This is a genomic window from Marinifilum sp. RC60d5, assembly GCF_052400665.1.
Classification (GTDB): Bacteria; Bacteroidota; Bacteroidia; order Bacteroidales; family Marinifilaceae; genus JBQTGK01.
Genome location: NZ_JBQTGK010000004.1, coordinates 228,600 through 629,746, shown reverse-complemented (window position 1 = coordinate 629,746; position 401,147 = coordinate 228,600). Strand labels below are relative to the sequence as shown.

The 401,147-nt window shown below is 34.2% G+C and carries 304 protein-coding genes, 10 tRNA genes, 2 other RNA genes and 3 pseudogenes (1 of these 319 only partly in view); 125 read left to right on the top strand and 194 right to left on the bottom strand.

Annotated elements, in window-relative coordinates:
* Positions 1 to 58: 58 nt before the first annotated feature.
* Positions 59 to 181, bottom strand: coding sequence for a hypothetical protein (locus ACT3CE_RS12690; protein WP_444710138.1), 123 nt, complete (start codon positions 179 to 181; stop codon positions 59 to 61).
* Between the two features lie 297 nt (positions 182 to 478).
* Here ACT3CE_RS12690 and ACT3CE_RS12685 point away from each other — a divergent pair, with 297 nt between their 5' ends.
* The 23 genes from ACT3CE_RS12685 (at position 479) to ACT3CE_RS12575 (ending at position 24,268) form a co-directional block, all read left to right on the top strand.
* Positions 479 to 1,042: a TetR/AcrR family transcriptional regulator gene (locus ACT3CE_RS12685; protein WP_444710137.1), complete on the top strand. Its 564-nt coding sequence runs from the start codon at positions 479 to 481 to the stop codon at positions 1,040 to 1,042.
* 413 nt (positions 1,043 to 1,455) lie between these two features.
* Positions 1,456 to 2,007 carry a carboxymuconolactone decarboxylase family protein gene (locus ACT3CE_RS12680; RefSeq protein ID WP_444710136.1) on the top strand — a complete coding sequence of 184 codons (552 nt, stop codon included), beginning with the start codon at positions 1,456 to 1,458 and terminating at the stop codon, positions 2,005 to 2,007.
* A 69-nt stretch (positions 2,008 to 2,076) separates the two neighbouring features.
* Positions 2,077 to 2,952 (top strand): haloacid dehalogenase type II, encoded by an 876-nt coding sequence (locus tag ACT3CE_RS12675; RefSeq protein WP_444710135.1) that lies wholly within the window; start codon positions 2,077 to 2,079, stop codon positions 2,950 to 2,952.
* A gap of 436 nt (positions 2,953 to 3,388) precedes the next feature.
* Positions 3,389 to 4,093, top strand: a complete 705-nt coding sequence (locus ACT3CE_RS12670; RefSeq protein ID WP_444710134.1) for a DsbA family oxidoreductase — start codon at positions 3,389 to 3,391, stop codon at positions 4,091 to 4,093.
* Entirely contained in the window at positions 4,059 to 4,967 is a 909-nt protein-coding gene (locus ACT3CE_RS12665; protein ID WP_444710133.1) for an NAD(P)-dependent oxidoreductase, read from the top strand. Before ACT3CE_RS12670 ends, ACT3CE_RS12665 begins: the two co-directional genes overlap by 35 nt.
* A gap of 41 nt (positions 4,968 to 5,008) precedes the next feature.
* Entirely contained in the window at positions 5,009 to 6,049 is a 1,041-nt protein-coding gene (locus ACT3CE_RS12660) for an L-dopachrome tautomerase-related protein (RefSeq protein ID WP_444710132.1), read from the top strand.
* 14 nt (positions 6,050 to 6,063) lie between these two features.
* The gene (locus ACT3CE_RS12655; RefSeq protein ID WP_444710131.1) at positions 6,064 to 6,843 is read left to right on the top strand and encodes a peroxiredoxin-like family protein; all 780 of its coding nucleotides are present in this window, start codon (positions 6,064 to 6,066) and stop codon (positions 6,841 to 6,843) included.
* A 75-nt stretch (positions 6,844 to 6,918) separates the two neighbouring features.
* On the top strand, positions 6,919 to 7,254 hold the full coding sequence (locus ACT3CE_RS12650; RefSeq protein WP_444710130.1) for a DsrE family protein: 336 nt from the start codon (positions 6,919 to 6,921) through the stop codon (positions 7,252 to 7,254).
* 365 nt (positions 7,255 to 7,619) lie between these two features.
* A complete protein-coding gene (locus ACT3CE_RS12645; protein WP_444710129.1) occupies positions 7,620 to 8,015 on the top strand; it encodes a pyridoxamine 5'-phosphate oxidase family protein in 396 nt (131 codons plus the stop codon).
* Between the two features lie 179 nt (positions 8,016 to 8,194).
* The gene (locus ACT3CE_RS12640; protein ID WP_444710128.1) at positions 8,195 to 8,827 is read left to right on the top strand and encodes a flavodoxin family protein; all 633 of its coding nucleotides are present in this window, start codon (positions 8,195 to 8,197) and stop codon (positions 8,825 to 8,827) included.
* A gap of 36 nt (positions 8,828 to 8,863) precedes the next feature.
* On the top strand, positions 8,864 to 9,541 hold the full coding sequence (locus ACT3CE_RS12635; RefSeq protein WP_444710127.1) for a haloacid dehalogenase type II: 678 nt from the start codon (positions 8,864 to 8,866) through the stop codon (positions 9,539 to 9,541).
* Positions 9,542 to 9,789: 248 nt separating this feature from the next.
* Positions 9,790 to 10,707 carry a mechanosensitive ion channel family protein gene (locus ACT3CE_RS12630; protein ID WP_444710126.1) on the top strand — a complete coding sequence of 306 codons (918 nt, stop codon included), beginning with the start codon at positions 9,790 to 9,792 and terminating at the stop codon, positions 10,705 to 10,707.
* A 29-nt stretch (positions 10,708 to 10,736) separates the two neighbouring features.
* Positions 10,737 to 11,660, top strand: a complete 924-nt coding sequence (locus tag ACT3CE_RS12625) for a ketopantoate reductase family protein (RefSeq protein WP_444710125.1) — start codon at positions 10,737 to 10,739, stop codon at positions 11,658 to 11,660.
* Between the two features lie 1,198 nt (positions 11,661 to 12,858).
* A complete protein-coding gene (uxaC, locus tag ACT3CE_RS12620) occupies positions 12,859 to 14,262 on the top strand; it encodes a glucuronate isomerase (RefSeq protein WP_444710124.1) in 1,404 nt (467 codons plus the stop codon).
* Positions 14,263 to 14,283: 21 nt separating this feature from the next.
* Entirely contained in the window at positions 14,284 to 15,123 is an 840-nt protein-coding gene (locus ACT3CE_RS12615) for an SDR family oxidoreductase (protein WP_444710123.1), read from the top strand.
* A gap of 103 nt (positions 15,124 to 15,226) precedes the next feature.
* Positions 15,227 to 16,411: a mannonate dehydratase gene (gene uxuA, locus ACT3CE_RS12610; RefSeq protein ID WP_444710122.1), complete on the top strand. Its 1,185-nt coding sequence runs from the start codon at positions 15,227 to 15,229 to the stop codon at positions 16,409 to 16,411.
* Between the two features lie 62 nt (positions 16,412 to 16,473).
* Positions 16,474 to 17,466 (top strand): TRAP transporter substrate-binding protein, encoded by a 993-nt coding sequence (locus ACT3CE_RS12605; RefSeq protein ID WP_444710121.1) that lies wholly within the window; start codon positions 16,474 to 16,476, stop codon positions 17,464 to 17,466.
* 13 nt (positions 17,467 to 17,479) lie between these two features.
* Positions 17,480 to 17,953, top strand: a complete 474-nt coding sequence (locus ACT3CE_RS12600; RefSeq protein WP_320120405.1) for a TRAP transporter small permease — start codon at positions 17,480 to 17,482, stop codon at positions 17,951 to 17,953.
* On the top strand, positions 17,953 to 19,413 hold the full coding sequence (locus ACT3CE_RS12595; RefSeq protein ID WP_444710120.1) for a TRAP transporter large permease: 1,461 nt from the start codon (positions 17,953 to 17,955) through the stop codon (positions 19,411 to 19,413). Before ACT3CE_RS12600 ends, ACT3CE_RS12595 begins: the two co-directional genes overlap by 1 nt.
* Before the next feature lie 93 nt (positions 19,414 to 19,506).
* Positions 19,507 to 20,559 (top strand): substrate-binding domain-containing protein, encoded by a 1,053-nt coding sequence (locus tag ACT3CE_RS12590; protein WP_444710119.1) that lies wholly within the window; start codon positions 19,507 to 19,509, stop codon positions 20,557 to 20,559.
* A gap of 460 nt (positions 20,560 to 21,019) precedes the next feature.
* Complete coding sequence (locus ACT3CE_RS12585) at positions 21,020 to 22,057, top strand: PfkB family carbohydrate kinase (protein WP_444710118.1); 1,038 nt, start codon at positions 21,020 to 21,022, stop codon at positions 22,055 to 22,057.
* A gap of 67 nt (positions 22,058 to 22,124) precedes the next feature.
* Complete coding sequence (locus tag ACT3CE_RS12580; protein ID WP_444710117.1) at positions 22,125 to 22,796, top strand: bifunctional 4-hydroxy-2-oxoglutarate aldolase/2-dehydro-3-deoxy-phosphogluconate aldolase; 672 nt, start codon at positions 22,125 to 22,127, stop codon at positions 22,794 to 22,796.
* A 422-nt stretch (positions 22,797 to 23,218) separates the two neighbouring features.
* Positions 23,219 to 24,268 (top strand): LacI family DNA-binding transcriptional regulator, encoded by a 1,050-nt coding sequence (locus ACT3CE_RS12575; RefSeq protein ID WP_444710116.1) that lies wholly within the window; start codon positions 23,219 to 23,221, stop codon positions 24,266 to 24,268.
* Between the two features lie 97 nt (positions 24,269 to 24,365).
* Here the strand turns inward: ACT3CE_RS12575 and ACT3CE_RS12570 are convergent, their stop codons facing one another.
* The 23 genes from ACT3CE_RS12570 to galK all read right to left on the bottom strand — a co-directional run bounded on the left by ACT3CE_RS12570 (position 24,366) and on the right by galK (position 57,963).
* Positions 24,366 to 25,673, bottom strand: coding sequence for a TlpA family protein disulfide reductase (locus ACT3CE_RS12570; RefSeq protein WP_444710115.1), 1,308 nt, complete (start codon positions 25,671 to 25,673; stop codon positions 24,366 to 24,368).
* A gap of 76 nt (positions 25,674 to 25,749) precedes the next feature.
* Entirely contained in the window at positions 25,750 to 26,898 is a 1,149-nt protein-coding gene (locus ACT3CE_RS12565) for a redoxin family protein (protein WP_444710114.1), read from the bottom strand.
* A 36-nt stretch (positions 26,899 to 26,934) separates the two neighbouring features.
* Positions 26,935 to 28,128 carry a redoxin domain-containing protein gene (locus ACT3CE_RS12560; RefSeq protein ID WP_444710113.1) on the bottom strand — a complete coding sequence of 398 codons (1,194 nt, stop codon included), beginning with the start codon at positions 28,126 to 28,128 and terminating at the stop codon, positions 26,935 to 26,937.
* Between the two features lie 35 nt (positions 28,129 to 28,163).
* Complete coding sequence (locus tag ACT3CE_RS12555) at positions 28,164 to 29,366, bottom strand: redoxin domain-containing protein (protein ID WP_444710112.1); 1,203 nt, start codon at positions 29,364 to 29,366, stop codon at positions 28,164 to 28,166.
* A gap of 12 nt (positions 29,367 to 29,378) precedes the next feature.
* Positions 29,379 to 30,293: a TlpA family protein disulfide reductase gene (locus tag ACT3CE_RS12550; protein ID WP_444710111.1), complete on the bottom strand. Its 915-nt coding sequence runs from the start codon at positions 30,291 to 30,293 to the stop codon at positions 29,379 to 29,381.
* A 242-nt stretch (positions 30,294 to 30,535) separates the two neighbouring features.
* Complete coding sequence (locus ACT3CE_RS12545; RefSeq protein WP_444710110.1) at positions 30,536 to 32,023, bottom strand: RagB/SusD family nutrient uptake outer membrane protein; 1,488 nt, start codon at positions 32,021 to 32,023, stop codon at positions 30,536 to 30,538.
* Positions 32,024 to 32,066: 43 nt separating this feature from the next.
* Entirely contained in the window at positions 32,067 to 35,666 is a 3,600-nt protein-coding gene (locus tag ACT3CE_RS12540) for a SusC/RagA family TonB-linked outer membrane protein (protein ID WP_444710109.1), read from the bottom strand.
* Positions 35,667 to 35,848: 182 nt separating this feature from the next.
* The gene (locus ACT3CE_RS12535) at positions 35,849 to 37,000 is read right to left on the bottom strand and encodes a FecR family protein (protein WP_444710108.1); all 1,152 of its coding nucleotides are present in this window, start codon (positions 36,998 to 37,000) and stop codon (positions 35,849 to 35,851) included.
* 824 nt (positions 37,001 to 37,824) lie between these two features.
* Positions 37,825 to 38,385, bottom strand: a complete 561-nt coding sequence (locus ACT3CE_RS12530) for an RNA polymerase sigma factor (protein ID WP_444710107.1) — start codon at positions 38,383 to 38,385, stop codon at positions 37,825 to 37,827.
* A gap of 205 nt (positions 38,386 to 38,590) precedes the next feature.
* On the bottom strand, positions 38,591 to 39,925 hold the full coding sequence (locus tag ACT3CE_RS12525) for a TlpA family protein disulfide reductase (protein WP_444710106.1): 1,335 nt from the start codon (positions 39,923 to 39,925) through the stop codon (positions 38,591 to 38,593).
* Positions 39,926 to 40,178: 253 nt separating this feature from the next.
* Positions 40,179 to 41,381, bottom strand: a complete 1,203-nt coding sequence (locus tag ACT3CE_RS12520) for a thioredoxin domain-containing protein (protein WP_444710105.1) — start codon at positions 41,379 to 41,381, stop codon at positions 40,179 to 40,181.
* Between the two features lie 182 nt (positions 41,382 to 41,563).
* Positions 41,564 to 42,715, bottom strand: a complete 1,152-nt coding sequence (locus ACT3CE_RS12515) for a redoxin domain-containing protein (protein ID WP_444710104.1) — start codon at positions 42,713 to 42,715, stop codon at positions 41,564 to 41,566.
* Positions 42,716 to 42,781: 66 nt separating this feature from the next.
* A complete protein-coding gene (locus ACT3CE_RS12510; protein ID WP_444710103.1) occupies positions 42,782 to 44,218 on the bottom strand; it encodes a RagB/SusD family nutrient uptake outer membrane protein in 1,437 nt (478 codons plus the stop codon).
* Between the two features lie 12 nt (positions 44,219 to 44,230).
* Positions 44,231 to 47,851 carry a SusC/RagA family TonB-linked outer membrane protein gene (locus ACT3CE_RS12505; protein ID WP_444710102.1) on the bottom strand — a complete coding sequence of 1,207 codons (3,621 nt, stop codon included), beginning with the start codon at positions 47,849 to 47,851 and terminating at the stop codon, positions 44,231 to 44,233.
* Between the two features lie 133 nt (positions 47,852 to 47,984).
* Positions 47,985 to 49,178 (bottom strand): FecR family protein, encoded by a 1,194-nt coding sequence (locus tag ACT3CE_RS12500; RefSeq protein WP_444710101.1) that lies wholly within the window; start codon positions 49,176 to 49,178, stop codon positions 47,985 to 47,987.
* 244 nt (positions 49,179 to 49,422) lie between these two features.
* Positions 49,423 to 49,989, bottom strand: coding sequence for an RNA polymerase sigma-70 factor (locus tag ACT3CE_RS12495; RefSeq protein WP_444710100.1), 567 nt, complete (start codon positions 49,987 to 49,989; stop codon positions 49,423 to 49,425).
* Positions 49,990 to 50,312: 323 nt separating this feature from the next.
* Positions 50,313 to 51,791: an ASKHA domain-containing protein gene (locus tag ACT3CE_RS12490; protein WP_444710099.1), complete on the bottom strand. Its 1,479-nt coding sequence runs from the start codon at positions 51,789 to 51,791 to the stop codon at positions 50,313 to 50,315.
* Positions 51,791 to 52,483, bottom strand: a complete 693-nt coding sequence (locus ACT3CE_RS12485; protein WP_444710098.1) for a vitamin B12 dependent-methionine synthase activation domain-containing protein — start codon at positions 52,481 to 52,483, stop codon at positions 51,791 to 51,793. The genes ACT3CE_RS12490 and ACT3CE_RS12485 overlap by 1 nt, the downstream gene beginning before the upstream one ends.
* A 26-nt stretch (positions 52,484 to 52,509) precedes the next feature.
* A complete protein-coding gene (locus ACT3CE_RS12480) occupies positions 52,510 to 53,436 on the bottom strand; it encodes a GTP-binding protein (RefSeq protein WP_444710097.1) in 927 nt (308 codons plus the stop codon).
* Between the two features lie 107 nt (positions 53,437 to 53,543).
* Positions 53,544 to 54,899, bottom strand: a complete 1,356-nt coding sequence (locus tag ACT3CE_RS12475; protein WP_444710096.1) for a uroporphyrinogen decarboxylase family protein — start codon at positions 54,897 to 54,899, stop codon at positions 53,544 to 53,546.
* A gap of 38 nt (positions 54,900 to 54,937) precedes the next feature.
* Complete coding sequence (locus ACT3CE_RS12470; protein ID WP_444710095.1) at positions 54,938 to 55,606, bottom strand: cobalamin B12-binding domain-containing protein; 669 nt, start codon at positions 55,604 to 55,606, stop codon at positions 54,938 to 54,940.
* Positions 55,607 to 55,768: 162 nt separating this feature from the next.
* Entirely contained in the window at positions 55,769 to 56,782 is a 1,014-nt protein-coding gene (locus tag ACT3CE_RS12465; RefSeq protein WP_444710094.1) for a uroporphyrinogen decarboxylase family protein, read from the bottom strand.
* Positions 56,783 to 56,805: 23 nt separating this feature from the next.
* A complete protein-coding gene (galK, locus tag ACT3CE_RS12460) occupies positions 56,806 to 57,963 on the bottom strand; it encodes a galactokinase (protein WP_444710093.1) in 1,158 nt (385 codons plus the stop codon).
* Positions 57,964 to 58,145: 182 nt separating this feature from the next.
* Here galK and ACT3CE_RS12455 point away from each other — a divergent pair, with 182 nt between their 5' ends.
* The 11 genes from ACT3CE_RS12455 to hpf (ACT3CE_RS12405) all read left to right on the top strand — a co-directional run bounded on the left by ACT3CE_RS12455 (position 58,146) and on the right by hpf (ACT3CE_RS12405) (position 77,523).
* Complete coding sequence (locus ACT3CE_RS12455; RefSeq protein WP_444710092.1) at positions 58,146 to 59,015, top strand: AraC family transcriptional regulator; 870 nt, start codon at positions 58,146 to 58,148, stop codon at positions 59,013 to 59,015.
* Positions 59,016 to 59,391: 376 nt separating this feature from the next.
* Positions 59,392 to 60,135, top strand: a complete 744-nt coding sequence (locus ACT3CE_RS12450) for an NUDIX hydrolase (protein ID WP_444710091.1) — start codon at positions 59,392 to 59,394, stop codon at positions 60,133 to 60,135.
* 9 nt (positions 60,136 to 60,144) lie between these two features.
* Positions 60,145 to 61,743: an MFS transporter gene (locus ACT3CE_RS12445; RefSeq protein ID WP_444710090.1), complete on the top strand. Its 1,599-nt coding sequence runs from the start codon at positions 60,145 to 60,147 to the stop codon at positions 61,741 to 61,743.
* Positions 61,744 to 61,797: 54 nt separating this feature from the next.
* Positions 61,798 to 64,230 (top strand): GH36-type glycosyl hydrolase domain-containing protein, encoded by a 2,433-nt coding sequence (locus ACT3CE_RS12440; RefSeq protein WP_444710089.1) that lies wholly within the window; start codon positions 61,798 to 61,800, stop codon positions 64,228 to 64,230.
* Between the two features lie 13 nt (positions 64,231 to 64,243).
* Positions 64,244 to 65,968 carry a glycoside hydrolase family 9 protein gene (locus tag ACT3CE_RS12435; protein WP_444710088.1) on the top strand — a complete coding sequence of 575 codons (1,725 nt, stop codon included), beginning with the start codon at positions 64,244 to 64,246 and terminating at the stop codon, positions 65,966 to 65,968.
* A gap of 82 nt (positions 65,969 to 66,050) precedes the next feature.
* Positions 66,051 to 69,116, top strand: a complete 3,066-nt coding sequence (locus ACT3CE_RS12430) for a SusC/RagA family TonB-linked outer membrane protein (protein ID WP_444710087.1) — start codon at positions 66,051 to 66,053, stop codon at positions 69,114 to 69,116.
* A 47-nt stretch (positions 69,117 to 69,163) separates the two neighbouring features.
* Positions 69,164 to 70,699: a RagB/SusD family nutrient uptake outer membrane protein gene (locus ACT3CE_RS12425; RefSeq protein ID WP_444710086.1), complete on the top strand. Its 1,536-nt coding sequence runs from the start codon at positions 69,164 to 69,166 to the stop codon at positions 70,697 to 70,699.
* Positions 70,700 to 70,785: 86 nt separating this feature from the next.
* On the top strand, positions 70,786 to 72,249 hold the full coding sequence (locus ACT3CE_RS12420) for a glycoside hydrolase family 30 protein (protein ID WP_444710085.1): 1,464 nt from the start codon (positions 70,786 to 70,788) through the stop codon (positions 72,247 to 72,249).
* A gap of 47 nt (positions 72,250 to 72,296) precedes the next feature.
* A complete protein-coding gene (locus ACT3CE_RS12415) occupies positions 72,297 to 74,480 on the top strand; it encodes a beta-glucosidase (protein WP_444710084.1) in 2,184 nt (727 codons plus the stop codon).
* 15 nt (positions 74,481 to 74,495) lie between these two features.
* The gene (gene bglX, locus ACT3CE_RS12410) at positions 74,496 to 76,769 is read left to right on the top strand and encodes a beta-glucosidase BglX (RefSeq protein ID WP_444710083.1); all 2,274 of its coding nucleotides are present in this window, start codon (positions 74,496 to 74,498) and stop codon (positions 76,767 to 76,769) included.
* A gap of 469 nt (positions 76,770 to 77,238) precedes the next feature.
* Positions 77,239 to 77,523 (top strand): ribosome hibernation-promoting factor, HPF/YfiA family, encoded by a 285-nt coding sequence (hpf, locus tag ACT3CE_RS12405; RefSeq protein ID WP_444710082.1) that lies wholly within the window; start codon positions 77,239 to 77,241, stop codon positions 77,521 to 77,523.
* A gap of 37 nt (positions 77,524 to 77,560) precedes the next feature.
* On the opposite strand, the gene ACT3CE_RS12400 is transcribed toward hpf (ACT3CE_RS12405), so the two are convergent.
* Complete coding sequence (locus tag ACT3CE_RS12400) at positions 77,561 to 78,004, bottom strand: (4Fe-4S)-binding protein (protein WP_444710081.1); 444 nt, start codon at positions 78,002 to 78,004, stop codon at positions 77,561 to 77,563.
* A 311-nt stretch (positions 78,005 to 78,315) separates the two neighbouring features.
* On the opposite strand from ACT3CE_RS12400, the gene ACT3CE_RS12395 reads away from it, so the two are divergent.
* Positions 78,316 to 78,388: transfer RNA gene (locus ACT3CE_RS12395), tRNA-Trp, on the top strand.
* A gap of 356 nt (positions 78,389 to 78,744) precedes the next feature.
* Here the strand turns inward: ACT3CE_RS12395 and ACT3CE_RS12390 are convergent.
* Complete coding sequence (locus ACT3CE_RS12390; protein WP_444710080.1) at positions 78,745 to 80,568, bottom strand: ABC transporter ATP-binding protein; 1,824 nt, start codon at positions 80,566 to 80,568, stop codon at positions 78,745 to 78,747.
* Positions 80,569 to 80,688: 120 nt separating this feature from the next.
* On the bottom strand, positions 80,689 to 82,026 hold the full coding sequence (gene purB / locus ACT3CE_RS12385; protein ID WP_444710079.1) for an adenylosuccinate lyase: 1,338 nt from the start codon (positions 82,024 to 82,026) through the stop codon (positions 80,689 to 80,691).
* A gap of 240 nt (positions 82,027 to 82,266) precedes the next feature.
* Here purB and ACT3CE_RS12380 point away from each other — a divergent pair, with 240 nt between their 5' ends.
* The 5 genes from ACT3CE_RS12380 to ACT3CE_RS12360 are packed head-to-tail and all read left to right on the top strand — an operon-like array spanning position 82,267 to position 86,617.
* Positions 82,267 to 83,049: an EI24 domain-containing protein gene (locus tag ACT3CE_RS12380; RefSeq protein ID WP_444710078.1), complete on the top strand. Its 783-nt coding sequence runs from the start codon at positions 82,267 to 82,269 to the stop codon at positions 83,047 to 83,049.
* A gap of 60 nt (positions 83,050 to 83,109) precedes the next feature.
* Positions 83,110 to 84,549: an NfeD family protein gene (locus ACT3CE_RS12375; protein ID WP_444710077.1), complete on the top strand. Its 1,440-nt coding sequence runs from the start codon at positions 83,110 to 83,112 to the stop codon at positions 84,547 to 84,549.
* Positions 84,539 to 84,955, top strand: coding sequence for a GNAT family N-acetyltransferase (locus ACT3CE_RS12370; RefSeq protein ID WP_444710076.1), 417 nt, complete (start codon positions 84,539 to 84,541; stop codon positions 84,953 to 84,955). The genes ACT3CE_RS12375 and ACT3CE_RS12370 overlap by 11 nt, the downstream gene beginning before the upstream one ends.
* A gap of 39 nt (positions 84,956 to 84,994) precedes the next feature.
* Positions 84,995 to 85,693: an MgtC/SapB family protein gene (locus ACT3CE_RS12365; protein ID WP_444710075.1), complete on the top strand. Its 699-nt coding sequence runs from the start codon at positions 84,995 to 84,997 to the stop codon at positions 85,691 to 85,693.
* 51 nt (positions 85,694 to 85,744) lie between these two features.
* Positions 85,745 to 86,617 carry a class I SAM-dependent methyltransferase gene (locus ACT3CE_RS12360; RefSeq protein ID WP_444710074.1) on the top strand — a complete coding sequence of 291 codons (873 nt, stop codon included), beginning with the start codon at positions 85,745 to 85,747 and terminating at the stop codon, positions 86,615 to 86,617.
* 131 nt (positions 86,618 to 86,748) lie between these two features.
* Here ACT3CE_RS12360 and ACT3CE_RS12355 read toward each other — a convergent pair whose 3' ends face one another.
* The 6 genes from ACT3CE_RS12355 to gldF all read right to left on the bottom strand — a co-directional run bounded on the left by ACT3CE_RS12355 (position 86,749) and on the right by gldF (position 94,177).
* Positions 86,749 to 88,545 (bottom strand): AMP-dependent synthetase/ligase, encoded by a 1,797-nt coding sequence (locus ACT3CE_RS12355; protein WP_444710073.1) that lies wholly within the window; start codon positions 88,543 to 88,545, stop codon positions 86,749 to 86,751.
* Between the two features lie 234 nt (positions 88,546 to 88,779).
* Positions 88,780 to 89,391, bottom strand: coding sequence for a fumarylacetoacetate hydrolase family protein (locus ACT3CE_RS12350; protein WP_444710072.1), 612 nt, complete (start codon positions 89,389 to 89,391; stop codon positions 88,780 to 88,782).
* A 37-nt stretch (positions 89,392 to 89,428) separates the two neighbouring features.
* A complete protein-coding gene (locus ACT3CE_RS12345; protein WP_444710071.1) occupies positions 89,429 to 90,196 on the bottom strand; it encodes an exonuclease domain-containing protein in 768 nt (255 codons plus the stop codon).
* Between the two features lie 105 nt (positions 90,197 to 90,301).
* Positions 90,302 to 91,432, bottom strand: coding sequence for a DNA polymerase III subunit beta (dnaN, locus tag ACT3CE_RS12340; RefSeq protein ID WP_320120466.1), 1,131 nt, complete (start codon positions 91,430 to 91,432; stop codon positions 90,302 to 90,304).
* Between the two features lie 307 nt (positions 91,433 to 91,739).
* Positions 91,740 to 93,452, bottom strand: a complete 1,713-nt coding sequence (gldG, locus tag ACT3CE_RS12335; protein WP_444710070.1) for a gliding motility-associated ABC transporter substrate-binding protein GldG — start codon at positions 93,450 to 93,452, stop codon at positions 91,740 to 91,742.
* Positions 93,446 to 94,177: a gliding motility-associated ABC transporter permease subunit GldF gene (gldF, locus tag ACT3CE_RS12330; RefSeq protein ID WP_444710069.1), complete on the bottom strand. Its 732-nt coding sequence runs from the start codon at positions 94,175 to 94,177 to the stop codon at positions 93,446 to 93,448. Before gldF ends, gldG begins: the two co-directional genes overlap by 7 nt.
* Positions 94,178 to 94,275: 98 nt before the next feature.
* Here gldF and ACT3CE_RS12325 point away from each other — a divergent pair, with 98 nt between their 5' ends.
* Positions 94,276 to 95,388 (top strand): acyloxyacyl hydrolase, encoded by a 1,113-nt coding sequence (locus tag ACT3CE_RS12325; protein WP_444710068.1) that lies wholly within the window; start codon positions 94,276 to 94,278, stop codon positions 95,386 to 95,388.
* Positions 95,375 to 96,118 carry a head GIN domain-containing protein gene (locus tag ACT3CE_RS12320; protein WP_444710067.1) on the top strand — a complete coding sequence of 248 codons (744 nt, stop codon included), beginning with the start codon at positions 95,375 to 95,377 and terminating at the stop codon, positions 96,116 to 96,118. The genes ACT3CE_RS12325 and ACT3CE_RS12320 overlap by 14 nt, the downstream gene beginning before the upstream one ends.
* Before the next feature lie 9 nt (positions 96,119 to 96,127).
* Here the strand turns inward: ACT3CE_RS12320 and lpxB are convergent, their stop codons facing one another.
* The 3 genes from lpxB to surE form a co-directional block, all read right to left on the bottom strand.
* On the bottom strand, positions 96,128 to 97,255 hold the full coding sequence (lpxB, locus tag ACT3CE_RS12315) for a lipid-A-disaccharide synthase (RefSeq protein ID WP_444710066.1): 1,128 nt from the start codon (positions 97,253 to 97,255) through the stop codon (positions 96,128 to 96,130).
* Positions 97,256 to 97,338: 83 nt separating this feature from the next.
* Positions 97,339 to 97,638 carry a hypothetical protein gene (locus tag ACT3CE_RS12310; RefSeq protein WP_444710065.1) on the bottom strand — a complete coding sequence of 100 codons (300 nt, stop codon included), beginning with the start codon at positions 97,636 to 97,638 and terminating at the stop codon, positions 97,339 to 97,341.
* A complete protein-coding gene (surE, locus tag ACT3CE_RS12305) occupies positions 97,622 to 98,395 on the bottom strand; it encodes a 5'/3'-nucleotidase SurE (protein WP_444710064.1) in 774 nt (257 codons plus the stop codon). The genes ACT3CE_RS12310 and surE overlap by 17 nt, the downstream gene beginning before the upstream one ends.
* 426 nt (positions 98,396 to 98,821) lie before the next feature.
* Between surE and pheT the strand changes: the two genes are divergently transcribed.
* The 3 genes from pheT to ACT3CE_RS12290 all read left to right on the top strand — a co-directional run bounded on the left by pheT (position 98,822) and on the right by ACT3CE_RS12290 (position 104,899).
* Positions 98,822 to 101,272, top strand: coding sequence for a phenylalanine--tRNA ligase subunit beta (pheT, locus tag ACT3CE_RS12300; RefSeq protein ID WP_444710063.1), 2,451 nt, complete (start codon positions 98,822 to 98,824; stop codon positions 101,270 to 101,272).
* Between the two features lie 1,106 nt (positions 101,273 to 102,378).
* Positions 102,379 to 104,133, top strand: coding sequence for a PAS domain-containing sensor histidine kinase (locus ACT3CE_RS12295; protein WP_444710062.1), 1,755 nt, complete (start codon positions 102,379 to 102,381; stop codon positions 104,131 to 104,133).
* Positions 104,134 to 104,467: 334 nt separating this feature from the next.
* Positions 104,468 to 104,899: a PrsW family glutamic-type intramembrane protease gene (locus ACT3CE_RS12290; RefSeq protein WP_444710141.1), complete on the top strand. Its 432-nt coding sequence runs from the start codon at positions 104,468 to 104,470 to the stop codon at positions 104,897 to 104,899.
* A 256-nt stretch (positions 104,900 to 105,155) separates the two neighbouring features.
* On the opposite strand, the gene ACT3CE_RS12285 is transcribed toward ACT3CE_RS12290, so the two are convergent.
* The 4 genes from ACT3CE_RS12285 to ACT3CE_RS12270 form a co-directional block, all read right to left on the bottom strand.
* A complete protein-coding gene (locus ACT3CE_RS12285; RefSeq protein ID WP_444710061.1) occupies positions 105,156 to 106,442 on the bottom strand; it encodes an Ig-like domain-containing protein in 1,287 nt (428 codons plus the stop codon).
* Between the two features lie 138 nt (positions 106,443 to 106,580).
* Positions 106,581 to 107,858: a cryptochrome/photolyase family protein gene (locus ACT3CE_RS12280; RefSeq protein ID WP_444710060.1), complete on the bottom strand. Its 1,278-nt coding sequence runs from the start codon at positions 107,856 to 107,858 to the stop codon at positions 106,581 to 106,583.
* A 3-nt stretch (positions 107,859 to 107,861) separates the two neighbouring features.
* The gene (locus tag ACT3CE_RS12275; RefSeq protein ID WP_444710059.1) at positions 107,862 to 108,317 is read right to left on the bottom strand and encodes a TspO/MBR family protein; all 456 of its coding nucleotides are present in this window, start codon (positions 108,315 to 108,317) and stop codon (positions 107,862 to 107,864) included.
* Between the two features lie 2 nt (positions 108,318 to 108,319).
* Positions 108,320 to 109,735 carry an SDR family oxidoreductase gene (locus ACT3CE_RS12270; RefSeq protein ID WP_444710058.1) on the bottom strand — a complete coding sequence of 472 codons (1,416 nt, stop codon included), beginning with the start codon at positions 109,733 to 109,735 and terminating at the stop codon, positions 108,320 to 108,322.
* Between the two features lie 704 nt (positions 109,736 to 110,439).
* On the opposite strand from ACT3CE_RS12270, the gene ACT3CE_RS12265 reads away from it, so the two are divergent.
* From ACT3CE_RS12265 to ACT3CE_RS12235, 7 genes are all read left to right on the top strand, one after another.
* Positions 110,440 to 110,886 (top strand): hypothetical protein, encoded by a 447-nt coding sequence (locus tag ACT3CE_RS12265; RefSeq protein ID WP_444710057.1) that lies wholly within the window; start codon positions 110,440 to 110,442, stop codon positions 110,884 to 110,886.
* 186 nt (positions 110,887 to 111,072) lie between these two features.
* A complete protein-coding gene (locus ACT3CE_RS12260; protein ID WP_444710056.1) occupies positions 111,073 to 111,375 on the top strand; it encodes an ArsR/SmtB family transcription factor in 303 nt (100 codons plus the stop codon).
* Between the two features lie 32 nt (positions 111,376 to 111,407).
* Positions 111,408 to 111,644, top strand: a complete 237-nt coding sequence (locus tag ACT3CE_RS12255) for a thioredoxin family protein (RefSeq protein WP_444710055.1) — start codon at positions 111,408 to 111,410, stop codon at positions 111,642 to 111,644.
* A gap of 54 nt (positions 111,645 to 111,698) precedes the next feature.
* Entirely contained in the window at positions 111,699 to 112,166 is a 468-nt protein-coding gene (locus ACT3CE_RS12250) for a nitrophenyl compound nitroreductase subunit ArsF family protein (RefSeq protein WP_444710054.1), read from the top strand.
* A gap of 7 nt (positions 112,167 to 112,173) precedes the next feature.
* On the top strand, positions 112,174 to 112,878 hold the full coding sequence (locus ACT3CE_RS12245; protein ID WP_444710053.1) for an aromatic aminobenezylarsenical efflux permease ArsG family transporter: 705 nt from the start codon (positions 112,174 to 112,176) through the stop codon (positions 112,876 to 112,878).
* Between the two features lie 25 nt (positions 112,879 to 112,903).
* Positions 112,904 to 113,941 (top strand): permease, encoded by a 1,038-nt coding sequence (locus tag ACT3CE_RS12240; protein ID WP_444710052.1) that lies wholly within the window; start codon positions 112,904 to 112,906, stop codon positions 113,939 to 113,941.
* A 43-nt stretch (positions 113,942 to 113,984) separates the two neighbouring features.
* Positions 113,985 to 114,410, top strand: a complete 426-nt coding sequence (locus ACT3CE_RS12235; protein ID WP_444710051.1) for a thiol-disulfide oxidoreductase DCC family protein — start codon at positions 113,985 to 113,987, stop codon at positions 114,408 to 114,410.
* A 58-nt stretch (positions 114,411 to 114,468) separates the two neighbouring features.
* On the opposite strand, the gene ACT3CE_RS12230 is transcribed toward ACT3CE_RS12235, so the two are convergent.
* Entirely contained in the window at positions 114,469 to 115,563 is a 1,095-nt protein-coding gene (locus ACT3CE_RS12230) for a 6-phosphofructokinase (RefSeq protein ID WP_444710050.1), read from the bottom strand.
* Between the two features lie 301 nt (positions 115,564 to 115,864).
* Here ACT3CE_RS12230 and ACT3CE_RS12225 point away from each other — a divergent pair, with 301 nt between their 5' ends.
* Positions 115,865 to 116,365 (top strand): O-acetyl-ADP-ribose deacetylase, encoded by a 501-nt coding sequence (locus ACT3CE_RS12225; RefSeq protein WP_444710049.1) that lies wholly within the window; start codon positions 115,865 to 115,867, stop codon positions 116,363 to 116,365.
* Here the strand turns inward: ACT3CE_RS12225 and ACT3CE_RS12220 are convergent.
* The 3 genes from ACT3CE_RS12220 to ACT3CE_RS12210 all read right to left on the bottom strand — a co-directional run bounded on the left by ACT3CE_RS12220 (position 116,358) and on the right by ACT3CE_RS12210 (position 119,099).
* The gene (locus ACT3CE_RS12220) at positions 116,358 to 116,792 is read right to left on the bottom strand and encodes a rhodanese-like domain-containing protein (protein WP_444710048.1); all 435 of its coding nucleotides are present in this window, start codon (positions 116,790 to 116,792) and stop codon (positions 116,358 to 116,360) included. The two genes, ACT3CE_RS12225 and ACT3CE_RS12220, sit on opposite strands and share 8 nt — an antisense overlap.
* Positions 116,793 to 116,891: 99 nt before the next feature.
* Positions 116,892 to 117,359, bottom strand: a complete 468-nt coding sequence (locus ACT3CE_RS12215; protein WP_444710047.1) for a hypothetical protein — start codon at positions 117,357 to 117,359, stop codon at positions 116,892 to 116,894.
* 108 nt (positions 117,360 to 117,467) lie between these two features.
* Complete coding sequence (locus ACT3CE_RS12210) at positions 117,468 to 119,099, bottom strand: DUF3078 domain-containing protein (protein ID WP_444710046.1); 1,632 nt, start codon at positions 119,097 to 119,099, stop codon at positions 117,468 to 117,470.
* Positions 119,100 to 119,681: 582 nt separating this feature from the next.
* On the opposite strand from ACT3CE_RS12210, the gene ACT3CE_RS12205 reads away from it, so the two are divergent.
* Together ACT3CE_RS12205 and ACT3CE_RS12200 are read left to right on the top strand one after the other, a co-directional pair.
* Entirely contained in the window at positions 119,682 to 121,061 is a 1,380-nt protein-coding gene (locus ACT3CE_RS12205) for a tryptophanase (RefSeq protein WP_444710045.1), read from the top strand.
* A 300-nt stretch (positions 121,062 to 121,361) separates the two neighbouring features.
* The gene (locus tag ACT3CE_RS12200) at positions 121,362 to 121,520 is read left to right on the top strand and encodes a hypothetical protein (RefSeq protein ID WP_444710044.1); all 159 of its coding nucleotides are present in this window, start codon (positions 121,362 to 121,364) and stop codon (positions 121,518 to 121,520) included.
* Between the two features lie 183 nt (positions 121,521 to 121,703).
* Here the strand turns inward: ACT3CE_RS12200 and trhA are convergent, their stop codons facing one another.
* Positions 121,704 to 122,387 carry a PAQR family membrane homeostasis protein TrhA gene (trhA, locus tag ACT3CE_RS12195; RefSeq protein WP_444710043.1) on the bottom strand — a complete coding sequence of 228 codons (684 nt, stop codon included), beginning with the start codon at positions 122,385 to 122,387 and terminating at the stop codon, positions 121,704 to 121,706.
* Positions 122,388 to 122,535: 148 nt separating this feature from the next.
* Between trhA and ACT3CE_RS12190 the strand changes: the two genes are divergently transcribed.
* From ACT3CE_RS12190 to ACT3CE_RS12180, 3 genes and pseudogenes are all read left to right on the top strand, one after another.
* The gene (locus ACT3CE_RS12190; protein ID WP_444710042.1) at positions 122,536 to 123,294 is read left to right on the top strand and encodes a DUF4197 domain-containing protein; all 759 of its coding nucleotides are present in this window, start codon (positions 122,536 to 122,538) and stop codon (positions 123,292 to 123,294) included.
* Between the two features lie 108 nt (positions 123,295 to 123,402).
* A pseudogene (locus ACT3CE_RS12185) lies at positions 123,403 to 123,819 on the top strand (GNAT family N-acetyltransferase); the annotation flags it as partial.
* Between the two features lie 262 nt (positions 123,820 to 124,081).
* Positions 124,082 to 124,273, top strand: coding sequence for a cold-shock protein (locus ACT3CE_RS12180; protein ID WP_152734283.1), 192 nt, complete (start codon positions 124,082 to 124,084; stop codon positions 124,271 to 124,273).
* Positions 124,274 to 124,367: 94 nt separating this feature from the next.
* On the opposite strand, the gene ACT3CE_RS12175 is transcribed toward ACT3CE_RS12180, so the two are convergent.
* Positions 124,368 to 124,826, bottom strand: a complete 459-nt coding sequence (locus ACT3CE_RS12175; RefSeq protein ID WP_444710041.1) for a cold-shock protein — start codon at positions 124,824 to 124,826, stop codon at positions 124,368 to 124,370.
* Between the two features lie 265 nt (positions 124,827 to 125,091).
* Between ACT3CE_RS12175 and ACT3CE_RS12170 the strand changes: the two genes are divergently transcribed.
* Positions 125,092 to 125,553, top strand: coding sequence for a hypothetical protein (locus ACT3CE_RS12170; protein WP_444710040.1), 462 nt, complete (start codon positions 125,092 to 125,094; stop codon positions 125,551 to 125,553).
* A gap of 157 nt (positions 125,554 to 125,710) precedes the next feature.
* Here the strand turns inward: ACT3CE_RS12170 and ACT3CE_RS12165 are convergent, their stop codons facing one another.
* Complete coding sequence (locus tag ACT3CE_RS12165) at positions 125,711 to 126,874, bottom strand: ATP-grasp domain-containing protein (protein ID WP_444710039.1); 1,164 nt, start codon at positions 126,872 to 126,874, stop codon at positions 125,711 to 125,713.
* A 319-nt stretch (positions 126,875 to 127,193) separates the two neighbouring features.
* Here ACT3CE_RS12165 and ACT3CE_RS12160 point away from each other — a divergent pair, with 319 nt between their 5' ends.
* From ACT3CE_RS12160 to ACT3CE_RS12150, 3 genes are read left to right on the top strand one after another with little or no spacing between them, the layout of a single operon-like run.
* A complete protein-coding gene (locus tag ACT3CE_RS12160) occupies positions 127,194 to 128,135 on the top strand; it encodes an NAD(P)-dependent oxidoreductase (RefSeq protein ID WP_444710038.1) in 942 nt (313 codons plus the stop codon).
* 19 nt (positions 128,136 to 128,154) lie between these two features.
* Complete coding sequence (locus ACT3CE_RS12155) at positions 128,155 to 128,922, top strand: type III pantothenate kinase (RefSeq protein ID WP_444710037.1); 768 nt, start codon at positions 128,155 to 128,157, stop codon at positions 128,920 to 128,922.
* A gap of 14 nt (positions 128,923 to 128,936) precedes the next feature.
* The gene (locus tag ACT3CE_RS12150; RefSeq protein WP_444710036.1) at positions 128,937 to 129,395 is read left to right on the top strand and encodes a CYTH domain-containing protein; all 459 of its coding nucleotides are present in this window, start codon (positions 128,937 to 128,939) and stop codon (positions 129,393 to 129,395) included.
* On the opposite strand, the gene ACT3CE_RS12145 is transcribed toward ACT3CE_RS12150, so the two are convergent.
* The gene (locus ACT3CE_RS12145) at positions 129,366 to 132,476 is read right to left on the bottom strand and encodes a glycoside hydrolase family 3 N-terminal domain-containing protein (RefSeq protein WP_444710035.1); all 3,111 of its coding nucleotides are present in this window, start codon (positions 132,474 to 132,476) and stop codon (positions 129,366 to 129,368) included. The two genes, ACT3CE_RS12150 and ACT3CE_RS12145, sit on opposite strands and share 30 nt — an antisense overlap.
* 498 nt (positions 132,477 to 132,974) lie before the next feature.
* Between ACT3CE_RS12145 and ACT3CE_RS12140 the strand changes: the two genes are divergently transcribed.
* Positions 132,975 to 133,508, top strand: coding sequence for a hypothetical protein (locus tag ACT3CE_RS12140; RefSeq protein WP_444710034.1), 534 nt, complete (start codon positions 132,975 to 132,977; stop codon positions 133,506 to 133,508).
* On the opposite strand, the gene ACT3CE_RS12135 is transcribed toward ACT3CE_RS12140, so the two are convergent.
* The 4 genes from ACT3CE_RS12135 to ACT3CE_RS12120 form a co-directional block, all read right to left on the bottom strand.
* Positions 133,501 to 134,652, bottom strand: a complete 1,152-nt coding sequence (locus tag ACT3CE_RS12135) for a cysteine desulfurase family protein (RefSeq protein WP_444710033.1) — start codon at positions 134,650 to 134,652, stop codon at positions 133,501 to 133,503. The two genes, ACT3CE_RS12140 and ACT3CE_RS12135, sit on opposite strands and share 8 nt — an antisense overlap.
* Before the next feature lie 32 nt (positions 134,653 to 134,684).
* A complete protein-coding gene (locus tag ACT3CE_RS12130) occupies positions 134,685 to 136,625 on the bottom strand; it encodes an OmpA family protein (protein ID WP_444710032.1) in 1,941 nt (646 codons plus the stop codon).
* A gap of 95 nt (positions 136,626 to 136,720) precedes the next feature.
* Positions 136,721 to 139,585 carry a PD-(D/E)XK nuclease family protein gene (locus ACT3CE_RS12125; RefSeq protein ID WP_444710031.1) on the bottom strand — a complete coding sequence of 955 codons (2,865 nt, stop codon included), beginning with the start codon at positions 139,583 to 139,585 and terminating at the stop codon, positions 136,721 to 136,723.
* A gap of 28 nt (positions 139,586 to 139,613) precedes the next feature.
* Complete coding sequence (locus ACT3CE_RS12120) at positions 139,614 to 140,207, bottom strand: YiiX/YebB-like N1pC/P60 family cysteine hydrolase (protein ID WP_444710030.1); 594 nt, start codon at positions 140,205 to 140,207, stop codon at positions 139,614 to 139,616.
* 318 nt (positions 140,208 to 140,525) lie between these two features.
* Between ACT3CE_RS12120 and ACT3CE_RS12115 the strand changes: the two genes are divergently transcribed.
* The 3 genes from ACT3CE_RS12115 (at position 140,526) to ACT3CE_RS12105 (ending at position 145,958) form a co-directional block, all read left to right on the top strand.
* Entirely contained in the window at positions 140,526 to 143,381 is a 2,856-nt protein-coding gene (locus ACT3CE_RS12115) for a 2-oxoglutarate dehydrogenase E1 component (RefSeq protein WP_444710029.1), read from the top strand.
* A 112-nt stretch (positions 143,382 to 143,493) separates the two neighbouring features.
* Complete coding sequence (odhB, locus tag ACT3CE_RS12110) at positions 143,494 to 144,732, top strand: 2-oxoglutarate dehydrogenase complex dihydrolipoyllysine-residue succinyltransferase (protein ID WP_444710028.1); 1,239 nt, start codon at positions 143,494 to 143,496, stop codon at positions 144,730 to 144,732.
* Between the two features lie 338 nt (positions 144,733 to 145,070).
* Positions 145,071 to 145,958 carry a YitT family protein gene (locus ACT3CE_RS12105; RefSeq protein WP_444710027.1) on the top strand — a complete coding sequence of 296 codons (888 nt, stop codon included), beginning with the start codon at positions 145,071 to 145,073 and terminating at the stop codon, positions 145,956 to 145,958.
* 431 nt (positions 145,959 to 146,389) lie between these two features.
* Here the strand turns inward: ACT3CE_RS12105 and ftcD are convergent, their stop codons facing one another.
* Both ftcD and hutI read right to left on the bottom strand, forming a co-directional pair.
* Positions 146,390 to 148,090 (bottom strand): glutamate formimidoyltransferase, encoded by a 1,701-nt coding sequence (ftcD, locus tag ACT3CE_RS12100; RefSeq protein ID WP_444710026.1) that lies wholly within the window; start codon positions 148,088 to 148,090, stop codon positions 146,390 to 146,392.
* 160 nt (positions 148,091 to 148,250) lie between these two features.
* A complete protein-coding gene (gene hutI, locus ACT3CE_RS12095; protein ID WP_444710025.1) occupies positions 148,251 to 149,504 on the bottom strand; it encodes an imidazolonepropionase in 1,254 nt (417 codons plus the stop codon).
* A gap of 321 nt (positions 149,505 to 149,825) precedes the next feature.
* Between hutI and ACT3CE_RS12090 the strand changes: the two genes are divergently transcribed.
* Both ACT3CE_RS12090 and zupT read left to right on the top strand, forming a co-directional pair.
* Positions 149,826 to 151,421 (top strand): YfcC family protein, encoded by a 1,596-nt coding sequence (locus ACT3CE_RS12090; protein WP_444710024.1) that lies wholly within the window; start codon positions 149,826 to 149,828, stop codon positions 151,419 to 151,421.
* A gap of 349 nt (positions 151,422 to 151,770) precedes the next feature.
* Entirely contained in the window at positions 151,771 to 152,589 is an 819-nt protein-coding gene (gene zupT / locus ACT3CE_RS12085) for a zinc transporter ZupT (protein ID WP_444710023.1), read from the top strand.
* Between the two features lie 23 nt (positions 152,590 to 152,612).
* On the opposite strand, the gene nth is transcribed toward zupT, so the two are convergent.
* Entirely contained in the window at positions 152,613 to 153,275 is a 663-nt protein-coding gene (nth, locus tag ACT3CE_RS12080; protein WP_444710022.1) for an endonuclease III, read from the bottom strand.
* 155 nt (positions 153,276 to 153,430) lie between these two features.
* Here nth and ACT3CE_RS12075 point away from each other — a divergent pair, with 155 nt between their 5' ends.
* The 5 genes from ACT3CE_RS12075 to nadD all read left to right on the top strand — a co-directional run bounded on the left by ACT3CE_RS12075 (position 153,431) and on the right by nadD (position 158,936).
* Complete coding sequence (locus ACT3CE_RS12075; RefSeq protein WP_444710021.1) at positions 153,431 to 155,302, top strand: ABC-F family ATP-binding cassette domain-containing protein; 1,872 nt, start codon at positions 153,431 to 153,433, stop codon at positions 155,300 to 155,302.
* Positions 155,303 to 155,385: 83 nt separating this feature from the next.
* Positions 155,386 to 156,726, top strand: a complete 1,341-nt coding sequence (locus ACT3CE_RS12070) for an MATE family efflux transporter (protein WP_444710020.1) — start codon at positions 155,386 to 155,388, stop codon at positions 156,724 to 156,726.
* Between the two features lie 113 nt (positions 156,727 to 156,839).
* Entirely contained in the window at positions 156,840 to 157,718 is an 879-nt protein-coding gene (locus ACT3CE_RS12065) for a YicC/YloC family endoribonuclease (protein WP_444710019.1), read from the top strand.
* Between the two features lie 74 nt (positions 157,719 to 157,792).
* Positions 157,793 to 158,359: a guanylate kinase gene (gene gmk, locus ACT3CE_RS12060; protein ID WP_444710018.1), complete on the top strand. Its 567-nt coding sequence runs from the start codon at positions 157,793 to 157,795 to the stop codon at positions 158,357 to 158,359.
* 1 nt (position 158,360) lies between these two features.
* The gene (gene nadD, locus ACT3CE_RS12055; protein ID WP_444710017.1) at positions 158,361 to 158,936 is read left to right on the top strand and encodes a nicotinate (nicotinamide) nucleotide adenylyltransferase; all 576 of its coding nucleotides are present in this window, start codon (positions 158,361 to 158,363) and stop codon (positions 158,934 to 158,936) included.
* Between the two features lie 319 nt (positions 158,937 to 159,255).
* Here nadD and ACT3CE_RS12050 read toward each other — a convergent pair whose 3' ends face one another.
* The 12 genes from ACT3CE_RS12050 to ACT3CE_RS11995 form a co-directional block, all read right to left on the bottom strand.
* Positions 159,256 to 162,051, bottom strand: coding sequence for a M16 family metallopeptidase (locus tag ACT3CE_RS12050; RefSeq protein ID WP_444710016.1), 2,796 nt, complete (start codon positions 162,049 to 162,051; stop codon positions 159,256 to 159,258).
* A 324-nt stretch (positions 162,052 to 162,375) separates the two neighbouring features.
* The gene (locus ACT3CE_RS12045; RefSeq protein ID WP_444710015.1) at positions 162,376 to 164,439 is read right to left on the bottom strand and encodes an insulinase family protein; all 2,064 of its coding nucleotides are present in this window, start codon (positions 164,437 to 164,439) and stop codon (positions 162,376 to 162,378) included.
* Between the two features lie 68 nt (positions 164,440 to 164,507).
* On the bottom strand, positions 164,508 to 165,833 hold the full coding sequence (locus tag ACT3CE_RS12040) for a M16 family metallopeptidase (protein WP_444710014.1): 1,326 nt from the start codon (positions 165,831 to 165,833) through the stop codon (positions 164,508 to 164,510).
* A gap of 543 nt (positions 165,834 to 166,376) precedes the next feature.
* A complete protein-coding gene (locus tag ACT3CE_RS12035; RefSeq protein WP_320120526.1) occupies positions 166,377 to 166,928 on the bottom strand; it encodes a 2-oxoacid:acceptor oxidoreductase family protein in 552 nt (183 codons plus the stop codon).
* Positions 166,929 to 166,962: 34 nt separating this feature from the next.
* Entirely contained in the window at positions 166,963 to 167,736 is a 774-nt protein-coding gene (locus ACT3CE_RS12030; RefSeq protein WP_444710013.1) for a thiamine pyrophosphate-dependent enzyme, read from the bottom strand.
* Positions 167,737 to 167,739: 3 nt separating this feature from the next.
* Positions 167,740 to 168,825, bottom strand: a complete 1,086-nt coding sequence (locus ACT3CE_RS12025; protein ID WP_444710012.1) for a 3-methyl-2-oxobutanoate dehydrogenase subunit VorB — start codon at positions 168,823 to 168,825, stop codon at positions 167,740 to 167,742.
* A gap of 49 nt (positions 168,826 to 168,874) precedes the next feature.
* Entirely contained in the window at positions 168,875 to 169,102 is a 228-nt protein-coding gene (locus tag ACT3CE_RS12020) for a 4Fe-4S dicluster domain-containing protein (protein WP_444710011.1), read from the bottom strand.
* 188 nt (positions 169,103 to 169,290) lie between these two features.
* Entirely contained in the window at positions 169,291 to 170,619 is a 1,329-nt protein-coding gene (locus tag ACT3CE_RS12015; RefSeq protein WP_444710010.1) for an aminotransferase class I/II-fold pyridoxal phosphate-dependent enzyme, read from the bottom strand.
* 298 nt (positions 170,620 to 170,917) lie between these two features.
* A complete protein-coding gene (locus ACT3CE_RS12010; RefSeq protein ID WP_444710009.1) occupies positions 170,918 to 171,439 on the bottom strand; it encodes a flavodoxin in 522 nt (173 codons plus the stop codon).
* 55 nt (positions 171,440 to 171,494) lie between these two features.
* On the bottom strand, positions 171,495 to 172,187 hold the full coding sequence (locus ACT3CE_RS12005; protein ID WP_444710008.1) for a hypothetical protein: 693 nt from the start codon (positions 172,185 to 172,187) through the stop codon (positions 171,495 to 171,497).
* 89 nt (positions 172,188 to 172,276) lie between these two features.
* On the bottom strand, positions 172,277 to 172,426 hold the full coding sequence (locus ACT3CE_RS12000) for a hypothetical protein (protein ID WP_444710007.1): 150 nt from the start codon (positions 172,424 to 172,426) through the stop codon (positions 172,277 to 172,279).
* A gap of 68 nt (positions 172,427 to 172,494) precedes the next feature.
* Positions 172,495 to 174,552, bottom strand: a complete 2,058-nt coding sequence (locus ACT3CE_RS11995; protein WP_444710006.1) for an acetate--CoA ligase family protein — start codon at positions 174,550 to 174,552, stop codon at positions 172,495 to 172,497.
* Between the two features lie 272 nt (positions 174,553 to 174,824).
* On the opposite strand from ACT3CE_RS11995, the gene hydE reads away from it, so the two are divergent.
* Positions 174,825 to 175,913 (top strand): [FeFe] hydrogenase H-cluster radical SAM maturase HydE, encoded by a 1,089-nt coding sequence (gene hydE, locus ACT3CE_RS11990; RefSeq protein WP_444710005.1) that lies wholly within the window; start codon positions 174,825 to 174,827, stop codon positions 175,911 to 175,913.
* Positions 175,914 to 175,984: 71 nt separating this feature from the next.
* Here hydE and ACT3CE_RS11985 read toward each other — a convergent pair whose 3' ends face one another.
* The 4 genes from ACT3CE_RS11985 to ACT3CE_RS11970 form a co-directional block, all read right to left on the bottom strand.
* Positions 175,985 to 176,248 carry a hypothetical protein gene (locus ACT3CE_RS11985; RefSeq protein WP_444710004.1) on the bottom strand — a complete coding sequence of 88 codons (264 nt, stop codon included), beginning with the start codon at positions 176,246 to 176,248 and terminating at the stop codon, positions 175,985 to 175,987.
* An 83-nt stretch (positions 176,249 to 176,331) separates the two neighbouring features.
* Positions 176,332 to 177,759 carry a [FeFe] hydrogenase H-cluster radical SAM maturase HydG gene (gene hydG, locus ACT3CE_RS11980; protein ID WP_444710140.1) on the bottom strand — a complete coding sequence of 476 codons (1,428 nt, stop codon included), beginning with the start codon at positions 177,757 to 177,759 and terminating at the stop codon, positions 176,332 to 176,334.
* A 214-nt stretch (positions 177,760 to 177,973) separates the two neighbouring features.
* Positions 177,974 to 179,221, bottom strand: a complete 1,248-nt coding sequence (locus ACT3CE_RS11975) for a hypothetical protein (RefSeq protein ID WP_444710003.1) — start codon at positions 179,219 to 179,221, stop codon at positions 177,974 to 177,976.
* 51 nt (positions 179,222 to 179,272) lie between these two features.
* Complete coding sequence (locus ACT3CE_RS11970; protein ID WP_444710002.1) at positions 179,273 to 180,715, bottom strand: DUF4270 family protein; 1,443 nt, start codon at positions 180,713 to 180,715, stop codon at positions 179,273 to 179,275.
* Positions 180,716 to 180,994: 279 nt separating this feature from the next.
* Here ACT3CE_RS11970 and ACT3CE_RS11965 point away from each other — a divergent pair, with 279 nt between their 5' ends.
* Entirely contained in the window at positions 180,995 to 182,005 is a 1,011-nt protein-coding gene (locus tag ACT3CE_RS11965; protein ID WP_444710001.1) for a Kelch repeat-containing protein, read from the top strand.
* Between the two features lie 290 nt (positions 182,006 to 182,295).
* Here the strand turns inward: ACT3CE_RS11965 and ACT3CE_RS11960 are convergent, their stop codons facing one another.
* The 11 genes from ACT3CE_RS11960 to ACT3CE_RS11910 form a co-directional block, all read right to left on the bottom strand.
* Positions 182,296 to 182,775 carry an NAD(P)H-dependent oxidoreductase subunit E gene (locus ACT3CE_RS11960; RefSeq protein ID WP_320120541.1) on the bottom strand — a complete coding sequence of 160 codons (480 nt, stop codon included), beginning with the start codon at positions 182,773 to 182,775 and terminating at the stop codon, positions 182,296 to 182,298.
* Positions 182,776 to 182,860: 85 nt separating this feature from the next.
* Complete coding sequence (locus ACT3CE_RS11955; protein WP_444710000.1) at positions 182,861 to 184,624, bottom strand: NADH-dependent [FeFe] hydrogenase, group A6; 1,764 nt, start codon at positions 184,622 to 184,624, stop codon at positions 182,861 to 182,863.
* 22 nt (positions 184,625 to 184,646) lie between these two features.
* A complete protein-coding gene (locus tag ACT3CE_RS11950) occupies positions 184,647 to 186,440 on the bottom strand; it encodes an NADH-ubiquinone oxidoreductase-F iron-sulfur binding region domain-containing protein (protein ID WP_444709999.1) in 1,794 nt (597 codons plus the stop codon).
* Between the two features lie 20 nt (positions 186,441 to 186,460).
* Complete coding sequence (locus ACT3CE_RS11945; RefSeq protein WP_444709998.1) at positions 186,461 to 186,856, bottom strand: (2Fe-2S) ferredoxin domain-containing protein; 396 nt, start codon at positions 186,854 to 186,856, stop codon at positions 186,461 to 186,463.
* Between the two features lie 34 nt (positions 186,857 to 186,890).
* Positions 186,891 to 187,430 carry an ATP-binding protein gene (locus tag ACT3CE_RS11940; RefSeq protein WP_444709997.1) on the bottom strand — a complete coding sequence of 180 codons (540 nt, stop codon included), beginning with the start codon at positions 187,428 to 187,430 and terminating at the stop codon, positions 186,891 to 186,893.
* A gap of 16 nt (positions 187,431 to 187,446) precedes the next feature.
* Positions 187,447 to 187,809 carry a four helix bundle protein gene (locus ACT3CE_RS11935; RefSeq protein WP_444709996.1) on the bottom strand — a complete coding sequence of 121 codons (363 nt, stop codon included), beginning with the start codon at positions 187,807 to 187,809 and terminating at the stop codon, positions 187,447 to 187,449.
* A 38-nt stretch (positions 187,810 to 187,847) separates the two neighbouring features.
* Complete coding sequence (locus ACT3CE_RS11930; protein ID WP_444709995.1) at positions 187,848 to 188,588, bottom strand: PHP domain-containing protein; 741 nt, start codon at positions 188,586 to 188,588, stop codon at positions 187,848 to 187,850.
* A gap of 4 nt (positions 188,589 to 188,592) precedes the next feature.
* On the bottom strand, positions 188,593 to 188,934 hold the full coding sequence (locus ACT3CE_RS11925) for a serine kinase (protein ID WP_444709994.1): 342 nt from the start codon (positions 188,932 to 188,934) through the stop codon (positions 188,593 to 188,595).
* Positions 188,935 to 188,937: 3 nt separating this feature from the next.
* The gene (locus tag ACT3CE_RS11920; RefSeq protein ID WP_444709993.1) at positions 188,938 to 190,305 is read right to left on the bottom strand and encodes a [Fe-Fe] hydrogenase large subunit C-terminal domain-containing protein; all 1,368 of its coding nucleotides are present in this window, start codon (positions 190,303 to 190,305) and stop codon (positions 188,938 to 188,940) included.
* Between the two features lie 6 nt (positions 190,306 to 190,311).
* Positions 190,312 to 190,725 carry an ATP-binding protein gene (locus ACT3CE_RS11915; protein ID WP_444709992.1) on the bottom strand — a complete coding sequence of 138 codons (414 nt, stop codon included), beginning with the start codon at positions 190,723 to 190,725 and terminating at the stop codon, positions 190,312 to 190,314.
* Positions 190,726 to 190,734: 9 nt separating this feature from the next.
* Entirely contained in the window at positions 190,735 to 191,082 is a 348-nt protein-coding gene (locus tag ACT3CE_RS11910) for a hypothetical protein (protein ID WP_444709991.1), read from the bottom strand.
* Positions 191,083 to 191,399: 317 nt separating this feature from the next.
* On the opposite strand from ACT3CE_RS11910, the gene ACT3CE_RS11905 reads away from it, so the two are divergent.
* Positions 191,400 to 192,209, top strand: a complete 810-nt coding sequence (locus ACT3CE_RS11905) for a hypothetical protein (RefSeq protein ID WP_444709990.1) — start codon at positions 191,400 to 191,402, stop codon at positions 192,207 to 192,209.
* A gap of 224 nt (positions 192,210 to 192,433) precedes the next feature.
* On the opposite strand, the gene ACT3CE_RS11900 is transcribed toward ACT3CE_RS11905, so the two are convergent.
* The 14 genes from ACT3CE_RS11900 to ACT3CE_RS11835 all read right to left on the bottom strand — a co-directional run bounded on the left by ACT3CE_RS11900 (position 192,434) and on the right by ACT3CE_RS11835 (position 209,944).
* Positions 192,434 to 194,617 (bottom strand): S46 family peptidase, encoded by a 2,184-nt coding sequence (locus ACT3CE_RS11900; RefSeq protein ID WP_444709989.1) that lies wholly within the window; start codon positions 194,615 to 194,617, stop codon positions 192,434 to 192,436.
* A gap of 49 nt (positions 194,618 to 194,666) precedes the next feature.
* Positions 194,667 to 195,245, bottom strand: coding sequence for a Maf family nucleotide pyrophosphatase (locus ACT3CE_RS11895; RefSeq protein ID WP_444709988.1), 579 nt, complete (start codon positions 195,243 to 195,245; stop codon positions 194,667 to 194,669).
* 242 nt (positions 195,246 to 195,487) lie between these two features.
* On the bottom strand, positions 195,488 to 196,447 hold the full coding sequence (locus tag ACT3CE_RS11890; protein ID WP_444709987.1) for a UbiA family prenyltransferase: 960 nt from the start codon (positions 196,445 to 196,447) through the stop codon (positions 195,488 to 195,490).
* Between the two features lie 138 nt (positions 196,448 to 196,585).
* The gene (locus ACT3CE_RS11885; RefSeq protein ID WP_444709986.1) at positions 196,586 to 197,113 is read right to left on the bottom strand and encodes a KdsC family phosphatase; all 528 of its coding nucleotides are present in this window, start codon (positions 197,111 to 197,113) and stop codon (positions 196,586 to 196,588) included.
* A gap of 42 nt (positions 197,114 to 197,155) precedes the next feature.
* Positions 197,156 to 197,938: a Rossmann-like and DUF2520 domain-containing protein gene (locus tag ACT3CE_RS11880; RefSeq protein ID WP_444709985.1), complete on the bottom strand. Its 783-nt coding sequence runs from the start codon at positions 197,936 to 197,938 to the stop codon at positions 197,156 to 197,158.
* Positions 197,939 to 197,948: 10 nt separating this feature from the next.
* Positions 197,949 to 198,449, bottom strand: a complete 501-nt coding sequence (locus ACT3CE_RS11875) for a hypothetical protein (protein ID WP_444709984.1) — start codon at positions 198,447 to 198,449, stop codon at positions 197,949 to 197,951.
* A 98-nt stretch (positions 198,450 to 198,547) separates the two neighbouring features.
* A complete protein-coding gene (locus ACT3CE_RS11870; RefSeq protein ID WP_444709983.1) occupies positions 198,548 to 199,741 on the bottom strand; it encodes an OprO/OprP family phosphate-selective porin in 1,194 nt (397 codons plus the stop codon).
* A gap of 156 nt (positions 199,742 to 199,897) precedes the next feature.
* Complete coding sequence (locus tag ACT3CE_RS11865; protein ID WP_444709982.1) at positions 199,898 to 201,250, bottom strand: OprO/OprP family phosphate-selective porin; 1,353 nt, start codon at positions 201,248 to 201,250, stop codon at positions 199,898 to 199,900.
* 26 nt (positions 201,251 to 201,276) lie between these two features.
* Positions 201,277 to 202,587 (bottom strand): glycerophosphodiester phosphodiesterase family protein, encoded by a 1,311-nt coding sequence (locus tag ACT3CE_RS11860; protein WP_444709981.1) that lies wholly within the window; start codon positions 202,585 to 202,587, stop codon positions 201,277 to 201,279.
* Between the two features lie 103 nt (positions 202,588 to 202,690).
* Positions 202,691 to 204,025 (bottom strand): glycerol-3-phosphate transporter, encoded by a 1,335-nt coding sequence (glpT, locus tag ACT3CE_RS11855; protein ID WP_444709980.1) that lies wholly within the window; start codon positions 204,023 to 204,025, stop codon positions 202,691 to 202,693.
* A 789-nt stretch (positions 204,026 to 204,814) separates the two neighbouring features.
* Positions 204,815 to 205,849, bottom strand: a complete 1,035-nt coding sequence (locus ACT3CE_RS11850) for an outer membrane beta-barrel protein (RefSeq protein ID WP_444709979.1) — start codon at positions 205,847 to 205,849, stop codon at positions 204,815 to 204,817.
* Between the two features lie 284 nt (positions 205,850 to 206,133).
* A complete protein-coding gene (locus tag ACT3CE_RS11845) occupies positions 206,134 to 207,849 on the bottom strand; it encodes an acyl-CoA dehydrogenase family protein (protein ID WP_444709978.1) in 1,716 nt (571 codons plus the stop codon).
* 115 nt (positions 207,850 to 207,964) lie between these two features.
* Complete coding sequence (locus ACT3CE_RS11840; RefSeq protein ID WP_444709977.1) at positions 207,965 to 208,984, bottom strand: electron transfer flavoprotein subunit alpha/FixB family protein; 1,020 nt, start codon at positions 208,982 to 208,984, stop codon at positions 207,965 to 207,967.
* A gap of 84 nt (positions 208,985 to 209,068) precedes the next feature.
* A complete protein-coding gene (locus ACT3CE_RS11835; protein WP_444709976.1) occupies positions 209,069 to 209,944 on the bottom strand; it encodes an electron transfer flavoprotein subunit beta/FixA family protein in 876 nt (291 codons plus the stop codon).
* A gap of 406 nt (positions 209,945 to 210,350) precedes the next feature.
* Here ACT3CE_RS11835 and ACT3CE_RS11830 point away from each other — a divergent pair, with 406 nt between their 5' ends.
* Positions 210,351 to 211,829 (top strand): carbon starvation CstA family protein, encoded by a 1,479-nt coding sequence (locus ACT3CE_RS11830; protein WP_444709975.1) that lies wholly within the window; start codon positions 210,351 to 210,353, stop codon positions 211,827 to 211,829.
* Between the two features lie 266 nt (positions 211,830 to 212,095).
* Here ACT3CE_RS11830 and ACT3CE_RS11825 read toward each other — a convergent pair whose 3' ends face one another.
* The 5 genes from ACT3CE_RS11825 to ACT3CE_RS11805 form a co-directional block, all read right to left on the bottom strand.
* Complete coding sequence (locus tag ACT3CE_RS11825; protein ID WP_444709974.1) at positions 212,096 to 214,714, bottom strand: carboxypeptidase-like regulatory domain-containing protein; 2,619 nt, start codon at positions 214,712 to 214,714, stop codon at positions 212,096 to 212,098.
* A 105-nt stretch (positions 214,715 to 214,819) separates the two neighbouring features.
* On the bottom strand, positions 214,820 to 215,650 hold the full coding sequence (locus ACT3CE_RS11820; RefSeq protein WP_444709973.1) for a GLPGLI family protein: 831 nt from the start codon (positions 215,648 to 215,650) through the stop codon (positions 214,820 to 214,822).
* A gap of 56 nt (positions 215,651 to 215,706) precedes the next feature.
* A complete protein-coding gene (locus ACT3CE_RS11815) occupies positions 215,707 to 216,528 on the bottom strand; it encodes a GLPGLI family protein (RefSeq protein WP_444709972.1) in 822 nt (273 codons plus the stop codon).
* Positions 216,529 to 216,570: 42 nt separating this feature from the next.
* Positions 216,571 to 217,392, bottom strand: a complete 822-nt coding sequence (locus ACT3CE_RS11810; protein ID WP_444709971.1) for a GLPGLI family protein — start codon at positions 217,390 to 217,392, stop codon at positions 216,571 to 216,573.
* 465 nt (positions 217,393 to 217,857) lie between these two features.
* Positions 217,858 to 218,349 carry a hypothetical protein gene (locus ACT3CE_RS11805; RefSeq protein WP_444709970.1) on the bottom strand — a complete coding sequence of 164 codons (492 nt, stop codon included), beginning with the start codon at positions 218,347 to 218,349 and terminating at the stop codon, positions 217,858 to 217,860.
* 512 nt (positions 218,350 to 218,861) lie between these two features.
* On the opposite strand from ACT3CE_RS11805, the gene ACT3CE_RS11800 reads away from it, so the two are divergent.
* Both ACT3CE_RS11800 and ACT3CE_RS11795 read left to right on the top strand, forming a co-directional pair.
* Positions 218,862 to 220,241 carry a sensor histidine kinase gene (locus tag ACT3CE_RS11800; RefSeq protein ID WP_444709969.1) on the top strand — a complete coding sequence of 460 codons (1,380 nt, stop codon included), beginning with the start codon at positions 218,862 to 218,864 and terminating at the stop codon, positions 220,239 to 220,241.
* Between the two features lie 240 nt (positions 220,242 to 220,481).
* The gene (locus ACT3CE_RS11795) at positions 220,482 to 221,147 is read left to right on the top strand and encodes a response regulator (RefSeq protein ID WP_444709968.1); all 666 of its coding nucleotides are present in this window, start codon (positions 220,482 to 220,484) and stop codon (positions 221,145 to 221,147) included.
* Positions 221,148 to 221,350: 203 nt separating this feature from the next.
* On the opposite strand, the gene ACT3CE_RS11790 is transcribed toward ACT3CE_RS11795, so the two are convergent.
* The 23 genes from ACT3CE_RS11790 to tamL all read right to left on the bottom strand — a co-directional run bounded on the left by ACT3CE_RS11790 (position 221,351) and on the right by tamL (position 243,769).
* On the bottom strand, positions 221,351 to 222,184 hold the full coding sequence (locus ACT3CE_RS11790; protein ID WP_444709967.1) for a M48 family metallopeptidase: 834 nt from the start codon (positions 222,182 to 222,184) through the stop codon (positions 221,351 to 221,353).
* Between the two features lie 187 nt (positions 222,185 to 222,371).
* Positions 222,372 to 222,698 carry a DUF3467 domain-containing protein gene (locus ACT3CE_RS11785; protein WP_444709966.1) on the bottom strand — a complete coding sequence of 109 codons (327 nt, stop codon included), beginning with the start codon at positions 222,696 to 222,698 and terminating at the stop codon, positions 222,372 to 222,374.
* A 133-nt stretch (positions 222,699 to 222,831) separates the two neighbouring features.
* Positions 222,832 to 227,094, bottom strand: coding sequence for a DNA-directed RNA polymerase subunit beta' (gene rpoC, locus ACT3CE_RS11780; RefSeq protein ID WP_444709965.1), 4,263 nt, complete (start codon positions 227,092 to 227,094; stop codon positions 222,832 to 222,834).
* An 80-nt stretch (positions 227,095 to 227,174) separates the two neighbouring features.
* The gene (gene rpoB / locus ACT3CE_RS11775) at positions 227,175 to 230,987 is read right to left on the bottom strand and encodes a DNA-directed RNA polymerase subunit beta (protein WP_444709964.1); all 3,813 of its coding nucleotides are present in this window, start codon (positions 230,985 to 230,987) and stop codon (positions 227,175 to 227,177) included.
* Positions 230,988 to 231,093: 106 nt separating this feature from the next.
* On the bottom strand, positions 231,094 to 231,468 hold the full coding sequence (gene rplL / locus ACT3CE_RS11770) for a 50S ribosomal protein L7/L12 (protein WP_320120574.1): 375 nt from the start codon (positions 231,466 to 231,468) through the stop codon (positions 231,094 to 231,096).
* 36 nt (positions 231,469 to 231,504) lie between these two features.
* Positions 231,505 to 232,023: a 50S ribosomal protein L10 gene (gene rplJ, locus ACT3CE_RS11765; RefSeq protein WP_444709963.1), complete on the bottom strand. Its 519-nt coding sequence runs from the start codon at positions 232,021 to 232,023 to the stop codon at positions 231,505 to 231,507.
* Between the two features lie 30 nt (positions 232,024 to 232,053).
* Positions 232,054 to 232,746 (bottom strand): 50S ribosomal protein L1, encoded by a 693-nt coding sequence (rplA, locus tag ACT3CE_RS11760; RefSeq protein ID WP_444709962.1) that lies wholly within the window; start codon positions 232,744 to 232,746, stop codon positions 232,054 to 232,056.
* A 21-nt stretch (positions 232,747 to 232,767) separates the two neighbouring features.
* Positions 232,768 to 233,211: a 50S ribosomal protein L11 gene (rplK, locus tag ACT3CE_RS11755; RefSeq protein ID WP_444709961.1), complete on the bottom strand. Its 444-nt coding sequence runs from the start codon at positions 233,209 to 233,211 to the stop codon at positions 232,768 to 232,770.
* Between the two features lie 25 nt (positions 233,212 to 233,236).
* A complete protein-coding gene (gene nusG / locus ACT3CE_RS11750) occupies positions 233,237 to 233,785 on the bottom strand; it encodes a transcription termination/antitermination protein NusG (RefSeq protein ID WP_444709960.1) in 549 nt (182 codons plus the stop codon).
* A gap of 18 nt (positions 233,786 to 233,803) precedes the next feature.
* Positions 233,804 to 233,995, bottom strand: coding sequence for a preprotein translocase subunit SecE (gene secE, locus ACT3CE_RS11745; protein ID WP_444709959.1), 192 nt, complete (start codon positions 233,993 to 233,995; stop codon positions 233,804 to 233,806).
* A gap of 18 nt (positions 233,996 to 234,013) precedes the next feature.
* Positions 234,014 to 234,086, bottom strand: a tRNA-Trp gene (locus ACT3CE_RS11740).
* 50 nt (positions 234,087 to 234,136) lie between these two features.
* A complete protein-coding gene (gene tuf, locus ACT3CE_RS11735; protein ID WP_444709958.1) occupies positions 234,137 to 235,324 on the bottom strand; it encodes an elongation factor Tu in 1,188 nt (395 codons plus the stop codon).
* A gap of 59 nt (positions 235,325 to 235,383) precedes the next feature.
* Positions 235,384 to 235,455, bottom strand: a tRNA-Thr gene (locus ACT3CE_RS11730).
* A 17-nt stretch (positions 235,456 to 235,472) separates the two neighbouring features.
* Positions 235,473 to 235,545, bottom strand: a tRNA-Gly gene (locus ACT3CE_RS11725).
* A 36-nt stretch (positions 235,546 to 235,581) separates the two neighbouring features.
* Positions 235,582 to 235,663: transfer RNA gene (locus ACT3CE_RS11720), tRNA-Tyr, on the bottom strand.
* 17 nt (positions 235,664 to 235,680) lie between these two features.
* A tRNA-Thr gene (locus tag ACT3CE_RS11715) sits at positions 235,681 to 235,754 on the bottom strand.
* Positions 235,755 to 235,859: 105 nt separating this feature from the next.
* Positions 235,860 to 236,159 (bottom strand): ribosome hibernation-promoting factor, HPF/YfiA family, encoded by a 300-nt coding sequence (gene hpf / locus ACT3CE_RS11710; protein ID WP_444709957.1) that lies wholly within the window; start codon positions 236,157 to 236,159, stop codon positions 235,860 to 235,862.
* A gap of 17 nt (positions 236,160 to 236,176) precedes the next feature.
* A complete protein-coding gene (locus tag ACT3CE_RS11705) occupies positions 236,177 to 237,058 on the bottom strand; it encodes a tyrosine-type recombinase/integrase (RefSeq protein WP_444709956.1) in 882 nt (293 codons plus the stop codon).
* An 83-nt stretch (positions 237,059 to 237,141) separates the two neighbouring features.
* Positions 237,142 to 237,333, bottom strand: a complete 192-nt coding sequence (rpsU, locus tag ACT3CE_RS11700; protein WP_054716146.1) for a 30S ribosomal protein S21 — start codon at positions 237,331 to 237,333, stop codon at positions 237,142 to 237,144.
* A gap of 183 nt (positions 237,334 to 237,516) precedes the next feature.
* The gene (locus tag ACT3CE_RS11695; protein ID WP_444709955.1) at positions 237,517 to 238,608 is read right to left on the bottom strand and encodes a helix-hairpin-helix domain-containing protein; all 1,092 of its coding nucleotides are present in this window, start codon (positions 238,606 to 238,608) and stop codon (positions 237,517 to 237,519) included.
* Between the two features lie 55 nt (positions 238,609 to 238,663).
* Positions 238,664 to 240,031 (bottom strand): sodium-dependent transporter, encoded by a 1,368-nt coding sequence (locus tag ACT3CE_RS11690; protein ID WP_444709954.1) that lies wholly within the window; start codon positions 240,029 to 240,031, stop codon positions 238,664 to 238,666.
* A 144-nt stretch (positions 240,032 to 240,175) separates the two neighbouring features.
* Positions 240,176 to 241,252 carry a class II fructose-bisphosphate aldolase gene (fbaA, locus tag ACT3CE_RS11685; RefSeq protein WP_444709953.1) on the bottom strand — a complete coding sequence of 359 codons (1,077 nt, stop codon included), beginning with the start codon at positions 241,250 to 241,252 and terminating at the stop codon, positions 240,176 to 240,178.
* A 126-nt stretch (positions 241,253 to 241,378) separates the two neighbouring features.
* Positions 241,379 to 243,769, bottom strand: coding sequence for a translocation and assembly module lipoprotein TamL (tamL, locus tag ACT3CE_RS11680; RefSeq protein WP_444709952.1), 2,391 nt, complete (start codon positions 243,767 to 243,769; stop codon positions 241,379 to 241,381).
* A gap of 108 nt (positions 243,770 to 243,877) precedes the next feature.
* Between tamL and ACT3CE_RS11675 the strand changes: the two genes are divergently transcribed.
* The gene (locus ACT3CE_RS11675) at positions 243,878 to 244,648 is read left to right on the top strand and encodes a TrmH family RNA methyltransferase (protein WP_444709951.1); all 771 of its coding nucleotides are present in this window, start codon (positions 243,878 to 243,880) and stop codon (positions 244,646 to 244,648) included.
* Here ACT3CE_RS11675 and ACT3CE_RS11670 read toward each other — a convergent pair.
* The 4 genes from ACT3CE_RS11670 to purL form a co-directional block, all read right to left on the bottom strand.
* On the bottom strand, positions 244,645 to 246,219 hold the full coding sequence (locus ACT3CE_RS11670) for an NAD(P)/FAD-dependent oxidoreductase (protein ID WP_444709950.1): 1,575 nt from the start codon (positions 246,217 to 246,219) through the stop codon (positions 244,645 to 244,647). The two genes, ACT3CE_RS11675 and ACT3CE_RS11670, sit on opposite strands and share 4 nt — an antisense overlap.
* 29 nt (positions 246,220 to 246,248) lie before the next feature.
* A complete protein-coding gene (porT, locus tag ACT3CE_RS11665) occupies positions 246,249 to 247,022 on the bottom strand; it encodes a type IX secretion/gliding motility protein PorT/SprT (protein WP_444709949.1) in 774 nt (257 codons plus the stop codon).
* A complete protein-coding gene (ubiE, locus tag ACT3CE_RS11660; RefSeq protein WP_444709948.1) occupies positions 246,997 to 247,725 on the bottom strand; it encodes a bifunctional demethylmenaquinone methyltransferase/2-methoxy-6-polyprenyl-1,4-benzoquinol methylase UbiE in 729 nt (242 codons plus the stop codon). Before ubiE ends, porT begins: the two co-directional genes overlap by 26 nt.
* Positions 247,726 to 247,863: 138 nt before the next feature.
* On the bottom strand, positions 247,864 to 250,017 hold the full coding sequence (gene purL, locus ACT3CE_RS11655) for a phosphoribosylformylglycinamidine synthase subunit PurL (protein ID WP_444709947.1): 2,154 nt from the start codon (positions 250,015 to 250,017) through the stop codon (positions 247,864 to 247,866).
* Between the two features lie 156 nt (positions 250,018 to 250,173).
* On the opposite strand from purL, the gene ACT3CE_RS11650 reads away from it, so the two are divergent.
* The gene (locus tag ACT3CE_RS11650) at positions 250,174 to 250,932 is read left to right on the top strand and encodes an SDR family NAD(P)-dependent oxidoreductase (RefSeq protein WP_444709946.1); all 759 of its coding nucleotides are present in this window, start codon (positions 250,174 to 250,176) and stop codon (positions 250,930 to 250,932) included.
* A 102-nt stretch (positions 250,933 to 251,034) separates the two neighbouring features.
* Here ACT3CE_RS11650 and ACT3CE_RS11645 read toward each other — a convergent pair whose 3' ends face one another.
* Positions 251,035 to 253,926, bottom strand: coding sequence for a PAS domain S-box protein (locus ACT3CE_RS11645; protein WP_444709945.1), 2,892 nt, complete (start codon positions 253,924 to 253,926; stop codon positions 251,035 to 251,037).
* A 294-nt stretch (positions 253,927 to 254,220) separates the two neighbouring features.
* On the opposite strand from ACT3CE_RS11645, the gene ACT3CE_RS11640 reads away from it, so the two are divergent.
* Positions 254,221 to 254,778, top strand: coding sequence for a hypothetical protein (locus tag ACT3CE_RS11640; protein WP_444709944.1), 558 nt, complete (start codon positions 254,221 to 254,223; stop codon positions 254,776 to 254,778).
* A 228-nt stretch (positions 254,779 to 255,006) separates the two neighbouring features.
* Here ACT3CE_RS11640 and ACT3CE_RS11635 read toward each other — a convergent pair whose 3' ends face one another.
* The gene (locus ACT3CE_RS11635; RefSeq protein ID WP_444709943.1) at positions 255,007 to 256,737 is read right to left on the bottom strand and encodes a BamA/TamA family outer membrane protein; all 1,731 of its coding nucleotides are present in this window, start codon (positions 256,735 to 256,737) and stop codon (positions 255,007 to 255,009) included.
* A 164-nt stretch (positions 256,738 to 256,901) separates the two neighbouring features.
* Here ACT3CE_RS11635 and ACT3CE_RS11630 point away from each other — a divergent pair, with 164 nt between their 5' ends.
* The 8 genes from ACT3CE_RS11630 (at position 256,902) to miaA (ending at position 264,976) form a co-directional block, all read left to right on the top strand.
* Positions 256,902 to 257,030, top strand: coding sequence for a hypothetical protein (locus ACT3CE_RS11630; protein ID WP_320120596.1), 129 nt, complete (start codon positions 256,902 to 256,904; stop codon positions 257,028 to 257,030).
* A 220-nt stretch (positions 257,031 to 257,250) separates the two neighbouring features.
* Entirely contained in the window at positions 257,251 to 258,258 is a 1,008-nt protein-coding gene (gap, locus tag ACT3CE_RS11625; RefSeq protein ID WP_320120597.1) for a type I glyceraldehyde-3-phosphate dehydrogenase, read from the top strand.
* A gap of 188 nt (positions 258,259 to 258,446) precedes the next feature.
* Entirely contained in the window at positions 258,447 to 260,999 is a 2,553-nt protein-coding gene (locus ACT3CE_RS11620; protein WP_444709942.1) for a bifunctional aconitate hydratase 2/2-methylisocitrate dehydratase, read from the top strand.
* A gap of 107 nt (positions 261,000 to 261,106) precedes the next feature.
* Complete coding sequence (locus ACT3CE_RS11615) at positions 261,107 to 261,796, top strand: hypothetical protein (RefSeq protein ID WP_444709941.1); 690 nt, start codon at positions 261,107 to 261,109, stop codon at positions 261,794 to 261,796.
* A gap of 26 nt (positions 261,797 to 261,822) precedes the next feature.
* Positions 261,823 to 262,122, top strand: a complete 300-nt coding sequence (locus ACT3CE_RS11610) for a DUF2752 domain-containing protein (protein ID WP_444709940.1) — start codon at positions 261,823 to 261,825, stop codon at positions 262,120 to 262,122.
* A gap of 195 nt (positions 262,123 to 262,317) precedes the next feature.
* Positions 262,318 to 263,391 carry an acyl-CoA reductase gene (locus tag ACT3CE_RS11605; RefSeq protein WP_444709939.1) on the top strand — a complete coding sequence of 358 codons (1,074 nt, stop codon included), beginning with the start codon at positions 262,318 to 262,320 and terminating at the stop codon, positions 263,389 to 263,391.
* A gap of 4 nt (positions 263,392 to 263,395) precedes the next feature.
* On the top strand, positions 263,396 to 263,971 hold the full coding sequence (locus tag ACT3CE_RS11600) for an IS1096 element passenger TnpR family protein (protein ID WP_444709938.1): 576 nt from the start codon (positions 263,396 to 263,398) through the stop codon (positions 263,969 to 263,971).
* A gap of 24 nt (positions 263,972 to 263,995) precedes the next feature.
* Positions 263,996 to 264,976, top strand: a complete 981-nt coding sequence (miaA, locus tag ACT3CE_RS11595) for a tRNA (adenosine(37)-N6)-dimethylallyltransferase MiaA (protein WP_444709937.1) — start codon at positions 263,996 to 263,998, stop codon at positions 264,974 to 264,976.
* Between the two features lie 572 nt (positions 264,977 to 265,548).
* Here the strand turns inward: miaA and ACT3CE_RS11590 are convergent.
* The 4 genes and pseudogenes from ACT3CE_RS11590 to ACT3CE_RS11575 form a co-directional block, all read right to left on the bottom strand.
* Positions 265,549 to 266,325: pseudogene (locus ACT3CE_RS11590) on the bottom strand (glycosyltransferase); the annotation flags it as partial.
* Positions 266,326 to 266,330: 5 nt separating this feature from the next.
* Positions 266,331 to 267,104, bottom strand: a complete 774-nt coding sequence (locus ACT3CE_RS11585) for a class I SAM-dependent methyltransferase (protein ID WP_444709936.1) — start codon at positions 267,102 to 267,104, stop codon at positions 266,331 to 266,333.
* Positions 267,105 to 267,204: 100 nt separating this feature from the next.
* Positions 267,205 to 268,152, bottom strand: a complete 948-nt coding sequence (locus ACT3CE_RS11580) for a glycosyltransferase family 2 protein (RefSeq protein WP_444709935.1) — start codon at positions 268,150 to 268,152, stop codon at positions 267,205 to 267,207.
* An 8-nt stretch (positions 268,153 to 268,160) separates the two neighbouring features.
* Positions 268,161 to 268,721, bottom strand: a complete 561-nt coding sequence (locus ACT3CE_RS11575; RefSeq protein WP_444709934.1) for a DUF4199 domain-containing protein — start codon at positions 268,719 to 268,721, stop codon at positions 268,161 to 268,163.
* Positions 268,722 to 268,974: 253 nt separating this feature from the next.
* Here ACT3CE_RS11575 and ffs point away from each other — a divergent pair.
* From ffs to ACT3CE_RS11540, 7 genes are all read left to right on the top strand, one after another.
* Positions 268,975 to 269,073: signal recognition particle sRNA small type (gene ffs, locus ACT3CE_RS11570), an RNA gene on the top strand.
* 28 nt (positions 269,074 to 269,101) lie between these two features.
* Positions 269,102 to 269,178: transfer RNA gene (locus tag ACT3CE_RS11565), tRNA-Thr, on the top strand.
* A gap of 144 nt (positions 269,179 to 269,322) precedes the next feature.
* Positions 269,323 to 269,396 (top strand) — tRNA-Thr (locus tag ACT3CE_RS11560).
* Positions 269,397 to 269,593: 197 nt separating this feature from the next.
* Positions 269,594 to 269,665, top strand: a tRNA-Thr gene (locus ACT3CE_RS11555).
* 9 nt (positions 269,666 to 269,674) lie between these two features.
* Positions 269,675 to 269,748, top strand: a tRNA-Thr gene (locus tag ACT3CE_RS11550).
* A 169-nt stretch (positions 269,749 to 269,917) separates the two neighbouring features.
* Complete coding sequence (gene fsa, locus ACT3CE_RS11545; protein WP_444709933.1) at positions 269,918 to 270,574, top strand: fructose-6-phosphate aldolase; 657 nt, start codon at positions 269,918 to 269,920, stop codon at positions 270,572 to 270,574.
* A 173-nt stretch (positions 270,575 to 270,747) separates the two neighbouring features.
* The gene (locus ACT3CE_RS11540; protein WP_444709932.1) at positions 270,748 to 271,359 is read left to right on the top strand and encodes an L-threonylcarbamoyladenylate synthase; all 612 of its coding nucleotides are present in this window, start codon (positions 270,748 to 270,750) and stop codon (positions 271,357 to 271,359) included.
* 67 nt (positions 271,360 to 271,426) lie between these two features.
* On the opposite strand, the gene ACT3CE_RS11535 is transcribed toward ACT3CE_RS11540, so the two are convergent.
* Positions 271,427 to 271,702, bottom strand: a complete 276-nt coding sequence (locus tag ACT3CE_RS11535; RefSeq protein ID WP_444709931.1) for a hypothetical protein — start codon at positions 271,700 to 271,702, stop codon at positions 271,427 to 271,429.
* Between the two features lie 454 nt (positions 271,703 to 272,156).
* Here ACT3CE_RS11535 and ACT3CE_RS11530 point away from each other — a divergent pair, with 454 nt between their 5' ends.
* The 5 genes from ACT3CE_RS11530 to ACT3CE_RS11510 all read left to right on the top strand — a co-directional run bounded on the left by ACT3CE_RS11530 (position 272,157) and on the right by ACT3CE_RS11510 (position 274,900).
* A complete protein-coding gene (locus ACT3CE_RS11530) occupies positions 272,157 to 273,176 on the top strand; it encodes an SAM-dependent methyltransferase (protein ID WP_444709930.1) in 1,020 nt (339 codons plus the stop codon).
* 18 nt (positions 273,177 to 273,194) lie between these two features.
* Complete coding sequence (locus ACT3CE_RS11525; protein ID WP_444709929.1) at positions 273,195 to 273,908, top strand: hypothetical protein; 714 nt, start codon at positions 273,195 to 273,197, stop codon at positions 273,906 to 273,908.
* Positions 273,909 to 273,954: 46 nt separating this feature from the next.
* The gene (locus ACT3CE_RS11520) at positions 273,955 to 274,155 is read left to right on the top strand and encodes a hypothetical protein (protein WP_444709928.1); all 201 of its coding nucleotides are present in this window, start codon (positions 273,955 to 273,957) and stop codon (positions 274,153 to 274,155) included.
* Positions 274,156 to 274,266: 111 nt separating this feature from the next.
* A complete protein-coding gene (locus ACT3CE_RS11515; protein ID WP_444709927.1) occupies positions 274,267 to 274,437 on the top strand; it encodes a Lacal_2735 family protein in 171 nt (56 codons plus the stop codon).
* Position 274,438: 1 nt separating this feature from the next.
* Entirely contained in the window at positions 274,439 to 274,900 is a 462-nt protein-coding gene (locus tag ACT3CE_RS11510; RefSeq protein WP_444709926.1) for an SRPBCC family protein, read from the top strand.
* Positions 274,901 to 274,924: 24 nt separating this feature from the next.
* Here ACT3CE_RS11510 and ACT3CE_RS11505 read toward each other — a convergent pair whose 3' ends face one another.
* From ACT3CE_RS11505 to rho, 14 genes are all read right to left on the bottom strand, one after another.
* Positions 274,925 to 275,854, bottom strand: a complete 930-nt coding sequence (locus ACT3CE_RS11505; RefSeq protein WP_444709925.1) for a magnesium transporter CorA family protein — start codon at positions 275,852 to 275,854, stop codon at positions 274,925 to 274,927.
* 303 nt (positions 275,855 to 276,157) lie between these two features.
* Entirely contained in the window at positions 276,158 to 277,606 is a 1,449-nt protein-coding gene (locus ACT3CE_RS11500; RefSeq protein ID WP_444709924.1) for a TrkH family potassium uptake protein, read from the bottom strand.
* A gap of 62 nt (positions 277,607 to 277,668) precedes the next feature.
* A complete protein-coding gene (locus ACT3CE_RS11495) occupies positions 277,669 to 279,087 on the bottom strand; it encodes a TrkH family potassium uptake protein (protein WP_444709923.1) in 1,419 nt (472 codons plus the stop codon).
* 127 nt (positions 279,088 to 279,214) lie between these two features.
* Positions 279,215 to 280,555, bottom strand: a complete 1,341-nt coding sequence (trkA, locus tag ACT3CE_RS11490; RefSeq protein ID WP_444709922.1) for a Trk system potassium transporter TrkA — start codon at positions 280,553 to 280,555, stop codon at positions 279,215 to 279,217.
* 168 nt (positions 280,556 to 280,723) lie between these two features.
* Entirely contained in the window at positions 280,724 to 282,805 is a 2,082-nt protein-coding gene (locus ACT3CE_RS11485; RefSeq protein ID WP_444709921.1) for a ComEC/Rec2 family competence protein, read from the bottom strand.
* Between the two features lie 105 nt (positions 282,806 to 282,910).
* A complete protein-coding gene (locus tag ACT3CE_RS11480) occupies positions 282,911 to 283,942 on the bottom strand; it encodes a DUF6588 family protein (protein WP_444709920.1) in 1,032 nt (343 codons plus the stop codon).
* A 163-nt stretch (positions 283,943 to 284,105) separates the two neighbouring features.
* Positions 284,106 to 284,660: a peptide deformylase gene (gene def, locus ACT3CE_RS11475; protein WP_444709919.1), complete on the bottom strand. Its 555-nt coding sequence runs from the start codon at positions 284,658 to 284,660 to the stop codon at positions 284,106 to 284,108.
* A gap of 35 nt (positions 284,661 to 284,695) precedes the next feature.
* A complete protein-coding gene (gene ruvX / locus ACT3CE_RS11470) occupies positions 284,696 to 285,118 on the bottom strand; it encodes a Holliday junction resolvase RuvX (RefSeq protein WP_444709918.1) in 423 nt (140 codons plus the stop codon).
* A 323-nt stretch (positions 285,119 to 285,441) separates the two neighbouring features.
* Positions 285,442 to 285,990 carry a PepSY-associated TM helix domain-containing protein gene (locus ACT3CE_RS11465; protein WP_444709917.1) on the bottom strand — a complete coding sequence of 183 codons (549 nt, stop codon included), beginning with the start codon at positions 285,988 to 285,990 and terminating at the stop codon, positions 285,442 to 285,444.
* 157 nt (positions 285,991 to 286,147) lie between these two features.
* A complete protein-coding gene (ppdK, locus tag ACT3CE_RS11460) occupies positions 286,148 to 288,859 on the bottom strand; it encodes a pyruvate, phosphate dikinase (RefSeq protein ID WP_444709916.1) in 2,712 nt (903 codons plus the stop codon).
* 334 nt (positions 288,860 to 289,193) lie between these two features.
* On the bottom strand, positions 289,194 to 290,207 hold the full coding sequence (locus ACT3CE_RS11455; protein WP_444709915.1) for a dihydroorotate dehydrogenase-like protein: 1,014 nt from the start codon (positions 290,205 to 290,207) through the stop codon (positions 289,194 to 289,196).
* Positions 290,208 to 290,371: 164 nt separating this feature from the next.
* Positions 290,372 to 293,911, bottom strand: coding sequence for a pyruvate:ferredoxin (flavodoxin) oxidoreductase (nifJ, locus tag ACT3CE_RS11450; protein ID WP_444709914.1), 3,540 nt, complete (start codon positions 293,909 to 293,911; stop codon positions 290,372 to 290,374).
* Positions 293,912 to 293,972: 61 nt separating this feature from the next.
* A complete protein-coding gene (locus ACT3CE_RS11445; RefSeq protein ID WP_444709913.1) occupies positions 293,973 to 295,160 on the bottom strand; it encodes an AAA family ATPase in 1,188 nt (395 codons plus the stop codon).
* 298 nt (positions 295,161 to 295,458) lie between these two features.
* The gene (gene rho, locus ACT3CE_RS11440) at positions 295,459 to 297,177 is read right to left on the bottom strand and encodes a transcription termination factor Rho (RefSeq protein WP_444709912.1); all 1,719 of its coding nucleotides are present in this window, start codon (positions 297,175 to 297,177) and stop codon (positions 295,459 to 295,461) included.
* Between the two features lie 309 nt (positions 297,178 to 297,486).
* Between rho and ACT3CE_RS11435 the strand changes: the two genes are divergently transcribed.
* Together ACT3CE_RS11435 and rpe are read left to right on the top strand one after the other, a co-directional pair.
* Positions 297,487 to 298,353 (top strand): sigma-70 family RNA polymerase sigma factor, encoded by an 867-nt coding sequence (locus ACT3CE_RS11435; RefSeq protein ID WP_444709911.1) that lies wholly within the window; start codon positions 297,487 to 297,489, stop codon positions 298,351 to 298,353.
* Between the two features lie 112 nt (positions 298,354 to 298,465).
* A complete protein-coding gene (rpe, locus tag ACT3CE_RS11430; RefSeq protein WP_444709910.1) occupies positions 298,466 to 299,116 on the top strand; it encodes a ribulose-phosphate 3-epimerase in 651 nt (216 codons plus the stop codon).
* A 42-nt stretch (positions 299,117 to 299,158) separates the two neighbouring features.
* Here rpe and ACT3CE_RS11425 read toward each other — a convergent pair whose 3' ends face one another.
* Entirely contained in the window at positions 299,159 to 300,391 is a 1,233-nt protein-coding gene (locus ACT3CE_RS11425) for an NAD(P)-dependent oxidoreductase (RefSeq protein WP_444709909.1), read from the bottom strand.
* 257 nt (positions 300,392 to 300,648) lie between these two features.
* Here ACT3CE_RS11425 and ssrA point away from each other — a divergent pair.
* Positions 300,649 to 301,050: a transfer-messenger RNA gene (gene ssrA, locus ACT3CE_RS11420) on the top strand.
* 428 nt (positions 301,051 to 301,478) lie between these two features.
* On the opposite strand, the gene ACT3CE_RS11415 is transcribed toward ssrA, so the two are convergent.
* The 11 genes from ACT3CE_RS11415 to ACT3CE_RS11365 all read right to left on the bottom strand — a co-directional run bounded on the left by ACT3CE_RS11415 (position 301,479) and on the right by ACT3CE_RS11365 (position 317,923).
* Positions 301,479 to 302,687 (bottom strand): thioredoxin family protein, encoded by a 1,209-nt coding sequence (locus ACT3CE_RS11415; protein ID WP_444709908.1) that lies wholly within the window; start codon positions 302,685 to 302,687, stop codon positions 301,479 to 301,481.
* 63 nt (positions 302,688 to 302,750) lie between these two features.
* Positions 302,751 to 304,076 carry a MutS-related protein gene (locus tag ACT3CE_RS11410; RefSeq protein ID WP_444709907.1) on the bottom strand — a complete coding sequence of 442 codons (1,326 nt, stop codon included), beginning with the start codon at positions 304,074 to 304,076 and terminating at the stop codon, positions 302,751 to 302,753.
* Positions 304,077 to 304,079: 3 nt separating this feature from the next.
* Positions 304,080 to 305,408 carry a MutS-related protein gene (locus ACT3CE_RS11405; protein WP_444709906.1) on the bottom strand — a complete coding sequence of 443 codons (1,329 nt, stop codon included), beginning with the start codon at positions 305,406 to 305,408 and terminating at the stop codon, positions 304,080 to 304,082.
* An 84-nt stretch (positions 305,409 to 305,492) separates the two neighbouring features.
* Positions 305,493 to 307,925 (bottom strand): Gldg family protein, encoded by a 2,433-nt coding sequence (locus ACT3CE_RS11400; protein WP_444709905.1) that lies wholly within the window; start codon positions 307,923 to 307,925, stop codon positions 305,493 to 305,495.
* A gap of 41 nt (positions 307,926 to 307,966) precedes the next feature.
* On the bottom strand, positions 307,967 to 308,875 hold the full coding sequence (locus ACT3CE_RS11395) for an ABC transporter ATP-binding protein (RefSeq protein ID WP_444709904.1): 909 nt from the start codon (positions 308,873 to 308,875) through the stop codon (positions 307,967 to 307,969).
* Between the two features lie 249 nt (positions 308,876 to 309,124).
* Positions 309,125 to 310,651, bottom strand: a complete 1,527-nt coding sequence (locus ACT3CE_RS11390; protein ID WP_444709903.1) for a PKD-like family lipoprotein — start codon at positions 310,649 to 310,651, stop codon at positions 309,125 to 309,127.
* The gene (locus tag ACT3CE_RS11385) at positions 310,636 to 311,334 is read right to left on the bottom strand and encodes a DUF4843 domain-containing protein (RefSeq protein WP_444709902.1); all 699 of its coding nucleotides are present in this window, start codon (positions 311,332 to 311,334) and stop codon (positions 310,636 to 310,638) included. Before ACT3CE_RS11385 ends, ACT3CE_RS11390 begins: the two co-directional genes overlap by 16 nt.
* Positions 311,335 to 311,337: 3 nt before the next feature.
* The gene (locus ACT3CE_RS11380) at positions 311,338 to 312,744 is read right to left on the bottom strand and encodes a RagB/SusD family nutrient uptake outer membrane protein (protein WP_444709901.1); all 1,407 of its coding nucleotides are present in this window, start codon (positions 312,742 to 312,744) and stop codon (positions 311,338 to 311,340) included.
* 6 nt (positions 312,745 to 312,750) lie between these two features.
* On the bottom strand, positions 312,751 to 316,116 hold the full coding sequence (locus ACT3CE_RS11375; protein WP_444709900.1) for a SusC/RagA family TonB-linked outer membrane protein: 3,366 nt from the start codon (positions 316,114 to 316,116) through the stop codon (positions 312,751 to 312,753).
* Between the two features lie 76 nt (positions 316,117 to 316,192).
* Positions 316,193 to 317,341 carry a FecR family protein gene (locus ACT3CE_RS11370; protein WP_444709899.1) on the bottom strand — a complete coding sequence of 383 codons (1,149 nt, stop codon included), beginning with the start codon at positions 317,339 to 317,341 and terminating at the stop codon, positions 316,193 to 316,195.
* Positions 317,342 to 317,923, bottom strand: a complete 582-nt coding sequence (locus ACT3CE_RS11365; RefSeq protein WP_444709898.1) for an RNA polymerase sigma-70 factor — start codon at positions 317,921 to 317,923, stop codon at positions 317,342 to 317,344.
* Positions 317,924 to 318,585: 662 nt separating this feature from the next.
* Between ACT3CE_RS11365 and ACT3CE_RS11360 the strand changes: the two are divergent.
* From ACT3CE_RS11360 to ACT3CE_RS11350, 3 genes and pseudogenes are all read left to right on the top strand, one after another.
* Positions 318,586 to 318,963 (top strand): annotated as a pseudogene (locus ACT3CE_RS11360) (Arm DNA-binding domain-containing protein); the annotation flags it as partial.
* Between the two features lie 318 nt (positions 318,964 to 319,281).
* Entirely contained in the window at positions 319,282 to 320,496 is a 1,215-nt protein-coding gene (gene sbcD / locus ACT3CE_RS11355) for an exonuclease subunit SbcD (RefSeq protein ID WP_444709897.1), read from the top strand.
* An 18-nt stretch (positions 320,497 to 320,514) separates the two neighbouring features.
* The gene (locus tag ACT3CE_RS11350; protein ID WP_444709896.1) at positions 320,515 to 324,072 is read left to right on the top strand and encodes an AAA family ATPase; all 3,558 of its coding nucleotides are present in this window, start codon (positions 320,515 to 320,517) and stop codon (positions 324,070 to 324,072) included.
* A gap of 112 nt (positions 324,073 to 324,184) precedes the next feature.
* Here the strand turns inward: ACT3CE_RS11350 and ACT3CE_RS11345 are convergent, their stop codons facing one another.
* From ACT3CE_RS11345 to ACT3CE_RS11260, 18 genes are all read right to left on the bottom strand, one after another.
* Entirely contained in the window at positions 324,185 to 325,216 is a 1,032-nt protein-coding gene (locus ACT3CE_RS11345) for a PfkB family carbohydrate kinase (RefSeq protein WP_444709895.1), read from the bottom strand.
* A gap of 22 nt (positions 325,217 to 325,238) precedes the next feature.
* Entirely contained in the window at positions 325,239 to 325,988 is a 750-nt protein-coding gene (locus tag ACT3CE_RS11340) for a sulfite exporter TauE/SafE family protein (RefSeq protein ID WP_444709894.1), read from the bottom strand.
* 249 nt (positions 325,989 to 326,237) lie between these two features.
* Complete coding sequence (locus tag ACT3CE_RS11335) at positions 326,238 to 326,945, bottom strand: FadR/GntR family transcriptional regulator (RefSeq protein WP_444709893.1); 708 nt, start codon at positions 326,943 to 326,945, stop codon at positions 326,238 to 326,240.
* 669 nt (positions 326,946 to 327,614) lie between these two features.
* Positions 327,615 to 328,376 carry an SDR family NAD(P)-dependent oxidoreductase gene (locus ACT3CE_RS11330; protein ID WP_444709892.1) on the bottom strand — a complete coding sequence of 254 codons (762 nt, stop codon included), beginning with the start codon at positions 328,374 to 328,376 and terminating at the stop codon, positions 327,615 to 327,617.
* A 194-nt stretch (positions 328,377 to 328,570) separates the two neighbouring features.
* Positions 328,571 to 329,332, bottom strand: a complete 762-nt coding sequence (locus ACT3CE_RS11325; RefSeq protein ID WP_444709891.1) for an SDR family NAD(P)-dependent oxidoreductase — start codon at positions 329,330 to 329,332, stop codon at positions 328,571 to 328,573.
* A 43-nt stretch (positions 329,333 to 329,375) separates the two neighbouring features.
* The gene (locus tag ACT3CE_RS11320; RefSeq protein ID WP_444709890.1) at positions 329,376 to 330,839 is read right to left on the bottom strand and encodes an MFS transporter; all 1,464 of its coding nucleotides are present in this window, start codon (positions 330,837 to 330,839) and stop codon (positions 329,376 to 329,378) included.
* Between the two features lie 35 nt (positions 330,840 to 330,874).
* Positions 330,875 to 331,249 carry a cupin domain-containing protein gene (locus tag ACT3CE_RS11315; protein ID WP_444709889.1) on the bottom strand — a complete coding sequence of 125 codons (375 nt, stop codon included), beginning with the start codon at positions 331,247 to 331,249 and terminating at the stop codon, positions 330,875 to 330,877.
* A gap of 76 nt (positions 331,250 to 331,325) precedes the next feature.
* Positions 331,326 to 333,638, bottom strand: a complete 2,313-nt coding sequence (locus ACT3CE_RS11310; protein WP_444709888.1) for a chondroitinase-B domain-containing protein — start codon at positions 333,636 to 333,638, stop codon at positions 331,326 to 331,328.
* A 40-nt stretch (positions 333,639 to 333,678) separates the two neighbouring features.
* Complete coding sequence (locus ACT3CE_RS11305; RefSeq protein ID WP_444709887.1) at positions 333,679 to 335,931, bottom strand: alginate lyase family protein; 2,253 nt, start codon at positions 335,929 to 335,931, stop codon at positions 333,679 to 333,681.
* A gap of 20 nt (positions 335,932 to 335,951) precedes the next feature.
* Positions 335,952 to 338,213, bottom strand: a complete 2,262-nt coding sequence (locus ACT3CE_RS11300) for a heparinase II/III family protein (protein ID WP_444709886.1) — start codon at positions 338,211 to 338,213, stop codon at positions 335,952 to 335,954.
* A 200-nt stretch (positions 338,214 to 338,413) separates the two neighbouring features.
* Positions 338,414 to 339,316, bottom strand: coding sequence for a polysaccharide lyase family 7 protein (locus tag ACT3CE_RS11295; protein ID WP_444709885.1), 903 nt, complete (start codon positions 339,314 to 339,316; stop codon positions 338,414 to 338,416).
* A 20-nt stretch (positions 339,317 to 339,336) separates the two neighbouring features.
* Positions 339,337 to 340,218: a PKD domain-containing protein gene (locus ACT3CE_RS11290; protein ID WP_444709884.1), complete on the bottom strand. Its 882-nt coding sequence runs from the start codon at positions 340,216 to 340,218 to the stop codon at positions 339,337 to 339,339.
* Positions 340,219 to 340,247: 29 nt separating this feature from the next.
* Positions 340,248 to 341,672, bottom strand: a complete 1,425-nt coding sequence (locus ACT3CE_RS11285) for a RagB/SusD family nutrient uptake outer membrane protein (RefSeq protein WP_444709883.1) — start codon at positions 341,670 to 341,672, stop codon at positions 340,248 to 340,250.
* 19 nt (positions 341,673 to 341,691) lie between these two features.
* Complete coding sequence (locus ACT3CE_RS11280) at positions 341,692 to 344,736, bottom strand: SusC/RagA family TonB-linked outer membrane protein (protein WP_444709882.1); 3,045 nt, start codon at positions 344,734 to 344,736, stop codon at positions 341,692 to 341,694.
* Positions 344,737 to 344,920: 184 nt separating this feature from the next.
* Positions 344,921 to 345,634, bottom strand: a complete 714-nt coding sequence (locus tag ACT3CE_RS11275; RefSeq protein WP_444709881.1) for a FadR/GntR family transcriptional regulator — start codon at positions 345,632 to 345,634, stop codon at positions 344,921 to 344,923.
* 798 nt (positions 345,635 to 346,432) lie between these two features.
* Entirely contained in the window at positions 346,433 to 346,711 is a 279-nt protein-coding gene (locus ACT3CE_RS11270; RefSeq protein WP_444710139.1) for a hypothetical protein, read from the bottom strand.
* A 330-nt stretch (positions 346,712 to 347,041) separates the two neighbouring features.
* Positions 347,042 to 347,209, bottom strand: a complete 168-nt coding sequence (locus ACT3CE_RS11265; RefSeq protein WP_444709880.1) for a CoA-binding protein — start codon at positions 347,207 to 347,209, stop codon at positions 347,042 to 347,044.
* A gap of 12 nt (positions 347,210 to 347,221) precedes the next feature.
* Positions 347,222 to 348,442 (bottom strand): MFS transporter, encoded by a 1,221-nt coding sequence (locus ACT3CE_RS11260; protein WP_444709879.1) that lies wholly within the window; start codon positions 348,440 to 348,442, stop codon positions 347,222 to 347,224.
* A 1,820-nt stretch (positions 348,443 to 350,262) separates the two neighbouring features.
* Between ACT3CE_RS11260 and ACT3CE_RS11255 the strand changes: the two genes are divergently transcribed.
* Positions 350,263 to 351,258 carry an aldo/keto reductase gene (locus ACT3CE_RS11255; RefSeq protein WP_444709878.1) on the top strand — a complete coding sequence of 332 codons (996 nt, stop codon included), beginning with the start codon at positions 350,263 to 350,265 and terminating at the stop codon, positions 351,256 to 351,258.
* A gap of 718 nt (positions 351,259 to 351,976) precedes the next feature.
* On the top strand, positions 351,977 to 352,288 hold the full coding sequence (locus tag ACT3CE_RS11250) for a hypothetical protein (protein ID WP_444709877.1): 312 nt from the start codon (positions 351,977 to 351,979) through the stop codon (positions 352,286 to 352,288).
* Positions 352,289 to 352,344: 56 nt separating this feature from the next.
* Here ACT3CE_RS11250 and ACT3CE_RS11245 read toward each other — a convergent pair whose 3' ends face one another.
* From ACT3CE_RS11245 to ACT3CE_RS11220, 6 genes are all read right to left on the bottom strand, one after another.
* Complete coding sequence (locus tag ACT3CE_RS11245; RefSeq protein ID WP_444709876.1) at positions 352,345 to 353,124, bottom strand: carbohydrate-binding family 9-like protein; 780 nt, start codon at positions 353,122 to 353,124, stop codon at positions 352,345 to 352,347.
* A gap of 23 nt (positions 353,125 to 353,147) precedes the next feature.
* Positions 353,148 to 354,029 carry a LamG domain-containing protein; glycoside hydrolase family 16 protein gene (locus ACT3CE_RS11240; protein ID WP_444709875.1) on the bottom strand — a complete coding sequence of 294 codons (882 nt, stop codon included), beginning with the start codon at positions 354,027 to 354,029 and terminating at the stop codon, positions 353,148 to 353,150.
* A 43-nt stretch (positions 354,030 to 354,072) separates the two neighbouring features.
* The gene (locus ACT3CE_RS11235; RefSeq protein WP_444709874.1) at positions 354,073 to 356,172 is read right to left on the bottom strand and encodes a glycoside hydrolase family 97 protein; all 2,100 of its coding nucleotides are present in this window, start codon (positions 356,170 to 356,172) and stop codon (positions 354,073 to 354,075) included.
* Between the two features lie 6 nt (positions 356,173 to 356,178).
* A complete protein-coding gene (locus ACT3CE_RS11230; RefSeq protein ID WP_444709873.1) occupies positions 356,179 to 356,862 on the bottom strand; it encodes a carboxypeptidase-like regulatory domain-containing protein in 684 nt (227 codons plus the stop codon).
* A gap of 128 nt (positions 356,863 to 356,990) precedes the next feature.
* The gene (locus tag ACT3CE_RS11225; RefSeq protein WP_444709872.1) at positions 356,991 to 358,535 is read right to left on the bottom strand and encodes a sulfatase family protein; all 1,545 of its coding nucleotides are present in this window, start codon (positions 358,533 to 358,535) and stop codon (positions 356,991 to 356,993) included.
* The gene (locus ACT3CE_RS11220; RefSeq protein ID WP_444709871.1) at positions 358,535 to 360,166 is read right to left on the bottom strand and encodes a DUF5060 domain-containing protein; all 1,632 of its coding nucleotides are present in this window, start codon (positions 360,164 to 360,166) and stop codon (positions 358,535 to 358,537) included. Before ACT3CE_RS11220 ends, ACT3CE_RS11225 begins: the two co-directional genes overlap by 1 nt.
* 257 nt (positions 360,167 to 360,423) lie before the next feature.
* Between ACT3CE_RS11220 and ACT3CE_RS11215 the strand changes: the two genes are divergently transcribed.
* Positions 360,424 to 361,512, top strand: a complete 1,089-nt coding sequence (locus ACT3CE_RS11215) for an SGNH/GDSL hydrolase family protein (protein WP_444709870.1) — start codon at positions 360,424 to 360,426, stop codon at positions 361,510 to 361,512.
* 84 nt (positions 361,513 to 361,596) lie between these two features.
* Here the strand turns inward: ACT3CE_RS11215 and ACT3CE_RS11210 are convergent, their stop codons facing one another.
* Complete coding sequence (locus ACT3CE_RS11210; RefSeq protein WP_444709869.1) at positions 361,597 to 363,723, bottom strand: T9SS type A sorting domain-containing protein; 2,127 nt, start codon at positions 363,721 to 363,723, stop codon at positions 361,597 to 361,599.
* A 219-nt stretch (positions 363,724 to 363,942) separates the two neighbouring features.
* The gene (locus ACT3CE_RS11205) at positions 363,943 to 365,628 is read right to left on the bottom strand and encodes a sulfatase-like hydrolase/transferase (RefSeq protein WP_444709868.1); all 1,686 of its coding nucleotides are present in this window, start codon (positions 365,626 to 365,628) and stop codon (positions 363,943 to 363,945) included.
* A gap of 315 nt (positions 365,629 to 365,943) precedes the next feature.
* Here ACT3CE_RS11205 and ACT3CE_RS11200 point away from each other — a divergent pair, with 315 nt between their 5' ends.
* Together ACT3CE_RS11200 and ACT3CE_RS11195 are read left to right on the top strand one after the other, a co-directional pair.
* Positions 365,944 to 367,293, top strand: a complete 1,350-nt coding sequence (locus ACT3CE_RS11200) for a family 43 glycosylhydrolase (protein WP_444709867.1) — start codon at positions 365,944 to 365,946, stop codon at positions 367,291 to 367,293.
* 114 nt (positions 367,294 to 367,407) lie between these two features.
* Positions 367,408 to 368,328: an alpha/beta hydrolase gene (locus ACT3CE_RS11195; protein WP_444709866.1), complete on the top strand. Its 921-nt coding sequence runs from the start codon at positions 367,408 to 367,410 to the stop codon at positions 368,326 to 368,328.
* A gap of 74 nt (positions 368,329 to 368,402) precedes the next feature.
* Here the strand turns inward: ACT3CE_RS11195 and ACT3CE_RS11190 are convergent, their stop codons facing one another.
* The 4 genes from ACT3CE_RS11190 to ACT3CE_RS11175 all read right to left on the bottom strand — a co-directional run bounded on the left by ACT3CE_RS11190 (position 368,403) and on the right by ACT3CE_RS11175 (position 374,036).
* On the bottom strand, positions 368,403 to 369,596 hold the full coding sequence (locus ACT3CE_RS11190) for a hypothetical protein (RefSeq protein ID WP_444709865.1): 1,194 nt from the start codon (positions 369,594 to 369,596) through the stop codon (positions 368,403 to 368,405).
* Between the two features lie 172 nt (positions 369,597 to 369,768).
* Positions 369,769 to 370,230, bottom strand: a complete 462-nt coding sequence (locus ACT3CE_RS11185; RefSeq protein ID WP_444709864.1) for a hypothetical protein — start codon at positions 370,228 to 370,230, stop codon at positions 369,769 to 369,771.
* Between the two features lie 375 nt (positions 370,231 to 370,605).
* Positions 370,606 to 372,111: an alpha-L-fucosidase gene (locus ACT3CE_RS11180; RefSeq protein WP_444709863.1), complete on the bottom strand. Its 1,506-nt coding sequence runs from the start codon at positions 372,109 to 372,111 to the stop codon at positions 370,606 to 370,608.
* A gap of 305 nt (positions 372,112 to 372,416) precedes the next feature.
* The gene (locus ACT3CE_RS11175) at positions 372,417 to 374,036 is read right to left on the bottom strand and encodes a sulfatase family protein (protein ID WP_444709862.1); all 1,620 of its coding nucleotides are present in this window, start codon (positions 374,034 to 374,036) and stop codon (positions 372,417 to 372,419) included.
* 509 nt (positions 374,037 to 374,545) lie between these two features.
* On the opposite strand from ACT3CE_RS11175, the gene ACT3CE_RS11170 reads away from it, so the two are divergent.
* The 5 genes from ACT3CE_RS11170 (at position 374,546) to ACT3CE_RS11150 (ending at position 383,874) form a co-directional block, all read left to right on the top strand.
* On the top strand, positions 374,546 to 375,943 hold the full coding sequence (locus ACT3CE_RS11170; protein ID WP_444709861.1) for a sulfatase family protein: 1,398 nt from the start codon (positions 374,546 to 374,548) through the stop codon (positions 375,941 to 375,943).
* Between the two features lie 119 nt (positions 375,944 to 376,062).
* Positions 376,063 to 377,580: a sulfatase family protein gene (locus tag ACT3CE_RS11165; RefSeq protein WP_444709860.1), complete on the top strand. Its 1,518-nt coding sequence runs from the start codon at positions 376,063 to 376,065 to the stop codon at positions 377,578 to 377,580.
* Positions 377,581 to 377,597: 17 nt separating this feature from the next.
* Positions 377,598 to 379,457 carry a sulfatase family protein gene (locus ACT3CE_RS11160; protein ID WP_444709859.1) on the top strand — a complete coding sequence of 620 codons (1,860 nt, stop codon included), beginning with the start codon at positions 377,598 to 377,600 and terminating at the stop codon, positions 379,455 to 379,457.
* 127 nt (positions 379,458 to 379,584) lie between these two features.
* A complete protein-coding gene (locus ACT3CE_RS11155) occupies positions 379,585 to 382,035 on the top strand; it encodes a glycoside hydrolase family 2 TIM barrel-domain containing protein (protein WP_444709858.1) in 2,451 nt (816 codons plus the stop codon).
* 12 nt (positions 382,036 to 382,047) lie between these two features.
* Positions 382,048 to 383,874, top strand: coding sequence for a hypothetical protein (locus tag ACT3CE_RS11150; RefSeq protein ID WP_444709857.1), 1,827 nt, complete (start codon positions 382,048 to 382,050; stop codon positions 383,872 to 383,874).
* Positions 383,875 to 383,943: 69 nt separating this feature from the next.
* Here the strand turns inward: ACT3CE_RS11150 and ACT3CE_RS11145 are convergent, their stop codons facing one another.
* Positions 383,944 to 385,134 (bottom strand): hypothetical protein, encoded by a 1,191-nt coding sequence (locus ACT3CE_RS11145; protein WP_444709856.1) that lies wholly within the window; start codon positions 385,132 to 385,134, stop codon positions 383,944 to 383,946.
* 207 nt (positions 385,135 to 385,341) lie between these two features.
* On the opposite strand from ACT3CE_RS11145, the gene ACT3CE_RS11140 reads away from it, so the two are divergent.
* From ACT3CE_RS11140 to ACT3CE_RS11125, 4 genes are read left to right on the top strand one after another with little or no spacing between them, the layout of a single operon-like run.
* The gene (locus ACT3CE_RS11140) at positions 385,342 to 387,159 is read left to right on the top strand and encodes an FAD-dependent oxidoreductase (protein ID WP_444709855.1); all 1,818 of its coding nucleotides are present in this window, start codon (positions 385,342 to 385,344) and stop codon (positions 387,157 to 387,159) included.
* Positions 387,160 to 387,162: 3 nt separating this feature from the next.
* On the top strand, positions 387,163 to 388,416 hold the full coding sequence (locus tag ACT3CE_RS11135) for a glycoside hydrolase family 117 protein (protein ID WP_444709854.1): 1,254 nt from the start codon (positions 387,163 to 387,165) through the stop codon (positions 388,414 to 388,416).
* Positions 388,417 to 388,443: 27 nt separating this feature from the next.
* Positions 388,444 to 389,550 carry a glycoside hydrolase family protein gene (locus tag ACT3CE_RS11130; protein ID WP_444709853.1) on the top strand — a complete coding sequence of 369 codons (1,107 nt, stop codon included), beginning with the start codon at positions 388,444 to 388,446 and terminating at the stop codon, positions 389,548 to 389,550.
* A gap of 8 nt (positions 389,551 to 389,558) precedes the next feature.
* Positions 389,559 to 390,989: a sulfatase family protein gene (locus tag ACT3CE_RS11125; protein ID WP_444709852.1), complete on the top strand. Its 1,431-nt coding sequence runs from the start codon at positions 389,559 to 389,561 to the stop codon at positions 390,987 to 390,989.
* Positions 390,990 to 391,067: 78 nt separating this feature from the next.
* On the opposite strand, the gene ACT3CE_RS11120 is transcribed toward ACT3CE_RS11125, so the two are convergent.
* On the bottom strand, positions 391,068 to 393,989 hold the full coding sequence (locus ACT3CE_RS11120) for a glycoside hydrolase family 2 protein (protein WP_444709851.1): 2,922 nt from the start codon (positions 393,987 to 393,989) through the stop codon (positions 391,068 to 391,070).
* A gap of 441 nt (positions 393,990 to 394,430) precedes the next feature.
* On the opposite strand from ACT3CE_RS11120, the gene ACT3CE_RS11115 reads away from it, so the two are divergent.
* The 3 genes from ACT3CE_RS11115 (at position 394,431) to ACT3CE_RS11105 (ending at position 399,896) form a co-directional block, all read left to right on the top strand.
* Positions 394,431 to 395,951 (top strand): alpha-L-fucosidase, encoded by a 1,521-nt coding sequence (locus ACT3CE_RS11115; protein WP_444709850.1) that lies wholly within the window; start codon positions 394,431 to 394,433, stop codon positions 395,949 to 395,951.
* A gap of 183 nt (positions 395,952 to 396,134) precedes the next feature.
* Positions 396,135 to 397,457: a family 43 glycosylhydrolase gene (locus ACT3CE_RS11110; protein WP_444709849.1), complete on the top strand. Its 1,323-nt coding sequence runs from the start codon at positions 396,135 to 396,137 to the stop codon at positions 397,455 to 397,457.
* A gap of 54 nt (positions 397,458 to 397,511) precedes the next feature.
* Positions 397,512 to 399,896, top strand: a complete 2,385-nt coding sequence (locus ACT3CE_RS11105) for a glycoside hydrolase family 3 N-terminal domain-containing protein (protein WP_444709848.1) — start codon at positions 397,512 to 397,514, stop codon at positions 399,894 to 399,896.
* 116 nt (positions 399,897 to 400,012) lie between these two features.
* Here the strand turns inward: ACT3CE_RS11105 and ACT3CE_RS11100 are convergent, their stop codons facing one another.
* On the bottom strand, positions 400,013 to 401,147 hold the 3' portion of the coding sequence (locus ACT3CE_RS11100; protein WP_444709847.1) for an alpha-L-fucosidase. Its footprint extends 389 nt past the window's final position; only the last 1,135 of its 1,524 coding nucleotides appear in the window; its start codon lies beyond the right edge, outside the window; it ends in the stop codon at positions 400,013 to 400,015.

Sequence of the window (401,147 nt, the reverse complement as noted above, 5' to 3'; positions counted from 1 at the left end):
CGTCGAAGAATATACCTTAAATTCTTTAAGCAATTTACCAGGATCTGAATTCCCATCATTAAAAATTAAATGAAGATTTCTCAACACTTTGAATTTCCATTACTTTATATTCAACCCTGGGAGCTTCTTGGCGAATCTGTTCAATCATTTTTGCAATTACACCTGTTCCTGCACCAACCATCTTCCCAAAATTTTCTGTTTGTACAATCTCATCTATCTTCTTTGAGACAGAATCCGAAGATAGTTTTTCTTGCGCAAAGGCTGTCGTAAAACAAATAATCGATAATAAGATTACGATGCCTAAGATTTTTGTTTATTTGATGTAACATATTTATTGGTTCTACTAAGCTATTGAGAGATAGTATATTTCTTGTCATATTTAGATCAATACTATTTAATAAACCTAACCCGAAAAAAAATTAAATAGTTTTCGTATTACTAGGCGATTGATTAGTTTTGCAGAATACAACAAAACAAAATGGCAAGAAAAAAAAAATACACCGAAGAAGAGGTAATTGAAAAAGCAATGAACCTATTCTGGCAAAATGGATATGAAAGCACCTCTGTTCGTATGCTGGAAAAAGCAATGGGAATCAATCAATTTTCGATGTACTCAAGCTTTGGAAGTAAACAGGGGGTACTTCTGGAAAGCATAAAATGCTATAAAAATAAACTCAATGAAATTGTAAACAAACTAAAAGAATCTCCAGATGGCGCAATAGCTATCAAACAATTCTTTTACGATTTTCTGGAAATTTCAAGTAACAGTAAACAAAAACGAGGTTGTTTACTTGTGAATACGGCCACCGAACTGGGCGAAGATGGAGATGAAGAAATTCTATCTGAAATATGGAAGTTTGTGGAAAAACGAAAGGCATTATTCATTGAGAAATTAAAAACGGATAGTAGCAAAAGTGATCGAACCATTTTGAAACAAGTCAACTATTTACTGATTGCACAACAAGGCTTAGCTGTTGCTTCAAAATTCTGCAATCAGCAAGAGCTCGAAGATTTTATTGAAACTACATTTGAAAAACTATAGTAGTTCTATTTAAATAGGAAGCGAAAGAGAATAACTTTAAGCTGATTTTAGAAGAAAAATCATCTAATAACAAAAGCCCCGATCAGTCTGATTGAGGCTTTATGATCTTCAGAACTTACCTTTTGCGAAATCAGCCCCTAATTTACTCCCATCTATTCGATATCTTTCCCAATCACAAACCACACTAACAAACAACTTGCTAACATCTTCATTCAAGATTAAATCAAAAAAATAAATGCATTAACATTTTATTAACTGAAGCACTCTTGCAAGTTACTAAGCATTCGTTTAGTTTTACACCAGTAAAATATAAAAAGGTCTATACAGAAAGGAAAACCTTTTTTTTACCTAATAACTAAGCATTCGCTTATCATTAGGATTACAAATTAATTAAATGTTATAAACAGAATATCATGACCGAATTTACAATTCACACATTAGAATCAGCTCCAAAAGATAGTCAGCCTATATTGGCAGAATCTTTAAAATCCTTTGGAATGATACCAAACTTACATGGTGTATTAGCCGAAGCTCCAGGCCTGCTTAAAGCCTACCAAATGTTACACGAATTATTCGTTAACACATCGTTTACAAATGATGAGTTAACCGTTGTGTGGCAAACCATTAATGTAGAGCACGAATGTAATTACTGTGTACCAGGACATACTGGCATTGCTAAAATGATGCAGGTAGACGATGCCATTACCGATGCCTTGCGCAATGGAACAAGCATGCCCACCGATAAACTTCAGGCCTTACACGTATTCACTCTTGCGGTAGTTCGTAAAAGAGGTGCTGTAAGCGAGGCTGAATTAGAAGCCTTCTTTACTGCCGGATACGAACAACGCCATGTATTGGAAGTAATTTTAGGATTATCGCAAAAAGTGATTAGTAACTACACCAATCATGTTGCCGATACTCCTATTGATCAAGCTTTCAAAAAATTTGCCTGGAAAAAAAAGTAACAGTCACTTGCCTCAACCAATAACAAGTTGAGGCAATACTTTTCTAAAGAATAAATCAATTCTAAAATTATGAATTCATCAATCAGAAATAAAGCCGCTTTGAGAACAAATACAAACCGACATAAAGCATTTCCATCCATCCGAAGATCTGCTTCAAAGATCATCATTATTGCCATCTTTTTGCTAGGAATAAAAACATCGGTACAAGCCCAAGTAGGTAAACATTCTACTTCTGCACCAGCTCAAAACACAGAAAAAAACAGCTTACCAAAACCCAAAGTAATTGTATTCGATGTGAATGAAACCCTATTGGATCTGTCACCCTTAAAAAAATCAGTAGGTGAAGCCCTTAATGGCAGAGAAGATCTTTTGCCTTTGTGGTTTTCTAACATGTTGCACTACTCTTTGGTAGAAACATTAAGCGATAACTACCACCCATTTGGTGAAATTGGAACAGCAGCTCTCATGATGGTCGCAAAAACGCAAAATATTGATATGAAATATGAGGATGCCAAAACATCAATTGTAACGCCTCTTCGCTCCTTACAAGCTTATCCTGATGTGGTTTCCGGACTAAAATCACTTAACAAGGACACTTATCATATCGTTAGTTTAACCAATTCATCAGCCATAGGAGTTAAAACGCAATTTATAAATGCCGGATTAACCGATTATTTTGAAAAACGTTACACCATTGGTAGCATAAAAAAATACAAACCACATCCCGACACCTACCAAATGGTACTTGACGATCTTCAGGTAAAACCAGAAGAGGTACTAATGGTGGCTGCCCATGCATGGGATTTGGCAGGTGCTAAAAATGTAGGTTTTCAAACAGCTTTTATTGCCAGACCAGGAAAAGTTCTTTATCCAAATGTAAAAAAGCCCGATTATGTAGTTAAAGATCTACTAGAACTCGTCTCAATTCTTCAAAATCAATATTAACAACAAAATAGATTACCAATGTAAGCTTACGTAAATGCTTATGTTATTGCTATTTTAGTTTTACGTACAAATACATAGTTAACATTGATTTTTACAATCTATATGTATTAACAATTTTTTAACGGATTAACACTTGCCCGATATAAAGCGAATGCTTAGTTTTAAACGACCCAAAAAATAAATGGTCATGAGGTAAAAATACAAAGAACAAGAGCTCATTGAAAAGACAATGTATCTGTTACAACAAAAGGAACTAAATCAATTGCAAATGTTCCTGCTAAATGTAAACTTCACTTTTAATTCTGCTCGAGCAAAAGAAGAAACAAAAAGATAAATCAACACAGGCAAGATAGCTTATGCTGACTTAAAATACATATCAATTTTTGATTTGAGAAAGTGAAAATTCTAATGAATAATTAAATAATTCCATTTTAAAATGAGTAGTAAAATTAAACTAGATATTATCTCTGATGTTGTTTGCCCTTGGTGCATCATCGGCTACAAGCGACTAGAAAAAGCCATCAATAAAATGGAAATACAAAATCAAGTTGAAATATCATGGCAAGCTTTTGAGTTAAATCCCAATATGCCCCCCGAAGGTGAAGATATTCTTGATCATGTGAAACGAAAATATGGTAGTACTCCTGAACAATGGAGAAGTTCACAAGAAAACATAATGAAGCTTGGAGAAGAAGTAAATTTTACCTTTAATTTTAATGATGGGAAAAGAATTGTAAACACCCGAGATGCTCATATTTTACTTGCTTATGCTAAAGAATCAGGCAAACAAACCCAACTAAAAATGCGTTTATTCGAAGCCTATTTTAGCGAGGGAAAAAATGTTTCTGATCGGAAAATTCTTCTTGAGGAAATAAAAAATATTGGTTTAGATACTAATCTTGCCAAAGAGAGACTGGAAAACAAAATTTACCGAAATCAACTGATTGATCAGGAATCCTTTTGGAAAAATAAAGGCATCTCATCGATACCCACAATTGTTTTCAACCAATCTAGTTTACTTACTGGAGCTCAATCGGTAGCAGTTTACAAACACGTATTAACAGATTTATTGTATCAGAACAAACTGCACCTAACTGCCAGGAATCATGAAAATTCATACCAACTCACTGATAAAGATTAAGGGAAAAATGAAAATTGCTTTTATAGGATTAGGTATTATGGGGAGTAGAATGGCTGCTAATCTTGCAAAAAACAAGGTCGATCTTAGCGTATACAATCGAACAGTGAAAAAAATTGAAGCTCTCAATTTAAAGAATGTAAAAATTGCTGATTCGGCCCTGTCTGCCGTTAAGGATGCCGATATTGTTTTCAGTATGCTATCAACTCCTCAGGTAATCGAATCCTTATTCTTTGGAAAAGAAGGTCTTTTGCAGGGAATGAAAAAAAATGCAATTTGGGCCGATTGTTCAACGGTTAACCCTTCCTTTAGCCTAAGGGAAGAAAAGGAAGCCAAGCTCAATAACATTCGATTTTTAGATACACCAGTTTCAGGTTCAAAAATGGCAGCTCAAAATGCAGAACTCGTTTTTATTGTTGGTGGAGATGCAGATACCCTAAAAGAAGTCGCACCTTATATGGATATGATGAGCAATAATACCTTGCGAATAGGAGAAACCAGCAAAGGTGCTTCCTATAAAATGCTCATTAATATGATGATTGCTCAAACCATAGTCATTCTATCCGAAGCTGTCCTTCTGGGTGAAAAAATGGGTATTTCAAAGAAATTTCTATTGGATACAATTCCCAATTCTGTAGTTGGCTCACCGCTTTTAAAAATGAAGGCTCAGAGTATTAAAAATGACGATTACGAACCCTATTTCCCTCTGGAATTAATGCTAAAAGATTTGAATTTGGCAGATATTACAGCTACTGAAAATGAACAAACACTGTATTTGGCTAATCAAGCAAAAGAATTGTATGCCGAAGCAAGTAAATCGGGAATGGGAAGAATGGATTCAGCTGCTATTTATAAATACTTAGAACAGAAAAAATAGTAAGAGATACTACATAATTCTCACTTTAAATCTATTTATCAATGAAAAAGAGATTTTATTACGTAAGCATTATCCTGTTGATACTAGCCACTTCAGCATGTCAAAATGCAGAAAAAAAGACTGGCACTACTCTTCATGTCATTGCCTCATCAACAAAACAATGGACAGGGCTTGCGATAAGTTCACAGAATAGAATATTTGTTAACTATCCAAAATGGTCTCAGGATGTTCCTGTTAGTGTAGCCGAAATTGTAGACGGTAAAACTCGTGCTTATCCCAATGAAAACTGGAACAATAATGAAAATAAAGAAGCCTTTTTAGCCGTACAGTCGGTAGTGGTCGACAAAAAAAATCGACTTTGGGTTTTAGATACCAAAAATCCCTTTTTCAAGGGGATTGTAGAAGGTGGTCCTATTTTATACCAGTTCAATCTAAAAACTAACACCAAAGAAAAAGCTTACCGCTTTCCGAAAACATCATATCGTAAACATTCATATTTTAACGATGTGCGCATTGATACGAAAAGAGAAATAGCCTATATCAGTGACTCCGGAACAGGTGCTCTTATTGTTTTAAATTTAAAAACAGGTACTTCTCGTCGTTTGCTTGACAATCACTTTTCAACAAAAAGTGAATTAGATTCTCTAATTTGTGTTGGCCAAACTTGGAATAAATCAGTTCATTCCGATGGTATTGCTCTTAGTCCTGATTTAAATTATTTATACTACTCTGCTCTAACAGGGCATACTTTGTATCGAATTTCTACTTCAGTGCTATCTGATTTAAATCTTTCGAAGGAGCAAGTTGCTGATAAGGTTGAAAAAGTGATGTCTATTCCTGCAACAGATGGTATGTTATTCGATAAGGCAGGCAATTTATGGTTGGGCGGTTTAGAAAATAATTCAATCAACAAAATAAACACAAAAGGCACATTAATTCAATTGATTCAGGATAAATCTATTCGATGGCCAGATTCCTTCGCCGAAGACAGTAAGGGAAATATTTATTTCACAACTTCTCAAATTTATTTACCAGAAAATAAGCGTCAAGCCTACAAGCTAATTCAATTTAATCTTAACTAATCTAAAAAAACATCATGTACACAAAAAGCATTCTTGCGGCATTTGCCGTATTACTGATGACTACAGGTTGTCAAACAAAACCGAGTAAAAACGATAACACGAAAGAACCAAGCGCCATGGAAACTAAGAATAATACGGTAAAACCTTTAGACTCCTTGCTCAACACTAGACGGGTTGAGTTTGCTAAAGTAGCATCAGAAGAAAAAAAGAAAATTTACGGAAAAGGAACAGAGGCTGTAAAAAAATCGGGTATATTGGATAAAGCTCTCAATGTTGGAGATAAGGTTCCTGATTTTACCCTTAACAACCAAATGAGTAAACCCGTTGACTTATATCGTGAATTGGAAAAAGGTCCTGTTGTGCTTATCTGGTACCGAGGCGGATGGTGTCCTTATTGCAACATTACTTTGCACTACTTGCAAGAACGACTTCCCGAGATTACAAAAGCTGGAGGCTCACTACTAGCGCTTACACCTGAATTACCTGATAAATCGATGAATACTGCAGAAAAACACAATCTCGATTTTTTGGTGCTAAGCGATGTGAATAATAAAGTAGGAAAAGAATACGGAGTTGTATTTGAATTGACACCCGAAGTAGCAGCTATCTATCAGGAAGCATTCGATCTTCATGGCTACAATGGCGATGAAAGTAACGAATTACCACTGGCTGCCACCTACGTGATCGACCAAAAAGGAATTATTCAATATGCATTTTTAGATGCTGATTATAGAAATCGTGCCGAACCAGATGACATCATTGCTGCTTTGGAAAAGATAAATGCTACAAAATAATATTTGAAGATATGAATCCTGCTTCTTCTCACACAAGAGGCCGCGATCTGCAATTATTCCTGTAAAATTACGTAAATGGACAAACTAAACATTCTTTGGACCACCACCAATAAAGATACCGTACTCAATATGATTTCCATGTATTCAATTAATGCCTTGAGTAAGGGATGGTGGAAACAAGTGAATATTATCGTTTGGGGAGAATCTGCAAAACTCATAGCCGAAGATGATCAAATTCAATTGGAAGTACAAAAAATGCGTACTGCCGGCGTTACGATTGAAGCTTGTCGTGCCTGTGCCGATAGATATGGCGTAAGTGCTATTCTAGAAAAGCTGGAGCTTGATGTGAAGTACATGGGAGAATCCTTAACCACCTACATAAAGAGTGATGAAAAAATATTGACGTTATAAAAAGGCTCCATTTGCAATAAATTTTGAATCTGCTTTACTTGAATTCCTTCCGGTTTTTAAATTTAGCAACTAGTTATCGATCAAGTCTTAATTGATCGGTTACACAAACAATCACAAATGCAGAACTGCATTTGTGATTTGTTTTTAATAGTATGGATGTTTTACAATAGCTACAAATTTATTGGTTTTTCTAAACGATCGATTAGCTTTGGGTATAATTTAATAGCATGGTCAAGCAGAAAGCATACATCGAAAAAGAAGTCATTGAAATAACATATCGAAGACATTTTAAAAATTTTCCTTTAAACTAACCGGACAGTTAGTATCAAAAGGAAAGCTATTACTAATAATAAAAAAGTTTTACAATGAAAATGCCAGAAGAAGTCGTTCGCTTGTTAAACGACAAAGAAGCAACAAGAGTATTAACAACCGTATCTGCCGAAGGAGTGCCTCACTCAATTGTTGTTGGAAGTGCCATGGCTCCCGAAGCCAATTTAATTTGTGCTGCTGAAGTTTTAATGCAAAGTACTTCCAAGAATTTACAAGTCAACAAAACAGTAAGTGTACTGGTAGTGAAAGGGATGGAATCGTATCAGGTAGTAGCTGAAGTAAAAGGCCGCCAAACCGATGGGCCTCTTTTTGATGCCGCAAAAGACGAATTGGAAAAATTAGGATTGCCATGCCGCGGATTATGGCTATTCGAACCTATTGAGGCATTCGATCAGAGTGCTGGTGCCAATGCAGGAAATAAAATTGCCTAAGAAACACTCATACTATACAAGCAGCTTGCTTTTGGTTTCCCCCATCGTTTCGAATGGAAAAAAACCTTGCAAATTGCCTGTTGGATATTCCAGGCCTTAATTGCCATTGGGACAAAGCAGAAAACATCCCTGAACTCAAGTTTACAACACCAAAATAATCTCATCAGAAACAAACATTTATGATATTAGGAATTTCAGGCAGTCCCCGTCCCAATGGCATTTCTGCCAATGCCATAAAATATATTCTTTCGAAATGCGAAGGCGAAACCAAATACATTTCGCTGGCAGGCAAACACATTGGCGGCTGTATTAGTTGTTTGGGATGCACCAAAGACAATGAATGCATTGTGAATGACGATTTTCAGGAAATTGCCAATTTAATGGTACAAGCCGACGCTATTGTATTCGGAATACCAAACTATTACGATATTCCTAATGCTCTATCGCATAGCTTACTGGAACGGTGTTTTTGCTTTCGCCACCAGGGAGCTTTCCTACTAAAAGACAAAGCCGCCGTAATTTTTTCTACTGGCTATTCCAGCGATGAAGCAAACAGTCAGGTACTAAAAATTACAGATTACTTTTTAAAAATGAATAACATGAAAGTGATTTCTAAATTCTTGCTGGGTGCTTATTCTCAATGCTACACCTGTAAATACGGACTAACTTGTGAAGATGGAAATGTGGTGAAAAATCATGGTTTTGTCGATAAGATATGCCCTTCCATCTTACCCCCTAAATTCGAGCAACAGCCTGAATCGCTTCTAAAATGCGAAAATGCTGCACAATTACTCAATCAGATACAAGCCTAGGAAGCAGATAAAAAAGACATTCAAAAAGTACTAAATATGAAATATACTTTGGCATTCGATGTTTACGGAACATTAATCAACACATCGGGCGTTTTTGAAAACCTGCAGGTGCTCATTGGAGAAAAAGCCAAGCCTTTTATGGACAGCTGGCGAAACAAGCAGCTAGAATATTCTTTTCGCCGTGGACTAATGAGGCAATACGTTGATTTTTCGGTCTGCACCAAAAATGCGCTCGACTTCTGTTGCAAATCATACCAGATCAAACTCACCGATAATCAGAAAGAAACGCTCATGAATGCTTATAAGGTACTGCCTGCTTTCGCAGATGTGAAAGAAGGATTGCAAATACTAAAGAAGGCCGGACATCACTTGTACGCTTTTAGCAATGGAAGCAATAAGGCAATTGAGCAGCTTTTGGTAAATGCACAAATAAGACCTCTTTTTGATGGAATCGTGAGCGTAGAAGACATTCAAACCTTCAAACCCGATCCTCAGGTTTACGAGTACTTCAATCAGAAAACGCATTCTACAAAATCCGACTCCTGGTTGATCTCTAGCAATCCTTTTGATGTATTGGGAGCCCTTAAACATGGTATGCATTCGGCTTGGGTGCAGCGTTCTGAACGTTCCATTTTCGATCCATGGGAAGTAAAGCCAACAAGTACCATTCAAACAATTATAGAACTAAAAGAAAAGCTGGTAGCTAGCAAATAAGAACCATTCAATCAAAATCCGTAGAAATACCTATCAATACAGGTCTTTGGCTTGCAATTTTGAATCCTCTCTTTAGCGCTTTATTTTCAGGATGACTTGCGAGGCTGCAAAAAGATGGCTACATTCATATCTCGAAATTGTTTTTTAGCAGATATTTCTCTTCTATTCCGAGGACGAAACGCATAGCCAAACAAACAGTAAAGGAGCACAGCCCCCCAAATAAACTCCAAAATCCAAAACATAGCCCTATGAAAAAATACAGTCGGTTACTAATCAGCATCCTCATCCTACTTTTTTTAGTCAGCGAAAAACACATTTTCACACTTATTGATGCGACCTACTTTCGTGAAAATTCCGTTCTAGGGATCGTAAAACATGCACTTTACATTGCAAGTATCTCCTGGATTATTATCGAAACAATACGAATTTTTAAAAATCGATTGTTAAAAAAATACGATATCTCCGACGAGGACAATCTAAAATCCAGGAAACTGCACACGCAAATTAATATCATCGAAAAAGTAATTGTCTTTGTCATTATCCTCAGTGCCATTGGCCTGATTCTTCTTTCCATTGAAAGCATTAAAGAAATTGGCGTTGGGATTTTTGCCTCAGCTGGAGTCGTGGGAATCATCATTGGTTTGTCGGCACAAAAAATTGTTGGTGCCCTTTTGGCGGGAATTCAAATCGCAGTTGCCCAACCCTTTCGGGTAGACGATGCTGTGGTAGTAGAAAATGAATGGGGCTGGATAGAAGAAATCAACCTTACCTATATTGTGGTGAGAATTTGGGACAAAAGGCGTTTGGTGCTGCCCACAACTTATTTTCTTGAAAAACCCTTTCAGAACTGGACTCGTACTACCGCCGACATTATTGGCAGCATTTTTATATACACCGACTACCAAATTTCTTTCGATATTCTTAGAAAAGAACTCACCCAATTACTGGAATCGACCGACCTGTGGGATGGCGATGTGAATGTGCTACAGGTAACCGATTCGAAGGAGAGCAGCCTTGAAATACGAATATTAGTAAGCGCTAAAAACTCACCTACCGCTTGGGATCTTAGAGTCTACATACGCGAAAAAATGATCGAGTTCATTCAAAAAAACTACCCCGAAAGTTTGCCCCGAACCCGTGTCATACTCGAAAATAATAAGCAGTAAATAATCACCAAAAATTATACTATATAGAAATGAAAATAGGAATAATAGGAACAGGAGGAGTAGGAGGCTATTTTGGAGCCCGTTTAGCAGCAGCAGGAAACGAAGTTCACTTTTTAGCCCGAGGAGCACACCTAAAAGCAATTCAAGAAAAAGGGTTACAAGTAAAAAGTATAAAAAAAGATGTACTCATTCAGCCTGCACTTGCGAGCGATCTAATTTCAGATTTAAGCCAGTGCGATCTTGTTATTTTTGCATGCAAAGCCTGGCAAATTCGAGAGATTGCTCCTCAGCTTGCCCAAAGCCTGCAAAAAAAAGCATTGCTCCTTCCCCTTCAGAATGGTGTACTGGCAGCCGATGAGCTATCTGAATTCTTCGATCGAAAACAAATTTTAGGTGGACTGTGCATGATTTTTAGCTATATAGAAGCTCCGGGAATAATCAAGCACGTAGGTTTACAGGAACCCATGATTATTTTTGGAGAGCTTGACCAGGCAAAAAGTGAGAGATGCGAACTCATTCGCGAGCTGCTCAAAAAAGCAGATATCCGCTGCAAACTCAGCGATGACATTCAGTCCTCTATCTGGCAAAAATTCATTTTAATCTGCCTTAGCGGAGTTGGAACCATTGCTAATCAAGGCTATGGTCTAATTCGGGAAACACCCGAATCAAGAAGTATCCTAATTGATGTGCTAACTGAAGTAAGCCAAATTGCCAAAGCAAAAAACATCAATCTGCCCGAAAATATTGTTGAGAAATCTATGTCCATCATTGATTCCTATCCTGCCGATTCCATGTCTTCTCTGGCTAGAGATGTACTCAGCGGCAAAACATCCGAAATCGACTATCAGAATGGAACAGTAGTTCGATTTGGCAAAGAACTAGGCATAGCTACACCTGCCAACAAATTCGTTTTGGGCATGGTAAAATTATTGGAACAAAAACAGTTGGCTTAAAAATTTACAGAAAGAGTCTTGCATGAGTGAGACTCTTTTTTATTTTAAATCAGCTTAACCTCTTCGAAAAACTTGCACCATTTTTCTACAAGCAAACATAAAGCTACAGCACAAAATCCATCCATCGTATTTATATATTTATAAAAGATCTAGTAAGAAAAAAATTACTCATTAAGGTATCATGCACAATACGGAAGATCTTACTTCCATAAAAGCACATGTGAACAATAGCGATGAGCCCTGGTTAAGTATCTATAAAAAATGCTTGACTGGGAAGGATCCTCTCGGGATTAAACTCCAACACCTTTCAAGCATGTACATCACGTAAGTTATGGAGACAATAAAATTGGCGATCCGGAAATTGGCAGAGATGGCGAAGCTGCTTATAGTCTCGCTTTACAATAGATCATCACTGGAAACAAGGCATTAATTTGTATTCCTATCTAGATAACTGACTTTTGCATGGCTTTGAATATTTTGCAAATTAGTTCTGCAATAAATTTAAACATGCTCCACACTTTTAAATTTTTAGCTGTACTTATTCCCTGCCACAACCTTGAAACAGCTAGTATCGATAAATCTACTTACTGCAAAAATGGAAAAGTAAGTAAACAAGAAATATTGGTTTACTTATTTCAATAACTTCTATTTATACTTAAGGTTTCCTTATCAACAAAATGATTCAACTTTATTTTGGAATTTTTAGTGTCTTTATATGGTACAATACAATTTTAAATACCTATTTGTACTCTACTATTCAAAATTTAATAACGCAAGTCAAGCTCATTAATTTTAGACTAAGCACAAAAATACCAGACTAATACAAATCATTTAAAAACACAACAAACAATCTCATATCGTACAAACTAGACCCAATTTAAATAGACTAATTTTCTTAAAGGATAAATACAGTTCTTTATCGTTTACAAATAAACTGCATAAAGGCACAATATCAATATATTCAATATTTACGTGCAAATTCTATTTAACCCGCATCATTTTTGATCAGATCAATTTCGATAAAGCACAGACCCTTCAAATTTGCAAACAATGAAAAATCAACGTATATTCGTGCACGAACACGAAATTTAAAACAGTATAAATCAATACGATTATAAAAGAAAACTAATTTATAATTTAGGATTATGCCTTATTTATCCGTGCTCGAAAACGTTAATTTATTGAAATCTAAAATATCATGAAAGAATTTTTAGACAAGGATTTTATACTTGAAACCGAAACAGCAAAAAAACTATATCACGAATATGCAGCTGATCTTCCAATTATAGATTATCATTGTCATATTTCGCCGCAAGAAATTGCAGAAGATAAACAGTTTGACAATATGACTCAAATTTGGCTATATGGCGACCATTATAAATGGAGAGCCTTAAGAGCTAATGGAGTTAAAGAAGAGGGAATAACCGGAAAAACAACTTCGGACTGGGAAAAATTTAAAAACTGGGCCGATACTGTACCCTACACTCTTCGTAACCCCTTATATCACTGGACTCATCTTGAATTAAAAAAGCCATTTGGCATCGAAAAAATTCTAAGTCCAGATACTGCTACAGAAATATGGGATGAGTGTAATCAAAAATTAAATACTCCTGAATTTTCGTGTAAAAATCTAATCCGAAAAGCCAATGTTGAGGTAATAGGAACAACCGACGATCCTGCCGACTCATTGGAGTATCATAAAAAAATTAAGGATTCAGGATTTGAAACGAAAGTAGTTCCTTCCTGGAGACCAGACAAAGCAATGGCGGTTGATAATGTAGTAGAATACAATGAGTATATTAACAAATTATCAGACTCAGCAAATATAGCAATCCTCACTTTCGAAGATTTATTAAATGCCTTGCAAAAACGTCATGATTTCTTTGCCGAAATGGGATGCAAAGCTTCGGACCATGGTTTAGAAGAATTTTTTGCTGAAGATTTTACTCCTGAATTAGTATCTGCAATATTCTTAAAAATAAGAAGTGGCCTTGAGTTATTTAATGATGAAATTTTAATCTTTAAATCAGCAATGTTATACGAATTTGCAGTTATGGATCACTCTAAAGGCTGGGTTCAGCAATTCCATATTGGTGCTATTCGCAATAACAATACCGGAATGTTCAATAAGCTTGGTGCCGATACAGGTTTCGATTCTATCGCCGACAAATTGATTGCTAAAGACATGTCTAAATTTTTGAATCGCTTAGCAACAGAAGGAAAGCTTACAAAAACAATTTTATACAATCTTAATCCAGCTCACAACGAGGTTTATGCAACTATGATAGGAAACTTTCAGGATGGAGAAATTGCTGGTAAAATTCAATGGGGATCCGGATGGTGGTTCTTAGATCAGAAAGATGGAATGGAGAAACAAATGAATGCACTTTCTAACCTTGGGCTTTTAAGCCGATTTGTAGGAATGCTTACCGACTCCCGTTCTTTCTTAAGTTATTCTCGACACGAATACTTCCGCAGAATCCTTTGCAATTTAATTGGGAACGACGTTGAGAAAGGCTTACTTCCATACAATGAAAAGTTATTAAAAGAAATTGTACAAGGAATTTGTTATTACAATGCTAAAAATTATTTCAATTTTTAATCATATATATTACTACATAAAATGAATACGAATATAAAAGATAAAGTAGCCGTTGTTACAGGAGCTGGCGGAGTGATTTGTTCTACAATGGCCAAATCGTTAGCTGCAATGGGAGTAAAAACAGCATTATTAGATATTAATGCCGAAGCTGTAGAAAAATTAGCTCAGGAAATTGAAAAAGAATACAATGTAGCTTCTATTGGAGTAGCAGCAAGTGTTCTTGATAAAAAATCATTACAAAGTGCAAAAGAAGTAATCAACAATAAATTAGGAAGCATTGATTATTTAGTGAATGGTGCAGGAGGAAACTCACCACTTGCTACCGCTGGTGTAGACCAAATGGTAGATGCTGACCTTGAGAATCTTGATGAAACTTTTTTTGGAATGAAAATGGAAGGTTTTGATAAAGTTTTTGATTTAAACTTTAAAGGAACCATTCTACCAACAATGGTATTTGCAATGGATATGATCGAAAAGAAAGAAGGATCTATTGTAAATATTTCATCGATGAATTCATACCGACCACTTACTCGTATTGCCGCCTATTCAGCAGCAAAAGCAGCAGTTAACAACTTCACACAATGGTTATCTGTTCACTTCTCGAAAATGGGTGTTCGCGTAAACGCAATTGCTCCAGGATTCTTGTTAACAAATCAGAACAGATTTTTACTAACCGATGAAGAAACTGGAGAACCAACTGCTCGAGGAAATAAAATTATAAACAACACACCAATGGAACGCTACGGTACTCCTGAAGAACTACAGGGAACTCTGCTTTATTTACTTTCCGATTGGTCGGCATTTGTAACCGGAGTTGTTATTCCTGTTGATGGTGGATTTAGCGCATACAGCGGAGTATAAGTTGTTATAAAATATAGATTAGTTAGCTTAGTGTTTGATATTGCAAAACAGTTGAAGTATTTAAATTCTTCTCTGTTTTGCTTATCTATTTAAAAAAAAGAAAATGGCTTTAGAACAAACATGGAGATGGTATGGTCCTAACGATCCGATATCATTACAAGAAATAAAACAAACAGGAGCTACAGGAATTGTTTCAGCTCTTCACCAGATTCCAAACGGAGAGGTTTGGACCATAGAAGAAATTAAAAAAAGAAGTGCCGAAATTGAAGCTGCCGGACTGCGTTGGTCTGTTGTTGAAAGTGTTCCTGTTCACGAAGATATTAAAAAGAAAACTGGAGATTATAAAAAATATATCGATAACTACAAGTTAAGCATTCAAAATTTAGGTGCCTGTGGAATTGAAACCATTTGTTATAATTTCATGCCAGTATTAGATTGGTCAAGAACCGATTTAGCGTTTGAATCAGGAGATGGTTCGAATGCTTTGCGTTTTGATATGGATATATTCGCTGCCTTTGATGTTTTTATCCTGAAAAGAGAAAATGCAAAAGCTGACTATTCGGAAGAGATTTTGAAAAGAGCAGAAGTGAAATTCCAATCTATGACGACTGAAGAAATCGAGAAAATTACCAGAAACGTAATTGCCGGATTACCAGGAGCTGAAGAATCATATACCTTAGAAAGCTTTCAAAAAGTATTAGATGAATACAAAGAAATTGATGCTCCAAAATTAAAGAAACATTTGTTCGAATTCCTAAGCGAAATTATTCCAGTAGCAGAACAAGCAGGTGTTCGCATGGCTATTCACCCAGATGATCCTCCACGTGCTTTGCTAGGATTGCCAAGAGTGGTAAGTACAATAGATGATGCTGTTGAATTGACCAAAGTTGTAGATTCTGTTTCCAATGGAATTACTTTATGTACCGGATCTTTCGGAGCTGGTCATTTTAATAATCTTCCTGAAATGACAAAAATTCTTGCTCCAAGAATTAATTTCGTTCACCTTAGAAATGTAAGTAGAGATGCTGAAGGAAACTTCTTTGAGAACTACTTATTTGATGGCGACATTGATATTCCAGCTGTAATGAAAGCTTTATTGGTTGAAGAAAAAGAACGTAAAGAATCAGGCCGAAAAGACTGGCAAATTCCTATGCGTCCCGATCATGGTAACAAAATGCTGGATGATCTTCCAAAAACAACCAATCCAGGATATTCTTTGTACGGAAGAATGAAAGGTTTAGCAGAACTAAGAGGATTAGAACAAGGATTAATGGCTAGTCTTAAATAAAAACAAGACATACTCGTTTTAAACGATAAAAATTAGATTAAATCTTTAGCTCCAAATAAAGCATGAAAAAAATACAAATATTTTCTAAGCTACTTTTAGGTATTATCTCTTGCTTTCTGCTGTTTAGTTGTCAGGAAGTAAGCAAACACAAAACATTAAAATTAGCGCACGGATTAGATCCAACACACCCAGTTCATAAAGCAATGCTATATATGGGAGATGAATTGGAAAAAATATCCGATGGACAAATGAGTCTTGAAATTTATCCAAGTGGTCAATTAGGGTCCGAGCAACAATGTGTTGAATTAATACAATTGGGAAGTTTAGCCATAACAAAAGTTTCGGCTGCTATTATGGAAGGCTTCACCAATAATTATCAAGTACTAGGCTTACCTTATGTATTTCGTTCAAAATCTCATGCTTTTAAAGCTTTAGATGGACCAATTGGTGAGGAGTTATTAGCTTCTACCGAGAAATTTAATTTAAAAGGCTTATGCTTTTACGATGCTGGTGCAAGAAGCTTTTACACCATAAATAAGAGTATCGAAAAGCCAGAAGATTTAAAAGGATTAAAAATGCGTGTAATGAAGAGCCAAACAGCCATGAGTATGGTAAAAGCTTTGGGCGGCTCTCCAACACCTATTTCCTGGGGAGAATTATACACTGCACTGCAAAGTGGTGTTGTCGATGGAGCAGAAAATAACCCTCCCAGTCTTTATACCTCACATCATTACGAAGTCTGTAAAAATTATTCTTTAAACGAACACACCAGAGTTCCTGATGTTTTAATTATAAGCACTGTTGTTTGGAATAAATTAAACAATCAACAAAAAAAATGGTTGCAAATTGCGGCAAAAAAATCGGTAGCTAAGCAACGTGAACTTTGGGCAGCATCGGAAAAGGAATCTTTAGAGAAATTGAAAGAAAATGGAGTTAAGATTACTTATCCTCAAAAAGAACCTTTTGCCAAACGCGTTCAGAGTTTACTCGATTCTTATCAGGAACAACCTGAATTGTATCAATTAATCCAACGTATTCAAGCAACAAAAGACTAATACTGTAAACCCTATGACATTCAAAAATCAATTAGATAGAATACTCGAGAAGATACTTATTAGCCTAATGTGCATATTGGTGCTCGATGTACTTTGGCAAGTAATAAGCCGCTATGCACTGGCATCGCCCAGTTCCTTTACCGACGAATTAGCAGGTTTTTTATTAATCTGGGTCGGATTATTGGGAGCTGCTTATGTGGCAGGGCAAAAACAGCATTTAGCAATTGACTTGCTTTTGCAAAAATCGTCGCCAGCAAATCAAAAACACTTGCTTCGTTTTATTAATGTTTGCATTGCTTTATTTGCAATTGGGGTAATGATAATAGGCGGAAGCTGGTTAGTAATTACTCGCTTTCAGTTTAATGTTAACTCGGCAGCATTGCAAATTCCTTTGGGTTATATCTACCTAGTTTTACCCCTTAGCGGATTAATTACCCTTTACTACTCAATTGTATTTATTGTTGAACCATCAGAAGAATTGAACTAATGGAATATATTGGAATTATTGTTTTAATCACATCATTTTTATTCTTACTGATAGTTGGTGTTCCCATAGCTTTTAGCATTGGAATATCGGGCATATTAACCATGTTGGTAAGTATCGATTCATTACCTGCTTTTGCAACTTTTGCACAAAGAATGGCAACCGGATTAGATAGTTTTGCTCTCCTGGCAATCCCCTTTTTCATACTCGCAGGAAATATTATGAATAGTGGAGGTATTGCCATTCGATTAATAAATTTAGCCCGTATTTTAGTAGGTCGATTACCAGCCAGTTTAGCTTTTGTTAATGTGTTTGCCAATATGTTATTCGGAGCAATTTCAGGCTCAGCAGCGGCATCGGCATCGGCTATTGGTGCCATTATGGGCCCGCAAATGAAAAAAGAAGGCTACGACGAAAGCTTTAGTGCTTCGGTAAATATTGCATCGGCAACTACAGGTTTATCTATCCCTCCAAGTAATATCTTAATTGTGTATTCACTTGCTAGTGGTGGAGCTTCCATTACAGCACTTTTTCTGGCTGGATATATTCCTGGAATCTTAACCGGATTCTCTATTATGCTAACGGCAATGAGTATCTCAATTTATCAGAACAAAGGCATTAGTGCCATGCTAACAAGCCTATTAAAAGTTTTTATTGGCATTGCGCTTATCCTTTCGGTGATTTATGGCTTAAACCTACTAAAAGCAAGCTCACCAGCTGGATTTAAAGGTGTTAGCTCTACTCTTGCGGCTTTAGTAATTGGCTTTATAGCCTATAAATTACGCAATAAAGGCGCTGGCATGAAACGAGGAATAAAAATTTTATGGGATGCAATTCCTAGTTTATTTTTACTAATTATTGTAATTGGTGGAATTATAGCAGGATTTTTTACCGCCACCGAAGCTTCGGCCGTTGCTGTTCTTTACGCTCTTGTTTTAAGTTTAATCTACAAAGAAATTACAATTAAGGATATCCCAAAAATTGTACTAGGCTCAGTAAAAACAACTGCCATTGTATTAATTCTTGTTGCCACCTGTATTGGTTTATCATGGATTATGGCCTATGAAAACATTCCTCAAAATGTAAGTGCGGGTTTATTAGGACTAAGCGATAATCCAATTGTTATCTTACTTCTAATTAATCTTATTCTTTTATTTGTTGGTGTATTTATGGATATGACTCCGGCAGTACTCATCTTTACCCCTATCTTTTTACCAATCGTGGTTAATTTAGGAATTGATCCGGTACATTTTGGAATTGTTATGGTACTTAATCTTAGTGTAGGATTATGCACACCACCTGTTGGATCTGTTTTATTTATTGGATGCAGTGTTGCCAATATAAAAATACAGCAGGTTATAAAACCCTTACTTCCTATGTTTATAGCTATGATCGTATGCTTACTTCTAGTTACTTACATTTCGGACTTAAGTATGTTCTTACCTCGTTTTTTCGGGTTTTAATTAAGTATTAGTTTTGTAGTCGGAATTTATTTGGCAATTCCGACTACAAATAAATAACATAACCTATTAACTTAATTGCATAAAGGGAATAGAATGGCAAAAATTCGCATAAAAGATATAGCTCAACAAGCTGGTGTATCGGTAGGAACCGTAGATCGTGTTCTGCACAATCGCGGTGAAGTTGCAAAAAAAACAAAAAATAAAATTCTGGAAATTGCCAAAGCAAACAATTACCAACCTAACTTAATTGCAAGAGCATTAAAGTCTAAAAAAGAGTCGGTTTTTGTTTCCTTACTACCAACACCAACACAAGATGATATTTTTTGGAAAAAACCCCTTAATGGAATTAATGATGCTGCCTCTGAACATGAACAATTTCAGGTAGCTGTAGAAAATTTCTTTTTCGAATACAATAACAATCAGGATTTTATAAACCAAACCGAAGCAATCTTAGCAATAAATCCTTCCGGTGTTATATTCTCCCCTATTTTTACCAAAGAAAGTCTGAAATTTACACAACAATTAGCAAAAGAAGGTATTCCTTATGTTTTTATGGAATCAAAATTAAAAGACAGTAACTATTTAGCTTACGTAGGTAGTGATGCTTATCAGGGAGGAAGAGTTGCCGCCAACATTATTGACTTCGGTCTGCAAAAAAACGACGATATCTTAATTGTTAACATGGCCAAAAATCTTGAAAATGTTCTTCACCTTAATAAACGTACTCAAGGTTTCCTGAGCTACTTTATGGATAAGGGTAAAAATGAAGGACTCAAAATAAATCTGGAAATTTCGAGTTCAGACAGCAAACAAATTAAAAACAGACTTGATTCTGTTCTTAAAACCAATAAAAATATAAAAGCAATATTTACAACAGGATCGAAAGCCTACAAACTAGCCAAATACCTGCAGAAGGAAAATCTAAATAATATTATTTTAATTGGATTCGATCCAATAGAACAAAATATCAAATACCTTAACAATGGAGCTATTAACTTCCTTATCGGCCAACACCCCTATCAGCAAGGATTTAAGGCATTTAAAAAATTATACGATCATGTAATTCTTAATCATGAAATTACAAAAGATGAAATTTTACCCTTCGATATCATTAACCAGGAGTGCATTAATCTGTATCAGTTTTAAACTAAAAAAAAGGAATATTTATCTTCCTATATCTGCACTTATTTACTGCCAAAATATTTAAATCACCACAATATTGTTTATAATAATTATAAATAATATCTCACATCTAAACTCACTTTTCTTCTTCTATTTCAATCTAAATAATTGAAAAATCGCTGAATCTACTGCACTTTAAACTAATTCTTACTATACATATATGAGCTTCGTTTTTAATGGACAGTAAACGAAACAAGCACAATTAAATTTGCTAATATTATAAAAGTAGATTACCTTCGTGTCCGAACACGGATCAAAGAGCAGTAGTTTTATTTGAAACTTATGGAAACGTTTCAAATTATTTTTTCAAATTTTCCGTGTGCGCAAACGTAATTTTTATAGAAAAATTTTAATGCAAGAAATAAGCGATAAAATCGCAAATAAATATTTCAATTTTTAATCATAACGAAACAATATTATAAAGATGAACAAAGTTGTAACTTTCGGTGAAATCATGTTAAGACTTGCAACTCCGGGATATGCAAGATTTTCTCAGGTAGATAATTTTAATGCAACCTATGGTGGTGGAGAAGCTAATGTAGCAGTTTCTTTGGCTAACTATGGCTTAAATGTTGATTTTGTAAGTCGTTTACCACAAAATGATATCGGACGTGCTTGTATGATGGACCTAAGAAAATATGGTGTTAACATTGATAACATTGTATGGGGTGGAGATCGTTTGGGAATTTATTTTCTTGAGACAGGTGCTGTAAGCCGTGGTAGTAAAGTTGTTTACGATAGAGCTCATTCTGCAATTTCCGAAATTGAATCAGGAATGATCGATTGGGATAAAGTATTTGATGGTGCAAGCTGGTTTCACTGGACAGGAATTACTCCTGCAATATCGCAAGGTGCTGCTGATGTTTGTTTAGAAGCTATTAAAGAGGCAAATAAAAGAGGAATTACTGTATCAACAGATTTGAACTACAGAAAAAATCTTTGGAAATATGGTAAAACTGCCGATCAGGTTATGCCTGAATTAGTTGCTGGTTGCGATGTAATTTTAGGTAATGAAGAGGATGCCGAAAAAGTTTTAGGTATTCAACCAGAAGGTGTTGATGTAACTGGCGGACATGTAGATGCTGAAGCATACCTTTCTGTATCTCAGCAAATAATGAAACAATTCCCTCGTTGTAAAAAAGTGATTACTACTTTACGTGGATCAATTAATGCGAATCACAACTCATGGACTGGCGTTCTTTACGACGGAGAAACATTGTTTAAAGCAAACAATACTTACCAAATTACTCACATTGTTGACCGTGTAGGTGGTGGAGATTCATTTATGGGTGGTTTAATTTATGGATTAATTACATGGCCTAAAAATGATCAAAAAGCATTAAACTTTGCTGTTGCTGCTTCATGTCTTAAACATACTGTTTATGGCGATTACAATCAGGTAACTGTTGATGAGGTTGAGAAACTAATGGACGGTGATGCTTCTGGTCGTGTGGCAAGATAAATATTAATTATAAATAATGAGTTGTGAATTCAATTTCATAAATAACAACTCATAATTACATAAAGAAATGGCTAGATTTTCAAGAATAGAAGTTGCATTAAAAATGAAAGAAACAGGAATGATTCCTGTATTTTTCAACTCGGATATTGAGGTTTGTAAAAACATATTAAAAGCATGCTATAGTGGTGGTGCTCGTTTATTCGAATTTGTAAACCGTGGCGATTTTGCTCACGAAGTTTTCGCAAAATTAAACAAATGGGCTGCCAAAGAATGCCCTGAAATGATGTTGGGTGTAGGATCAGTAATTGATGCCGGTACTACTTCATTATACCTTCAATTGGGTGCAAACTTTGTAGTGTCACCAATTTTAAATGCCGAAATGGCTAAGGTTTGTAACCGCAGAAAAGTAGCATGGTCACCAGGATGTGGTTCATTAACAGAAATTTCTTATGCAGAAGAATTAGGTGCTGAGGTTGTTAAAATTTTCCCAGGAGCACAAGTTGGTGGTCCGGAATTTGTAAAAGCTGCAAAAGGTCCATTCCCATGGTCATCTATTATGCCAACAGGAGGTGTTAAACCAGAAAGAGAAAATTTAACTGCATGGTTTAAGGCTGGTGTACATTGTGTAGGAATGGGTTCTCAGCTTATGATTAAAAATGCTGATGGTTCATTCGATTATAAGGCTATTGAAGAGGCTACAGCAAATGCTATTTCAATTATTAAAGAGATAAGAAAATAATAGTAAGCAGATTGTACTGCTTAACTATTTACTGCGCTTAAATAAAGCACATATTGTAAATTTAGCTTTTTAAGTTTCAATTATATAATTAGTCAAGGTTAGTGTGATAGTAAGGCAAAACGGATTTGAATACAATCACCTCATCCGTTTTGCCATATCACTTTTAATGGCACAGTAAACGTTCAAAAATTTAGTAATCTTTAATTTTGTGACAAAATTGATTTTATTTTTTGTTTCATAATTGTAACAATTAGGTTAGCACAAAAGGAAAGAGTTCTCTCTTTCCTTTTTTTCTTTAAATATGAGGAATACCAATAGGTTTTTACAAAGCTGTTTATTTTTTGACTAATTAAAAATGCCACTTTTAGTTTACCAGATTTATTCCTTTTTCCAGAAATTAGAAATGAAATTTTAATGATAAAATGGTAAAAGCAAAAATACGCATAAAAGATATAGCTGAGCAAGCTGGTGTTTCGGTAGGAACAGTAGACCGAGTTCTTCATAACAGAGGAGAAGTTGCAGAAGAAACAAAAAAGAAAATTTTAGAAATTGCTACAACCAACAACTACCAACCCAACCTTATTGCTCGTGCTTTAACATCGAAAAAACAATGCATTTTTGCTGCCCTACTCCCAACTCCAACCGAAGAAGATATTTTCTGGCGCAAACCTCTGGATGGCATAAGTGAAGCTGCTGCTGAATTGTCACAATTTCAAGTTAAGGTTGAAAAATTCTTCTTTACTCATTATGACGAAGATGATTTTATTCAGCAAACCAATGATATCCTTAAATTAAAACCTGCAGGTGTTGTATTTCCACCAATATTTAAAAAAGAAAGTTTACAGTTTATCAAAAAACTAGAAAAAAATGGAATTCCCTATGTTTTTCTTGAGGCCAAAATAAAAGAATGTAACTACCTGGCTTATGTCGGCAGCGATGGTGTTCATGGCGGTAGAGTTGCTGCAAATATCATAGACTGTAGTATCCCCGTAAGTGGCGATATTTTAATTATTAATTTAGCTAAAGACCTGGAAAATGTTCACCATTTAAATAATAGAACTCAAGGGTTTTTAAGCTATTTTGTGGAATACGGCAATAATAAAGGACTTAAAATCAGCATTGAAATTCCAACTTCCAAATCGACCGTAATTAAAGAGAAGCTAGACGATATTCTATCAAAAAATAGAAATATTAAAGCCATTTTTATAACTGGATCAAAAGTTTATAAAATTGCTGAATACCTAATAAAAAACAAGTTAGAAGATATCGTTTTGGTTGGCTTCGATCCTATCGAGCAAAATATTAAATACCTAAATCAGGGAACCATAAAATACCTAATTGGCCAACATCCTTATCAGCAAGGATTTAAATCGGTAAAAAAATTATTCGAGCATGTAATGCTTCACAAACCAATTTCCCGAGACGAAATTTTACCTGTAGATATTATTAACAGAGAGAGTTATAAGCTATAAATTGAGTCTATCGATTTTTTTAGTCACCAATAAATATTACAAAAAAACAGTCTTCCCGAATAAAGAAGACTGCTTATAATAAATTAAAATCGACTAATTAAATACCCAATTCTTTGAATAAAGTAATCAACTCAGAATTTGATGGTCGAGGAGCACTCTTGCTTACTATATTTCCTTTTGGATCAATCAAAATAAATCTCGGAATACCTGAAACAGCATAATCATCAGTAAACTGCTTATCCGAAGCTATTAGCTGAACTCCACCTAATTCTTTGTCGGTAACCATTTTTTTCCATTTGTCTTTATCCTGATCAACAGAAATACTTACAAACTCGATGTTTTTGCCATGGTATTTATGCTCTACTTTCTGAAGATGAGGAATTTCCCCCCTACACGGTCCACACCAGGTTGCCCAAACATCGATATAAACATACTTTCCTTTAAAATCGTCCAAAGAAGATGTACCTCCAGCGCAGTTTTCGTAGTCAACAAATTTAGGCGAAGGCATTCCTTTATCCAGTTTGCAAACTTTATTATACAGTTTTGTAACTTCTTCCATCTTATCTTGTTCTGTACACCCTTTCTTAAACTCTTCGTATAAAGCATCTTTATCTTCTGCATTTGCTAAATTCTGAAGCATGGTAATGTGTCCAAGCTTATTTTTTAGATATTGATTTTCAATAGAATTCAACACCTTCATGAAACCCAATATCGGAGAAGACAAAGCTTCTTTTTTATACAGCAAATTTCCTTTTACAGTAGCATATCTTCTGGCAAAAATGTAAAATTCGCTTGAATATTCAGCTAGTTTTTCATTGGTCAAATCCACTTTATCAAATTCAGCCAAAAACATTGCCGATGGCTCATAAGAATTATCCTGCGCCATGTATGGATGATAGCTTACATAGGTAGTTAAACTTGAATAATATTTGTATTCAACAGCTTTTCTTTCCATCTCTTTTAATGAGTTTGGAATATCAGTTACTTTTTCGAACTCACTCATTAACTTGACTGTACTCTCTTTCGATTTCTTCATAAAATCAGCTTCGTTAAGAGTATACAATTCTTTCATGTTTGCTCTTTCGGCATTTCGCATTTCTGTTTTTACCTGAAGATAGTGATTGAAAGAAGCCAAATCGCCAGCAAATTTTAAAGTATTTTTAAAGTCTTTAGCATCAGCCGTAATTTCAATTACATCTCCTCCAAGTGCATACAAATCAACATTGTTTCTTTCAAAATAAAAGCTATTTTTCCCTTCTTTAAGTGTATCCTGAAAAAAACCATCTTCATTTAGCTTTACAGGTATTGAACCTCCCTGAAACATAAACCTCTCGCCATTGTAATTTTGAATGTTTCCTTTTACAATTACATAATCAACATTCTCTTTGGAAGTACATGAAATCATTATCATTAAGGATAATGATTCCTAGTAGTAAATTTATTTTCTTCATTTTTAAAAGTTTATATTTTACGAATAAAACCTATCTTGCAATTAACTTCTCAACTTCGTGATAAAACTCTTCTGATTCACCTACCGAACGATATAATATCTTTCCATTTCTGTCCAAAAGAATTTTGGTTGGATATCCTTGTACATTGTATTTAGCAACAAAATCTTGCTCTCCTTTACCCACAAGAATATTTGGCCAATTCATGCCTTTTTTCGTCATACACTTCTGAACTTTCGCAACATCATTATCCTTAGCAAGACCTACAATCTGAAGTCTATCGACATGAGCATCGCGAAACTTTTTCATTTCTGGCACACCAGCTAAACAAGCACCACACCATGTTCCCCAGAAATCAATAATCACATATTTCCCTTGTAATGACTCAATATTGAAGTCAGTATTATCCAGTACATTCGTTCCAGTAATTGCAGGTGCTTTCATTCCAATTCCTGTTTCTTTATAACCTTTAACTCTACTTGCTAAAGACTTATAATAAGAAAGACCTTTATACTTATCAGCATCAACCTTTTCCATTAGCTCTGCTACTTTTTCCATCTCAATTTGAGAGCGAATAATCATATCTTCCATCAACCAAAGTCCGGCAATCGAAGAAGCATTTTGAGCTAAAAAGTCCATTCTTATTTGTTCAATCCTTTTCCCAAGCTCTTCACTTTTCTTTTCGTCAGCTTGTTTAACCGCAGCACTTAATGTTGTATCTTTTGCATGTTTAATCATTAGGTTAACTACCTCATTGGTAGGTGGAGAAATCTTCGAATTTAACTTCGCCATTAACTCATTCTCCGGATCACCTGAAGGATACGCATCGCAAAAATCCTTTGCTTCTCCATTCACCTTAATATCTGCTCCTGGGTAAGCAATATAAGATAACAATACACATTTTGTTGGAATATAACCACGATCAACCATTTTCATCAACTTATCTGTACGAAATGACATAGCAAGAACTTTAGGTTCATCTATGTTTCCAGAGTAAGTAAAAGCTCCTTTTTCAAATCTAACAGAATCGATCCTAAAGCCTCGTTCTGCATTCTCATCCTCAATAAAAATATTTCCATTTATCTTATCCAAACCTTTAATGGTTCCTGATATTTTGTACTCTTGTGCTTGTACTCTTAAAACTGACAGTGCCACCAGACACAATAGGATTAATTTCTTCATTATTTTTTCTTTTTTACATTAATTACTTCCAATTATCTAGTGTCCAAAAAGTTCTTCCAACTTTTTATCTAAACTTTCTCCTCTAAGATTCTCTCCAACAATCATCATATTATCATCAATTAAATAAGTTGTTGGTAAACCTTTTATACCGTATAAATCGGCAACTTTTCCTGATTTCTTTCTTTTAGCATTACTACGAGGATCAAACACATGATGCCACATTTCTGTTCCGTCTTGCTTTACAGCTTTTCGCCACTTCGCATCGGTATCACCAGTGGTAACACACACCACTACAAATCCGTCTTTTTTGTAGTTCTCATACAAATGTTTTACATGTTTCATAGACTTTCTACAGGACCCACACCAGCTTGCCCAAAAATCAAGTAAAATATACTTTCCCTCAACCTCCGATAGGGTTAAAGATTTGCCATCAATAGTCTGTAGAGTAAAATCCAAAATATTCTTTCCTACTACAAGTTTATTGGCATTACTATTTATCGTATTCTCAAAAATTCTGTAGTAACATGTATTCTTTGCATCTCCTTTAAAAGATGAAAAAACTTCTTTCTGTTTTTCTGGAGAAAGCCCCATAAAACTTCCCCCAATGATCCAAGGTGACGATGCAGAACTCGGATTATTTTTCACATGAGAAAGTGCAACTTTTGTCATTCTATTATTCCGCTCAGTAAACAAAGGATACAATGTGGTTTGCACCTCATTTACCAACTTTATTACCTCTTGTACACCCTCTTTTGTTGACTGATCGATTTCTTTCAATTTATTGTTGTTATCAACAAGTGGTTGGTATTTTTCATCTGCAATAATGGCTTCCATTTCTGCATTGGACTTCATATACAAATCATTACTTACACTACCAGTAACAATTGAGGTGTGCAAGTAATCTGTTTCCTGATTAAGATCCATTGATAATTCCATTTCAGAATTTTCAAGGATAAATGAGGTTTGCACTTTTCCTAATTTGAGAATAACCATGTCGGGATGTTCTATTTTACCCTTAAATGTGAATTTCCCCTCAACAATTTGAGTTGTATCTGTGAAAATGACCTTATCAAGTAATTTATCTTCTATACTCATAGTCACAATTCCATCAGGAGCTCCTTCAACAACACCGTTTAAAATATAACCGTCATGTTTCTCTTGCGTTCCACAAGAAATAATCGAAAATCCAATGCCAATGCAAAGAATTAGTAATTTAATTTTAGTTTTCATCTTTATATCTATATTAATGCGTTAGGTATTTCTTATTAATATCCGTAAAGTTCTTCCATCTTTTTATCCAAGGCTTCTCCTCTTAATTGACGTCCAAGAATAACGCCATTTTCATCTAACAGAAAGGTGCTTGGTAAAAATGGCACTGCATATAATTTTGAAACTTTACCGTATTTATGATCTCCGCCTCCATCATCAAAAACATGATTCCAAACGGTCTGATCTTTTTTAATAGCCTTTAACCATTTCGATTCTACATCGGCAGCACCAACACCAATAACTTCAAACCCATCCTTATGATACTTTTTGTATACTTCTTTTAAATGAGGAAAGGAAGCTCGACAAGGACCACACCAAGAAGCCCAAAAATCAACAAATACATATTTCCCTTTTACTTCTGATAAGGTAAGCGTTCCACCATTATTAGTAGGTAATGTGAAATCGGGTGCAGTTGCTCCTATAGCCAATCGTTCGAAAATTTCCTTATATGTTTTAGTATAGTAATCGAACATTGCTGTATGCTTCGCCTCTCCTTGAAAGATAGGATAAACAACTTTCATTTCTTCTTTAGACATTCTTCCTTCGCTAAACTGAAAACTTAACACATAAGGAGCTAAGACTGAATTTGGATACTTTTTAACAAAATCCATTTTAAGCTTTTTTCGTTCGGCATAACGTTCGTTGCTTAAACTTTCATATTTGGAAAAACGCTCTTTGTACTTTTGAATCAATTCTTCATCTTTAGACTGATAAGCTTTTATCATTTCAGCTCTTAAACCTGTAAATACCGCATATTTTTCCTGATTAAACAGACTGTCTTCTTTACGATTCTGAAGCTCTAGCAAATCGTTTAAGTTTGATCCAATTACTTTAGTAAATATTCGATCGCTTCCTGACTGCTTCTTTGATACATCTAGATTTAATGTCATTGCACAATTTTCAAGAATAAAATCGGTATAGTATTCTTTCCCAATCATCACACTAACCTGATCGGCATGAGCAATTTTTCCTTTCAATTGAAATTTGCCATCCTTAATTTGCGCACTATCTATAACAACAGGCTTTACATCTCTATAAGTATAATTAATTTCAAGTATTTTAAGCATACCAGAATCTAAACCTTTTACTGATCCTTTAATGGTATAACCATCATATTTTTCTTTTTGTTGGCAAGAACTTGCCAACAATACAATACTCATGCAGAAGACAAGTAAAGGAGATATTTTTGTATGTTTCATCTTTGTTATTCTTTACTTCAAATTTTTATCAATCAACTCATATAACTCGGCTGTTCCTGGTCTTGGAGCTTCTCTTCTAATCAATAAGCCATCTGCTCCAATTAGAATATAACGTGGAATACCTTGAACCATTAAATCCTTTTTGAAAGTATTTTTGTTGATTGAAGTATTCAATTGTATTCCGGTAAACAAACCACCTTTATTCTCGTTCACTTTTCTCTTCCATAATTCCACATCTTCGTCTACTGAAATACTAAGAAATACAATATTTTCACCTGCATATTTTTCTTTTAGTTTATTGAATTTTGGTAACCCTCTAACACAAGGTCCACACCATGTTGCCCAGCAATCCATCATCACCATTTTTCCTTTAAAATCAGATAATGAAACTTCTTTTCCATTAATATCGAATAATGTAAATTGAGGAGCAGGTTTACCATTGGCATAAGCATTTTGCCCTGCTTTGTAGTCTTCAAATCTTTTTAAACTTGCTTTATCTTTTACTTTCTGATAGATAACCCCTTCCAAGTAGGATTTAATGGCTTCATCATTAGCTCTCATATAACTAATAGTTAACCCATTAATCATATCATTCTTTATTAAAGTTGGGAAAGTACAAGTATCTAAGTAGGCTACATTAGCCTTAAAGTACTCCATCGATTCACGTTCATATTTCGATAGAACAGAACCCATTTTTTCATAATAGCCCTCTCTTACATACATCGCGTATCGAGAACTCTTATGGTAAAGGTCGAAGTCGTTTTTAGGAATTTCATTTTTGAAATAAGCTTTGAATTTTGCAGGAACAGTCCAATCTTTATCAGGACTATACCCAACATAAAGTATACTCAGGTTTTCTTTTTTTTGAGCCTTTGCAGAAATCACAGAAATAATAACGAGGCATAATATCGATACTCTCTTGATCATAACACAATGAGTTAGTGGTTAACATGAAATGTGCAATTCTTTTTTGCACAAAATTAATAATGGGTATAGGTAAGAAGGTAGGTTATTTAAATATTAGCCTGTAGTCAAAGGACACAAGGCAATGGGCAATACATTGAGATACTCCAATTGCACTGAGAGCAAAAAACAAGTGTTTAAGTGTTAACTTAAACACCTGAATTATCAATTCATTGCTACATACAGAATAAATTATCTGCAAAATACTAATAAGTGTTTTGCTCAAGAACACCTTGTGTTACATCAATATCAGATTGAGGTAATGGACGAGCAAACTTTCTTGATTTCTTATCAAGTGTTAATGTTTGAGCTCCCTTAGATACTTCAATTACATGCTCGCCTACAGGATAAAACTGTCTTGTCATAACAACATCATCAGCAGCATAACTGTTGTTATTAAATCGACGTACATCGATAAAACGCTGAGTAAATGGTAATTCTCTTCTACGTTCTTCCAAAATCTTCGCAATTGCCTCATCTTGAGAACCAGCAGACAAATTAATTGCAGATGCATCAGCTGTATTTAGTATACGCTTTGTACGTAATAAATTAACAGTTGTCATAGCTTCAGCCACCTGATTTAAACGTGCTTGACACTCTGATTTAATTAATAACATTTCTGCTACAGTAGGTCCACTTGGTATTTTATCGAAAAAGAAAATATACGCAGGATATTGAATCGTTAGTCCTCTATCATAACTGTAATTTTCAACCATATGATACTTATATCTCAAGTCATTGGCTTGGTCATATAGTGATAATAATTCCGGAGAAGCCCAATAATTCCGATGGCCATTATAAAGGAAACGGAAATAATACAGTTCTTTCCATTCCATACGAATTGCCGCTGCTCCTTGAGCATCATTTGTCATTGGAAACAGAACATCTAGAGTACCACCTGCTCCGTCTGGGACTGAATAAGGAATAGTTGAATAAGACATATCCGTATTATAGTCCATCATTTCATCATGACCACTTAAAGCCGCCTGTGCATAAGATTGTGCTTTCGCATAATCATTCATTACCAAGTATACACGAGCAGCAAAAGCATTCACTGCAGGAGCACTTGCCCTCCATGTTCTGTAATTCTCACCAGACAATTCTAAATCACGATTCAATTTTAACGCTTCTTCCAAGTCAGCTAGAATATAATCCCAAGTTTCCTGTAGAGTAACTCTTTCAGCTGATTCTTCAAAACTAGTAGACGCCTTAATTGGTAATCCCATCTCATCCATATTTTCAGTAGCATATGGAAGACAATAGGTATTTACCATTTGAAAATAGCTATAAGCGCGAATAAAGTGAGCTTCTGCCTTTAGATTTAATTTGTCTTCATCGGTACCAGAAACTTCAGATAAATACTCTAAAACTAAATTGGCAGAAAAAATCTTCTTCCATTCTGCAGAATAATAACCTCTATCCTCTTGTACAGGTAAATACTCAACATCCCAAGTTGCATAATGGGCATTCCCCATTGTATAAACACTTGGATTATTATCGTATAAAGAAGTTAACAAACCAAAATCATCGCTTCCGAAAATCAAATCATAATTTTCCTCTGCATTAAACTGCGTATAATCGTTTAATAGAAACTCTAGATGTTCTACTGTTGAAGGAACTACAGACTCTGATTTATTAGGTGGTTCATTTAGAAAGTCGTCGCAAGAGGCAAATAAAACCACTGACGCGATCAAAATTAATATATATTTTTTCATCATTATAATCTTTAATATTTAATTATAAGCTAACTCTTAAACCAAAAGTAAATGTCTTCTGTGGCTTAATTGATCCCATAGGATACTCTGGATCTTCATCAAAATCATTCCAAAGAATTGTTCCCAAATTATTCCCTTGTGCATAAGCTTGAACTCGGCTTAAACCTAATTTAGATGTAAATCTCTTTGGTAAATTGTAAGTTAAATTTACTTCCTGCAAACGAATATGAGATGCCGACTCAGTTAAATATGACATATAAGGAACATAGCTGTTATAAACATAGTAGTTGCTCTCGTTCGTTGGAATTGGTACAATCTTATTGGGATCGCCATTAACAACCTCCGAAAATTTATTATTCACCACTGTATTACCTCCCCATAAAGGCTTATAATCAAAACCATGACGTCTGTATTTATGACCAAATTTACCAGTAACCAAGAAAGATAAATCAAAATCGTAAATCTTAAATGAATTTTGGAAACCAACAATATACGGAGCAACTGAAGTTCCTTGATTAGACATATACTTTCTTGCATCGTTGCCTGGAGCATATGCTGTAATTGGATAAACAGCTCCATTCTCACCGTGAATGCTAGGTTTTATTAAAGGATCAGAATCTGTTCCAACATTAGTCATACCTGCATAATCATATGCCCAAATCGAATTGACATCCATACCTTCAGAATAAGCATTTGTTCCACCCATAAACAAATCAAATTGGCTATAAGTTGCCTTAAAGAATTTGGTAATTTCATTCTTATTGTAAGCAAAGTTTAAGTTCCCAGTCCACTTGATATCATTACCCATAACTGGCAATGTGGTACCTAACTTTATCTCGATACCTTTGTTGACCATTTCACCATTGTTAAACTTCTGTGTGCTTGTTCCGGTCATAGAAGGCACCGACTGATTAACAATTAGGTCTGCACCTAACTTATGGTATACCTCAACTGAACCATGTAATTTTGAATTTAAGACAGCAAAATCAACTCCAAGGTTAATATTTCTAGTTTTCTCCCAACGAAGAGTAGGGTTACCAAAATTAGATATCTTAGCGGTTGTTTCAAGTGAATATCTATCTACAGCTCCTTCAATAGCTAATAATGGATATGGAGAAGTAGATGGGTCAAAATTACCAAGGTAACCAAAAGTTCCACGCATTGTCAAACGATTCAACCAATCAACATCAGAAAGGAAATCTTCCTTAGACATTTGCCAGCTACCACCAACTGACCAGAAAGGAGAATAACGATACTTCGAATTATCGGTAATCAAATTCGATGCATCGGTACGATAACTACCTGTTATACTATACTTGTCATTATAAGTATAAGAAAGGTTAGCAAACAAAGAATACTTTCTTGCAGTTGCATAAGTAAATTCGCGTACATCATCTAAAGCAATTGGATAATAACCATACATCAGTGGAGTGCCTAACCACATAGAAGCGTAGGCATCATAAGGTTTCTTTAAACGACCTACTCCTATTCGCTCATCATTGTAATAACCGAATGTGTCGGTTTCATCGCTTCTTTCAATTACTCTATTACTAATTTCTGTACCAGCAATAAAGTTAATAGAATGCTTCTCGGCGAAAGTTCTATTAAAATTCAACTGATTACGCCAGTTGTAATACTTAATGGTCGTGGTATTTTCTGTTAAACCACCACCATTAGGCATAATTGGATCAACAACTCCAGTATTTTGATTCCATGAAGATGTTTCATTTACCATCTTTCTCATGGTGAATGAATTTGCTCCAAAAACATTTTTGTTCTTTCTTACCAAACGCTCATACAATACTTTAGTATTAAAATTAAGGCCTTCCATCAATCTGAAATTCAATCCTAATTGAACTCTGGCATTTAATTCTTCAATAGTAAAATCTCTTGCTCCTAATTCCTGAATAGGATTATAGGACCAATCTGAATAAGAAAAATTCTCAGTAGGAACCAATCCATTTAAAACAGGTGTGTAATAAAACAGATTATTAAGATTAGCCTGACTTCCATCTTCGTTCAATAACATCTCATAGGGCTGTAAACCTGTCATCATACCATAAGCACTATATTGCGAAACAGAAGGATCGCTATTCTGAACACCATTACGATCACGAGAAGAATACTGCATCATTCCCGAGAAATCAAAATCTAACCATTTAGCTAATTTTGTATTATTGCGGAAGTTAACAACTGCTTTTTCAGAATCGTTCCCTTTGAAATTATCTTTTCCTTTTTCGTACATCAATGAAAGAATATTCGATGTTAGTTCCGTACCACCAGAAATGCTCAAACTGTATTGTTGAGTAAATGGATTCTGCATCAATTTATCTTCAATCTGTCCTCTGTTATCTAATCCTGCTAATCTGGTCAAACCTGCATTCATTTCATCTTCACTTATAAGATTTAATCGTTGCTGATTCATCAGTAAAACTGCCTGCGAATGTGCCGTTGCAGCTGAATATGTCGAATAAGATGGTAATGTCCAAGGTGTATTTGTCGTGTTCATCTCGAACATTTGCTTCTCATATTCAATTGTCTCTGCACTTGAGGCTTTGGGATTGAGATAATCAAAATCTACCATTGAAGAGGTTTTCACGAATGTAGAAAAATCAACTTTTAGTTTTCCTTTCCTCGCTTTTTTTGTTGTAATCACAATAACACCATTTGCAGACTTTGCTCCCCAGATCGATCCGGCAGCTGCATCTTTCAATACGGTAATACTCTCAACATCATTAGGATTAATTGTACTAAATGGATCAAACCTAGATACAAGCTGTCCATATTCGTTATAAACGTCTTCCTGCACAACAGGAAATCCATCCACAACAACCAGTGGCTGCGCATCACCATATAAACTTGATTGTCCGCGAATTTCGAAGTCATAGGAACCATCAGCTCTAACTGTTGCATTTACACCTGCTAATGTTCCTTGCAATCGCTCCGAAATACTAGAAGATGCTTTTTCCAAATGCTCAGTTGAAAGTTTATCAAATGAACCTGAAGCTCTCTCCTTAGAAATCGACTGATAACCGGTTACCACAACCTCAGCCATTTGCTCAGTGTCAGCAAAAAGCGTTACATTTTGCAATGTTTGTCCTTTATAAACAATTTCTTGTGTTATCATTCCTACAAAAGAATATACAATAACAGCATTACCATCGAAAAAATTAATAGCATAATTCCCATCAATATCGGTAGAAACTCCAATTGTCGTTCCTTTTACAATTACAGAAACACCTGGCAAAGGAATACCATCTTCGTCGGTAACTTTCCCAGTTACTTTCTTTTTTTCTTGCACTACAGGAACTGGAATTGGCTTTACTAGTTTTTTAAAAGTTATCACCTCTTCTTCCACTTCACATTCCAAACCTCTTTCTCTTAGCAGTTGATCAAGAACTTGTTTCACTTCTTCATTCTCAACTTCAACATCTACCTTAGCAGATTCATCGAACATATCTTGGTAGTAAACGAAGCGCAAACCAGTTTGCTCTTTAATTTCATTTAGAACATCAAGTATTGTTGCCTGATCCATCTCCATGCTTACTCTTTGGTTCTGAGAGTAAGACTTTGCCGTCGCACTATACGAAAGAACAAGTACTAAAAAACTTAGAATTTTCATTTTCAACAGGATTTTCCGCCACTTCTTGGGAAAGAAACAGCCTAATGGGTTGTTTTTTTTCATAAATTTGTAATGTTAAGAGTTAAAAATTTCGAATAAATATTTTACCGATATTTATTCAGGGATATTTAGACGGAAGGTTTTGCCGAACTTTCCGTTTTTTTTATTTCATTTTTCTTGAATTATTTCGATTTTACAACTATTACATCTCCAGTTACATCGAACTGTACATTAGTACCTTTCTGAATAAAGTACAGTAACTTATCAATGCTATCGTAACGTTTCATATCACCAACCAACAATTGTTCCTTAGACTCATGATCTGCAAAGAATACTTTGATTTGATACCAACGCTCTAATCGCTGCATAATATCCTCCAAACGCTCATTTCTGAAAATAAAATTGCCGTCTTTCCAGGCGATATAAGGATACACATCCACTTTTTGTTTGCTTGTACTTCCGTTCTTGCAATTTGCCATAAACAATTCGCCTGGAAGCATTTCTTCTTCTACACCATAAGATTCCATTGTAACACTTACACAACCTTCTACCAATACGGTTTTCACCAAACTCTCATCGTAAGCATTTACATTAAACTCGGTACCATAAACTTTTACATCCTGTCCGTGAGCATTCACAATAAATTGTTTGTTTTTATTTTTTGCCACATCAAAATAGGCTTCTCCTTTTAAAAATACCTTTCTGTTAGTACCAACAAACTCAACAGGAAATTTCAATTCCGAATCTGCATTCATCCATACCTTAGTTCCATCGGCCAATTGCATATTGTACTCTTGTCCTCTGGCTACCTTAATGGTATTGTAAATTAATTCCTGTCTATTCGATGCTTTGGTATCATAAACAATACCCTTTGTTGAATCAATTTTTAAAACAGAACCATCCTTTTCCTTCAACAAATCTTGAGAATTTTTCAATTCATAAGATTGACCATTGGATAGAATCAATTCAGCACCTTTTTGTCCTGCTTCAATTACTTCTGCTTTTGCCAATTGCTCCTCCTTACTAAAATCAGTAAACAAAACGGCAAGTCCTACTCCAAGCATTACTGCAATAGAGGCAGCAATCGACCAGAAAGGCACTTTCTTTTTGCTTTTTAATTTCGAATTAATATTCTTTTTAGCAGCAAAAACATTTACCTTATCCCAATTGGCATTGTTATTTATCTGATAGTATGATCTTACCACATCACGATAGACTTGCTTGTTGTCATCGCTCTCTGCAAGCCACTGATCAAGTTCTTTTACCTGATCTTCAGAAGCTTTCCCTGCTAAACAGTCAACTATTCTATCAATATGATCGTTGTGATTATCCATTCTTTTCTTTTGATTTGTTAGTGGAACAAAATTTTAACTGAAATGGGTGAATAAAAAATGATTTTTTTTCAAGATAATTAGAAAAAAGCTAAAAACAGGGACTTTAACCTTTGACCTTTAATTAAAGAAATCCTTCGTCGCTCGGCTTCCCTCAGGATAACTGCAGGCTTTCGATCTTCACTTTCCAGCTCTCAGCAGACAATAGTCAGTAGTCAATGGTTATTGGATCTTCGACTTTTCAGACTTTTCGACTTTCGCCTCTTCGATCTTTGCTGGTCCCACCCCTATACCTCAGAGGTACAAAACCGGAGCTTTGAGGTACTAATTCGGAGCTTTGAGGTACTCCCCCCTACCTCGGAGGTATGAAACCAGAGCTCTGAGGTACCAATTCGGAGCTTTGAGGTACCAACTCGGAGCTCAGAAGTACCAACTCGGAGCTCTGAGGTACCAATTCGAAGCTCTGAAGTACCAACTCGGAGCTCAGAAGTACCAACTCGGAGCTCTGAGGTACCAATCCGGAGCTCAGAAGTACCAACTCGGAGCTCTGAAGTACCAACTCGGAGCTCTGAGGTACCCCCCTGGTCTGTTAAACTAAAGATAATGAGTTTCGTATTCTGCCTGTGTTTTGGGCTTTTGTTAATTGAATTTATTGTTTAGTAGAGGTTAGCAGTCAGCTTTCAGCAGTTTAGTCAGTGGTCAGTAGTCAATGGTTAATGAATTTTCGACTTTTTCACCTTTTCACTTTTCCACTTTTCCACCTTAATTAAAGAGATCCTTCGTCGCTCCGCTTCCTTCAGGATGACTGATAACTGATAATTGAAATTTTATTTCATAAAGAACAAAATAAACAAATCTTGTCGATCTTTCAGGCTTTCTTTCAGTTTAGCCAAACCTCCTCTTAATAAGGTTTTAATGGTGTTAACCGAGACTTCCAGTTCTTCGGCAGCCTCTTTGTAACGCATATTTTGAATCATTATGCATTCAACCACTTTTCTAGTTTTTTCTGGTAAGTCAGCCAAAGCATTGTGAACCTTTTTAATTCCTTCATCGGCTAAACGCTTTGCCTCTTCTTCGGCAATATCATAATGAGTAAATTCGGCAGTATTAGCTAACACATCATTTTTTTTTATCTGATTTAATGAAGCATGCTTTACCAAAGTAAACAGGTAGGAACTTAAAGCCTTCGAAGTTTGTATATTATTGTACAATTCATCATTCCAGAATTTAATAAACTGCTCTTGTACGATATCTTCGGAGAGATGAATATCATTCAAATAGGCATTAGCAAATAAGACAAGCGGCTTGTAGTATCTTTCAAAAAGATTGTCTAAGCCTTTCTTATTATCTTTTTTAATGGCTTCTAAAATGCTGTAATCAGTGGGCATGCTTAATGTGGTTAGATTACAAATATATTTATGATTTTAAAAAATCAACCACTTATTTCATAAAAATGTTCTTTTTTGTGATGAAGAGAAAAACTAATTGGAAAATTTATGTTACCAATATCATCTTATAAGCTTACTAATGTAAACTGAGAAAAGAGCAATCATAATAATGACCGCTCTTTTAAATCAACAATTTTAATATTCCTTACCCAATTTGCTGTATAATCATTTCTTCCAATTTTGGATTTGATGGAGTTGGTGCAAATACATCAATAATTTCACCTTTTTTGCCAATAATCATAAAACGAGGAACTCCTTGTAAAATGTATTTCTCAAATTCGGTTCTATTACAAACAAATTGCTCAGAAAGCTTTTCATGTTTTGCCAAGTACTTTTCCCAGGCTTTTAAATCGGAATCAATACTAATAGCTACAAATTTAATGTTCTCATTTCCTTTATATTTCCCGGCTAATTTCTCGAAATAAGGAGATTCCTTAATACATGGTCCGCACCAAGTTGCCCAAACATCAATTACAACAAATTTGCCTTTAAAATCAGAGATCTTAACAGCTTCACCTGCTCTATTTTTCATATTCAGTTCAGGTGCTGACATACCTGGCATAATCAAATCATATTTTTTGAATGATTTATTTATCGCATCTATGTAGACTTGTGTCTTTATCTTTGCCAGACATTTGTCTTTATCATTCAACACCGAAGCAACAGGGCCTGAGGATCCTAAATTCATGGTCAATTCATATGCATTTAGAAAATCTAAAATTTCCTGATCCATGTTTTCCTCTCCAACAATACCCGCACATCTCTCAACAACTGAAAGATAGGTATCTATACTCAAATAATCAGCATCACCTCCATTTGCGCAATATTTATCAATATCCTCTTTAAAGAATTCTGCTGACTCTTCTCCAAATTTCTTCATGCTATCCCTTGGGATTTTTGCCATATAAGCTCCATAAAAGCTATAAGACATTAAAGAATTAGCTGCATCAAACAAAATTCTACCATGCTCAATTTTTTTAAACTTTGCACTTACATTTTTCAATGCATTCAGCTCTGTTTGTCTAGCTAATACAACATCTTCAATTCGTTTGCGAACAACATCTTTTTCTGGATTACCATCCAAAACCTGATAGCCATACAGATAAGATCCTCCTTTAGGAAAAGGTTTTGATTTTAGATATTCGCACGCTAACGACGCATCACCAGAAAACTTAGCAGACTTTGGAGCATTCATATCACAAAACAACTCGATTTGATCGCCTGGAGAGATATACAGTGTATTTCTCCCTAAACGATAATAAGTTGGTTTATCCAAGTCAAATGTAAGATCGAATTTGTTTTGCTCATCCAAAACAATTTTTACACCTTCTTTCAAAAGCATTCCAACCGGAGTGTTTTTAGTCATCATAAATTCGGAAGGAAAATTTTTCAATTCACCTTTTAAATGAACTGTTTTAGGCTTTGTTTCACATGAAATTAAGCTGAAACAAAATACTAGAATCAGTATTATATTTTTCATTGTATTTAAGTTTTAATAGATTTTATAATTTCTCAATTTGTTGTTTTAACACCTCGAATTACTCAGCCGGTTTAGCAGAAAGAGCCGAATTGTTCTCCTTCCTTAGGAATTAAAATGGATAATTATTCCTAATCATTTTCAAAAGAATTTCAAAGATGAGGCCAACATATTATTTTTCATAAATTAGCCTTGAACTAAAATTAACCAATTAATTATTTAGCTCCTATAAACATGTCTCTTTCTAAATTATGCTTTACATTTCTTCAATAGATTTCTGTAAATCTAAAATTCGCTGATCTACTTCATGCCCTTGCTCCTTGGATTTTTTAATAGAAAGGAGAACATTCTTTAAAGCTTCTTCTTTCTGATTCATTTTTTGATACAAGTAGGCTAGGCCTGAATATGAATAAACATAGTTTTCGTTGAACTTAACCACTTGTTTAAACCAATCTTCTGCTTTAGTATAAGCTCCCTCAATATTGTCAAAAATAGGATCTTGTGCTACTCTAAATGCTGCCATAATTAATACATTCTGATACTGTTTTCCCCCTGAAACAAGCCCTTCAGCAGCTTTTTCTTTAGACTCAAACCATGCTTCAAAATTCTTATTCTCTAGATAAAACTTATCATAATATTGACTACTGAAAAAATAATTTCGCGGATCTGGATATTTAGTTTCAAACAGTTCAACAGCAGTATTCAGCTTTTCAATATCAGTACCACCTACTGCAGATTTTATATTTTCAACGTATATGTTCATTATAAAGTCATTCACAGCTTCTTCGTTTGATATGGCAATAAACTTACTCTTGTTATCCAGAATAAACTTAAATCTTTCACTATCAACTACATCTCCGACTACTCTATAAGTTTCAAACTTAGCAGGATCCAATAGGTCTTCATTTGAAAATCCAGCAAGAAGCTCAGTTCCTACTTTCTTCAATTCTTCTTTTAATTTGTTTTTAGCCAACAAAGCGATGTATTTCATTACAATTTCCTCGCTGCGATCGCCTTCTTCATATTTTTTCTTCACGTAGTCAATACGTTCTGTAGGATCTGTAGCCTTTTTTGCATCTGTAATAAGATCTTTCGCAGAACCTCCCCCCACTCTTTTGTACAATACATTACCGTCCGAATCAATAAATAATAGAGTGGGAAAACCCTTTACATCATATTTTTTCAATAACTCTGGTCCCTCTCCTTTTTCCATATCCATTTTAAGATTCACAAAGTTGGCATTATAGTACTCTCCAACTTCTTTTTGTGGAAAAACGTTTTTTGCCAGAGCCTTACAGGGTCCGCACCAAGTAGTGTAGCAATCCATGAACACCATTTTGTTTTCTGCTTTTGCTTTTTCCAATGCTTCTTTAAACGAAACATGCTGAAATTCGATTCCTTGCGAAAATAAATTGCTGCATAAAAACAATGCCATTATTATTCCTAATATTTTTTTCATCTGGTTTAGTTTTTTAGGGATTCCCCCATTGTTGTTAGTACACTAGTATGACAAACCAGTATAACAATTGGCCTAAAAAAAAGTCTATTTTTTGTAAACTTATTTTAGAACGGGACTCATAAAACAAAAAAAGCAGATTCACCAGAACCTGCTTTTTAATTAAAAAAATAATTTATGACAAACTAATTTAGAAGCACCTCTAATTTCTCATCCAATTTTTTGCCTCGAAGGTTAAGTGCAACAATTTCTCCTTTATTATTAACCAGATAATTTGCTGGCACTCCCTGTACACCATACATCTGCACAACTGGACTCTTATAAGCCTTTAGGTCCCCCACATTAATCCACGGAATCTGTTCTTTGTCAGAAGCTTTTTTCCAAGATTTTTCCAAGTGATCTAAAGTGAAAGATACGATCTCAAAATCTTTATTTTTAAAATTAGCATAAGCATCTTTCATGTGAGGAATTTCCGCTCTGCATGGAGCACACCACGAAGCCCAAAACTCTACCAATACATACTTATTTTCTTTTAACACATCAGCCAGATTAAAAGATTCTCCCTCTAAATTTTTAGCAGTAAAATCCTTTACCACACTACCTATATCAACTATTTTTCTATTTTTGGCCATTGTTTCAGCCTTTTTCATAGAGTACCTATACATTTGAATTTCCGGAACCGCACCAATTATTTTCTCCAAATTAGCTAGCTCTTCTTTTACATTCTTTACTCCACGCAACTGAGAAATACTCAATAACCTTACATATGGATCTTCATGATTTTTCAATAAATCCATATAAGCATTTTTTAAAAGGTCGTCATGTTGACGATACAGTTTCAAGAACTGATCCTGAGCTGCTTGATCTTGCTCTTCTTTTTTAAGCGCATAAAACTCTTTTGAATATGCATCCAACTCTTGTTTTGCTGTTTTAATTTCAGGAATCTCAGCAATATCTTTGAATAGAATATCATAATATTTCCCACCTAAAATGCTAGCTTTCTTATCACCCTCCTTTAGCTCCATTGAAATCTTACCTGGTTCTGCAATATAATTCTGTTTCCACCCCGCAAACTCTCCATCGGTAGTATAAATACCTAAAAAAGCGGATTGTGGATGTTCTATTGAACCTATAATTACGAACTGTCCATTTTCAATAATTCCAGTTCCAACTTCTGCCATGCCAGTATCTGAAGTATCACGCACCAATACACGTAATTCTTTTCCATTGTACTTTTCCCACCCAGTTCCTGTAATTTGAAACGAATTGTCTTGTTTTTGCGAACAACTTGATATTATAGCCATTATGACTAATAATATCAGACTTATATTTTTCATTTTATTGGTTTTAAAAAAGCCTCCGAAGAGGCTTTTATTTATTATAAAACTATTTATTAAACTTGTTTAGTAAGTATTTTGCTCAACTGATCCACCAGTTAAGGTAATCACTTCCATAGGAATTGGACGAGCATATTTTCTCGTACCTGGTTCAAGTGTATATACTTTCGAAGTAGTAAAATCAATAGCAGACTCACCCACTTCAAAGTAATCTTTCGACAAAATTATTGGATCGATTAAACCTTCTGCATTTAAGCGTTTTACATCATACCATCTAAGCGATGTAAACGGAAATTCTCTCCATCTTTCATTGGCAATCAACTCAACAGCTTCTTTTACAGAACCTACCACAGGTAATGCCGAATAGTCGGCGGCCGCGAATCTATTTACTCTCACCTGTTCTACATTTTGCATACAAGTTGTGAAATCATTATTTCTTGCAGCACATTCAGCAAGAATCAAATACATTTCTGCAACATCGGTACCTGTTAACAGATTACCATTTCTTGCGTATGTCATATTATTCTCGGTTAAGCCATAGAATGTTTTAAAGTAAGCATCCGAGAAGAAATACTGCAGTCTTAAATCTTCAGGCTCATAGGCATCCAATAAGTCCTTACTAGGTGTCATAAAAAGGCCTGTAGCATCGTCATAATACATTTTGTACTGACTTTCCCAGCTCGTATAAAATTCTGAACTATATGAAGCAATTCTTGATGTATGAGCAACTAAAGAACCACCATATGAAGGCGATAAAGTAATGTCATTTTCTAAATTTATCATTGTTGAATGAAGAGTAATCGCTTCTTCTGCATACTTCTTAGCATTAACAAAATCCTGAACATACAGGTAATATCTCGCTGCAAGGGCTGCTGCCGATGCATTACTTTCCCTCCAACTATTAGTTCTTGGTTTATCGATTTTCAGCCCTTCAATAAGATCAGCCTCAATTTGTTCAAAAGTTTCTTGTAATGAAGCTCTAACTGTTAATTGACCAAACTCCGTTTCATTCTTTAGGGGTATACCTAATTCGTTCCTATTCTCATTAGAAGGATACAAACAATGTTTCAATGCCAAATTGAATTGCTTATAGGCCTTTATCAAGTGTACCTCTGCTTTTAAATTTGCCTTTTCATCAGCATCTCCTTCTAAACCATCAATTGAGTTGATTACAAAGTTGGCAAACCATATTGCTTCATAAGCTGCACTCCACGAAGAATTGCTAACACTTGATATATCATCTTTCCATACACTTTCCTGTATATCAGGAAAACTTAACCAAGGTCCGAACACATTGTATACCTCCTGGTGATATTCCTGATCGCCACAGGTATTGGAAAAATTAACATCTTTAATAAAACCTCCTGAGGTTCTATTCAACAACAAGTTAATGTCAGAAACAAATTCCACTTCCTGCTGATTTTTATCTGGTTTTTCATCCAGGTACTCATCACAGGATGTAAAGAGAAATACTGTAATTAATATATATATTAGATTTTTCATCGTCATCCTTATTTAAAATTTAAGATTTAATCCTAGCGTATAAGTTCTTTCCGGCTTAAAGAAATATCCATTTTTCGGATAGTCTGGATCTATATCCTTATCATTAGCTGTCCACAATAAACCTACATTACTTACATGTGCATATAGCTTAAGCCCCGAACAACCAATTTTTGAAATAACCGATTTTGGCATTCTATACGACAACATCACCTCTTTAAATCGAATAAATGAAGCATCTTCAATTCTTGATTGCAGGTAATAAGAAGTTTGCCCATAGGACACATAATTTGGAACTGCCACTTCAGGTAAAGCAAACTCTCCTACCTTTTCATGGTTTCCATTAATCATTTCATCCAAATTCTCGTGATAATTCTGTCCATCGCCTCTAAATCCGTATCTAAAACCATCTGTTTTCATTTTATGACCGAATTTACCCGTTATAGTTGTAAGCAAACTAAACCCTTTGTATGAAAATTCATTCGTTAAGGAAGCTACGGTTGGTGCAATTCGACTTCCAGCATTCCACAATAGATCTGGAGCAAAAACTCCCGTACTACTTATGTTGGTATTTGCGTCATAAACAGTACCATTTTTACCTATTACTGTAGGAATACCATTTTCATTTAAACCATTAGACTTATAGTACCACAGTGGATACAGGGCATAACCTTCAACAAACTTTTTCGATCCTATATCATTAAGTAATATATCAACCTCATTAACCTGAGTTACCTTATTCTTATTATAAGCAAAGTTTAGTATTGGTCTCCACTTGACTTCACCAATTTTAAAGTTACCATTCAAATTAAGCTCAATTCCCTTATTTTCCATTGCAGCGCCATTAAAAAACTGAGAAGGCGTACCATCAGTTGACGGCAAAGAAATTCTTGCTAGCAAATCCTCACTTTTCTTAGTGTAAACTTCTAGGCTACCAAATAATTTATTGCCAAACATCGCAAAGTCAAGTGCAAAATTTAACTGCTTTACTTTTTCCCAGCCAAGAGTTGGATTTCCTAATTCTACCAAAGAAGCATAATCAACACCTGCGCCTGACCATGGAGAATTACCTGGGTAGAATTTCAATACTGGAACTCTTGCTGATTGCGATGGAGAATTACCATTTACACCATAAGTTGCTCTTAGTATTAATCGGTCTAACCACTCATAATCCTTAACAAAATCTTCTTTAGTCAACTGCCAACTACCTCCAACTGACCAAAAAGGAGAGTATCTAAACTTAGGGTCATCAACAACCAGGTTTGATGCATCAGTTCTAACACTAGCGCTTAAAGTATATTTATCCTTATAGGTATAGGCCATATTTGAATACAACGAGAAATTCTTTTGAGTTAAGAATCTTGTTTCTCCACCTCTAGGTATATTGGTTGTGTTATAAGAAGGACTAAATGCCTGCGTTAAACCAATGTATTTATTTGGTACAACATTTCCGTAATTTCTAGGATTGTAGCCATACAACCAGTCATCTTTTGTTTCAAACTTATTCCAACTTATCTCAGTACCTGCAATGTAGTTGAAACTGTGATCCCCATAGGTCTTATTGAAAGAAAATTGATTTCTAAAAAGAAGAGAGCTCGTTTGAGTATTCTTAATATATGCAATTTGTCCTGTTGCAACCTGATGTTCAGTAATTGTATAAGGATTTCCTAAAGTCAGTTGGTCATAATCGGTAACTGCTGAGGCATTGATTAACTGTCTTGTAAACCATGAATCTTCACCATAAATATTTTTGGTATCTATTGTTCCTCTTTCATATTGAAAACTAGATTTAATATTTATGCCCTCGGTAATTTTAAGATTTAAACCTCCATTAATTCTATGATTAAGAGTTTTGGTCTTAAAATTCTGAGATCTCATATTTTGCAACGGATTATTAATGAAACTATCATAAGCAAAACCATCCACATTAGTTAATACTTGATTTAAAACTTTTGTATTGTAAGTTCTTGGGAATCCATCATAACCATTGGCATTAATATGCGCATAATTACCATCTTCATCTAATAAAGTCTCGTATGGTGATAACTCTTTTATACTTCCAAGGCCAACACCACCACTTTTCTCATTCTTGATTTGAGTCATTACGGCAATGTCAAAATCCAACCACTCTCGCACTTTCATGATGTTTCTAAAGTTGATCAAGACATTGTCATCATGATCCTCTTTCATCACCTTATTGTTCTTGTTATACATCACAGAAAGAGAATACCTGTTTTTTTCTCCTTGTCCTCTTAAGGAAATATTATAATTCTGCGATGTAGCCTTACGAAGCATCAAATCCTTAACCTGCTTTTTGTAATCTTTTTTCATTAAACTTTGTAAGGCTGGAGTATCTAAAGTAAAATTAGCCCAGCCTGTTCCTCCATTAGCCAAGTGTGCCTTCTGCTGTTCTTCAAATTGATCATGACCAAAAGTCTGATTTAAACCAATATCAGTTAAACCTGTTGAAACTTGACCATATCCTTGCTGCCACAACATCATCTCATACTTTAATTGAGATTCCGAGCTTGCAATAGGATTAGCATAAGCCAAATCCACATCATCACTAAACTTAGTATAAGCCTCTATATCAACCCGAATACCCTTTTTAATATTTCCTTTTTTAGTGACAATAACCACTACACCATTAGCTGCTTTTGCTCCCCAGATGGAAGCTGCTGCAGCATCTTTTAACACAGTAATTTTTTCTATGTCATTTCTGTTGATTGTTTCAAATCCACCATCAATTGCAAATCCATCAACAACTATTAACGGGTTAGGTGAATCTTGAGTTAGAGAAGATTCTCCGCGAATTGCAATTTTCGTATTACCATTCTCATCAACTGTAGTTTGAATACCAGCAACCAATGATTCTAAATTATCACCAATGGTTTCGTTAGGACTATTACTCACATTCTCACTATCCAATGTAACGAATGAACCTGTAGCTCTTTCTTTAGATATAGTTTGGTAACCTGTTACCACTACCTCGGCCATTTGTTCTGAGTCGGCAATAAGCATAACATTTTGTACCGATTGTCCATCAAAAGCAATTTCCTGTGGTAACATACCTACAAAAGAAAATACCAAAACTGCATTTTCGCTTTGTATTTCGATAGAATAATTTCCATCGATATCAGTAGCAACACCGGTGTTGGTTCCTTTTACAACAACAGATACTCCAGGAAGAGGTACTCCTTCATTATCGGTTACCTTACCTGTTAAAACCTTTTTTTCCTGCTCAGCTTCTTTAATAGTAGGTTGAGGCAATACTTCTGCTTTGTAAACTACAATTACTTCATCTTGTACGATATAGGTTAAACCTGTACCCTCCAAAGCTTCATTCAAAACTTCCTGAACATTCGAATCTTTAAGATTCATGTTCACTCTCACATCAGGATTAATTTCATATTCTTTATACAAAATACCATAACCTGTTTCTTCTTTCAGGTGGTCGAACACCTCTAAAAGTGTTGCGTTACTGTATTTGGCAACTGATACTTCCTGAGTAAATCCGTTAGCCATAACACCTAGGTTACATACAAAAAACAGAATAATAAAATTCCTCATCATCCAATACCTTTTTAGCCATTTTCCCGGGTTAGCTGGAAAAAGACAATTCCATTTTTTTTTCATAAATTTGAAATGAATTAGATTTAACATTGAATACCTCGCAAGTATTCATTAATTCCCCGAAAGATGTTGGCGCATTTTTCGGGTTTTTTATTGGGTATTATTTATTTAAACATTTGTTTTTACTCACTATATATTACTTTATACTTACAACTGTTACAATTTTCCCATGTACATCAAACTCTACATCAGAACCATATTCCAGTAGGTTTAGTATGGTAGAAAAATCTTGGAATCGTTTCATTTCTCCACTAAATTTTACATTCTTAGAATTCTGATTTTGGAAAAAGAACTTCACTCCATACCATCTTTCCAATTTACGGGAAATACTTCCCAACTCTTCGTTATCGAACTGAAATTTACCATCTCTCCAACCTAAATATTTCGATGCTTCAACTTCTTTAATTTCTCCTCGTATATTTCCCTTGTAATATTCAACCTGCATATTTGGCTTTATCATTGATGTTTGAACCACTCCTGTTTCATTTTTTAAATCAACACCAATACTACCTTCCAATAATGTGGTTTGCACCAGATTTTCATCGGTGTAAGCCATCACATTAAACTCTGTTCCATATACTTGCACATCCATTGCCTCTGTTCTCACAATAAAAGGATGATCTTTGTCCTTGCTTACTTTAAAACAAGCTTCCCCTTTTAAATGAACCACTCTTTGTTTTCCTACAAACCGATCGGTATATCTCAACTCAGAGTCGGAATTCATCCAAACTGTTGTTCCGTCGGCTAATTGCAATTTGTATTCTCCTCCTACAGGAACAACCAACTTGTGCCACTTTGCTTCCATTTGGTTTAACTGACTACTGGCATCATAACTTAGTTTGTTATTTTTATTCAAAAGCTTACCTGCAATTAAAGTATCCTTTTGTTCTTCCAGATTAATAGTACTTCCATCAGCCAAAACCAAGGTGGCTTTATTTGTTCCTGGCACAATTTGCTCTACAATTGCATCGCTATAATCTTCATTGACATTCATTACCTGATATACCAATAAAGCACCAACAGCCAATGGCAGAACAACTACTGCGGCATATTTCAAGAAATTCAGAAACAACTTTCGCTCTTTTGGTTTTTGTTCAAAAATCTGAGATTCTATTTTATGCCATGCACTATTCGAATCGATTTCATCATATTCAGCTCGTTTTTCTTTCAAAGCCAACTCATCACTTAAATGTATAAGAAGCTCTTTATTTTCTACAGACTGACTCCCCCATTCATCAAGCTGTATTTGTTCTTTTTCAGATAGTAAACCCGATTGTTTTCGGTATAACAATTCTGAAATTTTAATATATTCTTCGGTGTGATTTTTCATTGTCTTTTTTCGGTTTTCTATTAGTAATACACATGAGATTAATGAAAGGACAGTGAGAAAGTAGAAAAAATTACTTTTTCCTAAAATTTCTCTATACAGCTGTAATTTAAGGCATAAATTAAGGAAAGACAAAAACTACAAACTCCAAAAATCAAATTCCAAAGTGAAAAAGTATAAAGGAGAAAAAGTAAATTTATGCTTGTCAATTCGTAATAAGATATTCTCGTTGGTCTGTTAGACTTAATTACAAGTCTAGAAGCTGTGCCAATATTGGTAGCAGGAAAATATGATCTTTTAAGCGAGTACGTAAAATCTCGAGAGCTTTGTTTTTGTGGTACTTTACCGTGCTGGTACTTAAATTCAACTCTTCGGCAATCTGAGCATTCTGAACCCCATGCAAGCTCATTAAACACACATTTTTTGTTTGTCCGTTTAATTCATCTACTGCCTGCAGTAACATTCGGTAAGTTTCTTCCTCAATTAGTTGATTTTTAAAGAAATATTCAGAAGATTTTTTTTGAATTTCTTCCTGTTGATATTGTTTGATTAATTTGTTTCTTCGGAAATGATTTAAAGCTCTGTTTCGAACACTAACGTAAAGAAAAGCTTTAATTGTTGTAGGATTTTCAATGGTTTCTCTCTTTTCCCAAAGTTTTACAAAAACCTCTTGCACCAAATCTTCGGCAACATCAGATTCTTGCACGAAATTTTTAGCAAAAATCAACAACCCCTTGTAAAAGGCGTCAAATATTTGCTTAAAAACAGAGCGATTTCCTTTCTTAAAAGATTCAAAATCTTTGGGAGTAATCATATTGGTTTTCTGGGTTAATGATCAGGTCAAAGATATTTTAATTCTTCAAATTTCAAAAACAGAGAAGCCATCTATTATGTTCTTAGATACAAATCTGTATCCGGTATTTCTGATTATAGGCATGTTAAGACTCTGTTAAATTTTATTCTCAGCCTATAAAATGATGCAGATACTATATTCTAATTTTATCATGAATACTTATTCTTAAAACAATAACACATCCTTTTTTTTACAAAGTATAAAAGGAGTTTTAAATTATTAATACTAGGTTTATCAGTAAGACCTTAACTAGCTTACCATTTACATAAAAACAAAAACACCTCCTAAAAATACATATTCATAGCAAATTCGAGCTCAAAATCAGGATGTGCAGACAGGTCGATAATTTTCATTTTGGCAAGTGTATCTTCCAGTTTATCAGTAAATTTACTATTGCTTACGTGCAATACTGCACCCGCACCTGATGTATTTCCCACCGGTACAATAGGTACTTTTTCACTGCCAGGAATTAATCCTATCCTAAGCGCACTATCAGGATTCATATAATTTCCGAAACCACCGGCCAGATAAACCGAATCTAACTGTTCATAAGACAAATTAGCTTCCTGCAACAACAATTTAACACCTGTAAAAATGGCACTTTTTGCCAGTTGCACTTCGCGAATATCTCTAGGAGTAATACATACCGGATGTTTGGAACCCGATTCTGCTGTACTTGCCAATATAAAATCTTCATTTAAATTACCATCGGTTCCAACATGTCCTTCCTCCAGAAGATAAGCCATAATATCAATTAGTCCCGAACCACAAATCCCTATGGGTAATTTATTTCCTATGGTTTGATATCCTTTTTTATTGTACACAGAAATAGCTCCTTCGAAAGCTCCCATTCCACATTCTATAGTAGCACCTTCGAACGCTGGCCCTGCAGCTGTAGCGCATGCATAAATTTTATTGGGAGTAACAACAGCCATTTCTCCATTGGTACCAATATCCAGAAATAAATAATTTTTACTATTCTCAGGCGGATTTAAAGAACTAATACCCGCTACAATATCTGCTCCAACAAAAGCAGAAGCCGAAGGTAGCAAATGAATCATAACATCATTTTTTGTACGTATTCCCAAAGTAGACGAAACAAGTTCTTTTGAATGAATAAAAGGAGGGATAAATGGAGCTAAAGCCATAGGCATAGGGTTTACACCATTAAGCAAATGTAACATACAAGTATTGGCTGCTACCGATATTTTTTTAAGAATAACTGCTGGCTGCTCCTTTAAATATTCACTAATTTCATTATTTATTGCACCTACAATAAGCATCTGTAATTTTAAAAGACTTTCTTCTTTTGAGCAATAGTTAATTCTTGTAATTACATCGGCTCCGAATTGTACTTGCGGATTTTCTATGCCTTGAATTCTATCTATTTTACCCGATAAATAATTTACCCAATAAAATACTACACTAGTGGTTCCAATATCAATAGCTAATCCATATTCCTTAAAAGCATAAGTCGCCTGTTTTTCAATTTTAAATTCATGTTTAGCCAGATTCGAACTCAATATATGAGCTTCCTGTGTATCGGGCAAATGCACATGAATATCAGTATTCGGATAATAACAGCAAGCCAATACTTCTCCTTCTCCATCTACGTTTAGCTTACACTTTCCGCAGGTTCCTTTTCCTCCGCAGGGAGCAGCAATCACAATATCCTTATCCTGTAATATCTTTAGCAAGCTTTCGCCAGTCTTATAATTTATTTTATATACTTTTCCTTGTTGATGAATAAATATTATGGACATTAGCAATGCTTTTTTGAATTACGATATATACAATTGGTACTATTACAGAAATGGCAGGCATGTTTCTGAAAACGAACTTTTTCACCAATACCAATAAAACCACTAATCGATTTTACGGGTGTCATTAAACAAGATTCGCTTAACTGTATGCCACAAAAATTATCTGGCAATAAGTCAAATAACATTCTCTGTTCCATTACATTCCAGTCCATATACCCTGGGCTATATCGATTACTAATATTTTGTTTTTCTAAAGCACATTCATCCTCTAATATGCTCTGTAAGTTATCCATGGCTTTTTCAACCATCACCGAACCTAACAAATCAACCAGATAAGCTTCCAGAATAAGACCCTGAGAATTTAATTCCTGAATTCGTTTACTTACCAATTTACCTGCAGTACAAGTAAAAATAGCAATATGAGTACTATTTGTATATTTTTTTGCTATCGATTCTCCCACTTCAAAAGTATTATTACCAACAACTACAGTGTTTTTATTAACCTGAGCTGGCATAATTACATAACCGCCTTCAATCTTAGAAGGAGAAAGACTGTTGACAATTTCATTTTCAAGAAATTTTGAATAATCGGGCATACTATCGTCTATGCGAGCCAATTCTTCCATTAACTCAACACTTATTGCCAGATCTTTAAGCTGAAAATTAAGGTGTTTTGATTTTGTCTTATTCACTTTTAATTATTAGGATTAATCTTTATTTACATGCTATTTTTTGTGCTGTATTTTTTGAATTTCTTTCTCAAATCTGTTACCATTAAATTATCTCCAAAAGCAATTAATTCGCTAGGTCCAACATAATTTTCCAGGATTACAAATTCCATAGAATCAAAAACAGAATGAACAGATATTACACGTCCATCATTTAAATTAACATGCCCTTTAATACGAGGACATTGCCAGTGCAATTCTTCAATAAAGTTTCTTAATTGCTCATCCGATATCTTATCGTGAGTTCGTAAAACACAAGCTTTCATATCGGGTCTACCTTCTGATTCCTGCCCTTTATATTCTTGTGCAGCTTTACTTTTTATTGTATCATTCACAGCAAGGGCTTCCCAATTTACCCTGCCATAAGTAGTAAGAATTATTTCGGCGTAAGGATTAAGTAGTTTTAACTCTTTATGAATGGCCTCATTCGTCTCATCATTAATTAAATCTATTTTATTCAAAATAATTTTATCAGCTATCATAATCTGATGCTTAAAACGTACCAAAGAACGTAAGCCTTTAAAAAAATTAGGACCATCAACTAAGCTAATAATTTTATCCAGGCTAACAATATCTTTAAGCTGATCGGTTTGAAGTAACTCAACAATACTTATTGGATCGGCCAACCCTGATGCTTCCAAAAAGATCAATTCTGGCTGATATTCTTCGATTAATGTTTGCATACTTTGCACAAAAGTATGGAGCTGACACACACAAAACACAGATCCATTATTGATCTCAACCAATTTAAATCCTTCACTCTTATGTTTAAGCTCTTTTCCATCGATACCCGAAGCTGCAAATTCATTTTGAATAACAGCAATTTTTTTCCCGGGCGACAACTCTTGCAGTAAGTTACTTAAAAGTGTAGTTTTCCCACTTCCTAAAAAACCTGTAATCAAATTAAATGCAGCCATATTATTAATTGCAAAATTACTATTATCAAACAAAACACGAAGCTCACAAAAAACTATCAACTAACTCTTGCGTACTTCGTGTCCCTATCACTAATATCTTACTTATATTATTTCTTAGCTAAATATTCTTCTATTTTAGCTTCAATATCACTAAGTGGTGGTATTTGTGATGCAAATTCAACATTACCGTCTATTACAATTGTTGGAATTGCACGTACACCTAAGGTTGCCATCATTTGAACGCCTTCTTTTTCTTTTATGCTGTGCTCTTTAAAAATTACTTTATCGCCAAACTTCTCCGATGCACGAACCACGGCATTGTACATGTACTGACAGGGTGCACAAGATGAAGAATCTAAAGTCACTACATCAATCACCACTTTGTCTTTGCTCCAGTGAGTCGATAAATCGAGTTCTTCAATTTCAACATTTGTAGCTTCCGAAGCACGTAATTCCCCTTGCAGGACTTCATCATTCACTAATTCGCCTACAGCCTGAAGATTCTTAACCGGTGTAGCCATAGCCAAATCGCAACCTGGAGCTAAAATAAATCCTTTTTTACCGCCAATATCCATGCACTCTAGAGCATCACGACGCGAAGCATCCTCATCTCCCATTAACAATACAACGGTAAGTTTCATATTACCTCCAAAACTTACATTATGCTTTAAGGCCATATCGCGAACATAATCCAAAGGTATATTTTCATCGATAGAAATATTATCAGGCTTAGTCTGACACATCACCTCAATATTTTGTTGCGCGTTACCACATACAAAAAATGAGCTAAGTGCATCTGCCTCACGAATATAATCGTTAATCTCTGTCACGTAAGGCTTTACAAATGTTTCAAAACTCATCGGATCAATCTGACTGGTCATAGGATCAACAATGGCTATCACATCAGCTCCAGCTTCTATATAATTTCCTGCCATCATTTTGGCAACATCAGTTGCAAAACGCATTAGCTTGTGAGTTCCGTCCGGGTTCATCATCATATCCATAAAGATATCGGTACCCAGTAAGTGAAGAGCCAATGTAAATGGTCCGGTAATAAGTCCATAAAGAGCCAAATCGGGATGCTGCTCACGCAATCGCTGAGTTGCCTCCATAAGCATTGGAATTCGTGCTTTACAAGAACATGGCACTTTCATTTCTTCAAGCTTTACACCCTCTTTTAATGGATGCGAAATTACTGCAGGTGGATTATCATCGGCCCAAGCTAATTTACAACCCAAAGCTTCGGCTTCTACTTGCAGATCGAAAGCAACTGGAATCCCATCAGGATTGTATAGTTCAATCGCTTTATTAACACCATTAACAATATTATCGGCTGATTTTAAATATTCAGTTGCTGTCATATTAAGCAATTCGCCTGCATGTGCTCCTACAAAGGGAACCCATGGAATACGCTCCACCTCTTCGAGACGCATTGCTTTTTTTATTAATTCTAAACCTTTCATAGTAGTATCCTTATCAATTTCAACTTTTATTAGATCAATTACGCTACCGTTCTATTTAAAAACTCAACTGTCCCCTGAGGATCTGCACTGTAATTATCTGCACCAATTCTTTCACAAAATTCCTGATTAACAGGAGCACCACCTACACAAACCGTAATGCTTTTATTATGATCTTTTATTGCTAACGTAATTTTTTCCATATTATTCATGGTAGTCGTTAGCAAAGCAGACAAACCAAGCACTGCTCCCGGATTTTTTTCTGCTGCCTCAATAAACGTTTCGGCCTTCACATCTGTTCCAAGATCAATAACCTCGTAACCATTTCCTTCTACCATCATAGCAACAAGATTCTTACCTATATCATGTAAATCTCCCTCTACAGTACCAATAATAAAAGTTCCTTTTTGCGTTCCCGGATTGTTGGCAAAATGTGGTTTTAAATGAACCATTGCGGCATCCATAGCTTTAGCCGACATTAAAACCTGTGGCACAAACACTTTATTTTCACGAAATTTAATTCCTACTTTTTCCATCCCAACAATAAGGGCTTTTTGAAGAATATCATCTGCAGATACTTCTTTATTAAGTAGTTGCAAAGTAATTTCATCGGCACCTTCCTGATCTTTCATAGTAGGAGGATAAGGGGATTGCTTATTAATTTTACCAAATTCAATACAATATGCTAGTTGTTCAAATAACTCTTCCATTTTCCTTTTATTTAGTTGACTCAAATACTTTTGTAAAAGTACTTCCAATACAATTCATTACTTCATACAATTATGCCCTCTTTTTAAACAAAACCGATCTATTATTTTACTATGTGTTTATTTTCGGTCTATTAAGAACATACATTTGATATATTTACGTTATTATCGCTTTTGTGCGAGTATCAAATCAATAAATGCAACAATATTTTCGATCGGAGTATCTCCTTCTGTTGCATGCGAAGGACAAAAGATATAACTTCCTTCTTTTCCTAAATCGAGTAGGTGTTTTGTTTCTTTTACAACATCTTCAACACTGCCATAAGGCAAAGTTTTTTGAGTTGAAAGTCCTCCATGAAATGTTACCTTTCCTCTGTAGGTAGAGAGTAATTCGTCTACATCGAGAACTTCGGGCTGAAATGGATTGATACTATCAACACCAGCTTCGATAAGCTCAGGAATAATCTCAGCAATATCGCCACAAGAGTGAATTAACTGGTACTTTCCATAAGACTTGGTATTAGCATACATTCGTTTTAATTCGGGATAAATAAATTCCATCCAAACCTCTTTGCCCATTAACAGTTTCTTTTGCGAACCCCAATCATCTCCAAAATAGATACCATCAACCTCGGGATAGCGCTCGCAAACATTTTTAATTACAGCAATATTAAAATCAGCGATTTTGCGCATTAAATCTTTCACAAAATCAGGATACATCATAAAATCCATAAAAGCATTTTCCATGCCACGAAGACACCAATAGCGCTCAAATAAGCTAAATCCAATACTATACAAAACAAATTTGTCTTTATTGGCAGCTATTTTTTCTTCAATACCCGCATATAAAATTGGATTTTCAGGATCGGGAAATTCATACCCTTCAAGCGTTGGCTCCGGAAGAACAAGACCTTCAACATTCCCAATATCTTTTTCAAGACTCATATTCCAGATAGTTCCAAAAATATCTTTCTTTCTATCCTTACCAATATCAATCTTAAAACCACTAGACTGACCAAGCTTTATAAAATGATTATCAACCAGCTTTTCTACATCAACATCCTCACCATAGTGCTTTTTCATTTTTTCAAGTGCTTCTATGGTAAATTTACAATCCCAAGGTACATAAGGAGGTTTCTTGCCATCCAATACCATTTTAATAACTTCCTTCTTAGTCATATTATTGATTTATTATATTTTTATTATTCTGCAGATTCAATATGAGTTCCCTTTGCTGTTTTAACACCATAAATCTCACACTCTATTCCTGTTAATTCCTTATAAGTATCGGATACTCCTTTTTTAAACTCTTCTAATTTATCTTTGTAGATAAGCGATACCATACAACCTCCAAATCCAGCACCTGCCTGACGCGAAGCAACTACACCCGGAGCTGTTGACATTGCTTTATACATCTGCTCCATGGCATCATTTGCAATTTCAAATAAATCTCTGGCTCCTTCGAAAGAACGATTAAAAACATCTTTCAATAAAGGATAATCTGCATTTGTAAGAGCTTCTTCCAATTCGTGAGTACGATTATTTTCTTCAATAATAAACTGAGCACGTTTAGCTGCTCCTTCTGATAGTTTATCTTTATGCTCGTGGAAAAACTCAATACTTACATCGCGTAAGTGAGTAATTTTACTGTCAATTTTAGCAAATTCACACACAGCTTCTTCGCATTGCGCTCTTCTATCGTCGTATTCCGAACCATGCAAAGTTCGTGGCTTATTAGTATTACAAATAGCTACCATTAAATCTTTTGGCCATGCAACCTGAATGTGCGATAACTCACGACAATCTAATTTAATAGCTTTATGACGCTCCCCAAAAATTACCGAATACTGATCTAAAATTCCACAATTAACACCTACATAAACATTCTCGGCACGTTGACTCAATAAAGCCATTGTTTTCTTATCTAGCTCAAAACCTGAAACCTGCGCCAAAATTGCCATCATTGTTGCTTCTAAAGCGGCAGAACTCGATAAGCCCGAACCTACAGGTATCGTACTACAAAATGCTCCTGTAAAAGATTTCAGCTTATGTCCTTCATCAATCAGAACTTTTGCTACTGCACTTACATATTTTCCCCAATCATCCCCTTCAATCATTTCTCCGGTTTTGGTATCAATTTTAATTGTTGTATTAAAATCACACGAATACAAATCGACAACTCCTGTATCATTGGGTGTAAAAGCACATTCTATTTCCAAATTAATTGGCATGGTTACTACATAACCATGATTATAATCGGTATGACTTCCCATTAAGTCCACTCGTCCTGGGGAATAAGCTAAAAATTTAGGTTTTGCCTGATAAAGTTCATTAAACTTACTTTGTAAATCACAATTCATTATTTGGGTTTTTAATTAGTTTGTTTTTATAAGGTCAATAATAATTGATCTAAAAATTAAAATGGCCTTATGGATTTTTATTGGTACAATATTAAATTATATCGATTGCAATATTTTTCTAATAATTGCTAAGTATTTAGTTATATTTGCATACAAAGCCATACAGGGTAAATACACTTAACATGATACCAAACATTGAAAAAATAAAATTGAACAAAGGTCATTCTTTTTATGTAGGAACATATTCGGCAAAATACTTTGAACGGTCGTGGCATTATCATAACGAATTCGAACTACTACTAATTACAAAAGGATACGGCACAAGAGTAGTTGGTGATAATACAAGTAGATTTGCCGTTGGAGATTTAGTTCTTATCAGCAGCAATTTACCTCATGCCTGGTTTTCTGATCCTACTTTTTTTGAACCTGATAATAATGAACATTGCGAATCGGTTTACATACAATTCGACCGCTCTATATTTGGCACTCGCTTTGCTGGTTTACCAGAAATGAAATCCATCCAAACCCTTTTAAACACAGCTAAATATGGTTTAAGATATTCGCCCACTAATTCAAATATTGAAATCTTAAACCTTATTTGCGATTTCCCGAATTATCAAGGTATTGATCGTTTACTATATCTTATTAAAGTGCTTGATTTATTCCAAAAAGGACATTACGAACCCATAGTATCAAAAGACTATTTTGACAGCCTTTTTGTGACCAAATCGAACAGAATAAAAAAAGTTCACGAATATGTAATGAATAATTATATGGCTGATGTTAAGGTGCAAAAAGCTGCGGAACTAGCCGAAATGAACGTGAGTTCCTTTTGTCGATTTTTTAAAAAAGTAACTCACAAAACCTTTTCCCAATTTGTTAAAGAAACCAGAATCGATTTTGCTCAGCAACTCCTGATTAATACCAATTTAAGCTCTAACGAAATTGGCTTTGAATGCGGATTTAGTTCCATTGCCTATTTTAATCAATGTTTTAAAAGCATAAGCAAAGTTTCACCACTAGAATACAGAGCAAATTTTAAAAAAGTATAGTAAGTAAGCTTAATTGCGAAACTATTACAATACAAGCTTATTGCCTAACTCCAACTTGTGCTCCTAATTATCTACACTTTTTAGTGCGTAAGATCAATTTATTTCCAAACCTTCATTTGTAAAATCCCCTTCCAAAGCATACTTATTATTTTTATTGATTCTAATTAAGCAAAGATCATTAATTCTCATACTCATTCTCTAGAGCTAGAAAAACAGGCCTACTTAGTGTACTTTTTACAATTTGATTGCGCATACGTTTTCGAATTATCAAAAATCTTTTTTGACTTTCTAAAAAAAACATTTTACATTAGCATCATAATTAGTTAGTGTAGTTTTTACACGTTTCATAATAACACACTAGCAACAAAAAATACTAATGACAACAAAAAGAATATTAAATCAATATATTTCAGTCGATTGTGTCATTTTTGGATACAATGACAAAGAGCTGCAAGTTCTTCTTGTGGATAGGACACTTACCAATCCAAAAACAGGAGAAATTGACTTTACAGATTTAACATTAACAGGTAATCACTTGTTCGAAGATGAAACTATCGACGAAGCTGCATATCGGGTACTATTTGATTTAACAGGACTAAAAAATGTTTTTCTTAATCAATTTAAAGCATTCGCACATCCCGATCGATTAAAAAAAGAAAACGATAGAAAATGGTTATTACACGATGGCCGCGATCCAGATAAACGAATTGTATCAATTGGATTTTTCTCTCTTTTATCTGCCCAAAAAGTAACATTGGAATGGAAAGGTAGAAATGTAAAATGGGTTCCACTATCTGAAGTTGGAGAACTGGCTTTTGATCACAATCAAATACTAAACGAAGCACTAATAGCACTACGAAACAAAATAAAACACGAACCAATTGGATTTGAGCTATTACCCGAAAAATTTAGCTTAACCGAAATGCAACATGTTTACGAAGTAATATTGGGAACAAAACTCGACAAAAGAAATTTTAGAAAGAAAATTGCTCGTATGAAATATCTCATTCCCACCGACGAAAAACAAAAAGGCGTAGCTCATAAACCAGCTCGACTTTATGTTTTTAGCAGAGATGCTTACGAAAAAACAAAAAAAGAATTATTTGATTTTACAGTCTAAACAAAAGAAATGTCGAATTCCTACAAAATATCAATAAAAGAAAAATTAGGTTATGCTCTTGGCGATGGCGCAGCTAATATTGCATGGAGAGGTGTAGCTACATTTCTTTTTATTTTTTACACCGATGTTTTTGGTATCAATCCTGCAGCAGTTGGTTTGTTAATGCTGGTAGCCCGCTTCTCTGATGGAGTTAGTGATGTCTTAATTGGCATTGCAGGAGATCGCACCAATACAAAATATGGAAAATTCAGACCTTGGATATTGTTTACAGCAATTCCTCTAGGCGTCATTTTATCTCTACTCTTTACTGCTCCAAATCTAGGTCCAACAGGTAAAATTATTTATGCTTACCTAACTTATATTCTCTTTACACTCATTTATACGGCTAATAATATTCCTTATGGTGCATTAATGGCTGTTATGACTGGAGATGATAAAGAGAGAACCAGTATTGGATCGTATCGTATGGTAGGTGCTTTTGCTGGTGGAATGCTTGTTCAAGGAGCTTTACTTTATTTAGTTGCACATTTTGGAAATATCAATCCTGATATTCAAGTAAATGAACTTTTAAAAGATAAATTTCAAGTTGTTGTTTCTGCTCCTGCAGATGTTGCAAATGTTAATATCAAAACTAAAGATGGAATCGCAAAATTTTCTTGGGAAGGAATCAAAGATACACTAACGCATGATAAAAGTTTTTCGGTAGAAGCTAATAAGCCCTATTCATTTATTGTTTCGGGTGAAAAAAATATTACAAAAAAAGATATTGTTATTATCGATCAAAAAAGTGGGTATAGCTATTCAATATATTTAATGTCAGCTTTTTTATCCTTGTTCATGTTCATAACCTTTTGGACTACAAAAGAAAGGGTTAAACCTCCCAAGACGCAGAAAAGTAATTTACGAAAAGATCTTAAAGATTTAATTCAAAATAAACCATGGCTGGTATTATTAACGATTGGTTTACTATTCAGCATTTACAATTCCATAAAACAAGGCATTGTAGTCATCTATTTTACACATTACCTGCACAATCAACTGTTGGCAGCTTCTTTTATGGTTGCATTAATGTTTGCATCAATTGCTGGTGCCATGCTTACTGCTCCATTAAGTAAAAAAATAGGTAAGAAAAAGCTTTTCATCTATGCCTTAGTATTTTCCGGACTAATAAATGCATCCATTATATTTTGTGGCCCCAACGATATAAGTGCCATTTTTATTTTAGGTATTGTATCTGAATTCGCTGCAGCCATATTTCCAACCTTGTTTTTTGCCATGCTTGGTGATGCTGCTGATTATTCTGAATTTAAAAATGGACGACGTGCCACAGGATTGGTTTACTCTGCTGGTTCCTTTGCTACGAAATTTGGTGGGGGCATAGCAGGTGCAATCATAGGATTTATATTGGCAGCTTTTCACTATAATGGACAAGATCATCTGGCAATACAAGGAGCAATTCCTGGTATTAAAATGCTCATGAGTTGGGTGCCGGCAATTATTGCTTTTGTTGGTGCGATTTTCATGACTATTTATCCTCTGGATCAGAACAAAATGGATGAGATTACAACAGAATTACAAAGCCGTAGGCTACAAAATAACAGACTATAAAGAATACAAAAAGTGATATACACTTTATAAAATAAACATTTTAATTAAAGTATTATGAAGTACGGTTTCTTTGATGACACCAATAGAGAGTATGTGATTACATCACCAAAAACACCTTTCCCATGGATTAATTATCTGGGAAATAAAGATTTTTTTGGTTTGATATCAAATACAGCGGGAGGATACACTTTTTATAAAGATGCGAAATTTAGAAGATTAACTAGATATCGTTACAATAACGTGCCTGTTGATATGGGCGGACGTTACTACTATATAAAAGATGAGGAGTGCACTTGGAATCCAGGCTTTAAACCAACACAAACGGAACTAGACAAATACGAATGCCGTCATGGTCTTAGCTATACTCGTTTTTTAAGTAGTAAAAATGGACTTTCATCCAATCTACTATGCTTTATTCCTCTCGATTATATGGGAGAAATACACTTGTTAAAACTAAAAAATGAAACCGATAAAGTAAAAAAAATAAAACTTTTTTCGTTTGCAGAATGGTGCCTTTGGAATGCTGAAGACGACATGACCAATTTTCAACGTAACCTTTCTACAGGTGAAGTGGAAGTGGAAGGATCAGCACTTTATCATAAAACAGAATACAAAGAGAGAAGAAACCATTACGCATTCTTTTCTGTAAATTCTAAGATTAATGGATTTGATACCGATCGCGAAAGCTTTATTGGCATGCACAATGGATTCGAAAAACCACAGGCAATTGAAAATGGAGAAGCTGGAAACAGCATTGCTCACGGATGGTCGCCTGTTGCATCTCATTACATCGAAGTTGAATTACAGCCGGGCGAAGAAAAAGACTTTGTATTCATTTTAGGATATGTAGAGAACAAAGACGAAGAAAAATGGGAATCTAAAGGCGTAATCAATAAAACCAGGGCAAATGAAATGATAGCAAAATTTGACACGACGGAAAAAGTCAATGCCGCTTTCGCCAATTTAGAAACTTACTGGTCAAACTTACTTAATAAATTTAACCTGGAAAGTAAAGAAACCGAACTAAACAGAATGGTTAGCATTTGGAATCAGTACCAATGCATGGTCACCTTTAACATGTCGAGAAGCGCAAGTTTCTTCGAGAGTGGAATTGGTCGTGGCATGGGATTCCGAGATTCTAATCAGGATTTAATTGGTTTTGTACATCAAATTCCAGAATTGGCACGCGAACGAATCCTAGATATTGCAGCAACACAATTCGAAGATGGCGGATGCTATCATCAATATCAACCCTTAACAAAAATGGGGAATCATGCCTTAGGAGGCGATTTTAATGATGATCCGTTGTGGTTAATCTTATCGGTAACATGCTACATAAAAGAAACAGGCGATTTTTCAATTTTAGAAGAACAAGTTCCTTTCGATAATGATGCCAGCAAAGCTAAAAGCTTATTCGATCATTTACATGTTTCATTCTATCACGTAGTTAATAATTTAGGTCCTAATAATCTGCCTTTAATTGGTCGTGCCGATTGGAACGATTGCTTGAACCTAAACTGCTTTTCGAACAATCCTAACGAGTCTTTCCAAACCACAGGAAACAAAAAAGGAAGAACAGCCGAATCATTAATGATTGCCGGACTTTTTGTAGTTTATGGAAAAGAATATGTTACCCTATGCAAAAAAATAGGAAAAGAAAAAGATGCCCAAAAAGCTCAAAATCATGTGAACAACATGTGCGAAGCTGTTAAGAAAAATGGATGGGATGGAGATTGGTACCTAAGAGCTTATGACTATTTTGGTAACAAAGTAGGCTCTAAAGAAAACAAAGAAGGCAAAATATTTATCGAATCGCAAGGCTGGTGCAGTATGGCAGAAATTGGAGTTGAAGATAATATGCCCGAAAAAGCACTAAATAGCGTAAAAGAAATGCTCGATACTCCTTATGGTATTGTTCTAAACAACCCAGCATTTACCGAGTATAAAATTGAATATGGCGAAATATCAACCTATCCTGCCGGATACAAAGAAAACGCAGGTATCTTCTGCCATAACAATCCATGGATAATTATTGGTGAAACACTTTTAGGAAGAGGTGATCAGGCATGGGAATATTTCCGAAAAATATGTCCAGCTTATCTCGAAGAAATAAGTGAACTACACAAAGTTGAACCTTATGTGTATTGCCAAATGGTAGCCGGAAAAGATGCCTTTAAACCTGGCGAAGGAAAAAATAGCTGGCTAACAGGAACCGCATCATGGAATTTTTATGCAATTACTCAATACATTTTGGGTATCCAACCCGATTACGATGGATTAAAAATTGATCCTTGCATTCCAAAAGAATGGAAAAAATATACCATTACACGCCAATTTCGAGGAGCAAGCTACATTATTGAAATCACTAATCCTAAGGGAATTAACAAAGGCGTAAAATCAATGGAAGTAGATGGAGAAATAATTAATGGCAATATTATTCCTTTACATAGCACAGGCACTCATAAAGTAAAAATCATATTAGGATAAATATTATTAAAAGATGAAAATCAGATATTATAATATACCGCTTTTGTTTTTTGTTGTTTCGTTAATTGCATTGGTTTACTCTTGCAAAAAAAGTATCAAACCAGTTTCTTCAAATGAGAAACTTATTCTCATCAATCAAGTTGGATACGAATGCAATGCTCCTAAAAAAGCAATAACCAGAACAAATACAAATCTGTTTCAGATTAAAAACAGCAAGGGTAAAATCATACTCGAAAAAGCTGCTGGAACAAAACAATATTGTTCCTTATCTGGCGACACAGTCCAATCTATCGATTTTTCAGAAGTTACAGATCAGGGAACCTATTATATTGTAATAAATGACAGCATCATCTCAAATAAAATAATCATTTCAAAAAGACCTTACGCGAAACTTGCAAAAGCTTCGCTTAAGTCTTTTTATTTTAATCGCTCGGGAATAGATATTGACAGTATACATGGAGGCAAGTGGGCACGTCCGGCTGGTCATCCCGATACTCTTGTTTATTATCACGCCTCGGCAGCCGACAAAAATCATCCTGAAAATAGCATTATCTCATCACCTAAAGGATGGTACGATGCCGGAGACTACAACAAGTATATTGTAAATAGCAGCATTTCCACTTATACCTTACTATTAGCTTACAGTTCATTTACAGATTATTTTAATGAAGTAAACCTGAATATTCCTGAATCAGATAATGACATTCCTGATATTTTAGACGAAGCATTGTATAATTTAAGATGGATGATGACTATGCAGGATCCTTTTGATGGTGGAGTTTATCACAAATTAACCACCAAAAATTTTGAAGGTTTTGTTATGCCACACGATGCAGTAAATAAGAGATATTTGGTCCAAAAAAGTACGGCCGCAACCTTAGACTTCGCAGCAACAATGGCTTATGCATCTCGTCTTTTCGCCAATTTTGATTCAAACTTACCTGGCTTAGCTGATTCTTGTCGTGTTCAATCGGAAAAAGCTTGGGAATGGGCGCTTAAAAATCCGAAAAAATATTACCTGCAACCTTCCGATATTCAAACCGGGGCTTATGACGATACAAAACTAAAAGACGAATGGTTTTGGGCTTCTGCTGAATTATATCTGGCAACAGACAAAACAACCTATAAAACTTATCTTGAAAAGACAAAAGCTACAAGTAAAACTCCCGCCTGGCAAGAAGTAAATACTTTAGGTAGTATATCGCTTCTTACCTCTAATAAAAAAGATGAATTTGAAGTTCTAAACGCAGATTTTATAAAATACACCGACAAATTAATAAAACTCGAAGATAAAAGTCCTTACCGTACAGCAATTCAAAATTACGTTTGGGGCAGCAACTCTATATTTGCCAATCAAGGCATAATAAAAATTATTGCATACCAAATTACTAAGAATTCCAAATACCTGAACTCAGCAAGAGAAAGTTTAGATTATTTGCTTGGCCGAAATGCAACAGCTTATTGCTTTGTCACAGGTTTTGGAAGCTTAAGCCCTCTTAATATTCACCACCGGCCATCTGCATCTGACACTGTTAACCAACCAGTTCCAGGTTTTTTAGTTGGTGGACCTAATTTAATTGTACGAACCGATTGCGGACCTGATATAATCAGATCTGACTACCCTTCTAAATCTTATATTGATAAAGAGTGTAGTTATTCCACCAACGAAATTGCAATTAACTGGAATGCTCCTCTTGTTTTTTTAACCTGTGGAATTGATAAGTATTATGAAAAATAAAAGATGCCGGAAAGATCTGTTGGCCCTGTCCTTCCGGCAAATAATCCATAACAAATTAACGCTAATGAATCATTTCAAATTTATGAAAAAATCTGACAATTCAAGAGCAGCTCTAACCTGCTTTAAGAAAATGAAGCAAATGAATGGCAATTGGTTATTTAAACCCGCCCTTCTTTTACTTGCTGTGCTGTTAAATACAGCCTTGGTTTTTGCCCAAAATCCGGACAAAAATATATCCGGAAAAATAATCGATTCTTCTGGTATTGGCTTACCAGGTGTAAACATCTCTCTTAAGGGAACCACTACAGGAACAGTCTCCAATATCGACGGAGATTACAGTATTACCGCAAATTCCGAAAACGTTATAGTGTTTAGTTTTATCGGACACACAACTCAGGAAATTTTAGTTGGCGATAAAACTACAATCAATGTAACAATGCTCGAAGATGCACTAAGTGTAGACGAAGTTGTTGTAATTGGATATGGTGTTCAGAAAAAAGCTTTAAACACAGGATCTATTTCCAGTGTTAAAGGTGAAGATCTTCAAAACACACCTGCCTCTAGAGCCGATCAGGCAATTCAGGGACGAACTGCTGGTGTATCTGTTCTTGCAACCTCTGGTTCTCCAGGAGCTGGAACAAATATTCGTATTCGTGGTGTAAACTCCAACGGAAATTCGAATCCTTTATTTATTGTTGATGGAATGAAAACTGGCGATATCAACAACATCGATCCCAGTGATATTGAATCATTCGATGTGCTAAAAGATGCGGCCTCTGCTGCTATTTATGGTACCGAAGGTGCAAATGGTGTTATTATTATTACCACCAAATCAGGAAAATCAGGCAAAGGAAAAATTAGTTACGATTTTCAATATGGTTTCCAAAGCTCAAGAAGCGATATGGACCTAATGAATGCTAACGAATATCAGCAATGGATGACTGAATCGGGCGCTGGCACTGTTGAACAAAACGGTACCGATACCGATTGGCTAGACGAAGTTTTTGAAGTTGCACCTATGCAAAAACACCACTTAAGCTATACTGGAGGTACTGAAAAATCAAGTTATATGATTTCTGGTTCTTACTTCTCTCAAAATGGTATTGTTGGCGACGAGAAAGCAAAATATGAAAGATTTACAGCTCGTGTTAATGCCAAAAGTAGTGTGAAAGAGTGGTTAGAAGTAGGTAATAACTTTAGTTTCTCTCACTCAAAACAAAAATACATTGGTGAAGATGATGAATATAGAAGTGTTGTTAACAATGCTCTTTTAATTGATCCACTTACTCCGGTAACTTATGATGGAACACCTGATAACGTACAAAGTTTATTAGATGGTGGCAACACAATACTAAAAAATAGCAATGGTCGTTACTATGGCTTGGCTCAATATGTAACTGGAGAAACTGCAAATCCTCTTGCCCTACTCGATACTTATCACAATACAATTACCCAGGATAAGGTTTTAGGTATGGCTTATGCAACTGTTAAGCCAATTAAAGGTTTATCGTTCACCACTCGTGTGGGATTGGATTTAACTTATCAAACTCAACATTCGTGGGCCCCAACTTATTACTTCTCTAGCGAGAATCAAAACTCTGCTACTTCTGTTAGTGATGATATTAACAAATGGTACACCTGGTTGTGGGAAAACTTTGCAACCTACAACAAAAAAGTTGGCGATCACGACTTTACAATACTAGCTGGTTATTCTGCTGAAGAAAATCAGGAACCAAACTGGTCAATGTACTCTGGACCAATGATTGCCGAAGGCGATCAGTATGCTTATCAAGATCATACTACATCCGACGAATTTGATAAAACAGGCGGTGGATACGTTAACCACACAATGACTTCTTTTTTCGGTCGTTTATCATATAACTATTTGAATCGATACATGGCTGAATTTTCAATTCGTCGTGATGCTGCCGATGCATTTCCAGCAACCGATAAATCTGCTGTATTCTCTGCAGCTTCCTTAGGTTGGATTGTATCTGAAGAAGATTTCTTCGATATTAATGGCATCGACTACTTAAAATTAAGAGGTAGTTGGGGACAGAATGGTAGTAGAGCAAACCTTCCTGGAAACGAAGATCGTGAATTCTGGGTATTCTCAGGAATTCAATATCCAGATGCCACTAATAGCTATCAGGCAGGAGCCGAAATTGATAAATTAATCAACCCTAACCTTGTTTGGGAAACTACCGAACAATTAGATCTTGGTTTAGATTTAAGATCATTAGATGGAAAATTGAGCTTCTCGATGGACTACTACAAAAAGAAAACCAAAGATTTAATCTTCGTAGCTCAAGGTCCTTTATCTGTTGGTAACGAATATCCATATTCAAATGCAGGTTCTGTTGAAAACAAAGGTTTCGATTTTGAATTAGGATACCGTAACAACGACAACGAGTTTAAATACAGTGTAAACTTAAACTTATCTACTCTCGATAACGAAGTAACCAAACAAGCAGGTTCACCAATTGCTGGTGATAACCTAAGAGGTTACGATCTTACATGGTTCGAAAAAGGATACCCAGTATGGTATTTTAAAGGTTATAAAACAGATGGTATCGATCAAACAACAGGAGCACCTAATGTTGTTGATGTAAATGAAGATGGTGAAATTTCTGCTGCCGATCAGACTTACATTGGCGATCCTCATCCAGATATGCTTTACGGTGCTACTTTTAATGCACAATACAAAGGCTTCGATTTTAACTTGTTTATTCAAGGTTCAAAAGGAAATGATGTGTTTATGGGTTGGTTCCGTTCTGACAGACCATTCTCGAACAAACCATCATTCATGTATGATGACAGATGGACACCAACAAACACTAACGCAAGCCGACCAGCTGCCGACAATACCAGCGACTATGTTTATCGTAGCGATTTAATGGTATCAGATGGTTCTTATATGCGAATCAAACAAATTCAATTAGGATATACTCTTCCTAAAGCAGTAAGTCAGCAAGCAGGTATCGAACGTGCTCGTGTATTTGTTTCATTAGACGACTTCTTTACATTTACTGATTACGAAGGATTAGATCCTGAAGCTGGTAGTTCTACAAATACCAGACAAGGTGTAGACCGAGGAATTTATCCTATCTCTGGAAAAGTAATTTTCGGTGTATCAGTTAATTTTTAAGCCGCATTTAGTTTAAATATTAAAAACGAACTAAAATTCTAAAAAAAATGAAATATTTAAGATTATTAAAATATATATTGGGAATTGCCATCGCCATTTCCAGCTCTTCGTGTAACGAAGACGAATTCCTGGAGATTGATCCTACAGGTCGTGTTACCAGTGATGACTTTCTAAATACTGATGATGAAGTAAAATTAGCCATTGTTGGTGTTTACAATGCCATGCAAAACAATTTTTCAAGTGGTAGCTGGGCTAGTGTCTATTTTGTAAAAAACCTTCCGGCAGATGACTGTTTAGCCGGATCATCGGAAGGTGATCAAACTGGTTATCAAAATATTGATGATTTCACTATTCAAACGGATAATGACAAATTAAAACTAATCTGGTCTAACTTTTATAAAACAATTAGCTCAACCAATACAATTATTAATTTAGTTGAACCAGATACCGATGGCAAAAAAGAGATGATAGCTGAAGCAAAAGCTTTAAGAGCATATTGCTACTTCGAATTGGTAACATTATATGGTGGAGTACCATTAATGACTGTTAACCCAACCAGCGAAGCTGATTATCATCTTCCTCGTGCTACTGCTGCAGAAATATATACGCAAGTAGAAAAAGATTTCTCCGAAGCAATTCCAGATCTACCACTAAAAAGCGAATATAGTGCTGCCGATCGTTATCGCATGTCAAAAGGTGCTGCTCAGGCATACTATGGTAAAGCGCTTCTGTATCAAAAGAAATATAGCGATGCCTTAACACAACTTAAAGCAGTTATTAGTAGTACTCAGTACGATTTGGAACCTAATTTTGCTGATGTATGGTCTAAAGAATCAGAATTTGGACAAGAATCATTGTTTGAGATTTCATATACTGCTCAGGAATCTTACGATTGGGGTAATTTTCCTTGGGGTGGAGGAAACGAAAGTAATATTGAAGCTCAGTTACAAGGTCCTAGAGATGCTGTTTATGATGTAGCAAACTCAACTCTTAATATCGTAAATGGTTGGGGTTTCAACTCACCATCAGCAAAAATTGGTAAAGCATTTGAGGATGCAGGAGATACAGAAAGAAAAAATGCAACACTTATTTCAGCTGCTGATTTCGAAGAAACAGGTGGTGTAATAAAAGATCCTGATGCTCATGATTATGAAGGATATATGCGTTTAAAATATGTTACTAAATCTTCTGATACAAGCGAGAGTGGTGTTCCTGAATTAAACTACACTATTAACTGGCGTCTAATGCGTTACGCTGATGTTTTATTAATGGCAGCCGAAGCATACCATTTTTCTACTCAGGATGGATTGGCTTTAATTGAGCTAAACAAAGTGAGAGATCGTGCCGGACTTGAAGACATTGAAGCTTCTGATGATATTTTTCAGGCTATTGTTACCGAAAGACAATTAGAATTGGCCTTTGAAGGTAGCAGATATTGGGATTTAGTCCGTTGGGATTTAGCAAGCCAAGAGCTGGGTAGCTTAGGTTACAAAGCAAACAAAAATGAATTGTTTCCAATTCCACAAGCTGAAATTATTGCAAACAATGCTATTGATGAAGTAGATCAAAATCCTGGATATTAATAATTATTTTTAATATTTGAATCATAAAATAAGACTACCTCATAACTGGGGTAGTCTTATATACATAAATAAAAAAGCTCCTTATCATGAAAAATATTATTCCTGTAATACTACTAATGGCATGTACTGCTTGTTCACAACCAGATTCGTTAAAAAATACAACAAATAACAAAAAGTTTACTGCAGAAGGTGAAATAGCTCAAATAGTTACCACTGCAAAAGATACCGACTTAAGGTTAAGTAATACAGGAGAAGTTGTATTCAAAAAATCGAAACAAGCATTGGAAACCGAAAACTCAATTTTCGTGAATCCAAACAACACCTTTCAAAGTTTTATTGGAATTGGAGGAGCCATAACTGATGCCTCGGCAGAGGTATTTGCAAAACTATCAAAAGAAAAACAAGAAGAACTATTAAATGCCTATTACAGCAAAGAAGGAATCGCCTACTCCCTAATGCGCACATCTATACATGCCTGTGATTTTAGCAAAGGTAATTTTACCTACATCAAGGAAGGAGATAAAGAATTAAAAACTTTTTCCATTGATATTGATAAAAAATACCGCCTTCCAATGATTCATAGAGCCATTAAAAAAGCAGGTGGTTCTATCCTATTTTATGCAAGTCCATGGAGTCCTCCAGCTTTCATGAAAGACAATAATAACATGCTAAACGGAGGCAAACTACTACCAGAATATTACGACTCATGGGCAATGTACTACGCAAAATTTATTAAAGCTTACGAAAAAGAAGGAATACCTGTTTGGGGTATTACCATTCAAAACGAACCAATGGCTACCCAACGCTGGGAATCCTGTATATATACAGCCGAAGAAGAACGCGACTTCCTAAAAAATCACCTTGGCCCTACTTTAGAAAAAGAAGGTTTGGGCAATAAAAATATTGTAATTTGGGATCATAACCGCGATTTAATTACCCACCGTGCCAATACAATTATGGATGATCCTGATGCAGCAAAATATGCATGGGGAACAGGTTTTCACTGGTACGAAACATGGCGAAAAGGTGAACCAATGTTTAACAATCTGCAAAAAATACAGGAAGCCTATCCTGATAAAAAATTACTGTTTACTGAAGGATGCAACGAAGCCTTCGATCCTGCAAAATACCAATACTGGCCAAATGCTGAACGCTATGGACACTCGATGATAAACGATTTTAATTACGGAACAGTTGGTTGGACCGACTGGAATATTCTTTTAGATGAAACAGGTGGACCAAACCATGTAAATAACTTATGTTTTGCTCCCATTCATGCTGATACCAGAACCGATAGCTTAATTTATACTCCTTCCTACTATTATATTGGACATTTTTCTAAATTTGTGCGCCCTGGTGCAAAAAGAGTAAGTACTGTATCCAGTATTAGCTTTCTGGAAAGCACATCATTTATTAACGAAAATGGAAAAATGATTAGTGTAGTTATGAATAAATCAGAACAAAATATAAAATACAAACTATATATTGGTTCTAATATCGCTGCCGAAATCGAAATCCCGGCCAGAGCTATTCAATCAATTATTTACTAAAAAAGAATCTGCATTTTTAAAGATATCTCTACTAAAAGCTTAACTCTATGAAAAAACTATTCTTCATTTCGCTCTTTTCAGCTTGTGTTTTTATAAATCCATTAATAGCACAAAATAATTCCGAATCAATGGATAAAAAAATCGAAGAAATCATAAAACAGCTTACCTTAAAGGAAAAGCTCGATATGTGCCATGCACAATCCAAATTTAGTTCTAAAGGTGTAGCTCGGTTAGGAATTCCTGAATTATGGATGTCAGACGGACCTCATGGAGTAAGAGCTGAAATAGAATGGGATACCTGGAATCATGCACAATGGACAAATGACTCATGTACAGCGTTCCCCGCTCTTACTTGTCTTGCTGCAACTTTTAATCCAGACCTATCCTATAAGTATGGGAAAGCAATTGGACAGGAAGCCCGATATCGTAAAAAAGATGTGCTTTTAGGACCAGGTGTTAACATCTATCGCACTCCTTTAAATGGTCGAAACTTCGAATACATGGGTGAAGACCCATATTTAGCTTCTAAAATGGTAGTTCCTTATATTCATGGAGTACAGGAAAATGGTGTTGCCGCCTGCGTAAAACATTACGTACTAAACAATCAGGAGCACTGGCGAGATCATATTAATGTAGAATTAAGCGACAGAGCTTTATATGAAATCTATCTGCCTGCTTTTAAAGCAGCAGTTCAGGAAGGAAAAGTATGGTCAATAATGGGTGCCTACAATCAATTTCGAGGTCAATATTGCTGCCATAACGAACTATTGGTGAATAAAATTCTGAAAAAAGACTGGGCTTTTGATGGAACTTTAATTACAGACTGGGGAGCAACCCACAACACCAAACAAGCGGCTCTTTATGGTTTAGACATAGAAATGGGAACTGGAACCGATGGATTAACCAGCTCATCAAAAAATGCTTACGACAATTATTATCTTGCCAACCCCTTGCGCAAAATGATTGAAAATGGAGAAATTGAAGAAAGTGTAGTCGATGATAAAGTAAGAAGAATTCTTCGCCTGATGTTCAGAACAAGTATGAACAAATCAAGACCTTTTGGTAGCATGAATAGCCAGGAACATTTTGATATAGCCCGAGAAATCGCTCAAGAAGGAATCGTACTTTTAAAAAATGAGGACAACTTCTTTCCTATCGATCCAAAAACAACAAAAACAATAGCTATTATTGGTGAAAATGCCACAAAAGTAATGACCCTGGGAGGCGGATCTTCTGAATTAAAAACCATTCATGAAATTTCACCTTTACAGGGATTTCAGGAACGTTTTACCAATGCTAACATTCTTCATGCAATGGGATATTCTTCAGGTCCTTCGGTTTATGGACGTGTAATTCCATCAAAACTAAACGCTAAATCACTTCGCTCTCAAGCTGTTAAAATTGCCAGTCAAGCTGATATGGTTCTATATGTTGGGGGATTAAACAAAAACCATCACCAAGACTGCGAAGGCGATGACAGACTGCAGTTTGAACTTCCTTTTGAACAGGAAAAATTACTTTCAGAGATTTTAAAAGTAAACAAAAACACCGCCCTTATTCTGGTAAGTGGAAATGCGGTAGAAATGCCATGGATATCAAAAGTTAAAGCCATTGCTCAGGTTTGGTATTTAGGTAGCGAAGCCGGACATGCTATTGCCGATATTATTTCCGGAGATGTAAATCCATCGGGAAAACTACCATTTACTTTTCCTGTAAAACTAGAAGACAATGCTGCTCATTCTTTCGGTAAATTGTCCTATCCTGGAGATGGAAAAAATCAGGAATACAAAGAAGATATTTTAGTTGGATACCGCTGGCACGACACAAAAAATATAAAGCCATTATTCGAATTTGGCTTTGGCCTTTCCTACACTAATTTTGATATTACAAATACTTCTAGCGATAAAAACACATATCATTCCAACGACACCATAAGCATATCCTGTGAAATTAAAAATACTGGAAAAGTAGACGGAAAAGAAACAATTCAGATTTATGCTAAGGACAAATCATCCTCGGTTTTAAGACCTTCAAAAGAATTAAAAGGATTTAAAAAAATAAATTTACGGGCAGGAGAAAGTAAAACCATTCAAATAAAAATACCGGTAAAAAAACTATCCTTCTTCGACGATACCAATATGAATTGGAAACTAGAAAAAGGAGAATTCCAATTTTTGATTGGAACATCCTCTCGTAATATATACCAATCTATTGATATTAAAGTAGAATAGCCTAAAAAAACGAAAATGAAAAAATACATAACTATTTGGGGTGCTTTTCTCCTGCTATTATTGTCGTGTACTAAAGAAAATATAGTAGATAAATCAGATCAGTTTGTTGATGAACTTCTTTCAAAAATGACTTTGGAAGAAAAAATTGGTCAGATGAACCAATATACCAGCTATTGGGAAATGACTGGTCCGGCTCCTAAAAATTCGTCTGCCCAAAAACGTTTAGAAGACATAAAAAACGGTCGCGTAGGTTCCATGCTTAATGTTTATGGTGCTAAAGCCACTTACGAAGCTCAAAAACTAGCCGTAGAAAATAGTCGCTTAGGAATTCCTTTAATTTTTGGATACGATGTAATTCATGGATACAAAACAATGGCCCCAATTCCTTTGGGCGAAGCCTGTGCCTGGGATACTGAAATCTCAAAACTAGCTTCTCGTCTTGCTGCAAAAGAAGCTACAGCAGCGGGTTTACACTGGACTTTTGCTCCCATGATGGATGTTGGAAGTGATGCCCGATGGGGACGCGTAATGGAAGGTTGTGGAGAAGATCCTTATCTGGCAAGTTTATTATCAGTTGCCAGAATTCAGGGATTCGAAGGCGACGACCTCTCGAAAGAAAATACCATTGCTGCCTGTGCCAAACATTTTGCTGGCTATGCGTATGTTGAAGCCGGAAAGGAATACAATACCGTTGATATTGGAACATACACACTTCATAACATGGTATTACCACCCTTTAAAGCGGTAGCCAAAAATGGCGTGAGTACCTTCATGAATTCATTTAACCTGATAAATGGTACACCTGCAACTGCAAACCCATATCTTCAGCGAAACTTATTAAAAGATAAATGGGGCTTCGACGGTTATGTAGTTTCCGATTGGGGCAGTATTAAAGAAATTGCCTACCATGGGGCTGCCGAAGATCTAAAACAGGCAGCACAATTAGCCATTAATGCGGGTTCGGATATGGACATGGAATCGAATGCTTATCTGCCCTATTTAAAAGAATTGGTTGAAGAAGGTAAAGTTAAAGAAAGTGTAATTGAAGATGCAGCCAGAAGAATCTTAAAAGTAAAATATAAACTGGGCTTATTCGAAAATCCTTATAAATATTCAAATCCTAAACGCGAAAAAGAAGTAATCAACAGTAAAGAAAGTCGTGATATGGCAAGAAAAATAGCACGTCATTCTATGGTTCTACTTAAAAATAATGAACAACTATTGCCTATTTCAAAACAAGTCAAATCTATTGCCATAATAGGTCCTTTGGCAAAAGACAAAAACACACCTCTGGGAAGTTGGAGAGCTCAGGCTGTTAAAAATTCGGCAGTTTCATTATTAGAAGGAATTAAGAATACAGTTTCATCAAATACTAAAATTAATTATGCCAAAGGATGCGATCTTGCCATAGGAACCAGAGATTTTCGTGCAGAATTAAACTTTTCCAATACAATTAATAAACGAGAAATAGATAAAGCTGTAAATGCCGCTAAAAAATCAGATGTAGTTATATTAGCATTAGGTGAAGATTGTTTTCAAACTGGAGAAGGACGCAGTCAAACTGATATTCAATTGAAAGGTACACAAATGGAACTTTTTAAAAAAATCAGTAAACTAAATAAAAAGATTATAGTTGTTTTAATGAATGGCCGCCCCATAGCAATACCTGAAATTGCTCAAAAAGCTGATGCTATATTAGAAACCTGGTTTGCTGGAAGCGAAGCTGGAAATGCTATTGCCGATATTTTGTTCGGCGATTTTAATCCATCAGGAAAACTAACTATGTCTTTCCCTCGAAATGTTGGACAATGTCCGATTTACTACAATCACATGAATACCGGACGACCTAACAGCAGCGGAAATGTATTTTGGTCTCATTACACCGATGCTCCAAATACGCCGCTTTATCCTTTCGGATATGGCTTAAGCTATACAAACTTCACCTACGGAACTGTTAAGGCAGACAAGGAATCTTATACTAAAAAAGAATCGGTCCATTTAAATCTGATTCTATCGAATACAGGTAAATTCACTGGAGAAGAAACCGTACAGGTTTATATTCAGGATCCAGCTGCAACCTACGCACGTCCTGTAAAAGAGTTAAAAGCATTCCAAAAAGTTAAGCTTGCCTCAAAAGAAGAGAAAAGAATCACTTTTGAACTAAATAAAAAGGACTTTGGGTATTATTCTCCTGAGGGAGAATTTCTTTTCGAATCTGGCACTTACTATATATATGTAGGATGTAATTCTCGAGATGTTCAAAAAATAGCCGTTAGTTTTATAGATTAGTTAAGTAGGAAACCTGTCAGTAAAAAGTGCTGGCAGGTTTTTTTTATTGTAATATAAAGCAATCTTAATTTTGTAAAAATCTTGAGAATAAGATTATTTACCTTTTTAAATAACTTCTAATTAAAAAGCACATTCTGCATTTATATTACCCAGATATTGTTAAAAATAGTTAAACAATAAATCAATATTAAAATTTACTTCAAACAAACATTACAGATCACAAAAAAAAACAAAATTTTATATGCCTTATTTTGAACACCTTGAATTTTAAAATTTGTTAAACTTCAATAAAATCGCCTGTTTCATTTCGTAAACTTATTTTTTTTACTTATTTTCAAACTAGAAAGATTAATCAACTGGGCTTAACGAAGCCAAACATGCGCAAATCATAATAACCGGTTTATATTTATCAAAATATTAACTCATACACTCGCGTGTATATTAAAATATAGGAGGAATTGTAATGAATATGAAAATGCAATCCGTAGGTTTTAAAGCAGATAGTAAGTTGGAAGCCTTCATCAACCAGAAGTTAAGGAAGTTAGAGAAGTTTGAAAATAAAATTACAACTTACGAAGTAATTTTAAATATAGACAAAGCAAGTAATAAAGAAAATAAAGTTGTTGAGGTTAAAATGAATGTTCCCGGAAACGAACTATTTGCAAAAAAGAAAAGCAAAACATTTGAAGAAGCAACAGATTTGGTAGCAGAAGCACTTCGAAGCCAAATTCTAAAATATAAAGAAAAGAGGTAATCCTCGAACAGAAACGGAGCTAATTAGCTCCGTTTTTTTATTCTTTAAATCCTACATCCCGATGCGAACCATCGCAAAATGGCTTATTTTTCGAAGCACCACATCTGCAAAAATAAGATGCCTTTTCCAAAGCTTCTCGTTTTCCATCGGAACGAATTAAAGTAATCGGACCTTCAACCATTAATGGACCATTTTTCATAAGCTCAACATTTCTACCTGTCTCCAAAGCTTTTACCAGCCCTTTATCTTTCTCACTTGTTTCTGGACTGTTCATATAAAATGATAAAGCTCGCGAAGGGCATTTCTGTACTTGCTTAATAATTGATTCTGTATCGGATCCCTTCATTTTAATCCATGGCCGGGTTCCTGGTTGAAAAACAAGAGGTAATCCTTTAAAACATTCACCAGAATGGATACACAATTCCGAATCATAAACAACTGTTACTTCACCGTTCGAATATTCTTTTTTTGTACTCTTCATAGCATTACATTTTTCGAATTAATAAGCATATCATATAATTTACTACATTTTTAAAAATTATGCAGAAATTTATTTACAATCTTACAAAAAAACATTACAAAGACAATCAGCTCATTCTGAACATGCTGCAAACAAAGAGAAAATAAGACATCACAAATTATTTAATTTAGCATGATAAAGAACTTGCAGATAAAAAAAATTGTTCTACTTTTGTCGCAGACTTTTAAGGAAGGCATACTATTAAAGTTGCCGAAAACACAAGCTTACAGCTTATCTTGATAAGTATCAATGAGCAGATAGCAAAGACAAATACGGGTGTAGCTCAGTTGGCAGAGCACTGGTCTCCAAAACCAGGTGTCGGGAGTTCGAGTCTCTCCTCCCGTGCAACAAAAACCTTTCGATTTTTTCGAAAGGTTTTTTTATACATTAAAAAAAAGATCAAAAACAGCTTAACTACCCCAGGATCAATTTAATTCGAGCTATGATCTTCAAATTCCACATAATTGTTTTGCTGTCATAAAAATCTTCGTTTATATTTTTTTTGATTGTAGAGGTCTTCTTTTTTGAGATCTGCACTAAAAGTTTTCGAGATAACATCAAAGTACTAAGTATATAAGAAATAAATTATCAATTATTTGCACGATAAAATTAAACACTCGTTTCATTAAAGCTTAGTATTATATAAAAAAAGATGAACCAGTAAACCGATTCATCTTTCTCTTATATCTTACTATTATTTCTTACAACATCTGCATATCATACAACTTTTTATAAGCTCCATTTTTTGCAATTAAGTCATCGTGTTTTCCACGTTCAACAATTTCTCCTTCATGAAATACGCAAATTAAATCGGCATTCTTAACTGTCGACAAGCGATGAGCAATTACAAGCGATGTTCTGTTTTGCATTAATTTGTCAAGTGCATCCTGTACCAATCTTTCCGATTCGGTATCCAATGCCGAGGTAGCCTCATCTAAAATCATAATAGGAGGATTTTTAAGCACCGCTCGGGCAATACTCAAACGCTGACGCTGTCCTCCTGAAAGTTTACCCCCTCTATCTCCAATATTAGTATTGTATCCATCTTCTGTTTCTTCAATAAAATTGTGAGCATTAGCAATTTTAGCCGCTTCGATAACATCCTCCATTCTAGCGTTATCAACACCAAAAGCAATATTATTAAAGATCGTATCATTGAAAAGAATCGATTCCTGATTTACATTTCCCATCAGGTTTCGCAGATCTTTCATTTTATAATCTCGAATATCTACACCATCAACACTAATACTTCCTTCGTTAACATCATAAAACCTAGGTAATAAATCCACAAAAGTAGTTTTACCCGAACCCGACTGACCAACTAATGCTACGGTTTTTCCTTTCGGAATTTCCAGATTGATATTTTTTAGAATCCGTTTTTCTCCATTATATGAAAAAGATACATTTTTATACTCTATGGCATTTTCAAATTTCTCAACTGTTTTGGCATCATTTTTATCTACAATGGTAGATTCCGATTTTAAAATTTGATCGATACGATCCATTGCTGCTAAACCTTTTTGTATACTAAAAAAAGCTTTCGAAAATGCTTTCGCTGGATTTATTATAGAATAGAATAACACCAAATAAACCATGAAACTTGCACCATTAAGATTTCCATCTCCATTCAAAATTAAACGCCCGCCATACCATAAAACAATTACAATAACGATAGTTCCTAAAAACTCGCTAACTGGATGTGCCAATACTCTTCTACGCATCAAACTATTCATGATACGCCGATAATCATTATTTTCAGCACTAAAATTATCTGTTACTTTAGCCTCAGCAGTAAATGCTTTAATAATTCGAAGACCAGATAATGTTTCTTCAATAGTTGATAATAAATCTCCCATCTTATTTTGCCCTAAACGCGAAGTTTTCTTTAAACTACGACCAATTCTTCCAATAATAAATCCGGCGACAGGAAGAAGAATAAAGCTAAACAAAGTAAGCTGAGGACTCATTATGATCATTGCTGTTAAAGACACAATAATTAATACTGGATTTTTAAGAAACATATCCAGGGAGTTCATTACGGAATTCTCTACTTCCTGCACATCTCCGGTTGACCGTGCAATAATATCGCCTTTCTTTTCTTCTGTAAAAAACGGGATAGGCAAACTCACAATCTTATCGTAGATTAAATTTCTCATATCACGAACAACTCCATTCCTAAGCCCTACAGTATGATATGATCCTAAATAAGTAAACCCCACCTTTAGAAAAACTGCAATAACTAAGAATATACCTACAAAAATAAGAGCTGAATCCGCACCATAATCAGATTTCACATGAGAAATATAATAGTAAAAATTAGTTTTAAACGAATTTAAGGTCAATTCCCATGGTACAAGCTCTGTTACTGGTTCTGCAATATTAAATAGTATTTCCAAAACAGGTTGCATCATAGCAAAAGAAAACACGCCAAAAATTGCAGCTAACAAGTTATAAACAAAACTCATGATTAAATCACTCTTATAAGGAGGTAAAAATCGTTTAAGAATCTTAATAAAATCTTTCATTAATGATTAAATATGTGAAAAAAAATTGATGAGAAAACCTCAGTTATCCCAATAAAAATAGGCTGTAAAAGTACAACTCTTACAGCCTAAAAACAAGGTATTAACAATTATTAATATTCCCTATATTCCTGTGTAATTAACAGGACTAATTGTTTTTAATTGTGCTTTTAACTCATCATTAATCTCAAGAGTATCAATAAATTCGGCAATACTATCTTTTGTTACATGAGTATTGGTTCTGGTTAAAGCTTTTAATGCTTCGTAAGGATTTGGATATCCTTCACGACGAAGAATTGTTTGAACCGCTTCGGCCACTACAGCCCAGTTTGCTTCCAAATCGGCTTCGAAAGCTTCTTGCGAAATAATTAGCTTATCTAAACCTTTTAATAAAGATTTAAAGGCAATAATAGTATGTGCAAAAGGCACTCCAATATTTCTTAAAACAGTTGAATCGGTAAGGTCGCGCTGTAAACGTGAAATTGGCAATTTAGCTGCCAGGTGTTCAAAAGTTGCGTTAGCCAATCCTAGATTACCTTCTGAATTTTCAAAATCAATAGGATTTACTTTGTGTGGCATAGCCGATGATCCAACTTCACCTTTTTTGATTTTTTGCTTGAAATAATTCATGGAAATATAAGTCCAGAAATCACGGTTCAAGTCAACCAAAATAGTATTAATTCGCTTCAAATTATCGAAAATTGCACCCATATTATCGTAATTAGAAATCTGAGTTGTTAACTCTTCTCTTTCTAATTTTAGAATATCATTAACGAAATGGTTACCAAATTCTTTCCAGTTTACATCTGGATAAGCAACATGATGCGCATTAAAATTACCTGTTGCACCACCAAATTTAGCAGAGCAAGGAACACTCTTTAATAAATCCAATTGTTTTTTTAATCGGTACACATAAACCTGAATTTCTTTACCCAAACGAGTTGGAGAAGCTGGTTGACCATGAGTACGTGCAAGCATAGAAATTTCTTTCCAATCATCAGAGAGACTTTCTAACTTTCCAATTAGTTGGTCCAATAATGGATAATATACATCATAAACAGCATCGCGCAAAGAGTATGGTGTTGCTGTATTGTTGATATCCTGAGAAGTTAATCCAAAGTGGATAAACTCTTTGTATTGCTGCAGATTTAAAGCATCAAATTTCTCTTTTATAAAATACTCAACTGCTTTTACATCGTGATTCGTAACGCTCTCAATCTCTTTTACTTTTTTAGCATCATCTATCGAAAAATCAAGATAAATACTGCGCAAATCGGTAAAAAGATCTTTGCTAAAATCTTTCAACTGTGGAAGAGGTACTTCGCAAAGTGCAATAAAATATTCTACTTCAACCAACACTCTGTAACGCACTAAAGCATACTCCGAAAAATACTCACCTAATACGTCTACTTTGTCACGGTAACGCCCGTCAACCGGCGAAATTGCTGTCAAACTTTGCATTTCTAAAAAATTAAATGTCAATAATGGTTATTTAGAATCACAAAGGTAATTAAAAGCAGCGAAATGTTAGATATATGAAACTGTATATTAGAGAATAGATTTCGGATTTAAGTTCTTTTAGTATTTCGCATTTAATCTTATTTTTGTTAAAATATATAATTATATCTAAAACCTGAGATGTGAACTATAATAAGATATTTTCCCAACTCTTATTTCTCATATCTCCTATCACTAAATAACATGAAACTCCTAAAAGATTTTGGATTTGGCTTACGAACATATTCCGAAGCCATAAATTACATTTTTAGAAAAAAATTAGCATGGTTCTTTGTTTTTCCTGTGCTTTTAAATATTCTTCTTTTTTGGATTGGTTGGGATTACATAGGTAATTTATCGGAGCAAGCCGAACTGTTTCTAAAAAACTGGTTGAATTTAGAAAATGCCAATTACTGGGGTTCTGAATTTCTGAAAGCTACAATTGGTGGTTTTATATGGGTAGTTTTCAAAGTATTATTCTTTCTGCTGTTCGCCTATTTTGGAGGATACATTATTATTATACTGATGTCTCCGGTCTTTTCATATCTTTCCGAACAAACCGAAAAAATACAGACAGGTCACGAATATCCATTCCAATTTAAACAATTGATTCGCGATATTATTCGTGGGGTATTTATTGCTGTTCGCAATCTTTTTATTGAATTAATATTTACTGTTTTAATATTTTTCTTGAGTTTTATACCAATTATTGGTTGGGCTGCAGCCCTATTTCTTTTCATTATCTCGGCATATTTTTATGGATTTTCATTTATGGATTATGCCTTAGAACGGAAAAAATTAAATGTCACTCAAAGTGTTCAGTTTATGAGAGAAAACAAAGGAATTGTAATTGCCAACGGATTTGTTTTTTCGCTTTGCCTTATTGTTCCATTTTGCGGAGTCTCCTTTTCTAGTTTTGCCGCAATAGTTTCTGTTGTTGCCGGCACATTGGCTGTCGACAAAATTTGGGAAAAAGAAATCGAGTAAAATCAAGGCTTTCTTTAAACTTAATTTTTATCTTAGGAATAGAATTAAATTCTAATAAACATGAACCATCTGCACAAAATACTTTTATCTTTTTGCATAATCCTTTTCAGTTTTAGCTTGCATGCACAAGAAACTAATGACAGCATTGCCAAAGCAAACAATAAACTGGTATACAAGTTCGATATTAAACGGGAAATTGGTCCTGCTGCCTGGCGACAAACAAAAGATGCCTTTCGGGAAGCCAACAAATTAAATGCCGATCTCATATTAATTCACATGAATACCTACGGAGGAATGGTAATTCATGCTGATTCCATTCGAACTGCTATTTTAAACAGCACTATTCCTATTTATGTTTTTATTGATAATAATGCTGCCTCGGCAGGTGCATTAATCTCTATTGCCTGCGATAGTATTTACATGCGAAGCGGAGCCAATATTGGAGCTGCAACGGTAGTAAATCAAACTGGTCAGGCTATGCCCGACAAGTACCAATCGTACATGCGTTCTACAATGCGAGCAACTGCCGAATCGCATGGTAAAGATACTATTGTTCAAAAAGGAGATACCATTTACAAATGGCGAAGAGATCCCTTAATTGCAGAAGCAATGGTAGACCCCAGAACTTATATCGAAAATGTTATTGATACCGGCAAAGTACTAACTTTTACCCCCGATGAGGCCATTAAAAATGGATATTGCGAAGGAATTGCTAATAGCGTAAACGAAGTTTTAGATAAAGCTGGAGTTAAAGAATATACATTAAAAAGCTACGAACCTTCAGGTATCGAAAAAATCGTAGATTTTATGATTAATCCTGTTCTTCAGGGAATATTAATCATGATTATTATTGGTGGCATCTATTTTGAACTACAAACTCCGGGAATAGGATTTCCAATTTTAGCATCGGTAGTTGCTGCAGTATTATACTTCTCTCCTCTTTATCTGGAAGGCATGGCCGAAAACTGGGAGATCATTATTTTTGCTGCAGGAGTTATTCTTCTTGCCATAGAAATATTTGTAATACCAGGCTTTGGTGTCGCCGGTGTTTCTGGCACAATACTTATAATAGCCGGACTTACTCTTAGTATGGTTGATAATGTGGCTTTCGATTTCGAAGAAAGACACATAAAAGCAATTGTTGCTTCATTATTGCTGGTTATTTTCTCGATGCTAGTAGCAATTGTAGGCTCTATTTACCTGAGTAAAAAATTATTTTCATCGAACTCATTACTTGGTCATTTAGCCTTAAATACTGTTGAAAATACCGAAGAAGGATATGTTGGTGTTGATATGGCTGCCAGAAATATGATCGGAAAAAAAGGCCTCGCCATGAGCGTACTTCGACCTTCGGGAAAAGTAATTGTCGAAAATCAAATTTACGATGCTAAATCGGAAGATGGCTTTATTGATAAAAACACAAAAGTTGAGATAATAAGATTCGAAACAGGACAAGTTTATGTGATTAAGGAGGAAGATGATGAATCAGATGAAACTTAGAGAATACGAAAAACATGATTTTGATGCTGTAAATGGTTTGTGGCAACTTACCAACTTAAGCGATGCAAAAAGAGATGATTCGGCTATTACAATTGAAAAAAGCATTAAAGCAGGTGGTAAATTCTGGATCCTTGAAGACCTAAGTTCCGATGAATTAATTGGCACCTGTTGGGTTACTAACGATTCCAGAAGATTATACCTTCATCATTTAGGAATTCATCCCAGTTATCAGCAAAAAGGATATGGTAGATTACTATCGGAAAAGGCACTCAGCTATGCACGAAAAGTTAATATGCAAATTAAACTTGAGGTACATGAACAAAATAAATTTGCCATAAAACTCTATAAAAAAATGGGTTTTCAATATCTCGATAAATACGATGTAATGATTAAACGAAAACACTAAACCTGTTTTCATCTTATACAAAAGATAACAATGGATTTTTTGAATCAACTAATAAACGAAACTGAAATTACCAGTAAAACAATTTTATTTAGATTACTGATTAGTTTTATTGTGGGAGTAATAATTGGTATTGAAAGAGAAACTCATAAACAACCAGCAGGATTAAGAACTCACATTCTTATTTGCATGGGAGCAACTCTTATCATGCTACTTTCAATATTTATACCTCAAACTTTTCAGAATTTCCAGAATGGAGATCCATCAAGAATAGCTGCTCAGGTTGTTTCGGGAATCGGTTTTTTAGGTGCCGGTGCTATTATGAAATTTGGTGTTAATGTAAAAGGTCTTACCACTGCAGCTTCGATATGGGTAATTGCTGCTTTAGGCTTAACAATTGGTGCCGGAATGTATACAGGTGTTATTTGGGGAACTGCAATACTACTATTTGCTCTTGTTTTAATGGATGTTATAGAAAAAAAACTATTTCCCAGTAAATTTATTAAAAGACTTTATATCTATACAAGTGGAAACTCAGTTTCACAAAATGACTTTTTACCAGTCTTACAAAAACATAAAATATCTGTTCGAACAATAGATTTAGAACATTCTTTCGACGAAAATAAATTAAATTATTTTTTAACAATTCAAATTGCAGAATCGGTAAATCTAAAAGAATTTATTTCTGATTTAAGTAGCATATCAGAAATTAATAGAGTTAAATTGCAGCAAATATTATAAAGATAAGATGTCTGGTTCATAAACCATAACATCTCTTTAAAAACAGTACTCATGAATTTATTCTCAGCCGAAGGCTTTATCGACTTTTCCAAGCTTGAAAAAATCTCAAAAAAACCAAAATTATTTGCCAAAGATGATGGTAACTTCTGGCAGGATCCATATATATCAGAACATTTACTATACGCACATTTAGATAATGAGACAGATCAGGGATCTAGAAAATACAATTCTGTAATTCAGGCAGTAAACTGGCTAACATCTTATTTAAAACTTCCCGAAAATAGTAATTTACTGGATTTAGGATGCGGACCTGGTTTATACAGTGAAAATTTCTTTGGTCAGGGCTATAATGTTACAGGAATAGATATTAATCCTCACTCTATTGAGTATGCTAAAAATCAAGCCCGGGAATTTGGCTATCCTATTAAATACAAATGTCAGGATTATCTGGAAATTGATTACGAAAATGAATTTGATGTGGTAACACTTATCTATGGTGATTTATGTGTACTCTCGCATCAGGATAGAGATTTACTACTTAAAAAAGTTAAGAAAGCTTTAAAGCCCGGAGGCTATTTAGTTTGCGATGTCTTTACAAAGTTCTATTTCAAAAATCAGGAAAAAGAACAGGAATGGTACATTAGCGAACAAGATGGATTTTGGCACGAAGAAGAACATTTATTGCTACAATCTCATTTTAAATACAAGAAAGAAAAAGTTCGTTTAGATAAATATACAATTGTTTTGAAAGACGGAAGCTGGCGAACTCATCACATTTGGAAACATTATTTCAACATAAAGAGAGCCATAGATATGATGGAACAACATGGCTTTTTGGTAAAAGATTACTGGTCTAATCTTCGGGGAAAACCTTACGAGAAAAAAAGTTCTTGGATTGGAATGATAGCCCAGAAAACTCAATAAAATAATGGTAGCAGTAAAATCTCAAATATTGATAATATCGTTTATTATAATACATCAAAATTCAAGAAAATGCAAAACCCGAGAGAATTTCTTCTTTCGGGTTTTTATAAATAAATAAACTGGTGGGTTTATTATTCTTTGTACATCTTCTCTATTAGATGATTGTATTTTTCCTGAATTACTTTTCTCTTTAGTTTTAAAGTAGATGTAATTTCGCCAGCTTCAATAGTAAATTCTTTAGGAAGCAAAGTAAATTTCTTTACTTTTTCGAATCTTGAAAATTCCTCCTGCAACTCTTCGAATCGTTTCTCGAAAAACTCAATAATTTGAGAGTTTACTAATAATTCCTCTATAGAATTAAAAACAATATGCTGCTGAACTGCATAAGCTTGCAAGGGTCCAAAAGCCGGAACTGCCAATGCAGTAACAAACTTTCTACAATCGCCAATTACTGCTATTTGCTCAATAAACTGATCGTTTACCAAAGTAGTTTCAATTTTTTGCGGAGCAACGTATTTTCCTCCCGATGTTTTCATCAAATCTTTAATTCGATCTGTTATCACCAAGCATCCATTTTCGTCAATTCTACCCGCATCGCCAGTGCAAAACCAGCCATCTTTCATAACTTCGGCAGTAGCTTCGGGCTTTTTATAATATCCTCGCATAACACCAGGACCTTTTACCATAATCTCATTATTAGCACCAATTTTTATCTGACTACCAATAATCGTATTCCCGGCTGTTCCAAAATCAATATTCCTATCTCCATATAAACTAACCGTAGCCATTGTTTCGGTAAGTCCGTAACCAACTTTCACATTAATTCCTATGGAATGGAAAAACTCCAAAAGATCTATCGAAAGAGGAGCTCCACCGCAAGGCATAAATTTAATTCTTCCTCCAAAAATACCTCTCAATTTACTTAGCACCAACTTATCAGCAAGCTTGTGCTTAAGATTTAAAATTGCAGGAATCTTTTTTTCGAACATGCGATATTCATTATAGTATTTCGCACCAACTTTTACCGACCAATTCAGCAATGCTTGCTTAAAAAAGGAAGCTTCCTGCGATTTATCTTTAATTCCAGAGAAAATTTTCTCATAAATCCTGGGTACAGTACACATTAAGCTTGGCTTTACTTCCTTCATCACTTCCGCAATTTTCTTGGGGTTGCGATTAAAGTAAACTTCTATTCCGCGATGGAAACAGAAAAAACACCAACCTCTTTCGTACACATGACTTAAAGGCAAAAAACTTAGCGAAACATCTTTATCCGAAACATTTAACTCCTTATCGTGTGAAACCAATACACTAGAAATATTTTTGTGATCGATCATCACTCCTTTAGGTTCTCCTGTAGTTCCTGATGTATAAATTAATGTGGCCAAATCGTCGAATTCTCCGCTGTAAAAACGTTCGTCGAATTCCTTTCCCATTCCGGAATTTTGACCATAAATCAGAAATTCATCCCAGTACATCGATCTGTCATGATCGGTAAGTTCTGTTTTCTTATCGAAAACAACAACCATTTTTACATGAGAAACTTCTTTTATAAGTTTCATTGCACGATTATACTGCTCCTGTTCGCCAACAAATATGACTTGAGTTTCAGAATCTTCGACAATATATTTTGCTTCGGCAGTAGAGTTTGTAGGATAAATTGGAACGGTAACACCTCTTACACTCATAATTGCCAAATCGGCGGTGATCCATTCAGGCATGTTTTGTGAGAATATTGCAACTGATTGCTTCTCTTTAACACCCATTTTCATAAGAGCTTTTGATATCTGACGGATTTGTAAACCAAACTCATTCCAGCTTACACCAACCCACTTATCATTCTCTTCATCTTTATAGCGCATTGCAATTCGATCACCGAATTTTTCAATTCGATCACGAATCAACTTGCCCCAATGTTGATACTCCATAAAAGTATTTTAGTTGTAAAATCGTGACAAAGATAATGATGTTTCAATGATTTAAAAGAGATTCAGGGCTTTAAGGTTTATCACTATATGTTAAAAATTAATAATTTTAAAAATATCAAGGAAGAACAAAATTCCCAATACCCTACATATCAAGCTATTATAAAAAGCGGCCATCAACAATAGTCGATGGCCGCCAGCTAATTCTTAAATACGGAATAAAAGCAATAATAAAGCTTATTTCACGTAAAAATCCATTAATTTTTCCCCTTCGAGTTCAGCTTGCAAATGATCTCCAATTTTTACAGGTCCTACTCCTTCGGGTGTTCCTGTATAAATCATATCTCCAATTTTTAAGGTGAAAAATTGAGATAAGTAGGCAATTAAATAATCAACAGAAAAAATCATATTCGAAGAATTTCCTGTTTGCACTCTTTCTCCGTTAATGTCGAGATTGAAATTGAGATTACCTACCGATTTAAATTTATTTTTTGGAACAAACTTACTAATAGGCGCGGCACCATCGAATGCCTTTGCCTTTTCCCAGGGTAATCCTTTCTTTTTGCATTCGGCCTGAATATCGCGAGCTGTAAAATCAATTCCCAAGGCGACTTCTTCGTAGTAACGGTGAGCAAATTCTACGGGTATATTTTTACCTACCCTACTGATTTTAATAACCAATTCTAACTCGTGATGAATATCTTTCGAAAAATCGGGATAATAGAAATCGTTATTATTTTTTAACAAAGCAGAATCGGGCATAGAAAAAACCACTGGCTCAGCAGGCACAGGATTATTTAATTCTTTAGCATGATTCACATAATTTCTTCCAATTGCTAGAATTTTCATATTTCTAAAATATAAATGTTAAATATCAGAATTGAGTTTATTTATTGAATCCTCTGAGTTTAATTTCCGTTAAAATTTTCTTTGTATAAAGAGGAAAGTCACTATTCATTACCCAACCATAGTATCCTGGTTGTTTGTCTAATACCTCTTCAACAGTCTTGCCTTTATTTTTACCAAAGTTAAATCTCTCAACACCTTTCTCATCAATAATAATAAAACCAGCAAAATCTGCATTTTTATTTTGAGACGAAAAAGTTGCCAAATACTCTATATCATTTTCCAGATTATCGTATTTATCCAATTGCGATTTTAAAACCTCATAAGTGGCTTTTGTATCGGCCTCGGCACCATGAGCACCTTCTAACTCTTTATTACAGTAGAATTTATATGCTGCCGTTAAGGTACGCTGTTCCATTTTATGGAAAATAGTCTGTACATCTACAAACTTTCTCTTTTTCATATCAAAATCGATATCAGCTCTTAAAAACTCTTCGGCTAATAGAGGAAAATCGAATCGGTTGGAATTATAACCAGCCAGATCGCAACCTTCCAAATATTTTGCTATTATTTTACCTAACTCCTTAAAAGTTGGTTCATCTTTTACATCTTCGTCTTTGATACCATGTATAGCCGACGACTGCGCAGGAATTGGAATACCCGGATTAACCCTAAAAGTTTTCACTTCTTCTTCTCCATTGGGAGCAACCTTAACAATACAAATTTCAACAATACGATCTTTTGCAACATTAATACCTGTTGTTTCTAAATCGATAAATGCGATTGGATTTTTTAAATTCAGATTCATTGATCAGTTTCTTATGAATTCGTTTATTGTGTAAAAATATAAAACCTAACAGAAATAATCTCTCTGTTAGGTTTTTAATATTTTATTTTTTGATTTTAATTCTGTTTATGCGTTAATCATCATTGGCATTAACAACATCAAGACATCTTCGTCGGCATTTTCATTATCGTAAGGTAAGAAGATACCTGCCCTTGTTGGATCCGATAATTCGATTAATACATTCGATGAAGAAATATTTGAAAGTATCTCCAATAAGAATACTGATTTAAAACCAATTTCTAATTCTTGTCCCTCGTACTGACAAAGCAATCTTTCTCTTGCCGAAATTGAAAAGTCTATATCCTGAGCCGAAACAACCAGTTCGTTTGCTTTTAATTCGAACTTAATTAAGTTACTTGCCGGATTAGAAAATACTGATACACGTTTTAATGTATTGTACAATTCTACTCTGTCAATAGTAATTACGTTAGGATTGTTTTTAGGAATAACCGAATTATAACTTGGATAATTTCCTTCAACCAAACGACAAATTAATTTGTAATTCGAAAGCGTAAAGAATGCATTCTTATCATCGAATTCTACTTTTACAGGATTTTCTTCTTTCGGAAGAATGTTACGTAAAAGAGAAGCTGGTTTTTTAGGTAGTATAAATGAAGATTCAACATCAGATCTTCCATCCAAACGCTTGTAACGAACCAATTTATGTGCATCAGAAGCTACAAATGTTAGATCGTTATTTCCCAATTCCACAAAAATACCATTCATTACCGGACGAAGCTCGTCATCTGCGGTAGCAAATAATGTTTTAATAACTCCCGTTAATAATACATCACTTTCTACGGTAATATTCACTAAACTACTTTCCTCTTTCTCTGGAAGTTTTGGAAAATCCTCTCCATTTTGACCAACAATACTAAACACTCCATTTTCCGATGTTATCTTAACCGCTAAAGAGGTAGAATCGATATCGAAAGTAAGAGGTTGTTCAGGAAATTCTTTTAAAGTATCAGTCAAAATTTTAGCCGGAAAAGCAATTACACCATCGCCATGCGAAGTTTCCAGAGGAATAGTGGTGATTAATGTAGATTCCAAATCAGATGCAGTTGCCACCAATTCGCCATCTTTTAGCTCAAATAAAAAGTTATCTAAAATTGGCAAAGTATTCTTACTACTAATTACTCTACTGATAGCTTGTAAATGACTTAACAATTCTGTACTTGATACTACAAATTTCATTTGCATAATATTTAAAAATTTACCTAATTTTCTGTGTTTCAAATCTTAAATAAAGATAAGCAATTAAGATTTGTATTAAGGGGTGAATATACAAATTTATTAAGGATTGTACTTACTCTTGAATTAAAAAAAATCTTTGTCTTTCTTTGATAATATACAAAATTATTTTTTAATTCCATTTTACAGCATAAGTAAAAAACTACTAATAGTTTGAAAATCATAAATCGAATGATTTTCAACTTTTAATTTCAGCATAATGGCATTGTAATTCGCAACAAAAGTAACATTTAAGATAAAAAATTTACAATCAATTTCCTGCAAATTTTCTTTTCCGCATATAAAAACGAATTAATCCGAAAATCAGTAATAAAAACAAAGGCAATAACACATTAATTACTTGCCAAAATATGCGCTCCGAACGAATCTTCGTTTTATCGAGCAAACGCAATTTCACTTCTCTTGTTCTTAAATTCATCCACCCTTCATTATCGCATAAATAATCGATACAGTTTAAAAGAAAGTTTCGGTTGCCATAAGTTTTTCGTGAGTATCTATCGTAGCCCAAAGCTTCAATTTGTCTGTTTTTACCTACTCCGCGCACGCGATTTTTAATTAAATCTCCATCTGATATTACAATCATTTTAGCAGGTTTACTTTCTTCTTTAAAAGTTTTACGATTGATACCTTTCCAGGCACGATTTTTAAATGCCGATTTAAATTTGCCCTCCAGTAAAACTGCAATATTTTTTTTTCCATCAGCAAAATACTCGGGCAATGGTTTTTTATTGACAATATCGAGGCGAATTACGCTGGGCACTTTTTCTAAACGTGTATAATTAGAACTACTTAAAAGTACTTTTCTACTGATATTTTTATTCTCTCCCACCCAATCAATTGAATTTGCAAATTCAGCTTTTACCACATTTAACTTTCGGGTAATTGGATGTTTTTCGGGACAGTTTAAAAGAGGACAATAGTACCACGAAGCAGGTGTAAATTTTGCTTGTTCGCCTGGCAATGCTGTCTGTACCGGAATTAATTGCCCCTGAATATCCATTACCAAATCAGGATTCACTCTCACCCCATAAGCAAACAACTGATCTTCGATATTAAGCGGACTGTAATAAGCAATTGTACTTTCCTTTACCGACAAACTGTCCATACTAACCTTTACCTCATCAACAAGACACAGCATGCTTCCTCCAGCCATTAAATACTGATCGATCTGATATTTATCTTCGCGAGAGAATTCTTCTCTGGGCTGGGCAATTACCAGAGCTGAATAATTTGCTCCTTCTTTATTTAATTCTGAGGCATTTACCCGTTTTACATCATATCTCTGTAAAAGGGATGCTGTAATATCTGCGACTTCATATTCGTTTAGTTCTCCGTGTCCAGTTAAAAAAGCTATTTTCTTTGGCTGCACATTCTGTAGCAAGCGAATAGCTTTTGTCAATTCAAATTCTAAAGTTTCTACCGAATGATTTAAGTTCTCATCTGCTGTAGCTCCGCTTTTACTTTTAAGCAAATGAACTGCTGTTTCTTTCTCTCTATCATGAACAATAATACCTGGAACTATAATTTTCTGTTTTAAGCTGCCATCAGTAGTTCTTTCCTGCAAGCTGGTAGGCTTTAAGCCTCTCGAAACCAACTGCTCAAAAAGCTCATTCTTTTTTTTAGGATTTACTACATCATTTGGATTTATAAGCGAGTAAGAAATATGAACATTGGAATAAGCAGCAAATTCATCGATCATTTCCATGCTTGCTTTTTGCAACTTGGCAAATCCATAAGGCAAATCTCCAGCTAAATAGATCTCAAAAAATAAGTCTTTATCGAGCGATTCGATAAGTTGTTTCGTATTATCAGAAAGAGAATATTTTTTCTCGGATGTTAAATCCCAACGAAAAAAATACAATTGTAAAAGCTGCATTACTGCAAATAGTGCAAGCAGGGAAATAATTAAATTCAATATGTCTTTTTGTCTTCTGTTTTTAAGCATAATTTTACGACTTACCATTTTCTGCTTTTAAGTACTGTTTTTGTGATTAAGAGAAAAGCTACAATTACACCTGCAAAATAAATCAGATCTCTAGAATCTACTACTCCTCTTGATACTGAACGATAATGCTCATTTATTCCCAAAGAGTATATTATTGTTTGCATATTCTGAAAAATAGTAAGCTCTGCTAAATAATCAAATCCTATAAAAAGAATAAAACTAAGTACCAATGCAGATAAAAATGCAACAATTTGATTTTCGGTTAATGAACTGCAAAAAATTCCTATTGCCACATACACAGCTGCCAAAAGAAATAAACCCATAAAAGAGCCCCAAAAAGCAGCTGAATCAACACTTCCAACAGGACTACCCAAATTGTATATGGAGAAATAATAAACCAAACAAAATAATAATGAGACAATAACAACAAGCAAAGCTGCAAAATACTTTGCCAATATTATTCCCATTTCACTTACCGGGCGAGTATACACCAACTCGATAGTACCTTGTTTTTTCTCATCGGCAAATAAACGCATGCAAACGGCAGGAATCAGGAAAAGATAAATCCATGGAGATATTTCGAACAATATGTTCAAATTTGCATAGCCAGAATCGAGCGGATTTGAAGAACCTGGGAACACCCAAACAAATAATCCGGTGGCAATTAAAAATACCGATAATATAAGATATCCGGTAAGTGAACTAAAAAAAGTCCTAAACTCCTTAATGAGAAGTGCTAGCATAAAATCTATTCTATTAATCTTTATTTCTACAAAATTGCAAAATAATTTCAGTAGAAAAAATCTCTTTGCCAAATCATTTAACTTACATAAATTTGTACATGAAAAATAGAATACTGTTTATTCTCTCTATTCTTGTGTCGAATATACTTATGGCGCAGAAAACTCCCTCTAAAGATATATTTACAACAAGTCTTAGATATCATTATGGCGTAATATTACCACACCATAAATCTATTAGCTATTTGGTAAATGATCAAATTTCGGGAATTGAGTTAAATCTTGGAATTGTTCCAAACAGAGATAAAAACTGGGTTTCTTTATACAAAAATCCTGAATATGGAATTGGAATTTATCATACAAGCCTAGGAAACGACAAAATTTTAGGCAAGGCTACGGCAGTTTTTCCTTACATTAATTTCCCTATTGCCAGAAAAAATAAATGGGAGTTTAACTTTCAACTAGGCTTCGGAATGGCTTACACAAAAAAGCATTTCGACCCTGTAGATAATTATACCAATGTGGCAATTGGTTCAAAATTTAATGCTTTTATTAAGTTAATGACAACAGGTTCATACTCCATTCATCCTAAATGGAATGTAAATGGAGGTATTGAATTTTTCCATATTTCGAATGGTGCTATTAGTGTTCCAAACAAAGGTTTAAATGCAGTAACTACCAATTTTGGGGTATCCTATTACCTTAGCAACAAAAGAACACACAAAAAATATACTTCGATAAATTACTCTAAGTTAGAAAATGAATTTTCCCTTATCTGGAACAGTGGCATTAAACAAACCGGAGTCAAAGATCCTCATAAATATTACAAAACAGGTTTATCATTAAGTTATTTAAAAGGTATCAATACAAAACAAAGAGTAGGTTTGGGTATCGATTTTTTTTACGATACATCAGCCAATAGAGGAAATTGGAATTTCGAGCCTAAAACTGGTTTTAATGACCGTTTTAGTCAATCCTTTTTTGTTTCGCACGAATTATTTATACAAAAATTTATAATTGTAGCTAATATTGGAGTGTACACACTTTACAAAACAGAACCTGAAAAACCTGTTTATACCAGAATTGGACTTCGGTATGCACTAGGTAAACATTTATTAGCAAGCTTATGTCTAAAATCTCATTTAGGAAAAGCAGATTATATTGAATGGGGAATTGGTTATCGAATAAATACAAAAAAAAATGAAAAAGGTTAATATATTAATTATAGCAATATTACTGTGCATAACTGCCTGCAGTTCGTTCAATCCTTTCGAAGAAGAAGGCGATTATACAGAAAAAAGAGTGGAATTGAATGGAATTACAGCTATCGAAAATTTAAATACTTTTCAGATGGTTTTTATTCAAGATGAAGAGGAGTTTATTTTTTTAAAAGGAGGAGAGAATCTCATTTCAAAAACCGAAATAGTTAGCGATAATAATGTCCTAAAAATTAATCATTCTTATGGTAATAATACCAGAAATTTTGATTTGATAACTGCCGAAATCCATCTAAAAAATTTGACTACAATTACCTGCTCAGCTCCTGCTAATATTTCAAATAAAAATACTTTAGCGGGCAATCATCTGGATATAATAATTACTTCAGAATCGGAACTTGTAGAAATGAGTCTTAATTTGGATTACGAGAGTTTAAAATTTCATTCATACGGAAATGCCTACGGAGGTTACGAATTTTCCGGAACATGTCCTGAAACTAATTATATTCTAAATGGAGTAATTAATATAAATGCCAGTAATTTACGAAACGAAAATACAATATTGGCTCAAAATGGAATTGGAGAAGCTCATGTTTGGGCCACCAACTCTCTAAATATTACTATCTACAGTAGTGGCGACATTTATTACAAAGGAAATCCTGAAATAGCAATCACTCGAGTTCAAGTAAACAATCAAAATCCGGTTGCCAAAGTAATACAGGAATAATCTAAAATTCTATTTCTGTAAGTCCTCAACAATCATTTTGGCAAAACGAGCCGATGCGCCTGCCCCACCAAGCTTTTCGTGCAATAACTTATAATTAGCTAACATTTGATTTCGGTACTTCTTATCAAATAAAATCTTACTTAACTCTTGGGCAATCATATCCTTATTGCAGGTATGCTGAATTAACTCTTTCACAATTAATTTATCCATTACTAAATTAACAAGCGAGATGTACTTTACTTTTAGCAATCGCTTTCCTATTGCAAACAAAAGTCTACCTCCGCCGGTTAAATAGCAAACCACTTGGGGAATATGAAGCAAAGCTGTTTCTAAAGTTGCTGTTCCCGAAGTAACCAAAGCCGCTTTCGACTGCTGCAATAAATCGTAGGTTTGTGCGTAAACAAACTTAACATTAGTACCTGCCGCTACCTGAGCATAAAATTCTTTTGTAATAGAAGGTGCTGCAGCCACCACAAACTGATAATCGGGAAAATTAGTTACCACATCGAGCATTACGGGTAATACTCGCTCAATTTCCTGCTTTCGACTTCCTGCAAGAAGAGCAATAATGGGTTGATCCGATAAATCGTTTTTTTGAGTAAAATGCTCGAAAGACTCATTCTTATTAGGTCGATTTTCGATGGCATCGAGTAATGGATTTCCTCCAAAACTCACCTCATAATTATGCTTTTTATAAAACTCTGTTTCGAAAGGAAAAATGGTAAACATTCTATCGACATAAGCTTTAATCTTTTTCACTCGTCCTTCTTTCCAGGCCCAAATTTTTGGAGAAATGTAATAGTGAACACGAATACCATTTGCTTTGGCAAACTTAGCCATTCGCAAGTTAAATCCCGGATAATCGACCAAAATCAATACATCAGGTTTATACTCCAGCAAATCTTTTTCGCACAAAGAAAAATTAGCTTTAATCTTTTTCAAATTCTTTAAAACAGTAATAAATCCCATAAAAGCAGTTTCGCGATAATGTTTCACCAATTCGCCTCCCTGTGCCTGCATTAAATCTCCGCCCCAAAAACGAAATTGTGCCTTCGAATCCTGAGATTTTAGTTCTTTCATTAAGTTAGATGCATGAAGATCTCCCGATGCTTCGCCTGCCACAATGTAATATTTCATTTTTTTTGAAACTTAATTTCCAATAAATACCGAAATGAGATTTTTTAATCCTAAAATTTAAGATGTGAAATTTAGAATCTGACTTACATTCCAAAACGGAATATCATAATTGCAAAAGAATATAATATTGTTGCCAATAATACACCTCTGGCTGCTTTTAATAAATCCATTTTTATAAAAAGAAAGAAGAAAACAATATTCCCAAAATAAACGCCCAAAGCCATTACTTTTGTATAAATACGATGAATTAAAAGACTATCCATAAATTCCTGAATTGTCATTTCGCCCTGAAATTTTACGATGTAAGCTAAAAGAATTGACAACACAGGTACTACAATACCAATAAAAACACCTAAAGGCATTGAGTTAATCTTCGATTTCATAATTCCAGCTTTTAAGATCCTCTACCAATTGATGAGCAGTCATATCAATTTGAGTTGGTACAAGAGATGCAAATCCATTGTTAATTGCCCATTCGTCGGTTTCTTCGGCATTGGGTTCTGCATTTTTAAAATATCCTGTTAACCAGTAATAATCTCCTCCAAAAGGATCTTGTCTATGATCAAACTCTTCTTTCCATCGGCCATGAGCCTGGCGACAAACACGAATACCATTAACATCTCCTTTAGGAAAATTAACATTCAAACAAATACCTTTTTCTAAACCTCTTTCCAAAAGATTCGCAAAAATTTTACGTCCATATTTAATACTTTCCGAAAAATCTGCGTCAGCTCTAAAATCGTTTAATGAATAGCCCACCGATGGAATTCCATTTAAACATCCCTCGATAGTAGCACCCATTGTTCCTGAGTACAAAACACTAACCGAAGTATTTGCTCCATGATTTATTCCTGAGACCAAAAAATCGGGTGTTCGTGGCAATATTTTATTTAGTGCCAACTTAACACAGTCAACAGGAGTTCCTTTACAACTGTAAATATGCAAATTCTCTTCGTCTCTAACTTTTTTTATTCGAATAGGTACCTCAACGGTAATAGAATTAGATTTACCTGAGTTGGCACGATTTGGCGCTACAACATAAATATCGCCAAACCCCTTAACAATAGCCACCAAAGCTTTAATTCCCTTGGCATTTAATCCATCATCATTGGTAACAAGTATAATTGGTTTATCGCTCATATTTTTATTTTGATAATTGTACAAATATATCCGAATTTGAATGAATAAGCAATACTTACAATTTAAGACGAATAGATATCACAAAGAATTACAATAGAAATGTAACATATTATCAGAATAAGCTTCCTATTATGGTGTTTTTATTCAATTAAATTTGTGCAAACACAGTAAAACAGGAATGACAATAAGATAAGTTTAAGCAAAACACTTGTAAACATTCGTAACATTTTATGAATTGTATAAATAGCTTAGAAGGAAACAAATACCTGAATGATTAAAAACACACAAAACTTAAGCAATTTATCCTCAAGTCTTCTTTGGTACTTGGGTGTAAAATTTCTACTTTTGTAAGCTTGTAAACAGGAAGCAAGCTCATTGTCTTCCTTGTTCTTGTTTTGATAATTATCTGATAAAATACACATACAAATGAAAGTATCGTACAAATGGCTTAAAGATTATATCGACATTAATTTTTCGCCTGCTGAAATGGATGAGATCCTAACACAAATAGGATTAGAAGTTGGTGGAATTGAGAAATTTCAATCAATTAAGGGTGGTTTAGAAGGATTAGTAATTGGCGAAGTAAAAACCTGTAAGCCACACGAAAACTCTGACCATTTAAGCATTACCAGCGTTGATGTTAATGGCGACGAACTTTTACCAATTGTTTGTGGTGCGCCTAACGTGGCAGCCGGACAAAAAGTTGTAGTTGCTACAGTTGGAACCATTTTGTATGATGGAGATGAAAGTTTTACCATTAAAAAATCTAAAATTAGAGGCGAACTTTCGATGGGAATGATTTGTGCTGAAGACGAAATTGGTCTTGGTGCTGGTCATGATGGAATTATGGAACTTCCCCAAAATGCTGTCGCAGGAACTCCTGCTGCCGAATATTTTAATATTGAGGATGATTTAACCATTGAAATTGATTTAACTCCTAACCGTATCGACGGAGCATCACACATTGGTGTAGCTCGAGATATGGCCGCCTTTTTAAAACAGCAAAAAGAGATCGATTATAAAATACCTTCGGTTGAAGATTTTAAAGTTGAAAACACCAACTTACCAATCGAAGTAAAAGTTGAAAATAACGAAGCTTGTCACCGTTACTCTGGTATTTGTATCAGCGGAATTAAAATTGCTGAATCTCCAGAATGGTTGCAAAACCGTTTAAAAGCAATCGGTTTAAACCCAATTAACAATGTGGTAGATATTACCAATTATGTGTTATTTGAAACTGGTCAACCATTACACGCTTTCGATTATGCAAAAATTAAAGGCAATAAAGTATTGGTTAAAACCTTAGCCGATGGCACTCAATTTACCACTCTTGATGAAGTTGAAAGAGAATTAAACGAAAAAGATTTGATGATTTGCAACGATGAAGAGCCAATGTGCATTGCTGGTGTATTTGGGGGAATTGAATCGGGCGTAAGCGATTCTACCACCGATATCTTCCTTGAAAGTGCATATTTCGACTCAGTATTTGTTCGTAAAACGGCTCGTCGTCACGGATTAAATACCGATGCATCATTCCGATTCGAACGTGGAACCGATCCTAACAATACCATTTATGCGATGAAGCGTGCAGCTCTTTTGATTAAAGAAATTGCTGGCGGCACCATTTCTTCTGATGTTGTTGATATCTATCCAAATCCGGTTAAGGATTTTAAAGTAGAAGTAAGTGTTGAGCGCATTGAAAACCTGATTGGTAAAAAAATAGGTAAAGAATGCATTAAAAATATACTTACAGCTTTAGAAATTAAAGTTGAGAAAGAAGATGGCGATACTTTAAACCTTTTAGTTCCTCCATATCGTGTTGATGTAAAGCGTGAAGCAGATATTGTGGAAGAAGTACTTCGTATCTATGGATTCAATAATATTGAGGTCCCTTCAAAAGTAAACGCATCCTTGAGCTATGCTCCTAAGATTAACGAGCACAAACTTAGAAATACCATTGCCGATATGTTATCTGCAGCGGGTTTCAACGAAATAATGAACAACTCCTTAACCAAAGCTTCTTATTATGAAGATTTGGAAAACCTAAAACTTGAAAACACTGTTCGCATATTTAATCCGTTAAGTTCCGACTTAAACGCAATGCGCCAGACTTTACTTTTTGGTGGTTTAGAGAGTGTGGCTTACAATATCAATCGTAGGAATACAGATTTAAAATTTTACGAGTTTGGTAAATCATACCAGCACTTTGTTAATCCAGAGAATGAAAATCCAGCAGATAACTATTTTGAGAAAGAACGTCTGGGAATATTCATGAGCGGTAACAAAACTTCTGCAAACTGGAACCTAAAGGAAGAACCTACAAACTTTTTCCATATAAAAGCTTACGTAGAAAATATTTTAAGCAGACTTGGATTTAAAATCGACAAATTAAGAATTAAAGAAACTGAAAACGAACTATTTACCGAAGGCTTAAGCTATGGCATTAAGAAAAAAGTATTGGTTGAAATGGGAATGGTCAGTGGAAAAATTCTTAAAAATATGAGCATTGAAACTCCTGTTTTCTATGCCGATTTCGATTGGGCTTTACTAATTCAGGAAGCAATTAAGAATAAGGTTGCTTATACCGAATTGCCTAAATATCCTGCCGTAAAACGCGACCTGGCTTTATTAATCGACAAAAAAATTACTTTTGCCGAGATTAAAACAATCGCTTTTAACTGCGAGAAAAAATTATTAAAATCGGTTTCTTTATTCGACGTTTACGAAGGAGAGAAATTAGGTGCTGATAAAAAATCGTATGCCGTTAGCTTTATCCTTCAGGATACTGAAAAAACATTGAACGACAAGCAGATTGACAAAATCATGCAAAAACTAATTAAGAGTTACGAAAAACAATTGGAAGCTGAGCTTCGATAAGCTAAACAAATAAAGTAGAAAGAGGATGTCCAAAAATAAGGACATCCTCTTTTTTGATTTTAGTTTGTTAGTTATTTTTAGGTTGCTAATTAAAAATTCCTAGCCTTTATTTTCGATCTAACCACAGCAAAAACTGCTTTTAAAGAAAGGAAAGTTCACATTTAGAAGAATTGCATTTTTTCTGGAAATCTTAGCCAAATCAAATCCAATAGCAAGTAACCTAAACTCAAGGTTTATACCATCCAATTCTTTCAATGTAAACCGATTAAATCCTTTATTGTATTTTATTTATCCAAATACAGCTTCAAGTTGTATTGGTCCTTTGCTTCGATGTTTCAGGCCTTTTTCACTCAGCAAATTCTATCGGGCCTTTTGCTTATATATTCTAAGTCTACGATTTATTTCAATTGCCCTATTTCCTTTGCCCTTAAATCATTTGCCTCGAATTTAACAATTTTTCCAATTCTTAACTCCTTATATTTTGATGGTGCTTACACAACCAATATGATTAGCTTTTCCATATTCTGCCACAAAATTTATATGCTATCCCAACGGACATAAAAAAATACTCATCCTTCTGATTGAAATACAGATTTTCAACTCTACATGAATCTTTTTAGAATAACTTTTTTTGCTCCTGTCTAGTCTTTTCTCTAATGGCCTTATTTAGTTGTTTGATTTTCTATTATAAAACATTGAAATTAATAAGTTCTAATTCTACGCCAAACTCAACATTATTTATAGTAATTCCTTCTTCGATCTGAGATAAAATAGAAGCTATTTCCTTTTGTAAATTTGCTTTGTAACGCTCAACTGACTTGCTCCAAACAAAACGATATTGGTTGGACTTACTTTCAATTTTAGTCCCGTAAATACATTAAACCTCTATACTCACAGCCCATTTCAACTTCCTATTATCTCATTCTTTTACCTCAAAAACTAACCCCCATTTTGCAGTATATTAAATCCACCCCCTAATTTCATTATTTAAAAATAAATAAGTACCTTAGAAACTAAGCACTGTAGGTTTACTGCCCATAAAGCCTACCCTGAAATAGCACTTTCTAATACTTTTTTTTATTTCAACATCAGCTTACTCATTATAAATGGATTATACGAATAAAACAAAGGAAGAACTCATTGCCATTATTAAAAACATGCACGAGCAAAACAACTTTCTAAAACAACAAACGAGAAAGGATGTTAGCTTACATAAAAAAACAGAAACATCTTTATATGAATCCAAAAAGATGCTTGAATTGGTTATGGATAGTATTCCCCAATTTATTTTCTGGAAAGATTGCAATTCGGTTTATATTGGATGTAATGAAAATTTTGCCCATGCTGCCGGATTAAAATCAGCTGCCGAAATTGTTGGAAAAACAGATTATGATTTGGCTTGGAAAAAAAATGAAGCTGATTTTTTTATAAAAGTAGACAAACGGGTAATAGAAAGTGGTCTGGCAGAATATCAAATTGTAGAACCACAATTACAAGCCGATGGAAAACAAGCCTGGTTAAAAACAAATAAAATTCCAATTTATAACGATCAAAATGAAATTATTGGCATACTGGGAACCTACGAAGACATAACAAAGCAAAAACAGGCAGAAATACAGCTGAAAGAAAATAGCGAAAAAATCAAAAAACAAAACAAAGATTACCAACAAATTAATGCAGATCTTAATCGTATAAACAAAGAGTTACTCAATGAAAAAGAAAAGTCTGAAGAGAGTGAAAAACAATTAAAATTAATCGCCAACAACCTTACTAACGGAATGCTTTATCAAGTGGTAACCCTTGGTAACAAGAAAGGAAAACTTAACTATATAAGCGATACTGTTGAAAAATTTTATGGGTGTAGTGTTGAGGAAGCAAAAAATGATGCATCATTAATTTACAAACAAATTCATCCGGAAGATATTGAGCATTTTATCGAGACTGAACAGGAAGCCCTGAAAAAGATGATCCCGTTTAAAATAGAAACAAGAGTCATAAATCCTGATGGCAGTATCAGATGGTCTTATTTTGTTTCCAGTCCCCGAAAAATTAAAGGTTTACTTTGCTGGGATGGAATTGAAATAGATATAACCAACAGAAAACAATTAGAAAATGAATTAATAAAAGCAAAAGAAAAAGCCGAAGAAACAGACCATTTAAAAACAGCATTTCTTCAAAATATGAGCCACGAAATACGCACCCCCATGAATGCAATTATGGGCTTTTCAAGCTTACTCCATAACAATTTCAACAACAAACAAAAATTAGAGCAATTCGCACAAATCATCAATCAGCGTTGTAACGATTTGTTAGAAATTATAAATGATATACTCGACATCTCAAAGATTGAATCGGGACAATACCCCATACACATTGAAGAATATGATTTGAAGGACTTATATACCGAACTCGATCTGTTTTACAACGAATATCGAAAACGTATTGGAAAAGAACATATTCAACTCCACCTTCAACTACTGAATGCGCAGAAAAACACCCTAATTCTAACCGATAAAGTAAAATTAAAACAAATATTGATTAACCTAATTACCAACGCTTTTAAATTTACCGAAAAAGGTTCAATAGAAATTGGATGTAAATTCGAAAACAGTCAACTTATATTTAACGTAACAGATACAGGAATTGGGATTCCGAAAGACAAACAAAAAGTAATCTTCGAACGTTTTATACAAGCCAATACTTCATCTTCAAACGTACCCGAAGGAACCGGACTAGGCTTGGCAATTTCAAAAGCGTTTGTAAAAATGCTAAAAGGTAAAATCTGGATAGAAAGTAAATCAGGAAAGGGAAGTTCTTTTTATTTTAGTTTACCTATCAAAGAAAGAACAACTTCCAATTGATCAATTCAAAATACAAATCCATTGCAAGCAAAGAAATGGTCAAAGGCTATCAAGGTCAGATTTGTCTATATTCATTAACATAGCAAATTCTAAATAACAAGCATTTCATTTTGTTCCCCAAAAGGCTTTTTTTAAAATTCACAGCAGCCAAATACACATTGGCACAAAAAATTTAAGGGTTTATTAGGCTGTTTTTACATTAGTAAATTATAGTGCACATCGGCACTAACTCTAATTTTTATTCATCATTATTGCCTGTTCTTTTTATGCACCGACTTCTAGTTTCTATTGCTCCAGTTGCCATTATTCTATTCTACATATACTATCGCGATAAATACGAAAAAGAACCGATTTATCTATTAGCAAAGGGTCTTTTGTCAGGTATAATTATTACCATGCCCGTAATCTTTGCCGAGAAAGCTATCTCCTCTATTCTTCCTCTTCTTTTTCCGAAAAAATAGCTTATGTTTTTTGCGATGCTTTTTTGATGGCTGCTCTTGGCGAAGAAACTTTTAAACTATTGCCGGTTTACATTTTAGTCTGTAAAAACCCGAATTTTAACGAACAGTTCGATGGTATTGTTTACGCCGTATTCGTATCGTTAGGATTTGCTCTGGCAGAGAATATCATGTATGTATTTTTAAACGAAATAAACGCCGGAATTGCAAAAGTTTTCGCAGCTATTCCTGCACACGCCATGTTTGGAATTATGATGGGCTATTACCTGGGACTGGCTAAATTTTCCAAAAAAACTTACTCCTATTAGCATTCTTTATTCCATTTTTAATTCATAGTATCTACGATTTTTATTTTAATAGTAAATATCTCATGGGTTCTCCTCCTTTTCTTCCCATTTCTAATTTACCTGACACATAAAACCAATGAGAAAATGAAAGAACTCAAGGACAATTCGATTATTAGATATAGGTGAAAAGCCGATTCCCATAGAAATCGGCTTTTGTTATACCTCAATAATTTAAGGTCAATGTATTTTTATCGACAAAATATACTTTTACGATGTTCTATTCATCTTTTAATGTCCAGGTTCGCACCCAATCCACCCTCATAGTATTAATAGTATTGTCGGCCAAATCAGCTTTAAGTGCAAGGCCACCAAGCCAATCAGCTTCATTAGTCCACAAATCGAAAATAATTTCCAGATCTCTGGTAAACTCTCGATCTGTATAGCTTTCTCCCGATCTGTCATGCCCCACAATCACACTGCCTGCAGGTTCCCCATCTAAATAAAACTGTATGTTCTTAGAATCTTTCCACCATACACCAAAAGTATGATAATCTTCATTCCATTTTACGCCTTTAAGCGGATTAACATCCGATAAGTCTGTATTTAAAAAATTATCCTCATCTCTTATTTCTACCGGTGTTTTATCCGAATCGGCATGAAAATACTGTGAATTCATTTGTACAGGAAAATCTGGCTGACAATTACAGGAAGGCTTCGAATTATTTTCAATAATATCAATCTCATCCCGGTTGCTTGAATTTCCATTATTTAGCCAATAGGTATTATAAGCAGAAATATGAGCCGTTTTAATTCTCGCTTCAGTATACATCGGATAACTAATCTTTGCCTTTGAGTGAATTCGTGCCGTTTGAAACCATCTGTCTTCAGGATTACTTTCATTTAATGTGGCCCTAATCCACAAACCACCATCGGCCACTCCCGAGTTTTCATCTGATTTCGACATAAAAACAGGAACGCCATAATTCCAGCTTGATTTAAACCATTTGTCAGCATCCCATTCCTCAAATTCGTCGGACATACTTTCCAATTTCTCCCACACTTTTCCATCGGGAGTTGTATCATCTATAGATACAAAAGAAGGCATAGAGGGATTTATATTGGCAAAATCTTCTGCCGTAGGACCATTATCCACAGCAACTACGGTAATATTTACAACAGCCGTATCACTATCTTCATCTTTATCGGTAATTATATAGGTAAAGCTATCAGCTCCATTAAAATCTGCATTGGGAATATATTCAAACACACCATCGCTCACTTCTGTCACAGATCCATTAGTTGCATCTGATAATAAGCTATAATCATCTCCATCGCCTCCATCATCGCCAATATTATCATTCTCAGAAACTGTAATCTGATTTGAAACACCGGAATTACTATTTTCTTGCACACTAAGGTTATCATCTACCCCCCTTGGCTTATCATTCATAAGCTCAGCATCCATATCCGATCCGGAACCACTGCTACAGCTGGATATACATAGAAATGAAAATAGAATCAGTAGTGTAAAAATGTGGGTATTTGAAAATCTTTTTTTCAGCATATTTTTCGTTTTTATATTATTTTACATTAAAAAACGAAAGTTACAGATACTATATTAAGACCATTCTATTTCCAACTAGACAAGAACTGAACAGGAACAAAAATTTATTCTTACGCACACCTTTTTATTCCCTAAGTCCTACTTTTTCATCTCACTCTTGTATTTACTAAGAGCTCGTTCTCTAGCAAACTTATGTTCAATCATTGGTAAGGGATAAGCTGAAGTTCCATAATCGGGCAACCATTTATTGATATATTTTCCTTCAGAATCGAATTTCTTTAATTGTTCTATTGGATTAAAAATTCTAAAATAAGGAGCTGCATCGCAACCTGTTCCGGCAGCCCACTGCCAATTACCATTGTTCGACGAAAGCTCATAATCCAATAATTTTTCTGCAAAATATGCCTCTCCCCATCTCCAGTCTATTAAAAGATGCTTGCACAAAAATCCTGCGGTAATCATTCTCACCCTATTGTGCATATATCCTGTTTGGTTCAACTGTCTCATTCCAGCATCAACCATTGGATATCCGGTTTTCCCCTCACACCATTTTTTAAAATCGTCTTCATTATTTAACCACTGAATACCATCATATTTAGACCTGAAATTTTGAGTGACTACCTGTGGAAAATGAAATAGAATCTGCATAAAAAACTCCCGCCATATCAATTCATTAGTAAAAGCGATATCGCTACTTTTAAGTTGCGCCAGTATCTGTCGAACTCCAATTGTACCAAATCTAAGATGAGGCCCCAAATAAGAAGTGGAATCAATAGCCGGGAAATTACGGGTTTCGGCATAATCTCCAATCTCCTGCAAATTGTAAGGTCTTACTTTTATTGCTGATGCCTCAAAACCTAGATCGCTTATTTTTGGAAATGAATAGACAACATTATAAAAATTCTTTTTGTTGATAGGTGGCAACAAATCTTTTTGAATATATTGACTTAACCATTTGTTTTTGTAAGGTGTAAAAACCGTATAGGGAGTTCCATCCTGTTTCATTACCTGAGCCTCCTCATGCACTACCTGATCTTTAAAAAGTTTAAATTCAACACCCGAATCAGATAACAACACTTCAATTTCTTTATCACGGGCAATAGCATAAGGTTCGTAATCTTTATTGGCAAAAACAGTGTCTATCTCATATTTCTCCAATACCTCTTTCCAAATTTCTTTAGGATTTCCTTTAAGTACCATTATTGAAGAGCTACATTGCCTCAAACGCTCATTAATATCACGTAGAGTATCATAAATAAAACTCACCCGAGCATCATTGGCAGGTAATTCTTCAAGAATATTATCATCGAAAATAAAAAGTGGCAACACGTTTTCTGAAGATTGGATAGCTGCATAAAGGGCAGTATTATCTTCAAGTCTAAGATCTCTCCGGAACCAAAATAAACTAAGTTTCATAAATCAATTGTTAAAGAATATATAAGCATTTAAAGAAGTAGCTATAAGCAGCCAAATTAAATAAGGAACTATAAGAAGTGCCTTATAACTTAGGATATTCCAATACTTAAAAAACAAATATCCAATAAGAATTAATAACATTGTAATATCAATTAAACCCAGACTTATTTCCTGAAAATAGAAAAATAAGGGGTTCCAAAGCGCATTTAAAATCCATTGAATACCAAAAAGAACAATGACTTTCTTTAGACTTGCTGATTTTACCAAAAAAGCCATGTAAACAGCAAAACAAATCATTATTAAAGTCCAAGCAGCACCAAATACCCAACCGGGTGGTGTCCATGGAGCTTTTTGTAGGTTTTGATACCAAACAGAGCTAACGCCTGCACTCGTAAATAATCCGCCTATATAAAGACCAGTAAAATTTAAAATTAGAAAAAGTAAAATTCGTTTAATCATTATTATTCGGTTAAGTTTTTTAACATTCCTTTAAATATAAAAGCATGAAAGGGCAATACAAAATACCAATAAAGGCGGCCCTGCAATCCCAATGGACGAAATGTGGCTGTCTGGATTAATTTTCCGGAATCAATTTTAAATTCCAGCCATGCTTCGCCAGGCAGTTTCATTTCGGCATAAAGCAACAAGCGACCTTCCTCTTTATTGGAATACAAAACCCGCCAAAAATCTAGTGCATCGCCGGCTTTAAGCTTGGTATTATTTGTCCTGCCTCTTCTAAGTCCGACACCACCGGCTAATTTATCAATAAATCCTCTACTTTGCCATAACCAATCAAGATAATACCAACCATTATCACCACCAATACTCCATATTTTATCGATACAAGTATCGCGGTTCTGATAGATTCTACTTCTTTTATCGGAAAAACACCCAAAGGAGGGAACTTTAATAAAATCGGATATGTTACCTATTAAACGACCACTTGAATAGGAGTCTTTCCAACTAGAAACAATATCGTTCGATTCAATTTTACTAAAGGCTTTTGCCAGTGTTTCCTTATAAGTTAGTGGTTCTACCCCCAGAATGCTATTAATTTCGTTATCCCGACATACTACCTCTATTTTCATACTATTTACCAATGCTACCGCCAGCTTATAAGATGTTGAAGTCACAAAATACAACCAGTAAGACGATAAACGAGGAGTCATTACCGGAACAATATAAATTCGTCTTTTCAGATTTCTGATTCGCCCAAATTCCAGAAGCATCTCTTTGTATGAGAGTATATCGGGACCACCAATATCAAAATTCTTATTGTAAGTATTCGAATTAAAGACAGACTTTGAAAGAATTGAAATGACATCGGAAATACCTATTGGCTGACATCGCGTATTTAGCCATTTGGGAGTTATCATTACAGGTAATTTTTCTACCAAATCTCTTATTATTTCGAAAGATGCACTCCCCGAACCTATTATAATACCCGCCCGCAGGGTAGTAATATTATAATTTCCTTTACTTAATTCCTGTTCTACTGCTTTTCTTGAAGCTAGATGATCTGATAAATCCACCTCATTCACAATTCCACTCAGATAAATCAGATGCTGAATATTTGTTTTATTTATTGCCTCTCTAAAATTAATGGCTGACTCAAGCTCTAACTTTTGATAATCAGATGATGCCGACATGGAATGAACCAGATAATATGCTCCATCGATATCCTTAGGAATATTTTGCAGCGATTCCTTATCCAGAAAATTATTTTCTATTATTTCGATATTTTGTTTTAGTGAATCAGTTACATTAAATCTGGCTTTATCACGAACACAACAAACAAGCTGATGACCCTGCTGAACCAAAACAGGCAAAAGTCTTCGCCCAATATATCCTGTTGCCCCGGTAAGTAGTATCTTCATGTTTAATGGAAAGTTAGTGAACAGCAATCTACATTTTAATCGATAACATTAAGATACTAAAGAATACTCAATAGGCCATTATTACTCGCCTAGTATTATTCTCAAAATTCAATACAAGTACTCAGTAGGTTTTAAAAGTCATTATTCTGTAATTTAATTACTTTATCCATTTTATATTTTGTTTAATACAATATTAACTCAATTTCACTTATACTGTACTACTAATAAAAGTTGACTAGTTACAATTCATAAAATAGCTCTACTTATCACCCCACATCTGTAAAACAGTATAATAATAAATATATTTTTAATATGACACATTAAAAAATCAAAAATAAATATCATAAAAAATCAATGTCAGATATATTATAACAAAATTATTATTGAATCAAACTATCGTAAAGCAAAAGCTAAATTTACTGCATTTACAATGCACATTAAATATAACATATTACACATAAACATCTAGTTTAAATTAAAAAACAGCAAATGAAAATCACAACTAAAAACCAGCACAATAAAACACACAACACTCATAAACAGCACTTATTTACAAATATTGAATACTAAAAATTTAAAATATTTTACTTATGATTATTTTTCCATAATTAATTTATTAAAATTGATTTTTTATTTATAATTTCGTGATTCTTAATATAAAAAGCTATTTTATCACCTAATAAAAATAAAGTTTACATCTTAAAATGAGTACAAAACAAAAACTAATTCAACTATTAGCTGCATTAGGATTAATCTTTAGTAGCTTACTCCGAATAAATTTTAACATAAATCCAAATTTTGAATTTCAACAAATCTGGTTAAGAGTTCTTCCCTTCCCTATTTTCGATTATGCTGATCAATCTCACGACTTATATTTGAGCTCTACAATAATTGGTTACTTATTTTATGTTTTATCAGGATTTATTATGCTTAAAGAAATAAAAACAGATCGATTATTGTTTCCTTTAATTAGTGGTTTTCTTATTTTAAGTTCTTATGCAATTTACGTAGAAACTACTTCCATACTTCAAGATATGCATTCTGTATATAAGGGACAATACATGAGAATTGGTCCAACACTATTTATTATTTTCCTTTGGGTATACTCAAAATTCCAAAAAATGATAGTAAATAGAATTTATACTTTTTAGAAAAAAGCACTAAATACAAAAGCATAAATCTTTTACTATAATAAGTATAAAATACTTGTTTTGAGGTAGTTTAGTTTGTAGCGAATCAGAATCAGTGCTTTCTGCATAAATATTTACACCCCTAAAATTTGATATTCTATAAAAAGCTCCTACATTTGTTTCGTAATTTTACGAAATACGAAACAAATGAAAGAAGTAACAGAATTTTATTCTATTGAAGAAAAGCAATTGGCTCGATATGCCAAAGCATTATCGCACCCCGTAAGAATATATATTTGCCAATTGTTATCGGAACAAGCCTGTTGCTACAGTGGCGATTTAGCTTTAGAAGTGCCCATTGCTCGCTCTACCCTATCTCAGCACCTTAAAGAACTTAAAAACGTAGGTTTAATTCAGGGAGAAATTACCCCTCCCAAAATTAAGTATTGCCTGAATAGAGAAAAATGGGACGAAGCTCAACAATTATTCAAGAACCTTTTTAAAAAATAGTATAAAATATAATTACTTATAAAATAAATAACATGGAAATTAAAGTATTAGGACCTGGATGTAAAAAATGCGGCACTTTAGCCGAAGCAACAAAAAAAGCAGTTGAAGAATTATCTATCGATGCTAATATCACTAAAATTGACGATATGGTACAAATTCTTTCTTATGGTGTAATGTCGACTCCAGCTTTGGTTATTAACGAAAAAGTTGTAGTAAGTGGTAAAGTACCAACGGTAGACGAAATTAAATCGTTTATTCAAAAAGCATAATATACAAATAGCTGTTAGCTTATTACTAACAGCATAAGTTCAGTACTTATAAACATGAAAAAAACAATAACACTAGGTATTGTAGCTTTAGGACTTAGTTTTGGAGCCTGCCAATCGAATGTAAAAAAGGAAACTACTAAAGCCGAACAATCAACAGTCTGTAAAGCTAACTGCTCAAAATGTGAAAAATCAGCAGAAACAAAATTGGCTTTAACTTCAGGCAAAGCCGGCGTATATTACTTTCACGGAGATCGAAAATGTAAAACCTGCAAAGCTGTTGGCACAAAAGCTAAAGAGGTAGCCGAAAGCCTAAAGGTAAAATTTTTCGATATCAACTTCGATCAGGAAGAAAATAAAACTTTAGCAAAAGAATTTCAGGCAAGTAGCTCTGGCTTGTTTATTAAAAGTGCTAAATCGGGCAAAATTGAAGATTTAACCACATTTGCATTCCGCAATGCTCTTAACGACACTCCTGCTTATGTAGAAAAATTACAAACCCTAATTAAAGCTGAACTACAATAAGTAAAGTATGGAATATTTAGACCAACTATTATCACAAAGTAGTTTTCCTATTCTCACCGCTTTTTTATTGGGAATTATGACTGCAATTAGTCCGTGCCCTTTGGCTACCAATATCACGGCAACAGCCTATATCAGTAAAGATTTAAGCAATAAAAAAAGAATATTCTTAAATGGATTAATTTACACGCTTGGCAGAGCAATTAGTTATACAACAATTGGAATAACATTATTCTTTGGAGCAAGTAAATTTGACATTTCAAGTTTCTTTAATACTTATGGTGAAAGATTATTGGGACCTTTACTAATCATCATTGGTATTTTCATGCTGGATTTGATATCTATCAATTTTCCTGGGGTAGGCTCATTAACTAATAAACTAAATGGTGAAAAAATAAGAGGTAAATACTGGGGAGCTTTGTTAATGGGAATGATATTCGCACTGGCCTTTTGTCCGTACAGCGGGGTGCTTTATTTCGGGATGTTAATTCCCCTGAGTATTTCTCAGGCCAACGGACTAATTCTACCAGTAGTTTTTGCCATAGCAACAGGACTTCCGGTAATTATTATTGCCTATTTACTGGCGTTTACTTTATCGGGAGTAGGTAATTTTTACAACAAAGTAAAAAGCTTTGAATTTTGGTTTCGTAAAGTTGCAGCAGTAATTTTCATTTGCGCTGGAATGTATTTCACTTACATATTTTTCGTTCAATAAATCGATAAAAAAGTATTAGATTATCATGATCAAATCAATTAAAATTACACACAGAAATCAGATAATATTAGTTCTATTATCCTTACCTGTTTGGTATTTTCTTTATGTGAACCTTCAGAATATTGTTGATTTTCTAACCTATACGGTTTTCGGAATGCGAAAAGAGGCACACTTAACAGAAGCTGTTAATTTTTTCATATTTGAAACACCTAAAGTTCTTATGCTATTGATCTTGGTTATTTTTGGTGTAGGAATTATTCGTAGCTATTTCTCTCCAGAAAAAACCAAAAACTTTCTTGCTGGAAAATCTACTATTTTTGGCAATGTAATGGCTGCTTTATTAGGTGTTTTAACTCCATTTTGTTCTTGTTCTGCCATCCCTTTATTCCTAGGTTTTGTTGAGGCTGGAGTACCTTTGGGTGTAACTTTTAGTTTCCTGATTGCAGCTCCTTTAGTAAACGAAATTGCTTTAGGTATGTTGGCAGAAGCTTTCGGTTGGCAAACTGCACTCCTTTATACATTTACAGGCTTATCAATTGCCATTGTTGCAGGCTGGTTAATTGGAGCCTTAAAACTTGAAAAATATGTACATGATTGGGTTTACGAAGTTAAAACAGGACACTCTGGAATTGATACAACCAAACTTACTTTTTCAGAACGTATTCAATCTGGATTAAACTCGGTAAAAGAGATTGTTGGTAGAATTTGGTTGTACATTGTAATTGGTGTCGCGATTGGAGCTGGGGCTCATGGTTATGTACCTGAAGATTTCATGGCAAATCTTATGGGAAAATCATCGTGGTATTCGGTTCCATTATCAATTCTTATTGGAGTCCCAATGTATTCTAATGCTGCGGGAATTATTCCAATTGTAGAAGTGCTAGTTGCAAAAGGAGCTGCACTAGGCACCACTTTAGCCTTCATGATGTCGGTAATCGGATTATCATTACCCGAGGTTATTATCCTAAAAAAAGTACTTAAAATGCCTTTAATATTAACATTTGTTAGTATTGTTGCTATCGGAATTCTTATTGTTGGTTTTATTTTTAACTTTATTTATTAAGGGATGAATATTTTATCTTTCTATTGATAAAGGAAAAAAATCAATGACCGAAAGCAGCACATATCAAGATACTTCAAACCCTATCGTACTATTCGATGGGGTTTGTAATTTGTGCAATACTTCCGTTCGATTTCTTATGGCATACAATCGAAAAGAAAACCTACATTTCGCTTCTCTTCAATCCAAATACGCTCAACATCTACTAGCTAAATATAATTTATCCCAAACAGATCTTGATACGATCGTGTTTATTGAACATGAAAAAATTAGCACACAAAGCACAGCTATTTTCGAAATAGCCAAACATTTGATCTATCCTTGGCGAGCAATCCAAAACTTCAAATATTTTCCTAAATCGATTACCGATTGGTTTTATAAACTAGTTGCAAAAAATCGCTACAGTTGGTTTGGTCGTAAAAAAGAATGCATGGTTCCTAAAACAGAATGGAAACATCGTTTTCACGGATAGGCATAAAAAAAACCGGAAGCCTTTCAGATTCCGGTTCTGTATATTTTGAAGTATAAAATTAGTCTCCAAATGCGATACCAACTCCCTTAGCAGTCTGCACCAAGTTAGCTTTAGGGTCAACAAGATTTTGTTGTCCGATAGCCTCCGGAAGAGGCACACCAACAACTTGTGGGTGACGATATGCTACCATCTGTCCAAATTTCCCTTCCAATACCATTTCGAATGCCTTAACACCGAACTGAGTTGCAAGAACACGATCGTAAGCTACAGGAATACCACCTCGTTGCAAGTGACCTAAAACAGTAGTGCGAATATCAGCTTCAACGCCAGCAACTTTTAGTTCAGCAGCTAAACGATCGGCAGCACCACTCAATTTTAAGTTCGGGTTACCAACTTCGGTACTTTCTTCGGCTAAAGCAGTACCACCTTTGGGCATAGCACCTTCGGCAACAACAATAATACCAAAACCTTTACCTTTTAAGAATCGTGTATCTAATTTCTGCTTCACCTTCTTAATATCATAAGGAATCTCAGGAATCAAACATGCTTCTGCTCCGCCAGCAATAGCAGCACTTAAAGCAATCCATCCTGCATCACGCCCCATAGCTTCTAAAACAAAAACACGGTTGTGTGAAGCTGCGGTTGTTTTCAACTTGTCAACAGCCTCGGTACAAATTTGTACAGCGGTTTGATAACCGAAAGTAAAATCGGTAGCTGAAAGGTCATTATCGATAGTTTTAGGAACTCCAATAATATTCAACCCTTTTTCGTAAAGAGCTTGTGAAATTTTTTGAGAACCATCACCACCAATACTAATTACAGCATCAATTCCCAAATATTGAAGTTTGCGAATCATCTCATCAGAACGATCGGCCGAACCCCAGGAACCATCTTTGTTTTTTACAGGCCAAGCAAATGGACCACCTTTTGTTGTAGTACCAATAATTGTACCTCCCTGATAGTGGATTCCTTTAACGGCTGCATCATCTAATATCTTAATTTCTGTTGGTTCTTTCAAAATTCCATCGAAAGACTGAATACTTCCAACGACTTCCCAATCTTTTTCTTGAGCTGCTCGTTTCACAACGGCACGAATTACAGCATTCAACCCTGGGCAATCACCACCCCCTGTTGCAACTAATACTCTTTTCATAATTGTCAATTTAATATATTTCAATCAATTTGCTTGGCTAGCGCGGCTAAAATAATTATATTTTTCCAAAACGAAACAAACATTTTCAAAATCAATATCTTGCAATCGATTCCGAAGTCATTTTTTATAATGATTTTGAATTATTAATTTCATTCTATACTTATTATAAGATAAATTCAAATCTGATTACTATTAAAAACAGGCAAATAAGAAAATTTAGACATAAAAAATAACACAAGCAAATAAAAAGTTAGCACTATTATCAGTACTAAAAAAACTAAACACTAAAATTCCGGAAAATATGAAAATTAAAATTGAACATGCAGATATTACCACTTTACATACCGATGCGATTGTTAATGCTGCCAACTCAAGTTTACTAGGTGGAGGCGGTGTTGATGGAGCAATTCACCGGGCAGCAGGAAATAAACTTTTAGAAGAATGCAGATTACTTAATGGATGCGAAACTGGTAAGGCTAAAATTACCAAAGCTTATTTACTTGCCTGTAAACATATTATTCATACAGTAGGTCCTATTTGGAATGGGGGCAATAAAAATGAGGCACAACTTTTAACAAATTGCTACAAAAACAGCATCCTTTTAGCCGAAAAACATAAACTTAGAAGTATTGCCTTTCCTAATATTAGTACCGGAATATACGGGTATCCGAAAAAGCAAGCGGCAATAATTGCTGTTAACACTGTAAAACAGCAATTATTAAATTGTAAATACCTCGAGGAAGTAAACTTTTGTATTTTTGATAATGAGAATCTGGAACTTTACAAAAAGCTACTCAAATAATGATATTTTCCTCGATGGTTTCATCGAATTTCCAACGTTTATATTTACCCCAATTTAATACACGCTCATAACCTTTTGCTTCTAAAAAGATAATTACTTCCTGGGTTTTTAAAGTAAGGTCGCAGTATAAAATAAGATACTTATCGGGGGGAATTTGAGGATACCATTGTTCTACTTTATCATAAGGAAAATTTTTAGCCCCGGGAATATGTCCCAACAAGAAATACTCTTCTTCTCTAACATCAATAATCCAAATATGATTATTCTTTTGTTTACTTAATTGTAGCAGTGCCTCTGGATTAAGATATTTTGTTAACATCTGTCCATCTTTCGAAACATAGCCCTTATAATTTGGAACATAAAGAAAATACCAATATACTCCAAACAACAAAGACAAAATTGAAAATACAAATAAAGCTAAATCCATAGTATGAAATTAAAATCATTGAAAATTTACTTTTTAACTGATTAGTATGCAAAAAAAAATCTCCTTAAAGGAGATTTAATATTTTTAAAAGCTTACAAGCTATCGCTTCATGGTAGCAATAAATGTACTTTCATCAAGGAAAAAATCCAATGCATCATTTATCGATGGTAAAATTACATCAACATGATCGATAATATCTTTATGAATCCCTTCGCTTTGTAATGTTGCAATTGAAATTACTGACTGAACAAAAAGTCCAATATCAATACGGGCATTACCGATGGCTGCCACATTTCTACTTCCAAGAGATATTAGCACATCTTCTTTTTCTCTTGAATTATTTGCTTCGTAGTAACTAATGCCACTCGACAAAGCCAAATCACGAGCATTTCCTCTCTGATCAGAAGAAATCATTACCACATTTACCCCCAACATTTGAAGACGATGAATTCTCTCAACCACACCAGGAACCATCTCACCTTTCAGTGTTAATGTTCCATTAGAGTCTACTACTAGGGTATCTATTTTTATAATTCCAACACCTGGTACGTTATAACTTAAACTCATAGATTATTGTTTTAATTTATTTAGCAAAATAGTATTTTTTAATTAAAGCCTAAAGAATTTAAAATTTCTTTTGACATAAAATCGTACCCCCTTGCATGTCGCTATTTTTTAAAACCGATAACTCACACCTACTGCTAGATTTTCTTTAAATTGTATTTTCGATCCGGTATCATCATCGGATATTATATGAGTAGATATGCTTGTGGACATGTATTGGTTAATTGGCATTTTTATTGTCATTTCCCAATCGATATCCACATTTTTAGCCTGCTTTGTATAATTCGAATAAAGAGTTACTTTGTTTTGTAACTGCATATCTTCCCAGAACTTCACCTTGTGAGTAAAATTAACATAAGATCCAATCTCCTTTTTAACTTTCTCCCCTTTCTCTACACCATATTTAGTCTGATCGATTAATACCGTATCGTTTACAATTGTATATTTTGCCGATAAAGGAGAAAGTAGAATTGATAAATTTTTATTTGGTTTATAATCCATACCAATTGAAGCTATAATATATGCAGGAGCAAAGAAATTAGATTTTAAAACACGAGGTGCAGAACTTGAATAAGTATATCCTTTCAACATCTGTGTTTTTATGTTGAACTGAGCTGAGTAGTACCAGTTTTTTACCGCTTTCTGCCCATATTTTGTATTTAACTCAATTTTATCTTCATTTTTTCTAAAATCATTATCTCCTGATTTTAAAAGTCCATATTTTACAATTAAACTATTGTCCCAGGTATGTTTTCCCTTTTTATAATTAGCAAAAGCATTTACTGTCGATAGAGTTGCAATGGAACTCTGTCCGCCTCCCGACCAACTATCACTTACATGTCCCTGATTAAAGGATAAACCTATGGTAGCTCCCAATTTCCAAGTTTGAGAATAACGTTTATACTTACCAAGTTTAGCTAATTTGTATTGATCCTTTGATAATTTTTCCTCCAACTTCACACTTGTTCCTCTAAGTTTAGAACGTTGCACCGATTGCTGATAAACATCATCATCAACCAATATCCTTACCGATCGATCGGTGGTATTTTGAATCCAAATCCCAATGGAATCTCTCTTGTTTTTTTTTAGCCAAAAACGTTTAAAATCCTGTTTGCCATTGTTAATCCAAAACTTAACCGAATCATCCATATAATTCTTCACTCCCATAAAAACAGAATCCCTGCTTATCTCTCTTATCCACTGATGAACAGGATCATTCTCTACATAATTGTATAATTCGTCCAAAGCCTCAGCTTTCCACGATAATTTTGTTGGAACCTCATCAATTTGTGGCAAATCGGGTTGATAGCTTAGCGCTTTTTCAAGCTCAACCTGTTTTTTAATTTCCCGCAAAGCATCTTCGGTATTTCTATGCTCAATATATTCTTTTAAATAAAATACCATATTCCGAATACTATCATTACCAACATATTCCAATAAGGCATTAACAGCATCCTTAACCGAATCGGTTTGATGATAAGGCTTGGCGTAATCCATAGCCAATTCTCTAACAATAAATTTAAATCCAATATTATCCAAATGCTGCAAGGGATCTTTAATTTTTGTAAGAACCGTATCGTTTTTAAAATATTTTAGTGAATCCTTAGGATTATGCTTTAAGCGAACAAAAGAATCTTCCAGTTTTATTTGGTCTAACAAAAGAGAATCTTTCTGAATTTTTTTTTGAGAAAAAATTACAATTGGTTGAATAAATAATAGTAAAACACAAAATAGTCGAATCATTGGGCAAAGTTCTGTTCAGTGTTAATAATTAATTGGCTTTGGAGAACTTACATAAAGCAAACACAATATATTAATATCATGTCTGACACATGCAAAAATGTTAAAATTATTTCGATCTTAAAAGAAATAACGGCTTCAATCTTATCAAAAATCAAACCAAAACCACATTTATAAAATCTGAACAATAATTCAAACGTTTGCATTTTTTTCTCTTTAGATTTTTTGATTGATCCAAAAATATTATAATTTTGAACTAGTAGAAAATCAGAAATCATGGAAAAAAAACATCAACTTCCGAAACTGACACACAAAATCTACCTTAATATCAAAAATAGAGATGAGTTCCACTTCTAAACTCGCTCGGGAATTATTCGCCCTATAATCTTCACAATCATAAATATATAATTAACAGATACGAAAAGTATTCTGCATAATTGCATACATACAACTGTCTTATCTTTATCTGTTTTATCCTAGTAATACAAATTATATAGGTGTATTTAAGTGCGAATTACTAAAAAACAAAATCATATCATCAATTTAATATTGATATAAACATTAACAACACAAAAAAATAATATTATGAAATTACCTTTCGCAGAATCATATAAAATTAAGATGGTAGAAACCATCAAAAGAAGTACCCGAAAAGAAAGAGAACAATGGTTAAAAGAAGCTAATTATAACCTATTTAACCTTAAAAGCGATCAGGTTTTTATTGATCTTTTGACCGACTCGGGAACAGGTGCCATGAGTGACAAACAATGGTCGGCAATGATGCTTGGCGATGAAAGTTATGCTGGTGCTCGTTCTTACTATAACATGAAAGCTGCCATTAAAAACATTCTTGGATTTGACTTCTTTCTTCCTACCCACCAGGGAAGAGCAGCTGAGAATGTTCTTTTTTCGGTATTGATTAAAAATGGCGATGTAGTTCCTGGAAACTCACATTTCGATACCACAAAAGGTCATATTGAATTTCGAAAAGCCAAAGCTGTCGACTGCACCATAGACGAAGCCTTCGACACAGAAATTAATCATCCTTTTAAGGGAAATATCGACCTCATAAAGCTGGAATCTGTTCTTTCAGCATATCCTAAGGAACAAATTCCTATGATAATAGTTACCGTAACCTGCAATTCATCAGGAGGTCAGCCTGTATCCATGGCTAACCTAAAAGCCGTTAAAAAATTGGCCAATAAATATGATATTCCAGTATGTTACGACTCGGCTCGTTTTGCCGAAAATGCCTATTTTATTAAAACACGAGAAGAAGGATACGCAGACAAAACAATTAAGGAAATTGTAAAAGAAATGTATTCTTATGCTGATATGGCAACCATGAGTTCTAAAAAGGATGCAATCGTAAATATGGGTGGATTTATTGGCATGAAAAGCGAAGAGCTTTGGAAACAAGCATCTACTTACAACATCATGTTCGAAGGATATGTTACTTACGGAGGTATGTCGGGTCGAGATATGAATGCACTAGCACAAGGTTTAGATGAAGGTACTGAATTTGAATATCTTGAAACCAGAATTAAGCAAATTGAATATTTGGGTGGCAAATTAGATGAATTTGGTATTCCATTCCAAAAGCCAATAGGTGGACATGCAATTTTTGTGGATGCCAAGAAAATTTTAGCCCACATTCCTAAAGAAGAATATCAGGCGCAAACCCTTGGATGCGAATTGTATTTAGAAGCAGGAATTCGTGGTGTTGAAATTGGAACAATTTTAGCTGATAGAGATCCCGAAACCCGCAAAAACAGATATCCCGATTTGGAATTGTTGCGTTTGGCTATTCCAAGAAGAACCTATACTAATAACCATATGGATGTGATTGCTGTAGCTCTTAAAAATGTGTTTGATCGCAGACATGAAATAAAACATGGTTTTAAAATTGTTACCGAGGCTCCAATCATGAGACACTTCACTGTGCAATTAGAAAAAATAGATTAACAAACAAATCAATATTTTAAAAGCTCCATTCGTGGAGCTTTTTTTCTGTTCAACTATGAATATGAGCCTTTGATAAGTTCTATTTTCCTGAAACCTTAAAAATCCGTAATTTTAGATATAGACATAAACTACGAACCTAAAATACTCTAACTCTCTCTCTAAACAATCAAAAAAGCAAAAACTAAGACAAAACAACAAACTAAGACTACAATTCATCTTAAAGTTACTCTCCAATTAAATGAGTGTGAATACTTTAATGTTGGATATCAAGTATTTACAAAAAATGACAATTTCAAATTTATGGAAGATAAATTACATTTCTGTGGTTCTTCTGCCCTCAAAATTTTTAAAGAATACGAAGGCAAACTAAGTCTGGAAATAATGGATAACTGGACATCCCTACTTAAGGCTTTAAACCAAACAACCTCATGCTGTGCTGTTTGGGATATAGAAGAATAATTAAATAACTGATTGAAAAACAAGACTATCCTGTTTCTTGGGATGTAAAAAATTGCAGAATTTGCTAGCATTACCACTCATATAAGTATTTCGAGGCTTTCTTTAATCTGAAAGCCTCTTTTTTTTTAATACATAAAACTCATTAACCCACTTAGCACTACTTCATAGGCAGATAATTTAAACCTAAACAATGCAATAATAAACCGCCATAAAATGAGAAAGACTACCTCCCAAAACAAACAAGTGCCAAATAAAGTGGTTAAATGGTAATTTCTTCCATACGTAAAAAACCACTCCTAAAGTATAAAACAAGCCACCTATAAAAATCCACTGAAGACTTAATGTAGGTAAAGCATTACTAAACATCTTAAAATTAAATACTAAAATCCATCCCATAAAGAGATACAAAAACAAAGAAATCCAACGATATCTCCCCATTAAATAAAGTTTGTAAATGCTACCACAAATCACAAGTACCCATAAAATAGAAAGATATAGTTTCCCTATAAAATTATCGAGATAAATAACCAAAAATGGCGTATAAGTTCCTGCTATCATTATAAATATACTAATGTGATCGAATTTCCTAAACCGATCACGTTTTATGGTATTATACATGTAATGATAAACCGAAGATGCTGTATAAAGAATCAGAAATCCTAAAACAAAAACTAATACTGCCAAAAATCCTTTCCAACTTTGGGTATGCCAGGTTTTTGTTAGCAAGAAAACTCCTGCAGGTATTATAAATACAATTCCCAATGCATGCGAAATCCAATTTGCCAATTCATGAACCGATTCTTTGTCGGATAAAAATCGATTTTTGGAAGATGAAACTCGACTAACTAATACTAATAACCACTTCATTGCTTAAAAATAGAATTTAAAATTTCAGAACAAGATACAACCTGTCAAAACAAATTCAACTATCCCTAAATAAAAAACTTTATTGAGAGCATGATTTTTTTTGATATCTTCAACATCATTAATTAAAATGAATCAAAATAACTTTACTATGAAAAAGATATTCTCTATAATAATTTTAAGCATATTATTATCGTCCTGTGCCGAAATGCAGACCGTTCTTAACCAATATGCTTTAGAACAAAATAAACCATTAACAAGTGGTGAAGTATCAAGTGGATTAAAGGAAGCTTTACGTATAGGCAGTGTAAATGCAGCAAATATTCTGGCTACTGAAAACGGATTTTACAAAGATGAATTAGTAAAAATTCTTTTGCCTCCAGAAGCACAAAGTATTACTAAAAACCTAAGTTTAATTCCAGGAGGTAAAGATTTGGTTGAGAAAGTCGAAATCAGACTTAACAGAGCCGCCGAAGATGCCGTTAAAGAAGCTGCTCCTATTTTTGCATCGGCAATAAGCGAAATGACTATAGTAGATGCTTTTAATATCCTTAAAGGGGAAAGTAATGCCGCTACATTATATTTACAAAGCAAAACTTCAGACAAATTAAAAAATCTTTTTCTTCCTAAAGTAAAAGTTTCCTTAGATAAAAAATTATTAGCAAATATCTCAACAAACGAATCGTGGAATTTACTGACTCAAAATTACAATAAAGTAGCAGGTAGCTTTGCTGGTAAAATTACAAATTTAAAACCTGTAAACACTAAACTTGACGAATACGTGACTGATAAAGCTTTACAAGCTCTTTTTCTAAAAGTTGCAAACGAAGAAAAGCAAATTCGAAAAGATCCGATAAAAAGAGTAAATAATATTTTAAAGCGAGTATTTGGTGAACTAGATAAATCCTAATAAATGGAATTAACAACAAAACGTCTGCCGATTCAAAAAATTAAAGCTCATGATGCTAAAGCCCTTTACAAATATCACCATGATAAAGATTAAAATAAATATCAAGGCTGGATTCCTAAAACTTTAGAAGAATGCGATATTTTTATTAGAAACAGACTTAGCGATTGTATTAATATTCCTAATACCTGGTTTCAATTTGTACTTTTAAAAAAAAGTTCCGAATTAATTGGTGATACTAACCTTCATTTTATAGAAGATGATGGCTTTTTAGTTGAACTGGGATTCACCATAGCCAAAGAACATCAAAAGAAAGATTATTCCAATGAAGCCTCACAAACTATCATTACTTATTTATTTAATATCTTAAACAAACATCGAATAATTATATCAAGAGATCCGGCTAATATTGCCTCAATAAAATTAGCTGAAAAACTTAATTTTAGAACAGAAACTCACTTAAAAAAGAACCTTATTGCCAATGGAGTATGGGTAGATAACCTTATTTATGCAATCCTTAATAAGTAATGCAAAGTACACATAATCTAAAATACTCATTATAATAAGAATATTAACACGAACAATTTTAATAAAAATTGTTTGGGGTAAAGATTTTTTACTTACCTTTGGCGCGTTATAAAGTCTGTAGGATGAACATCTCCTCTTTTAATTTCATTATCATTCGTTACCTTTTCATTCCCTTCCGGAATAAAAATTAATGTGATTGTTACTGGTATTACAGAGAGTTAAAGACTTTCAACATTAATTTATTATTTTAAAAAAAATTACCATGGAAGGAACAGTAAAATTCTTTAACGAGTCAAAAGGTTTCGGTTTTATCAAACCAGCAGATTCAAGTGAAGACATCTTCGTACACGTATCAGGTCTTGTTGACGAAATTCAAGATAACGACAAAGTTGAGTACGATGTTGAAAAAGGAAGAAAAGGTTTAAACGCCGTTAATGTAAGAGTAATCGACTAATTAGATTACTTTGATATTGAAATAAAAAAAAGCAGCCAAATGGCTGCTTTTTTTATTTTCATCTAATATGTAATTCATATTTAAATATGAAACTTTACTTCTTTTTAACTAAAGCCACATTAACTGCATTCATTCCCTTAGGACCACGCTCAGTTTCATAAGTAACTCTATCGTTTTCTCTGATTTGCTCTACCAAACCATTAACGTGAACAAAAACACTTTCTTTAGTTACTGAATCTTTAATAAAACCGTAACCTTTACTATCATTAAAGAAACTAACGATACCTTCTCTTGCATGATCTTCTTCTGCAAAGTCGCCACTATTACGAGCTCCTAAAACAATATCTTCTGCATTAATCTCTTCCTTTTTAGTCGGATCTGGAGGAGTTGATGTAATATTACCAAACTCATCGGTATAAGCAATCATATCTTCAAATGATTTGCCACCACCGGCTTCTTTACGTGCTTCTTTACGTGCTTCCTTCTCTTTTCTCTTCTGAAGTTTTCTTTTTTCTTTTTCCTTTTTGTTGTAAGTTTCTTGCGATCTAGCCATAAATTTTTTAACGATACATTAATGATTTTTAAAACCTTAATAATCTTATCTCAGTAATAACTAAACTACTGTTCTAAAGTCATAAAGGTGTTGCAATGTACGCATTTATTCTAAGAATTCATTCAATAATTAAAGATTAGCTTATTAATTAGGATTTCTTTCTAGATAAAATAATAGTAATGATCTCAAAAATGAATATGATCAATGATATTTTTTATTAATTTGAATCACTAATTCACAAGATTTAAAAAAGTATCTATCAAGTATGAATAACAATTTGGAAAACACCAATAATGGTAGAGAAGTAAAAGCAATGGAATTTTCTGCTCAATCGGTAATTTACCTTAACGAAACCCGCAAGTGGACAATATTTTTATCCATACTTGCTTTTATATTCTTAGGTTTATTAGTTATTGGCTCTATTTTTATGTCTGTTATTTTTAACACAATTAATACAGACTTGGTTCCTTTTATGGGAATTGCAATTGGAGCTGTTTACTTATTGGTTGGAGTTCTGTATTTTTTCCCAGTATATTATCTTTATAAATTTTCAAAACTATCAAGATCTGCAATTTACGAGGAAGATACAAATCAACTTACTCTGGCATTTAAATATTTAAAACTGCATTATAAATTTATTGGAATTTTAAGTATTGTAATGCTATCGGCTTACCTTATCTTCTTTATTATTGCCAGTGTTTTTGGTGGATTAAATTCATTTGTGTAAGCTCTCAGATAATAACATTTACATTCTTTAATTGGCAAAATAATGAAATCTATTAATAGATTTCAATTCCAAATCTTTACTTACACATTAAAAAATTCAAACAGACACATTCAAGATTAAGAATTAGAAAATAAAGCAACTTTTAGGAATACTATTCTTAATTTTCATTTACAAACTCCTTTAAATCTGAAATTAAAATCTCTTCAATTTCAGAAAACTGATTTTTGGGAGTTTTTGTAAATAGCATTCCAAAAATGGAATAGATTTTATAATCTATTTTACGAAGTTCCAATGGCTTCACAAACTTCTCTAACAAAGCTTCATATTTAAAACTACTAATCTCTTCCGAAGGAATACCCGTAGAATTATCAAGAATTGTTAATGAATAAATTTCATCGTCCATTTGCTCTACTACTTTTTCCCATTTAGGTTTTAAATTACATAAAAAGTATTGATAAGAATTTATTTTTGTAGCCATATAAGTTAAATCCGCAGTAGTACACCAACCTCCAAAACGCATGGGATTTACTTCTATAGGAATCAATCTTCCGTTCTTATTAAGTCGAACTTCAACATGCACTGGAAAATTTTTTAAACCAGCTTGTTTTCCCAATTCTTTTACAAATTCGGTAAATTGAGGCAGGTGAGTCTTTAAAATATCCTTGGAAGTATAGTAAACACGATCACTCACATCGGTTTCCGAAGCAAAAAGATGTTTAGAGATTCCCAAAACGGTAGCCTCACCTTTCTCATCAAAATAAGCGTCGAAAGCAAACTCTTCCCCTTCAATAATTTCTTCGATTAAAAAACTAGATGCATTAACAACTTCCAATGGAAACAAACTTTTAGCATCGGTAAACTCATCTTTTATTAACTGTTTAACCCGACTCCAATCATTGTTATTTAAGACCTTATGAACACCCAAACTTAAAAAACCAACTGACGGCTTAATAATAAAAGGCATTGGTAAATTTTCTAATTTAATTGTATCCAAATCGCTTAAGCCAACCTCACAAAAAAAGAAATCAGGATAAATATTCTGTATCAATTTTCTAAACTCAACTTTATTCTTAAAAACATTTATATACTCGGGTAATTTAGTAAAGCCTAAATGCTTAATAACCCAATTAATTGAATTTTCGGAATTGGTATACAAACGACTATTAGGATTAGTTCGAAATTTCTCAATAATCTCTTCAGGATTAAGTAAAGACAATTCGCCATGTTCTGTTACATTTCCTGTATCTAAAACTGGAAAATTGTACTTCGCAATTGTTTCTTTTAAAAAGTTAGAAACATAAGGTTGATCCAATAAAATCATGTTTTGTATGTGTTAAGTATCAGCTTTGCAAAGCTACAAAATTAGTTTGTTGAAATCCACCTAAAAAAGCTACTGTTAATAATCGGCTTGGTGATAATTACATGCTTATGCATAAATTCTAAATAAAACACCATATAAAAAAGTAAGTTAAGTATTAATAACCAAAAACTTACTTAAACTTTTAATCTGCTCTAAAAACAATAAATAAAATAATTTAAAAAAAACATTATCAGGCAATTCACTTTTCTTGTAAACAATGAAGCTTCTTTTCTTATGAATTTGTAATTTTCAGAATCGAAACCAAGACAAATTCTAAACTGTGAAAGAGAAAATTCTACTTAGCTATGCTATTCCTTATGAAGGTCTTAAAGACTTATCCCATGAGTTTGAACTAATTTACCCTGATAAGGATTTTTTTACAACAAAAGAGTTAATCGATTTAATTCCTGACTGTTCGGGACTTTTGTCTATTTTTAACAGAGAAATCCCCAAAGAAGTAATTAAAGCTGGCAAAAAACTAAAAATAATTAGTAACTACGGCGTTGGATTCAACAACATAAACCTTGAATCTGCTAATAAACAAGAAATTATTGTATGCAATACGCCCGAATCGGTTTGCGAACCAACAGCCGAATTATGTATAGGTTTAATATTATCTCTCTCCAGAAAAATTGTAGAATGTAATTGTGGATTACTAAACAATCCCAATTTTGAATGGGGAGTTATGAAAAATTTGGGACACACCCTAAGAGGCAAAACTCTTGGAATTATTGGCATGGGAAAAATAGGCAAATCGCTTGCAAAAAAAGCCGAAGTGTTTGGAGTGAAAATTATCTATCACAACAGAAAACCCATTTCAAATTCTCCTTATAAATATTACAATTTTAAAGATTTATTATCGAAAGCTGATATCATTTCTATAAATTGTCCGCTTACACCCAAAACTCATCATTTAATAAGTACAGATGAGTTTAAATTAATGAAACAAAATTCATTGTTAATTAATACTGCTCGCGGACCAATTGTTGATGAAAAAGCATTGGTAAAAGCCTTACATTTAAAAAAAATAGCTGGCGCAGCTCTGGATGTTTTTGAAAATGAACCTTTAATTCATCCTGATTTATTAGAAATGAAAAATCTGGTTTTGGTTCCTCATATTGGAACAGCATGCATCGAAACCAGAATTGAAATGGCCAAAGAGGCCAGTAAAAACATAATTTCCTACTTAATTCATGGGAAATGTATAAATAAAGTAAACTAGAATATTCAATTTTATTAACATGTTACTAGCCATTGATATAGGAAACTCTAATGTTGTTTGCGGATTATCGGAAAACAATCATTGGACCGAGCAATTTAGAATACACACTGTAGCCAATAAAACTTCAGATGAATATGAAGTTATTTATCGCACATTATTACAAAGTAGAAATATTGATTTGAAACAAATTAACAAAATTGTTTTGAGCAGTGTTGTACCTTCTTTAATATTTCCTATTAAAGAAATGATCAAGAAGTTATTTGGACAAGATCCGTTAATTTTAGGTCCAGATTTATATCCCCGCTTAAGTATAAAAATTCACAATCCTTACGAAATAGGAACCGATCTGGTTGCAAATGCAGTTGCTGCACATAATAAGTATAAAGGCAATTGTATTGTTGTTGATTTTGGTACTGCACTAACTTTTACTGCCATAAAATCGGATGGTGATTTATTGGGTGTAAGCATTGCTCCAGGATTAAAAACAGCAATGGCGTCTTTATCCAGAAATACAGCAAAATTACCTAATGTTGATATTTCTATTCCTCCTTCTTGTATTGGAAAAAACACAACTCATGCCCTACAGGCTGGTGTTGTTATGGGTTATAAAGGTTTAGTTCAATATCTATTACAAGAAATTACCAGAGAACTAAATGGTAAAACAACTGTTATTGCAACGGGTGGATTATCGGGAATTATGCTTCCTATTATCGACACATTCGACCATCATGAACCAATGCTAACGCTGGATGGTTTAAAAATAATTGGCAACCAGTTTTATAAATAGCTAAAACTTAGAAAATGGGAATCGAGATAGAAAGAAAATATCTAGTTAATAAAGAAATGATTAAACTACCCAATATTGGTAAAAAACTAATTCAAGGGTATTTATGGAGTGATTCAGACAGAAGTTTACGAATTAGGATTGCAGATGCAAAAGCTTTTTTAACCATAAAAAGCGGTAATAATATTTTAAAAAGAGGCGAATTTGAATACGAAATTCCTTTGTGTGATGCGAATGAACTTCTGAAAATGTGTGACGCCAAGATTGAAAAAACCAGATATCTTATTGCTTACGAACAACACACATGGGAAATTGATGTTTTTTCAGGTGCTAATAAAGGATTAATTGTAGCCGAAGTTGAGTTATCAAACGAAAATGAGGAAATTAAATTACCCAATTGGATTCATAAAGAGGTTAGCCATGATTCCCGATATTTAAATGTCTCATTAATTAAAAATCCGTTCACTAAGTGGTAATATCTCCAAATCAGTAAAATCGTGTATTTTTTCAGGCATAGGTAGAATTGCTTTGTATATAGATTCCTGTATTTTGGTACGAACATCCATTTTCATCAATTTGGTATTCGACTCATCCGGACAAATTCTATTGGATAAAAAGATATATACCAAATCATATTCCGGATCAACCCAAACCATTGTTCCGGTAAAACCGGTATGCCCAAAACTCGATGCAGAAGCCTCACTACAAGTTGGTCCGCCCTCATCCTCTCTATCCAAAAAAGGTTTATCAAAACCTATTCCTCTGCGATTTTCTCCGTTGGGATAAGCTCTTGCTGTAAACTTTTTCATGGTTTCCTTACTAATATATGTTTCGCCGCCGTAAGAACCTCCCTGAAGATACATCTGAATTAACTTTGCCAAATCACCAGCATTCCCAAATAGTCCGGCATGGCCAGCCACTCCACCTAGCATGGCTGAAGTTGGATCGTGCACAAAGCCCTTCACCAGTTGCTTTCTAAAGAACTTATCGTTTTGAGTCGGAACAATTCTATTCAAGCTAAATTTATTTTGTGGGTGATAACCTAAACTACTTGCTCCTAATGCATTGTAAAAATGTCTTTTCGTATAGTTATCAATTCTTTCGCCCGTAACTTCTTGAATCATATCACCCAACATAATAAAGCCTAAGTCGCTGTACTTATAACCATTTTCTTCGCGGTACTCCGAATCGAGTATGTGCTGTATTATTGTATCCTTATAGTTTTTATTAATGTATAAATTTTTAGCCACCTGTATTGGAAATTCCTCAGTTTTAAGTTTAGAAAAAACACTTTTCTTAAATCTGTAATTTCTATCGATATACAAACCATTGGCTACTTTCATGCTATATCGTTTCGAGTATCTTCTATTAAACAATTCACCATTAAAACTAGCCGAATCAACTGCCTCCCAATGAAAAGGCTTCCAACTTAACAAGCGTGCTTCGTGAGCTAAAATTTTCCTTATTTTAAGCGTATCCTTATTTGATTCTTTAGCTTTAGAATAATACAATCCTAAGTTTTTATCAATATCAATCCATCCCTCATCGCTTAGCTGCATTAAGCTGGGAAGTGTAGCTGTAACTTTAGTAACTGAAGCTAAATCGTAAATGTCCGGATTTCGAACTGCAACTTTTTTTGCATAAGAATGATATCCATAAGATTTATTAAAAATTACTTTCCCTTTCACAGCCACAAAAACCTGGCATCCAGGTGTTGCTTTTTGTTTTATTGCATCTTCAACAATAGAATCTATCAAATGTAATTTTAAAGTACTTACTCCTACTTGTTCAGGTAAAGAAAAACCGAGTCTGTTACGATTGGTTTGGTAAGCAGTACCTACAGGAAAATTTTTATTTATACTAACCGGCAGTTTGCCTTTGGCTTCTATTCCGCCAAATACAATTTGAGCCGAAGCCATTTGCGATTCACGAGAATCCTGATAAGAAATCAAAATAGCCATCACATTCTCCAAATTTTTATAAAAATTTAATGCGTAAGGATTCGCAAATAAATCAAATATCACTTTTTTATCTTTTGATATATCCGATAAAAAATCAATTGTCTGTTCTGTAATTCCAAATTTTTTCGAAGCTCTCATGTCATTATCATGCTTACTCACAATAATTAAATTATACTTATCTAACTTTTTTCGAAGCTGCTGATAAGCCTCTTTTGAAGCATCTTTTTCAATCTGATAAAAATCCATATCAGTATAACGACCGAGATATTCCTGATATCTGTTTCGAATGGATGCACCCATCGCTACTGTTGCAATTTTAAGAGTATCTAATCTTTTTAAAGGTAAAATACGATCTTCATTTTGTATCAATGTAATAGCTTGCTCAGTTAATTTTCTACGCAAAATAAAACCTTCCTGCGTGTTTAATCCCGACCATAAACCCTTCATATTAATTGGCTTGTAATCGTTTAAACCTAACCAGTATTTAGCTCTTAATATTTTCTTACACTTTTTATAAATATCTTGCTTCGATAATTCTCCCTGCTTAATAGCCTGTTTAATCTCCTTTAAAGCAATGGCAACATCTTCGGTAAAAAGTAAAACATCGTTGCCAGCAATAAGTGCTTTTGCATCCACCACTCCTTTGGCATAATATTTCCGTACTCCCTGCATATTTAATGCATCTGTAAATGTTAATCCCTTAAAGCCCAATTCCCTTTTTAGCAAACTTGTAACAATGGGTTCAGATAAAGTTGCCACCTTTTGAGAACTATCGAGAGCAGGCACATTAAGATGAGAAACCATTATCCCTCCAATTCCCTGATTTATTAGCTTTTTAAAAGGATAAAGTTCTATAGAATCGAGTCTGGATCGGGAATGATTAACCAATGGTAAATCAAAATGGGAATCTGTATCAGTATCTCCATGTCCTGGAAAATGTTTACCTACAGCAATAATTCCCGAATTTTGCATTCCTGTGGCAAAAGCATAGGACTTATTGCTAACATTATATCTGTCTTCGCCAAACGAGCGACTATTAATTACGGGATTTGCCGGATTATTGTTTACATCCATAACAGGAGAAAAGTTAACATGAACCCCCAAACGCCTGCATTCCTCTCCCACTTTCTTGCCTAACTGATAAATTAAATCGTTGTTTTGTATGGCACCAAGCATTAGCTGTCTTGGATAACTAATGGTTTGTTTTAATCGCATTCCCAAACCATTTTCGGCATCCATACCTATCCACATGGGCACTTTCGACATGCTTTGGTACCAATTTGTTAATTCTGCTTGCTTTCCAGGTTCTCCACTAAAGAATATTATTCCCCCAATTTGATATTTATTTATAATGTCAGCAATTCGTTCAGAATCGTTTTTATTGCCGTTAGAATAAGCTGCAATCATAAATAATTGTGAAATTCTTTCCTCCTCATTCATTGTGGAAAAAACAGAATCAGCCCAAACATTCGATCTGTTCATCTCATCAACAAGAAGATACTGATCGTTAACGTATGTTTGAGCTTTTAGAACTGTTGTAAAAACAAATAGAATAAACAGAATTATTAACTTTCTGTGAACATATATATATATCATAAAAATCTCTCTTAAGCCTAATTTTACTGAGGTATAACAAATTTATAAATCCCTTGTTAATTATGAGAATTATTCATCACTAAAAATCATTCTTTAATAAATTTATTAAGAAAAAAAGGGAAGATGAATCGAAAGACAGGCGCAAAATAAAAAGGGGCAAAGCCCCTTCTTAATTACTTACAACTAAAAACCATATTTAAAACTTGAAATTGGATCGAATCAAGTTGAATATGCTTACTAAACATTATCTTTATAAGATATAATATTTTCGATTTGATTAGTAAATGTATTTTAAGAAAAGTAAAAAAACAAGTGTCAAATGTGCCAAGTTTTTTTAATTGAATATAATTAAAGCTCACACCGCAATCAACTCCCTATCTAAACATCTATATATCAACAACTTCCCACCAAGTATTTCGTTTTATATTTTGTTTTTAAGTGATAATTATCTATTTTGAATATAAATATAATTGTAATACTAAGTTCAATCGAAACAAAATGAAACGATTTACTTTAACAATTTGTTTGCTGGTATTTTCCTTTTATTTACTGAGTCAAAAGTATGAGAACATTAAAATATCAATTGATGATCAAGCTAATATAACTGCATCGTCGATTATTAAAATTGATTTTACCAAGACCAACAAAATTAATAACTGGCTAATATCAAATAAAGAATTAAAGCTCGAATATTTTAACTCAGCAAAAGGGAAAGCTTTTATAAGTGGAAGTACAATTCTCAACCTAAGCAATAAAGAATCTGCTTTTAAAAGCAAAATGCACTTCTCTATTTACTTAAAAAAAGAGTGCCAGAATACAATAATCGAACTTAAGGATATTTATTACGAAACACTCCCTCGATATGGTAAACAAGGCACTCCGGCTATTATAAGTTATCCTGGCGATTGGTTTTCGAAAGATAATTTATATAAGAAATCGGGAAAAGAACGTTGGCTAAATGCAATAGTAAAGCAAAATACCATTTTAAAAACCAAAGAAATTCTGAGTGAAGCCTTCTCCTTTATCAATTAACACAATTACAATTTCTTTCTTTTGATCTTAATTTTTTAACTGCTGCTTCAATTTCCTTTATTGCTGCATCAATTTCTTTATTAGTCGTAAACCTACCAATAGATAAACGCAAAGTTCCCATTGCATATTCTATTGGCACATTCATAGCTGCTAAAGTAGCCGACATTTGAACCGAATCGGTATGACAGGCTGCACCTGCCGAAGCCGCAATATTTTTCATCTCAAATAATATTTCCTCTGCTTTTAAGTTTTTAAAGGATACACTTAAAGTATTGGGTAAACAATAATTAACATTACCATTAAATTGTAATTGACCTAAGTTATTTAATCCTAATTTTAATTTCTGTATTAATTGTCTCTCTTTTGCCATTCGTTTTTCGGGATCCTGCATTGCCAACTCGGCAGCTCTTCCCAATCCTGCAATTTCCAAAACATTTTCGGTTCCTGCTCTTCTGTTTACTTCATGATCGGCACCATGTATCAGCTTTTGCAAGTTAATTCCTTTGCGAACATATAAAACACCAATTCCCTTTGGACCATAAAACTTATGCCCCGCAACACTTAACAAATCTACCCCTAAATCTTCTACATTAACGGGAACTTTTCCTACTGCCTGAGCACAATCGGAATGAACCGCAATTCCTTTTTTCTTTGCTAATTCCGAAATTTCGGATACTGGCTGCAGAGTTCCCACTTCGTTATTGGCATACATTAGCGAAATAAGAATAGTATCCTTACGAATTGCATTTTCAAGATCACTAATTTTTAATCTGCCACTTTCGTCAACAGGTAAATAGGTAATGTCAAAACCTTGTGTTTCTAAAAACTTACATACTTCTACAATTGCCGGATGTTCAATTTTACTGGTAATAATATGCTTTCCTTTGTGCTGATTTGCAAAAGCGTATCCTTTTAATGCATAATTATTCGACTCACTTCCTCCGCTGGTAAAAACAATTTCCTGCGGACTACAATTTAATAGTTTGGCAAGCTTTTTACGCGAGTATTCCACAGCTTTTTTAGTCTGCTGTCCGTACCAATGAGAACTCGATGGATTACCAAAAAAATCTGTTAAGTAAGGCATCATTGTCTCTGCAACTTCAGGAGCTACAGGTGTGGTTGCGTTATAATCAAGATATATCATTATTAAACAATAAGGTAAACACTAATTACAATCTAATTCAATATTTTAAACTCAGTTCTTCGATTTTGGGCTCTTCCTTTTTCGCTCGAATTATCAGAAATTGGCTTACTTGAACCATACCCCCGATAAGTAAGCCTGCCATTAGAAATACCATTTCTATTTAAAAACTCGCATACCGATTTTGCACGATTTCTCGATAATTCTAAATTGTGTTCTTCGCTACCCGTATTATCGGTATGTCCACCAATTTCTATCTTTAAATTGGTCTTTATTTTTAATAATCGAATAAGACGATTTAATTCCAATTCCGATTTGGGTAAAATTTTCCATGAATCTATGGGAAAGAATACATTTCGCAGGACAACCTCCTCCCCTGCATTCATTTTATGTAAAGGTATATCAAGTATCTGAGCCTCTGCAATTTTATCATCATCGATTAGTGAAAAGTAATCGGAATAAAATAAATACCCTTTACTCTCTGCGGCAAAAAGATACTCTTTTCCAGCAGGCAAACATACCAAATAGTTACCATTAAGCCTATCCGATTGCAATTGCGCAACAGTATCTGCAGTTTCCAAATCAATTAAAATCAAGGAAGCATAAAGCGCCTGCTCGCTTTCCGCATCGAACACCTTACCCTTTACCCAGGCAACCTTTGGAGGCTTATGTTTATCTGGTAAATCGAAAATGAAAATATCTTTACCCTTTCCCTTTAATCTATCCGACGAAAAATAAGCCTTATCGCTTTTTGCATTTATTACCAAGCCTAATTCATCAGCAAAAGTATTAATCGGATAACCCATATTAACAGGTTTATCCCACAAATTATCTTTTTTACGAATCATTTTATACAAATCGAATCCACCCATTCCCTTCATTCCATCGGATGCAAAAATCAAGTACTGATTGCTGGCATGAATAAAAGGAGACATCTCATTGTCTCGGGTATTCATCGACATATTAATTGGTTTCGACCATCTTTGTTTTCCATCAGATAAAGTTTCCAGCAAACGCGACTGCCAGATATCCATTTTTCCCTTTCCAGACTTTCGATTACTAACAAAATACAATATTCTTCCGTCGGCAGAAATACTAGGCTGAGCATCCCAGGCGGAAGAATTAACCGGTTTACCCAAATTTATGGGTTTCGACCAAAAATCACCTTCCTTTATTGAGTAATAAATATCGCATCTTCCCAAGCCTTGTTTTCGATCACAGGCCGTAAAATACATATATCTGCCATCGGCTGTAATACTTTGGGCACCCTCATTACTGCTTGTATTTATACTTTCCGATAAAGTTTCAGCGGGTCGCCATACAGAATCTATTTGCTGAGATATCCAAAAATCTTCCTGCATAGCAATACGCACTTCTTTATCTGATTTTTTTAATGGACTTAGTCTGGTAAATATCAATATCTCCTCGTCGGCAGTTAAACTGGGCCAATATTCATCATACTCCGAATTTATTGCTTCCCCTAAATTTACGGGTCTAAAATCCACAGGATTACTCATCATATCAATAGCAAAATTACAATTCTGTATTCCCTTTTCGGCCAATTGTTTATTCCTCGAAGATATTTTTGAAAAGGATAAAAATGCACTATATTTTCTCTTTGCTTTCTGGTATTTACCTGTTTTCAGGTAAGCATTTGCCAAATTAAAATGCACATTCGGGAAATAAGAAGAATCAATTTCTATTGCTTTTTTATAAGCCATTATTTCCTGTTCAACATCACCAATTGTATGCATAACATCGGCCTTAAAAAGCCATGCTTCAATAAACTCGGGACTTTTATTAATGGCTTCCTCTAAGAACTTAATTGTTTGCTCATTATTTCTATTTCGATAGGTTTGTGCTGCCTGTTCGTAATATGATATTGCCTTTCTCGATTTAACACTGTATTTTTTTTGTGCAGAAATCGGCAAAAACAAAACAAATAGAAATATGAATAACAGATAATGTTTAAGCATAACAAATCAACTTAAATAAATATTAATTTTTAGTCTAGTCTAAACAATATTAAAAAGTTTTTAAGCCACTCACCAAATAACATTTTGATTAATACCTAACGATGACAAATTTCTGCATACAAACAGGTTCTGCATACATCCTGATTTTCCACCTGAGAGAATGGCGTTTGAGGATCAAAAATCTCCTCTATCATATCCCGTAATGCCTCTGAAAACTCTTGCTTATATGCTCTGTAATCAGTAACTGGAATTGGCTTTCCGCGACCTTCTTTCTGAGAAAGAACACACGAATACTTATCGTTATAAAACTCTTTTAAACTATATATTCCCGGCGAAATAGAATCGGTACACTTTCGGTTATCTTCATAAAACATACAATACAAAAATGTTTGAAATGCGGCTTTATTCCGATTTTTCCCTTCCTTTTCAAACAAAGAATCAATATCCTTAAAGAAAAGGTTAGCTTTTCCTGTTTTGTAATCCAAAATCCGAACAGTTCCATCTAACTTGTCAACTCTATCTATTAATCCGCCAATATTCACTTTCCTGTTTGCCGATATGGAAATCTGAATTTTATATGTATCCTCGAGAGAGAGAATGGAAAAAGGAGCAAATTGCTGATCTAAAACCAAGAGACGGTCGATATATTTTTTCAGGATATCAAATATCAACAGATTTCTGCCCGATATTTCAAGTTGTTTCTCTTCGCTAATATGAAAATAATGCTCCCGAAAAGCTTTCTTTAAAGTATCCTCTATTAAATCTTTATTTTTACGGATACTTTCAAGATTCTCTTTTTCTAATTTTTTTCCAATATATGGCTTATATAAATCTTCGAGTGCATTGTGAAATAAATTCCCAAAAGTTGGCGGATCAATTTCCTCCATAACCTTATCGGGTTCTTTTAAGCCAGCCAAATACTTAAAATAAAAACTCAAAGGGCAAGCCAGATAAGTATTTAATGCAGAAGGAGAAAAGCTTCTGAAATTCTCATTACAATATTGGTTTAAACGATCTAAAATTCGTTGGTTCTTAATAATTGATATTGGCTTAGCCTCTTTTAAGGATATATCATAACCCGGACTACTTTCCAGAATCGTAAAATCTGATTCGTATTTTAACTGATATAAAAACCGGCTCATTTCCCCATTACTAACTCCATCACCCTGTGTACTATACAATAGCTTAATATCTTCGGCCCTTTGAATTAAACGGTAAAAATAATAGGCAAAAATTGCATCCTGATGATCGATGGTTGGCATTCCAAATCCCTTACGCAAATGGTAAGGCACAAAGGAATTTGAAGCCCCGGTTTTTGGCAGTTTTCCTTCATTCATCGACAATACCACCACTTTTTTAAAATCAAGTAATCGGGTTTCTAAAATTCCCATCACCTGTAATCCAGCCAAAGGTTCTCCTTCAAAAGGAATACTTAACGATTGAATCATTTTATCCAGAATCTTAAAAAAAGTATCTTGCTTAAGATCTATTTCATGCTGATTTAACAAAGATTTTAATCGCTTAATGGCTAGAAATAAATGATAAATATACTCCTGCTCTATTTTATCGACTAATAATTTTTCTTTCTCGCCCGATTCAAGTCGCTGATATACATTCTGCAGCAAATTCAGTAGATAAATGGAAAATTCTTCCACATTTTTTACTGGCGTAAACAAATTCTCAATTACCTCATCGCCTTTTATTGTACTTTGCGGAACTTTAATTTTATTGCTTGTTAATATTTCCTGTGTAAGCTGATGCGCCAAATCTGGGTTTATCGAATTTAAATATTGATGATTTAACAAAGCCAATACTTGTTTGTGATGAAATTCAAATTCATCAGCTTGTTTCCTGGCACTTTTCTGTAAATCGATAACCAAACGCAGCAAACTAGCTACGGGTGTATTTTTAGCAGGATACCCCATGGTTACATTCACATTCTTGATACTGGCAGGAATAGAATGCAAAACCGGCAAAAGAAGTTCCTCATCGGCCAAAACAATTGCTGTTTCTTCGGGAGACACTTCTTTATCGCGACAAAATTTATCGATCACCGAATAGGCATATTTTGCCTGCCCCACTTCCGACGAAAGAGAAACAAACTCAACATCAGCATTGGTTTTCTTTATGCTGTTAAAAGTAAGGCTTGTTTCTGGAGAGGGAAATTTCTTCAGATTATCTCTCAGAAATAAACCTGCTTCATGGAATGGATTATTCAAATACGATTCGTCGTAATCCCAATAAAAATCAGCTAAACCCTTATTTTTTAAGGCAGTAAACAAATCTATCTCACAACGATTTAAAGCATTAAAACCAATAAAAATTATCCGTTTGGCCTCAACCTTAATTTCTCCCGATTCCAATCTGTCAACTAAATAACGCGAAGCCATTCCTTCAAAAGCCAATCCTTCGGCTTCCAGTTCTTCTTTTAAGTCGGAGTAAATAGCATATAAATTCTCCCATAAATTCACAAACTCTTTCTGATGCTCGGAATATTTCTCGGGGCGAAAAGTACTCCAAAACGACTGAATAGCTATCACTTGCTCTTCATCTAAATAATCAAAAAGATTATCAATCTCTTTTTCTTCAGCCAAATTTTGAAATAAATGTTTTGCATTTACTCTATACTTATCCAAATCATCAAAATCGCCAAGAAGCATTTCACCCCAATGGTAAAATTCATCGAAGCTTTCACTCACCTTCATTCGTTTAATATAAATCTTATACAAACGAAAAAGCAATCCCAGACTATCCTCAATTTGGAGATGAGAAAAGGAGCGAAAAAATTCACTAACAGTATGAATTTTAGGAGTCCACATAGGACAATCGACAAGTTCGTTTAAATATTTTGAGAAGAATAATCCGGCTCTTCGGTTTGGAAAAACCAAACTACAGTCAGATAATTCTTTGCCATATTTAGAATACAGTTCTTGGGTTATTTGTCGTAAAAAAGAATTCATTGGTTTAATTTAACAGAGTCCTATATTGTTATTCCTCGCTGTAAGGATAAATAATATCAATATTTTGTGATTTATACATACCGTTGGGATTTAAGCCCAACTTACCTTCCGGAATTTCCACTTGCTTTTTCTTATAATAATCAATCCAGAAAGGCAGAAACTCATTGGTATCTGGATTCTTGAATGTCATGGGATTTAAAACAAAAAGTTCACTGGAATCGCCAGTATTCGCAAACATTTCGTAAATTAATTCGGAACAATAATAGTTAGAATCACCAATCAAGTAAACATCGTCGTAAGGCGATCCAAGTAAACTTTTGCCATATTCTATAGCTTCCTTTATTCTACCATTATATTCAGATTTCAATCTGGCAACAGCAACTTTAGGTTTTCCATTGATATTTGTATTTCTTTCTAAAAAAATATCTACTGGAGTTAAAGATACCCCCTTAGATATTGCCTCCAAAACAAATATTTTTCCGGTTTTATCAATCTCAACTATTCCAACATGAGAAAAATTAAGTTGTTCTTTGCCTCCGGTTACAGATTCTATTGCATTACTTATGGAATCGGAATCTAAATCCTGAAAAATCAAATCCCCTTTCTGTAGGACAAAATGCATTTTTTTTTGTAAATTATTGCAGCTAATAAATACAGATGTAAGAATAATAACAAAAATTAATCGAAGCAATACCATAATGTAATTTTTTAATGTTCTTAAGTGCAAATCTAAAGTACTCCGAACTCTCTACAATAAAAAAAGATATCTTATTTTTTATCACTGTTAAATAAATCTCCATATAGAAAAATTCTATAAGCTGATTATAAAAAAAAATAACCTTTTCATCTTTTATTGCTTTTTTAATATCTTGAACCGTTTCAAAATTAATACATTTGTTTAAGCGACAACAAAAATCAGATAAGAACAAGAAACAATTTTATGGATAAATTCAGTTTTTTAGGCAATAGTGAAATCGAATATATTGATGATCTATACCAATCCTACAAAGATAATCCCGAATCAGTTGAAGAAAGTTGGAGAACCTTTTTTCAGGGATTCGATTTTGCAAGTGCTAAATTTCCTGTAAAGCAGACTTTAGCTGAGGAAATTCCTACCTCTAATGAGTCGATGAGCAAAGAATTTAATGTTATGAATTTAATTCAGGCTTATCGTCAACGTGGACACTTATTTACCAAAACTAATCCGGTACGTACTCGCAGAAAATATTTTCCTACGCTCGACATCGAAACTTTCGATTTGGCTGAAAGTGATTTAGAAACTTCATTTCATGCAGGAAAAGAAATAGGAATTGGTTATGCAAAATTAAAAGATATTGTTGCTCACCTGCAAGAAACTTATTGTAAATCGATTGGTGCAGAGTACGTTTTTGTGCGTCATCCACAAATGTTAAAATGGCTGCAAAAAAAGATGGAAAGCACTAAAAACACTCCTCATTTTACCAATGAGCAATGCAAGCACATCTACTATCATTTGAAAATGGCTGTGGGTTTTGAAAATTATATTCATAAAAAATTTGTAGGCCAAAAACGCTTTTCGTTAGAAGGAACAGAAACTCTTATTCCTGCTCTTGATGCTATGATTGAACGTGGTGCAGAATTAGGTGTTCAGGAATTTATTTTTGGAATGGCACATCGCGGGCGTTTAAATATCCTGGCTAATATTCTCGAAAAGCCTTATGCCAATATCTTTAAAGAATTTGTTGGGGAAGAATACGAAGGAGACATCGAGTTGGGAGATGTAAAATATCACCTTGGATATGGCAACACAGTTAAAACTGATGATGGAAACATAGTAAAACTCCATTTGGCTCCTAACCCTTCGCATTTAGAAACTGTTGGAGCTGTGGTTCAGGGAATTTCACGCTCAAAAATCGACAATGATTACGATGGGGAACAAGATAAACTAGTTCCCGTAGTGATACATGGCGATGCAGCTATTGCAGCCCAGGGAATTGTTTATGAAACAGTTCAGATGGCTCAACTAAAAGGCTACAAAACAGGTGGAACCATTCATTTGGTAATTAACAATCAAGTTGGATTTACTACCAATTACCTTGATGCTCGCTCGAGTACATATTGCACCGATATTGCAAAAGTAACCCGAAGCCCAGTATTTCACGTAAATGGTGATGATGTAGAGTCCTTAGTTTTCACCATCAAATTAGCAATGGAATACCGTCAGGAATTTAATTCTGATGTATTTATTGATATTTTATCGTACCGAAAGCATGGACATAACGAGGGTGATGAACCTCGTTTTACACAACCTATTCTTTACAAAGAAATTGCAAAACATAAAAATCCACGTGACCTCTATGCCAATCACCTTATTGAAAAAGGAATTTATACACCAAATGATATTACCAGGATAAACTCGGAATATAATAAATTACTCGACGAAAAATTTGAACTTTCAAAAACTTTCGATAAAGTTGTTATTCAACCTTTTTTAGATGAATATTATAAAAATATCAGATACTCAACAGATATTGATTTTGATTTATCGCCAGAAACAGGTGTAAATAAAAAATCATTATTAAAGCTTGCTGATAAAATAACAAATCTGCCTTCAGACCTACATTTTTTTAAAAAAATTGGCAAACTAATGTCCGATCGAAAAAATATGATCGATAACAATCGGATAGATTGGGCAATGGGTGAATTGCTAGCTTACTCCAGTTTATTATCGGAAGGAAATTCGGTAAGAATTAGCGGACAGGATTCTGAGCGAGGAACTTTCTCGCACCGACATGCAGCATTAGTAATCGAAGATTCGGATAAGAAATATTTCCCCCTTAAAAACCTGAGCGAAAATCAGGCTCCATTTCATGTTTACAATTCATCTTTAAGTGAATATGGTGTTTTAGGATATGAATATGGATATGCAATGGCTCATCCTACAGGATTAACTATTTGGGAAGCCCAATTTGGAGATTTCCACAATGTTGCACAAGCAGTTATAGATCAATACATAAGTGCTGCAGAAGATAAATGGGGAATTAAAAATGGATTGGTTATGTACCTTCCTCACGGATATGAAGGACAAGGTGCTGAGCATTCGAGTGCAAGAATAGAGCGATTCTTAACTCTATGTGCAAACAATAACATGCAAATAATCAACCCTACAACACCTGCAAATCTGTTTCACATGTTACGACGACAGGTAAAACGAGAAATTCGTGTTCCTTTAGTCTGCTTTTCTCCAAAAAGTCTGCTTCGTCATCCTGCCTGCATGTCGAGTATCGATGAATTGGCAAAAGGACATTTTCAGGAGGTAATTAATGATTACAATGTTATTTCAAAGGAAGTTCGTCGTGTTGTATTCTGTTCCGGAAAAATTTACTACGAATTACTTGCCGAAAAAGAAAAGTTAAATGCTCAGGATATTGCTTTAATAAGAATTGAACAACTATACCCTTTTCCTGATAAACAAGTTGATAAAATAGTAGAACAATATCCGAATGCCTTGCTGCACCTTTGGGTGCAGGAAGAACCTGAAAACATGGGAGCATGGCAATTTGTAAACTATGCATTTAAACACAAAAATATCAATTTGGTTCCTGTTGCTCGTCAGGCAAGTGGAAGTCCGGCTACGGGATTATCAAAAATTCATGCTTTAGGGCAAAAAGAAATTATTAATAAAGTATTTAGAAAGTGTAATTGTAAGCGCAAACTAAAATATTGTGGTTTGCAATGTGTAGAAGGAAGCTCCCATGAAGAGATTCTTCGTCAACACGAATATTTTGATAAAAAAAAGAGCAAGTTGTTAATGTAAACCAAAACACAAGTATAAAGTACAAAGTATCAAGAATGCTCAAGCAAGATATCAAACTCTTTCTTGATACTTGCTACTCTAAAGTTGATTCTAAAAACAATAACATATTCAAATGATTGAAATAAAAATACCCAGTCCGGGAGAATCCATTTCCGAAGTAGAAATAGCCAGTTGGTTTATTGCCGATGGTGATATTGTTGAGAAAGATCAAGACATTGCTGAAATTGAATCAGACAAAGCAACGCTAACTCTTGTTGCCGATGAGGGTGGAAAAATTGAAATACTGGCACAAGAAGGCGATACCGTAGATGTTGGATCAATTGCCTGTAAAATTGATACAAGTTTTGCAGGTGAAACTCCTGCTCCAAAGGCAGAAACTAAAAAAGAGGAAGCTCCAGCTAAAGCAAGTGAACCTGTTGCTACCGAAACAAAAAAAGTTGAATCAGATAACTTTAAGGATGTTAAGATTTCTCCTGTGGCCAAAAAACTAATGGAAGAAAACCACCTTTCGGTAGATGATGTAATTGCCGGACTTCAGCGCTTATCTAAAAAAGACATACAAGCAGTTGTTGATAACAAAGGATATGCACCTGTAGTTTCGCCTCAAACGAAAGAAATTTCGAGAGATGCAAAACGTACTAAAATGACTAATCTTAGGAAAAAGCTAAGTGCGCGTTTGGTTTCGGTTAAGAATGAAACGGCCATGCTCACAACTTTTAACGAAGTTGACATGAGTGCTGTAATGGCACTAAGAAAAAAATACCAAAAGAAATTTGTAGAAACTCATGATATCAAGCTTGGCTTTATGTCTTTCTTTACCAAAGCTGCATCCGAAGCTTTAAAACTTCACCCTTCTGTAAATTCAATGATAGATGGAGAAGAGATTGTAACACCAGATTACGCTGACATTGCCATTGCTGTGCAAACCCCAAAAGGTTTAATGGTTCCGGTTATTCGTAACACCGAGAGCTTAGGGTTGGCTGATATTGAAAAAAACTTAATGGAACTGGCCAAAAAAGCTAGGGCAGGAAAAATTAGTTTAGATGAAATGACTGGTGGAACTTTTACCATTACCAACGGAGGTGTATTTGGCTCACTTATGAGTACCCCGATTATTAATCCACCTCAATCGGGAATTTTAGGAATGCACAATATTGTTGAACGACCTGTTGCTGTAAATGGCAAAGTGGAAATTCGCCCAATGATGTACATTGCTCTATCCTACGATCACAGAGTAATTGATGGCAAAGATTCGGTGGGTTTCTTGGTTAAGCTTAAAGAAATGATTGAAAATCCTCATAAGATGCTATTTGATGGAAAAGATCCTGACAGCTTATTGTTGGGCTTATAATATTCAATTTTACAATACACTAAGGACATGCGATGGCATGTCCTTTTTTTATTTCCAAACACCTATCCTCCATTATTTTTTCCTTACTTTCGCAGACTAATTCAAGCATATCAATAAGTCATGCAATTCAAAAAAAAATTAAGAAAAAGATACCCCTGAATTCTATTAAGGATGTTTCCACAATATCCTCCGAATAGCTATGTTTTTCTTCATAGCTCTAATCTTACATTTATTCATTGCATTTAAAAGTTTCAACATCATTAAAGTTGTTGCTAATTGAATGTACACATTTTTAATTCTGCCAAAAAAATACCTTTTGGTCGCAAAATCGTATTAGCATGCCTCAATATAAAAAGAAGTCTTTTCCGCAAGAGAAATTATTCTCATCACTATGGTTTCGTCACTACTCATTAATTATTTTCGGATCCCTTTTAGTAGCCATTGGCTACAATTTTTTTATTATGCCTCACAAATTAGTTCCTGGCGGAGTATTTGGCTTTAGTATCATTCTCAATCAATTGATCGGTTTTCCTGTTGGATCAATAGCTCTTTGCATCAACATTCCATTGCTTGCCTGGGGAATTAAAGTTTTGGGTGGCAAGTTTGGTATTAAAACCATACTAGCTATGGTATTGGGATCTGTCTTTATCGACGGATTAACCTATCTATGTGGAAATCCAATCATAACAAAAGATTTGCTGGTATCCTCAATGTTTGGAGGAGCCATAATTGGTTTAGGTATAGGCTTGGTTGTATCTGCTGGTGCAACTACAGGAGGAACCGACATTATTGCCCGTATTTTTTCAAAATGGTTCCGCGTTTCGTTAGGACAAATGTTTATTACTATTGATGGATTAATTGTTCTAAGCAGTATTGTTGTTTTTAAAAATATCGATTTAGCTCCTTACTGTATTATCGCCATTTTATGCATCTCGAAAACTGTTGATGCTGTCTTAATGGGCATAGATGCTAAAAAGGCTGCTCTTATCATATCAGAAAAACACGAGGAAATTCGCGACAAAATCCTGAAAATGGATCGTGGAGGAACTTACATTAAGGGGGAAGGATTGTTTTATAAAAACCAAAAGAAAATCATTTTTACAGCACTTAATCGAAAAGAGCTTGGTCAATTAGAATCCTTTGTAAAAGGGATTGATCCCGAGGCATTCATAGCTACACTTAATACAAATGATGTTTATGGAAATGGGTTTAAGCCGATACAGTAAAATATATTTTGAGGGTCTCACTCGAAGTGAGGCTTTCAATAATTTGATTCGAGAAAATAAAGAATTAGTCATACCCCGACATTTACAGTTTGCTTATAATCGAAGCATAACTGATTCCTCCTTACTGGTACTTTTTTGAATCCATCGGATTCTAATGTTTATAAAAATAAACTTTCTAAAAGCCATACGACTCCGAAGGAGTCGCATATATACAATGAAATACCTTCTATAAACATGTAATCCCAATGGGATTAATTCAATTGTATTTTGAGGGTCTCATTTAAAGTGAGGCTCTCAATGAAAAGTACTTGTACGTATTCATAATCAGATATTTAAAACTTGTTTATAGTTGAAACATAACAGCATAAAAAACCTGTCAGGATTCTGAATCCTGACAGGTTTAATAAATATAATTATCGTGGTTCGGCTAACTAAATCTTAGCATTTACCATTTCAACGATTTCATTCTCCAATGCTTGTGCCTTGTCAACAATTGCTTGTCCTTTAGCGATAATATCGGCAGCCCAGGCCTTATCGGTAAGGTCGGCAGCATTGATCTTCACATTCATGAAAGCACCAATAACACCCGAACGAGCAGCTAATGCACCTACACCCGCATCGGTCACAGAGTTAGGGTTTCCAACCTCAGCCATAGCCTTAGCTACGTCCATAGAACCTAAACAAAGCTCCATGGTTTGGAAAGGAACCATAGTTGCAAACTTAGTTGCTTCTTCCATAGCCTCGGCACGAGCAGCTTTCTCCTCCTCCGTTTTCTTAGGCATACGAACAGCATCCATAATTTTATTAAAGGCATTTGTATCCTCATCAACCAACCAGTTTAACTTGGTATGATACTCTTTACCTTTCTCAGCCCAATCGGAGAACTCTTCCCAACGGTCGTCCCATCCTGGCTTGTGAGCCGAAAGGTTGGCAACCATTGATCCAAGAGCAGCACCCATTGCACCCATATAAGCAGAGATAGATCCTCCACCCGGAGCCATTGATTCTGAAGCTGTTTCTTCTACAAAAGAAGTTAAGCTCATATCTACCAATTTCTTCGCTCCTTTTTTCGCTTCGTTCTCTAAAATATACTCGATAATTTTCTTATCAGCATCGAATGGATAAAGCTCGTCCAAGCCTAAAGATTTAACTGCGATTTTTATGATTTCACGATCGGCAATACCAGTTGAACGACCTTGCATGCGTAGGTAATGCTTACCAGCATCAAGCATAGCTTGCAATGGCACTACACCTACCAATTCCGATCCTGTAACACGAATTCCACGAGCCTGAGCTTTAGCACAAACCTCATCGAATGCCTTATGAATAGGAGTAATGGTAATATCAGTCATATTCATAGAAATCTGCGCAACACCAAACTCTTCGATAAACCAACCAATTGCCTTAGTCGCCTTCAAAGTTCCGGGAATCATTACTGGCTTACCATTTTCATCTTTTACAATCTTTCCTGTGATAGCATTTCCCTCACGCTTGGTACGTCCACGCTCACGAACATCGAATGCAATAGCATTAGCACGACGAGTAGAAGTTGTATTTAAATTGAAATTATATGCAATAAGGAAGTTACGTGCACCCACAGCGGTTACTCCACTTTTGGCAACAGCTTCGGTAAACTCGGCAGGTCCAAAATCGGGTTTCCATTGTTCAGTTCCAATACGATCTTTAACTGCTTCGTACTCTCCGGCACGACAAACAGCTAAATTTTTACGTTCAGGAATTCGGGCAGCCGATTCGTAACAGTAAACTGGTACACCTGCCTCTTCGCCAATACGCTGAGCCAGCTTGTGCGCATACTCTACAGTCTCTTCCATCGTAATATTTGCAACTGGCACCAATGGACAAACATCGGTAGCACCAAAACGAGGGTGAGCACCAGAATGCTTACTCATGTCGATTAGTTCAGCTGCTTTTTTTACAGCGCGAAAAGCCGCTTCACAAACCTCATCGGGAGTACCTACCATGGTTACAACCGTTCTATTTGTTGCTTTTCCAGGATCAACGTCTATTAAACTTACGCCCTCAACAGATTCAATCTCGTTTGTAATCTGATTAATGATATTCATGTCGTTCCCTTCAGAAAAATTAGGAACACATTCGATTAGTTGTTTCATTTTAATTTAGATATGAGATGTGAGATGTTAGATATGAGACTTATCTCAAGTCTAATCTCTCAAATCTTATGAATTAATGTTTGTTATTTGTTTCTTTCTCAACGTAAAGATACAAAGACGCTAAATTTTTCTTTGTGTCTTTCCGTCTTAGCGTTTCAACTTACAGTCTTTGTCCTCTCAAAATTACAGCATCAATCAGGTTGCTGCCATATGCATAAGGCATGAACTCGACAGATGGAATTTCTTTGGTGATGAATACATTAGCGATTTTTCCTTTGGCAATACTTCCCAATTCTTCCTGAATACCCATAGCATAAGCCGAATTAATAGTTGTAGCATTAATCGCCTCTTGTGGTAGCATTTTATAGTTAATACAAGCCAAAGACATCACGAATTTCATATTTCCCGAAGGCGAAGATCCTGGATTAAAATCAGAAGCCAAGGCAACAGGTAATCCTGCATTCATCATATCGCGAACAGGCGAACAAACCATATTCAAGAAGAAAGCTGCTCCTGGCAATACAGTTGGCATAGTTTCAGATCCCTGTAAACTTTTAATTTCGTCTTCACCGACAAATTCAAGGTGATCTACCGATAATGCATTATATTTCACTCCTACCTGAATTCCTCCGGAATAATCCAGCTCATTGGCATGGATTTTAGGTCGCAATCCGTATTTCATTCCGGCATTCAAAATACGATCTGTTTCTTCTACGGTAAAAAAACCTTTATCGCAAAACACATCAATAAAGTCTGCCAATTCTTCTGCGGCAATCACCGGAATCATTTCATTAATTATTAAATCAACATATTCCGATTGGCGCCCTTTATATTCTGCTGGAACTGCATGGGCTCCCAAAAAGCTAGCCTTAATTGTTAGTGGAGTTGTTTCCTTAATTCGCTTAATTACACGAAGCATTTTCAACTCATCCTCAAGGGTTAAGCCATATCCACTTTTAATTTCCACTGCACCGGTTCCTAAACTAATGATTTCATGAATACGCTCCATTGCCGATTCGTACAATTCCTCTTCCGTAGCCTCATGCATACGCTTTGCCGAATTTAAAATTCCACCTCCACGCTTGGCTATTTCTTCGTAAGAAAGACCTTTAATTTTATCGGTATATTCTATTTCTCTACTTCCGGCATATACCAAATGGGTGTGCGAATCACAAAACGAAGGAAATACCATTCGACCTGTAGCATCAATTTCTTCAACCTGATCGAATCCTTCCATTTCATCGTAATTTGGTAAATCTGTCATTTTACCAAAATCAGCTATTTTTTCGTCTTCAATCAGCAAATATGCATTATCAATGCAATTTAAATTTGCCATATCGGTTCCTACTACCCACTTTCGTGGATTTTCTTCTACCTGAACCAATGTTTTTATATTGCTTATTAGCATCTTCATATTACAACAATTTAAAATTATCAATGTTAATTGAACAACAAAGTGTAATGCTAAATAATAAGAGCTAAAATAAACAATATTAAACTATTGATTTTTAGGCTCAACACTCATTCTTACACTTACAAATTCACACATTTACTTTATAATGCAAATATTAAGGAAAATTGGTCAAATTGCAAACCTTTTCGAACTGCAGTTTAAATTTATTTTCGAATGCATTTTCTATACATATTTTTCTAATTTTACGCCTTAATTCGTAAAGTATGCATGCGCATTTTCAAACCGAATTAGGCACTATTAATAATCTGTAAACGATTTGTCATGTTTAAGAAAATACCACACACTTACGTTATTGTTTTTGCAATAGTCGTATTATCTGCAATCTTAACCTGGATTATTCCGGGAGGAAAATTCGACAGAACCATTGTAAATGTTAATGGAACCGATAGAGAAGTTATTGTTCAGGATTCCTATCATCAAATCGAAAGTCAGGGACAAAGCTGGGAGGTTTTCTCTTCTTTTTTCAAAGGATTTGTTGATAAGGCCGACATTATCATGTTTATTTTAGTTATTGGTGGTGCTTTTTGGATTATGAATGCCAGCAAATCGATTGATGTTGGTATTTATTCCTTCCTAAAATTCACGCAAAAGCTAGAGAAGAATAAAACCATTCGCAAAATTGGTGTTAACAACATTATCCTCACTTTAATTATGCTGGTGTTTAGCGCCTTTGGAGCCACTTTTGGAATGAGCGAAGAAACCATTGCTTTTACCATTATATTTGTACCTATGGCAATAAAAATGGGTTACGATTCTATTGTAGGAGTCGCCATTTGTTTTGTTGCTGCTGGCTTAGGATTTGCAGGAGCTCTTCTAAATCCTTTTACCATTGGTATTGCTCAGGGATTATCGAATCTTCCTCTTTTTTCGGGCATAGAATATCGCTTATTTTGCTGGATAGTAATTAATTTTATTGGCTTTGCATTTATCTTAAGATATGCTGCCAAAATTCGTAAAACACCAGAATCTTCTTTAGTTTACTCCGATGATGATTACTGGAGAAAACATCACGATACAGATATGGAAGCCATAGAATTTTACACCCCAAAATCGGCTTGGGTAACTTATTTTATTCTGTTGGTGAGTATGATCGTATTTTCATTTTACTATCCACAAAGCACCTTAAAAATTGGCAATTCAGAAACTACAACTTATGTTTTACCTTTTGTAACAGCATTGTTTGCGCTAATGGGTTTTTTCTCTTTGCGCAAATCTGTTCACTTTTTTATTCTTAACTTATTGCTGTTCACAATTATTTACCTAATTGTAGGTGTAATGGGATATGGCTGGTATATCATGGAAATTGCAACTTTGTTTTTTGCAATGGGAGTTTTCTCGGGAATTGCATTTAGTAATACAGCCAACGAAATCACAAACCTATTTCTCGATGGTGCAAGAGACATTCTTTCGGCAGCAATGATTGTTGGGCTGGCAGGAGGAATTTTAATTGTTCTAGAAGAAGGAAATGTAATTGATTCGATTCTTTATTATATCTCACAATCGATGAACGATTTTGGTAAAATGGCGTCGGTTTCTATCATGTATCTTATTCAAAATATAATTAATATCATTATACCTTCTGGATCGGCAAAAGCTGCTCTTACAATGCCAATGATGTCGCAATTTTCCGATTTAATAGGCGTATCAAGACAAGCTACTGTAATGGCCTTTCAGTTTGGCGACGGTTTTACCAACATGATTACACCAACATCAGGCGTATTAATTGGAGTACTTGGTGTTGCAAAAATACCTTACGAAAAATGGGTAAAATGGATTGGTGGTTTTATGGTCATATTATTATTATTAGGCTTACTACTGCTAATTCCAACTGTAAGTATGGAATTAAACGGATTTTAAATCAACTAAAATAATTTAAGAGGCTGTTTGAGAAATTCAAACAGCCTCTTTTTATGCACTGCAAATGACTTTATCAACATAATCATCACGCCTTAATATCTCATAAAATAAATTTTATAAATTAAACTTTAATCTATAAAATTTACAATCAACAATATACATGGAAAAATTCACCTAATATCCTTATTTAAAATCAATAAAGCACTAAAAGTAAGTATCTTTAAAATTATAAACTCATTGTACTATATATTAAAAGTTAATTTCCACACTGTTATTTAGAATAATTCCAAATAATTAAATATCTTTGTTACGTTAACTTAAAATCAAGAATAAAAAAAACAAACCAATTATGGAATTTGAATTTTCTACTGTGGCTATAGCATTTGGAATGACTCTATTTGCAGGACTTGCCACTGGAATAGGTAGTGCTATTGCTTTTTTTGCCAAACGTACCAATACTAAATTTTTAGCATTATCTCTGGGATTTTCGGCTGGCGTAATGATTTATGTATCACTTGTAGAGATTTTTCAGAAAGCAAATTCTGCTCTAATAGAGGATCATGGAACAGTTGCTGGATCATGGTATACCGTTTTATCATTTTTTGGTGGAATATTATTCATTGCCATAATCGATAAAATGATCCCATCTTATGAAAATCCTCATGAGGTAAAAAAAATTGAAGATCTTGATGATAAAAAACCAATAGACAAAAAACTAATGAGAATGGGAATGTTCTCAGCTCTGGCAATTGCAATTCACAATTTTCCGGAAGGTTTAGCAACATTTGCTGCTGCCTTAGCCGATCCAACAATAGCGATTCCTATTGCAGTTGCAATTGCAATTCATAATGTACCCGAAGGAATTGCCGTTTCAGTTCCAATTTATTATGCCACCGGAAGCAGAAAAAAAGCATTTTTATATTCTTTTCTATCTGGTTTAGCAGAGCCCATTGGCGCTTTAATTGGTTTTGCTTTAATCTATTCCTTCCTTGGATTAAACAATACTGTATTTGGTGTTTTATTTGGAGGAGTTGCCGGAATTATGGTTTTTATTTCTTTAGATGAACTATTACCTACTGCCGAAGAATATGGAGAACACCATGTTGCCATTTATGGATTAATTGGAGGAATGGCAGTTATGGCATTAAGCTTACTTTTATTCCTGTAAAATATAATACGAAAAGCCTCAAATTAATTTGAGGCTTTTATATTTTTCTTTTCTTCTTTCTGATAATACTTACAATACTTTTTTAGTCCACAAGCTTTACATTTTGGTTTACGTGCCAAGCAAACATATCTGCCATGCAAGATTAACCAATGATGCGCTGTGGCTATTAATTCTTCAGGAATATACTTTACCAACTGTTTTTCAGTTTCCAGTGGCGTTTTTGAATTTGTAGTTAAGCCTAATCGTTCCGATACACGAAATACATGCGTATCTACTGCCATGGCAGGTTTATCGTAAACCACCGAAGCAATTACATTGGCAGTCTTCCTCCCCACTCCTGGCAATTTTTGTAATTCTTTAATATCGTCGGGAACAATTTCTTTGAAATCTTCAACCAGCATTTTAGCCATACCCAACAAATGTTTTGCCTTATTATTGGGATAAGAACAAGAGCGAATATAATCGAATATATTTTCCTGAGTAGCATGAGACAAATCGAAAGCTGTAGGATATTTTTCGAATAATGGCGGAGTAATTTGATTTACTCTTTTATCGGTGCACTGAGCCGATAAAATTACCGCAACCAATAATTCATAAGGATTTGTATACTCTAATTCTGTTTCGGCAATTGGCATATTTTCCCGAAACCAGGATATAATTTTTTCGAATCTTTCTTTTTTACGCATATTCTTCTTTATTAAAACTGAAGGGTAACGAAAATACGAAACTCTCTTTAATAATTCACTTTTAAACAAAGAAATCGGTACAGAAATTAGACGTAATTGTAATTGCTTGAGACTTATTTGTAAATTTGCATTCTCATAAACAAGAATTGAAGCAAATGATATCATATTTACAGGTTGAAAACCTTAGCAAAAATTACGGAGATCTAACATTATTTGAAGGAATCCACTTTGGCGTTGGTCAAGGACAAAAAATAGCTTTAATAGCGAAAAATGGAACTGGAAAAACATCACTCCTAAATATTATTGCCGGATTAGATTCTCAGGACGAAGGTGATATTACATTCCGTAATGATATCAAAATAGCATACTTACAACAAAATCCCAATTTAGATAATAGCAATACTGTACTAAACGAAGTATTTAATTCGGATGATCCTGTACTTTCGATTATCAGAGATTACGAGAGAGTAATTGATGAAAATGATGAAGAAAATATGGCTGAAGTTCTTGAGAAAATGGATCAGTACAAAGCTTGGGACTATGAAAATAAAGTAAAACAAATTCTTTCGAAATTAAAAATTACAAGATTCGAACAAGTTATAGGTGAACTCTCGGGAGGACAAAAAAAGAGAATTGGCCTGGCTAAGGTATTAATTACTGATCCTGACTTTTTAATTCTTGATGAGCCCACTAACCATCTGGATCTTGAAATGATTGAGTGGCTGGAAGAATATCTTAACAAATCCAAGGGGACACTTCTAATGGTAACCCACGATCGTTATTTTTTAGATCGTGTTTGCAACGAAATAATCGAAATGGATGCCCATTCTATATACAGCTACAAAGGCAATTACTCCTATTATCTTGAAAAAAGAGCAGAACGCATAGAAAACACAAATGCCGAAGTGGGAAAAGCTCAAAAATTATTAAAAACAGAGCAAGAATGGATGCGAAGAATGCCACAAGCCCGCGGAACCAAAGCTAAATATAGAATTGATGCTTTTTACGATTTAAAAAAGAAAGCTGCTGCCGGATTTAGAGAAGATGGAATGGATCTGGATATTAAATCAGCCCGACTGGGAAAAAAAATACTAGAACTGGAAGGTTTGTACAAAAGCTATGGCGATCTGAAAATTTTAGAAGATTTTAGCTATAAATTTCAGAGAGGAGAAAAAATTGGTATTGTAGGTAAAAACGGAACCGGTAAATCGACATTTTTAAATATTATTACCAGAAATATTGAAGCCGACTTAGGTAGTATCGAAATTGGCGAAACTGTTGTTTACGGATATTATAAACAAGATGGTATTACCATTAACGAAAATGATAGAATTATTGATGTTATTAAAGAAATAGCAGAATCTATAGATCTTGGTAATGGTAAAGTTATGTCTGCATCTCAGTTTCTAGAGTACTTCCTTTTCCCTCCTAAAACACAATATAACTACGTATCGAAACTTAGTGGGGGTGAAAAAAGACGTTTGTATTTAATGACAGTACTGATGAAGAACCCCAACTTCCTGATTTTAGATGAGCCAACCAACGATTTGGATATTATGACTCTAAATGTTTTGGAAGAATATCTAATGAACTTTAAGGGGTGTTTAATTATTGTTTCGCACGACAGATACTTTATGGATAAAGTTGTTGATCAAATGTTCGTATTCGAAGGCATGGGGAAAATCAGAAATTTTCCTGGCAATTACACCATTTATCGCGATACAATTGATGAAGAAGAAAAAGAGCAAAGAAAATTAGAAAAACCTATTAAAGCAAAAAAAGAAAAGCCTAAATCACAATCAACCAAGGCAGCAAAAAAACTCAGCTTTAAAGAAAGAAAAGAGTTTGAACAATTAGAAGTCGATTTGGAAAATCTGAATACTGAAAAAGAGGAACTGGAAACTGCCATGAGTTCCGGAACACTTTCGAGCGACGATTTATTACTAAAAGCCTCTAGAATTGAAGAAGTTATTCACTTAATTGACGAAAAAGAATTCCGATGGTTAGAACTAAGCGAAAGAGCTTAACCATTAACTTTTGTTAAACATTACTGGTTTTTTTGAGAATCATGATAAAAATTAGAGCTTTGTAGTTCTAAGAAAAACTATTCATGAAAGATTTTACCTCGGGAAACGTAAGTAAACTTATTTTTAACTTTACCCTACCCATGTTATTGGGCAATGTTTTTCAGCAACTGTATAATGTTGTTGACAGTATTATAGTGGGAAAAGTTTTAGGCAAAGAGGCACTTGCATCGGTAGGTGCTTCATTTCCTATTATTTTTACATTAATAGCATTGCTAATTGGCATAGGATCGGGATTCTCAATTGTAATTTCTCAATATTACGGGGCCAAAAATATCGATAAAGTAAAGCGCGCTATCGACACCATGTATATTTTTCTTTTGGTAGCCGGATTAGTATCCAGTATTTTAGGCATATATTTTAGCGAAGAACTTTTCTTACTATTGCAACTACCCAGCGAATTAATTCCGCAAGCCACCAGCTACTTAAATGTATATATGGCAGGAATGGTACTGTTCTTTGGTTTTAGTGGAACCAGCTCTGTTCTTCGTGGACTTGGCGACTCTAAAACTCCACTTTACTTTCTTATTTTAGCCTCACTTTTCAATATTGCATTCGATTTATTGTTTGTTATGGTTTTTAAATGGGGAATTGCCGGAGCAGCCTGGGCTACCGTCATTGCTCAGGGAGGTGCTTTCATAAGCGGAATAATCTACTTAAACAGAACTCACAAAATCATCAAATTCTCTCTTTTTAAATTGGTATTTGATAAGGAATTATTTATTAAAAGTTTAAAAATAGGATTACCTTCGGGTATTCAGCATACCTTTGTAGCCTTGGGTATGATGGCACTTTTAGGAATCGTAAACACCTTTGGTACCGATGTAATCGCCGCTTATACTGCAGCCGGAAGAATAGATTCTTTGGCCATGATGCCGGCAATGAATTTTTCTCAGGCCGTTGCAGCATTTGTAGGTCAGAATTTAGGTGCCAATAAAATAGAACGTGTTAGAAAAGGATTTAAAGCAACTTTTTTAATGTCGAGTTTATTCTGCTTACTTATGACTGCAATTATTGTTCTATTCGGCAGTCAGTTTATGAAAATGTTTACAACAGATCCAAATGTTATTGCAATAGGAGAAAAATATCTGATTATTGTGAGTTCATTCTACCTGCTTTTCTCTACCATGTTTACAACAAATGGAGTTTTACGAGGTGCTGGCGACACACTAATCCCAATGTTTATTACTTTATTTTCTCTTTGGATAGTGCGTATTCCTGTATCTTATCTCTTATCTTCAAAAATTGGAGAAACAGGAATTTGGTGGTCCATTCCTATTGGATGGTCGATGGGAATGATTTTTTCTTATTTGTACTACAAAACCGGAAAATGGAAAACAAAATCGGTAATCGCACAAACGGCATAATTTACAAATCGAATTTAAAGTATAAAAAAGCAAAATTGTATCAACAGGCATTGGTTTAAATGTTTGTAAATCCACTTCAATCTCTTACCTTTGCGTAAATAAATTTCTCGAATATGTTAATATCGATGACAGGCTTTGGTAAAGCCACTCTCGAATTGGAAAATAAAAAGGTTTCCATCGAAATAAAATCCCTAAACAGCAAACAGCTGGACATTAATACTCGAATTCCGAATCTTTACAAAGAGAAAGATTTAATTCTGAGAAACGAAATTAAAAATAAACTTGAAAGAGGTAAAGTTGAGCTCTCAGTTTTTATTGAAAGCATTGGAACCGATAAGGAAACAAAAATCAACAAGCCAATTGTTGAAGCGTATTACAAGCAACTTTCGGATTTATCTGCAGAACTAGGAATTCCTATGGAGCAGGAACCAATTCTTCAAACAATAGTTAGACTTCCTGATGCTCTTAAAACAGAACATCAAGAGTTAGATGAAGAAGAATGGAATAATATTTTTAAAGGATTTAAATCTGCAGTTCAGGATTTAAATGCATTTAGAAAGCAGGAAGGTGACGCACTCGAAGAAGATATTTTTGCTCGTATTGGCAATATTGAAAAACTACTGCAAGAGGTACCTCAATTCGAATCGGAAAGAATAGAAACTGTTAAAACAAGAATAAATGATAATCTAAACGATTTTGTTGAAAAACAAAATGTTGATAAAAACAGATTTGAACAAGAAATTATCTATTATCTTGAAAAACTAGATATTACAGAAGAAAAAGTTCGACTAGCTAATCACTGCAAATATTTTATCGAAACCGCTAGTAATGGCCATTCGATAGGTAAAAAGCTTGGTTTTATTGCACAGGAAATTGGTCGCGAGATAAACACTCTTGGATCAAAAGCAAATAATTCCAATATCCAGAAAATTGTAATTCAGATGAAAGATGAATTAGAAAAAATAAAAGAACAACTACTTAACGTATTGTAAAAAATCTTCTATTTCTTTTAAGCGTAGGGCCACAAACTCTGCGCTTTTTTATAATTTTAATATTACAACTAAATATGTCCGGGAAACTATTCATATTTTCAGCTCCAAGCGGATCGGGAAAAACAACAATTGTTCGCCATTTGTTACAACAAAATTTAAATTTGGAGTTCTCAATATCGGCCACAAGCCGAGAGAAAAGAGGTGCCGAAATAAATGGCAAAGATTATTACTTTTTAAGTGCTGAAGACTTTAAGCAAAAAATTGCCAATGATGAATTTTTAGAATGGGAAGAGGTATACGAAGGATGTTTTTACGGAACTTTAAAATGTGAAGTGGAACGAATTCGTAACAAAGGCAATAATGTTATTTTCGATGTTGATGTTGTTGGCGGAATCAATATAAAAAAATACTATAAAAATGATGCACTTGCTGTTTTTGTTCAGCCTCCTTCGATAAAAGAACTGGAAAACCGATTAAGAAACAGAAATACCGATAGCGAGGAAGTTATTGCGAAGAGAGTTCAGAAATTTGCTTTCGAATTAGATTTTGCCACTCAGTTTGATAAAGTTATAATTAATGACAAACTTGAAGATGCACTAAAAGAAGCAGAGGTTACTTTAAAAAACTTTATAAATCAATAAAATGAAAATCGGATTGTACTTCGGATCATTTAACCCGATTCATATTGGTCACTTGGCAATTGCCAATTATATGGCTGAATATTCCGATCTGGATCAAATTTGGTTTGTAGTGAGCCCACAAAATCCTTTTAAACAAAAAAGAAGCTTGTTAAGCGATTATCATCGTCTCGAATTGGTAAACCGATCTATTGAAAATTATCCAAAACTAAAAGCTTCCAACATTGAATTTTCTTTACCGAAACCTTCCTACACAATTGATACACTGACTTATTTAAAGGAAAAATATTTACAATATAACTTTTCCTTAATTATGGGTTCCGACAATTTAAAAAGCTTCTCGAAATGGAAGAATTATGAATTGATTTTACAAAATCATGATTTATATGTGTATCCGCGACCTGGTTTTAAAGATCATGAAATAGAGTTGAAAGGAAATATTCACCTGATAGATGCTCCACTTATGGAAATTTCGTCGAGCTTTATCAGAAAAGCCATAAAAGATAAAAAAGAGCTTCCTTTCTTTATGCCTGGGGCAGCTTATCAATATCTTAAGGAGATGCATTTTTACGAAAAGTAACAAAATGAAAAAGGCAGGTCCCCACCTGCCTTTTCTCTAACCCAAAATGATTTTCAATACGAAGATTTAACCCTAAAACCTTATACAATTCATATTGAAACACCGATTCGATCATCGTGCCTAACCACTACACTCCCGAATCGGAGTGCAAAGGTAAATATTATTTTGAGAATTCAAAGTAATAATTTCTAATTTTACCTATAAATTTAGAATCACAAAAACCTAATATCTTATTAACAATAAATTAAACTAATACCTATAAATAAAAAAGGATCGCAAAAATACGATCCTTTCCAATTTTAGTGTTTATTTAATTCAATTATGATTTTTTAGGTTTCAAAACAATCTCAACATGCTGATTGTTATTAAATATTTTCTTAGCAGCTTTTTGAATCATCTTAGCTGTTAAGTTTTTAACAATCTCATCATAATTTTTAGAGGCTACAATGTTCTCATCGTAAATATAATTGTGCTCTAATGCATTAATCCAGAACTTATTCTTACGTAAATTTTCTTCTCTAGATTTTTGGAAATATTTTCTGGCTTTATCCAAATCAACATCTGATGGACCTTCTTTCTTCAATTTTTCAATTTCACTGTATATAATCGACTTCAATTTCTCAACCTTTTCAGGATCGCAATCAAAATACATATTCATACTATAACCCTCATAAGGAATTTTATCAAATTCTTCCCAGGCAGATACACCATAGGTTCCTCCTTCTTTTTCCCTAATTTCTTCAGTATATCTAAGATCCAAAATATGAGAAATTGTTTCCAAACACAAGCGAGTATTGCAATCATATTCTGTTTCTCCAACAAAACTAACATACACACTTGCTTTAGGAGTTTCCATATTCATAAATATATCACGATCGACAATACGATATGGAGGACGTACACCATTATCTTTAAAATCTTCTTTTCGATTCATTGAAGGAAGCGAACCCAAATAAGATTCTATCATTGGCTTAGCAGTTTCAATATCAATATTTCCAACAAAAATAAAAGTAAAATCAGAAGCATCTGCAAATCGATCTTTGTATATTTTTTGAATTTTTGAGAATTCAACTTTCTTTAACAGATCATTATTCATAGGCTTAACCCGAGGATTATGATCTGCCATTACAGTTCTAATTGAATCACCAAAACAAGACATTGGATTGGCACTCTTATTTTGAATTACTGCAGCATAACGATTCATTACACCTTTATATGTAGATTCATCGAAACGAGGATTTGTAAAATATAAATTTGTTAACTGAAGTAAAGTTTCAAAATCTTTTACTGAACTACGTCCGTTAAATCCTTCCATTAATTCGGATACATAAGGGCTAACACTTGCTACCTTACCAGCTAATTTCTTTTGAAGAGATGTTTTATCGAAAGATGCAAGGCCACTCTCCCCAACAATTACTCCAAGCAAGTCTGCTGATGGCATATATTCTGCTGGATACAATGAGCTTCCACCATAACTATAGGCTTTCATCATAATTTCATCATCTTGAAAATCTGTTTTCTTGATGATAACCTGAAGACCATTTTCCAATTTCCAAATGGTGGCATCCAACTCTTCATTCACTCTTGAATCAATTACTTTTCCGGCTTTTGGAGCTTCGGCAATTAATGGTTCTGTTGAAACATTATCTTTGTAAGCTTTAATATCCTTTTTGCGAGACTCAAGAATATACTCGGCAACCTTTTTCTTTGTAGGATATACGACTCCTTCTTTTTTGGGACCAGTAATGCTCACAACCATATTGTCATCATGAATCCACGATTGAACCTTAGCATTTACTTCATCAACTTTTATAGCAGGAAGTAACATTTGAGCAATCTGATATTCCATTTCAATACCTGGAGCAGGTTCATTCGTTAAAAAATTCTCAAAATACTCCCAAACGTAACTTTCATTCTTTTGCTTATCTCTATCATTAAAAGCTTTTTCTAATCTACTTAATAAATCTGCTTTTGCACGATCCAACTCCGAGGATACAAATCCATATCTCTTGATACGTTCATTCTCTTCTAAAAGAGTTGTTAAACCAAGATCAATATTATCGAGTTTAGCAACCGATAATGTAGTAAAAGCCGATTTTGTTCTAACCATTTCGCCGTAATATCCAAAGGCATATACATAAGGAGGATTTTCGCTCTGTGTTTTTTCAGATAAACGATCACCCAACATCATTTCGATAAGATTTTGAATGTATAAAGAACGCAAATATGAAATATCTTTTTTCTCTGGAGAAACAATATCGTTTTTATACATAACCCGAATTTGAGCATTCCTTGCCTCTTTATCGCTAGCAATAGCAATTAATGGCTCCTTATTATCAGGTAATTCGAAAAGAGTTCTCTCTTTAGGATTTACAGCAGCAGGAATTTTTGAGAACAAGTCGACAACTTGTTTTTCCATTTTTTCGGCATCAAAATCACCAACTATTATTATCGCCTGAAGATCCGGACGATACCAATCACGATAAAAGCTTCGCATAGTTTCATACGAACAATTATCAATCACATCCAATTCTCCAATCACATCGCGCTCTGCATATTTCGAACCTTTATAAATCACAGGCATTGTAGCTTTGCTCATTCTAAAATCAGCATTACGTCTGCTTCTCCATTCTTCATGAATAACACCTCGTTCCGCATCAATTTCTTCACTTTCAAAAGAAACATAATTAGACCAATCATGCAATACCAGCAAAGCAGAATCAACATATTCAGGATTCGTTACAGGTACATCTGATAAATTATAACAGGTTACATCTGTAGAAGTAAAAGCATTAACGTTATGCCCAAATTTCACTCCTATTTTCTCAAGAAAATTTAACACCCCTTTCTTTGGGAAATTTTTTGTTCCGTTAAAAGCCATGTGTTCGCAAAAATGGGCTAATCCATTTTGCGCATCGGTTTCTAAACTTGCACCTACGTTATGAACGATATAAAAATCAGCTCGTTCTTTTGGCATCTGATTACTTCGAATGTAATAAGTCATGCCATTTTCCAATGTTCCTTTCTTTACTTTCGGATCAAGTGGAACTTGCTTTTGTGCAAAGATGCCAACAGAAATAAGTAAAGCACCCACTAAAAGAATTGTCTTTCTCATTTGTTATTTAATTTTTGATTACAAAATTAAATTTAAGTAATATAGAAATTCTAACCAAAAATAATTATGATAATTTTTTTAACATGAAGTAATTAACACCCAAGCAAAATGTTAATTTCACAACAGTTTATACTATAAACACTAAGGCTTACACATTTAAAAAATATTATTAATAGTACAATAAAATATTATTTTATTAAGTAAAAATCATAAATCACCAGTATATTGTCTAAATAACATTAATAAAAATTAATAGATAAGCAAACTAATATACAAAAGAGGAGTTCTAAACAGAACTCCTCTTTCTCATAAATATGATATATTTTAGTTAAATAAAGAATCCTCTACTCCTTTATTAATAGACAATTCAGTAATAGACAATGGCATTTCTTGTGGACCTACTTTTGTTAATGTTAAGTATGGATATTTAATACCTTTAACTTCTTTATATTCTTTATAAAACATAAACACACTCGCCCCATTTTGTTGCATAACTGTTTTAAGCTTTAAACCAGAATCTGCAGCAAAAAAATCATATCTAGAAATACCATCAGCGCTTGTAACTTCAAGTTTGTATGCTTTTTGTCCATCGATAGTTTCAGTACCTACAATTTTCATTTTATAGCCAAGTTCCTGCATGTTTAATTCAGGGCACATTTGAGCCTGTAATTTGAACTTAGCCAAATCTGCTTCGCCAGCTTGCTTTTCTTGTCCCATTGCTACAATTTTAGCAGCTGTTCCATTATAAGCAATTGATTGCATCACCTGACCATTCATGATCATCTTCATGCAATACTTTTCGTTGTTTTTATAAGCCGATTCAACATTTACACTCATGGGTCCCATTTTCATTTCACCCTTAAAGCTAAGATCTTTTACAGCATTCCAATTATCACGACCTCCAATTGCATTAATATAACTTTCAATAATATTTTTGCAAGTTAAACCTTCAGGAATAGCATTAGGATCTTCTTTTACAATATCACCTTTGTAATCATATTCTTCAACCTTTCCATCAGAATCGAGTTTGGCCAAACGCTCCTTATATTTCTTATCTCCAACTACAAGATATACTGCATTATTAGGGTCGGTATATTTTTTAGCCATAGCTTGAATATCATCTAATGTTACCTTATCCAATTTTTCAAGATAAGTAGCATAATAATCAACAGGTAAGTTATAACGCTCAATTGCCATTGCAAAATCTGCAATTGTTTCAGGATTTTCTAATGATCTGGCAAAGTCTCCTGCTAAAGTTGCTTTTGTCATATCTAAATGATCCTGAGTTAAACGAGTATTTCTAATACGATTAATCTCGATTGCCATTTCCATTAAAGCACTATCGGTAACTTCACCTTTTACTTCCGAGGCAGTATAAAATTTTCCGACCAATTTATCGGAAGAAATTCCCGAATAAGCACCGTAGGTATACGCTTTATCTTCGCGAAGATTTTTATTTAGCAAACCTAAGAAACCACGCCCCAACATAGAGTTCATCACTCTTGCAGGAATCACATCAGGACTACCTTTCTTCAAATCGATTAAATTAATTATCTGAATTGTAGATTGAGTTGCAGCATCTTTATTAGCCAACACAACTCTTTTTCCTTCAATTTTTGCAGGCATTTCGTATTCGTGAGTTGGAACAGTAGCTTGCTCCCATTTTCCAAAATACTTTTTTACTAATTTTTTAGCCTCTTTAGTTGTAATATCACCTACAATTGCCATTAAAGCAACATTTGGTTTAAAATAAGCTGCATGATATTTTTTACAATCATCCAGGGTAATATTTTTAACCGTAGCTTCGGTTTCAACATCGCCATAAGGATGATTTTTACCATACAATACTTTACTTCTAAGATTACTTGAAATCGCTTTAGGGTCGGTTTTATTTGCTTCTAAACCCGATAAAGTTTGCTTTACAATTTTGTCGAACTCATCTTTTGGGAAAACAGGATGTAAAGTCATATCGGCCATTAATTCCAATATTTGCTCTTTATATCTTGATAATCCTCCTGCTTGCACTCCCTGAGAACCAGCATGAATTTGAGCCCCAATAAAGTCAATCTCTTCTGCCAATTGATCGGCCGAACGAGTAGTTGTACCACTTTCTAATAATCCACCAACAAAAGATAGATATCCAGCCTTATCTCCTTCAACTATTGGATCGATCAGCAGCGACATTGCAAATTCAACTTTAGGCAGTTTATGATTTTCAACAACCAATACTTTCATCCCATTTTTTAGGGTAAAACTATCATAATCTCCCAACTGAATTTTAGGAGCTGGTCCTGCAGCGGGTGCTTTTGTTCTATCAACCTGTGCATTAGCCGTAAATACAAAACATACGACTACAAAAAATGCAAAAATTTTATATATATTTTTCATTATTTTTCTTTTTTCAATTCTTCAATCAACAAATAATCTCAGTTATAAAATTCCTTTTAATGAGATTACTAATTTTGCTTTGGCATATAGTAAAGAACCACTCTATTTGTAGGAACAAAATATTTCTTAGCAACCTTACGAATATCCTCTTTTGTTACTGCAAAATATTTCTCTAATTCTTTATTTACTCTCTCAGAATCTTTAAAATAAGTGTAAGCTGTTGCCAAATTCTCAGCTCTTCTTTCAATTGTAGAATTAGAGCTTACCAATTCATTTTCAATTTTATTACGTAGTTTCTGAAATTCTTTTTCTGAAATTAATTCTTCTCGCGCAATAGCAAATTCAGAATCCATTTCTGTTTCAAGGTTTTTAAGATCAACACCCATATTTGGAATACCAAAAGCCAAAGTTAAACCAGGATGTTCATTTGGCATTGGAAAAGCCATCATCTGAAGAGCCAATTGCTTGTCATTCACCAAAGTTTTATATAAACGAGAGCTTTTACCATCTGTCATTAATTTTGACAACATATCAACAGCATAAAAATCTGGAGTTCCAACAGCAGGAATATGATAAGCCTGAATTACAGCAGGAAGCTGAATGTTATCATAAACAGTATCTCTTACCTCAGCAGTTTTTGCTGGCTCAACAACTGTTGGTCGATAAATTTCTTTTGTTCCTTTAGGAATTTCAGCAAAATAGTCGTTTATAAGTTTTTGTGCATCCTTTTTCTCAAAATCACCACAAATAGTTAGAACAGCATTATTAGGCACATAAAATTCTTTATAAAAATTCACAAAATCCTCATCTTTTGCATTTCTAATATGCTCTTCATCACCAATAGTTATCCATCGGTAAGGATGTTTCACATAAGCACGTTTCATAGTTTCTGGCAAAATTCCACCATAAGGGCGATTATCATAACTCTGTTTTTTCTCCTGAATTACTACGCCCTTTTGAGTTTTAATTCCAATTGCTTCAACTTTAGCATGCATCATTCTTTCCGATTCTAACCAAAGCCCTAATGCCAATTGATTAGATGGAAGTTTCTCAAAATAATAAGTTCTGTCAGAAGATGTATTTGCATTTAACTCTCCTCCAGCTCTTGATACATATTTATCGTACTGATGTCTTGGAATATTTTCAGTTCCTTCAAACATTAAGTGTTCAAAAAAATGGGCAAATCCAGTTTTTTCAGGATTCTCATTTTTTGAACCAACATGGTACATTACCGAAACTACGATATTAGGAGTAGTATGATCTTGCTGCAAAATAACATGCAAGCCATTATCCAAATCGTATTCTTCAAACTCAATTTTTCCATTTTGGGAAAAACCACTTGCCAGTGTAAACACAACTAGCAATGAAAGCAGTAGAAGCCTTTTCATCATCATTTAATATAGTTTTACATTAATAATACATTTTCAACAACTATCGAAAACAGTAAACAATATTAAATAAATCTCTAGTGTCTGTCAATTTTATTGGATAAACCTATGTTTAACTCGATAAAGTAGAAGTTAACACAGACAAACGAATCTTAATAAACAAAAAAAATAGATATTGTTTATTCACAGTCAAGCTAAAATCGAATATATCAAGGAGAATTTCTCATGTAATTCTCAAGAAATAATTTATCTGTAACAATAGGTTTATTAAACTAATAATACACAAACAAGATTACTCATCACTAGTTTTCTATACTTAATATACGAATCTTTATTGAACGAATTAATTCTATAATTTTCGATAGTCTGTTAAAAGCAAAACTGCTATAAGTATTCTACTATTCAGAATTTAAACTAAATAATTTATTATTAATATAGATATTCAAAAAATACTATCACAACTTAAGCTGTCATCAAAAACCGTTAAATAAAAAAGAGAAGTTCTAAATAGAACTTCTCTTTTTTATAAAATATTAGGTTTATTATTATCTATACCTCATGTACAACCTCTACACAACCAATTCCTTTTTGAATAGCTTCAATATTTAAAGGAATTAATTTATGATGACGCTCAGGAAGAGATTTTTCTAATCCTTTTTGTACATTTTCAATTTTTACGATTGGTTTTACTTTAAGAAAACCACCCATAATAATCATATTAAATGTTTTTGGATTTCCCATTTCAGTAGCTAGTGCTGCCCCGGGAATTTTATAGATATTAATATCTTTTCTTTCCGGATGACGAGTAATTCCGTTTGGATCATATAATAAAGTTCCGCCAGGCTTCACCTCTTCTTCGAACTTATCCATCGACTGTTGGTTAAGAATGATAGCAGTATCAAACTTTTTCAAAACAGGTGAACTAATTCTTTCATCGCTAAGGATTACAGTTACATTTGCAGTACCTCCACGCATTTCGGGGCCATAAGATGGCATCCACGATACTTCCTGATCTTGCATGATACCTGAGTAAGCTAAAATTTTACCCATTGAAAGTACACCTTGACCACCAAATCCTGCAATGATAATTTCTTCTGTCATTTTTTTACAGTTTTAATTGATTTTAAATGGAGTTCTATTCATCTTTTAATGTACCCAATGGATAATAAGGGAACATATTTTCTTTCATCCACTCATTGGCCTTAGTTGGACTTACTTTCCAACCTGAACTACAAGTACCAACTACTTCGATAAAAGAAAGACCTTTCTTCTCTCTGGTATTTTCGAAACCTTTACGGATTGCTTTTTTCAATTTTCTAACTGCACCAGGTGTTTCTGCAGATTGACGAGTTACAAAACGAGTACCTCTTAAAGTACTTACAATTTCGCTCATTTTCATTGGATAACCTGTATTGGCACAATCACGTCCATAAGGAGAAGTAGCTGTTACCTGACCTTCCAATGTAGTTGGAGCCATTTGACCACCAGTCATACCATAAATTGCATTGTTTACAAAAACCACTACAATGTTTTCTCCACGATTACATGCATGCATAATTTCAGCACAACCAATTGATGCTAAATCACCATCACCCTGATAAGTAAATACATATCTATCTGGCATTAAGCGAGATGCTGCTGTGGCCAACGCTGGAGCTCTACCATGAGCAGCTTGTTGCCAGTCAATATCAATATAGTTGTAAGCCAATACAGAACAACCAACAGGAGAAACTCCAATTGTTTTATCCTGAATATCCATTTCGTCGATAACCTCAGCAATAACCTTGTGGATTACACCATGTGTACAACCCGGGCAATAGTGCATCTCGTTATCTAAAAGAATATCGGTTTTCTTATAAACCAAATTCTCTTTGCTAATTATACTGTTGATTTCAGTCGTTGCTGTCATAACTTATTTTCCTAAAATTTTTTCTTCCAATGCTTCTACAACTTCCTCAGGAGTAGGAATGATACCACCATAGCGTCCAAAGTGTTCTACAGGCACTTTACCGTTTACTGCAAGTCTAACATCTTCTACCATCTGACCAGCACTCATTTCTACCGAAAGAATACCCTTAACTTGTCCTAACATTTCCTGAATTTGCTTAGTTGGATAAGGGAAAAGAGTAATTGGCCGTAATAAGCCAACTTTAATGCCTTTTTCTCTAGCTTGTTCTATTGCTTTTTGGCAGATACGAGCACTCGATCCGTAAGCTACAAAAAGATATTCTGCATCATCACATTCAATCTTTTCAAATCTCACATCATCTTTTTCCATTGCACGATATTTCGCTTGCAATTTATGGTTGAAAATTTCCTGCTTTGCCGAATCCAGATCTAAAGAAGTAGAAATTCTACGTTTTGCGCCAGCTGTTTTACCTGTTGTAGCCCAAGATCCTGATTGTTTCTCGATTTCTTCTGCAGTCCAACGAGGCTTAAATTCAGCCAACTCAACCTTTTCCATCATCTGACCAATAACTCCATCGGTTAAAATCATAGCTGGGTTTAAATATTTAAATGCCAATTTAAATCCAAGATCTACAAAATCATTCATTTCCTGTACCGAAGCAGGAGCCAAAACAATTAGTTTATAATCACCATGACCGCCACCCTTAACAGCCTGAAAATAATCAGATTGCGCAGGTTGAATTGTTCCAAGACCTGGTCCTCCTCGTACAACATTTACTACTAAGGCTGGAAGTTCTGCTCCTGCTAAATAGGTAATTCCTTCAGCTTTAAGGCTAATTCCAGGACTCGATGATGAAGTCATTACTTTTTTACCACAAGAAGCACCACCATAAACCATATTAATAGCAGCAACTTCACTTTCAGCTTGCAGGACCACCATTCCCGTTTCTTTTTGGGGGTTGCGGACCATTAGGGTTTCCATAATTTCGGACTGAGGAGTAATTGGGTAACCAAAATACCCATCACATCCACAACGAATAGCTGCTTCAGCGATAACCTCATTTCCTTTCATTAAACGAACGTCTCCCATTACAAATATTTTTATAAAATTTTCAGTTTACTAATTAGGATCTATTGTATTAACTTGCCTTCACTTTATATACTGTTATTACAGTATCTGGACAAACTAAACCACAACTTGCACATCCAATACATGCATCTGGGTTAGCCATATACGCATAATGGTATCCTTTACCATTTACGTCTCTTGCCAACTCGATAACTCCTGTAGGACAAGCTTCAACACAAAGGCCACAACCTTTACATTTTTCGGTTTCAACTACAATAGCACCTTTAAATTTTGCCATAGCATTAATGATTAAAAATTAAATGTTTTTCACACTATAAAGGTAACAATTCAAAAGTAATTTTCCTGATTTTACTTTCAATTTATCACACTATCAAAATAACTGAATGTCAACTTATTACACCTAAACACTAAAATTTACATTCAATCTAAATAATATAATCTATTTAGGATTAGGACCTTATACGATCAAAATCCTATTTTACTCTCTAAATGATGATGTTTTGCGAACTCTTCCAATCTGAATTCTAGATCCTTAAACTGCTTTCGGGAGATTTGCGAAACACAGGCACGTAAACCCTCTTTTAAACTACCAGTTTCATTCAAACAAATGGCTGAAATTCCATAGTAAAGTAATTTTTTGTTTAATTCAGCTCCTGTCATTCCCGGATATGAAACTGTAAAATAAAATCCATCGGCCAGAGGTTCATTTACGTCAGTATCGTAAACTAAATCAAATCCATTTAAGGTAAAAAGTTTCTTCATTATCTGAGCTCTTTCACCATACTCTTTAACATTTTCAATAAAATCGAAACTTCCTTCGTTTGCAGCTTTTAACATCGCACTTAATGCATATTGTGCCGAATGTGATGTACCCGAAGAAAGTGCATATATAATTCTGTATATGAGAGCATAGCCAAATTCTTCGCCTCCAAATCTACTTTTAAGGTTTGGGAATTTTCTGCAGTACAATTCATCAGAGATACAAAGCAATCCAATTCTCTGACCTGCATAACTAAATGCCTTCGAACTAGAAATCATTAATACATAGTTCTTAGTATAATTTGCAACACTTGGTTGGTATGGAGCAACTCCCGGCTTTCCTAAATCGGAGCGAAAATCCATTGCAAAATATGCAAGATCTTCCATAACAATAACATCGTATTTGGTTGCCAATTCGCCTATTATTCTTAGTTCATTATCGTTAAAACATATCCAGGCAGGATTATTCGGATTTGAATAAATAATACCTGCGATATTACCTTTCGATAAAAACTCCTCTAGCTTAGCTTTTAATTTATCGCCACGATAATTGTATACATCAAACGACTCATATTTCTGCCCCATTATCTCGAGTTGAGTTTTTTGAACAGGAAATCCCGGATCAATAAATAGGATAGTATCTTTTTGAGTATGACAAGCGCCAATAGCCATAAATGCAGCATATCCTCCCTGCATAGATCCAACTGTGGGAACAATACCATCAGACTTAATATCAATATTCATAAAATTCTTTACGAATTTAGAGCCTTCTTCTTTTAATTCCCGAACACCTTCCAACATTGGATATGCAGAAGCAACTCCATCGTCGAGGGCTTTTTTTTCTGCATCAATTCCAACTTTAGCTGGTTTTAAACCTGGAACTCCCATTTCCATGCGTACAAATTTCTCTCCCGACTCTTCTTCAATCATATTTACAAGCCGTACAACATCGCGAATAGAAGCTTCAGCCATATCTTTAATTCCACAAAGCTGTAGTTTTTTATCTACTAGTTCTTTATTTATTGGGGTGTTCATCGTTCTTATTTTCTATGGTTAGATTGCTTACTTTTAATTAACAATCAAGAATTCTTACAGTTTTAGCTTCAAGTTTCAATCTCAAAGCATACTCAAGTATATTTCTTATTAATCTTATGCAAGATTACGAATTTTAATAACAATTTAAAATAGTTTTAGCTTATTTTATTACAATCTAAACAAAGTAATCGTTTTAAATATATCAATTCAAAAGTATCGATTTTTGATTTACACTTAAATTCAAAAAAAGGCTGATCGGAAAACCGTCAGCCTTATTATTTCATTCAAAAATTTTAATCTAAACAAATACCGGAAGAATTATCTCCAACCATTTATCAACTCTTTCATCTGTTAATTCTGATTCGAAATCTTCATCGATAGGCAATCCTACAAACATACCATCTACAAAGGCTTTCGATTCGTTAAATTCATATCCTTCATCGGTAACTTTTCCAACAATTTCGGCTCCTGTAGTTTTTACTACATCAGCTAAATCTCCCATTGAATCGACAAAAAAATCAGCGTAAGCAATATGATCGCCTAAGCCAAACAAAGCAATTTTTTTCCCTTTTAAATTTAAACCATCTAAGTTCGGTAAAAAGCGATCCCAATCGTTACCCGAATTATCAGAAGACCAGGTATGTTTTCCCAGAGTAGAAACTCCCATAATAATATTGGAATACTGCGATACTACATCAGCATCGATTTCTTTAACCTTATGCACTTCTACTCTTCTTGTTTTTATTTTTTCGGCAATTAATTTGGCAACTTTTTCCACATTACCACCTTCAGGTCCGTAAAACAATCCAATTTTACTCATAGGATAATATTTTAATGATAGTGTTTTATTGTTTTTATCTTATACAAAGATAAAATTATTTGGAACTTTTCAAACTTGCAATAGCAAGTAATATACCCAAAACAATGCCCAAAGCTGCGGCAAACAGTACTTGAAAATCGGGTGGTAACATAAAGGTTATTGTATGAGCTGGTATCCAGAAAAATGGAATTGTCTTTTTGAATACAAAATTCCATTGTACCCCCCAATCCATATTCACAACTATTTTTGAAAACTGAATTGGTCTAAAAAAACCTTTAATCGTCCCTCCGTTACTTACAATATGCGTATCGGTAATTTTATGGAGCGTCATCATTACAGGAGCATAAATTAAATTCATAAATGCACTGGTACAAAATGCTACCAACAGCTTATTTGCAGAAAATGATCCTTTCATTGCATCTACAGCGCCATCAACACCTAAATAAGATAAAAAAACAGGTGTACCTGTTGCAAAAATCACAAAAGATAACTTAATAGTTAATCCTAAAAAACCCCATACTATTGCTCGGGGAATTAGCCCAAAGCCTTTTTGATAATAATTGCCAGTTCTAATTCTTAAACCAATCAGTTCGCCAATGCTTGCTAAAATTGCAAACTTAACAAAACTAGTTATCATACCATGAGCTTTATTAAAATCAATATAAGCATCAAAAACAGTTTGCGATATAAAAAATGGAAGGAAGAGTAAAACAAATCCCAACCAAAATAATATGTCTTGCTTTTTCATTTTTTTAATAGTTTAATAAGCGTAAGATCTACTTCCCACTTCTTTTTTAAACAAATAGCATGAGAAAGCTCCCATGCTATTGTTGTTTATTATTTTTCTGTTTGCTCGGTATAATTTTCAAGACCTTTAAAAAATCCACTCTTTACCTCTTTCCATTTTATTGTAATCCCTATTAAAAGGACAATCACAAAACAGATCAACATCTTCTCATTTTTATTCAGATCTTTCCACTTTCTCATAGCAATATTTTAAGATACAAGATGTTAGATTTTAAAATTATCTTTTTGTACATCCAACATCTGTTCATCTATTTTTCTATTCTAATTCTTGCATCGACAGCAACAACAACATCTTTATTTCCCAATAATGGATTTAAGTCCATTTCGAAAATCTCGGGAGCTACTTTCATTAAAGCAGCGACTCTAGTAATTGCTTCGGCAAATTTATCTTCATTAACAGGCTCCTGTCCTCTAACACCCTTTATTATACCATAAGATTTAAGTCCCTGAATCATTTCGTGGGCTTCATCATTAGAAATTGGAGCAAGGGATGCTTTTACATCTTTTAGAACTTCGATAAAGATACCACCTAATCCACACAATACCATGTGTCCGAATTTATCTTCACGCTTTGCTCCAATAAACACTTCGGTACCATTAAGCATTTGAGCTAACATTACCGCGTAGGTATCTTTAATTTGCATCATTCTCTTAAATTCGGAACGCACCATTGCTTCATCTTTCACATTAAGAGTTACACCTCCCACATCTGATTTATGAACAGGTCCAACCACTTTCATTACCAGTGGAAAACCAATCTCTTTTGCAAGAGCAACAATTTCTTCTTTTGTATCGGCCACTCCTTCTTTAGCTCTATCAATACCTGCTGCATCTAACAAATTATGAATTTGCTCTGGATTTAAATAACCATTTTCAGCCCCATCAATAATTTTTCGAATACCATCTTTATCAACATTTGGCAGGTCAATTTCTTTTGCTTCAGGCTTAGCTGTATTGTATACTTTTGCTAATGCATCTCCAAAAATAACTTCATCAGGAAAACTGGTTCTTCCTTTAGCCATAAAATGTGCAATTTCATCTTTCACATTCACTACCGATGGAAGAATAGGATAAATTGGTTTTTTGCACTCTTTCATTTTCTCATGCAGCAAATCATACACGTCGTAAACGGGGAATAATCCTGGACTACCAAAAATTACCGCCATAGCATCAATATTATCGAAGTCGTTTTCACAGGCATCTATAATATCACCTAGCTGCTGAGCTGTTCCAGTAGCTAAAAAGTCGATTGGATTAGCTACAGATGATCCTGCATATAATTTTTCTAACAAAGCATCGGCTTTGGGTCCATCGATATGAGGCACTTCCAAACCATTATTAGAAAGAGAATCAGTTAACATTACAGCAGGTCCTCCTGCATGTGTTATAATAGCAATGTTTTTGCCATTTAATTCTGGATGCATAAATATGGAAGCCACTGTTGCCAGCTCATCTCTTCCTGCGCATCGAACAATTCCAGCCTTTTTAAATAATGCATCGACAGCCACATCGGAACTAGCCAATGCACCCGTATGAGAAGAGGCAGCGCGACTACCCGCTTCTGATCCACCAGATTTTATTGCAGCAATCTTACAGCCTTTTCGAATTAGAGACGAAGCATGCTTTAGAAGCATTTCTGGTTTATCGATGTTCTCTATATATAATAATTTTACTTTACTACTCGTTTCGGGATCGAAACTTTCATCGAGATATTTCATGATTTCTTCTACGCCCATTTGTGCAGAGTTACCAACCGAATAAACACTGGCAAAAGATAATCCTTTAGGAACAGCCGATTCCATTATAAAAACAGCTGTTGCACCCGATCCGGTAATAAAATCGCAACCTTTAGGATCGAGAGTTGGAATAGGAGTGGTAAAAACACCATTGTAATTAGGATTTAAAACACCAATACAATTAGGTCCAATTAAAGCACCACCCACAGAGTTTACAATATCAACAATCTCCTGCTCTAATTTAGCGCCTTCTTCGTTTTCTTCACTAAATCCGGCAGAAAGAATAATAAAAGCTCGTGTTTTTCTCTCTTCGGCAAGAAACTTTATGGTTGATGGACAGAACTTAGCAGCAATAGCAAGAATGGCAAGATCTACCTGAGGTAAATCTTTAGGGTCTTTAAAAGATTTAATTCCCTGAACCTGGTCCATTTTAGGATTAGCAACATAAAGATCACCTTTAAATTGGCCATCTATTAAGTTTTTTAGAACTTTTCCTCCTGGTTTTTGTACGTCGTCGGAACCTCCCACAACAACAATACTTTTAGGCTTAAGTAATTGTTCGTTTATCATGTCTTGTTGTTTGTTATTTTGCAATTTTTGTCAAATATAGTAATAATCCACACCTAAAATCATGATTTTTCATACAATATGTAAGTAAATTGATGGTTTTTACTAAAAAATCACACAAGATATTATTGATCCAAAGAATTTTTCTTCAAACGATTGCAGCCAAAAGTATTTTCGGAGTTTAGAATATTATATTCCAATTTAGAAGTGGAGATATAAAAAGCTGAATTTTTATCAGTAATTTTAAAGTCTAATTTAATAGAATCTTGTATCCTATGACAAAAAGTATTGAGCAAATTTTACTGCAAAATGAATATTCGAAAGAAGATATCGTTTGTTTATTGCAAGCTACTGGAGAAGACGAAAAAGCTTTGTTTAGAAAATCGTCGGAAGTAAAATTAAAATACGTTGGGAAAAATGTGTATTTCCGGGGCTTAATAGAATTTTCTAATATTTGCGAAAAAGATTGTTTGTATTGTGGAATAAGATCGAGCAATAGGCATGTTAGCAGATACAATATTGCAGATGCTGAAATTTTAAAGGCGGCAAAATTTGCCTACGAAAACAAATATGCTTCTCTGGTTTTACAATCGGGTGAAAGATCTGACAAAGCCTTTATTAATAGAATTACTAAACTCCTTAAAGAAATAAAAAAACTAAGTAACAACGAACTGGGAATAACCATTTCGCTAGGTGAACAAACAAAAGAAACCTATCAGGAATGGTTTGATGCCGGAGCGCATCGTTACTTATTAAGAATTGAATCGAGTAATAAAGATCTTTACAATAAAATTCATCCGTATAACGAAAAACATTCGCATGAAACCAGACTAAAATGCCTTCAATATCTTCAGGATGTTGGATATCAAACTGGTACAGGAGTTATGATTGGACTTCCTTTTCAGAGCTATGAAGATTTGGCCAATGATCTTTTATTTATGCAAAAATTTGATATTGATATGGTTGGCATGGGTCCTTATATTGAGCACGATGAGACGCCACTCTACGAATTTCGCGATAGTTTAATGAGCTTAAACGATAGATTTAGATTAACATTAAGAATGATTGCTGTACTTCGTATATTAATGAAAGATATTAATATTGCTGCAGCAACAGCGCTTCAGGCAATTGATCCGTTGGGAAGAGAAAAAGCACTGCGTCTTGGTGCTAATGTTATCATGCCGAATATAACTCCTACCAACGAAAGGGCAAACTACCTTCTTTATAAAAACAAGCCTTGTATTGATGAAGGTGCCGACGATTGCACTAATTGCATGGAAGCCAGAATTAATATGGCTGATGGGGAAATTGGTTATGGAAAATGGGGAGACTCAAAACATTTTAGCAGGAGAATTAAGAAATAATACAGTAATCCCCTATTACAAAAAAAGAAATGTTCGAAGCAAAGCTCAAACATTTCTTTTTTATTTAGTTTTTAAGATCGAAAAAACATGTGCTGTATTTCCACTCCATCGATCATATAAATCTCTTTTTCAAATTGGTCCATTTCTTTTTCGGTTCCTACAACCTGAATAAGAATTAAACCATAAGGATGACTTTCAGAATGCTCAATATCGTATATTCCCAATCGTGTTTTTATGGAATTTACATATCGAGCTAAAATTTGCTGAACACAGGCTTTTTCTTTTTCCTTATCGCGAATAAGAATACCAAAAATTCGAATTGTAGATCCAATCATGATTTCTAAATTTTAAATTTACAGCTATTGTAAAAGTTACAAAAAAAGTGTCTTTTTATAAATTTAAAATTCAAATAATCAATCTAGAAATAAAGATCTCTCTTTCCATTTTTCACCAAATCCAAACGCTCTTCCAGTTCTTCTATTTTCTGAGTTTTTTCAAGTTCCTTTTTCTTTTTATCGATTAGTTTGTATCCTTTTTCCTTTACTTCCGGAGTTCCATAATCTTCGAGATATTCGGCCAAAGTTAAAATTGCATTTTGTGTACAATAGCGCTTAATAAAACCTGGAACCGAAAATTCCATAAAATGTTCTCCTGTTCTACCTAAACGATAACATGCAGTACAGAACGAAGGGAGATATTCCTTATCCAACAACTCATCAATTACTTCACCAAGACTTCTTGTATCTCCAATTTCGAATTGTTCATGATCCAACTTTTGATCCTTTCGCGATTCTTTAGAATATCCACCAAGCTGAATATTAGTACCTGCATCAATTTGCGATACTCCCAAACGAATAACCTCTTCTCTAACCTCCTGAGATTCTCTGGCAGTTAAAATCATTCCTGTATAAGGAACTGCCAATCGTAAAATAGCCACCAAACGAATAAACTCTTCATCGCTTACTTCGTATTTTGGATCTACATTAGAATCGGAAGCTGATTTTATTCTAGGAAACGAGATGGTATGCGGTCCTATGTTATAACATGCTTCGAAATGATTTACATGCCTGATTAAGCCCATAACATCAAATTTCCAATCGTATAAACCAAATAATGCGCCAATTCCAACATCATCGATTAAAGCTTCCTGTGCTCTATCAAGACCTGTTAAACGCCAGTTATAATCTTTTTTCTTTCCACTAATATGATATTTCGCATAAGCTTCGCGATGGTAAGTTTCCTGAAAAATCTGATAAGTTCCTATTCCAGATTCCTTAACAATTTTATAACCTTCGATATCTAATGGAGCTGCATTAATATTTACTCTTCGGATTTCACCATTACCCGATTTCACACTATAAACAGAACGCACCGAATCTGCAATAAAATTAGCATCATACATTGGATGTTCACCATACACCAAAATTAGTCTCTTTTGTCCATTATCTTCCAGAGCGGTAACTTCTGTTTCGATTTGAGAGTGTGACAAAGTCGTTCGTACCTGTTTTTTATTAGAAGCTCTAAACCCGCAATAAGTACAATTATTTACACACTTATTACCTACATAAAGAGGAGCAAATATTACAATTCTATCACCATAAACTTTTTGTTTTAGTGTTCTTGCTCCTTCTTTAATTTCTTCGATAAGCTCAGGGTCTTCTGTTTTTAACAAAATTGCAGTTTCCTGCAAACTTAGTCTGTTCTTATCTAAAGATTTTTTAATAATTCGTCGAACATTTTCTTTTGATGCATCGGCAGCGTCCAAAATTTCCCATATTTCCGCTTCATCAATAAAAGGTTTCATCCTTTCATCTTTAATCCGATACTCTTGAGGTTTGTAAATCATTTTCATGTTATACCCTGTATCTTTCCGAGGCTAATTTCATAGAATGATAAAATTAACTTCATAGTATTTAGTTAGTTTTCAATACAAAACTAATCATTATTATTCGAGAATGACAATAATTTTAGAGTTTAAGGTCCAAATTTTCGATATAAAAAAAACACCATAAAAAAAGCCCTCAACAAAGGTTGAGAGCTTTCTATATATCTTTATTATATTATTGATATTTTCTTTTCACGAACCATCGTTCAAACAAACTCATTTCAAGAGTAAATCTACCATAATCTTCACGAACATTATTATTATCGGTAGTTCCCATCTGTCCAAACTCAAAAGAAACATTAATCATTCCTTTACCTCTAGCCATTGGAAATCCAACTCCAAAACTAACACCTTTTGTTTTTATTCGTTCATTTTCGACTCTCATATAACCAGTATCATAAAAAGCTCCAAAACGATAAGTCAGTTTTTTCAACATTTTAGTTGCATAACCATCATTAGCCTCATAAGCCATTGCCAAAGAAAATTTATTTCTATCAAGCAATTCATTACTCTTATCGAACTTTGTTGTTTCACTCCATTTCTCGTTCAAATAATCTGCGCCAAGCCAAAACTGTTTTCCTTTATTAAAACCAAGAGCTATTCCATAAGTTTCCGGAACATCAAATTTGCCGCGATCAATATCACTATATTTTTCAATATTTAAATTCAACACTTCAGTTTCCATTTTAGCATTAACCCCTATTTTTGGCTGATATTTTGCACCTAAAATAAGTGAATTCCCTTTAAATTCATACTTGTACTGTGCACCCAAATTAAAATGAAGACCTTCGGAAATTAACTTTGTATTACTATTATAACTATAGGCTGAGCTTCCCTCTGGAATAATTTGTTCTTCTCTGGTATTATTTCCAAATAGATAAATTCCATTAATCCCCAGCGACAAGTTTTTTGTAAGACTAACTCCATGCGACCAAACCAACTGATTCAATCCTCCAGATCCTACTTGTGAACGATAAAAATACTCATCACCACCTTCAACCAATTCTCGTTTGGTCATATTATAACCTAAACTGGTATAAGGTATTAAAGAAACCGCGGTAGCATAATTTGATGAAACTTTAAATCCAAACGAAATTTTAGAAAGATTATAATCATTCACAAAATCATTATCATCACCCTGTTGTAAGTTGCTATATTTTGCAACCAATCCAAGTTTAAATATAAATCGCAAGCTATCGATATGAGCTAGTGCCGCAGGATTATTAATATTTAAGACTCCTCCATTACGGTATGCCAAACTAGCCATACCTGTTGAATTTAGTATATCTTCATTCATTAACTCTCCTAAACCATAATATGAATATGGTGAAGTAGTATTGTTCTGAGCTTTTAATTCTGTTGCAAATAAAAGTCCGATTAAACATAGAATCGAGATCTTACTTACATACTTTAATAAATTCATATTCATCATTAATTTCGATATATATCGTACTTAAATTATTCTTTATTTAAACTATCGCTGCACTACATAAGTAACTTTCAGCCTCATTCTAAAATCTGATTCTTTATTATTTTCAAAAACTAATCTATCATAAATATTACCTATTCCAGATTGATCAAATCCGATCATTAGAGCATCATCATACTCTTTACCATTAATAAGAATATCATTCACATAACTTGTTAAACTTAAGCCATAATAAGATTCATCTTCATTTTGACTATTCAAATAATAATTGAAAGTTAAATTTGAACCCGTAGACGAACTAATCAATGGAGTTACAAAATCATTATCTTCATTTGTAACATACACATTCATTGCTGCTGTTGGTAATTTAATCATTTCATCATCGTAACTTTGATCCTTTGGATAAGCTAATAACTCAGCCTTTAGAATACCTCCTGTTAAACCTAAAGTAACAAGATTTTCGACATAAGGAATATTAATCTTAGTATACATTCCTATTCCCCCCTGCACAAAACTTAAGTCGTCAGTATATTCAGATTTTAATTCCTCATCTCTTACCATAAGCCTGCTAAGATCCTGCGGTGTTGAGCTTCTATCGGAAGAATAGTTTACAAAACTCTTATTTCCATTCCCACCAGATGTTACCAAAGGAAAATCATGAAACTTGGCAATCCCAGCATCAGAATAATCTGTATCACTATAATACAATCTTATTTTAAATTTACTATCGGATAAGGCCAAATAAAACATATTAGTATTATTATCACCAGGGCGAATAACAATACCTTTAAAAAAATCGTACCATTTAATGCTTTCTTCTACAATCTTATCTTCATTGTTCACATAATCGACAATTTCTTTACCAAGAGCTACTGCACTTTCACTTTCCATTTTAAAATACAAACCTTCTCCTTTGTATTCTAAATTATCACTATCTACTTCTTCGCTATACTCCGATTGCTTAATTGGGTGCAAATAAAATTCTCCTTCAAAGAGAGGAGTTTCATCATAATCGAATTTATTGTGTCCATACAAACCATACTGATCATCTGGCACTTCTAAATCTTCAGTCAAACGGTGTATCGAGATCGTTTGTGGCTGCAATGTATCTCCATAATATCTACCATCTGTATAAGCAATAATGGCCAATGAATCAAATTGAATTGGAACATTAACTGTTGCACCCGCAGATGTTGCCGTACTTCTGTTAAATGAAGATCCTAAATCTACCAAACTATATACCTCAGATTTTATTTCTCCAAAAAATTCATCATTATATCTTCCAAACACCGCACTATTAAAGTCGGATGTTAAAACTGAATCTAAAATTACAGTTGAACTTTGAATTGTAAAAGTATCTACCATTACAACCTCGCTTGTTTCATCGATTAAATTGCTTCCTATTTCATGTTCATCTAAAACTTCAGAATTACAACTTAAGAAAAACACTACGATGGAAAAAAATAAAATTACATTAATTGATCTCATTCTCAGGATATAAAATACTTATCATATTATCTATTAAAGCAAAATCAGAATTATGACAACTACAAATAAAGTGTGTCTTTTCTGATAACGCACAAATATAAATAAAATATTCAGACAATCTAATTATATCATTAATTGATAAAAATTGTTAAACACCCCTTATTTTTACTGTCTAAAAATAAACTTATAGATTTTTATTTTATATTTGTCGTCTACTTACAAAAGCGAATTGCTTTATACCAAATAAAAAATTTAAATTAATAGATAAAATCATAACAAATGAAACAACGATTATTAATAGTATTTTTCGCATTATCACTGTTTTTCACAAGCTGTGGCAGTAGTAATGATTTGGATGGTAACTGGATAAAAAGCTCATCTTTCGAAGGAAATGCACGTAGTGGTGCTGTTAGCTTCGTTATTAACAATGCAGCTTATGTTGGAACTGGTTATGATGGACAAGATTGCTTAAAAACTTTTTACAAGTGCGAACTTGATGAGTTTGGTGATGTTAAATGGACTAGGGTTGCTAATGAATTCCCTGGAGAAGAAAGACGAGAAGCTGTTGCTTTTATTTCTAATGGAAAAGCTTATGTTGGTTTAGGAGTAAATGATGACGATGATCGTTTGGGTGATTTTTACGAATTTGACCCAACTACCGAAACCTGGAACACTACAGCTATTGATATGAATGGAGGTCCTTCGGCAAGACAAGGAGCTGTTGCATTTTCTATTGGCGAAATTGGCTACGTTGGTACAGGTTACGGATGGCAAGAAGGTGACGATAGAAATTACCTTAAAGATTTCTACAAGTATGAAAATAACACTTGGACAAAGATTGCCTTTAATGGTGAAAAAACCAGAAACTCTACAGCTTTCGTTATTAACGATAAAGCCTATGTTGTTTCAGGAGAAAACAGCTTAAAATATGTTTGGGAATTTGATCCTGCTAACGGATGGGACAGAAAAGAATATCTTGACGACGATAATGATTGGGAGAATGTACAACGTTATCAGGCAGTATCATTCGTAATGAATGGTAAAGGATATATTGTTACGGGTCGTTACTCTGGACTTTCAAGAGAAGTTTGGGAATATGATCCAACAAGAGATGAGTGGTATGAAAAAACATCTTTAGAGGATGAAATTACTTCAAGAGAAGATGCTGTTGCATTTACTTTAAATGACAGAGGTTTCTTTACAACTGGTACAGTTGTTGGTTCCGGTACTTATTTCGACGACATGTGGGAATTTAATCCAACAATGGACGAAACTGACGATGATAACTAGAAAATAATTATCATATATAATTCAAAATCCCGGAAGTTAAACTTCCGGGATTTTTTTATGCCATACTTTTTTAACAAAGTTTAACTATTCTTTAATCCTATATTAACTTGAATTGATTGATTTCAGAACACTTTCATTTATAAATTCCATAATTACAAAACTAAAAAATGCACTAAACGGCAATAAAAAACCCAATAAACGCAGCTTTTTTTTTGCAAAAAATTACAAAAACAGACAAGAAAAAAACCTCCGGTTCAATACCGAAGGTTTCCATTATCTTAATCCAACTATTATTGTTGGTATTCTTTAATAATATCGGCAACATCACCAGCAGCAACACGACCATATACACGCTCACCAATTGTAACTACGGGAGCTAAACCACAAGCACCAACACACCGCAAACAACTAATCGAGAATTTACCATCCTCCGTAGTTTCACCTACAGCTACATTTAACTGACGTTTGAATTCATCGAGTACCTTCTCTGCACCACGCACATAACAAGCTGTTCCCATACAAATTGAAATAGGAAATTCACCTTTAGGCACCATAGAGAAAAATGAATAAAAAGTTACTACACCATATACGTGAGCAACAGACACATTTAACTCACGAGCAATAATCTCCTGAACTTCTGCAGGTAAATAGCCAAAGGTATGCTGAGCTTTATGAAGCACATTAATTAATTCGCTTCCCTCATTATTAAATGATTTGCAAATCTCCACAAGCTTATCCACTTTGGATTTTGCTAATTTAATTTTTGCCATAATATTTTTAGATTTTAGATGTAGGATTTGAGACGTAAGATCTCATCTGTTCTCACAAATCCTTAATCTCATTCCTATTATTAAACTATTCTATCTCTACATCATTACTCTTATCAAAATAATGAGTATGCAATAACTTATGAGATAACTCGCCACATGGTTTCCCCAGAAACTCTTCATACAATTTAATAATGTATGGATTTTCATGAGATTTACGAATTGCCTTACCAGCATCTTCGCGATAAATGGCAGCTGCACGTTTCTTTAAAATAGAAGAATCGCCATGATGCAATGGCTGACCGCCACCACCAATACAACCACCAGGGCATGCCATTATCTCGATAGCATGATATTGCGATTTCCCATCACGAATATCTTCGAGCAATTTACGCGCATTACCTAATCCGTGAGCAATACCAATGTTAATTGGAAGTCCATCGAAATCGACCGTAGCACTACGAATACCTTCCATACCACGAAGAGATTCAAAATCAACTTTTTCAAGAGTCTTTCCTGTAAACACCTCATAAGCAGTACGAGCCGCAGCTTCGATAACTCCACCGGTAGTTCCAAAAATCACTCCTGCTCCCGTTGATTCTCCCAAAGGATTATCAAAGTCTTCATCAGGAAGAGATTTAAAATCCATATTGGCCTGTTTAATTAAATTAGCCAATTCGCGAGTTGTAATTGAATAGTTTACATCCGGATCTCCATCAACCTTAAACTCATCACGCTGACATTCATATTTCTTAGCCAAACAAGGCATAATCGAAACAACAATCATATCTTCACGTTTAATTCCCAATTGCTTCGCAAAATAGTTCTTAGCGATTGGACCAAACATCTGCTGAGGAGAACGAGCCGTAGATGGAATATCTTTCATATCAGGAAACTGATGTTCGAAGAAATTCACCCAGGCAGGACAACACGAAGTAAGAATTGGAAGTTTTACAGTTTTATCTCCATCTAAATGTCTTTTTAAACGATCTAATAATTCTGTACCCTCTTCCATAATGGTAAGATCGGCAGCAAAATCGGTATCAAATACACTATTAAAACCTAAAGCACGCAAAGCGGCAACCATTTTACCAGTTACCAATGTTCCTGCTTCCATACCAAATTCTTCGCCCAAAGCAGCACGAACTGCCGGAGCTGTTTGAACAACTACCGTTTTATTTGGATTCGCAAGATCTCTAATCAGCTGATTGGTATGATCTTTTTCGGTTAAGGCACCTGTTGGACAAACAGCAACACACTGACCACAATAGGTACAAACTGATTTTTCCAAATCCATTTCGAAAGCTGGAGCCACAACCGATTCGAAACCTCTGTTTACAGCCGAAAGCGCACCAACAGTTTGAATTTCGTTACACATTGTTTCGCAACGACGACACATGATACACTTGTCCATATCGCGAATAATCGACGGTGAATAATCTACCTTATAAGTTGATTGTTCTCCTTTATAATGAATTTCGCGAACCCCCAATTGCTGGGCAATAGTTTGCAAATCGCAGTTTCCTGATTTTGCACAAACCAAACAATCGAATGGATGGTCTGAAAGCATTAGCTCCATTACTGTTTTACGAGCATTTAGCACGCGCATAGTATGAGTATGAACAACCATTCCCTCGTCACATTTTGTATTACAAGAAGGAGCAAGGTTACGGCGTCCTTCAACCTCTACAACACAAATTCGACAACCTCCAGGCTTGTGCTCAATGCCCATATCCCCCAAATTCATGTAACAAAGGGTCGGGATATCAATTCCAATTCCTTTGGCTGCATCTAAAATAGTAGTTCCATAAGGTACTTCTACTTGTTTATTATCGATGGTTAATTTGATCATTTTTTCCATATTAAGATCCTCCTTACTGAATGCTTATCGCATTAAACTTACATTTCTCCATACAAGCACCACACTTGATACATTTCGAAGTATCAATAACGTGAGCTTCTTTACGCTCTCCCGAAATACAGTCAACAGGACAATTGCGAGCACAAAGCGTACATCCAACACAAAGTTCAGGATCAATTACGTACTGCATTAAAGCTTTACATTGTCCTGATGGACATTTATGATCCACTACGTGGGCCACATATTCATCGTAAAAATTTTCAAGAGTAGAAAGAACAGGATTTGGTGAAGTCTGTCCTAATCCGCAAAGAGAAGTATCTTTAATTACAACACTCAGATTTCTCAATAAATCGAGATCTTCCATTGTACCTTTCCCTTCGGTAATTTTATCAAGAATTTCATGTAAACGCTTGTTACCAACACGACAAGGAGTACATTTTCCACATGATTCTTCCACCGTAAATTCAAGATAGAATTTAGCCATTGAAACCATGCAATCATCCTCATCCATAACAATCATACCTCCCGATCCCATCATAGAACCCACAGCAAGAAGATTATCAAAATCGATAGGAGTATCGAGGTGTTTCTCTGTTAAACATCCACCCGACGGACCACCAGTTTGAACAGCCTTGAATTTTTTACCATCTTTGATACCGCCCCCAATTTCGTAAATTACTTCACGAAGCGTGGTACCCATAGGTACTTCGATAAGACCAACATTATTAATTTTTCCTGCCAGAGCAAATACCTTGGTACCTTTTGATTTTTCGGTACCAATTTTATTAAACCATTTTGCTCCTTTATTAATGATTACCGGAACATTTGCAAAAGTTTCAACATTATTTACATTGGTTGGTTTTCCATTATATCCCGATTCGGCTGGAAATGGCGGTTTAACTGTTGGTTCTCCCCTAAGTCCTTCCATAGAATGGATTAATGCTGTTTCTTCGCCACATACAAAAGCACCGGCACCATAACGCATTTCGACATCAAAATTAAAACCTGAACCCAAAATATCTTTGCCTAACAACCCGTAATCTCTAGCCTGAGCAATTGCAACTTTTAAACGTTCGATAGCCAATGGATATTCGGCTCGAATATAAATTACACCTTTATCGGCACCCATTGTATATCCACAAATAGCCATTGCCTCGAGTACTGAATGAGGATCACCCTCTAAAATGGAACGATCCATAAATGCTCCGGGATCACCCTCGTCAGCATTACAAACCACATATTTCTGATCGGCATCATTTTTAGAAGCGAACTCCCACTTTAAGCCCGTAGGAAATCCTCCGCCTCCTCGTCCGCGCAAACCTGATTCTTTAATTTCATCAATAACCGATTGAGGAGTCATATCGCTTAAACATTTTCCGAGGGCTGCATACCCATCTGTTCCGATATATTCGTCAATATTTTCAGGATTTATAAATCCGCAATTACGAAGAGCAATACGAATTTGCTTTTTATAGAATCCCATGTGCTTAGAATCGCTAACCACCTCTTTTTTTTCCGGATCAACATAAAGTAAGCGCATTACCTTACGTCCCTTAACGATATGTTCTTCTATAATTTCTTCGGCATCTTCTGGCTTAACCTCGGTATAGAACGTATTGTCGGGAAGAATTTTTACAATGGGTCCTTTTTCGCAAAAGCCAAAACAACCAGTCATTACCACCTGAACCTCATCTTCAAGCCCTTTGGCTTTTAGAGCATCCTGTAGATTATTTTGAATAGTCTCACTTGCAGACGCCCTACAACCGGTACCTCCACAAATAAGAATATGCATTTTATACTTTTCCATAATTGCAGTTTCTTTTACGTTTATTTGTCAATAGTTTTGTAGTTAACAGGAATAATGCCGTCTACTAATTCACCTTGCTTGATGTATTTTTCAATAATTTCATCAGCTTTTTTTAGATCAACATCTCCAAAAACAACAGGATCTTTTCCTGGCATTGTTACTTCAATGGTAGGTTCAGCATAACAATAGCCCATACATCCCGTTTGAGTTACAATTGTCTGAATCCCTCTTTTGGCAGTTGCCTCTATAAGGAACTCCATTACCTCTTTAGCTCCCGAAGCAATTCCGCAAGTTGCCATGGCAACTTTAATCTGAATCATGCTCTCCGGATCGTTGCTTTTCTCCCTAAGATCCATTTTGGTCTGCAGCTCTTCTTTTATTCTTTTCAGATCTGCAAGGGATTTAACTTTTGCCATAATCTCAAATTATTAAAGGTTAGAATTTAAATATTTATATTATTGTGTTTAGGTTCTCTTTAATCATCTCTTTTAGATATTGCATAATTTCAGGATCGGATACCGAAACTCCTTCCAGCACTTCTTTCACCTCTTTGGTATCGAAAACATACTCTCCTTTATCGGTGATATGTTTATAGATAAAATCCATTTCAGGATTTGCACCAACCAACAAAACCATTGTTCCTGCAATATCGCCAAGAGAAGGACGATCTAAATGCGAATGTGAGAAAACAGCTTTTAAACTGGTTCCCACTCCTTCTTTCGATTCAATGTCCATTTTTCCTCCTGTTTGTTCTGCATTTTGCTTTAGCAGAGATAATCCCAAACCTACTTTTCGGGTAGTTCGGGTGGTGAAAAATGGATCTGTAACTTTCGCCAACACCTCTTTTGACATTCCAAAACCATTATCCTTAATGGCAATTGAAAACTGATTGTCTTTTTGACTCTCTCTAATTTCCAATTCCACCAAAGAGGCTTCGGCTCTCACCGAATTTTGGATAATATCCATTATATGCATCGACAAATCTTTCAATTTTACTAGCTTTTAGCTATTGGCAGTTAGCCTTTAGCTTTGTTATTAAACTGTTTACCATCTTTTCTTCCTGCTGAATTAATTCAGCTAATTCCTTGGTCTTATTTTCCTCTATAAAATTTAACTCCACTATTATTATTAGCTGAGTTTCCAATTCAAACAACGATCCCAAAGCAATATCAAGAAATCTTCTAAAATCAGCATCACTATTTCGACTACAACCCTCTGCAATATTAGATGGCACAGAAACAGCGGCTCTACAAATTTGGCTTCTTAATCCATATTTTTCGTCACTAGGAAGCATGTCAGCCAATCGATAAATCATTTTAACGATTTTTATTCCATTTTGCCATATGTTTAGCTTCCTAAATTTCTTCATTCCTACTTTCTAAAAGCCAATAGCTAATCGCCAAAAGCTTATTTTAATTCTATTTTTCTTCCCTCAAGTGCTCCTAAAGCAAGTTTTACTTCTTCAAAACTTAATTCTTCCAAATAGAAATTAGTCCACGTATTTCCAATATTATTAATATAATGGGCATCTGAACTTTGTATAAAATTGTACTTGCTCAAATATTTATTCTTTTTTAGAAACTCACTCTTTGTTGTATGTTGAGAAAGCTCTAAAGCATCTACCTTTAAATCGGGTGGTAAAAAGCCCAGCTGACTAATAATACTATTCACTGTTTTGTTGATATGAGCTGGTATAAACAAACCATTTATATCGTGCACCATTTTTTCTATTTGATCTATGCTTTGGTGTAAACCAGAAATGAGCAAACATTCCACCTCATCGATTATTTCTTCTTGTTCATTTACCACCACCTGATAACCAAACTTACTGGTATCGTTAGGAATATTTGGTAAATACATATTTATATACTCCTGAAAATCAGATAAAGTATCTTCACATTCGAAAAAACACAAACAATGCACTTCTTCTTTTGTTGTAACTTCGGCTCCCATTAAAACCATTATTCCTTCTTTTGCACCCAATTCTTTTATTAAAGGAGCATGCAATGTTGAATTATGATCTGTAATTCCTAATATATCGATTCCTTTTTCTTTAGCTTTCCGAACAATGTTTACCGGACTCATCTCCAAATCACCGCAAGGAGATAAAACTGTATGAGTATGCAGGTCTGCCCGAAATTTTTCCATTCTTCTATTTTTTCTTAATCAGTTCATACAACTTTCCTGTGAGCTCGAAAGCTTCCTTTTCGGATGATAAAATAGGAATCCCTTCCAGATTACTTTGCTCGGCCGCATCGACTTCTGGCTCGTAACCTTTAACCAGCACAACAGCTGCCAATTCTTTTAAAGAAGCAATAGCCATAATGTTTTTATGCGTTTGCAAGGTTACCCAAATGTGATTCTCGTCAGCATTTCCCATTACATCACTTAACAAATCAGAAGTATATCCTCCTTCTATTTCGCGATTTAACCCTTGTTTGCCACTACAAACTTTCAGTTCTAATTCTTCCACTATATCTTTTACTGTCATCATATATTAATGATCGTTTAAATTTTTCTTTTCAAATCTTTTTTTTCCCCAGGTATTTTCTGATATATCGAATGATTCCTGTGGAGAAATTAAACCTTCTTTTGTCAGCATTTTTTGCAGGAACACACATTGAGTCATCTTTGCTTTTCCTTGTGCAACATCTTCGGCTAAGGCCTGACATCGAGGTGCACCGCAAGCTCCGCAATCAATTCCCGGCAAAACTTTCATTATGCGATTAATTTTTTTCATTTTCTGCATAGCCACCATCATATCAGAGTCTAAACTGACAATAGAACGTGGTTCCACATCCTTAATCAACATATTATCTAAAAGGTAAGAAGTGTATTTTTCAATTTCTTTTTCTTCCAGCACTACAGGCTTATTTCTATGGTACCATGCTGCTCTTTTTCTTAATCGCTCAATTGCTAAAAAACGATTTTCGGTAGCCAAAACGCCACCAGCACAAGAATGATCACAGGCACGCAACTCCAAAAAATCTACATCGGTAATTTCTTCATTCTCTAATTTCTCTAATACTTCTATTACATTATGAATTTCGTCAATTGCCAGGCAACGTCCCGAATATTGCGATGCTTCTCCATTGGTGAGTGTCCAGCCAATACTTCTTCTGGAAATGTGCTTATCCAAAACATATTTTTTTCTTTCAGATGTATTCTGTTTTATGCTAAGAAGAACTTTATTGTAAATAAAATCCATATTAATCACCCCATTTATTAAGGACTCTTCTTCTCCGACCGGACTTTTTACTGCGGCAATTTTTGCGGCACAAGGCGTCACATAAAAAACACCTATTTCATCAGGTTTAAACCCCTCATTCATCAGCTTTTTACGATAAAAAAGTGCTGATATATCAATTACAGGTTTTAAGCGAATAATATGATCGACTAATGCGGGAAATTTAACCTGAATTAAACGAACGATTGCAGGACAAAAACTTGAGATGAATGGTCTTTCCTGATGATGATGATCCATATACTCTCTGGTAGCACCTATCAGCACATCAACAGTTTCATCGACCTCATATATGTGAGTAAATCCCAATTCATGGATAACTGAATAAATTTGTTTCTCGGAAATATCATCGGGGAACTGCCCTAAAAGTACAGTTGGCAATAATGCAACCCTTTGTTTATAATTAAAGATCTGTGTAAAATCATCTTGCTCAACAATAATTGCATTAACAGGACAGCTTTTAAGGCATTCTCCACAATCTACACAAGCATTTTTATTGATTCTTGCTTTTCCATTTTTAACACGAATAGCTGCAGTCGGACATACATTCATACAGTGTGTACAACCTATACAAACTTCGTCTACTACTTTTAATGCATGATAAAAATGAACTTCTTCCATTACATACTATTTAAAATAGTTAATTAATTCGAGCTTAGTACCCACATTAACAGTACTCGAAATATTCATCTGGTCGGAATTACGTTTAATATTAGGCAAACCCATTCCTGCACCAAAACCCATTTCTCTAACCTTAGGTGTTGCTGTTGAGTAACCTTCCTGCATAGCCTGATTTATATCTGGTATACCGGGTCCTTTATCTTCAATTATAACAATAATTCTATCGGGTTCAACTTCGACCTTCATTACACCTTCAAATGCATGAGCAACCACATTAACTTCGGCTTCGTATAGAGAAACAACTGTTCTTTTTATAATTTTAGGATTTACATTTAGCTGTTTTAATATTTTTTTTACCTCGCTCGAAGCTGTGCCGGCTTTAGAAAAATTTCCCCCTTCTATTTCAAACTTAAACTTCATGTTTCTAATTTAATATACAGGCTCTAAACCAAGTTCTCCCAATACGGAACAAGTTTTAAACATCGAATAGCCACACTCTATTAATACAATACCATTCTCACAAGCTAAATCTTTCATTTCAGCGCTCACTTTTTTATCTCTAACAAATAAAATGAACGAAATATCCGACATTTCGGAAGTACGAATAGTTTGCAAATTATTAAGACCTGTAATTAAAAGAAGATTTTCCGTATCTATAGTCAACACATCACTCATTAAATCGGATGCAAATCCATAGTGAATTTCCTGATTCAAATCGCAATCTCCACAAATAACACGTGCATTAAGTTTGTCAACCACATCTAAAACTCTCACCATACCCTATTATTAAGTTATGTTTACAATCATATTCATACATGACTGTACTAAGATAAGAATTTGATACAGATTAATAAATGATATTTAAAGGAATAGAGATCATTTCCATAAATAAATAATAAGTCTAAATAACACAAATTTTCATAGTTATTTCTTAAAAATACTATATCCGCAAACCTTTTAAATAACATGGTATTTTCTTGAATATTAAATCCATTTACTACTTATAAAAAGACATCTATTTTAAAAGTAATTTTAAGTATATTCGTTTATCCTAATTTAAACAAATACTTATTAGTACTTTTTTTCTCTAATTAATGATACAAAAAACACAACATATACTTGTATTAATTCAAGATATCGATCATTTGAAGGTCGCTATTGTTTACGCATTTAAACTTGCGAGTATATTTAAGGCCGATGTAGTTTTTGCCAGACTACCACTATCAACAAAAAAACAGGCACTTCCAAATCAACTAATTAACAAACTAAATACTTCTAATATTTCTTACAAAGAAGTTAAAATAACTAATCCTGAAAAAGAGCCAAATAATTTAATAAAAGAGCTTGAAGCCATTTTTATTGTAAGCCAATTCGCTTTTAAAAATATAAACTGGGGCTTAAAAAAACACAAAGCTTTTAAGTACTTATACAGGGCAAAAATTCCAAGTTTTATCGTTTGCGACAAAACATCGGCTAATTGTGATTTAACAAATATTATCGTGCCAGTAAGCTATAAGAAAGAAACAAAAGAAAAAATGATTTGGGCCAGTTATTTCGGAAGATTTAATAAGGCTATTATTCATTTAATTGTACCTAATGAAAAAAATGAGTCGATTCTTAAGAGAATTAAAGCTAGCCTGTTATTTACAAAAAAAATGTATAAACAATTTAATTTTGAATACAAAATTGTAAAAACAGATGTAAAAAGTAATCGAATAATTAATGAATCATTTCAAATATCGGAGCAATATAATTCCGATTTAATTGTACTGTTATCGCAAAATACTAGAAATTGGTACAGCAGTATTTTTGGACCTGCTGATATTAAAATGTATTTACGAAATAAAAAAAATCCAATTCTTTTTATCAACCCTTTAAAAGATTACTACCTACCTTGCAGTTAGTTGCACAAAATATATTTTCCCGATTAAAATTAGGCCAGAAAGAATACTTCTTAAAAGTATAGAGTTTATCGTTTGGATTGCTACCTTTAGGATGCAGCAAGATGATTAGACAATCAAAAACAACATCAATTCTCTTTTCAATTCTGCTTTAATTATCAATCAAAAAAAAAGGAATTGCCATTACAGGTAATTCCTTTTTTTAGATACTAGATATTTAGCTTACACTACTTTACAATATTCATTTCATCCAATAAATAACCTGCTCCAGCAAATTTATCAACAAGGAAAAGCACATAACGAATATCAAGAGATACGTTACGACATATTTCGGCATCATACATTATATCTGACATAACACCTTCCCAAGCTCTATCAAAATTCAGTCCGATAAGTTCTCCATTAGCATTCAGTACCGGACTTCCTGAGTTTCCTCCTGTGGTATGATTGGTTGCTGCAAAACAAACTGGCATTTCGCCTTTCTCATTCATATAAACACCAAAATCCTTTTTATGATATAAATCTTTTAGCTTTTGCGGTACGTCATAATCAAAAATATCTGGATTATCTTTTTCGATAATTCCTTCGAGCGTAGTGTAATGATCGTAAGTTACAGCATTTCGGGCTTTATAACCTGACACTTTACCGTAATGAACTCTGAAAGTTGAATTTGCATCAGGGTAGAAAGTTTTCTCTGGCTGCATTTCCATTAATCCAGCCATGTATGTGCGTTGCAGCCTAACAGTTTTTGAATTTAACTTACTATATACTGGTGCAATTTCCGACTCATAGAAAAATCTGATACTATTGGCCAAAACAAAAATTGGGTCTTTTGCCAACTTTTTACCCATCGACAATTTATAAGTACCCAGTAATTGATTCAATTTTGCCTGATCAGTAAATACGGACTTGTTCATTGCCTTTTTTGCATAAGCTTCAAAATCACCTTTATATTTGGTTCTTATATTGATAATTTCCTTAGGCAAATACTTGTCTTCCAGATTATCGCTATACATTTTTAAAGTTGCTGCCAATAATTTCTGATCGGTTGGCTTATTATAATTCTTAAAAAATGCACGACTTGCTTTCGATAATGATTTAACATACCCAGGTGCTTTATCGGCGTCTTTTTTTGTTAACTGAGAAAGAGATTTAAATTTTAAGGCTAAACCTACAGCCTCAGCACCTCTAAAACCGGCTTCTAAAGCATAATCTCTAGCCAAACTTACAGGTGCCATCTCTTTATAAAGACCTTCCATTTTATTTAAAACACCTGCATATTTCTTTTTCAAATCAGGCTGAGAATTTGCCCATTGTTCAAATTCTTTTTCCAATTGCTGTTTTTTATCAATGGCATTTAACCTGCGAAGACCTTTAATTTCTCCCTGCCATCTTTTCCACGAATTAGCAACTCCTGCATATTTTGCTGAGTATTGAATTCTTACCAATGCAGAAGCATCCATATCCGCTCTCATTAAATCCAGTTTCTTGGTTCTGATTTTAATTTTATGAGGATTGTCAACCTCTGTCATCATTTTTATAGCATGAGAGGTAAGATATTCTGTTGTTGTTCCCGGATAACCAAAAACCATAGTAAAATCATCCTGATTTACACCTTTAAGTGAGATTTTAAAGGATTGTTTTGGTTTCATTGGTACATTATCCTTAGAATAGGATGCTGGTTTATTATCTTTATTGGCATAAATTCTAAACATAGAAAAATCGCCAGTATGACGAGGCCACATCCAGTTATCAGTATCACCACCAAATTTTCCGATTGCCGATGGTGGAGCTCCTACCAATCGCACATCTTTATAAATTTCGTAAACCGATAAAAAATATTGATTTCCATTATAAAAAGGCTTTACGCTTGCGCGATAATCAGAATCTTTTTCAGCTGCCTCAACAATTTTCTTAATATGTTTTCTAATCATTTTCTGACGATCGGCCTCTTTGGTTTCACTGGTAACACTATCTAAAACCTGTTGAGTTACATCGGCCATACGAACTAAAAACGATGCTGTTATTCCTTCGTTTACGAGCTCTTGATCTCGGCTCATTGCCCAAAATCCATCTTTCAAATAATCATGCTCAAGGGTAGAATGATTTTGAATAGCTCCATATCCACAATGATGATTGGTTACAATCAATCCTTCATCAGAAATTAACTCTCCGGTACAAAAATGGTGAAACGGACTACCTTCCCTTCCCAGGCCAATAACCGCATCTTTTAAACATGCCTGATTAATGTTGTAGATATCGTCGGCTGACAGCTTAAATCCAGCCTTTTGCATGTCTTCAATATTGTATTTTTTTAGCAACATAGGAATCCACATTCCCTCATCTGCTTTAACCTTAACACCCAAAAGCAGGAATCCTGCAATGAGAAGTAAACTTAATTTTTTAATCATTTTTTTATGGTTTAGTATATGTTGTTATGTATTGAATTATTTTCTATCACTAAAAAAGAGCTAGTTCCTGATAAAGTCTTTGAATTGGCAAGCCTACAACATTAAAATACGATCCTTCAATTCCATCAATCCCTATAAAACCGATCCATTCCTGTATTCCGTAAGCACCTGCTTTATCGAAAGGTTTGTAGTTATCTACATAGTAATTAATTTCATCATCGGATAGAGTTTTAAAATGAACATCTGTTGTTGTAGAAAAACTCTCTTTCTTGCTTTTACTCGAAAGACAAACACCACTAATTACCTGATGCGACCTACCCGATAATGCTTTTAGCATTTCTATCGCCTGATCTCTGTCTTTTGGCTTGCCTAAAATCCAATTGTCAACACACACAATTGTATCGGCAGTAATTACAAGCTCTTTGTCTTCTATCTCATTACCAAATGCACTAGCTTTTAACTCTGCCAAATAAACAGGAACCTGCTCTGGCGCCATACCTACGGGGTAAATTTCTTCAACTTCTTTCGTTTTAATTTCGAATGATAAGCCCAGTTCCTTTAACATCTGATGACGTCGGGGAGATTGAGAGGCTAATATTAATTTATAATCTTTAAGATTATTCAGCATATTTTTTATTAATTATAAATTGTAAACTTCACCAACAAGAAAATTTAATCTTCAGCCAATGTTCTCTTAAAAATTAAACTTTTACTGACCGCTTCATCGTTTCTTTCTGATCTATTCCCGGTTTATGTCTAAAATCTGTTATGCTTTTGGCTTTTTAAGGGACTGCTTGCATCTATTTATACCCGGTAAACTATCCTTATGGCAAATTAAAATAATTTTGTTTTCTATAATTCATTCATCACTTATATTTTATAATTCTCGAGGATATAATTAACTACAAAAGCATAGGAAATACCCGATAATATTGCAAAACGGAATAAAAATAAACCCAACTTAAACTTATCACCTTCGGAGTATTTTATAACCTTATAAGCTAAAAGCAAAAATGGCAAAATAATTAAAACTGCAAAATACCAAGGCGTAATTTTATCCATTGGTGCATTTAAAAACTGATACCACACACCAAAAACCGAAACCGATAAAATCACTAACAAGAAAACAATTACAAGCTTTGTCCATTTCAAACCAATTACCATAGGCAAACTTTTCCTTTTTATTTCTCTATCGCCTTTTGTCGATATTAAATCTCTAATAAATTGTCCGATTAAGGCTCCAAAAAATGAAAAAAATGAAAAGGCACCAACCCAATACAGCAGATAATTAAAATTGGTTTTCGAGGCTAGCAAAATATCAGCGTAAGTATTATTAAGAGGTGGTATTTCGTAAATAACCACTAAAAAAGGAATTGCTGCCGATACCATTGCCATTAAAAAACTACCTAACAAAAAATAATATTTATAAGAAGTAGAATAAAACCAAAGTAATCCTCCTGCCATAAAAAAGATGAGAACAAATTGCCAATGCCCTATTTTATATGAAATATAGCCTCCTAATAAAATCGAAATCCCCATAAAAATCTGATGCATCAACAAAGCAATTCTTCTTTTTACAAGACGACCTACAACTACATCTTTTTTATTAAAACGATCTGCTTTTGTATCAAAATAATCGTTGATAATATATCCGGCTGCAGCCATATAAACAGTGGCAAGCACAAGAATGGCAAAATTTATATCGCTAAATTGAAGCTTTATTCTATTGATCCCCAAAATTGGTTCAACAATAAAGTAACGCATTACAATTTGTATGAATGCGATAATAATTAAATTGGGAAATCGGACTAGCTTCAGGTATTTGTTCATTTTTCTTATTTTGAGAATTTCGATATCAGATTTTAAACTAAACAGAAAATAATTGAGAAGTTAAATTTTATACTTTAAAATGATTCAAACACAAAACTTCTCGGATATTAATTGCCACACATCCAATTATCTTTAGATTTAAATACTTTGAATATTTGTATCATCCTCTATCCATTTTGAATGAGCACGCAACACTTGTTCAATAACATCTCTTACACAACCAAATCCACCGTCCTTATCCGATATATAATTTGATATGGCTTTAATTTGCTCCACTGCATTGGCCGGACAAGTGGGAATTCCAATTCGTTTCATCACTTCAAAATCAGGTAAATCATCCCCCATATACATTATCTCATCAGGGTTTAAATCATATTTTGATATAAAATCTTCGAAATCTTTAATCTTATTTTTAGATCCCATATAAATATCTTTCACACCCAAACCTCTATAGCGCTTCTCTACAGCATTCGATACACCTCCGGTAATTATGGCTACCGGATATCCTTTTTTTATAGCATACTGAATTGCATAACCATCTTTTGTGTTCGCTGTTCGCAACATTTCCCCATTTGCATCAATTACAATACATTCGTTGGATAACACTCCATCAACATCAAAAATAAAAGCCGAAACTTTCATTAAATCTTCCTTAAAAAACGCCATATTTTAATATTTAAATTCGAGCTTTAAAAACAATAAACTCAATTACTCATTCTCTTTATTATGCATTTTAAAAATGCTTTCACTCACAAAACTATACAATTTTTGAAAATCAGGAGTATCTTTCAAAGCCTTCTCGTGTGCCAATATAATTTCTTTATCGAATCGTACTGCCGGCCCCGTTTGTGCCGATAAAGGATCTAACTCCAATATTTTCTGTGCAGTTTCCTGAATTAAAGGAGTAATCAATTCAAAATCAACACCTTTCTTTTCTAATAATTTTTGCCCGATACTGTACATGTGATTGGCAAAATTACAAGTAAAAACTGCAGCCAAATGCAATTGTTTTCTTTGTGCCGAAGATATGGAATTCAGGTTTGAAGATATCTTTTTCCCCAGTTGAAATAACCCCTCTTCCAGCTCCTTACTATTAGATTCAATACAAACTGGAATATCAGAAAAATCGACCTTTCGCTGTTTCGAGAAAGTTTGCAATGGATAAAACACCCCATAATTCTTCGTGTAATTCTCAAAAATGTCCATTGGAATACTTCCTGCCGTATGAACAGCATTTCCAATTGGCAATGACATTTGATCCAAAACTGTTTGTAATGCCTTATCACTTAAAGCAAAAATATACAAATCGGCATTGCTTTTGATATTTTCCAGCAAATTGGTTGGTTCGGCATCTACCTTACTGGCAAGCGCTTTAGCCGACTCTATAGTTCTACTATAAACCTGTAAAATATCTATTCCTTTTTCGTGCAAAGCCAGGGATAGCTGTGTTGCTAAATTTCCGGCACCCAGTATTACTATTTTTGTTATCATACCTCTAATTTTATGATATTCCCAGTTCTTGCGGAGATGCTGCAATGTTCTTCAACGGTACTTTGCCCCTATCTATCATCCCGAAAAGTTTTTCACATCCTTTTACCAAATCATCGTACATATCTTCAGCTATCAGCACTAATCTTTCATCTAAAAACTCTAAATGTTCTGCCTCATCGGGCTTATTTTTCCGGGAACATAACAAAAGCGATTTACTAGGTACAAAAGAATGGGTTAATTGATTTCGCAATCTATCGTAGAGCCAAAAATCTTTATTTACCGCACGGTAATCGTTCCCCATTAATATATTTAATGATTTAGAAAAGCGTTTTGATGATTGAGCACGAGCTTTTAAGGGTTTATTATCCAGAAAACAACCAAGAGCTTCTATTGCTTGCCCCATCATTATAAATGAGAAAAAATAGAATTCCTCTTTCTGCAAACGACCTATTTCATCAATAAAAATTCGCCTGATAAATTCCTTTTCCTGTTCTGCTTTTTCCATATCCATTCAACAAAGATAATTAAATACAATATAGTATTTCGACTATTTCTATCAACAAAAAAGACCTTCATAAATGAAGGCCTGTAGCAGATAAATATTATCATTTAAAATGAAAACTGTAATCGTGTTTGAATCATATTAAAATTTTCTTTTTCATTCAAGGCATTTTCATCTAAATCGACATTAGAAAAATTGAATTTCATTAAAACATTGTAATTTACATACCAGGTAAACCCCAAACTTACATCTTGCTGTTTACCTCCCATAATGCCGATATTCGAATTATTAAGGTCGGTTTTATTGTATCGAATTAAAAATTCAAGCGATTTAGGATTTGGCTTTGAAAGACGTGCCGATTTTATTTTGTACTTATAATCTCCTCCTTTTAATAAAAAACCAAATTGTGCATACCATCCGTGAGCAGAAAAGTTACCGTTCAATAATTTTCTATTTACCGATGCTTCCATATACTCTCCTTGCAATGATATTGGTCCTTTGGCAGCTATCATTTCCAACCCCAGCTTAAATTGACTTTCAGCATTTTCAATTTCAGCATCGATAAACCTTCTTCTTTCAATATGAGTAGCAGCTCTTGATCGATAACGAATTGATTTAGCATTTTCAGTTCCATCATCTGCAAAACCATTTGAATCGGCTGTTCGGTATGTACCCGAAGCACCCAAATGAAAAATTGCATTGCTATTTAATAAAGCATAAGCAAATCGAGATGTTAATCCGTATCCTTCATCTCCTTCTGTAGTATTATTAATATCGCTGCCAAACAAACCAATTTCCCAATATCGTTTCTTTCCCCAATTTACATAGGATACCCCTAAATTTCTTCCCGGACGAAAAGCCTCAACCGTGCTCGCCACATGCATAAATTTAGTTGTTTTAGAACTCTCGGTTTGTTCAATACCAAATGGTTCCAGTAAGTTTCCTCCTCTTACATAACTATTTGTACTGATATTGTATTGCAAGTAAATATCCTTTAAGGAAACTTCTCCACCGGCAAAACCCACATTAATTTTTGCATTCCATTTTTTTAAGACTTCAGCTTTAAAACAAATTCTAGCATCACGCATTTCGCTTCCACTTCCAAGATCTGTTTTATCATCGAAATAGGCTGCTGCATCTAAATAAACACGCCCTCCTAATCCGAATTTAAACTGTTCATTTTCGCTAGCAAATTGCGGCGCTCCTTTATTTACTTTAAACTTAAGGTGATTGGGCTCTTGTGAAAATAAACTTCCTGTAATGAAGCACAAGAAAAAGCCTATCAGAAAATAACTTCTCATTTTGGGTCTTTTATTAGGGCATATTAGTTTAATTCCCAAAAGTAATAATTAGATATAGGAACACCTATGATACATAACATCTCGATAAAAACATAAAAAAAAAGTGAAGCAATAAAAATTGTCTCACTTTTTTAATATAAATGTTGTGATTAAACTCTAGAAATTCACTTGAATTCTAGCTTTTACCATACTAATTTTTTCGTCTAACGGATATTGCCAGTTGTTAACATCCATATAGCTATAATTTACGCGGAACATTACATTGCTGTTTAAATAATAATTTACACCAGCGCTATAAGTTTCTGCTTTTCCACCCTGAATACTCATATTTCCTTGTCCACCTAAGGCTGCATTTAAATCAGCAGGACCATAGGATCCATTGAAATATGTACCATCGATATCATTCAAATCAGTATTATCGTAACGAACAAGAAACTCGAAAGTACCTGCTTTTGGACGTTTGATATAAGCAGATGATGAATTATAAGCATAGTTATCTCCTAAAAGGAAACCAATTTGAGCATAGTAAGCAGAAGTTTCAATATCACGCATTTCGCCATACCAACTTGGATAATCACCAGGAGTAGTTGGCCATGCATATCCTCCACCTGCAGTATGAGTCCAATAAGGATTATCATTCATTAGTCTAGAAACATAATCATCGTCACGAGTTACTTTTGTCTGAGTATATTCAGCTTGCAACATAAAAGGACCACTCAAAACCAATGTTTGGAAGTTAAAACGCATATCTGTTCTTGCACCTTGAATATCAGCATTTAAGAATTTATGCTCAGGGCCAGCTGACAATACAACTTCGCGGTTATAATCATCATCGTTAAAAGACTCGTTGAAACCATTAGCTTCAGGAATACGGTAAGTAAATGAAGCACCTAATTGAAAAGTAACATCATCGTTTACAATTGGAGTATACGCTACTTTAGTAGTGGTAGCAAACCCTTGGTCTCCATCGTTATTATTATCTACCGAACCAGCAAACAAACCAGTTGATCCATAAAATTTATCGGTATAATAAGTATAACCTAAACCAATACTACGACCAATTCCCATTGCCTGAGTCATATTAGAAGCACCAATAAAACGAAGTTCTTTACTAGAAGCAGCGGCCTCGATACCAAATGGCTCAAAGAAATTACCAACAGTAAAAGTACTGTTCTTCGCATGCTTATATCTCAAAAATGCATCCTTAATTTTTACTTCATCGTTACCAAAGCCAACATTAACCTTAGCACTCCATTTTCCCCATTTTACAGTTGTTCCAAAACGAATATCTTCAATAGAAGTATCGTCACTTAAATCGGTTTTATCGTCGAAATAGTGAACTCCATCCATGTAGATTCTACCATTTAAGCTAACCTGATATTCTTTATCTGCAGAGGTTAATACAATCCCACCTTTATTCGATTCAGCAGTCATTTCTTTTTCCTGAGCTACTGCACTTGTCGCTACCATTCCTAAAGCTAGTGTAGCGATATATAATTTTTTTAACATATCTTTATCTATTATAGATTTAACAATTAGTAGCCTAAATTATCCAATACTTCCTGAGCTGTTCCAACTAACTCACGACCTTGATATTCCATTGACAAATCTGTCAGGTTAGTGAATCCACCATCGATGAACATATCATGACTAATTTCATACTTAAAATCACCACTAACTTCGCGATTAGGATTATCGAATCGAGAAACACCACCATAGAAATAATCTCCGTTGTATTTTCTCAACTGATCTTCAGTATCGAAAGAATAAGCATGAACAATCATACCTGCACGGTGATACATTTCACACATCCAAGGTTCTGTTAATTCAGGATAATCGTTTGGAGTACCTGCAATAGAAGGACCTGCAATATGACAATTATAATCTACTGAAAAGTTAATAAATTCGGCCAAAGACTCGATTGTATTCGAAGGACGAACATAAGAAGAACTTTCTGATTCCCAAAGCAACATACATTTAGGTACACCTGGAAGTACTTTCTCTAATGATACAATAGACTGACGAGAGAATGATTGTAAAATAAAACGTCCCATAGTATTTGCAACGTCTACTTTTCCAGCAATTGTAGGAATTACTTTTGGAGAATCAGTTACATTCCATCCTTGAGCGGATAAGAATACTGCTAAATCTTCTTCCATATTAGGGAATAAATATGGCTCTTTAGTCTCGGCATATACACCAGGACGATTACCATTATCCAAAGGATCTGATTCGAACTCATAATATCCAGCCCAAGTTCCGTCTTCATTTAAACGAGTCATATCTTTTACTGGCTCTCCATTAGCATCACGACTAATTCTATAACCTTCAGCAATCTTTAATACTTCTTCCAAAGTAGAAATCTTTTGCCCTACGAATGATTCACGAGCATTTTCAGGTTCATCAATATTAAACCATGAACCAGCATCTAATTGACGCAATTGTGCTAATGTGAAAACACTTACAGGGTAATCTTCCTGTCCTGGAAAAACACTCTCGATATTAGAAGTACGACGAAGATTTCCATCGTGCAAAGCAAGTAATACACCATCTTTGGTTCTCTGAAGATCAAGCTCTAAATAATCGGCACCCATATTACGAGCCCAACGATAAGCTGCTTCTGTTTCTTCAGGAGCCCAAAAAGTAGAACCACGGTGTGCAATTACAGCATCAGCTTTAACGTAATCACGAACTACTTTTGCCTCTGCACTAAGTTCTTTTAGCGGATAGGTTTGGTAGTTATTAAGCTCATTGTAGTCTGGGGTATCATCTTCACACCCTGCGAACCCAATGCTTGACAAGATAAGTGCTCCTGCCAACAAATTCTTCACATTTAAGTTTTTCATTTGTTTTAAATTATAGTTTGTAAATAGTTTTAGAAATAATATCTAGAAGTAAAATCAATCTGCTCACCATCTATAAGCAGAATGATTTCACAATAAAATTCAACTAGTGTAATCCTTTATGTCCTTTATTTTCAAGAACCCAAGACATAGCTATTAATACAATTGAGGCTACACATGCTCCCAAAAGAACAATAAAACCACCAGTCCAACCCCAGGAATCAACAACGGCACCCATGGCAATATTGGCGAATAAAGCTCCTCCCATATAACCAAACAATCCAGTTAATCCGGCTGCTGTTCCGGCTGCTTTTTTAGGAACCAAATCCAGTGCATGAACACCAATTAGCATTACTGGTCCATAAATAAGGAAGCCAATACATACCAGTGCTACAGAATTTGCCACAATTGATTCACTTGTCCAATACATAAATACCGAAACAAATACCAATATCATGTATATAATACTTACCGGAGCACGCTTCCCTTTAAACACTTTATCACTTAAGTATCCGCAAAGTAAGGTCCCTGGTATTCCTGCCCATTCGTAAGCAAAATAAGCCCAACCCGACTCTTTTATAGAAAATCCTTTTGCTTCTTCAAGATATAAAGGAGCCCAATCGAGCACACCATATCTCACCAAATAAACAAAAGCATTAGCAAAGGCAATAGCCCATAAAAGTCTGTTTTTCAGAATATATTTCATGAAGATTTCCTTTGCTGTCATCTCTTCCTCGAATTTTTCAGAATAAGAGTCAGGATAATCATCTTTAAACTTCTCAATGTTAGGAAGTCCACAAGACTGAGGAGTATCTCTAATTAGCAACCAGGCAATAAAAGCAACTCCTAAAGCAACAATTCCAGGGAAATACAATTTAGAATGCCAATCGGTAAATATTGCCACACCTAAAATAGCTAGTGGGCCAATAATACCACCACCGACATTATGTGCCACATTCCAAACCGACATTTTAGTACCACGTTCTCTTATTGAAAACCAATGCACCATTACCCTACCACAAGGAGGCCATCCCATTCCCTGAAACCATCCATTCATTAAAAGTAGAACGAACATAATCGCAATAGATGAAGTTGCTACTGGCAGTAATCCCATTGCAATCATTGTAACTGCCGAAAGAACTAGTCCTAATGTTAAAAAACGCCTCGCATTACTACGATCCGAAACATTTCCCATTAAGAACTTACTTAAACCATAAGCCACTGACACACCAGACAATGCGAATCCCAATTCTGTTTTAGAATAACCTAAAGCAATTAAATCTGGCATGGCTAAAGAGAATACCTTTCTTACAAGATAATAGCCTGCATAACCTAAAAAAATACCTACAAAAACCTGCAATCGCAATCGTTTGTAGCTAGAGTCGATTTTATTTTCCGGAAGCAATTCCTTGTGAGCTGCCGGTTTTAAGAAACCAATCATTTAAATAAATTTTGAGTGATTATTTTTGATTATTATAGAAGTATTTTAACAATACTCCTATTTTGCATTTATTTGTCTCAATTCAACACCTGTTTATTTTTCTTGAAAAATAATTTTCTACTCATTTCAGTAATATCTTATACTTATAAGCAATTATTTAAACAGAAATTTCAATTACCTATTAAATTATTCTGCACTAACTTTATTACATAATAATTAGTTAATATTTTGTAAAATACATAATCTTATCACATACTCTATATGACAATATGCATATTTGTACATTGTATCTTGTATTACTATGTAGTAAGTTTATAAAAAAACCCATTCCTATAATGGGTTCGCCTTATAATGCGCAAACGTATTAATAAAATATTATTCGAACAAATAAAAAGTAATGAATTTATTATTCTAAATCACTCTATATCTATAAATTTAATTAATTAAATATTTTACTTTTTAGATACATATTACCTCCCGTTATTAATTTTTATGTAAACATTTTACCTTTTACCCTTAGCCTGCTTTTTTTAGAAAATTACTAATACTAAACAGCAAATACCAATTTGTTAATGTTTCTAGTTGTTTTAGCTTAGTATAGATACAAGTATTTTGACACTTAGACTCAAATTATAAAACCATAAAAATCTTATTTCGCTTTTATAAATCATACTGCTCAACACTCTTATCTCTATTTAAATTAGATTTTCAAAAAAATCTGGACTGCAATAACAGAAAAAAATTATTACAAACAAGATTTATAATTTAATAGCTTAATCTATATTTTACTTAGAATTTAAATTCCAAATTCACATATAATAATGAATTGTCATTAATTCCAAACGATTTATAATTGAATCCCTGATAATTAAATGCCATTTTCACATTCCGAACAGGAACATACTGTACACCAGCAGTAATAGCACTACCATTATTATCGATGTTCCATTTTTCACTTTCCCCTTCTAAGGTATTTGAAGTCAGATAATCATATCTCCCGAACACCTCCCATTTTTTATCGAAAGTATAGGTCGAATATATCGACAAACCCTCCATATCATAATGATCTGCTATATTTGAATATTTTGTACCATTAATCAACTGATTATATTCTGCAGCCAATTTAAATTTATCAGAAAATTTATATCCTGCAAAAAAAGCCAATGCCGATACTGTTACATCATCTTCATTTCCTTCCTCATCAACAATTTTTGCTGAATTTGCATCGGCATATATTTTAGTAATTAAACCTTTGTGCTTATAAATTAAGCTGGCACCAATTTTTTGCTTACCATCTTCATCCTGAACACTCTTATATCCTTCACCATTAATTACAAAAGCATTAGCCGAGAAATTATCATTCAATTTAAAATTTGCCTTAATACCAAGATCAGCACTCGAACCAAAACCATACTGATCGTTAAAAGATTTCATAATATACCGATATCCCCAGAATTTTTCCTGCTCCTTAAAATGCACGGTTCCAATCATACCCAACGAAACTTTTACTGCAGAAGATGCTTTCCATTCCAACTGAGCTTTTTTAAGATAAGCTGTATAATCGCTACCTCCATCATTCTTACCAATATCAAGGGTGATACTTGCTTTTAATCCTTTGGCAATATTATAATCGTAACCTAAGTAAGCTCTTTTTATTTCAAAGCTACTTTCTTGTTCTTCACCATCAGTCATATCGTAATGATAATTAAAGAATACTTTTCCATTTGCCTTTCCAGATGGAATAAACCCTTCTTTTTCCTGAGCAATAAGATTACACCCCAAAAATAATGCGATGACACCAATAAATAATTTCTTTGTTTTCATTATGGTTTGTTTTTGTAGTATATAAACTTATATGTAATTAAACTGACACATTTCCTTAATATTCTGCAGCAAAACTAATTTCTTTCTATGAAGAGAAACAAATAAATATTTTAAGGAAACGTTAATTCACCTTAACAATACCTTAACATTGAGGCGAAATTAAAGCAAATCAACTAATACTCTATACGTTTTAAATCTTAAATTATGTTTAAACACCAATAATATTAAAGCACAAAAAAGAGGTTCCCATAATGGAAACCTCTTAAAATTAAGACTTAAGTCTATTATTTTTTGAAAATACCTAGATCTTTCAATTCTGAAGACATAATATACTCTTTATGAGCTGCAACTTTAGCTTTACCCATTTTTATAAATACCTCACAAGAGTTTTTGTATTTATCATTTCTGGATGTATCTGATAACAATAAATATCCCATTACAATATAACCTGCTATCTCAACCAATCTGCGGGCATGGAAATCAAGGAAATCATTGTGATCTGCACTAGTATTAATGTCGTGTACCTTAGTAACAGCTTCTTCATACATTGCAGTCATACCTTTTAAGGTAGTTCTTAAATACTCATACTGAGGATTTAAATCGGAAGCTTCGTACTCTTTTATTTGAGCCAAATAAGCACCGGTAGTTACACCACGAACTGCAGCTACAACTTGCAACTGTGTAGTTCCTTCATAAATATTAGTAATACGTGCATCGCGAACCAAACGCTCAATTGGGTAATCTTTCATATACCCTGATCCTGCGTGAATTTGCAATGAATCGTAAGCAACTTCGTTACAGTATTCAGAAGCAAACAACTTCAATAATGGAGTAAACACATCAGCTAATTTCTGATATTTTTTCATATCCATTCTTTCTTCTTTATCTAAAGAACGATCTTGAGAAATATGGAAATACGCCTTGTAAACATCCACAAAACGAGCAGTTTCATACAATACCGAACGAGAAGCATTCAATTTAGCTTCCATGTTTGTAAGCATTTCGTAAACTGCAGGAAATTCGATAATTGCTTTTCCAAACTGACGACGTTCCTGAGCGTAAGCCAAACCTTCGCGGTAAGCTGCTTCGGCAATACCTACCGACTGAGCACCTACACCTAAACGAGCACCATTCATTAATGACATCACATATTTGATTAATCCCATTTTACGAGATCCAACCAATTCGGCAGGAGCATTGGTAAATACCAACTCACAAGTAGGAGAACCAATAATACCCATTTTATGCTCGATACGACGAACTTTAACAGCCATATTTGCTTTGTCGTAGATAAACATTGACAAACCACGACCATCAGAAGTTCCGTCTTCAGAACGAGCAAGAACCAATGAAACATCTCCATCACCATTAGTAATGAAACGCTTTACACCATTTAAATACCACTGATCTTCTTCTTTGTTGTAAGTTGCTTTCAACTGTACCGCCTGAAGGTCAGAACCAGCATCTGGCTCAGTTAAATCCATTGCTGCAGTAGCACCTTTGGCAAAACGTGGTAAATAATTCTCTTTCTGCTCTTTAGAAGCAAATTCGTGAATTGTTTCGGCACAATCCTGAAGTCCCCAAATATTAGCAAATCCACCATCGGCACGAGACACCAATTCGGCAGCCATTACATAAGGGACCATTGGAAAATTCAATCCATCGTACTCACGAGGAAGAGACATACCAATTAAACCTGCTTTTGTAAGTGCTTCGTGATTTTCAGCAGTTCCTTTAGCATAAATAACACGATCGTTTTCAACTCGTGGTCCTTCCTGGTCAACACCTTCGGCATTAGGACTAATAATATCACCACAAATTTCACCTACAATTTCTAATGTACGATCATAAGAATCCATTGCATCCTCAAAATCAAGAGGAGCATAATCGTACTTGTCTTTATCTTCGAAGTTGCGCTCTTTAAGTGCAACAATTTTTTTCATTAAAGGATGTTCCAGGTGGAACTTCATATCCTCATTATCTGTATAGAAATTAGCCATTTCTTTTATTTTTTAATTCTTAAAAAAGCCCTTAGCTTTTGGCTATTGGCCATTAGCTATGTCGCAATAAAATACTTAGTATTGCTAATAGCTAACTGCTAACGGCTAACAACTATTATTTTGTATTCTCTTTGTACTGCTTAATCATTTTTGGTAAAACCGTTGCAATATCACCAGTAATTACATAATCAGCGAAAGCATTAATTGGTGCATTCTTATCGGTATTAATTGCAATTACCATTGCCGATTCTTCCATACCTGCAGTATGCTGAATTTGTCCTGAAATACCGCAAGCGATATACAACTTAGGACGCACGGTAACACCAGTTTGACCAATTTGGCGCTCATGAGATGCATATCCGGCATCAACAGCAGCACGAGAAGCTCCAACTTCTCCTCCAATTACTTCGGCTAATTCAGTTAACAAATCGAAATTTGCTTTTGAACCCACACCATAACCACCAGCTACAATAATACCAGCATTTTTGATATTTACTTTAGATTTCTCCATGTGACGTTCAATTACTTTCACAACAAAATCTTCAGCATTTACATACTTTTCAACATCCAACTTATTAACTTTTCCTTTGTAAGCATCCGAAAGAATTTCTTTCTTCATAACCCCTTCGCGAACTGTAGCCATCTGTGGGCGACAATCAGGATTAATAATGGTTGCAACAATATTACCTCCAAATGCAGGACGAATCTGATACAACAGATCCTTATATTCTTTCTTATTTTTCTTGTCTTCGTGATCTCCAATTACAAGACTTGTACAGTCGGCAGTTAATCCAGAATGAAGAGCAGAAGAAACACGAGGTCCTAAATCACGACCGATACTAGTAGCACCCATCAAAGCAACTTGAGGTTTTTCTTCTCCGAATAATTTTACAATGATAGAAGTATGAGGAAGTGTTGTGTATGGATACAAACGCTTATCATCAGCAATCCATACTTTATCAACTCCATAAGGCATAATTTGCTTTTCAATGCCTTTTAATTCATGTCCAATAACGATAGCTTCCAGCTCACACTTTAAATCGTCGGCCAGTTTTCTACCCTTGGTAAGAAGTTCAAGACTTACGTCGGCAACTTGTCCTTCTTCTATTTCGCAATATACAAATACGTTATTCACGGTATAATCTTTTTATAATTCCACTTTTGTTAGCACAGAATATGAATTTCTCTGCACAGACGTAGCCAGCTGCGTCTCTAACAATTATCCAATGGTGTGATTAGCAATTAACTCTTTCATTAACTCACCCATATCGGCATCGGTAGGTTCAAGAACTTTTGCTTCTTTAGCCTGAAAAACTACATTCTCAATAGTTTTTACCTTTGTAGGAGATCCTGATAATCCAAGTTCTTCAGAATTGGTTTCAATATCATTTACACTCCACTCACCTATATGTAAATAAGGACGATCGTTGTGTAATGTAATATAATCTTCTGTTTCATTTTGCATTTCAGAAATCGCTTTTGCATGCTTGTATTTCATTACAAACTTCGCATTGCGAGGGCGACACTCCGGAGCCGAAGCATTTACAGTAACAACCATTGGCATTTTTCCTTCAACAGTTTCTACACCTCTTTCTAAACGGCGCTTTACAACAATTTTACCTTTATCTGCCGATACAATATCTTCAGCATAAGTAATCTGTGGAAAACCAAGTTTTTCGGCAACCTGTGGTCCTACTTGAGCAGTATCACCATCAATAGCCTGACGACCTGCAATAATCACATCAATTTTACCCATTTTTTTAAGGGTACACGATAGCGCATAAGATGTTGCCAGAGTATCAGAACCCGCAAATGCACGATCAGACAAAAGGATACCATTATCAGCACCTCTATACAAACCTTCACGAATAATTTCGGCAGCTCTACCTGGTCCCATAGTTAAAAGAGTAACTTCTGTTCCTTCGTACTTATCTTTTAAACGTAGTGCTTGTTCCAAGGCATTTAAATCTTCGGGATTGAAGATTGCCGGCAAAGCAGCTCTGTTTACAGTTCCATCCGCTTTCATTGCATCTTTCCCAACATTTCTGGTATCAGGAACCTGCTTTGCAAGAACAACAATTTTTAAACCTTTCATTCTATATGTATTTTATCATCAGTTTTTGATGCTGACTATTAGAATTAACAAAAACAATCGATTGTGTATTCGATATTATTTTGCCAACAATCAGCGAACCACTAATTATTATTTTTCAACACTCAATAATTCTATTAATATGATTTTATTTGAACCAAATATCCATGATAATCGGAATTTAGCAAATATAAAGATTAGAGTTCTTAAAACAAATCTAGATTGTAATTAATAAGATGCAATACAACACATATCCAAATCTCCTCTTGCAAATAAGCTCGAAAGCCTTATAATAAAGTACGTATTCACAATTCTACTTTTAGTATAAAAGAGATAATTCTTAAAATAAAACAAAGGTTTACTAATTCAAAATCATTAATTTTGAGTCTAAATTTATCAATTGTACAGTATGATTACTTTTCTTACCGCAATTATTACATTAATTCTAGGCTATTTTATATACGGAAGATTCATTGAGAAATTTTTCGGAGCTAACGATCAAAATCAAACTCCCGCCGTTCGCCTTGAAGATGGTGTTGACTTTATTCCCATGCCAACATGGAAAATGTTTACCATACAGTTTCTTAACATTGCCGGTTTAGGTCCTATTTTTGGAGCTATTTTAGGTACCATGTACGGACCCATTTCCTACATCTGGATTGTGTTCGGATGTGTTTTTATGGGGGCTGTTCACGATTATTTCTCAGGCATGCTATCCATTAGAAATAATGGAGCTAGTCTCCCCGAAATAGTAGGGAAATACTTGGGTACATCTATTCAAAACATACTTAGGGTTTTTACTCTTTTGTTACTGATATTTGTTGGTGTTGCCTTTGTTACCGGCCCAGCCGGATTGTTAAAAGACCTAACTGGTGGAGGTTTAAATTTATGGCTTTATGGAATATTTGCCTATTATCTGATTGCTACCCTTCTGCCCATCAATAAAATTATAGGAAAAATATATCCTCTATTTGGTGCGGCTTTATTAATAATGGCTTTTAGTATTGCTGGAGTAATGATTTTTAAAGGAACAAATGGAAGTTTTCATTTGAATGAACTTTCTCTTGGCTCTCTTAAAAATCTACATGCAAATCCAGCTCAAAACATCCTTTATCCAATGATGTTTATCGTTATTTCCTGTGGAGCCATTTCGGGTTTTCACTCTACTCAATCGCCAATGATGGCTCGTTGTATGAAAAAAGAAAGCTATGGCCGACCTGTTTTCTATGGTGCCATGATCGCTGAAGGAATTGTGGCAATTATTTGGGCTACAGCAGCCATGAATTATTTTGGCAATACCAATGGATTAAACGAAAGCTTTGCATCGGGACACAATCCGGCATGGATTGTTAATGAAATTTGTAATACCTGGTTAGGAAAAGTAGGTGCTGTTTTTGCGATTGTAGGTGTAATTGCCTGCCCTATTACCACTGGTGATACTGCATTTAGAAGCGCTCGCCTTACCATTGCCGATATGTTTCACTTTAAACAAAGTTCCATTAAAAGCAGATTATTAGTTTCTGTACCTTTGTTTGCTGTTGGATTTTTCCTTTCTCAACTTGAATTCTCTACCATCTGGAAATATCTGGGATTATCAAACCAAATCCTATCCATGTTTATGCTATGGACAGCAGCCATGTATTTGGCAATAAACAAGAAAAATCATTACCTAATCAGTATTCCTGCCACTTTTATGACTGCCATTTGTGTTACTTACTTTTTAGTTGCTCCGAACAAAAATGGTGGGCTGGCTATTGATGTATCAGTGGGATATGCAATTGGAATTGCCATAGCAGCTCTGGTATTCACATGGTTTTTAGTAGCTGCTAAAAAGAAAATTTCATCAGTAAATAAGGAAAAAATAACACTTTCTCATAAATTGAAATAATCATGCAATTACTTTTTTAATAAGATTTTAATGGATCTTTTAGGGAAATGATAAAACTGTTATTATCCATGTTTTTTCTTTATACTCGTTGAATCTTGCTCTAACTTATTGGAACACCGATGACACCGATTTTTACAAATCATTTTTTCCCGTGTTTATTCTTTACATCCGTAAAATCTGTATTCCATTTTTGTAGAACACGAACAATACTGATCATACTGTTTTTAAGATTTTTTTTTATTTATACTCGTTTCATGTTATTTAAATCAGAATCTAAAAAATACGCTTGCCATTATAGTACGAGGTCGAATCATGTATTCTTTATCTACTCTAGTTAATGCATCATATATTGTGTAAGTGTATCTTTTTTGATCAAAAATATTTTTAGCCGCAAAATTCAACTCCCAACTACTGTTTATGCTATATGTAAATTCAGCATCGGCAAGAAAAAGATGTGTCGAAGTCGTACTTGATGGCCTGTTATTGTAGTGTTCACCCAATAGTTGAAAATACCATTTATTTTTATAAGCAAAATTTCCTGACAATACCTGAGAAAACATTTCTGAGGATGAATGGGTTCCTGTGCTGCTTACGGACAAACTTTCTTTCATATATTTCATTTCGTAAGAAACATTCAACCAGGAAAACATTCTCAATTTTACTTTAGGTTTCACATCCCACCTAGTAGATGAATAAGGGGTTTCAATGTCATTTTGAAAGGTGGTCCCACAAAAATCCATATACGAAGCACTTATGCTTAAAATATTATGAGGATTACTTAAGCCTTTGCTAATTTGCCCGTTTACCATCCACACTTTGGAGGTATTCTTCTGAGGACTAAAACCATTTATAATAAATTCGTCAATAAAAGATCGTTCTGAAATACGCTTGTTTGTATTCCACAAACGAATTACACTTGCATTCGCAAAAAATGCTTTTAAGGGTACTTTATAATAAGTACTCAACATCAAAGACTTCCGAAAGCCTGTATCGAAATTAAGAATCCCACGAGACAAGTTTCGATAATTTTGAAGCAACAAGCCCTTATAAAACTGCTGTTCTTCTATCGGCTGTTGAGCCAAGCTGCCAGAAAGTGAAGCTGATAAACGGGAGGTAAAATGATAACGCATATACAGTCGTGGTGCTATCATAAATTTGGAAACAGATTTCTTTTCATCTACTACATAATCTCGATACCAGTATGGAGAAAATGAAAAAGGAACATTAAACTTTGCTTCGAACCCATTATTTTTATATTCCAACTCTGGTCCAATAAAACCAGTTAGGTTATGTACATACAAATCATTTTCGACTTGCCCATAAGTATTCGGAATTCCCGACAACTTACTATCCATTTTTCGAATTAAACCTAAAACTCCCATTTTCATAGATAGAGTAAACGGTTTTAAATAAAATGCCAGCGATGTATTTGTATTTGTATAAAATACTGAGGAATTAATTTCCTGACGATCTTTATCGCCTTCCTTTACAACATCTAAATTCTGATGTTTTACCTGATAGGAATTATACGAATTTAATGTGTACGCACTATTTTCTGAACGTTTAATCAACTCGAAGTCATTGGAAAACGAACGATAAGGAGTTGATGCAGACTGATTATTAGGATATGTACCACTAATCGACATATCCATATCATCCCAATAGATATCGGCATTTAGATTGTTTTTAATATAATAAGAAGGTGTATTGGCATTCAAAATCACATTACCTGATAAATGATTTTGATGTGAAACAAACGATTCTCCTTCTTCATTTACAATAGTTGAATCAGTCAAGAAGTACTTGGCAACAGAATGTGCATTAGACTTTAGTCTGTTATTTGTATATGTAACCTGAGAAGTCAAATCAGCATCCTTCCCGAGACTCCAAAGGTTATTTGTACTAATTAGATGAGATTCATTAAAACGTACACGATCGGCATCAATATCGCTCAGGTAATCAGGCTCAACTTCCAAATAATCTTTCAAACTGTAAGATTTTGGAAAATTATTGTCTCTGCTATCAAAAGAGAATGAATTGGTTTCCTTTACAATATTGGTTCCTGTATTATTCGTTTTATAGGTGTTTAGGGTTTGCATTTTAGATGTAAACCGCATTCCCACAAGTTCTGTATTCCATAAAAACGGGTCAACACCATCACCCACACCAATATTTGCAGTACCTACCCAGCGTGCCTTAGCATCTTCCTTAAGTCGGATATTTATAGCAGGATTTTGAGAAAACGAAATGTCTTTTAATGCCTTTATGGGTTGATGATTTTCCATTACTTCCACACTTCCCACATCCTGATGATGAACATTATTGGTTGCCAAGCCGTAACGCCCACCCAGTAAATCTTTCCCTTCAATATAAAACTTGTTGATTGCTACACCATTATACTTTATTTCTCCACTTTCTTCAATCTCAATTCCCGGCATTTTTTTTAATACATCTGCCAGCGATTTATCTTCTACCCCAGCAAAACTTGAGGTCACATAAGTAATTGTATCTCCCTTTTCATGAATTCCCGGAGCTTTAACGATCACCTCCTTAATTTCAGTAGCTTTCTCGATCATAGCAATATCATAAATTTGCTGTTCTTTGTTCAGCACAACAGATTGTGATGCATAACCCAGTATAGAAAAATACAGCTTATAATCTTCTGAGAAATCAGATAACTTTATAGCATACTTACCATTTGGATCCGTTTGAGTGAATTTTACAACCTTATTTTCGGAGGAACGAATGGTTACCAAAACATGAGACAATGGAACTTTTGTTTTCTTATTTGTTACGCTTCCTCTTACAACAAATTCTTGTGCATTAAGATGCGAAACACTAAAAACAAATAGTAAGACACAACAATATTTTAATAAAAACCTCATAATTTTATATTCTAGATTTTAGAACGAACTCTATTTGCCCTAGTTAGACTTTATATCCAATAAATAATAATTACATAAAACAATCACTTATCCATAAGCCTTTAACTAATAATCTCGCTCAATTAAATCGTAGCGCATCATTTTTTGTGAAGAGTTACTTCCTAAATCAATACCAGTTTCCATTTCTATATAACCACCCACATTCATTAGGTAAGATTTTTTTGCTTTTAAGAATTCAAGTCGTTTTGTTTTTCCAAACTTCTTGCTCCCCACATATGTCTTACTAAACACAATTGGTTCTTCTTTTTTTTCTATACCTATTATTTCAAAGTTATATTGCTTACCAATATCATGCACCTCCATAATCAAACCAGGTAAACCTCCAAATTTCCAGGGACCATCGCTTATGGGAATTTCCAGTGTAAACCATGCCATCCATTGTCTGCCACGGAAAGTACATTTGGCAAGTTGACAGGAATTATCCAAAACCATTTTGGTACTATCCATAACTTCCCAGTTTTGTGCATTCAGCTCATCTTCATAAATATAATCCTGCAATGAGAGTCCGTCGGTAACTGTAATCTTTCCCTCAGGGTAATTTTTATACACATAAGTCTTCATTCGCTTGTGCGGATAATTAGAGGATGAAGCCCCTTCCTTATCCATTGCATCATTGAAGATCTTCCAAAATTTTTTGTCATAATTCGGAGTGCATAGTAAAGAGTCAACCTGATATGAGTAATAGCTATAACATTTAGAGCAATTATGCCCAATTTGAAGGTGCAATATATCATCTGACTTCTTGTGTGTTAGTGTATCTTTTAAGTACACAAATTCATAAACGCACTTCAAAAAAGATTCATCCAATTTTTTCTGTGCATTACAAAATAGCGAAGTTGTTAGTATGCCAATCGATAATACTATTTTTTTAAGCATGTAAAGAATAATTTGTAAAATTGTAACACCTTTTATATATGGAATAAATCCCCTTTTTAATAATCTCGCTCAATTAGATCGTAGCGCATCATTTTTTGTGAAGAGTTACTTCCTAAATCAATACCAGTTTCCATTTCTATATAACCACCCATATTCATTAGGTAAGCCTTTTTTGCTTTTAGAAATTCTAGTCGTTTCGTTTTTTCAAACTTCTTGCTCCCCACATATGTCTTACTAAACACAATTGGTTCTTCTTTTTTTTCTAAACCTATCATCACAAAATGATATTGCTTACCAATGTCATATATCTCCAAAATTAAACCTGGTAGTCCTCCAAATTTCCAGGGACCATCACTTATAGGAATTTCAGGTGTAAACCATGCCATCCATTGTCTGCCTCGGAAAGTACATTTGGCAAGCTGACAGGGATTATTCAAAACCATTTTGGTACTATCCATAACTTCCCAGTCTTGTGCATTTAATTCATCTTCATAAATATAATCTTGTGCCGAAAGTCCATCTGTAACTGTAATTTTTCCCTCAGGGTAATTTTTATACACATAAGTCTTCATTCGCTTATGAGGATATCCAGTATTGGTTTCAAATGCTTTACTTATAGCGCGTCTTAATACATCGTCTTTATTAGGCAAGCCAAATATCGAATCTACCTGATTACTATAATGGCTATAGCATTTAGAACAGGTATGCCCAATTTGAAGATACAACATATCCCCATCTGATTTTTTATATGATAATGTATCTTTTAAGTACACAAAATCATAAGCGCACTTCAAAAAAGATTCATCCAATCTTTTTTGTGCATTACAAAATAGCGAAGTTGTCAGTATACTAATCGATAGTACTATTCTTTTAATCATTTAAAAGTAAGTTTGTGATTTTCTTTATACTATTTCTTCAATCTAATAATCTCGCTCAATTAGATCGTAGCGCATCATTTTTTGTGAAGAGTTACTTTCTAAATCAATACCAGTTTCCATTTCAATATAACCCCCCATATTCATTAGGTAAGCCTTTTTTGCTTTTAGGAATTCTAGTCGTTTCGTTTTTTCAAACTTCTTGCTCCCCACATAAGTCTGGCTAAACACAATTGGTTCTTCTTTTTTTTCTATGCCTATTATCACAAAGTTGTATTGCTTACCAATATCATGCACCTCCATAATCAAACCAGGCAAACCTCCAAATTTCCATGGACCATCGCTTATGGGAATTTCAGGTGTAAACCATGCCATCCATTGTCTACCACGAAATGTACAACTAGCCAGCTGACAGGGATTATCCATAATTATTTTGGTGCTATCCAAAACTTCCCAATCTTGTGCATTCAGCTCATCTTCATAAATATAATCCTGCAAGGAAAGTCCGTCGGTAACTGTAATCTTTCCCTCAGGGTAATTTTTATACACAAATGTTTTTGATCTTTTATAAGGAAAACCATTAGTTGGAATACCTCCATTGGCCTCTTTTATTGCTTTTTTAAACAACATGCTCCACATTTCTTTGCCATTAGAGGTCTTTCTCAAAGAATCTGATTGAAAAGTATAATAACTATAGTTTTTAGAGATATCTTTTCCTATTTGCAAAATAATTAAATCATCCCTTACAATATTGTTTAAAGTATCAAATTTCCATTTCATACTATATTGACATACCCAATTGGTCTGTCCAAACTTATCATACACCTGGCATTTGGCATTTAATCCAAGGCCTAACAAACAACTCAACAATATAAATTTAATACACATAACTAAAGTTATCAAAAAAAAAACAAAGAGAGCGATTTGCTCCCCTTATTTACTGTTAACCATGTTTTAAAAACAATTATATTTTCTCTGAAAATAGGTGCGAATTAAAAATGCTTGTATCAACATTGGCTACCTCATTTATGCCATTGGATCATTTTAGGTTCCAAAATGTTCCGTTTAGGTCTTTTACTATTCCGTTTAGGTTCGAAACCGATAATTTGTGGTTCTTTAAGTTTCCGTTTGGGTTCTGTAAGCCAAAATTTGAGGTCTTCTACCCATATGTTTAGGTTCGGAACCGTAAATTTAGGCTTACAAAACCTAAACACTTCGATAAAAAACCCCAAAGATTATATTCAGAACCTAAAGGCTTCTATTGGCTATCCATCTGCTTCTATGCAGAACCATAATACTTCTATCGAAAACTCAATAATATAATTCGCGAACTTATTCCTGCTCACTTGTTTGCTCTTCATCGTTTTTTTGGGTACGACTAAAGAACTGTTTAAGATCCTTTTGTTTTGCCTCATAACCCGGCGCAGAAGTTCCTGTTTTATAGTTGGTGTAGGCATAATCATCCAAGGCTGCCTGATAATTGTCATGATCATACAAGATCTTCGCATTATTAACCCCAGTAAGCAGGTTTTCTAATCGAGCAACTATACCTTCCAAAACAGTACGACTATTAAAGTCATTTGTAAACTCATTCCAATCGACATCAGGGCTTTTTAAAGCCGGCTGATTTATGGCATAATCGTTCACTTTATTCACAAACAATTTATTTTGCTCGCTTATGCTACCATACTTACGGCGTTCATCACTACTCAGGTTACTCACCGTATCTGTCAATGCTGTCTCCAAACTTGCCAAACTTGCATTCACACTCTCTATTTGTTCAGCACTTAAATGTGTGTTATTCAAATTTTTTAAAGTACTCATATTTTTACCCTTTAAGATTTAATTAATATATACTTTAAGCTTTTTTCCAGCTATAATCACATCATAAAAATTTCTTTCATCCCCACCTTTTACTTTTGATAATTCGCACTGATTTAACTTTTCGAATACTTCAATACCATTTAACTTTTACATAATTTTAAATTTTTAAGTAATTAAAATGGTGATCTTTCTTCTTTAAATTTAGAATACAATTTCTAAATAAACGATTAGCTTTCTAATCGTACTCGGTGAGGAACCTAATCAAAATTAGCTGGGTTTGTTAATTGAAATACAAGCATTTTAATGAACAAATAAAAAAATGACAGTGCAAATAGAGAAAATATCAGCGTTAGCAAACATTTAATAAATTCATTTAATTCTCATCAAGTAATGAGAATTAAATGATGATTTTGATGAGAAAAGAGAGGCGTTTTTTTGAAGATCTTTTATAATTTAGAATAATTCTTTTTTAAAATATTTCATATTCTTAAAAAGAAAGATAATTTTACGTTATGAAAAGTAAATTATTTCAAAGGCTATTTGCAATAATGGTATTGGTACTTACAATGCTTATTTTTTCCCAGCTTATTTGGCTGCAGCAACAAATGGAACAAGAAAAACAAGCTTTTAAAGTAAAACTGGAAAATAGTTTGCAAAGCATGCTAAACTTTCATGCCCTGCAAGGATATAGTACTCCCGATTCCCCAAAAAACAATACTACCACAATTACCATTGAAGAAACCGAAGAAGAATCACAACCAAATTCTCCGAAACAATTAGGAAGTACAGAAATCAATACAAACAAGTACATTCCAAACTTCTCACTTCATAAAGCGTTTGAAGCTGCATTTACCGATATAAGCCTAAAAAGAAAAAAAATACAGTTAAGTGTTGTAGACTCATTGTTTCGACACAATTTTACAGGACTGAACTTTATAGAAAGTTACAGCATGCAGCTTTTAGAAAATGGAAAAACGATTGATAAGATATACTCTAATGAAAATATCACATTAAAACCGTCGCAAAATAATATCCACATAGCAATTACTTTGGGCACAAAAGAAATTTATGTTTTTACAGCCAATTTCAAACTAAGTACCTTACCCTTCTTACGCATAATGTTAATCTCTATCAGCATTGCAGGATTAGCCATTATTCTCGTGGTTATTTTTATGATTTGGTTGCTACTTAAATTTAAACAAAAAGCAAATCAGCTGCAATGGCGCGAGCAGGCCGTAAGTGGTATTGTACACGATTTAAAATCTCCCATATCGTTCACCTATACTTTTTTAGACTACCTGGCTGGTAAAGAGCAATCGGCACCAATGCAAAAGCAATTGAATAATGCCAGCACCAACATTGCTAAACTAAGCAGCAAAATAGAGCTAATTTTAACCTTGTTTCGTGGTAACAAGAAAGCAATAGCTATGGAGTACAAAGCTTATCCTCTTGCTGAAAAATGTGAGGAAATATTATCGGAATTGAATGTTATCTATCAGGAAAAACAGGCTAAATACACTGTAAATATTCCTAAAGATCTAAACATAGAAGTAGATCCTTTGTATTTTGAAATGGCATTACATAACCTACTCGACAATGCCTTTAAATATTCTAATACGCCTGCGAAAATAGACATTACAACAAAAAATGATAAAAATGAACTATTTATTTGTATCAAAGATTCAGGGAATGGTATTTCCAAAAGCGAACAAAGAAAAATTTTTCAGGAATTCTATCGTTCCAGCAATAATACAAAAGGACATGGCATTGGTTTATCGTTTAGCCGCCAAATTATAAAAGCCCACAAGGGGAAAATTAAATTGAAAAGTAAAATTGGAGAAGGCAGTACTTTTTGTATTGAATTACCCTTAAAACAGTGTACAACAGCATAATTTAGAAATTCTTCCCTATTAGGGAAGCCGCGATAACTATCGGAATGTAATAGCCCAAAAGGTATATTTGTGATTAAATATCTCTTATTTCACCCTTTACCATAAAAATAAAATTCAGGTAGAAAATACAATAAGTAATCTATTATTATTTAATTAATTCTGTAATTTTAATTCTTGATTCACATAAGCAGTAAGAAAATTTCAATTAAATCACAACTGATAACCGACAACTAAATTAAAATGAAGGTACTATTTGTAGATGACGATATTAATTTAGGCAATTTCATAAGTAATGTATTGGAAACAGATTACAATTATAGTGTACATTTTCAGAACACTACGCTTGGAATCATACCTATTATTGAAGATTTCGCTCCTGATATTGTTATTTTAGATGTAGAAATTGGGGAAAAGAATGGCATTGATACAGCAAAAAATATCATTGCTAATTATCCACAAATACCCATACTGTTTGTATCCTCACATACCGAAGAAGAAATGATTACAAGAGGAATAGATGTAGGAGGTAATGCTTATATCCCTAAACCCATTTCTATACCAATTCTGGTCTCTTATATCAAACGTTTTACGACTCAAAAGCAATCTAAAGCATTTGTGTTTACCTCTGACTACAAACTTAATTTAAATACTAACGAATTGTTTTATGAGAATATATTGGTAAAAAAATTAAGTCCTTTCGAGAAAAACACATTGGAATTATTGATGAAAAATCCTAATCAGGTAATTAGTCAAAAACAAATTGCAGAAAAGCTTTGGGATATAACACAAAAACAAAATATTTCTAGCATACAAAATACTTTATCTAGTTTACGGGAATTATTTAAAGAAAATAATTCTATTAAAATTGATACGATAAGAGGGGTTGGGTATGTGCTTAATGTTTAGATAAGCCTTTTAATAGGACACGAATCACACTGATCATACGAATTTGCTCAAATCAATTATATCCTTATTTATTCATTAGATCCGTTAGATCTGTGTTCCTTTCGGTCATTGGAAAACATATTTTTTTAAATAGCGCCTCTTTACCAGAATTAAATAGTAAACCTATTTCAATCTTAAACTTTAAAATTAAATATAATTGATTATTATTTTTTAATATTATTTATCCTTTTTTCTAAACTTGGATGGTTAGAATTCCCTTTTGTAAATTTGCCTCCTGTTATTTCATCTAGTTTTGTTAATGAATCTATCATTGCACTTCTATCATAATGATTTGCAGAATATTCATCTGCATAGTATTCAAAGTAAAAAGAAACTTTGTTAGGAATAAACCAAAATAAAAGACCACCAATACCTCCTACCAATGCAACTAGCAGACCTTCCACAAACACAACTGTATTATGAAGCTTTAGAATTTCTGAAAACATGACAAAAAATATAGTTTGCAATATGATGTTAACAAAAAAAAGTTTGAGAATATGTTTTCTTTTATGATGACCTATTTCATGATAAATGATTGATTTTAATTCAGCCTTAGTTAATTTTTCTTTTAGATTATTTCCAACTATTATTATTTTATAAAAAGGAATTATTCCTGTCGCAAGTGCATTAGAAACAAATTGATCAGTAAACAGAATTTTATAGTTATATCCTTCTGTTTTTAATTCATCCTCTAATTTATTGTCCCTACAATATTTTTTTGCCTTAAATAAGTATTTTAAAGGATTAATAATAAACCAATAAGATGAAATAATAGACGCCATTATTATAAAAAGAATAATTTTATAATTAATTGAATCAAATATTGTAGAAATCAAAGAGAACATAATTCCGATAAAAAGGGAAGCACCAATAAACGATATAAGATTCTCTTTGAATGGTGGTTTATTTTTCTCCTTTGATAAGAAATAAAGAACAACAAATTGAACTAATAAAATTGTGAAGATTAATATCGTATATAATATAGCTTGTTTTATCATTTATTTTCTTTTATCAATACCACTTTATATTATCACTTACATCTATAAAACCTGTATTCTGTTTCTGTAGAATCAAATAACTCCTACCAAGAGAATTCTCCCCATCTTTATGCAAAAAGCGCAAAGAATAAATAATCCTTTACGCTTTTGTATGTTTTTTTAGGCAGAGCATGACAAAATGAATCTTTTATGCTTGTCCTGTTGGTCCAAAGCCCATTGGAATTACTGGTCCTTGTGGTCCCTGATTGGGATCTACATTTTTAATGGGGCCATTCATAGCTTCGAACTTTTTAATATTATCCTGTAAAGCTAACATAAGCCTTTTAGCATGTTCTGGTGTTAAAATAATTCTCGATTTCACATCTGCTTTAGGTACACCCGGCATTACTCTCACAAAATCGACTACAAACTCCGAAGAAGAATGTGTAATCACCGCAAGGTTAGAGTAGGTTCCCTGAGCCACATCTTCTTTTAACTGTATATCAATTTGATTAGATTTTTTTTGATCACTCATCTTAAGTTCTTTATTAATTTTATAATTTGCTATAGGTAAAATTAGGAAATATATTTTGAAAATGACTTCTATTCTGAACAATAAAAAAGGGTGTCTCCAATGGAAACACCCTTTACTATATCGAATTCTGTTTTTAGAAATCTGATTTGTTCTCAAGAAGTTTTTCGTATTCTTCTTTAGCTCCAACAACAACATCTTTGTATTCTCTTAAACCTGTACCTGCAGGAATTAAGTGACCACAAATAACGTTCTCTTTCAAACCTTCCAATAAGTCTGTTTTACCACTAATAGCGGCTTCATTCAACACTTTGGTAGTTTCCTGGAACGATGCAGCTGAGATAAAACTCTTAGTTTGAAGAGCTGCTCTGGTAATACCTTGCAAAATCTGGGTAGATGTTGCAGAAATTGCCTCACGCGCTTCTACTAATTTCATATCTCTACGCTTTAAGATTGAATTAACATCTCTAAGCTTTCTTGCAGTAACAATCTGTCCAGCTTTCAATTCATCAGAATCACCAGCATCAACAACAACTTTCTTACCGAAAATTTCATCATTCTCGCGCATGAAAACCATCTTGTCGATAATCTGTTTTTCTAAGAATTTAGTATCACCCGGATCAGCAATAACTACTTTACGCATCATCTGACGAACGATAATCTCAAAGTGTTTATCGTTAATCTTCACACCTTGCATACGATATACATCCTGTACCTCGTTCACGATATATTCCTGAACTTTTGTAGGTCCTTTAATCGATAGAATATCGGCTGGTGTAGTAGCTCCTTCTGATAAAGGAGTTCCTGCTCTTACGTAGTCATTTTCCTGAACAAGAATCTGTTTTGAAAGAGGTACAAGGTACTTCTTAACATCTCCTGCTTTGGTAGTAACAACGATCTCACGATTACCACGTTTAATCTTACCAAAAGTAACCTCACCATCAATCTCAGAAACAACTGCAGGATTAGATGGATTACGAGCCTCAAATAATTCGGTAACACGAGGAAGACCCCCTGTAATATCACCTGCTTTACCAAGAGCTCTAGGAATTTTAACTACCGATTCACCCGAGGCAACCATCTCACCTTCGGCAACAGAAATATGTGCACCTACAGGTAAATTGTAAGATTTAAGAATTTCTCCTGAAGAATTTAAAATCTTAACACTTGGGTTTTTCGTTTTATCCTTAGATTCAACAATTACTTTTTCAGCAAAACCAGTCGCTTCATCAGATTCTTCTTTATAAGTAATACCTTCAATTAAATTCTCAAAAGTAACCTTACCAGAAAACTCAGTAACGATCATTGCATTATATGGATCCCATTCACAAATAAGATCACCCTTCTTAACATCCTGACCATCCTTAATATACAATTTAGATCCGTAAGGAATTGTATGGGTAGTCAATGTAATGTTTGTATTTTTATCAATAATACGCAATTCTGCCAATCGACCAATAACAACGTCGTACTTATCTCCTTCTTCAGGAGTATGCTCAACAGTTCTTAATTCTTCGAATTCAGCATAACCATTGTATTTAGACTCTACAGAGTTTTCAGCAGAAACGTTACCCGCGGTACCCCCTACGTGGAAGGTACGAAGAGTAAGCTGTGTACCCGGCTCACCAATAGACTGAGCTGCAATAACACCAACTGCCTCACCTTTTTGAACAGCCTTACCTGTTGCCAGGTTACGACCATAACATTTGGCACAAACACCTTGTTTCGATTCACATGTCAATACGGAACGAATCTCTACTCTCTCAATTGGAGAATTCTCAATTCTTTCAGCAATTTCTTCGGTAATCTCAACACCAGCTTCAACAATTAGTTCACCTGAGATAGGATCATATACATTGTGAACTGTAGTTCTACCTAGGATACGTTCGTAAAGAGAAGCCACAACTTCTTCCTGATTCTTAATAGCAGTTGCTGTTAAACCTCTTAGAGTACCACAATCTTGCTCATTAATAATAACATCCTGAGCAACATCAACCAAACGACGAGTTAAATAACCCGCATCAGCTGTTTTCAGTGCCGTATCTGCCAAACCTTTACGAGCACCGTGAGTAGAGATAAAGTACTCTAGTACCGATAGCCCTTCTTTAAAGTTCGAAAGAATTGGATTTTCAATAATCTGTCCACCTGTAGCACCCGATTTTTGAGGCTTAGCCATCAAACCACGCATACCACCTAACTGACGAATCTGCTCTCGAGAACCACGGGCTCCTGAATCAAGCATCATATATACGGAGTTGAAACCATCATTATCAGAGGTCAACTGAGTCATCAATGTTTGAGTTAAATTCGCATTTACATGTGTCCAGATATCAATAATCTGATTGTAACGTTCATTATTGGTAATGAAACCCATGTTGTAGTTATTCAACACTTCTTCTACCTGAGCATAACCATCAGCTACTAAAGATTCTTTTTCAACAGGAACCTTAACATCGGCAAGGTTAAACGAAAGTCCACCTTCGAATGCCTTACGATATCCTAAGTCTTTAATATCATCAAGGAATTGCGCACAAGCATCAACTCCACATTTTTTAAATACGTATCCAATAATATCACGAAGCGCTTTCTTAGTAATCAATTGATTTAAGAAACCTGCTTTTTTAGGAGTAAACTGATTTAAAATGATACGTCCAACAGTAGTCTCTAAAATAGTATCTACTAATTCGTCGTTTTCATTCAAATCTTTTACTTTAACCTTAATATTCGCATGTAGACTTACTGCTTTTTCATTAAAAGCAATCATAGCCTCTTCTGCTGAGTAAAAAATTAAACCTTCTCCTTTTGCACCTTTTCTTGGTTTGGTAATGTAATATAATCCCAATACCATATCCTGAGAAGGAACAGTTACCGGAGCACCATTAGCAGGATTCAAAATATTGTGAGAACACAACATTAACATTTGAGCTTCTAATACTGCTTCATTACCAAGTGGCAAGTGAACCGCCATTTGGTCACCATCGAAATCGGCATTAAAACCAGTACAAGCCAATGGATGCAAACGGATTGCCTTACCTTCGATCAATTTTGGCTGGAATGCCTGAATACCCAAACGGTGAAGAGTTGGAGCACGGTTAAGAAGAACCGGATGTCCTTTCAGTACATTTTCCAAAATATCCCAAACAACAGGGTCTTTTCTATCTACAATTTTCTTTGCAGATTTTACTGTCTTAACAATACCTCTCTCAATCAATTTACGAATAACAAAAGGCTTGTATAGCTCAGCTGCCATATCTTTTGGCAAACCACATTCGTGCATTTGTAAGTCTGGACCTACAACAATAACCGAACGAGCAGAATAGTCAACACGTTTACCCAACAAGTTTTGACGGAAACGACCTTGCTTTCCTTTCAATGAATCTGAAAGAGATTTTAAAGGGCGGTTATTTTCTGTCTTAACAGCATTTGATTTACGTGAATTATCGAATAATGAATCAACAGATTCCTGAAGCATACGTTTTTCATTACGCAAAATTACTTCCGGAGCTTTGATTTCTATTAATCTTTTTAAACGATTGTTACGAATAATAACTCTTCGATACAAATCATTCAAATCTGAAGTTGCAAAACGACCTCCATCCAATGGCACTAATGGGCGCAACTCTGGTGGAATTACAGGAACAACTTTTACAATCATCCATTCAGGACGATTGATTCCCTGTGAATCGCGGAAAGCCTCAACTACCTGAAGACGTTTTAATGCTTCATTTTTACGTTGCTGCGAAGTCTCAGTATTTGCTTTGTGACGCAAATCATAAGATAATGCATCAAGATCTAAACGACCTAGCAAACTGTACAAAGCATCTGCACCCATTTGTGCAATAAACTTATTCGGATCATCATCATCCAAATACTGATTCTCAGCAGGAAGCGCGTCAAGAATATCAAGATACTCTTCCTCGGTTAAGAAATCTAAGTATTTTATACCATCAGCAGATTTAATACCAGCATTAATTACTACATATCTTTCGTAATAAATGATAGAATCAAGCTTCTTGGTTGGTAATCCCAAAAGATAACCGATTTTATTAGGTAAGGATTTAAAATACCAAATGTGTGCTACTGGTACAACCAACTGAATGTGTCCCATGCGCTCTCGTCTAACCTTTTTCTCGGTTACCTCTACTCCACATCGGTCACAAACAATACCGCGATAGCGGATACGCTTATACTTACCACAATGACACTCATAATCTTTAACAGGACCGAAAATTCTTTCACAGAATAATCCGTCACGTTCCGGCTTATAAGTACGATAATTGATGGTTTCAGGCTTTAAAACTTCCCCACTGGATCTTTCTAAAATCTCTTCTGGAGAAGCAAGACTGATAGAGATTTTTGTAAAACTACTCTTTACTTGTTTATCTCTTCTGAATGCCATATGTTGAAAATTAGGAAATTAACAAAATAATTCAATAAAAGTGAATGCACGAAAATCGCACATTCACTTTATAATAAGGCTTATACTAATTTAACGCTCAAGCCAAGACCTCTCAATTCGTGTAATAACACATTTAGAGATTCCGGTATCCCCGGATTTGGCATAGGATCACCTTTAACAATTGATTCGTAAGCTTTCGCTCGACCAATAACGTCATCCGATTTAACGGTTAGGATTTCCTGTAGTATATGGGCCGCTCCGAATGCTTCAAGGGCCCAAACCTCCATCTCACCAAAACGTTGACCACCAAACTGAGCTTTACCTCCAAGAGGCTGCTGAGTGATCAAAGAATATGGTCCGATAGAACGAGCATGCATCTTGTCATCAACCATGTGACCCAGTTTCAGCATATAAATCACACCAACAGTAGCTGGCTGATCAAAACGCTCTCCTGTTCCACCATCGTGAAGATAAGCTTTACCAAATGCAGGTACACCTGCTTTATCGGTATAACTAGTTATCTCATCTAAGGATGCACCATCGAAAATTGGCGTTGCAAATTTTAATCCCAATTCCTGACCTGCCCATCCAAGAACAGTTTCAAAAACCTGTCCAAGGTTCATACGAGAAGGCACACCAAGTGGGTTCAAACAAATATCAACAGTTGTTCCGTCCTCAAGGAAAGGCATATCTTCGTCTCTAACAACTCTTGATACGATACCTTTATTACCGTGACGACCGGCCATTTTATCACCAATCTGCAATTTACGTTTTTTAGCAACGTAAACCTTCGCCATTTGAATAATACCCGCAGGCATTTCATCACCAATGGTTACATTATATTTTTTACGCTTATTTAAACTATCTAGTTCTTTGAACTTAATGATATAATTGTTTAAAAGCTTTTTAATGGTTTCATTCTTATCCTTGTCGGTAGTCCACTTATTAGGATCAATCTCCATATAATTGATATCCATAAGAAGTTTCTGAGTAAACTTAACTCCTTTAGGAATAATATCAACACTTAAGTAATCTTTAACACCCTGCGATGTTTTTCCATTAACAAGAATAAATAATTTATCAACCAAACGGTTTTTCAATTCTGCTAGCTGTCTTTGCAATTCCTCATCCAACTTAAGAATAAGTGGCTTATCAGATTGCTTAGATTTACGATCACGAATTGAACGAGAGAATAATTTCTTATTAATAATAACTCCGCGTAATGATGGAGAAGCTTTTAAAGAAGCATCCTTAACATCACCAGCTTTATCACCAAAAATAGCTCTCAATAATTTCTCTTCCGGAGATGGATCTGATTCACCTTTAGGAGTAATCTTACCAATTAGAATATCACCTGGTTCAACATTAGCACCAATTCTAATTAATCCATTTTCGTCCAAGTTACGAGTTGCCTCTTCACTAACATTCGGAATATCAGAAGTTAATTCTTCCATACCTCGTTTAGTATCACGAACTTCCAGTGTGTACTCATCAACGTGAACCGAAGTAAACACATCATCTTTAACAATACGCTCTGAAATTACAATAGCGTCCTCATAATTGTAACCTTTCCAAGGCATAAATGCCACTTTCAGGTTACGACCAAGAGCTAATTCTCCATCCTGAGTTCCATAACCATCGGTAAGTATCTGTCCTTTTACAACCTGTTGTCCTTTCGTAACAATTGGTTTAAGGTCCATCGTTGTACCCTGGTTAGTTTTACCATATTTTGGAAGATTATAAGTTTTTGAATCCCCTTCGAAACTTACAAATGCTTCTTCCTCTGATCTAACATACTTGATAACAATCTTAGTTGCATCTACAAATTCAACAACCCCTTCACCTTCTGCGGCAATCTGAGTTCTAGAATCCCGAACTAAATCACCTTCCAAACCTGTTCCAACGATAGGAGATTGAGGATTAATAACCGGTACAGCCTGACGCATCATGTTAGATCCCATCAACGCACGGTTAGCATCATCATGTTCAAGGAAAGGAATTAAAGAAGCAGCAATAGAGGCAATCTGGTTAGGAGCAACGTCCATCAACTCGATATTTTCAATTTCCTCAAATGGGAAATCACCATCTTTACGCGACTTGGCTTTTGCATTTACAAAAGTACCATCTTCGTTTAATGGTGCATTTGCCTGAGCAATAGTCAACCCCTCTTCTTCTTCAGCAGAAAGATACTTAACACCTTCTGATGATAAATCTACTTTACCTTCAACAACTTTACGATATGGAGTTTCGATAAAACCAAGATTATTGATTTTCGCAAATACACACAAAGAAGAAATCAAACCAATATTTGGTCCCTCTGGTGTCTCAATAGGACAAAGTCGTCCATAGTGAGTATAGTGAACATCTCGAACCTCAAAACCAGCTCTTTCTCTCGAAAGACCACCAGGTCCTAAAGCAGACATTCTACGTTTGTGTGTAATTTCAGCCAATGGATTCGTTTGGTCCATGAACTGAGACAAAGCATTCGTTCCAAAGAAAGAATTAATTACCGAAGAAAGTGTTTTGGAATTAATCAAATCAATAGGTGTAAACACCTCATTATCACGAACATTCATCCTCTCTCGGATAGTTCTAGCCATACGAGCCAAACCTACCCCAAATTGGGAATGAAGTTGCTCACCAACTGTACGAACACGTCTATTACTAAGGTGGTCAATATCATCCACATCAGTACGTGCATTTAACAATTTGATTAGATACTTGATAATTTCAATAATGTCTTCCTTAGTCAATACTTTGGTATCACCTGCAGTATTAAGACCAAGTTTTTTATTCAAACGATATCTACCAACATCGCCTAAATCATATCTCTTATCAGAAAAGAATAGTTTATCGATAACATCACGTGCTGTCGCCTCATCAGGTGGCTCAGAGTTTCGTAACTGACGATAAATGTGAAGAACTGCTTCTTTTTCGGAGTTACAAGGGTCTTTCTGCAAAGTATTATAAATAATTGCATAATCGGCCAAATTTTGTTCTTCTTTGTGAAGTAAAATTGTTTTTGCACCCGATTCTAGAATTTCTTCTATATGTTCTGGTTCGATTATTGTCTCACGATCAATAACAACCTCATTACGTTCGATTGACACAACCTCTCCCGTATCCTCGTCAACAAAGTCTTCAATCCATGACTTAAGAACACGAGCTGCAAGTTTTCTTCCAACGATTTTTTTCAAACCGGTTTTAGAAACTTTTATTTCATCTGCGAGATCGAAAATCTCAAGGATTTCCTTATCACTTTCGTACCCGATGGCACGAAGAAGAGTTGTTACAGGAAGTTTTTTCTTACGATCGATATATGCAAACATCACATTATTGATGTCAGTAGCAAATTCGATCCAGGAACCTTTGAAAGGAATAATTCTGGCAGAATATAACTTGGTTCCATTTGCGTGTACACTTTGCCCGAAGAATACACCAGGTGAACGGTGAAGCTGAGAAACAACTACACGTTCTGCTCCGTTAACTACAAAAGTACCTTTTTCGGTCATGTAAGGTACAGTTCCAAGATATACATCTTGAATAACTGTATCAAAATCTTCATGCTCCGGATCGGTACAGTAAAGTTTTAGTTTAGCTTTCAGTGGAACACTGTAAGTTAAACCTCTTTCAATACATTCTTCGATTGAGTAGCGGGGCGGATCAACAAAATAGTCGAGAAACTCCAGTACGAAGTTATTTCGTGTATCTGTAATTGGAAAATTCTCGCTAAATACCTTAAATAATCCTTCGTTCGTTCTTTTCTCAGGAGTAGTTTCCAGTTGAAAAAAGTCTTGAAAAGATTTTAATTGTACTTCCAAAAAATCAGGATATAATAACTGATTTTTGTTTGAAGTAAAACTAATTCTTTGACTAATAGTATTTGAAGACATTTACTTAAAATTAATTGAACCTAAACGATAATAAACAACAAAAAGGCTTAGAGTCCCGGTAAGGAACTCTAAACCAAAATAACCTTATATATAGGTTTTAGCGCTTCTATTTAAGTTCAACTTCAGCTCCAGCTTCTTCTAATTGTGCTTTTAGTGCCTCAGCTTCTTCCTTAGAAACTTTTTCTTTCAATGGAGCTGGTGCAGCATCAACTGCAGCCTTAGCTTCCTTAAGACCTAAACCAGTTAATTCTTTAACCAATTTTACTACAGCTAGTTTAGAACCACCAGCAGCTTTAAGAATTACGTCAAACTCTGTTTGCTCAGCAGCAGCATCAGCACCACCAGCAGCAGGTCCAGCAACAACTGCAGCAGCAGCAGCAGGCTCAATTCCGTATTCTTCTTTTAAGATCTCAGCTAACTCACTTACTTCCTTAACAGTCAAATTAACTAATTCTTCTGCAAACTTTTTTAAATCTGCCATTTTCCTTCAGTTTTTAAAATTTAATTTACTAATATATTACTCTTTTTCTGAAAGTGTTTTCACAACACCAGCTAGGATATTCTTTCCTGATTCCAATGAAGAAATAACATTCTTGATTGGTGATTGTAGCAATGCCACGATATCTCCAATAAGTTCTTCCTTAGACTTGATCGTTGTAAGAGCATCAAGCTCGTTATCACCAATATAAAGTGATTCTTCAACATAAGCCCCTTTCAGGATAGGTTTATCGTTTCCTTTACGGAATTCTTTGATAAGCTTAGCAGGAAGGTTACCTGTTTCTGTAAGCATAAGAGAGGTTGCTCCCTTAAGTACATCAGTTAACCCATCAAACTCACCTTCTGCTTTTTCCAAAGCGATTCTAAGAAGTGTGTTTTTTACTACAATCAACTTAATATCTTTTTCGAAACAAGCTCTACGAAGTGCAGAAGTGTCTTCCGCATTCATTTCTGAGATGTCTGTCAGATAAAAGTGATTTGAAGCATTGATTTCTTCCGTCAAGCTATCAATAATCTGAATTTTTTCTTCCCTTTTCATGATTACTAAGGTCTTGATTAAAAATTAAAATTAGTCAAGTGATTTTGGATCCAACTGGATACCAAGACTCATTGTGCTTGACAGGTAAACACTCTTCACATAAGTTCCTTTTGCTGCAGATGGTTTAAGCTTATTGATAATGCCAACAAATTCTTTAGCATTTTCTTTAATCTTATCTGCTTCAAAAGATACTTTACCGATCGATGAGTGAATAATACCATATTTATCGACCTTAAAATCAATCTTACCAGCTTTCACTTCGGCAACTGCTTTAGCAATATCCATTGTTACTGTACCGGATTTAGGATTTGGCATTAAACCACGAGGTCCTAAAACTCGGCCTAGAGCACCAACTTTCGCCATTACAGTAGGCATGGTGATGATAACATCAACATCAGTCCATCCACCTTTGATTTTGGTAACATAATCGTCAAGACCAACAAAGTCAGCACCTGCAGCTTTAGCTTCTTCTTCCTTATCAGGAGAACAAAGAACTAAAACACGAACATCTTTACCAGTACCATGAGGAAGAGTAACCACACCACGTACCATTTGGTTAGCTTTTCTTGGGTCAACTCCTAAGCGAATATCCATATCCACTGAGGCATCAAATTTGGTCGATGTAATCTCCTTAACCAATTTTGCTGCTTCATCGATAGAATATAGCTTATCAGTATCCACTTTTTCTGAAGCTAACTTTCTATTTTTTGTTAGTTTACCCATTTTAAGTGCAGTATTTTAAAATTATTGATTAAGCGGACTATCACCTGAAATTGTGATACCCATACTTCTTGCCGTACCAGCAACCATACTCATGGCGCTTTCAACTTCAAAAGCATTTAAATCTTTCATTTTCCCCTCTGCGATTCCTCGAACTTGATCCCAAGAAATAGAACCAACTTTTTTACGGTTTGGTTCAGGAGAGCCTGATTTTAATTTTGCAGCTTCTAAAATTTGTACAGCTACTGGAGGAGTTTTTGTAATAAAATCGAAAGAACTATCAGAATAAACAGTAATCACAACAGGGATTACTTTTCCAGCCTGATCTTGAGTTCTTGCATTAAATTGTTTACAAAAATCCATAATATTTACCCCTTTAGCACCTAATGCGGGTCCTACTGGGGGTGAAGGATTTGCAGCACCACCTTTGATCTGCAATTTAATTAATCCTGCAACTTCTTTAGCCATAGCTTTACTTTTCTAAAAGATTTAATTATTCTTTTTCTACTTGCATGAAACTTAATTCCAGAGGAGTCTTACGTCCGAAGATTTTAACCATTACTTTCAGTTTCTTCTTCTCAGAATTCACCTCTTCGATCACGCCAGTAAAACCATTAAATGGTCCATCAGTCACTTTTACCATCTCACCAACATAATAAGGAATACTAATTTCCTCATCTTTGCTAGCTAGTTCATCAACCTTACCCAATATGCGATTCACTTCTGACATACGCATAGGAGTAGGATCTCCGCCTTTGGTATCCCCCAGGAAGCCAATCACATTCGTAACATTACGAAGGATGTGAGGAATTTCTCCAACGAGTGCTGCTTCAATAAGAATATAACCAGGAAGAAAAATTCTTTCCTTACTAATTTTCTTACCGTTACGCACTTGAAACACTTTTTCGGTAGGAATGAGGACCTGTGACACATACTCCTGTAGACCAAGATTAGAAATTTCACTATCAATATATTCTTTGACTTTCTTTTCTTTTCCTCCTACAGTCCTCAGAACATACCATTTTCTATCAATTTCAGCCATCTTTTTCTAATAAGGAATTTAGTGTAACATACTGTATATAACATCCATCAAATTCTTGAACCCCAAATCCATTACGAAAATCGCAAGTGCAATAATAGTGGAAGCAATCATTACTACGATCGCACTATTTTGGAGTTCAGACCATGATGGCCATGATACTTTTTGAACTAGTTCTTTATAAACTTCTTCAATGTATATTTTTAGTTTCATAAGGCAAATTTGTCTTTGCACGGGAGGAGAGACTCGAACTCCCGACACCTGGTTTTGGAGACCAGTGCTCTACCAACTGAGCTACACCCGTCTATAAGAAGATTGATCCGATCTAACGGACCAATCTTATATATGTTCTAATTACTCAACAATTTCAGTAATTTGACCAGCACCTACTGTTCTACCACCTTCACGGATAGCGAAACGTAGACCTAAGTCACATGCAACTGGAGTAATCAATTCAACATTAATAGTAACGTTATCACCAGGCATAACCATTTCAACACCTTCTGGAAGAGTAATCTCACCAGTTACATCTAGAGTTCTGATATAGAACTGAGGACGGTATTTATTATGGAATGGAGTGTGACGTCCACCTTCTTCTTTTTTCAATACATAAACCTCAGCTTTAATCTTAGTATGAGGAGTAATAGTATTTGGGTGAGAAATAACCATACCACGCTTAATAGCAGCTTTATCGATACCTCTCAACAATAGACCAACATTATCACCTGCTTGACCTTCGTCCAAAATCTTACGGAACATCTCAACACCAGTGATTACAGATTTCATACCTTCAGCTCCAAGACCAATGATTTGAACTTCTTCACCTGTTTTAACGATACCAGTTTCGATACGACCTGTTGCAACAGTACCACGACCTGTAATAGAGAATACATCCTCAACTGGCATTAAGAAAGCCTTATCTACATCACGTGGAGGAAGTGGAATCCAAGTATCAACAGCTTCCATTAATTCCATGATTTTATCTTCCCACTCAGCTTCTCCGTTCAATCCACCTAGTGCAGAACCAGCGATGATAGGAGTGTTATCACCATCAAACTCATAAAAGTCTAACAATTCACGAACTTCCATCTCAACTAACTCAAGCATCTCTTCATCGTCAACCATGTCAACTTTGTTCAAGAAAACAACGATTCTAGGTACATTTACCTGACGAGCTAAAAGGATATGCTCGCGAGTCTGTGGCATAGGACCATCAGTTGCAGCACAAACCAAAATAGCACCATCCATCTGAGCAGCACCAGTTACCATATTCTTCACGTAATCCGCGTGACCTGGACAGTCAACGTGAGCGTAGTGACGGTTAGCAGTTTGGTATTCTACGTGAGCTGTATTAATAGTAATACCTCTCTCTTTCTCCTCAGGAGCATTATCGATAGAATCGAATGATTTTACTTCAGACAAACCTTTTTTCGCCAATACAGTAGTAATAGCAGCAGTCAAAGTAGTTTTACCGTGGTCAACGTGACCAATAGTACCGATATTTACGTGTGGTTTTGACCTGTCAAAATGTTCTTTAGCCATAACTCAATAAGTTAATTAATATTAGACAACAATTAAAAACAATACTTTAAAAATTCACGAGCCATTGATGAGATTTGAACTCATGACCTCTTCCTTACCAAGGAAGCGCTCTACCCCTGAGCTACAACGGCAACTAAACTTTTCTATGAGCGGGAAACGAGACTCAAACTCGCGACCCTCAGCTTGGAAGGCTGATGCTCTATCAACTGAGCTATTCCCGCATAAAAGAAATATCTTTATTCCTTTTTCATTAAAAGTGGGGAGAGCAGGATTCGAACCTACGAAGACGAAGTCAGCGGAGTTACAGTCCGCCCCAGTTGGCCACTTTGGTATCTCCCCAAATATATTTTAAACAGAGCCGATGGAGGGACTCGAACCCACGACCTGCTGATTACAAATCAGCTGCTCTAGCCAGCTGAGCTACATCGGCAAAATGCAAACCACTTATTTAACAGGATCTATTTTTCCCTAAAAATGGTTTGCAAATGTAAATATATTTTAATCTTATCACAAAATAATTATGCATTTTTTACAATTATTTTGCACGAAGCTTCTCTTTGTGTTTCACAACCTGTTTTCGCAGTGCCTCAACAGCTAAATCTGTAGACTCTTCAAATGTCTTACTTTGCTTTTTAGCAAAGAACTCACCACCTTTTGCTTCAAGACTGATTTCAACAACTTTATTTTCTGTATTGGCTGACTTTTCTACCCTAAGAAAAACCTGAGCTCCAGATACATCATCATTTAGCTTCATAATCTTACCTAGCTTATTTTCTATAAAATCTTCCAGCTTAACATCGGCAACAAAGCCTATTGATTGAATGTTTATATTCATATTTATTCCTCCAAAATTTATGCTCTTGGATGAGCTTGTTTATATATATTATTTAAACGTTCGAAAGAAGTATGAGTATAAATCTGCGTAGCAGAAAGATTAGAATGTCCCAACAATTCTTTTACAGCATTTAACTCTGCACCATTATTTAATAAATGAGTTGCAAAAGTATGACGCAAAACATGCGGACTTCGCTTGGTCATTGTTGTAATTTTAGATAAATGTTTAACCACTATCCTATACAACAATTTTTCGTAAACAGGCACCCCCTTTTTAGTTACAAAAAGAAAATCACTCCCGTCATCAAAAGTTTTTTGTTTTACATCTAAATACTTATCGAGTAATTTCTCTAAACTTTTGTTTGTCGGAATGATCCTTTCCTTATTTCTTTTTCCTAATACTTTAACTGAAGACGTTCCGCGATCAAAACTTGATTCTTTTAAGTTCATCAACTCAGACAATCTCATCCCAGTTTGATAAAATAGCTCTAACACCAATTGATCTCGCACACCTTCATAACCACTTCCAAAATCAATCTCCCTTAATAGCTGCATTGAATCTTCAGCTAAAAACCCAGGAAGTTTTCTCCCTTGACGCGGACCAACAACACGATCCATTGGATTCGTATCAATTTTTGCTTCGCGCAATAAAAACTTAAAAAAAGATTTTAAAGTGGATAATTTTCTATTCACAGTACGTGAACTATTTCCTTCATTCATCAAGAAAACAACCCATTTCCTCACATCCTTAAAACACACCTTCTCAACCTGACATTCACTCACACTTTTTAATAAGAAATCAAAAAATTGAGTCAAATCACAATCGTAAGACAAAACAGTATGTTCTGAATATCGTTTTTCGTATTGTAAATAAGATAGAAAAGATTCCTTAAAACTCATACATCTGGAATATTTATCCTTATTCTATAGGATAAACTAAGATACAAAAAATTAAGACATCAAGGAATTAATCTAAAAGAAAATCAATCTTCAGCTTGTTGCATTTGCTGAACGTAAATTGCGTGTAATTTCTCTTCTCTTCTTTTGATAGATGGTTTTTTATAAACCTGTCTTCCTCTAAGCTCTTTGATTACACCAGTTTTCTCAAATTTTCTTTTAAACTTCTTTAAGGCTCTTTCAATATTTTCGCCTTCTTTCATAGGAATAACAATCATAATTTTCTCCTTTAATATTTATGTTTTTCTAAGTGAGCCGCAAATTTATCAATTCAATCAGTATTATTCAAATTTATTTGAATAAAAGTATCGAAAATATCTTCTTCTTATGAAATCATGTAAAATTGTTAGTTTCTGCAAACTACAAAATATCCAATATTTTCTTGGCTAAAAATCTATTTTCTATTCAATCGAAAGATAAGGACGTAATTTAAAGTAAAGCGAATCGCCAATTAGATTATTGGTTTTCAACTCACTGACCACTCTGATCCCGCCAGTTTTTTGACGATAACGTATTATATCAACAGCAGTCCTTCTACTTATATATGGATGTTGATATAGTTTCTCGCTATTCACAAAACTAAGTCTAATTTTTATAATTTGAGTAGTATCAACTGTAAGTAATTCTATAATCTTACCATATTTATCTTTTGAAACACCATAAACTTCCAGCAATTGTTTTTTTTGCACAAAACCACCAAGCATATTTCTATATTTAATTATGCGTTTTGACAATACAGAACCTATTCCTGGTAAGCTTTTTAATTCTGTTGTATCACAATTATTCAAATTAATTGGCCTCTTTACTCTTACATATTTAGCGGCACCCTGTTTGGGGATTTTAATGTATGGAATAAGTTTAGCTAACACAAGGGTATCAAAACCATATATCCTTTTTAAATCATTCTTGCTATTAAATTCGCCACCAGCTTTAATGTAATTCTGAATTCTATTTGCAATCCTATTATCCACACCTAAACTGTCCCAGCCAGAAATTGACAGCTCATTAGGATTAAAAGCGAATAAATAGGTTTTTCTCTTTTTAGCTTCTTGTTCTTCTATTTTCCTTTTAGCAATACGCTTAATTTGAATAAATGCTTTAAGCCGATTATAATCATCTTTTGTGATCCCATATATTTTTTGAAGATCGCTTTTATTTTTAATGCGTCCTCCAAAACTTCTATATTTCTTGAGGTTTTTTATTTGAAATTCTTTAAAGCCTAATTTACGAAGTTGTTCTTCGCTAGCTGTATTAGGATCAAATTTAAAATATTTGACTTCATTTTTACGATCGCTACGCCCTTCAAAACCCTTTATCATTTTTTGAAATTCGGCTTGTTTTTCCTCATCAAAAACAATTTCCTCTCCATTATCAGATTTTAAAAAGACAGGTACTATATAAATGCCAACTAACAAAATCAAAAGAAGTAGAATACCTCTTTTTTCGGCGGTTGAATATGTAAAATATTCTTTTATATTCTTTCTTAACGACATAAATTAAATAAGGCTATTAAAATAACTCTTATTAATATTATAAAAAAGAACAGGATTAAGCAAAATTAATTATACCTATACCATTTAAGAATACAATTGCAATTGCTACAGGAGCTACATAACGAATAAGAAATATAAAAACAGATAATAGATATTTTACTACTACCGAACCTTTTGAAAGTTCCTCCTTAACCTTATCCTTACCAAGATACCATCCTACAAATAAAGATATAAACAATCCCCCAAGAGGAAGTAACATGTTCGCAGAAACCCAATCGAGCAAATCGAAAAAATTCAAATCAAACAATTTATGCTCCTCAAGAATTCCCATTGATAAGGAACAGAAAATTCCTATGATTGAAATTATAACGGTACTAATAATTGTGGCAAGCTTTCTTTGTATTTTAAGTTCTTCTTTAAAGTAAGCAACAACCACCTCAAGAATAGAAATAGATGACGTTAATGCCGCTACCGTAAGTAGAAGAAAAAACAAAATAGAAAAAAAGAAGCCTCCTGGCATTTGCTGAAACACATTTGGTAAAGTAATAAAAACCAGTCCTGGACCACTACTTGGTTCAATACCAAAAGCAAAAACTGCAGGAAATATTGCTACACCAGCCAAAATAGCTATTAATGTATCAGCAACAGTAACTTGTACTGCTGTTTTTGCAAGATTATTACTACTATCGATATAAGCTCCATAAGTTACAAGTGTACCCATACCAAGACTTAAAGAGAAAAAAGCATGTCCCAATGCACTTAGTACACCTTCTGCAGTTAATTTTGAAAAATCAGGATGGAACAAAAACTTTAACCCCTCTCCTGCTCCATCCAATGTAATGGCTCTAATATCAAGAACTATAATTAATACAACTAACAATGGCATTAAAATTTTAGCATATTTTTCAATTCCATCTTTAATACCAACACCAACAATTGCCATTGTTAGAATCATAAAAAGCAATTGATAAATAACTGGCGTAAAAGGAGCCTGAATAAAATTAGTAAACATTAAAGACAGCTCAGTAGGATTTTTTTCCATAAAACTTCCCGAGCATGCTTTTACTACATAATCAATGCTCCAACCAGCAACAACCCCATAAAAAGCTAAAATCATTCCTGCAGCAGCAAGTCCGAGCAATCCAACTAATTTCCATGGAGAATTGGGAGCTAAGGATTTGTATGCACCAAAAATATTACTCCCGGATTTTCTACCAATAATAAATTCTGATAACATTACGGGTAAACCAATAAGAACTATAAACCCAAGATAGACAAATAAAAAAGCTGCTCCTCCATACACACCAGTAATATAGGGGAATTTCCATATATTACCTAAACCAACTGCCGACCCTGCCGCAGCAGCAATCACTCCAAATTTACTTGTAAACACTTCCCTTTTTAGTGAGGATACTTCAGACATACAAAATGATATTCATTATAAATTAGGGTAAATTCAAATTTGCGAATTTTAAGTTCTAAATCCTAAACTCATTCTTTTTTTAGAACTACTCCAAACAAAAAAAGCCTGGATAAACTCCAGGCTCTTGTATATATTTTAGAATGATTAGTTACGATCAACAGCATTTAAATCATTAAATGCTTTAACCAAACGATCTTTCATAGAAACCTCACCGGCACGCAACCAAACACGAGGATCATAGAATTTTTTATTTGGCTTATCGTCTCCATCAGGATTACCAATTTGACCTTGAAGATAGTCGTGATTTTTAGCTTCAAATTCACGAATTCCATTCCAGCAAGCCCACTGAGTATCTGTATCGATATTCATTTTAATCACACCATAAGAAATTGCTTCACGAATTTCTTCAAGACTTGAACCTGAACCTCCGTGGAAAACAAAATCAACAGTATTTTTAGCAACTGAATATTTATCAGAAATAAACGACTGAGAATTTAATAAGATTTTTGGGGTTAACACAACATTACCTGGTTTGTAAACACCATGTACATTACCAAATGAAGCTGCAATTGTAAAACGAGAAGAAACTTTTAATAATGTTTCATAAGCTAAAGCCACATCTTCTGGTTGTGTATACAATAGTGAGTTATCCATATCTGAATTATCAACACCATCTTCTTCACCTCCGGTACAACCTAATTCAATTTCAAGAGTCATACCCAATTTGTCCATACGCTCAAGGTATTTTGCACATGTATCGATATTTTCTTCAAGAGTTTCCTCTGATAGATCTAACATGTGAGAACTGAACAATGGTTTTCCTTTTTGTGCGAAATACTCTTCCCCAGCAGTTAACAAACCGTCGATCCAAGGTAATAATTTTTTCGCAGCATGATCAGTGTGTAAAATTACTGGAATTCCGTAATGTTCTGCTACTGTGTGCACATATTTCGCTCCTGCAATAGCTCCAATAATCGCTCCAGCCTGACCTTCAGCTTTAATACCTTTGCCTGCAAAAAAAGATGCTCCACCATTCGAGAATTGAATAATAATTGGAGAATTTACTTCTTTAGCAGCTTCAAGAGCAGCGTTAATTGAGTTTGTTCCTACAACGTTTACCGCAGGAATTGCAAAACCTTCTTCTTTAGCAACCTGAAATAATTTTTGTACATCATCACCAGTTACCACACCTGGCTTAACAACATCTAATACTCGTTTCATAATAATATAATTTATCGGATAGTTCTTAAAAAATTGTCGGAAAGTTCAATTTCACCACGAAGTTAAAAAGAAATAATCTATTTTACACCGTTTTGGTTAGAAGAAAATTATGCAAACGAATGAAATCTAGAAAGGATAACCAATACCAATATTAAAAGTTAGCTGATTGAATTTAAATGGTCGATTTGCAATAATCCATCTTTTATTCTCGGCCAAGGACGGATCGCGCAATTTTAATCCAAGATCAATTCGAAATAAAATAAAGTTTAAATCAACACGAGTTCCAAATCCTGTTCCCAAAGCAACTTCCTTATAAAATTTATTAAACTGAAAGTCTGCTCCAGCCCGGTTGTCTTTTTCTGATATAACCCAAATATTTCCCGCATCAACAAATAAAGCACCTTCTAAAGCCCAAAATAATTTAAATCTATACTCAAGGTTTGCTTCTAATTTTAAATCTGCCGTGTTATTAGGGTATGTTGCATCCTCGTCAACATAAGAACCCGGACCTAATGATCGAACTTGCCAGGCTCTAATACCATTTGCTCCACCAGAGAAATAACTCTTTTCAAAAGGCAAAACTTTTAAATTTCCATAAGGATAACCCAAACCAAGAAAGAGTCGATACACCATTGTATTGGCCTTATTAATATGATGGTTAAATCGATATTCAATATCACTTTTTAAATATTGAGCATATCTTATCCCTAAAAAATCATGATAAGTTCCTTCTATATTTCCTTCTGAATCGTAATCGTTTTTTGTCGATCTACCCAAAATATTATCTATTGCTTTTAATGTATTTCCGGCAAACTCGAAATTAAATTTCAGATAATTATAATTTCTTGGAATATTGATATTCTGATCATTATAAGTCAAAGAGTATCTTGTTGTTGCGATAACATGATCAGTAAATGAATTTTCGATGTACAAATTATCAATATCTTCGAGAAAATCTTCACTTAAATTTTTCACATCAATAAAATTGAGTTCTATTAAATTAAAGTTATGCCTAATATATTTGGAAGATTTCCAATTATATCCGAAACTCGCATCGGCAATTGTTCTGGTATAATCGGGACGTTTTTGATAATTATATGACAAGGAAAAAACAGTTCTTGGATTGTATGACTTCCTAAACTCTTCGGCATCAAAAAAGGGAAGTAAAAATTTAGGTATACTCAATTTAGATACCACTCCATATTCCGATGAATTAAAATCGGTTTGTTCTGATGACTTAACCGTTTCTCTGGCTGTGGAAAATTGGATATCCAAAATCTCTGCACCTCCAAATAAATTTTTGTGCTGATAATTTAAATTACCTGCAAACCCAATATTTCCAGAAGAATTAGTCCCTTCCAATTCAAACGAATAATATTGCAAATTATGAGGTGTTAGTTGAATTCTACAATTCAGCTGTCCAAAATCATTTGTTGATTTAGCCTGATCTTCCTCAAACTTAATATTTAAAAATTTAAATTGATTAAGCGTTTGTAATCTATTATAGGTTTGCTCTACGGAAGTTAAATTATACAAATCATTCTTTTTTATCAGAACCGAAGACAATAAAACCTCAGGTTTTATATTCAATGTGTTTCTATAAATAAAATCAACTCCTTCGTAACTTAAAGTATCCAATTGTTTAAAATACGAAGAATCGTTCATCAATATCATTTTAGGATCATACTCTGTAAAAATCTCTATCTGATTAATTTTATATTTTTTAATTGCCTTTTGGGACTTAGGGATTTTTAGTCCCACAAACACATCCATTTGCTGTGCCTTATTGGTACTATCCATCATAAAGTGAATATACTCGCGAGAAAAATTAAAATATCCCTGATTTTTTAAGGACTTAAAAATTCTCATTCTCTCTTCGCTAAGAATATCTGAGTCTACCTTTGCTCCCGATTTTACTTTAGAGTCTGGTTTATCATTAGCTATATAATTTCTAATCATCGATGAATCTGCCATTTCCTCATTTCTTTGCTGGGTAGTTAGAAAATTATAAGGCAGTTCATTTGGTCTGCGATAAACATTTCGATAGCGATACGGTTTATTGGCAGTAACTGAATAATAGACTTTGGCTTTTTTCTTTCTAAAAACAACAGAATCTTTAACTACGGCATTGTAGTATCCTTTTTTTCGCAGATATATCTTTAACTGGGTAAGTGATCTTTGCGTTTGAAAGTCTTCATAAACTATTGGCACCTCCCCAATTCTGCGTAACCATTTGTTAAATCCTTTCGCTTCATTTTTCCCAGACAAATTATACAATCCCAAATGGAATCTCCACATTCCTAAAATTTTCAAATTAGGTTTCTGTTTTATATTTTTTTTCAAATCACTTATCGCAATCGTATTATCATCTGATTTTACAATCACCTTGTTTAACAGATACTCATTTTCGCCAACATATTTTGTGGTAGAACACGAAGCTATGCTAAGAAGCAAGCTTAGCAAAAAAATAAAAATCGGGAAATTATAACTACTTTTGTATTTTAAATATGGTTTCAAGAATATTGAAAGTATTTTCGGTTTAAAAATATGACAAAGATACTTAACTTCAATGATATATTCTTGACACAAGAGAGCTTTTCACTTACAATTTTCAAATAATTTATCGTGCTGTCTAAAAATCAAATCAAGTTAATAAGCAGTTTACAGAAGAAAAAATACAGAGACCAACATCAACTCTTTATTGCGGAAGGAGATAAATTGGTTACTGATTTACTACACTCAGGCACAAAAGCTGCCTATTTAATCTACTCTAAGGATTGGAAAAATCAATATACTACAGCACATTTAAATTCTATTGAAAATAGAATAGAAACTGACAATTCTCAGTTAAAAAAAATTAGCGCACTAAAAAATCCGGCTCCAGTACTTGGAGTTTTTAAAATCCCTAGCTTCGATATAGATTCCAAACTGGTATCATCTTCTTTGTCTATTGTTTTAGATGATATTCAAGATCCGGGAAACCTAGGAACGATAATTAGAATAGCCGATTGGTTTGGAATTAAGAATATATTTTGTTCTCCCAATACTGTAGATCTATACAATCCGAAAGTGATACAAGCTACCATGGGTGCAATTTCAAGAATTAAATTAACCTATACTCCTATTGAACAGTTAATTAACAAATACAAAGCCGATAATTTCCCCATATACGGAACCTTTTTGGAGGGTGAGACCATTTATCAATCAGATCTGCAAAGCAAAGGATTTATTATTATGGGCAATGAAGGAAAGGGAATATCCGAAGATATTGAAAAATACGTTAGCCATAAATTATTTATTCCCAATTTCCCGATCGGTGAATCCACATCCGAATCCTTAAATGTATCAGTTGCCTGTTCGATTATATGCTCTGAATTTAGAAGACGGGAATTTTAATTGTCCTGCTCTGGATTTAAAAACCTATTTACAGCTTCGGCACATTGTTCTCCATCGATGGCTGCCGAAACAATACCACCAGCATAACCAGCACCCTCGCCACAAGGAAATAAACCTGATATTTTTGTATGCAAAAAACTAAATCGATCACGAGGAATTCGCACTGGTGATGAAGTTCTTGATTCTACACCCAATATTATGGCTTCATTGGTTAAAAAGCCTTTCGATTTTCGCCCGAATGCTTTAAAACCTTCCTGCAATCGAAAACAAATATGTGAAGGCAACCATTTATGCAATTCCGATGAAACAACACCTGGATGGTAGGATGTTTTTGGCAAGGATTCACTTTTTTTACCCTCAACAAAATCTTTCATTCGCTGGGCAGGAGCTTTAAGAGAACTACCTCCCTCTATAAAAGCCTGTTTTTCCAAATCTTCTTGAAATTTCATCCCTGCTAGTGGGCCAAACTTAGAATACTCATTAAGATCTTCGGTATGAATTTCAACTGCCATTCCTGAATTCGCAAAAGCTGTATTTCTATTCGACGATGACATGCCATTTACCACTTGTTGATGATCGCCGGTGGCTGCCGGTACAATAACTCCTCCAGGACACATACAAAAAGAATAAACACCTCTTCCTTCAATTTGTTGTACAAAACTATAGCTTGCTGCAGGCAAATACTTCCCTCGTCCATTAGGGTTATGATATTGTATTTGATCAATTAATTCCTGTGAATGTTCAATTCTAACTCCCATAGCAAAAGATTTAGCTTCAATATCAACACCTATATCATTTAGCTTTCGGTATACATCTCTTGCCGAATGACCTGTTGCTAATATTACCGACTCCCCTGTTATGATCTTGCCCGATTGCAAACGAACACCTATTATCTTTTCGTTTTCCAAAATATAATCGACTACCTTACTGGAAAAATGAACTTCACCACCAGCTTTTAAAATGCTTTTACGCATATTAACTATTACCTTAGGCAAAACATCGGTTCCAATATGCGGATGTGCGTCAAAAAGAATCTCATCTTGCGCACCATGATAATGCAAAACATTCAGCACTTTTTTTAGGTTCCCTCTTTTCTTCGATCGAGTATATAATTTACCGTCGGAGAATGTTCCTGCTCCCCCTTCGCCAAAAGAATAATTCGATTCCGGATCAACCTTACGAGTTCGATGAAGCTGCCCAAGATCTTTTTTTCTATCCTCGACACTTTTTCCCCGTTCCAAGACAATAGGACAAAAACCCAGCTCTATTAGTCGAAGCGCAGCAAACAAACCTGCTGGTCCGGCTCCAACAACAATTATCTTTTTCTTATTTTTTATATTTTGATACACAAAATCTTCTTCTTTCGAAGCTGGCATTGCCTCATCAACGGCTATTTTAAACCTTAAATTAATTTTGATATTTCTTCTGCGCGCATCGATCGATTTTCTAAGAATTTTAATCGCCTTAATTCTTTCATCCTTCACTTTTAATTTATTAGCTAATAATGGCTTATAAAAAATTTCATCAGAAGCCTCTTTCGGACTCAAAACAATATCAATCTCAGTAATCATCTTTAGGAAAAATTAAATATCAGGTATTTCTATTCAAAGTGAAAAGAAAGAGTAATAACTTTAGAATTCATGCCTCTAATGGCATCTGTATAACCTTCGTAACCGGGATTATCCACATCATAATTATGATTTAAGATATCTCTTAATCCGATGGCAAATTTTAGTTCTGTTGCCAATTTAAAATAGGGCAGGTAAAAATCAACTCCCGCCCCCAACTCTAAATAAAAATCACTAGTATTTAAACGTACTAACATATTATTATCCGGATCAAGTGCATCTTGCGACTGCACATCTATTTTATAGCTGGCACCTCCAATTAAATACGGACGATAATTATTTAATCTACGTGCCCGATATTTCAGCATAAGAGGCAAGTTAACCAAAACAGACTCGACAGTAACCTCTTCTTCAGGTAAATTAGAATATTTAATTGTTCGTTCTCCAAACTCTAGCCCAGGTAAAAACCGTAAAGACCAGTTTTCATGTAAACGAAGGTCGGATACAATTCCAACAGAAAATCCCGGAGAAAAAGTAACTTGTTCTGCTCTGGCATCTGTTCTACCAGAGTTATACAAAGCAAAATCCATATTATTTATAGCCAAAGTAAAACCAAAATGTAACCATTTCTGATCAACTTTCTGATAATTCAAGATACTTTCAGGTTTATATCTACTTTGAGAAAAGACAGATGTCAAACTAAGTAAGCACAATAATATTAAGAGTATTTTCTTCAAACTGGAGATTTTAATTTTATATAATAACCCAAAAAGGTAAATTTTATTGCCCTGATTTTGTTCCCACATAAATTGAGGCAATACCAAAACTCAATTTAATTTGTCTGGTTTCTATAAAACCACATCTTTCATATATCTTTAGGAATGCCTCTCCATCGGGAAATGCATCTACCGACTCGGGCAAATAAGTATATGCCGAAGCATCTTTAGAAACCATTTTACCCCAGAATGGGAGAATTTTAAAAAAGTAAAAATTATATATCTGCTTAACAGGAAAATTACGAGGCTTTGAAAATTCAAGAACAACAACTTTTCCTCCTGGCCGAACCACTCTGTTCATTTCTTGTAATCCTTTTTCAAGATTCTCGAAATTACGCACTCCAAAAGCTACAGTAATTGCATCGAAAGAATTGTCTTCAAACTGAATATTTTCAGAATCACCTTCGAACAATTCAATTTTATGTGAAAGATTTTTTTTTGCTATTTTTTTTCTTCCTACGGCTAACATTTCCGTAGAAATATCAATCCCAATTACTTTATCGGGATTTAATTTTAGATTGGCTAAAGCAAAATCTCCTGTTCCAGTAGCAATATCTAAAATTTGTTTAGGCTGCAAGGGCTTTAATAATTTGACAGCCTTTCTTCTCCATAATTTATCAATTCCCATAGAAAGCAGATGGTTTAACAAATCGTACTTTCGGGCTATATTATTGAACATCAAGGCCACTTGAGCCTTTTTTCCTTTATCTAAATCTTTATATGGGTTTACCACGGATAAATTTTAAATAGTTTCTAAAAAAATATGCGATCGCGAAAAGTATATCCACGAGCGCACAAATATAATGAATGAAAAACAAAGAACTAGTAAAACAGCTTCTTGTTCTATCTATTAATGTGTAATTTAAAACAATTAGCCTACTGTATTATTTCGATATATCTTCTTGTACTCATCTATATATCCATAAGATATATCGTCAATTCTAAGCTCTCTTTTTGTTACATGTCCTAAAGTTGAAAAAGATAATCCACTCTCCATCATCACATCCACAAAATCATCTTCATTTTCCATAGAAACCGACACAACAACTCTTCCCTGAGATTCTCCAAACAAAAACGCATCTTTCCGAATTTCGGCAGGCGATGTAATATCAAAACCTAATCCCAATGGCATCGCCGACTCTATCAAGTTAAAAAACAAACCTCCTCGTTCAACACTATGCGCAGAACTAATTAATTTTGAATTTATTAACTTTTCAATTATTGTATTGATCTCCTTTTCTTCTTCTATGTTAAAAGAAGGAATTCCTACTTCACACTTATTATGGTAAGAATTTAAATACTCCGATCCGGCTATATCATTTCTGGATTTCCCAACGATAAAAATCATATCTCCTTTATTTCTATATATGTAAGACATATGATTTTCCTTTTTAGGTACAATTCCCATCATAGCAATTACAGGAGTAGGGTTAATAGCTTTTCTCTGTCCAAGAACCGAACTTTCGTTATAAAAACTCACATTTCCGCCAACAACCGGAATATCAAACACCTTACTTGCTGTTGCTATTCCGTTTACGGTTTCAACAAATTGTGAATAAATATTTTCCTCTAATGGACTTCCAAAATTCAAGCAATCGTTTAAAGCTAATGGTTTAGCTCCTGAACAAACAATTCTACGAACTGCTCTTGCTACATTAATTTGCGCCCCTATATTTGGGTCATTATAAGAATAAATTGAATTTCCCGATGCAGTAAAGCATAAGATTTTATCCTCCGATCCTAAACTTGTAATTTGAGCATCGGAAGGAGAATTTTGTCTATCTTCCATACATCCCTGTAAATATTCTTTTACAACAAGATTAGGATTATTAACCATTTTGTTAATCACTTTCCAGTAATTATCTGGCTCTGGTATATTCTCTATGTAATCAATACTTGTTTCTTTTTTTTCAGTATAAAACTTCCTGTCCGTTTGAGGAGCACCAAATCCCATTATTAAATCTCTGCTTACAATTTCGGCTATAAGCTCCGAGTTTTCGAATATTCTGATATTTTTATTATTGGTAACAGATCCAATTTCTTCGCATAAAATATTTTTTTTCTCAAACACTTCTTTAAGCTCATGTTTTTTTTCTTTTTCTACCACTAGCATAAGCCTCTCTTGTGTACGAGATAGTAACACTTGCTCAATACTCATTCCCTCCTGGCTTAAAGGAATATTATTTAAATTAATATCGACACCCGTTTTTGCATTAGCACTAATAATAGAACAAGAACTAATAACACCAGCCATATCCATATTTTCGACACGCACAAGAGCATCTTTCTGATTAAGTTCCAAAACTGCCTCTATTAATAAGTTCCCTAAAACCGGATTACCTTTTGGTATGGAAAAACTTTCATCTTGACCGTAAACTCCTTCGGAACCAGTAGGATTTCCGACTATAAAAATGGATTGTCCAGCTTCAAGCTTACGCTTATACAACAACTTCTCTTTGTGTATTAAGCCTGCAATCATAACATTAACTAGTGGATTTGTATCGTAGGATGCGTTATAAAACACTTCGCTTCCAATTGCTTCGGCCTGAACTTTTTGGGAATAATCATGAATCCCTTTTGTTATTTCATCCATCAACCATTTTGTTCTATCTAAAGATGCATCACCAAATCGCAAAGAACTTAGTACCACCATAGGTTTTGCACCTAAAGAAATAACATCTCTGCACACATCACCAACACAAGTTGCAGCCCCTTGGTAAGGATCAATTCCTGATGGATGATTATGAGTTCCCATTTTAAACACACAATACTCATCATTCCCCAGATCAACAACTCCGGCACTCGATTCTCTAGCGCCGGAAATTATATTTTCTCCTTTATTAGGCAGAATATTAATCCATTTCGATGAACTTTTATAAGCAATATTCTCGGACCACAAGACCGCGTAGATTTTTAATTCCAACAGGTTTGGAGTGCGTCCCAGATTTTCTGTTATTTTAGTATATAAATCTCTATTAATTCCTATGTCTTCTGCTAATTGAATTGAAACATCTTGATTTTCCATAGTGCAAAATTTATGGTGATGAATAATTTAAATTTAAAAAAAATAAGATAGGAACACGAATTATCACCTTAGTTTTTACCTTTACTAGGTAAATTTATTAGGTGTAAAAAGAAATAAACTAAGAATAACAATATATTAATAATCACAATTAATAAAATGAATAAGATAGCCTTTATAACAGGAGCAACTGCTGGTATTGGAGAAGCTTGTGCCATTAAACTTGCTAAAAATGGATTTGACCTTATCATATCGGGCCGAAGACAGGAAAAACTTCTTCAATTGGAAGAAAAATTAATTTCAGAAAACCAATGCAAAGTGCATAGTCTGGCTTTAGATGTTAGAAATCAGAACGAAGTAAATAGTAAAATTGAATCACTACCTAAGCAATGGAAAAACATTGATTTACTTGTGAATAATGCTGGTTTGGCAGTAGGTGTGTCTGCATTACAAGATGGCATTACTGATGATTGGGAAAGAATGATTGATACTAACATTAAAGGATTATTATATATCACTCGTGCAATTAGTCCGTTAATGATATCAAGAAAACAGGGACATATTATTAACATCACCTCAATTGCAGGAAAAGAAGTATATCCTGGTGGTAATGTATATTGTGCTACCAAGCATGCAGCCGATGCCTTAACCAAAGGAATGAGAATTGACATGCTGCCTCACAACATTAAAGTTTCGTCTATTGCACCTGGAATGGTTGAAACGGAATTTTCAATTGTAAGATTTAAAGGAGATGAAAAAAAAGCAGATCAAGTTTACGATGGTTTTATTCCGTTAGGTGCCGAAGATATAGCAGAAACACTTTATTTTATTGCAAGTCGTCCTGCACATGTTAACATAAATGATGTTTTAATAATGCCAACAGCTCAAGCATCGGCCCGTGATGTAAACAAACAATAATAAATTAACAATTTATATTTTGGCTTATCAGGATCTTTGGGTTTAGATAAGCCATAATTTTCAACTTTTACCAAAAATAAATCTAAAATATCATTACCAGATTTATTTAATAAATGATTTAAGTTTGCTGATCAGCAATTCCCGCTTAATAGGTTTTGAAATGTAATCATCGCAGCCAAAATCCAACACCTTATTTTTATCGCCATTCATAGCATAAGCAGTTTGAGCAATAATGGGTAAATTGGGCCTGAATTTCTTTATTTCAATGGTTGCTTCCATGCCATCAACCTCCGGCATTCTCATATCCATTAAAATTAAATCAATTTCTTTAATTTCTTTACAGATACGGATTGCTTCGGCTCCATTTTCAGCCCTAATTACTTTATATTTACTTCTTTTTAGTATGGCTTCGATAAGACGATAATTTGAAATCTCATCTTCGGCAACTAGTATCGTTGAATATTCTTTATCTTCTTTTTTCACTTCCTCTTGTTCTATGGACTCTTTAGAGAGAATACAGTCTAAAATTAATGTGAAAGTTGATCCACTATTGGGTTCAGACTCCACCTCAATTTTTCCTCCCAGCATATCCATAATCTTTTTAGATATGGCTAGTCCCATTCCTGTTCCTCCAAAGGTCCTAGTTATTGTATCATCAACTTGTCTAAATTTTTCAAAAATAATATCTTTCTTATCCTTTTCAATACCTACACCGGTATCCTTAACGTACAGCTTTAAACTTCCATCACTTACATAATATCCGAACTCAACTACTCCCTCATTTGTAAATTTAAGTCCATTTTTAAATAAATTCATCACAACATGAAGTAACCTCTGAAAATCTGTTTTTACAAGAATTTTTTTGAAATTAGCTGGGATCGTAAATTTCAATTCTAATCGATCTTTATTTTCGAGTCGTTGTTTTTCGATGGCTTGTTTCTTAACCTCTTCGAAAAAATTTATCATCAAAAATTCAGTTTCGGATTTTGCCATCCCTCCAGATTCTATCATTGTAAAATTTAAAATATCTTCTATAATTCCAAATAATTGATTACCACTCTTATTAATAAGCTGAACAAATTCCAATATCTCATCTATTTGCATAGAATCATTACATAAATTTGAGAATCCAATAACAGCATTTAAGGGAGTTCTTAGCTCGTGAGAAACATTAGCTAAAAAAGCTGATTTCATTCGATCCGACTCTTCAGCCTTATTCTTTGCTTCTAGTAAATCCTTTTCAAACTTCTTTCGTTCGGTAATATCTTCTTTTACCGCCACATAATGAGTTATTTTTCCATACTCATCTTTAATGGCAGAAAAACTAGCTCTTTCCCAGAATAATTCCCTGTTTTTTTTAACATTTAAAAACTCACAAACCCACTCTTCTCCCTTTACCAAATGTTCCCACATCTGAACATAAACTTCTTTAGCAGTAAATCCTGATTTTAAAAAACGAGGATTTTTACCAATAGCTTCTTTGGCTGAATATCCAGATATCTGACAAAATTTAGGATTCACATATTCGATACATCCTTCACGATTAGTAATAACAATTGAGGCAGGACTTTGTTCCATCGAAGTATTCAACATTTTCAATTCTATCTCTCGTTTTTTCTTAGCAACTCCTGCCGCTAGCTGAACAACCGCCAATTCGAGTAATTTTACACTTTCTGGGTTTAAATCTGAATAATCTATATCGGAACTAATACCAAAAACACCTAAAACTACTCCCTCGTTAATTAGAGGAAGGCCGAGCCACATTTTTGGAACAACAGTTACATTAATAGTATTCTCTTTAATGAGTTCACCAATTTCATCTCCTTTTAAGTGATATTTTTTCTTATGCTTTAAAACTAAAAAACTTAGTGACTTAGCAAACTCGATATTCTCATAATTAGGAGAGTCGAGCGAATATGCCCTAAACCCCCTTTTATCAGGTGCTATAAGTTCCAAAAATAATTTACCGGAACCAATAATAGGAGCTAATTTTTTTCCTATTCGATGAATCATTCGAATAGATGTTTGAGAAGAGTTTAAAATCTCCGAAATTTCGAGCATTATTAACTGTCTTTTCTGATTCCATACGTGCTCAGAAATATTTCGATAAATTGCATAAACAGAAATCTGATCATTATCTAACATTACAGGCTTGCCCAAAACCTGAACATGAATTTGTTTGCCCGACTTTGTTTGTCTGACAGTAGTAATATCTACCACTTCTCCTTTAGCCGCACTTATAGTTGCATCCTGACCTTCTAATTTAAAATTAGAAGGAACAATTAAATCATTTATATATTTAAATTCGGCCTCAGCCTGAGTGTACTCAAATAGTCTTTCAAATTCCCGATTAACCCTTATAATACGATCTTGATTGTTTAGTATTATAATTGCTTCAGGAGAATTCTCAAATAAATTTTCAAAGAATGTTTTTTGTAGCCTGATTTCCTCGCTGGCTTCTTTATTTTTCTCAACTTGTTCTCTTAAATTAAGTGCCGAGTTTAATTGAGAAGTAGCAAGTTTTACAAAACGCATGGCACGATTTAAATTTAAAGCCGCTGCCTTCTCGCTTAAAACAGTTAAAGAGTTCAAATCCACCCCATCTTCAATATCCGACTCTAAATTATAGTTCCCATAAACAAAGAAACCATATACCATTTTTCTAAGAATAATCGGAATACAAATTGTTCTAGTTCCATTAGGAGATCTTAATTCGATAAAACCCTGTTTTTGTGATGAGGACTTTTTTAATAATTCGGAAAAAAGATCATCAAATGTTTTCGCAGTCTTATTTATAAATTCAGAAACATCAATATTACAAACTTTTGATATTGTATTACTTTCAAAATCAATAAAAAGACTAGAGCAATTGCTTAAATAGGAAAAATCACAAAGAATATCTTCAATATCCATTGAAGTATCTTTAATTTTAAGACTCTTTAAATTAAATTTCTGTACTTCCCATTCAGGAATTGAGGCGCAATTATCTATCATAAATTTGGTAGTGGTTTTTCTTATTTATGGTTTTAATACTCTGTATACATTAAAAAGCACTTTTAGTTATAATTTTTCAGCATTATTTTTTATTTACAACAGAAAGCCGAAAGACTATGTAAAACAAGGAATACAGACTTATTTTACAAAAGAAACTCCAAACCGTCAATCAGTCGAAACAAGATATTAAAATTGATTCTTAGATGGTTAAAACCTCAAACTGCAAAATGATTATTGAGTGCCACGCATTATTTTAATTTTTTTTAATATTTTTGGATATACTTTTTATTGGAAATGCGCAAACTCATCGGATTTAATATCAAAAGGAATAAGAAACTTTTGGTTTCGGACATTGTTAAATTTTATGAAGTAAGGGGTTACGAATTAATTCGCTCTAATGCCAAAGGTATGCTTTTTAAAAGAGGTAGTATTTGGGGAAATATGACCTCTTTAACTCCTGTTAAATGGAGAACAAAAGTTGAAGTTGAGATTCTTAAAAAGGAGCGGATGAATTATAATATCTATGCAAATTATGAATTTAGCACCTCTGGATTATTCCGATCAAAAGAAGAAGAAAATTATTACTCTGAAGAAATTAATGCTTTTTCGAAAGCAATAGAAAATTTCGAAGTAGATTCAAAACTCATTGATCAGCTTGCTTTAAAAATCTATAAATCTAGTCGCAATTACATGCTTAAAGCATTAATATTAGGAATTATTACTGCCCTAGTATTAGTGTTTATTTCTAATCTATTTTTAAAGGAGAATTTACCTATTCTTTTTGCCTTTGGAATAACTGTTATTTCGATTTTTGCCTACTACTATGCCTTTACAAGCTTAGGAAACAAGTAAAGAAGATAAAATAACACAATACCATTTTACTTTTTTAAATTTCAAATCTGTATTTATACTTTTAAATAAGCTAAAAAAACACTGCAAACGTATGCGTAATTCAATTTTTATTCCTAGTTTTGAACCATCGATTAAAAAATCAAAGTACTGATAAAAATCGCAACTAATAATTTGAAGTTTGATGTTTACAAAGACCGTTTGGATAAAACCAACGGTCTTTTATTTTTTTTAAAATCGGCTAACAAAACCAAAATGAATTTTTGCTGTTTTAAAATCAAGATCTTGATTTTTTTGTTTTCCCAAAGCATAAGTTAAGGAAAAAATTCCCGATCGAGTACCAAAAGTAAAACCCAAACCGATTCCCCAGGGCAAATCTTCCGATTTCTGATCTAAAATTTCATTTTTATAATAAGCAGCATCCCAAAACAAATAAAAACTAGTATTTCGTTCAGGAATAAATCGGAACTCATTTGAGAATACAGCATATTCTGAAGCTAAAAAAACGTTTTCGTTAAATCCACGAATCGAAGAAATTCCCCCAAGCTTAAATAAATCATTTGCAAACAAATCGGGCGAATTAATAATTCCACCTTTATTTTTTATTCGGTAACTAACTTTTTTTGCCAATGGAATATTATACTCCCAATACCATTCTGCATTAATCAAAGTCCCCTCTAAATCAATATTCTGATATAATTCCTGAGGAATTTTACTGTTTTTTTCTGTTTTGTGACTTCCAAATGCCAGATTAAAATCGAAGGCATAACCACTTTTCGGATTATAAGCATAATCGAGTTTCCTATTCTTAAAACTTAATCCTATCAAATTAGATTTCACATCGGCATAATCGGGCAAAACACTACTTCCTCTTAGGTTTTCTGTGGATAATAAGTCCGAAGATTTAGACTTGTAAAATAAGCTCACCACCTTACTTCCTCTTTGAAAAAGCCGAATTCCCAAATTCAAATTACTTGTTAAATATGTACTATCTTTTTTTTCTATACCTAAATCAAAATCAAAGCCTATATTTCCAATTAAATATGGATATCCAAAACCAATAGTTAAATTCTGACTAGAGGCCTCATACTTTTTCCAGTTTAATTTGATTTGCTCTCCTAAACTAAGTGTGTTCTCTAGAAATAAATTTAATTCACCTGTTAGTTCCAATTTATTATTCTCTGCCGAATTATTTTGCAAGCCCAAAATACCATCAAACCGGTTAGATTTTTCTTTACTTAAATAGGTATATAATAAAGCTTTATTCTTTATAAATTCCACTTCGGCAGGTTTTATTTCCCGAACAAAATTTAATCCTTTTATTTTATTAGATATAGAATTAAACCTCTTTTCGCTATATGGTTTTCCAGAAAAAACACTTAAATATCTTTCAATAAAATTCTTCTTTACTTTTAAATCTCCCTTACAAATAATACGATCCCAGCATACCAGCTCGCCAGTATTTAATTTCCAAACACCATTAAGCACTTTTTGATCTAAACTTAGGCTATCTACTTCTATTAATGCAAAAGGATATCCATTATTATTCAAATTCTTAAGCATCGACTCCTGCAATAATTTAATCTTGGTTAAATCACCTTCTTGGTTCAATTTATAATTAAACTCAGATAAATTCTCTTTATTAACATCAACTCCCGTAAATTTATCTATGAAATACTTACTCCCCAAATGAACATTTGCATAAATCGAATCGTTACAAAAAATAATAGAATCAGTATTTGCTTCCCAAAATCCATTCGCCCTGAACTTATCAATTTTTCGGTTTAAAACTGAAATTGCTTCAAGCCTGTTTTTATATTTTCCATTAACTCGTAATACATTTTTCACATTGGTATCTTCCGATTTATCAAGCTTAATATTCAGATATACCCTTTCGCTTTGCGCATAGCAATTACATCTGATTAACAAGAAAATAACCCACAAAACGATTAATTTATTCATAATATCTGCATATTAATAAACCTTTTTCCCTAAAATCAGTAATAAGGTTTATTAGCTGGTAATGATAATTATTCAAGAATGATTCGTTACCAATAATTACAAGATTTTTTATACCTTTTGCAAAATTTTAAAACTTAAATCTGCATTTTTAATACTAATCACCTATGAAAAAAACACTTTATGCTTTAGCAGTAATTTTTCTTTTAGGATTAATTACAAGTTCTTGTGCTGTTGACAAAAGATGTCCGGCCTACACAAAGTCTGATACAACAAGTGCAAGCAAAAATGCTTAAACTAAATAAAAAAATCTCTTTAAATGAGATTTTTTTTTGTTTAAAGTAGACTATTGCAATCGTTTTAATCGAGACTTAATCTCTAATAATTAGTAAATTAACCTAATTTAATCATTAAAAATATCTTTATTTTTTTTCATTTTTTATATACAAAATATTTTTAAATTACATACTTTTGCCATTGAGAAACAAAGGGTTTATAAATTAAAATTTATACACAATGTCAAAGATTAAAATTGGTATCAACGGATTTGGCCGTATCGGACGTTTCGTATTCCGTCAAGCTGTAGCAAAAGGCAACATCGAAGTAGTTGCAATTAACGACCTTATTGATGTAGATTACATGGCTTACATGTTAAAATATGATTCTACTCATGGAAAATTCAACGGTACTGTTGAAGTGAAAGATGGTCAGTTAGTAGTTAATGGTAACGTTGTTCGCGTTTCTGCTGAAAGAAATCCTGCTGATATTAACTGGGGTGCCGTAGGTGCTGAATATGTAGTTGAGTCAACTGGTCTTTTCTTAACAAAAGAATCAGCTCAAGGTCATATCGATGCTGGTGCTAAGAAAGTTATCATGTCTGCTCCATCAAAAGACGATACTCCAATGTTCGTTATGGGTGTAAACAACAAAGAATACACTAACGACATGACTTTCGTATCTAATGCTTCTTGTACTACAAACTGTTTAGCTCCTGTAGCTAAAGTATTGAACGACAAGTTTGGTATTATTGAAGGTTTAATGACAACTGTACACGCTACCACTGCAACTCAAAAAACTGTTGACGGTCCTTCTGCTAAGGATTGGAGAGGTGGACGTGGAGCTGGTCAAAACATCATTCCTTCTTCTACTGGTGCTGCTAAAGCTGTAGGTAAAGTAATTCCTGCATTGAATGGAAAATTAACTGGTATGTCTTTCCGTGTTCCTACACCAGATGTATCTGTAGTTGATTTAACTGTACGTTTAGAGAAAGAAACTTCTTACGAAGCTATTTGTGCTGCAATGAAAGAAGCTTCAGAAGGTGAATTAGCTGGTGTTCTTGGTTATACTGAGGATATGGTTGTTTCTAACGACTTCACTGGTGATACCAGAACTTCTATCTTTGATGCTAAAGCAGGTATCCAATTGTCTTCAACTTTCGTAAAAGTTGTTTCATGGTATGACAATGAAATGGGATACTCTACTAAAGTATGTGAATTAGTTGAGTACATGGATTCAGTAAAATAATCCGTACCAGATATAAAATTAAAGCTCTCCAAACGGAGAGCTTTTTTTATGCCCTAAAACATGATATAAAATACTTGATTACGTGAATCGTGTAAATAGAAAAACTATATGTTTGTTATGAATAAAGGAATAATTCTTTATTTAAAAAATACAAATCACTTAAGGAACATAATCCTATCAACAAACCAATGATTGACGCATACTTAAAACACGAAGCAGCCCGCGCTACCAAGGGTATCCCGGCATTGCCATTAAATGCAGAACAAACTGCAGAACTTTGCAAACTATTGCAAAATCCTATCCAGGAAAAAGAGGATTTTCTGTTGTATTTATTCAAAGAAAGAATCGCTCCTGGTGTAGATGATTCAACTAAAGTAAAAGCTGAATTTTTAGGAAAACTTTTAACAAATGAATTGAGTTCACCAATTATCACAAAATCTGAAGCAATTCAGATTTTAGGAACAATGATGGGTGGATACAATGTAACTGTTTTAGTTGAAGCTTTAAAAGACGAAGCTTTAGCTGTGGAAGCTGCCGAAGCACTTAAGGGAATTATCCTTGTCTATGATGCTTTCGAAACAGTTGCTGAATTATCTAAAACCAATGCTGCTGCTAAAAGTGTAATTGAATCCTGGGCAAAAGCCGAATGGTTTACCACTCGTGAAGAATTGCCTGAAGAAATTAAGCTTAAAGTTTACAAAGTAGAAGGTGAAATCAATACAGATGACTTTTCTCCTGCATCTCAGGCGTTTACTCGTCCTGATATTCCATTGCACGCCTTAGCTATGGGAGCTGGTCGTTTCGAAGATGGTATTGAAACGATTGCTAATTGGAGAAAAGAAGGACACAAAGTTGCTTTCGTAGGCGACGTTGTGGGTACTGGTTCTTCTCGTAAATCAGCTGCTAACTCTTTACTTTGGCACATTGGTGAAGATATTCCATGTGTACCTAACAAACGTACTGCTGGCGTAGTAATTGGTGGCGCTATTGCACCAATTTTTTACAATACAACACAAGATTCGGGTGGATTACCAATTATAACCGATGTTTCTGCATTAAATACAGGTGATGAAATCATCATTAACAATACCAAAGGTGAAATTACTCGCAATGGCGAAATAGTTTGTACGTATTCTTTAGCTCCTGATACATTAACTGACGAATACCGTGCCGGTGGACGAATTCCATTAATAATTGGTAAAGCTTTAACCGAAAAAGCACGCAATTTACTTGGATTACCAGCTACTGATATTTTTAAACTTGCAAGTAACCCAAAACCTAAAGCCAATCAGGGCTATACTATGGCTCAAAAAATAGTAGGTAAAGCTTGTGGTGTTGAAGGTGTATTGCCAGGAACATCATGTGCTCCAAAAATGACAACCGTAGGATCGCAGGATACAACAGGTCCTATGACTCGTGATGAGATTAAAGAGTTGGCATGCTTAAAATTCGAAGCTCCAATGTTTATGCAATCATTTTGCCACACAGCTGCCTACCCCAAAGCAACCGATATAGCAATGCACAAAAGCATGCCTAAATTTATTTCTGAGCGTAAAGGTGTACCTTTAAAACAAGGAGATGGTGTAATTCACTCATGGCTGAACCGTTTATTGATTCCTGATACAGTTGGTACAGGTGGTGATTCTCATACACGTTTCCCATTGGGTATTTCATTCCCAGCTGGTTCTGGTTTGGTTGCTTTTGCTGGTGCATTAGGTTTCATGCCATTGGATATGCCAGAGTCTGTATTAATCAAATTTAAAGGTAAGCTAAACCCAGGTATCACTTTGCGTGATGTGGTAAATGCTATTCCTTATTTTGCAATCCAAAACGGACAGTTAACAGTTCCTAAGAAGAATAAGATCAATATTTTTAATGGTAAAATTATCGAAATGGAAGGTCTTGATGATATTACTGTTGAGCAAGCTTTCGAGTTAACCGATGCTACTGCTGAGCGTTCTGCAGCTGCTGGTTGTATTAAATTATCAGAGGAACGTGTTGTAGAGTATGTAAAGTCTAATGTTGCCTTGATGGAATCAATGATCGAAATGGGATACAAAGACGCTCAAACGATTCAGAACCGTATCGATGCTTGTAATGAGTGGTTGGCTAATCCGGTATTACTTTCAAGAGACGAAAATGCAGAATATGCTGCAACACTAGAAATTGATCTTTCTGAAATTAACGAACCTATCCTTTGTTGTCCTAACGATCCTGATGACGTGAAATTACTTTCTGATGTTCAGAATACTGAAATTAAGGATGTATTCATTGGTTCTTGTATGACAAATATTGGTCATTTCCGCGCTTGTGAGAAAGTTTGGAATGGTTTAACTCCATCAGATAAGGTGCGAACTTATATTGCACCTCCAACTCGTATGGATCAGGCTGTATTGAAAGAAGAAGCGACATTTTCTACTTTCTCTCAGTTAGGTGTTCGTATCGAGACTCCTGGATGTTCGCTATGCATGGGAAATCAATTAAGAGTACCTGATAATTCTACTGTATTTTCAACCTCAACCCGTAACTTTAATAACCGTATGGGTACAGGAGCTCAGGTTTATTTGGGATCGGCCGAACTTGGTGCTGTTGTTGCTGTTCTTGGTAAACTACCAAGTCCTGCTGAGTATATGAAAATTTACAATGAGAAAATTGCTGCTCACAAAGAAGAAATATATCAATACATGCAGTTCGACGAAATGGATATGACTGATAGCCTATATCAACGTAGAGACTTGTAGACTGCAATCAACATACATAAGGTCGGTGTGAAAACATCGACCTTTTTTTGTCTTTTATTGTTATATTGTAAATTATTCAAAAGACTTAATTTATAAATTTATATATCATGAAAGATTTTAATCGTTCAATAATAGTTCTTTTTGGTTGTTTGTTTATTAGTTTAAACCTGAATGCTCAGGTCAATTCTCAAACTCAAATAATATTCAATAAATATTGCGACAAATTAAATCCTCATATTCTTTCAAAAGAATTTAATCTTAAGGGCGAATATTATTTAGATAATTCGTTTGAAGAAGGACTGGTTAAGTTTACAAATTCCGATACTCCATCGAAAACCAGACTTAGATATTTTGTTTTTAATCAAGAGTTTCAATTAATTCTAAACGAAGACACTCTAGCATTAAATAAATCTGATAAAATTGAATATATAAAAATTAAAGATTCTAAATTTATTTACACAAATTCTCATTTAAAGAACAGTAAATCTTACTACGAAATATTAGCAGAAGGGAAGATTTCGCTTTTAAAATTTTATCAGTGCAAACTCATAAAAGGAAAAGAAAATGTATCTAGTTTCGAAGAAAAAATTCCTGATCATTACATCATTCAATCAAAACTATTTTATAAAACAGATAAACAAATAGTTTCTAAAATTCCGACTATTAAAACACTTACTAAAGAAATTTTTAAAGATAAAAACAAAGAATTATCAAATTTTATAAAGACAAATAAATTAAAACATAAAAAAGAATCTGATCTGATTAAGATATTTAATTACTACAATTCAATTAAGTAAACAATCTAAACAGATAGCTGTTAAGCATGTGGCAACAATTTATTAAATGGCTGGAAAATGTTCAAATTCCCTGTAGTTTTCAAAAATACTTTGGAATTGAATGCCCTGGCTGTGGTTTTCAATCTGCCCTAATTGCTCTGCTAAAAGGGAACATTTATGAATCGATACAACTATACCCTGCTCTGCTTCCAATTCTGAGTTTTATAATACTATTACTTTTACACGTTAAGTTCAGGTTTTCATGGGGATCAGTTACCCTAAAAATACTTTCACTAATTTCGTTCTTATTAATTATTGGCAACTACTTTTATAAGATAGTATTATAAATTACCACTTTAAAAATTAGTGAAAAACTACTATCAATTAGTACACCAATTAAGATTCTTTTTCATTCTTTAGATTAGAATTAAAATAGTTAAGGTTGTTCGATAACAATTTTTATCTTTGCACAAATATTAAATGAAACTCCCCGGTAATAACTTTTAAAATAAAGTTTGATTGGGGATTTTTTGAATCAGACTATGAACTTAAATCAGAGAATAAAAAGCTTTAGTGAATTAGGTGATTTTTTATCTCAGTTTTGCTCAGAAAATGAGACAAACTCAAATCATCGTTTAAATTCAGTATTTTACGATGATTTTAAAGCACTTACATCACGAGTGTCTAATGAAAATTTATGGTTTACCCCATTTCATGTTCATGCATCGATAAATGGAATCTGTACTTTTTTAAGCAAGGAAAAGCTAGAAAAATGGCTTTCTAAATACCCAGTTTCCAATGAAAATACTGAACTTAAAGTTGCTGTAATAATGGCCGGAAATATTCCAATGGTTGGATTTCATGACATGCTATCGGTATTAATTTCGGGACATCATTTTATTGGTAAATTATCTTCAAAAGACAATCAGCTTTTAGATTTTATTTCTAAAATTTTAATAGAAATAAATCCAGAATTTAAGGCGTTAATCTCATTTCAATCAGACAGATTAAGTGGCGAAAACAAATTCGATGCTATTATTGCCACAGGAAGCAATAATTCGGCACGATATTTCGAAGCATATTTTGGTAAATATCAGCATATCATCCGTAAGAATAGAACATCAGTTGCTGTACTTAGCGGAAATGAAAGCAAAGAAGACTTAATCGCACTTGGAAAAGATATTTTTCTATACTTTGGATTAGGCTGTAGAAATGTTTCAAAATTATACGTTCCAACTAGCTACGATTTTACGAAACTTCTTGACTGCTGGAAAGACTATGCCTACGTTGGCAATCATAGTAAATATGCCAACAATTACGATTACCAAAGGTCTCTTCTGTTAATGAATAAAATTGAACATTTCGATAATGGATTTTTACTTCTAAGCGAAAATCAATCCATAGCCTCGCCAATTGGACTTGTGAACTATGAATTTTATTCCGAAATTAAGAGTCTGAACGAATCATTAAAATCAAATTCGGATCTTATACAATGTATTGTGAGCAATAAATTAGATGCTTCAATTCCCTTTGGGAAAGCACAAGAACCCGAATTATGGGACTATGCCGACAATGTTGATACAATTGCGTTTTTATCAAATTTAAAATCAAAATAACAAGATGATATATAAATTTAGAATCACCTCTTCGGAAGTGGAAGGATTTGTGAGAGAAATAGAGATCAATCATGAACAAACTTATTTAGAGTTTCATAATGCCATTCAGGAAGCTATAGAATATGACAATTCGCAAATGGCATCTTTTTATCAGGTTGGAGCTACTGGCGAACGCGGGTTAGAAATTGCTCTTTTCGAAATGAATACTGAAGATGACGATAATATGAACGTTGTTCCTATGGATGTAGCAATGATTCGTGAATTTGTATCTTCAGAAAAGCCTGATCTTATTTATGTTTTTGACTTTTTCTCTGATAGATATTTTACGATTGAATTAATAGAAAAAGGAATTGCTAAATCAAGAACTAAATATCCAAAATGTATTGTTTCGAAAGGTGATGCACCTGAGCAAATTAAAATGGATGCTGAGAATTTTGAAGGATTAGACCTAAATATTGATGGACTTGACACAGCTCCTAAAAAAGAAAAAACTGCCGATGATTACCTAGCTGAGTTTGATGATGATTTAAATGATGGTCCTGAGTTTGAAAGTCTGGATGATTATGAAGATATTCTTTAAGCAATAAATAAGTAGTAATTCAAAATGAGTAATATCTTTGTGAATAATCGCAACGATATTACTCATTTTTATAAAAATAAATACATTAATTTTCACAAGCCTGCTATGTCGAAAACCCTAATTGTTATTCTTGGTCCTACAGGAGTTGGTAAAACTGATTTAAGTATCAATATAGCCAATCACTTTAAAACCGAAATCTCATCATCCGATAGCCGACAGGTATATCGGGAATTGAGTATTGGAACTGCAGTACCCGAAAAAGAACAGTTAGAAACAGTAAAGCATCATTTTATCCATAGCCATTCTATTCACGACTATTTTAGCTCCTGGGAATGCGAACAACAAACCATCGAATTACTTTCCAAACTCTATAAAGAAAAGAACGAAGTTCTGTTAGTTGGCGGAAGCATGATGTATATCGATGCTATTTGTAATGGTATTGATGATATTCCTACAATTGACCCAAAGCTACGAAAAGAAGTAATGGAACAATATAAAAATCAAGGCTTAGAATACATGCAAATGCAATTGAAACAACTCGATCCTGATTTTTACAATCAAGTTGATTTAAAAAATGCAAAACGCGTAATTCATGCTGTGGAAATTTGCTTGATGACAGGAAAACCTTATTCTGAACTAAGGACGAATTCGAAAAAACACCGAGATTTTAACATCGTTAAAATTGGATTGAATCGCGACAGAGCCGAATTATATGATAGAATAAATCGAAGAGTTGACCTCATGATAGAAGAAGGCTTGATTGAGGAAGCCAAATCCGTTTTTAAATACAGACATTATAACTCCTTAAACACGGTTGGATACAAAGAATTATTTGAATATTTCGAAGGTAACATCAGCTTAGAAGAAGCTATTGAATTAATTAAGCGTAACTCGAGGCGGTATGCCAAACGCCAATTATCATGGTTTCGCAGAGACGAAGAAATTAATTGGTTTCACCCTAATCAGGAACAAGAGATTATCAAATACTTAGAACAACAAATTTAATTTCGCTTATCTTTTCTATCCTATTTTCCAAATCAATAGGTTTGTTATTAATTTGTTGTGCTTGCAAAACTATATTTTAGGCTTATTTATCCTAGTATTTAGGTTTCGGATAAATGTGTTGGGTTTATTTAGGGAAGTAATTCGGTTGTTTATAGAAGTAATTCGGTTATTTATAAAAACGTTTAGGTTACAAACCCTAACACATCTTAAAATAACCGAACTGCAGTAATTACGAACCTAAAAATTGAGGTTCCCCAACCTAAAAATTAGGGTTCGGAACCTAAAAATATCAATACGGAACCTCAACGGATATATAAAAAACCTAAATGGAGAAATTAATTCTAATAAAACCCTTTGCCAAACACACCAAACTCATCTTTACCCAAAACCTTGTGTTTCCAAACGGCATCCATAAAACCGATTCCATAGGCGAAGAGCTGCACAAAACTTGCAGCCAGAGATTTTATGGCAATGGTCAACGATTTGCTTTTGCTTAAGGCATCGGCAAACACAAGAAATGCATAAACAAGAACTGGAAATGCGAATATTCTATGCATGCTTAAGCCTAACAATAAAGCTCCAATGGTTCCTACTACAAACAGTGATGGAAACAAGAAAAATATTTTAAATGTTTCCGGATAATGTTTTGATATGATATAGCGAGTTTTTCCGAATCCGAAAACCTGTTTGTAGAATTTTTTAAATGATACTCTTCTTTTGTGAAAAACATAAGCCTCACTAATCAAACGGGTTTCAAATCCACGCTTAATAACCTCAATGGCGAAAACCATATCTTCGCCAGGATGCATGGTAGTAACAGGAAATCCTCCGGTATTTTCATAAACCGCTTTCGAAAAACCAAGATTAAAACTTCGGGGATGAAATTTATGAACCTGCTTCTTTCCTCCACGAATTCCTCCAGTAGTAAAAAAAGAAGTCATGGCATAAGAAACAGCTTTCTGAAAATCAGAAAAATCATCCATAGCCCCATCAGGTCCACCATAACAATCTACAAAATTGTTTGATAATTCCTGATAAATGGTTTCCATATAATGAGGAGGAAGAATACAATCGGAATCGAAAAAGAGGTAATAGTTACCTTTTGCACGAGCCAAACCAAAATTGCGACCAATACTGGGCCCCTGATTTTCTTTATAATAATAGGAAATAGAAATTTTATCGCGATAGCCGTTACACACTTCTTCACTTTTTATGGAAGAACCATCCTCAACAACAACCAATTCAAAATCTTTATTCGTCTGCTCCGATAAACTATCCAACAATTCTTTCATTTCATCGGGCCTATTATAAACCGGAACAATAACGGATAGTTTAATTTCCTCTTTCATGCCTATTATTTTTGATTGAAATAAAATATTTCATCCATTGGTAATCGATATTTTTCAGCTAAATCTGTATCGAGCTCTTGAGCATATTTTCTCGCTACAACATTAAATCCAACTGCAGATAAACGATCACCATAATCTAATCCGTACAAACGAACATGATCTTTCTGTCTGTATAATTTTTCTCGCTCCTTAGGATCAGTAACATTAGGATCTTCCATTGTATTAGGGTTATCCGTATCCATAGGAACTTGCAAAATTGCAAAACCATTTGGTTTTAACACCCGATAAATCTCATTCATGGCTTTGGCATCATCGGTAACATGCTCCATCACATGATTACAAATTACCACATCATAAGTTTCCTCTGCAAAAGGTATTTCCTGAACATCGAAATGCACATCAGCAATAGGAGATTCGAGATCGGCAGTTGTGTAATCGAGATTGGCAAGAGCCTTAAATCTTTTATAGAAACATTGCTCTGGAGCAATGTGTAAAACCTTTAAGTTCTTGCTAAAAAAATCGGTTTCCTTGTTAAAGTATAGCCACATCAAACGATGCCTTTCCAGAGACAAACATTTTGGACATAAACAGTTGTCACGTCCGGTAGCTTTTGTATATCCGTAAGGAAGAAACTTTCTAAAGTGACCGCCACATACCGGACATTCCACTTTATTTCCAACTAAGAAGATTGCAACTACACGATTAATAAGTAAGCTCATTCGAATTAAAACCGGACGAGGAAATATTTGCAATAAAATTCTGATAATACGTTTGATCATTTTATTCTCAACAATTATCAGCAAAATAGAGTCAGCAATTGCTTTACTTATTCACGCAATTACTCTCCCGATAAGTATCGGGACTCACATTCACTGTTGATTAAATTTCTTTTTCGATTTGATAGGTATTTCGCTCCGAAGAAGTTCTACTTACCAACTCAGCTACAAATCCGGTAAGGAAAAGTTGAGTTCCAATGATCATGGTGGCCAGCGCAATAAAAAAATATGGGCTATCAGTTACTAAAGGTGGCATATCGCCTTTACTCATGCTGTAAATTTTCTGGAATCCTATCCACGCTGAAGCAAAGAAACCAATCAAAAACATTAAAGTTCCTAACAGGCCAAAGAAATGCATGGGTTTTTTACCAAATTTACTGATAAAGGTAATTGATAATAAATCAAGAAAACCATTGATAAATCGACTTAATCCAAATTTAGTAACACCATATTTTCGTTCCTGATGTTGCACTACCTTTTCGGTGATTTTAGTAAAACCAGCCTCTTTTGCCAAAATAGGAATGTAGCGGTGCATTTCGCCATAAACTTCGACGCTTTTTACTACCTTATTTCTATACGCCTTTAAACCACAATTAAAATCGTGTAATTTAATACCCGACATGGCTCTAGCTGTTCTATTAAAGAATTTACTGGGTATGGTTTTAGAAATAGGATCATAACGTTTTTGCTTCCATCCCGAAACCAAATCAAAACCTTCTTCTTTCACCATTCTATACAGCTCAGGGATCTCATCAGGAGAATCCTGAAGATCGGCATCCATGGTAATTACAACATCACCTTTAACAATTTCGAAACCGCTAAAAAGAGCTGCTGATTTTCCATAATTTCTTCTAAACTTAATTCCTTTTAGCTCAGAAAATTTATTCTTCAAATCTTCTATTACCTGCCAAGAAGTATCATTACTACCATCATCAACCAATACAACTTCATAGCTAAACTGATTCGACTTCATAACTCTATCAATCCAGGCAAGTAATTCTGGAAGCGATTCTTCCTCATTAAATAATGGAACAACAACTGAAATATCCATATATAATATTATTGATTATTCGAAGCGTTAAATTTATCAATAGAACTCTTATTAAACAAGTTTCTATTGGAGCGAAAGAAAAAAGATACAATCAAGGAAAAAAATACTCCGGCCGAAGCCTTGCCAAACCATTGTCCGAAAGCAAAAATACCAGGTGTAATTTTTCTATAAACCGACATTAAAAGGTCTACCTGATCATCCTCATATCCTACTTCTACTAATCCTTTTTCGGTAAAGTTGATCGCATCCTGAATGATAGCAGAATCAAAATAGCTAGTTAAAACATATATAAATAATGCATAATAAGTAGATGCAATTCCTATGGTAATAATACCACAAATTAAGGCCCGGCCATAACTTATAACACCAGATAATGCTTCGTCGCGATATTTTTTAACACTAAAGAATATCCCAAGAACAATCAAAAATCTGTTTATAAAAAGTAAGGTTGGATGAAAATTTATTGATATCCCTTTAAAATAAAAAGTAAGTGCAGCTAAAATTAAAACTCCTCCAACAAGAGATCCAAATAAAAATGTATGTTTCAATATAGGTTTCTTATCCATCATCAATTTCAAATATTTTAATAATCGAGCACAAAGATATCCGTTTTTATGGGAATGAGTACCTAAAAAAAACTTAATTATTGCAGTCAGAAAGGCAAGCTCTCACAATGGAATCAGTAATTGTAAAAAAAAATATTTTTTTTTTGGAAAATTATTGATCTGAAAATAAATCTCTTGACCATACATGGAGCTGAATTCTTCTAATAAGTTTCATATTTTATTTGCAGGGAAACAACTTTTTTCTACTTTTGTCGTCGGGTAAGCACTACGCGACCAGCTCCTACTGAACTCCCCCAGGGTCGGAAGGCAGCAAGGGTAAGTAGTTGTAGCGGTGCGACGTTGTTGCTTACCCACTTTTTTATGCCTTTTAGGTAATAAAAAATGCCGATGTAGCTCAGCTGGCTAGAGCAGCTGATTTGTAATCAGCAGGTCGTGGGTTCGAGTCCCTCCACCGGCTCCAAAGGTAATGAATCGTCGATTATGATTTGTAATCAGTCTCGTAATTTCGAGATAAGTTGAAATCTATTCACCGGCTCATTAAAAACAAAAAAGAAAGTTTAACGACTTTCTTTCGTTCTTTAAAATATTTAACAAAGTAGCAATTGCCGATGTAGCTCAGCTGGCTAGAGCAGCTGATTTGTAATCAGCAGGTCGTGGGTTCGAGTCCCCCCACCGGCTCTAAAGCTAATGAATTGATGTAAGATATTCGAATAAACAAATCAAAAAAGATTTGTAATCATTTCCGTAAATTCGGAATAAATTCAAGTTTCTCCATCACTCATTAAATTTAGAATCTCGTTATGAAGTTTGCAATTTACTCCTAATTTTTGGAATAAATTCAAGTTTACACCGATTCATAATCATATTGTTACTTTGCCGTTGTAGCTCAGGGGTAGAGCGCTTCCTTGGTAAGGAAGAGGTCATGAGTTCAAATCTCATCAATGGCTCAATTATTCGCCGATGTAGCTCAGCTGGCTAGAGCAGCTGATTTGTAATCAGCAGGTCGTGGGTTCGAGTCCCTCCATCGGCTCTTTTTTTTATTCCCACCAACTTTATTTTCGAATCAATCTGATACGAATTTATTTTCGCGTCTTTATTATTTTTTTAATCATAAGTTTAAAACGTAATAATCTCTTTGTTCTTGATAAGAATTTAGTGTATTTTCGTTTTCTTCTTAAAAACAAACTAAAAATCGTAAAATGAAGTTTTTTATTGACACAGCTAATCTTGATCAGATTAAAGAAGCCCAGGATTTAGGAGTTCTTGACGGCGTTACAACAAACCCATCTCTTATGGCTAAGGAGGGAATTAAAGGTGAAGCAAACATCAAGCAACACTATGTTGACATTTGCGATATAGTTGACGGAGATGTAAGTGCTGAAGTTATTGCAACCGACTTTGAAGGAATGATTTCTGAAGGAGAAGAGCTTGCTGCACTTCACTCTCAAATTGTTGTTAAAGTTCCATGTACTAAAAATGGTATTAAAGCAGTAAAATATCTAAGCTCTAAAGGCATTAGAACTAACTGTACTCTTATTTTTTCGGTAGGACAAGCTCTTTTAGCAGCAAAAGCAGGTGCAACCTATGTTTCTCCATTTGTCGGAAGACTTGATGATATCTCAACCGATGGAATTGAACTAATTCGTCAGATTGCAGACATGAACAGCTACTATGGATTCGAAACCCAGGTTTTAGCTGCTTCTATTCGCCACACTATGCACATAATACAATGTGTTGAAGTTGGTGCCGATGTTGCAACTTGCCCTCTAAGTGCAATTACCGGACTGTTAAAACACCCTTTAACAGATAAAGGATTAGAACAATTTTTAGCTGATTACAACAAATTAAACGGATAGAAATTAATCGTTTACATTATAAAAAGGGATGCTTCGGCATTCCTTTTTGTGTTTGCCTATCTTGTTAAATGCAATTATATAGCATCCACATAAAATAAATATCAAATTTAAAGACTACAGTACTAAAGAAACCTCTATCTTTATTTCCCGAAATAACCCATAAGCAATTCGATATGATCTTAAAATTATATTCTGACAATCCTAACCACAGGGAATTTCGGAAAATTGTAGATGTTCTGAAAAATGGAGGCCTTGTTATTTATCCAACCGACACTGTTTATGCATTAGGATGTGATATTACCAATAATAAAGCCATACAAAAAATTGCACGCCTTAAAGGCATATCTGCTGACAAAGGTAACTTTTCATTAATTTGCAATAACCTCAGTAATTTATCCGAATATGCAAAAGTTGACAATTCATGTTTTAAAGTAATGAAAAAGAATTTACCCGGAGCATTCACATTTATTCTTCATGCGAGTAATAATGTTCCTAAGTTATTCAAAAGTAAAAAGAAAACTGTAGGTATTCGTATTCCCGATCATTACATTCCTCTTAGAATTGTTGAAGAATTAGGCAACCCTATTATGACAACATCGATTCACGATCCTGATGAAGTTATTGAATACACCACAGATCCTGAATTAATTTATGAAAAATACAACAAAGATGTTGATCTTATTATAGATGGAGGATTTGGAAACAACACCGCCTCAACTGTAATTGATTGTACCAATGGAGAGTTTGAAATTGTAAGAACTGGTATTGGAGAATTAATTTTTTAAAAACTTATCTATAAAAAATGCCAACAAGAAAAACTTGTTGGCATTTTTTATGCGTAAAATCGTATTATTATGCTACAATAACCGATGAACGTAATAAGCTAACTCGCAAAGCAATATGACCTGTAGGAGTATTACCAATAAATTCTGGGCTATAACCAGCATTCTCTAACTCCGACTTCATCATTCTAATTAATTCAGGATTCGCATTCTTAAAATGATGAGTTGCCACCATATTTCCTTTATTAAAACGCTTCTCAATTTTTTTAATAACTTTTCCTGCTTCTTTCTTATACTTAGCCATCTCCTTTTCGATAAGATCTGAGTATTCTATTATATTTTTCATGGATGATATTTAAATAATTGTGATAATAAAAAACATTACAAATTTAATGATTACTAAACAAAACTATTTACGGAGCAATTATTAAAATGTTATAATTCTTCCATAAATTATATGTTTTTTTAGATTAAAATATATTTTTCATACTTAAACAACCGAATATAATCATAAAATAAAAATAGGAAAACTCCATTCCATTTCTTCATATTCAGCAACTAATATGATCAACCCGAAATAATTTTAGTTTAAAGTTTAAACATTTAAGCAAAAAATTTGTTTAAAGTATATATCAAAACATTAAACGTTATTATTTACTCAGGTAGACCATACTCAGACGGAAAACATATTCCAAATATCTGAAATCAATTTTGACAATGATGTGACTGCTATAACCAGCTGAACATCTTTTTAAAGTTCGTCAATCGTGACAATTAGCTTAAAAAAAAAGGGAATAACTATGTGGTATCTCAAATTAGTTGATAAAGGAATTATTCCAGAGTCTTTAATAAGACTAAAGATTAAATGCTTACTAAAACAACGCTTACAAAAGGAGAGAGAACAATTCAACATACACGAGCTAGTTGAAGAGTTAAAGGAAAGCCCTATTGCGATTAAAACTAGTGAGGCCAATGTACAGCATTATGAATTACCAGTTGCCTTTTTTAATAAAGTTCTTGGACAGCATGTAAAATACTCCTGTGCCTATTGGTCGGATAACGAAACCTGCTTAAACAATGCAGAGAAATGCATGCTCGACAAAACCATTGAGCGAGCAGATATTAAAGATGGCCAAGACATATTGGAATTAGGCTGTGGCTGGGGGTCTTTAAGCTTGTATCTAGCTAAAAAATACCCCAATGCCAACATTATTGCAGTTTCAAATTCCAATTCGCAGCGTGAATATATTCAATCGAAAGCTCATCTTATGGGCTATCGCAATTTAAGTATTATAACGGCTGATATGAATGATTTTTCGATAAACAAAAAATTTGACAGAATTGTTTCTGTCGAAATGTTTGAACACATGAGAAATTACCAGGAACTTTTTTTACGAATTAATAATTTGTTAAAACAAACAGGAAAACTCTTTTTACATGTGTTCTCACACAAATACTTAAGCTACAAGTTTGAAATTAAGGATTCCAGCGACTGGATGTCGAAATATTTTTTCACTGGAGGAATTATGCCTGGTGAAGACTTGTTTAGCCACTTTCAAGATCATCTTTACATCGAAAAAAAATGGCATTTTAATGGCTTGCATTATCAAAAAACTGCAAGAGCCTGGTTACATAATATGGATAAATCTAAGGTCGAAATTATGTCCATATTTGAAAAAACTTATGGAAACAATCAAGCAAAACGATGGTGGATTTACTGGCGCATTTTCTTTATGTCCTGTGCAGAATTATGGGGATATCGAAATGGAAATGAATGGAGTGTTAGTCACTATCTATTCAAGAAACAAAACAGTAATTAAACGAATAAATATTAAAAAATGAAAAAAATCTTATTCATATTCACACTAATAGCAATGTACGGCTTTTGCTACGGAACCGAAAATCGTATTTATGAAGGCATTGCAATGGATAAACATTCATTGGAATTCATTTACAAAGAAGTTCATCATGAAATATTCTGGAAAGGAAAACATGTAGAAACACTCACCTATTTTATTGGTAAAAATGGAAATGAATTTGCTCACCGAGAATTAAATTTTCGTTCATCATTTCAAAAACCAGAATATCTCTTAACCGACAAAAGAAGCGGACTACTCGAAGAGGTAATTCATTTGGGATCCAATCAATTTAATATTCGCTATCGCAAAAACATCGATTCAAAACTTAAAGAAAGCAATATTTATGTACCCAAACCTGCGGTTGTTGACGGAGGATTTAACTATTACATTAAAAATAATTGGGATAAACTCCTAGACGATAAAAAGTTAGTATTTAATTATCTGTCAGTAGCTTTTCAGGATTATTTTACTTTCAGAATATACAAGGCTGATAAACAAACTAATGACCCTAACATTATGCTACTCAAAATGGAATGTAAACAACTTTTCCTTAGGCTTATGGTGAAACCAATTTTCGTATACTATAATCTTGAAACCAGACGCATTGTAAAATACGACGGAATTTCAAACATTCGAGATCTTAATGGAATTAGCTATAAAGCTCTTCTTAACTATCCAGAAATTGGACCATAAAAAGGGTAGTAAATATGCTATATTCAAAATTAATTATCAGTGACTTATGAATAATTATGCAATTATAGGAGGTTCGACAGGTATAGGTAAAGAACTTGTTCATTTGCTTGTAAAATCCGGACATAGAGTATTTGCCACATCAAAAGGAACAATTGAAGACCTAAGCAGAACTTTGGCAACTGGCCTATTAAACAGCAACAATAAAAAAGAAACCAAGGCTAATTGTCATCCTCTTAAAAAAAAATGATATTGTCGAAATGGCTGCATTTCTCCTATCTAAGAAAGCGTCTTGGAAAACAGGACAAATTATATCTGCTAATGGAGATATGTCGAGAATTAAACTTTAAAACTTAAGCTTATGTTTGGATTATTTAAAAAGAAATCGGAGATAGAACTACTACAAAAACAATACAGGAGCCTACTTAAGGAACACTTCGATTTATCGAAAATTAACCGCTCTGCAAGTGATGCTAAATATGTTCAAGCACAACAAATATTAGAAAAAATAGAAACTCTTAAAAATAAATAACATGGCCTTTTATCAATTTTACCGCGAACAAAAAATTAATGCCAGCATTAATGAAGTTTGGGATTTTATCTCTTCTCCAAAAAATTTGAAAGAAATTACACCCGATTATATGGGCTTTGATATTACATCCTGCCATTTGCCCGAAAAAATGTATCCGGGAATGATAATTAGTTATAAAGTGAGTCCGTTATTAGGTATTAAAACAACCTGGGTAAGCGAAATTACGCAAGTACGCGATCGCTCTTATTTTGTAGACGAGCAACGTCTTGGTCCCTACTCCATTTGGCATCATCAACACATTATCGAACCTATATCTAATGGTGTTCTTATGAAAGATATTGTTTCTTACCAACCTCCATTAGGATTTCTTGGCGCAATTGCCAACAAACTTATCATCCAGAATAAACTACATGAGATATTTGAATATAGAAAGAAAGTACTGACACTTAAATTTCCAGAATGAAAAAAATAAGGCCAACTATGCCTGTTAAAACCACTGTCGTTTTCGAAAAAGAAGTACTCCAAAAATAGACAAAATCAAGGATACTATAATAATTAGTGGCATGGCCATACTTGAATTTTCAAATGAATTGGGCACATTCATACCAAATATACTTGCTATTAAAGTGGGAATCATTAAAATAATAGATATCAACGTAAGTTGTTTCATTACCAAATTAAGATTATTCGAAATAACAGAAGCAAATGCATCCATCATTCCACTTTGTATATCCGAATAGATCTTCCCCATTTCCAATGCCTGTTTATTTTCAATAATAGCATCTTCCAACAAATCTTCATTAATTTCGTTGTTAATACGTTTTGAATTTCGGATTTTGGCAAGTACAATTTCATTTGCCTTAATAGACGTAATAAAAAATACCATGCACTTTTCGAGTTTCAGCAATTGATTCAACTCTCTATTTTTAATTGATTTCTCAAGATCCTGCTCAATCAAATTTGTCATTTGATTGATATGCTTTAAATATTTCATATACAAATTCCCAGAACGCAAAAACAGCTGCAAAATAAAATTAGTAGCATCATTTACCGAATGCATCGGATCTTTATAAACGCAAGCTTGGTCAACAGGTAAAACCTGATTGTCACACATGCATAAACTTAAAGTAAAGTTATTAGTTAAGTAAATCCCCAAAGGTACAGTTTGATAAGGCACTCCATTATTTGTTGTACGAATTGGAATACGCATAATTACAAGTGACCAATCATCATCGTATTCAACACGAGGTCTCTCATCGGCATCCAGAATATCGCTAATTGTATCATTAGGTAATTGAAACTGCTCAGTTAAGCACTCAATTTCATTTTGGGTAGGTTCTACTACATGTATCCAGCATCCAGGCTGTACACTCTTAATTTCGGTGCATCCACCAAAAGTCTTAAAAATTGTAATCATCCGTTTTTCTTCTTGCATTACTACTGCAAGAAGTGATAAGCCCCCTTACAGTACTATTCTTGTAATTCTTTATAATTTCTCGGGACTCCTTCCATTGAGATCGCTTTTTTGTAATTGTGGCTGCAAATTTAGTTTTTAAATATAAAAATAAGCAAGCTTTTGCCAATTTAATTTAATCAATACTTAAAATTGCATAGAAATATTTGAATAATTAAAATCTCCTTTGTTGGAGTAACAATCAAAGGAAACCAATAAAGTTAAGTGTAAGCAGAACTAATAAAAAAAGAAATAAATTTATGAAATCTAATGTTTCCAAAATGATGGAGAAAAAAGAATTAAAACAGTAAACAATTCTAATCGACCTAGAAGCATTAAAAACGATAAAAACCATTTTGCCAATGATGGTAGATTATAAAAATTTTCCATTGGACCAATTTCCCCAAAGCCAGGTCCAATATTACCAAGAGTAGTAGCCACAGCACTAAAAGCAGAATAAATATCAGAAGTCCATAAAGACATACAAACAGAAGAAACCATAAATATTAGGATATAAAAAACAAAAAAGGCCAAAATATTGGTCACTGTTTTTTGGTCAACCACATGACGATTATAACGAATTGGGATAACTGCATTTGGATGAACTAAACGTTTTAACTCATAAAAACTATTCTTAAAAAGCAACAAGATTCGGACTACTTTTACACCTCCTCCTGTTGATCCGGCCGAACCTCCAACAAAGAAGAGAACAAAAATAAGCATTCCTAAAAATGGGCTCCAAAGAAGATAATCTGCCGTGGCATATCCTGTTGTCGTAATAATTGAAACAACGGTGAACAAACTATCTCTAAACGCCTGTTCTCCTGTTATATTACCTACTGACATTAGTCCAAAACTAATAATTAAGGCAAAAAGAAAAACAACTATTCCATAAAACCGAAACTCCTCATCTTTAAACATTTTACCAAAGCGTCCCGAAATTGCAGCATAAGAAAGAGTAAAATTAGTACCTGCTACAAACATGAAGAAAATAATAACATACTGAAGATAAGGAGATGTAAAAAATCCAACACTGGCTTGTTTTGTTGAGTATCCTCCTGTTGCCATCGTTGTTAATGAATGATTAAGAGCATCAAAAAATGTCATTCCTCCAGCGAACAACATAATGGTTTCTACCAGAGTAAACATAATATACAAGCCCCAAAGATTACGAGCCGTTTCTTTAATTCTAGGAGTTAATTTATCGGGTGCCGGACCAGGAACTTCTGCCACAAAAAGCTCTCTACCTCCAATTCCTAATGTGGGCAGAATAGCCAGGAACATTACTATAATTCCCATTCCTCCCATCCATTGGGTTAATGATCGCCAAAACAAAATACCATGTGGTAATTCTTCTATATTATTTAATACAGAAGAACCTGTTGTGGTAAATCCCGACATAGTCTCGAAAAATGCATTGGTAACTGATGGAATAGCACCACTAAACAAATATGGTAAGCATCCAAATATGGAAAATACAATCCACACTAAACTTACAATAATATATCCCTCTCGTTTACCCAGTTCTTTAGTTACTCCTTTTGAAAGTAGATAACTTAAAGCTCCTGCAACAAAAGTAATACCTCCTGCCTTTACAAAGGCAAGGGAATCCGACTCTCCATAAATTAGGGAAACTAATAAAGAAAGAAATAAGAAAAAACTTTCACCTACCAAAAGCTTCCCCAGAATATTTAGAATAATCTTAAACTTAATCACAATTTTATAACTTAATTTTAAATCAAAGATAAGGATATAATACTTTGATTCTTTATTCTATGTTATTGATTCTTCCAAAAAGAAGGTGCAAAAACAATTAAAAAAGTAAATAGCTCTAATCGCCCTAGTAACATTAGAAAAGATAATATCCATTTACCAGAATCAGGCACCAAAGAAAAATTATTCATAGGCCCTACCATACCTAAACCTGGTCCTATACCTCCCATAGTTGTAGCCACAGCACCCATCGATGAAATAAAATCCATACCAATAAAGGTCATCAAAAAACAGCCAATAAAAAATACAACCAAATACAATATAAAAAAGGCTAAAACTTTAGATATAATATTTTGATTAACAGTATTGCCATTATATCTTATTGGTAAAATAGCTGCTGGATGTATCAATCTTTTAAATTCGAGAGTACTGTTTTTAACTAATAATAAATGCCTTAAAATTTTTACACCTCCAGATGTTGAACCTACACAAGCCCCTGTAAACATCAGACCAAAAATTAAAAACCATAAATAAGGATGCCATAAAGTATAATCGGCACTTACAAAACCTGTACTTGTAATTACCGAAACAACCTGGAATAATGCATCACGAAACGACTTTTCGAAAGTTCCATGATCGAGATAAACCAGGCTTGCTGTAATTATTATCGTTATAGATAATACTAATTCCACATAAACTCTGAACTCCTGATTTTTCCAGATTTTTTTAAACTGCCCTTTTAATCCAAAATAGTGAAGTGTAAAATTGGTTCCTGCCAAAAACATAAATACAATTAAAACATACTGTATATAAGGAGAATAGTTAACGATACTACTATTCTTAGTCGAAAATCCCCCTGAAGCCAGAGTTCCAAATGAGTGACAAATTGCATCAAAACATGACATGCCACCAAACACTAAAAAAATAGTTTCCAAAACTACAAGCAACATATAGATACCCCATAATTGTTGAGCCGTTTCCTTGATTCTAGGATGCAACTTATCAACGGTAATACCTGCTGCTTCGGCACTAAACAGGGCCATTACTCCAAAACCAAATACTGGTAATATGGCAACTGTAAGGACCAGAATCCCCATTCCTCCCAGCAAATGGGTTAGAGATCGCCAAAAAAGAATTCCATGTGGCAAAGCTTCAATATCATTTACAATTGATGCCCCAGTTGTGGTAAAACCTGATATGGTTTCAAAAAAAGCATCTGTAAAGTTTGGGATATATCCACCCAGTAAAAAGGGTAATGATCCAAAAATTGAAAAAACGATCCACACCATACTAACAACAAGATAGGCCTCTCTTTTTCCAATATCCTTACTACAATTGTGTGTAATTAAATATAATACACCTCCACATATCAAGCTTATTGCCGAAGATTGTATAAATGAAATAAAATCACCTTCGCCATAATATAAAGCTACTGCCGAACTAATAATTAGAAAAAAGCTTTCCACAATTATTAATACCGACATTACATAAAAAATAAATTTCCAATTAAACATCTTGGTATTTAATTTATAGCAATAAAAAAAAGGATATAATACTCAGCTTATCTAATGATAAACAAAAAACCGAATTAAAATAATTCGGTTTAAACTGTTATTTAAAAAACTTTTCGACTTTTTTTATTGCCGATGGTAAGGTAAAAACAACTACCTGATCGTCAACTTGAATTAAAGTATCACCAGTAGCGATAATACTTTCATTTCCTCGGATAATACCTCCAATATTTGCATCTTCAGGAAAATCTAATTCACTTAGGCTAGCTCGGGTAATTTTCGATCCTTTCTTCACTCCTAACTCTAACACCTCAGCATCAGAAACTGTTAACCACTTACAATGCTGAACTTCGGCATCCATCGTAAATCGATAAATATAACTTGCAGCCAACAATTTCTTATTAATCATGGTTCCCACACCAATATTATCGGCCAAATCGATATAGTCGATATTCTCAACCTCGGCAATTGTTCGTTTAACACCCATCTTTTTCGCTAGCAAACAAGCTAAGATATTGGTTTCGGAGTTTCCGGTAACTGCCACAAAAGCATCCATTTTATGAATTCCTTCTTCCTTTAACAATTCCTTATCTCTTCCGTCGCCATTTATAACTAGAGCATCCTGAAGGCGATCGGCAAGCTTTAAACTCTTCTCCTTATCGATCTCCAGCAATTTAAGATTCATTTTTTTGCCTAATTCCATTGCCGTTTTTTGTCCAATACGACTTCCTCCAAGAATCATAGCATTTTTAATCTCATATTTTGGTTTTCCTGCTAAGAGCATAACATCTTCTATACTTTCCGGCTTACTAACCACAAAAACTAAATCGCCTCGCATAAAACGATTATGTCCTCGGGGAATAATTGTAACATCCCCTCTTTTAATCGCAACAGCTCTAAAATCAACATCATGACTCAGTTCTGCAACTTCGGCCATGGTTTTATCCATAATAACCGATTTACTACTAATTTTTATTCCATATAATAAAAGCTTACCACCCGAAAACTCATACATCTGACGGGTACCTGATCTGGACATATAACTAATAACTTCCTTAGCTGCCAATCTTTCGGGATATATCAACTCATCGATTCCTAAACTTTTAAGGTATTCTTTATTTTCAGGAATCAAATATTCTTGATTATCGATTCGAGCGATCGTTTTAACGGCCCCCAATTTCTTTGCTAGAATAGTTGAAGTAATATTGGTCGTTTCGGATTGCGTAACGGCAATAAAAAGATCAGCCTTTTTAACACTTGCTTCTTTTAAATCCTTTAAAGAAGAACTCGACCCAACAATCGTTAATAAATCCAAATGAGAATCAATCTCTTTCAATTTATCTTCATCATTATCAAGCAATATGATATCATGATCCTGATGACTTAACATCTTAGCCAAATGAGTTCCAACAGCTCCCGCCCCGGCAATAACAATTTTCATAATTTTATTCCGTTAACATTTATTTTGGAAAAATTCGTCGGCAAATTAACACAATCTCAAGCAATTTTGATAGTAAATTGTTAAAAAAATATTAACAGCAAAGCTTTCTAAATTACCAAAACGAAATTAAATTACAAAAGCATTATTTAAATGATTACTTTTTATTGGTTAATTCATTTTTTGACTAGATAAAAGCTGAATATAAGCACCTGACTCACCCACCTGAAAAAACTTTTCTGATGGCACATTTCTCCTGTTCGTAATTCGTTTTAAGTCATTCAAATATATCGATCCATCTAAAATATCAACTCTATTATTGCCTTTTTTTACCCAAATACTATCTGATTTTAAGGCATTTTTTCGAAGTATTAGGTAATCTGCTTTTATACTATCTAATACTTGATTCGCGTTTACCAGTTTACGATCAATACTAACAATTACAGTACCGTCAAAATCTCTATAGTCAAAAGCCCTCAAAGTATCTATCTGAATATCAACAACTCCTTTTTGCATTAGATAGGGTTTAGTTAATCGCTCTATTTTCTTTTCTTTAAGATCTTTATCAATCAGCAAAAAAACTTTCTCCTTATTTCTAAGTCCTATCAAGCTATTCCTGCCTGCATTAAAAACGACTAACTCTCTTTCCTCTGCTTTTAGTTTAGAAATTAAAACTGGTATTTGGATACAAAGAAGTAATATTAGTAAACTAAAAACTGCTTTTTTCCTTTTAAGTACCAAAATAAATATCAAACAAAGAATAGATAAATATAGGAGTACAACCTGATACTCTGTAAAAGTAAAATCTCTAATAACAGCACCAGGCAAATGATGTATTTGAACAATCAACCAATTCATCCATCCTACCAAATGATGAAGAATCCATGCTAAAATATCAGAAAGAAAGTCGATTTTTGCGAGTAATAAAAGCAGTATAGAAAGATAAATCAGTACACCTGCCATTAGAATTACAATATATCCCGATAATAAAAAATAAGTGGGAAACTGATTAAAATAATAAATTGCCAAAGGGAAAGTTGCTATTTGCGCTGCTATTGCAACTGTTGTTAACTGCCAAAGTTTACGTAAAATAAAATTCCGCACATACAAAAGTTTCTCGAATCGAGCTTGAAAAAATACAATGCCCACTACCGCAAGATATGAAAACTGAAAACCTACTGTAAAAAGTAAAAATGGATTGTATAGTAGTAAAAAAACCGCAGATGCTGCTAATGAATTATAAATTCCACCGTAACGTTTTAACACCTCTCCTCCAATTACAAAACTAAACATACTAGCAGCTCTCATAACCGAAGGCGATAGTCCGGTTAGTAGTGCATACATCCAAAGACTCAGTAATAATAAAACTCCTTTTATCCATTGTCCGTACTTTACTTTGCCTAAAAAACCAAGAATAAACTTCATGATAATATAAATAATACCAACATGAAGGCCCGAAACCGCTAATACATGCATAGCTCCGGCATCGGCCCAAGCTCGTTTAATTTCCGGATCTAATGTTGTTTTATATCCTAATGTTAGTGCAGCTAAAATATCAAAACTCTCATCTCGTATTCCCTTTTCTCTGTAGATATCCAGTAAACTATCGCGCCACTCTAGCGCTAAGATAGAAATGCTCTTTCTGCTATGTTCTCCTAATTTTATCCAGGAATTTGTATTGATATAAGCCGAATATAAAATATGCTGAGTTTTGAGGTAGGCAGCGTAATCAAACTCATACGGATTACCAGCATTTTTTACTCGGTTTAAGCTAGAATTAAGCAGAAGCAAATCACCAGGTTTTAATGTCTTTACGGAAGAGTCTTTAGCAAAATATAAAATTGCCTTTGCAGTTTGATACACAAAAGTCTTATCACTTAATGATTCTTTTATATCGACAATGCATAAATATGAATTCGTTTTTTCAACTGGTTTTTCAATAAGCTCAACCTTATATATCCGAGAAGTAGGCTGAGAAGATAAATGCAATGCAGACTCTACAATATTAACACGACATACAGCTAATCCTAATAAGAATAAGGAACAAAAAATGCCAAATAAAGTACGTAAAGAATATGATTTTCTGAGAGTTGGAATTGCTATAAATCCAATCATCCCAGTAAATCCTACTATTATTAAGGCATAACAAAGTGTATCATTAACCTTAAAATAGCTCGCAAACAATATACCCACTAGTAAAGGTAGTAGAATACGTAAAAAAGGATTTTGTCGAAATATTTCGCGAAAAGTCATTAGTAAAGCAGTTTACAGCTTACTGAATTTACCATTTTTTTGAATAAAAACAAAGCCCTTACTTTTCAGTAAAGGCTTATTTTAAGTTATTTACACAAATAAATATTATCTAAAACTAAAGGCAATACCTCCTGTTATGGTGTTATATTCCTGAATAGTATAATCTCCAAATATTTTAAAGAAACCAAGATTTAATCGGGTACCAATTGTTGCTCTTACTCCACTTGCATCGAAATTTACAGATACAGGATCAGTTACAGTTCTATAATCGCTAACAACTACTCCTGAAATTACATCTTCGTATTCCAATTCGTATGTACCTTTAATATCCACATCCATTTTTGCTGTATTATATCCTACTGCACCATAAAACTCAATTAGCTTTAAGTTTACCGATGCAATAGCCTGAACAGTATATGCATTGGTTGTAAATTCCATTAATTGACCACTTCCATTAAAAGTTGATTCTCCCTGTATGTCATATTCAGAAGTTAATTTGGTATAAGCAAGCAAGGCTGATACAGAAAATGGTGTTTTCGAAATTTTCAGCATTTTAGATAAATCTTTTTGGATACCAAGACCAAACATTCCCACCTCCATATCGTCACCTCCTACTTTAGGCAGATATCTAACTTTTAAATCAGCATCAATTCCTGGTATTCCAATTCCAACCTGCAAAGTAGCAGACGGAACTGCATTCATAGGAAGATCTGCTCCTATTCCATCGGGAATATTAAATCGTGCCAAATCGAAATTTCCAGCACTTGTTTCAATTTTCGCCAAAAGAGTTTGATTATTATCACCTCCCATTAAAGTTTGCATTTCGGCAGAACTATTTCCATTTGCTAAGCTAATATTAGAATAGTCGCTTGCCATAAATTCAAAAACCTCATCGGATGATGGCACTTTTGCTAAATTAGCAACCAAAGTAATATCAAAACCGAATTTTTTATGAGTTCTTGCTGTTGAATACCAACCATTATTTAATCCATACATAAAACCTTTCGATACCGGATTTACATATTTCTCAGTCAATTTTGATGCATCTTCTGTTCCCGCAAGTAAAAATTGCTCAATATCCTGAGACTTACCCAGAAAAGGAATAAAGAAGATAAGTAGTAGAATAATTCTTTTCATTGTAATAGTTTTAGTGGTTTAAACAATTTTAGTAGTACGGAAGAAATATTGTTTTGTTTAAATATTTATAAACATATCACTAAAAACATTAAGAATTAGTATTAATCTGTTACTTCTATTATTTATAAATGAAAAAACCCTACCAATTGGTAGGGTTTGTATTTTATTTAGCTAGTGTAAATCTGTATTTCGCTTTAAATTTTCCTTTCGAAATTCCAGCTAACTTGCCCCGTAATAAACGCTTTTTTATTGGAGCACAATGGTCGGTAAACAATATTCCTTCCAAATGATCGTATTCATGCTGAATAACTCTGGCAGCATATCCTGAATACTCCTCCTGATGAAATTCCCAGTTTTCGTCGTAATATTCAATTTTAATGCTTTCTGGTCTACGAACATCTTCATTAATTCCAGGAATACTTAAACATCCTTCAGACATAGACCATTCGTCGCCGGTACGTTCGGTTATTTTTGCATTAATAAACATTTTTTTAAAACCTTCCAGCTCTGGTTCTTCTTCGGCAAAAGAAGTACAATCCAAAACAAACATACGAATTGAACGACCAACCTGAGGTGCAGCCAAACCAACTCCATCAGAATAATACATGGTTTGCCACATATCCTCTTTAAACTTTTCTAGGTCCGGATAATCTTTATCAATATCCTTGGCAACCTTCCTCAATACAGGATGTCCATAAATTGTAATCGGTAATATCATTTTTCTTTTATTATTATATTCTTGCTTTTACAGGTTTAAAACAGGTTACGCTTTGTTTCCATATACGATTGAAGAATAATTGTTGCACTAACCTTATCTACTAAAGCTTTATTTTGGCGCTGTTTCTTCTTTAATCCTCCATCTATCATGGTCTGAAAAGCTATTTTCGAGGTGAAACGCTCATCAACCATTTCGATTGGAATATTTGGAAATTTATTTTTTAGTTTCCCCAAAAAAGGTTTTAAATACCTCATCGATTCACTATCCTGATTATTTAATTGTTTTGGATAACCAACAACAAAACATTCCACCTCTTCAGTATTCGTATATTTTTCCAGATAATCTAGTACATCTTTTGCAGCAACAGTATCCAAACCATTCGCAATAATCTGCATAGGATCTGTAACTGCTAATCCTACTCTTTTACGTCCGTAATCAATTGCTAATAATCGTGCCAATTCTCTTATTTATAATTATTTTGAATTACAAAGATATAAAAACCCTGCATACTTTCTCATTTCCATGTAAAAATGAGTTTAAAATAAAGATGCATACAATTTATAACAGGGTAGGCACTCATAAGATGACATAATAAAATTCTAAAATACAATTCTTTAATAAACAGTTAAACGGTGATATTTCTCTAATAAATACTCTTTATCATTCCAATATTTACAAAACAATTAAAGTTTTTTTTGTTATCAATACGATAATTAAAGCTATAACAATAAAGATTGACTCCCTATAAGCATCATTTATTATTGGTAATCACACTTATAAACTAAAGAAAAAACCAGAATACAGATGGAATTATAATTCCCAGTAAAGCTAATTTCCAGCCACGTTTCTTAAAGCCATTTTTCCCTTTGGCTATAATTAAGCCAGTAATACAAATTAACAAAACACTTATGGCAAAAATATCTGAATACCAAATCCACAAATCATTCGATGATTTATGCAAATCGACCATCTGTCCCAATACAGGTCGAATTTTAAATCGTTCAATTTCACCTTCTCCTGTTGACGGATTTATAAAGGCATAAGCTCCATCAAAATAAAGATTATAACCTCCTCTTCTCCAGGTAGAGCCCCTCAGTTTTAGATCTATATTGTTATTTATCAAACTTTGTCTAAAAAATTCATCTGTTACTGCATCACGATCCTTTGGTATATCCAATTTCAACTTAATGGTTTCATATACATAATCACGAGGATCCCAAGAATGACGATGATTTAAAGCAATGCCAGATACAGAAAAGGCAATTAGCAGACCAACATAGAAATAAGAAAAATCTCTATGCCAGTTCCTTAATTTTAGATTCCAATTCATACAAATAAATATTGTTTGTTTTGTACAAAGAAATAAAAAACTAAAATACTCTTTATCCTTAGATGTTATTATTTTAACTCTTAGATAAATAAAAACAAGAAAGGCCACCTCTAAAGAGGCAGCCTTCTATATTTAATCGATAAATATTATTATCGGATTATCTTAAATTTGCCTGAGCAGCAGCTAGACGTGCAATAGGCACACGGAAAGGAGAACAAGAAACGTAATCCATACCTACTGAGTTACAGAACTCAACAGAAGATGGCTCACCACCGTGCTCACCACAGATACCTAATTTGATATCTTTACGTGTTGATTTTCCTTTTTCACAACCCATACGCACCAATTGACCAATACCTTCTTGATCTAATACTTGGAAAGGATCGTTTTTCAAGATACCTTTTTCAATATAGATAGGTAAGAATTTAGCAGCATCATCACGAGAATAACCGAATCCCATTTGAGTCAAGTCATTTGTTCCGAAAGAGAAGAATTCAGCATGTGCAGCAATTTGATCAGCAGTAAGAGCAGCACGTGGAATTTCAATCATAGTACCTACCATAAAATCAACTTCAACACCTTTTTCAGCGAAAACAGCAGCTGCAGTTTCTCTGATAATGCCTTCCTGAATTTGGAATTCTTTTAAAGTTCCGATTAATGGAACCATAATCTCTGGCTTAGGATCTTTTCCTTTCGCTTTCAAATCACAAGCAGCTTCCATAATCGCGCGAGCTTGCATCTCTGTAATCTCTGGGTAAGTGTTACCTAGACGACAACCACGGTGACCCAACATTGGGTTAATTTCGTGAAGAGAATCAACTTTAGCTTTAACGATAGATACATCGATACCTAATTTTTCAGCCATTTCAGCTTGAGATTCAGCATCGTTAGGAGTAAATTCGTGCAATGGTGGATCCAGTAGACGAATAGTAACACCGAAACCGTCCATAGCCTCAAGAATACCAGAGAAATCTTCTCTCTGAACAGGAAGTAATTTTGCCAACGCAGCTTTACGACCTTCAACATCTTCAGCAAGAATCATTTCACGCATGTTCCAGATCTTATCGCCTTCGAAGAACATGTGCTCTGTACGACACAGACCAATACCTTTAGCACCAAAATCACGTGCAGCTTTAGCATCTGAAGGTGTATCAGCATTTGTACGAACGTACATACGGCTATTTTTCTCAGCCAAATCCATTACTTTTCCGAAATCACCATCTAAAGAAGGAGTGATAGTAGCAACTTTACCTTCGTAAACTTTACCAGTAGTTCCGTTTAATGAGATGAAATCACCTTCTTTATATTCAACACCGTTGATAGTCATAGAAGTTCCTGTTACTAGAACACCAGCAGCAGAAGAAATACAACATTTACCCATACCACGAGCAACAACAGCAGCGTGAGAAGTCATACCACCACGTTCAGTAAGAATACCTTCAGCAGCGTACATACCTTTCAAATCTTCTGGAGAAGTTTCGCGACGTACTAAAACAACTTTTTTACCTTCAGCAGCCCATGCTTCAGCATCTTCTGCAGAAAATACGATTTGTCCTGTAGCAGCACCTGGAGAAGCAGGAAGACCTTTAGAGATCTCTTTAGCAGCCTCTAGAGCTGATTTATCGAATACAGGGTGTAAAAGTTCATCTAATTTGTTAGGCTCCTGACGAAGAATAGCTGTTTTCTCATCAATAAGACCTTGTTCCAACATATCAACAGCCATTTTTACCATAGCTGCACCAGTTCGCTTACCAGAACGAGTCTGCAACATCCAAAGTTTACCTTGTTGAACGGTGAACTCCATATCCTGCATATCGGTATAGTGATCTTCTAATTTTTGTTGGATTGTATTTAATTCGTTGTAAAGCTCAGGCATAGCTTCTTCCATTGAAAGGAAATTAGCTTTACGCTCTTCTTCAGAAGTACCGTTACGCTCAGCCCAACGTTTAGATCCAATAGTTGTAATCTCAAGAGGAGTACGAACACCAGCAACAACGTCTTCACCTTGTGCATTAATCAAGTACTCACCATTGAATAAATCTTCACCAGTAGCAGCATCACGAGAGAAACAAACTCCTGTAGCAGAAGTTTCACCCATGTTACCATATACCATTGCCTGAACATTTACTGCAGTACCCCAATCGTCTGGAATACCTTCCATTCTACGGTAAAGAATAGCTCTTTCAGTATCCCAAGAATCGAATACAGCGCAAACAGCACCCCAAAGCTGATCCCAAGGATTTGTTGGGAAATCAACACCTGCGTGCTCACGGATAACCGCTTTGTAACCTTCAACAAGAGCCTTAAGGTCTTCAACTGTTAATTCAGTATCAACTTTATAACCTTTAGATTCTTTCATTTCGTCAAGAACAATCTCGAAAGGATTGTGCTTTCCTTCTTCTGCTTCAACACCCATTACAACATCACCGTACATGTGGATGAAACGACGATATGAATCGTAAGCAAATTTTTCGTTTTCAGAATATTTTGCTACAATCTTAACAGTATCATCATTCATACCTAGATTAAGAACGGTATTCATCATACCTGGCATAGAAGCACGAGCACCAGAACGAACAGATAACAACAATGGAAAACCATCTTTTGCATCAAATTTTGCGTTCATTGCTTTTTCTGTATCAGCTACAGCAGCCTCTACCTGATCTTTGATCATTGCTACAACAGCATCTTTTCCAAGCTTGTTGTAATCAGTACAAACGTCAGTAGTGATAGTGAAACCAGCAGGTACTGGAACACCGATTAGGTTCATTTCAGCAAGGTTAGCACCCTTACCTCCAAGCAAATTTCTCATGTCTGCTTTACCTTCGGCCTTACCATCACCAAAAGTATAAACGTACTTAGTACTCATAATTATCGCTTTTTAGTTTTACTTGTTAAAGTTCTAAAACAGCAGAATCTTTAACAACAATTATATTATTAGTATTTATTTATTTAAAACAATAAATTTAAAGGGATTACATATGACAAATGTCAATTCGAAATACGCACACAAAAATAGTTTTCTTTTTTCAAAAAAAAAATAATAATTACTCATTTGAGAGGCTTTTGAGAATAAAATTTTATCCACTGTACAGATTTACTATTCAAACGTTTGCGAAAAATTAAACTCTTTATATCCGATTTACAATAAGCACAAAAGTAAGTATTTTATATCAATATATTATGTTTATATAATTAATTCACTATCTCATTCTTTCCTTATGTTTTGATCCTTCAGGATAAAGTAGGTAATCAAGATATTGTACCCTATAATAAACATCCGAAGCACCTAACACATTATCTGATAATTTACCTTTAAACTCACCTATAGATTTATATCCTTGATTATCCATCCAATTTTCCAGCTCTGATAAAACCTGAGTTATATAGGATGGTTTATTTTTGTAAATAGCACTTACCATTTGTACAGCATCTGCACCACTTAGTATCATTTGAATAATATCTTCGTGAGAATAAATACCATTTGAACCACATAGTTCTCCTTTTATCTTCTTGTGCATTAAACCTACATAACGTAATCCTAATTTATAGTCTCCCTGATTACTTAAATTAAAATTAGAAACATGTTTTTGGGTATTTACATTAATTTCAGGCTGAAACAATCTATTAAACAAGACAAAAGCTGATGCTCCTGCCTGATCTAAGCGATGAATAAAATTAGACATATTAGTATAATAGGGACTTAACTTAATTGAAAAAGGAATAGATAACCTCTTTTTTAAAGTTTCTACAATTTTTACTTTATCATCTTCTATTTGCCATGCTGTTTTTTCAGCATCTACCGGCAATTGATAAAAATTTAGTTCCAATGCGTCAACTCCTGTTTTTTCTAATTGCACAGCATAGTCAAACCAGGTTACATCATACAAACAATTAAGACTTGCGATTATTGGAATATTTACATTCCTTTTTACCTCTTCCAACTTAAGTAAATGCTCTTTAGGCCCGGCATGTTCCAATGCTGGAAATAATGAAATCATTTCTGCATTTCGTTCTGCATATTCATCTAACTCATCAGAAAATTGAGCTTGCTCCATTTGTATCTGCTCTTCAAAAAGAGATTTATACACAATGGCAGCAGCTCCTGCTTGTTCAAGTTCCTTTGCACCTTCAACACTTGCCGAATAGGTACATGCTCCAACTATTATGGGATTTTTTAAATTTATCCCCATAAATTCTACGTTTAATTTTGCCATATCATCTTTATTTATTTTCAATCTAAATAAAGATAGTACATTCAAACGAAATACTCAAACCTAAAATTGAGATAAAAATCTAAAGATCAGCAAATAGGCTTTAAACACTAATAAAAAAAGGGATTCCAAAAACTGGAATCCCTTTTATATAGTAAGAATAAGATTTATTCTTCAGAATAATCTAAAGCAGCTTGACGTTTGTAAGTCTTAAATCTCCATTTAGCATTCTCTTCAGCAGCAACAAATAATTCTTGTGCTTGCTCAGGGAATGATTTCTGTAATGAAGTATAGCGAACCTCACCCAATAAGAAATCTTGGAAATTCTCCCACTTAGGCTCTTTTGAATCAAGAGTGAATGGGTTTTTACCGTCATTCTCTAATGCTGGGTTATTACGATACAAGTGCCAGTATCCAGCTTCAACAGCTTTTTTCTCTTCTGCTTGTGATTTACCCATAGATGCTTTTAATCCATGAGAAATACAAGGAGCATAAGCAATAATCAAAGATGGTCCTGGATAAGCTTCAGCCTCTTTAATAGCTTTCATGTATTGAGCTTGATTTGCTCCCATAGCTACCTGAGCTACATAAACATATCCGTAAGACATTGCAATCATTCCAAGGTCTTTCTTTCTGATACGTTTACCAGCAGCAGCAAATTTAGCAACAGCACCAACTGGAGTTGCTTTAGAAGCTTGTCCACCAGTGTTAGAATAAATTTCAGTATCCATTACTAAAACATTTACATCCTCACCAGAAGCCAATACGTGATCTAATCCACCAAATCCGATATCATAAGCCCAACCGTCACCACCGAAAATCCATTGAGACTTCTTAATTAGATAATTCTTAATGTTAAGAATTTCTTTAGCAACAGGGTGAGATTCGTTAGCAAGAGCTTCTTCAACTTTTGCAGAAGCAGCTACAGAAGCTTCACCATTGTCTTTGTTCTCTAGCCATTCAGCAAATGCAGCTTTAGTATCAGCATTTACTTCTTCCATAGCATTTTGCATACGAAGTTCAATACGGTTACGCATTTTACGAACCCCTTCATTCATACCGAAACCAAATTCAGCATTATCTTCGAACAATGAGTTAGCCCAAGCTGGACCTTTACCACTCTTATTGTTTTTACAATATGGAGTTGAAGGAGCAGAACCACCGTAAATAGAAGAACAACCAGTAGCATTAGCAACCATCATTCTCTCACCAAACAATTGTGTAATTAATTTGATATATGGAGTTTCACCACAACCAGCACAAGCTCCTGAGAACTCGAATAATGGTTGAGCAAATTGTGAATTTTTCACATTATTTTTAGGTAACAATTCTTTGTAACCTACTTTTTCATCCATATAATGCCATCTTTCTTTCTCAGCTTCCTGAGTTTCAAGATGCTTCATCACTAAAGCTTTAGCCTTAGGAGCTGGACATACATCAGCACAGTTACCACAACCTGTACAGTCTTCCACAGCAACCTGAATACGGAAGCTAAGACCTTTTAAGTCTTTCCCAGTAGCAGGCTTAACCGCAGTTCCTTCTGGTGCAGCAGCAACTTCTTCTTCTGTTAATATGAATGGACGAATTGCAGCATGAGGACAAACGTAAGCACACTGGTTACATTGAATACAAGTTTCCTCGTTCCACTCAGGAACACTAACAGCAACACCACGTTTTTCAAATTTCGTAGTTCCATTAGGGAATGTACCATCTTCACGACCTTTAAATGCTGAAACAGTTAAATCATCACCTGCTTGCGCATTCATTGGATCACATACCTTAGCTACAAATTCAGGACGATCGCTTTTATCAACAACCTCTTTGGTATCCTCAAGGTTTTTCCAATCAGCAGAAACTTCAACTTCCACAACATTCTCACCACCTGCATCAACTGCAGCATAGTTCATATTTACGATTTTCTCACCTTTTTTACCATAAGACTTAACAATCGCTTTTTTCATCTCTTCAACAGCTAATTCGAATGGAATTACACCAGTAATTTTGAAGAATGCTGATTGCATAATTGTATTGGTTCTTGATCCAAGACCAAGTTCTTCACCCAATTTAGTACCGTTGATAATGTAGAATTTAATCTCATTTTCAGCCATGTACTTTTTCATGCTATTGGGAAGATTCTTAACAGTTTCTTCAGCATCATAAATTGAGTTCAATAGGAATGAACCACCCTTTTTCAATCCTTTTAATACATCATATAGATATACGTAAGCAGGAACGTGACATGCAACAAAATCAGGAGTAGTTACTAGATATGTAGAGCGGATTGGCTCATCACCGAAACGTAGGTGAGAAGCGGTAAATCCACCTGATTTTTTTGAATCGTAAGCAAAATAAGCTTGACAATATTTATCGGTTGAACCCCCAATAATTTTAATTGAGTTTTTGTTAGCACCCACAGTACCATCAGAACCTAAACCGTAGAATTTAGCTTCGTAAAGAGACTCTGAATTCATTTTCACTTCAGGTAACATTGGAAGAGATGTAAAAGTAACATCATCAACAATACCTAAAGTAAATTGATTTTTAGGTTCGTTCATTGCTAAGTTTTTATAAACTGCAACAATTTGCGAAGGAGTTACATCTTTAGAACCTAATCCGTAGCGACCTCCAATTACTAATGGAGCATTTTCTTTTCCGTAAAATACTTCTCTTACGTCAAGATACAATGGCTCACCATTAGCACCAGTTTCTTTAGTACGATCAAGAACACAGATACGTTTTACAGATTCTGGAATAACGCTTAGGAAATGCTTAGCTGAGAATGGACGATACAAGTGAACACAAACAACACCTACTTTTTCGCCGTTAGCCATTTTATAATCAATCGCTTCTTTAATGGTTTCATTCACAGAGCCCATTGCGATAATAATATTTTCAGCATCTTCAGCACCATAATACATGAAAGGCTTGTATTCTCTTCCTGTAATTTTGGTAATTTCACTCATATAGTCAGCAACAATATCTGGAACCGCATCGTAAAATGGGTTAGCAGCTTCTCGAGACTGGAAGTATACATCAGGATTCTGAGCAGTACCTCTAGTTACAGGAGCTTCTGGATTTAAAGCACGATCACGGAAAGCCTGAAGAGCTTCTTGATCTACTAGATCTCTCATGTCTTCCATATCAACAGCTTCGATTTTCTGAATCTCGTGAGAAGTACGGAAACCATCAAAGAAGTTCATGAAAGGAACTCTAGATTTAATTGCTGTTAAGTGAGATACTGCAGAAAGATCCATTACTTCCTGAACAGAACCTGAAGCTAACATTGCAAAACCAGTTTGACGAGCAGAATACACATCAGAATGATCTCCAAAGATACTTAAGGCTTGTGCTGCAAGAGCACGTGCACTAATGTGGAATACACATGGTAATAACTCACCAGCAATTTTGTACATGTTAGGAATCATCAACAATAATCCTTGTGATGCAGTATAAGTAGTTGTTAATGCACCGGCTTGCAAAGATCCGTGTACAGCACCTGCTGCACCAGCTTCCGACTGCATTTCTACTAACTGAACAGTTTCGCCAAAAAGGTTTTTACGACCTTGAGCAGCCCATTCATCAACATATTCAGCCATAGGTGAAGATGGTGTGATTGGGTAAATACAAGACACCTCACTAAACATATACGCTACGTGAGCGGCTGCTGCATTACCATCGCAGGTAATGAATTTTTTTTCTCTTGCCATTTTACGCCTCCAATTAATTTTAATTAATGGTAGTTTAAATTTATTTCTGTTATCTATTTCTCTAATATAAAAAACCGAACAACCACAAAGGAATCTTATTTCCTTCACCGCGCTCGATCATATCGGCAGCTTCAAAACAATTCTCGGTTCTAAGTTTTGAATCTAAATTGTTTGAACTATCCGAAATATAGAAGCTATATTTATCATCAACCATAAAGTGCCCCATATCGGTACTAGTAATTAACCTTCCTTGCTCAACCTGATTATAGAAAAATGTTTCTCTTAGAGTTTCCTCATCTATATTGTCAGGAGAGATTGCATAAAGAAGATTGGTATTATGCAAATATACTTTATTTGGTTTCTTTGATGAATCTTTATAGCTTTCTTTGGTATTTAATAAGCGTATTAATCTTGCATTTTTTAAATAACGCAAGTAATTCATTATTGTTGCTCTTGATGTTTCTACGTCGTTTGCGAGCTTACTAACATTGGGTTGAAAGGGTACACTACCCGATATAATGTAAAGTAATTTTTTAAGTTTAGGCAGATATTTAAGTTCTATTTGATTTAGGTAGGTTATATCAAATTCTAACATTAGGTTGACAATTTTCAATAAACTATCGATAAAACTCCTATCCTCCTGATAACATGGATAATACCCATGCTGCAGATAATCTGTAAAATATGCCAAAGGCCTAACTTTTTCAAGAATGCCTTCTACAATTGACTCATGATTTTTAAGAATATCTTCTAAAGAATAACTTCTAAATTTATTATTTGTTTCATGATTAAGAAATTCACGGAACGATAAACCATTTAAATAATAAACGTTTACACAATCTTTAAGAATTTCATTTGTTTTAACTCGTAAAATAGAAGATGCTGTAAAAATAATCTTTAAACCAGAATACTGCTCATAGCAAATTTTCAAATCCTGAGCCCATTCGGGATATTTATGAATTTGATCGAGCAACAAAAGCTTTCCACCTTTTTTATAAAATTCATCGACAAAAGAAACCAAACCTCTTTCAGTAAAAAAGAGATTGTTCATATTAATGTACAAACAAGTTTTATCGTTTGCACAATGCTCACGAACATAGTCCAGAAGGAAAGTAGTTTTACCTACTCCTCGGGCGCCCTTTATCGCTATTAAACGCTGAGACCAATCAATCTGATCGGCTAATTCTCGTCTAATATTGCTCTTTTTGTTTTTCAACAAACTATTATGAGTCTGTAATAAGGTGTCCATATTTTGTAGAATTTACTTCGCAAATTTATAGAATAAAATCTATTTCTGCTATCTAGAGATTACAAAACTACTCCTTTTTTGCTATTTATACTTATTTAAAATAAGCTCCAAAAATATCACTAATCATTAATTTTTAAATCATTAGCCACAACAAGTATAAAATCATTACATATTATATATTTTAGAAAAATCCTCATCAACATTAGAAAATCCGGATAAAACAAGCCAGTATAGAACAAAAAAGAGGCAATAGGTAAATCACCTACTGCCTCCTGACATATTTTTTATAATACGATTACTACTTATCGTTCATCGAAATTAAGAATTCTTCATTTGAACGGGTTTTTCGCATTCTATCACTAATAAACTGCATTGCTTCAACAGAGTTCATATCTGTTAAGAAATTTCGAAGCACCCAAATTCTGTTTAGCTGATTCTCATCTAAAAGAAGATCTTCTCTACGAGTACTTGATGCAGTAATATCTACAGCAGGATAAATACGCTTATTCGATAATTTACGATCAAGCTGCAATTCCATATTACCAGTTCCTTTAAATTCTTCGAAGATTACTTCGTCCATTTTAGAACCAGTTTCGGTTAAGGCTGTTGCCAAAATTGTAAGCGAACCACCATTTTCGATATTACGAGCTGCACCAAAGAAACGCTTAGGCTTGTGTAATGCGTTTGCATCAACACCACCAGAAAGCACTTTCCCTGAAGCAGGAGAAACTGTATTGTAAGCACGAGCTAAACGTGTAATTGAATCGAGTAGAATTACCACATCGTGTCCACATTCAACCATACGTTTTGCTTTCTCTAATACGATATTTGCAACACGAACGTGACGCTCTGCAGGCTCATCGAATGTCGAAGAAACAACTTCGGCATTTACACTTCTAGCCATGTCGGTAACCTCTTCCGGACGTTCATCAATTAATAGAATAATCATGTAAGCCTCAGGATTATTCTCAGCAATTGCATTTGCAACTTCTTTTAACAATACGGTTTTACCAGTTTTTGGCTGAGCTACTATTAAACCACGCTGCCCTTTACCAATAGGTGCAAACATATCAACTACACGGGTTGATAATGAACTTCTACCCTTCCCTGTTAAATTAAATTTCTCATCTGGAAATAAAGGAGTCAAGTGATCAAAAGGAACTCTATCTCTGATAACATCAGGTAAACGTCCATTAATCTCGGCAACCTTAATTAATGGAAAATATTTTTCACCTTCTTTAGGAGGACGAATTGTTCCATTAACTGTATCACCTGTTTTTAATCCAAATAATTTTATTTGAGATTGAGAAACATAAATATCATCAGGAGAATTCAAATAATTATAATCAGATGAACGAAGAAATCCATAACCATCAGGCATAATTTCCAACACTCCGGAACTATTAATAATTCCATCAAATTCAAAAAGCTTCTCTTTCTCTCTCTTTTCGAATCTTTTTCTAGGTTGATTAGACTTTTCTTGTCTTTCAACTCGATCCTGTTTTTCTGGGCGATCGTGTTTTTCCGTTCTTTCTGGGCGCACTTGTCGCTCTGAACGCTCTGGTTTTTCGGAAGTTATTTTTTCCTCTTTGGAAACTTTAGGAGCGTCTTTTTTATCGGTTTTCTCTGCTTTTACAGCTTTTTCCTTCGCCTCAACAGTTTTACGTTCTTTACGTTTTTCTTTAACTGGAGATTCTGGTTTCTCTTCTGTTTCAATTTGAGCTGCAGCTTTACGAACAACATCCTTAACTGGTTGTTCTGTTTTTCTTCTTCTGCGTAGCTTTATTTTTGGTTGATCTTCTTCAACCTTTGCCTCTCCTTCTGCTTTTTTAGCTCTCTTTCGCGGAGCTTTTTTCTCAGAAGTCTTCATTTCAGAAGCCACAATTGCCTGTTGATCAAGGATTTTATAAATCAAATCTTGCTTTTTGAACGACTCAATTTTCTTAATCTTGAGTTCTTTAGCGATTTCTCGCAATTCAGGCACAAGCTTCTTGTTTAATTCAAGAATATCGTACATAAAAATTTTATTAATATTTTTGGGTAATTTCTTTTTTTAGATAGAATTGTATTTGAACAATACGGAACCTGATCTTTCGACCTCTAAATGAGAAGAATCAATCGGAATTCAAATGCAATATTACACATTTAGTTATAAATGCGCAAAAAATAATTACAGTTTTATCTATTTGATAATTTTAATAGGTTCAATATAATTGAATTTTAACATTTGTCTACTCGTTTCAATTTCATTTTTTAAATCATTTTATTATATTTAAAATATTAATGGACAAATCGATTTGGCTCATTTTATACCACTAAATCCAATATGAGACAGCTAAAAATAACCAAACAAGTAACAAACAGGGAGACTCCATCGCTAGACAAGTATCTTCATGAAATTGGTAAAGTTGAACTAATTTCTGCTGAAGAAGAGGTAAAACTTGCCAGACAAATTAAGAATGGTGACAAAAAAGCTCTGGATCGACTGATTAAATGTAATCTACGTTTTGTTGTATCTGTTTCCAAGCAATATCAAAACCAAGGTTTAAGCTTACCCGATTTAATTAACGAAGGAAATTTAGGATTAATTAAGGCTGCCCAGCGATTTGATGAAACTCGAGGATTTAAATTTATCTCTTATGCCGTTTGGTGGATTCGCCAATCAATTCTACAGGCTTTGGCCGAACAAGCAAGAATTGTTCGCCTTCCTCTAAATAAAATTGGCTCTATCAATAAAATCAACAAAACATTCGCTCAATTAGAACAGGAATATCAACGTGAACCTTCACCCGATGAAATAGCCAACATCTTAGAAATGAGCCCTAAAGATGTAAAGGAAGCTTTAAAAGCCTCTGGAAGACATGTTTCTATGGATGCACCTATAAATCCAGATGAAGAAAATACATTATATGATATTTTATTGAGTAATGACGATATTAGCCCTGATAAAAGCTTAATACGCGATTCACTAAGAAAAGAAATTGAGAGATCTTTATCTACTCTCTCGAAAAGAGAAGCTTCTATAATTAGATTATACTTTGGCCTAAATGGAAAACCACCTTATTCTCTTGAAGAAATAGGAAAGGAATTTGGACTTACACGTGAAAGGGTTCGCCAGATTAAAGAAAAAGCAATTAAAAGAATGAAATCTGCTTTTAGAAGCAAAATTTTAAAAACTTATTTAGGAGAATAATCCTGATTTAAAAATAATAGCAGAAGGATAAGAGACGAAAAACACAATTTTCATTTCTTGTCCTTTTTTAATTATATCTTTGCCAAAAATACAAATTAAACTAAACAATCAAATGCAAACTATTATTTCGCCTTCGCTTTTAGCAGCAGATTTTACAAATTTGAAAGACGATATTGAGATGGTAAACAAGAGTGAAGCAGACTGGTTTCACCTAGATATTATGGACGGAGTTTTTGTTCCTAACATTTCATACGGTCTGCCAGTTGTCGAACAAATTAATAAAATTGCCAAAAAACCGCTCGATGTTCATTTAATGATTATTGATCCGGACAGATATGTAGAAGCTTTTCAAAAAGCGGGTGCCGACTATCTAACTGTACATTATGAAGCTTGTACTCATCTTCACCGAACCGTACAAAATATTAAACAGCACGGAATGAAAGCAGGAGTCTCTTTAAATCCGCATACGCCAGTTAATGTTTTAGAAGATATAATTTCAGATCTTGATTTAGTTCTTTTAATGAGTGTTAATCCGGGTTTTGGAGGTCAGAGTTTTATTGAGAATACCTACTCGAAAGTGGAAAAAATTTCCAAACTAATAAAAGAAAAAAATGCCTCTACACTTATTGAAATTGATGGCGGAGTGAACCTAGAAACAGGTAAAAAACTAATAGAAGCTGGTGCCGATGCCTTAGTTGCAGGAAGCTTTGTTTTTGGAGCCCAAAAGCCTTACGAAACCATAAGTAAATTGAAAAATTTATAAAAACTTTGAAAAGACCAAGTGCTTTACATTTGGTCTCTTTCTTTATACTTTTACCTCATCTTCATCCTCTAGATAATCCTGTAAGTAAGCAAACTTAGGCGTTAATTTTCCATTTTTAGCAATAGTAGCTCTCTCTATAATCTTATCGGGATCATTCCCAAACAAAGCACCGTACACATTCTCACAAAGAGCTTTCCCAAAATCAATAGAAGAATCTCTAGGTAATTCGCCTGGTAAATTATCAACCGCCATAACCGTAACATTTCTTTTATCAACAAAAGGAATTGTTTCTTCTCCACTAAATCGATCGTAACCATAAAAAGAAGATGCAATTGTCGAGGCTCTTAAAGTTGAAGGAATTGGACCATTAATATCACAACTCACATCGGCAATGACAGATATTTTAAAATCCTCATTTTTATAATCTTCAGGCTCGATAAATTTAGGAGCTTTCGGGTCCCAGTAATGACATGCGATAAATAAATCAGTCACTTTTGTAAATTTATTAAAAGTAGACCTATATAGTTCCGGATACCTATAAAAATCTTCTAAATCAAAATCAGCACCATCTTTTCTTTCTACATATTGATCAGGATCTATTCTGCAAACTACAGGTATATCATATTCTTTGGACAAAAACTCTTCAGAACTCACCTCTTTCAAATTTAAAGTTCTGATAGTCTGCATTGCTCCCATTGCCACACGGCCTCCGCCTGTAACTAAAATTTTTATTGGCTTCAACTGTATTGTTTTTAAGTAATCATATATCTCAGCCATATCCTTACAAGAACTTGCAGGCGGCAAATCGTAAAAATCAGTACGCATACCTCTAGCTCGCAATGCTTTATATGCACCAACAACACCTGCCCAGTGTCCGAATGCCACTAATCTTTTATTTTCTGGAGTTGTTAAATATTCGTAATCAATAAGAGTAATATTCCTTTTAATTATCTGACGTAATAATTCTTTATTATAAGATTGTTTTTTTGCTGTATGTGAAAAAAATATATAGGTCTTATTGGGAATTAAAGTTGGAATACTAACTTCTTTCACTCCTATCAATATATCACATTCTCTTAAATCTTCAGTTAAAAAATATCCTTGCTCTCTATACTCCGCATCGGTAAAACATCTAATATCACTAGGCTGTATAAAGATACTAACATTAGCATATTTATTAAAAATTTTTAATCCTGTTAAAGGAGGAATTGCAACTCGCCTATCTGGTGGATTTTTGGTTTCACGAAGAACACCAACTCTAATTCTATTTCTCATTTATAAATTGTATTTAGGTGTGAGTAATAATAATTGAATGAACTTTTTACAAGTTCTTCAAATAAAAAATGGAGCTTCTTCTTTCAATTTAATGATTTTTTAACAGAATTCAGTTTTTTATTTAAATTTTTAACACCTCATGTTCAAAATTGAGCTTTGTAATGGTCTGATAAATAGAAAATATTGCAGATTAATTTTAATTACTCATAAAATTCTTACACAATGATGAGTTTTTTACTAATTTTGCATGAATTCTAGGGGCTGACGTGGTTTTGACAGCATGTAGAATTGATATGTAAGCATGTCGAGCGTTGTGATTCCAGCTCGTAAATATCGGATCTCACACTTTTTAATTGGCGAAAATAACTACGCTCTTGCTGCTTAATCGAATCATAGTAGATTAAAGCTTAATCACCACTCTAGGAGTGGAGACGAGACATCCAGCTTATGGTTCCACCTTGTTCCGGTAAGTAATTGGATGCTATCAATTCAGGGTTAGCAGATAATACGCTTCGGATTATCTGCGAAATTTAGAAGATAAGCTAAGGCCTCGGGTGTGCTTTCCCTATCCTTAGTCTAAAATTAATAAATCACTACGCATGTAGAAAGCCTGTTAATCGCATGTTTGGACCAGGGTTCGATTCCCTGCAGCTCCACTTAACATAAAAACACCATTAAATCAATGATTTAATGGTGTTTTTTTGCTTATTCCTCCTATTTTAAGTCAATAGTATTATGTAGAGTTTCTAATATCTCAATAAAACCAATAGATACAAATTTGAAAAATATTTACTGAAGATTTTAGAAATGCGAAAGCGATAAGTGCTTTTAAATTATCCACCTGCTTTACTTTAATCACGATATAAAAATATTTTTTATTAAAACAATGAAATACTAGATACCTATTCAAACAATAACAAAATTTTAATTATTGATTTTAAGCAAGCTATGGTATTTTACTCTTATTTAGAGTAAGCAGACACTCCCAATTGTGGCTGCTCAACAGTTAACATACTTTTCAAGGCTTATTTAAACTCTCGAAATGAATTTGAAATAATAATTACTTACTTAAGTATATTAACATAAATTACATATTTTCGATTTCAGCTTTAAAAGCGCTAATTCTTTGATCAATAGAACCTCCAGCTTCTTCATTTTCCAAAATAAATACATTAATATTTTCTAAGGCTTTTTCTTTATTACCATTAGCCTTATATAGCGCCGACAGACAGAAATAATTATTTAAAGCTTTACTCTCTTTTACAAAGGATTCCATTTTATCAATTGCTTTTTGATACAAATCAGCCTGTGCAAATTGAGGATCCATAGCAATTGATATCATGCTTTGAGCAAGCATGCGTTCTCCAAGTTCTTCATTCAACTGATAGGTATCATCTGCCAGTTTCACATTCAAGTCAAACCACTTATTAAAATCCTTCTTAGAAAGATAAAACGCTGACACTAATTGACTTTCAACATTAGAACCTGTTGCAGAATCTAAATAAAGCTTAACAACTTCTACATCCGTTTTTAATTCTTCAAGTGTACCTGGTATTTGATATTGACGCAAATACATATCGACTGTCTGATTGATAATTCCCTGGTATTTATCTTGTCCAATTGCCTCACTAGCAACCAACGTATCTTTATTAGACACTAGATATTTAAACAGTTCACTATTAAACTCCAATGCACCAGAATAACCTAACACATCGAAAGCTGCTGCTGTCATAAATTCTTTTTGAGGTGTATTCTCAATAAAAGCTTTTGCCACTTCCTGCAGCTTTCCAGCTTCATTTGCCGAACGAAGTGCTTTAATATAGGATACAATAAATAAAGCCTCACGGTCACCACTGTCGTATCGTTTATGTAATTCGCCTATTTGTTTGCTTGGATCCAAAGCTATAGCGGCGTTCTCTATTAAATCGGCAGCCCTAACTCCACCAACAAGCGTGTGTTTCACATTTCCATCACCATCAAGGAATAACATCGTTGGATAAGCTGCTATAGCATATTTCTTTGCTATTTCAAGTCCTTCTCCTTTTTCACAATCCAGTTTCAGGTTAATAAACTGCTTATTAAAAACATCCCCAACCTCTTTCTGAGTAAAGACATTCTTAGATAACATTTTACAAGGACCACACCATGTGGTATAACAATCGATAAAAACTAGTTTGTTTTCGTTCTTAGCTTTACTCAAAGTTTCACTTAAAGAACCATGTTCAAATTCAATTCCTTGTCCCAATAAATTCGATGAAATAAATAAGGCAAATAGGATAAAAATTACATTTTTCATTTTTTAATTTTTTTTTCGAAATAAACTTCTCCGATTATTTTATTCGTTAATCGATTTCAATTCTTAATTAGAATTAATTATATCCAGAATTTTTTCATTCTTGATGATGATCATTCCCTGACGATCATCGGTAATTCCATCTTCCAGAATATATGGGTACGTAGGGAGGTTGCCTTTCATAACTGTAGGCAGATACCTGAAAAATATTCTCTTATTGCTACGTAGTGTTTCTCCGGCTTCCATAATGTGAGTTGAAACTATATAAATACCATTTCGTTTGGAGAAAGCATTAACAATTGAAACTGTACCGTCGTAGGCATCTTTAACATTAGTTCCTTTAAACAACTCGTCAAAAATGATCAACAACTGTTTATCGGAAGCAACCTCTTCAGCTATCTTTTTTACTCGAAGCACCTCTGCGTAAAAGTGACTCAATCCTAAATCAATATTATCGGGAACATTAATTGATGTGTAAATACCATCATGTAAAGAAAAAGTCATCTCTTTTGCTGCAACTGGAAAACCCATATGAGCCATATAAACTGCAACGGCAAAGGATTTCATGAATGTAGATTTACCCGCCATATTTGCACCTGTTAAAAAGAAAACATTCTTTGCTCCATCAATAAAGACATCATTAGCAATGGCATTAGGAACACTTGGATGATAGACTGCTTTAATGTCAATAAATTTATCCTGTTTTTTTACAGCCTCAGCATAAACGTAGGCATTCTCTCTCGACACATTTGAAACAGCAATATATACGTCTAACTCAAAAATTTCTTTCAAGAGTTGTTCAAGTTCCTCCGATAAAAGAGCCCTAAGGATGTAGTCAAATTTCAATACATCTTTAAACTTTAAACTCCCTTCAGCTCTATAATCATACATTTGCACCAAAAGCCTATTATTCAATAGTCCTGAGATCTCTAGAGCTTTGGTGGTATAGGCATTATTGCTTGATACAGCCAGAAGCTTTGTGATCATTCCATTTAATTTGTATAGGAGGTTAATGGTTTCTTCAAGCCCTTCAAAAAAAACTAGGTATTCATCTTCATTTGCAATAAAGTTCAGCACTTTCGATCTTGTGATATTAAATGCTGCTAGTGCCCTATTCTTAGATTCTGAATTTCGTAGATAATTCTCTACCAGCTCAAACTCTTTACCTTCAAAAGGAAGTGAAATATTTTGCTCTTCAAAAAAAGAAAAGATATTTTTTCGTGAATTAATAGATTCAATATTTGTTAAAGGCTCATGAAACATCTTTTCAAGTAATCGACCTCCTCCAATTGTAATGGTATGATTAAAAAGGCTGAATATCGAATTGTTTTTATATCGACCAAGGAGATTAAGATCATCCAAAGTCTGTTGATCTGTTACAAATTCCATCATAATCTAATTGTTATTTAAAATGTCCAGAATTTTTTCATTCTGAATAATAATCATCCCGTGACGATCACTCGTTATTCCTTCTTTTACCTTATAAGTATACTTGGGAACCTGCCCATTCATTACTGTTGGGAGGTATAAGAATTTAATATTATCCTTAAGCTTTTTTAGGTCTTCCCCTGCTTCGATAATGTGGGTAGATATAATAAACGTGCACCCTTTTTTATTAGCAAAAGCATCCATCACAGCAACCGTTGCTTCATGTGCATCCTTTACATTCGTTCCTCTAAAAAGCTCATCGAAAACAACAATTAGATGATCGTTTCTATTCACATTATCAGCTACTTTCTTAACACGAGATACTTCGGCATAGAAATGAGAGAAACCCATACTTAAATTATCAGCAAGGTTAATGGTAGTAAACATCCCATTTTGAATCCTAAATCGCATTTCCTTTGCAGGAAGAGGGAATCCCATGTGCGCTATATATATCGCTATACTAAATGTTTTCATGAATGTTGACTTTCCGGCCATATTCGCTCCGGTTAGAAAAATCATGTTGCTATTTTCATCAATAGTAATGTCGTTGGGTATAGCATTTTCAACCAAAGGATGATACACTCCTTTTATCTCAATATGATTTGATCCTCCATCATTTATCTCGGCAAAGGCAAAATTATTTTCCTGAGCAACCTTAGCAACTGCACAATAAACATCTAAGTCGTATGTATAAAAGAGTAGTTTTGTAATATCTTTTGCGATCGTAAATCTTAATATTTGATCGTATTCAACTGTTTTAGCATAAGAAAGCTTACTTAATTTCTCATTCTTATTAAGAAAAGCAAGGTCAGGAATATCCAAAACTTCCTTTATACATTGAATATCCTTATTAATTTCAGTAGATGAACTATTTTCTGCAAGTTCTGAAACAAACCTCTTAAGTACACTTAAAAATTCCAAGGTACTTTCAACCCCAGTATTAATCAATTGATATTCAAAGTCGGACCCAATGGCATGATTAAACTTTCGTTTAAGATCATCTGCGTGAGCTGTTAAACGCGTTCGAGGATCTGTTTTGCTTAAATACTCTTCTATAGTATCAAATAAACTCCCCGAAAATGGAAACTTTATCTTATTCTTTTTAAAATATTTAATAATATTAACACGGTTCTCTATCTCTTCTTTTCTAGATCGAGGATAAAGAAACATATCCTTCAAAATCTTTCCTCCGCCTCGAGTTTTAGTCCGATTATATATACTGAATATATCATTCCCGGTTTTACTACCAAAGATCTTTAAATCACTAATAGTTTGATTATCTACTTTAAATGCCATTCCAAAAATATTTGAATCATTCTACATTTGAATTAGATGTTCATGAAAACAATTTTGTCATCATGAACATCTAAAACTGAATTATTATCTACCTCTTCTTCTTAACCAAATTAACAAGCTGGCAAGTGCTAATAATGCTGTTAAAATGTATTTGTAAAAAATATTAGCAAAAGGGAATGATGCTGGGTAGATATCATTATCTGGATGATCTGGACGGCGCACATCGATTGGCACTTCGTTATCAGATAGCCAATAGTAAACACCTATAGCAAAATCAAAGTTCATTGCCTTAATTCCTTTTCTAAACCTACTAAGTTCACCATTACTAAAAACATCAGCGTCTCCTAACACAACAATTCGCTGATCCTTAGCACCAACTTTACGTTCTAAAGCCAAGGCTACTGCAGCTGGTCCTGCAACTTCGTCTAATTCTGGATTATAAATGGCAACGTCATCCTCAAAATCAGTTGTTTGAAGTTCGTTCCAAGATCCAATAAATTTCACTTCATTAGGATCTTCTTCATCTAATTCTCCTTTAACTGAAGCAATTATCATCGACTCTGTTTCAGAAAGTTGTTTTTTACCTTTTTCTTTCTTAGCTAATTCGAGCTGTCTCAGGAATTCTGGATCGTTACGTTTAGGTAAATTCTTAATTGAATCTGTAACCAAAAGAGGAGTAGCCTTAAATTCGCTCGATTTGTCATACTGAATACCAACCGTTCCATTCATAGCAACGCAACCTTTCTTTTCAATAATTACATCGAAAGGGAAAGATAATGCCACACCTTCAGTAGTTAAATCAGCCGAAACAATTTCTTGTGTATACCCCTTATTATACTCTACGACTTGGCCATCCATAAATTGAACACCCAAACGTTCAACAAGAGGATTCATAACAGATTGACGCTTACGATCACAAGCAAAAATGACATTCCCACCACGATCTATATAATCGTTAAGATGTTTCATTTCCTGGTCATTATAAGCTGTTTTTGCACCACTTATAATAAGAATATCAACGCGCTTGTCTACTGCCTGAGATAAGTCAAAAGACATAAAATCAAAACCATTATTCAGTAGGGAATTTCTCATTGGTTTATCTTGCGACATTGAATAATATCCTCGAGAACCAAAATCGTTTAACTCTCTCTCCGAATGTCCCTCAACAAATCCAACAAGTGGAAGCTCTTGTACTAGATGCTTAAAAGCTGCTGTTTTCTGCGACTCAAACGGGAAAACAAACATATCATCATAGATACGTAAAATGGTTGATTGACCGTCTTCAGTCTCTATCTTTCTCACAAAGCGCCCATGCTCAGCTTTAAGATCGATTTGATCGGCATAATCACTTGCAGGCTTAAACATTTTAGGATCTACCTTATATGTCTTACAAGCCTTATAAACAGCCTGTTCTACAGTTAAATCTTTAAATCTTCTTTTAAATTCTTTTTGTCCGGCTTTATCTTGAGGTACTAAATAATAGTATTTGTACTCAAATTCCATATTAGGATAAAACCTAATATATCGCATGAATCTTTCACGGTCTTCATTTATCTTATTAGGTGCCCCATAGAAAAAATTACGATCGAAGATGTTAACATAGGTTGTAACTTTAACCTTTCCATCAAGCTTAGCTATTATATCCTGGCTGTTTTCAGTTAGTGTTCGAAGTTTTGTTTGTGTTGAATCATGGTATATCATAAATGATGGGATTGTAGTTAGGTACCCCAAAAGTGCAACTATACCAAAAGTTGATGCATATCTAATTGCAGAAATATACCTAAGACTTCTTTCTCTAATACCTTTAAGTTTTAGAATGGTAAATGTGATGAACAATACTGAAACAAGAATAAAGTATAGGACATCCTCACTACATATTAAACCATCATAAAAAGGTTGACTTCTACCCGAAAGTTGTAACCAGTATGTAATATTGCGCACAAACTCAATATCTTGCCACATATTACCTATTTGATTTAAAACAAAGAAAGCAGCAAATGAGCCCATAGCGGCTACTACTTGGTAGGAAGTTAAAGAAGACATAAATAGTCCTATGGCTGAATAAGTGCAAATCAATAAAAATACACCTAATAATCCTGTTAGTACTAATGGAAAATCATACATCTTAATGGTGAAGCAACCATAAACACCCATTAAGAAAAGAATGAACGTCATTGCAAATCCAAAAAACACCATCGATAAGAACTTACCGAGTACTATTTGCGTATTCGAAATTGGAGATGAATACAACAGTTTAATAGACCCTGAACCAAATTCTTTACTTAACAAGCCCATGGTTATTAAAGGAAGATATAGATAGATATTGCTAGAAATAAGCTTATAGAATCCATTATTTCCTGTAAATATTTTCGTGGTCAATTCTGCTGTTCCATAGCCAAGTTCTTTATAATTTACAACAGTCCCGAATAAACCTGTAAATACAATACCTGCCTGAATAGCGAATATAATTAGTATGAGCCATGCTATAGGAGAATAGAACATTTTTTGAAGTTCCATTCTCGCAATTTTAAATATCATTTTCATCTTGTATAATAATTTTATTTATTAGATAATGCGGAGAATACATCATTCAAGGAATTCTTTTCGATGTGTACCTCATTTAAACGCCAACCTCTTTTAACACTCTCTTCAACAACTCTCTCAGTTGCACCATTCAGATTCATAAATTTCAATCTATAATCTGGGCCACCCAGTTCTTCAACAGCTTCAACTCCCTCGATTAATTGTAAGTCTTCAACCGATGGCATTTCTAATAATTTAACAAAAACAGAGTTTGGGCTTAGATAATTATCGAACTCTTCCATTTTACCAGAAAAGACAACTTTCCCGTTTTCAACCATAAGAATATATTCACATATAGCTTGAACTTCGGTTAACATGTGTGTAGAAAGAATAACAGCTCGATCTTCGGCAATTTCTCTAATAAGCGTACGAATTTCTAATATCTGATTAGGATCTAATCCATTGGTAGGTTCATCTAATATGATTAATGATGGTTTATGGATAATGGCCTGAGCGATACCAACACGCTGCTGATAACCACCTGACAAATTGCGTAATAATCTTTTACGAAAATGTGCAATAGAGCATTTTTCCAATACTTGATCTACTGCTACCTTTACATCTTTACTAGGAATCATACGTAGATGTGCACAATTTGTAAGATATTCCTCTACCGTCGTATCGGTATACAAAGGTGGTTTTTGTGGTAGGAATCCAATTTGTTTCTTAGCTTCAATTGGATCTTCAGACATATCAATATCATTGATAAATATTTTACCTTGAGTTTGTTTCAATACACCACTCATAATATTCATCGTTGTAGATTTACCTGCTCCATTTGAACCGAGCAAACCATATATACCTTTATCAGGTATATCAAAACTCACATCCTTCACCGCCCATTGTACACTGTAGCAATGAGATAGATTCTCTATTCTAACCAAAGATTTTTTCATACTCTCTTCTTATTATTGTACATAATTCTTATGATTTTCAGGTAATACATTCCCTGTCGACATGTAGGCCACATCAATACACTGCTGAAAATCAGTGAGGTTACTTACTAATCAACTCATTCGACAGAGCAACCTCACTTGTATTTTCATCAATTATAAAATTTAGAATTATAGTGTAGTTTCTAATATAAAAACCAAACTACACAATTAGATTAACATTTTAATTTTCGTTTATTATTAATCTCTAATTGCGATATCAATCAATTCATCACAGAAACCTTCTTGTTTATCTTTTTCAACCAGGTTAAAGCCTCCAACTGTACTGATATCGTATTCTCTATAACCACCTTTAAGACTGGTTAGCTCATTATTTATGGTTGACACAAAAAAGCTTGTTTCACTTCCATAGTTACCATGTGTCACGCACTTTATATTGCTTATTTCTATATTCTCAGCCGACAAGTCTCCGCCAGTGAAAACTCCACTAGTCTTATTGTCGATAGAGTAGAAGCGAATCTGCTTATTCCTTTCATAAATAAGATAGTTACTTTTCTTAGGTGAAGTGAATAAGCTAGCTTCGCTTATACCTTCGGCCATAGCTTCAGTTACCAATGTTTTAGATCTTGCTTCAAAACTCATTGAGAAAAATGACCAATCAAAATCAACTACACATTCATAAAGATAGATCTCCTCAGTATCCAAGTTTTTAACTAAAAACCACTTTGTTCCATTATTATTTCCTGCTGTCAACAACTTTGTATTTTCTCCAAATCCTGAAGGATCGAATGCAAAACCAGAAGAAACAATTATTTCTGTAAGATTACCTGATGCCATCATACCATCACGATATAATATTCTTCCATATTTTTCATCGTAAAACATACTGCCACCCATGGCACCTTCTAATATAATAGGTGCAATATTATAATCACTATTTGCTTCGGTGCATATCAATTTATATTTCCATGGCCCAAAATTAGAGCCTACAGGATATGCATTTCCACCTAATCGCATAGTTGCAAAGCTTAAATCTCCCCCCTCAATCAAATAGGGATCAAGAATTGTAGCCTTAGGCTGAGTTATAAACGACTCTCTTGTTGTATATTTAGTTACAAATGTTTTTTCATCTACAAATACACCTCCTTGCTCATCGCCGCAAAGAATTACAATTTTTCGCCCACTATATGAGTTCCCATAATTATCAATTTGCAAAGGGTTAACACCTACAGGATTGCCTCCATTTGCTCTTTTATAAACATCTTCGAACAATTCATCTTCAAAAGTCAGAAAGCTAACCGTAGATTCACCATCTTTTAAACCTAAAATTAATCTACCTTTTGAAAATATTGTATTTACAAATATCTTGACCTCATCAAAGTAGAAAACTCCAGTTGACTTATCAATAACTTTTAGAGCTAAAAAAAGACCATCTTGATCTACAGGAAATACCTCGGGAGAAATCTCAATATCAAGATCTCTTTCTTCCGAAATAACATCGCTTTTAGATGAACTTCTTAAAATCCAATTGTATTCTAAATCCGAGTCATCATTAAAAGAAGTTGAAATATCTGGGGTAATTTGTAATCTATCGTACAATAACTTCTCAATAACGTCATCTTCCGAATCTAACAATTGAATTTCAACTTCATTTAACTCTTCGAAATCGTGAATTGTCTCATCTTCAACACAAGAAGTCATCCCTCCAACAAGTGTTAATAACACTATCAAGGTTATTCTTATTTTTTTTGTTAATATATAATCCATGGCTCAATTTTTTTACCATTCTCGTCGTATACGGGAGAATTTGTTATTATATAATCTAACACTATTTTTGCAGCATCATTCCAGTATCCTAAACCACTAAATCCCTTATATCCCAAAGCATCGTCTAACTGTTGAGGAATTTCGTGCCCTAAAAGGTCAATAAATATCTGATGCTTTACTTTAGAATATTCACCCAAATACAAATAGTTCCATATTGGTGATTCAAAAAGCAAATTAGAAATCTGAATATCAACCGTTAAACGATCTTTGTATGCAAGATCTATATCATTGGTTGGAAGCAATGACAAGGATAAAGTAACTGCCTCATTGTCCAGATTGGGTGAATACATAATTGTAATAGGTAACACCACATCTAATTTTCCTGCAGGAAACACTTGACTCGTATTAAATGATTTATAATGTACACCTTCTATAGCAGTAGATTCTGAATTGATTTGTAATTCATAATTCAAATCATTGGGAATTGAACCTAAAACAGCAATGCCCAAATCAAAAATCATATCTTGTTTTTCAGGATCTACAACAAAACTTACCGAAGCGGTTTTGTTATCATCATTATAATCGGGAAAATAAACTGCTGGTTTAGTTTCGTATATTAATCGTTCATTTTCTGAACAGCCCATGCAAAACGTAATGGCAAATAATATTAATAAATATCTCATAGCTTAAAATTCAATTTGTCCAAAATTCAACTCATCTGTAGGTAACGGAATTTCATAAATATTCTCCTCTCCAACTGGATAATCTTCAAATACTCCCATTACCGCACTATTGTGCCTTTTGAAATAATAGAACATTTGACCTTCACCTAAGAATTCCTTTTTATATTCCTCGCTTATGCGCTGCTGCAGCGTACCTGTTTCAACCAATGGCATTAAGCCTCTATGTTGTCTCATCTTGTTCAGGTATGCAAATCCTTCTTCTTCACTCGTTGCACACTCGGCTGCGATATAATACATTTCTGAAACTCTGATTAATGGAAGCATAGTAGCTTTACCGCCTTCATTTCCAGCATATTTAACCGAAGCCATATCCAAATAATCAAGTGTTGTCCACCATATTCCTTTCCTATATTCAGAATCAGCAACATTCGCACTCATAAATAATCCATCCACTAAATAATAAGGAGTAGCCAATAGATTATTTGAATTTTTCGTTAGATATGTTGTATAATCCTCGCTTAATGATTCAATCTCCAATCCCCAAAGAACTTCCTTTTTAAAAATTCTATCGGAAGCATTCGAACCATCTGCTAATTCTATAATATCGATTGGCTCCGTATCTGGAGTATTTACAATTTCTTTGGCCAAATCCAGAGCATTAGCTTTATTACCTGCATACAATTGCACCCTTGCTTCAAACGCTACCATAGCATAGTAATTGAATTTAAACTGTCTATCTATTTTAAATTCATCATTACTTGCATTAGCTCTGTTAGGACCATAATAATCGATATTTTTTATAAGTCCTTTCGCCGTTTGAATATCTTCCAATACAGCATCGATAGTTTCAGAAACAGATAATTGTGCCTGAGCAAGATTTGTATAATCTATCATATAAGGGATAGCCAATTTATCCATCCCATCCTTAGGAGAAGGACCAAAAAGTCGCAATAAATCAAAATGAATCATCGCTCTTAATCCTAAAGCTTCAGCTTTATAGAAGTTAAATGTTTCTTCAGATCTAAAAACATCCTTTTGCTCATCGATATACGAAAGCATTAAATTTAGATTAGAAATAACAGTATATTGAGTAGACCAAATTGAAGCAACTCGATCCAACTCTGTTTGCTCTTTATACGAATAACTTATGGCATTTTGATATTCATGATTCTGTGCTGGTATGGAAGTATAGTATCTAGCCAATACATCAACAAACCCAAATGATAATTCTGTACCATAACTATCTGGAGTGGTAAGAACAGTATACGCTCCCGTTAATACATCGGCAAATCCTGATTCTGAGCTGAACATGTCTTCAGCTTTTACATTTGACTTTGGTGATACATCAAACCAATCTTCACAAGCTGAAAACATCAGTAAACATGTAAATAATATAATTATATTCTTCATAGCTATTTAAAATGTAAGTTGAACTTGGAATGAAAAACTCCTTGCAAAAGGATAACTCGTACCTCTTTCTACTTTCACAGAAGACCATCTGTGAATATTATTTGCAAATGCAGACAGTCGAATACGTTCAATAGGATATTTATTTAATGTATTGCCTTGTAGCGTATAAGAAAGGTTTAAAGATTTTAGTTCAATATAATTCTCTTCCTCAATAAACCTTGATGTAGGCATTGTTGGTTGTTCATTGGTAATAGCTTTATACTTAGCAATATCTCCTGGCTCTTTCCATCTGTCGTACAAAACTCTTATATCAGCATTTTGCAAAGAAGTTACATTTTCAACTTTATCAACTAAAGTGTTATTATAAATATCTCCGCCCATACTGTATGTGAAATTTGCATTCAACTGCCATTTCTTATACATGAACATTGTTCCTAAATTCCCAAAAAACTCTGGATCTTTATTACCTAAAGGTTTATAATTTGAAGTACTCCACTCATTAACCTTTTCTCCATTCATATCAAGAAATACTTCTTCTCCAGTTCTTGGATCAATACCTAATGATTCATTTGCCCAAATTGTGTTAATTGATTCATCAAGCATGTATCTAACAACTGGTCTCTTCCTAAGGTTGTTATCTTCGTCATTTGTATTTTCGTCTTGAGTATCATTATAAGCAACTAACGAGTTATTTATTTTTTTAAGCTTATTTACATTTCGAGATACCATTCCAAAAACATCCAATTGTATCTGATTAAACCGATCACGTACAACAGTTCCTCTTAGTGATAATTCAAAACCTTTATTCTCAATGTCTCCAAGATTATCTTTATAACTACTAGAACCTACTGAGGGAGCTAATAGTACATCTGTTAAAACACCCTTTGTTCGATTATTATATAAGTTGATACTACCAGATAATTTACTGTTCAATAAGGTAAAATCAACACCAATATTATTCTTAGTTGTTTCCTGCCACTTTAAATTAGTATTCCCATAAGCCATAAGCAAAGCACCTAATTGATCTCGATAAGTTCGGCCTTGCATAAGGTAATTATTATAAGAAAGCATAGTCATAGACTGGTAAGGGCTAAAAGCCGTACTACCTGTTATTCCTACCGAAGCTCTAAGCCTTAATTCCTGAATTAAATTTGAATCATGCAAAAATTTCTCGTTATGGATATTCCAGCCTAAACCAAGCGAACCAAATGTTCCCCATCGCTTATCTTCCCCATACACTGATGATCCATCACTACGAACAGAAGCATCAAATACATACCTATCGTCGTAACTATAGTTTAAGTTTCCTGCAATACCAACTAATCTGGAAACACTTTCATCTCCTGATGGTCGGTCTCCTTCAGCATATTGCAAAGCCATCCCTATATGATCCATTTTATCATTGGGAAAACCGTAGGCAAATACACCATAACTATCCTCTCTAGTTTCTCTTATATTATAAACAGCTCCAAAATTTATAGAGTGCTTTTTAAATTGTTTTAAATAGGAAAGCAATAAACTACCATCTAAGGTCACGTTCTCAGATGAGTTTTTACTATAACTTCCTTTTAACTCGGTACTATAGAAATCAGTATGACTGGCAGGTTTAAAAATATTTGATTCTGATTTTTGTTGCGATATAGAAGCTGTTCCTTTAAGCCTAAGACCATCGGCAATTAACCAATCCACGGAAAAATTATCCGTTAGTGCGCTATACTCACTTTCATCTTTCGTGGCTAAACCAATGTTATATAATGGATTTAATATTAAAAAATGTTTCTGAGCACTAGTAGAGTTCTCATACAACACTTCCTTTGGTAAACCATTTTCACCATACGGATAAAAATAAGGGTTTAATTGGGTATAGGTCGAGTAGTTGCCATAAGGAGAATTCTCTGCCTTTACATTAGAGTACTGCAGATGATTCATGACATTTAAATTCTTATAACGATATTGTAATTTGATGGAAGTCCCGATATTCGTATTAGATGATCCTTTCATTACTCCATTCTGATCCTTATAGTTTAAGTCCCAACCATATCTAAAAGTATCATCACCTCCTTCTGCATACAAGGAGTGCTTATGACTTAGACCAATATCATGTAGCGGAATTGCTTTCCAATCGGTATCAACACCTTCACTAACTAATTTTAATCGGTCATTATACAGTTGTTGATTATCCCAGCTATTTGCCACAACTCTCATATCTTCATAAAGCCCTGATAAACTTTCATACTCAAGTTTTTCAGACGCATTTAAAAGATCATACCCACTTAAATCTACTACCTCAAAATCCATTGCACCTGTATAAGTCAGCCTTAATTTACCCTTTTCAGGCTCAAGGGTTTCTACCACAACCACACCATTGGCCGCTCTTGAACCATAAATTGCTGTAGCTGCCGCATCTTTCAGTATTGTCATACTTTTCACCCTGTTGGGATCAAGATCAAACACCTGTTGTGCAGTAACTTCAAAACCATCTAATATAAATGTTGGCATATTTGGAGAATGCTTAAAGTCTCCTTCTAAACTACTTTGCCCTTGTATCACAAATTCCGGAAGAGTGTTTGGATCACTCCCCATTTCATTATCTTCAATTATCTGAAAAGTAGGATCCAAATTAGAAAGACTTGATAAAACATTACCTGTTGATATAGCCCTAATACTTTCTCCTGAAAAGGTTTTTGCATTACCGGTATAAGTCTCTTTCTTCTTATTAAAATAACCGGTTACAACAACTTCTTTAAGATTTTCTTCATCTTCTATAAGCTGAACATCCAAAAAACTTCCTCCATCAAATTCAACGGTATAAGTTTTATAACCTATAAATGAGATCTGCAACTTTCCTTTTCTAACTAATGATTCAAATTCGAAAAAACCATTTTCATTAGTAATACAACCAAAACTATATCCTTTTAACATCACAGTTGCTCCAGGAAGTGGCTGTCCATCTTTATCAGACACTTTCCCTCGAACAATGGTTGCTTTTTGTTCTTTAATTGGCTTAGGTTTTGCAACTTTTAATTTTAATACATAAGCACCATTCTTAATTTCATAAGTTAAATTAGTATCATCTAAAATAGATTTAAGAATTTCATCTACTGTTCCTTTCTTATTTATATTTAAATCCGTATAGCTTTTTAAATGTTTGGTGTTGTAAATAAACTTATATCCAGATTTTTCCTTAATTTTCCATATTAAATCTTCAAGGTTAATATTTGACTCTTTAATCTCAATTTGATTCCCTTGCATGGAAACTGTTGCCCAGGAATTTAAATTCAGTGTTATTATCAAGCAAACCAATGCAAGAAATTTAATAGGCAATCCGAGTTTTTTCCTTAAGAAAAAACTAGGGTTAGATTTTTTCTTCATAAATTTGATTTTTTAAAAGGTTAGTTATTTATATTAGCTAGCAATTTCAAAGTGTAGAATGTGCCAGCATTCTACACTATTTTTTTACTACCAATACATTATTTTTAATCTCAAACTGTACACTTCCCGTAGCTTCCAGCAACTCAATAACATTCTGAAAATCTGAAGTTATCTCGAGTGACAACGAGTAAGTTTCAAATTGTTTTTCAGGATCTTGATAAAATACTTTTATGTTGTAATACCTTTCAAGGTCCAATAATATTCTTTCTAAGCTTGCATTACGGTACATTAACTGATTGTCTTTCCATCCAACAAAAATGCCAGCATTCACATTCTCCAATAATAAATTGCTTTCACCTGATCGAATCTTTATTTGTTGATTTGGAAGCATTCTTATTTGATTCTGATCATTATTCACCAAAACCTCACCTTCAACTAAGGTTATCTGATTTTCATTTTCATTATTATAGGCTCTTACATTAAACTCGGTTCCCAGAACCTTCACTTCTTCATTATCAACAGAAACAATAAAGGGTTTATTTTTATTTTCCTGTACATCAAAGTAAGCTTCACCCTCTGCTAAAAAGACTTTTCTATTGCGTCCAATAAACTCAACGGGGTACTTTAATTTAGTTTGTGCATTCAACCAAACCTTAGTTCCATCTGAAAGAGTTAAACTGTACTTCATCCCTCTTGGAATAATTATGGTGTTATATTCTTGAATAGAATCTTCAATTTCATCTTTCTTTAAATAACTAATGTTTGTAGAATCAATTTCCAAAATTCCATTTGAAGTATGAAGAACAGAATCCTGATAATCAAACGTATAAACTTCACCATTGTTCAATTCCAAAGTAACACTCTCACTAAATTGCTCTATTGCAACAACATCCCCTTGCTTAAATGTAAAAATATCATCATCTATAAAGAAAACTGAAATTCCAAGTACAATAGGCAAGAAAACGGCCGCTGCATAAGCCATCCATTTTGATATTTGCCTGTTAGGTTTAATGTATTCCGAAAATTCATCCATTCTATTATTTGAATGAAAGAAATCCAAATCCTCTAGGTTCTCATACACATTATTCAATTCAATAATTCTATCGAATTGCATTTTATTGAAAGGGTCTTGTAACCAATCATTTAAATATTCCTCTTCAACTGGTGTTAAATTTGAAGTGATATATTTTGAAATTAGTTCCGCTATATATTGTTTCTCGCTCATCTAAACGTCTTTTATTGTATTACAAAGCAGTATCAAAAGAGGGTATATTAAATAAAGAAGATTTTTGAATTTTTCTCTCATCTTCCTGTATGAGTGCTTTTTAAGAGTCTTTACTGTATTTACTGATATTCCCAATTCAGTACGAATTTCATCATTGGAAACTCCATTTAATGTAAGTAGCATAATTTCTCTGGATCTTTTGGGAAGTGATTGTATATAATCATATACAGTAGCAAATACATCTTGTTCCAACTTATTAAATTCAAATAAAGTATCTGAATTTAAGCTTGTATAATCCTGATGAAGTTTAGTCGATGATTTTTGCTTCCGCAAATAATTAATGGATGCATTTTTAACGGTAACAAATAAAAATGAACTAAATGAGGTATTACTCCTTATAGAAGTACGGTGATCCCAAATACGCACAAAAACATCTTGAACAATGTCAATACTTACTTCCCTATCATTAATATACTTATTTGCAAACGCACAGAGTTTTGGAAACATCTCGGAATACAGCATTTGAAATGCTTTTCGATCTCCATTTTTAAGCTTTCTCACATAATGCTCTGGAAAATTCATTCTTTTCCTCCTCCTCAGTTTAGGTTAGTTCTATTAATGGCAAATTAATTCCATTCGGGGATTTACAATTGTTATACAACTACCTTACAAAAGAGGGTGATATTTTTTTTAAAAAAAAATCATTTGCTCATTTTTAAAGTAAGTTTAGATTATCAAAAGATAACTTGAAGAAATGAATTTATTTTTAATAGGAAAAAGCATGTACTGTTGAGTTACTTACAACAAATAAAGGAAATAAGTAGGCTCTTATTGCTTTTAATAAAAAGTTGGATATGACAACAAGATTAAAAACCTGAAACGAATAACCCTAAGAATCAACTGCTATCAATTGAATAACAATGTTTCATGGGGCTTTCACTCCCTATAATGAATGTAAAATTAATTTTCATCACAAAACCAGATACCTAAGAGGATACCAAAAATCAAATAGACACTTATCTACAGCGAGTTAAGACTAAGTTTAAGCTCCCTGCAGCTCCACTCAAAACAGAAACAAGTTGAAATATAAAGTTTCAACTTGTTTCATTTTCAGTTATTTAGACAGATTCTCTTATACTATCTTCCCCATTATATTTCCATTGTTTTTCATATTTGTTTCACAATTGTTTTACACGCAAAACTTGAAAAATATGAATGCTACTATCAAATGAACTCTTCGAAAAGATTTTAAACGAAAAGATGGCTCAAACTCAATCTTTTTACGTCTAACAATTAATAGAAAATCTAGATACTTTCCTATTGATATAAGTGCGCAAGAAGGAGAGTTGCAAAAAGATAAATTTCAGTTTAAAACTTCCGTCAAAAATTCAGCAATAAAAAACATCAAGCTTAATCAAGACTTGGCTAAAGCTCAACAAATACTTAACGACTTTATAAGATTTGATAGAACATCAACTTTCACCGAATTTGTTCTCAAATTTAAATCAAACTACAACTCAAATGATTTCTACAACTTTGTACTAAACTATATCAATACCAATAAAAACCTATCTAAAGAAGCTGTAAGAACTTATAAACCTAAAATAGCTGATAATTCTTGAGATTCTCGGAAATAACACATTGAAAAAAACTATTAAATTCAAATAAACTTAGCCCAAGTAAAAAAGAAGTACTCAAATATTTTCTATTCTGCTGTTATATTAGATTAACTTACTCATTAACAAAAACATCAATACTGCTAACATTTTTCATTCATAATATTCCCAACATAATTCTGTATTGCAATTTCAGCTATTCTATAAAATACTATTGACTGATCCTGAAAAATATATCATTTTTTATTTTTAAACACATCTAACTTGCTTACTTGTCACAAATTCTTTTTCTATATTCACTACTACAAAAAATATTATTTATTCATGAGAATATTACATACATCCGATTGGCATATCGGGCAGCGCCTGCATGGCAAAGACAGATTTTATGAACACGAAAAATTCTTTAGCTGGTTATTGGAAATATTACATGACAGGAAAATTGATTTACTCGTAATTGCCGGAGATATTTTCGACGTAGGCTATCCTTCTAATTCGGCCTTACAACAGTATTATAGATTCTTAACCCAATGCCGCGAAAGTACATGCCAAAAAGTAATTATTACGGGAGGAAATCATGATTATGTAAGTACTTTGAATGCTCCAAAAAGTCTATTAGATGCATTAGACATAACAGTAATTGGAGGTGTTCCCAACTCTATTGAAAAAGAAATTGTTGAAGTTAAGAACAAAAAAGGTGAACCTGCTGCTTATGTATGTGCGGTTCCATATTTGCGCGACAGAGATATTCGCAAAGGTATAGCGGGTGAGAGTTACGAAGACAAAGTAAAGGCAACAAGCTTGGGGATTGCAGAACACTATAAGGAATTATCTGAATATGTAAAAAAGATCAATACAAAAAAATTACCCGTAATTGCAACTGGTCACCTTTACATGGCAGGCGCTTCTACAAGCGATAGCGAAAGAGATATTCAAATGGGAAATCAGGCAGCTTTTAAATGGAATGATTTCCCTCAAAACTTTAACTATGTTGCCTTAGGACATATTCATCGTCCACAACGCATATCTAAACAAGAACAAGTTCGTTATTCCGGATCTCCAATTCCCTTAAGTTTTAGCGAGAAAAATGACCTCAAAGAAGTTGTTATTGTAGAATTCAAGGATAATAAACTCGATTCGATAGAATCAGTTCCGGTTCCATTATTTAGAAGACTTATTGCATTTACCGGAAATTTAGATGAAGTTACCGCACAAATACGACAACATAAATCGGTAGGTGAATTTACAGATTGGGCCGAAATTCAAATTGTAGAAGAAAACTACGATCCTAATTTGATACAAAAATACAAAGAAGTTTTAGCCGAGGATTTTGATTTGGAGATTATAAAACCATCCATCAGTTTTAAGGATCGTGTGAAAGGTGTATCGGAATTATATGAAGAGCAAATTGCATTAAAAGACCTAACAAACCGGGAAGTTTTTGAAAAGCTTTTAGATCGATCGAGTTTCGAAGACCGAACTGAATTACAAAACAGCTACCAACAGCTTTTACAGGAAATGAATGAACAGGAACAATAAGATCATATTCCAGATACAATGAAGATTACCCAACTAAGAATAAAAAATCTTAACTCTTTAAAAGAGGAACATACTATAAATTTTAATAAAGCTCCATTAAGTGAAACAGGCTTGTTTGCCATTACTGGCCCAACAGGAGCAGGTAAAAGTACTTTGCTCGATGCTATCAGCTTAGCTTTATATAACCAAATTCCGCGCAGTGGAAAACTATCTACTGCTAATATTGAAAAATTTGGGACATTAATCACACGAGGAACATCCGATTGTTTCGCTGAAGTTGAATACCAGGTGAATGGAAGTAGCTACCGTTCGAAATGGAGCATTAGTCGAAACAGAAATCACAATCTTCGTGATTACGAAATGGAGCTTTCTCAATTAAATCAAGATGGTGAATGGGATATTCTGGAACAAGCAAAAAGAAATATCCCTACCAAAAATACTGAGATAACAGGTCTAAACTACGATCAATTCGTAAAATCAATTGTTCTATCGCAAGGCGAATTTGCAAGATTTTTAAAGGCAAATGCCAACGAACGCTCCGAGTTACTTGAGAAAATTACGGGAACTGAAATTTACCGCCAAATTGGAATAGCAGCCTATACCAAGCTAAGAGAGCAAAAAGCAAAAATAGAAGCTTTAAATAATAAAATGCAGGGCATAGAACTGTTAAGCCCAGAAGATAAAGAAAGTATTATAGAGAAAAGTAAAGAGCTAAAGATCGAACTTGAAAAGTTAGAGAAGCAAATCAAAATCACCAAAGAACAGATTGATATTCGCAAACAAGAATCAGCACTCAAACTTTCTCTTGAAAAAAATAGAAAAGATGAAGAAATAATCAAAAAAGGAATTCAAGATTTCGCTCCCCGTTTGCAACAACTCGAACAACATAACAAACTGATTCATATTAAGGGAGATTTGCAACAAAACATACTATTGGCAAAACAAATTGAACAGCTTAAAAAACAAACTGGAGAATGGGAAAAACAAATTACAGATAAAAAGAAAGAACTTGAGCAAATAAGTAAGCAAGTAGCTATTCATATTGAGAATGAAAAACGCTTAAGCACAGAGCGCAAACTGTTGTTACCTGTTCTCAACAAGGTTTCACTCTTAGATGAACAATTAAAAAATCTGACAGCTCAAATCAAAGAACACAAAAATGAATTGGATGGCTCTACCCTTGCATATAAAAATCTGGAAATAAAACAGAATGAACACACTAAAAATTTAAAAACCTGTGAGAATTATAAAATAGAAATTGAGAAGTTTCTTAGCAAAAATAAAGCCCTTGAAGAGGTTCCTGCTTTATTACCTTTGGTGAATGAGCAAGTAAAGCAAATGAGAAATATCTTTTCAAAGTTCGAGGAGGAAGTAAAAATTTTACAAAATAAAGAGCTGAAAAATCATCTGCTTAAAGGAAGTAATTGGACTGAAAAAATTGAGATTATTCATAAACATATCGATGATTTTAAAACTCAGCTACTCCCACTTGAGGAAGAGCTTAAAAAAGCAAAATTTAGTAATCGAGACGAGTTAAAACAACTAACAGAACAAGCAGCTCAAAAAATTAGATGTCTTGATCAACTTGAAACACTTCAGAAATCTTACATTAAGAATAATAAGGAAAAGCTTGAGTTAGAACTAAAATTAAAAGCTAACAATAAATTAATAGCCACAGGTGAAGATTTTCTGAAAAAACAAGAACCTAAATTAAAAGTTTTACAGCTTAAAGAGGAAGAAATAAATCTGCGAATACAGCGTTTACAGTTAGAGTCGTCATTAGAAGATAAACGTGAAAAACTAATTCCTAACGAGCCTTGTCCTTTGTGCGGTTCAACTCATCATCCTTTTGTAGGAAGCTACGAAAATAAGAGTAAGGAAAGCAAAAAAGAGCAAGAACAATTACATGCTGATATAAAAAGTATAACAAACAATATAGATGCACAACAAAAAGAATTGGTTCACCTAAATGCCGACAATAAGAATATTCAAGAGCGATCTGACAAATTAAAAATTACTTTGAATGATGATTTTCAAGATTTTGAAAAAGAACAGTTAAAACTCAAAATCTCGTTGAAAATATTAGATGAAGATAGCTTAAAAAAACTAATTGAAGATTTTAAAAATCAGGATCTACAAATAAAAAAATTAGCTATAAAATATGATTCTAAGGAGAATATTAATCTAAATTTACAATTACTAAAGCCCATTATTGATAAGGCAACACAAATTGCCGAAACTCAAAAACAAAGTGAACTCCATCTGTCTAAATTATCAGAGTTTATTGAGGAAAAATCAAATCTAAAATCAAAATTAGAAAGCTTAAGTACACTTCATATTCAATATCAAAAGAAAAAAGAAGAACTTTCATCTCAAGACAAAAATATTGTTCAACTAAATGAATTGATAAAAGCAGGAATTGAAAAACTAGAAGCAAACCGAAAAGAGATAAACCAGCAAACACTTAAGCTTAACAAATTTTCTAAATCTAAATTAGATATTGATAAAAAACGAAAAGAATTATTAGGCGATAAATTACCTGCCGAAGAGCAAATAAAAATCGATAATAAACTAGAACAAGCAAGTCTGCAATCGCAAGAAAGTAAGAAAAATGAACTAAGCGCAAAAAACAACATTGCAAACCTAAAAAACCTATTACATAAGAAAACAAAAAACATTAGTGAATTGCAAAATAAATACGAGAACGAATTTAAAACACTACTAGCTCTTGTTCGAGAACGATCTTTTGATAATTTAGAATTGGCAATTAAAGCTATTTTACCTGAAGAAATTGCCGAGAGTATTAAGAACAAAAAAGATACTTATCAGAATAAAAAAACAGCTAATGAGCAAAGTAAAAATGATATAGAAGAATCTTTAGTGAAAATAACAGAGAAAATTAGCCAGTTGCCCACGGATGAGCTCTTGAAAAATGAAAAACTCGAAGATGCGCGATTGGGAGAAGCTAATAAAAATTTAGGTGCCTTTGAACAACAACTAAAACAAGACAAAGAGAACCAAAAACGTGCTGGAAATCTGCTAAAAGAACTGGAATTACAAAGAAAAGAAGTTAAACGATGGGACAATTTAAATGATTTAATTGGCGATGCTACAGGAAATAAATACAGCAAGTTTGCACAAGAATTAAGCTTACAACAAATGCTAAGTCTCGCTAATTTGCATCTTAGAAAACTAGACAAGAGATACCTCTTAAAATACAATCCGCAACAAAACGAAGATCTTTTTGTAGTTGATACTTTGCAAGGAAACGAAGAACGATCGGTTCGTACACTTTCGGGTGGCGAGAGTTTTATAATTTCACTTGCTCTGGCATTAGGTTTATCGGATTTAGCCGGACAAAACACCCAATTGGAAACTCTCTTTATTGATGAAGGGTTTGGGAGTTTAGATCAGGTAACCTTAGAACTGGCTTTAGGCACTTTGGAACGCTTACAAGCTGAAAGTAATAGAACCATTGGAATAATTAGCCATGTAGAAGCACTAAAAGAACGCATTAGTACACAAATAGAATTAGTGAAAGACAATTCGGGCAACAGTCATATCGAAATCAGATAACCTGCAAATAACAAAGTAGTTCATTTATTTTGATCTGATAGCACTAAAAACGGTTTTTAATTACTAATTAAAGACCGTTTTTTTTATACTTATATCATCATGATATTTACATCTACCAATCAATTTTTCCACCAATATCACCACGCATTACCTTTTCCACCTCCGAAACCGATAACAAATTAACATCTCCCGAAACGGTATGCTTGATAAAAGAGGCTGCAACAGCAAAATCAATAATCCGCTGGCTATCATTGGGAAAACTTAGAAATCCATAAATTAATCCAGCCATTAGCGCATCTCCTCCGCCAACTCGATCAACAATATGTGTTATTTCAAAGGTCGGCGATTCCCATACTTTCTGTCCATCGTAAATAATACCAACCAATTTATTATAATTGGCATTAATTGTTCCCCGCCTGCTTGTTATCACTTTTTTTATACGTGGATACTTCTCCATTAACTTCTCAGAAATCTGCTTAAAAGTCGCGTTGGAATATTTGCAATCTTCAGGCAAACCAGTATTTACACAAAGTACCTTATCTGCATCGAACTCGTTAGCGATTAAAATATCGGTTTTTGCAATTAAGTCAGGCATTACCGAGGAGGCTTTGTTATTTGCCTTCCACAATTTACTACGATAATTCACATCACAGGAAACAGTTATACCTCTCATTTCTGCATTTTCCAAAGCCTCCTCCAGCACTTGAGTAGCCCCTTTAGAAATGGCAGGAATAATACCAGTCCAATGAAACCAGGTGGCATTATCAAATACCAGATCCCAGTTAACCATTCCTTTTTTAAATTGCGTAAAAGCCGAAGAAGATCTGTCGTACACTACTTTCGATCCGCGAGCTACAGCACCAGTTTCCAGAAAATAAATTCCCAATCGATCGCCTCCCCAAACTACAGAACTTGTATCAACACCTAAACCATTCAATCTATGATTACAGGAGCGTCCGATATCATTATTTGGTAATCGGGTAACGAAAGAGGTAGGAATCCCAAAACTAGCCAAGGATGCAGAAACATTGACTTCTCCTCCTCCATAAGTTGCTTCCACACTTTCTGTTTGTGCAAATCGCTGATGTTCGGGTGTTGCTAAACGCAACATTACCTCTCCAAATGTTATAACCTTTTTATTCATAGCACAATTAGTAACGAATTTATTAAAAGAACCATAATTTTACCGCCAGTACCAAAATACTTACCAATAGAATTGCTTTTATCCATTTATCGCCTCTTTTAACAGAGAAGGATGACCCCAGATATCCACCCAATGCATTTCCTGCTGCAAGAACTAAAGCAAACTTCCAGTTAATAGCATCGTTATAGATAAATACACCAACAGCAGCAAGAGTATAAATTAAGGCTACCGTAACTTTAATACTATTGGTCTTTAACAGAGAAAAACCATTTAATTTAGTAAGAGTTAATATGATAATAAACCCAATTCCCGCGTGCAAGAAACCACCATAAATACCAATAAAGAAAAAAGAAATTACTCCCCACGCCTGATTCTTAAAATGCATTTTCTCTTCAACATCTAAATCCTTACTTTTTCTGTTAAAAAGAATTAGCAATGCAACCCCTACCATAACTATAGATAGAATTCGTTTAAAGACATCTTCGTCGATATCAAAAACAAGAAGTGCACCAACAAGAGATCCTGCAAGAGCAGATATACCAAGGTAAATACTGTAAGGATAAGAGCTTACTCCATTTTGGTTAAATTTTGCTATAGCAAATGAGTTTTGTGCCAGAATAGCAATTCGATTGGTTCCGTTTGCAATCGTAGGTGGCAAACCTAAAAAAATTAATAATGGTAAAGTTATTAGAGAACCTCCCCCAGCCACAACATTTAAAAATCCGGCAAAAGTACCAGCTAGCACAATAAAAATTAAATCCAACAACTCCATAAATTAATTGTAATATTAAAAAACCTCATTACTGAGATTAATATATTAATTATATATTTTAAACTAAATTAGTAAGTTACTAATCTTTAAATATCTACAATAGACTATAAAGAAGATGACACAGGAATGTATCTACAAGAATAAATGGGAGATCAAAATTTTGATCTGATGAATGAAGGTGTAAAATAGCTTGTGTAAAGCTCTATTTAAGGATGTAAATTTAGTGCGCTTTAACGCACTAAATAATTTTTATATAATTCTCTTACTAAACTCCAGAACATCATGCAAATGATTTTCCATAAGCATGGCTGCCTTATCTGCATCTTGTTCTTTAATTGCTTCTAAAATACTTCTATGCTCAGAATCAGTTTTAGCTAGTAAATCGTGTACACAAACTTTCTCTTTTCGGTATATTGCAAGAATGTCTGGTAAAATAATCAGCATCATGGTTTTTACAACTGCATTATGAGAAGTCTCAGCAATTCTTAAATGAAACTGAAAATCTTCATTCTCCGATGGGAGATTTTTTGCTAATTTGTTTTCGTAAGCATTTAAGGCATCTTCCAATAAAACAATATCTTCTTCTGTTCTTCTTTCTGCAGCTTTACGCACCGAAAATATTTCCATTGTAACTCTGGTTTCTACCAAAGACTGAAAATCGGGACGTTCTATTTTCATTATATTAGAAAACAAACCTTCCATTGCTGAAATATCAGCACCATTAACAACAACTCCACTTTGGGGATGTGTTGTTAAAACTCCGAAGAATTCTAATTTTTTTATTGCATCGCGAATATAAGTTCTTCCAACGCCTAACTTCTCGGAAAGCTTTCTCTCTGAAGGTAGTTTATCTCCTGGACTCAAATATCCTGAGACAATTAAACTTCTTATTTGTCTAATAATTTTATCAACTGGTGATTCAACCTCAATAGCCTTAAAATTATCTAATAATTCCATACAATAACTTTGTTTATCAAAAATAACCCAATATAAAATTCACTATTGGTAGGACAAATTTAGTTACATTTAAACACGTTTACAAACCATTTAAACGCATCCACACATACATCATAGTAAAATACACAATACGAGTAAGAAACAATATAATTATCAACAACAACAGAAATACAAAAATTAACTTAATATAACACTTGTACTATAAACAATTTAAATTGGTTTACCACTATCTTTTACAATCTCTTAAATCACACCACACCTAATCTAATTCCAATATATTTATTCTATTATCATATTCTTATTTAAACAAAAACTATTCTAAACTTCTTAACAATTTAAGATAATTTGATTGTAAAAAGTCTCAATATTTTTCTCCCAAAATTAGCAATACAGAATCAATCTAAATAAAAAATCTATTTTTACTCTATTAACAAACTACTTATAAAGCTTTTGCTTAAAATCAGCAAAAACACGCAAGGATTTTATTAGCTCTAATTTCCGGGAAGGATTGGGAAATACCTTCCCGAAAATTGCTAAGCAAAGGATTTACAAAAAATCAGTCTTCATGAATATAAACACACCTACCAATAGAATGATTCTACAAACTCTTATCACCAATTAGTATTCTAACACTAACACATTAAAGACTGAACCTTTTGATTAAACCTCTTATATTCCCAGAGCCTGACCTCCACCAATTTGAATAGTCTCAGCGGTAATAAAAGAAGCATCATCGCTTGCAAGAAAAGAAACAACCGAAGCAACTTCTTCTGGTTTACCGATTCGTCCAAGCATAATATTATTTGCCCATGAAGCGAATACTTCAGGCTTAGTTGCTTTAATTTGAGCATGAAATGGGGTATCAATAGTACCCGGAGATACTGCATTTACACGAATATTATATTCAGCTAAATCTTTTGCCAATGCTCTGGTAATTGCATGAACACCTGCTTTTGATGTTCCATAAACACCAGCCCCAGGTCCGCCTGCATTCCATCCTGCATTTGAAGTATAATTAATGATAGATGCATTTTTTCCTTTTTTAAGAAAAGGAATAGCTGCTCTTGAAGCAAAGAATACTGAATCAAGATTTAAAGCCATTACAAATCTGTAAAATTCAGTTGTCATCTCTTCAAATCTAGATCTTCCACCTAATCCACCTGCATTATTTACAAGAAGATCGATTTTTCCGTACTTCTCTCCAATTGCCTTTATGTTTAACGTTACAGCCTCATCACTCGTAACGTCAAAACCATAGTACTCTGCAGTAATTCCCTCTGCAGTAAGCTCTTTTACTCTTTCAGCTCCCGCTTCATCTTCGATACCGTTTAAAACTACAGTGTATCCGTCTTTACCTAATCTTTTAGCTACTTGGAAACCAATTCCTCCTGTTGCTCCAGTAATAACGGCTACTTTTCCTTCTGCTTTCATAATAATTGATTTTTTATAATTAACGATAAAGAATCTGTATCATAATTAAGAAAAAACCTTGTGTTTAATCTTTGTAATTTGCAGACCTTTTATTGATTTTTCTCCATAAAAAAGAAGAAATTTATCACATCTGGAGACATCCTTTTTTATTGGTTGTCCCAGACATGAAAACTATTTTATAATTACTACACCTCTTAAATTCCTATTGCTTGACCACCACCAATCTGAACAGTTTCAGCTGTCATAAAAGAAGCATCATCGCTTGCTAAGAAAGATACAACAGAAGCTACTTCTTCTGGCTTACCGATTCTTCCCAGCATAATATTATTTGCCCATGATGCAAATACCTCTGGCTTAGTAGCTTTAATTTGAGCATGGAAAGGAGTATCGATTGTACCCGGAGAGACTGCATTTACGCGAATTCCATATTCAGCCAAATCTTTTGCTAATGCTCTTGTTATTGCATGAACTCCCGCTTTTGATGTTCCATAAACACCAGCACCAGGTCCACCTGCATTCCATCCAGCATTTGAAGTATAATTGATGATAGATGCATTTTTTCCTTTTTTAAGAAAAGGAATAGCTGCTCTTGAAGCAAAAAAGACTGAATCAAGATTTAAAGCCATTACGAATCGATAAAATTCGGTGGTCATCTCTTCAAATCTGGATCTTCCACCTAATCCACCCGCATTGTTTACAAGGAGATCTATTTTACCATACTTCTCACCAATTTGCTTAATGTTTGAACTTACAGCTTCATCACTTGTTACATCAAAGCTATAATACTCAGCAGTAATACCCTCTGCAGTAAGCTCCTTCACTCTCTCAGCACCCGCTTCATCTTCAATACCGTTTAAAACTACGGTATATCCATCTTTACCTAATCTTTTGGCTACTTGGAAACCAATTCCTCCAGTCGCTCCAGTAATAACGGCTACTTTACCCTCTGATTTCATAATAATTTGATTAAATGTTATATTAATTTTATAATTAATAGCTTTATTTAATTTGCTCAATCTTACCTACAGTTAAGAAAATTGAAGCCAATGACAATGGAACTAAGGCTCCGAGCAATCCGAATAATAGTGGCCAACTTGTAATGTAACCAGCAAAAAGAATTGCTAATATGACTCCTAATACGGCAGATGCACCACCTAATCCAGCTAATGAACCTACTGATTTTCCTCCATGTAAATCACTAGGTAAAGTTTGGATATTTGTCATCATAAACTGAAATCCACCCAATACAAATGCCATTAAAATAACAGCTAGTACTGCATTGGGAACTAATACAGAAGCAATTACTGCTGGTACAATAATTCCACCACCTAGTAACATAGCTGTTTTTCTTGCTCTATTCACAGTTGCGCCTTTACGTATTAAATATCCAGAATACCAACCACCTGCAACGGATCCAATCATTGCTCCTACATAAGGTATCCAAGCAGAAAAGGCTAACTCCTTAATATTCAAACCAAATTGTTCAACCAGATACATCGGTAAGAAAGTAACAAACATCCACCAAATGGGATCAAGGAAGAAACGACCTAAAATAACAGAGTAGTTTTTCTTATTAGACAATAACTGTCCCAAAGTTTTACCTACTTCATTTGTAACTTTCGCCTCTGGCTGACCACTCAAAATATATTCTCTTTCTTCTTCGGAAATCCATGGATGTTCTTTAGGCCCTTTTTTGTTAATGATTAACCAAGGAATTAACCAAAGTAACCCCATACCACCAACTACCACAAAAGTCATTTTCCAACCAATAGATATATAAAGCATTAGAATAATAATTGGAGCTAGAATAGAACCTATAGATGCGGCGGCGCCAAAAAGTCCTTGTGCAAATGCCCGTTCTTTTTGAGGAAACCATTCTGCATTACTCTTTGTAGCTCCTGGCCAAGGTCCAGCCTCACCCAAACCAAGCATCATTCTAAATCCCGTTAAGGTTACTTTACCTTGAGATAATGATGTAAGAGCATCTGCAAATCCCCATAATAAGACAGAAACGACAAAACCTCGACGTGTTCCAATTTTATCATATAATTTACCTGAAAACATTTGGCTAAGCCCATAAGCTATCATAAAAAAGATAGTTATTATACCTAGCTGATTTTTAGCCTGTTTTGATGCCTCTTCAGGTGTTGCCCCTTCTTCAACAATGCCAAGTTCATAAGCCATACCTTGACGGTTCACTACAACCTGACCGTTCTTTTTAAAGTTGACATAATCAGCTCTTTGAACAATTTTTTCACCTCTTTTTGTTACCAAAAGATAAGTGTTATCTTGCTCATTAAATTGAGCCTGATTCTGTCTTTGTTCACTATCAATTTGGTCAACAAGATCATATTCGATATTAGCAACCCACATATAATTTAAGGTTCCTCTATCTAAATAATTAATTATTGTGATAAGCATTATCAAACCGATAATCCACCATCTTAACCCTTTTACTTTCATAAGAAATTTATTTAATTATTAGTTAAGATTTTAGCTTACTTTCCAAAATACGAAACAGCACTTCCATCCAAAAAGTCCTCACGAACTGGACTAAAAACATCAATTAAAATACCTGCTTCCAGACAAACGGCACCATGAGGTAAATTTGGTTTGATATAAACACCATCACCGGCTTCAACTATCTTAACATCGTCGCCAATTGTAAACTCAAATTTGCCTTCAGCACAATACGTAGACTGTGTATGAAAATGATCATGTGTAGATCCGACTGCACCTTTTTCAAACTTCACTTTCACCATCATAATCTGATTATCGTAGCCTAAAAACTGACGTTGAACTCCACCTCCAAGATCTTCCCATTTCATTTCTTTAGAAGTATAAAATTTTGGTCTTTCACTTTGATTTCCCATGATTAGCTATTTTTTAGTAAATATTTCAATTTTTAGAGGTTAATCCTCTATCCCAATTTTATTATTAATTCAAGTGTTAATACAGTAATTTTTGAGTCACAAATTCATCGGTTACGATTTTTGACTTTCCTTTAACTGTATTTCCACTTTCTAGATTATTTTTCTCGCCCCACAACCTAGCAACGAATCCCGATTTAATAGAACTAAACTTGTTATTCAGAAGTTCTACATTAACAATACCATGCGTTTTCAGTAAAACTTCCTTAGAACCAACTTTACCTGCTCGCTCAACTGTATTATTATTGAACACAAAATTTCCACCAATTGTAGATTCATCGTATCCACCTCTGTGATAGTCAACAAATACTTTTTCAACATCACAGATCTGATTATTCTCAAGTAGTAAAAATTCTGCATTGTAGTCTCCTTTATCATCCGTTTCAGAATCTAAAACAAAGCCATTAACCAAATTTTTCATTACTGAATTAACCACTTTCAATGTATCTGCGAACGAACCTTTTTTAGATCTATAGATTGAATGAAAATCACTTAAAGTGCAGTCATCAACAAATACGTTTGCCGCAATTGACATATCATCCTTATTTGGTTCAAAACAATTTGTATTTTTTGAACCTTCCACAATTAAATGTTGTAAATTGATATCCACACCAGCTCCTAATTCGAAAGCTGTACTATAATCTGCAGACGTAAACTTTAATCTTGCTTTTTTATCTTTATTAGTTGAAGTAAGAATTATACTTTTTTCAATTTTAATGGTTTTATCCAAGTTTAATACATCTGCATCAACAACAATTGTATCACCATTATTTGCATTTTCAAGCGATGCATATAATTCATCATGCGATTTTATGGAAACACGTTTTGCATTTGCATTTTTCTTCGAAACTTTAAACCAAGATGGTCCATATTTATCTACATTTAGAACATTGAATTTTGTATTCTTAACTGCACAAATTGCTCCAGCATGATTTACATCACGATGATTCGAAAATATATCGTTCTTTATCGTAACAAAATCAAATCCATCAAACAACTTAGCATTCGGATCCGCAAGCTCAACAAAAGGAACCGCCGATTGACCATTAACAACAGTCATTTCTGAATTCTCAAACCCCACAAAGTTCTCAACTCCATTAACTCCACTCACATAATTACACTCAAAATCAATATCTCCTGGAGTGTCATAATACTTTACAATAGGTGCACTTACAGTTTCGCTGTTATAAATAAGATTATTGGCTACTGCTGTGCGAATAGGAAGTGCCGATCGAATCTCAGACTTTGGTAAAACATCACTCTTATTTACATTAGAACCTACACTAAACTGCAGAGGACTAATGCAGTCAACCCAACTATTGTGAGCAATTACTACATCAGTAACCTGATTATATCGGTTTAATGGTGACTTTGGAATTCCATTCATTACTGCAATAGCACTTCGAAACTCGTTCCCTTTTAGGTTGTAGAAATAATTGTTTGTAATCCAATGACCAGTATTAATAACCCTTACACCTCCAATATTATCTGAATCATCATCGCCAATAAACCAGTTGGAATCAATAGTGGCATAATTACCATGTCTTAACACTAATGATCCTTCACACTTATAAAATACATTATTACTAAATTTATTGTAATTCGATTTACTGGAAATAACCTCTACCTCACCATTACAATGATCTAAAAAATTATCTCGCACTTCAAAAAATGCAGGAACCATAGATGTATAGCTATCTCCTAATTGCATAGTTTCACCTCTTGGCCCCCCTCTTCGAGGACGTGGACCGAAATAATTATTAGCTATTAAATGATGACCATTCGCATGTTGATTTCCTTTTAATTGACCTCTAACCGTTGGTCCATTATTAGATTTTCCAGCAATATAACATGACAATAACTGGTTGCGTTGACCCCAAAATTCAACCCAATGATCTTTTTTGGTTCTGTCCAATTGCGTAAAATTCTCAATAACACAACCAACTACCTTACAATCGTAGGCTGCATTCTTTTTGTCACTTTTAAACTGAATAACAGCATTAATAGGTGTATAACCATTTCGGAAGTATAAATCGTGAACCTCAAGAAAATGACCCGCAATTTTTAAAAATGATTGTCCTTCAATAAAAACTTGCCCAGGAGTTTCTGCTTTTAAAACAATAGGCTTATCAGCTGAACCGATAGCCTTAAAATCAATATTAGCATCTTTCCAGATACCATTCGACATTACAATAATATCTCCTGCTTGAGCATTATCAATAGCCGACTTCAACTCAGCCATATTTTTCACAAGCTTTTCCGTCTTATTTTCACAAGATGTTAAAATAAGACAAGTAAATAGTATTACTGTGAGAGTTTTAAACAATTTCATTTTTTTCCTTTTATATATTTAAATTTCTTTTCTGTCTTTCCTATTTAGCTCGAACAAAATGAAACGCTCCCGTCCACTTATAGTTCATTCCACTTATTTCGAGCTGATGTTTTGAATCCTTATCTGAATCCATATTCGCTAGAATCAAAGTCCATTTATTATCTTTTTTATCTTGAAACGAAACTGCTGTATACTTATCTGTGTTAAACAGAAGCTCCACTTTTGAAATGCTACTAAAAGCATTATCTGCAAATTCTGTTACTCTATCGTATTTTCCATGAACTTCAACTACAGATACAAAAGCTGCATTTTTCTGAGGCTTCTTTTTAATAATAAAGGCTGGCTCTTGTCGAAGATTAAAATTAGGATCATTAGCTCCTATACGAACTAATTGCAAATTATCATCAGGGCTCACATAGCTTGTTATAGAATAAAATCGATTGTTTGCAAGCCAGCTTATTTTTGCGTTATCATTCTTTGCCTGTCCTTCTGCTTCTAATCTCAAATGTTGATATCCGTTAGATTCTCCCATTTTTTTAGATATTTCAGGACGCTTATATTCATAGTTGGTAGAAAGCAACTGACCTTTAAAATGATATGGTAATTCATATTGTTGCGTTGAATCTGAATTCACACAAAAAACATCTAACAAGACTGGCTTTTCAAATCTCGAATCAGAAATCAGAGCTAAGGTTCTGTGCATTTTCACACCTTGATATGCATTATTTTCTTTAGCACTGATGATTTGGAAATTCTCCTGATCTGCATCAAAAAAGTATGGTTCTGAATGAAATTGATTACCAACATCTGTTTTCCCTCCAAAATGAGAAATACCATTTACAACCACTGTATTATGAGCAACTGTTTGTTTTGCCCATGTTTTATTTTCGTGAAGATATCCTCCTCCAAATTTCTGTTCAATATTTACATATCGAGCTGCACCATAATCAGGTAGAACCTCCCCTTTATCATCGTAAAGAGAAAAAGATAATTTATCGAAATGACCATGTCCCATTCCTTGAGATGTATTTTTCATAACAAGGCAAAGTTCATTGACACCCTCTCCAGCTCGTAAAATACCTAAAGCACCTTGCTCACCATCAGCACCATCTTTATAATTAGCCGATTTTTTTTGATAAGCTTTTTGTTTCCCGCTTTGAATTGCTTTAGCAACAGCTAATCCACTATCATCAAGCATTACCTGACCTTGTTGCTCTGCCACCGACAATAATCCGGCATCCTCCCCCCCAAAATAATAGATAATGTCTACCGATGACACCAATTCTCTTGATAAATAAGACATTCCTTTTAATGCATCATTAATCGGAAAAAACAGGCCATTTACATCTGTAAGATTCAATAAAGTCTGAATCGCTTTCACTAACAGACCATCACGGTATTCAAAAATTTTCACTTCTGGCTTACAATTCTCTATAGCCTCTGCAAACATTACGAAAGGATACATTGCGTAACGCTGATAGTATGGTCCTTCGGTATAATATCCATCAGGTGAAAACAAAAAATCCAATTGGGCAAAGAAACCTGCCTTACCGTTATTTTGCATCTTAATTAATCCACCATCATTATCTTTCTGGTCAGCTTTTATATTATCAGATTTTAAACCATAAAAAGCACGATCAATGAGTTCTTTATCATTCATCACAAAACCAATCATTCCAACTGCGGCATTTCCCCAGGTGCTATGATTATGCACTCGATTATAGAATTGAGGTGAATCAACCGACAAATGATCAGCAAAGGGACGGAAAAGATCCTTCTCTAATTTTCTTCTCTCATTAGCAGACAACCAATCGTAAACACAATCGTAAGCCTGACTAGTATAAACCAACCAATTAGCATCATTCAAGTTTTGCCAAAAGATTTTTCCTGGTGCATAGGATCTATTTGCAGGATGTAAACCCAATGTTGGATACATCTTAGCATATTCCATTAGCATATCGCGAACATAAATCGCATATTCTTCATTCTGGGTAATTTGAAACAAAACCCCAGCCTTTTGCATCACCAAATAGTTTTTTTTATGACGATTATGAGTATAACCACCAGCCATATCTTTAGGCACAGGAACCTCTATTCCATTTTTTATTTCAGCATCTACCAAGTCGACCGCTTGTTGAAATGATGATTTTAACATAGGCAATTTATCCAATTGTGCTCTTATTTCGTTAACACCTTTTTTTGTCAAAATCAACTTAGGGTGAGATTGAGAAATAGCACAACTGCTTGTCGCAACAAACACTACTAATAGAATATATATTTTCAATTTACTCATAGTCTAGTATATTTTTTTTCTTATAATTCTATTTGAACAGATTTACCAGGTTTCAAGTCTACAACGTGACCACCAAGTGTTAGTTTTAATTCTAAAATCCCACAATTAGCAATCTCCCATTCTTCACCTTTTTTCTTAATCAATAAATCTGATGAATTACTCATTAAAATTTCCGCATTCTTTATTTTTAATTGAGAACAATCAAATAGTAATGTTATTCCTTTTTTACTTACGCCCATAGAAGAGTTAGACTCTATTACCTGATTGTCTTCCTTACTGATCATATTCCAGCCTGCCAATTTCAAATCCTCATATTGTGAGCTTGCATGTATTCTGTTCTCAAAATCCTTAAATGGATACAATAAACTGGTAAAGGTTGTATTCTTTGCATTTTCCACTTCAAAAATGGTTCTTCCTTTACCCCTTGAGGATTTTCTTCTTATAAAATCAGGTCGGTTCCCCAACTGTATAATTTCCAAACCAGCACCATTTGGAAACACCGACCTCACATGAATATCATTTTCAGCATCGTAATGTCCTTGCCAAACTTGCTGATAAGTATGCTTCTCGTCCTTAGACTTGTAATGATCTCTAACAATCCAGAAACCATCTTTAATAAAAAACACCTGTCTGTAGGTATCTACATTTAAGTCTTTGTAACCATCGTGTGAACCTATGAAAATATCGATTTCATCTGTTGTTGTCCAATTGATAAGCTTAGGAGTTGGTAATTTTCCCCATTTTCCAAATCCACTACCACCTTTATTGCCTTTCCATTCTCTACCATGAAGAACCGAATCAACTAAACCAACATTTTTCGTCCATGAATTTTTAAATTCTTCTAAATCATTCAAATAATACCTTACCTGATAATTTGGCAAAACCATATTCCCATAAGCAAAGGCTTGTATTCCCAACATATCCCCATGTTGATGATCTGGTTTTTCTTCTGTTAATCCTGCACTTATTACCATATACTGATTCTCTTCTTTCCAGCCATTACGCATCACGTAATAACCTGTATGTGGCAAATCTGTACTACTCATCTTTGGCTTGCTTGCTTTCGCAGCTTTGTACTTTTCTACTTGTTCCGTACTTAACAACCAATAATACTTTGATGGTAGTTTTTTACCTGCAAAATATTTTATTTTTTTATCTCCAAACAAGGCTGACCCTAAAGCCATAATATCTTCAACTTTATTAACTTCCGCCCATGGATCATTTGTATCATCCTGTAGTACAGGCAAATTCTTGTTCGGCATTGCTAATTGTAACATTGCATCAAACATGCCTTTTAATCTTTGATCCCAGATTGGGTTTAGGCTTACGCCATTCATTTTTGCTAACTGATATGGATAAAAGTAATTATCGATATCATCAACATGATAGTGAACAGATCTTTCAAATTGAAAACCATCTTTATAAACTTCTTTTTCAAGATGTTCTTCCAATCGGTTAGTAGCTCGGGTCCACCACTGATCTGCACCTTTAATTTCTTTGAATAAAATTCCCAACATACCCAAAGCACTCATGCCTCTTGTTTGATGGTTCCCCTCATTGTATTTTGGGTTGTGATGATATAATTTTGCTCCGGTGTGCAAAAATGTTTTAATCATGACCAATTGTTCTTGCCATGTATATTGATCTGAAGCCAATAAACATTGGTGAACAAATAACCAATTGTACATTCTGTTTCCTGCTCTGTATGCTTCGTAAGCACCGTTTCCATCCGCAATTGTTTCTACCTCTCCTTTGTTAAAAGCTTCGTTTAAGGATTCAGCTTGTTTTGGAATGTAATGCAGGTAATCAGTATCTTCTGTAAAATAAAAAAGCAGAGCAATATCTCCAGCTTTGTGCTGTCTGGTTAAATGTCTGTATGGATATGAGCTAACCTCTTCCCCTTTTAAATTGGTAAAAGGTATTTTCCAATTTGTCCATGCAGAATACAAGTCAAGATGTTGCTTTGCTTTATATTTATGATACTCTTTTCTACCCGAGTACATTTTATTGTACATCTCAAATCTCTGACCAAAATCTTTCCAACTAAAAAAGTAACGATCCGATAATTTGTTCTTAAAATATTCCGTTAGCATTCGTAATGCTTTTTCTTCTTTCCCTGCGTGGTATGCAGCTTGTATCTTTTTCAATCCACTATCAGCATCAACATCCAACAATTCCACCAATTCATTATTTGTTAAAACATGATCGAAAGGAACTATTTGCTTTTGAGCAGAAAGTGTAAACGAAAGCAACACGAAGAAAAAACAAAGTGATTTTAGCATCTGATTCTTTTGTAAAATTTGATTCTTAAGTAATCTCTAACTGTTGTGTTGGAGTCCACAAAACCCAATTGGAAACTCCTTCACACAGTGTACTTAATAAAAACTACTAATCTATTATTCTATATTTTGGATTAACTTACCCCTGCTCCTACTAATCTCTCTGTATTTTATTTGGCTCGAGATAAAAAAACCCTTATTTATTAATGACTTACTTCTAATTCATAGTATTGTACTTTTGAAAACGCATCAGAATCTTTTGAAACTAAATAATTCCCAGCCTTAAAATAGTTTTCAAACACTCCCCATTTTTCAATATGGATATCATCATAAACTACCGACTCTTTATCATTCAAAATCACTTCCATTCTACCATCTGATACTTTCACTTCTAATGTGAATTTTCCAAAACCAACAGATTCAGAAAAAGTATATCCATCATCATCTCCCCATGCATCTGTTTCAAGTAACTCTTCGTAGGAAGCATTTAGATCTTTTAGGACTTTTGTTTTTACTCTAACAGCTCCATCGGTCCAATATATCTTTAGTATTGGAGGAGCATTGTTATCATCTTCTCCTATTAAATCTCTCTGCTCATCTGTTAACCTACCATGGATTTGCATAATGATAGCTCGATGATAGTCACCATCGTCATCTTTAGAAATATCGGACATAGCCAATGTTCCTTTCATATATCCACCCTGAGCAAATGTCCAATTCGTATCCCCTTTATCTTCCGGATTCATCAACTCTCTCAATTCAGTTCTTGAATAAGAAGTATTGTTAGTTGTTGCTCCAGGATAGGTATAAAACACTAAGGTTCCTTCGATAGAGTCGTTATACATGAAAGGTTTTAATGTTTCATTTGTTGCATAATCCAATATTTCGGGAGGTAACACTTCCGTTGGATTTCCAATCGGAAGTGTTACTTTCCAGTTACTTAAATCAATATTTGGTAATTTATAATCATCTTCCTGTTCTTCAGGAGTAATGATTTCTGGTGAATCCTCTACTGCATCATCAGATGAGCTCTGACAACTAATACTTGTCATTGAAACAGACAAACTGATCACCAGTAAAATTATATTTTTAAATGACTTAAGCATATTCTCTTAATTATACTTATTTATTCAACAATAGCAGAAGTAAACTCCTCAACATAAGAAGTTTTAGTTCCAGTATTTGAAATATGAATAGAAATAGATGTGTTAACTCCGGTATTAAAAGCTAAAGTTACTTTTTGAAAATCACTTTTACCTCCTTGAACATCACCTGTAAAAGATGTAAGAGTTGCAGCAGCAACATCATCAGGAGAAGTAACAGTGCCGGCTAAAACAGCAACAGTATTAGTTGAAGGATCACCTGTTTCAATTGAATAATAATAAGTAATTGTATAATCTGTATTTGGCGTAACAGCAATACCCGATTGATACGCAATTCTAGGATCTGTAACAGCAGTTGGAAATTTAGATGATTTACCTCCTACAAAACTTGTGCTCGTAGAAATTTGTATGGTTTTACCCATATTACCATCAACCCAAGGAGAGGTATATTTCCCATCATCACCTGGCTCATCAAAACTAGGATTCAATATAACTAATTCTATTGCAGATGGAGCTTCTGGCTCAACAACCTCAATTGTTTCAGAATAAGTACTTGTTACTCCCAATTTATCAGAAGAAGTTAAGGTTACTGTATAGGTTCCTTCTCCAGGATAGGTATTTTTACCATCTTTATCTGTTGATGTATTACCATCTCCAAAATCCCATACGTAATCAGTAGCACTATTAGATAGATTTGAGAATGTATAATCTTTCCACTCCTCAGCAGTACCCTGACCTTGAGCATACGTAAAATATGCAGTTGGTGCCGTTTCATCTGCCTTAGAATTTGCTTCTGGCAAATCGTATTCAAAATCACAAGCTGTAAAGGAAAGTGCTAATACTAAGATCATCAACTTCCAAACAGAGCTCTGATTTAGGTTTAAATTCAATATCTTATTTTTCATTTTAAATCAAATTAATCATTAAACAATTCCTAGTAACCAGGATTCTGCGTTAGCAATCCATTACTTAAGTTAATTTCTCTCTGAGGTATTGGTAACAATAAATCAGTTGCTGAGAAACTTCCACCTGTTGCTGTAGAAAACGCAGATAACACCTCTTGAGCCTTTCCAAAACGAACTAAATCAAAAAATCTGTGGTTTTCGAATGCTAATTCAACTCTACGTTCGTTCAATAGATCTTCTTTTGTAATTGAAGTTATAACATCTGTAATTCCAGCTCTATCTCTCACTTGTTTAAAAGAACTGATAGCTGTTGAACTTGATGTTTCATTAGCTCCAGCCATAATCGCTTCGACATGCATTAACAATACATCTGCATAACGTAATATAATCCAATCGTTACCCGCTTTCTGAGGATCACTAGAAGTAGAATTTATCCCTAAGCTTTCATCTCCATTTGGAAGATATTTAACGGCCTGATATTTTGTAGGTTGCAATACATCTTGACGATAAGAATACATGGTTCTGTTTCCTCCCATTGCATCTAAGGCCTCACGAGCATCATCAGTAACATAGTTAACCCCACTAGTTCTACCAACAGCATTTAGCCATTCAGCAGAGAAGTTCTGGCTATCATCTACAACATCTCCAATGTATTCAATAGCAAAAATAATTTCGTTATTTAGTTCATTATAGAATACATCTTTAAAATTAGCTTCCAAAGCAAATCCACTACCCATTACATCCTCACATAAGCTTTGTGCCAAGTCGTAATTTTCACCTTGAGTTAAATATACTTTAGCTAATAATGCCTGAGCTGCAGCTTTTGAAGCTCTTCCTTTATAGGTATTATCAAGATTAGCAATTGCAGTTTGTAAATCTGATTCAATTAAGTCATAAATTGTTGCAGTAGCTACTCGTGTATACGCTGTTTCTGAATCATCTGGAACAATCACTTTTTCAACCAAAGGAACATCGCCAAACAATCGTACTAAATTGAAATACGCATAAGCCCTAACAAACTTTGCTTCACCTTCAAAAGCACCTTTAGCTTCTTCTGAAGCTACTCCCAGGTTTTCTAGAACTAGATTTGCTCTATAAATGATGTTATAAAAACTATCATAGTAATTTGAAACTCTACCATTGGTAGCTTCTACAGTAAAACTTTCGAACTGTGCATCTTCACCTTCACTACTCTTAGTTTTAGTGTTATCACTTCTCATCTCAGTTAGGAAATACTCGTACATTATACCGTGATTATCGGACGTACTAGTAGAGTTGACTCCCTGAATACCATCATACATATTTATGAGACCAGCTTCTAATTCTGTATCATCATTAAAGAAGTCATCGGAAGATATCACACCTGTAGGCTCTGGACTCAAAAATGAGTCTTCACAAGCAGTAAATACGATTAGTATTAGAAGCACTGCTATTTTACTTATATATTTAATCATGTCTATCTTGTTTTTTAGATTAAAAATCTAGGTTAAAACCTACACTTATTGTTCTATAAATTGGAGACCCAGCTCTCTGGTAACCGTAAGTCGTTGGAGAAGTAGAATCTACAGACTCAGGATTAAAACCTGTATAATCATCTGCTGTTAAATAAAACAAGTTTTGAGCAGACACATATACTCTGGCTTTCTCTATAAAAGTTTTACCTAATAATTCTTTTCCGAATGAATATCCGATATTGATATTTCTTAATGCGATATAAGATGCATCCTGAACAATATCATCTGTAAAGATCTTTTGCTTAATAAACTGTTGATTAGGAGTTGTTGCAGGATCAAAATCCTGACTACTATTAAATTGATTAAAAATATATTGATCTCCCATATTTCTTACCTCAGCACCGTGAGATCCCTGGAACATAAAACTAAAATCGAAGTTTTTATATTTAAAATCATTCGAGAAACTCCAAATCAATTCTGGGTAAGGGTTACCCAAAACCGCTTTATCTTCGTCATCGATAATACCATCACCATTTAAATCTTTCACATAAACATCTTGAGCTTCCCCTCCTACAGGATGGTATGGATTATTTATATATTCTAATGGAATATCTTTATCAACTACCCAACCATAGAATGATGAAATTGGCAAACCTTCCTGATTAATCCATTCAGCAGCTCTCTTAGAATCAACACTTTGAATTTGACCATTAGATTCTGCAAAATCGTTTAACTTATTTTTATTCTTAGATGCCAGTAAGGTACCTGTCCAAGTAAAGTCCTCTGTAATATTAACTCTAGATCTTAACTCAATTTCAATACCACTATTTTCGACCTCACCTCTATTAATAAGAGCCGCATTAAAACCAGTAGTTGATGAAACAGGATTCTCCAGAATTAAATTATCACTGGTTCTCTTATAATAATCGAATGAACCAGAAAGTAAACCATTAAATAACATAAAATCAACACCAGGATTAAATTCTACTGATTTTTCCCATCCCAAATCAGGATTTGAGATATTCAATGCATTAAAACCTGTAGCCGCTGCACCATTTACAATAGCGGTTGAAGTTTCCAATAACGCTAAATAAGGGTATGTCTCTTCATAAACAGTACTTGCATCAATTGCATTATTACCAGTAACACCATAACTAAATCGAAGTTTTAAGTTATCTATAACTCCATTGTCTTCTAAGAAATCTTCTTCTGTAAGTCTCCAACCCAATGAGAATGCAGTAAAATTACCATATTTAGTATCCGCACCAAATCGAGAACTACCGTCACGTCTGAAACTAGCTGATGCCAAATATTTGTCTTTGTAAGCATAATTTACCCTACTTGTGAAGGATAATAAACGTTCTTCATATTTTCCTGATTCTGCAGAACTAATTGTACCTGCTGCACTCATGTTTTGAATATAATCAAAATCATAATCTGTTCCTGACATCTTAGAAAATTCAGTCTCCCAAGTTTCAACCGACACACCTAAAATAGCGCTAATGTCGTGATCACCCATTCTTTTACTGTAGTTAAAGAAGTTATCATTAACTAAATGAATACTGTTTTGATTGGATTCATACAGCTGAGTATTATCGGCACCATTTCTATGTGCTAAAGGTCCCTGCCATCTTCTAACATCTGTATTCTGGAAAGAACCACCAATTGTAGTCTTAAAGTTTAATCCCTTAATTATTTTATACTTGGCATAAACACTACCATACATTTTAAACTTCTTATAAGTATAATCTCTTTCTAAAACTTTAGCAGCAGGGTTGGCATTTGAAGTATTACTAATATCTACTTCGTTACCATCCAATATATAATTATCAAAATGACGCTGAAAAGCATAATCACCTACCTGCACATCAGGATATGTGTTTCTATCAACATACTGAATTGTATTCTCGTCATGATATACTGGCAACCAAACAGTTTGACGTAAAATATCATGTGTTGAGCCATCAAATCTTCTTCTGTTTGAATAAGAAGGAGATAAATTTACACCCATTGAGAATTTATCTGAAATTTTCGTATCTAATTTTAATTTCAGACTATATTTTTTATAATCATCTGTTAGAAGAACACCTTCATCATGTGAATAATTTAAAGCAGTACTAAATTTCGTATTCTCGTTTCCTCCTCTTGCACTAAGTGAGTGATTTTGGATTGTACCACCATCAAAAATAACATCTTGCCAAGATCTATCAACACCTATCATTTGCTTATAGCGTGTTTTATCCGAAATTGCACCCAAAGCGGCCTTTTCGGCAGCAGCGGTTTCAGCTATAGAAAAGTCATAAGCATCACTCTTATGAGCTTCTTTAAACCCAAAATAAGAATTATAGTTAAATTTTGTTTTTCCTGCTTTACCTTGTTTTGATGTAATCATGATTACACCATTCGCACCTCTAGAACCATAAATTGCAGCCGAGGCAGCATCTTTTAAAACCTCAAATGAAGCTACATCATTCATATCCAGGTTACCCAAATAATCTGAATCAACAACAATACCATCAACAACAATTAATGGACTAGAACTACCACTAATAGATCCCGTTCCTCTAATTCGAATAGTTGGGGCAGTACCTGCTCCTCCATCAGTCGCTTGAATATTAACACCTGATATTTTACCAACTAAAGCGTCATCGACACGAGCTACTGCTACTTGTTCCATGTTTTCATTCACAACTTTAGAAATAGCTCCAGTAAGATGTGATTTTTTTTGAGTACCATATCCAACCACAACAACTTCTTCTAAACTTTCAGTATCAGCACCCATTACTATATCTATAGTAGTTAAGGCACCTGCAAGTTTCTCAATCGTTTGATATCCTACAAACGAGTATACCAATATACTTTCAGATCCGGATACACTTAAAGTATAGTTACCATCAAAATCGGTAACAGTACCATTAGTAGTACCCTTTTCATATACACTTACACCTATTAAAGGCGAATTGTCTTCCTTATCAACAACATTCCCCGTAATCGTTTGCTGAGCAAACAAATAGGATGAGAATCCTGTCAATAAAACCATTAGCATTAGGATTTTTCTTTTCATTTCACTTGTTTTAGTAAAATTGGTTAGATTAAAAAATTTCACACAATACTTATAAAGTGCTAAATAAGGTCTAGGGCCCATCTTGACAGTCCTTAACACAAAAAGTATACGCAATTATTAAAACTGCTTTTTATTATTGACTTGCTTCATACCGTAACTTATAAATAATCAGCAAGAATTAAATTTAGAGATTACGTTTTTTTCTACTGAATTCTAAAACATCGCTTAAGTGTTCCTTCATATATTTAGCTGCTAAACCAGGATCACCTTCTTTAATAGCATTAAATATATTTCTATGCTCTACAAACGACTTCTTAACTCCAACGTTAGCACAAACATGTTCACGTCTATAAATCTCAAGAATATCAGGAAGTACAATTAACAATAAAGTTTTACTAACTGAATTATGACTAGCTTCTGCTATTTTTAAATGAAATAAAAAATCTTCATTCTCGGGAGGTAAATTTTGATGGACCTTATCTTCATAAGCCTTACAAGCTTCTTCCAAACTCTTCAAATCTTCATCGTTTCTTCTTAATGCAGCATTTTCAACTGAAGAAATCTCTAGAAAACATCTTGTCTCAACTAAAGAATAGAAATCTGGATCTTCAATCTTCATCACATTAGTAATTAAACCTTTCATGGCTGCTATATCAGCACCTTTAACAAATACCCCACTTTGCGGATTTGTTGTTACAATTCCATAAAAATCTAATTTTCTAATTGCATTTCTAATATGTGTTCTACCAACACTAAACTTTTCTGATAGCTTTCTCTCCGATGGTAATTTATCTCCAGGATTTAAATACCCCGCAATAATCAAATCTCTAATCTGACGAATAATCTTATCCACCAGACTTTCAACTTCTATTGCTTTAAAATTATCTAATATCTCCATAATCTCATTTTACCTACTAGCATCTGCCAGTCCTGCGATTGGTGCACCAAAGTTACAAAACTTTTTTATCTATCAAAATACATTCTACTATCTTCAAACTGTAACGCACAAACCAAATCGCCACAAACCCCAACAACAAAGGAATGCAAAGGTTTGTTTTTTTTCATTTTTTTTAGATTCACAATGGCAAAAGTTGTAATTATTATTGAATATTCACCAAATATTAGCTTAATACGATTGGTCGACCAATTATAATTCGTGGTAAAAACGAGCACTATTCAAAAAAAACGGGCAAGAATATATGCCTACACATAGGTGTCTGTTTTTAGCTAGTAGATCAAATTAAAACATCAATATTTTAGCATTTAAAATTAGATTAGAAAATGATTATAAGTAATCAATACATGCAAGTGTGAGGTGGATTTAAGAACGTATGTTTCATTTAACATGAACAAAAGTGAATTGCAACTAGTTATATATAACTCATAGAGTTCCTTTGTTCATTGGGTTAAACCACCTTTTAATATAAGTCAGCTATAGGTTAAAAATTAGATTCAATAAGCATCTAATATTAGCATCGCTCTTCTTTGGGGATAAATCAAACTTCACTCATTATATATCATTTTTTAGGCTCAAAAAAAAGCAGTAAGGTCATGCCTCACTGCTTCTTCTTATTTTTTATATTATTCTGCCTTTGTACTAAGACCTTATTAACAAATCTAAAAAGTCCTCTTAGCTCATAAAAAAACTAGTTTTCATTAAGCTAATTGTTACCAAATACCTGTTCCTTTATTTTAATTATTCATTTTTTGCATAACATTCATTGTTACTAAAAACAATAGGATAATTTCCTGGGCCTGCAGTAAGTATAGGTTGTGTCCCATATTGTATTATTGCCAACTCTGATGCTGTCATATGTTTTTGAATGGTCAAACCTAGTATATTTATGATTTCGCCCGTTGAATTTCCTCCAATAATTTGAGCGCCTAAAATAATACCACTTCCTTTTGAGAAAATTAATTTAACCATCTGTTTCGATGTATTTGGTAATAAATCTGGATGATGATCGACTCCTATATTTTGCCCTACTACAAATCAGAAAGCCTTCAGCACTAGCTTACATTTCGGTTAAACCAGAAGCTCCCATTGATATATCACCCAAAGAAGTTAAAAAATCACTATCAATCTTGGTAACTTCATCAATAAGAAAATCAGCATCCATTTTCTTAGCGGGCTCTATGCTTTTAATATTATCTTCAACACGATTAAGTGTTCCAAAAGTATAAGGTATACCACAAGGAATAAGAGACTCTGGCTCTTTTCATATAACCAATACTGATTTATCTTTATTGGGCATTTTTGCCGATGAAGCAGCAGGATTTCCTCCAATAATAACAATATCGTAATTCACCTTATTATGTATTTAAATTTAGTAATCTCACGATCAAATAAAACTCCAGCTCTATTACCAATCATATAAATTTCATGTTTGTGTGCCAATAACTTTTCAGCAGCCTTATAAGTATAGCGTTCAGGGTTTACACTTGCCCCAATTATTAATGTTTTTTTGCTCATAGCTTTAATATTTTATTTTTTACAACGAAGTTTATATATAAAGAAAAAGGAAGTGGATACAATTAGGATAAACAGAATATAGAAAAACGGATAGCCGAATTTACTGATTACACTACCAGAAATTAATGGGAAAATTGTTGGAATGATATTCCCTGCTCCAACTAAACCTGTATATAGAGCACGATTTTCGTTCCCCGATATTTCAAGTAACACGCCATTTAAGGTTATCATATAAAGTGAAACTGCGAAACCACCTAAAATAAAAACCCATTTTAACCAAGCAGCATTAGGAATAAAAAGAATCATCATGGCAAGCGTAATTGAAATAATAGCATTAACATATAATAGCGCATTATATTTAAGTCTTTTGCTATAAACCAATACAATAAGGCTCATTGACACAACACCTATAACTTTAAAAAGCAAAAATAATCCGGTATCAGACGCTTGTGTATGAAATGTTTCTTTAGCATAAAGCATCACAAAAGGAATAAATGAAATAACAATTCCCTGCGTATTAATAAATCCGAGAAAGTAGATTAATTTTTTATTGTTCTTCAATTCATAGGTCATATTGTGAATAAAATTCTTTAGTCCAGAAATTTTTGTTCCCGATGGTTCTATTTCTTTAATATTCCAAAAGCCAAATGACGCAAATAATAATGAAGCGCCTCCAATTAAAAACATGATAGAATAATTCATCGGAAAAGATGAACTTGACAAAACTTGTTTTGCAAGAAATGCTGTTGATAATATAATAATACCTCCAACAATTTGACGAGTTGAAAAGAATGATTTTCGTTTGCTCTCTGATATTGATTTCCCCAATATATCGATATAACTAATATTAGTAAAAGCACCACTAAATGAGAATATTGAAATTAATAGAAATAAAATCCAGAGGATAGAGACAGTACTATTAGTGGCAAATATGTATAGTATAAATGCTAAGGAAAATAATGAGACAATTCGTAAATTAATACCTCCTAGTAAATACCTTTTCTTGAATGGCATATTGCTTAAAACAGGAGCAAAAAATAATTGTGTAAAACTAGAACCTCCCATCATTATAGCAGCCATAATTCCTACATGGAATGAATTACCTCCAGATTCAATAACCATAGCGGGAATTACTGTATCAACGTCCATGAAATTTTGGGCAAAGGCCAAAAAAACAGCATGCCATAAGAAGGATTTAAAATTGTGTTTTGATATGTTTTCTGCTATTGGCATTCCCTGTTATTATTTCTTAGTGATTATGGTTTTTAATATTCCTTTTCTGATCGAAAATAATTTAAAATTATTTAGGTTATTCTGCAGTTCATCTTCAATTCAAACAATACGATTACTTAAAATTTTGAGTACTTCGTCACTTGTTTCTTTGTCGATAATTACGGGTATAAAAATTCATTAACCATTTTTATATTAAGCCCAAATTGTTTTGATACAAGAACTTAAGAATACTTTTTTCAATAAACTTTTCATCGATTTCAAAAATTTCGAAACACTTACATTCTCGAAAATATTCACTAAGCTTGCCTCTCTCAATTGGTATTGCAATTCGTTTCATTTTATGAATAGATTTATAGACACAAAGTTATTTTGAAACCTATGCTTAGACAAAACAATACCATTTGACTAACACTTAATTTAGATTATCTTTTTATAATAAAAATCATATTAAATAATAATTTCACATTAATTGGATGTGGTTAAAAGAGGTCTGCAAAATTTAATTTACAACTCAACACAAACACAATAAATACCTTAGACCAAACTTTAACATTGTACTTCAGAACGCATGGAATCAAATAATATTGAAAATATTTCTGATTGGTTTAATTATTTTCAGGAATTACTATTCGGAATAGTATAAAAAGTAACTTAAAAAGCATGAGGCAAAAGAAAATACATTAAAAATTGGACTAGATTGTTTTAGGTGGATAAATCGTTTTACTTATTTTGTTTCTTGTTCTTTTGTCTTGTAACAAAAGAACTCAACCGAACAAAGTGAGTTCATGAACACCTTATGAGACTATTTGTGAATAAAAATTCAAGAATCTTGATTTCCTCGACAAGCTCGAAACTTCCCATTTTTACAGATCATCCATTGGGTTTACAAGAGCTCTTAAATCAATGTTCAATAACTACAATTGTAAAAAAACTGTGTGATCTAATAAATAAAACTTCACCCACCACATTCAACTTAGAGCGCTAAAACTAAAATCAAGATCTTTGAATTATCATTAATATAAAATTTACCCAATAAAATATTGAAGAGGTAAAGTTCATCTTGTAAAATAAGTTTGATATTTTAAAATACTATATATTGGTTGACCAATATAAGCAGTTTATCAATCTTCGATACACCAAAATTCCACATGAAATTCAAATCATCACACATCACTTTACAAGCATGAATAACAGACTCACAATCAGCACTATGTAAAACACAAACAATTAACAAGAAAATGCTTGAATTTTGAATCCCAAATATATTAATAGAAAACATCTTGCTCTTTCACAAAATAAATATACCTTTGGAGTACCAATAGCCAATTTATCAAATAGTGAAATGGCAAAATGTAATATATGCACAATAAATGATCTCTATTTAAATCTATAGAAATAGAGAAGCTCGTTCGTATTATTATCATGCGAATTTGTGACTTAAATTCTTCTGGACAATTGAAACCTGGTATAAATTACCATCTAATCGGAGACTGTCACAACGCATAGTATTAGAACGAACACATATTCGTATGACCATAAAAAACATATATTTTTCGACATTTTGAAGAATCACCTCATTATAGAACCGTGTTTTCAGGCATTGGTATTACAGTGATTTAGGATTCAATATCTAATATCCTTAAATTTTTAAAATGGACTTTGATAGTTATATGGTCCCACTAATAATGGCATAAATACTTCAAAGGCAACACCTATTCGTAGAACAAACGAAGACTTACTATTGGTAGAAGAAGTACTTAATGTATATCATTAAATTAAAAGCTACTAATACAAATTAAAATTTATAAATATTTACTCATATGAAATACAGAAAATTAGGAAACACAGATCTTAACCTTTCAGCCGTTACATTCGGCTCGTTTGCTATTGGTGGTTGGTTTTGGGGAGGAACAGAACAAAAATCTGCTGTAGAAGCGATAAAAGCCGCTTATAATTTAGGCGTAACCTCTATTGATACTGCTCCAGTATATGGACAAGGCTTAAGTGAGGAAATTGTTGGAGAAGCAATAAAAGATATTCCTCGCGACAAAATACAAATTCTCAACAAATTCGGAATGCGTTGGGACTTAACAAAAGGCACACACGTTTTTAAAAGCCAAGATAACAATGGTAAAGCTATTGATATTTATAAATATGCCGGTAGAGAAAGTATTATTCACGAGTGCGAACTTAGCTTAAAACGTTTGGGAACCGATTACATTGACCTTTACCAACTACACTGGCCAGATGTTACCACTCCAATTGAAGAAACAATGGATGCGGTTAATCAGCTAATCAAAGAAGGAAAAGTTCGTTATGCTGGTGTTTGCAATTTTAATGAAGAACAGTTCGCTGAGGCCGAAAAATACATAAATCTGGCATCTAACCAGGTTTCATACAGCATGGCATCACGCGGTATTGAAGAAAAAGTAGTACCATATTGTCTTGAAAACGGAAAAGGAATTCTAGCTTACAGTCCTCTTGAAAAAGGATTATTAACTGGGAAAATGAAACCAGGACATAAATTTGCTGAAGGCGATCAACGTGCCGTAAGACCTTTTTTTACAGACGAGAACCTTCGACGCACCAGTGCATTTATGGAAAAAATTAAACCCATTGCAGATGCAAAAGGATTAAGCTTGGCACAACTGGTTATTTTATGGACAATAGAACAACCTGCTATTACCATTGCTTTAGTTGGAGCAAGGAATGCAGAACAAGCAATTCAAAATGCTAAAGCCATGGAAACAAGTTTGACAGCAGAAGAAATTGAATTAATCAATAGTCATTTAAATCAATTGGTTTTAGTACCATAATCACCTAATTAAAAAGACATTAATCGGATGAATAATTAAACTCTTTCATCCGATTAACGTCTTCTTTATTCTTAGTGATACTAAATTTGAATTTTATACAAAATAGGTGTTAATTTTAAAATAGACTGTCACATTTATGGCTTTTTCATTTAAAACTTATGCAAATAATCCATAAAATAGTTTTGTATCCCACCGTGATTAGCATTTATTAAAAGGCATCAATATCTTATTACAAATATGACAATGACAACTACAGGTTGCCTTGAAGTATTTACAATAAATGTCACATTTCCTTACAAATTAATATCTTTTAAAGTCTTATTTGCTAAAATGACTGCCACAAATAAAGATTATAATTTCAATATGTTTTTCTACGTTTCTTGAAAACACCATTATAGCCCCCCACAAACACATGTAACCAATAGCACTTCTAAATAGACTGCTTATTTAAATAAATAAGCAATCTATTGAAATAATCTTTCGGTTGGTTGAATATTTTTATTTTCCATTAAAAAATTGATTTTGTTTGCTTTCATAGTAAAACATACAAAAGTTATTTTCCAACTTAATACCTATACAATATGGAAACAAAACTTATAGTATTTATTGTAATTGAAGTTATTTTACTATTAATACACACCAGTGGCGATAAAACTCGAATAGAAAAAACATAGGAAATCTCAATTATATTAGTTTCGGAAACAAAAATTTTACAATTATGAAGACAAATATCAGAAAATTCACAACTCTACTAATGATTACCGCATCGATTATTATAGGAGGAAATTTTGCACTAGCACAACAAAGAGGACAACAAGGGCCTCCTTCAACTCCGAGTACTTCACAAATTAAGAAAATGGTAACTGAGCTTAGCAATACTCTTGATTTAAATGCTGACCAAGCTAAGGGAGTTGCAGATCTATTTACTGATCACTTTAAAGAGGTAAAAGAAAAATTTGAATCAGGAAGACCTTCCCGAAAAGTAATGGAAAATCTGGATAAGGAATTTGAAAAAGAGGTTAAGTCTTAAATAAAAAGCCTAACAATGCAAAACTGTCAGGCTTTTGTACTATGTAATAAAAAATATTATTTCACAAACTCCACCAAACCAAATCTGTTAGGTTGGTGCACATTTTTGCTAATATCGTAAATTGGAAAAATAGTTGAGGTCGATCGTCGCTCTCCTTTGGCATCATTTCTATCCTGTCGCACTGCAAGAAAAGCCCATTTATTACCCTTTTTAATGGGAGTAAAACCAACGCCCTTTAAAATATGAAGAGGAATTGCCATTTCCATTGTCCAACCTTTATCAATATCCGAATTATCGTTTAAAGTACCATTAATACAACACTCTACATTATAATCGGGATCGTAAGCTTTTACAACCATATTTTCCCCTTTATTAATGCCATTTAAATAAATAAAATCGTTAGCTGTTTTATATAGATTCAGTTCAAAACCAAAGTGCATATTCAGGCTATCGGGAGCAGGAATCAGAAATATTTCGGCACAGTCGTCATAGTAAGGTGCTCCGTCGCGTTGTGTTTCACGAGCAGTAATATACCTATCCTTGCATTGGAAAAATACATACAAATTCTCCTCATCCCATAGCATACGAAAAATTGTCTCCTGTTTATCCGATTCTTTTTCGATCTTGTAATAATAATTAAGCGAACGGCTCTCTGCCTTATGCCAGACCTGTTCGTTCATATTTCCATCCACCACAATTTTCTCTTTATTTCTGTGTACTTTATACAGCTCCTGTTCGCCTAACACTAGCTTTTTCTGAGCGAACAAAGCGGGTACTAACAACAAAAAAACAATTGTGAAAATCCCTATTTTTTTTAACGTCATAATTAAATTCATGTACTTTTTATTTTTATTTGCACTTACTTTTTTTTCCAAACCCTAAAGTAATTCACTTTATATTTACCATCCAAACGCTTATTATCAGGCAATGCACCAAACCATTTATTCGATTCACAATTAAAATTAACCTCTAATGGTTGATGCCAGTGAGTATTTTCGGCTTCACGAAACAAAATACCATCGATATAAAAACGAATATACTTTGAAGTCCACTCCAAACCCCAAACATGAAAATCAGCTTGTAATTCTTCAGGAAAATAATATTTCTTCGTTCGTGAAAAATGTTTTTTTACATCTCCTTTATCTTTTGGTGCTCGAAATACATGTATATTGGAATTCAGGTCGTGACGATTATAATATAAACCTGGAGCATTCTCACAAATATCAATCTCTGTCCACCAATCTTTACTCACATTTGTCATCCAGAAACCCGAAACCCATGGCGCATCCATCAATTGTACTTCTGCTTCGAAATATCCATATAAAAACTTCGTCTTACTTTTTATAAAACCTGTAGAATGTGTAAAACCATCAGGAAGCTGTTCGTCTCCATGTTGATTCACTCGAATCACCAAGTTGCCATGTTCCAAACTCACATTCGATCCATGAAAATAAGTTGGTTTCCTTCCCTTCCAACCTGGATTATTAGGATACCACCGTTTCTCATTTATTTTTTTTGAATTGAACTCATCAGAATATTTTTCCAATTTGGTCCACAACTGAGAATTGACTTGATCGGAAAGTGGAAAATCAGAATTAGACCTTACTGGAGCTTGTTTTAGAATTACCGAATCGACATAATTCTTTGGAGGAATGGTTAAATCCTGAGAAAATACCGACTCCCCAATTCCAAATACAAATACAAATACAAATACTAAATATGTTATTAATTTTAATTTCATCTAAATATTTTAAGAGCAATAGATATCACCCTAGTGTAAAAAACTATTTTATCTCCTTGAATTGAATTGCCTGACCACCTCCTGCAGCTAGAATCAAATCTAATTTACTTTCTGAAGTAACTTGTACTTTTTTAATATCAACAACTTCAGGATTATTTTTCCAATCTGCATCTTTCCCATCAGCATAGATGGTCGCTTCATATTTTTTTCCTTTTGCAAGGAACGATAAGTCTGTATTCAATATTCTTGAATTTTCATCAGTAATACTTCCCAAATACCAGTTATCAGTTCCCTTTTCCTGACGAACAACAGTATAGTAATCGCCAATTTTTGCATGTAGCACTTTTGTATTACTCCAATCGGTAGGCACATCTTTAATGAATTGAAATGCAGGAACACCTTCGTAGTTTTCTGGTAAATCTGCAGCCATTGGCATCGGGCTGTACATTGTTAGGTAGTATGCCAACTGTTTACAAATAGTTGTTCTTACCCGAAAAGTATCTTTGCTCCACGATTTTGCAGGCAACATCATATCAAAAATACCCGGTGTATAATCAATGGGTCCACCAAGAATTCTTGTAAAAGGAAGAACAAGACCATGCTCTGGAGAATTTCCTTTGCTCCACGCATTATATTCCTGTCCGCGCACACCTTCCCGTGCCATTAAATTGGGATAAGTACGCTGTTCTCCAGTAAATTTAATGGGTTCATGATTCACAATCATCAATTTGTATTTGGCTGCAGTTTGTACCATTTTCTTGTAATGGCGCACCATATACTGCCCATGATGATGTTGCTTGTATGTTTTTGTGTTGTAATCGTAATTTACATCACCCGTGTATCCCATTTTAACCGTTTTAATACCCAAATCAGCACACATCTTGTATAAACTATCCATAGCAGGTTCATAGTGGTCAATATCAGAAATAGTTTCATGATACATCATCATGCGTACCCCTTTTTCTTTGCCATAACGACACACCTCTTTAATATCAAAATCATCAGTTGAGGTTTTCCAATCGAATATTCCATAACCTGTCCAAGAGCCTTCCATATCATCCCAGCCTTTGTCCCAACCTTCAATTAGTACATCAGGAAATCCATGTTTAGCCGCAAAATCGATGTACTTTTTTGCATTTTCAGTTGTTGCTCCATGAGGATGAGAAATCGGTTTGCCAAACTGTGTTTTTTCGGCCCAAGCAGTTTTACCAATATGCAACTCCCACCAAATACCAATGTATTTGTAGGTTTCAATCCAATCGGTAGTTTCATATGCCACTGGTGGATTCAAATTCATAATTAAATCTGACTCTACCAAGCCACCTGCATTTTCAGAAATTTGAATGGTTCTCCATGGCGATTTAAAAGGTGTTTTTGCCCTTACTAAATCACCATTTTTCCATGGAGTTAAATGAGCTTTAAACTGTTGTCCGTTGTGCGTATTCAATAGATTCATACCCGCATAATCGGTTAAATCTGCCTCATGAATACTTATCACTAGCTCATTATTCACCTCAATAGTCGTTGGAGTATTCGCCATATTCGCTCTTTCCTCCTTACCAGAACGTCTTTCAAAATTTATTGAATCACCAACAGCACTAATTGGAGAATTGTAATATACTTTTTCATAGTTGTCGTAATCAGCAAAATTCCACCACGCTTTGTAGTCATCTGCAAAGCTAAACTCGGTTAACTCATCCATAATTACAAAATCAGACAACTTATCTTGTTCTGGAAATACATAACGAAAAGCAACACCATCATCATACGCTCTCGCTATGACATCAAACAATAAACCTGTTTTTGCTTGTTTTAAATGAAGAATTAGTTCATTGTAATGATTACGTACCGTCTCACGTTGTCCCCAAACAGTCTGCCATTCGCTGTCGCTTGTTCTTACATCCGAACTTAAAATTTTAAAACCTTCTTTTAAAGATTTTGTTTTCAACTCGAAACCCAATGCCGATTTAGTAATAAACTGCAAATCATTCCGATTTACAGTATAAAACAATTGCCCCTCCTCATTCAAAACAAACTGAAATTTATTTTGCTCATTTGGGGATTCTAAAGAGTACATATTTTTATTATTGGTCGAGCAAGCAACTGTAAATACAAATAATAAGAGATATAATAATTTATTCATCGGCTTCTAATTATTTTTTAAGTGAATAATAACAGCACCATTAGCTCCTCTAGAACCAAATTCAGCAGCATCATTCCCTAATAAAACCTCTACCGATTTTACCTGAGCAGGACTAATACCCGTAATATCCTCAGTAATGATTCCGTCAACAACTAGTAAAGCCTCCATCCCAGAAGAAAGAGAATTAGGACCTCTTGAGGTTAAAAATATCTGGTTCATCCCGTTTACATTTTCCACTTTTGAAGAAGGATATACAAATTGAATTACCTGAAAAATAGAAGCCATTCTATCAAAATTATTGTTCTCATCTATAAGATTTTCAATACAATAATCCAATCTTTCCTCTGACATTAACTCATCCTTAATCACATTATAATAAGAACTTTCATTATCAATATAAATCAAATTAATTGTTGTATCCTTTTCTCCTTTAATTCGAATTGATTGTCCTACAAAACCATCAGCTTTAAATTTCACTACATCTTTTTTCGATTTTACCTCGATCGTAAAATTTCCTAGTGAATCTGTTTGGGTTTTGTCCTTACTTTTCGAAGCAAGTACCTTTACATTATTCACCGGATACTTTTTAAAAGCAATTACTTTCCCTTTTAAAGTATAGGTTTGCTGTGCCTGTATATTTGTATATACACAAGTGATAAGAAAAACGATAATACCAAGTTTAAATTTCATAATCTGGGTTTAATAGTCGATTAAATCAACATTTTTACTATTTCTATTTATACGTAAATCGTCATCTTACTATCCTTAAAAATATACAAGATGAAGATATGTATTTGCTGTAAATAAGTTAGAACCTGCTATTTTCTACTTTGAGATTTTTCTCTGATTTTTTGAATTTTTTCAGCCAGTTTTTTAGCCAATTTCGGCTTAACATTGGCAAGGTTATTTTGTTCCTTAGGATCTTCTTCCAAATTATACAATTGAGCTTTCGTATTCAATCCGCTTTCTATGTTCTTAATATCCATAATCCAGTCGCCTTTATTTTTCGATGGCTCAATATATTTCCATTTTCCTTCACGAATTGATAATGCGTATGCTTCCTCAAGCAATTCTGACCTTCCCTTTGAATCGTTTCCCAAGTAAGCATCCAAATGATTAAAGCTGTCTGGAGCTTCACCATCCTTCAAATCGTAGTTCAATAGAGAAGCTATTGAAGCATACAAATCAACATGACCAACTAAAGCATTACTAGTTTGTCCTGCCTTAATTTTATTTGGCCAATAAGCAATGGTAGGTACTCTTGTACCTGCTTCGTAGCACGAATATTTCCCTCCTCGGTAAATACCTCCTGGTTTATGATCACCTCGTAATTCTTCTGCTTTATCAGAATACCCATCATTTAAAACCGGACCATTATCTGATGAGAAAATGATTAATGTATTCTCTAAAACACCTTTTGCCTCAAGATAATCAACCAACTGTCCAGTAATGTAATCCATTTGAACAATGGCATCACCACGAGCACCCATTGTGCTTTTGCCAGCAAAACGTAAATCTGGCATATGAGGAACATGAATATCATGAAAAGCAAAATACAAGAAAAATGGAGTATTCTGATTCTCATCGATAAAGCTTCTTGCTTTCGAAAGCATTTGATATGGAATGGTTTCATCTTTCCAACGAGCCGCATTACCTCCGGTCATGTACCCAATTCGACTTACGCCATTCACAATTGTTTTTCCATGCTGATCATCTGCTCCATATTTTAATAAATCTGGATTTTCGATTCCTGTAGGATCTGTTCCTACTTTACCATCGTAACTCACAGTAATCGGATCATTAAGATCCAATCCAAGCACTTTATGATTTTCTACCAAAACGCAAGGCACACGATCGCCCGTTGCTGGAATCAGATAAGAATAATCAAAGCCAATTTCTAAAGGACCAGGTTTCACATCACCATTCCAATTTACATTGCCATCACCCAAACCCAAATGCCATTTTCCAATAACAGCGGTTTTGTAACCATTTTTCTGCAACATTGAAGGAAGAGTAGGTGTTCCCGGTTCAATTAGTAAAGGTGCATCACCCTTTAAAACTGCAGCATTTTTTCGAAATGCATAACTTCCCGTAAGCAATGAATATCTTGATGGTGTACATGTTGCTGCAGAGCAATGCGCATCGGTAAACAAGATGCCTCCTTCTGCTAATTTATCAACATTTGGAGTTTCCACTCCTTTTGCTCCTGTACACGACAAATCTCCATAGCCCAAATCATCGACGTAAACCACAACGATATTCGGTTTTTCAACCTCAGTTTTCTTCTGTCCATTAGCTATTGTACTCACACTTAAAACAGCTATTACAGCCAAAGAATATACTATACTTCGATTCCAATTCATTACTTCTTTTTATTATTAGGTTTGATTATTAATATCGCATCTGCTTTTCCATACCATGGTGATTCAAAATCTTGCTTTTTATTTCGTTCCACCTGTTCACTATACTCTCCACTTAAGGTATTCATCCATTGAACGTATAATGATTCATTTTCCTTAAATAAAAATTCTCCTCGAAATTTGTAGCTTCCCTTAGGCACATAAAATAAATAAGTATCATCACTTTTTAAGCAATAACCGGCTTGGTTGTGCCAAGGTGTGGGTTTAAACTCACTAAAATCAAACTTAGAAAACAGATCCGTCATGTATTTGAAATACTCAAATTTTGGTTTAATAAAATCTGCATCTTGTTCATATGGATTGTGAATTACCACATTCCAGCTAGCTGCTTGCCAATAATAAGTTGAATACACACCGGCAAAAACACATTGGTAGTTTCTTCGTAAACACACCTCTGGATCGATATAACTCCCCACAAATACTTCATATGGCGAGTCTTCGTATCCTCCATGCTCAATATTAAATACCGGCTTGTTTTTGTATTTATTGTGATCATCCAACATGTTATTGTATAGGGAATAAGTCCAATCTTGTCGAGATATAAAATCAACTGAGTCTGCATGACGCTTACAGAATCCATAATCATGTACCGTTATCAATCGATTAAAAACATTGGCATCGCGCAATCTCTTTATGCGCTCTAAAATATACTCATCATCAGCACGACCGTAGTACAAAGCTTCTTTTGATACATCCCACATCACATTTGGAAATGCACCATAACGTTTTACCACGTAATCGTAATACATATTATCAGCATCAGAATTCATATCTGGCCACGCAACCAGCTTATTCCAAACGTAAATCATTAAATGCGAAACAATATTTTTATCATGCATCAACGCAATTGTTCGATCTAATTTCTTGAAGAATTCTACATTTAAACTTGAATAATCAGGCTTCTCGTTATTCCCTAGGAATGGAAATATATCTTTAGGAGCACCATACTCATGTTCAGGATGATTGGCTAACTTCTCATCTTTTTTCCAACTCACATCGTATGAAAAAACATTCATCACCACCTGATTGAATCCATTTTCATTCAATAAATTTAATAAATGATCAGTCTTTGGTAAAGCTTCTTCGTTGTGATAATCCAAAGCATACAACCAATCACACTCAAAAGCAGTTAAAAAATAGGGATCCCCATTCTCGTAGAAAAAATGAGTTGGTTTTTCAGAATTTAGCACCACACCACCTTTGTGCTCATTACTCGTATCCTCGCTTACAACAAGCTTTCCTTTTTTAGCATCTAAAGCTTTAATTTCAGAATGAGTTGTGTAGGACCAATTGCCTGCTTCCGATGCTGAAAAACGAAGTATCCAGGTTTTGTTTCCATTATAAAATCCCGGAATCCTTTGCACTTTTCCATTCGGACTCGTAAACTCAGCTATAAAATCAACAACAAAAGGATTTTGTTTTTTAACATCAGCTCTAAAAGCAATATCAATAACTTCCCATTTTTTAATGTTCTTAATATTATTTGAGTGTTTTACATTTTTTATTTCTGCCTGAGTGGAATTAAAATAAATTAATCCCAACAAGACAAATACAAATTGTTTAATCGTAGACATAAAAAATTGTGTAATCGGTTAATATGTTTTCAAAATTACTCAAGCTAAAACTGTCATTATGGGATAGAATCCCACAAAAACAGGGGGCATTTAAAAACACAAACTAAACCACTTTTATAACATGCTTATTTTATGCAGATTACAACACACTTCAATTCACATACCTATAACTAACAAACTGAATCTGTTCTAATAAGGTTTGCCTAAAAATTAGGAAATTGCAGTCTATATTTATCAATCAATTTTAAATTATGAAAATGAACTATTTTTTAACTTTTCTGCTATTGGTATTTGTTTTTACCTCTTGCAACAAGTTAACGGAACAAATCGATGTTTTGCCTACATCCAGGGCGTTAAACTATATGGGACGAACAGTTTGGACCGCAGATTCAACAGCATCGGAATTATGTTGGTCGGGAGCTTCTGTTGCCATAAATTTTGAAGGAGAACAGCTAAAGACAACACTTAAAAATAATGAACGTGACAATTACTACAATGTTATTATTGATGGTGTTGTAGATAGCATTTTACATATCGACACTTTAAAAACTGAATATATATTGGCAAACAATTTATCGAAAGGTAAACATCGGGTAGAATTATTCAGAAGAACGGAATGTACATTTGGAAAAACACAATTCTATGGATTTAAGATAGAAGGCAAAGCAAAACTTTTACCTGCCAATTCGAAAAAAACAAAAAGCATTGAGTTTTATGGCAATTCGATAACGGTAGGATATGGTGTAGATGATGCAACAGAACAAGATCGTTGGGATAGCATTTATTCAAATAATTATCATTCCTATGCCTTTTTAACTGCCAAACATTTCGATGCAGACTATTCTTGTATTGCGCGAAGTGGAATCGGTATTACAGTTAGCTGGTTCGATCAAATTATGCCCGAATTATATTACAGGCAAGATCCTTACAAAGAAAATAGTAAATGGGATTTTAGTTCTCATCCAAAAAATTTAGTTGTTGTAAATTTATTCCAGAATGATTCGTGGATTGTAAAACTCCAGAAACACGAACAATATAAAAACCGATTCGCAAGCCAAGAACCTACTAAGGAGTTTATTATTAAATCGTATGCTAATTTTATTGGCAAGCTGCGAAATCACTATCCTAATGCTAAAATAATTTGCATGCTGGGAAGTATGGATGCCACAAAAGATGGTTCAGAATGGCCCGAATATGTAAAAAAGGCAGTAAAATCGTTAAACGACAATAACATATACACCTTTTTTATGCCTTATAAAAATAGCAAAGGACATCCTGAACTCGAAGATCAGAAATTAATGGGAGAAGCTCTTATTAAATTTATAGAAGACACATTGCATTGGTAATTTTATTCCTAAAAAAACTCACACTGCTTATGCCGTGTGAGTTTTTAATTTCTAACTATCTTACTAACTATTTGAAAAAAAACACTAATTCACAATTATTTTTTGAGTATAAATTGCATTATCTCCTGTTAAACGAACAATGTACATCCCTTTGGTTTCGGGCATATTTATGACATGTAATTCTGATTGTCCTTTATTTATAAATTGAGATCTGCACACATTACCATTTATTCCAATAAGCTCATACTTATTGAATATATTTTCTTTCATTAATATCTTCATCCAACCTTCAGTAACCAAACTTGGGTATATTGTAACTCCATATTGAACTGCATCTTCAATACCTGTAGCAATGGCTTCTTCGTATAATCCAACTTGTAAAATTACCGAACTCACTCTTCCTTCCGAGTCTGGAAACTTTATATCAATTTCGTTATCTGCTTTTAAATTCTCGAATGGAACTGGAATATTAATCATCCCAAAAAAATCATCACGGTTTGCCTGATCTCCACCAGCCCAATTATCAGGAACTGGTACCTGAGTACCATTTACCAGAACAGTTGGTTTTTTAGATTTATCATGCTTTCTCCCGATAGATACTCGTAAATTAGCAACACCACCGGCGTTTCCAATATCAACACCATTAAAGTTAAACTTCAGGTTTCCTGAAATTGTTTTTAGATGTTGATTAGTATAATATTTTGTACTTCTTAAGCTATTTGTGAATGAAATCGGATTATTAAAAGAATATTCCATAACAACCGTTTCATCGGGTATTAAACTTAGTTCCGATGGAACAGAAGATTGGGTTTCATCAGAGTAAACTGGATTTTTATCATCCCAAATTTTAAGACTCTTAATTCTTACACTGCTAACATTCTCCTGTCCTTCAAATTGATTCAAATCAACAACTAAATTTTGTTCATCCAAATTACTCAATGCCACATAAAGTTTATTTTCATGAACAAAAGCCTGAGTTTCAATATCAGGATTATTCACTGAGATTTGCACCCTTTTGCCTTTCACATCCTGCCACAATTCGTAAAAATAAACCCTCGGAGTATATACCCATTCGGTATTTTCATCAATCGGCACACCTATATTTTTTGGACGCCAAAGTACCGAACCATAAGGCTGATAGTTATTAGCCTTAGTAATATGCCAGGTTGCTTTCGATCCTATAAAAGGAATCGCAATCATCATGTTATTTTCCCGATCTAAAAGATTGAATAGGATGTGATTTATAGATTTTATCGACTGAACGCTTTTTACATCACTGTAATCATCGCCAAAACCTTTTTCAATTCCACCAAATTCGGTTATTGCATGAGGTTTAATAAATCCCCATTTGGTATAACTATATGTTTCTATTAAATCTAAAAGAGCTTCGGAGTTAGAGCCTGACCTTTTACTATCGGCTCCTGTTACATTAATTCCATCGTAAATATGAGTTGCAAAAGCATCCATGTGATCACCAGCAACATCCATAAACATTTTCATTCTGGTATTCCAGTGTTCAAAATCCCACAACTCAACGGAAGGCCATGCACTGGAATAACCCACAACATTTACATTTGCCAACTCTGGTGTTTCGTCGAACTTTTTACCAATAGCACCAAACCATTCGGCCATACGTTCACGCATTAACTGATCGTCTGGTTGTTCTGCACTAAACGCATCATCTCCAGCATGAACAAAGGGCTCATTCATTGGCTCAAACCAAAGAGGTCTATCTTCGTCGGTAAAAAAATGCTTAAAATATTGAGCAGACCAATCGGCAGCTTTCACTTTATCAATACTCCAACGAGCAACATTTGCGGGATGTTCGGTTACTACCTGCCGGTTAGAATGGCGCCACCATGTTGCTTGCGATTTAGTATAATTTATCTGTGAATTTCCTTTACTAATGATATCAGCCTCATCTTCCGAATATACACCTACTTCGCCACCAGCCTTATTTTTAGCCCAGGAAAAAGGTCCCCAAAAACCACGGCCGAAACCAGCATTTAATTCTTCTGTATAAAATTCATATTCATCATCGGTAATTCCTCCATCGCTCCAGGTAGCATGCATGTTAAAAAATTTGCTCCTGTCTAATTCAGAAACATCACCAATATAATATTGAATGGTTGGATTAACAGTTAGCTTATTCTGTGCAAAACCAGAAAAAGAAGAGATAAGCAATATTAAAAAAGGAAAAAACTTATTCATAACAGATCAAAATTAAATCGTTTTCGACCTTACAAAGAGCTTAAAAAAAATATAAAATAGAGGAAAAAAACACTTTAAAAATAGAGGGGGATTTTGATTTATTCATTTAATTACAGACAAATATTTATTGACAATAAAAAAAAGCCGCTTCCTGAATTAAGAAGCGACTTACAACAACAACATGTTATAATCTATGAAAAAATTCTAACAATTTTATATTTACTCATGCTTTACTACACCATATTTTTCCATCATGCTATCAGCAGTATATCTTACTACTTTTGGTTTTTCTGTTCCTCTCGCCTCTTTTATTAAAACTCCCCACTGCTCTCTAAGCATCTCCAATTTATCGGTATATTTTTCATTTCCAATTAAATTATTCATTTCCTGAGGATCCTCTTTTAAGTTATACAGCTCCTCATAAACCACCTCTTCTCCGTTCAACGGTCCTTCAACAAAGGTACGATACAAGGCAATATCCGGATCATGAACAGCGTAAAGCATATCCTTTAATTTAATTCCTAGCTCTTTTGCTGCTGCAATTTTTGCCGTAGCCGAAAGATTTTCATTTTTATAGTAGCGAATGTACTTCCACTCCTTATTTTGAACCGATTCGCAACGAGGATTTCCAAATTGTGTAGACCACATATTTTCCGTAAATAGAAAATCCCTAACTTTATTGTTGGAAGCATCTATTATTCCCGAAATATCCTTACCCTGATAACTTTTTGGAATATCAATTCCGCCATAGCTTAAAATTGTAGGGGCAACATCAATAGTTTGTACCAATTCATCAACCACGCGACCTCTCGCCTTACGTGATGTTAATGGATTATAAACTATCATAGGCACATGTGTACATTGCTCATAACATAAAGCTTTTCCACCTAATCCTTGCTGTCCCATAAATAAACCATGATCCGAAGTATAAATGATAATAGTATTTTTATCTAAACCCTGTTTTTTTAGATTAGCTCTTAATTTACCCAACAAACCATCAATTCCTGTCATGGCCTGCATTTGTCTTATATATCGCTCTTTTACATCTTTAGGAGTATCGACATAACTATAACCAACCTGACGATCTTCTGCTCTTAGCAAATCGGCAGGTAATTTAGGTGTTACAATATCTTTTTTTGCAATATAATTTGGAGCCAAGGGAATATCCTTATCGCGATATAAACTGCGATAAATAACAGAATCGGTAGGCAATTGTTTCATTGTACCTGTACTTGCACCATGAGGTAAATTAAAACAAATACTTAGGCAAAACGGTTGATCTTCGGGTCTCGAATCCAGAAAATGCAAAGCTCCTTTCAAACGATATTCATTCTTATCTAAAAAGTCACTTACTCCTTCATTAATAATTTCAACCTGCGTATCATTTTTCGCCCATTTAAAAATCTTATGTCTTTTTTTAGGGTAAAAACTAAGATGTCCGTGACCTGCATACCAGTAATCGAATGATTTATCCATCAATCCACTTTGATATCCACCATCACCTACCGGCGAATGATTTTTCCCAATATAACCTGTATAATATCCATTCTTTTTTAATACTACTGGATAAGATTCTTCCCAGGCCTCAGGAGAAACGCTAGTACCAGAATTAAAATTCACACCATGCTTACGCTCGAACTGACTCAATAACATAGAAACCCGACTTGGCGTACAAATTGCACTGGTAACATGAGCATTTGTAAATCGAATTCCTTCGTCAGCCATTTTATCGAACTGAGGTGTTTTAAGAATTTCATTCCCGTTGCATCCCAATAAATCAAATTGCTGATCATCGGTAAGAATAAAAATCACATTTGGCTTTGAATCTTTCTTAACAGATTTAGCATTTGCACTTACTATTGAAGCTAAACCTATAAGCAGACTTAAAAATATCTTACTTTTCATCTGAATAAATATTTATATGAACTGCCTCTGCATTCTTCCTAAAGATAAATGCAGATGGTAAAATTTTATAAGTACAAATTGACTCATTTTCAAGCAAAAATATAGGGATAAATTAAAACCTTTTAAGGGGGACAATAATAATACTTTACAAAAAACATTACATGACAAGATTTTTTTTAGAATTTTTCAAAATCGGCGGTCCATATCAATAAAAAGGATTTAATTACTTAAATACACCTTTTAATCCACAATATATCCCCCAATTTTAACTTGTAGGAAAACGTATATTTGAATAAATTGAAAAATTACTATATTATGAATAAATCTTTCTTAATCGGATGTAATCTGTTACTTCTTTTTACATTACAAATATCATTGGGTTTTGCGCAAAATCCACTAGTTACCCACCTATTTACTGCCGATCCCACTGCACGAGTTTTCGACGGTAAATTATACGTATTTCCTTCGAGTGACACTTATCCTCCTGCAGGAAGAGAAGCCGAATTTCCACGCTTTTGTATGCCAGGTTATCATGCCTTTTCATTAGAAAACGGTTCTACCTGGAAAGATCATGGTTGGATATTGAAAGAAAATGATGTGCCTTGGGGCGAAAAAGACACCTATGCTATGTGGGCTCCCGATTGTATAAAGAAAGATGGTAAATATTACTACTACTATCCTGCCAAACCAAAAAATGATAAGGCTTTTAGAAGAATAGGCGTTGGTGTTTCCGATAATCCAACTGGTCCATTTAAATGGGAAAAAAGCTTTATAAAAGATGTTACTGGCATTGATCCGGGTTTGCTCTTAGACGACGACAATAAAGCCTATTTATTTTTTGGAGGCGGACATGAATTATATGGCGCACCATTAAAAGACAATATGAAGGAAGTGACCAAAAAACCAGTTCGAATTGAGGGTTTACCTGCCGGATACAAAGAAGGATCGTTCCCATTTAAGAAAGATGGTATTTACTACCTGACTTTTGCTCATGTTTTTCCTGACGAGGGATACACCATTGGTTATGCAACAAGTATGAAACCATTAGGACCATATACTTACCAAGGTAAAATTATGGATAACATCCACAATGGAACCAATCACCATTCTGTTGTTAAATATAAAGATCAATGGATTTTGTTTTATCACTCCTGGGACATTAGTGGTTACAACAAGCTTCGTTCCATGAGAGCCGATTATATGAATTTTAAAAAGGATGGTACCATTAAGAAGGTAGTGCCTACACTTCGTGGAATAGGAACTCCTCAAGTAAATGATACCATTCAAGTTGATCGATACAATGAAATATCTGGTGCCAACACAGCTTTTGTTGGTGGCAATGAACCCAATGGATGGATGGTTTGCGATGCTAAAATGAATAGTTTTGTGAGGTTTGATCGTGTAAAATTTAATGGTGCAATAAAAATTAAAGCTCGTGTTGCAAGTGGACAAAGAAAAGGTAGTTTTGAAGTTAGACTAAACAATGCAAAAGGAAAATTAATTGCTGAATTCCCTATCAATTACACAGGTGGATGGAATACTTGGAAAACTATTGAAACAGATCTTAAAGAACCAATTACTGGAACTCATAATCTTGTTGTGGTATTTAAATCGGATTGGGGAAATACAAAATCAATTAATCTAAACTGGCTACTACTTAAGTAATTATATGTATATTTAAAAAATTCAGAAAACAAATACATCCTAAAGTCGCAAGATTAAAATAACAATTTTGATCTTGCGATTTTACATCTGATAATTTCTAAACTTTATAAACAGATGAACAAAACAGTTATTCTTTCGGTACTTCTATTGCTATTTACCTCATCATCTTTTGCACAAGGAACAATAATTCCTCTTTGGCCTAATAAAGTTCCAAATCAACAAATTACCGATGAAGTTGAAACGATAGAATCTACAGGAATCATTCGAATATCGAAGGTACAAACACCTAGTTTCGAAGTATTTTTACCTGCAAAAAATAATGCATCAGGACAAGCCGTTTTGATTTGCCTTGGTGGTGGTTATGGTTTTTTGGCTTACGATTGGGAAGGAACTGATATCGCTAAATGGTTGAATTCGAAAGGAATTGCCGCTTTCATCCTAAAATATCGTTTGCCAAATTCAAAATCGGTAATTGAAAGCTATAAAGCTCCTTTACAAGATGCCATGCGAGCCATGCGAACCATACGTCACCATGCCACACAATACAACATCAATAAAACGCAAATTGGTGTAATGGGTTTTTCGGCAGGTGGACATCTTGCGTCTACTCTAGGCACTCATTACAACGACACCATGTATTCTTCGATTGATAGTATTGATCAGGAAAGTGCTCGCCCTGACTTTATGGCTCTTATTTATCCGGTAATCAGCATGCAAAAAGGCCTTACTCATTATGGGTCAATGAAACATTTATTGGGAGAAAATCCTGATGCAAAATTGGTAGACAAATTCTCGAATGAATTGCAGGTAACAACAGATACTCCTCCAACTTTTTTAATTCATGCATCAGATGATAAAGCCGTTCCTGTTCAAAACAGCTTGATGATGTATCAATCATTAATAAAAAATGATATTTATACCGAAATGCACATTTATCCGAAGGGAGGTCATGGTTTTTCTTTGGGACACAATAGAGCTCATGTTAAGTCGTGGACTGATTTGTTTTGCACTTGGTTGCAATCCATCTCCGAATAATTCCAGTATTTATTATAAAACAAAAGCGGAATGACTTGAAAATCATTTCGCTTTTTCTATTCAAAATCTAGTTATTACAATTTAAAAGCATAACCTACTGAGAACATCATGGAATTCACATTATGATCAGATAATATTTTATAACTACGCGTCCTAGGTCTTCTACTTTCATATTCGGCCTCAAAAATCAAATAATTTTTATCCGATATTTTGTATTTAAAACCTAAACTAGCACAGTATCCAAATTGATAATTCTCCATTTCTGCATTTTCCTCTCTTTGTGTTCTTGCGCTCCTTTGATTTAGAATTGTCGAATTGATATTTAACAATAACGAATTTGTTAATCCAGCAGATAGAAATGGTTGAATTTTTTTTCCTGGAAATTCATACCTTACTTTTAAAGGAAACCGAAGTAAACTATACTGCACATCAAAATCTAAATACTTCCCCACTATTTTGTCATAATCATCAATTTGTCCCGAAAAATCGAGTTTTTGATAACTTACACCCAATATTACATTCCAAACATAATGAGCCTTTGATGGTTTAAATACAAAATCTGCCCCAATAGTAGGACTTAAAGAATTTAAATATTCATCCGAACCTTCCAATCCCATTTTATTAATCGCAACACCTCCAACGGCTTCCATAAAAACATTCAACTTCGTTGATTTTTCAAATCTAACACACTCATTATTAGGACAAATACTCTTATTGTAATCAGTAACTATCTTAATAATAGGCTTATAGCTAAAATCTACTTGTTTAATTTTGTTTGCCAATTGTGGAGCATCTCTAAAAAAATACAACATCACTCCTCTAAATTTAGAAGAATTCTTTGCAAAAGTACCTCCATCTTTCCCTTCATAAATGCTCTCTTTGTTAGTAAGAGATACTAAACGTCCCTCTTTCTCTAATATAAAAAACTCATCGCTCCCCTTCTTTAAATAGTACAAGTTCGCAGTTCCCTCAACTAAAAATTCTAAAAAAACTGTCTCTTTTTTATCCGATAAATCTACTTCTTTAGAAATATAATACTTTTCACCAATTATTCTATACGTACTGATCTCATTAGGAGTATAAGTTTTTACATCTGATTCATTCCGAAAAATGCATGACTGTGCATTTTTTAAATTTGAACGAAGAGCAATTTCACCATATATTGTGTCATTTTCATGAGTTACAATATATCCATCTCTAAAATCGGATTGGGCAAAAACAGTAATCGAAATAAAAACATAAAAAAACAACAGTAGAATTTTTCTCATTATTTGGATTTTAAATTACAAAGACTCAAAGATAACATATTGTTTTTTATCATCTATATTAGATTTTAAAATTATTACTAGTAAAAAATTGATCTTTTATTAAAATCTACTATGGATACCAAGTGTCTGTTTAAAAGAAGAAACGAGACTCCGAAACAAGCCTTCTACTCGTCTATTTTACAACAAGTTCAAGCTCTTCACTTCTCAACTCTTTTGCCTTTGCTTTTACTTTAATTAGTCCTTTTTCGAAGGTTGATTGCAATATTAACAGGCATTTGCCATTAGAAGTTGTAATTGTATTGCTTTGATAATCTTGAACACTAGACGGTGAACCATTGTCAACACCTAACAAACGTGCAGGACCCGTAATTTCAAACTCAACTTGCATTTCCTGATTTTTAACAGGAACTCCATTTTCATCAGCCAACTGCAGGGTATAATGAATTATATCATAAGCATTTGCTTTTATCTCTTTTTGATCGGCTACTAGCATTAGCTCTCGAACATCCTTGGTTGTCTGCAAACTATAAGTCTCTCCTTCTCCAACAGCTTTAGCTGTCAATTTTCCTGCCTCATAAGGAATCATAAACTTTATGATATGATTCTCATTAACCACTAAAGATTGAATGCCCATCTATTTATCATATAAAAACAACTCGATTTTCTCTTGATGAATACTGTTACTCAACCTGTATTTTCTTGATTAATAAAATGTTCTACACTCAAATCGTGAACCAAACAAACAGATTGCCACTAAGAATCTTCAAATTTGATATGGCAAGCATTTTCGATATCACCTAGATTGAATTTCCAATCGAAATTAAAATCACTATTTGTTCTAGCGAATTTATTAGTGTCCTGACAGCTAGAAAATAGCCCAAACACTAAAAAATAAAATATGAGTTACGATTCTCTTGTAATGAAAAAATAGATTTATAGGGATATATTCAATAAAAAAACCTGCTGAGATTGAATCTCAACAGGTTATAATATCCATCAAAAAAAAATTCTATTTTTTCAATTCGATCTTAATCGCATAAGCAAAATCACCTGGTTTTTCTTTTGGTAATTCAACCGATAATCCATTTTTAGTTAATTCCCATTTTAATTCTTCACCAGTAGCTAGCATACTTACCTTTTTAATCTCTTTACTCAGTAGGTTTTCTTTTTTAGCTAAGCTATGAATCATCATGTTATCTTTTGGCCAATCCAAAGCAATTGCATATAAGTTTCCATCCTTAGTAGAGAAACGAATATCTTCAGCAACAGCATCTTTATTCTTATCCTCACTTAAATGTCCTTCTTTAATTTCCTGAGGACCTTCTCCATAAACTTTCCACGGACGAGTATCATAAATGGCCTCACCATTCGCTTTTAACCATTGCCCCATTTCCAACAAACGAGTTTTAACACCTTCGGGCATCACTCCATCGGCCTGTGGTGTCACATTCAATAAAACGGCTCCATTTTTACTCACTACATCAACTAAAAAGTCAATTAATCGATTGGTTGACTTGTATTTAGGATCAGAAATATTACACCAGGCTTTCCAATCAATTGAATCATCGGTTAACCAAGGAAAATCTTTTTTCTCTTTCATTCGAGAACGTTCCAAATCTAGTACAGCCGTTCCTTCGGCCATATCGTGAAATTTGTAAGTACACACTACTTCTCGTCCCCAATCTTGGGCTTTATTGTAGTAATTCGCTAAAAATTGTTTGCGATAGGCTTCTTCAATAATATCCATTTTATTATCGAACCAGATAATGTCTGGTTGATATTTATCCATTAATTCATTTAAACGATTCAACCACTCCTCATGAAATTCTTTTTTAGGAGGATTTGGATAATCGCCTGTAGCCATCACAAACGAACCTTCGGGAACATAAGGACCGTAAAGTCCAGCATATTCTGGATTACTGGCATCGGTATTTTTATCCCAAGTTGGGTACCAGGCATATAACCAGTGACGGTGATAAGTAGCAATAAACTTCATATTCTGCTTACGAACTGCTTTAGCCATTTCGCCAACAATATCACGTTTAGGACCCATATCCTTGGCATCCCATTTAGTCAATTCACTATCCCACATGGCAAAACCATCGGCATGCTCGGCAACCGGCCCAGCAAATTGGGCACCAGCATCTTTAAATAGTTTAGCCCATTTGTCTGCATCAAACTTTTCAGCAGTAAACATTGGAATAAAATCCTTATAGCCAAAATCTTTTAAGTTGCCATATTTCTCTTCATGATATTTACGTATTTTATGTCCCTCTTTGTACATCCACATAGCATACCATTCCGTCTCATGAGCAGGTACAGAATAAGGCCCCCAATGAAAATAGATACCAAATTTAGTGTTTAACCACCACTCTGGCACTTTATATTGCTTTAAGGATTCCCAATCTGCAGTATATTCAGTTTTTATGACTGACTTTTCCGTTTTTGCTTTCTTAGGTTTCGAATTGCACGAAAACAATGCTACAGCAAAAAGAATTAATAGATAGTTTTTCATTAGTTATAGTAATTTATTTTGAGTTTTAAATTGATTAAATGCCAAGCTATTCTGTTAATTTAACACTTTATATTAGTTGACAGACATTATTTATTAAAATATCATCTCTCTATTTTTATATTGATTCTATTTCTATATTTATCACATTACAAATGTACTCCATAACCCACAAATAGCTTTAAACAAATCCGACACAACTTGATAAAATCCCGTCAATTAATCACTTAAAAATTTATTCCAAAAATAAAGGCTTCAATAATATTGATGCCTTTATTTCTATTTAAACTAATTTTATAATAATCCGACTATTTATCCCAATACTCATCAACAATCTTTTTAATATGAGGATAATTTTCATCCGTATCTCCAATAGCTTCACGTTCTTTTTTCAACTTCTCTTTCATCATTTTTTTAACCTCTGTATATTTTGGATCGTCATATACATTATTCATTTCTTTAGGGTCTTTTTTAAGGTCATATAATTCCCATGCCGGAGGTGTGTGACGAGTAAAATCATTTCCCCAAGATTTCTTGTTCCACTCAGCATCTGGATTATCGGTATCTACCCAATATCTACCGTAAAAGAAAATCAATTTGTAATCTTTCGTTCTAATTCCAAAATGAGCTGGATTTGCATGACGGTGAGCCATGTGCATCCAATATCTGTAATAAGTAGCATCGCGCCAATTCTCTGGTTCTTTTCCTGTTTCTAAAATAGATTTGAAACTTTTTCCCTGCATATATTCCGGTGTTTTTCCACCTGCCAATTCAATTAAAGTAGGTGCAAAATCAGTATTATTAATAAGAGCATCTGTTCTTTGTTCAGCTTTAATCATTTCCGGATAATGAACGATAAATGGCATTCTCATCGATTCTTCATACATCCAACGTTTATCGATATAATCGTGCTCTCCTAACATAAATCCCTGATCGCCTGTGTAAACAATAATAGTATTTTCCCACAAGCCTTCTTTCTTCAAATAATCGAATAAACGAGCTAGGTTATCATCTACACCTTTTACACAACGTAAATAACGCTTAATATATTCCTGATAAGCCAATTTTGTATATTCTGGATCAGGAATATTCTGATCGATGCCCATGTGCATACCCATATTTCGAATGGTATTACGATGCGAAACAGACGATCCTATTATATGAATCAATTCATCATTATAACCTTTAGTTCCTACAGAACCATTGTTTTTATTATCATACAAACTTGCAGGTTCGGGAATAAAAGTATCTTTCAAATAATCTTTATATCGAGGAGCAAATTCAAACAAATCGTGTGGTGCTTTGTAATGATGCATTAAAAAAAATGGCTTTGTCTTATCTCTGTTTTTCAACCAATCTAATGTAATATCTGTAATCACATCTGTACTGTGACCTTCTGTTTTTATCACTTTTGTTTTCTTAGTCGCTGGAAATTCATATTTCATTCCTGTCTCAATAAATCCAGGATTAAAATACTCTCCCTGACCACCATGACCAACAAGCACTTTATAGTAATCAAATGAAGATGGCTCATCGTGCAAATGCCATTTACCGATCATAGCAGTTTGATAGCCTAATTTTTTCATTTCCTGAGGTAAGTATTGTTTATTGCCAATTTTACCTTCCAAATCAAGAACTCCATTTACATTATTATACTGACCAGAAATAATACATGCTCTACTTGGCGTACAAATAGCATTTGTTACGTAGCAATTGTCAAAAACAATTCCTTCCTCGGCAAAAGCATCAATTGTTGGTGTTGGATTAAGAGCTGCCAACCGACTTCCATATACACCAATGCCTTGCGTAGTATGATCGTCGGACATGATGTAAATAATGTTTGGTTTTTGCTTCACTTCCGGTTGCGAACAGGAAACCGAGATTAGGCTTAAAACAGCCAATGAGATTCCAATTAGATTTCTTTTCATTACATTTTTACTTTTCAGGTTTGCTGTATAGTAGATAAATTCTTTTTTATTCTACTAAACATTATCAATAAATCCATATTCCGATGATCAAAAAACCATCTTAATTTTACAGATTTATTAATCATTAAAAGTAAAGGATCTGAAACAAAAAAATGTCAATAAAATATTTCATAAAAAGGGGGTTAAATCGTTTTAAAATAAAAAAAACAGATAATAATCAAACTCGCAAAATATTTTCAACAAAAATATAACAACATAAAAATCGTATCTGCGCAAGACAGATCTGTTGTAATCAAAATATTAAAGCCTTTTATGGAGTCAATTCTGCATTTACCTTATTAATAAAGTATAAAAGTAAAGATTCATGTAAAGTTCTAAATAAATCCCCCTACTTTCTCACTAAAACTACCCCATGATTCCTCCACTTATATCGTAATTTTGTATTTATCAGAATTCCTAAGACTTTTCGCTATCGTTTTAAATCATAAAATGAACTAAACAAAATAAATATGAAAAAATTAATGCTCGCTATCTCACTAGCACTTCTTACTTTTTCAGGAATCTCTCAGAAAAAAGAAAAACCCAATGTAATAATTATTCTTTCTGACGATCAAGGTTTTGGTGACGTTGGCTTTAATGGATGCACGGATATTCCGACACCCAATTTAGATCAATTAGCAAATAGTGGTGTAATTTTCACTCAAGGATATGCATCTCATCCTTATTGTAGTCCAAGTAGAGCTGGCTTATTAACCGGACGATACCAACAACGATTTGGACACGAAAATAATTTGCCTTATACCGATGCTAAAGTAGATGATGGACTTCCATTGAATGAATTAATGCTATCGGAATTGTTGCAAAAAAACGACTACCAAACTTGTGCTATCGGAAAATGGCACCTTGGTGATTCAATTCAATTTTGGCCTAACAATAGAGGTTTTGATGATTGGTTTGGATTCTGGGGTGGTGGCATGAACTACTGGGGAGATACTGGAAAAAAACCAGCCTCGGCAGGAGTTCTTCGTGATGGAAAAGTGGTTCCAAGATCGGAATTAACCTATCTAACAGACGATTTTACAAATGCTGCTATTGAATACATTGACGAATACAACAAAGCAGAAAAGCCATTCTTTATGTATCTGGCATACAATGCCCCACACGCCCCTGTTCAAGCAACAAAACAATACACCGATAAGGTGAAACATATTGAAGATGGTAAACGTGCGGCTTATGCTGCAATGGTTGTAGGTATGGATGCTGGAATTGGAAAAGTAATTGCCAAACTAAAGGAAACAGGTGAGTACGATAACACATTAATTTTCTTTTACAGCGATAATGGTGGCCATTTAGGAGGAGCTAGCAGTGCACCTTACCGCGGACACAAAGGAATGTTGTTTGAAGGAGGTATTCATATCCCTTTCCTTGTTTCATGGCCAGGAAAGATCAAGCCAAACAATACATACAACAAAACAATTTCTGCTTTGGATATATATCCAACAATTCTGGCAGCAACAGGAGTTAAACATCCAAATGCTGAAAAATTAGATGGTGTAGATCTTCTTCCTTATATCAAAGGTAAAAACAAAAAAGCACCGCATAATGTATTGTTCTGGCGATATTCTGATGGTGCTGGATACGCTGTTCGTAAAGGAAAATATAAAATGGTAATGTCTGGATACAAAAAACAATTCTTTTTATTCGACATAAAAAATGATCCTTATGAACATACCAATTTAAGTGCCGAATTACCTGCTAAACTAGAAGAATTAAAAGGACTATATGCAGAATGGAACAAAGAAACAGTTCCTGCATTATGGCAAGATCCACATGCTCAAAATCTTTCGAAAGAAGAGAAAAAACGTCAGAGCTATATTGATGCTGCCACAAGAGGGGAACGTAAATAAAGTAAGTCTACACATTTAAGATAAACACAACAACAAATAAGTAGAGTCCTTCTACTTATTTATTGTTGTATTTTTTAGTCTCTTTTTTAAAAAATTCATACCCAAAAACCAAAACTACTATGAATAAACAATTACTGACTATCGGATTCCTACTTTTTGTGGTATCCGTATTTGCTACAAATCCACCCAATGTAATTGTTCTACTAGCCGATGATCTAGGTGTTGGTGACATTTCGCACTATCGACGCATGCACTCGAACAATATTATTCTTGAAACACCGAACATAGATAAGTTGGCCAAACAAGGTGTTGTTTTTACCAATGCTCATTCTCCGGCTGCACTTTGTGCCCCTTCGCGTTATGGCATCATGACAGGTAATTCTTGCTACCGAAGTCCAAAACCATGGGGAGTTTGGGGTGCTTATGAAAAATCTCCAATAAAAGCCAATCAGTTAACTTTAGGAAAACTAATGAAACAAGCAGGCTATTCAACAGCATTTTTTGGAAAATGGCATTTGGGTGGAGATTACCTTCGAAAAGATGATGAAAATACTATTTACAGAGGTCCTCGCTATAAACCTGAAGTAGATGTTGACATCACCAAAATAGCAGGAAATGGTCCTAAACAGCAAGGTTTTGACTATAGCATAACTTTCCCTGCAGGAATTCAAGATGTTCCCTATGCTGTTTACGAAAATGAAAATTGGATGCCTTTAAGTGAAGATTCAAAAATAGAATATATCTCACAAAAGAGCATGAATAAAATTGGAGTTAAGTTAGATAAGTCAGAAGGCTTAGGAGATTCCAATTGGGATCCTCACGATATGGGACCACTACTAGCAAATAAAGCTGTTGATTACATTAAGAATCATTCCAATAAGAAAAAGCCTTTTTTCATGTATTACTGTTCTCAGGCTGTTCATCTTCCTCACGCTCCTGCAAAAGAATTAAATGGAATTAAAATTGCTGGCACTACTCCATCGAAACATATGGATATGATTAAGGAGCTTGATGTACAAATGGGAATGCTTACAGACGCGTTAAAAGCCAATGGAATATATGAAAATACCATTTTTATATTCACATCAGATAATGGAGGCTTACTTAAACCAAACACTTTAAAATCGGGCCATCAACCTAGTGATATTTACAGAGGCGGTAAAAATTCTGCCTTTGAAGGAGGCCACCGAGTACCTTTTATAGCTTCTTGGCCTAAAACCATCGAAGGCAATAGAACGACTAGTGAACCCATTTTAGGTTTAGATATTTTAGCAACTCTAGCATCCATTAACGGACAAAAAATTGCAAATAATCAAGCTATGGATTCTTACAATCTTCTACCCATTCTTGAAAATAAAAAGAATGCCGATTCTCATGCTTTTTTAATGCTACAAGGGGGAACAGGGAAGGAATTGATTCTAATTGAAAATGGATGGAAACTAATTATACAAGTTGATAAAAAAGACAAAACAAATCAATTAAGAAAACCTATTGCTTTGTACAACCTCAACAAGGATCCTGAAGAGAAACAAACCAACAACTTGATTCAGTCTGAAAATCAACAAAAAAGAATTAAAAAAATGTTTACCAAATACAATACGCTTAGAAAAAATGGCATTGTAACTGGAAAAAATTAATATGCAAAAACAATACTATGAACTTTCGATTTATTACACTCGGACTTCTTGCACTAATAGCTCTTCAGAGCTCGTGCAGTATGGACAAACCCACAACACCTCCAAATATTGTTTGGATCGTATCTGAAGACAACTCTAAACATTACATGAGCTTGTTTGATGAGAATGGAGTTGAAACTCCAAACATTGAAAATTTGGCCAATGATGGCGTTATTTTCAATCGTGCCTTTTCAAATGCGGCTGTTTGCAGTGCTGCCCGATCAACACTTATTACGAGTTGTTATGGTCCTAGGTTGGCTTCTCACTACCACCGTAAAATGGAATGCATTCAATTGCAGGATTCTATGGAAATGTTTCCAGCTTACCTTCGAAAAGCAGGTTATTACACAACAAACAATGCTAAAGAAGATTACAATATTATTAAAGCTGATAATGTTTGGGACAACTCCTCGAAAAAAGCTAGCTGGAGAAATAGAAAAAAAGGTCAACCATTTTTCCACGTTCAAAATTTTGGGACAACTCATGAAGGGTGCTTGCACTTTACCGAAGAAGAATATCGTACTCACAAAACAAAATGTAAACCAGAAGATTGCTTTATACAACCAAATCATCCTCAAACAGATCTCTTTAAATATACCAATGCATTCTATCGCGATAAAATCGTACAAATGGATCAGGAAGTTGGCAATATCATCAATGAATTAAAGAAAGATAGCCTTCTTGACGATACATTCATCTTTTACTACGGTGATCATGGTGGAGTTTTACCTGGAAGTAAAGGCTATTTATACGAAACTGGCTTAGAGGTTCCTCTTGTGGTATACATTCCTAAAAATTACAGACACTTAATCGACATAGAAAAAGGAAGTATGACCAATGGGTTTGTAAGCTTTGTTGATTTTGGTGCTACAGTTCTAAACCTAGCAGGTGTTGAAGTGCCAAAAAATATGGACGGAAAACCATTCTTGGGTAAAGGTGTGAGCAAAAAACAATTGGAAACCAGAAATGAAACCTACTCTTACGCTGATCGATTTGACGAGAAGTATGACATGGTTAGAGCGTTTAGAAAAGGCAAATACAAATACATCAGAAACTACCAGCCTTTTAATTTCGATGGTTTAATGAACAACTACAGATACAAGCAAATGGCCTACAGAGAATGGTGCGATTTGTATGAAGCGGGTCAATTGAACGAGATACAATCGGCATTTTTTAAGCCCAAACAAGCCGAAGCATTGTACGATGTTGAAACAGATCCTTTCGAAACAAACAATTTAGCTAAAAAGCCTGAGCTTAAGGATAAACTTCTGGAAATGAGATCCAAATTAGAAAAATGGGAAATCAGCATGCCTGACCTATCTTTCTACCCAGAACATTTTCTTCTTAAAAATGCAATTGGTGATCCTGCAAGTTTTGGACAAGCACACAAAAAAGAACTAAACGGATATCTTCACATCGCAAACTTATCTCTTGCTAGTTTCGACTCGGTTGAGGGTGAGCTAAAATCTTATCTCAAATCAAACGATCCCTGGGAAAGATACTGGGCATTAATTGTTTGTAGTTGTTTTCAGAAAGAGGACTCTAAACTAATCTCTTTGACCAGAGAAATTCAGAAGAATGACCCGGAATTGATCAATAGAGTTCGTGCTGCAGAATATTTAGGTTTAACTAAAATAGAAAATCCTGTATCCGCAATTTCGAATGCTCTTTATGAATCTACAGATAGTGCTGAAGCCTTACTTATTCTTAATTCTGTAGTCATGTTACAAGATGGACAACACAAGTATTCTTTCAATCTTAAAATGGATAAAATTCAGAAAGTAATTTTGGAAAACAAATTAGTAAAAATACGTTTAGACTATATAAACGCTAAGTAAATTCTATAGAAAGTAGCTTATTCATTTTCATGAATAAGCTACTTTTTTTATGCAACTCTATACCTTAGAAAACATCTTCCCAATAAAAAAATAAGATCTTAAAAAAAGATTTTTAAAGCCACCTAAAATGCAAAAACTAAAAACCTCCATTCTATTATTAACAATTGTTTTATTGGCTGCTTGCCAGGAAAATCAATCTAGCAACTCCAAAGATCTTTTCGATTTTGGATGGAAATTTACAAAAGGAGAAGTCACAGGTGCTGAAAATCCTAATTTCATTGATCAAGAATGGCAAGATGTAGATCTTCCTCACGATTGGAGTATTGAAGGTCCGTTTAGTAAAGAAAATGCTTCTTTTTCGAGAGGAGCCTGGTTGCCTGCCGGTAAATGTGCCTATCGCAAAACTTTCAAAATTGATAAAAATCAGAAAGACAAAAGGTTTGTTATTTATTTTGAAGGAGCTTATCGAAATTCCGAAGTTTGGATTAATGGCCAATTTTTGGGTAGCCGTCCTCTTGGTTACGCTTCCTTTCATTACGACATGACTCCTTACATCAAAATTGATGGCAACAACACGCTAACTGTAAAATTAGACAATTCGGCTCAGCCAGGTTCGCGCTGGTACACTGGGACTGGAATCTACCGCCATGTTCATTTAATTACAACAGATAAACTGTATGTTCCTGTTTGGGGAAATTATATTGTTGCCAATGATTGTTCCTCTAAAGAAGCAAAAATCAGGATTCAAACTGAGCTAAAGAATGATTGCAATAAAATAAGGAGCATTATTGTTCGACAAAGCGCAATTGATGCACAAGGAAAAAAAATAAGCAGTATTGAAACTCAAGAGAACTTGCAAGCAGGCGAAAGTAAAATCAGCAAATCAGAACTTAACGTAAAAAATCCATTGTTGTGGAATCCTGATTCTCCAAACTTATACACCATAAAAACAGAACTACTCGAAGCTGGATCCATTATCTATTCTGAAACCAATAAGACTGGAATTCGAAAAATTGAATTTGATGCTACCAATGGATTCTTTTTGAATGGCAAAAACATCAAACTAAAGGGTGTTTGTTTGCATCACGATGGAGGTCCTTTAGGAGCTGCTGTTTATGCAAGAACAATTGAACGCCAGTTAGAAATACTTCGAGAAATGGGATGCAATGCTGTTCGTACTGCGCACAATCCTTTTTCGGAGGAATTTATGAGTATCTGCGACAGCATGGGCTTTTTTGTAATGAATGAAATGTTCGACGAATGGGAAATACCAAAGTCACCTGCAACAACACAAAATGGCAAGAAAATTAGAATTCCGGTTCAATACTATGCCGATAAATTTAAAAAATGGGCTGATATTGATTTAACCGATTTTGTATTAAGAGATCGCAATCATCCATCGGTTATTATGTGGAGTATTGGAAACGAAATTGAACAAATGATGCATGAAGAAGGAGCTCCTATCTCAAAACGACTTTCTGCAATCGTTCACAATCTGGATTATAGACCTGTTACCAATGGTGTTTATGGTTATGGCTGGAACAAATGGCCAAACGAAGAGGCTGTTTCGTATAGCGATATTAAAGGCTACAATTACATTAAAAGTGAAGGTTTTGATAAAGAACGTGAGCTATTTCCAAAGGCTTTAGGTATTGTTACCGAATGTGAATCGGCACAATCTTTTTACCCACGTTCAACCTACCTTTACGGTGATGATAAAAAAACATGGTGGGAAGCTCTAAACTATGAACATGATGAAGCTTTTGAATGGACTGAGAAAAGAGGGTTAATAGCTGAAAGCGGTATTGAAGCCTGGAGATCCGTGAAAGCTCGTTCAAACATTATGGGACAGTTTATCTGGACTGGTTTTGATTATTTAGGAGAAGTAATTCCATTTGGCTGGCCTGCACGTTCATCTAGTTTTGCACCAATCGACCTTTGCGGATTCCCTAAAGATGGTTTCTTCTTTTACCAATCGCAATGGAGCGACAAACCAATGGTTCATATTTTCCCACATTGGAATTTAGAAGGACAGGAAGGAAAAACCGTAACTGTTTATGCATTTACAAATGGAGAAGAAGTAGAGTTATTCCAAGATGGAAAATCGTTGGGAAAACAGAAAAATAACACAAAGGGTGTGGAATATCAGTCGTGGGAAGTTACCTACCAACCCGGCGAGTTGAAAGCCATTGCATATTCGAATGGAAAAAGTATAGCTGAAAAATCTGTGAAAACTGCTGGAACGCCTGCTAAAATTCTTCTTTCAACACGTAAAACTGAAATGACTGCTAACAGTCAAGATTTAATTTATGTGGAATGTACTATTGTTGATAAAGATGGAAATGTAGTTCCGAAAGCAGCTAATAAAATTGAATTTTCGATTGATGGTCCTGCTGTAATTGCAGGTGTTGGAAACGGAAATAACATGAGTCATGAATCCTTTCAGTCCAATTACAGAAAAGCTTTTAACGGTAAATGTTTGGCAATTATTAAATCAAGCAAAAAAGCTGGAGAAATTAAATTTTCGGCAAAATCGCATCAATTAGAAGCTACCACAATCTCATTATCATCAAAATAAGAACATTTTAATATGAAAATTCATAAACTAATTACCTCTAGCGTACTTATTTTACTTACCGCAACATTTACCTGGGGACAATCTCAGATAACTGTTGATTTTAACACAAGTAAAAGTTACGGGAACATTACCAATCTTGATCGGGGTAAATTCTTTAACATGCATGCTACTGCAAAAAGCTTCGATAAGAACGAACTAGCCTATTTAAAAAAATTAGGTGTTGGATTCGGTCGAACATTTGGAGCTCCCACAGTTGGCAATAAATCCATTCAAGGTTTAATGTCCAAGGGACAACACATGAAGAATATTGAAAAATCCCGAAATAACTATCAGAAATTCAACAATACACCTATCGATTTTAGTCGTGATCTTATCTATACTTCACATCCAACCAGCAAACATGGTAGATATGGATTTGAATGGAAAGGAATTAATGCTGATTACACCAAAGAAGTCGATTATGTAGTAACTGAATTTAAAGAGCTGTACGGTAAAGGTGATGGTGAAATTCCATTTCCTAAATACTACGAACCGTTAAATGAGCCATTTGTTCATACCAAAGATATAAAAGGAGCTAAAGCAAAAGATGTTCGACTTGAGATGTCGCGTTTTCACAAAGCTCTGGCTATTGGCTTGCACAAGGAAGTGCCCGAACTAAAGGTTGGTGGTTTTTCTTCTGCTTGGCCATCTGTCGAGTTATGGGATTTTAGACATTGGGAGGAACGCATGAAATTATTCATGGACGTGGCAGGTGCTGAAATGGATTTTTTATCCTATCATATTTATGATGGCAAAAATGTTACTGGTGGCGATTCGTTTCGGACAGGTAGTAACGCAGAAGCCATCATGGATTTAGTTGATGCATACGGAGCAATAAAATGGGGACAGCCAAAACCAATTGTATTTTCGGAACATGGCATGACAAGACCCGATTGGAAAGGTGCTCCCTATAGCGAGTTGCGCGATTGGAAAAACATTAGATCCTACAACCATCAAATAATGCAGTTTATGGATCGCCCCGATCAAATTCTAAAAGTAGTTTCCTTTATTACTGGCAAAGCTAAATGGTTTAAAACTCCAGGAAACCATCCATATCCTTGGGTAATTCTAAAAAAAGTAAATGGCAAATATGAATGGACACATTTGATTAAATTCTACGAATTCTGGCAAGGTGTAAAAGGCAATTATACAGATATTCAATCTACCGATCCTGACATACTGACTCATGCTTTTGTTGATAATGAAAAAGCATATATTGCCTTAAGCAATTTGGAACATCACGAAAGTAAAGTAGATCTGAACCTCAAAAACCTACCTAAGGTAAAGTCATTAATAATCAGAAGGTTATTTTTTGCTAATGATAAGCCAAATCTTGAAACAAAATCTGTATCAATTGCGACAAAGAAACTAGTATTAAGAAAAGATGAAGCTGTGATTTTGGAGTATACCTTTAAAAATAAAATCAATCAGAATAAGAAATTACAACTTACCAACTATTATGCTAGCGAGTACCTAAAACCAATTAAAGATAAAAAGCCTATTACTTTTGAGATTAATGAGGTGAAAACCAATGTGGAAAGAGCAAGTTTAAAACTGGGTATTGCTCGTCAATTAGATCAATCGCTTAAAGCGGATTTAGTCTTTAATGGACAAAAAATTGATTTCCCTACAGATTGGAAAGGTTACGATCAATCCGACAGAAGTAAAACAGGCTTCTTTGGTGTTATTGAGGTAAATATTCCGCGTGAAATTATTAAAGAAAATAATTCTATTGAATTAACCTTCGATGAAAATGGAGGAAGAGTTAGTTCTGTTAAATTGAGTGTTTTGAATAAATAGATCGCTACAAAAAGATAGCAAATATGAGTCTTTCAACCTTTGGGTTGTAAGGCTCGTTTTTTATTGATATCAGAAATCATTCTCAAATATGCAATCATTATTTTCTGATTTCAATTGGATGTAATCCACAGAACCACTGCCATGAAATAGTACGGAAGTACCAACAAGCTTACCAATCGACTTCGTGTAGCTTCCTGAAAACATAACCTTTCCATTACTTTTCACAATCACATTTCTATCTTTATTGATAATCTCTGCATCAACCCAATCATTATGATCCACTACAAAAGCACTCAAATCGGAATTGTCGCCATTCACTAACTTTTCGCTTAGCTCGTAAAAACTAAACCGACTACAGCCTTCTGCAACAAATTTAAATTGAATTGTTCCTTCTGTTCCCTCAACAACTAGATTTGTAGAATAGCAACGAACTGCCGGCCAATAGGAACTGTTTTTAAAACGAGCTTTATATTTGAATGAATCACCCGAGAATTCCGTTTTTGCAAAATGATCTATACGAACAACCACTATTTCACTCGTATCAATCCCAAGAGACCCTATACTTTTCGGTGAAGCATGAAAAATACCATCACTAACATTTTTGTGAATGGGTACCGGATAGTATCGATCAATTAAATCGGGTTTAAAATAATGTGCAAATACCTGCCAATCGTTGGTCGGAATAAAAATACCAATAGTATCAGACACAACGGATTTTCCTGATTGAAGATAAGCATTAAAATTTCCTGGATATTCGTAAAAATGAGCATGTTTCCTCTCCTTTCTTACTGAATATCTTTTTGATCCATCACCAAAATTTAGAAAAATATTCTCCTTTGTAGTAGGAATCGAAAACTCAAAAAATGCTGTACCAGGACATCTTCCCTCCTGTTTTATCAGTTTCAATCGGCATTTATCAATCAATTCTGATTTTTCTGAAGTATTCTTATTCGTGAGTAACCAAGTTATACTTGCAATAGCAAAAAGACATAACATAACTAGAATGCCTAATTTATAGCTAAAAACTGTTGATTTTTTATCCTCCTGATAATTAGCATAACCCGATAAAGCATCCACCGTACTTTTCTGTGGCGAATAATCATCAGCAGTTTTCACCTTACCGAAAAATCGTTTTAAGGTAGCTACACTAATTAAGATTTTTGTTTCCTGATGAATTACAAAACTCAAATCCTCGTAATCTCTATTTTTCCAGGATTTACTTTTCCCTTTGGCGAACTTTTGCTCGACAAAACGTTTCAATTTTTTATATGACTGGTTCTGATTATACAATAAAAGAGAAATTAACTAAAATAAAACACATGCTGATAATCAAGACAATAACTTGTTCATTCTTTTGAATCACCATTGAATAAGCTAAGATCGAAATAATTTACCACTATTCTATAATTTTAAGCTTAGAAGACGTTTAGATAAACAAAATAATCCAAAAATATAAGAATTTACCAAATGAAAAAAAGCAATCTAATAAAACTAAGCATCGCAAGTATTCTGTTGCAGTTTATTATTTCTGTGACTGGAATTTCACATGCACAAAACAAACTTTTAATCGAAGCCGAATCTTTTAACAATAAAGGAGGATGGAAAGTCGATCAGCAGTATTTTGATATTATGGGCTCTTCCTATCTTCTGGCTCATGGCATGGGAGAAGCCGTAAAAAATGCTTCTACTAAAATTACATTTCCCTCAAAAGGTAAATATTATATCTGGGTTAGAACTAAAGATTGGGCTCCCTATCCTATTGGACCTGGAAAATTCAAAGTGAAAATTGGCAATGAATACAGTAATGAATTTGGAGCTACTGGCGAAAAAGGCTGGAAATGGTACAAAGGTGGCTCTGTTACGATAAAAGAACCTGCTGATGTAAAAGTAGTTCTTAAAGATCTTACTGGATTTGCAGGACGATGCGATGCAATTTATTTTTCATCTAGCAAAAGAGATGTTCCTCCTAACGATTTAGAGGCCATGAATCCCTGGCGTAAAAAATTACTTGGGTTAACAGATACTCCTGAGACAAAAGGCAAATACGATTTAGTAGTTGTTGGTGGCGGAATGGCCGGACTCTGTTCTGCAATTACAGCATCTCGCAGTGGTTTAAAAGTTGCTTTGATTCAAAACCGCCCTGTTCTTGGTGGTAATAATAGTTCCGAAATTCGTGTTCACTTAATGGGTTATATCGATAGAGACAATAACTATCCTGCCTTAGGAAGAATCGTGCGCGAATTGGATAATGGAGATCCTCATAATGCGAATATCGACGGTAAAAAATACGGAGATAAACGAAAAGAAAGTGTAATTAAGTTCGAGAAAAACATCGACTTGTATTTAAATATGCATGCCTATGATGTTGAAATGGAAGGAACAAAAATTAAAGCTGTAATTGCGCGCCACATCTCAACCAATCAGGAAATAAAATTTGAAGGACGTTTTTTTGTTGATTGTACCGGTGATGGTACCATTGGTTTTAAAGCTGGTGCCGATTACAGATATGGAAGAGAAAGTAAAGCTGAAACAAAAGAACCTCTTGCTGTAGATAAGGCAGATACATTTTGTTTGGGAACTTCAAACATGTGGCATGCCTCAAAATTCGAAGAAGCTTCAAGTTTCCCAAAAACTCCCTGGGCTCTTCACTTTACGGAAGATTATTTTTTAGATGGTCCAACATCAGAATGGTTTTGGGAAACCGGTTTCGATAACTTTGATGCACTAAGTGAAGCAGAGGAAATTCGCGATCATAATTTTAGAGCTATTTATGGCAACTGGTCGTATTTAAAAAATAATCTAAAAGAAAAATACAGCCATTATAAACTCGATTGGGTAGGATATATTGGTGGAAAAAGAGAATCTCGCCGATTAATGGGTGATTACATTTTCTCTGAAATGGACAGAGATCATACCTATGAAAGACAAACAGATGCATTTATACCTACAACCTGGTCAATAGACCTACACTATCCACAAGACGAAAATAGCAAGCACTTTGAAGGACAGGAATTCCTTTCAAAAGCAGTTCATAAAAGAGTAAAACCAGCTCATGTACCATATCGTTGTTTGTATTCTCGAAATATTAATAACTTGTTTATGGCAGGAAGAGACATTAGCACAACGCATGTTGGATTTGGCTCAACCCGTGTAATGCGAACCACCGGCCTTATGGGCGAAGTGGTTGGTTATGCAGCTAGCTTGGCTATTAAGCATCAAACGAATCCAAGAGGTGTTTACGAAAAACATTTAGAAGAACTTAAAAGTATTTTAAGAGGAGAATAATCTATGAAAAACCTACTGTATCTATTATTGATTTGTTCCTTTATTGCCTGCAATTCTCAAAAAGACAATAAAGATTCCAAGAATAGTTCTTTTCCATACACCATCACGGCCCAAACAGCCAATCGTGAAATGAGCACAGCAATGAAACGTAGTTTTAAAAACTATAGTTCTATTCATCCGAGAAACAATGAACTCTATTCTCAATTTAAATACACCGAACTAAAAGGTTTTGATTATAACGGACACGATGGCACTATTTCTCGTCGCGATCCTTCCAAAGTGATTTTTGAAAATGGAAAATATTACGTTTGGTATACAAAACGAGAAACATCCACGACTCCTGTTGGAGCTAAAAATGCAGAACAAAGCAATGATACCATTCCTTCAACAGATTGGGATTTATCTGAAATTTGGTACGCAACAAGCAAAGATGGATTTACTTGGAAAGAACAAGGAGTTGCTGTTCCACGCCCACCAAAACCCGAAGTTGGCTGGCGAGCAGTTACCACTACCGATATTCTTAAATGGAAAGGAAAATATTATTTGTATTATCAGGGATTTATGGAGGCTAGTGGCAAGCGTGGAGATTACTGCCCAGTTACCGCTTCTTATGCTGATTCGCCAAATGGACCATGGACCCCAGTTGGTAAAATTGTAATTGAAAATGGCCCCGAAGGTGCATGGGATCAGTATGCCATTCACGATCCATATCCTTTGGTTCATGATGGTAAAATCTACATTTATTACAAATCAGCTTTTAATCGTCCTAATCCTGTTTGGGTTGGCGGAGGTCTGGTAACTTCAGATAATCCTTTAGGCCCTTTCGAAAAACACCCACTAAATCCACTAACAAGCTCAGGACATGAAGTCAGTCTATTTCCTTTTAAAGAAGGAGTTGCGGCAATAACAGTGAAAGATGGCACAGAACACTTTACCATTCAATATGCTAAAGATTGGGTGAATTTTGAAATTGCTTCCATTTGTGAATTGGTCCCAATTGCTCCCGGTCCATTTGTACCCGATGCTTTTACAGATGCCAAAAACGGACGTGGAATTACCTGGGGGCTATCTCACTTTGTAAATGCTGGTCAAAATCGCAAAAACCAACATTCTATTTTGGCTCGTTTCGATTGTGATTTAAGTCTTGATGTAGATGATCCAGTTATGAAAGAAACAGGTGTTCGACACAATTTAGATGTCTATTTTAATCAAGGGTTGAACAAAAAGCAAAAAGAAAGAATTTTAAAGTCAAATTAAACACGACTAGAGACAAAGTAATTCATCATGAAAAAATTGATCCTTATAGCACTCATAGCAAGCTCAATAATTGCCTGCATACAAGAAAAAAAGCTAAATCCAGATTATAAAATTGAATTTGGAAAGGTATCCAAGAACTCCATCTTTACTGGTGGCGATAGCATCAGTCATTGGGGAGGTTCTGTTGTAAAAGGCAAAGATGGTTTGTATCATATGTTATACTCACGATGGCCAAAACAAATTGGTTGGGAATGGGTAAACTATTCAGTAATCGCGCATGCTGTTTCAGAATCGCCTTTTGGCCCATACAAGCATAAGAATATTGCCTTGCCAGATCGAGGAACTGAATATTGGGACGGATCGTGTACACATAACCCAACGGTACATCAATTTAATGGCAAATACTACTTGTATTATATGGGAAATATTGGCGATAAAAAAATTGTTAGTGTACCTGGAAAAGCAAAGATTAATTGGATGCACCGCAACAATCAAAGAATTGGTGTAGCTGTGGCTGATGATCCGAATGGTCCCTGGAAACGTTTCGACCAACCTGTTTTGGATATTAATCACAAAGATTCTACTGCACATGATGCTTTAATGACTTCCAATCCTTCGGTTTGTCAAATGGCAGATGGAAAAATCTTGATGGTATACAAAGCAGTAGGTAGAAAATTCCCTTTGCCACAAGGTGGACCTGTTGTTCATATGGTTGCAATTGCTGATTCTCCAACAGGTCCGTTTAAAAAATATCCCAATCCTATATTCTTAGAAGAAGGTGTTCGTTTTCCTGCTGAAGATCCATATATCTGGTATGCAGAAGGAAGATATCGTGCCATCGTAAAATACATCAAACAAAAAGGTAAAAAACGTGTATTTTCTCTGGTTCATTACGATTCATTGGATGGAATTGATTGGCATAAAGCCAAGAACTTTGAAATTTCCGATCGTAATATTACTTGGGAAGATGGAAGTACTCAGCAATTCGATCATTTGGAACGTCCTCAGGTTTTAGTCGAAAATGGAATTCCAATTGCACTTACTTGTGCAGCTGACACCTATGATGAAAATCACGTAAGACAATCATTTAATCTACAAATTCCTTTGATAATCACTAAAGAATACAACAAATAGTAAAACCAATGAATAAATTTATACTCACACTATCAATCGTTTTTAATAGCCTCTTTCTGAATGCACAAGAACGTCCAAATATTGTATGGATTAATGGTGATGATTTGGGTGCAGAACTTTCTTGTTATGGTAATCCTGATGTTAAAACGCCCAATATGGACCTATTGGCAACCCAAGGAACCAGGTTCACCAACGCCTATTCCAATGCTTCGGTTTGTTCGGCGAGTCGCTCTTCCATGATTACAGGAATGTACCCGACTGCAGTAAATTGTCAGGATCACAGAACCATTAATAGGACTAATTTACCCGATGGTATACCAAACATTGTTGAATATTTTCAGAAAGCTGGTTATTTCTGCTCCAATGGTAGTGCCAAGAACATGAAACAAAACGGAAAAAAAGATTATAACTTTTTAGATAAAGTAAATTACGATGGAACAGATTGGAAACAAAGAGCCGAAGGTCAGCCTTTTTTTGCTCAGGTACAAATTGGCGACCCTCATCGTACATTTCATCATGATGCTGAAAACCCTATTGATCCAAAAACAGTAAAAAGTCTACCTAAGTGTTACCCAAACCATCCTTTACTAAAAGCAGATTGGGCTTGGTACTTGGAAAGTGTGCAACATTGTGATCATTACGTAGGTGAAATTTTGAAACGATTGGAAGACGAAGGCTTAGCAGATAATACAATTGTAATTGTTTTTGGAGATCATGGTCGACCTCATTTACGCGACAAGCAATTTTTATACGAAGGTGGTATCAAAATCCCTCTAATCATTCGTTATCCAAATAAAATAAAAGCCAATCAAGTTGATGATCAACTGGTAAGCTTGGTTGATGTAGCAGCCACTTCTCTTAATCTAGCGGGGATTTCTGTGCCTGATTATATGAATGGTCAAGTATTTTTGGGAGAGAAAGCTGAAAAACGAGAATATATTTATGCTTTTAGACAAAGAACTGGTGATGCTGCCGATAACATTCGAAGCATTTGCGATGGCAAGTTTAAACTAATTTGGAATCGAATGCCAAATACTCCTTGGATGCAATTGAGCAGTTACAAAAAGCTTCAATATCCAGCTTTTGCCTTGTATCATCAACTTTATAAGGAAGGAAAATTAGACGATCCTTACAAAAAATTTATGGCTCCTACTCGACCTAAAATTGAACTATTTGATCTGGAAAAAGACCCTATGGAATTGAATAATTTGGCAAGTAATAAAAGTTATAAATCCGTAAAGAAGAAGCTCTTTAAAAAGCTTTCGAATAACATGAAGGAATTTGAAAGAAATATGATTCCTGAATCAGATGAAACCATTCAACAAGCGAAGGAATCATCTGCTTTGTATTTCAAAAAAGCCATTGAAAAAAGAAATTTGGATGAAAACATCAGTAATGAAGATTTACTGAAATATTGGGAAAATTTATTATTGAAATAACAAAAATCCAATTTAAAGAAAAGGCATTTACCGTTTGAAAAATCTAATGGTAAATGCCTTTCCTTTTTAGTTTACTGTCTATTTAGAAAACCACTCGCTTAATTCAAATGCATTTAACCAAACACCTTTGTTTGTTTTAGCATCTTTAAATACAACTTTTACAGGATTTAACCCATCGGAATAAAATACTGTTTCAGCAGTTGAAACTGGTTCGAATTGCATCTCCTTACCTTCTGTCACTTTCACCTTAGACAATTCTGTATCGTTTACAGATATACTAATTTCTTTCGCATAAGGTAAAAGATGAATCCTCAAACTCTTAAGCTTGGCCACATTCGTATCCATTAAATCGGTATTGGTTCTGGGTGCATGATGCCAGGAAGTTAATTTGTAAGTTCCTTTTGGTAGCTTCGCAAACTCAAGTGTCATGCCATTTTTATCCAAGCCAATAACTCCCTCTCCATAAGCAAAACCATACTTTCCAATTACATTCATTTCGCCCAACCAACGAAGAACACCATCAGTAGAATTAGCATATACCTTAGCTTCTACACCTCCTAAAATATCAAGTTTTTTAGAAGATGGTTTGTTATCTTCAGCACTCCATTCTGTCCATCCAAATTGAACCAATTGATCGGGAGCTCCCATATCTACACGAATTTTTTCAAAATCGTAAATCGGTTTTGCATTTGCTAAAACTAGATCGTTTTCTTTGCCTACGGAATTAAATGTGACACTTGCAGATTTTAAACCTTTGCTTTTCGCTGTCAGTTTAATTTGTCCAGGAGTAGTTCCCGCTTGAATTAAAACTGGTGCTTCTCCTGTCTCAATGAACATTGGATTGGCATTAATTCCAGCCTTATCACCATAAATACTCGCAGGTCCAGAAATAGAAAAGCTAACTTCTCCTACCGAATCTCGAACTAAAGTTCCATTTTTATCTACAACTTGTGCATAAGCCACTAAAATATCCGACCCATCAGCTTCAAACTTACGTCCTACCGTATCCAATACAATTCTAAGACTTTTAGATTTTTCCGGTGTTCGAATTATTTTCGAAACATATTCTTTTCCACCTTTATAACCTATTGCTTTTAATTCTCCTGCTTCAAACTTATTAACTGTAAACAAGAAAGGAGGATGATCCAAACCTACATAAATAGAATCAGACATTGGCTTTTGTTTAGCAATTGATTTTCCATTCACAAAAAGCTCTACCTCATCAGCATTACTATAAATATTTAGTGCATTTGTATTTGCTTTCCAATCTTCTTCTATATGCAAATACGGCTCTTTCCTCATTTCGGAAGGATACCAAAGTAAGCCTTTTTTAGGCTGACGAAAAATAGTCATTGCACCACTTCTAGTTCTATCCTTCATACTTTTGTACTTCGGATGTGTAGGATGAAAAGTATAATAAGCATGAGCAGTCCAAGAAATAATCCCTACCATTTTTGGATCTCGTTTATGAGTCGCTACTTCTACTGGTCCCGAATGTCCTTCCATTGCGAACATGGGTTCCGATCGATCCCAAATAAATGGACCATACAACATATTTGCGTTGATATCCGTTAATCCAGAAGTTTGCCAACCTGTCCAACGAGCGCCTTGCGAAGCTGTTAAACGAATCGGATCTTCTTGTTTTATTGTATAATGCGCACGTGGCACATATCCTCTATGGTTAACACCAGCACCCCAAATTACAATGGAAGGATGATTTCTGTGATTTCGAACCATGATTCTGGCTGCCTTTTCGAAATTATCCCACCACTTCGGATTCTTAGAAATCGTAGTCCAAGTTGGTGCCTCTTCGTACACTAAAATCCCCAACTCATCGCAAGCATCCATTAACGCATTATCGTGAGGATAATGAGCAGTTCGAACCACATTAAATCCCAATTGCTTAAACTGAAGCATATCTTTGTAATGAAGAGAATTTGGAAGCGCATCTCCAATATAAGCGTAATGCTGATGACGGTTAAAACCAATCAAATCAATTGGCTTTCCATTGAGCATAAAACCCAATTCATTATCCAATCGAAATGTTCTAATTCCTAACTTATTTTCCAAACAATCAACACTCTGTCCATCAATCAAAACCTCTGTATTTACACGATACAAATATGGATTTTCAACATCCCACAAGTGCAAATCATCCTCTATTCCACCAATTTGGTTAAATTCAAAATCTTCTCCTGGCTTTATTTCTTGCTCTGAAACCAACTTAAGCACAACCAAATGATTCGCATCAATTACTCTATTAATGACCTTACATTTTTTAAGCTCTGAATATTCGTTACGAACTACTGTTTTTATATTGATCGTAGCATTCATATTTACAGGATCAACAGTAGGTGTAGTAATCGTTATTCCCGCTTTTAAAGCTTCATAGTTATAAGTAATATGTACAGGATCCGTCTCAACCAAATAAACATCACGATACAAACCACTAAATTTCACATAGTCGAAAGGTCCAGGATCTGGAGGTATCGCATCATTTCTTCGGTTATCCACCATCAAAGTAATCTGATTATTAGCTCCTCTATTAACAAAATCTGAGATATCGAAATGAAAAGGAGAATAGCCAGTAACAGCAAATTGTCCTACATGCTTTCCGTTCACCCACAAATCGGTAACCTGATGTGCCCCTTCGAATTCAAGAAAAACTTTTTTATTGGGATCTTTTGTTACTGATAAGCTTTTGCGATACCATCCTACATTACGTTGAAAAGTTGGTTGATCTTTACCATCTTTACAAAAGTCAAGTGTCAAAGATGTCGGCTTAAGCGTATGTGGAACGCTCACCATTTCCCAACTTTCATCATCAAATGTTGCTTCAAAATACTTCCCATCGGCATTTCCCAAATGGAATTTCCATCCTGTATTAATACAGATCTTACTTCTATTGGAATCGGGATAACCATAAGGTAATTCTTTTGCACTTGCGAATAAACAAGTATGAAGAATTAAGAAGCTTAATAATAGATTTAATTTTCTCATTACGATATACTAATTATAGTTTATTATAGAATCATAATATTACTGCATTTAGGGCAGTTTAAAAGGAAAAATATAAAGCCAATAGAAGGGAGAAATAAGAAATTCTTTAAAAGCTTGTTAAAGGATAACTTAAATTCTAAGCTAAACGCAAAATTCATTGATGACAAAACAAACATATCCTTTAAGCTCAAAAAGATTCACTAAAATTGACTTAGAAATATTTTATAAAGTTTTTATCACGTGCAAACACCTAACTATTATACATATTGACAAAACCCACTTTACAGAGAAAGTTTTCTAATCTTAGAATTTTCAATTGCAAAAAAACATTTCACTTTTACAAACCAAATACCCCCCCTATTAGAGCGATAAATTGTTTAGATGCATACGATGCCTATTCTCTACATTTATCCTAAGCTTAAAATAAAAACCGAATACCTTATGAAACTCATTAAATACGCCTTCATTTTTGCACTTATTTTCGCCTTAAAAATAAGTAATGCACAAGAAAAATACACTCCTGAATGGGAAAGCCTAAAAACACACAAAGCTGTGCCCGAATGGTTTGCTAATGCTAAATTGGGCATTTACTTTCATTGGGGTGTTTATTCTGTTCCAGCAAAAGGTGGCGAATGGTATCCCCGTTGGATGTATGTGCCTGATCGTGAAAATCTTTGGGGAAGTGAAATCTATGAAGAACACAGAGCTACTTATGGTGAAGATTTTGATTATCATGATTTCATTCCCATGTGGAAAGCACCTAAATTCGATGCAAAAGAATGGGTGGACCTATTTGAAGGAATGGGAGCAAAATTCATTGGTTCCATTGCAGAACATCACGATGGTTTTTCATTGTGGAACAGTAAAGTAAACGAGTGGAACTCTGCAAGTATGGGACCTCATATCGATGTTGTAAAAGCAATTGCAGAAGAAACAAAAAAACGTGACTTAAAATTCATGGCCACTTTCCATCATGGATTCCACAATATGTTTTACGTAAAACCTGAAAACTCCTTTTTACGACCAGTGAGTAAGTACAATTTGACTTACGACAATTGTGAAGTGCCACAAGATGAGAAATATCGCAAATTATATTGCAATATGGATTATGCCGAAGCTCAAGATTTGTGGTTAAACAAACTAAATGAGGTAATTGATGCACATTGCCCCGACTATATTTGGATGGACTTTGGTCAACGCTTTATTGATGAGCAGCACCGCCAACAATTTTTAAGCAATTATTTTAACAAAGCTGCAGAAGAAAATAAAGAAGTCGTAGTAAACACCAAGGGGGACTTTTTCCCTACCAAATTAGCAGTTGTGAATGTGGAACGCGCTACGATGGAAGACATAACGCCTAATGTTTGGATTACTGATTTTATTTTAGGTAGTGCATGGTGTTACGATAAAACCAAACGGACTGCGATACAACCTGCTAAGGCGATTCGTATGTTAGCCGAAGTAGTGAGTAAAAATGGAATTATGCTTTTATCTGCTGGCCCTATGGCCGACGGAACCATTCCTCTAGAGCAAGTAAAGGCGATGGAAGGCATTGGTGCTTGGATGAAATTGTACGGTGAAGCCATTTACAACACAAGACCGTTTGTGGCATATGGAGAAGGAACAACGGAATTAAAGCGTGATCCGGAAGATGCCTGGAATGAATATGGAGGAATCAAAAAAGGATTAAATAACTTGAATGCTGAGGATGTTCGCTTTACTCAAAATGGGAAAACAATTTATGCTATTCAATTGGGATGGCCAGGAGCAAGCCAAGAGAAACTACTAACCACCTTTGCCGACAAAGCAAAACACTTAAAAATAAAATCAATTTCAGTATTAGGAAGCAATGAAAAGATCTCTTGGAAAAGAACAAAACAAGGCTTAAGAATTACATCTCCCAAGCAAAAACCTGCAGAAGCAGATGCTGCTCTCGTCTACAAAATTGAATTGAAAAACTAAACAAAAAAATCAGGAAGAAAGTTATCGAAAGATTGAGGATCCCTTCTTTTTGTAATACCCCCCTGTTTTTTTATAGTATTAACCCCATTTCAATTAAATCCCAAAACTATCTTTACAAAAGACGGTTTTGGGATTTTTTTACAGAAAATCTGATACTATTTGAATATACAAACACAATAAGTGATGAATAAGCAATCTCTTTTTTTATCAGCAATAGGCATATTTCTATGTTTAGCGAGCTTGGCACAAAACCCAATTGTTCCGGCTGGTATGTATATCGCCGATCCTGAAGCTCATGTTTGGCAAGATGGTAAAATATATATCTATGGTTCTCGAGATGAAAGTGATGATTTTTGGTGTTCCTACAAACATCATGTTCTGTTCTCTGATAATTTACAAGATTGGAATTTTGTAGAAAACACTTTTGCCTCGAAAGGAGAATTTGATCAAGTCGATTATCATGATAGATTGCTATTTGCACCAGACTGTGCCTATAAAAACGGAACATATTACTTGTATTACTGTTCGCCAAAAAAACTAAGCGAAGGTGTGGCAACTAGTCAATCGCCTTTGGGACCATTTACTACTGGAAAACAAATTCATGGACCTAATCAGATTGATCCAGCCGTTTTGGTTGATGACGATGGACAAGCATACTACTATTGGGGACAAGCAAAACCAAAAGTTGCTAAGTTGAAAGCAAACATGACAGAAATTGACTCATCAACAATAACTCTTCCTTTAGATGAAGCAGGAAACAAAGCTTTTCATGAAGGATCATCTATCCGAAAAATTGGAGATTGGTACTATTTTGTATGTGCTGATGACAGTCGTGAAAATCGTCCAACTTGTTTAGGATACGCAATCAGTAAAAGCCCAATGGGACCATTCGAATACAAAGGAGTTATTATTGATAATATTGGTTGTGATCCTACAGTGTGGAACAATCATGGTTCTATTGAAAAATTCAAGGATCAATGGTATGTTTTTTACCATCGTTCAACACACAATTCTCAGAAATTCCGCAAAGCTTGTATCGAGCCCATTAAAATCAACAAGGATGGAACAATTGATGAAGTAGAAATGACTACGCAAGGTGCAGGAAAGCCATTATCTGCTAGCAAGCTATTACAAGCAGAAAGAACATGTTTTCTATCAGGTAAAGTATTTATCGACGAAAGCGAATCCAACGATATTCCAAATGAAGAGTTAACAAATATTACGGATGGCGATTATGCAGCCTATAAATATTTGAACTTTGACAAACAACTAAAAAACTTTCGGATTAAAACCAATGTTTCCAATGATGGCTTGGTTGAATTAAGATTAGATCAGCCTAAGGGAAAACTTATTGGCAGTTGTAAACTCACAAGTACAGCCAACAATACAGCTTTTCAAATTTCGGAGTGTGAAATAAAAACCACAAAAGGGAAACACGCCTTATACTTAGTGTTTAAAGGTGAAAACAATTCATTTTTTACCATCGACTGGTTTCAATTCTATTAAAACTGAAAACTCCCTTTAAGCCAATAAAAATAGGAAAACTATAAATCACTAATAATGAATAAACTCAAACAATCTTTACTCTCTCGTGCATCTTTTGTACTAATTTGCCTTAGTACTTTTTTAGGATGCCAAAGCGAAACTATTCAAGAAAAAGGGATGGAATCTTTTTCAAATGCAGAACTTGAAGCGAAAGCAATAGCAATAATGAGCCAAATGACTTTGGATGAAAAACTAGCCCAAATAGAAGGAATTCGCCCAAATGAAATTATGGTAGATGGAAAATTTTCTCTTGAAAAATGTAAAGAAGTAATTCCTCACGGCATTGGACACTTCTGCCAATTTTCATCCTCTTTAACCATGAGTCCAACCGAATTAAGAGATTTTGTTCGAGACGTTCAAAACTATTTAATGACGGAAACCAGAACAAAACTTCCTGCAATATTTCACGAAGAAGCAATCACAGGATTTGCAACTCAGGGAGCAACAACATTCCCACAACAAATTGGAATGGGATGTTCGTGGAATGCAGATCAAATAACAAAAAATGCTACCTCTACAAGAAAAAATATGAGAGCTGCTGGAGCAACTTACGCCCTTTCTCCTATGCTTGACCTTAGTCGTACTGCTCATTGGGAACGAATTGAGGAAAGTTATGGTGAAGATGCCTACTTGACTTCTGCTTTGGGTTTAGCCTTTGTTAACGGCTTACAAGGTGAAAATATCAGTAATGGCGTTGTCGCTACAACAAAACATTTTGCAGGATATGGGACACAAAACAACAATCCTAAGGAATTTTACGAAGAATACTTAATGCCGCACGAAGTGGTAATAAAGAAAGGAAATGTAAAAAGTGTAATGCCCTCTTATGGCAGATTTAAAGGTGAGGCTGTGGTTACCAGCAAAGAAATGCTAACAACAATTTTACGCGAGAAACTAGGTTTTGATGGTGTTGTAGTGAGTGATTACGGTGCTGTTAACCTTACGTATTCAGGTCACAGATTGGCATCCTCATCGAAAGAAGCTGCAGTTATGGCTTTAAATGCAGGAACTGATATTGAACTTGCAAAACCAATTGCTTTCCCTTATTTGCCTGAGGCTTTGAAAGAAGGATTGGTAAGCCAAGAAAAAATTGATGATGCCGTGAAACGTTCATTGATCATGAAAGCTCGTTTGGGTTTATTGAATGAAAATCCTACAATTGGAGTCGATGGAGAATTGGATTTTGATCCTCCTGCAAACCGTAAGTTAGCTTACGAATCGGCTTGCCAGTCTATCGTTTTATTGAAGAACAATGGTATTTTACCACTTAAAAACGATGTGAAAAAAATTGCTTTGGTAGGCCCCAATGCAGCAACTGTTCACGGTTTATTGGGCGATTACACGTATCAATCGATGATTTCGTTTTGGTGGAGTAAACAATTTGATCCAAACAATCCTAAACTAATCAGCCTAAGCGAAGGTTTACACAACGCACTAGGAGAAAAAGTTAGCATTAAACACGAACGTGGTTGCGATTGGAGTGCTCCTTTAGAATCAGTGATTAAAAAAGACGGATTGGGTGATAGTCGTTTGGCAAAAGTGAAGATGCTTACGATTAAAGATGTACCTCAGCCAGATCTTACCAATGCGATTAAAATCTCTAAAGAAAGTGATGTGATTATCGCTGTTATGGGAGAAAATATTTATCTGTGTGGTGAAGGACGCGAAAGAAAAGGTATTCGTTTACCAGGTGAACAAGAGGAATTTGTAAAGAAATTAATTGCAACCGGAAAACCTGTTATTCTAGTCATGTACGGCGGTCGTCCGCAAGTAGTTAATGAACTAGAAGAAGGTTGTGCGGCAATTGTACAAGGATGGTTTCCTGGAGAAGAAGGAGGACAAGCAATTGCTGATATTATGACTGGAAAAGTAAATCCATCTGCTAAATTGTGTATCACCTACCCTAAATCAGAAGATAAAGCTGAGGTTAATTACAAGAATGGTTACACTAATACCCAGCCTCAATATCCTTTTGGTTACGGTTTATCGTACACCAATTACACGTACAGTGATTTAAAAATGAACTCTAGCGCAAAAATTACGGATGAGCGTTTCGAAATTGCATGTAAGATAAAAAACACAGGAGACAAAGATGGAACCGAAATCGTTCAATTGTACGTTTCTCCAAAGGATGCAAATTCGGATATGAAGCCAATTCAATTGAAAGGTTTTCAGCGTGTAGACTTAAAGGCAGGTGAAGAAAAAGCCATTAAATTCCTTGTTTCACCAGAACAATTGGCACAATACATAGATAACCAATGGATTTTAGAACCAGGAAAATATGAGTTTAAAGTGGCTGCATCATGTACTGATATCCGCCTTAGCGAAACAATTGAACTAAAAGGAAATGAGATGATTCTTGAGAATGGCCGTTCTGTATTTTTCTCTATAAATCAATAAAGAAGAAACTAAAAACCATTTTATAAATGCAAAACCCGGAATGTGTACAAGCACAATTCCGGGTTTCTTTTTTGCTGATTTTATTATTATTGTAGTAGTAGTTTATCAAAACTAACTTATTCCAGTTCCAATTTTAAAACTGTTGCAATTGGGTTGTATTCCACTTCTGGCATTGTAAGCAATAAAGTTTGAGGAGTTAGCTTCCAATCAATATCTATGTTTACTCCCATCAACTTAATATTTTTAATTGGCGAAGGAGGAAGATTCCTATGAAATCCACCAATAGCTCTCATCTTAATTGTTTTTCCAGCTTTAGGTACACCCAAAAAGAAGACGTACATCGATTTTTCATCTTTAGCTACGGTATAACGAACATCGCTAGCAGTGTACTTTACTTTAGCAGATTGTCCATCATGCGAAGCATCTGAAGCATTGGCATTTCCATAACCAAAAATTTTAAATGGTCGTGTTCCATAAACCGCTTCGCCATAAACTTTCATCCAAGCTCCGATTTCTTGTAAAACATCACGTTGTTCCTGATTGATCACTCCATCGGCACGCGGTGAAATATTTAAAAGTACGGTTCCATTTTTACTCCAAACATCAATCATGTTACGCACAACTAATGCAGCATCCTTATATTTTTCTCCTTCCACATACATCCATCGACTATTGCTCAAGGTAATATCTGTCATCCAAGGCAAAGGATAAATATCTCTGCGTCCACCTTGCTCCAAGTCATCTATGCCAATTTCCAAAGGAATATCTTGATGCTTACTACAAACAACCACTTCCTTATTGTGTTTCAATCCATTGTTAAAATGATAAGCCAACATCTCGTTGATTTTATCTTCTGGTATCATGTTCAGCCACGAATCGTACCACAATAAATCTGGATTGTATTTGTCTACCACCTCTTCTACTTGATCTAACCAATACTGATTAAAATCTTCAATATTTTCCCAGTTACCAAATAGCTTACGCAATTTCGGATCGGTTGTAGCAGTCGGAAGGTCGGGATGATAAGGGTAATGACTGTTAAAGCCATTTCGATCCCAATACTCTGGTTTATTCGCATTGCGTTGTCCGTTACGGGCATGATGAAAAGTAGCAAGTGTTTTGATGTTGCGTTTCTTTAAAGAAGCAAAAAGATCACCTAAAATATCACGTTTAGGTCCCATATCAGCAGCATTCCAAGGATTCACTTCGCTATCCCACATGGCAAAACCATCGTGATGCTCGGCTACCGGA

Bases quoted from the DNA above. Each gene is read 5' to 3' on its own strand.
- ACT3CE_RS12690 (WP_444710138.1), bottom strand. From the start codon at position 181: ATGGTTGGTGCAGGAACAGGTGTAATTGCAAAAATGATTGAACAGATT.
- ACT3CE_RS12685 (WP_444710137.1), top strand. From the start codon at position 479: ATGGCAAGAAAAAAAAAATACACCGAAGAAGAGGTAATTGAAAAAGCA.
- ACT3CE_RS12680 (WP_444710136.1), top strand. From the start codon at position 1,456: ATGACCGAATTTACAATTCACACATTAGAATCAGCTCCAAAAGATAGT.
- ACT3CE_RS12675 (WP_444710135.1), top strand. From the start codon at position 2,077: ATGAATTCATCAATCAGAAATAAAGCCGCTTTGAGAACAAATACAAAC.
- ACT3CE_RS12670 (WP_444710134.1), top strand. From the start codon at position 3,389: ATGAGTAGTAAAATTAAACTAGATATTATCTCTGATGTTGTTTGCCCT.
- ACT3CE_RS12665 (WP_444710133.1), top strand. From the start codon at position 4,059: ATGAAAATTCATACCAACTCACTGATAAAGATTAAGGGAAAAATGAAA.
- ACT3CE_RS12660 (WP_444710132.1), top strand. From the start codon at position 5,009: ATGAAAAAGAGATTTTATTACGTAAGCATTATCCTGTTGATACTAGCC.
- ACT3CE_RS12655 (WP_444710131.1), top strand. From the start codon at position 6,064: ATGTACACAAAAAGCATTCTTGCGGCATTTGCCGTATTACTGATGACT.
- ACT3CE_RS12650 (WP_444710130.1), top strand. From the start codon at position 6,919: ATGGACAAACTAAACATTCTTTGGACCACCACCAATAAAGATACCGTA.
- ACT3CE_RS12645 (WP_444710129.1), top strand. From the start codon at position 7,620: ATGAAAATGCCAGAAGAAGTCGTTCGCTTGTTAAACGACAAAGAAGCA.
- ACT3CE_RS12640 (WP_444710128.1), top strand. From the start codon at position 8,195: ATGATATTAGGAATTTCAGGCAGTCCCCGTCCCAATGGCATTTCTGCC.
- ACT3CE_RS12635 (WP_444710127.1), top strand. From the start codon at position 8,864: ATGAAATATACTTTGGCATTCGATGTTTACGGAACATTAATCAACACA.
- ACT3CE_RS12630 (WP_444710126.1), top strand. From the start codon at position 9,790: ATGAAAAAATACAGTCGGTTACTAATCAGCATCCTCATCCTACTTTTT.
- ACT3CE_RS12625 (WP_444710125.1), top strand. From the start codon at position 10,737: ATGAAAATAGGAATAATAGGAACAGGAGGAGTAGGAGGCTATTTTGGA.
- uxaC (WP_444710124.1), top strand. From the start codon at position 12,859: ATGAAAGAATTTTTAGACAAGGATTTTATACTTGAAACCGAAACAGCA.
- ACT3CE_RS12615 (WP_444710123.1), top strand. From the start codon at position 14,284: ATGAATACGAATATAAAAGATAAAGTAGCCGTTGTTACAGGAGCTGGC.
- uxuA (WP_444710122.1), top strand. From the start codon at position 15,227: ATGGCTTTAGAACAAACATGGAGATGGTATGGTCCTAACGATCCGATA.
- ACT3CE_RS12605 (WP_444710121.1), top strand. From the start codon at position 16,474: ATGAAAAAAATACAAATATTTTCTAAGCTACTTTTAGGTATTATCTCT.
- ACT3CE_RS12600 (WP_320120405.1), top strand. From the start codon at position 17,480: ATGACATTCAAAAATCAATTAGATAGAATACTCGAGAAGATACTTATT.
- ACT3CE_RS12595 (WP_444710120.1), top strand. From the start codon at position 17,953: ATGGAATATATTGGAATTATTGTTTTAATCACATCATTTTTATTCTTA.
- ACT3CE_RS12590 (WP_444710119.1), top strand. From the start codon at position 19,507: ATGGCAAAAATTCGCATAAAAGATATAGCTCAACAAGCTGGTGTATCG.
- ACT3CE_RS12585 (WP_444710118.1), top strand. From the start codon at position 21,020: ATGAACAAAGTTGTAACTTTCGGTGAAATCATGTTAAGACTTGCAACT.
- ACT3CE_RS12580 (WP_444710117.1), top strand. From the start codon at position 22,125: ATGGCTAGATTTTCAAGAATAGAAGTTGCATTAAAAATGAAAGAAACA.
- ACT3CE_RS12575 (WP_444710116.1), top strand. From the start codon at position 23,219: ATGGTAAAAGCAAAAATACGCATAAAAGATATAGCTGAGCAAGCTGGT.
- ACT3CE_RS12570 (WP_444710115.1), bottom strand. From the start codon at position 25,673: ATGATTTCATGTACTTCCAAAGAGAATGTTGATTATGTAATTGTAAAA.
- ACT3CE_RS12565 (WP_444710114.1), bottom strand. From the start codon at position 26,898: ATGAAGAAATTAATCCTATTGTGTCTGGTGGCACTGTCAGTTTTAAGA.
- ACT3CE_RS12560 (WP_444710113.1), bottom strand. From the start codon at position 28,128: ATGAAAACTAAAATTAAATTACTAATTCTTTGCATTGGCATTGGATTT.
- ACT3CE_RS12555 (WP_444710112.1), bottom strand. From the start codon at position 29,366: ATGAAACATACAAAAATATCTCCTTTACTTGTCTTCTGCATGAGTATT.
- ACT3CE_RS12550 (WP_444710111.1), bottom strand. From the start codon at position 30,293: ATGATCAAGAGAGTATCGATATTATGCCTCGTTATTATTTCTGTGATT.
- ACT3CE_RS12540 (WP_444710109.1), bottom strand. From the start codon at position 35,666: ATGAAAATTCTAAGTTTTTTAGTACTTGTTCTTTCGTATAGTGCGACG.
- ACT3CE_RS12535 (WP_444710108.1), bottom strand. From the start codon at position 37,000: ATGGATAATCACAACGATCATATTGATAGAATAGTTGACTGTTTAGCA.
- ACT3CE_RS12530 (WP_444710107.1), bottom strand. From the start codon at position 38,385: ATGCCCACTGATTACAGCATTTTAGAAGCCATTAAAAAAGATAATAAG.
- ACT3CE_RS12525 (WP_444710106.1), bottom strand. From the start codon at position 39,925: ATGAAAAATATAATACTGATTCTAGTATTTTGTTTCAGCTTAATTTCA.
- ACT3CE_RS12520 (WP_444710105.1), bottom strand. From the start codon at position 41,381: ATGAAAAAAATATTAGGAATAATAATGGCATTGTTTTTATGCAGCAAT.
- ACT3CE_RS12515 (WP_444710104.1), bottom strand. From the start codon at position 42,715: ATGAAAAATATAAGTCTGATATTATTAGTCATAATGGCTATAATATCA.
- ACT3CE_RS12510 (WP_444710103.1), bottom strand. From the start codon at position 44,218: ATGAAAAATCTAATATATATATTAATTACAGTATTTCTCTTTACATCC.
- ACT3CE_RS12505 (WP_444710102.1), bottom strand. From the start codon at position 47,851: ATGAAAAAAAAATGGAATTGTCTTTTTCCAGCTAACCCGGGAAAATGG.
- ACT3CE_RS12500 (WP_444710101.1), bottom strand. From the start codon at position 49,178: ATGAAAAATCACACCGAAGAATATATTAAAATTTCAGAATTGTTATAC.
- ACT3CE_RS12495 (WP_444710100.1), bottom strand. From the start codon at position 49,989: ATGATTACTCCCAAAGATTTTGAATCTTTTAAGAAAGGAAATCGCTCT.
- ACT3CE_RS12490 (WP_444710099.1), bottom strand. From the start codon at position 51,791: ATGTCCATAATATTTATTCATCAACAAGGAAAAGTATATAAAATAAAT.
- ACT3CE_RS12480 (WP_444710097.1), bottom strand. From the start codon at position 53,436: ATGGCTGCATTTAATTTGATTACAGGTTTTTTAGGAAGTGGGAAAACT.
- ACT3CE_RS12475 (WP_444710096.1), bottom strand. From the start codon at position 54,899: ATGAAAGGTTTAGAATTAATAAAAAAAGCAATGCGTCTCGAAGAGGTG.
- ACT3CE_RS12470 (WP_444710095.1), bottom strand. From the start codon at position 55,606: ATGGAAGAGTTATTTGAACAACTAGCATATTGTATTGAATTTGGTAAA.
- ACT3CE_RS12465 (WP_444710094.1), bottom strand. From the start codon at position 56,782: ATGACTAAGAAGGAAGTTATTAAAATGGTATTGGATGGCAAGAAACCT.
- galK (WP_444710093.1), bottom strand. From the start codon at position 57,963: ATGAATTGTGATTTACAAAGTAAGTTTAATGAACTTTATCAGGCAAAA.
- ACT3CE_RS12455 (WP_444710092.1), top strand. From the start codon at position 58,146: ATGATACCAAACATTGAAAAAATAAAATTGAACAAAGGTCATTCTTTT.
- ACT3CE_RS12450 (WP_444710091.1), top strand. From the start codon at position 59,392: ATGACAACAAAAAGAATATTAAATCAATATATTTCAGTCGATTGTGTC.
- ACT3CE_RS12445 (WP_444710090.1), top strand. From the start codon at position 60,145: ATGTCGAATTCCTACAAAATATCAATAAAAGAAAAATTAGGTTATGCT.
- ACT3CE_RS12440 (WP_444710089.1), top strand. From the start codon at position 61,798: ATGAAGTACGGTTTCTTTGATGACACCAATAGAGAGTATGTGATTACA.
- ACT3CE_RS12435 (WP_444710088.1), top strand. From the start codon at position 64,244: ATGAAAATCAGATATTATAATATACCGCTTTTGTTTTTTGTTGTTTCG.
- ACT3CE_RS12430 (WP_444710087.1), top strand. From the start codon at position 66,051: ATGAAAAAATCTGACAATTCAAGAGCAGCTCTAACCTGCTTTAAGAAA.
- ACT3CE_RS12425 (WP_444710086.1), top strand. From the start codon at position 69,164: ATGAAATATTTAAGATTATTAAAATATATATTGGGAATTGCCATCGCC.
- ACT3CE_RS12420 (WP_444710085.1), top strand. From the start codon at position 70,786: ATGAAAAATATTATTCCTGTAATACTACTAATGGCATGTACTGCTTGT.
- ACT3CE_RS12415 (WP_444710084.1), top strand. From the start codon at position 72,297: ATGAAAAAACTATTCTTCATTTCGCTCTTTTCAGCTTGTGTTTTTATA.
- bglX (WP_444710083.1), top strand. From the start codon at position 74,496: ATGAAAAAATACATAACTATTTGGGGTGCTTTTCTCCTGCTATTATTG.
- hpf (WP_444710082.1), top strand. From the start codon at position 77,239: ATGAAAATGCAATCCGTAGGTTTTAAAGCAGATAGTAAGTTGGAAGCC.
- ACT3CE_RS12400 (WP_444710081.1), bottom strand. From the start codon at position 78,004: ATGAAGAGTACAAAAAAAGAATATTCGAACGGTGAAGTAACAGTTGTT.
- ACT3CE_RS12390 (WP_444710080.1), bottom strand. From the start codon at position 80,568: ATGAAAGATTTTATTAAGATTCTTAAACGATTTTTACCTCCTTATAAG.
- purB (WP_444710079.1), bottom strand. From the start codon at position 82,026: ATGCAAAGTTTGACAGCAATTTCGCCGGTTGACGGGCGTTACCGTGAC.
- ACT3CE_RS12380 (WP_444710078.1), top strand. From the start codon at position 82,267: ATGAAACTCCTAAAAGATTTTGGATTTGGCTTACGAACATATTCCGAA.
- ACT3CE_RS12375 (WP_444710077.1), top strand. From the start codon at position 83,110: ATGAACCATCTGCACAAAATACTTTTATCTTTTTGCATAATCCTTTTC.
- ACT3CE_RS12370 (WP_444710076.1), top strand. From the start codon at position 84,539: ATGAAACTTAGAGAATACGAAAAACATGATTTTGATGCTGTAAATGGT.
- ACT3CE_RS12360 (WP_444710074.1), top strand. From the start codon at position 85,745: ATGAATTTATTCTCAGCCGAAGGCTTTATCGACTTTTCCAAGCTTGAA.
- ACT3CE_RS12355 (WP_444710073.1), bottom strand. From the start codon at position 88,545: ATGGAGTATCAACATTGGGGCAAGTTGATTCGTGATCGAATTGAAAAA.
- ACT3CE_RS12350 (WP_444710072.1), bottom strand. From the start codon at position 89,391: ATGAAAATTCTAGCAATTGGAAGAAATTATGTGAATCATGCTAAAGAA.
- ACT3CE_RS12345 (WP_444710071.1), bottom strand. From the start codon at position 90,196: ATGAATCTGAATTTAAAAAATCCAATCGCATTTATCGATTTAGAAACA.
- dnaN (WP_320120466.1), bottom strand. From the start codon at position 91,432: ATGAAATTTGTAGTATCAAGTACAGAATTGTTAAGTCATTTACAAGCT.
- gldG (WP_444710070.1), bottom strand. From the start codon at position 93,452: ATGGTAAGTCGTAAAATTATGCTTAAAAACAGAAGACAAAAAGACATA.
- gldF (WP_444710069.1), bottom strand. From the start codon at position 94,177: ATGCTAGCACTTCTCATTAAGGAGTTTAGGACTTTTTTTAGTTCACTT.
- ACT3CE_RS12325 (WP_444710068.1), top strand. From the start codon at position 94,276: ATGAAAAATAGAATACTGTTTATTCTCTCTATTCTTGTGTCGAATATA.
- ACT3CE_RS12320 (WP_444710067.1), top strand. From the start codon at position 95,375: ATGAAAAAGGTTAATATATTAATTATAGCAATATTACTGTGCATAACT.
- lpxB (WP_444710066.1), bottom strand. From the start codon at position 97,255: ATGAAATATTACATTGTGGCAGGCGAAGCATCGGGAGATCTTCATGCA.
- ACT3CE_RS12310 (WP_444710065.1), bottom strand. From the start codon at position 97,638: ATGAAATCGAAGATTAACTCAATGCCTTTAGGTGTTTTTATTGGTATT.
- surE (WP_444710064.1), bottom strand. From the start codon at position 98,395: ATGAGCGATAAACCAATTATACTTGTTACCAATGATGATGGATTAAAT.
- pheT (WP_444710063.1), top strand. From the start codon at position 98,822: ATGAAAGTATCGTACAAATGGCTTAAAGATTATATCGACATTAATTTT.
- ACT3CE_RS12295 (WP_444710062.1), top strand. From the start codon at position 102,379: ATGGATTATACGAATAAAACAAAGGAAGAACTCATTGCCATTATTAAA.
- ACT3CE_RS12285 (WP_444710061.1), bottom strand. From the start codon at position 106,442: ATGCTGAAAAAAAGATTTTCAAATACCCACATTTTTACACTACTGATT.
- ACT3CE_RS12280 (WP_444710060.1), bottom strand. From the start codon at position 107,858: ATGAAACTTAGTTTATTTTGGTTCCGGAGAGATCTTAGACTTGAAGAT.
- ACT3CE_RS12275 (WP_444710059.1), bottom strand. From the start codon at position 108,317: ATGATTAAACGAATTTTACTTTTTCTAATTTTAAATTTTACTGGTCTT.
- ACT3CE_RS12270 (WP_444710058.1), bottom strand. From the start codon at position 109,735: ATGAAGATACTACTTACCGGGGCAACAGGATATATTGGGCGAAGACTT.
- ACT3CE_RS12265 (WP_444710057.1), top strand. From the start codon at position 110,440: ATGAGTACAAAACAAAAACTAATTCAACTATTAGCTGCATTAGGATTA.
- ACT3CE_RS12260 (WP_444710056.1), top strand. From the start codon at position 111,073: ATGAAAGAAGTAACAGAATTTTATTCTATTGAAGAAAAGCAATTGGCT.
- ACT3CE_RS12255 (WP_444710055.1), top strand. From the start codon at position 111,408: ATGGAAATTAAAGTATTAGGACCTGGATGTAAAAAATGCGGCACTTTA.
- ACT3CE_RS12250 (WP_444710054.1), top strand. From the start codon at position 111,699: ATGAAAAAAACAATAACACTAGGTATTGTAGCTTTAGGACTTAGTTTT.
- ACT3CE_RS12245 (WP_444710053.1), top strand. From the start codon at position 112,174: ATGGAATATTTAGACCAACTATTATCACAAAGTAGTTTTCCTATTCTC.
- ACT3CE_RS12240 (WP_444710052.1), top strand. From the start codon at position 112,904: ATGATCAAATCAATTAAAATTACACACAGAAATCAGATAATATTAGTT.
- ACT3CE_RS12235 (WP_444710051.1), top strand. From the start codon at position 113,985: ATGACCGAAAGCAGCACATATCAAGATACTTCAAACCCTATCGTACTA.
- ACT3CE_RS12230 (WP_444710050.1), bottom strand. From the start codon at position 115,563: ATGAAAAGAGTATTAGTTGCAACAGGGGGTGGTGATTGCCCAGGGTTG.
- ACT3CE_RS12225 (WP_444710049.1), top strand. From the start codon at position 115,865: ATGAAAATTAAAATTGAACATGCAGATATTACCACTTTACATACCGAT.
- ACT3CE_RS12220 (WP_444710048.1), bottom strand. From the start codon at position 116,792: ATGGATTTAGCTTTATTTGTATTTTCAATTTTGTCTTTGTTGTTTGGA.
- ACT3CE_RS12215 (WP_444710047.1), bottom strand. From the start codon at position 117,359: ATGAGTTTAAGTTATAACGTACCAGGTGTTGGAATTATAAAAATAGAT.
- ACT3CE_RS12210 (WP_444710046.1), bottom strand. From the start codon at position 119,099: ATGATTCGACTATTTTGTGTTTTACTATTATTTATTCAACCAATTGTA.
- ACT3CE_RS12205 (WP_444710045.1), top strand. From the start codon at position 119,682: ATGAAATTACCTTTCGCAGAATCATATAAAATTAAGATGGTAGAAACC.
- ACT3CE_RS12200 (WP_444710044.1), top strand. From the start codon at position 121,362: ATGGAAGATAAATTACATTTCTGTGGTTCTTCTGCCCTCAAAATTTTT.
- trhA (WP_444710043.1), bottom strand. From the start codon at position 122,387: ATGAAGTGGTTATTAGTATTAGTTAGTCGAGTTTCATCTTCCAAAAAT.
- ACT3CE_RS12190 (WP_444710042.1), top strand. From the start codon at position 122,536: ATGAAAAAGATATTCTCTATAATAATTTTAAGCATATTATTATCGTCC.
- ACT3CE_RS12180 (WP_152734283.1), top strand. From the start codon at position 124,082: ATGGAAGGAACAGTAAAATTCTTTAACGAGTCAAAAGGTTTCGGTTTT.
- ACT3CE_RS12175 (WP_444710041.1), bottom strand. From the start codon at position 124,826: ATGGCTAGATCGCAAGAAACTTACAACAAAAAGGAAAAAGAAAAAAGA.
- ACT3CE_RS12170 (WP_444710040.1), top strand. From the start codon at position 125,092: ATGAATAACAATTTGGAAAACACCAATAATGGTAGAGAAGTAAAAGCA.
- ACT3CE_RS12165 (WP_444710039.1), bottom strand. From the start codon at position 126,874: ATGATTTTATTGGATCAACCTTATGTTTCTAACTTTTTAAAAGAAACA.
- ACT3CE_RS12155 (WP_444710037.1), top strand. From the start codon at position 128,155: ATGTTACTAGCCATTGATATAGGAAACTCTAATGTTGTTTGCGGATTA.
- ACT3CE_RS12150 (WP_444710036.1), top strand. From the start codon at position 128,937: ATGGGAATCGAGATAGAAAGAAAATATCTAGTTAATAAAGAAATGATT.
- ACT3CE_RS12145 (WP_444710035.1), bottom strand. From the start codon at position 132,476: ATGATATATATATATGTTCACAGAAAGTTAATAATTCTGTTTATTCTA.
- ACT3CE_RS12140 (WP_444710034.1), top strand. From the start codon at position 132,975: ATGAAACGATTTACTTTAACAATTTGTTTGCTGGTATTTTCCTTTTAT.
- ACT3CE_RS12135 (WP_444710033.1), bottom strand. From the start codon at position 134,652: ATGATATATCTTGATTATAACGCAACCACACCTGTAGCTCCTGAAGTT.
- ACT3CE_RS12130 (WP_444710032.1), bottom strand. From the start codon at position 136,625: ATGCTTAAACATTATCTGTTATTCATATTTCTATTTGTTTTGTTTTTG.
- ACT3CE_RS12125 (WP_444710031.1), bottom strand. From the start codon at position 139,585: ATGAATTCTTTTTTACGACAAATAACCCAAGAACTGTATTCTAAATAT.
- ACT3CE_RS12120 (WP_444710030.1), bottom strand. From the start codon at position 140,207: ATGCATTTTGTCCTACAGAAAGGGGATTTGATTTTTCAGGATTTAGAT.
- ACT3CE_RS12115 (WP_444710029.1), top strand. From the start codon at position 140,526: ATGGATAAATTCAGTTTTTTAGGCAATAGTGAAATCGAATATATTGAT.
- odhB (WP_444710028.1), top strand. From the start codon at position 143,494: ATGATTGAAATAAAAATACCCAGTCCGGGAGAATCCATTTCCGAAGTA.
- ACT3CE_RS12105 (WP_444710027.1), top strand. From the start codon at position 145,071: ATGCCTCAATATAAAAAGAAGTCTTTTCCGCAAGAGAAATTATTCTCA.
- ftcD (WP_444710026.1), bottom strand. From the start codon at position 148,090: ATGAAACAACTAATCGAATGTGTTCCTAATTTTTCTGAAGGGAACGAC.
- hutI (WP_444710025.1), bottom strand. From the start codon at position 149,504: ATGAAGATGCTAATAAGCAATATAAAAACATTGGTTCAGGTAGAAGAA.
- ACT3CE_RS12090 (WP_444710024.1), top strand. From the start codon at position 149,826: ATGTTTAAGAAAATACCACACACTTACGTTATTGTTTTTGCAATAGTC.
- zupT (WP_444710023.1), top strand. From the start codon at position 151,771: ATGGAATTTGAATTTTCTACTGTGGCTATAGCATTTGGAATGACTCTA.
- nth (WP_444710022.1), bottom strand. From the start codon at position 153,275: ATGCGTAAAAAAGAAAGATTCGAAAAAATTATATCCTGGTTTCGGGAA.
- ACT3CE_RS12075 (WP_444710021.1), top strand. From the start codon at position 153,431: ATGATATCATATTTACAGGTTGAAAACCTTAGCAAAAATTACGGAGAT.
- ACT3CE_RS12070 (WP_444710020.1), top strand. From the start codon at position 155,386: ATGAAAGATTTTACCTCGGGAAACGTAAGTAAACTTATTTTTAACTTT.
- ACT3CE_RS12065 (WP_444710019.1), top strand. From the start codon at position 156,840: ATGTTAATATCGATGACAGGCTTTGGTAAAGCCACTCTCGAATTGGAA.
- gmk (WP_444710018.1), top strand. From the start codon at position 157,793: ATGTCCGGGAAACTATTCATATTTTCAGCTCCAAGCGGATCGGGAAAA.
- nadD (WP_444710017.1), top strand. From the start codon at position 158,361: ATGAAAATCGGATTGTACTTCGGATCATTTAACCCGATTCATATTGGT.
- ACT3CE_RS12050 (WP_444710016.1), bottom strand. From the start codon at position 162,051: ATGAGAAAGACAATTCTTTTAGTGGGTGCTTTACTTATTTCTGTTGGC.
- ACT3CE_RS12045 (WP_444710015.1), bottom strand. From the start codon at position 164,439: ATGAAAAATATATATAAAATTTTTGCATTTTTTGTAGTCGTATGTTTT.
- ACT3CE_RS12040 (WP_444710014.1), bottom strand. From the start codon at position 165,833: ATGATGATGAAAAGGCTTCTACTGCTTTCATTGCTAGTTGTGTTTACA.
- ACT3CE_RS12035 (WP_320120526.1), bottom strand. From the start codon at position 166,928: ATGACAGAAGAAATTATCATTGCAGGATTTGGTGGTCAAGGTGTACTT.
- ACT3CE_RS12030 (WP_444710013.1), bottom strand. From the start codon at position 167,736: ATGACAGCAACGACTGAAATCAACAGTATAATTAGCAAAGAGAATTTG.
- ACT3CE_RS12025 (WP_444710012.1), bottom strand. From the start codon at position 168,825: ATGGGAGACGTTCGTTTAATGAAAGGAAATGAGGTTATCGCTGAAGCA.
- ACT3CE_RS12020 (WP_444710011.1), bottom strand. From the start codon at position 169,102: ATGGCAAAATTTAAAGGTGCTATTGTAGTTGAAACCGAAAAATGTAAA.
- ACT3CE_RS12015 (WP_444710010.1), bottom strand. From the start codon at position 170,619: ATGAACACCCCAATAAATAAAGAACTAGTAGATAAAAAACTACAGCTT.
- ACT3CE_RS12010 (WP_444710009.1), bottom strand. From the start codon at position 171,439: ATGAGTAAAATTGGATTGTTTTACGGACCTGAAGGTGGTAATGTGGAA.
- ACT3CE_RS12005 (WP_444710008.1), bottom strand. From the start codon at position 172,187: ATGAAAAAGCAAGACATATTATTTTGGTTGGGATTTGTTTTACTCTTC.
- ACT3CE_RS12000 (WP_444710007.1), bottom strand. From the start codon at position 172,426: ATGAGAAAGTGGAAAGATCTGAATAAAAATGAGAAGATGTTGATCTGT.
- ACT3CE_RS11995 (WP_444710006.1), bottom strand. From the start codon at position 174,552: ATGATAAACGAACAATTACTTAAGCCTAAAAGTATTGTTGTTGTGGGA.
- hydE (WP_444710005.1), top strand. From the start codon at position 174,825: ATGACAAAAAGTATTGAGCAAATTTTACTGCAAAATGAATATTCGAAA.
- ACT3CE_RS11985 (WP_444710004.1), bottom strand. From the start codon at position 176,248: ATGATTGGATCTACAATTCGAATTTTTGGTATTCTTATTCGCGATAAG.
- hydG (WP_444710140.1), bottom strand. From the start codon at position 177,759: ATGATTTACAAACCTCAAGAGTATCGGATTAAAGATGAAAGGATGAAA.
- ACT3CE_RS11975 (WP_444710003.1), bottom strand. From the start codon at position 179,221: ATGAATTTATTAAAGTATGTAAGTAAGATCTCGATTCTATGTTTAATC.
- ACT3CE_RS11970 (WP_444710002.1), bottom strand. From the start codon at position 180,715: ATGAGATCAATTAATGTAATTTTATTTTTTTCCATCGTAGTGTTTTTC.
- ACT3CE_RS11965 (WP_444710001.1), top strand. From the start codon at position 180,995: ATGAAACAACGATTATTAATAGTATTTTTCGCATTATCACTGTTTTTC.
- ACT3CE_RS11960 (WP_320120541.1), bottom strand. From the start codon at position 182,775: ATGGCAAAAATTAAATTAGCAAAATCCAAAGTGGATAAGCTTGTGGAG.
- ACT3CE_RS11955 (WP_444710000.1), bottom strand. From the start codon at position 184,624: ATGATCAAATTAACCATCGATAATAAACAAGTAGAAGTACCTTATGGA.
- ACT3CE_RS11950 (WP_444709999.1), bottom strand. From the start codon at position 186,440: ATGGAAAAGTATAAAATGCATATTCTTATTTGTGGAGGTACCGGTTGT.
- ACT3CE_RS11945 (WP_444709998.1), bottom strand. From the start codon at position 186,856: ATGGCAAAAGTTAAATCCCTTGCAGATCTGAAAAGAATAAAAGAAGAG.
- ACT3CE_RS11935 (WP_444709996.1), bottom strand. From the start codon at position 187,809: ATGAAGAAATTTAGGAAGCTAAACATATGGCAAAATGGAATAAAAATC.
- ACT3CE_RS11930 (WP_444709995.1), bottom strand. From the start codon at position 188,588: ATGGAAAAATTTCGGGCAGACCTGCATACTCATACAGTTTTATCTCCT.
- ACT3CE_RS11925 (WP_444709994.1), bottom strand. From the start codon at position 188,934: ATGATGACAGTAAAAGATATAGTGGAAGAATTAGAACTGAAAGTTTGT.
- ACT3CE_RS11920 (WP_444709993.1), bottom strand. From the start codon at position 190,305: ATGGAAGAAGTTCATTTTTATCATGCATTAAAAGTAGTAGACGAAGTT.
- ACT3CE_RS11915 (WP_444709992.1), bottom strand. From the start codon at position 190,725: ATGAAGTTTAAGTTTGAAATAGAAGGGGGAAATTTTTCTAAAGCCGGC.
- ACT3CE_RS11910 (WP_444709991.1), bottom strand. From the start codon at position 191,082: ATGGTGAGAGTTTTAGATGTGGTTGACAAACTTAATGCACGTGTTATT.
- ACT3CE_RS11905 (WP_444709990.1), top strand. From the start codon at position 191,400: ATGATACAAAAAACACAACATATACTTGTATTAATTCAAGATATCGAT.
- ACT3CE_RS11900 (WP_444709989.1), bottom strand. From the start codon at position 194,617: ATGATTAAAAAATTAAGTTTACTTCTCATTGCAGGATTCCTGCTTTTG.
- ACT3CE_RS11895 (WP_444709988.1), bottom strand. From the start codon at position 195,245: ATGCTGAATAATCTTAAAGATTATAAATTAATATTAGCCTCTCAATCT.
- ACT3CE_RS11890 (WP_444709987.1), bottom strand. From the start codon at position 196,447: ATGAACAAATACCTGAAGCTAGTCCGATTTCCCAATTTAATTATTATC.
- ACT3CE_RS11885 (WP_444709986.1), bottom strand. From the start codon at position 197,113: ATGGCGTTTTTTAAGGAAGATTTAATGAAAGTTTCGGCTTTTATTTTT.
- ACT3CE_RS11880 (WP_444709985.1), bottom strand. From the start codon at position 197,938: ATGATAACAAAAATAGTAATACTGGGTGCCGGAAATTTAGCAACACAG.
- ACT3CE_RS11875 (WP_444709984.1), bottom strand. From the start codon at position 198,449: ATGGATATGGAAAAAGCAGAACAGGAAAAGGAATTTATCAGGCGAATT.
- ACT3CE_RS11870 (WP_444709983.1), bottom strand. From the start codon at position 199,741: ATGAGAAGTTATTTTCTGATAGGCTTTTTCTTGTGCTTCATTACAGGA.
- ACT3CE_RS11865 (WP_444709982.1), bottom strand. From the start codon at position 201,250: ATGTTAAAAAAATTATATATCGCTACACTAGCTTTAGGAATGGTAGCG.
- ACT3CE_RS11860 (WP_444709981.1), bottom strand. From the start codon at position 202,587: ATGAAAAACTTAAATGTGAAGAATTTGTTGGCAGGAGCACTTATCTTG.
- glpT (WP_444709980.1), bottom strand. From the start codon at position 204,025: ATGATTGGTTTCTTAAAACCGGCAGCTCACAAGGAATTGCTTCCGGAA.
- ACT3CE_RS11850 (WP_444709979.1), bottom strand. From the start codon at position 205,849: ATGAAAACAAAGAAATTATTTATTGGTGTCATCGCATTATTTTTGGGG.
- ACT3CE_RS11845 (WP_444709978.1), bottom strand. From the start codon at position 207,849: ATGGCTAATTTCTATACAGATAATGAGGATATGAAGTTCCACCTGGAA.
- ACT3CE_RS11835 (WP_444709976.1), bottom strand. From the start codon at position 209,944: ATGAAAGGTTTAAAAATTGTTGTTCTTGCAAAGCAGGTTCCTGATACC.
- ACT3CE_RS11830 (WP_444709975.1), top strand. From the start codon at position 210,351: ATGATTACTTTTCTTACCGCAATTATTACATTAATTCTAGGCTATTTT.
- ACT3CE_RS11825 (WP_444709974.1), bottom strand. From the start codon at position 214,714: ATGAGGTTTTTATTAAAATATTGTTGTGTCTTACTATTTGTTTTTAGT.
- ACT3CE_RS11820 (WP_444709973.1), bottom strand. From the start codon at position 215,650: ATGCTTAAAAAAATAGTATTATCGATTGGCATACTAACAACTTCGCTA.
- ACT3CE_RS11815 (WP_444709972.1), bottom strand. From the start codon at position 216,528: ATGATTAAAAGAATAGTACTATCGATTAGTATACTGACAACTTCGCTA.
- ACT3CE_RS11805 (WP_444709970.1), bottom strand. From the start codon at position 218,349: ATGAGTACTTTAAAAAATTTGAATAACACACATTTAAGTGCTGAACAA.
- ACT3CE_RS11800 (WP_444709969.1), top strand. From the start codon at position 218,862: ATGAAAAGTAAATTATTTCAAAGGCTATTTGCAATAATGGTATTGGTA.
- ACT3CE_RS11795 (WP_444709968.1), top strand. From the start codon at position 220,482: ATGAAGGTACTATTTGTAGATGACGATATTAATTTAGGCAATTTCATA.
- ACT3CE_RS11790 (WP_444709967.1), bottom strand. From the start codon at position 222,184: ATGATAAAACAAGCTATATTATATACGATATTAATCTTCACAATTTTA.
- ACT3CE_RS11785 (WP_444709966.1), bottom strand. From the start codon at position 222,698: ATGAGTGATCAAAAAAAATCTAATCAAATTGATATACAGTTAAAAGAA.
- rpoC (WP_444709965.1), bottom strand. From the start codon at position 227,094: ATGGCATTCAGAAGAGATAAACAAGTAAAGAGTAGTTTTACAAAAATC.
- rpoB (WP_444709964.1), bottom strand. From the start codon at position 230,987: ATGTCTTCAAATACTATTAGTCAAAGAATTAGTTTTACTTCAAACAAA.
- rplL (WP_320120574.1), bottom strand. From the start codon at position 231,468: ATGGCAGATTTAAAAAAGTTTGCAGAAGAATTAGTTAATTTGACTGTT.
- rplJ (WP_444709963.1), bottom strand. From the start codon at position 232,023: ATGAAAAGGGAAGAAAAAATTCAGATTATTGATAGCTTGACGGAAGAA.
- rplA (WP_444709962.1), bottom strand. From the start codon at position 232,746: ATGGGTAAACTAACAAAAAATAGAAAGTTAGCTTCAGAAAAAGTGGAT.
- rplK (WP_444709961.1), bottom strand. From the start codon at position 233,211: ATGGCTAAAGAAGTTGCAGGATTAATTAAATTGCAGATCAAAGGTGGT.
- nusG (WP_444709960.1), bottom strand. From the start codon at position 233,785: ATGGCTGAAATTGATAGAAAATGGTATGTTCTGAGGACTGTAGGAGGA.
- secE (WP_444709959.1), bottom strand. From the start codon at position 233,995: ATGAAACTAAAAATATACATTGAAGAAGTTTATAAAGAACTAGTTCAA.
- tuf (WP_444709958.1), bottom strand. From the start codon at position 235,324: ATGGCTAAAGAACATTTTGACAGGTCAAAACCACACGTAAATATCGGT.
- hpf (WP_444709957.1), bottom strand. From the start codon at position 236,159: ATGAATATAAACATTCAATCAATAGGCTTTGTTGCCGATGTTAAGCTG.
- ACT3CE_RS11705 (WP_444709956.1), bottom strand. From the start codon at position 237,058: ATGAGTTTTAAGGAATCTTTTCTATCTTATTTACAATACGAAAAACGA.
- rpsU (WP_054716146.1), bottom strand. From the start codon at position 237,333: ATGATTGTTATTCCTATGAAAGAAGGCGAAAATATTGAAAGAGCCTTA.
- ACT3CE_RS11695 (WP_444709955.1), bottom strand. From the start codon at position 238,608: ATGTCGTTAAGAAAGAATATAAAAGAATATTTTACATATTCAACCGCC.
- ACT3CE_RS11690 (WP_444709954.1), bottom strand. From the start codon at position 240,031: ATGTCTGAAGTATCCTCACTAAAAAGGGAAGTGTTTACAAGTAAATTT.
- fbaA (WP_444709953.1), bottom strand. From the start codon at position 241,252: ATGAAACGAGTATTAGATGTTGTTAAGCCAGGTGTGGTAACTGGTGAT.
- ACT3CE_RS11670 (WP_444709950.1), bottom strand. From the start codon at position 246,219: ATGATTACTGAGATTGATATTGTTTTGAGTCCGAAAGAGGCTTCTGAT.
- porT (WP_444709949.1), bottom strand. From the start codon at position 247,022: ATGTGGGAACAAAATCAGGGCAATAAAATTTACCTTTTTGGGTTATTA.
- purL (WP_444709947.1), bottom strand. From the start codon at position 250,017: ATGGAAAATCAAGATGTTTCAATTCAATTAGCAGAAGACATAGGAATT.
- ACT3CE_RS11650 (WP_444709946.1), top strand. From the start codon at position 250,174: ATGAATAAGATAGCCTTTATAACAGGAGCAACTGCTGGTATTGGAGAA.
- ACT3CE_RS11645 (WP_444709945.1), bottom strand. From the start codon at position 253,926: ATGATAGATAATTGCGCCTCAATTCCTGAATGGGAAGTACAGAAATTT.
- ACT3CE_RS11640 (WP_444709944.1), top strand. From the start codon at position 254,221: ATGCGCAAACTCATCGGATTTAATATCAAAAGGAATAAGAAACTTTTG.
- ACT3CE_RS11635 (WP_444709943.1), bottom strand. From the start codon at position 256,737: ATGAATAAATTAATCGTTTTGTGGGTTATTTTCTTGTTAATCAGATGT.
- ACT3CE_RS11630 (WP_320120596.1), top strand. From the start codon at position 256,902: ATGAAAAAAACACTTTATGCTTTAGCAGTAATTTTTCTTTTAGGATTA.
- gap (WP_320120597.1), top strand. From the start codon at position 257,251: ATGTCAAAGATTAAAATTGGTATCAACGGATTTGGCCGTATCGGACGT.
- ACT3CE_RS11620 (WP_444709942.1), top strand. From the start codon at position 258,447: ATGATTGACGCATACTTAAAACACGAAGCAGCCCGCGCTACCAAGGGT.
- ACT3CE_RS11615 (WP_444709941.1), top strand. From the start codon at position 261,107: ATGAAAGATTTTAATCGTTCAATAATAGTTCTTTTTGGTTGTTTGTTT.
- ACT3CE_RS11610 (WP_444709940.1), top strand. From the start codon at position 261,823: ATGTGGCAACAATTTATTAAATGGCTGGAAAATGTTCAAATTCCCTGT.
- ACT3CE_RS11605 (WP_444709939.1), top strand. From the start codon at position 262,318: ATGAACTTAAATCAGAGAATAAAAAGCTTTAGTGAATTAGGTGATTTT.
- ACT3CE_RS11600 (WP_444709938.1), top strand. From the start codon at position 263,396: ATGATATATAAATTTAGAATCACCTCTTCGGAAGTGGAAGGATTTGTG.
- miaA (WP_444709937.1), top strand. From the start codon at position 263,996: ATGAGTAATATCTTTGTGAATAATCGCAACGATATTACTCATTTTTAT.
- ACT3CE_RS11585 (WP_444709936.1), bottom strand. From the start codon at position 267,104: ATGATCAAACGTATTATCAGAATTTTATTGCAAATATTTCCTCGTCCG.
- ACT3CE_RS11580 (WP_444709935.1), bottom strand. From the start codon at position 268,152: ATGGATATTTCAGTTGTTGTTCCATTATTTAATGAGGAAGAATCGCTT.
- ACT3CE_RS11575 (WP_444709934.1), bottom strand. From the start codon at position 268,721: ATGATGGATAAGAAACCTATATTGAAACATACATTTTTATTTGGATCT.
- fsa (WP_444709933.1), top strand. From the start codon at position 269,918: ATGAAGTTTTTTATTGACACAGCTAATCTTGATCAGATTAAAGAAGCC.
- ACT3CE_RS11540 (WP_444709932.1), top strand. From the start codon at position 270,748: ATGATCTTAAAATTATATTCTGACAATCCTAACCACAGGGAATTTCGG.
- ACT3CE_RS11535 (WP_444709931.1), bottom strand. From the start codon at position 271,702: ATGAAAAATATAATAGAATACTCAGATCTTATCGAAAAGGAGATGGCT.
- ACT3CE_RS11530 (WP_444709930.1), top strand. From the start codon at position 272,157: ATGTGGTATCTCAAATTAGTTGATAAAGGAATTATTCCAGAGTCTTTA.
- ACT3CE_RS11525 (WP_444709929.1), top strand. From the start codon at position 273,195: ATGAAAAAAATCTTATTCATATTCACACTAATAGCAATGTACGGCTTT.
- ACT3CE_RS11520 (WP_444709928.1), top strand. From the start codon at position 273,955: ATGAATAATTATGCAATTATAGGAGGTTCGACAGGTATAGGTAAAGAA.
- ACT3CE_RS11515 (WP_444709927.1), top strand. From the start codon at position 274,267: ATGTTTGGATTATTTAAAAAGAAATCGGAGATAGAACTACTACAAAAA.
- ACT3CE_RS11510 (WP_444709926.1), top strand. From the start codon at position 274,439: ATGGCCTTTTATCAATTTTACCGCGAACAAAAAATTAATGCCAGCATT.
- ACT3CE_RS11505 (WP_444709925.1), bottom strand. From the start codon at position 275,854: ATGATTACAATTTTTAAGACTTTTGGTGGATGCACCGAAATTAAGAGT.
- ACT3CE_RS11495 (WP_444709923.1), bottom strand. From the start codon at position 279,087: ATGTCGGTATTAATAATTGTGGAAAGCTTTTTTCTAATTATTAGTTCG.
- trkA (WP_444709922.1), bottom strand. From the start codon at position 280,555: ATGAAAATTGTTATTGCCGGGGCGGGAGCTGTTGGAACTCATTTGGCT.
- ACT3CE_RS11485 (WP_444709921.1), bottom strand. From the start codon at position 282,805: ATGACTTTTCGCGAAATATTTCGACAAAATCCTTTTTTACGTATTCTA.
- ACT3CE_RS11480 (WP_444709920.1), bottom strand. From the start codon at position 283,942: ATGAAAAGAATTATTCTACTACTTATCTTCTTTATTCCTTTTCTGGGT.
- def (WP_444709919.1), bottom strand. From the start codon at position 284,660: ATGATATTACCGATTACAATTTATGGACATCCTGTATTGAGGAAGGTT.
- ACT3CE_RS11465 (WP_444709917.1), bottom strand. From the start codon at position 285,990: ATGAATTGGAATCTAAAATTAAGGAACTGGCATAGAGATTTTTCTTAT.
- ppdK (WP_444709916.1), bottom strand. From the start codon at position 288,859: ATGAGTACTAAGTACGTTTATACTTTTGGTGATGGTAAGGCCGAAGGT.
- ACT3CE_RS11455 (WP_444709915.1), bottom strand. From the start codon at position 290,207: ATGGCAAAATTAAACGTAGAATTTATGGGGATAAATTTAAAAAATCCC.
- nifJ (WP_444709914.1), bottom strand. From the start codon at position 293,911: ATGGCAAGAGAAAAAAAATTCATTACCTGCGATGGTAATGCAGCAGCC.
- ACT3CE_RS11445 (WP_444709913.1), bottom strand. From the start codon at position 295,160: ATGGACACCTTATTACAGACTCATAATAGTTTGTTGAAAAACAAAAAG.
- rho (WP_444709912.1), bottom strand. From the start codon at position 297,177: ATGTACGATATTCTTGAATTAAACAAGAAGCTTGTGCCTGAATTGCGA.
- ACT3CE_RS11435 (WP_444709911.1), top strand. From the start codon at position 297,487: ATGAGACAGCTAAAAATAACCAAACAAGTAACAAACAGGGAGACTCCA.
- rpe (WP_444709910.1), top strand. From the start codon at position 298,466: ATGCAAACTATTATTTCGCCTTCGCTTTTAGCAGCAGATTTTACAAAT.
- ACT3CE_RS11425 (WP_444709909.1), bottom strand. From the start codon at position 300,391: ATGAGAAATAGAATTAGAGTTGGTGTTCTTCGTGAAACCAAAAATCCA.
- ACT3CE_RS11415 (WP_444709908.1), bottom strand. From the start codon at position 302,687: ATGAAAAATGTAATTTTTATCCTATTTGCCTTATTTATTTCATCGAAT.
- ACT3CE_RS11410 (WP_444709907.1), bottom strand. From the start codon at position 304,076: ATGATGGAATTTGTAACAGATCAACAGACTTTGGATGATCTTAATCTC.
- ACT3CE_RS11405 (WP_444709906.1), bottom strand. From the start codon at position 305,408: ATGGCATTTAAAGTAGATAATCAAACTATTAGTGATTTAAAGATCTTT.
- ACT3CE_RS11400 (WP_444709905.1), bottom strand. From the start codon at position 307,925: ATGGAACTTCAAAAAATGTTCTATTCTCCTATAGCATGGCTCATACTA.
- ACT3CE_RS11390 (WP_444709903.1), bottom strand. From the start codon at position 310,651: ATGGATTATATATTAACAAAAAAAATAAGAATAACCTTGATAGTGTTA.
- ACT3CE_RS11385 (WP_444709902.1), bottom strand. From the start codon at position 311,334: ATGAGATATTTATTAATATTATTTGCCATTACGTTTTGCATGGGCTGT.
- ACT3CE_RS11380 (WP_444709901.1), bottom strand. From the start codon at position 312,744: ATGAAGAATATAATTATATTATTTACATGTTTACTGATGTTTTCAGCT.
- ACT3CE_RS11375 (WP_444709900.1), bottom strand. From the start codon at position 316,116: ATGAAGAAAAAATCTAACCCTAGTTTTTTCTTAAGGAAAAAACTCGGA.
- ACT3CE_RS11370 (WP_444709899.1), bottom strand. From the start codon at position 317,341: ATGAGCGAGAAACAATATATAGCGGAACTAATTTCAAAATATATCACT.
- ACT3CE_RS11365 (WP_444709898.1), bottom strand. From the start codon at position 317,923: ATGAATTTTCCAGAGCATTATGTGAGAAAGCTTAAAAATGGAGATCGA.
- sbcD (WP_444709897.1), top strand. From the start codon at position 319,282: ATGAGAATATTACATACATCCGATTGGCATATCGGGCAGCGCCTGCAT.
- ACT3CE_RS11350 (WP_444709896.1), top strand. From the start codon at position 320,515: ATGAAGATTACCCAACTAAGAATAAAAAATCTTAACTCTTTAAAAGAG.
- ACT3CE_RS11345 (WP_444709895.1), bottom strand. From the start codon at position 325,216: ATGAATAAAAAGGTTATAACATTTGGAGAGGTAATGTTGCGTTTAGCA.
- ACT3CE_RS11340 (WP_444709894.1), bottom strand. From the start codon at position 325,988: ATGGAGTTGTTGGATTTAATTTTTATTGTGCTAGCTGGTACTTTTGCC.
- ACT3CE_RS11335 (WP_444709893.1), bottom strand. From the start codon at position 326,945: ATGGAATTATTAGATAATTTTAAGGCTATTGAGGTTGAATCACCAGTT.
- ACT3CE_RS11330 (WP_444709892.1), bottom strand. From the start codon at position 328,376: ATGAAAGCAGAAGGAAAAGTAGCCGTTATTACTGGAGCAACAGGAGGA.
- ACT3CE_RS11325 (WP_444709891.1), bottom strand. From the start codon at position 329,332: ATGAAATCAGAGGGTAAAGTAGCCGTTATTACTGGAGCGACTGGAGGA.
- ACT3CE_RS11320 (WP_444709890.1), bottom strand. From the start codon at position 330,839: ATGAAAGTAAAAGGGTTAAGATGGTGGATTATCGGTTTGATAATGCTT.
- ACT3CE_RS11315 (WP_444709889.1), bottom strand. From the start codon at position 331,249: ATGGGAAATCAAAGTGAAAGACCAAAATTTTATACTTCTAAAGAAATG.
- ACT3CE_RS11310 (WP_444709888.1), bottom strand. From the start codon at position 333,638: ATGAAATTGTTTAAAACTCTCACAGTAATACTATTTACTTGTCTTATT.
- ACT3CE_RS11305 (WP_444709887.1), bottom strand. From the start codon at position 335,931: ATGAGTAAATTGAAAATATATATTCTATTAGTAGTGTTTGTTGCGACA.
- ACT3CE_RS11300 (WP_444709886.1), bottom strand. From the start codon at position 338,213: ATGCTAAAATCACTTTGTTTTTTCTTCGTGTTGCTTTCGTTTACACTT.
- ACT3CE_RS11295 (WP_444709885.1), bottom strand. From the start codon at position 339,316: ATGCTTAAGTCATTTAAAAATATAATTTTACTGGTGATCAGTTTGTCT.
- ACT3CE_RS11290 (WP_444709884.1), bottom strand. From the start codon at position 340,218: ATGAAAAATAAGATATTGAATTTAAACCTAAATCAGAGCTCTGTTTGG.
- ACT3CE_RS11285 (WP_444709883.1), bottom strand. From the start codon at position 341,672: ATGATTAAATATATAAGTAAAATAGCAGTGCTTCTAATACTAATCGTA.
- ACT3CE_RS11280 (WP_444709882.1), bottom strand. From the start codon at position 344,736: ATGAAAAGAAAAATCCTAATGCTAATGGTTTTATTGACAGGATTCTCA.
- ACT3CE_RS11275 (WP_444709881.1), bottom strand. From the start codon at position 345,634: ATGGAGATATTAGATAATTTTAAAGCAATAGAAGTTGAAAGTCTGGTG.
- ACT3CE_RS11265 (WP_444709880.1), bottom strand. From the start codon at position 347,209: ATGAGCAAAAAAACATTAATAATTGGGGCAAGTGTAAACCCTGAACGC.
- ACT3CE_RS11260 (WP_444709879.1), bottom strand. From the start codon at position 348,442: ATGCCAATAGCAGAAAACATATCAAAACACAATTTTAAATCCTTCTTA.
- ACT3CE_RS11255 (WP_444709878.1), top strand. From the start codon at position 350,263: ATGAAATACAGAAAATTAGGAAACACAGATCTTAACCTTTCAGCCGTT.
- ACT3CE_RS11250 (WP_444709877.1), top strand. From the start codon at position 351,977: ATGAAGACAAATATCAGAAAATTCACAACTCTACTAATGATTACCGCA.
- ACT3CE_RS11245 (WP_444709876.1), bottom strand. From the start codon at position 353,124: ATGAATTTAATTATGACGTTAAAAAAAATAGGGATTTTCACAATTGTT.
- ACT3CE_RS11240 (WP_444709875.1), bottom strand. From the start codon at position 354,029: ATGAAATTAAAATTAATAACATATTTAGTATTTGTATTTGTATTTGTA.
- ACT3CE_RS11235 (WP_444709874.1), bottom strand. From the start codon at position 356,172: ATGAATAAATTATTATATCTCTTATTATTTGTATTTACAGTTGCTTGC.
- ACT3CE_RS11230 (WP_444709873.1), bottom strand. From the start codon at position 356,862: ATGAAATTTAAACTTGGTATTATCGTTTTTCTTATCACTTGTGTATAT.
- ACT3CE_RS11225 (WP_444709872.1), bottom strand. From the start codon at position 358,535: ATGAATTGGAATCGAAGTATAGTATATTCTTTGGCTGTAATAGCTGTT.
- ACT3CE_RS11220 (WP_444709871.1), bottom strand. From the start codon at position 360,166: ATGTCTACGATTAAACAATTTGTATTTGTCTTGTTGGGATTAATTTAT.
- ACT3CE_RS11215 (WP_444709870.1), top strand. From the start codon at position 360,424: ATGAACTATTTTTTAACTTTTCTGCTATTGGTATTTGTTTTTACCTCT.
- ACT3CE_RS11210 (WP_444709869.1), bottom strand. From the start codon at position 363,723: ATGAATAAGTTTTTTCCTTTTTTAATATTGCTTATCTCTTCTTTTTCT.
- ACT3CE_RS11205 (WP_444709868.1), bottom strand. From the start codon at position 365,628: ATGAAAAGTAAGATATTTTTAAGTCTGCTTATAGGTTTAGCTTCAATA.
- ACT3CE_RS11200 (WP_444709867.1), top strand. From the start codon at position 365,944: ATGAATAAATCTTTCTTAATCGGATGTAATCTGTTACTTCTTTTTACA.
- ACT3CE_RS11195 (WP_444709866.1), top strand. From the start codon at position 367,408: ATGAACAAAACAGTTATTCTTTCGGTACTTCTATTGCTATTTACCTCA.
- ACT3CE_RS11190 (WP_444709865.1), bottom strand. From the start codon at position 369,596: ATGAGAAAAATTCTACTGTTGTTTTTTTATGTTTTTATTTCGATTACT.
- ACT3CE_RS11185 (WP_444709864.1), bottom strand. From the start codon at position 370,230: ATGGGCATTCAATCTTTAGTGGTTAATGAGAATCATATCATAAAGTTT.
- ACT3CE_RS11180 (WP_444709863.1), bottom strand. From the start codon at position 372,111: ATGAAAAACTATCTATTAATTCTTTTTGCTGTAGCATTGTTTTCGTGC.
- ACT3CE_RS11175 (WP_444709862.1), bottom strand. From the start codon at position 374,036: ATGAAAAGAAATCTAATTGGAATCTCATTGGCTGTTTTAAGCCTAATC.
- ACT3CE_RS11170 (WP_444709861.1), top strand. From the start codon at position 374,546: ATGAAAAAATTAATGCTCGCTATCTCACTAGCACTTCTTACTTTTTCA.
- ACT3CE_RS11165 (WP_444709860.1), top strand. From the start codon at position 376,063: ATGAATAAACAATTACTGACTATCGGATTCCTACTTTTTGTGGTATCC.
- ACT3CE_RS11160 (WP_444709859.1), top strand. From the start codon at position 377,598: ATGAACTTTCGATTTATTACACTCGGACTTCTTGCACTAATAGCTCTT.
- ACT3CE_RS11155 (WP_444709858.1), top strand. From the start codon at position 379,585: ATGCAAAAACTAAAAACCTCCATTCTATTATTAACAATTGTTTTATTG.
- ACT3CE_RS11150 (WP_444709857.1), top strand. From the start codon at position 382,048: ATGAAAATTCATAAACTAATTACCTCTAGCGTACTTATTTTACTTACC.
- ACT3CE_RS11140 (WP_444709855.1), top strand. From the start codon at position 385,342: ATGAAAAAAAGCAATCTAATAAAACTAAGCATCGCAAGTATTCTGTTG.
- ACT3CE_RS11135 (WP_444709854.1), top strand. From the start codon at position 387,163: ATGAAAAACCTACTGTATCTATTATTGATTTGTTCCTTTATTGCCTGC.
- ACT3CE_RS11130 (WP_444709853.1), top strand. From the start codon at position 388,444: ATGAAAAAATTGATCCTTATAGCACTCATAGCAAGCTCAATAATTGCC.
- ACT3CE_RS11125 (WP_444709852.1), top strand. From the start codon at position 389,559: ATGAATAAATTTATACTCACACTATCAATCGTTTTTAATAGCCTCTTT.
- ACT3CE_RS11120 (WP_444709851.1), bottom strand. From the start codon at position 393,989: ATGAGAAAATTAAATCTATTATTAAGCTTCTTAATTCTTCATACTTGT.
- ACT3CE_RS11115 (WP_444709850.1), top strand. From the start codon at position 394,431: ATGAAACTCATTAAATACGCCTTCATTTTTGCACTTATTTTCGCCTTA.
- ACT3CE_RS11110 (WP_444709849.1), top strand. From the start codon at position 396,135: ATGAATAAGCAATCTCTTTTTTTATCAGCAATAGGCATATTTCTATGT.
- ACT3CE_RS11105 (WP_444709848.1), top strand. From the start codon at position 397,512: ATGAATAAACTCAAACAATCTTTACTCTCTCGTGCATCTTTTGTACTA.